This window comes from Rickettsia amblyommatis (genome assembly GCF_002078335.1).
In the GTDB taxonomy this organism is placed as follows: domain Bacteria; phylum Pseudomonadota; class Alphaproteobacteria; order Rickettsiales; family Rickettsiaceae; genus Rickettsia; species Rickettsia rickettsii.
This window is the reverse complement of sequence record NZ_CP015012.1, coordinates 179,767-641,139: the sequence shown is the minus strand read 5'-3', so window position 1 is coordinate 641,139 and position 461,373 is coordinate 179,767. Positions and strand designations below refer to the sequence as shown.

The following is a 461,373-nucleotide window of genomic DNA, read 5'->3' as shown; positions in this document are numbered from 1 at the left end:
TGGCATTACAGAGCTATACCGGTTTTTCCCGTTTCTCAGCTGAAAGCTCTATTGCAACGGTAGTAGTATTGTCGCTGACTAGAGAGCTTGGACCTGTCTTAGCCGGACTAATGGTAGCGGGAAGAGTTGGGGCATCAATCGCCGCCGAAATAGCCACAATGAGAGTAACGGAGCAGGTAGATGCTTTATATACTTTATCTACCGATCCTATTAAATATTTAGTTTTTCCAAGAGTAATAACAGCTATTATTGCAATGCCTTGTCTTGTTTTAATCGGGGATATAATTGGTGTTATGGGCGGTTATTTGGTAGGGGTATATAAACTTGATTTTAATAGTGCAGCTTATTTAACCAGTACTTTTCAGTATTTAGAACCGATTGACATAATTTCCGGTCTTGTTAAAGCGGGAGTTTTTGGGTTTATTATTTCTATAATAAGTTGCTATAGCGGCTATTATTCAGGTAAAGGGGCTAAGGGAGTTGGAAGAGCAACTACCTTGGCAGTAGTGAATTCTTCTATCCTTATCTTAATCAGTAATTATTTAATAACCGAATTATTTTTTAAAGTATAGGTATACTCGTTTAATTTGGAAAATTTGGTTTTGTTGTTTATTTGGAGTATGCATGAGTGTAGAAGAATTTAAAATTAAAATTCGGTCATTATATAAATCATTTGCTAATCATAAGGTGTTAGACGGAATAGATTTGGATGTAAAAAAGGGCAGTTCATTAGTTATTTTAGGTAGTTCCGGTAGCGGCAAATCGGTTCTAATTAAAAATATAGTAGGATTGATTAAACCTGATAAAGGTAAAATTTTTATTGATAATGTAGAAATCCAAGATATCTCAAGTAAACAAAAATTTGAGATTATGGACAGCATAGGTTTTTTATTCCAAGGCGGAGCATTATTTGACTCCTTAAATATACGTGATAATATTACTTTCGAGACTAAAAAATTATCTAAGAAAGAAAAAAACGACCTTGCCGGTGCAAAGCTTAATTCCGTTGGTTTATCTCCTAGAATACTCGAGCTTTACCCTGCTGAATTATCGGGAGGAATGCAAAAAAGAGTAGCCCTTGCTAGGGCTATTTGTAGTACACCGTCGATTTTATTTCTTGATGAACCGACCACAGGGCTTGATCCTATCATGGCAAATGTTATCAACGAATTAATTATAAAAATTCAAGAAGAGTTAGGGGCAACTACGATTACTATAACTCATGATATGATTAGTGCCGCAAAAATAGCTAAAGAAGTAGCTATGATTTATCAAGGAAAAATTAAATGGTACGGTAGTACAGATGAAATGCGTAATAGTGATAATCCTTATTTAAAACAATTTATAAATGGATTAACTACTGGGCCTATAGAGGTATAAAATGTTTAAGAACTTAGTATGTATAATAATATTTCTAGGTATAAATCTAAATGTTTATGCTATAAATTCTAGCTCTTATACGATAGATGATATAATAAAAATAGTAATTATTCTTGGAATAGTTATTTTATATCGGTACTATGTTAGGTTTGGCTTATGCCTATTTCACGTATAAATACATCTTACCTATCTTTATTTCTTCACTAAATTAAAATGGACCATAAAGATAAATATTGCTATTAGTGACGCCTCACACCTCAGCTATTTTCTCTTCTAATAGTATCAATTTAATATTCTACAATTAATCTAAAGCTCTAACCCCCCCCCCCGTGATAGCCATCTAATTCAAAAGAATTGGATTTTTACATGCATCTAAACCTATTATATTAATCATATTAGTATTATTATCAATACCATTTAAAATAGTATCTCCCAAGTAAGATGATTCAGGCGAATCATTACCTCCAATTATTCGTACTTTTATTAAATCTTGTTCTATCAATTCATTATGATTAAAGTCAGTAATTAATTGCTCTAACTGTTGTGAATTAATATTGCTAGCTAATGCTATTTTATTTAATTTTACGGAAAAGAAACTACAGGCAATCTCTGCATTTAAATCTTTAGTATAAATTACTAAATCATCATTTACATCAAAAATTTTATATTCTTGTGAGTTAATTTCAATTTGCATAGTTTATTTACTTTGTTGATTATTTTTGTGTAAAGCAATATTTTTATTGCGAAGAGTATAGCTAGGTGCAGCTATTTTTGTCTTAGTACCTATATTTTTTTAATATCTTATCACTTGTTAAGTTTAATTTTGGTTCATTTTTTGTTTTATTACTACTAAAAATATTTATGAACAAATCTTTTATTTTTTGTACACTTTTTTGTATCCAGGATTTTTTAATATTACTATCTTGTTGATAGGTAGAATGAGTGAGTGCTAATGTTTTATTAATTTCTGAACGTACACTTTCCAACGGATTTAAATTGTTAGATAATAAATAATCAGTTTTAGCTATTAAATTATTTACAATTTTTGTTTGTTCTTGATCATTTAGATTCAATTCGTGAACTCGATTACTAATATTTGTAGTTACTACATTTTTTACTAATGTTGAATTAGTTTTTTGAATTTCCTCTGCTACTTTAGTAAGTGGTCTTGATATTTGATTAGATTGCCATGTGTCCATAGAATTAGGATTTTGATTAGATCCTAATAAGTATTGCTGAATAATATGTTTTTGTTGGATTTCATTTAAAGAGCGATTAGGTATATTTTTAGTTAAATCAAAAGCTTTATAAAGTGCAGGAGTATTACTCCCTATACTTAAATGTACTTGTCTAGCAGCGGTTGTTTTATCCTCTCTACCCGGAACAGTTACCTGTTATTGGATCAAATATAATTTCTGATGGAGCTCCCTTGTCTTCTATATCTGTAGATTTTATATTTACGTTAGAATGGTTATTTAATTCTTGTGTTACTTTATGAATATTACCATCTGATACCGCAATTGATACTGCAGATCTATCACACCCTCCTACTAAATAAGCTTCTAATTTAGTATTAGGAGGAAAGTTACTTATTACATCATGTGTTAAAGAACTAGCATCAATAAATCTGTCAACATGGGCTAATGCAGTTTTTTTAGTTAATGGATCATGTAAAATTACAGCAACACATTGTTGAATGTTATCAGTGCCTATCTTTTATCAGAAAACCAACTTTATGCTGTTCCACACGAACAGCTTCATAATCAACTATACCTTGCTGTAACGAGTAAGCATATGCATACTGCGCTATATTGTGAATTTTCTTTACGGTTTTGAGTTTTATAAGCAGTTCCTAAAGCTAAGCTTGCCATTAATTCTTTAGCTTGGTCCATTGTTAGCTTGGCTTTTTATTAAAATTGCTTCTTGCTTTTTAATAAATTTATCTAATGTTCCTTGTTGTTGATGTGCAGTGACTAATTCTTTGTATGCATTTTCTACATTATAATATTGCTTTGCTTCAAAAGAATTCTCTATGCTATCTTGAAATTTTTGAATAGCATTATCAAACATTCCCAGCTGTTCGTCCTATCATAGTATTAATATAGGAAAGAAAATTACTGTCAGTTTGACCTATAGCAATTTGTTCAGCTTGTTGTAGTCGTTTAAGAGCAACAAGATGATTGCCTTTGCTATATAATTTTAATCCTTCATTATACAAAAAAGCTGCTTGATTATGATCAATTTGCTCCTTTGTACTTAATGGTTTTGGAGTAAGATTACTAATATATTCAGGAAAACTTGAAGGCAACTCTCCTAATTTTTTAATTAGTCCGGTGATATTACCTTGAACTGGCTTCCCATTAATAAGCATAGATTTATAATAGTTTAATTAATTTATATTTTTATATAAAACTCTGTTATTTAATAAAAATCAAGCATTAGCTAATACTTAGCTACAAAATAATTATCTCTTGACACTAGGGGAGTATTGCTTTATATCTTTTATCTATTGTATATACTCATATACTCGGTGAACTTCAAAATTGGCTATGTCGTTCTACAACAAGATCTGTGGTGCTCACGTATTAAGTATACGCTCCGCTCCTCGGCTTGTAAACTTTAGCTCTTTTTGAAGTTGATCTTCGTATATGACTCTTCATTTACTTGAAGTATATTTTATAAGTTTTAAGGTATTTAGCTTATGTCTCGTAAGTGCGAACTCACAGGTGTGGGTGTTTTATACGGCAACAATGTATCACATTCTCAGCGTAAAACTAGAAGACGTTTTGAACCTAATCTAAGATCGGTTAAGTTTACAAGTGATATAACAGCCGGGAAATATAGATTATCGGTCAATGCTAGATGTATTAGTTCAGTGGAAAAAGCCGGGGGTTTTGATGCATATATTCTAAAAGCCGATGATAATGTTTTATCAAGTAACGCTAGAGCTATTAAGCAAAAAATAATTCAGACTAAAACGGCAAAATCATTATGAAAAGCGGTATACATCCAGAATATAAAAAGTTTTTGATTAAAGTAGGAAGCGATGTTTTTGAAACAATGTCTACTCATCCTACAGGTGAAATTTTAATGGATGTTGATTTTAGAAAGCATCCGGCATGGAATAAAGATTTCGGAAATGTAGTAAATCAATCGAACAAAAGTGTTAGTGATTTCAATAAAAGGTTCTCAGGTCTTTCTTTCGGTAGTAAGAAAGAAGCTAGCTAGGCTTTGTTTGTGGATAACAAATTGTCATTGCGAGCAGGCATTGTTGCGTGGATCGGTTTCATCGTCATTGCAAGGGAATTGTATAGCAATTGGTGAAGCAATCCAGTAAACAATTCTGAATTGCCGTGCAGTCTAAGACTACTCGGTGTCTACGCAAGAGTGACACTAACAATATTCACGTAGTATTGGACTAAGTCAAAATATAACACAGATAAATTGTCAATTCTCAATTATTGCGGGGTGGAGCAGCTCGGTAGCTCGTCAGGCTCATAACCTGAAGGTCGTTGGTTCAAATCCAGCCCCCGCTACCATATTTTTTAATGTTATGCCTAGCTCACTTATAGCGTTATTGAAGTCTGCTGATACCATTCCTAACTCAGTGTTGTTGCATGGTTTGGTTTTCCTATCATTGCGAGAAGGTATTATTGCGTGGTATTCACGCGGGCAATGCCTAATTACATCCAATACGAAAGCAAATTATGGCTACTCAGAAAATAGTGCCTACAAAATCAACTGATGGCAGTAAGCTTTTTCGTCATCAAGCTAAATTTGTAGCCGGTGCTATGAATATAAATCAAATCCCCAATTTTTCATTACCGGAAATTGCTTTTGTTGGTAAGTCAAATGTCGGCAAATCAAGCCTAATAAACACGATATGTAATAATAAAAATCTTGCTAAAGTTTCTAATACTCCAGGGCGTACTAGGCAAATCAATTTCTTTAACCTTGCAGATAAACTTATTATAGTTGACCTTCCCGGTTATGGTTTTGCTAATGTTCCTATATCAGTCAAAGAGCAGTGGGGAGTGTTAATTAGTTATTATTTACGAAATAGTTATAATTTAAGGTTAGTTAACTTATTGATTGATTCAAGAAGGGGTATAAAAGAAAATGATAAGAAAGTAGCTGATCTATTACTTGCAAATAAAAGAGAATTTCAAATTATTTTCACAAAATCCGATAAAGTTACGGATCATAAAAACCTTAACGATGAAGCACAGAATTTTCTTGCAACTTTAAACTACTCATGTAATGTTATGTATGTAAGTAGTAGGATTAAAGAAGGTGCAAGAGAACTTAAAGCTAGTTTGGCAAAATGCATCAAACCTCAAAAATAAAGAGGTAGATAGTATTTCTTCATTAAATAACATTGCTATAATTAAGAATTATAATAAAGTGTAGTAGTGAGTTGAAGAATCAAGCAATAGTTCTAAAATTATCTGCTACTATTATTATTGATGATAAATTATTTACGACTTTTATTGAATCTGTTAGATTGCTTGAGATGTGCGGTGCTAAAATATATATAGTACATGATCATATTGATTTACGAAGTTCGTCTTTAATATCACAAATAGATGAAAATTTTAGTCAAAAAATTAGTAAAATAAGCGACTATAGTTCTCTAAATAATCCTATTATTATGGAAATTTTATCCAGTTACGTTAACAAGCTTATAGTAACAAAGTTAAGTAGTATAGGTTGTTATGCAGTTGGTATTTCAGGTAAGGATGCTAATTTACTGCAAGCAAAAAAATCAAAACTATCTCACCGAAAAATTGTAAATCATGATGTTATAAATATTGGTTTTTTAAGCGAGCCTATTATTAATCCAGAAATTTTATTAAATTTTGCAGATAATAATATTATACCCGTGGTAGCACCGTTTGCGAGCGACGATCAGGAGAAAACGCACTTATTAAATGTTAACTTAACGGTAGCAACAATTGCTTCTGCATTAAGTGCAGAACATTTAATATTGCCATATGAGATATTACAGGTATCCAAGACATTGCCGTATAATATAAAAATACAAGATATTAACTTGTTGAAATCCATGTTAGATGATAGTAATAATTTCATCGAAGAAGCATTAATTAAGATAGCAGTTAATGCCCTTGAAAATAATAACGGTTAAGTACATTTTGTGAATAGTGAAGCACCGAATTCAATATTGTCAACTATGTTTGATATTAATATAAATTAATAGAGGTTTTTTATGGCAGGAGCATTAGCATCCGATCTTTTATTTGTAGGGTTAACTAGACCACCGATGATATTTGGAGTAAGTATTAAGTTTGCTGCATTAAATATGATAATGACGATGATAGTATTCATTTGGAATAACGGCATTATGATTTTATTCATTGCAGCTGCTTTGCATTTTGTAGCTTATATTATATGTTTTAAAGAACCGAGATTCATAGAGCTATATTTAAATAAAATGTCAAGAACTAGCCAATGTCCTAATAAATTTTACTACGGAGCAAATTCGTATAATATTTGAGTTTTATGTCATGCCCGCGTAGGCGGGAATCCAGTAACATTTAATGTCATACCGCGTCTTGATCACGGTATCTTAGGACACACAGTCTGTGATACAAGATCCCGTGGTCGTAGCCACGGGATGACAACAAAAAATCTGGGTTCCCGCCTACGCGGGCATGACATAAAAAGAGATATAACTGACACAATAAATCAAAATAGTTAAATCAGGTGAGGTAATGAAGTTATTTAGAACTAGAGCAGCTAAAGAATTAAGGTCTAAACAAGAAATACCCACTTCACATTTTATTCCTTATAAATGTCATTGGGATAGTAATACTATTTTAACAAAAGATAATTCTTTATTACAAGTTATTAAAATAAATGGATTTTCTTTTGAAACTGCTGATGATGAAGATCTAGACATTAAAAAGAATATCAGAAATGCCTTACTTAAAAATATGGCTTCGGGAAATATCATTATGTATTTCCATACTATTCGAAGACGTAAAGCAGTAATATTTGACGATACGGAATTTACTTATGATCCTACCGTAAAAGTCCCTAATGATTTTATTACTTATTTAGGTGCAGAATGGCGTAAGAAACATGCTGGGGCTAGGTCGTTTTTTAACGAATTATATGTTAGTATTTTATATAAGCCTGATACTAGCGGTGTTGCTATAGTTGAGTATTTTCTAAAGAAGCTTAGACAGAAATCTAATAAAACCGTTTGGGAAAACGACATGAAAGAGATGAAAGACAATCTTCAAGAAATGTCAACTAGAGTGGTTAATACATTCAGAAGTTACGGAGCAAGATTACTTGGAGTTCGTCAAACGCAGTCAGGTAGTTATTGTGAAATTTTAGAATTCCTTTCATCTTTAATCAATTGCGGCGATTCACCGGGTCCTATAGCATTACCGCGTGGTACTATTGACGAATATTTACCGACGCATCGCTTATTTTTTGATTCTCGTACTATTGAAGCAAGAAGTCCGCTTGGCAAGAAATATGCCGGAATGATCAGTATACTTGAATACGGTCCTAATACTTCGGCAGGAATTTTTGACGGATTTCTGCAAATGCCTTTTGAATTTGTTATGACGCAAAGCTTTGTCTTTGTTAATAGAACAGTAGCGATCGGTAAAATGCAATTACAGCAAAATAGAATGATACAATCCGGTGATAAAGCTACTTCACAAATTGTTGAAATTAATACGGCCCTTGATATGGCCACTAGCGGTGATATCGCTTTCGGTGAGCATCATTTATCGCTTTTATGTTCCGCAAATAATATTAAAGCTTTGGAAGATATATTGTCAATGGCAGCAGTTGAGCTTTCTAATTCAGGAATTCAGCCGGTTAGAGAAAAAGTTAACATGGAACCTAGCTATTGGGGACAGTTGCCGGGAAATATGGATTATATAGTGCGTAAATCCACTATAAATACTCTTAATATGGCTAGCTTTGCCTCACAACATAATTATCCGCTCGGTAAAATTAGAGATAACCATTGGGGAGAATATGTCACAGTATTTGATACTACTTCAGGTACACCGTTTTATTTTAATTTCCATGTAAGGGATGTTGGACATACTCTCATTATCGGCCCAACCGGTGCCGGTAAAACAGTTCTTATGAATTTCTTATGTGCTGAAGCACAAAAATTCAAGCCTCGTATGTTCTTTTTTGATAAAGATCGAGGAGCAGAAATATTTATACGTGCTTTAAACGGAGTTTACACAGTAATTGATCCGGGTTTAAAATGCAGCTTTAACCCTTTACAGCTTGAAGATACTAGTGAGAATAGAACATTTATTTTAGAGTGGCTTCGCGTGCTTGTAACTTCTAACGGTGAAAGTTTAACTGCACAAGATAATAAAATCTTATCTCAAGCGGTAAGCGGTAATTTTAGATTAGAAAAAAAAGACAGAAGGCTTAGTAATGTTATAGCATTTCTTGGTATTGATACACCAAATAGTTTGGCAAGTAGGATTGCAATGTGGGTCGGTAAAGGTTCACACGCTAAGCTATTTGACAATGACATAGATGATATTGATTTACAAAAAGCAAGAGTATTCGGTTTTGATATGACTGAATTACTTAAAGATCCTGTAAGCCTTGCACCGGTATTACTATATATTTTCCATCGTATTAATATCTCTTTAGATGGGCAGAAAACTATGATAGTACTTGATGAAGCATGGGCTTTAATCGATAATCCGGTATTTGCACCTAAGATCAAAGATTGGTTAAAAGTGTTGAGAAAATTAAATACTTTTGTTATATTTGCTACGCAGAGTGTTGAAGATGCCGCAAAAAGTAGCATTAGTGATACGTTGATTCAACAAACAGCTACGCAGATTTTTTTACCTAATTTGAAAGCTACGGATATTTATCGTAGTGCATTTATGTTAAGTCAGCGAGAATATATTTTAATTAAAACTACCGACCCTACTACACGTTATTTTTTAATAAAACAAGGAATAGATGCCGTAGTTGCAAAAGTTAGCTTAGATGGTATGGATAACATAATCAGTGTTTTATCCGGTAGAGTTGAAACTGTAATATTGCTCGATCAAATTAGAGAGAAACACGGCAATGATCCGGATAAATGGTTACCTATATTTTATGAAGCAGTTAAAACATTATAGATTCCTGTCTGTCATCCCACAGCTTGACTGCGGGATCTTGTCTCACAGACTGTATTCTGAGATCCCGTGGACAAGCCACGGGATGACATTTGTACAATGCGAGGCAAGTAACTAGTTATGAAGTTATTTCCTCGTAGTATAATTATAACATTAGTATTAAGCTTTGCCCTAAATTTAGGATTAGTTACTAAAACTCATGCTAAAGATACTCTTGATAGCATTGTAGATATTTTGAGTGGCTTAACTTGCGAAACTCAAGGCGTAGGCAATTTGCTGCGTACTGAATTTTCTCATACATGTATTGTTGCTCCGTTCTTTACTTTTGCGGTAATGAATCTTGTCTCTCCCGTTTTATACATGAATACGTTTTTAAAGCTTAAAATAAACGACAGTGATTTATTTAACGATAGTAATTTTGGGAATTTCCCCGGAGGTCAATGTACTCGTGAAAACAGAATTGATCCTAAAAATCCAGAATTACGCTTTGCTTTATGTAATAATACTAAATTAATTGTATCTCGGGCAAAATCTGTTGCAGAATCGGCACTTGCTATTGCTAAAGCTGTCTTAACAGGGCGCGACCCTTGGGATGATATAAAGAAAGCGTGGACAAATAAAAAAAAGGAATATCATGTTCCATATAGTGGTAAGCCTGGTGATGACGGTTTTGCAGTTGATGTAGGCTTTCCTGTAATATATTGGAAAGTTATTCAAGATAAAGATAGAATATGCGTATCGACAAAAGGATTTACAGGAGACGTGCCCGTCGGCTGTAAATATATGAAAGAGCCGTTTCCAAAATCCATGTATAATAGCTTTATGGATGTAGCAGATAAGGATTTTATTGGGGATCCAAATGAAACTCCTACCGATCCTTTAGCTTTAGTTTCCTGTAGTGCAGCGGGTGATGGATGTTATCAAAAAGCTTATAATGCTTCAAAAACTGCAGTAGTCATGACTTCTCCTCTTATAGAATGTATGAGGCAAATGATTGCTAGATTACTAATTAGTAAAGATGTTTGTAGTTTTGATAATGTAAGCCAAGTGGTTAATTTGGCTTCAAGGCAAGATAGTACATTCTTTCAGTTTCAAGTAGGAATGTATAAAATAGTTACGGCTTTTCTAACTTTATATGTTATGTTTTTTGGCTTTAAACTATTACTTGCAGGTGAAGTACCGCCAAAAAGTGAGTATATAAATTTTATATTGAAAATGATATTCGTAACTTATTTTTCAATAGGAATTAATATAACCCCTGGTAATGGTTCTCCGTATGACCGGTTAGACGGCATGATTCAGTGGGCGTTTCCTTTCTTACTTGACGGTATAAACGGTTTAGCAAGTTGGGTTATGAATGCTGCTCCGTCCGGTTTATGTAAATTTAACAATCTTTCTTATGACGGTACCGTTTCTTATATTGCATTATGGGATGCATTAGATTGTAGGGTAGCTCATTATTTAGGGCTTGATATATTATCTACGTTACTCGTCGAAAATGCTTATCGCAGTCATGATTTTTTAAATTTTGATTTCTTTAGTTTTAGTGCCCCACCATATATTTATTTGCTAATTCCGGCGATAATCTCCGGTAATATGATGTTGGTGTCACTTGCTCTTTCTTATCCGTTACTTGTGATTTCGGTTGCTGCCTTTATGGTTAATGCAACGATTATGTGTATGATATCTATAGTAATACTCGGTATTTTAGCTCCTCTTTTTGTACCTATGTTTTTATTCGCATATACAAGAAATTATTTTGATAGCTGGGTTAAACTAATGATCTCGTTCTTGCTACAACCTATGGTAGTAGTTACTTTTATGATCACGATGTTTTCGGTATATGATTATGCTTTCTACGGTAAATGTCAATATAAGAGCAAGTTAATTCACAATAGTATAGAAGACAAAATTCAAGGTGGCATTACTTCTAAGAGGGATGTTTTAATATTTTACATTAATAATGATTGGGATGATACGTCACAATATCCTGATAAAGATGCCGTAGAAAGCTGTCAAAATAGTTTAGGTTATATGTTAAATAACCCTATTACCACGGCATTTAACTTTGCAAAAGATAGTGTAAGTGAAATTGTCGATAGTAAACCGGGTAATACCCCTACCGATAAATTTCTTGCTAAATTCCAGTTTTTATCGGGCGTAGTTTTGGGTCCCGGAATGTTTTTCACGTCTCCAAAAGTGCTTTTTGAGAAAATTAAAAATATTTTGCTTGCGTTAGTTACGGCATGTTTTACATTGTATTTGATGTATAATTTTAGTAGTCAGCTAGCTGAATTTGCTGCAGATATGACGGAAGGAGTAGCTCTTAATAATGTTGCTATAAAACCGCAAGCAATATTTAAGGCAGCTATGGCAGCACTTGTTACTGCGGGTGCTGCAACTAAGGGGAGCGATCAGATAGCAAGTAGAGGAGGAGTTGGTGATTTAAAAGCTAGTCAAGGTGGAGGAGCCAGTGATTTAGAGGTAGGGAAAGGTGGACTACCAAATGATAATATTGCTGCAAGCGGAGGTACGTCGGCACCCGCGGTAACAACGCCGATAGCTTCGTCTTCTGTAGCAACTTCTAACCCAAAAACTGTAAGTAGTGAAGCAAGATCAGATGTTGTTACTCCTCCTCCTGCTCCTACAGAAGCTGTTTCACCACCGCCTGCTAGTATTAGAACTTCTATTTCTACACCTGCACCACAAAGTAATATTGAAGCTGAAAGTGTTGAAAAAATCATAAGCGATAATAATCAAGAAAGTAAAAAAGAGATTGATAATACTCCGCCTTCACAGAAAAAAGTTGATAATGCAGTTCCACAAGAAAAAGTTGACAGCACAAGTAAAGGTACAGGAGTAATTGATTATAGTTTTAACTTACAGAAACATGATAATCCGACAGGAGTAAAGCAAATACGGGAAAATGCAGAGATTCGTGATAAACGTGCAGAAGTAGAGAAAGCGTGGAACGAATTAGTAGCAAGCGGGGGAGAAAGAATAAGAGACCAGCAAGGCGAAGAAACATCGGAACAACATGCGAATGCAGAAAAGAAATGGAATGAATTAGTCGATAGCGGTGTAGTAACTGAGATAAGAGAAAGGGATAATAGTGTCACTCATAAATTTGATAAATTAGCTGATGAACTTAATAAGTCAGAAAAGGCACAGGTAGAAGAAAATAAAAATATAGAAAACGACAGAAAAGAAGATAATACTACTACGTCACCGCAAGAAAAAGTTGACAGTACAAGTAAGGGGTCAGGAGTAATTGATTATAGTTTTAACTTAAAGGAACATGATAATCCGACAGGAGTAAAACAGATACGGGAAAATGCAGAGATTCGAGATAAACGTGTAAAAGTAGAAAAAGCATGGAATGAACTAGTAGCAAGCGGAGGAGGAAGAGTAAGAGAACAAGAAGGAGGAGAAATATCAGAACGACGTGCAAATGCTGAAAAGGCATGGGATGAGCTAGTAAAAAGCGGCGTAGTAACAGAAAAAAAAGATAATAGTTCTAATGAAAACTCTTAAAACCTTAAAAATATTTATTATAGTTTGTATAGCATCTGTAAGCTTAGCTAGCTTTGCCGGCTTTGGAGAATCATGTTCTAGTTTACCGACTACTTCAGATGGGTATTTAGAAACGGACACGGCATATGGCTATATAATTCGTAATATTGATATGAAAGATCCGAGAGGTAATTGTAACTCGGTTGCGTCTAGTATAACGTTTTGTTTTAAAAATGTAGAAGGTAGTAGTAGCCCTTGCACCATGTATACTTTAAATGAAGGTGACTCTAAAAAGATTAGTGATTTAAGTACCGATAATAATCCTGATCTTGGAGCAAATCCTGTATTAAAGAATATCGTTTTAACGGTTAAAAAATGGGATAATGATCTATGTTTAGTTATGCCTACGTCAAGGGGACCGATGCCGGTAGCATGTAAATCTTTGAGTGCTACACCGACTCCACCTCCTCCTGAGGATGAGAATTGTAATATAGGAAAAAGTTGCTATACGGGAGCAAATTATAGTCAATCGTTAATTAATTTTTCCGGTCTTGCGGTTCAGTGTTTGAGCGAAACGCTTAATAAAATATTTTTTGCTGGAAAGAGTTGTAGTGCTCAAGATCAAAATTCTAGAATAACTAATCTTGCTGCTTTTTCTACGTTTCAAGGTTATTTAAAGAGAATTATAAGTGCGGCATTAATCCTTTATACTATGTTTTTTGCCTTTAATATGGCTCTAAATACAGAATATGCAAGTACTGCAAAAATAGCTCTTTTTGTAATAAAATTCTTATTTGTTGCTTATTTTTCTATCGGTCTTGGACCTTTAGATTTTAGCGGCGGTCAGCCGACAAAAGAAAACGGTATGTTAAAATATGGATTACCTCTTTTGACAGGAGCAGCACCGGACTTTGCACAGATGATCTTTAATGCAGCAGGTTCTAGAGGATTATGTCAATTTGATAATTCAAAGTATAAGGACGGTTATAAATTTTACGGTTTATGGGACGCGATTGATTGCCGTATAGGTTATTATCTTGGCTTGGATTTACTTTATAATATAGATAAGAATGGAGTGTTAGGGAATGTGGTCGGCAATGGTTCCCGTGGTAATAATACACCTATACCTAATTTTGATCCTGACGGCAAAAATGACAGACCGAAGGATTTAAGTAAAGCAGGAGCACTTAGATTTTTTACCGTTATGTTTGGATTCTTTATGGCCGGAAACGTTATTATATTTGCAGCAGGTTTAGTATTTTCTGTAATATTTTTATCTATACTTTTATATTTTATTACGCATTATTTAGTTTGCATGATTACTATTTACGTTATGACATATATTTCTCCTATATTCATTCCTATGGCTCTATTTACTCGTACAAAAGCTTATTTTGATGGGTGGCTAAAAGTATGTATTTCATGTGCATTGCAGCCGGCAGTAGTAGCAGGTTTTATAGCTTTATTAATAACTATGTATGATTCCGCAATATTTAAAAATTGTGAATTCCTTAGATATGATTATGAAAAAGGGGATATTAGATTTAGTACTTTTGAGTTAAGGCTTCCTGTCGGCGGGGCAGATAAATGTCAGGAAAGTTTTGGATATAAAATGTTAAAATATTATGCAGGTGAAGGTTGGGAAGAGCATTTATTGATACTTTTTCCAATAAAATCAATTGTTAGAGATGTTGTATCTATTTTAGCGGAACTTTTATGCGTATTAGTATTTTCGGTTATTTTTTATTACTTCTCTAAATCTATAGGGCGATTTGCTTCTGATTTAACTAATGGTCCTAATATGGATACAGTAACGGCAAGCCCAACTAAAATCGTTGATTCAGTAAAGAAAGGAGCAGCTTTCCTTAAGGATGTTGCTATGGCTGCGCAAGGTAAGCCGCCGGTAGGAGATAAGCCGGATGTTGGAGGTAAGCGTAAAGAGGGAGAGCAGCAAGGCGGGGATTCAGAAAGCGGCACAGGTGAAGGATTAGCTGATTTAGCAAGCGGTTCGGGTGGAGGTAAATGATAGAATATGCAGGGTAACTTATTAAAAGTTTTAGGAGTACTTGCTATAGTAGCAATGTTAGTTTGCTTTATTTTTGCAGCACTTGGTATGATAGGAGCAGTAAAAGTCGCTGACGGCTGCTACATGAGATATGCGTCCGATGGTAAAGGAGGGGTGGATTCAATAACCGGTACTATAACCCTTAATGCTAATGCTAATTATGTAAACACTACTAAGATATTGCCCAACGGCACGACTCTGCTTATCCCTGATCCTACTCGTTACGGTGAATGGCTAAATACTCAGGTGCTAGTAGAAAACAGCCAACCGGTAAATTTACAAGTAGTCGGTCAGATTAGCTTGTGTTTAGCTTATATACCGAAAGATAATTTACAACGTACAGGGGCTGGATCTAATTTAGACGATAACGGTCAAATGATCGCGATTCCTCGTATTAACGATGCAAATAATCCACCTGTCTCTCTAATAATGGATGCAAAAAATAATGAATGGCGTAATATTGCCGAATTATACGCCAATGATAGAGTTTTAGTTTCCATATCTCCTAATTTTGCCAATACGGATGCGACAGTTAAGGATGCTTTTAAAGGTGCTGAAGTTACGAAAGATTGTTCAGAGAATAAAACTACTTATAATCCAATTTGTGGAAAATATTCTGTTTATTCAGGTAAGTATGTCAATGCTTGTGAGTTAAAAGAGAAGTATTGGAATTGTAAAGTCACATGGAGGTGCCCTAACTGGCATGAGCAAATAGGTTGCGACTGGGGAGCACTCGGCTGTAATCCTCGTTGTGATAAGAAACCAGAATGTCAAGAGCAATGTATGGCTTGGGTTAATGTAACTAGACCAGCACCAGAAAACTACCTAGATGATGGGAGTTTTACATTTTCGTGGTCTGACGACACAGGTAAATTATTTACCGACTATTCAGCCCTTCAATGTTCTAATAATGCTAATATTCCTCCAAGTGGTCAATGTCCTGATAGTGTTAGCGATCGTAATCCAAAAGATAAAGATTATATTGGAGGTGTAAATTGTACTTCGGGAATATGTAGCGATGGAGATTTTCAAAAGAATCGGAAATTTTGGTATACGGCGGACGGTAAAGGAGGCAAAGGACCAACTGGATTAATATATCAAATGAATGATGCGGGTTCTGTAAGTCAAGCTCTGCCTTCTAAGCTAGAATTTGCTAAATTTGTTGCAGATACAGATCAACCGTCTGACTATAAAGATAAAGACGGTAAATATTTATATAAAGTTATATATAATATACCTTTTAACAGTAATATTGAAAAAAGTTATTTACAATATAGGCTGTGGTCTCCTACCTCACAAGATAGTAGTAAGAATACGGGAGGATACGTTTTAAATATTAAACAGACTAAATGCTATAGAGAAAACGGTAATAGTTTTAACGATACTTTTGATGATCGAGGACGAGTGCAATACATAATAGTAAAGCCTTCGGAAAACCCGAATACTAGCGGTAAAATCTATTCACCTCAAGGAATTAGCGTTGATAGTGCAGGTAAATATAGCTTTAACGCAAATGAAGCGGGTTATATATGGATGAAAATTCTAAATGATCCTGGTAATAATTTAAGGGATTATAAAGATAGTGAAGGTAGCTATAAAGTACATTTCTTAACATCCTTAAAAGTAGGAAGTTTTACTATTAAAGTAATGAATCCGTTACTTCAGTTATTTAAAACTAAAGTGCAAGGGGCTGCTACTTCTATTTTTAAAAATATGGTATGTTATAAAGCTAATGATAGCTCGTCCTGTACTAACTTTTTTACCTATATTAAAGCAATTTTAATTCTGTATGTGATGACTTACGGAGCAATGTTTTTGCTTGGTTTTGCTAAGATAAACCAAAAAGAGCTAGTAATTAGAATAGCAAAAATCGGGGTAGTTAGCGGACTTATGAACGGTAATACCTTTGAATTTTTCAATAACTATCTTTTTGATGCAATTACCAATTTTTCAGACTCAATTATTGCTAATATGAGTGGATATAGTTTGTTTACTTCTACTAATACTATTTCTAATCCTTTCATGTTTTTAGATGCAGTAATGAGTAAAATATTTTTTAGTCAAACCTTTATCGCTCAATTACTTGCACTTCTTTCTCTTGGGTTGAGTGGTATTATATATTTTATAATTACTTTTATTGCGGTTGGCATAGTAATTATTACGGCACTTAGAGCTGTTGCCGTTTATATTATGGCATTTATGGCAACTTGTATATTAATCGGTATAGCTCCTTTATTTATTAGTTTCTTATTATTTGATTTTACTAGGTATTTATTTGATAATTGGGTGAGGTTTACGATCCGCTATATGATAGAACCGGTAGTTATGATGGCAGGTATTATAGTGCTAACACAGCTATTTACCATTTATCTAGATTTTGTTTTAGGTTATAGCGTGTGTTGGAAATGTGCTTTACCGATAAAAATTCCGTTTATCGGTACTATTTTACCTATTGCATTGCTGAATGTACCTATCTTCTGTATTAATTGGTTTGCCCCTTGGGGAATGGATTATATGTCGGGTATGATGGGAGTAAATATGCAAAATATCGTAGCTCTAGTTATTATTGCTTACGGTATGTACGGTTATGTCGAATTTTCAGGACGTATGGTAGTAAAATTAACTAGTGCTTTTGGGCCTTCGGCTACTGAAATTGGTGGTAAAATGTCTCATGATGCAGAACAAAAAGCATTAAGTTCAATAGGAATGGATGATAAAACAAGACAAGGTATTACCGGCAGAGCGAAAGCACGATTAAAACAACGCAATAAGACATTAGATCAGGCTGAGAAAAATAGGAAAAATACGCCAAAAGAAGGGGACGAGAAGACAAATGAAGAACCACCTAAACCTGAAACACCGAAATAGAGGGTGAATCGAAAATTGTCATTGCGAGGAAATTTTATGCAATAATTGACGAAGCAATCTCAGGAGTTATTTCATGAGATTGCCGCGCAGCCATACGGCTGCTCGCAATGACGGGTTTGCTATTTAATGCTATGGACAAGCCACGGTATGACGTGTTGAATAACAATTTAAAATTATGAAAATTCTTAAGAGTTTAGTTTTATTAGTTTTGTTTATGGTGATACCAGCTAAAGCCGATGATGCTTTTTCATGGATGTCAACCAGTTTTGGCGGGTTAAAAAGCTTATTCGGTTGTTTAGAAGTGCCTAAATTTACAAGTTTTCAAGAGGGTAATATAGGAATTAGTGTATCTACAGCCGGAATTTGGCAATCAACAGGTAATACTGTTGAGAAAGGTAAATTGTTAAAAATAAATTGGTCTACTTCAGGTATTACTCCTGAACCTAGAAAATATCTAGTATTATATAGAATTGATCCAAGGTTTAGTAAGCCACAAGTTTTCATTAAAACTTATAATTATTCTAAATTACAATTTGAAGCTTTAGGATTTCCTCGTTTTGTTATGGACAATAACAGTGAAACACCGGGGGCTATACCGCCTGATAAAGACCTTGAGGCACTTTCATTTACTAAAATGTCTGATTCTGTTAAATATTTTAACTATTCTAACGGTAATTCGAGAATTGAAGTTAAGGCCGGCGATGTAGTAAATATTAGTTTAGTTGGTAAAGATAATTTTTTTAGCCCTAATACTCCAAAACTTCCTAATACCGTAGATAATATTTTAACACAGGAACTTGATAGCTCGATATTCGCTGCTTCTGCACTTTATACTCAAAGTAACCTTGGAAATTTTGATAATAGAATAATTTACTCTTCTGCAGAGCAGGTGTGTAATATGATAGATAAGGAAAGAAAAAGTGTATGTAGCGGCACGGGTACTGCTACAAAGTATAAAAATACCGATAATGGAGTAATAGTCGGTAAGCCTATGATAACGGGAGCGGTACAGTATTTCATGGACTTAATTAATGCTTGTCCTGCTAATGCCGGTATAAATACTAGCCCTGCTTGCTATTACGATCAAGGTAGAGGGATGATAATTAAAGTAGGCAGGCAGGTTATTAAGGGACGAGATCAGAGTTTTGTAAATTCAGGCAGCACTCAAAGGAGCTTTATATATTATCAAGCCACTAGCGGCGGTACTATGGATTTTACTAGCGATTGGCAAGTTAGTAACATGTTTAGTAATTCAGTTTTAATGAGTGATTGGAGCCAAAATTTTTCAAATTATGCTAGTTTTGTAGATTATATAAATAAGAATGATTGGTCAGCTAATTTTTTATATTTTGGTCGTTATTCGATGATTGTTGAAATAGGTAATGGGGCAAATTCAATTAATCCTGGTGATCAACAAAATATAAAGTTAGAATATTTAATAACACCTGATGGTACGTTACCTGATCCATCTGTTCGTGGTACGCCGGTAGATTATAACTTTGCGGCTGATGCACCGCAAAATGGATATTTATGGTTAAGGGTGGTAAATCCTAATAGTAATATACAAGGGGTAGTTAGTGTAAATTATGCTAATTATACCGGTACAACTTGGTTTTCTGATATAATATATAACGGTGTTATTAAACCTATTACCGATCAGTTTAGAACTTTTAGTCAAAACTTTTATATTAAGTTAGTTAAAAATTCTGCAGTGCAGAATTTAGCTAAAGCTGCATTAACCCTTTATGTTACTATATTTGGGCTAATGTTCGTTGCAGGAGCATTAAAATTAACTGCCGTAGAAGTAATAACACGTATATGCAAAATAGCTATAGTAGCTTTTTTAATTAGAGAAGAAAGTTGGAGCTTCTTTAATACATACTTCTTTAGTGCATTTACTGACGGTATTGATTTCTTTGTAACTAACGTAGTAGGTGCTACAAGCTCTAGATCTAATATTTTTGGTTTTATTGATCCTATATTTGATAAATATACTAACGGTAGGATTTGGGGATTACTATTTATTGAATTATTACAAATACATAATGGTTTAGCATTTATCGCTATTATAACCATGTATTCACTTATTACTTATTTTAGAGCTATTTTAGAAGTTATAATAGGTTATGTTATTGCATTCATAGGGGTAACTGTTATGATTTCATTGGCACCGTTTTTTATAATATTAATGTTATTTGAAAAAACTAAAAGTTTATTTGATAATTGGATATCGACATTGCTTAGCTATGTAGTGCAGCCGACAATATTATTGATTTTCTTTTTATTGATAGATCAGGTTTTATCTGAGCAGCTTTTAAAAGTGGTAGTTAGAGCCTGTTGGGATACTCTTATACCAATAAAAATAGGGCTTGATTTAACAAATCTTGGTATTCCGATGCATTTCTCTTTTACATTACCGTTCTTACCCGGAATACCTTTCTATGTACCAGATGTTCCGGAAATTAGTAGCTCGAATATTCTAACGAACAATGCTAATACTTTCTTAGTATTATTTACTACGGCTTTATTATTTTATTCATATTGCTTGATGTCATATGGTTTAGTAACTTTTGTAAATATAGTAGTTGGAATGCTTACAAATGTTACACCGGCACGAATATCAGGAAATTATCAAGAACGTTCTGATCCTGTGGGAGCCGTTATGCAGGATATAGATTCGGTAACAAAACCGGTTAAAAAGGCTGCAATGGCTCCGGCTAGAGTTTTCAAAGACAAGATAATTGATCAAAATTATAAAGCTAGAAAACCGGAAGGAGGTGGTGAATTTACAAATAAATTTCTTGCTGAGCGTAATGATGTGAAGAAAGAGGAAGGAGAGCAGAAAGAATAATTGTAAATATTTTCACCGTCATTGCGAGGAAATCGCATAGCAATTGACGAAGCAATCTCAGAAGTTTAGTACTGCTTCATGAGATTGCCACGCTCCCTATGGTTGCTCGCAATGACGTTGAAATTGAGACATATGGAAATAACACATAATAAATGAACAAAAATATTTTTATTACATTATTAATATCACTATTGCTGCTTTCCGGTTGTACCGGCGATACTTGTATTGACCCTGATGATTTCGGTTTTATCAAATTCAATGTCTCTTCTAGATATGATCCGGAAGAAATTACTTCAAGACAGGAAGGTGATCAGGTAGCACCATGGCGTGATAGTGCTTATAAAGTAAACGGCTATCCTTTAACCGTTATGGTAAGACCGTGGAGTTATATACTTGGCGATAAAAATACTTCAGGTCAGTTATCTGCATGGTGTCCATGGTATGGTCAAAAAAATAACACAACTACTTTGGCTGCTTTTTGCGTTAAGCTACAACCGTGTACTTTTTGGGATAATGCTAGACTTGATATGTGTACTCCTAATCCCGCAAATCAAAATGATGCAATGATTAGTAATGCTCCATGTATAATGACAGACGGTGTCGGACTTTATTTACTTATTGCCGCTAAAAATACCGATCCCAATATTTCACCGGACTCACAGCGTAAACCGCAAGGTATAACTCAGCATTTAGGAGAGCTTACTTCGAGTGTAGGCTATGAATTTTATAGTATTAGTAGTACAGGACAATTCTTGAAAGCCGGCGGTATAAATTATCAATATAAAGGTGCAGATAAGTCAAAATATGCTCAATCTCCTCTTTATTTTAAGATTATAGATAAATTTTATGATGATAATAGCGGGCAATATAGATTAGTAATAAAGTCCGGAGTTACTGATACTAGAACCGATCCGCTACAATTTTTAACGGATTTAATAAAAGGAGTATTATTTGGTAAGGATGGGATTATAAAGAAAACTTATCAACAAATAATTGATACGTCGGGTTATAGGATGAGTGTCTCGGCTATTTTAACTCTATATATAATGTTTACGGGCTTTTCCTTTTTAATAGGTAATATAAACCTTACTCATGTCGAACTTATAGTTAGAATATTAAAAGTTAGTATAGTCTCAATATTATTAAGTACGGATAAAGCTTGGACATTTTTTCATGATTATTTATTCGTATTTTTTATTGATGGGGTTCAGCAAATACTGCAAATAATTAATGAAGCTTCGGCTACCGGTCCCGGTTCTCAAAGCTTGCTTGGGTTACTTATTTCTCCTCAAACTTTATCTAAATTATTTTCTTTACTATTTGTTGATTGGCTTGGTTTTATATATATCATTCTATATTTAATAGCCTTATATTTCATTTTCTTTCTTATATTTAAAGCCACTATTATCTATCTAACCGCTCTTATAACTATCGGTATGATTATAATTATGGGACCGATATTTATTTGTTTCATGTTGTTTAATATAACTCGTTCGTTATTTGAGAATTGGTTAAGACAATTAATATCATATGCATTACAGCCTATAATTTTATTTGCCGGTATCGCTTTTATTTCAATGATCATCAGAACCGAAATATATTCAACGCTTGGTTTTGCGGTATGTAAACATGATTTTCCTAATTTAGGTCCGATAAATGAAATATTCGGTAGTTTCCTTGAGGATATAGATCCAAGCCTGGGTCATTCAATATTTTATTGGTGGTTCCCAGTACCGATGAAAGGCGGTATAAATAATTTCCACAAAGCAAATATATTAGTTCCTGAAGATCATATAATAGTAGATGATTCTTGTAAGAATGACCCTGATAAATGTAAGCATTGTGCTGCGTATGAGTGTATAGATGAACGCTATATTGAATTACCGTTTTTAGATTTAGTTAAAGATGCAAAAAGAATTAATAATTTTATAAATGGGAAATTTGTCCAACTTGACGGGATATTACTAATTTTTGTGTCTATTTATTTGCTAAGTAAATTTAACGATACTGCTATATCGACGGCACAATTTATTGCCGGTACTTCAGGTAATTTAACAGACATACAAAAAGTTAATCAGCAATCTTATACATCTGCAACGAAACAAATGAATAGACCGCTAAATTATGTGGCTAAGACGGTAAGTGCACCTGTAACTAGCCGTGTAAGTGCAGGGAAAGAGCAAACTCGTATGTTCTTTGCCGAGAAATTTGAAAATATGATGATGGGAAGGCTTGAAAAGCAAGCTCTCGGTTCTTCAGCAAATAAAACCGTACAAAATGAGGTTAAGAGAAAATACGGTATAGATTCTAAAGATGTCAAAATGAATGCTATTACGGATTATGAAAACGGTATTGCAGGATTATTAAAGAATTTACCTAAGGGGAATGAATTAAAAGCAAAAGAACTATCGCAAATGAAATTTACTCAGCTTCGAGATAAAATTGCTGCAAATAAATATGGAGTGAAAGATTACGCCACTTTAAGTAAAGAACAAAAAGCTGAGCTTGATAAGTCATTAAAAGATGCAAATTTACGTGAACTCGCTAGCGATGCAAACTTTACTAGAGATTATCAAGATGCTTATAAAAATGCTCACCAAGAAATGTCAGGGCGAGGTGTTGGTCTATTCGGTAAGAATATAGGAGTGCTTAGAAGCTGGCAAGAGATAGAGCATCGTGTTGATACAAAACGTAAATTAAAAGAAGAAAAGCGTGTAGGTATAGGCGAAAAAATATATGCAGGTTATACAGGAATAAAAAGAGGAGCTTTAACTGCAATAGTCGGTAAAGATTTACGTGATGCTTATGAGGGTAATCTAACCAGTGCCGAATGGCATGATTTTGAATATAACGATCCAAGGCTTAGAACTTATAGCGAAAAATTAAAAGATGATGAAAAAGCACGAGAACATGAAGAGCTCCAAATGCATATTAATAAGGAAGCGCTAGCTGCTCAAGCAGATATATTATCACCGGAATATCTAGCAAGACTAGAAAAAGCAGGTAGACATAGTGATGTGGAATATTATCAAGAATTAGCTCAAAGAAAGCTTATTCATGAGGTGCATGGTAGGTTATTTGAGGAAGGTGAACCGGTAATGATGGGCGACAGATTTATGCGTGAGAAAGCTACTGATTCTCAGATGCGAGATATGATAGATAACGCTCATAGAAAACATGCAGAATTTATAGATGGAGATCGATATATTCGTCGCCAAGAGCATTATGATATTATGCACGAGAAAGCCCAGGAAAATTTAGAGCAAACTTATAAAGAGCTTAAAGATCATTTCAAAAGAGATGATATCAAGATCGAAGAAATGCCGGCATTAATAGCACAAAAAGTTAAAGATACCGCCGAGGGAGCTGAAATAGACCAAAAGATTACAGAAGAGCTTAATAACTTTAATGCTGATGTTAAAAATTATGAATATAGTACTGAAGTATTAAATAAAATAGAGGATAGAAAGCAAGCCATTACCGATGAAGTCAATGCTCAGATCGATCAGATTAATAAATATAGAGAAAATGCCAAAATGCAAACCTATGTAAAGCCTATAGTAAACGAGGGTAGAAAGCTAAGAAAATTAGAAGATCATTTAAGAAATATGAAGTAGAGTAACTAATAGTTGTTTTTAACAATTATAGTATATAGAATATGTAAAAACAAAAATGGTTCTGAAGAACTCAAGTATTTATCATCAGATAAAAGCTTAAAACCGCAAAAAAGTTGGGAAGAAATATTTACAGAACTAAGCTCAAATCCTACTAATGATTTTTTTCTGAAGGAAGAGAAGATTCTCCACTGCAAGAACGAAATTGGAAATTATTTAAATGATTGATATATAGCTCTTATGTCATTCCTGCTTTCGCAGGAATCCAGAAAAATAACTTCAATATTGATACAGAAGTTACATATGAAGATTTTACATATATCAATTAGAGGAAGATTGATGATCAGGTTGATGTTATAGGAGCAGGAGATAGTAACATCTATTAATTTAAATAGGTAAGATGAGTTAAAAGCCTATAAAAACTTTTAATAATAGAACGGTACAAACGAATTTATAAACAATTCGCTTGTATCAAACCATACATATAAAATATGCTATTTTTTTGTATATACTCAATCTTTATTATAATTATGATGAAAATCTATTATTTTTTGGGAAGCCCATAGGAGGTAATTTACCGGTACTACCTCTTTTGCCTAAAAATGCAACAATGTTTTTCTCAAGTTTTACTTTTCCATTGTTATTCCAACCTAAGCCATCTTCTTTATTGAATATTTTAATATCTAGAAGCTTAGCATTCTTAAATTTTTGCAGCGTTACACCTTGCCCTTTTTTCATTTCAGGTATTTCATCTATATTAAATACCAGTAATTTACGACTTTCACCGATACAAGCAATACTATCCCCGTTTACAGGTAAACAAGCTATACATACATGACCATCCGGTACATTCATAATTTGCTTTCCTGTTTTTGTTTGAGCCATTACTTCATTTGAATTAACTAAAAACCCCTTACCTACACTACTTGCAAGTAATAAAAGCTGATCAGGTTTATAGACTAAAATATTCGTAATATCGTTATTGCCTATATCCACAAGTAGCTTTATAGATTCCCCTGTTCCTTTACCTTTGGAAATATTATCGGCAAGCAAAGTAAAGAATCTGCCTTCTGCACTAACTATTAATATTTTATCAGTCGTGTAAGCTTCTAAAATAAATTTTTCTGCATCACCTTCTTTATATTTGATAGTCGATAAATCGGTGTTATGACCTTTTAACGAACGCACCCACCCCATTTTTGAGCAGATAATAGTAATCGGCTCTTTAGTAATGAAAGCCGTTATATCAACTACTTGATTCGTAAGTGTTACTTCCTCAAAGCTTGTACGCCTTGCTCCTATTACCGTATTTAATCCAAATTTCGTTTGTACTGTTTTGATTTCTTTTTTAACTATTTTCCATAGTTCTTTAGGGTTATTTAGAATTTCTTCTAATATAGCTTGTTGCTTCTGCAAATTACTATGCTCATTAATAATTTCCTGCTCTTCAAGCTTGCGAAGCGAGCGAAGACGGGTATTTAATATCGCTTCTACTTGTATTTCGGTTAGTTTAAACCACTCCATCATTATCGCTTTTGGCTCATCTTCTTCACGAATAATTTTAATTATCTCATCAAGATTTAGATAAGCTATTCTAAGCCCTTTTAGAATTTCTAAACGGTGCTTGATTTTGTTTAAAAGATAAGTTGATCTGCGAGTAACAACATTTTGTCTATGATCTAGAAACTCTTGTAAAATCTCTAAAATATTCATTACTCTCGGCACGTTATTACTGCCGATCACATTCATATTTAACTGAATGCGGCTTTCTAAATTCGTTAGCTTGAATAGAGATTCCATAACTATTTGCGGATCACATCCCCGATCTCTTGGCTCTATAACCAACCTTATAATGTCTGTTGATTCATCTCTAATATTGCTAACAAGGGGAATTTTTTTATCCTTTAGTAATATTGCTATTTGTTCTATAAGTTTTGATTTCTGAACCTGATAAGGTATCTCGGTTACGACTATCTGATATGTACCGTAACTTAGCTCCTCTTTTTCCCATCTGCTTCTTACTCTAATACTACCGCGTCCAGTAGTATATGCAGCATTAATAACTTCAGCTTTATCAATAATTATGCCGCCGGTCGGGAAATCAGGACCTTTGATAAAGTTCATTATATCGTTAATTTCAACTTTCGGATGGTCGATTAAATGTATTAGAGCATCACAAAGCTCATGTAAATTATGCGGCGGTATATTGGTTGCCATACCGACTGCTATCCCTTCAGAACCATTAGCTAGTAAATTCGGAAAACTTGCCGGCATTATTACCGGTTCTAAATCGGAATCATCGTAAGTAGGGCGAAAATCTACCGTATCTTTATCGATGTCCTCCATTAATAACGTACATATGTCCGTCATACGTGATTCGGTATAACGCATAGCTGCCGCATTATCACCGTCGATAGAGCCGAAATTACCCTGCCCATCAATTAAAGGATAACGCAACGAAAAATGCTGAGCAAGGCGTACCAAGGTATCATACACTGCCACATCACCGTGCGGGTGGTATTTACCTATTACGTCACCAACCACCCTTGCACATTTCTTATAGCCGGAATTCGGCTCAAGCCTTAACTGTAGCATTGCGTATAATAACCTACGATGTACAGGCTTGAGTCCATCACGTACGTCAGGAAGCGAACGTGACATAATTGTTGATAACGCATAAGCAAGATAACGCTCTGATAATGCATTACCAAAGTCAATATTTTCTATTTTAGCTTCTTTCATAAATTATTTAGTTTTTATTTATCGTCATTGCGAGCAGTCGTTGTTGCGTGGTTCTCTATGTCATTCCTGCGCAAGCAGGAATCCAGAAAAAAAGTATAAACACAGCAAATTCTTAAAATTAAAAGCTTGATTTATCTCGCTTTATGATGGATTCCTGCTTGCGCAGGAATGACATAAGAGTATACAAATATCACTTCAACACACAACTCTGCTTATTATAAGCTAATTTCTTACAAACCGCTTTAGCTTGACTAAGACTACCATAATCACCGGCTAAGATTAAATAGAAAAATTTGCCGTCGTCATATTTAACTTTTTTGGTTGTGATAACAACATTTTTAAGAATTTTCGGGAATTTCTTTTTTATTCTTTCCCCTTCTTTCATTGCTTCTGCTTCAGATTTGACCGAACCTAGTTGTACTTTATAACTTTCATTATTTTTACAATTTTTAGCATTACTAACCTTATCTTTACTTCCTTTTTCAAGCTTTATTATATTTAAATCCGTTTCATTTTTGGAGTTATTATTTGGCTCTATTAATGCAATAAGGTTAGATATTTCATCAAAAGATTCATCGCTTTGACTCTGGTTACGAGCAGCTATACTCATAGGTTTCTCAGGGTCAGGAAGCAATTTTACGGTTTTAATATTTGTATCTTTAGCAATAAGATTTTCATATATCGTACTATGTACTGCTGCTATTTGGTTATTTTCTATTATAGACGGTTTTATTTTTGTAGGCAGCTCATCAGGATAAATAGTAATTACCGGCTTGCTATTCTGATAATATTGATAACCAAAATAAATAGCGGATATACATACTAAAAATACTAGAAATATTTTAATAAAAATATTATTGATCATATTTAGTAATTTGATAATAGAAAAACGTCATTGCGAGGAAAAATTGTAAGTTCTGACGAAGCAATCTCAGGAGTATTATTTCATGAGATTGCCACACCAGCCTACGGCTGCTCGCAATGACGACTCGGTATCCACACGAGCAATACCTCCTTGCAATGACGATGAAAACCTAGCTACATTTTGTTCATTGGTTCTACACCTATCACTTCGAGACCGCTAGCTATAACTTTCTGTATGGCACTTGCAAGAGCAAGGCGTGCTAGAGTTAATTCTTTATTGCTCTCAATTACAAATCTATAATCGCTATTTTCTTTACCGAAATTCCACATAGAATGAAATTTTGATGCTAAATTTATTAAATAAAATGCGATACGATGCGGTTCAAAATATTTTGCAGCTGCTTCTAATGTTTTTGTCCAGCTAGCCAAAAGTTTTATAATCTCAATTTCTTCTTCAGAGGATAATAAAGATAAATCATACTTACCTGCTTCAAAGTTATTATAAGATTCAGGCATTAATTCTCTAGCTTTTGATAAAATAGATATCGTTCTCACATGTGCATATTGTACATAAAAGATAGGATTTTCTCTTGATTGTTCTTTCACTTTTACCAAATCAAAATCAAGTGGCTTATCACTTTGTCTAGTCAACATCATAAATCTTATGATATCTTTCCCCACCTCATGATTTACGTCTTGCACACTAGCAAAGCTCCCAAGACGTTTTGACATTTTAACCGGCACACCGTTTTCAACGAAATTGACCAATTGACAGATTTTAACGTCCACTTTAACCTGCTCCTTACCTAAAGCTTTAACTATTGCCTCAATTCTTTTAACATATCCACTATGATCGGCACCAAGTACATAAATTAAGTGATTCGCTCCCCGCTCTATTTTATCCTTAGCATATGCAAGATCAGAAGCAAAATAAGACCAACTGCCATCAGCTTTTTCTATAGGACGATCTTGACTATCACCGTACTTAGTAGATTTAAATAATTTTTGAACTCTATTATCCCACTCTTCGTGAATTTTACCTTTAGGGGCAGGTAACGTACCTTCATAAATTAGCCCCATACGCTCCAGTAGTTTAACTGTTTTCTCTATCTCACCTTTATCATGCAATGATTGCTCAGAGAAAAATATATCATGTTTAATCCCTAAATCTGCTAAATCTTTTCTATTTAAATCAAGCATTTTTTCTACGGCAAAACTTTTGATTATTTTGAACCTTTCAGCATCGTTCATCGTTAACAATTTATTGCCGTATTCTTCCGCTAAAATTTGCCCAAGCGGAATTAAATACTCTCCCGGATATAATCCGGCAGGGATAGTAATTTGCTCACCTAAAGCCTCTTTATAGCGTAATAATACCGTACTAACTAAATCATTTATTTGTGAGCCTGCATCATTAACATAATATTCTTTTGTAACGGAGTAACCTACCTTTTGCAAAATCCTTGCTAGCACATCACCATATACCGCACCCCTAGCATGCCCTATATGCATTGGACCGGTGGGATTTGCCGAAACATACTCGATGTTAATATTTCTGCTTTTATCTATATCAATTTCAAAAAACTTTTCTTCATGCTGTAAAATATCCTTTATTGATGCCTGCCAACTATCAGCTTTTATAGTAAAATTAATAAAGCCCGGTCCTGCTATTTCTATACTTGCAATATAAGATAATGTTATAAGGACTTCTTTAAATTTTAAAGCCACTTCCCGAGGAGAAATACTTTCTTTAGCTGCAATAATCATTGCAATATTACTTGATAAATCACCGTTAAAACTATCTTTCGGTATTTCAATAGTAGCAGTATTTGCTATTTCTTGATTATTATATAATTGCCTGCTTGCCACAATTATATCTTGTTTCAATTGATTAAATATATTCATAATTATTAAATGTTATTAAAATTCAGCGAATAGAATTCTTACAAACGCTTGCTAATAAGAAGGAATTTGTAGGAGACACAGAACGCAGCACCGCAACGTACACTTTAGTACGTGAGGATGCGAGCACCGGAGCGACGCACAAATTACCCTTAGAAGCAAGTTATGTAGGAAGTCGAGCAGAGCTGATTATATTCCTGAATGGCAAAACGGTCAGTCATCCCTGCTATATAATCAGCAACAACTCTAGCTTTACTATATGTTTCCTTAGAGTCTATTAGCATTTTCCAATTAACCGGCAATAAATTAATATCATCCATATAAACCTTAAACAGACCTTGTACGATTTTAGTACATTTAAGGCTGATGGCCGTAATTTTATTACTTTTATAAACTCGCTCATGAAGAAACTTCTTAGTTTCCTTAATATTTTCATTAGTTTTTTCCGTAAAATTCACTATCTGATAATTCAAGTTACGTATCTCATCTATGTTAGTAATTTTTTCTTTATTTAAATTTTCTTTTGTTTGCCATAATAAATCGGTAATTAACTCATGTATTAGCTTACGTACTACCTCATAAATCAGACATGAGGAACTAATATTTTTAAATTTTGACTTGAGTTCAAAAACATGTTGATCAATATATTTAAGTTCAGCAAGACTATTAAAATCGATAATTTTAGCACCGATACTATCTTCCAAATCATGCGAAATATAGCTAATATCATCGGCAAGCGCTGCTATTTGAGCCTCTGCTGATGCATAGGTACTAAGTTCTAAATCATTTTGCTTATTATACTCTGCTACATATTCATTTATCTCGCCTAGTATAGGACCGTTATGTTTTACTATTCCTTCTAAAACTTCCCATGTTAAATTTACTCCATTATAAGCCGCATATCTTTTTTCAAGTAATGTTAGTATCTTTAAAGATTGAGCATTATGAGAAAAGCCGTTATACTCTCTCATACATTCATTTAAAGCCCGCTCTCCCGCATGACCGAAAGGCGTATGCCCAAGATCATGAGCAAGTGCTATTGTCTCAGCTAAATCATTTGATAAATTTAAAGTATTAGCGACCGAACGTGCAACAGTTGAAACCTCTAGAGAATGAGTTAGCCTATTTCTGTAATGATCTCCCTCGTGATTAATAAACACTTGAGTTTTATATTGCAAACGCCTAAATGCATTAGTATGTATAATGCGATCACGATCACGTTCAAACTCGTTTCTATAAGAGGTCGGGATTTCCTTATATAATCTTCCCCTACTTTTAAGAGGATCAGAAGCGTATGAAACAAGCATCGTTATCCTTTATTTTGAAAGACGTTGTTGTGTGGATGCCGAGTCGTCATTGCGAGCAGCCGTAGACTACGTGGCAATCTCATGAAATAATAACAAACTCCTTAGATTGCTTCGTCAATTGCTATGCAATTTCCTCGCAATGACGAAAAGTTAGAACCACACAACAAAGCTAACTTGAAAAATATCAAGATATACTATATAATTTATGAGACTTTTACAAGGTAATTTTAAGTGACGATAACAATTACGGATAGAGCTTTTGAACGGGTTTGCGAGTTAGTAAAGCTAGAAAAAGATAAGAATTTAGTACTGCGAGTTTCGGTTGATAGCGGCGGTTGCTCAGGACTTATGTATAATTATGAACTAATCTCAAAAAATAATATAGAGCAAGATGATTATGTTATTACTAAACATAATGCTACAATTATTATTGATCCTATCTCTCAAAAATTTATGCTAGATTGCACTCTTGATTTTATAGAAGAGCTAGGCAGTTCATATTTCAACGTTAGTAATCCGCAAGCTAAAGCAAAATGCGGCTGCGGTAATTCTTTCTCGGTGTAAATGCAAGTATTGCGAGTGGGCATTGTTATTAGAATGCCGATGTCATTCCTGCAACAGCAGCAATGACATCGCAACGTCAAACTTTTAATGTTAATCATTAAGTTGCATAGTTGCCTCAACTTCGTCCTTATTATCATAAGGAGGACGCTCTACTTCATTACTATTGTTATTATCTTTATCTTCTTCGTTATCTGAAGCATTACTATCTATGTTAATATAAACATGTTGTTCTTGGGCTTTGTTGAATTATTAAACTTTGTTTTAATGTTTCAGCTTGAAATTTTCTTAAATTTAGTCCTTGTCCTTTACATTGCTCCGTAGAGAGAATTTTAAGGCCTTGAGATTGTCTTGTTAAATCATCACATACTAAAACTCTGCAGTCCGAAGTATTTCCTTCTTCTTGTTGTTGAGTTTTTAAATCCATTATTTCTGCATCAGAGTACACCTCGGTAATAAGTTTTACTAAGTCAGGACGATCATTTATTATAGTCTGTGTATCACTTAAAAATTTTGTTCTGTCAGCCTCTTTAGTAACTATACTCAGATCTTCCCCATCTTACCTTTGTCAAGCATTGAGCGTATAAAAGCAGTATTTTCCTCCATCTTCGTACTATAAACTTTATGAACTTTTAACAATAATTTTAGGACTAGCTATACTTGCAGCCTTTAAATATTCAAAAGCAGCTAGCGGTATTTAATTTAAATAAAAATTCTCCTAAAGATATATAAAGATCTTTTTTTAAAGATAGATAATTCTCTACTTCTTTTTTATTCTTAGGGATGTTAAAAATTTCTCTAAGAATAAAATTACACTCTTCTACCGGGTCTATACTTAAACTTACCTTGAAATATTTTATGCTTCAAGAAACAATTTAATTACTATTTCGCTTTTATTTTCGTCCTTATAGAATCTCCCTAAATTTAAAAATAATCCACCTATTTTTTTTACAAATATTGCTAAAAATGTACGTATCATGGCCATAGAGAAAGTTATAAAATCTTTATCAATTTCCAGAACATTAATATATTCTCTTATTGCCCTAAACCAATCTAATTCTGATTTACTGTTTTCATAGATCATACCTAAATAATAATGAGCATTGGCTTTTATTTCATTTATAGATATAACAATATGCTCAGCTTGCGATCCCGTAAGTTTATCAAGCCATTCTAATGCTTCTTTATAATATTTTTTTTGTTCTTTTCTGTTATAAAGGGGTAGTTACTAAAATCCAAAGCGGTTACATTGATAAACTCTGCAAGCCCGCTATTTGGTTTACTAATGTTTCATTAAATATAGAACGAGTGTTATTAGAGAGCCAAGCTATAATATCTTTATATTCATACTTTTAGATATGAAGCTTGTGTTTGGAGTTAATATATCCTTAATATTACGTAATTTTATTAATATATTACATTCTTCAAGAACAGTTAGGTTTGGAGTGTTTTTTTGTTCCAAAATATTATTAAAATACTCCGTCAAAAAATCATTTATATTTTTTAAACCTCGTTCCTGTTTAGGACTCCAAGCAGTGTACTGCCAACTGCTTTTATTTGATTCCACATAATAATTATACCTATAAATTATTTGCATTTATACAAATAAAAACATTTATGATCTATAAGTTGAATAAGTAAATTTACAACAAAGATTTAAAGGTGAAGTGGTGAAATTCTAACGATAAGAAAGTTCTATTTTTTATATTGTAAAAAATTATTACTTCTATTTTAAAATTGAATTAATAGGAGATATTTATATATATTTTGAAAGGTAAAATTTGAAGTTATTTTTCTTTTGTAATTTTATCATATTTTTTTAGTTTGATAAGAATGGACTCTAGATTATCCAACCTCATCATACATGGACCGTCGCTTGGAGCGTTATCGGGGTCTTGATGTACTTCCATATACATACCGGCGATACCTACAGAAGTTGCTGCCTTTGCAAGTAACTCTACATATTTTCTTTCTCCGCCAGTACTACCTCCTAGCCCGCCCGGTTGCTGAACGGAATGTGTGGCATCAAAAACTACAGGTACATTTAACTCTGCCATTATTGCAAGACTACGCATATCAGATACCAAGTTATTATAGCCAAAACATGCTCCTCGCTCTGTAAATAATATATCCTTTACTCCAAAAGCTTCTAGTTTTGTTTGTACATTTTTCATATCCCACGGAGCTAGAAACTGTCCTTTTTTTACTTTTACTATTTTACCTGTTTTTGCTGCAGCTTGAAGCAAGTCGGTTTGTCTACATAAAAATGCCGGAATTTGTAAAATATCTGCTACTTCGGCTGTTTCGGTACATTGACTCTCTGAATGAACATCAGTAACAATAGGGCAATCGAATTCAGATTTTACTTTTGATAAAATTTCTAAACCTTTCTCAATACCAAGTCCTCTAATCCCATGTACGGAAGTTCTATTAGCTTTATCAAAAGAAGATTTATAAATAAATGGAATCTCAAGCTTGCTAGTTAATTTAACAAGTTTTTCTGCCATAAACAACGCATGATCTCTTCCTTCAATCTGACAAGGCCCTGCAATTAGAACAAACGGTAAATCATTTCCTATTTTGATATTGTTAAGTTTTACTACTTTTTGCATAATTCTTAGATTTAATTAATTGAGCGAGGCACGGATTAGTGTTTCTCTGTTATATCAGGTACTGATTCATTTTCTATTAAGTCATCATTAATTATTAGTGTATAATATTTTTCTTTTATTGTCGTTAAATCATAACTACCATGATAATAACCTTCTAGGTTAATAATTTTTTTTAAATAAAAATTTACCTGCTCTGTTTCTAACGGTTCATCTATATTTTGTACAATAGACGACTTAATATTAATTAAATACGCTTTTATTTTTTTTAATTCTTTAATAATTATAACAATATCATGCGGTTTTGTTACCAATATTCCTACAAACAAAATTAATAATATTTGTGTTAAAGACATATTTATATTAATTTCTTATGTTTATATTTTGGATTTAAAATACTTTCCCCGTTAGTACTTAGCATATATTCATGATAATCTTGATAATTTCCTTCAAACCATGTAGCATTATTTTCTTTATCATATGATATAATATGAGTGGTTATTCTATCTAAAAACCACCTATCATGACTAATCACTAATACACAACCTGCAAAATCTAAAATAGCATCTTCAAGTGCTCTTAACGTATCAATATCTAAATCATTAGACGGCTCATCTAATAATATAACATTTGCTCCTTCTTTTAGTAATTTTGCCAAATGTACTCTGTTACGTTCTCCACCTGAAAGTTGTCCAACTTTTTTTTGTTGATCACCGCCTCTAAAATTAAAAGCTGCACAATAAGCTCTACTTTTAATTATTCTATTACCAAGTTGTAATTCATCTAGACCTTCTGAAATTTCTTCCCATATAGTCTTATTATCATCTAAATGATCCCGTGATTGATCGACATAACCTAATTTTACCGTTTGACCAATTTTAATAGAACCACTATCTGGCATTATTTTACCTGTAATAATATTAAACAAAGTAGACTTACCTGCTCCATTCGGTCCAATAATTCCTACAATAGCTCCACGTGGAACTTTAAAACTAAAATCTGATAATAATATTTTATTATTAAATTTTTTAGCTATATGTTCTGCTTCAATAACAAGATCACCTAAACGAGGTCCGTTAGGTATAATTATTTGAGTAGGATCGGTTTTTTGTTCTTGTTGTTTATTTAATAACTCTTGATATGCTGTAATACGTGCTTTATTTTTTGATTGTCTAGCTTTTGGAGTTTGACGAATCCATTCAAGTTCACGATTCAATTGTTTTTTTCTATCATCGTCTTCTTTACTTTCTAAAGCTATTTTTTTTTGCTTCTGCTCAAGCCAAGAACTATAATTTGATTCCCACGGTATACAATTTCCACGATCTATTTCTAATATCCAGTCTGTAACATTATCTAAAAAATAACGATCATGGGTAATTAATATTACAGTACCTTCATAATGCTTTAAATAATCCTCAAGCCAAGAAACTGATTCTGCATCCAAATGGTTTGTAGGTTCATCAAGTAACAACATATCAGGTTTCTCTAAAAGCAATTTACATAAAGCCACTCTTCTTTTTTCTCCACCGGAAATTTTTATAATATCTGCTTCTTTTGGTGGACAACGTAAAGCAAGCATTGCGATCTCTATTTCACGTTCTAGATTCCATCCATCACAATTGTCTATTTTTTCTTGCAATTCTGCTTGTTTATCAAAAAGCTTTTGCATTTCTTCATCAGTGATTTCAGCAGCAAATTTGTTACTTATATAATTAAATTCATCAATAAGTTTTTTCTTTTCATGAAGACCTTCTATGATATTATCAAAAACATTTTTACTAGCATCAAGATACGGTTCTTGAGATAAATATCCTACTTTTATACCAATTTTAGCTGTTGCTTTACCTTCAAACTCTTTATCAATACCTGCCATTATTTTTAATAAAGTCGACTTGCCTGCTCCATTTGGACCTATTATACCGATTTTAGCTTTTGGTAAAAATGATAAATTTGTTTCTTTTAAAATTCGTTTACCATTTATAATTTTGCTTAAACTAACCATTTCATAAACATATTGACATGACATAAATTACTTATTTCCTTATATTATTATTTTACACCGATATATATATTTACTACTGTATTGTATGAATTTATTGCTCATTGTAATTTCTATCATTGTTTTTCTAGTTTAGATATTTATCTTAAGAAATAAAATGCTGTATATATACTTTAATTTTAGCAGCTTGAGGATTGTGTATACTTTTATACTTATAATTTTTCGTTCAAGCTTATTGATAATTTTTCCATATGCATTTTAATTTAATTTTAATAATATCAAGTCTAATTCTTTCAAATCTTTATAATGAAATATTAATTTTCCGCCTAATGGATAATTTTCTATTGTTATTTTTATACCAAATTTTTCTGATAAAGCTTTTACTAATAATTCTAGATCATTATCCATAGCGTTGTCCTTTAAAAAACGCTTTCCTATTTTGTTATTATTGTTAGGGGATTTTGTATACTCATTTTTATACCATTGTCTTACTAGTTCTTCTGTTTGACGTACATTTAAATCATTATTTATAATATGATCGGCTATTACTTCTGCATGTTCATGATTTATTAAACACCGAGCTTGACCCATACTTAGTATATTTTCATTTACTTTATCTTGAATAGACTGCGGCAAATTATTAAGCCTTAATAAATTAGCTATATGACTACGACTTTTACCAAGCCTTTCAGCTAATTTTTCTGCCGTATAATTAAAATTTTCTATTAAATATTTAAAGCCACGAGCTTCTTCCATCACTGTTAAATCAGTTCTTTGTATGTTCTCAATTAATGCTATTTCCATACTCTCTCTAGCATCTAAATTTTTTATAATTACCGGTATCTCTAAAACTTTTGCTAATTTACATGCACGCCAGCGTCGCTCTCCGGCTATAATTTGGAAATTATTATCAACAATAATAGGCTGTAATAAACCATTATTCAATATGGAATCTGCTAATTCTTTTATTTTATCATATTCAAAGTTTTTTCTAGGCTGATTCTCATTTGGTCTTATTTTATCAATATTTATTATTTGTACTATTTCTGATTCTATAGAAATAACTTCTTCTCCAAGTAATGAAGATAATCCTCTTCCTAGTCCTTTATTTTTCGCCATATCTTTCTAAGATTTCTTTTGTAAGTTCTATATATGCAACTGCTCCCGAACATTTATAATCATATATAATAGCCGGTTTTCCATATGAAGGAGCTTCAGATAGTTTAATATTTCTTGGAATAACGGTTTTAAATACTAATTCTCCTAAGCATTTTCTAACATCATCTTCTACTTGTTCAGTTAAACGATTACGCTTATCATACATTGTAAATAATATACCTGCAATCTTTATCTTAGGATTTAATTTTTTCTCCACAATTTCAATTGTTTTTAACAAATGACTTAATCCTTCTAAAGAATAAAAATCACATTGCATTGGAATCAGTACTTCATCGCTTGCAACTAAAGCGTTTACCGTTAATAAATTTAATGAAGGAGGGCAATCAATAATTATATAATCATATAATATTTTTATTTCTTCCAATAGCTTAATTAAAATATATTCTCGGTCCTTTAATTTTGTTAAGTCTAATTCAGCCGCAGATAAATTAGTGTTTGAAGTAATTATTTCTAAATTTGGTATATCTGTAGAAATTATTGCATCTTTCAATTCTATTAAATTTGTTAATACTTGGTATATAGTATTTTTGCGTTGTTGCTGACTAATTCCAAAACCGGTACTACTATTCCCTTGAGGATCAAGATCTATAACTAAAATTTTTTTATTTACAGCAGCAAAAGCTGTAGCTAAATTTACAGTAGTTGTAGTTTTAGCTACCCCTCCTTTTTGATTAACAATAGCAATTACTTTCATATCATTTTTGTTAAATTACTAACTTCTAGAATTTTCCCTTCTTCACAAGTAATACTTTGATGTATTAAATAACCAAATAACCATCTCTCTTTAGCTTCTACTATTTCAGTTAAATAATTTTTTCCTTTTAATAACAAAAATTTTTCTCGTACTGAAATATTTTTTATGCAATTAAATATTGTATTTAAGTTAGAGAAAGCTCTACAAGTTAATATACTACAATCTATTTCTACTTTTTCTATTCTTTGATTGATTATTTGTATGTTATTATTTGATATCTTTGATGCTTTTTCTAAAAATATACATTTACGTAAATCAGCTTCTATTAAACTTACTTGCGCTACCCCCGCTATAGATAATATTATACCAGGCAAACCGGAACCGCTTCCTATATCAACCAAATGTATTTCTTTATTATCAATATATTGTATTAATTGTAATGAGTCTAATATATGACGTTGCCAAAAATTATGTATAGTATTATCCGATACAAGATTGATTGATTTATTCCATTTTTTAACTAACTTTTGAAAAATTTCTAACTTTTCAATTATTTCACGTGGAACTTCCATCACTATATTTAGTTTTTAAATAAATTATAATAGCCGTAATTGCTGCAGGTGTAATCCCTGGAATTCGACGTGCTACACCAATACTAGTAGGTTTATAGGAAGAAAGTTTTTCCTGTATCTCTAATGATATACTTGCTATTTTAAAATAGTCAATATTTTTAGGTATTAACTGCGCCTCTTCACTTTGAAATAAATTAATATCTGCGTGTTGTCTAGTTAAATATGAAGCATATTTTGCTTCAATGTAGAGTAATTGCAAAATGTTATTATTTTGTGTTTCTTTAAGCATAGGAAAAATTTTAATAGCTTGTTCAACATTAAAATTAGGTATTTTAAATAAGTCTAATACTGTTTTATATGTACCATCCTGTGCAACCTGTATACCCATTTTAGCAAGTTTACTAGTAGTTAAAGACAAGGTATTTAATAATGATTTTATTTTTTCTATATCTTCACATTTTTTTGTGAATATTTTTTTACGTTTTTCTGATACGACTCCAATGTTCATCCCTAATTCCGTTAAACGTAAATCAGCGTTATCTGCTCTTAAAGATAATCTATATTCTGAGCGAGAAGTAAACATACGATAAGGTTCTATAGTACCAAATGTTGTTAAATCGTCAATCATTACTCCAATATAACTGTTTGCTCTTGTTAACATAAACGGTGCTTGATCTTTTACTGCTAAAGCAGCATTTATACCGGCTATTATACCTTGCCCTGCAGCTTCCTCATATCCTGTAGTACCGTTAATTTGCCCGGCAAAATACAATCCAGCTATTTTTTTTGTCTCTAGCGTAACACTTATTTCACGTGGATCAACATAATCATATTCTATAGCATAACCTGGACGTAAAACCTTTACATTTTCTAATCCTGGTATTGTTTTGATTAATTTATGTTGCACATCTTCAGGCAAAGAAGTAGAAATACCGTTTGGATAAATCGTATAATCATCTAACCCTTCAGGTTCTAAAAATATACGATGTTCTGATTTTGTACTAAATCTGACTATTTTATCTTCAATAGAAGGACAATATCGCGGTCCTATTCCTTCTATTTGCCCTGAATACATTGCGGATTTATCAAGATTCTCACGTATAATATCATGAGTTTCTGAGGTTGTTTTTGTGATAAAACAATTTATCTGAGAAACATTAACAATATTTGTTAATTCAGAAAAAGGACTAGGAATTTTATCGCCGGGTTGTAAAATTGTTTTACTATAATCAATAGTACGTCCATCAATTCGAGGCGGTGTACCTGTTTTTAAACGAGCCAGTTTAAAACCTATTTGTTTTAATGTATTTGATAATCCATACGAAGGCTCTTCATCTACTCTACCGGCAGGAATTTTTTTTTGTCCAATATGAATAAGACCTGATAGGAAAGTACCTGTAGTTAATATAATTTTTTGACAAAGAATTTTGCTACCGTTATTTAAAATCACCGCTTCAATTTTAGAAGATTTAATTTCTATATCTTCCACTTTTCCATATAATATATCTAGATTAGGATAATTTGTTAATATTTGATACATCGCTTTTTTATAAAGCTTTCGATCCGCTTGAGCTCTAGGTCCCCAAACTGCTGGTCCTCTAGTCTTATTCAGCATTTTATAATGTATACCGGCTTGGTCTATAACATAACCCATTAACCCATCAAGTGCATCGATTTCTTTAACTAATGTGCCTTTTGCAATTCCACCGATTGCTGGATTGCAAGACATTTCGCCTAAATTTTCTGGTTTTAACGTAACTAAGAGAGTAGGAACTCCAAGACGTGCAGAAGCGGCGGCTGCTTCTACGCCTGCATGTCCACCACCTATAACTATTACATCATATTTTAGCATTAATTATTCTATAATTTCAGATTTATTAAAGAAAAATTCGATTTCTCTTTTCGCACTATTTTCACTATCTGAACCATGAATACTATTAGCCTCAATTGATTCGCCTAAATCTTTTCTAATAGTGCCTGCTTCAGCTTCAGCAGGATTAGTTGCACCCATAACGGTGCGGTTTAAAGTTATAGCATCCTCCCCCTTAAGCACTTGAAGTACTACCGCTCCTGAAGTAATATATTCAACTAAGCTATTAAAAAACGGTCTTGCTCTATGCTCATCATAAAAACATTCAGCTTCATATTTAGTTAAAAATTTCATTTTCTGAGCCACTATTTTTAAACCGGCATTTTCTAAGTAAGTATTAACTTGCCCTATTTTATTCCTTTTGATAGCATCAGGCTTAATCATTGAAAAAGTATATTGTATTGTCATTTTGTAACCTATTTATTATAATTATTAAATTTATTTTTTAGCTGAACGATTCCATATTAAAGCAAATAATCCTCCTCCTAAAAGAGCAGAAATACTGAAAAATGTAAATACCCCATTCCAACCATAATTATCGCTAATCCATCCTACGCCGACTCCCGCAATAGCCGCTCCTAAATAACCAAATAACCCTGATAATCCATTAGCCGTACCGACAGCCTGACGGGTACTAAAATCAGCAGCTGCTATACCTACAAGGAGCTGAGGTCCTGAAACAAAAAAGCCTATTAAAGAAAGAATTACTATACTTAATAATTCACTGTGAATAGGAAGTTTCCAAAACAAGACTAACAATAAGCTAAGCAATACCATACATATGGATGCAACAGGGCCTCGACGACCTTGAAATAGTTTATCAGATAAAACACCTGCTATTAATGCCCCTGGAATACCTATCATTTCATATAAACCGATTTGTAAGCCTGCATTTGCAAGACTTATATTACGTAAATCTTTTAAAAATGTTGGAGCCCAATAAATTACTCCGGAACGTATTATATAAACAAACATATTTGCTAAACAAACATACCATATTAGCTTATTACAAAAGACCATTTTAAGTAATTGCGGAGTTAATAGCTTATCATAATCTCCTATAGCTTCAAGCGGATATTCTTTATATTCCTCTACGGTAGATAAACCTACTTCTTTTGGAGAATTACGAAGCCTATTATATAAAAAAAGCGATACTACACAAGCAACTACACCTGGAACAAAAAAAGCAGCTCTCCAATCAAATTTATCGATTAAATAACCGCAGCTTATCATAGCAAGGGCACCACCTATTTGATTAGAAGTTGCACCCATAGCCCATTTAGTTCCAAGTTCTTTTGAAGCGAACCAGTGAGTAAGCATCTTTGTTGCAGGAGGCCAGCCCATAGATTGAAACCAGTTACTGGCTATCCATAAAATTCCTATAAGCCATAAAGAATCTGAAAAACCTATTAGCATAGTAATGATCCCGACAAATAAAAGACCCAAAACCATAAATATCCGAGCATTAACTTTATCGCTAATAAACCCGTTACAAGCTTTACTAACTCCATACATAATAGATGAAGCAGTTAATATCCAGCCAATTTGTGTTTTAGTAACCCCAAAATATTCTCTTATAGCAGGAGTTGCTATATTAAAATTCTGACGACAAAAATAAAAAGTTGCATAACCTATAATAATAGAATACAAAATCCTTACTCGCCAACTATTATATTTTTTTACATATGGCGATCTTGGAGTTTTAGTTTTAGATCTTGTATTTGTCATATTATAAACTCTCCGACTATAAAAAACAAGCTTCTAAGAGTCAGCAGTAAATAAATTTTCATTAATAATTAAAGAGCTTTTTTGCTACAAATTATAAGATTTTTGAAGGAATATTATTTATATTTCACAAAAATCTTATAATTTGTAGCAAAAAAGCTCTTTAATTATTAATGAAAATTTATTTACTGCTGACTCTTAGACTTGTTTTTTATAATATTAAATTTTAACAAATTCTATTTTTCGGTTTTATTTACCAAAACTTTATACTCTTTATTTAAACCTTTAACGGCATATATCCATAATATTACTATTACAAAGAATATAGAAGCAAAATAAGGAGTTGCCTCTACAAAACCAAATGCAGGAAATAAAATAAAGAATGTAGATTGAATAATAGCACCGCCTGATTTACCAAATCTTCCTCCGATAACTTCAACAGCAGCTTGCCCTTTTACTCGTAAATCCTTATCAAGCGGAATATACGCCATGTTTTTAGTGGCATCAAATAAAGAATATTTTACACCTTTACTTAAAACATTTTGAATCATACCGATCATAACAGCAAGTGCTAAAGGACCTGAAGCAAGAATACCTGTTAAATGCATAGCAATAACACTATCAAAAAAGATAAATGCAAAAAACGCTGCACCGGTAATTAACATCATTAATGGAGTTATCATAGCTGCAGTTAGCCATGATACTTTTCTTAAAATATTACTACCTATAAGCATGAAAGCAATTGCAACCCAACCCTGATAAAATTGGAACTTACCCATATATATGGTATAAGCCTCTTTCGTCGGATATAATTCTTTTACTTTGGATTTCCAAACACCTTCAACTAAATTTACTGAAACACCGTAAGCAATAAGTAACAATGCAATATAACCTACATACTTAGAAGTAAAGATCATTTTAAAACTGTCTATTAATGACATTTTAGCTTTAGCTTTCTTTTCTTTTACTAATGCCGGATCATAAAGTCTAGGATCGGTTAGCACGTTTTTATTCATCCATCTATATGTTAATATTACCAAAAAGCTACTTGTTATCATTATAACAAATAAAGGCACAAATTTTAGATGTTCTGCAACTATTTGAGTTTTTTCATGTAAACAATATCCAATAATTACGGATGTTACAGGCAATGCTAAATTAGCAAGTAAACCAAACATTGAGTAAAAACGTTTAGCTTCATCGGTTTTAGTAATTTGGTTAGCAAATTGCCAAAATAATAAACTAAGCATCATTGTTCCCCAAAGCTCTGCCATAGTATAAAAAGATGCAAAACTCCATTTCCCAACTATTCTTATAAACCATTTGAAATTAGGATAAGCTAAACTCCAAGATTCTATGGTTTCAGGATCAGGATGAACTAAATCAGGGTAGGGGTAAAGAACAAACGCAAATAATGCAAAATACCATAAGAAAAATGAAGTAATAACATAAAACACGTTTTCTTGCTTTAAAATATCACAGAGCTTAACATAAATTACCATAGCGATTACGGCAGAAGGTAGTACTATATATGTTTTTAAGAAACTTATTGCTTCTGCCCCTATATCCGTTACTACAAACCCGTCTTTAATTGAACGAAGCGTTGAGTAGTTTAATAAAATACAGAACATCATAAACGCCATAGGAAGAAACTTCTTATTTTCATATCTTTCTATAGGCCAAATTACCTTTCTTAGTTCCGAGAGATAATTGTCACTTTTGGAAGTACTCATAAATTAAATTTTTTCTATTTATTTTGAAGATAAATATTGTACTAGAATATGTTAGAAAAGTCAAACCTATTGATTTTTTCTCAAAAGAAATTAAATAAAATTATTAACTATAGGATGCGTAAAAGAAATATGACAATTTATTTACTTGATTTTATATCTATAATTTTCTATTTATAAATTATTATAATAAAATATATGTCCAAATTAAAAACAGCTCTATTATTAACTGCTATAATTTTTATAACAGGTTGTAAAAGTAATATGAAAAATGAAAACAATATTTCATTACCGCAATATGTAACTTTGAACATTCAAACCTTAAATTAGTTCAGAGGGTAAAACTATTAGAATAAAGGCAAAAACTTTAAACTTTCCGTTATCTTCAGAAGATTTACGTGATATATCTATTTTAGAAAAGAAATATGATCAAGAAGAAAATTGTGCAGGACTTGCTGCACCACAAATAGGCATATCAAAATGTATAATAATATTTGCAGTACATGAAGATGCAGAGTTAAAAAAATGGCGTCCTAACCTTAAGGATACAATGCCTAAAACTATTTGGATTAACCCCTCATATAAACCGATAGGTATTGATAAACATAAAGATTACTAGGGATGCTTTTCTGTTGAAAATGCTACAGGACCGGTAGCAAGATTCAAGAAAATTCATTATCACGCATATGATATAAATGGAAATCAAATTCAAGGTATCGCAGAAGGATTTTTAGCAAGAGTTATCCAGCATGAAATCGATCATCTAAACGGAAAAGTATTTTTAGATTATGTAGCTCCCAAAAAAATAATGACTAAAGAAGAATATTTAGAAATGCGTAAAAAAGCAATGGAGCAGGAAAATATAAAATCTTAGAGTTCTCTAAATCTCAAATATCATTCTAACTAAAATTTGAGTATGTCATTCTCGCGAAAGCGGGAATCTAGAAAAAAGCGAAATTATCCGAGCTTTTAATATGAAAAATTAAAATTTATATCTTTTAATTACTGAATTCCTGCCTTCGCAAGAAGGACATTGTTCCATGTTAAGGCAACGTAAATTTACTTTATATTATTTGGTATAATACTATTGCATCGGATACAGGACGCACGAGATGCTTGCCTAAAGCTTCATCTTCATCACCTGTTACATTATTTATAATTTTTCCGCCCATGAATAATGTAGAAGAACCGCCACCGTATTACGCACTCCTAAGGCAGTACGAGCATGAGCCAGATCATCTTGCTTTGGATTATCTACAACATTTTTACCGTTTTGAACCAATAAGGGAATACCGGTTACTATTGAATCAGTGTTACTTAAATTTATAAACTTACCGTCTTTATCGATAAATTCCAAATTTAACTTTACAGAATCATTTATATTTACTACCGGCAAACTTGTTTCTTGTGGAAAGGACAATATAAAGCCTTTCTATGGAATTTGATTATCACCATGCTTGCTTATTGCCGTAACAATAAAATTAGACCTATTCTGATCAATTAAAATTTCTTTGTTAGTATACGACGTTAATGTGGTAGACGCCCAAACATCATTATAGAAAGTAATATCTTTTAGGTTTGAAAAATAATTAACTTGATTTGGAATAACAGATTTATCGCCTATTTCTACTAAAATTTTTGCACTAGCCTTGGTAATTTGAATATTGCCCTGATCTATAATTAACAAACTTTTAGTTGTTTTCTAAGACTAAATAGCTTGCCGTCAATCATTAAAGTAAGGCTTGGTCTGCCGTCATCACTACCGGCGATTTCAAAGAATCCGGCATTAATAGCAGCAGCTGCATTAGTGCGGTGTGCCATAACGTTTATTGTTTCTCTGCCTATAACCTGATTATGAGCTTTAACTAGTTTTAACCCAAAATTCTTAGGATCAATAGTTAACACATGAATCACATGCTTATCTTTTTCATAACGATTATATGTTAAACCTTTATATTCCTTTGCGTATATTTTAAAACTGATTATTAAAGCAAGAAATAAGTAAACTAATCTAATTATATTGTTTTACTTTTTTTAACAATAAAATTTAACCATAATGCCTATTTACTTGGAGAGAATCTCTTACTCTTTTCCGTCCATATTTTAACTATTTCAAAAAGTCTGTTAAAATAAGGTTTTATTGTATCTTCATACATATTGTAAAAATCGCGATCATCACGTTGTATATGAACTGTATCCGTAAGAAGCATAAAAAATGCCTTCCGGCTTTAATGCAGCATGAATTTTTTATACACATTGATTGTTTCATTATAGGTACATGAAGGAGAGTTGCTTGAGCCCAAACACCATCAAACGACTCCTTAAAATCGATATCTTGAAAAGTGGAGTGCAGTACATCTATTCCGGTTTCTTTTGTAGCTAATTTAACCATTTCAGTTGAACCGTCAAAAGCAGTAACTTGATATCTTTGACTTAAAAAATATTTTGTATCACGACCAACTCCGCAACCTGCATCTAAAATATGAGCTTGTTCAGGTAAATAGCTAGTAAATGCTTTATAGTTATCAGACAAATCTGTATTGATTGTTCTGCTATAAAACTCTTGAGCGTTATTATTATAATATTGTATATTTTTCATCATTTTATATTTTTCCCAACTATTAGTATATTTATACTCACCAAACAATAAAATACATATAGAAAATACATATAATTTCTATTATATAATAGACTTCTTTTCGAACTCGCTTATAGGGAGGAATTTTGAGGAAACACAGAACGCAGCACCGCAGCGTATAAAAAAGTACGTGAGGATGCGAGTACCGGATTGACGTACAAATTACCCCTAGAAGTAGAGTTCCAAAAGAAGTCTATTGACTATTAGACTTAAAAATGGTCTACTTATCAAGAATAAGGCTTAAGGTTTATATGATAAAAAAAATAATATTTGGAATAGCTATTTTACTTAGTACAAGCTGCTTTGCCAATAGTACAACTTCTGACGGCTCAAAAAAAAAAGATGTAGCAAAAACTAACGATGTTACAACACAAAAAATTATAGATGATTTTTCTGCTTACGCTGGTACTATAAAACCGGAAGTACGGGAGGAAATACAAAAATATAGAGTAGCAATAGTCAAGATTAATAAGAAGAAACGTGAACTATATAACAGCCTTTCCAAAGAGGCTCAAAATTTTTTAGCAGAGCAACAAAAATATAAACAAAAACTATCTATCTCTAAACTACCGGCAGAAAACGACCAAAAGAATAATACTGCTGATTCTAATGATAATAAGAGCAAAGATACAAAATAAATTACTTTGCTTAGCCGTTATTGTGCGGGTCAAAAATCGTCATTGCGAACAGCCGTAGGCTGCTGTGCGGCAATCTCATGAAATAATAACAAACTCCTGAGATTGCTTCGTCAATTGCTACGCAATTTCCTCGCAATGACGGATAAACCTATCCATACAACAACTCCGCTTTTAGCTAGGTATTTCATAAATCTGCTCTACTACACCATCAAGACCCATTAAAAAAGTATAAACTTTTAATTGGGGGAATTTTTCTTTTATTATATCACGGGCCTTATTTAAAATTGCTGCATGTGCTGCCGTTTCTTTTTCCTTGGTATTTAGCTGTTCCTGACCTATAAGTATTTTATAAGCTCCACATTCTCTATGATCAAGCAAAACAATTTGTTTTATGTTATGTAATTCTTGCAAAATCTCAATAGTATCTTCTATTGTTTTTCCCCAATAAGTATATTTGTCGTTAACGAGGGCAAGCGATGCACCGGGCAGTGATACTTTATCAAAATTATCTTCTAATCCTAATTGCTTCATTAATTTATCTGTTTCGTCTATTAATCTAAAATCTACACAACTAATTAAAAGAGTAGAAGCTTCATTTAATCTGTTTAAATGTTCATTACTTACTTCTACCTTTACAACTTTCTTATTGGCAATTATATCATTGTTAGCAGCGTAAAGATTTAAACTAGACACCATAATAAACCCTAAAATTATATATTTTACATGTATCATAAAATTCTCCTATTTAAAAATATTTCTTACAGGCTTTAAAATAAGAATAACCTGTAATGATTGTTAAAAAAGCGGCAATCCATAAAATTATTTCCCCTACTATATCTAAATAAATAATTCCTGAACTTTTTGAGCCTAGTATCAATATCGATAAAGCAAACATTTGTAAAAACGTTTTTACCTTAGCGAGTCGCGATACAGGCACACTAACCTTTACTAGAGCTAAAAATTCCCGAAGACCGCTAACTAAAAATTCTCGTGCTAAAATTAATAAGCAAGGTATCTCATCTACATTATCTTTTTTTAGTAGCATGATAATAACGCAACCTACAAGTAGCTTATCTGCTATAGGGTCAAACATCTTGCCGAAACTTGTAACTAAATTATATTTTCTTGCAATATAACCGTCAAAAAAATCCGTAATACTAGCTAAAGCAAATAATAATGCCCCAAGTTTACGTGCAAGTGAATTATTTATATAAAATACCAGTATAATCACTGGAATTACCATTATTCGAGCAATAGTTAGATAATTAGGTAAATTTTTATCTATTCTCATTAATTAATTAAATTTATTAATATAATATTGTTGAATGATGGATAGAATATTATTCCAAGACCAATATATTAAAAGTCCTACAGGAAAACTACTAAACATAAATAAAAAAATTAGCGGCATAAATTTCATTACTTGAGCTTGCATCGGATCCGCAGGTTCAGGACTCATTTTTTGCTGTAAGAACATAGTAATAGCCATTAAAATAGGCCATGCTCCAATCATTAAAAATGACGGCGGCGAGAACGGTAATAAGCCGAATAAATTAAAAATAGTAGTAGGGTCAGGTGCAGATAAGTCTTTAATCCAGCCGTAAAACGGTGCTTGCCGCATTTCAATAGTTACATACAATACTTTATAGATGGAGAAAAATACCGGAATTTGAACAAGTATAGGTAAACAACCAGCTACCGGATTTACTTTTTCTTTTTTATATAAAGCCATAATTTCTTGATTTAAACGTGCTTTATCATCACTGTATAAATTTTTTATCCTATCGATTTCCGGCTGTAAATTTTTCATTTTTTTCATCGAACGATAAGACTGATTGGCTAAAGTAAACATTAATAGCTTAATTATAACCGTAACAATTAATATACTAACACCGAAATTACCGACATAGCCATAGAAAAAATTCATGGCGTAGAAAACCGGTTTGGTAATTATATAGAACCAGCCGAAATCAATAGCTCTATCAAATAATTTAATATCATATTGCTTTTCATATTTATCAAGCAAGTCTACTTTTTTTGCTCCGGCAAAAATTCTGCTTTTAATTGAAAAATTTTCGCCGGGCTTTATTATTTGTACCGGTGAAATAAAATCTACCTGATATCTTTCAGTCCCTTGCTTAAGAGCATAATTAAAATTCGAGCTGTAATTACTTGATTTATCCGGAATCAAGGAAGATAACCAATATTTATCGGTAATTCCTATCCAGTCAACCTTACTTGCTACAAATTTTTCACTTTTCTTATCTTTAATATCATCATAAGAATATTCTTTAAGATTCTCGTCTATACACCCGATAGGTCCTTGATGTAATATATTCACCGCTTTCTCTACGGCAATATATTTACGATTTATTAAACCGTAAGATTGCACAGGAAGTTCTTTATCACTATTATTAACGATGGTTTGCTCTATAGTAAATAAATAGTTTTCATCGACAGTAATAGTAACTAAAAATTTAACTCCGTCTTCATTAACCCAAAATAAATGAACAGGTTTTTCAGGGCTTAATATTTCACTATCACTATTCCATATAGTATCGTTGTTAGGGAGTTTTACACTAGATAAATTACTAACTAAACTAATTTCAGCAAAATATGCATTTTCTGTATTAGCCGGTGAAAATAATCTCACTTCAGGACTATTTTTAGATAAATCATGTTTATATTTCTTTAATACTAAATCATCAAATCTAAGTCCTTTTAATGAAATAGAACCGGTGAGTGATTCAGATTCTATTTTAATACGCTGTACTTGACTTTCTTCTTGAACAACAATACCAGTTGCAGGTTCGACTAAAGCTTTTAACTGTTGTTTCTTTAAATTTTCTGCTTTCTGCACTGCTATTTGCTGTTGCTGTTTTTTTTTTTCAGGTTTTACAACAAAATACTGCCAACCGAAAATTATACTTAAAGACAGTATAATAGCGGCTATTAAATTAATTATATTATTATTCATTCCTAGGTCTTAAATTTTAATATTTTTAAAGCTTTAAGTTTTAAAGCATTTAGAGACAATAATCAAGTAGTATATATACTTCTTTGCTTTCAAAAGTAGTGAATATCCAAGATGAAAGACGACTTCCATCTTGGATACAAATTTAATTTATTTTTTTATTTTTACTACTTTTCATTTTACTTCGGATATATTTATACCACTCCTACATTCTGAAATATTTTTAATTTAAATTCAGGAAGTATAGAAATGAAATGTCCAGAAATGTTGTCCTGTATATTTTCATAACCTACTAAATTTACTTCTTTAACAAAGATATATATTTCTATAGGCAACCCATTAATCGTAGGTTCAAGCTGTCTTACTAGAAAAGTAAACCCTTCGGTATAAACTGCCGGATTATTTTTTAGATATTCCTGAATATATAATTTGAATAGTTTAATGTTGGTTAAATCTTTCTCTTCTTTATCAAGAGTGATTTTATCTATTACATCCTTTGATATATAAGGAGATTTTTTTAGTGCTTTTAAAATAGTATCATCACAGAAGTTAATAGTTGCCATATTAATATTAAATACTCTCTTTACCCTTCTTGCTCCTGATTCACTAATTCCTCTATAATTAGTTATGTTAGAATTTAAAATGCTGTAAGTAGGAACTGTGGAAATAGATTTGTCAAAATTCCTAATTGTTACTACGGAAATAGTAATTTTTTCAACTGTTCCTTCAATTTCGCCTATACGTACCCAGTCTCCAATATTAATAATTTCTTGAGTAGTTAGTTGTAAGCTTGCAAGTAATCCTAAAACGGTATCTTTGAAAACAAATGTTAAAAGAGCTGCGGCTGCACCTAAGCTTGTTAAGAATGTACTAAGCGAAATATTTAATATATATGAAATAGTTACCATTGCTGCAATAACTATGACAATAATTTTTAATATTTGAAAATATAAGCTAAGCGGTGCATTTTTTGTAATGGCTTTGATTCTGTTGTGATACAGATCTGCAAAAGCATCTATAAGCGTTAATAATAACATCGTCACAGATATACCAGTATATAAGATTACTATAATATCTTTGATTCCCAGTAATACATGTGCTTTAAAAGAAGTATGATGAAAAATATTTCCCCAACATATAAAGTAAAGTGCTAATAAAGTATGTAATAAATAACGAAATATAGGATATTTTTTTATCCTTTCATAATCATCATAATGATGTCTAGTTAAATAATTTTTTACAGGAATAAAAATTAATCTTTTAATTAGAAATATCACCGGTATAAGAGATACTAACATAACAAACAATAATACTAACTCAGTACTTGAGGTATGATATAGATCCATTAAATATTGCATATATTACCTATCATTATTATTATAAATATTAAGTCTTTTTTATTATTACTAAGAATTTTATTTTTATCAATAATTTTAACTCAAAAGAATTTGGTATTGCTAAGCAAATATAGATACTGTCATTGCGAAGCCACGAAGCAGCTGCAGCAACCCATAAAAATAATAAAAAACTGAATTACCTCATCAATTACTTACGTAATTTTCCGTAACTCAGACGTTAAATGAATTATTTATCTATGACATTTCCTAATATCAATCCAATTATTTTCTCTATAGGTCCACTTGCTATCTCTTGGTATTCTCTTTCATATGTAATAGGAATTTTGCTAGGCTGGTTCTATGCAAATAAAATTATAGAAAAATTTAAGCCTCAAATTACCAAAAAAAATCTAGAAGATTTCATTACTTATGCCGTTATAGGCATAATAGTCGGAGGCAGACTAGGGTTTATTTTATTATATAACCCTTCTAGATATTTTTCAAATCCAATAGATATCTTAAAAACTTATGAAGGCGGGATGTCTTTCCATGGCGGAGCTTTAGGGGTGATTATTGCTGCTTATTTGTTTTGCCGAAAATATAAAATTAATTTTTTAAGTCTCACGGATATAATAGCCCCTGTAGTACCTATCGGATTATTTTTAGGTAGAATCGCTAATTTTATTAACGGCGAACTATACGGACGTATTACAAATTCTTCTTTTGGTATGATTTTTCCGAATAGCGATTTGATGCCAAGACATCCTAGTCAATTATATGAAGCTTTTTTTGAAGGTTTAGTATTATTTAGTATCTTAGCATATACAACATTTAAGCACAAAACTCTTAAAAAGTGCGGTTTAAACTCAGGAATATTTTTAACATTTTACGGTCTTTTCCGAATCACTATTGAAATATTTAGAGAACCCGACATACAAATCGGGTTTATTTTAGATAGCTTAACTATGGGACAAATTTTATCTGTACCTATGTTACTTTTAGGAAGTTATTTAATATGTCAATCGAATCCAAAATAAGACAATTAATTGATCAAAACGGTTATATTACTTGCGATGTCCTCATGCAGGAGGTATTAAACTTAAATCCTACTTCCTATTATAAGCAAGTAAAATCATTGGCTAGCGAAGGTGACTTTGTTACGGCTCCTGAAATTTCACAGCTATTCGGTGAAATTATCAGCTTATGGTGTATCAGAGAGTGGCAAAGAATTGGCTGCCCAAAAAGTCTTAGTTTAGTAGAGCTTGGTCCTGGTCGAGGTCTATTAATGCGTGATTTACTACGTACTGCAAAATTAGTACCGGAATTTTATAAAGCTTTATCAATTGAACTAATAGAAATTAATAAAAATTTTATTGCTCATCAAAAGGCTAATTTACAAGATATTAATTTACCGATTAGTCATCAATCATTTGTAGAAGATATACCAAAAAAACCTACTATAATAATAGCTAACGAATTCTTTGATGCTATACCGATAAAGCAATATATTAAAGTCAAGGAATTATGGTATGAAAGAATATTTGTAGTGCAACCGGTAGACGAAAGAATTAAATACGATAAAATAAGCGTTAATAAGCAATTACAAGAATATCTGCTGCGTACTCATATTGAAGCAAAAGACGGGGCAGTACTTGAAGAATCTTATCAATCGATAGAAATTATAAAATTTATAGCGCAGCATCTAAAAAGACTAAGCGGCAGTGGCTTAATAATAGATTACGGCTATGATATAGCTCCGAATGGTAGAACTAGATATCAATATAATCAAACATTACAAGCGGTTAAAAACCATAAATATTGCCCCATCCTTGAAAATCTTGGAGAAGCCGATTTATCGGCACATGTGGATTTTTATGCATTAAAGACGGTAGCTAAAAACAGCAAAATAAACGTAATAGATACAATATCGCAACGAGATTTTTTAATAGAAAACGGAATCTTATTACGCAAACAAACATTGCAAGACAAGCTTAATGATAGACATCTTTCCAAATTCGCTTATAGAGAGGAATGTAAAGGAGACACGAAACGCAGCACCGCAGCGTACACTTTAGTACGTGAGGATGCGAGTATCGAATCGACGTATAAATTACCTCTAGAAGTAGAGTTTGGAAAGATGTCTAAGCAGGCACAAATAATAGAAAGACAGGTAGAAAGACTAATATCACCGAAACAAATGGGAGAATTATTTAAAGTATTACAAATTATGAATTAATTTAGGTTTTGAGTCTTGATTATAAATGGACAACTTAAGTCCCCTTCTTCACATTTCAGCATGGCTTCAAATTCTTTTATACGCTCTTCGGTTTTTCCTGTAAGACACATAAGCAGTATCATTGGATATACGGAACCGCCATAAACCCCAAAACTTCGAAATTCATAATCAGCATCTCGGTACTTAATCCATAAATTTTGGGATTTTTTAAGTAAATTAACTTATTCTTATTTGTCTGAAATATGTTTTAATATTTCTTGGTATATTTAATTTAGTTTCTTATCAACTTTCCTATATTCTGCAGCGACACAATAAAATTCATGTCACCTTGTGTCATGGTATTATTACAATCAACAGAAAATAATTGCTTTTTTCATTATTTTATCATTTTTAAAAGTAATTAATTAAGAATCACACACCGTGACGTTCTGCAATTAAACTTTTTATTTTACCGATAGCTTTAGCAGGATTTAAGCCTTTCGGGCAGGTCTTAGTACAGTTCATAATCGTATGGCAACGGTAAAGCTTAAATGGGTCTTCTAAAGCTTCAAGACGTTCACCGGTATTATCATCCCTTGAATCGGCAATCCATCTATATGCTTGTAATAAAATCGCAGGACCCAAATATTTATCACCGTTCCACCAATAGCTAGGACAAAAAGTAGAACAACAAGCACATAATATACACTCATATAAACCGTCAAGCTTTTCTCGGTCTTTAATCGACTGTAATCTTTCAGAGTTTGAAGGGGTAGGGCTATCGGTTTTGAGCCAAGGTTCTATAGATTCGTATTGTGCATAAAAATGCGACATATCAGGTACTAAATCTTTCACTACTTTCATATGAGGAAGCGGATAGATTTTGATATCGCCTGATATATCTTCTATTGGTTTTATGCATGCTAAAGTATTTGTACAGTCAATATTCATTGCACAACTACCGCAAATTCCTTCCCGACAAGAACGCCTAAAAGTTAAAGTAGAATCGATTTCGTTTTTGATTTTAATTAAAGCATCTAAAACCATCGGTCCGGTTTTGCTTAAATCTATCTCAAAACTATCGATAGTAGGATTCTCATCAAGATCAGGGTCATACCTATAAATTTTTATCTTTCTAGGTTTAAGCATTTCCTCGTGTTCTTTATACTCTCTACCTTTTTTTACTACTGAATTTGGCGGTAACCTTAACTCTGCCATTTAAGTACTCTCTTAAAATTTGTTTTTAGAACTATACAAAATAATCAGCTAATTCACAATCTTTCATACCTGTTACGTGGATGACATTAATGTCTCTAGGTTGCCATGCTACTTACAGTTACTCACAAGGTATTGCCAGCGTGGATACCGATGTCATTCCCGCTTCTACGGGAATGACATCACAAGAGCATTTACTGGTCCATGCAACAATGCCTACTCACAATGACGATATTTATAGCTAGCAATCCATATACGAAGATCAACTTCAAAAAGAGCCAGGAGTTCACAAGACGAGGAACGCAGCGTATACTTAATACGTGAGTACCGCAATACTTGTAGAACGACGTAGCCAATTTTTGAAGTTGATCGAGTATATTCCATACTCAAGACCCTTTATTTCCAAGGCTTTTCTAAAACCACCGATACCACAAAATAAATCTATAAATTTATACATAAATTATACTACTAAACTTAGGAAGCGGAATTTTCTTTTTTAGCTTTAGTTGTTTTTGTTTTCTCAGGTGATTTTTCTTTATCTATTTTTATAGTAGATGAACCATTAAAAGGAAATTTATTCTCCTCTTCTGAATCTAAAGCTCTACCGCTAAGTAAATTTTTAATTTGCTGACCGGACAATGTCTCATATTCAATTAAAGCATTTGCTAAGGTATGAAGTTGATCTATATGTTTTGTTAAAATATCTTTTGCAAATTCATATCCTTGCGTAATAATTCTTTTAACTTCAGCATCAATTAACTCTGCAGTAGCTTCCGAGGTTTCATTATTAGGTTGTCTACCATACATATCGTCACCACTTGAACCGTGAAATATCGGTCCTATTAAATCACTTAAACCTGCTTTTGTAACCATCGCTCTTGCAATATTAGTTGCACCCTTTATATCCGACGAAGCTCCTGAGGTAACTTTATTTCTACCGAAAATAATTTCCTCCGCTACTCTTCCTGCCATATAAACTGCTATAGATGATTCCATCTGTTCACGATTCTGAGAATATTCATCAGTTTCAGGAAGTCTTTGCACCATCCCAAGAGCATTACCACGTGGTATAATCGTAGCCTTATGAATAGGTGATGCTGCAGGACAATAAAGTCCTACTAATGCATGTCCGCCTTCATGATATGCAGTCAACCTTTTTTCTTTCTCCGACATTGCAATAGAGCGACGTGCAACTCCCATCAGCACCTTATCTTTTGCCTCTTCCATGTCGTGCATATCTACTTCTTTCTTACCAAGCCTTGCAGCAATAAGAGCAGCTTCATTAACTAGGTTAGCAAGTTCAGCACCGGAAAAGCCCGGGGTGCCGCGAGCAATAATTCGTGCTAGTACCGTACTATTATATTTAATTTTCTTTAAATGTACTTTTAGAATTTGCTCACGACCGTTTATATCAGGGTTTGCAACGGCAATTTGACGATCAAACCTACCGGGACGCAGTAATGCACGATCAAGAACGTCAGGACGGTTTGTAGCTGCAATGATCACAACTCCCTCGTTTGCTTCAAATCCATCCATTTCGACTAACATTTGGTTTAAGGTTTGCTCACGTTCATCATTGCCACCACCCATACCGATACCTCTATGGCGACCTACCGCATCAATCTCATCGATAAAGATAATACAAGGAGCATTACGTTTACCCTGTTCAAACATGTCACGCACACGGCTTGCACCAACACCTACAAACATTTCAACAAAATCAGAGCCGGATATGCTAAAAAACGGAACATTAGCCTCACCTGCAATTGCTTTAGCAAGAAGTGTTTTACCGGTTCCGGGAGGACCTATAAGTAAGCAGCCTTTCGGTATTTTACCGCCAAGCTTTTGGAACTTGCTTGGATCTCTTAAAAAATCTACTATTTCAGTTAATTCTTCTTTTGCTTCATCGATACCTGCTACATCTTTAAAGGTAATTTTTGGTCCTTTATCTGATAGCAACCTCGCTTTAGATTTTCCAAACCCCATGGCTTTCCCGCCTCCATGCATTTGACGCATGAAAAAAACCCAAACACCTATCAATAAAAGCATAGGAAACCAAGAAATTAAAAAGCTTAAAAAGGTATTCATTCTTGTTTCAAGAGGTACTACTTCAATATTAACGTCATTGCTAGTAAGACGATTTACTAAATCAGGATAATCAGGAGCATAAGTGTGAAAAGTAGAGCCGTCATTTGAATTGCCTTCAATTACTCTACCCTGAATTTTTACCGAATTAACGGTCTTTTCATCAACTCGTGTTAAAAAATCCGAGAAAGTTATATTATTTCTTCTGCCAAGTAAACCGTCAGATTGGAACACATTAAAAATTAATATTACAAAAACAAAAAGTGCTGCCCAAGCTAAAATACTTCTACCTTGATTATTCATCGATATAAAACCTAATAAAAATTTTTATTGGTATAAGAGGTCTGTAAATAAATTTTAATTAGTAGTTAAAATTTATTTACAGACCTCTTAAATACCGGTGTTAACAAAAATGGGTGAAACGAGATACAAAATTTGGAGCAAAAGATACTTCAAAGTTCCACATGTCGTTATCATAATATGATATATGTGGTATTGCTATAACTTTTTCAAGTATTTTAATGATAGGTAAGGTCAATAAAACTGCATTGTGGTTTTTGCAGGATAGATTTTTCAAAGGTTCTAAATCTAATTGTTTCTTTATTATTTTATAATCTTCTAACGATAGATGAGTTACAAAACAATTTGGAGTTTCTTGATTTTTTGTGATACAAAATCTATTATCCCAAATAACGGATTTATCTAGTAATATTTTACTCTCAGGTAATTTTTTGCCGAATTCCCTGTATATAAGTAACTCGTTTTGTATACGCTTAATTATACAGCCATGAAGTGTATTCTTAAAGTTTACGTCTTGAGTAATTAATTTCAAAATAGGTTCTACCGAATAAAAACGAGCTACTCTAGATTGTCCACTAATTATTATCAGTAAAAAATTAATTATTTGTACTTTCACCTCATTTGAAAACTTATCAAATTTAACTAAATCAAGAAAAGCAAAGCCATATTCAAAAATCTTGACCGCTTCAGCTATCGCCGATATTAATTTAGGCTTAAACTCGTTTTCTATAAGTTTGTTGGTTTTAAGTTGTTGTGAGATTATTGCGGCTTTAGACATTTTTCCAAACTTCGCTTCTAGAGGTAATTTAGACGCCGTTCCGGTACTCACATCCTCACGTGACATTGTTGCGTGGATTAATTTTACCTCTGTCATCCCATGGCTTAACCACGGGATCCAGTTAAAAATACTAAAATTATTAGTACTTTTTATTGTTTTTATGGACCCCGTGGTCAAGCCACGGGGTGACACAGTGAGTTTTACCGGTCCACGCAACAATGCCTCCTCACCTACGCTTGTGTACGCTGCGGTGCTGCGTTCCGTGTCTCCTTTAAATTCCTCTCTATAAGCTGGTTTGGAAAGATGTCTAATATAATCTGCGCTTTTAGCTAATTTTTGCCTAATAACATTTCGTCTATATTTATCAGATGAATTTGACTCATCTTCAAACCATTCTATATTATGACTGACTAAATATTCTACTAATTCACTTTTTGGAATATTATATAGCGGTCTAATTATTTGTATATTATTATACCAATTGATATTACTGCTACTAAGTCCAAATATACCGCTATTACGCTCTAATCTTAAACAAAAATTTTCTACGTAATCATCTTCATGGTGAGCAGTTAAAAGTACTAATATATCGAGTTCTAGACATAGATTTGTCATCAAATCATAGCGTCCTTCTCTTGCTCTTGCTTGTAAATTGGAAAAATTATTTTGATGGTCAAAAGATAAACTATAATGCTTGCGATTTAGACTATTACTGATATTTTGGATATAATGGGTCTCTTGCTTCGACTGTTCCCGTAAGTTATGATCAACCGATATAACAAATAATTCTATATTATTTTTTTCTGCCCAAATATTAGCAAGATAAAGAAGTGCTACCGAATCGCTCCCACCAGATACTGCAATCGATATTTTAGATAAGCCAAAATTACCTATTAGATTATTGATATTATACTCAAATTTTTCATATAGCATGGTTGAAAAATGTTAGTATTTAAAGTGTTTGGATATTGTGGTCAAAACGTAGTAGTATGTCATTTCCGCATAGGAGGGACGTTGTTGCATGGCTCTTATGTCATTCCTGCGAAAGCAGGAATCTAGAAAAAAGGTATAAATACAGCAAATTTTTGAAATTAAAAGCTCGATTTATCTCGCTTTATGCTGGATGCCCGCCTACGCGGAATGACATCGCGCAAGTTTCTCAATCCATACAACAATGCTCTGCTTTTGCAATGGTAACAAAAAACCACACAACTAGATGATAAAGAAAATTTATGCTGACTCAGCTAAATCTTCTGAAGTTTCAGTCTTTTGTTCGCGTAAATAATCTTGTGCTTCTGATTCTGATCTTGCAACAATAACCGTAACTATAGCATTAAGCTCTGCATGGAGTCTTATTTCAACTGTATAAATTCCGGTAGACTTAATTTGTTTATCAAGAATAATATTTGAATGAGAAATATTATAATATACATTTTCAGATAATTTATCGGCTATTTCTTTATTAGTAACCGAACCGAAAAGTTTACCGTCATCTGATGTGTGACGGATAAAAACTAATTTTTGATCTTTAATAAGAGCATTAATTTTTTCTACTTCTTCTCTTATTTGCTTATCTTTTGCTTCAAATTCGTGTTTTTGTTTAACTATTAGCTTTTTATTAGGCTCAGTAGCTCTAATAGCTAATTTTTGCGGTAAAAGATAATTACGACCAAACCCGTCTGCTACTTTGAGTATGTCGCCAATTTTACCTAATTTTCTTACGGGTTTTATTAATATAATTTCCATGTATTATGCCTTTTATTTAGCTTGAAATACAAAAGGTAATAATGCTAAAATTCTTGCAATTTTAATAGCATTATTTAGCTTTCTTTGTTTCTTTGCACAAACATTTGTGATCCTGCTTGGTAACATTCTACCGCCTTCAGAGACAAATCTTATTAAAAGCTCAGGATTTTTATAATCAATAACAGGTGCATTAGGCACAGAAAGAGGGCATCCTTTACGTCTTCTAAAAAATACTTTTTTAGCAGTTTTATCTCCTACCTTGCGAGCAGCTGTTTCACTAGCATTATTGCTTTTTAACATTCTTTAACCTTAATTCTTACAAATTTAATTATTAATCGTTACGTCAACTACCGGAGTATTTTCTGTACTCTGATTTCTTAATATCGGTGAAGGTTCACTACTAATTGAATCTGTTTGAATTGTAAGAAATCTAATGATATTTTCGTTAAGCTTCATTTTTCTTTCTAGCTCTTCTTTTACATTACCAGTAATATCTAGACCTAAAAAATAATAATGTCCTTTTTTGTTATTACCGATTTTGTAAGCTAAAGTTCTTAACCCCCAATATTCTTTTTTTATGATAGTGCCATTATTATCTTTAATAATTTTAGCAAAATCATCAACGATTTGATCTATATCGTTTAACGATACGTCTTGGCGTATAATAAAAACTGATTCATAAAAGCTCATGATATATAAGAATCTCCAACAAACAAACTTTAAAATAAAGCTATTTATAGCAACTAAAACTATTAAATTCAAGTATTATCTTTAAAAATTTTTATAAAAAGTTTGCTATAAACCCTAATAAATTAGAAAATTATTACAAAAATTTTTAATTATTTACTAAATATTAATGAAGATTAATTCAGTGTTTGATAAGCTATTACCTGAAGTTTTAATTATAGAAGAAAAAAAGTGTTAATATTTCTTTAAGTGATGATAGAGAGAGAGCAGGATTTATAATATAATGAGGGCTTCAACTCTAGAAAAAGCATTAACTTATTTTTTAGTCAGCCGCTTGCTATCATGATTATTAGTGCAGAATTACAAGAAAATCCTTTAATAACAATAAATAACGTTAGAAAAATTAAAACGCCTATAACATTTTGATTAACAGAAATAGACGATAACGTGCTATTTTTTTATAAGCCCTTCTTATCTGAGCAAATAGTAGGTACTTTAAAAGAGCTTATTGAGACGTTCCAAGTCAGTTGTACAAGATAATATTATTAAATTTAAGAATCTAAATATTGATTTAAATACTGAAAAAGTACACAAAGACGGACTGGATATTCGTCTAGGTCCTACTGAGTTTAAAATTTTACGACTTTTTTTCAGGTTCCAAATAAAGTATTTTCGCGTCAAGCAATAATAAAATATTTATGGGAAAGTGAAGAGACCTTTAATGAATATCTCATATGTTAATATCTATTAATATTTAGATGTTCATATAAATAGGATTAGAGAGGCCTTAGGGAAAGACAATTTAATTATTACAACCGTTAGTTTTATCGGTTATTGTCTAAATAAGGATAACTAGAATTTTATTGTCAAAATTTTCTTTGTATTTATGCATTAAGTATGTATAATACTTTATTCGTTACCAATTTTTATAACTAAAAACTGTAAATTTTATGTTAAGTAAACTAAATAAGCCCGCTTTATTTGCTTTAATATTTTATCCTATTTTTATTATCTCTCTTGTAGTTAAATATTCGTTTGATTATGGAATAGGGCTAACTGAAGTTATTTTTATAATTGCTAGTTATTATATTAATAATATTACCGTTGGGATCGGTTTGCATAGGTTATGGTCTCATAATGCCTATAAAATAAATAAATATGCCGAGTTTGTCTTAATTATGCTGTCTGCAGGAACATTACAAGGACCAGCTTTATCTTGGGCATCGAATCATTATAAACATCATAGATATACGGATCAAGACCAAGATCCGCATACTCCTTTAAAATTTGATAATAAATTTTTAGGCTTTATGTGGTCTCATATAGGATGGATGCTAGTCGGAAGCGGTAGCTATAAGTCTATTGATCGCATTACTTGGGCTAAGCACGGGAACAACAATTTATTAAAATGGCAGCTCAAATATTATTGGCAAATAGCAGCTTTTATGAATATTGTCGTGCCTTTATTTATCGGTTACTTAGTCGGCGGTACTATACAATCGACATATGCAGGATTTTTATTTATGGGGCTCGGTAGATTCCTACAGCAGCAAGCAACCTTCTGCGTTAATTCTTTATGCCACTTTGCCGGTAGTAAAAAATATTACAAAGGCACTGCCGGAGATATTTGGTGGATGGCATTATTCTTACTCGGTGAAAATTGGCATAATTACCATCATGCTTTTCCTTCAGATTATCGTAACGGTGCAAAATGGTATCATTTTGACGTTCACAAATGGATAATATTTTTAATGAGTAAAATCGGTTTAGCTTCAGAACTTGAACGTACTACAAAAGTACGTATACAGGCAAAAATGCAAGAAACTTTAAGCTATCTTAGTGAAAAACAAAAGCAAAAATTGACTTTAATGCAAACTAAAATAGATCATTTATTAGAAAATCTATGCTTAAAAATTAAAGAGCTTGAAGAATCATCTATTACTATTAAAGAACAATTTAAAAAATCTTTTGTAGAAATACAAGAATCACTTAAAAATTTAGCGGAGCAAGTAAGTTCTGTAACGCAAATAACAGAAAAACCTTCGGCAAAACTATTAAAAATAGTTAATAAAAAAATTATTGATGCCGAACAATCTATTTATAAGCTGTATAATCAATTAAATACCTTAAAGGTATCTAATAATTAGGCATTATTAAATAAAGATAGATATCGTGATTGCAAGCGAGTGTTGGTGTTGTCGCATGGGTCCTGTTATGTCATTCCCGCCTACGCGGGAATGACATCGGTATCCACGTGGGCAACACCTTCTCACAATGACGCAAACTATCACTTTTTACTTAACAACGCCTCTAATTAGTTTCAATTTGAATGATAAAAATTTTAGGTATAGAATCAAGCTGTGATGATACAGCTGTTTCTATAATCACCGAAAATCGAGAAATCTTATCTAATATAATCATTTCACAAAATACAGAACATGCAGTTTTTGGAGGGGTAGTACCTGAAATTGCTGCACGTTCTCACTTATCGCATCTAGATAAAGCATTAAAAAATGTTTTAAAAGAAAGCAACACTAAATTAATGGACATTAGTACAATTGCCGCAACTTCCGGTCCAGGTTTAATCGGCGGTGTTATAGTTGGATCAATGTTTGCAAGATCGCTAAGCAGTGCTTTAAAAAAACCCTTTATTGCAATTAATCATTTAGAAGGTCATGCCTTAACCGCAAGACTAACCGATAATATTCCTTATCCTTATTTACTTTTGTTAGCTTCGGGCGGACATTGCCAATTTGTAGCAGTTTTAGGTCTCGGAAAATATAAAATACTAGGATCTACTATAGATGATGCCGTAGGCGAAGCCTTTGACAAGGTAGCCAAAATGCTAAACTTAGCTTTTCCCGGAGGACCTGAAATTGAGAAAAGAGCAAAACTTGGCTATCCTCATAAATATAAATTTCCAAAACCTATAATTAACAGCGGTAATTGCAATATGTCCTTTTCAGGGCTTAAAACTGCCGTGCGTACTTTAATAATGAATTTAAAGGAAATTAATGACACTGTAATCAATGATATAGCGGCAAGTTTTCAATTTACTATAGGAGAAATTCTAAGTAGTAAGGTACAAGATGCTATTAGAGCATATGAACAAATAACAAATAATTTTGATAAGAAGAATATAGTTATTGCCGGCGGTGTCGCTGCTAATAAATATTTACAAGAAATATTAAGTAGTTGTGCTAAAACATATGGTTATCGGCTTATTTATCCACCTATCCACTTATGCACCGATAATGCTGCAATGATTGCATATGCAGGACTTGAGCGTTACAATAATAAGTTATTTACTCCTTTGAATTTCTGTCCAAAAGCTAGGTGGAGTTTAGAGGATATTAGTAATTAAAATTTATTTACTGATATCCTCTAAGAAGAAATATAAAATATTGACACTTCTTAATTTAGTAGTATGATATGTAGTTACCATGAAGCATGGTAACTACATATATAAAAAAGAGGTAAGTTTATGAGCAATAGCAATTATGAAAACATATACAAAGCATTTAATTGTTTTTCAGAAGCAGCCAATTCTGCCTATTCAGCCGTAAATACTTTTTTAGAACTACCTAATGTATTTAATAAATATCCTACTGTTATTTCTTTAATTTTTTCTAAAACAGCAAAATTAGACTCTAATATAACCAATATAATTAAAAACGGTGTTATTATATATGAGGTATCAACAACCTTAATAGGGGCCGTAAATACTTTTTATAAAGATAAAAAACTAGTCGATAAAATATTAAAAGACGGACAGAATGCTATTGATAAGCTTATTGAAACAACAACCTATTTATCGCCAATAGTTACAGATATTACAAATTCTTATTTAGTTGATCCGTATAAAGAAGAAAAAGCACTATTATTTGACTTACAAATTCCTAACTCTACTAGTAGTGATTATTATAAATTATCAGGTACTGAAAGTATAACATTAGCTGAAATTGAATGTTATTAATACTAATTAATAGAATTTTTTTATCACTTTTTCTAGATGACCATACTCCTTTTAGTTGTGGTCTTGTTGCATTGCTCGTTTTGTGTCATTCCCGCTTCCGCGGGAATGACATCAAACGCGTTTTTTGAGCCATGCAACAAATCTTTTAATAGCCCGCAATGACAAAATCAATAATTATTAGACAGTGCCTTTAACAAAAATAGTGGATTATGCTATAATTCGTTATTCGGAAAAAATTAATCAACTCATTGTTACCTTCAATTCTTTATCCTTCGCATTTATTTTAACCGTTTTACCGCTACTTATTTCGCCTGCTAAAATCATTTTGGCTAAATTATTTTGTATTTCCCGCTGGATAAGGCGTTTTAAGGGTCTTGCTCCAAAGCTTGGATCATAACCTTTTTCGGCTAAATAATTTAAGGCAGATTCATCAAATTCAAGAATAATATTTTGTGCTAGTAAAATTTTCTTTAAGCTTTCAAGCTGTATCTTCACTATATCATGAATATTATTACGATTTAGGCGATGGAATAATATAATCTCGTCTAGTCTGTTTAAAAACTCAGGTTTAAATACTGCTTTTACATATTCCATAACCTCATCCTTTACTTTATATGTATCTTCGTCTTCTTTCTGATTAACAAGTATCTCAGCACCTAAATTAGACGTTAAAACTATTATAGTATTCTTAAAATCAACCGTTATACCTTGACTATCTGTTAATCTTCCCTCATCAAGTATTTGCAGCATAATATTAAATATGTCAGGATGGGCTTTTTCAACCTCATCAAATAATATTACCTGATAAGGACGGCGTCTTACTGCCTCAGTCAACACCCCGCCTTGATCATATCCGATATAGCCGGGAGGAGCTCCTATCAGGCGAGAAATAGCGTGCTTCTCCATATATTCCGACATATCTATACGAAGTATTGCATTACGGTCATCAAAAAGAAAACCAGCTAAGGCTTTGGTAAGCTCAGTTTTACCGACTCCGGTCGGTCCTAAGAATAAGAACGAACCAAGCGGGCGGTTAATATCTTGAATCCCTGCACGTGATCTTCTTACCGCATCACTAACACCTTTAATTGCCTCATCCTGCCCTATTACCAATTCTCGTAATTTCTGCTCCATCATAAGCAGACGCTCACGTTCACTTGATAGCATCGTATCAATTGGAATACCAGTAATACGAGAGATAATACTTGCTATATCGCTTTCCGATACAATTTCTTTTAACAGCCCTTTATTATCCATACTTTCGGCTTCCTGAATCTTTTTCACAATCTCAGGTATAATTCCGTATTTTAGCTCACTAGCTTTAGCGAGATTAGCATCACGTTCGGCACGTTCAAGCTCGTTTCGGCTACGGTCTAGTTCTTCTTTGAGCTTTTGTGTTTGCTGTAGTTTAGACTTTTCAGCTTGCCATTTAGCTCCCATATCATAGGATTTAGACTCTAATTTTTCTAATTCTGTAGTTAAATGCTCTATTTTCTTTTTAGCATGCTCGTCATTTTCTTTTTTAAGTGCTGCAAGCTCTATTTTTATCTGAATAATACGACGGTCCAGCTCATCAAGCTCTTCTGGTTTACTTGATAGCTCTATTTTCATACGGCTACAAGCTTCATCAATCAAATCAATAGCTTTATCAGGTAAATAACGATCGGTAATATAACGGTTTGATAACGTCGCTGCTGCAACTATTGCACTATCAGAAATTTGCACTGCATGATGCAGCTCATATTTTTCTTTAATTCCTCTAAGTATTGATATAGTATCCTCAACCGTCGGCTCACTCACGTAAACAGGCTGAAAACGACGAGCAAGTGCCGCATCTTTCTCGATATATTTACGATATTCATCTAGAGTAGTAGCACCGATACAATGCAGCTCACCACGAGCAAGCATCGGCTTTAGTAAATTCGAGGCATCCATAGCACCGTCGGTTTTTCCTGTACCGACTAATAGATGCAATTCATCGATAAATAAAATAATTTCACCGCTTGATTCTTTGATTTCGCTAAGCACTGCTTTAAGACGCTCTTCAAATTCGCCTCGATATTTAGCTCCCGCTATTAAAGCTCCCATATCAAGCTCAATAATACGGCAATTAATAAGCGATTCAGGTACGTCCTTACTAAATATTCGTTGTGCAAGCCCCTCTATTATAGCAGTTTTACCGACTCCAGGTTCGCCGATCAATACAGGATTATTTTTCATACGTCGTGATAGTACCTGCACCGTTCTTCTTATTTCTTCATCACGCCCGATTATCGGGTCAAGCTTACCGCTTTCGGCACGCTCTGTTACGTCTCTACCATATTTCTTTAAAGCATCGTAACTATTTTCTGCCGATTCGGTATCTGCTTTTTTGCCTTTACGAAACTGTAAAATAGCTGCTGCTATTTTTTTATTATTAATTCCATTATTCGTTAAAATTTTACCAGCTATAGTATTATCATAAGTTAATGCTTCAAATGTACGCTCTATGGTTACAAAGCTATCCCCACTGTCTTTAGCAATGCTACTAGCTTTTTCTAAAACTTTAAGAGCTTCAGCAGAAGAATAAACTTGTCCCCCTCCCTCAACCTGAACTTTTGGGATTTTATTTAGTTCTAGCTGCACTTGATCTTTTAATAAGTTTATATTACCGCCGGTATTATTAATAAGGGTTTGAATTATACCTGTTTCTTCACTTAAAAGACTAGATAATAAATGCAAAGGTAATATTTGCTGATGATCATTTTTAACAGCAAGTGATTGGCTACTAGCTATCACTGATTTAGCATGTGCAGTAAATTTATCAATATTCATATAAATAACATATTTTAATTAATAAAGTTAAATATTTTTAACTAGATTATTTTTATATAATAATTTTTAATTAAAACAACAAGAGATGCACAACTACATTATAGAATTTTATAATGCTTTCATCATTAAAAAAACAATTTGATAACGATAAGGAGTTTTTATTAAATCATACAAAAGAATTTAGGCGTTCCTTTAGAAACAAATAGAGCTGAAATTGAAGGGAAAAACGGTGAAACTCCAATATTAATACGTGACGGTCGTAACAATCCCAATGAAAAAATTGTTTTAGGCACTAAAGCTTTTGAAATGCAATATTTAAATGCTATCAGAGGAGCGATAGACATAGCAAAGGGCGAAAATAAACCTGAGCTTATGCTGAAATTAAATAAAGAAGCAGTAAAATTTATTAATAGTTTTAATGCTTTGAATATGGAAAAATCACAAGAAAATATCTCAAAAATATGCAAGCTGAAATTGACAGTGTTGCTGAATTGCTAGGAAAAAATGGTATTAAAAATGCTAATAAAAAATTAAATGTTGCTAAATATTTTCAAAATTTCAATGATGAGCATTGTAATATAGTAACTTTGTCAAAAGTCATCAATGATGAGGGAAAAGAGCATATTGTAGTCGAAGCGGAAGTAGCTTTTAAAGGCTTGACAGAAGAACAAAAGCAAGAACATCAAAATAGAGAAGGTAAAAACTGGTATAATGTAATGCCTGAATGGGAGAGGAAGCTTGTTGATCAGTATACTGATACAATTTAAAACGGTAGGCATGTTATCCCAACCCAGTTACAACAAATTGTTGGCATAAAAAACGCCTTTGAGAAAATTGGGGCAATAACCGACAAAGACGGTAAAAATTTTGAAACATTGCTTACATCTAAACATGCAGGTACATTAGCCTCGATTTCAAAATGATATAGATTCTAGACAAAAAATTACCGACTTAAATGCACGCCAAGCCCAAGAATGGCTTGAAGACGGCGTTACTCTTCATACTAATACATTAAACTCAGGTCCTATAGGAGCTGGCAATGATCCCACAATTGTTGATCAGACAAAAAAATCTATGGAAAATGTCGGTGAGAAAAAACTAATACTCCTCTTAATTTATTTAGGCTTATAGGAGTAACAAATAACTTTGCAGGAGTGAGTGATACTTTAAACAAAATAGCAGAAAATTTACCGACTGAAAAAGGAATTGATGAATTAAAAGCACATATTAAACCTAGAAGCAAATTTGACGTTTTTTTAGGATAAATAAACCTAAAGGAAATGCAGCAGAAATAATTAACAATGCAAATTTAACGGATCAGGAAAAAGGAATATAAAAAAAAGCTGTAACATTAAGAAAAAATATTGAGCAAGCAGATATTCCTTTTAGAGTATCGTTCGAGACAAGACTTCCTTTTATATCTTTTGATAAAGAAAATATTAATCTAAATATATCAGATGTCTTAAGTAATTTAACAGCAAAAATAAGACAAAATAAACAAGAAACTAAAACCACTAGTTTAATAAATTTACCTCAGAAAGAAATATTAACAATGTGTGCTAGCGGTAAAGATAGAGAAGGGCTTAATGAACATAATAAAATATCTCAATCAGTATCAAAATATACCGGTATAAAAGAACAGACATCGATAGACAATTACTTAAAAACTATCATATTGCTCAGCAAGCAGGTAGTATTTATGCAGGCGGTGCAACAATAGGTTGTTACGGCACTAAAAAAGAAAATAAAAGAGTCATTCCAAAAAGTAGAAAAGAAACACTTGCTGCTATAATGGCATTAACTGCTAAAACTAATAAAATTGAAGACAAAAAAAAGATGGATAAAAAGATAGATGCAGAATATGAAAAAATCACCCTAGAGAATCTATCGCAATACGCAGTGATAGGAAAGTTGTTAAACCGTTAACTAAATTGGTGTCACAGCTTAAACCAAGTATAACCCCACCGGTTAAATTTAATAAAAGTCAAAATATAGGTATGGAGAAATAATGTCAGAACTTGCAATTGTAGCAGGCAGTACTAGAGGAATAGGTAAAGCTACCGCTTTAGAATTAGAAAATAAGGGTCTTACGGTAGTTGCTAATTTTTTCAGCAATTACGACGCTGCTAAAGAAATGGAAGAAAAATACGATATAAAAACCAAACGCTGGAATGTTGCAGATTTTGAAGAATGTAGAAAAGCAGTAAAGGAAATTGAAGAGGAGTTTAAAAAAACGGTAAGTATTCTTGTAAATAATGCCGGTATTACCAAAGATAAAATGCTACATAGAATGAGCCATCAAGATTGGAATGATGTGATTAACGTTAATCTCAATTCTTGCTTTAATATGTCTAGTAGCGTAATGGAGCAGATGCGAAACCAAGATTACGGTCGTATAGTAAATATCAGTTCAATTAATGCTCAAGCAGGGCAGGTTGTGGGTAGACTAATTACTCTGCTACTAAAGCCGGAATTATCGGCTTTACTAAGGCCCTTGCTTGTGAAACTGCTTCTAAAAATATCACCGTTAACTGTATAGCTCCAGGGTATATTACAACCGAAGGTAGGAGCAGTACCCGAAGACGTGCTTGTTAAAATCGTTAATAGTATCCCCAAAAAAAGACTAGGACAGCCGGAAGAAATAAGCTAGAGCCGTGGCATTTTTAGTTGATGAAAATGCTGGATTTATAACAGGTGAGACTATTTTTATCAACGGCGGCCATAATATGATTTAAACAATTAACTAATAATAGATTAGAATATGAAAGAGATCATAAACCAATTAATCTCTAAGGGAAGAGAACTTCTAAGTAAAAATGAGTATAAAGAAGTACTTAATATATTTACCTTAATTAAACAATATAAAGGTTTTCTACATATCTATTATTATGAAGGCATCACTTACTTGTGTTGGGGAGAGTATTATAATAATGTTGAACAAACAGACCTTTACCTTAGGCAGTAGCTTCATTACAACAAGCAGCTCTATATATATATCTAAACCTAAAGATACTGATTTTTTATTATGAGAAACTTTTTATAAAGCAGGCAAATTAAGCGAAGCTGTTACTATACTTAACAAATATATATCTTGTCCAGAGAATGAGGAAGAATTTCAGGAAATTCTCAGTCAAATAACTCCAGAACTTAATAAAACTACTAATTCCCCGATGTTATCGAGAGATAGTAGTCAATTAACTTCGTTTAATAATAAAGATTCACATGATATAATAGAAGTGAGTCAAACATTAAATGCATATTAATAAGCATAATAGCTAAACATGACCACGATATAGCTCGACATGCGCAAACAATTGTAGACATAAAAAAATGTTACAATCTGCAAATGTTGGGTATACTGCAGATATAAACAACCAAATTAAAGAATTGAAAGTCATTAACCCTAAAAAATTAGAAGAATATTATAAATGTTTTAATATGGCTTTACAACGCTAATTTAGGATAAGGGATAAGTAGGAAGGTTGAAGATATAGGGTTTAAAGCTCATTAATGTTGAGTTATGATAGATTTTGTAATAAAAGATCAGTAACTTAACATGAAAAAATGCATCATAACTACTTATTATTTAATAGATAATTTTAAATTTATTAAGAATGGGAAAAAAGTAGATTATTACCAATAGATAGAAAAGGTATAGAGAAGGTAGCTTAACTCTTGCAGCATTAATGTCTATAGTTTGTACTTTTATTTGTCTCCTTGCAAAGATTTTAAAACATTATACCTAACTTAGGCAATAAAAGTTAGTTTACTAAATATAATTGATCACTTTGGATGATCTCAATCATCACAGGAAGAACCACCTATAGTAATTACATTCCAGCCGTCTTGATTTGTATGTTCAATTAAGTTCTGATTATAGGCTTCTTTGTTTAATACGGCAGGTCTAGCATAATATTCTTTTAGGCTTTTCCAAATGTCAGATGTAAATGTTGTAGTTTTATCTTTTATGATCAGAACAGGGGCTACTGTGATAGCCCCAATAATAGTAGCAGCAGCTGTAGCATAAGTAGACATGTCTTCAGAATCAATAGCCATATAACACCTATAATAGATTAGTTTATAAATTCCATACTTGGGAACTCTGGGTCTGTTCCTAGCGTTGGTACTGCTTTGTTGATATTATCATGAGCACGTTGTAGATCAGCAAAGTTAAACTCATTTAATGATATCTCGACGGTATCATCATCAACATCGTACTCCTTAACAACTCTCAAATCATTACCGGTAGAATGCACACAGCTTGATCCATCAAAGTCCTCTATCAATAACCCATTATCTATACCTCTTTCCCAACCTAGAGTATCAACAACAGGTTTTTCGCATAAATCAGCGAAATTCTTAAGAGAATGACCTTTAAGATTCTCGAGCTCATTTACAGTTCTTGTAATACCTAAATAATCTGCACAAGATTTAATGATATTTGAGCTTGTTTTACTAACTAAGTAGCTAACATATCCTATAATCCCTGATGATTCTTTTTCTACATATTGCATAGGTGCATCAGTTGCAACTTGTTGTTCCAAAGAAAGAACTAGCTTTGGTGCGGTAATATGCGGACTACTTATAATAGGATTACAATTAATAATATTATGCTTAGCATTATATACAACGCAATGTTCTGCTAAATTTTCTACAGTAACATCTACAGTCTTACTAAATACTCCAGCCTTAATTGCTTGGTCTATTGCATTTTTTGAACCAGGACTATCAAAGGTAATAGATGTCCCTAGCTCAAGGCCTTTGGACATGATCTCAAAAGCTGTTGCATCCGTTAAAACTGCTCCAAGAGAGTGACCTGCAACATTAAACACATAGTTGCTAGCATCAGTAGCAAGTAATGTAGTGATGTGATCAATCATAGCCTTAACTTGTGTAATTTTACTAGGGAAGCTGCCAGCTGCTATGTAGGCATCATCTTTTAAGTCATGTAGATCTGTGGGTACTGTACCAGCTGTGGCGATTAATACTTGTTTAGCCTCCGCGTTAATAAAAGCAACTGCTTTATAGCCATTTTGGTTAGTATCAGCAAATTCAGAAGAATTACATAAAGTTTTCCATCCATTCTTTTCTAGACTCTCAATAGTCTTAGACTCATGTTCTTTATATATTTTGTTACCTTGAGCAAGCTTATAAGCAAGATCCGTCGCTACATGGGCAACCTTTGCCTCAAACTTATTAGCAAATTTTTCAACCTTGGCAACAGTTTTCTTTACTTTGCTAACAAAATTAATAGGCTTAGAACTGAGCAAATTACTAAAATAACTCATATTTTACCTCACTTAAAATAATTTTAAGAAATACTTATCCTTTAGGTAATAATGGACCGTAGTAAGTGGCTTGTAGTATATATATACACATTAATTTAACAATATGCAAGTATTTAGTGTATAAGTGATTATTTAATAAAAGTGCGATAAACTTATAGTTCAGCATGTAATACAGTAGCTATTTCGGTAGCTTTACAAGATAATTTTTCCTTTAATTGATCAAGACTCGCTTACTATAAATCTTATTTTGAATTCATAGATTCCTCTTTATACTTTATTGTTGTATTTCTAACGCCAGTTTAGGATAAGGGAAGTTTTGAAATTACTATATGTAACTTAAAACTCATAAACCAACCATAGCTACTCATACCTATTTTAGCAATATTACTAAACACTCGATTATTACTTGTACGCTTTGTATGGCATATAGATAATTTAGTTGAATCGATAAAATAAACCCCTGTATCTTCACCCCTAAATAATTGTAGCATTATAACAAGCGGTAAAACTAGCCTCGGCCATAGTTGTATTATCCGACTATAACTCGGTAGTTTAAAATAACCTCTGCATTTGTATGATAAATAATATAAATAGTAATTTTTAAAGTCCTTACACGGTGATAAATAAAAATATAATACTATAGTTAGTAACTCGCAGAGTTTTAAACTCCCTTCTCTCTGACGTTGCCTATCTTTTGGTATTGATTTCTTTTGCTCCCATTCCTCATACTATGTTGCAAAAATTATCTAGTATACAGAATAAACTTATGATACATTTCTTCATGTTGAGAGTATATTTTTTGAATAAATCTTATATATCTCAACACTCAAATCCTTGCAACCACTTCTATATTATCATCTCTCTATATCCTTCTTATACTCTAAATGCGCGTTATAAAAGTATCAAGTTTTTATTTTCTCTTATCCTAAACTGGCGTTATTAACCTAAAGTTAATTAAAATTACAAAAGTAAGTTTACAGATGCAATAGAAATTTAATTGAAGATATAAAAACGGGATTTAAAGTAAGGAATGGTGGTGGCCACGGTTGGAATTGAACCAACGGCACAAGGATTTTCAGTCCTTTGCTCTACCGACTGAGCTACGTGGCCGTATATACTCGATGCACTTGAAAAATTGGCTTCGTCGTCTTTGTAAGTCCTTGGATGCTCACGTATTAGTATACACTCTGCTCCTCGGCTTACAGACTCCTTGCTCGTTTCCAAGTTGATCTTCGTCTATACTATTCTTTCATTTATTAGGATGTTATAACTTAAGCTTATAATAGATTAATCGGCTTTTGTCTATTCTTAATTAGTAATATTAGACAAAAATACTTAATTATGATATTATGAGTGTTTATTTTTATAACGGTTTTTATGATCAAAATCGGCAATATTGAGCTTTCTTCAAATATTATACTAGCTCCAATGTCGGGTGTTACGGATTTGGAATTTAGAAGATTGGTGAAAAGATTTGGTGCAGGGCTTGTAGTTTCTGAAATGGTAGCAAGTAGAGCAATGATTGTGGAATCTAGGCAGTCACTAAAAAAAAGTGCCATTATGCGTGATGATGCAACAAGTGCTTGCGTACAGCTAGCAGGCTGTGAGCCGAATGTGATAGCAGAAGCTGCTAAAATGAATGAGGGTATGGGGGCAAAAATTATCGATCTTAATTTTGGCTGTCCGGCAAAAAAAGTAGTAGGCGGTTATTCAGGCTCGGCTCTAATGAGGGATGAGCAGCTGGCAGCTAAAATTTTTGAAGCTACCGTTGAAGCGGTTAAGTTGCCGGTAACCGTTAAAATGCGTATGGGTTGGGATGATAATACGAAAAACGCTCCGACTTTAGCCAAAATTGCTGAAAGCTCAGGTGTTCAGATGGTTACCGTTCACGGTAGAACTAGATGCCAGTTTTATTCCGGTAATGCCGATTGGGATTTTATACGATCAGTTAAAGAATCGGTAAAGATTCCGGTTATTGCTAACGGTGATATTACTAATTTTGCTAAGGCAAAAGAAGCCCTACAAAAATCCGGTGCAAACGGTATTATGGTCGGTAGAGGAGCATATGGCAAACCTTGGCTTATTTCACAAATTGATCATTATCTTAAAACAGGTAAAGAAAAATCTACTCCCTCTATAGCAGAGCAGCTAGATATCGTAACCGAGCATTATGAGGCAATACTTGATTATTATGGTGAATCTGTGGGCGTACCTATTGCACGTAAGCATATTGGCTGGTATAGTAGCGGTTTACCGAATTCAGCAGAGTTTAGAGGTGCTGTTAATTTAATGAACGATCCTCTAGCTGTAAAAGAGAAAATTGCGGAATTTTATACGAGCGTTATGGAGACGAATAAATTAAAAGAATTTTAAGTTTTATTTTTGTAATATTGTTTTTTAGTTAAGCTATGCAAGTGAAAAAGCAGTAATTATAACTGATTATAAACCGGTATTTTTGCCTGTAATTGCTGAAAATAAAAAAATAAGAATTGCTATTCGTTCTTATTTAAATAATGAAAAATCATATTTAGTTTTAGTAGATCCAAATTCTTTTAAAACTGAAATAGCCCTACAAGAGCTGGTAATTTTACCTACGAATAAAATAGAAAAAGAAAATCTTCTAAAAAAATTAAGTAAAACTCCGTATATTAAAGTTTTAAATAAATATAGCTCTGCACCTTATATACAACAAAATTACGGTGCTACGAGTAGCATATATAAAGTAAAAGGACAGTTCTTGACAATTGACATGTGTCCTTCTTCCAAAAGCTGTGAAGAAGATTTTTTTTAAAAGCTCGTAGAATTATCGATCAAACTAAATAAACCTATTCCGATTGCTATATGTGTTTCAGGATTATGGATTATAAGCATACAGAAGAATTCTTATGGTTATTAAAACAACAAGAAAACGGTTATTTACAAATAACATGGGTTAATCATTCATTTAGTCATCCTTATTTTCTTTCGTTTTCCTGGATTAGTTTCCGATCAAACACTAATAGAAAAACTAAAAGATTTGGGATTTATTCCGCTTGGGAGTAATGCATGGCTTGCTAAAGGCGAAAAAGTTCAAAATGGTTCTTTTATATTGGTACACGGTAATAGTAACGAAAAAGCCGGAATAGATTTAATTATGCCGATGTTACCGGAATTAAAATTACTTCCTATTGAAAAGGCGTTTTTATTACATGACAATTGATTAGTTAGATATTAATAATTAGTATTTATCATATTGATAATAGCTTATCATAGCTAATATAATAATTATACAAACTAAATAAAGTAACAATATGAAAAGTATTAAGTAGTAAGCAAAAAATGCGAGTAAAAGCGGTTTTTTATCAGAGGAAGAGAGTAAGGATTTTTTAAATAAGATATTTAATATCTTTCTTATAGGAAAAAGAAATGATGGAGAAGTTTATAAATTATTTAAAAGAAAAATTAAATAGTTCATAATTATAACTTAACTTTTCTAGTAGGGTTTTTATCTCTTTGAATATCAAGTTTTGTATCGAATAGCGGAGAATTTTGTAAAAAATCAATAAGGGAAGATTCTTGTGAATTTTCTTTATGATTTGTTATTATACTACATAAACGTTTATTATTATCTAATACTTCTAGATTTACTTCGGTTAAAGGCGGAGTAAGTAAATGTTTAATAATTTCAGACCATTCTATTAAAATTAAATTGCCGTTTAATGCCTCTTCAAATCCAAGTTCATAAATTTCTTCAGGTGATTTAAGACGATACAGGTCATAGTGATATATAGTGAAGTTAGATGCTTGATACGTTTGCAGTAAGTTAAAAGTCGGACTTATAATGCTTGTATTTTCACCGCAAAAATATTTAATAATTTCACGACAAAAAAATGTTTTACCTGCTCCAAGGTCACCGTTAAGTAAAACTACATCATTTGGTTTTAAGCTTTGTGCTAAAAGCTTTGCAAGCTTCTTTGTCTCTTCTTTGCTATTTAGTGTATGCATTTTTTAACTTGATAAATCATTTGTAAATATTGATTCTGAAAAGTGTTGGAACCTATATTCTGCACATTCCAGTTTTCGCTATTTAATATTATTATTTTAGCGTTTAATTTGTCGTATAATTGTGAATTTTGTTCATTACTTAAAACAAGACATTTGTTATTAGACTCTTTAATTAAATCTTCTAGCTTGCTTATATATCGGAGGCTTTTTTGACTTTCGCTATATAATTTTACAGTTTTAATATTAGTATTAAGAAAAAAATACTCGCTACTGTCACTTAATAAAATTACGTCTTTTATCGTTGCAAGCTCATTATTTTTAATCTCTTGTAGCTTATTTAATTCTTTAAGTGCTGTTGAAAGGTTATTATTAATATCTTCTTGTAGCTCAGGAAAATTTTCACTAAATATTCGTGCAAATTCCTGTAGTAAAATCACAGCATTATTAAGATCAAGCCAAATATGCCAATTATCTTTTATAGTGGTTAAAGATTTAATATCACTGATTTTTATAATGTTTTTGCTATGATTATCAATTAATTTCTCGGCAAAACCGTCAAGTTGTTCATTAATATAAATTGCTATATCGGAATTTTTGACTTTTACTAAATCACTAGGTTTTAAATTATAATGATGTGGACAGTCACTACTAATAGCTAAGCTCTCGATATCCGCTTTATCCTTAACAAGCATCGAAACAATACTACCGATTGGCGTAATACTTACAACTATCTTAGGCTTAGCATAGCTAGTAAGGCTGAGGAATGTAAGGAACAGTAATGCTAGGTATGTCATCCCTGCGAAGGCTTGCTTGCGTTGATACCAAATTGTCATTGCTAGCGACTGTAAGGAGCGTGGCAATCTCAGGATTTTGGCACGAGATTGCTTCGTCAAAATTTTCAATTTTTCCTCGCAATGACGGTTTAACATACTAGCTCTCATAATTTCTCCAACAACTCTAATTTACTAGGTTTAAAATCCTGCTCTATCCAAAAATTTTTTAGATATTCTAGTTTTGCTCCTATCTCTTTTTTTTCTACATTCATATTTAACAAATCATTACCGTTTACTTGGAATTTAGGACGTAATAACGCATCATATTTAAGGATAAATTCCTTTACTGGTGAATGATTTAATTTACCGATTATGCTAGCTGCTAATAAATATTCCTTATAATTCTTTTTTTCAAACCAAATTTTTTTCATGTTAAATTTAGCGTCATTCAGAAAATTCGTTATTGATAATATTTGCATTGCTTCATGTTTTGAGAATTTCCAATCTAGAAAGACCTTTAAATTTAAATCTTTTTGACAATATAATAAGAGTGCATATCGAGTAACTAATTCTAATTTAAAATCATTTGCCTGCTCAAAAAATTTTATTTCATAATTTTGGATAGAGAATATTAGTTCTAATATTCCTATTTCAAACATAGCTTTTAAAATTTGTGCTGCTCTTTTTGAAACAATAATTTTATCCATTTCGCTTTTAATTCGCTCTCGTGATAAAGTTTTTAAGCCGTCTTTTAAAGCTTTACATGCTTTAAAGCTGCCATCATCAAGCTGATTCGCATAATAGCTAGAAAACCGAAAAAAGCGTAGAATTCGCAAATAATCTTCTTTAATTCTATCTAGAGCTTCCCCTATAAATACAACCTTTTCCTGCTGCAAATCCTTAAACCCTTCAAAATAATCATATATCTCGTTCTTAAAGGGACAATAGCTTAAAGCATTAATAGTAAAATCTCGTCTTGCGGCATCTTCGGCAAAATCGTTGGTGAATATTACTTTGGCATATCTGCCGTTACATTCAATATCTTTCCTAAGAGTTGTGATCTCAAATTTTTCATTATTTAAAGTAGCCGTAATCGTGCCGAATTTTAAACCGGTCGGAATAGTTTTGATTTTAGCCCCAGATAAAATATTTGTTACTTCACTAGGTATCAAAGTAGTAGCTATATCTATATCGTAGCTACCTTTCTCAAGTCGATCTCTTGGATAACTTACTTCTAAAGGTAATTTGTACGTCGATTCGGTACTCGAATCCTCACGTACGTTTATGTACACTGCGATTCTGCGTTCCGTGTCTCCTTCAAATTCCTCTTTATTAGCTTTGTTATGCAAGAGATCTAGTAACGCATCACGTACGCAACCGCCTATAAGTCTTGCTTGTCCTTTTTCATTTAAGAGACTCAAGATTTTTCTATATCCTTTTGAGGGGATTTTGAGTATTTTGTGTGTAACTTGCATTATTCGATTTTACCTAAAGTATCGGATAGTTTTTAAAAAGACTTTGATGTCATCCTAGCTAAAAGCTGGACCTTGTTATATGGCTCGTTTATGTCATTCCCGCTTGGCATTGTTGTGTGGATACTGAGTCGTCATTGCAAGCGACTGTAAGGAGCGTGACAATCCAGAAAAATAATAAAAAAATGTTAAAAACTAGCATTTTTTACTGGATTGCTTCGTCAAAACTTACAGTTTTGCCTCGCAATGACGGATAAACCTATCCACGCAACAATGCCAAGCGGGAATGACATAGAACAAAAACAGTCCGGTATTAAGATTTTATCGTATATTCCTTTTTATTGCAAAAGATAAGTATAATAGGGCTTTTTTTAAAAAAATCTTTATTAATCGTTATTAAGCTCCCGCGGCATTGAGATTTATAATTGAGATTAATATGAATTTCGGCTTTCTCACAATGATTATCTTTATTAATGACAATTTTTTGTCCGTAGTTGGTTAAAAAATATTATTCTCTAAAGGTAACACCATACTATCTTTTTGTCCAAACCAATTAGCCCAGTAAGTTCTATTGAAAGCAGGTATTTTATCAGCATGTATTACTAGTTTATTTTCTCTATCTTTAACGCCTACCGCCATATGATTTGCATCAAATATTAATTCCGGCTTTGGAAATATAAAAGATATTGCCATGATTGTAAGACCAAGCAAACGCCAAGCAGTTTTCCATATACAAATCCAAAAAAGCCGAATAAAAAGAGTAATATGCTGAAATTGGTAATATAACCGAAATACCATACAGCAGCCGGTAAACTATTAAAATAGGCGGCTGATTGTATTATTATATCAATAAAGAATCCCATAAGCTTTAGGATATAGTTATCAAACCCGATCATGGAAAAGGCAGAGATAACAAAGCAAGCGGCATAAGAAAAAATGACATTATCGGAACGACAATGAGGTTACTGGTACTGAGTAAGTAGCAAATATTAAAGAATTGATTAATTACTACAGGTGCCGTTATGATGCTTGCTAAGAAGCTTGAATAAATATTTGAGGCTGTATAAAATTTTACTGCTCCAAAAATGCCTTTCTTTTCTCCAAGTAACCATGAATTCTTTAAGTAAAATTCATAACCGGCAACAAGCGATAATACGGCGATAAAAGATAATTGGAAACTTAGATGAAAAATATATTCGGGATTTAACGATAATATTATAAAAGTCGCAATTGTAAGTGAACGAAGGGGAAAGCAAGAGCGTCCGATAAATAATACCGTAAATAAAAATTGCAGCAGTAATAAAAGCTCTAGTCGCTGCTATTTGCATACCGCTTAGTTCTAAATAACCAAAGCTTCCTATTAGCGAACAATAAGCAGAGATTAATTTTATATTGAAATTATATGTCAAATAATTTGAAAGATTTAATAAAAACCTTGTAGTAAGGAAAATAATCATCACGACTAAAGATAGATGCAATCCTGAAACACAAAGCACGTGTGATATACCGCTTTGCCTCATATCCTGCATTATTTGCCTGTTTAAACCTTTCGTCTATACGTCATATCTGTTATATTTTCAATAATTAGAAAATTTTCTTGTAATTATAAGTTAAGATAAATTAACTTATATATTGCTCTTTATTAACTTATTTATTATAATGTCTAATGCTTATGTATATAATTTTAATTTTAATTTAAATTGAGATATTTGTAATGAATAAGTTAACAGAAAAACATTTACTAAAAAAATCAAGATTTTTAAAATATTCTCTGCTTGCCTCTATTTCAGTAGGAGCAATAATTGCAATACCTTTTGAGGGTATGGCGATGAGTAAAGAAGCATTTAGTGTCGACCTCAGTAATAAATTGTTGAATAACTTGTCACAATTAAACGGACACAAAGATACAACAAAGACCCCTAAGCAGATAGGCACAGTAATTGTACCGGAACCGGAAATAAACACATATACTCCATCTGAAATAAGAGAAATGAAAACATCTAACAAACCTACGACATCTAATCCATTAAAAGATGTTTCTGTAGAGGATCATTATAAAGTGGTAGCACATAGTAAGGCTGATGTCGGGAAAGCAAGAAAAGTACGACCAATTAATAGACACAAAACATTTGTAGGCACTGAAAAAACAGAACAAAGTCACAATACTTATACTCCTGAACCGATAGAACAAATGCCTCAAAAACCAGAGATTATAATAACAGCGTCTTCGCCTACTGTTAGCCCAGCTTCAAATAGTTTTGTCACTGCACCTAATACACCAAATACTACCCTGACATCACCTGAACATTATACTACGGCACCTGGTACTCCATCATCAACACCGGCGACCCCGTATCAGCCTACTCCAGATTCTAAACCAAGTGATAGTTTAGGAGCTAATACACCACCAAACTCAAAGGCAGCACGAAGATTATCGTTTAGCAGTAGCGACCCGCAACAACAGATAGTGCAATCTAGCTCACAGGTTAAACTAGAAGTTCCTTCGGAGCCGACATTTGTACCGTTGCCTATAAAAAAAAGCAGTACTGAAATTGCAGCAGGAGTGGTAAGTAATATATCACGAGTTAATGAGATGATAGGAATCAAGTTAACTGAAGTAACACAGGCTATTAATAATACCACAGATAAAAAAAATAAAAAACCATTGCAGAAGTTGCATACGCAGCTAACTTCAGCACAAAAAACAACAGAAGCACTCAAGTCAAGAGCTGAAAAGATAGAAACAAAAATCAAAATAGGTAAAAATAAAGATAAAATAAAGAAACTTGAAAAAGAGTTAATAAGTAAAAACAATGAAGCAGATAGATTATTTCAGAAAATAGAAAAAATAGATATTCCAGCAAATACAGTTTCGATAAAATCGCAGGAAACAGTTCCGGTTACAACGACGTCAACCAAAGTTAGTGCGTTTCAAGCACAGCAAGCAAGAATTAATGAGGCTAAGCAAGGTGTATTAGTACAAAATCAACAACATATTGCTGCAAAAAAAACAAAAAAGCAGCGACAAGCAGAGGATAAGAAAAGAACAGAAAGAGAAAAGACAAAACAAGAAGCACAAAAGCAGTTATCAGAAATAAAGAAACAAGAAAAAGCTATAAAAACGGCAGCAGATAAAGCTAAAGAAGTAGCTGCTAGTGCGAAAGAAGAAACAAGTAGAACGGCATTACGAGCCATGCAAGGTAAAGTGAATGGTTATTCTGAACAATTAAGTCATGGGGTTCAGAGAATTTTAGGTGAACAACCAGAGGATGAAGAGGGGTACTTAGTGCCAATAAAAGTTCAGCAGCAACCTTATACAGTAATGTTGCCGAGTCAAGAAATAGAGGGCCCTAAAAGTATGGATTCAGACTTGGGGAGCTTATCAAGCGGCACTTTAGGTAAAGAAACAGATGAAGATGTCGGATTTTATTCAGGTTGGGGAAATATGCCGTATACGCAAGCTGCTAATGTGGATAGTTCATTAGAAGGTAATCTGGTGTTAGGTATGCTGCAGCAGCAAATACAAGAAAATCGTTCAAAAGTATATGGACAGCTTCCAAGTCATTCACAAGATATTTACGAGGCTAAGGCTTCACAATACATTAATTATTTGAATAGCATACAGCCAAATCAATCAAATCAAGCTCAAATAGATGGTGTAATAGATAGTTTAGCGACAGAAATGAGCAAGTTAAGTGCGGATCAATTTAATCAAAAATTAGGTGAGATTGCACATCTTGCCAATATAAAGGCATATGACGGTTTGTTCTCGAAATTATATGAAATTCAGCAAGCTAGAGTTCCGGAAACTCAAAAAGTATATGAGCCAGCGGAAATATATCAGTCTTATGAAGAGAATTTAAGGAAAAGCGGTACTCCAGTATTATCACGCTCGTCTTCAGCTAAAAGTGTAATATCATCAAATTTTGAAGCAAAATCAGCATTGTTACAAACAACAACTACAGATGAAAGCTTGAGATCTGACAAAAATTGGAAAAATCTTGCACCATATTCTTCAAGTCCAAAACTTGACAAAAGAGAATTAGAATATTTAGATTTAGCTGGTGACACGTTCGTTCAGAATCTAAAACAACCTGATACGTTAACTATAGAAACTCTTGGTTTAATAACGCCAACACAAAATACAACGGTTGCTAAAAGTGACTCATCGAGGAAAAATAATGTAAGTGGAAGTATTCCGGAGATACAACAACTGCAATCAGAAAAAATGCGTACCGAAACTTTAGGTGTGCAGAATGATCTAGGGCTAGATTTACATTCACAAGAAGAACGTCTTGATTCAGGCTTTAGGAGTGTGGAAAGTCAAAATTTGTCGTCAGCCTATGATTGCGATCAACTATCAGCGAGTTGGGATGCAGCGTATAACCAAAGAATGAATACAAATGCACCTCACGAAACTTTAACTGAAGAAAGTACCTATTCAGTTTCTAGTAAGAAAAAACAAGGTAATATAAAAAAGAGAATTGTGTCAAAAGTAAGATCAATTTTGCAAACAAATGATGCAGAGAACAGAAAAAGGAAAAGAGATGAAGAAACCTCAAAGCAAAGAACAGTAGATCAAGAGGGAGGATTTGGCCACGCTTGGGGAGATGAGGATCATAAGGAGCCTAGTTTAAGTGGATTCACAAAAAAGGCAACTCAGCTTATAAGCCTTTTAGATGCAAAGAGAGCCGAAATACTGCAAACAACCAGTCTTTCACAAAAAAATAAATTAGCTTTAAAGAAAATAGAAAATGATTACCAAGAAGTAATTAAAATCTCTCAAGAATTACAGCAGGTATTAATACGCAAACCGGATGATACAAAAGCATATAATGCAAAAGCAGAAAAAAAATTGGATGCTATTAAAAGCAGAGCAGATAAATACTTTAATAATATAGAAACAGATGCAGATGTTGGATTTAATCCAAATTGGGGAAATAGCCATTCTATGCCGACTGCTAATATGAATAGCTTACCAAAAAATTTAGCTGTAACCCCACCTATAAATGTAGGGTCACTATATCACTCTCCGCAAGCTCAACAATTTCGAGAAGATCATAAAAATATTATAATAAATGCTATAGATTCCATAAGCTCTTCAGGAGTATCTAAGGAATCAATAGATCCAACAATAACCAAATCTTTACCTTATTTAGATAATGATCAATATCAAGAAGTAGTATTAAGGGTTGATAAAGTTCATGATATAAATACACGCGGTTATTTATTAAACAAACTTAAACAACTAGAAGCATCAAAAGTAAGAGAACTTACAGATGTAGATGCTTCAACATATAATACTGCACCCCCTGAGATACTAAAAGAAGCTGAAGCTTTACTTGATAGATCACAAGGTAGACTAAATTTGGTTGATAGTACTATTAAAAAAGGTACACAGCCATTATCTAATTTATCTACTATACATGAGTCGGTTAGTTATGAGAATTTAGCATCAAAAACAATATATAAAACAGAGCAACCTAAGCCATCTATAAGTTACAAGAATACTAGTAAACAAAAATTACCTATATCATTACTCAGAAGTGCCAAGCTTGACAAGAAATTAGATTATTTGGATTTAGAAGATAAACTATTAAAAGTAGAGGACGCTAGAATAGTTAAGGAACAGCAAGCTATTGCCAAATTGAATCAATATCAAGATCCAGAAAACCTAGAATTTAAGCGGTTAGCTATAGAAGCACTAGACTTACCTTCAAAAGAATCACAATTAAAAGAAAAAAGGAAAGCCACAGAAGCAGTATTTTCTTTAAATGAAGAGTATCCAAGCACAGATGTATCAATATCACGTTCCTATTCAATTGGTGACATAAGCAGTTTACTTAGTGATGCAGAATCAAATCTATCTCGTTCACCTTCGGTTAGTGGCTTAGAGGATTTAAACAATTCTAATGTTATGAAATTAGGGGAATTAAAATCTAAACATGAAAAAATAGCCAATGATTATAAAGCTAAGGAATTGGAGTTAGATACTTTAAATCACGATGATCAAAAATTTAAGAAGTTAAGGCTCGAAGTATCTGAGATATCGAAAGAAAAGATTTGGTTAGAAGAGGAGATAAAGCATCTAGATACTGAATCTAAACCTAAGGTAACTGAGAGTAAGCCGGTATTTTCATGTGCATCTTCAGTTGGTAGTATAAACAGCTTATCTAATGGTGATGATTTGAGTAGTCGTGGTGTTGTAACTCCGGTAGATACTCTAACTATAAAAATTGATAAAGATTATGTAGATACCTATATAAGAGTATTAAGCAATAAAATACAAAAAATAGAAGAATTGCCTGGCTTAAGTTCTAGAAGTGAGGAACTTAATCATATTAAAGAAGCAATGGCTTATATAAGTAATCGTATACAGGATGTAGAGGAATTAGATGAAAAAATGCTTTTAGCAATAAATGCACAATTGCAAGAACATGATGAAAAAATTTCTTCATTACTTCTAGAGAAGTATACAGGCGAAGAAGCTACAGGTATTCTTGCTCAGTTATTGTTACAAGACATGTTAGTGTCGGATGGTAAATCAGAATCTACCTTACCTGCAGGAGATGAAGAACAAGAAGACACAGAAGTAAGTAGACAATTATCTTCATTACCTGCACTTGCATCAAGTAATGAGTGTGCATTAGCATTAAGTGACGATAGAGAAAAGGAATGTTTAGCATTAGGCGATGGTAGCGAAGAGGAAGAAAGTTATGATTCAGGGTTTGAAGAGGAAGAAGAAACAATAGGGCAATTATCCAATTCCGATGGGGATAATCTTAAAATAACGGAAGTTGATACGGCTGTTCCTCTTGAACAGGAAGCAAAAAAAGAAATGCAAACGCAAATTTCAGAAAACGCTCCTACTTTAAATCAAGCGAAAGTTGTTAATACTATTGTAAATAATATGATTCGTAACAGATTAGATGCATCTATGAATATGTCTAATAATATGGTAGCAGTAGGAGCTGGTGATGAAGAAGAGTCTCATATAAAAAGAGGTTTGTGGATGCGTGGTATGTACGGCACTAATAATCATGGACGCGTTGACAATATGACCGGTTATAGAGGTACTAACAAAGGTGCTACTATCGGGTTCGATGCTGAAATCGACAATAATATCGTAGGTATAGCTTATAGTAATGTTCATTCAGTATTTAAATTTAAAAATAGTAAAAATAATGATAAAGAACTTATTAATAGTCATGTGGTTTCTATTTACGGACAAAAAGAATTACCGAAGAATTTTGCACTACAAGCTTTAGTATCTGCTTCTAAAAACTTTATTAAAGATAAAACAACTTATTCATATGGTAATACTAAAATTAGAAGTAATGTAAAACATCGTAATCATAGTTATAATGCGGAAGCATTACTGAATTATAATTATCTTTTGCAGAGCAAGCTCGTTATTACCCCGAATATCGGCTTAAGATACGGGAAGTCACGAGACGGGGTATATAATGAAACCAGTATTAACGTACAAGAAATAGCTCTTACAATGAAAGAGAATAATATATTTGCCGGAATTGTCGGTACTAAAGTCACAGTACCTTTAAAAGATGCTCTAAAATTTAATAATTTAGGTCTAACATTCCAAGGAGTGGTAGAACATAATTTTAAAGAGAAAACCCAAAGAATAAATAGAGTTGTTAAAATATTTGATAATACATTCAAACATGATTATCTAATACCGAAGCAACCGAAAACATCCTATAATTTAGGAACGGGTGTTATAGGCAGTATCAAAAATACTACTATTTCGTTGGATTATAGTTATTATCTAAATAAACATTATAGAAGTCATCAAGGTAGTGTTAAGCTTAAGGTAAACCTATAATTTTTATACTTGCAATATTTGCAAAGGTGTTGTATAAAACTTCTAACTTACTGTCATGCCGTGGTCATAGCCACGGTATGACTAGTCTATATTGCTTACTTTAAAATTAAGGCCCCTTCGTCTAGCGGTTAGGACACCACCCTTTCACGGTGGGAACACGGGTTCGAGTCCCGTAGGGGTCACCATTCTATATTTTCCTATAATATAAAATCTTAAATAATCTAATTTTAAAATAATAACTTTTAATTTATAATGCTTCAAAAAATTCGGTTGAAAAACACAGTTCAATTAGAATTATACAATACAACTAATAAAATACAACTAATAAAATTTTATGAAGTATATTTATGAAAGCAGGTGTGTTTTCTTCAAAAAATCTAGTTAACTATTCTCAAACTATAAGTGACTATCAAACAATTATAGTGTGTCTAGAAAAGCATGTCCCTTCATTTGTTCATTTAGATTTTAGCAATCTACATTTAACGCTTCCGCAACTAGAGGAAATAGCCGCTAAAATCCAAAATAATAATTTTATCGGTAATGTAAGCTGGGGCAAGATGCCTAATGCTTCTAGTGAGCTTGTACAAAAGATTGAAAGTAAAATTATCTTAAATAATCACAACTATAAGAACCACCCTACCGACTTTGTCCATGGTTTATTTAGTTTACATGCTTATATGGATTCTACGGAAAATGATATTGTAGAGTTTGCTGTAGAAAAAGAAAATAATGAAAAGGTCAAAACCCGAAATGAACAATTAAAAGACTGGAAAGTATTTAAAATATTTAACAAGCCTGAAATAGGTAGATATTACGCAGTAGCATATGTAAATGAAAAAGTAAAACAAATGGTACTTACCTATCGAGGTACTACATTTGAAAAATTAGATTTGCTCAAAAATTCACCGTTTAAAAGCTCATTTTAAAAGTATTTTAGGTGGGCAGATAGTGGCCACAGCAAGCGGCCGCATATGAAGCTACAAAGGAGATTACCAAATATGCTGAAGAGAATAATTATAATTTATCTTTCACAGGTCATCCTTTAGGTGTATGGCTCGCAGAGCTTAGTTTATATTTTGCTCATAGAGATTTTCATTATCCAAAAGCAAAGGCAATCACATTCGATAGCCCGGGTTTAGCTACAGAAAATCTTCAGCCGCAGATGTATAGCCATGAAACTACCTTTGACGTAAAAAATTTAAATATAACAAACTTATTTATCAGCTCCGAATTTTGTAAATGTCTGCAATCCGCATATTAATAAAGCATATAGATTATTTCCTAAAATTACTCCAAAGCATACAGGTAAGATAATAAATATATTAAATAAAACACCGCTAATTAAAAACTATGCTCCCTTGTTAGAAGGCGTATTACCATTATCCGGTTATTTACTTGATCCAATGCTAGATGCTTTTGATCCAAAAACCGGTAAACCTATAAAGTATGAGGAAGTACTAGATTGGTCTCGCATAGAATATAATCCTAAAGATAATACGCTAATAAATAAGGCACTTGATATTTATACCTTTAGCAAGCAATCTAATATATAAAAATGCTACTGCAACAACATTTGGAAGCTTCTTAGAGGTAATCGATCAGCTTATAAGCGAATATTGCAACCGGATAATTTTTAGAGGTTTATAAGCATTTAGAAAATAATGCCGCGCAAGGTTGCTCATCAAAAGAGATCATAACCCCTGAGGGAAAATTTGAACTTTCTTACAAAGGTCATTATCGTATAAAAGAAGTAAATTTGTCTGTAGATATAGCAAATACAAATAATAATGGCAGTAGCGATTGGTATCTAGCACAGTTGAGCAAATTGAGTTATAGATAAAAAAGAAATACCAAATTTAATAAAAGAACTATATGAAATAAAACCTCAATATGGCAAATATTATATATTTACAAACTTACCTAAAGTTAAAGTAGATGACTTAAGAGAGCAAATTTTAAGGTTAATTGAAGTAAGTAGGGAAGCAAAGAAAGTATTAGAAGACTACAATGCTTATACTCTTAATGAATCAATTAAAGTTATAGAAAATATAATTAGCAATTTACTCCCTTTATCAACTTATAATCTGATTGTCCGTAATGAAATATTACAACAAATAGAAGAAACTTTAAACGAAAAACGATTTGTAACAGTTAGTGCTTTCGCTGAAGCCGGTAAAACCACTCTAGCTATAAAATATGGAGATAGACAAACACAAGCGAAAAAGAAAATAGTACGTTTTATTAACGCAGATTCTGCAGACAAAGTCCTTGAAGCATATAGACAACTTGCTAAAGAATTTACTATTTACGTAATAGATGAAAAGGAAGAAAACATAATAAGATTAGTCCATGAGAGGATTGCTAATTTAAATTCAGCTATATTATTTATTTTTGATAATGTTGAAGATCATAAAGATATAGAGCCTTATCTTAAAGTATAATTATTATACTTAATGATAAGGCACAAGTGATAATTACTACTAAAAATAATAATTTAAGTGATGATATAGAAAATATTATATTAGAGTTTTTTAGTAAAAAAGAAGCGATATTATATTTAAAGAATTCTCTAAAAAATAGATTAAACAAGAAAGATATTGATAAATTAGTAGAAGACTTTGGTAGTAACGATGCTGCATCACCTTATAGGCTATCTAAAGCAGTAGCATATTTAAAAGCAAATAAATTACTTAAAGTAAATGATTACGTTAATTACTTTAAAAATAGCAAAGATGATCAGATCATATAGAAACCGTTTTATTACTACAATTATTAGAAAAATCACCTTTAGCTTGGCAGATATTACAATATTCTGCAGATGTAGACCCTGATTTTATCAGTATAGAGATTTTCAAAGAATTATTTTTAATAGATAAAGAAAAGCTACAAGAACCTATAAAAAGGTTAGAAGCATTATCGATAATGAATCTAACATACCAAAATGGACAAGCCGGCTTACAATTACATAGATTAATGCAATTTATAACAAAGCAATATATAAATAAATATAAAGAACATGCGATAGATGAAAAAGAGATTTATACAAGATTAGCAGAAATCTTAGATAATTTATTTCCAATATTAACAGATGTTCCAAGTGAAGACTGGGAAAATTCTAAAATATTTTATCCCCATGTAGTAAAAATATTAAATGATGATATTGAAATTGATAAATGTAGAAAGGCAAATTTATATCAAAAAATGGGTTATTATAATGAATATATATTATGTAAATTTGAAGAATCGTAAAATTAATAATATCAGAGTGATTTATGAAAATTAGATAATACATACGAAGCTATAGAGTTCTATAAACAATCTTATTTAATGTACGTACAAACTTTAGGTTTAGGTCACTACAAGGCTAAAAACTTATCTCAAAAAATTGCACCAGAATTTATAAAAAATAATGAAACTAGGGAGTTTATATTACAAAGAGACGATTTTGAGGAAGTTACATTAGAAATTAAACAAAAAATACAAAAGAATGTTTTAAATAAAATATATATTAATGCTGCTAAAGATAAGTGGAATAAATAGTAAGTTCTCAATCTTAGGAAATTGGGGGATAAAAGGCTATTTAGGCGATAGATATTTAGCAAAACAACTAGGAGTTTTATCTGACCTTAAAAATATAGAAATAGCTAAAATGCTATGTTTTGAAGCGATTTGCTTAGGAGCAATTAACAGCTCTAGTAAAAACTTCACTTGTGTAAAAGAATTTGTTAGTAGAACCTATCCTGAATTAACAAATAAGATAACAAACGAACATCCTGAATATTTTATTGATGGCTCGTATTACAGGTATGTGTTAATGATGAAGCAATTTTAAATAAATTGCTAGCTAGTGGTTAGTGTGGCTATCTATGTAGCTTTACCCTCATCCTGAGGAAAATCAGATTTATCCATTAAATTTTTAGCAATGTTGCTTTCTGAAAGCTTAACTAATTGAAAATATTCGGATACAAGTTTTACCACTTCATCACAAAATTCATCTTGTAGCTCTTTACTTGCGGTTGATTTTTGGTTTTGCATTAACTGTATAACATCAGATTTTTTATGCTCTAAAAATTCTTCAATTTCTTTAGTTTTTTCTTGAATGATTTTCTTGGTAACTTCATTACTTTCTTCTATCATTTGAGAGCGTAAAGTTTCTAATTTCTTTATTTTTGCGTTGGTGTGTTTAAAGAGCAAAGCAGCATCTTCTTTTAACTTTTCAGCTTTTAGAACTTTTTCTTGGACTTCTAAAATCTTAGCATCTAAAGAATTTAAAATAGCTTTTTTTGCCGGTCTATAAACTAAATATACAAAAATTACAAAACTAACGGCAAGCCAGAAGCTCTCATCTAGGAAATTCATTATTTTACTTTTATATTTTGTAGTAAATTCATATCTGCTTTAGTGCCGGCTATTTTTTCAATAATATTAACGGCAAGCTTTATGATTGCTGCGCTTTTATTAGTTCTAAATTGCTTAGCAGCTAAATTTATATCTTCAATGTTTTGATTTATAGAGTTTTTTAAATCTTGCTCTAGATTCTTTTTTTTAATTAAAAATTCTAATTCTAAAGAGTCTATTTTTTCTTTTTTTAGCCTATCTATTTCAATATTTGTTTTGTCTATTTCCTCGTTATAATATTTATTTAGCTTTTCTACTTCTATAGTCAATGTATCGGCTTGCGCAATATTATCTTGAATATTTGTTTGTCTATTATTAAAAATCTCTTCAGCTTTTGGAGTTATAAATTTATAAACAAAGATATACAATAAGCTGAAAGTAACGATAAGCCAAAAAATTTGTGAATAATAGGTAGCAATATCAAATTGAGGCATCTTATTTAAAAATGAATTTTAAGAAAAAATAAGTAACATAGCAATTACAAAGGAAAAAAGTCCCATTGCTTCAGCAAGACCTGCACCGATCAGAGCCATTCTTTGTAAGTTTTCTGTAGCCGAAGGGTTTCGCGCTATTGCACTAAGTAGAGAGCTAAATATATTACTAACGCCTAAAGCTGCACCGTACATGCCGATAGCCATAAGTCCTATACCAATAAATTTTAAAGAAACCATATCCATAAAAAACCTCACTTTTAATTAATCAAAAAACTTTATCTAATTATCTGTATAATAGGCTTTTTGTACAACGAAGCTAATAAAGAGGAATTTGCAGGAAACACGAAGCACAGAACCGCAGCGTACAAAAAAGTACGTGAGGATTCGAGCATCGGATTGACGTACAAATTACCTTTATAAGCAAGTTGTGCAAAAAGCCTATTATACATTAATAGCATCATTAAGATACATACAAGATAAAATAGTAAAAATATAAGCTTGAAGTATTGCAACAAAAATTTCAAACCCAATTAGTACCACCATAAGAGGGATTGGCAGAAATTTCAAGTAAATCATTAATGAAACGGTAAAACCGGCTATTACTTTTAATAAAACATGTCCCGCCATCATATTAGCGGCAAGTCGCAATGATAAACTAACCGGTCTTGCTAAATATGTAAATAGTTCAATTACTATCATCAACGGTGCTAACCATAAAGGAGTACCGTGCGGTAAAAAAAGGGTTAAAAAACGTAAGCCGTGTTTTACAAAACCGACTATAGTTACCGTTAAAAATACTAGAATTGCCAAGGTAAAAGTAACGATAATATGACTAGTAGCATTAAAACTATAAGGTGTCATACCAAGTAAATTACAGAATAAAATGAAAATAAATAAACTAAAAACTAACGGAATAAATTTACGTCCTTTTACTCCTATATTCTGATTTAACATATCAGCTACAAGATTATAAACTATTTCAGCACTCACTTGTAATCTAGAAGGTACTAATTTCCGGTTATAAAAAGCTAAGTAAAAATAAGTTAGAGCTAAGATGCTAGCAAGTAACATATAGATACTCGAATTAGTAAAGCTGACGTCAAAACCGAACATTTTGATGTCTATTAATTTTTTGATATCAAATTGTGCTAAAGGGCTATGAGTCATTTCCTTACTTTTTATTATTTACTTTTTGCCTTATAATGTTAAAGCCGGCAATCATTCCTATTATTGTAAATATAATAAGAAATAAAGGTTTAGAATTAAAAAATTTATCCATAAATATTCCAATTACGACACCTACCATTGTACCTGAAACTAAATCTACAGCGATAGTGAACGGGCTAATTTCTTGCCGAATTTTAGGATTAGAAAACTTAGGAGTTTTTAAATCTTTAATTCTTGCTTTGATATCTTTTAGTTTTTCCGTATTCATTAGTTTATCTCCGTCATTGCGAGAAGACGCCATAGGCGTCGACGAAGTAATCCCAGGATATTTAACGAGATTGCCGCACAGTCTACGACTGCTCGCAATGACGATCTAAATTACAAGCTCATTTCATTTTTTGCTTTTTCTTTCTGCTCCTCTAAAGCTTTATCAACTGCTGTGGAAATAGTATCTATGCTATAACTTCCTGTTTGTACTCCGTTAACGAAGAAAGAAGGAGTACCTATAAATTTGGGTGCTTTTGCTACAAAATTGGTATTAGCAATTAGTATTTCAGTAATTTTATCATTATTTAAACATTGTTTATATTCTTCCGGAGAAATACCGCCAAGTTGTCCTATATCAGTTAATAATTCTCTGTATTTATTGCTATATGCCCACTTATCTTGTTGTATTAATATGATATTATGAAGTTGTGTAAAACTATTTATATCCCCCTTGCAGCGAGCTAAAATTGCAGCATCTAAATCTTGTTTAGTAGCAATAAATTCACGAACCACATATGCAATTTTGTTAGTATCAATATATTTTTTCTTAAGTTCCGGAAAAATTGTTTGATGATAATAAGCACAATGCGGACAGGTAGGAGAAAAATACTCGACTACTATAACATTTGATTTTTTGTTACCGAGAACCATATCATTATCATCAACTTTAAAAGTGACTTTAACAGGTTTTATTGCAGGATTTTTTTGTTCTTGTGAAGCCGGCGTTGATACTTCATCAGTCTGATTATTATCATTAGCAGGCACTATTGATTCAGTCGTATTTTCAGAATTTACAGCTTCCTGATTCGTTTCTTTAGAAGTTTCGTTATTTTGTAGAGTTTCGTGCTCTATTATTTGTTTTTCCTCATGGTTCTTATCTTGTGCTGTTTCTTCTGAACAGCTACTCAAAAATAATAAAAATATTAATACAATAAAAATACTTCGCATATTTATTCCTTTAACTTTAATATTATCTACAATAAGATCGTATCAATTTTATTTCAATAAAAATCTCTACTTTATAATAAAAGCAAAATGTGCTATGCTATAGAAAATAATAGTCTAACATTAAGTTCTTAGGCACTAAAACCACTACGGAGGAATTAATAATGGCAAATACAACACAATCCGAACAAAAATCCGAGTTTAAAATAGGGCAGAGAATTGTCTATCCTGCACATGGAGTTGGTGAAATAACAAATATAGAATATCATACTATTGCAGGTACTGAAATTAAAGTATATGTAATTTCCTTTTCGCAGGATAAAATGACATTAAAAGTGCCTGTTAGTAGAGCTGCGGTTGTTGGTCTTAGAGCGGTTGCAAGCAGGAAAGATTTAGATGTCATATATTCAACTCTTCAAGGTAAACCAAAACAAGGAAATAGAATGTGGAGTAGAAGAGCCCAAGAATATGAAGGTAAAATTAACTCAGGTAATATTGTAGCCATAGCCGAAGTATTACGGGACTTACATAAAAATGTTGATAATGATCGTTCTTACAGTGAAAGAACGCTCTACGAGTCAGCTTTAAATAGACTTGCAGGCGAGCTTGCTATCCTTGAAAACATCCACCCAACCGAAGCAATTAATAAGTTAGTTGAAGTGTTGCGTGAAAAATTAGTAGCATAGTTATACTCGTTCAACTTGAAAAATTTGCTGTGTCGTCTTTGTAAGTCCTCGGATGCTCACGTATTAAGTATACGCTCCGCTCCTCGGCTTACAGGCTCCTTGCTCTTTTCCAAGTTGAGCTTCGTATATAGCTACTCTTCATTTACTCGGATTATATTTTCATGGATTGGCTGTAGTCTACTACTACTCGCAATAACGGAAAAGCTGATCCATGCAACAAAGCAGACTTGACCACGAACATTTTAATTACTCTACTAACAGATAATTCATCCGGAATTTCTCAAGGGATGTATTCACTACATAGTCAACAAATTCTTTTAATAATTTTGGATCTGTTACTTCCTGTCCTTTATCGTCACGAGCAGTTAAAAGTTTTGAATTAATTTTTTCAAGAACGCCTTTCTTAATATCATCAATATTATGCGTACCGTCTAACATTTCTAAAATATATTTTTCATGTATCAGTATACCTACCATATCGTTAAGTCTATTAGTGACGCTAAACACGCTAGTTACATTATTAAAATGTGCTTGTTTTGCTTGGTATCTTGCAAATTCGCTAGTTTTAGGTTTTTCGGTGATAGTTGCTATAGCATGAGGTTTGGTCTCAAATATTTTGAGATAACCTTGAAAAATGAATATGATAAAATGCTGTTCTAATGCTGCTAAGAAATCTTGTAATTGATATTTACCAAGCTTTTTAAAAGCTTCTTTTGCTACTTGTTCTAAGCTTATCGGATTGCTAATATTTTCGGCATATACATATAAAATAGCTTTCATGATCGGCGAAGTGGTTGAAATAAAAGGCTCAGGTAAATTTTCGTAATAGAAGTTAACATTTTCCTGTTCGTTAGTTAAATCAACAGCTTTTTCTAGAATTACCGGTCTAATATTAAGGCTAGTAAAAAACTCTTTTAAATTATTAAATTCAATTTTTCTGTTTATAGGTATGTTTTGATGACATAATAATGTCGAGCGGAACTTTCTATTAGTGATAAAATCCATATATTGCTCAGTACGAACAATATCATTAACGGCTTGTAGCTTTTCTGCTGCCTGAGTAGGTAAATTACCGATAAACATTGCAGTAAGCGACGTATCACCTAAGTAATTTAGATGATTTTTTTGAGCTTTTTCTATGAATTGGTGAAAATATGTACCTGTATTAATTTCGCCTAAATATTCATGTAATACATATGAGTCCGTATATACAGATAATAATTTTGTTTCATCTCGTAAAAAATTAGAATAAGGCGTTGTGGAGCTTTCTAATGAGTCATTGATGAACTTTAAAAGTAATCTAGCTTGCTGTAATTTATCGTGGCTAGTATTAAATAGCTCTGAATGGAACATAATCATTTCACGTATTGTTCCCTGCATATTCCAGCCCGGGAGCGTATTATAGCTTACAAAAGCTATGCCGTTCGGATTTAGCAGTTTATTACAGACTTCGAGTATTTTATCTTGTACTTCTTCAGGTACCCATGAATATACGCCGTGACAAACTATGTAATCAAACTTACCATATGACTCATCAAGGTCCAATATAGATAATGCCTTTAGTTCGGCATTTTTTATTTTCAAATCACTGATAATTTTTTTACCTAATTCTATTTGTATTTTGGATAAGTCAACACCTAGAGATTGTGATTTAGGATATATTTCAGCAAAGTTAAGCAGATTAACACCGATTCCACAACCGAGTTCAAGTATTTTAGCAGTTTCAAGAGGTGGAGGGTTTAGCCCGAACAGCTTGCCGATAGTTCTTAAATAAGGTGGGGAGGTATAACTGAAAGTAAATGGAGAATAAGGTACTTCATCATAGGATATTTTATTAGCTTGTCTTGTCATAGTATTTACATAAATTAAAAATTAATTTTAAGCAGTTTCAAAAGATTAAGCAATATATTTATATACAAAAAACTTTAAATTTCACTTAATGCTCATATAATATGTAAGTGAAGTATAATTTTATTTTATGAAAAATAATAATAGTTATTTTGGTTTTTTAAGAGGTGCGATAAAAATCAAGAAGGATGTTGTAAATTTTTCTTGTGAATCTGATTGGGATAGTGCTTTATTGTATGGATCAGAAAATACTCTTGATGTCATTCCTGCGAAAGCAGGAATCCAGAAAAAAGTATTAAATACAGCAAATTTTTGAAATTAAAAGCTCGCTTTATGCTGGATTCCTGCTTTCGCAGGAATGACATAAGAGCCATGAAACAACACCGCTTTTAGCTAGGAATGACATTATTACGCAAACTATAACTTAATCAATTGTGCTTTAGTTGCAAAATTTTCTATTCCCTCTAGATTGGTAGTGGTAACCCATAGTTGCATGTTTAAGCCGGTAAAAAATTCGATTAAATATTGACGTCTTTTGTCGTCTAAATGCACAAAGACCTCATCTAAAAGTAAAATCGGTGCTATTTTAGTTAGCTTTATAGCATAATTCATTTCAGCAAGGATTATTGCAATTAATATAGCTTTTTGTTCACCGGTAGAACAGAATTTGGCTAAGATATTTTTCTTTTGATGCTTTACTAAAAAGTCACTTTTATGAACTCCAAAACTAGTGCGACCAAGTAGTTTATCTTTGCTTCTTGTTTGATAAAGTTCTGCAGTAATAAAACTAACAATATTTTCTTCGCCGTTTAATATTTTTTGTTCAACAATGCCGTCAATCGATAAATCGGCTTTTGGAAATTCATTTTCAAGGTCATCTATTGCTTGCTGCATAAATTCTAAGGTTTTTAAGCGATTATTAGCAATATGGTTAGAAATATAAGCCATCTTTTCTTCAATAATTTTAAGCCAATTATCATCTCTTATATCTTCTACTAGAATTTTATTTCTCTCATGCATGTAATATTCGTATTTACTAACTAACTCTGAATGCTTTGGATCAAAATTATAAACTATTCTATCAAGAAATTTTCTTCTATCACTGCTACCGCTTGTAAAGATTCCTTCCATGTGCGGAGTCAGCCATACCATGCTAGTGAATTTACTTAACTCATTATTGGCTATTTTACTTTCGTTATACTCAGTTATCCTTCTATTAGAACTACGTTTAAATTGGGTGGTAAATTCTGCAAGTCCTAGCTTACTTTGCAATAGAGCTTTAACTAAACAATGATCTTCTGAAGTTTTGCATATATCGGCAAGTTTTGCTGATCTCAGCCCTCTTCCTGGATAAAATAGCGATATGGCTTCTAAAATATTAGTTTTACCGCTACCGTTTTCACCTATTAAAATTATTGGTGTATTATCTGTTCTTAGTTCAAGATTTTTAAAATTACGATAATTCTTAAGACTTAAGGAATGTAGGAAGATATTTTTCATTTTATGAAAGAATAATAGTTAAATTATGGATACGTTGCATTTATACCGTCTAGAAATTGCCATAGTAGTTTTGCTCCTTGATATGCTAATTTTTGTTCTTTTGAGCTTAAATTATTAATCAAATTTGCACATTCTTGTGTATGCCATTGATCAACTTTACTATGAACAATGAAAAATTGTAAAGTTCTGTAATCTGAAATTCCATAAAATTTTTGTAACCCTTGAATTTTAGAGTCAGATACTTTAGGAGTCTGACGCTCATAAGCATAAAGTGCTCCAAGACCTATAGAAAAAGATTTCTCTGTTAATTTAAACCTTGAACAAGTTTTTGAGTTGAGTCTAATTTAGGTTCTGAAGTGAGTTGGTTTCTTAAACATCCAAGTCCTTCAGCAAAACGCATAGTTCCGGGTAATTTTCTTCACCTTGTTCTTCTTCTATAAGATTACCAAGTAATATTTGTCTAGCTTGTATATCACTACATTTGGAATGTATTACACTTATATAACGTGGGAAAGCTGTAACGTGATGATAATATTCTTTTGCGTAAATTTGTAAAGTAGAATGAGTAAGTTTTCCCATATTCCATAATTGATAAAATGGATGATTTAAAAGGTTATATTGCTCAAGATTTATATTACCTCCTTTTAGAGGTTATCAGTAAATTTATAAATCTGATAATGTTTTATCTATTATTACAGAATGCCATTCTGCTAAAATATTAAGAGGAAAAAAAGTATCTCCATCATAATTTTTATTTATTTTTGTAAGTAAAAATTCATCAATAAGATTTTGCTCTAGGAAAAGAGTCGCTATTTCTGCCCCTCCAACCATAAAAATTTTCTTATCAGTAAAAGGTTTTATTACCTGCCAAAAATCATCTAAAGATTTAATAAAAAATATATTATTATAAGATTGTAATGGTGTATTTCTTGAAAAAACAATACAAATACAATTTTTTAAAATCTTTGGAGGTATAGAGTCAAAGGTTTTTCGTCCCATGACTATAATATTATTTTTTACCGTCTGATAAAAATATTCAAACTCCTTAGTATTAAGACCAAGGCATCTGACCTTTATTACCTATCACCCCTTGTGGGTCACATGCCATTATACCGATGATTTTTCTATTTTTCATAAGATATAGTTAAATGCATTGAATTAGGTGGTCTGCTACAAAAAATCTTTGATGCTCTATAACATTATGCACTCGTAAATAATCAACTACGTTTTCCATTAAATATTTTGATATTGCTATTGTTTCTAAGTCTCTTTCCGATGCTTTGGAATTATAAAAAGCAGAAATATAAGATTTTTGTGAGTGTCTTACCAATATCCTCACATCCTAGATTTTTAAATTCTTTAATATGTTGTAATATATATAAATTTTGATAAACGGATTTTCTAAAACCAATTCCAGGATCAAGATATTTTTTCTATCAAATCCACATTTTTCTAATTTTGTTATTGCTCTGTCCATATATTTAAGCTAGTAAGCGGAGATTTATCGAAATCAAGACATTTTTGTTTTTGCGGTGGAACGGTTAATGAATGCATAGTAATAATTTTACAATTATAATCGGCAATTAATCGTAATGTATAATCATCTAGATTATTTTTAACCAAGTTGATACAGGAAATAGGGTATTTTTTAAAAACACGTTTAATTACTTCAGGAGTAAAACTATCAATACTGACTATAACTTCTTTTTCCTTTATAACTTCCTTAGGCTCTTCAAGAACATTATCAAGCCTTGCATATTCTTCATCTTCATTAATAATTAAAGCAGAAGGACGTGTTGATTGTGATCCAAGCTCAATTATTGTAGCCCCTTCATTTATCAAGCGTACAAAATTTCTAACGGCATCTTCTTTATGAAAACTCAATCCTCCATCAGAAAAAGAATCAGGAGTAATGTTTAAAATACCGACAAATTGAGGATTTAAAACAAGAGAGCGTATAACTCCTTGATTTTCAATTAAATGTGCTATTTCTGCAAAGGTTTTATTGTTGTAAAAATTATTAATCGGACATGAATAACGACATTCCAAACTTAAACCTGCAATTAGATGAATAAGAAACGGTCTGTTTAATAATTCAGGATGCGGTATCTTTAAATCAGGTAAAGCTATATGGCAATTATTCCAAAGTAGGATGTCTAAGTCAATAACTCTTGGAGACCATTTATCGTAAGAGCTTGCTCGACCTAGTTGTTTTCAATCTTTTTAAGCTCAATTAGAAGTTTACTAGGCGTTAAAGTACTTTTGCCCTGCACCACCATATTTAAATATGATTTATCCCAGGCTTTGTTTGCATTAGGTGGTAGAATAGCTTGTGTTTCAAAAATAATAGATTGCTTAAGCAATCTAAAATCACAACTTTTTAGTAATTTTAATTTAGTAACGGTTACGTTTAGAAAAATCTTTTCTAATTTAGATTCGATAAAATTTTGATAAATAATATCATATATTTGTGTGGCTAGATACTCGATAAGATTAAAGTGATTTTCTTGAGAAAGTTTTTGTACTAGCCGTACGATTTCTACATAACAAACAGTATCGTTTATATTATCTGTAGCAAGGAGAGGAGTTGAGAGAAAGAGTTTTATGTTAATTTTTACAGGTTGAGCGTGGTGTTTTTCTTGAGTACTGCAGCCAAGATGTACCCAAGTTATTAGTTCCGAAATATTAAGTTTACATGAATAATTTAAGTTGAAAGCTTGATACCTATCATAATATTAATGTTAGTTTAGTATAAGCTCTTTATAAAAAGATACAATAGTTAAATTGATATACCGCCACTTTTTTTAAAGCCGGCATGAGCTTTTTCAAGTTTTTTAATAAGTCTAGGTGAATATGATTTAATGTCTTTTTCCTTGCCGCCTTCATATTTTTTAGCGAGTTTCATGCCCCCTCTGATCATATTATAGGCGAAGTTCATTAGCTTCGTTTCGCCTGCTATTCTTTTTGGGTTCATAAACATATAAATTTGGTAAACGGCAAAGCTTTTTAATAAACGTTTTAAGTCTATTCTAGCTTGTTTGGTTAAACCTTGTAATTTGTCTTTTGGGTTTGCAAGGTTTTTATTAGCATCTCTAACTATTTTAGAATGCTGATGCATTAAATAATTACTGACTTCGGCAACATTCTTGTTAATGAGCTTCTCATCCATTTTAAGTACTTTAAGCTTTAAGTTTTTAGTTTTACCTAAATACTTACGGATTAATAAGATAATCCGACTTTGCAGTTGAGTTAAATCCATAGTTTGTTCATTTAAGATAGCAAGCATTCGTTCCATCTCATACTCAAATTCTTCATTTTGGCTTAATTCTTCAAATATTTCCTCTACCTCTTTACTTTCAAGTACAAGATCGTCACTAATACCCATTAATGCATCTTTTATTTGATCAGCAATTTTTTTGGTATCTTCGGAAAATTGATTATTTGTCATAATCTAATTCATCGTTAAATATAGCTATTTTTATACTAGCACCACATTTCTGCTTGTCTATAAAAATTGTATTAAGAGATATTAAATTTTTCTGCTAAATTTTTATATTTTTCAGTTTTTTGTATAAATTTAAGTTGACTACACGGTGAAGAAATTATTGATGTTAACTCTTTAGACAAATCATAATATTCCATAAGGTTTATTCCTTGTTCTTCTATGAGAGCTTGCTTATTAAGACAAAATACTTTTAGTGAATCTTGCAGACTTTTTTCTGATATATCTAGATTATATTGGTTATAAAATCACCTTGGCTTGAATATAATTCAATTATTTCTGATACTAACTTAGCTATATCTTGCGGATTTTTTTGCTGTATTTTCTTTTTTAGTTCTGATTCTTTGAGATGTAATAATTTATTAAAAAAATTTCTGCTAATTGATGTTTATATAAGTTTTCGTTTTTATAACAATCATTAATAGATTTATGAGTTTCTTTTAGTAATTTTTCTAATAAATTATAAATAGGTAGCGCTTGATCAGGTAACACAAGGCTGATGTAAAAGCTTATCATATATTACTTTATCGAGATTTTGAGATATTTCTGTAATAGATTTAGAGGCGGTAATATACTTCCAAAGAGATTTAGCTTCTTGCTTGCTGACTGAGCCTATTAGTTTTTCTAAATTACTAATGCTATTATTTATAGTTATACCTAATATATTATTAAGATTCTTAAAGCTCTTTGTTAAAAATAATTTAATATTATCTAAATTTTCAACATCAGTGCTAGAATTGTTAATATGCTGTAAAAAGTTTTTTAAGTTATATATATTATTGATTGCTTTTAAGTCTAAAACATCGTTATTTTTGATATCTTCATAAAATTTTTCAATAGTCTCATTTAATTTGTTATAAAATGAATCTTTATCTTTGCATACTGTATGCTTAAATGATTCTAATAACTTTTCTTTTATATTATATGCCCCGAGGTTACTAAATAAATCGTTAAACCATTTTGCAGAATTAAGTGTAACCAAATTTTCTTTTTCGGAAAATTTGATGTTAGATAAATATTTAAGGTAATTTAGAAGATTCTCTAATTTATTTTCTGATTTCGGTGTTTCTAAAAGCTGATTTAATTTTTTAACGGTTTCTAAGAAATTTCCTATAGTTTTGGCATTGTCTTCTAACTGTTTATAATAATTTACTATATCTATTAATTGTTTCAATTTGTCTGTTTTAGGCAAAACATCTTCAAACTTAAATTATTTTCTATATTTTGTTCCCATTTTTTTCTATATATGTTTTAAGCTCATTGATACTAATTGGTACTTCTTTATTAATTACATTTATAGAATTTAAAATATATGTTAAATTTTCTTTTATTATATTCATCTAGAATGATATAATTATCATCTCTAATATTTAATAGATCTGTATAGTCTTTTGCTTGCTCGCTAGCTTGAGGTAATAAATAGAATCTTTTATTTTATTAATGATACTCTTTTGTTCATCGCTAAAATTACCGAGTTTTATAGTGTCATCAATAATTTTTAGATATACGGGTATGATTATTGCTTGCTTGGGCTATCGGTCACTACTATAGATAAATTACCTTCATTTATATCAATATATCTCAATAATTTAGTAAATTGTTCAAATATACCGACAAGTTTTTCTAGATTGGCTTTGACAAGGGAATAGTTAGAGTTTTTGATTTCAATATTTTTTATTGCTAATATAAATTTAGTAGGAGTCGTACTTAGAATTTTTGTAGGAAAAATTTGTCAATAGTAGATTCAGAGGATAAATTAGCAGCACCCAAATAAGAACTCTTATATGTTAAATATTTTTCGTTTTTTATATAAAAACTATCTAAAATATTTGAATTTGCTGTTAGACTTTTTTTTTGAGAAGTCCCAATCTCCATAATCATTACTTTCTAATATTAATTCACCGTCTTTAAGAAAATTAGCTATGAGATTTAAATCTTCTTTCTCTTGCCCTAATATAATTATAGCTTTATTACTCCTATCAATAATATATTCATATTTCTCACTATCTTAATTAAGTCGATAAAATTTTTATCCTTTAACATATCGGATATAAAATTTTCCATTTCTGCTCCTTTTATTTCTTCTTTTTTCAACATCATTATATCCCTCATATTTTCTGCTTTATTGTGTTCAATATTATTTGTTATTTCAAACGAATTTTGATTTAGGAGTGTTTGTATCGGTTGAGTTGCATTGTTGTTGTCATTTAGTATTTGAAATAAATGGTCTTTAGAAACAGTATTATCTACTATTTCCGTATGTTCTTGTTTTTTAAATTTATCATTTAAACGTTTTACATAAGCGGTATAATTGTACATAATTAATCCGTTTCTTAGTTGTTTTTTTTATTTAATAATCGTTAACTCAAAAAATTTCAATTTAGTTAATAAGTTAATTAATTTTAACTAAAAATATCACAATTTAGATATTACGATATTTAATATAATGAAAGATGATTTTTATTGCATACATGATAAGAATAAGTTTTATTATAAATAAATATTAATAATTACTTAGGTTATGAGAAATAATAAAAACCAAATGTATATTATAAAAATTTTTATAGCCCTAGCTATTTACGGGCATAATATTTTTATGTTTATTTTATTCTTCATTAACTCCGTCTAAGCTTAAGATTGGTGCGAAAACTTAGTAATATGGACGATTCGCCTAAAATTAAGTTTACTCTTATAGATCAAAGAAGGAAAGAAATTTGATAGTACCCATTTGCAAGGTCATTTAAGTTTGATTTATTTTGTGGTACTACTACCTATTCCTTATATGACAATCAAGCACTAAAAAGAGTAGGAGATATTATTAAGATTTTGAAGAAAGAGAATATTTTAGTACAAGTAGTTTTTATTACTCTAGATTCTGAGCATGATACAAGTGAGGTATTAAAAAATATTTAGAAAAAATAGATGATAATTTTATAGGTTTAACGGGGAGAGTCCAAGATATTGAACAACTAGCAGATCAATTTAAGGTCTTCTATACATCCAAAATATTTGATGTAAAAACAAACAAATATAAATTACAACATTCTAATTTTGTGTATTTAATTAGCAATCAGGGAAAATTTTTAAAGCATTATTGCTTAGGCTTACCGAAAAATGGTTAACAGATAATCTCTAAGCATTTCCTATTTGTGATGAGAAATGTATTTCATCAATGCCTAAGTGTTTTAATGCATTATGCCATTTACTTTCAGGATTATCGGCAAAAATAAATTCTTTATTACAATCCATAACCAGCCATAGATTTTTCTCTAATTCTTCTTCAAGCTGCCCTGGTTTCCATGCTGTATAACCGACAATGAATAAGCTATTTTTAGGTCCTTTACCGAAAGCTATATCTTCTGAAATTTCTAAATTAGAGCTTACTGCTAAATCATTATGGAAATCCAATAACAAATTTTTATTATAATCGCTAGAATGAAGAAAAAACCCTTTTTCATGTTCTACGAGTCCGCCAAGATATATAGGAACCATAACCGGGGTTGTTATTTCGTCATTTTTTATTTTAAAAAACGATTTTAAATCTATATGATTTACTAAACGGTTAAATATTAATCCTATTGCTCCTTCTTCCGTGTGTGATAACATATAAATTAAGGATTTATGGTAAATGCCTTTTGTAATTACATGCGGTGTAGCAACTAGTGTTTTACCGGATAAGTTATGAAAAATTTTATCGCCCATACCATAAATAAAACTTTTTAATTATATAATATATAAGATTTAAATCCAATTATTCAATAGAAGTTAACAATAATGATCACATTTTTTGATATTACTATTTTTGCTATTATTACTCTTTTCTCATTTTTCGGCTTATATCAAGGCATAATCGGGTTTGCAACTAGAATACTCGGTTTTATTACTTCTATAATGTTAGGATATTTTTTATATCCATATATTTCTGACCTAATCGGGCAATATATGGATAATGAGGTTATAAGAATAATTATTGCCGGTGTTATATCTTATGTTATTGCTTTAATTTTATGTGTTTTTATAGTTTATAAATTTCTTGCTATAATTTCATTTATGAGAAACGGTTTTATTGACAGATTCTTAGGACTATTAGCAGGATTTGCTGTAGGTACTACTATCTCGTTAGTACTATTTTTTATAATAATGATCTTTACTTCTGAAAACTATTTTAAAAGTAAATCTTTAAAAGATTTTGTAGTAAGTAGCAAACAGAGCAAATATGGAGGAGTACTGAAAGTTTCCGTTACCACTGATTATTTAGATGAATTAAGTAAAAATATTATAGTTATAATTCCAAACGAGACTTTAAAATCTATTGAAATATTTGAAAATAAAGACCTAAATAATTTCAAAAACTCTCTTAAGAAATCGAATGATTCTAACGATGATGAGGATGTATTGTCTCGAGAATTACAAGATGAGCTTTCTAATATAGATGATGAATAGGATGTTATTTTGACGTCATTGCGAGCAAGCATTGCCCCTACCTTTCATTAAACCAGCCTATTTCCCTTAAATTTCATAAATCACGCCATCGTAAATAAATAGTGTATAATGACCGATAAGTTAAGTGGTAAAATCATTAAAAGCAATAAGTTATAGGGGAAATTATAAGAAAAAAACTTTTTTTAATAAACTTTTACTAGCAACCAGTAGTATCGGGCTACTTGCAAGCATGGGAGGCTTTACGGCGGATATTATTCCGGCGGGGAATCCATCTTCTAATACTAGGTACGATGAATGATTGGAGATATAATCACAACCATTATCTTCCACAAAATAATGACAATATTATTATCGCAGAAAATAACCATAGGGTTAATTTTGCCCAAAAGATTAATATCATTAATATTAATCTTTATGGTTTTAATGGAGTATTGACTGTTACTGAAGACAATCCAACTACAAGAGTTAGTATTAACAATATAACTAACGTTGCAAACTCAAAAGGCAGTTCAAAATGCTTTAGGCGCACCTCTTGCATATGGAGCCAATAATAATGCAAAAGCAAAGCTAAAGCTTACAAGTGGTAATGGAACAGGTTCTGAGCTAACCATTACCGGTAATGATATTAGTGCCGTTGAATCTATTGAGCTTGTATTTAAAGAAAAAGTTGATATGAAACATCGCAACGGCGGTGTAATAGATACAGGGAATTTAGAGTTTATAAGTTTTGGGAAGGTAAGGGTTAATAAAGATTTTACCGGTAATATTACTACTACTAAAACTATGAGAGGAGAGGTAACTTTCGTAAAGACTCCTGATATTTATGAAATCGGCTCACAAACCAAACAAGTTTCTAAAGTGACGTTTGAAGGTAATCATGAACACAAATTGCATAATGATATTCATTCTAGACAAACTAATTTTAATTCGGGGACTTATAATATTCACACGCAGGACATTACAATTAACGGTAATGCTCACATTAACGGCTCGACATTCGATCTTAGACGTAACGTAATTCTTACCGGCGATGTAGTACTTGAAGGCAATATTACTATAAATGCTTTAGGAGACAGCGGTGTAGTTTTTCAAAATCTCCCTACGGCATTCAGTACAAATATTGTGATTAATATTAATAGGGCTCACACGGCGAATGATGTAGCCGCCCTATCAATTTTGAGGACGAGTAATGGAAGATGCATTTGTTCCTAATGGATATACTTATACTGCAGCTACCGGAACCGTTGCTTTACCGCAAGGATTACAAGTACAACAAGTAGGAGTGCAAGCAGCGGCACAACCGGCACATGCTCAAGCAAGAGCAGAAGCAGCGATAGAAGAGAAACAGTAGATACGTTAGGACAGAGACAAGCACGACTACAGCAAGATATGGTAGCAGCTCCGGTGAGGGTTCAGCAACAAGTAGACAGAGAAAACTTAAGGTTAAGGCAAGTACAGAATGCACTAGCACGAATACAAGCTGAGAATCCGCAACAATTAGCAGATGCACAGCAACGATTAAATGCTGCACGTACGATATAGGGGAACAAAATCGAGCACAGCAAGCTTTATTTGATATTCGTAACGCTCCGTTTGTAGCACAGCTGGACTTAACAAATGCACAAAGAGAAGTACCGGCACAAATTGCAGTACTGCAGCGAGATGGACAAGCTAGACAAAGAGAGATACAATAACCAATTGATAATATAGCTCTAGCATTGGTTCAAGCTAGACAAGATCAAGTTGATGCAGAGACACAAGCTAACCTAGCCGGTTTAGTAGTACCGGCAGATGCACAAGCACAGCAACAAGCTCAAGCTCAGCGTTAACGAAAGAGCTAAACAACAAAGACTGCAAGCGGAGTATCAGCAACGTCAAGCTAACGAAATAAGAGTAGCAGAGGCATATGTTAAAAAACCTGAGTCGCAAAAATTAGCTGAGGCAATCAATAATACTATCGTTGTCCATACGGAAAATACTTTTGTAGCGGAAACACAAAAAGAAGTGATTAGAGAAAAATCTGCACTTGTTATGCAAAATCCTGAAAAACACGCTGTAGAGCTTGCTAAGGAATTAGTAAATAATAAAGCTGAGCTTAAAGAAGTAGCTAATGATGATACTGTTGTAGTGAGTAAAACAAAACAAGAACAATCCTTATTATTCGTAGCAAACTTAGCTCAAGTTGCACCTGAAAAAGTAGTAGAGCATTTAACCGAGCAAGGAACAAGATCGGTTAGTGTAGCAAATGTTACACAGCTGAAGCAGTAACTACTAATATTAATAATCACTTATCAGGCGTTACTATGATAGCCGTTGCAGCAGGTGATGAAGCAAACCCTATAATTACTAAAAAAGGATTATGGGTTGCCGGTACTTTCGGTTCAAGTAATCAAGATGCATATAAAGGTAATCCTAGCTATAAAGGCACGGTATCCGGCGGCACGATCGGCGGTGAGCTTTACATCGGGGAAAATAGTCTTTGTCGGTATTGCATATAGCCAGCCGTATGAACTCTGACTTTAAGTTTAAAGGTTCAAACACTAGTAATAAATTATCGGCAGAAAGCGATATTATTGCTCTATAACGGTCAACAACAATTTAGTAATGGCCTTATATTACAAGAAATATCTTCAGCAAGTAACAGTAAAATCAACAAAAAGGACTTAAGACCGGTCGGACTTAATAGCTATAAAACGGCTAGCGGTAAATATACAAGCAAAGCTTATGGTTTTGAGGGTAATGTCGGTTATCAATTCTCTGCCATGGACGGTATAAATTTAATGCCTAATATCGGTATTAGATATAATACATACTACAGGGATTGCAGGCATAAAATTAACCACTCCTAAAAGATTATCAAACGATACTCAAATAGTACCGGGACTACATGCTTCCGTAGAAAATAGCTTTAGCAATAAGCAACCTAAGGTGAAAGCTAGATTTATTTGGGCAGATTAATTACTTTGAGAACACTACAAGTAGCAGCACACCGAAAGTCGGCTATAATGTAGGTGCAAGTTTACTTACCGCTCATAAGAATATTGACGTATAACTGTAATTTACGCAGCAAATATACTAGCCACCAAGGTTCATTAAAGTTAAAGATATTGTTCTAAAAATATCATTCCTGTGCGGGGGATACCAAATAGTCATTGCAAGCAGCCGTAGGCCGCGTGGCAATCTCATGAAATAATAACAAACTCCTGAAATTGCTTCGTCAAATTACTTTGTAATTTTCCTCGCAATGACGAAAAAACAATATCCACGCAGCAATGCCTCATCGCCTTGTGAATTCCTTGCTCTTTTTGAAGTTAATCTTCGTCTACCATTCTTCATTTCACATCAGTATACTCATAATTCCCTAACCGGTTTTAGTACCAACTTTTTGTTACTAAAGATATTGATTTTAGAAAAGAAATTACTTTTTGGCTTTTTAAAATCACGTTGATAATTTTCACCGGTGACAGCATTATAGCTAGTAATTAAAGAAGGTATAACCTCGTTATAATATATTTTATAAAGGTCATGCATAGTTTCTTTGGTAGTTAAATATCCCCATTTTACGGCTTGTTGCGGTACTCTTGCTAAGGCTTCAATGCAGGCTATCGCTTCTTCAATTTCAGGGTTTTTATTTTTATACACGTCAGCTGCCGGTGATAAATTAGCTTGCATATCTTTAAACATAGCATCAATCATTAATGCCATATATTCATCGGTTTTAAATTTTCTTACAAATATTAGATTATTCCTACTGCTATAATTTAAAAGCCGAAATTTATATATAAAAATCATGAATTTTATAGCATAAACTTTTAAGCCGCTAACTTTATTTGCATTATAAAATTTAAGTTTCGTTTCATAATCTAATTGCTTTTTCATACCTGCTTTAAGGAGCTTACTCAGCAAATTATGACAATGTATTATGTCATTTTTTCTAGCAATTCGTACTTTATCAGTAGCTTTAGTACCGGAAAAATTAGCCGAATGGCGAGTTATTTGCCTACCTTTATCATCTCTTTTTATATCGGCAAAATGCCCAAGCTCTTGGGCTGCGATAATCTGAAGTCTTGCTGCCGCAGCAAAGCCGTTGCCGTAAGTCGGATGATCTTTATTGTTTTCAGCAAAAGGATTACCGCCGCATGAAACAAAAATAGCTACGTCCTTGCCGTTAGTGCTTTGCATACCGCTATTACCGCCTACTCGTTGCCAGCTAACCATATCCATCATATCGCCAATATTATGTGAGTAGGTAAGAAACACTTCCGTTTTATTAAGAAGAAGCCACCTTATTACGATCGGATGAGCTGACTGAACAAAAATACGTGCTAGCATTTCGGTTACTTCTTTCTTAACCGGCTGTAGCTTTTGTATTTGCTTTTTTAAATTATCGAAAATTGATTTTATTTTTTGATCTGAAGCGGAATTTCTGTATAAATTTTGAAAAAGCTTGGTAGTTTCAGGGATTAAATGCGGGCTTGTTAGCTCTTCTTGACTAACCATTAAGCTTATATTAAGAGCAGGTTCGGTAAACCTTGCAAAATTGCAGCAATCATCGGTATCTATCCGTAATTTACCGGACTTAATTAATTGCATAGCCAAATGCTCATACTCTATTTCCATGTCCTGCTTATAAATAGCAGGAACACGGTCAAGAATGTTATATATGCTAGTCATTTTAAAAATTTAGTGGTTATTTTATACATTACCTGTTGGTAGTACATCATCATTTTCGTCTATATTTAAAGGTATGAGCTCTAAGTTAAATACAAGCTCAGGTTCATTAGGTACGTGCTTCGGTTTATATTCTTCTTCAAATATGAGGTTTACAACATCTACCTTAGGGAATACTGTATCAAAGCAATCTTTAAAAAATTTATCTGACGATTTTAACTTTATTGCATCTAATGCTTTTTGTCTACCATCTTCATTTTTAATACATATGTTAATTGCCTCTCTCCTAAAAAAATAAATGAGGATAATCATCGAAAATTTTTGTAATTAGCTCCGGCTGTTGCTCGCTAAAGTATTCGAAACATACCTTATTACCATATCTAAATATTTTATATGCTAAGAATAAGACAAAACAACCTTGTTATTCTTCAGTAAATTTATCAGCAAAATATTTTTGATTAAGAAAATCTTCAACTCCTCTTCTGATGCCGGTTGAAGAAATCGCTATTTTTTTAAAAGTGGCTTTGAGCAATCAACCGAAAAGCAAGATATCTTTATACTTCGCAGCTGTCCGCTTTTTGCTTTCTCAGTTATTATTTCAGATTCAGATACTTGCTTTTCCATTTGCCATAAATCGTGTACTCTACATTGCCGGGAGTAGTTTTCTTTATATCATCCCATGATGTGCTTAATCCTTCTTTTGTAGTAGTTAAAATTTGATTTAACAACGATTTAGAACTCTTTAATATATCCTCTGCATGATGATACATATAACTAATCAAAGAAATAGCATCTTGAAACGCTAATTTTTCCATAGGATTACTATTCATTTCTTTGGTATTATTGGTATCATAACGAAAAAATTTATTTTGCATTGACAATTTAGAGGTACGGTTATATCAGATTGTTTATTAATCATTTTACAAAATTTAGTTAAGTACATCTACTAGCTTTTTTTCTTCCTTAGAGTTAAAAATATTATCATCGGCATCATGCAGAACTGCTATTAGAGCAGTGGCAATAGAATTTAAAAAACTGGACGCTGCCATGTCGCCAAGATAACAAACCCATTTTATAAGAGAAGAGTCACTCACACGTTCCAAATGCCCTACATCAGGAACTACTAGGCCGCTACTTACAGCACTAGCAGTAATACATACATTGTGTAAACGCCAGTTTAGGATAAGAGAAAATAAAAACTTGATGCTTTTATAACGCGCATTTAGAGTATAAGAAGGATATAGAGAGATGATAATATAGAAGTGGTTGCAAGGATTTGAGTGTTGAGATATATAAGATTTATTCAAAAAATATACTCTCAACATGAAGAAATGTATCATAAGTTTATTCTGCATACTAGATAATTTTTGCAACATAGTATGAGGAATGGGAGCAAAAGAAATCAATACCAAAAGATAGGCAACGTCAGAGAGAAGGGAGTTTAAAACTCTGCGAGTTACTAACTATAGTATTATATTTTTATTTATCACCGTGTAAGGACTTTAAAAATTACTATTTATATTATTTATCATACAAATGCAGAGGTTATTTTAAACTACCGAGTTATAGTCGGATAATACAACTATGGCCGAGGCTAGTTTTACCGCTTGTTATAATGCTACAATTATTTAGGGGTGAAGATACAGGGGTTTATTTTATCGATTCAACTAAATTATCTATATGCCATACAAAGCGTACAAGTAATAATCGAGTGTTTAGTAATATTGCTAAAATAGGTATGAGTAGCTATGGTTGGTTTATGGGTTTTAAGTTACATATAGAATTAATAATAAAGGTCAAATTATGGCAGTCAACATTACCAAAGCAAATAGTAGTGATTTATCAGTAGCAAGCAGTATAACTACCGCATTAAAAGGCAAAATCTTTGGTGATAAAGCTTATATCTCTAAGGATTTATTTAGCATATTAAACTCTAGAGGCTTGCATTTATTTACAGGAATAAGGAAAGATATGAAGAATCTATCTATTAGATTTAGAAGATAAGATACTACTTCGTAAAAGATCGTTAATTAAGTCTATTCTTAACGTGTATTAAAGAAAAACATGAATCTTGAACATTCAAGACATAGGTCACCTAACAACTTTTTAGTTCATATTCTAGCTTGTGTTAATGCTTTTAATCTTACTAAAACTAATAAATTTATACCTTTTTTAAATAATTCACAACTTCCCTTATCCTAAACTGGCGTTAATAAGGATAAATTATGTTTATATGTATAAAAATTTTTGGAATACATAAAGAATCAATACCTGAAGAATCAGATGAAATATTATATAATCAACTAATATCTTTACTAGAAAAATTAACGCGTGTTAATATACACGCAAAAGATGAAGATAAAAAAGAAGTTGAAAAATTAATTGGTAAAATAAAAAATACTAATTTATTGAATCTAATGAGGATGGTATAATACAGCCTTAATTTTAGCTGCTGATGCAGGTTTAGAAGAAGCTTGTTTAAAACTTATTCCCAAGATGTCTGACGAGGGGCTATTAATACGATCGAGAATATACGTGGTCAGCCTGCATTAACAAAGGCTATGTGGCGTGACTTAGATAATGTTTGTATAGAGCTTATTCCAAGAATGTTTGAGGAAAATATTAACGCTATTAATAAATTCAGAAGGACATTGTTAATGCTTGCAGTCAAAAAAGGCATGATAGCAGTTTCTCTAGAGTTTATTAAGCTGCTGCCACCTTGAGATGATTATTCGTGCTGATAATAATGGGAATATGGCTGCAAGCTACACAGATACGGACAAAGCATTTGCCGAGGTAAGGGAATTATTGCAAGAAAAACAACAAAACTTATTAAAAAATTTAGCTTCATTTCTAAATAAAACTTTTTTAAATAACAATGGTTTAGATAATTTTTTTAAAATTGCTATGCTACAAAATTCTATAAAAAAGTGAAAGTAAATAAGGGACTATTAGCATCTTATTTACAAGAACAAAATAATAATCCTGAATCTATTATAATAACGATGAATAATTTCATAAAATTATTCCCATTTATCATTGCAGGAGTATGTAAAAAATTCAACTGGAAATTCAATCGGATTCTAAAACCCATTTTTTACATTTATCATGCTTACCAAATGAAGCAATATGTTGTATTATCTCCCACTTAGAAAACGAAAAATGGGGGATAGATATTGAGTTGTCTGGAAAAAGTAGCGCTACATAGAATTAATAAAAGGGGACAATTTTGCCTTCATCTTTAATTTTTATGATGCTTATAAATTTTGTTATACAAAAAAGTATTACTTAATATACTGTCGCTTGGTGGAGCAAATCGTCTATACTCTTCTGCTTTCAAAAATTGCTCTTTCATTTTATCAAGGATTCGCATCCTCACCTCTCAAAATAAAATTCAATTCTTGAAAGCATTTGAGTATACTTGCCTCCACCATTTAAATTCTGCTTATTTAATTACTCCCAGTTAATCAGTTTTAAAGTAATTATTTTATATAACAAAAAGTAATTTTCATTACTTTTTAAAACTCGTATGTTCAATACAAAATCATTCTTATCATAGATAAAAATTTTAACTAAGTTTAGATATAATACAGTGCCAAGAATAATTGAACGAAATAAACCAAGCGATGTTTTTAAAAGTTGTTTATCGATTATAAGTATAATTTTCAGTATGGTAAATTGAATAAATTTCTAATTAATTTGTAGTAAGAATATGATGTGTAAGGTTTTTAAGCTAAAATAAATTCTATTCTTAATTCCCTATTTATACCATTTGGATAAATTTCACGTAATAAGTCTTTGTCTTTAATAAAAAAATCTAGATATGGCTCAATAATAGCTATTCTTTCTTCTACTGTTTTAGTATTCATAACGGCTTAGTTCTCCTTAGTTAAACTTAAATGATTCAAGTTTGATCACCAAGAAGCTAAATTAAAGCCCGATTGGTGATCAGGGAGTTAGAAACACCGTCAACAAGAACAGCTGAGTAGTTTTTAGGCTTAAAGTTAATACTCTAAGCCCTGAACATGACTACTACCTCCCCCCCGACCGTAAAATATCGAGGAATAAACCAATTTAACGGTGATTTTGCCGCCTGTTAATGGAGGTTTCTATACTCCAGAACAACCTTAGCTGTTCCAAGATGATTCTAAGCAAAACTTAAACAAGTCAATATGATTATTGATTTCAAAAATTGGTATTGTGCTCGCATGACTCGTTTTATGTCATTCCCGCTTTCGGGGGAATGACATCGAGCGGATTTTGCGAGCCATGCAACAAAGCTTACAGTCGTTTGCAATGACGATATCAATCTTTATTTTGCAATACCTTTTATGCTATCTGTAAAACAAGATTAAAGCGAATAGCAGGTTATCCACTCGCGTTGTTATAATACAAGGCTATCATTAGAATCGTTTACTCCTAGTCCTGCAAGCATTATATTCTCCATTCTCGTCACATAGTCACAAGTTGCAGAATAACCTGAATTTATTAATGCTTCTTTTTGTTCAGCTGTGATATCAAAACTTAAAGCTGATATATTATGATCATCCATAAAAACTGTTCTATCATGACTCTGAAAACAACTTACCAAGTCAGAGCTTGTGAGAACTTCAGCTAATGCATATAGTTGATCCACAACAGTAGTAGTATCCACAAAACGGTTTAGGTTCTGTACCATTCTGATAAGCTTCTAATATTTCTTTATTGATTGGTTTAAACCCAAGAGTTTTATAATTTTTATTATCTGTTTGAGAAAGGCTTCGTGCTGCAGTTTTATCATCAAACACCTCAACCGGGTAATTATTTCCACCATCCACATATGTTGAAACTACTCCTTGAACAGTTTTTTGTACGGACTGAAAATATATAGGAAAAGCCCCTGAAGCGTATACGAATTTTACGACTTTCTCATCAGGAGCATTTTCATAAGATAGAATTTCCGGAAATTGAGTACTGAGATTTAGTACACACTACGTATAAATCTATGTTTGTTTTTTGACTGTCATGTAGCTGTTTAAAAGTAATATCGTGGTCAAATCCCTTGTCTTTTAATATTGCCCTAAAAATTCTTCTAGATATTTCTCAGAATTTAACCATCCGTAGAATACAAGATTATACACTTGGTCCCATTTACTAGTATGATCTGAAAATATTATTAAAATCAATTTTCTTAAGTATATCCTCAATTTCTTCCGGTTGATATCCTAGTACTATGGAGAAAGCAGCTATTTGCAGCACCACCGTAAGCTCCAACTACTTTCTGGATATTTTTTTTAAACAATCTTTGTCTTTTAATGCCTTTAGAGCCCCTGCATACGCGATGACTTTTACTCCACCACCTGCAAAGGCTAAGTTGTTTATTTCTAACATTTTCAATACCTTGATTTAGTTAATATAATTTAGGCTTTATTAAAAGAAATTAGATTATTAATATTTTTGTAAAAATTGATAAGATTTGTACTAAAATAGCTACAATATATTAATTTAATTCTTCTTAATAAAACGTAAATTAATATTAACTAAATATTTTTCTAGATATTAAGATAAATATTAGGTTTATATTAATAAAAATTAATATTTGTGACTTTTTATCTATTTTTTTCCTAGATCTTACAATCAAGTAAAGTAGACGTTATTGCGTGGATCGGTTTTCCCGTCATTGCGAGGAAATTGCATAGCAATTGACGAAGCAATCTCAGGAGTTTGTTATTATTTCATGAGACTGCCACGCAGCCTACAGCTTCACAATGACGATATCATTCTTTACTTAGCAATACCTTTTTATGCCACCTATAAATTTTGTTGCATAATAAAACTATCACTTATATACTTACTGTCGCTAATGATTAATTTGCTTAAAGTTATATGGTAAGTAGTAATTTTTATAAAAATCTAGGGCCACGAACACTAACAGCAATTATAGATTTTTTATACGATATTATAGAACCTCCTAAGATTCATGAAGATATAGCTATTCATGATATTAAAATTCTGCAGGAAGCATCACCAAATGATATTAGCTTTTTAAGCAATCCTAAATACTCCGAATTTTTAAAAACTACCAAAGCTGCTGCTTGTATAGTGCCGAAAAATTTTACGGGAGAAGCAAATCCAAATACTGTTTTATTACACGCCCAGAACTCATATTTTGCTTACGGCAAATTAATAGATTTTTTTTATGCTCCTATTAAATCATACCCTGCTAAAATAATGAAATCCGCTATTGTTGCAGATTCGGCGACTATCGGAAAAAATTGTTATATAGGTCACAATGTAGTTATTGAAGACGATGTTATTATAGGTGATAATAGTATTATAGAAGCCGGAAGTTTTATAGGTAGAGGCGTAAATATAGGCAGAAACGCTAGAATAGAACAACATGTTTCAATAAGTTATGCAATTATAGGCGACGACGTCGTAATACTTGCAGGTGCAAAAATTGGACAGGACGGGTTTGGATTTTCTACCGAAAAAGGCGTACATCATAAAATATTTCATATAGGAATAGTTGAAATCGGCAATAATGTTGAAATCGGTGCAAACACTACTATTGATAGAGGATCATTTCAAGATACAATTATAAAAGATTTATGCCGCATAGATAATTTAGTACAAATAGGGCATGGCGTCAAAATAGGTAAAGGCTCTATTATCGTAGCACAGACAGGTATAGCAGGAAGTAGCACGATCGGTAAATATTGTGCTCTTGGAGGGCAAGTAGGAATCGCCGGACATCTAAATATAGGCGACGGGGCACAGGTAGCGGCACAAGGCGGTGTAGCACAAAATATAGAAGCAGGTAAAATTGTCGGTGGCAGCCCTGCAGTTCCTATCATGGATTGGCATAGACAATCTATTATTATGAAACAATTACTAAAGACCTCTAATAGCAAATTAAAAAAGTAGCTTGCTATTGAAAAGAGCTTTGTTATTGCATGAACACCTGAGTCGTCATTGTGAGCAGCCATGGGCTACGTGGCAATCAAAAAAAATCAGAAAAAAGTGCTGATTTTAGTACTTTTTACTAGATTGCTTCGTCAATTATTTCATAATTTCCTCGCAATGACGGAAAATTTACATTAAAGAAGAGACCTAAATAAATGATCATAGATGTTACCGAAATCATGGATTGGATACCTCATCGCTATCCATTTTTATTAGTAGATAGAGTACTTAAAATCGATCCTAACAAATCAATAACAGGTATTAAAAATGTTACTGTTAACGAACCGCAGTTTACAGGACATTTTCCAGCAAGGCCTGTTATGCCCGGTGTTCTAATGGTTGAGACTATGGCACAATTAGCTGCTGTATTAGTTGCTAAATCTTTAGGTTCTGCTAAGAATAAAGAAGTGTTTTTAATGGCTATCGAAAATGCAAAATTTCGTAGAATTGTTCAGCCGGGGGATACTATGCATATCCACGCTGTTATTGATCAGCAAAGAGCTAACGTATGGAAATTTTCAAGTACGGTTACGGTCGAAGGTGAAATAGTTGCAGAAAGTAAGTTTACCGCAATGATTAAAAATAAAGCATAGGGATATAGTGTCAAATTCTAATATCCATACTACAGCTGTAATTGCAGAAGGTGCAAAGCTCGGTAAAAACGTAAAAATCGGACCGTATTGTATTATAGGTCCTGAAGTTGTACTTCATGACAATGTCGAGCTAAAATCCCATGTAGTAATTGAAGGGATTACCGAAATCGGCGAAAATACCGTAATCTATCCTTTTGCATCAATAGGTCAACCTCCACAAATCTTAAAATATGCTAATGAGCAGTCAAGCACGATAATCGGCTCTAATAATACTATTAGAGAATATGTTACGGTACAAGCAGGAAGCCAAGGCGGCGGAATGGTGACAAGAGTAGGAAATAATAATTTATTTATGGTTGGCGTCCATATAGGTCATGATTGTAAAATCGGCAATGATGTAGTATTTGCTAATTATGTAAGCCTAGCAGGTCATATTGGGGTAGGTGATTATGCAATAATCGGCGGACTGTCTGCTGTACATCAATATGCTAGAATCGGTGAATATTCGATGATCGGCGGGCTATCGCCGGTCGGAGCAGATGTAATACCGTTTGGGCTTATAAGTAGCAAACGTGCGGTGCTTGAGGGCTTAAATCTAATCGGTATGAATAGAAAAGGGTTTGATAAAGCAAAGTCTTTAAGTGCTTTAAAAGCTATCGAAGAAATCTTCTCAGGTGAAGGTAATTTTGCTGAACGTATAAAACAAGTTGCCGAGAAATATAACAATAATTCTATAGTAATACAAATTATCGATTTTCTTAATCAAGATAGTAGTAGAGCATTTTGTCGTTTTGAGAAGTAAATTTATTTACACATTATAAGGAGGATAAAAATGACAAAAAGTATTACGACTAGTATACGCTTAGAAATAAATTTAAGTAAAAAACTTGAAAAAGCAACTCATGATTTACACCGTGGAAAAAGCTAGATAATTAGTGAAGCAATACGTATATATCTTAAACAACTAGAAAATTCAGACCTAGCCAAAGAAACTAAACGTCAATCCTTATTAGCTAGTAAAGAAAACAATCCTGATGCCAACTTATGGTTAAAACACAATGAAGAAAGTTGGTTAGATGAATGGAAATAATAGAAATTAAAAAAAGATATATTGTTGCTTGGTGTAATATCTGGAGATTATGGTAAACCTCGTCCCGCTGTTGTTGTTCAATCTAATTTATATAAAAATCATCCCAGTATAACAGTTTGCCCTCTAACAACGAATTTAATAGATGCTCCAACTTTTCGCCTGTTATTGACTCCTACAGAGCTAAAAGAATCTCATATTATGGTTGATAAAATTAGTGCTATAAGAAGTGATAAAATTCAAAAAAAATTGGTGAATTATCACCTGAACAACTAGAAGAGTTAATTGAAGCTATTAAATCATGGATGAATTAGCCACTAATTTTCTCATTTTTTCTTGCAAAGAGTTTTGGCGTAAACGAGTTTTCAAGCTCTTAAAATCAACTATTTCTGCATTTTGATTTTGCTGGCTACATGCAAAAATATATTTCTGCTCTCCTTTAACTTTTTGAATACATTGTCCGCAAATTCCTTTCATCATACATTGCATCGATGAATTAACTCTAACTATTATTTTTGTATTTTCACTGAATATTTCATTTTTTAGACTTTGCAATTCTTCTATTATTTCAGGAGAAGCATTAATTATTACTATATCCACTGAAACTAATTTACGGGTTTTTATATCAGGATAGGTAACAAATATAACTTCATTATTATTTTCTTTTAGAACTTTTAATAAGCCTATATTACCGGCTTCGAAATCAACAATAACTATTTTTTTATTTTGATATATTTCTAGCGGCGAACCTGTCGGTCCCATTAAAACTACTTTCTCATTTTCGGATAATGTTTTACATAAGCTAGTAGATTTACCGACTTCAAAAACTATAAAGCTAATTAAGCCTTTTTCTACATCAATATCGATAGGGCTTAAGGCTACAGGCTCTATTAACTTAGCAGCATCTTCAGAATAATTTTGTAAGCGAAAAAACTGTCCGAACTTAAAATTTTTAGCAGCAAGCGGCGAATGAATTATCAACTCAAAAGTTTTATCATCTAAAATATTTATTTTATTAACCCTAGAAGTCAGCAAATAATCAAGCTGCGTACAAAAATCTTTATAACTACCTTTAAAGCTAGGATTATTATTTATAAGCCTTTTGTTAATAGCATTGTACCCTTCTTTGGTACTAGCAAGAGCCTTCACTACACTACCCGAATATTTAGTATTACAATCACCGAAATAACTATATTTATCCTCATCGAATTGAGTGTTATTTTCTATACCGATTGCCATAATCACAGTTTTGGTTTTGATGTCATTGCGAGGAAATGCGTAGCATTGACGCGGCAATCTTGTTAAACCAAACTCCTGAGATTGCCAAGCAGTCTTTGACTGCTCGCAATGACGGTTTCGATTCTCAAACTCCACAGATTCCACATGACCGTATTTATCAACATTAATCCTTAAAGGTTGCATATTTTCCTTAAAATCAACACCGAGTGCTAATGCATATATTAGCTCCTCGTGATTTAATTTATATGCCGGCGAATCTTGCAATCTTCCACGATAGTAGACAGTAGCACCCCCAAGCTTATTAAAAACCTTTCTTAATTCTTCATTATTCTTAGCTTCTTTAAACAATTTTGCATGAGCAATAAATTCTTCAGCTATTTCTTTATCTTCCTCCATTAAATCTTTTTCTATATAATCTTCGGCAAATTCCTCTACTTGTTTTTTATAATAATATAAACTTTCCGTTGCTACGTCTAAGGAAGTAAGACCGCCGCCTATTACCGCAATCGGCATCCTAATTACCATATTAGTATTAGAATTTTTCAAAAATGCTCCTCCGCTTTGCAAAATCATTAAGAAATCAGAAGCCGTTTTTACGCCCTTAGCTTCAAAATTTTCTATATCTAAAACTTTCGGCTGACCTGCTCCAATGCAAAAAGCTATATAGTCAAAACCCAAATCGAAAGCTTGTTCTTTCGTTATATTAAAATCTAAAGCTACTCCGTCATAATATTTGAAATTATTATTTCTCTCTAATATTAGCCGCAATATATCGAGATTGTTTTTATCCCACCGAACGGTAATCCCATATTCCGCTACCCCTCCAAATCCTCTTGGCATTCTTTCCGATAACAAATTTTTATATTCATGCCAAAATTTTATAGGCTTATGAACGTCAAAAGGCAGTAGAGTAATTTTTAAACCGTCAATAGCCACAACATTATGACCTGACCGTAATAAATAATAGCTAAGACTAAAACCTGCAGGACCAAGACCGGTAACTAAAATATTATAATTAGTAGGTTCTTTCGGAAGCGGTGCATAAATATTAAGCGGATTCCAACGAGTAAGCAGTAAATATATCTCTAAGCCGTAAGGTAATTTAAGCGTTTCTGCTAAAATATTTGATTCTATTAATGGGATATTTACCGGATCTTGCTTTTGGTAAATACAAGCTTTTGAGCAATCATTACAAATCCTATGACCTGTTGCTGCAACCATCGGATTATCAATAACGATAATAGCAAGAGCACCTAGGTTAAAACCTTGTGCCTTAACATAGTTCATTTCAGAAATTTTTTGTTTTAACGGGCAGCCTTGTTTTAAATCCGTCATTGCGAGCGACTGCAAGGAGCATGGCAATCTCGTCAAATCTCCTGAAATTGCCACGTCGCTTCGCTCCTCGCAATGACGATTCTGAGGTTGCAGTAATCCCTTAGAACAGCTATCCTTATCCTGCTTATGGCAATAAATACAATAATGAGAATGGTTTAAAGCTTCATCTAGATTTAAAAAAGAATCTGTATAGTCAAAATCTACTCTCTCATTTTTTTGATATTTTAATATTTTTTTATCGTCTATTAGATTTTCTTTATCTAGTTTTTGTGGGAGGTTGAATAGGATGTCATCCTGTGGCTTGATACCCTCACACGAATAAACCCTATACGCAGCATACCTAGCTGCTATGTCTAATTCTTCTGTAAAACTTTCTTCTGCCTGTTGCCATATAATTATTTGTTTGGCAAATTCTCTAGAAGTAAAATTCGCACCTATTAAATCAGTTAGCTTTAAATACACATCTTCAAAATCAATATCTTTTATTTTTTCCGGTGGATATTTTTTTACGGCAACACGTTGAACAAATTTTCTTTTACATTCATAAATAATATCAAAATCTTTATGTTTTAACCTTGATATCGTTATTTCTTTTGAAATACAAAATAACTCTGCTAAAAAATCGTCTAAATGAGGGGAAATTTTTAGCAAAAATTCGGAATAATCTTTTGGAATAATGGAGAGAGGAGTCGATCTAAATAACATTAAATCTTTATGCAAAGATCTATCGGCTTTAAAGAGATAATCTAAAAATATTTGATCTAATTTTTTAAGTCCGGTTAAATCTAATTCATTAAAATCTAGATTAAAACCAAGTTTCATAAATAATAAATAACTCTTTTAGAAAATTGTCTATAAATTAAATAACTGATACAAACAGTAATAAATGCAACTATAATAGACTTAACTATCAGCATCATATCCGGTAATGTTCCGTCAATCACCAACGCTTGTACGGGTCTTATAACTAAAAAGAATGGATTAAATTCAAAATATATCTTTTTAGACTCCGGAATTAGCGAATATGGATAAACTATCGGTATACTCCAATAAATAACTCCAAGAATAACACTCAACATTTGCGGAATATCTCGAATATACGGCGTTAAAAATGCTACTGTGATAGAACCGCTAATCACACATATTATTAAGGGCAAAATTAATATCGGCATAAATATTATTTGCCAAGAAAATTTTTCTGGAAATAATAAAATAAAAGCAAAATACATTGCCGAAAATGAGCAAATTAAAGTATATAATTGCCCTAAGCTATCCGCAACAGGAAAAAAAGTCTTAGAAATTCTAACTTTTTTTATTATTTGATCACGTGTAACTAAAGAACTTGAACAAATCGTTAAGCTGCTTACTATAAAACTCCACAAAGGAATACCGCCGACTAAGTTCATTATCATAAATTCTCTCGGCTGTCTTAATAAAAAACCGAAAAAATATGAAATTACCATTATGTGAATAAAAGGCTGAATTAAACTCCATAAAGAACCTAAAAAAGAATCTTTATTTTGCCTAATTATAGAAGCTTTAACTAGTAATGCTATTGCCCTCCAGTATTTTTTAGAAAAAAAATACTCTATCATTTATGAATTTCCTTGTTGTTGGTTATAGATTTTAAACATTTCCGATGGTGTACCATCACCTATAATATTGCCGTCTTTTAATAAAATACATCTATCGCAATTATCTTTTATAATTTCTTCTTGATGGCTTACTATTATTGAAATAGGAGTATTTTTAAATTTATTCTTCATTAAACTAAGAGATTTTTCTATAAAATAGCTATCGCCTGCCGCAAAAACTTCATCAAGTAATAAAATCTGCGGATTTTGAAATATCGATACAGAAAAAGCAAGGCGTGATAACATACCGGAGCTATAAATTTTTATCGGTAAATCAATTTTACTACCAAGTTCTGAAAAATCTATAATTTCTTTTTCAATTTTTTTGCTATATTTATCCAGCATATTATTATATAGCATTAACATTTTTATATTTTCACGACCAGTTTGCTCAGGTTCAAAACCAACTCCCATATCTATAATTGCCGCAATATCTCCATGAACTTTGACTGTACCGGATTTTAACGGATATATTCCGGCGATTAGTTTTAGAAGCGAACTTTTTCCCGAACCGTTACTCCCTATAAAAGCTATTTTTTCTCCCTCATAACAAGAAAAATTAATATTGTTTAATATAGGTATATTTGGAGAAAGAGAGATTCCTTTTTTCAAGAAGAAATGCTTTAAACCTTGAGCTCTTTTATGAGTATCAATACCTTCAACATAACCATTAGTTATCTCTATAAATACTTTTGAATGGCTAAGTGACATAAAACAAATATTAAATAGATTTATTAATCCAATCTAAAAGAGAATTTTTTTGTTGTAAACCTATTTTAGTATCTTTTTGTTCACCGTTTTTAAATAACATTATCGTTGGAATACTACGAATACCGTATTCTGAAGGAGTGTTAGGATTTTCATCAATATTCATTTTAAATACTTTTACTTTGCCTTGTAATTCTTTACTGATTTCATCTATTATAGGTGTTAACATTTTACACGGTCCGCACCATTCTGCCCAAAAATCAACCAGTACAGGTAAATCCGATTCTACTACTTCCTTTTTAAAAGAGCTATCCGTTACGTTATTTGCCATAAATTCCTCTATGTTTTTGTAGCATTGTCCATATGGCTTTTATGTCATTCCTGCTTTTAACAGCCTTATTGCATGACTCGTTTATGTCATTCCCGCGTAGGCGTGAACCCAGTAAAACCTAAAAAAACAAGTTTTTTTAGGTTTATTTTATTAAATGTGTAACTTCTATATAAATATTTGAAGTTATTTTTCTGGATCCCCACCTACGCGGGGATGACATCGAGTAGGTTTTTCAATCCATACAACAAAGTCGCTTTTAGCTAGGAATAACATAGTGTTGTTTTCGGATTCATATGGACAACATCTATATTCATAAATAAAATTATAAAGTACAGGCTTCTACTTGTAAATAATGAAAATCTTTTTATTTATTATATTTATTTTTTCTATTATAATATATTCGCATTATTAAAGCTGCTGTTTCCTCTATTGATCTAGTCGACACGTCAATTACCGGCCAATTTCTTTGATCACAAATTTTTCTGACTTCTAGGCACTCTTTTTGTACTATATTAAAATCCGTATAGCTTTTATTTTCGTTAATTTGTAATAGATTTAATCTAGCTTCTCTTATCTCAATTAACCTATTTGGATTAATAACGAGTCCTACTACCAATTGATCTATATCTTTTTCTATAAAATCAGGAAAGGGGCAATTATAAACATAAGGAATATTGGCAGCTTTTAAACCGTTATACGCTAGAAATATGGAAGTCGGTGTCTTAGAAGTTCTAGAAGGACCTATTAATATTATATCAGCCTCTGATAATTCATTAAGCATTTGTCCGTCATCATGTCTTATAGCATAATCTATGGCATTAAGTGTATCAAAATAAGTTTTATCAAATTTATAATTGTAATTCTGTTCTTTTTCTATTTCAATACCTGAAAAAACAGACATTTCTTTAATAATTTTACCTATTACAGAAATACATGGAATTTTTAACTCATAGCAAAATTTCGTTAAAGCTTTTCGGAGTTCTTGATCAGCAATCGTGTATAATACTATCCCATATTTATATTCTATTTTACTTAATACTTCATTTAGCAATTCCAAATTTCTAATCATTGGCCAATGATATAATTTTGGTTTTACGGAAATAAATTGTGCAAGGGCAGAATTTGCTGCATATTTTGCAGTTTGCACGGAAGAGTCTGAAACTAAGTGAATAATTAGCTTTGTCATACTTTACACATGTAATTGTGGATAAATTTTTTAATAACTTATTATTTTTCCTATTAAAATCTATTAAAAATTTCCTCAAATCCTTATTAAATCAAGTAAATCTAGTGTATTTTCTTTTAAACAAATAGTTTGTGGATAAAATTGTGAATAAATATCATTTTTCTTTGAAAAAATAGTCTTTTCTAAACTATAAATGAATTTTACACTTAATTATCCACTCGTACAAATTCATTACAAACTTATGTGAATAATAATTAAAAATACCGATATTTTTAAGAAAACTTTAATGAAAATTTTGTTGATAACTCTGTTTAAAACATTTAACCTACATAATTCTATTTACATAAACAACAAATAATATGTATAAATATATTTATTATAATATTTTTAGTAATAGCATGAAGCAAATTATAAATCCGTTAAAAGGAAATAGTAATAAAATACCTATTTGGTTTATGCGTCAAGCAGGTAGATATTTGCCGGAATATAAAAAAGTAAGAGAAACAACAAAAAATTTTCTAGATTTTTGTTATGATGTTAACAAAGCAACGGAAGTAACCTTACAACCGATAAAACGTTATGGATTTGATGCAGCTATTATTTTTTCCGATATATTAGTTTTACCTCATGCTCTTGGATGGGAGGTGGATTTTAAAGAAAATATAGGGCCTATATTAAAGCAATTCAAATCACAAGAAGATTTTAAATATCTGCAAATCAATCCAAATGATAAATTAGAAAAGGTTTATGAAATAATAAAAAAAGTAAAAAAAGAATTACCATCCCCCACTTCTTTAATAGGATTTGCAGGTAGTCCTTGGACAGTGATGAGTTACATGCTAGAAGGAAAAGGAAAACAGGATTTTAAAACGAGCAAAAAATTCATATATGAAAATAAAATACTTGCTGAAGAATTATTAAATTTTATTACGGAAAAAACAGCTGATCATCTTATAAATCAAGCAAAATCTGGAGCAGATGTTTTAAAGCTTTTTGATTCATGGTCAGGAGTACTTGCAGAAGAGGAATTTACTGAATTTGTAATAGAGCCGACAAAAAAGATTGTACTAAAAGTAAAAGAAGTTTTTCCAAAAACTCCTATAATTGCTTTTCCTAAAGGAGCGGGATTATTGTACGAAAAATTTATAAAAGAAGTACCGATAGATATTTTAGCCGTAGATCAAATGGTCCCTCTTGAAAAAATGAAAGAGTGGAGTGATAAAGTAATAGTACAAGGTAATTTAGATCCGGTTGTATTATTAACTAATAAAGAAATTATTAAAGAAAAAACTTATAAAATTTTTCAGGCAATGAAAGGAAAGAATTTTATCTTTAACTTAGGACATGGTATTTTGCCTGAAACACCTACGGAAAATGTAGAATTTTTGACAGAATATGTTAGGTTATATGAAGAAAAGAATAGCAATAGTACTTTTTAATTTAGGCGGTCCAAAAGACCTTAAATCAGTGAAGCCTTTTCTATTTAATCTATTCTATGACAAAGCTATAATTAATCTACCAAATCCTTTGCGTTATATTATCGCTAAAATAATTTCTATTACTAGAGAGAAAAAATCTCAAAAAATTTATTCTTTAATCGGTGGTAAATCTTCTTTACTTCAGGAAACAGAGGGGCAGAAATTAGCACTAACCGAAAAGCTAAAGCAACTTATAAAAGAAGATTTTGCTATTTTTATAAATATGAGATATTCAGCACCGTTTGCTAAAGAAGTAATAAGTCAAATAAAAAAATATAATCCAAGCGAAATAATATTATTACCTCTATATTCTCAATTTTCAAGTACTACGACAGGATCATCGGTTAAAAATTTTTTACAAAACCTTGATATTGATATTCCAATTAAAACAATTTGCTGTTATCCTCTAGAAAAAGATTTTATAAAAGCCCATGTTTCATTAATTAAAGAAAAACTATACGATAAAAATTTTCGTATATTATTTTCTGCTCACGGGTTACCCGAAAAAATAATAAAAGCAGGCGATCCTTATAGTTTTCAGATAAAAGAAACAGTACAAGCAATAGTTAAAGAATTAAATATAAAAGATCTAGATTATAAGATAACTTATCAAAGTAGAGTAGGACCTATAGAGTGGTTAAAACCGAATACGGAAGACGAAATAGAGCTAGCAGGAAAGTTAAAAAAAGACATAATTATCGTACCTATATCCTTTGTATCCGAGCATGTTGAAACACTAGTAGAGCTTGATATTGAATATAAATTAATCGCAGATAAATATGAAATTCAATATACCCGAATTCCAACACTTGGAACAAATAAAATTTTTATTAATAGTTTGACAGATATATTGCTACGATTTATTAATAAGGTTGATACTAATTTAGTTATGAGTAGCTCTAGTACAAGAATATGTCCAAACGAATTTACTAAATGTTTGTGTAAATTAACAAATTAATAAGGAACAGAATGGCAAGTTACTATCTATGGTTTAAGTCAGCCCATCTGATATCTGCTATATGTTGGATGGCAGGGCTTCTTTATTTACCTAGAATATATGTTTATCATACCAAAGCTAAAATAGGTAGTGAGCTAGATAGTACTTTACAAGTAATGGAGCTAAAATTACTCAGATTCATTATGAATCCAGCAATAATTAGCACATTTATTTTTGGTTTAATAAATGCTCATATTTACGGGTTTGTTGCTCTTGATACTTGGTTTCACGTTAAAATGTTTGCAGTATTGATTTTAGTGATATTTCACGGTTTACTTGCAAGATGGCGAAAAGATTTTGCAAATGGTAAGAATGTCCATTCAGAAAAATTTTATCGTATAGTTAATGAGATTCCGGCTATTTGTATGATTGTTGCAGTGATTATGGTTATAGTGAAACCATTTGACTAGTATATATTCTTTTTATTTGAAAAGGGATTGTTAAAGATATATTGTCATTGCGAGCAGCGGTAAGCTGCGTGGCAATCTCATGAAATAATAATAAACTCCTAAGATTGCTTCGTCAATTACTTACGTAATTTCCTCGCAATGACGTTAAAACGATCCATGCGGGCAATGTTTTTCCGTGAAAAGAAAGCAGGAATGACATAAATAAAGCAATGTCTGCTCATCTATACTTTAGCAATACCAAATATTGCTTCTAATTCTGCTAAGCGTTTTCTCTATTGTGTTGATATCTCTCTTTTTCAAAGGTCTTTCTAGCAACTCTGCTATCTCAACTTTTAGGATTTCTAAATTTTCTTTTGAAGTAAACTCTGCTACGAGTTCAGCTAGGCTCTTGTTAGTTTGGTTGGACATGTAGTTACCCCCGATTAATTAAACTTAAATTGCTTAAGTTTCAACCACCAAAGAGAAATAAACCCTTGGTAGTCAGAGAGTTAGCAAAACTGCCAAAACCTATTATCTCCCCGATTATAAGGTTGAGGATTACATCAGTTATGTGAGAGATGTTCTCACTTTTGGTAGAGGTTGTGTTACATCCCGAAATGGTGTTTTACTATTTCAGTTAAAGCTTATACCTAACTTCCTTTAAAAGTCAATCTATAACTTATTTTAAACTAATAGTTTATTTATATTTCTAATATAAGTTATAAAATTTATTTAGAATATATATAATTCATAAAAAATAATATGGAACATTGTGAATAATAGCGATGAACTTAATAAGTTAGTAATCTTTAAAGATAAAACCATTAGAAAAATTTTGCATAATAACAAATGGTGGTTTTCGGTAGTCGACGTAGTAGGAGCATTGACTGATAGTAGTGACCCTGGAGCTTATTGGTAAAACAAAGGTTAAACGAAGAAAAAAGTGAGGTCGTGACAAATTGTCACGGACTGAAATTAACTACCACAGATGGAAAAAATATATAACAGACTGTGCAAATACAGAGTCACTACTTATGAGAGGATTCAAGAAATTTCTGATCTGGAAAAGTCAATTGATAGAGCAAAGGATAATTGGAAACGACACGGTCTTAGTGAGAAATGGATTCAACAACGTATGGATGGGGCAGAAAACACGAAATAAATTAACTGATTACTGGAAAAATCATGAAGTAACAAAAGAGAATGAATTTGCCTATATTAACTAATATTATTCATCAAGAATGGGCTGGTATAACTTGTTAAAGAACACAAAAATATAAAGGGCTTAACAAATCAAAATTTACGTGATCACATGAATGAAGCAAAATTAATTTTTGCTGCTCTTGCTGAAATCTACTCGTCACTAATAATGCAACAGGAATGGAAGAAAATAAGGTTGCAGATAAAATAGGAGGAAGTATAGCTAAAAACGCTAAAACGGCCTTAGAAGATAAAACTGGTAAAAAAGTAATCTCAACAGAAAATTATTTACCGCCTAAACTTACAAAGTAAAAAATTTTGTTATAGTGAAATGCATTGAATTAGATGATATTTCTAAGAAATATCATCTAATTCAATGCATTTCACTATAAACCAAGGATTGCATCGGTTTTGTGGAAAATACTCTCACTTTTGATAGAAGTTCCAACACACCGAAATAGCATTTTGCCATTCCGGTTATGATTTTAAAAAAGTCAATTAAACTTTACTTCAGGTGGCAATGACATTAATATTGCTTCAACATTTCCATCGGTCATTAAGCCGAATTTAGTACCGCGGTCATATAGCAAATTAAATTCTACATATCTACCTCGCCTTATAAGCTGGTATTCTTTCTGCTCAGTTGTCCAAGGTAAAAATAACTTACTTCTAACGATTTCAGGATATACCGACAACAAAGCCTTACCTACGTCCTGTGTAAAGGCAAAATCCTGTTCAAAATTATCGTTATTTAAGTAATCATAGAATATTCCGCCTACTCCTCTCGGCTCTTTTCGATGCTTTAGATAAAAATATTCATCACATTGCTTTTTGAATTTAGGATAATAGCTAGAATCATACTTATCGCACACTTCTTTAAAAGCTGCATGAAACTTTACAGTTTCGTTTTCTTCCGGATAAAAAGGTGTTAAATCGCCACCGCCGCCAAACCAACTTTTAGAAGTTTCTATATAACGAGTATTAAAATGCATAGAGGGAATTAGCGGCGATTTAAGATGTGCGACTAATGAAATGCCTGTTGCAAAGAATTTTCCATCTAGCTCTGCTCCTGGAATTTCGCTGCGGAATTCGGGAGAAAATTCACCGAATACGGTAGATATATTAACCCCGACTTTTTCAAATACTTCTCCTTTCATGAGAGACATGACACCACCACCGCCACCGTTACGTTGCCAGCTTGAGCGTACGAACTTAGCCGGTTTTAAACCTTTGGTTTGTGCATATTCTTCTTCGATTTTTTCAAATTCTTTGCACAATAAATCACGTAAATTAGTAAACCAACTACTTGTTATTTCTTTATTTTCTATGTTCATAATTATTAAGCAACGATTTAATTACTTTCCTCATCATATACATAATCACTAAAAATACGGCAGCAATGATCATAATATAAAAAGCCGGAGCATAAAATAAGCCTGTGTGCTCTACAAGCCAACGAGAAATAATAGGTGAAGTTCCACCGAATATCGCTATTGCAAAATTGTAGCTGAAAGCAACACCGGTAAATCTTTGTTCTGCCGTAAACAAGGATATAACGAATATATAAGCTGTACCTGCTATGCTTCCTGCGAGCATACCAAGCATTGTAAGAGCTATAATTTGTTGCCACATCTCTTCTGTCGACATAAGTAACATGGTTGGTAAAATCAATATCAAGATAGCAACACCAACAAGCATTGCCATTTTAAATTTTCCGATAATATCGGCAGTACCGCCAGCAAGCGGCATCGCTATCATCGCAATAAACGAACTATACGCTAAATATGATAAAGCAATAGTATTACTAAGATGCATTACATTATAATAGAAAACATTTATATATGTTTTTACTAAATACATAACGCTGCTAGCGATAGCACCTATACACATAGTTAAGAACATCGATCTCCAAGCAGTTCTAATTACATTGGAAAAAGGTGCTTTAAGAACTTGTTTCTTTTTCTCAAGCATTTTAAAAATCGGTGTTTCCGATACACGCAATCGCAAGTAAAATCCTGCAAGACCCATAAATCCCCCAAGCAGAAAAGCAAAACGCCAAGCAAAATCTATATGAGAGAAATAACGTTCTATTATAATACCGATAAATGTTGCAATTAAGGTACCGGCGATATTTGAACCATGTACTAAACCTGCCGTAAAACCCGGTCTTAAATTCTGACGATGTTCAAGGATAAAAATGGCCGCTCCCGTTCCTTCACCGCTAATACATAAACCTTGAATAAGCCGCATTATAACTAGAGTTATAGGGGCATAAATCCCAATACTTGCATATGAGGGTATGAGACCCATAATAAAGGTCGGAATAGTCATACCTAGCATCGAGATTATTAAAGCGATACGTCTACCGTATCTATCACCGATATAACCGAATAATATGCCTCCTATCGGTCTTGTCAGAAAGCCAACCGCAAATACTCCAAGGCTTAGAAGAATTCTAATGAATTCTGATTCGCCTGGAAAAAAAACTTGTCCAATAATCAGCGAAAAAACTGAATATACCGTAAAATCATAATATTCAAGTACATTACCTGAAATAGCAGATAAAAAAATGAACTTAGACCTATTCATCGAGCTTTAAATAACTTAATTACTAATTAGTTATTATAGACAAGTTACATCATTTATAAAGTGTAATTTATAATATTATAAATTACACTTTCATAATCATTTAATTTTTTTATATATTATGCAAATGATTTTGAAAAGGAATTAGCAGAATGTGATAAAGCTATAAAACAAAATCCGAATGATGCATATATTGGACATGGATTTAGACTAAGAATACTGGGACTTAGGTTTCCTGAAAAATATGAGTTGGCCCTTGAAGCTTATAACAAAGCAATTGGACTAAACCCTAATCATTTTCAGGCTTATCTTAATAAAGGAGCGGTATTAATTCAGTTGGGAAAATACGATTTAGCTTTAGAAGCTTATAATAAGGCAATCGAAGTAGATCCAAGTCATCCTTATGCTTATAACAATTAAAGCAGAAATATTAAGAAAGCTTAAAAAATACGAACTAGCACTTGAAGCATACAATAAAGCAATTGAAATTGATCCTAATTATTCCGATGCTTATTTTAATAAGAGTAAATTATTCGATGAACTTGGAAATTACGAAGTAGCTCTTGAGGCATATGATAGAGCACTCACATATAGGCATGATGACGATTTAGATTATTCTGACATATATTATAATATAGGAACAATTTTGAGTAGGCTTCAAAAATATGGCTGTTAAAATGTATGATTTAGTACTTAAATTAGAACCAAATAACTCATACACCTACTTTAGTAAAGGATTTGCATTATATGAACTTGGAAAAAATGAACTTGCACTTGAAGCATATAATAAAGGAATTGAATTTAATCCTAATGACGCTAAAGCATATTTCTATAAGGGTTTAGCTTTAGATGTGTTACAGGAATATGAAGAAGCTATTAGATCGTATGATACAGCATTAGAGCTAGAACCGAATGAGCCTGTAATATACTTTAATAAAGGAAATATATATTTTAATATAGAAGAATATGAGTTAGCTATTAAAATGTATAATAAAACAATACAGCTTAATCCTGATGATTTTAGAGCTTACGTGAATAAAGGAATAGTTTTAGGAATTCTTAAAAATATAATTTAGCATTAAAAGCTTTTGATGCAGCACTTAAATTAAATATCAATGATTATAAAGCACATCTTAATAAAGGTCTTACTTTGGAAAAATTAGCAAATACGATTTATCTCTTGAATCATACAACAAAGCATTAGAATTAGAGCCAAATGACTTTTGAGACACAAGCTCAAACACAAGCTATATTAGACATGCAAAAGGCTAAATAATAGTCATAATTTATTATGACTATTATAACGTACATATTAATTTGGTCATAATATTAATATACACGTTATAATGGTTAAGCACTTATAACCTAGTTATCCTCTAGTGGGAACCACCGGAATTCTTACTTTTGTAAGTTTAGCTCCTTTTGGCTTTTTAATTCCTGCAAATTTCTGTTCTTCTTGTTGTTTTCGTAGTTTTTCTCCTATTTTTGCAGCTTCTCTGCTACCTTTAAGAGCACTTTTTACGGGCTTTGTGTTAAGATTCGTAACACCTTTTGAAGTATTAAGACTTCACAATCTTTATCAAAATATTTTACGTCTGTAGCAGTACTTAAATGGTAAACTCCGCTACCTTTTGTATAAACTGATTTTGATTTTGTAAAGTTTTACCTTCTAAATCTAAAAATTTACCATTTTTTTCAATAGCAAATACTTTTCCATTTTTTTTAAAGAATAGTTTCATCAAGCTTAATATTCTCATCTAATACTACTTTTCCAAAATCACCTACTTCTCCAACTTTTGTACCATAAGATCATATGCGTAAAGTTTTTCTTCATGGAAATCTAAGTTGTTTAAAAAATTCTCTATGGAATTCTTATCATTAGTAAAATTGCCTAATTCATAGGTGCCTATAATTTTCTCTTCTTTGCTTACTATTTTTTTCGTATTTTTAATAATTCCAAGATAGGTTAGAGCTTTTTTAAACTTACCCAAATTACGTTTTACCTCAACTTCTACGGGTCTAGAAAATTTTTTTTCTTTTACTTCTTCAACTTCTCCTATAACTAATTGCTGCCCATCTATGGGGCTGCCCAGTTCATCTTTAAAATGAATTAATTTGGCATTTTTACTCTATTTAATTCAGTTTCTTCAGTTTGAAAATGTAGATATTTTTTTTCTGGCATAAATTCCTCCTTGAATAAATTGTGGTTCATTTCAAGTGTAAAGGAGTAAATTAAATTTTTGCAAGAAGTTTTTATTGTTAGTTATTTCTCAATAACTAACAAATATTAAGAATTAAAAAGTACTGTGCCGTCCAGCCGCCATCTATCAAGAGTCCACTACCTGTTTATTGATGATGCTTTTTCGTCACATAAGAATATTACTAAGTGTGCTATTTCATCAGCTTCTACAAATTTTTTCGTAGCTTGAGATTTAAGGATTACATCCCTTAACGCTGATTCTTCACTGATATGTCTAGCTTTAGTAGTATCTGCTATTTGATTCCTTACTAATGGTGTGTTGACGTAACCGGGACAGATAGCATTAACTGTAATATTAGTCTCAGCCACTTCTAAAGCAACGGTTTTGGTAAACCCAAGGATACTGTGCTTTGCTGCTACATATGCTGACTTGAAAGGTTATGCGACATATGCATGAGCAGAAGCGATATTAACAATTCGCCGAAGCCGTTTTTTTCATAATCTGTATTGCGTATTTTGTAGTATAGAAAGATGCTATTAAATCTATACGCAAAATTTGCTCCCATTTATCTTCAGGAAATTCATCGATAGGAGCAACATGCTGAATACCTGCATTATTTACTAATATGTCTATTTTACCGAATTCTTTTATTATCCTCTCAAACATAGAATGAATTTCATCAGGTTTTTCCAAATTTATTCCTTGATAAAATACAGCCCTTGCCCCAAGTTCTTTCAATTCTGCTGAAATTTTGGCTACTTCATCTTCTTTTGCAAAACCGTTAATAACTATTTTAGACTCAAGTTTTGCAAAATGTTTTGCTATCTCAAGCCCGATATAGTAGAACCGGTAATAACTGCTACTTTGTCTTTCATTTTTATCTTCTTATAAAATATGCACTGTCATACTGTGGCTTGTACCAGTCAGCTAAATCGTTATTGCGAGCAGCCATAGGCTGCATGGCAATCTCAGAACTTTGGCACTAGATTGCTTCGTCAATTACTTACATAATTTCCTCACAATGACGAGAAAATTAGAACCATGCAACAAAGCTGATCAAGTCACGGGATGACATAGTTAATCAAGTAATATTTGTCTTTTATTTAAAAGTAACTTATACTAGATTTCACTTAAAGAAATAATGTATAAATCTATGGAAATTGTTAATAACGTTGATGCATCTGTATCTTGCCAGGGCAAAGAATCTCCATATGACCATCCGAAAGTTTATTTAGAGATAGATAAAGAAAAAAAGGAAGTTATCTGCCCATATTGTAGTAAGAAATTTAAATTAGTAACAAAATGACTATAAAATTTCTGTCAGAAAGTGCTATCAACCGAATTGCTGCCGGTGAGGTTATAGAAAGGCCCGCATCGGTAGTAAAGGAATTAGTTGAAAATGCTGTTGATGCAAGTAGTACTAAAATAGATATTATTTTAGAACGTGCCGGTAAAAATCTAATCATTATTTCCGATGACGGTATCGGTATGACTGATAAGGAATTAGAAATTGCCGTTGAACGTCATACAACTTCTAAGTTTGATGAAAGCGATTTTCTAAATATTCATACTTTCGGTTTTAGGGGTGAAGCACTGCCGTCTATTGCTGCTATTAGCAAAATGCTAATTACTTCTAAAAAGCGAGATGCCGACAAAGCATTTCAGATTAAGTTAATTGGCGGCAATGAAAAACAAGTTACTATTTCTGTTCATAATGAAGGTACTAAAATAGAGATACGTGATTTATTTTTCGCAACACCTGCACGTTTAAAATTTCTTAGAGCCGATAAAACAGAGCTTGCAGCAACTGTAGATGTGGTTAAGAAAATCGCTCTAGCACATCCTAAAATTTCTTTTAGTTTAACACATGACGGCAAGAATTTATTAAAATTAAAGGGACAAAATAAAGATGCTGAAACTAACCTAAAACAGCGTATAATTGATGTAATAGGTGATGATTTTATAAAAAACGCCGCTTATATAAACTTCAAAACACCTGATTTCTCTATTTGTGGCTATACTAGTAGCCCGACATATAATAGAGCTTCAAGTGAAGATCAGTTTTTATTTATTAATAATAGACCGGTAAAAGATAAATTATTACAGGTAGCTTTAAGGGTAGCATATCAAGATTATTTAGCTCGTGATCGTTATCCGCTATGTGCTATATTCTTACAAATCGATCCGCAACTTGTTGACGTTAACGTACATCCGGCAAAAGCAGAGGTTAGGTTTCATGACCCGAATTATGTGCGAAACTTATTAATAGAAGCAATTAAAAATGCTTTAACAAATAAAAGCCATGTTACTTCTACTACTATCGCCTCTGATGCTCTTGAGTTATTTAAAAATCCTTTAGTTAACAAACAATCGCCAGTAAGTAAAGTTATAAATGTTAATAGTAAATCGGCAGATTATAGACCTACTACTCATTCTACACTTAATACAGTTCCTCAAAATCATGTTTGTCAAAAATTAATCGATACATTATCACATGCTAAAATAGAACAAGAAGTAGAAAACCGTATAGAACATGAACAGCAAACCCGTAAACAATATAAACTTGGGGCAGCTAAAGCACAACTTCATACGACTTATATTATTTCACAAACCGAAGATAGTATAGTGATTACCGACCAGCATGCAGCACACGAACGTTTAGGGTATGAAAAAATAAAAGATTACCTTAAAACGGAAGAGTTAATCAAACAGCGTTTGCTTATCCCTGAGATAGTAGAACTGCCAAATGAAAAAAAAGCAGATTGTTTATATGACCATAGAGAAAAACTATATAAACTCGGTTTAACTCTAGAAAAATTCGGCGAAAAATCTATTATAGTAACTGAAATTCCAAATATCCTTGGAGATGTAAACGTACAAAAGTTAATTCAGGATCTCGCCGATCATTTATCGGATTTTGGCAAGAATATAGCTTTGACAGAGTTAATCGAGCATGTAACGGAAACTTATGCCTGTCATTACTCTATTAGAGCAGGACAAAAATTATCGGCAGATGAAATGAATGCATTACTGCGTCAAATGGAAAATACGCCGCTTTCAGGTCAATGTAATCACGGCAGGCCTACTTATATTGAGTTGAAGCTTAAGGATATCGAACGCTTATTTGGACGGTAACTCGTTTAATTTGAAAAATTGGCGTCTCATTGCGAACGACTGCAAGGAGTGCGACAATCTCGGGAAATTAAAACTAGATTGCCACGCTCCTTTTAGTCGCTCGCAATTGACTTATCTCTCTTTATTTTGCAATGCCTAGTTTTTACTTGACTATTTTTCAATTTCGTATTATTTTGCTTTTCTTAGAATAATAAAATAATATCTTGATTTAAGGTGTCAGCTAATGGCAAAGAAAAATAAAAATGTTTTGGTAAGGCTAGTAAGTACTGCCGACACAGGTGTTTTTTGGGTAAAGAAACGTAATCCGAAGACCCAAACCAAGAAGCTTTCTTTTCGTAAGTATGATAAAGTAGTTAGGAAACATGTTCTTTTTAAAGAAGAAAAAATAAAATAATTGTAAGTAATATATGGCAGTAAAAATTCGTTTAGCTAGAGGCGGTGCTAAAAAGCGTCCTTTTTACCGTGTAGTAGTAGCTAACACAACAGCACCTCGTGACGGTGACTTTTTAGAAAAAGTCGGAACTTATGATCCAATGCTTGCTTCAGATAATAGTGAGCGTGTTGTTTTAAAAAAAGATCGTATAGAATATTGGCTTGGCACCGGTGCTAAACCAACTGAGCGAGTCGCAAAATTTATTGAGCAAGCGGGTGTTACCCTTCCTGGGAAAGTTAAAAAGGAAATGGAAGTGAAAGCAAAAAACCGCAAAGCTAGACCAAGTAAAAAGGAAGCTAAAGAAGCTTAGTTTATATAGTGTATTTTTCGTCATTGTGAGCAGGCATTGACTGTGTGGATCAATTCAGCCCCTGTCATCCCGCTATTTGATTGCAGGATTTAGTAAATTTGACTATTACAAGTTATTTTTCTAGATATTGTGGTCAAGCCACGGTATGACAACACATATCTCTTCTCTATAATCATATTAATATGCCGGATTAGCTCAGTGGTAGAGCAACCGCCTTGTAAGCGGTAGGTCATCAGTTCAAATCCGATATCCGGCACCATCAAAATTTTTCTTGTCATACCTGGGGCTATCTTTATATAGATACCAAATCGTCATTGCGAGCAAGCCGTAGGCTGCGTGGCAATCTCATGAAATAATAACAAACTCCTGAGATTGCTTCGTCGAATTACTGTGTAATTCTTCTCGCAATGACGATTTACCGATCCATGCAAGCAAGCTTTCACAAGAATTATATAGAAAAAAACATACAATAGTGACATCCTTTAAAATTTTTATATATGATAGTAATCGATAAAACATCTTATAGAGCTGTGGGATTTGATAAACGTATTAAATTCCTAGTGCTACATTATACACAGTGTGATTTTAAGCAGTCTTTAGATTTTCTAACCGGTGAAAAGTTAAGTAGCCATTATTTAATAAACAATGAAAACCCTGAACATATATTTCAATTAGTAGAAGAGCGTGATAGAGCATGGCATGCTGGAGTAAGTTACTGGCAAGGTCATGAGCGTATTAATGATACATCAATCGGTATTGAAATCGTAAATCCTGCTTTTGAAGTAAATGCAAAAAACAATGATATAGTTTGGCTACCCTATTCGGAAAGGCAAATTAATAGTGTTATAAGTTTGTGTAAACAGATTATTGCTAGATATGATATTAAACCTACTAGAGTGATTGGGCATTCTGATATTGCTCCAGGTAGAAAACAAGACCCTGGCCCGCTATTTCCTTGGAAACCATTATATAATAACAATATTGGGGCTTGGTATGATGAACAGGTATTTAACGATCTATTGCCGCAAGTCGACATAACCGATATTGCAGCAATTCAGCAAAAATTTATTACATACGGTTATAAACTTGAAGTTACCGGAATTTTAGACTCTAAAATGAAAGATATTATAATTTCGTTTCAAATGCATTTTCGTCCTAGTAATTTTTCCGGCGATTTGGATGCTGAAACCATAGCAATTTTAGATGCATTAATATTGAAATATAAATCTGAATTAATATGATAAGATTTATAACTATACCAGATTTTGCGGATTATCAAGTTACTTTGAAATTAATGGAAGATTACGTTAACAAAGTAATTAGTGATCATGAACCGGAAATTATTTATTTAGTTGAACATTCGGAAGTATATACAGCCGGTACTAGTTATAAACAAGAAGAATTATTAAATTACGGTGATATTCCGGTAATTTACACAGGACGTGGCGGTAAATTTACTTTTCATGGACCGGGTCAGCGTGTTATTTATCCAATTCTTAATTTAGCTTCACCAAATCGACACAAAGATTTAAAGCTATATATAAAAATGCTTGAAGAATGGATTATAAATAGCTTAAATTATTTTGGAATTAAAGCATATATTATTAAAGATAAAGTAGGAATTTGGGTAAAAGTAAGGAAAGATGAATTTGCTAAAATTGCTGCAATAGGTATTAGAGTAAGAAAATGGGTTACATATCACGGTGTAGCTATAAATATTTCAACAGATTTAAGTAAGTTTAGTGGGATTATTCCTTGTGGACTTGAAAACTCTTTAATAACATCTTTAAATCAGTTAGGGATTCATGTTGAAGTGTCTGAATTTGATAAAATTATTCAAACTGAATTTAATAAAATATTTAAATGATCAGAAAATTTTTACTCACAATTTTTGCTCTTTGGGTCGGTGGTTTTGGTTATTATTTATATTTAATAAATTCTTATAAGCTTAATAGTAATACCACTAATGCAATAATAGTATTTGCAGGAGGAGGACATAAAATTGAAACCGGTATTGCTTTGCTTAAGGCAGGCTATGCACCTATATTATTTATTACTGGTATAGAATCTACAGAGCAATTAAAAAATTTGTTAAAGGAACTTAATGTTATAGAACAGCAGGTAATACTCGCTCCGAATAAAATAATGTCTGAAGAAGATAATATTAAGAAAGCGGTTGATTTTATTGTAACTTACAATCTTACTTCAATAATTTTAGTAGAGCATAATTATAATATGCCTTTTATGCTAAATAAGCTTGAAAAAGCGATTCCTTCTTCTAATACTATCTACATAGTACCATATCCTGTTTTTTCCAAACAAAAATATGATGTGTTATTAAAATCCTATCATCGTTATTTAATGAGTATACTCGTTTAATTTGCTCCTTTACTCTTTTCCAGTACAATATTTTAGAATGGCTACGCCAAATAATGCAGAAATTAAAGAGCCTATTATTACTGCAGCTCTCATAGAGTTTGAAGGGCAGCTGCTCTCAAACGTAATACTACCTATAAATAAACTTAGGGTAAATCCAATCCCTCCAAGTATAGCTATAGAATAAAATTTTAACCATGAAGTATCATTTGGTAAATTACAGAGTTTAAATTTTACAAATGGATATGAAAATAGTATAATACCTAATTGCTTACCTACAAATAAACCAAATATTATCCCATAAATTAAAGTAAGTATTGAGTTGGAACAAGTGCCTTTAAATGCAAAATATTCTAAAAGGATACCGGAATTCATAAATACAAAAAGCGGTAAAATAAAGTAATTTACAAAAGGACGAGTTAAGCTTTCAAGTTTTTTAAAAGAAGTGTTAAATTCTCCTTTTATATTAACAGGTATAAAAAGTGCTATAATGGCTCCGCATAAAGTACCGCGAATACCTGACTCCACCATACTAATCCATAATAATAAACCTACAATTATATAATAAAATAATTGTTTAACTTGTCGATAATTCAATATAAACAAAATGAATATAATTACAGAGGAAATTAATAATGCCGGAGTATTGATTGTTTTAGTATAAAACAAGGCTAGTATAATTAACGCAAAAGCATCGTGAGAAACCTATAATAAAAGTTCGTAATTCTAAAGATATATGTCGGCTGAAAAAAGATAAAATACCAAGGACAAAAGTAGTATCAGTTGCGATAGGGATAGCCCATCCTTTTATTAATCCCGGTTTATCATAATTAAAAAACATGTATATTAAGACAGGAACTACCACACCTCCAAGGGCTGCCGCTGCAGGTAATATTAGTTTTTTTTTATTTTTATGTTCACCTTCTACTAGGTGAAATTTCATCTCTAAACCTATTAATAAAAAGAAGAAAGTCATGAGACCGTCATTAACTAACTCTATAAAAGTTGTTTGTAAACTTACATTTCCTATTGTTAAAGAAAATTTACTGTAAATAAAAGAAGAATAATATTTTGTTAGGAAAATGTTATTGCTGACAATTATTGCTAAGGTAAAAGCAATAATTAATAATATACCGGCAAAAGTACCTGATTTAATTAATTCTCTTAACTGGTTATTTATACTCATGATTTTAATATTAGTTATAACAAATCTATATAAAATCCATAGCAATAATTTATTTTTTTAGTGAGATAAAAAGTTGTTTTTTGTACTTTTTTATAAGCTTGTATAATAAGTGTAAGAAGATATAATTATTAATTACAAAAAAAATATCTAAGCAATTCTTATGTTAGCAGAACAGCAAACCGAATGGATTATCAGCAATAACCTTGTAAATAAGGGATAGTATATAGATACTAAAAAGAATGTTTATTTCCAAAAACCAAAATCAAAAACAGAACAGACAAAATTAAACGGAAAAAGACCCGATTATATCTTATATGAAAGTAATAATGATAAACCTATTGCAATAATAGAAGCAAAAAAACAGGAGTGGATTTAAGGCAAGCTTTAGATCAAGTAACGGAATATGCAAAATTGCTTGATGTACCTATAGTGTTCGCAATGAATGGAGCTTACTGTGAAGCTCGTTTTGTTGCTAATAATAAAGAGCTTATATTAAACGGTGATGAAGTGAGGGAATTACTACATGAAAAAGAATTATTAGCTTTTTTAGAAGCGAGCAGTAATGAAGCTTGGACTATACCGAAAGAAATTAAAGTATCACGTGAAGAATTAATATCGATATTTAAAAACTTGAATAAATCTTTTAAGAAGTGAAGGGCTCCGAGCAGAAATAGAAAAATTTAGCGAATTTGCAAATATATTATTCTTAAAATTATTAAGCGAAAACAACGAAAAATCTTGGTGGAATAATATCAAAGCACAATCAAACGATGATATTATCGGTTAAATAGCTATGTTATAGAACAAATTAAGAATAAATACGGTGGTGATGTTTTTACATCTATTTCTCTAGGCAATTCCATTACTCTCCGCAACATTATCGATGCAATTGATCCTCTTATTTTTATCTACGATAGATACAGATATAAAAGGCGGTGCATTCGAGTATTTCTTAGAAAAAACTACATTTAAAGAAACAATTTATGATCCTTTTTGCGGTACCGGTGGGTTCTTAACTGAAGCTTTTAATTATATCAAAAAAAATAATATAATTAATACCGATGAAGATTTAGAAAAATTAATATTTAATACATTATATGGGCGAGAGTTAACCAAAATCGCTAGAATTGCTAAGATGAATATGATTTTGCATGGTGACGGACATAGCGGAATTCAGCAAATAAATAGTCTTGAGAACCCTAATGATGTTTTAAACCCTTAACTGATCAGCAGTTAAAGTCTGATGTAATTGTTACTAATTGCCATTTTCTTAAACTATCACTAAAAAAACTAGCAAAAACGGCAAAACTATAACAGAAAATCATATAACTCCTCTTTATTATAACGGCATTGCAAAAAATAACGGTGATGCTGCTTGTGTCTTGCATTGCCTGCAAAATTTAAAAGAGGGTGGTAGAATGGCATTGGTATTACCTGAAGGGTTCTTATTCAGAAAAGACACCGCTGCTGTTCGTCAATTTTTACTATCAAAAGCAAAGCTGCAACTCGTTATCTCTCTACCGCAAGGTACTTTTTTACCTTATATAAAAACGTCAATACTTTATTTTATCGATGCACATAAACCGAATAATCAAAAAGAATATTGGTTTTATGAGGTTAAGAATATCGGCGTTACTCTAGACAATAAAAAAAGAAAAATTATCGGTATTAATGATTTAAACAGGCGAGGATGGAAAATTAAATTTATCTAAAATTCCTTTTATAGATCTCGATTTTTATCAAATAGCTAAAAAAGGATTGGTGAAAAACAATGATATTTTAATGTGTAAAGACGGAGCATTAACGGGTAAAGTGTGTTTTGTAGATGATAAAATTTTACCGCAAATAGAAGCAATGGTTAATGAACATGTTTATATTTTTAGAGGGAAACCGAATATTATACATCTATTTATTTTATTGTTTAAATAGCGATACAAAATCAAAAGAACTTAGCTTATAATAAAAGTGCTCAGCCTGGTTTAAATAGAGAACATATAAACTCAATTTATATTCCTCTTCCGTCTCTAGAAAAACAACAGGAAATTATTGAAGAATTGAATAGCTATCAAAAGATAATAGATAATTGGCATCCTTATTTTGAAATAAATAAACAATGGGAAATTGTTAAATTTGGCGATATCGTTATCAATAAATTAAAAAGTAATGTTTTATCTCTTGAGCATAAGGAGTATACAACATTAATAGTAGGTAAAAAAGGTAAAATGATTAACATTAATACTGTAATTAAAGTGGATATTCCAGTAATAGCAGCTTGGTCGGGTTAGTCCTTACTCACATAATCAATATAATTTTAACGGGAGCATATGCTGGATATATTTGGTATCATAATTCACTTAATGTGGGCTTCAGATTGTAACGTGAAAAACTATTGTTAACTAAATATCTATATTATATTTTAAAATCTCAGCAAAATATAATATACCAAAAGCAAGCTGGATCAGGTCAACCTCACGTTTATTTGAAAGATTTAGAGGATTTACAAATTCCTATCCCGCCTCTTGAAGAACAGCAAAAAATAGTAACAGAGCTTGATAATAATCAAAGTGAGATTTAAAAACTAATAAAACAATTTGAAAACAAACTAAAAATCACATTAAATTCTCTTTGGCAATAATTGATGTACATTAACTACTTAAAAGATTTGATTGGTTTTGAGTCTGTAACTCCTAAGAGCGATGGGGCTATTGAGTATATTGATGATTTGCTTAAACAGCACGGCTTTAAGACCGAAATAAAAATATTCGGTGATTCTAAAAGCGAGCAAGTCACTAATCTTTATGCTGTTTTCGGTAGCAATGAGCCTAATATTTGCTTTGTTGGTCATGTAGATGTAGTGCTGGCAGGCAATCATGAGCTTTGGCATAATGCGAGTCCATTTAAAGTTAGCCAGCAAGACGGTAAGATATGTGGCAGAGGTGCGGTGGATATGAAAGGGGCTATAGCGTGCTTTCTAGCTGCCAGTTTAGATTTTATAAAGAATAATACCGATTTTAAAGGTTCCATTAGTTTCTTACTGACTAGTGATGAAGAGGGCAAAGCAAAGCATGGTACTAAAGAAATGCTGCAATATATTTATGATCAAGGATATAAGATAAATTTTGCTATTGTCGGTGAACCTACTTGTGAAAAAGAAATAGGCGATGCAATTAAGATTGGCAGAAGAGGAAGTGTTAACTTTAAATTAAATATAGAAGGCTTAAGCGGGCATGTAGCTTATCCTCATAAAGCAAATAACCCATTGCCTTGCTTAATAATAATATTGAATGAGTTAACAAATATAAAACTTGATGAAGGTACTGAATTTTTTCAACGTTCAAATCTTGAAGTAACGAATATCGAGGTCAGTAATAATACTTCAAACGTAATTCCGGCAAGTACGGAAGCATCTTTCAATATACGTTTTAATAATTTACATAGTGCAGAAACTTTAGCAAAACAGGTAGAAGAAATTATTAAACAGCATTGTAAAGAATATAAAGTAGATTATAAGTTAGAATATAGTAGTTCTGCTGAAAGTTTTATTCAGAACCCTAGCGATAAAATAAAAGAATTTGCTAAAGTAGTAGAGCATACGCTTAAAATAAAGCCTGAATTCTCTACAAGCGGCGGTACATCGGATGCAAGATTCGTCAAAAATTATTGTCCGTTAGTAGAGTTTGGTTTATTATCCGAAACGGCACATAAAATAAACGAATACACAAAAATTAGCGATTTACAAAAATTATATGATGTGTATTATAACTTTTTGATGGAAATACTTTGATGTCATTCCTGCCTCTGCGGGAATGACATAGAATCCATGCAACAAGGCCACCCTTTTACAAGAATAGCATTACCATATGCGGATGTGATGGAACTGGTAGACATGCAAGATTTAGGTTCTTGTGCCGTGAGGCGTGGGGGTTCAAGTCCCTTCATCCGTACCACTTAAATTTTCTCATAAAAAATAACATAAAATTTTTATGCAGCAATTTAGTATTTATCAAACAAGCGATGAATTGCTTCTAAAATCGATATTGCTTCTGATAGAAAAATGCTATCACTCTGATCTTAAAAGCGTGATATTAACTGCAGATGCAGATCAACAAGAAATGCTCAATAAAAATCTTTGGACTTATTCACGTAAGCAATTTATACCTCACGGTAGTAAACTTGATCCGCAGCCTGAAAAACAGCCGATTTATATTACCGATGAGTTACAAAATCCTAATAATGCTAGTGTGCTTGTTATTATTTCGCCTACAGATATAGGAAAAATTTTACAAGCAAAAGAGTATATAAGAGTTTTCAAAAGAATAATTATAATAACCGATTTACCAGAAGATTTAAAAGAATTAACAGTTAAAATAAATAAATTTACCGGACAGGAAAACAAAATAGATTGTTTTACTCAAAATCCTCGTGGAGCTTGGAATAAAGTAGTCTAATAAATTTATATTCTTTTACGTACAAATAAATATAATCCGATCGTTAAAGCAATAACCAAATTGAAATAACAAGCAAAAATAAAATCTAGATTTTTTGAAGCAAAATTTTGTAATATAAAATGAATTGAAGTAACTAGTAATACTGTTAAGGCAGAAAATAATACCGGCATAAAAGTTGTTTTTTTGCTATAAGGATGTCTCAAAAAAACTGCAATTGTTACAAAAGGTAATACAAAATTGTATAAAGGCCAAAGTATTCTTTGATGTGCTTCAGCAATTAATTTAATTTTTTTAGTAATAGCTAAATCATGAGGAGGGGCAAGTAATTCGCTTATATAATATTCGTTTGCTTCTTTATTATGTTTAGTTCTTTGCGATACTAATAAGGGATTATCATTTTGCAGTTTTATCATTAAAGAATCGAAAGTTAACTGAGTTAAATTACCGTTTACGTCATATTCTTGTCTTATGCCTTTATTAAGTTCAAAAATCGGGCTATTATCATATATATTAAGAGTACCTGAACCCGCAAATACTACTGATGGGTTATCAGCGTTGCGATTATCAAATATTATTACGCCGTTCATAATATTTCCTGCTAATTTTTTATCTATAAAAACAGTGATATCTTTCGTTACTTTATTAAAAGTTTTCTCTTCAATCATACTTGAGATATAATTATTCTTTATAAAGTTTAAACGTGATTTTAAGTTTATATGAGATAATGGCAGGATGGTAGAAGATATATAATAAGCAAGTAGCATAACTATTAATGCGACATATAAAGCAGGCAGTGCTAGCTGTACATTATTAACTCCTGAAGCTTGTAATATAATTAATTGTCGCTCGACTTTTAAATTATTATAGATATAAATCACGGTAATAACCGTTATTACCGGTAACAGAATAAATAATAACGTAGGAAGTACTAAAACTACTAAACTGAAGAAGTCTATAACTTTTATACCTTTATCAAATAAATATAAAAGTTTTAATATTTGCGTTATCCATACTATACTAGTCACTGAAAAAGTAACGACTATAAGCAACGGTAAGATATTTTTTATAAAGTATTTTCGGTATAGTAGCATAATGTTTGTTTGGTTTTTTGATGTCATTCTCGTTTTTAGCTAGGAGCGACATCAAACGCTTTTCAAAAGCTGTCCAGTACTATGGATGGTTAGATGGGTTTTGTGGGAACTTGTTCCCGGTTCATTTCAAAATAATTAAAAACCAAGTGTACTGTGTGAACCTAATCGTATTAACTCCAATGTGTCAGCATCGGGTTTTCTATAAATTAATACTAAATCCGGTTTAATATGACAATCTCTACAATCTTTCCAATTAACCTATAAGGGCATGATCTCTCACATGTATAGGTTATGTTATATCAGCAACCAAGTACCTAACTGCTTTCAGTAAAATATCATCCAAATTTATTCCATGTTTTCTACGTTTTTCATGTTTAAACTGTGCAGTAAGTGCGTTTAATCGTTCTCATTTAAATCAGATAACAAATTATTGATATTACCAACATGAACTAATTTGCCGCTTCTTGCAGCTTTCATAGCTTTAATTGTTTCATCATTTGGGATAAGTGGCTCAAACGGCAATGCTTTTTCACGAGCAACACGAAATAACAGCATACGAACAGCATCAGATAAAGTAAGTCCCATAGAAGCAAGCACTAAAGCTGCTTCTTCTTTCACGTCTTCATTAATACGGGCTCGCACAATAGAATCAGCAGACATAAAAATCTTCTTTCAATAATGTAGCTACATTGTAGCACGCATATTAAAAACTTTCAAGATTAAAAAACAAGTTTTTTCTTAATTACTGCCTCATTAATAGAAAATCCCCGATCTTTCTTATTATATGATTTGCAAAGATGTGATAAATTAACTTACCTATCAGTATTGTTATAAATGCAATAATAATGCCGTAGATTATATCACTTGGGTAATGCATAGCAAGGCTTATGCGAGATAAAGACACGAGCATAATAACATAAATCATTAAGATTTTTAATGGTAATTTTATATAATTCCAAGCAAAATACGTTACTAACACGCTAAGAGCTGCGTGGCTGCTTGGAAAGCTTGAAAAGCACCTTTCGTTTGCAGTATTTATTATGGTCATGAAACTATCTACAGGAAGACTGCAATAAGGGCGAGGGAAATTAACTGAAAATTTAAGAGCGGTAAAAATTAAACCGAATACCCCGTATATTATACCAATTTCAACTAACTTATTATAATCGTGCCAGAATTTATTTTGCCGCTTCTTATCATTTTTGGTTTTCTTTAATTGAATATAAAAATATATACAGTATAAAATATATATTAAGGAGAAATTAGCGATATTAAAACAAAACGAAATTATTTTAAAAAAATAAGGTATAAAGCCGATATTAGTAAGTTTATTCAAAAATAAGAATATTTCTTGATTTAAGCCGCAAAAATTATAAAAAACTTCAAACATTATTTTAAATATTTATGTTACAAGTAACAATACTTGGGTGTGGAGCATCTATAGGCGTACCGGTGATCGGGTGCGATTGTAGTACTTGCACATCTCCTTCAAAGTACAATAAAAGGACTAGATCAGCAATATATATTAACGATGAAAATAGTCAAATAATAGTTGATTTCGGTTTTGATATTAGAAATCAACTATTACGAGAAAAGATAAATAAGCTCGATTGTGCTATATTAACACATTATCATTCCGATCACGTTAACGGCATCGATGATTTACGAGTATTTACTTTTATGCAAGGCAAGCCATTTGAAATCTATACAGATCACGATAGTACTGCAAAGCTCCATACAAAATTTGATTATCTATTTAACAATAAGTTATTTAAGCTTGGGCGACTGTTCACAACTCAATCTGTTAGTTTTTTTGATAAAATTAAGATTAATACTATCGAAATACAATTTTTTAGACAGCATCACGGTTCTATAGATAGCTTGGGCTTACGTATAGGTGATTTCGTTTATTCGTCCGATGTAATCGATTTTCCTCCTGAATCAGATAAATTTTTAAAAGATATAAAAATATGGATATTAGATTGTATGGATTATAAATCAAATCCGAATCATGCAGGGCTTGATAAAGTTCTAGAATGGCGTGAAAAATATAAACCTGAGCAGATATTATTAACCAATATGAGACACACGATAGATTATCATGAGATTACGACAATGCTTCCAAATAACGTTAAGCCGCTTTATGACGGTTATAAATTTACGGTCTAGTTTATGATTATTTTAGAAAAAGTTTGTAAGCGTTATGGCAAGAATTACGCAATTAAGAATATTGATTTAAGTTTTACTACCAAGGAAACTACTGTAATAATAGGTCCTTCGGGAAGCGGTAAAACTACTCTGCTTAGAATTTTAAATAATTTAGAAGAACCAAGTAGTGGTACTTTTTTGGTAGACGGGAGGAAGCTACTGCTTAAAGATAGAAGAAAGCTTTGTTTAAAAGTTGGTATGGTTTTTCAAAATTTTAATCTATTCCCGCATTTAACGGTAGGAGAAAACCTAATCTATACGCCGGTAAATGTTTTAAATTTACCAAAAGAACAAGCAATTTCTATGGCAAAGGAATTGCTTGCAAAATTTAAGCTAACGCAAAAATTTGACTCATATCCGGCAAGCCTATCAGGAGGGCAAAAGCAACGCAGCGCAATAGCAAGGGCTTTAATGATGAAGCCGGAAATGTTGTTATTCGACGAACCGACTTCGGCACTCGATCCTGAAAATATTAAAGATGTTATAGAGAATATAAATTTATTAAAAGATCAAATGAGCATGGTAGTGGTCACGCACCATTTGAAGTTTGCAAAATTAATAGCGGATCGTGTTATTTTTATGGATCAAGGACAGATTTTAGCAAATCAGCCTGCCAAGGATTTTTTTAATAAACCGGCATCGCATCGAGCTAGGTTGTTTTTAGAGAATATCGGCGATTTAATGTGATTTTCTTGATAAAAATTATAGTCTATAATTAGTATTTAATTTAGTATTAATTATAGGTATAATCAATGAACTTGAAAAATTGGCTACGTCGTCTAAATAAGTTCGCAGGTAGCCACGTATTAAGGATACGCTCCGCTCCTAGTCTTGCAGACTCATTGCTCTTTTTCAAGTTAATCTTCGTATAACTTTCTTCGTTTACTTGGAGTCAATAATGGAACATATTTATGCAAATCTAGCAGTTAGTATATCAGAATTTAAAAAAAGCCCTACTGCATTATTGGATAAGGCAAGTGGTGAGCCTGTTGCCTTATTAAATCATAATAAACCGACTGCTTATCTAATTCCGGCTGAATTATATGAGCAAATTATTGAAGCTTTAGATGACAAATATTTATTAGAGCTTGCTACTATTAGGTTAAAAGATAAAGAAAAGGCAATAGCGGTTAAAAGTAGCTTTTGTCATTCCCGCGAAAGCGGGAATCCAGTAAAAAATGAAAAAAAATCATATAAAAATTTAGTATATAACTTGTTTAGAAAGCTGGATTCCTGCTTTCGCAGGAATGACATAGAATCAATAAATAATATCGCCATATGAATAAAAAGCTTATCCTATTTTTTAGTACAATGTTACTATTATCACATCGTACAGTTTTGGCACAGACACGAGTAGAATTACCGCAAAAACTAAAAAGCTTGAATTGCAAAAATACGAATTACAAGGAGGAGCAATTGCAATTTTATACAAAGGTGAAGTTATTTATAAAACAACGTTTGGAAATCAGAAAGGTAATAGTGGAGTTATTACGGATAAAACTTTATTTCCTTTAGCATCGGTTTCAAAAGCTGTTTCAGCAACGGCAATTGCATTAGTGGTAGATCAAGAAAGTTTAGATTTTGACGAAATTACCATACCTAAAAAATGTTATTAGTCTTAATAATATTTTAAGCCATACAACAGGTTATCAATTCTCAGGAAATATTGAAATTGAGCAAGGAATGAATCGCTCAAAGCTTTTAACGTTGCTAAAAAAACAACAAGCTAGTTGTAAATCTGGGCAATGCTATAAGTTAGTAACATCGTTTTTAGTTTACTTGCAGAAGCTTTAAATTGTAAAAAATCAAGTTTAAATGCTGCGATAATTTGCGTACAACGCTTAAAACGCAAGATATACAAATATTACCGCTAGGGCCGAATTACAATTTACTTATCCGCATTCTAAAGCAATAATAGACGGACAGGAGGTAATAACATTGCTGCCGTTTCCGCCTTATTACCCAAAGACGGTACCTGTATCTGCCGGTATTTTTGCATCGATAGATGGAATGATTGAAATATTCACACTTAGTTTTGGTTATAAACCGAATCTTATTGCTAAAAGTACTTTAGATCGTATGTATAAAATAATAAAATCAAACAAAGATGTTTTTGGATTTAAATGGCAACCGATTGGGCCTATTGATCAAAAAATGATTGAGTCATATTATGCTCTTGGATGGCGTATTCTTAAAGTAAAAGGACGCTCAAGGATTTAATGTTTCACTCAGGCTATATTAACGGTATTAATTCTTTTATTGGCTTTACGTCAGAAGAACTTGGAATTATTGTTCTAGTGAACTAAGAAGGTAGTTTTTTACTTAAAAATGGGCTGGGACTTTGGTTTGATTATATAGATTAAAATTATATACTCAGATAGAACTTCGTATACCTATTCTTTATTTACTTGTAGTATATTATATGAATAAAAAACTCATAAAACTTATTTTTATCATTTGCAGCACCGTAATTGTAACCGGTTTATTATACAAATATATCAATCAACATTATCCAAAATTTTTTAAAGCACCACAAAATATAGGGAGTTTTTGTGCATCATTATTAATATTATTTAGTATAATTTACAGTACTATTAGCCAAAATGAAATACGCAGATTTTGTTTGCAATTAGCAATGTGGGCAGCAATTTTCTTAGTTATAATAACCGGTTATGCCTTTAGGTTTGAGCTGAACTACGCTTATCATAGAGTAATGTCTGCTTTAATTCCATCATATAAATGGTCTACTGAAGTCGGAGAAATTATTATAGCCCGTAGCAGAGACGGGCATTTTTATATCAATGCTTTTGTAAATAACGTTAAAATAAAATTTATGGTAGATACAGGGGCAAGTGATATAGCTTTAACTAAAAAAGATGCTAAAAAATTAGGCTTTGACTTAACTAAATTAAAATATACTAGAACTTATCTAACAGCTAACGGCAAAAATAAAGCCGCCCCTATAACCTTAAATAGTGTAGTAATCGGTACGGAATTTAAGAACATCAAAGGACATGTAGGTCTTGGTGACCTTGATATTTCGCTTCTTGGTATGTCGCTACTTGAGCGTTTTAAAGGTTTCAGGATTGATAAGGATTTATTGATCTTGAATTATTAGACTTCCTGCATAACTTGCTTCTAAAGGCAATTTGTACGTCGATCCTAATCCCTAATCTTCACGTATGTCTATATATGCTGCAGCGGCAAGTGTTTCCGTGTATCCTTTAAATTCCTCTCTATAAACTGCTTTGGAAAGATGTCTATTTTTTGCAAATTTCCTTTTTATCAAGAAATAGTTAAATTATTAATTATTTCTTGACCTTGATATCAAAAAGTGCTAACATGCCTTTTTTTAAAAAAAGGGGTTTTATGTATAAATCTAACTAAATATGACGAAAACGATTTCAAAATCAATTTGTTTAATGCTATTTACAATGAAGACATTAAGAAGATCAAAGAACTTGTCAATAATAATATGACTGTTTCTAATGAGTTTGCAGCAATACCCCTAAATGAACACGATGATATACCTCTGCATATAGCTTCTATTCTAAGTAAAGAAAATATAGTTAAAATACTACTTAAGACAGAGGCTAATCCTGATGACGTAAATTGTGAAGATGATTTTCATAAATTGGCAGAAGAATGTAGAAACGGAAAGTTTAGTAGAAATTTTCATTTGAAAAATTAATAGAATTTATAGCTTGGAAAACATCAATAAAACTTTTGGATACTAATTATAATATTGATGTTGTTAAACTTTATCTACAGGATGCTCGTAATTTGAAAAGTTTTTTAGAAACCGGTAAAAAAGAGCTAACAGAAGAGCAAAAAGAAAAATTAGATAAACTAAATGATATGATTATCCCTTCTCTTAGGGATAAAACGCTATTGAAATGTAAAGAAATATACAATGATGACAACAATGAAGAATATCAAATATTAAAAGAGAAACTTAAAGTTTTGCCTGAGACAAGATATTGGGGATAGACACATCTTATTGTGATGATATTTTGTGAATAAATATGGATACCAAACCGTCATGAGCTAAGCGACTAAAGACGTTGTTGCGTGGAGCAGTTTTTCCGTCATTGCACGCGAACGTTAGTGAGCGTGCAATGACGACCTGTATCCACTCTCAACACGACCTTTGCGAGAATGACATAAGAGCCGTGTTAAAATGGCATTTTAAAGCCTGGTGGTAAGCTCATACCGTTTAAAGCTCCTGATAAAGAATTTTGAGAATCTTCATCACATTTTTGTTTAGCATCATTAAAGGCAACTTTAATTAAATCCTCAAGCATTTCTTTTTCTTCTGCTTTTAATAAAGATTCATCAATTGAAATCTTTTCAACTTCGCCTTTACCAGTTGCAATAACCTCAACAAGTCCGCCGCCGGCTTTACCGGTATATCTTGCATTTGCCATTTGCTCTTGAGCTTCTTGCATTTTCTTTTGCATTGATTGGGCTTGCTTTAAAAACTGATTAAAATTTACCATAAGTCTATCCTATATATTTTTAGCTTTTAAGTAAAATATCCGAAATTGTTATATTTGGGAAATGTTTTTTAATTAAACCAAAATCGTTACTTGCTTCAAGCTTAACAATTAACTGATTCTTTAAGGTTTGCTTGTTCTGCTCTTTTATTATTACTATCTCAAACTTTTCATTAGTAAAAGCAGCTAACAAATCTTCTATTTGTTTTTTTATTTTGCTTGTAACTTCAAGACTTACGAACTCTAATCTATTATTACTGAGATTTTTAAGTTCCGTATGATTGAGCAGGAAATAATATATATCTATCTCATTATTTTTATATAAATATTCAAGAAAATCTACAATTTCAAATTTTTTTTTAATTTCCGGATTAATTGATTGATTTAAATTTTGATTATTACCGTCAAAATCTGTAAGCAAGGGTAGCGACGTCGAATATATAGATTTTATAACTAACATTTCCGTTTCTGTTAGTTGGTTATAGGAAATTTTTATTTCCCCTACTCCCTTATTATATATTTGCCATAAGATTGATAAGTGCGGCAAGCTGGTTTTATCTAATATGCTTTTAGTTCTATCATTAAATGATTCATATATAGGCAAACTATAATTAGGTAACATTTTTACTTTATTAAGATAAGCAATAAAATCTGATGCCGATTCTATAAAAATCTCAAGATTAACCGAAGAACCATAAAGTTTATTTATTAAATTTATAGCTTTTTCCGTCTCTCTGTGGATAATACATTCGACAAATTCTATTATAACCGAACTATCGACAAGCCCAAGCATTTGATTAATTACTTGAGGACTAATTATATTGTCAGATTTCGCCGACATACTAGCTGCTTGATCTAAAATAGAGACTGCATCACGTGCCGACCCTTCCGATTTGTAAGCTATAATTCTTAGTGCTTCTATATCGGTTTTTAAATTTTCTTGCTTAGTTATATATTCAAGTAGCTTAAAAATCTCTTCAAAACTCAAGCGCCTTAAATCATAACGTTGACATCTTGAGATAATAGTTGCAGGTATCTTTTGTACTTCCGTCGTTGCAAAGATAAATATTATATGAGGTGGCGGTTCTTCCAGTGTCTTAAGAAGTGCATTAAATGCCCCTTTAGAGAGCATATGCACCTCATCAATAATGAAGATTTTATGCTTACCTTGTAGGGGCTTATACTCGGCGGATTCTATAATTCTACGTATGTCATCTACGCTAGTTTTACTTGCCGCATCAATTTCGATTATATCAGGGTGATTATGATTATTAAAGCTGATGCAATTCGTACATTCCTCGCATGTTTTAATAGTCGTATTTTCGGTAATTAAAGCAGAACAGTTTACGGTTTTAGCAATAATTCGGGCGGAAGTAGTTTTACCGACTCCTCTAATACCTGTTAAAAGATAGCCTCCGGCGAGCCTATCGTTTAAAATAGTATAGCTTAAAACTTTGACTAATACCTCTTGCCCCTGAAGCTCGGCAAAGTTACTAGGACGATATTTCCTTGCAAAAGGAATATATTGATTTGATGAATTTATATCTAGCACGATAGTTATAAGACTTTTTATGTCATTTTAGCAAAAAACTGGCTTTATTGCATGGTTCTCTATGTCATTCCCGCGAAAGCGGGAATGACATAGAACAAGCCGCCTTGCTGTAGAAATGACATCAAAATTAGAATAATGCTAGTAATGACCCATCGAATCCCACTCTGGCTGCTTCCTTTCAGACCTGACCGACTAAACAGGTACAATGCCCACTACTAGCATAATTAACATAACCTGTTTATTTTCAAGAAACAATATATTTTTTTTCTATTTCCGATTTTGTTAATCTTTCAGGAGGACCGAATATTTCAGGGTTTTTTAATTTAAACAAATCATCGGAAAATTTTTGTACTTTAGCTATTTTGTCAAAAGTAATAGTGACTATATTATTATCTTCAAATATTTTTAATGCTTCAATTTGTTGAGTAGCTTTATTAAAAGTAATTTCGCTACGTTTTTCCGTTAGAGTATGATAGATAGTAATTTTAGAAATATTTCTTTCGTTAATTACCGATTCAAAAACAAAATCCTTGTCAAAATGCTCATTATCTTCTAATAAAAAATTAAATGTATTTTCGCTTCTATTAATACGGCTTACTTGCTCCATATCATAATCATACATCGATACGAAATTTTTAGTACCTATTATAACTAAAGGGAAAGGAGGATAATAATTACATCTAAAATTATAAGGTTTATGGATCAGTAATTTTCCTTTAACTATTTTACCGTACGAATCTTCTTGAGTAAAATCTATCGCAACCGATTTTATCGTACGTAGATAAGTTTTTAGCTCCGAGATAGCTGTTTTATCATCTGCTCCAAATGCTAAGCTTGAATTCACAAGAAGATAAATAATGATTAGAAAAAATATTTTTTTCATTTTCGTTGTTTTATGTTTTAAATTATGTTTAAAATACCTTATGTATTCAGTTAATGCAAAATATAATTAGTATTTATGAAAATCGTTGCTTTAAAAGAAAAAGCCAAGCATGAAACACGAGCCGTTATAACGCCTGAAGTAGCAGGATTGCTAGTCAAGAAAGGCTATGCGGTTACGGTAGAAAAAGATATAGGGCTTCATGCCGGTTTCCTTGATGAAGAATATGTTGCTCTAGGTGCTAAAGTATCTTCGGTACCACTCGAAATTATTTCTGATGCTGATATTATACTAAAGGTGCAACCTTCATCCGTTACGGATAAATATAGTGAGCTTGAATTTGCAAAAAAAGGAGCAATTATTGTAGGATTATTATCGCCTTATTTAAATCATGAATATATAAAAGCGGCAGCTAAAAAAAACCTTACGACTTTTGCTATGGAGTTTGTGCCGAGAATTACTAAAGCTCAAAATATGGACGCTTTATCTTCTCAAAGTAACTTAGTAGGCTATAGAGCGGTAATTGAAGCAAGCTATCATTACACAAGGGCTTTTCCTATGATGATGACGGCAGCAGGGACGATTTCACCGTGTAAAACTTTAGTGCTTGGTATCGGTGTTGCCGGTCTTCAAGCTATTGCAACGGCAAAAAGGCTTGGTAGCATTGTTGCAGGATATGATGTAAGAGCTGCTACCAAAGAGCAGGTAGAAAGCTTAGGAGCTAAGTTTGTTTCACCGGAATTACAGGAGGATTTACAAGATAAATCAGGCTATGCTCACGAGAGTTCGGAAGATTATAAAGCTAAACAAGAAGAGTTTTTAGCAAAAATTATTAAAGGATATGATATAGTTATTACTACTGCACAAATTCCGGGAAAAAAAGCACCTCTGCTTGTTACGGAAAAAATGCTAGAATCTATGAAGCGCGGCTCAGTGATTGTTGATATAGCGACTAGTACAGGCGGGAACGTGGAAGGTTCAGAACTGGATAAGATCGTTACTAAGCACGGAGTTACCATAATAGGTTTATCAAACCTTGCTACTAAAATTGCCACCGACAGCTCAAAATTATATGCTAAGAATTTGTATAATTTTCTAACCTATGCATTGCAAGACGGTAAGTTTAATATGGATGATGCGTTAGTACGTGAGATGTTGATTACTAAAGACGGAAAAATTGTGAGTGAGAAATTAAATATATGAATCAATTACCGACGATGGCTAAACAGGCTGCTGAAATTGCCCATAATACCCAAGCATTATCAGATAAATTAAAAGATTTGGTAATAGATACTAGTTGGCAAACAAACACAAGTACTATAGATCCGCTAGTATTTGCTATAACTATTTTTGTATTAGCTTCTTTTGTGGGCTATTATGTTGTGTGGAAAGTAACGCCTGCACTCCATACTCCGCTTATGTCTATTACTAACGCTATTTCAGGTATTATAGTTCTTAGTTCTATGATTGCTGCAAGTAGCTCTGCTTTTGGGTTTCCCGGTCTACTAGGGTATTTTGCAACGCTGCTTGCTTCTATAAATATCTTCGGCGGATTTATAGTAACAAAAAGAATGCTCGAGATGTTTAAGAAGAAGTAATTAATAATGTCATACCTGCGTTGTTGATACCCAAATCGTCATTGTGAGGAGCAGGGGTTGTTGCATGGATCGAAAAACCTACTTGATGTCGTTCCCGCCTACGCGGGAACGACATAACAAGCCGTACGGTTAACGTTTACAGTGACAAAAAAATCAAATTAAAGTTCTAGTTCTTTATATTCAACGGTAACTACTTCGTATGATTTAGATCCTTTCGGTGTTGTAACTTCTACAAAATCACCTACCGATTTTCCAATCAAAGCTTTTGCTATAGGAGAAGCAATTGAAACTCTTTTTCTAGTTATATCGGCTTCATATTCTCCTACAATAATATATGTTACTTCTTCTTCAGTATCGTCGTCGATCAAAGTAACCGTAGCCCCGAATTTTATGTTATCTCCCGATAATTTACCAATATAAATAATTTCCGCTCTTGCCATCATATCTTCAAGCTCTTTAATACGCCCTTCTATAAATGCTTGTTTCTCACGTGCCGCTTCATATTCCGCATTCTCGGATAAATCGCCGTGTTCTCGTGCTTCGGCTATATCTTCACTAATTTTTTTACGTTCTACATGTTTTAAATGTTTAAGCTCGTGTTCTAATTTTTCAAAACCTTTAGCGGTGATAGGAAATTTTGTATTCATAATTATATTGTATAGATTTAGTAATTTTAGTATACTATTTTCGATAATATAGATTTCAGCAAGTAAAGTATATTTGTAATAGTAAAATTTGTCAAATAAGCCTTTTTAATTATTTGGCATTGCCTAAATATCGTCATTGCAAGCGGTCCTTGTCTAAGCGGATTCTGTTATGTCATTCCTGCTTTCGCAGGAATGACATCGAATACTGCTCGCAATGATGTTGGCATTATTTCTCATAATAACAATAGCAACAAATTAGTAATCTTATGGAAATTAAAGATTTTGACTTTGAGAAAAAGCGTAAAATTTTCCACCTATTGGCTATAATATTTCCGCTGCTTTATTTATTTATTCCAAGAACCGCTATTACGTTATTATTATTTATAATAACGGCTGTTACATTATATTTAGATGTATCACGTCGTAATAATGCAAAAATTAGCGGATTTGTAACTAGATTTTTTTCAAAAGTTATAAGGCTTGAAGAAAATAACGGTTCTTTTGCTTTAAGCGGCGTTAGCTTTATGATGCTCGGTTTTTTCTTAACTGCTCTTCTTTTCCCTAAAAATTTAGTGATTTGTTCGTGGTTGATTTTAATTATTTCAGATTGTTTAGCGGCTCTTGTCGGCGTTAAAATAGGAAATAGCTTAGGTAACGGTAAATCTATAGCCGGTTCTATTACCTTTTTAGCTTCTGCAATTTTTATAAGTATATTAGTGTATTTCTATTTAGGATATAATACAAGTTTTATTATTATTATTATAAGCTGCATAGGGGCTACAGTAGCTGAATTTTATTCAAAAGATTTAAGAATTAACGATAATTTGTCTATACCGCTTTCTTATTGTCTTTCTACAGCTATTCTTTCCTACATATTGTAATATAATGAGAGTTGCACCGGAATTTTATGAGTTCTTAAGAAACCGTATTAACATATCGGATGTAGTGCGGCAAAAAGTAGCTTTAACTAGAAAATCTGGTAACTATGTAGGTTTATGTCCTTTCCATCAAGAAAAGACCCCATCTTTTACGGTTAGTGATAGTAAGAGATTTTTCTATTGTTTTGGTTGTAAAGCAGCCGGTGACGTTATAAAATTTACTTCTAATATTAGCGGTTTATCTTATAATGAGTCTGCTATAAAGCTTGCAACCGATTACGGTATAGAGATACCGAAATTAACTGCGAAACAGAAAGAATTTTATGAAGAATCCGATGAAATTCTAAATATTTTAGAACTCGCCAATAAGTTTTTCAGGACACAATTAACACCTGAAATATTATATTATCTACACGAAAGGGGTATTACCGAAGAAACAGTAAAAGAGTTTTCAATAGGCTTTGCCCCGAAGAATAATAAATTTGAAAAATTTTTTCACGATAAAAATATAGATATTATAAAGCTTGGTAAAGCAGGGCTAATCGGCAAGCGAGAAAACGGTGAAATATATAATTTATTTTCTAACCGTATTACTATTCCAATTAGAAATATTTACAATAAAATTGTAGGCTTTGGCGGTAGAGTACTAGGGGAGGGGCTGCCTAAATACTTAAATTCACCTGAAACTAAAGTATTTCAAAAAAGTGAAACTCTATACGGTGAGCATAAAGCGATAAGCAGTAGCTATAAAAAAAATCATTCGATTTTAGTAGAAGGTTATTTTGATGTTATAGCACTACATCAAGCAGGTTTTAGTGAAACGGTTGCGAGTCTCGGTACTAGCGTTACCGAGACTCACTTACATAAATTATGGTGTGCTGGCGATGAAATTATATTATGTCTTGACGGAGATAATGCAGGTATAAAAGCTAGCATAAGAACTATTAACTTAGCATTACCGCTTATTAATAGTGAAAAGAAAATTTCTTTTATTAGGTTACCAAGCGGACTTGATCCCGACGATGCAGTAAATAAAAACGGTGCTGATTTTTTTGCAAAGCTTATAGATAAAAGAATAAGCTTATCAGAAATGATTTGGCATATTGAGTATAGCGGCAAGAGTTTTAAAACTGCGGAAGAAAAAGCTAATTTAGAAAAAAATTTAAAAAATTATTGCAGCAAAATATCGGATAGTGATTTAAAAGCAAGTTATTACAGGTTTTTTAAAGATCAAATATGGCAAAATTTAGTCACAACGCAGAAGAAAGTTACAACTAAAAACTCAAATTTGGCTCCTATAATTTCAAGTCACGGCTATTCGGAGCTTGAAATGCTAGAACACGCTTTTTGTGCTTTGTTGGTTAAATTTCCTATAATACTTGAAGAAAAAGATATTAGAGATTTCATCTTAAATTTAAATTTTAATAATAAATCGCTTGAAGAATTCCGTAATTGGTATTTAAACGAGATTATAGATAATAACGTAGAAGCAAGTGAAATTACTGCAATTGTGGAAAAAACTAGCTTTTTTGATATTTTTTTATTATTATCAAAAACGGATAATTTGTTTTTAGATATCTCATTTAATAAAAATAATATCAGACTGGATTTATTATGGCAGTGGCTACACAAGAAATATTATCTAATAAATTTACAACAAGAATACGCTATTACCATAAACAGTACTGACAATCACGACTTTGAAAAAGTTTTACTATATAAAAAAGAAATTCTGAAGATTGCAAATGAACTTCAAGTTTTAAACGAATCTTTTATTAATCACACGATAACTTAATTATTTCAAACTTCTTTTAAAAGAAAAAAGCATATAGGTATTTAATGAGCAATAGCAATATAGACAATGATCTAGATAAAATAGATAGTTTACTTAAAAAAGCTAAATCTAAAAAGATACCGGTCACTTATGATGATATAAACAACGCTCTTCCTCTGAATAAAAATCCTTCAATAAGACAATTAGAGGAAGCTATATTAAAATTTTCCGATGCGGGAGTAGATATTTTAGAATCTAATGAAGATGATGAAATTAAGCTTGATATTGGAATGGATGAAGAATTTAAGCTATCTACCAATGTTGATAATGAACCTGAGGATGAGGTAGAAGAAGAAAGTATAAGTGCTACCGATGATCCTGTAAGATTATATCTTAAGGATATGGGGGGAGTCGATCTTTTAACTCGTGAAAATGAAGTAGAAATAGCAAAAAGGATTGAGGAAGGACATAAAACAATGACTGCTTCCTTATGCAGAAGCCCTATTGCTATGCGTTGTTTTATAGTATGGTATGAAGATTTAGTTAATGAAAAAATGTTACTACGTGATCTGATAGATTTAGAAGCTAACATGTTACATGACGAAATACCCGAAAATGATGAAGAACATAGTAGTGAGACCGAAGGAGAAGAGCATGAGGATAATCACTTATCTATGTCTAGAATAGAAACGCAGATATTACCTAATATTATAGAGCGTATGAAAAAGATTTCTTTTATCTGTGAAGAGCTACTCATTGAAGCTAAAAAATGTTATGAGAAATCTTTTGAACCGAAGGTTTTACAAAATAGCAAAAAATATAATAATTTAAAATTATTAATAAATGAAGTTTCGGAAATACATTTTAATTCTAAAAGAACGGAAGAAATTTTAGGTAAGATGTATGGAATAAATCGTGATTTAATTAATAAAGAAACAGCTTTTTTAAAGCTTGCTGAAAAATATGGAGTAACTCGCCAAAATTTCCTTGATGAATATATAGGATCGGTTATCAATGCAGCATGGAAAGAAAAAATGCTGAAAAGTAAAAAAGTCGCTTGGAAAGAGTTAATGACTAAAGAATCGGATTATATAGATCAAATGATTGCTGAATTATCGGTTATAGAATCTAAAACCGGTCTTTTAGTTAATGATTTTAAAAAACTAGTGAATACTATACAAAAAAGTGAGAGACAAACGCTACAAGCAAAAAAAGATATGATAGAAGCGAATTTACGTTTAGTTATATCTATCGCTAAAAAATACGCTAATAGAGGATTGCAGTTTTTAGATTTAATTCAAGAAGGTAATATAGGACTTATGAAAGCGGTGGATAAATTTGAATATCGCCGTGGTTATAAATTCTCTACCTATGCTACGTGGTGGATTAGACAAGCTATAACAAGAGCTATTGCTGATCAAGCAAGGACTATACGTATTCCTGTGCATATGATTGAAACAATTAATAAGATACTACGTACTTCAAGACAAATGCTTAATGAACTCGGATACGAACCAACAGCAACGGAAATCGCTAACCGTCTTTCAATGCCACTTGATAAAGTGCGTAAAGTCATGAAAATAGCTAAAGAACCTATAAGTCTTGAGAATCCCATAGGTGATGATAGTGACGGCGGTCAATTAGGCGATTTTATCGAAGATAAGAATGCAGTAGCACCGATTGATGCGGCAATTCAGTCAAATTTACGAGAAGTGACCACTAGAGTACTTGCAACCCTTACGCCTCGTGAAGAAAGAGTGCTTAGAATGCGTTTCGGTATAGGTATGAATACTGACCATACATTAGAAGAAGTAGGGCAGCAATTTAAAGTAACTAGAGAACGTATAAGACAAATCGAGTCAAAAGCTTTAAGAAAGTTACAACATCCTATTAGATCCAAAAAACTTAATAGCTTTAGAAACGGAGGCAAGCGTGGTGACGGTAATCCATCGGATTTACTAGAAGCATGATAATACTTATACTGTCATCGCGTGATTCGGGATTTCAGGACACGGGCTGTGCTGTGATACAAGATCCTGTGGTCAAGCCACAAGCCACGGGATGATAGTGGGCTATTATGTATCGATATAAAATTACCATTGAATATTTAGGCACAGATCTTGCAGGTTGGCAAAGACAAGCAGGAGTAATGTCGGTACAGCAGATATTAGAAGAAGCGATTTATAAATTTTCCGGTGAACAGGTGATATTGTTTGGGTCAGGAAGGACAGATGCCGGTGTTCATGCTATAGGTCAAGTAGCACATTTTGATCTTTCAAAATATTTAGAACCTCACAAAATTATTACGGCTGTCAACTATTTTGCAAGACCGTATGCCGTAGGAGTATGGAATTGTGAATTAGCCCCCAATAATTTTCATGCTAGGTTTTCAGCTACCTCTCGTTATTATATATATAGAATTATTAATAGACCTTATCCATCGGTAATTGATTTAAATAGAGCATGGTGGATTAGTTCACCTTTAGATGTTCCGGCTATGCAACAAGCTGCCGCTTATCTATTAGGCAAACATGATTTTACTTCATTTAGGGCTAGCTCATGTCAATCAAAATCACCGATTAAAACTTTAACTGAACTTAATATTATTAAAGAAGATGAAGAAATAAAATTATATCTTTCAGCCCCGTCATTTTTGCATCATATGGTACGTAATATTGTCGGCAGTTTAGTACTTGTTGGTAAAAATATTTGGCAGGTAGAACAAATTAAAGATGTTCTAGAAGCCAAAGATAGAAAAGCCGCCGGTCCTACTGCTCCCGCCTCCGGTCTTTATTTTGTGAAAGCAGCGTATTAACAACCATAAATTTTGTCATTACAACGCTTCCCTGCATAGGCATTGTTACGTGGATACCACCTTGTCATTGCGAGGAAATTACGAAGTAATTGACGAAGCAATCTCAGGATATTTGACGAGATTGCCACGCAAGTACTGCGGCTGCTCACAATGACAACCGGGTATCCATCTACAAAGCACACTCGTAATGATGTCCTAAATTAGTACACTACGACACTGTCAATAAACTGTATAATTTTTCATGGATGTTAGTTAGCTTACCTATATCATTTCCACTGGCTTGAGCAAGGCTTGCTTGTCCACCTCCGCCGCTGCCACCTAAGAATAAAGAAAGTTTTTTTGCAATTATATCTGCATTGTATTTGTCTGTTATAGCTTTACTCACCGCAACCGTAATAGATAATTTACCAATTCCCTCAGCAATATATACCATTATCAAATCTTCTACTTTTTGTGTTAAATTTTCGGCAGCTTGACGTAATATTTTATTGTCTATATTTCCTACTTTTTTGTATAATAGTTTTATTCCTGTTATTTGTGCAGCTTGCTTTTCAATTTGCTCTATACTTAAATCTAAACTAGCTAAATGAGTTTTTTCTAACTCTTTCTCAACTTCCTTGTTACGCTCTAAGATATTATTAACCTTAGTAATGAGTTCATTTTTATTAGTTTTTAAACTGCTTTCTATCGATTTAAGTAAACTATCCTTTTCTCTCATTAATTTAATTACGAATTCACCGCAAACTGCTTCAATTCTACGAACACCTGCTGCTATAGCACTTTCGCTTGTGATTTTAAAGCAACCGATGTCACCGGTACGTCTGACATGCGTACCGCCGCATAATTCTAAAGAAGTCTCACCCATCTTAACTACTCTTACTTCAGAGTCGTATTTCTCGCCAAACAGTGCCATAGCTCCTTGTTTAACTGCATCTTCAGTTGCCATTAATGTGGTATTTACTTCATGATTATCTCTAATAATCTCATTTACCTTATCTTCGATTAAAGTGATTTCTTCATTAGTCACAGCTTTAGAATGGCTAATATCAAAGCGTAAATAAGTCGGAGCGACTAACGAACCTTTTTGAGTAACATGTTTACCAATTACCTCATGCAGTACTGCATGTAATATATGCGTTGCCGAGTGATGAATTCTTAAATTTTGCCTATATCTTATGTCTATACTAAAATTAGCATTCTCGCCTACGTTAATCTGCCCCTTTTTCAAAATACATTTGTGGACTATAATAGAGCCTAAATATTTTAAAGTATCTATTACTTCTACTTCATAATCTTTTGCAAATATCGTTCCGATGTCACCTATTTGACCGCCTGATTCACCGTAGAAAGGAGTTTGGTTGCTGATTAGCAGGAATTGTGTATCTATCTCTTTTATATCATTAACTAAATTATTATTTTTGATTAATGTAATTATTTTACATTTTGCTTCATTAAGTGTATATCCTAAAAACTCCGTGCTGCCATGTTGCTCTTTGATATCAAACCACAACTGATCGGTTTTTGATTCACCGGAGCCAAGCCAAGATTTTCTAGCACGTTCTTTTTGCATAAGCATTTGCTCTTCAAACCCTTTGTGATCAACGGAAATATCACGGTTTTTTAGAATATCTTCGGTTAAATCAAGCGGAAATCCGTAAGTATCGTATAGTTTAAATGCTACTTCTCCTGATAATTCATTACCTTTTGTTAGCGTTTCTGTTTCTTCGGTAAGAAGTTTGAGACCACGTTCTAATGTGGCTTTAAATCTAATTTCTTCTTGTTCTAAGATACTGCTTATAAAGCTTTCTGCTCTTTTAAGTTCAGGATAAACATTCCCCATTAAATCAACAAGTTTTGGCAGTAATTTATACATTAACGGCTCTTTTGACCCAAGCATGTGAGCATGCCTCATGGATCTTCGCATAATGCGGCGAAGTACGTAACCACGCCCCTCATTTGAAGGAATAATGCCGTCAGCTATTAAAAAGCTACTTGCTCGCAAGTGGTCGGCAATAACTCGGTAAGAAAATTTAGCTTCTCCCTCTACTTTCACTTTTACTATATTTTCGGTAAAATTAATTATTTCCTGAAATAAATCTATATTATAATTATTGTTAACATGCTGTAATACTGCCGTCATACGCTCAAGACCCATGCCGGTATCGATAGATTTTTGCGATAATTCTATGCTAGTATCTTTATCGATTTGTTCATATTGCATAAATACCATATTCCAAATCTCGATAAATCTATCACCGTCTTCATCTTTAGTACCGGGAAGTCCGCCATATATTTGTTCACCGTGGTCGTAAAAAATTTCGGAACAAGGACCGCAAGGGCCAGTATCACCCATTGACCAAAAATTATCGTTTGTTTTGATCTTTATGATGCGATCATCCCCAAAATTTGCTATTTTTTTCCAATAAGAAGCTGCTTCGTCATCGGTATGATAAATTGTTGCATAAAGCTTGTCTTTTGGGAGTTCAAATTCTTTAGTCAATAAATTCCAAGCGTAATATATGGCTTGTTCTTTAAAATAGTCACCGAATGAAAAATTACCTAGCATTTCAAAAAAGGTATGATGTCTTGCCGTATAACCGACATTCTCAAGGTCGTTATGCTTGCCGCCAGCTCTAAGAGACTTTTGACTAGTTACCGCTTTGTTATAAGGTCTTTTTTCTTGTCCGGTAAAAACATTTTTAAATTGTACCATTCCGGAATTAACAAACATTAAGCTAGGGTCATTGTGTGGAATTAACGAGCTGGCCGGTACATGTGTATGATTATTTGCTTTAAAGTAAGTTATAAATTTACTTCTAACTTCTTCGGTGGTAAATTTAGTCATGGTAAGATATATTATTTAATGTTATGTCATTCCGGGGAGGATCATTTTTCGTCATTGCGAGGAAAATTACTTAGTAATTGCAACCTCGTGCTAAAGTCCTGAGATTGCCACGCTCCTTATCAGTCGTTCGCAATGACGGTTCGGATATCCACGCAGAAATGACGTCCAGTATAGTAAAATACACTGAATTATGATTAAAATAAATTTATTTATGAAAAATATTTTTGATTCGATCAAATTACATTTTGTTCAATTTGCTACAAAATTAAAAATATTTTCTTTCAAAAGAAAAAAGATTGTGGTGTTACTAGGTAATAAAGGTGTATTTCTTAGTACTTTTCTCGATAATAAATTATTAGACAAATTATTTATCCCTACTCGGGAACAGATAGACTTAAATCCTTATAAAAACTTTTTTAGTAAATTTCCAAAAAGCGATATTTATTTTTTACTTGACGGCAGCGGATGTAAAACACGGCACGATCAAATACCTATATTACAGTCAATAGTTAAACTTGATCCTATTGAACAATTTATTGAAGGTTATTTTAATAAAGAAGACATTATAGCACATTGTGTTTACGAAATTACTACTACCCCAAGTGAAATTTGGTCGACTTTAATTATGTCGTGTCCATTTGAAACACCTTTAAGTGATATAATTTCATGCATTATAGATAAAAGATCTCTTGATTTAAAAGGAATTTACTTTTTAACGTTAGAGCTAAAAGTTATTATAAATAAAATAGTGCAGAATATAGAAAATGATAAATATAACGATTATTTTCAAATTTGTGTATATGCATCACAAGCTAGCGGTATAAAATTTATTATCAAACATAAAAATAATATAATAACAATTAGAAATCTTGAGTATCCATTTGATAAAACAACCGGCTATGTTCAAGGTATTATAGAACAAGAAATTAATGATTGTTTGATATTATTTAAAAACTATATAAGTAATCTTGACCAAAGAGCCTGTATAATTCTTATAGTAGATGAAGAGTTAAAATCTTTATTAGAATCAACAAATTTTGAAGAACGCCCTGTAATCTTTATACCGGTTGATAATATACTAAATAAGCAAACTCTAGAAAAAGAAAGATTTATAGATACGAATATTAGTAGACTGTTTCTAGAATATAAGAGTTTTCCCGCTTATAATAATAATTTAAAATCAATAAAAAAACTAGTTACTATAAAGGATCTGACATTTAAATTATATAGTGCATTACTTATAATATTAATATTAGTGGTCGGTATTATCAAATATAATACAAAACAAAATTACAAAGACATAAACTCTATTAATGAAAAATATTATGCAACAAATCAAGAATATGATGGTATCAAATATAAATATCCTTATATTAAAAATACTACTAGCTTAGCTGATTTATATGTAATAGAAAAATTACTAGAAGCACCGGTACCACTGCCGTTTGATTTACTTAAAAGGCTAATAATTACTTTAAATCCGGCTTTTAAATTAGAAGAAATTAAATGGGAATTAACAAACATAGATAATATTTTGTTAGTTTCTAAGAGACAATTAATAATCAAATTAATACTTAAATATCATACTAATAATCTATCGGTAGATGAATCTCTAAAGATGCTAGATGATCATATGACAAACGTAAAAAATAAATTATCTAATTTGCAGATAGATTATGTTATATATAAGGATAAAATACTTGATATATTCGGTAAGGTAGTAATTCCTTTATCGGTTAATATAGTTGATAATAAAACGTAATATTCCATGTCATTCCCGCCTACGCGGGAATGACATAAATCATGCAACGGCACTAATAACCCAAGGTAAAAATAATGTTTGAAAAATATATTAAGTATTTAAAGAATCTTATATTTTTTCAATTTATTATATATTTCTTCTTTATTTCCTTAACTATTTGGATAATAAAAAATTGCCAGCAAGAATACAGTAAATCTATTCTTGATAAACAAGTTTTACAAGAAAATCTAACAGAGGAAGTTTTAAAGCTTTATTCTGTCATTAACTCTAAAGAAGAAATATTAGAATCGTACAAAAAATATGTAGATTTAAGCGTGCCAAGTAGTGTGAGTTGCTTAAATTATCAAGAACTAATTCCTAAAATAAAAAGCTTAAGAAATAAATATGATTTAGTAGAACCTATAGATGTATTTATAAATTCAGTATTTTTTAAAAATAATGTTCAGGCGATTGAAGGAGAAGGTGAAGCGATTCATGTAAATAATTATAGCATCAATATAAAATATGCATGCGCAGATTTTTTGACTTTTCTAAAAATATTCTCTGAAATTTATTCTTATATGCCTCCTAATACTCTTATATCTTTTGTACGAGTACGTAATGAAGAAGTGTTAACACCTAAGAATATATATAAACTTTCAGTAAATCATGCTCCTAATCTTATTTATGCTAAATTGATATTATATATTAGAGAATTAGCCTCAAAATAAATTACCAAAATGAATAATGCAATAGTACTTAATAACGTAAATACTAATTTATTTAAAAAATATATTGTTAATAATTTTGTCAATAATCTTATGAAATCTACTTGCTCTACTATTGCAAATATGCTTGCTATAGATTATACGCTAAGGCTTAATTCTAAACCAGAAGCTGAAAAATATATTAATAAATGTATTTCTAGACTCAAAAATTATTTAGGTATGCGGGTTATTAACGATGATAATTTTTCCGTAGCATTAGAGTTATTTGCAATAATGATTACTTCTGAAGACGCAAATGAGCAAAATAAGAATAATATTTTAGAGCAATCACAAGATATAATAGCAGAAAATCTTGTAGAAGTTTATTTTGGAGATGAAATAAATAGTACCGAAAAAGAAAAAATTAAAAATATATTTAAAACTCTTTTAAAAGAAAAGAATTTTGACAAAATAATAAATTATGCGGAGTCTCACAAAAAATTATTTAAGGCTTCTGTAATGTATGCAATGAAGAAATATAATAATATTGATGAAGCAACCATCTATATAAAGAAAGAATTTAATGAAATATTAGAGATGTCTTTAGTATTTACACAAAAAAGTAATATATTTAAACAAGCAACCGGAAAAATCGCCGGTGCTGTTTGTGCTTTATTAGTCGGAGCAATCAGTGTTGCGACTGCGGGAGCGGCTTTTTCTATCATAGTTGTACCGGCATCAATTTTTGCCGTCAGATATGCACCTGAACTTGGTGAAAAAATTGGAGGATTAATTTTGAATAATGATGATGCAATAAAACTAGAACAAAGCAATATAGATAAGTTTATGAAAACATTACAAAATGATAAAGAAAGTCTTCTATCTCAAGAAACAACAAAAAACATCAAACAAAATATTAAAGTTTCTCCTTCTCAAATCAATGCTAAATTAACTAAGAAAGTGGTTAATGAAAAACATAGATAGAGGTTAATTATTTTTCTAGATTGCCACATCGCTACGCTCCTCGCAATGACGACTACGGTATCAATGCAAGCAAAGCTATTCGCATGAAATAAAGCTATTTTTACTTGAGAATATAAAATATTACTCTTATTATCTTTTTTAAAATCAATAAAATAACTTAATGAGAAAAGTAGTAATATCCGGCATGATCGGCAACGCTTTAGAATGGTATGATTATGCATTATATGCGCAATTTGCTTATATTATAGGGCAGCATTTTTTTCCGGATCCAGAAATGCGAGAGACTTTAACTTTTGCGGTATTTGCTGCAGGCTTTGTAGTACGACCGCTCGGCGGTATTATTTTCGGTAATATAGGTGATAGATTCGGTAGACGTACTGCTTTGGTGATGGGTATTATAGCTATGGCAATACCGACTGCCGGGATAGGGCTCTTACCAAGTTATAAAACTATTGGAATTGCCGCTCCTATTATTTTAACTATTATCAGACTCATACAAGGTTTTTCTTTAGGAGGGGAATTTAGCGGTTGTATTTCGTATATTGTAGAACATGCTTCGTTCGAGCAGCGAGGACTTGCGGGGAGTAGCTCATTTGTTAGTATGTGCGGTGGTATGCTGTTTGGACTTGGTACAGCAGCCGGTTTTGCTTATTTTATGCCTGCCGATATGCTATTTGAATGGGGTTGGAGGATACCTTTTATTGCCGGTTTATTTATTAGCTCCGTAGGTTTATATATTAGAAAAAACCTAGCAGAAAGTCCTATTTATAAAAAAGCTAAGGGAACAGGGCGTTTAGCACGTTTTCCTTTACGAGAAACATTAACAAAATACCCAAAAGAACTAATTATCGCACTTGGTCTGTATATTACCGTAACTGCTCCTTTTTATACTTCTACGGTTTTTATTGGTAATTTTATGCAAACACTCGGTTATACTAATCAGCAAAGCACAATTGTTAGTAGTATAATATTAATCGTAATGATGATAGTATTTCCTATATCTGCGTATGTTTCGGATAAGGTGGGGCGACGTCCTGTACTAATATGGGGGATTATCTTGTTAATTTTATCAGTCTATCCTATTTTTGTAGCCTTAGGGTCGATGAATTTTACTTTAGCTATAATATCTCAAGTAATATTTGCTGGAGTTATTAGCATTTATATGGGGCCTATTCCAACGGTTTTAGTAGAGATATTTCCGACTAGCATAAGATTTACCGGTGTTGCACTTTCATACAACCTTGCAGCTGCTATATTTGGCGGTACTGCTCCAATGTTAGCAATGATATTAATGAAAGTTACCGGAGACAATTATGCTATTGCATATTATTTAATTGCACTTGCCTTGTTATCTTCTATAATTCTAAAATTCTATAAAGAAACCTATAAAAAGAATCTAGTAAATTAATATGAGCGAAGTTTTTGAAATACCAAACGGTGAAAGCAAGGTTTTACTCCATTGTTGTTGTGCTCCTTGTGTTGGCCCTTTAATGGAAAAAATGATCGATACCGGCATTAAGTTTATGCTTTTTTTCTATAATCCTAATATTCATCCTAAAAAAGAATATGAGCTTCGTAAAAACGAAAATATTAAATTTGCCGAGAAACATAATATAGAATTTATTGATGCAGATTATGATCCGCAAAATTGGTTTAGGCGTGCTAAAGGGATGGAGTTTGAGCCTGAGAGAGGTATACGCTGTACAATGTGTTTTGATATGCGTTTCGAGCGTACGGCTTTATATGCTTATGAGAACGGCTTTAAAGTTATAACTAGCTCGCTTGGTATTTCTAGATGGAAAGATATGAACCAAATTAATGAATCAGGAACTAGGGCGGCATCTCATTATGAAGGGGTAACCTATTGGACTTATAATTGGCGTAAAGACGGTGGTGCTAGCAGAATGTACGAAATTGCCAAAGAAGAGAACTTTTATAAACAAGAATTTTGCGGCTGTGTTTATTCTTTCCGTGATACTAACGATTGGCGAATAGCAAACAATCGCCCTAAAATCGAGATCGGCAAGGAGTATTATTAAGACCTCAAATTAATAAAAAAATTTTTTTGAATCTTTATATTATAATAATCTAGACAATCTAGCTATATGAGGATTTTATATGAATAAATGGCAGTTACACGAAGCAAAGAATAAGTTAAGTAATATTATTGATATTGCAATGCATGGTACCCCTCAATGTATTACAAAAAGGGGTGAAGAAGCAGTTGTAATTATTAGTATAAAAGACTATAAACAACTTACTAAACAAAAACCTGATTTCAAAGAATATTTATTGAGCATACCTAAGACAGATAATTTGGATATTCGGAGAGCAAAAGGGTATGCTAGAGATTTTGAATTATGAAATATTTATTAGATACTAATGTTGTATCTGAAATTCAAAAGAAAAAATCCACTTCTCAAGTAGCAGCATGGTTTTCAATTGTTCATTCTAGCCAGTTACACTTAAGTTGTATTACTATCGGCGAAATAAGAAAGGGAATATCAAAATTAGCAAAGAAAGATAAAATAGCAAGTTTGAAATTAGAAAAATGGTTAGAAAGAATAATAATAGATTATAATGAAAGAATTCTTAATATTGACAAAGAAATATGTGAGGAGTGGGGTGAATTAATGAATATTGATAGTACGAATACAATCGATGCTTTAATAGCTGCACAGGCAAAACAAAGCAATATGATGCTAGTTACTAGAAATATCAAACATTATAATATGTTTAATATAAAAATATTCGATCCTTTTAACTGATCAAAATTTTCTTTCCCAATAATAATACCCTATGAAAAAACTATCATTTCAGCAAATTATTCTGACATTACAAAATTATTGGCAGGATTATGGCTGTGCAATATTGCAGCCTTACGATGCCCATGTCGGAGCCGGTACGTTTCACCCTGCAACTGTGCTTCGCTGCCTTGGTACTAAACCTTGGTCTGTTGCATATGTTCAGCCATCAAGAAGACCAGGTGATAGCAGGTATGGCATGCATCCTAATAGAATGCAGCATTATTATCAGTTTCAAGTTATCTTAAAGCCGTCGCCGGATAATATTCAAGAGTTATATCTTAAAAGCTTAGAATGTTTAGGCATAGATTTAAAAATTCATGATATTAGATTTGTTGAAGATGATTGGGAGTCGCCAACCTTAGGTGCTGCCGGGCTTGGTTGGGAAGTATGGTGTAACGGTATGGAAGTATCGCAATTTACTTATATGCAGCAAATCGGCGGTATTGAATGCCGTCCCGTTGCCGGTGAAATCACTTATGGACTCGAGAGGCTTGCTTTATATATTCAAGGTGTTGATGAAGTAAGAGAGCTTGATTGGAATGGGCAAGTAGGCGAAAAAGCTTTAAAATACGGTGAAGTGGATTTCGAAGCTGAACGGCAATTTTCAAAATATAATTTAGAACTTGCCGATAGTGAAATGTTACTGCGACATTTCAAGGATAGCGAAGACCAGTGTGAGAGATTAATCAAAGCTAATTTACCTATGCCGGCTTATGATGAATGCCTTAAGGCAAGTCATGCATTTAATCAACTAAATGCACTTGGAGTAATTAGCGTCACTGAGCGTGCTTCTTATGTTTTAAGAGTGCGTCATTTAGCTAGAATTTGTTGTACAAAATGGTTGGAGATGAACAAGTGAGCGAGTTATTATTAGAGCTATTTAGCGAAGAAATTCCGGCTTTTATGCAAAAAAATGCTGAAGAGGGTTATTTAAATATATTCACGAAAATTTTTGAAGAAAACGAAATATTTGCAAAAGTACAAGTATTTGTGGGACCTCGCAGGATAACGCTGCATGCTACCCATTTGCCAAAGATAACTTTGCCAAAAGAGGAAGAAATTAAAGGACCAAGCATAGAAGCTCCGGAAGCCGCTATTAACGGTTTTTGTAAAGCTCATAATGTTAGTAAATTAGAGCTTTCTACTAAATTAATTAGTAATCAGCTATATTATTTCTTTGTCAAAAAAACAGAAGCAAGAGAAATAAAAGAGATTTTGCCGGAGATTATTATAGAGGCTATTAATAAATATAGCTGGGCAAAATCGATGTTTTGGGGTGATTACAAAATAAAATGGATTAGACCTCTGCGAAATATTTTATGCATATTTGACGGCGAAATATTACCGATGCAATTTGGGCATTTAACCGCTAATAATATTACGTATGGACATCGTCTTACTGATAATAAAAAATTAGAAGTAACAGGTTTTGAAGATTATAGAAATAAGCTTTTAGAAAATCATGTTATTTTAGAAAGAGCAAAGAGAGAGGCAATAATTAAAACCGGTTTACTGGAGCTAGCAAATTCTCATGATTTAATTATAAAAGAATATAATCGTTTGGTAGAAGAAGTAGCAGGGCTTAGCGAATTTCCTGTTGTACTGCTTGGAAAAATCCCGCAAAAATTTTTAGAGTTACCTAAAGAAGTACTTATTTCTTCGATGCGTACACATCAGAAATGTTTTTGTTTATTTGATAAAACAGGAAATTTCACACCGTATTTTCTCTTTGTCAGTAATGGCAGATTTACAAATGCTGAACTAGTTATTCAAGGTAACGAGAAAGTTCTATCGGCACGTCTTTCGGATGCTTTATATTTTTGTAAGCAGGATATAGCTAAAACTTTAGAATCAAGATTAGGCCAATTAGAAGCTGTAACATTTCATGCAAAGCTTGGTAATTTAAGAGAAAAAATTGAACGCATAACCGATATTTGTAATTATATAGCTCCAAATAATAAGGATTTGATTACAGCAGCTAGACTTTGCAAAAGTGATCTTGTTTCTGAGATGGTCAGCGAATTTCCTGATTTACAGGGGATTATGGGTTATTATTATGCAAAACATGAAGGGCTAAATGCAGGAATAGCCGCTGCAATTAGAGACCATTATAAACCGCAAGGTTTGAGCGACAATGTACCAAGCGGAAATGTGGCTTTACTTGCTTTAGCCGATAAGCTAGATAGTTTAGTAGGTTTGATGATAGCAGGGGAAGCACCAACAGGCTCAGGTGATCCATATGCCTTAAGACGTCAAGCTCTTGGTATAATAAGAATAATACTTGAAAATAAATTAGAGCTAAATTTTAATGATTTAATTAATTTTTCTATAAACTTATATAAAGATTCATCTGACGAAAATAAGAATTTAATAATATCTTTTTTTGAAGAAAGAGCAAAATTTTACTTTAAAAATGACTATGATATTGCGTTAATTAATGCAGTTCTTGACTTAAATTTAGTAGATACAAACTTTAAGCTTGATGCGTTAAAAGAATTTTTAATAGAAGACGCAGGCAAGCAATTATTAAATGCTTACAAACGAGCTAGCAATATAATTGGTGATCAGAAAATTACCGGTTTAGTTGATGCGAGTCTCTTTAGTACACAACCTGAAAAAGAATTATTTGAAGTAATCCAAAAAATTTCTCCGCAAATTATAGATAGTATAGCCGATAAAGATTATAAGAAAGCCTTAAATTTATTATCGTCTCTATTAACTCCCATTACTAGCTTTTTTGATAATGTACTCGTTAATGACTCTGATCCAAAGATCGCTCAAAATCGTTTGTCGTTATTACAGAATATTTGTGAATTATTTGATAAAGTAGCTAAGTTTAACCGCTTATGATAAACAAAGCAGTTCAATTTATAAAATCAGGTAAAGTGGTTGTTTTTCCGACTGAAACAGTCTATGGGATTGGTGCGGATGCCACAAATAATGAGGCGTGTTTAAAGATTTTTCAGTTCAAAGAGCGCTCTGCTATCAATCCGCTTATCGTGCATGTCTCCTCCATAGAGCAAGCAAAGGAAGTAGGGGAGTTTAACGATTTAGCTACAAAAATAGCAGAAAAATTTTGGTCTGGACCATTATCTATAGTTGTCCCTTTAAAAGAGAATGCAAATATTGCCCCTAGCGTAACAGCAGGACTAAATACCATAGCACTTCGGATACCGTCTTATCCTGTAGCGTTAGAGCTTATCAGACAATCAGGCATACCTATAGCTGCCCCAAGTGCTAACCCTTCAAACTATATTAGTCCGACTAACGCTGAGCATGTCACAAAACATTTTAAGGATAATCAGGAAATTTTTATTTTAGCACCTGAAATCTATCAATCTAAATATGGGCTAGAGTCAACGATAATCGATACAACAACTGTTACTCCTACTATTCTTAGAGAAGGGTTTATAACTGCTGAAATTTTAGGAGAAATACTAGGGATAGAAGTTTTAAAAGCATCAGAGACAAGTACTATAAAAGCTCCGGGAATGCTTGCAAAACACTATTCACCAAAAGTACCGGTTAGGCTAAATGCTATAAATTTAGAGGATAAAGAAATCGGATTAAATTTTGGCAATAGCAATCTTACAGGAAGATTTTCATTAAACTTAAGTGTAAAAGGTGACTTTATAGAAGCCGCTGCAAATCTTTATGCTTATTTAAGAATACTTGATGATTATGCTGTATCTCATGATGTAATAGGTATAGCAGTTAGCCCTATACCTCAAGTGAATATAGGGGCTGCAATTAATGATCGCCTAAAACGTGCCGCAAAATCATAAATTTTGGCGTTCTATTCGCCTTAATAGCTTTTTGATGATATTTGGTAATTACATAGTCATCGTGCGGTTTTAAATAATCATTTTTATTTATAATTTCAAAATTACCGTTCTGCTGTATTAACTCTATTGCTTCATAAAAATAATTTTCGATATTGGAAGCAAATACTAAATTACCATTGTCTTTTAGCTTATCTTGTAAAATCTTAAGTCGTGCTTTATTGAAAATACGTTTCTTTTGTTGCTTATTTTTTATCCATGGATCGGGAAATAAAATATAAATTCCATCAAGGCTATTACTTGGTATCTCATTTAATATTAAATCCAAATTATTAGGGAATAATAGAAAATTCGTGATATTTTGTTCGCCTGCAAGCTTTAAAACATTTGCAACTCCGTTTAAATATACCTCTACCCCAATAAAAAGTGCATTAGGATTCATTTTAGCTTGATTAATGAAATGCTCACCCATACCAAAGCCTATCTCAAGCAATACTTTACGTTTTTCATTTACAAGCTTTTCTTTAGAAAAGAAATATTTTGGTAGTTCGTTATCTAATAAATTCTGTTACACTCCTGATAAGCTTTTACCGATACGTCTTGCATATGACCGATTGAGATTAATAGGAGAAAATAATATTACCCTACTGTGACCTTGTAGATCCTTATAAACGCTTTCAATATTATAACCATGATCTAAGAAAATTTGGGTTACCGCTTCTTCCTGTTTAAACCCTATTTCTAATATAATCTTACCGTTTGGTTTTAAGAATTGTTTGGCATTTTCGGCGATGAGAAAGTAAGCTTGCAGTCCGTCTTTTTCAGCAAATAAAGCAATAGACGGTTCATACTTGATTGTTTCAATTGCCATCTCTGATTTTTCGCTGTGAGCTATATATGGCGGGTTGCTAACGATAAAATCAAATTTCTGAGTTTCAATATTCTCAAACCAATTACTGTGAATAATCTGAATGCGATCCGTTACCTTATATTTTGCCGCATTACTTTTGATAATTTCTATAGCATCAAGACTTATATCGGTCGCAATTACATTAGCATTCGGTAACTCACATAATAGACTGATAGCAATGCAGCCGCTACCTGCGCCAAGTTCTAGGATATTTAAGAATTTGTCATTGCAGTTTTTGCTTATGTCATCCCCGCGAAAGCGGAGATGACATTGAAATACAACATCCACTAAAACTTCAGTATCGCTTCTTGGAATTAATACATGTTTATTAACAATAAATTCACGTGAGTAAAATTCTTTAACACCTGTAATATATACTATCGGTTCATGCTTTAATCTTCTCTCTAACAGTTTTTCAAAAGCTTCTATCTCGGCTTCATTTAACTGCTCATCAAGATTAATAAGTAAATACTCAATAGGTTTATTTATAACATGCTGTAGTAAAATTCGTGCTTCTAATTGCGGCGAACTAATACCTATTTTATTTAATTTATCTGTAGCATCACTAAGAATTTGCTTTATAGAACATTGCATGGAAAGTTTTATTTTCTGCCAAAATTTTTCATTTCTAAAATCTCATCTACACTACCTAGCGGTGCTCGTTTTTTAAGTTCAGTAAATTCACGAAATATATTATTACCAAATTTATTCTTATAATATTCGGGTTCTAGAGTTATAATATCTATTTTAAGATAATTTTTGGTTTTAGGTATTTTAATTATTTTCATAAACGGTTTTATGTTATTATATCACCAATTATTTCTGAATAATATTCATGTTCTATATAGCTATTTTTAAAGCTAAGATCTGCTAATGTTTCTAAATCACAAGTGATTAAAGGTTCTTGTTCGTGTTGATTTTTTAATAAATAAGGACTAGTACAAAACCAAGCGAACTCTCCTTTTATCTGGTCAGCAGTTAGTTTATTTAGTACTTCACCATTTTTCCCATACAAAATAAAGTCAGAAAAAGCACCATATCCTGCTTCGGTAAATTTTATGGGAACTTTCTTCTCACCTAAATTTCTTGTTGATTTTTTAAAATATATTCTAAATAAGCTTTAAAATAATGCTTATACTCTTGTCCCTCATATCGTGTACACTTAGTATTTTGATATTTAGATTTTAATTCCTCTAAAGATTCTTGCGGTATTTTTATGTCTTAATGTCCTATATATATTTTATCTAAAATTTGTTTTTTCTCATATTCTTTAATAATAATATGAGTCATATTTTTTGTTAGAACAGTAATCATATATTCTTTTTTGTTAGGATAAATAATCTCTGCACATTTAGCAATAAAACTGTGAAGTTTAAGCGAAAGACTTGAATGTTTTTTAGTATTATTATAGTCATATATTGGAGCTTTTGTTATTCCTATATGTGAAATAAAATTTGCGTTTTTGAGAAGTTGTCATAGTTATAAGCATTTCTACCGATGGTATATCAATACTACTTTTCTGTTCCCATGCTTTATTATAGGTAAAAACTACATATACATCTGTTAAATCTTGGTCATGATATTCTATGCTAGAGTCAAAAGCATCTAGTCCCATAAAAGCTTTTTTATATTCTTTTTTCCCAGACTGGTTTATAAACTCCCACTGTTTCTTTGAGAAATTTTGCCAAGTAGTTACATTTACTCCATTAACTTTTACCATATAAAAATGTAAATCATCTTCTACTTCATAATGATAAATTTCTGATTTTACTTCTTGTGCTTTATATAGCTTTGTAAAAAGATGTTGTAAATTAGAATATTTTTCATCTATTTTACTGAAATCAAATTCAGAGAAAATTCGCAGAGCTTGCATATATTGCATGTCTATATTATCAGGCCCTTTTGCTTCTTTGCATGCAACTTTTATAAATTTATTTAATTGTTCTTCTTGCTCATTAAAATCATTTTTTTTAATAAAATTTCTTTCCTATAATTTGCATCATCAATATTACGTACTATTATTAATATCTATTCTATGCCTGTTTTTAATCTTAGAGCAAGAATTTCATTGACGAATTCAGAAATTTTAATTTCATGTTCTGTACTATATTGGGAAGGGCGAGCAATTTTTATAGATTGCGGTTTTAAATTATTACCTAATTTTAAAATAAAATCTTTTACTTCTGGCCAATCTCTATAATTTGATATATCTAAGGAAATAATTTTATCTGTGGCGGTACTTAAACCTAGCAAAGTAAAAATCTCTTCTAAGCTCGCTTTTTGTTTTCTAAGGTTTAAAATACCCTCTTCCATAGAATATAAGGCTTCTTCTAATTTAGCTTAGCTTTTTTCATTTTATAAATCTTTTAAATATTAATCCTTAATATTATATAAATTAATATTTTGTCAATTATAAACTAATTATCTCTTCCATATCCCTTGGCAACTCACAAGAAAATTCCATAATCTCATTACTAGTCGGATGAGTAAAACTTAAATACCAAGAATGCAGGGCTTGACGTTTAAAATCAATTAATTTTGCTTTTAGTTCAGGGGGAGAATGAGCAATTTTTCGGTCGTTATTGCCGTAAGTTTGGTCGCCGACTACCGAATGCTTTAAATGGCTTAGCTGTACTCTAATTTGGTGAGTTCTACCCGTGCTAAGCTTGCACTCCACCATACTAATACTACCTTTATAAAATAATTCTAGAGTCTTATAATGTGTAACGGCTTCTTTGCCGCCATATTTTAATATGGTCATTTTTTGGCGATCGCTTCGGCTGCGACCTATATTATTCTTAATGACTCCTTCTAGCGGATTTATTACTCCCCACACTAACGCTTTATATTTCCGTATTACCTGCCTTTGTTCTATCTGATTTGCAAGTAGCATATGTGCTTTATTATTTTTAGCAACTACCATCAAGCCCGTAGTGTCTTTATCTAAACGATGTACTATCCCGGGTCTTGCTGATGAGCCGATATCCGATAAGTTTTTTGTATGATGTAATAAAGCATTAACAAGCGTATCGTCATGATGCCCTGCTCCCGGGTATACCGTCATACCTGCAGCTTTGTTAATGACTATCAAATCATCGTCTTCATATATTATATCAAGTGCTACATTTGCTGCTGCAATTTTTAGCTCTTCAGGTTCTTTAAAAGAAAATAATATAATATCATTCTCCTTGACCAAAACATCAGGATCAGAAATAATTACATCATTAACTAGTACTTGCGAATCTTTAATAGCTTTTTGGATTTGATTCCTTGAAACATTTTCAAGAAGCGATGATAGAGCTTTATCAAGCCTTATGCCATTTAGTTCGTGTGGTACGGAATATTTTAACATATTTTATTTTAAGATAATGAATAATACGCTTAAATGGTTAAGTGCAATCGGTGTTGAATATTATTGCCATGAACATCCACCGCAATTAAAGGTACGTAATAATACTGAACTAACTGAAAAGCCACAAGTAAAACTTATGTCTACAAAAGCAACTGCATTCAATATGAATGATAAAGTTCATGATAATATAACCCTAGCAAGATCTCTTGCCGATAAAGCTAATAATATCGAAGAACTAAAAGAATCTCTACTAAATTTTAATGGTTGTGAACTTAAGAAATTTGCTACTAATACGGTTTTCGGTGACGGTAATTTGGAAGCTAAAATTATGTTAATAGGCGAAGCCCCGGGAAGTACCGAAGATTTGAAAGGAATACCTTTTTACGGCGAAAGTGGCAATTTACTTGATAATATGCTACACGCTATCGGAATTTCACGAAAAAATAACGCTTATATTACTAATACGGTATTTTGGCGTCCTCCTGCTAATAGACAGCCGACGTTCGAAGAAGTCGATATTTGTAGACCTTTTGTCGAGAAGCATATTGCTCTTATTAACCCGAAGCTAATTATTCTAGTCGGTAGCACGGCTGCAACTAGCTTACTTGGAAAAAATTCGGGTATTACTAAAATTAGACAAGAATATTATTTTTATACCAATAAATATCTATCCGCTCCTATTCAAACTACGGCAATCTTCCACCCTGCCTATTTACTTCGCCAACCTATGCAAAAACGCACCTCTTGGTATGATTTACTCAAGATTAAGGAGTATGTAGTCAATAATAGACTTCTTGCATAACTTGTACATTAATCTAGTACTCACAGCTTCACGTACTTTTCAAAATAATTTTCTACTGGACAATTAGTCGTATATATGTGACAGTGTAATCATCTCTAGTTAAGTTTAATATGCAAAACACTAAACAAATACAATTTTTATAACAGATATTCTGCTATTAAATGCAGGTAATAAAGATACTCAAGGCAAAGATATTAAAAAAGTCTTAGAAATAATAGAAGAAGTTTATAAACGAAATTGAGGGTGTTATATGGAAAGTTTACAGATTATTTAAAAGAAAAATTACAAAATGAGGAAATATTAGTAGGGATATTAATGAAGCGTTAGAGCAATATTTCGTGGATCATAATAATGAGCTATAATGGCTACTTTAAAAGAAGCCATTATAGCAAGAGGAGGTATAACAAAAATCTCTAAAGAAGCTCATATAAATAGACAACATATATATAGAATGTTATCTAGCAAAGGTAATCCAAGTGTCGACAATATAGGATCTTTATTAAATACTTGAGGCTTGCAGTTGAAAGTAGAAGCATGTGCGTTTTAAATTTTCATTAACCTTGCAAGTTGAGCAAGATATCAAAAAAAATTTTTAAATCATAATTCATTTCTAATTTCATTAAATTAGGGTTATACTTACTGATGTATAAAATAAGGTATATCCATATGACCAATGAAAATAATAATGATTCAGAATTTGCTGAATTAAAAATCAGAGGAAAAATATTTAAATTACCTATACTTAAAGCAAGTATCGGTGAGGATGTAATCGATATAAGTAGGGTATCTGCGGAAGCTGATTGCTTTACTTACGACCCGGGTTTTATGTCTACTGCGTCTTGTCAGTCTACTATCACCTATATAGACGGTGATCAGGGAATCTTGCGGCATCGAGGGTATGATATTAAAGACTTAGCTGAGAAAAGTGATTTTTTAGACGTGGCATATTTACTGATTTATGGGGAACTACCAAGTGGAGAGCAGTATAATAATTTCACTAAACAGGTTGCTCATCATTCATTAGTGAATGAAAGATTACACTATTTATTTCAAACCTTTTGTAGCTCTTCTCATCCTATGGCTATTATGCTTGCGGCTGTCGGTTCTCTTTCGGCATTTTATCCTGATTTATTGAATTTTAAGGAAGCAGATTACGAACTTACCGCTATTAGAATGATTGCTAAGATACCTACCATCGCCGCAATGTCTTATAAATATTCTATAGGACAACCGTTTATTTATCCTGATAATTCGTTAGATTTTACCGAAAATTTTCTGCATATGATGTTTGCAACGCCTTGTACGAAATATAAAGTAAATCCAATAATAAAAAATGCTCTTAATAAGATATTTATCCTACATGCCGACCATGAGCAGAATGCTTCTACTTCAACAGTCCGAATTGCCGGCTCATCCGGAGCTAACCCTTTTGCTTGTATTAGCACGGGTATTGCCTCACTTTGGGGACCTGCTCACGGCGGGGCTAATGAAGCGGTAATAAATATGCTTAAAGAAATCGGTAGTTCTGAGTATATTCCTAAATATATAGCTAAAGCTAAGGATAAAAATGATCCATTTAGGTTAATGGGTTTTGGTCATCGTGTATATAAAAACTATGACCCGCGTGCCGCAGTACTTAAAGAAACGTGCAAAGAAGTATTAAAGGAACTCGGGCAGCTAGACAACAATCCGCTCTTACAAATAGCAATAGAACTTGAAGCTATTGCTCTTAAAGATGAATATTTTATTGAGAGAAAATTATATCCAAATGTTGATTTTTATTCGGGTATTATCTATAAAGCTATGGGTATACCGTCGCAAATGTTCACGGTACTTTTTGCAATAGCAAGAACCGTAGGCTGGATGGCACAATGGAAAGAAATGTACGAAGACCCTGAACAAAAAATCAGCAGACCTAGACAGCTTTACACCGGTTATGTACATAGAGAGTATAAGGGTATTCGGGAGAGGTAAACATTGTCGTCATTGCGAGCGACTGCAAGGAACGTGGCAATCTCAAGAGATTTGATGAGATTGCCACGTCGCTTCGCTCCTCGCAATGAAAATATAAATCATATGCATTTTATTGATGAAGTTAAAATATATATAAAAGGTGGGAACGGCGGTAATGGTTGTGTTAGTTTCCATCGTGAGAAATTTATTGACAGAGGCGGACCGGACGGTGGTGATGGTGGACGTGGCGGTAGTGTTATTTTCAGGAGTAATCACCATCTTAATACGCTAGTAAATTATCGATATAAACAGCATTTTACCGCAGAAAACGGCGAAAACGGTAAAGATTCAAATAGAAGCGGTAAATCAGGAAAATCATTAGTTCTTGATGTTCCGATCGGTACTCAAATCTTTTCCGAGGACGGCAATATATTATTGCATGATTTCACTGTGGATGATCAAAGCTTTGAAATAATTAAAGGAGGAAGTGGTGGTCTTGGTAACAGCCATTTCAAATCGTCGGTTAATCAAGCTCCCAGAAAGCGTACGGAAGGAGAAATGGCCGAAGAAATGTGGATTCATTTAAGTTTAAAACTTCTCTCTGATGTTGGGCTTGTGGGGCTTCCAAATGCCGGTAAATCTACTTTTTTATCCGTTGTAACGGCAGCCAAGCCTAAAATTGCCGATTATCCCTTTACTACTTTAGTGCCGAATCTTGGAGTGGTATATGTTGATGACGAAGAGTTTGTCATAGCCGATATTCCTGGCTTAATTGAGGGGGCTCATCAAGGTCACGGACTTGGTGATAAATTCTTAAAGCATATAGAAAGATGTAATGTATTAATACATTTAATAGACGGCTCTAGTAATGATGTAGTTGCAGATTATAATACGGTACGTCTTGAGCTTGAATCATATTCCGATTATCTAAAAAATAAAATCGAAATCATATGTCTTAATAAATGCGATGTTCTCACAGATGAGGAAATACAGGAAAAAATAAATAAGTTGCAGAAAGTTACTAATAAAGAAGTTTTTCCTATCTCTACCTACACTCATGCTGGAGTAAATAAAATAGTTAAACTTGCTTTAGGGACTATAAAAAATCAGGAGTAATACTACTAGGTATTGCCTGCGTGGATACTGAGGATTGTCATTGCGAGGATTCCTGAGATTGCCACGCTCACTAACGTTCGCTCGCAATGACGACTTGATATCCACGCACTAATATCCCCTCGCAATGACAGTTAATAAACTTTAAATTAAAGTAATACGTTGCTCTTCTGCTTCTAGATATTTCTCTAGCTCTTCCTTAGTATATTTCTTTTCGTTAAGCTTTATTTCGTGATTAAATATATATTGTATAGCTTTGTCTTCTAAGGCAGGACCTGTAAGTCCTTCAATTGCTCTAGGATTATTTTTATAAAAATCAAATACCATATTTTCCTGCCCAGGAAAATTACGTGCTTGTTGCATAATAACTTTTCTTAAATCATCAGGCTCTAATTGCAAATTTTTAGATTTTGCATATTCAGCAAGTAATAAGCCTATTCGCACACGGCGTAGGGCTAATTTATTATAATATACTGTTATTTCTTTAGAGGATTTATCTTTCAATAATGATTCATCTTGTTCATTTTTATCGGTTTCGGACTTTAGAATATTTTTTTCTTGCTCTAATAAAGATTCCGGTACATCAAAATCTAACAATTTTTCTAACTTATCAAATAAGTTCATTTTCATTATAGTATTAATAGCTTCTTCCGACTCATTTTCTATTTGTTTAGTAAAATGTGTACGCAATTCTTCAAGGCTATTACTTTGGAATTTTTTAGCAAATTCGTCATCGATAACGGTAGGTTCTGCAGTATGTACTGCTTTAATTTGTACTACAAAACGAGCATCCTTACCTGCTAAATCTTTAGCATGGTAATTTTCAGGAAAAGTAACATTAACATCTACTTCACTACCTGTTTTAGAACCTATTAATTGTTTCTCAAAACCGGGAATAAGTGCATTACTACCTATTATTACCTTAAAATCATTTAATTTACCGTCCTCAAAAGCTTTCTCCTTGATGTACCCGATTGCATCAATAGTAACCTGATCTCCGTCTTTTATTTTTGCTTTACTTTCTTTAGTATAGTTTTTTGTTAATGCGGCAAGTTTTTCTAGTTGTTCTTCAACATCTTTAGAGTTTACTTCTAACGTTGGCCGATCTAGTGAGATTTGTTTTAAATCCGGAATAGTAATTTTGGGTAATAGCTCTATTTTTACGGTAAATTCTAAAGCTTTATCGGATTCGTTTTGTAATTCTTCAATTTTGGGTCTACCGATTATATTTAGATTATGCTCTTTAATAATGTGGTTTACTGAATGGTTAATTCTTCTTTCTATTATATCATTCCTGACAGAAGTACCGTATTTTTTCTTAACAATTGAAACCGGTACTTTACCGGCTCTAAAACCTGCTATTTTAACTTTTTTGGTTAAATCAAGTAATTCTTTTTGAATATCGTCATCTATCTCACTTAAAGGAGTAGAAATTCTTGCATGAAAATCCAATCCTTCATTTTTTAATATGGTAATTCCCATTTTAATAATCCATTAATTCTGTATATAGTTTGCTAATCAAAATAAACTAAAGAGCTGAAATATGCAATAGTTTTTGTAAAATCCCATTAGGATTAGGCATTGCTAACTGTGAGTTTCGCAGAACTCACCTTTGCTAGCATATAGTCGTCTATTTTTGCAATCACTAACTATTTCGCGTTAGCACTTAACAGCAATTGAGCCATTTCCATAGCAGTAAGCTTCTGCTTCTTATAATTTTCAAGGGCTTTAATAATTTTGGATATATCAAATATCTTATCGGTATTATTAATATAACAATATTTAGCCCGATTTCCCCTTTTTTATTGTATTAATATCCAGTTCGATGTTTGATATAGTACGTAATAACCTGTTTAATTCGTGTCTATAAATCATTATGATGATTTTTTTCTGCTATCTGCTACTTTATTCTTAGTGCTAAGTAATCGTTTGTCGTTGCTTGTTTGTACTTTTCGTTTTGTTTCGTCAGGATAAGTATTAACAATCCATGTGGCTATTTGAGCATTACTAAATTCTTTCCCTGGATGAGCTTAAGGAACTCAATAACTGCATTTTTACGGTCAAATTTTTTATTATAATATACCTCATTATAATTCACCGCTCTATTAGTATTATTAACATAACAATATTTTTAGTCAAAAGCCCTTTTTTTATTATCTTAATGTTCGGTTATGGTTGTAGGTAATAGCGTCTTCATTTCATTTTTATACAAAAGTATCGCTATTTCTTTTGTGTTGCTCATCTTGTTAACGCTCATTAATAGCTTATCGTTAATTGTTTGCACTTTTCGAGCAGCCTCTTGAGAGTACGTTTCAACTATTCATACGGCTATTTGGAAAGCAGTAAATTCTTTTCCGGTATTAATCTTAAGAAACTTAATAATTGCGGATTTAAGATCAAATATCTCATAGCATTTATTATCATGATTAATTATGTTATTAATATTGTTAACATAACAATATCTAAACCAGCGTCCTCTCTTGGTTATTTTAATTTTCACTTCTATTTTTTGTATAGCGTTCAATAGCTTATTCAATTCATTTCTATAAATTATGATAATAATTTTTCTCTTTCTTACTTTGCTTTTAGCATTAAGTAATCGTTTATCATTGCTTGCTTCCTCTTTGTTCTTTGCTTCTTCAGGATAAGTATCAACTAGCCAGGTTGCTATTTTAGAAGCAGTAAACTCTTTGCCGGCATGAGTTTTAAGGAGTTTAATAATTGCAGTTTTGCGGTCAAAAAAAGACATATTCGGTAATTATATTAAGTTAAAATTCATATTACTTTATTTTTTAGACATTGCTAAATTAAAGATGGATATTGTCATGCGCTAAGCGACTAGCCGTAGTCGATTTTGTAGAAGTACTTTTTTCTTTTTTGTTATTGCTCGTTTGTTCTTTATCTGAGTTAAAAGCTCAATAATTACAGCTTTGTATTGAAATTTTGCAGAAAAAATAAATTATAAATGCTTCAAAGTAAACAAATTAATTATATAGAAATAAAAAATTAATATTATATTGGTATAAAAATACAACTATTTTTTAAATTACATAAAGATAAGGTATTTATGGGGTAACCCTTTATTTTTTAAAGAGAATTTACAGGGTTATATCTTACTTTTTTTAGAGTATATTTCAATAAACTAGATGATTTAGGAGCAAAAGCAAATAAATTGGGTATAAGATTTGTGGCATTGTTAACCAAAGATAGATATCATCATGAGCTAAACAACTGAAAGCATTGTTGCGTGGAGGCCAAATCGTCATTGCGAGGCGCGAAGCGACGTAGCAATCCAAAAAAATAATTAAAAAAATTCTGTAAATCAGAATTTTTTACTGGATTGCTTCGTCGAATTACTACGTAATTCTTCTCGCAATGACGGAAAACCGATCCGCGCAACAATGCCACGCAGTAATAAGAACATTTTTTATTAGACTGCTTCGTCAATTACTGTGTAATTTTCCTCACAATGGCGTTAAGCAATAAGATTTAAGCGTACTTCTTCGTTAAGTTCTTTAGCAGAAGATAATTCTATATCAAGTTCGGCAAATATCTGCACTAAAGCTACAGATAAATCATTGATCATTTTGTCGGTATGGGCAGGGGTTGGGATGATTCGGAGGCGTTCCGTACCTCTCGGTACGGTTGGAAAATTGATATGTTGAACGTAAATACCGTATTCATTAAGGAGCATATTTGAGGCTTTCGCCGCTTTAATCGGATCACCAATAATTATCGGCACTATATGACTTGCATTTTTCAAATAAGGTATATTAAAACGTTCAAAAGAATTTTTAAGTTTTGTAACTACTTCTTGATGTTTTATTCGTTCTTCATTCGATTCTTTAAGATGTCTAATACTATGCGTTGCAGCGGTAGAAATTACCGGCGGCAATGAAGTAGTGAAAATAAACCCTGGAGCGGTTAGTCTTATAGCGTCGACTAAATTATGGTTACTAGTGATATAACCGCCTATAGTACCATATGCTTTGGCAAGCGTCCCTTGAATAATATCGATTTGATCACTACAATTAAGAAGCTCGGCAATACCGCTACCCTGTTTACCGTATAAACCGACCGTATGAACTTCATCGATAAAGGTTAAAGCATTATATTTTTTGGCTAAGTTGATTATATCTTTGATAGGTGAGAAAAAACCGTCCATAGAGTAAGCCGATTCAAAAACAATAATTTTCGGTCTATTAATATCGACTGATTGTAAAAGCTCTTCTAGATGCTTAACGTCTAAATGTCTATATATATATTTCTCGGCTCTTGAACTTGTAATCCCTGCAATGATTGATGCATGATTTAGCTCATCGGAGAAAAATACTATATCCGGCATGATTTTAGCAAGACTTGCAAGCGTTGTATCATTTGCAACAAAACCGGATGTAAAAACTAAAGCTGCTTGCTTTTTGTGTAAATTTGCAAGTTCTTTTTCAAGCTCAAGAATGGCGATATTATTACCGCCGATATTGCGAGTTCCGCCTGATCCAACACCGTATTTTAGCAAGGCATCTATAGAAGCTTGCATTACTTTTGCATGTTTACTCATACCCAAATAGTCATTAATGCACCACATAACTATTTGTTTATTAGCGTGTTCTGCAAAAGGAAAATTATCGGCTTGTCTTTTTAAGGCCTTAAATTCTCGATATCTTCCTTCGCTTTTGATCTTATATATATGTTTGCTAAATATAGTATCGTAATAAGACATTTTCTCGATGTCATTCCCGCGTAGGCGGGAATCCATTTTATTAATTATAAAATTCTATAATCAGATATTTTGAACGTTCTTCCTGGATTCCCGCCTACGCGGGAATGACATCGAACAGAACAATACTTCTAAACTCACGTTTGCAACCATTCTACATTAAAATTAAAAAAGTTTAAAGTGATAATATGGCTTTTTGTACAATATCGTTTAATCTCTTTGAAAATGCACCTGTATCAGCAACCGGTTCACCCTCTAAAATACAGGCTTGATCAAATATTAGATTAACCAATTCTTCATTATTTTTATTATTTGCTTTTAAGTCGTTAAAGATTTTCTCTATGATTTTATTTTTAGGGTTTAACTCTAGATTTTTAGCTGAGGCATTAGCTATTTGTTTCTGCTCAATCAAAAATCTCTCCATACGAATATCCATAGCAGCGTCGCTAACGGCAAGACAAGCAGGACTTGAAGTAAGTTTTTTAGAGATCTTAACTTCTTTTACCAACTCCCCTAGTGTCTCTTTAAAATAATCTGTTAGCAATTTATATTCATCATCGGATTTTTTACTATCTGTATTTTTCTCCTCAGATTGTGAAGTAGTTTGCTCTACATCGATATCGCTTCTTGTCGCTGATTTAATAGCATGTTCTTTATATTTGCTATTAACATTTACCCAAAAATCATCCACTGTATCGGTAAAAAGTAATACATCGATTTTTTTACTTAACAACCCTTCGATTTGTGGGCTTGAAAGTAATTTATCGGGGTTATCACCACTTAAATAATATATAGTACTCTGCCCTTCTTTAAAATTCGTTATATATTCGTCAAGGCTGATCATTTTATTATGCAAGGCACTTCTGAATATGCATACCTCTAATAATTTTTCATGATCGGTAGTAGCCTCACATAAACCCTCTTTTAAAGCACCGCCGAAATTAGCCCAAAACTTATTATATTCTTCAGGTGATTCCTCTTTCTTTTTTCTAAGCTCGCCAAGCACTCTTTTTGTAATAGCATTTTTGATTTTCTCAAGCACGCTATTATGCTGCAGTGATTCACGGCTAATATTTAGTGGTAAATCTTCTGAATCAACCACGCCTCGTAAAAATCTTAAATATGACGGGATTAAATCTATATTCTCATCAGATATAAATACTCTTTTTATATATAATTTTACTCGCCTTTTGCGATCAGGGTGGAATAAATCAAATGTTTTGCTTGATGGAATGAAAAGTAGGTTAGTAAATTCTATAGTTCCCTCGTTTTTATTATGCATAGTTATCCAAGGGTCATCAACGGCATAAGATAGGCTTTTGTAGAATTCTTTATATTGTTCTTCCGTAATTTCCGATTTCGGTCTTGTCCATAATGCAGAAGCTGAATTAAGCTGGATTTCATTATTACCAGCTTCATCAAAGAAATATATCGGTACTGCTATGTGATCGGAATAGCTTTTAACGATGTGTTTTAATCTAAAATGATCAAGGAATGTATCTTCTTCCTTTTTGATATGTAAAACGATTTCCGTGCCTCTTGTGAACTCTTTATCTGAGTCTGAGACAGTATATTCACCAAGCCCGTCTGATTCCCAAATATGGACTTTATCTTCCCCAGCTTTTCTTGAGGTTACAGTCACTTTATCGGCTACCATAAAGCTTGAATAAAATCCAACACCAAATTGACCGATTAGCATATTGTCTTTTTTAGAATCACCGGATAGGCTTCTAAGAAAATTTGCCGTACCCGATCTTGCAATAGTACCGAGATTTTCAATTAAATCGTCTTTATTCATGCCGATGCCGTTATCACGGATAATGATTTGTCCGTTATCCTTATCGACTTTAACCGTAATTTTAAAATTGCTATTGCCAGCTACTAATTCACTATTACTTTGAGATAAATAACGTAATTTATCACAAGCATCCGAAGCATTGGAAATTAACTCCCTCATAAAAATCTCTTTATTACTATAAAGAGAGTGAATCATTAAATTTAAAATCTTGCCAACCTCGGCATCAAATTTCTTTTTTTCTTGTGTCATAATTATTCCAGTTAATAAATTATTTTTTCGTCATATGACTGCTTATGTCATTCCTGCGGAAGCAGGAATCTAGAAAATAATAAATATAAACTGGATTCCCGCCTGTGCGGGAATGACATTGGAAGTCTAGCAACAACTGTACCTTATTTAATATAGGAATTAATAATCAAATTTAAATAGTCTTCATGAATATTTTTTATCAATATCGTTTTTAAGCTATGAGTATGACCTTTAATAATTTCGATATTACTACGTGATAATTTCCATTCTTTTGCTAAATAATTTATGATTTCTTCATTCGCTTTACCTTGTGCCGGTATTGCTTTTATAGATAATTTTAGATATGGGATATTATTAATAATTACAAAATTGCTAATGAGATTTTGTTTAGAATTAGGCTTTACTTTAAAACTAAGTAAAGCCTGATGTGAAGAAGAATTGTAATTGTAGAATTTATCCATGAATATTTTTTATCATATTTGCTTATTATTTTTAATAAAAAAAGAATCCTTGAAAAACTTTGCTTAAACTGATATAACGTTTACCATAAATGTTTAGCACCCTTAGCTCAGCTGGATAGAGCAACAGATTTCTAATCTGTGGGTCAGAGGTTCGAATCCTTTAGGGTGCGCCATTCTTCTTTTTCGGTATTTCTACAAAACGTATCAAACTGCAGATGCAGCATAAAATCAAGCTTTTGACTGTTTAACTGAATATTAATTGTCTTTCACCAAGTCTCTAAACTAAGCAGCTCTGCTCTTTCTTCTAAATAGTAAATTTATCACCTTATAAAACGAAATATTAATAATTTAATTAAAAATATTTCTCAAGTTTATTAATTAAAGCTTTAATTTCTTTTGTGTTAACTAATATTTAATAATCATGATATCACAAGTATAGCTCTATATGTAGACATAAATATGAAAATTAATGGAGCTAATAATGGATTAAAAGAAGAAATGGAACTATCATCAGACCATTCTGGTGTAATGCTTAATTTAAAACCGAGTAATAATGAAAAAGAGTTTAAAGAAAAATTAGAAAAGATTATTAATACTTATGAAAAGGGAAGGAAAATCCTGAAAACACAAAAGCAATTTCTCAAGAAATCAAAAAAGAATTAGAGAATCTAGATATATGGTGCAAAGAAACAGCTAAAAAAGATAATTCGCATGTTTTTAAAATATTGGACAAGTTATAAAACATAGTTTTAAAACTTTGGCTAACATAGGAAATAAAGAAGCTTTCAAAAAAGAACAGAAAGAAGTAGGTATTTATATGGATACTATAACACATGCTAATAAAAATACTAAACAAACACTAGAACGCATAAGGGCTACTATTAACAAACATAAATCTCTATTACTACTCCCAAGAATATATAGCAAAAAAGCAAGCGAGGATCTGTAGAAAGATAAATAATAATTACTCGAAGCTGGTAAATGTGTTGATAATCGTCCACTAGGGTATGCCATTAACCGAAAACCAACAAGCCGCCTTAATCTCGTTTATTTTCAACTGTGGGGCTGGGGCATTTCAAGCATCAACATTGCGGCAAAAGCTAAATCGAGGTGAATATGCAAACGCTGCTAACGAGTTACTGCGATGGATGCGTGCTAAAGGCGGTCTTAAGCTGCAAGGTTTAGTGAAACATCGGCAATATTATAGATTATAATTATTAAAACTTCTGATTATGTTCTTTAATTCTCTAATAATACGCATTTTATAATTTTTGCTGAGTGTCTTAAACTCAGAGATATTATAGGAAACCTGCTATAAATATTTATCAATTAAGCAGACATCACCGGAGAAGGAGCAAAAGATTTTGTCAGATAATTTCCACTGTCTTTCTCCAATTTTTCAAAATGAAATATACCAAATCCAATACTTGTTGGAATCATAATAATTAATACTCCCCAGTTTCCAAAGGTTTTTATTAAATAAAACCAAAAGAGCTAATAACATACATACAAGCAGCTGATACAGCATATGTAAATGTTACAGAAGTAAAGCGTTTAAAGATTGGAAAATGTCTAAAACAATTTGGTACAGCCTGCATAACATTAAGGGCAAAAGCCATGATAAGTGCTTGAATATAGATTAATAATATTTCCTAATGCCTAATTACAAATCAGAGGAATCTAATATATTAGACCAAACTTTATCCCAACCTTTTGCATGAGAAATATTAGGAAAAGTTTGCTTTTTTACACACGGTGAGTTACTTGTTTTTACGTAAAGTGCTGCTATGAAAGGCGGGACTCTTTTGTCATCCATGCCGGAGAGATGTAATTGAGGGATATTATTAACCTGTTTTGCATAATTTATCGGGTTTAAAGATTTAACTAAGTAACCACGATAATTATGATATTTATCAAACTTTTTAGTATCTAAATTACCGGCAATCGTTATAATATCTTTAACATTACTATTTTGAGCGGCAATTAATATTGTAAGTCCGCCGCCACCGGAGAAGCCGACTAAGCTAAATTTTTGTCCGTTATTGATAATATTTATGACATTGTTAATTGAATCTACGACTTCCTGCCCCATTCTTTTATCTAACCAATAATCGCTAATGCATTTTGAGTTCATTTCTAAAGGAGTATATTGGCAAGGTCTTGCTATATAAACAATATTCGGTCTTTTATCCATTGTAGCAAGCTTTAAGAGCATCGGATTAACAGGAGTAGGGTTGTCGGAATTAACAGATCCATCCGCAAGATGTCCATCTCCCTCAATATAGAATACAAAAGGTAGGTTACGGTCGGTAATACGCTGATAAGTCGTAAGAGTAAAATCACCACCGTTTACTAGCCTCATCTGAAAGTTATTTTGAGTTGCTATATCTTGTAAATGCTTTACCCTGCTAGCTACATCATGAATAGTAGAACACCCTGAAAGAAATATTGGTATTAAAAATATTATTGCCCAAATAAAATTTTTCATAACAATTTTGATTAAAACGGTATTTCGTCGTCTAAGTCGCTATGGTCAAAGGAATGATTTTTAGTTTCAGGATGTTTATATTCGCTATGCCCTGAATCTTGAGTATGATTATTAGAGTTTTTACTATCTAATAATATTAATTGTGAATTAAAGTTTTGTAACACAACTTCCGTGGTATATTTTTCTTGACCTGAATTATCATTCCACTTACGGGTTTGCAATGAACCTTCAATATATAATTTGCTACCTTTGGTGATATAGCGTTCTGCAACAGATACTAACCCTTCACTAAATATCACTACTCTATGCCATTCAGTTCGTTCTTTTCGTTCGCTGGTAATGCGATCTTTCCAAGTTTCGGTTGTTGCTAAGGAAAGATTAATGATTTTTTTCCCTTCGCCCGTAGTTCTCATTTCCGGATCACGTCCTACATTACCTATTAATATTACTTTATTTAAACTACCTGCCATAGATTACTACCTACTTTAAAATATTATTATTGCAATAATAAAATAAAAGAGCCTATAATACTACAGGTTTTTTAAAAAATATCTCAAAAATTTTGTAGTGAAGTGATTATGAACCAAGAATATATTAAGGTACGCGGTGCTAAAGAGCATAATCTAAAAAATATAAATGTTAATATTCCAAGGAATAAATTTGTTGTTATCACCGGTCTTAGCGGTTCAGGCAAGTCTTCTTTAGCGTTTGATACTATTTATGCAGAAGGTCAAAGGCGATATGTTGAAAGTTTATCTTCATATGCAAGGCAATTCTTACATTTACAAAATAAACCTAATGTAGAATCTATTTCCGGATTATCGCCTGCTATTGCAATTGACCAAAAAACTACTTCCAAAAATCCACGTTCTACGGTTGGAACTATAACGGAAATTTACGATTACCTTAGGTTATTATATGCAAGGGTGGGTATTCCTTACTCTCCGGCAACCGGTCTTCCGATACATAGCCAAACAGTTTCCGAGATGGTAGATATAATTAACGAACTACCTAAGGGTACGAAAATATATTTACTCGCTCCTATTGTTAGAGGACATAAGGGTGAGTTCAAGCGTGAAATTATGAATCTGAAAAAGCAAGGCTTTCAGAAATTAATAGTTAACGGGGAAGTTTGCGAAATTGATGATTTACCGAAACTTGATAAAAATAAGAAGCATAATATAGAAGTGATCGTTGATAGAATAGTTCTAGACGAAAGTTTAGGTAATAGACTTGCAGATAGCTTAGAGAGTTCATTAAATCTTGCCGAAGGTATTACTTATTTGGAAATTGTAGAATTACCGCCGGCAGTTAAGAGCGAGTTTGAACAAAATCAGCGTATTACTTTTTCCGAGCAATATTCTTGTTCGGTATCGGGTTTTCAGCTTACTGAAATAGAGCCTCGAATCTTTTCTTTTAATAGCCCTTTTGGAGCATGTCCTAAATGTGAAGGGATAGGTAAGGAGTTTTTCTTTGATAGAGATTTAATAGTTCCGGATCAAGGAATTTCTATTAAAGACGGTGCAATAGTGCCTTGGGGTAGTACATCTTCTAAATTTATCCTAGAGACATTCAAGGCTCTTGCCGATCATTATAAATTTTCTATTGCAGTACCTTTTGTAAGTTTATCACAAAATGTTAAGGATATTTTATTTGAAGGTTCAGGAGAAGAGGTAATAAAGTTTGAATTTCACGATGGTTCTAAAACGCAAATAATAAAACAACCTTTTGCCGGTATAATACCAAGTTTGCAAGAAAAGGACCGTATTATAGAATCGGTTTTAATTAAAGAAGAACTAACTAAATTTAAGTCAGAGCATAAATGTACTGCTTGTTCAGGGTTTAGATTAAAAGATGAAGCATTATGCGTTAAAATAGCAAATTTTCATATAGGCGAAGTAGCAGGTATGAGTATTGCAGACTTGCAAAAATGGTTTAGTCACTTAGAAGAAAAATTAAATAAAAAGCAATTATTTATTGCTGAGCGTATACTCAAAGAAATTACCGAGAGATTAAAATTTCTTATGAATGTCGGGCTTGATTATCTAACGTTATCACGAGAAGCAGGTACTTTATCGGGGGGGGAAAGTCAGCGTATTCGTCTTGCATCTCAAATAGGTTCAGGACTAAGCGGTGTTTTATATGTACTTGATGAGCCGTCTATCGGTCTTCATCAACGAGATAATACAAGATTAATTGAGACACTAAAAAGGCTTAGAGATCTGGGTAATACCGTTTTGGTAGTCGAGCATGACGAAGAAACAATATATGAAGCAGACCATATTATTGATATAGGACCGGGAGCCGGTATTCACGGCGGTCGTGTTATTGCGGAAGGAAGTGCTGAAGAAATAAAGAATTGTGAAGAAAGTATCACAGGTAGGTATCTAAGCGGTCGTCAAACAATCAAAGTGCCGTCTGAAACAAGAGTAGGGCATGATAATAGGGCAATTGAATTACTTGGGGCGGTTTCCAACAATTTAGATAATGTTGATATCAAAATTCCGCTTGGTACTTTTACCGCTATAACGGGAGTATCGGGAAGCGGTAAATCAAGCTTGATGATTCATACCCTATATAAAGCGGCTCTAAAGCATTTAGAGCCAACTAGCAAAGTATTTCCCGGCAAATATAGAGAGTTAAAAGGACTTGAATATATTGATAAAATTATTGATATTAATCAATCTCCGATAGGTAGAACTCCTCGTTCAAACCCTGCGACTTATACAGGTGCCTTTACCCATATTAGGGATTGGTTTGTGGAATTACCTGAATCAAAAGCTAGAGGGTATAAAGTAGGCAGATTTTCGTTTAACGTTAAAGGCGGTAGATGTGAAGCATGCCAAGGTGACGGGCTAATAAAAATAGAGATGCATTTCCTACCTGACGTATATGTAAAGTGTGATATTTGTAACGGTCACAGATATAATAGAGAAACGCTTGAAATAAAATATAAAGGTAAATCTATTGCCGATATTTTGATGATGACTGTAGAAGATGCGATGCAGTTTTTTGAAAAAATACCGTTAATCTATGAAAAATTAATTACCTTAAATGAAGTGGGTCTAGGCTATATTAAAATCGGTCAGTCTGCTACTACTCTTTCAGGTGGTGAAGCACAACGCATTAAGCTTGCTAAAGAATTATCAAGACGTTCAACCGGTAAAACGCTTTATATACTTGATGAACCGACTACGGGATTACATATCGACGATATTAATAAATTGTTAAAAGTGTTACATAAACTTGTTGATATGGGCAATACCGTTTTAGTTATCGAGCATAATTTAGATGTTATAAAAACTGCAGATTATATTATTGACGTCGGTCCTGAAGGTGGCGACAAAGGTGGTAAGATAGTTGTATGTGGCACCCCTGCCGACATCGTTGCCTGTGAGGAAAGCCATACCGGTAGATATTTAAAGCAATATTTGGTGTGATCTAATATAAATAGCAAGTTACTCTATATAATTTGCTATTTTATGTATTTCTAAATTATACTTAACACTCATCCCTTGATTTCGTTAAGAAAAATTAATCTAATCCTTTTCTATTTTCTAAAAATTATTATATTTTGTGGTTATTACCATGTTTTATGGTTTTCTGTAGAATAATCATAAAAAAAGAAGATTATATGTCTGATATTAATTTTGATATAGAGGTAAAAGGCAAAAAGTATAATTTTTCTAAATTACCTGCCGATGATATGAGAGGTTTTATGCTTGGTAAATTTAGTAATTCTTGCCAATCTATAGGGCATGATTCCGAAAGATGTGTTTTAGACGGTATGAGTAAAGCAAATGCCGGTTTTTATATAATTACAGATGATAAAGGAAATATAAGAGCTTAGTCATATGTTTGGCTTGCTGGAGAGGTAAAAAAGAATGAAAAAGCCACTTCTATGGTACTAGATTCATTTGAGCATTTAGGGAAAGAAGATAAATTATTATTTGTACCTATAATAAATAAATTGAGAGAAGCATTACAAAAACAAGCATTAAATTTATATGTAGGATGTAGCGGACAAACTCCTAAACTTGATATAAACACTATACTTCATCCAAAACCAATGGAGCAAGATTTATATATGGCGATGCAACAAATGTTTATCCTATTACACGAGAAGTACCAACAATAGAATTAAACTTAGGAAAAAATGCTAATAAACTAGGTTAATCAATATTCTACTATTGAAGAGCTAAAAACTGATAGTAAATTACTACAACAAATTATAATAAGTAAGCAAATTAACCGAGATTTAACAGAAGAGGAAATATCGTTGCTTAACATAGGTTTTACTTTTGCACAAATTTCGAATATAGAAAACGATAAACAAGAATTCTTTGTTGAAAATGACTATAATATAAAAAGTTTGACTGACGCCGGTGTTAGTGTGAAAGAATTACTTGCAATGGAACCAAGTCAGCAAGACTTAGTTATTAAAAATAGTTTGCGGATAAAAATCTTAATTGACTACGGTCTTAGTATAAAAAAATTACTTGCTATGGAAGTAGGTCAGCAGAAACTCTTTATTGAAAATAGTTATAAGGTAAAAAGCTTATCTAAAGCCAGGCTCACTACGAAAGAATTGTTTAATGTGATAACAGGCCAACAAGAATCAGGTAATACAAATGAAAATGATTTAACTCAGTTCGATAATACGGATCACAATGCATTAAAAGTAGAGGTGATAGGGATGCTACAGAACAAGCTTAGGTGAGCGTGGAATACAATTCAAGTATAATAGAATTCTTGCATAACATAGCTAATAAGGAGAGATCCTTTTGGAGACAAGTAAGTTATGCAAGAATTCTAATGCTTATGGTCATGGTGGTGGGTATAGAAGCCTAGAGCAGAAAGTGCATTTGAGAATTCAGAGTTAGGAGTTATTTCATTTGGTATTCCGCTGCAACATATGTGACCGTTTAAGCATATCACTTGATCGGAGTTTTTTATTACGGTAAATAAATCATGAGAAATCATAAAAACCGTAATATTTAGCTTTTTACGAATCAAATTAATAAGCTGATAAAATTCTTGTTGGCTTGTTACGTCTAAAGACTGTAACGGTTCATCTAAAATAATTAAGTCGGGATTATTAACTATTGAACATGCAAGCACTACCTTTTGAAACTGCCCTCCTGAGAGCTTAGAAATTTCTTGATCTTTTATATGTTCCAAATCAATAAATGAGTTAATCTCTTTAATATTGTCATTAAAATTACTTGGTGCTAACAAATCTAAAAATTTTTTTACTGTAATAGGTAAATCAGGGGTTAATCCGAACTTCTGCGGTACATATCCAATTTTTAGTTTGGGATCAATTATAATCTCGCCGCTTGTAGGTTTTTCAAGCCCAAGCATTAATCGTACTATGGTAGTTTTACCTGCACCGTTAGGTCCAATTAAAGTAGTGATATTATTTTTTTTGACAGTGAAACTAACGTTATTTATCGGCAATTTATTACCGAATTTTTTAGATACGTTACGAAACTCGATTATAGGTTTTTGCATGTGTCAGTTCACTTCTGTCATCCCGTGGCTTGACCATGGGATCCAGTAATAAATACTAAAGTTATTAATGTTTTAAGTTATTTATAATCATTTAGAGCATATAGTTTAAAAAAATAACGATGAGGTTTGCCGGCAGGTGGACAAGGACCGCCGTATTTTTTTTCTTGCCAGCTATTATTTTAAATTTTAATACTACTATCTATTTGTCCTGCTGAAAGCTTAGTAATAGAAGCAGAAACATTATATATTACCCAATGATCCCATATACCGTGTGGCGGTGCTATTTCTACCGGTGCATCCGGATCATCCATTATACGTGCAAAAGATTTAGTATCTGAAGGAGCATTCTCCATTCTAGATGCGGTGAAACATTGTGTCCTTTAAAGTAAATTTACCAGGAATGCGATCATTATTATTTAAATGCCGTACTTGTTATGATGAAAGTCATAGGTTGCTGCTTTTGTTATAACGTCATTGAGAGCAGCCATAAGCTGCATGGCAATCTCATGAAATAATAAAACCCCTGAGATTGCTTCGTCAATTACTTCATAATTTCCCTCGCAATGACGTTTTGTCTATCAATTCACAACTTGCCATTGTCCGTCAGGTTGGCGGCATGCATTACCGTATGCTTTTTGTTGTTTTCCGCCTATTACAACTGTTTGAGTGTACTCACGGCAATATTGACCAGTGCTATTTCTATAAGTTTTATTAGGTGTTACGTAACCATAATTGCCGTTATCCGGATTACGCCATTCTACGTTACTACCGTTAGGAGCTGTTTCTAAAGCTTTCTGTGAGGTAAGCTCTGCAATTCTTCTATCCTGCTCATCCATACCTGCACCGACTTGTCCACCAAGAACTGCTCCAAGTAATGCACCTACACCTACTCCAACAAGCTGTCCTTTGCCCTTACCGAATTGAGAACCAAGTAATGCGCCGCCAGCACCGCCAAGAAGTGTTCCTGTACCTTGTTTATTCATACCGCCCGGACCGTTACAGGCTTGTAACGTAGAAGCTGCAAGAGCTATAATCATAATTTTAGATAATAGTTTCATATAATTCTCTCTAAATTAGTATATAATTTAATAAGTATATGGTTTTTAGAATTTTGTAAAGCTAAAACTAGATTCTATAAACAAAATTTAAATTATTTGTATTTTAAAATATTATTTTTAATTTTGTTCACGGAACCTCATTATAATTGAATTTTATATTTTCTTTGTTAAACTACAAAAAATAAATTGGAAAGATTTGTCATGGATACTAATAGCCGTAATCGGTTAATAAAATCGGCAGCTTATTTATCGGTTACTACGGCATTAATTATTTTAAGTATAAAATTATATGCTTGGGTCGTTACTGACTCGCAATCAATCCTTGCTTCTTTAATTGATTCAATGCTTGATATAACTTCCTCCTTTATTAATCTAATAGCTTTAAGATTTGCCCTGCAACCGCCGGATCATCATCATCGATTCGGGCATGAAAAAATGCAGGATTTAACAATTTTTTCTCAATCAATATTTTGCTTTGCGTCAGCTTTTTTTGTAGGCTTTTCTTCGGTTAAATCTTTATTTGAAAAAACAAAACCGGAGAATATTAGCGACGGTACTACTGTAATGTATGTATGTATATTCTTAACAATTATTTTAGTGCTTTACCAAACTTATGTAATTAAAAAAACAGGATCGGAAATAGTAAAAGCCGATAAGCTTCATTATTTCACGGACTTACTAACTAATGTTATAGTAATTATCTCTATAAATTTAAGTGATTATTTTTGGTTTGTTGACCCATTATTTGGTGTAGTTATTTCGTTATATATATTTCACTCTTCTTATTCTTTATTTAGAAAGGCATTTAAAAATTTAGTAGATCATGAATTACCCGAACAAGATAGACAAAAAATTATCTCGATAGTTAATAACCATTTAGGGGCAAAAGGTATGCACGAAATGAAAACTAGATATGCCGGTCAAAAAGCTTTTATCCAGTGCCATCTGGAAATGGACGGCGATATGTCGCTTTATAATGCTCATAAAATTAGCGATGAGATTGCTTTTGAAATATTGCAGGAATTTCCGGAGGCTGAAATAATTATCCACCAAGATCCTTTTGGAATCGAAGAACACGTAAATTACCGTGAATATATTGTTGATAAAGAAGCTAATTTTAATAATTTTTTCATGGAGCAAGCTTTAAAACAAGCCAAGATTGCTTTTGATAAAAATGAAGTCCCGGTCGGAGCGGTAATTGTAGATAGGTTAAATCAGAAAATTGTTGCTAGTACCCATAACAATACGGAGGAAAAAAATAACGCTCTTTATCATGCTGAAATTATTGCTATTAATGAAGCATGTAATCTTATATCTTCTAAAAATTTAAATGATTATGATATTTACGTTACTTTAGAACCTTGTGCTATGTGTGCGGCAGCTATAGCTCATAGCAGGTTAAAACGTTTATTTTACGGGGCTTCTGATTCCAAGCACGGAGCAGTAGAAAGTAATTTGCGATATTTTAACAGTAGTGCTTGTTTTCATAGACCGGAAATATATAGCGGAATTCTTGCCGAAGATTCGGGGCTATTAATGAAAGAGTTTTTTAAGAGGATAAGAACTGTTATTTCTAGCCACAGTGATAACCTAGATGATGTCATTCCCGCGAAGGCGGGAATCCACACAAAATTTTTAAAAACAAAAAGTTAATGGAAATTATATTTAGTTTTTATTTACTGGATTCCCGCTTTCGTGGGAATGACATAGAGGATTGCAAGAATGACATAAAGAAGTAAGAAAACATGCTAAAACTATTAACCCCCTATTATTTTAATAGATTATCAAAGGTTATTATAATACCTATATTAGCTATATCTACTTGCGTAATGATGATTATAGGTCTTTATTTAGCCCTCATAGTTTCGCCGGTAGATTATCAGCAAGGTGAGTTTGTACGCATTATGTATGTTCATGTCCCTGCCTCTTGGATGGCTCTTGGTGTTTATGTTTTCATGGCAGCATGCAGCTTTAGCTATTTAGTATGGAAAACTACTATTAGCTATTTGCTAGCCGTAGCTTCTAGTTACGTTGGGGCTACTTTTACTTTGATTAGTTTAGTAACAGGTTCTTTATGGGGAAAACCTATATGGGGGACATGGTGGGTTTGGGATGCAAGACTTACCTCCATGCTCATATTATTTTTATTATATTTAAGCTATATTATTATAGTGAATAGTGCGGATAATATAAGAAAGGCACAAAATCCTTCTTCTATTATTGCTCTTATCGGACTAATTAACATACCGATAGTAAAATTCTCGGTAAATATTTGGTATAGCCTGCATCAGCCTGCTAGTGTTTTAAGGCTAGGGAGTCCAACTATTCACTCTTCAATGCTAAAGCCTTTAATTATAATGTTTATTAGTTTTATATTATATTTTCTATTAGTATTACTTTTAAGAACTTCTATATTAATCGATAAAATCAAAAACAGATAATAAAATGACTTATGTTGTAACCGATGAATGCGTAAAATGTAAATATACCGATTGTGTTGAAGTATGTCCTGTAGATTGTTTTTATGAAGGTGAAAGGGAAGATGATTTTATGTTAGTCATTAACCCCGATGAATGTATAGATTGCGGCGTTTGTGTTCCTGATTGTCCTATAGGTGCTATTAAACCCGAATCACCGGGGTTAATAGAATGGGTAGAACGTGCAAAAGATTTTATAGAAAATAAAGGATGGAAAAATATTACCAAAAAAAAAACTGCTTTGCCTGATGCCGATAAATTTAAAGATGAGAAAGATAAGTTTAATAAATACATAGGTTCTGTAAAGATTTCTAATTGATTTGTTATTTTGAGATATTTTTAAGCGAAAATTATAAGCTTTTTGAAGGAATAGTTAATCCTATTCCTTCAAAAAGCTTATAATTTTCGCTTAAAAATATCTCAAAATAACAAATCAATTAGAAATCTTTACAGAACCTAAAATAACATGAATTAACTATATGTGTTTATTTTGTCACAAAACTTAATAAAAGTTTTATTATATGAATCTAATTGCCGATTAATATAGAACTAAAAAATATAATATGTTATATATGCCATTAAGATAATGTTTAATTATTTAATTTGAGGTGCTAATCATGCAAAAGTTACTTTTAATAGCTGCTACAAGTGCGACAATTTTATCTTCTAGCGTATCATTTGCCGAGGGCATGGATAATGAGTGGTATTTAAGAATAGATGCCGGTGCAGCAATGTTGAATGAAGAAAAAGATAAGACAACCGGTGTTAAATTAAAATCTAATACAACTATTCCAGTTGATTTAGGTATCGGTTATTATATTTCCGAAAACTTTAGGGCCGATTTAACTTTAGGTACTATAATAGGTGGAAAGTTAAAGAAATCCGGAGCTGCGACTAATGCACCTTTTACTGGTACTAATGTTTCAGCAAGCCATAAACCTACTATTACACGTTTACTTATTAACGGTTATGTAGATTTAACTAATTTTGATATGTTCGATGTTTTTGCTGGTGCCGGTGTTGGTCCTGCATTAGTTAAAGAAAAAATTACATATAATGGGATAACCGGTCTTTCATCTAACACTAAAAACAGAACTAATATTTCTTACAAGCTAACTTTAGGTACTTCTGCACAAATTGTCGACGGTGTTAAAGTAGAACTAGCTTATAGCTGGATAGATGATGGTAGAACAAAAAGTAAGAATGTAATTTACCAAGGAACAAGTGTACCAACCGGTGGTATGCGTTATCAAAGCCACAACTTAACAGTCGGTATAAGATTTGATGTATAATTAACAAGAATATATTAATAGTTTTAGGTAATAATCTAATGTCACTCCGTGGCTTAACCACGAAATCCAGTCTTTTTTTTGTATTTCTAGATACCGTGGTTAAGCCACGGTATTGATATTAGACGACAACTCAAAAATGTCACTTAAAACTATTTTTTTCGAATTTAGGTAAAAATTATAAAATTATTATCTAATATCGTTTTTACTAACAACTAATAAAATTTAAAGGAAAAATTTAACAATATGAAAAAATTACTTTTAATAGCAGCTGCAAGCACAGCACTTTTAACTTCCGGTCTTTCATTTGCTGATTGCGATATGAATTCTTCTGTAGATTCATCTACTAATTCATCGATGTCATCATCTGTGGAAAATCAATGGTATTTAAAATTTAATGCCGGCGGTGTGATTTTTAACAAAACAAAACCTCAAGGAGCAGATTTTAAGTTAAAGTCTAATACAGGATTTACAGGTGAGATCGGTGCGGGTTACTATATCATGGATAATCTAAGAACCGATTTAACAATTGGAACGGTAGCAAGCAGTCATTTAAAGAAATCAAAAACTTATCCAGACGGTGATTCTTTCTCAGTAAAAAATAAACCTACTATTGTAAGTTTATTACTTAACGGTTATGTTGATTTCGTCGATTTAAGCATGTTTAAAGTATTTGCAGGTGCAGGTGTTGGTGCTGCTTTTGTAAAGGAAAAAATTAACTCTAAAGATATTAAAGATGGTGTAACTGACACTTTCAACGGTACTACTAAAAACAAAACTAACTTTGCTTATCAATTATCTTTAGGAACTTCATTTGAAGTTGCACCAAGTGTAAAAGCTGAACTAGTTTATAGCTGGAGAGATTACGGTAAAACAAAAAATACCACCAAAACTATTGACAGGGCTAAAGTTAAATTTGGCGGAACCCGTTATAAAGGTCATAACTTAATGGCAGGATTAAGATTTGATATGTAATTAGTCTTAAATCTTTTTACAAGCTATTAACACGAAAAAGGAGTCTTTAATAAAGACTCCTTTTTTTGTTTGTGTGCCTTGGTATTGCCTACGTGGATACTGAGACGTCATGAGCTAAGCGACTACAAGATATTATTGCATGATTCAGCTTTTTCGTCATTGCGAGAAGAATTACGTAGTAATTGACGAAGCAATCCAATAAAAAATTCTGATTTACAGCATTTTTATTATTTTTCCTAGATCCTACGGCTGCGGAGTTGTTGTATGGTTCGAAAGCCCGTACGATGTCATTCCCGCGGAAGCGGGAATGACATAAACTGAGCCAGGCAACAACACCTACAAGCTTGCGGAGTTATAGTAGAGATGGCATTGATATTCATGCCAACAAACTCTTAATCTAAAGACTCTTTTTTCCTTTATAAAACGTTACGTTCATTTTATGTATTGCTTCAAAGCCTAAATAAATTTTAATACGTTCTAGGATAATATCTTGATAATAAGGTAATTTTGCTGCAGTAGCATTATCTTCAGCTTGTATAAACAGCGTATTAATCTTTTGTTTTTTATAAGTATAGGTGGTGATTTTTAAAGGTAATGCTTTAGTGCTGAAGTTAAAACCGACTATTTTATTCCAGTTAATCATGATTTCAGGCAGCAATGGATGTTGTTTGGCAAATATACGTCTAACTATTTTATCGATATCCTCTTTAATTAGCTTCATTTTAATAAACTCTGCACTGTTAAAGTTATGACGGCTAAAGCAAGCATTATAGATATTACGGGAAAATGTAAAGATATAACCGATATGATCATTAAAAATATATTACAAACTGCTATAATTGATACTACTTGTTTATGAGATTTACCTTTTTGTACTGCTTTTTGAAAAAAATGCTTTAAATGAGGCTGCCAAATTTTTTCTTTATTGAGTAGCCGAATTAATATGGTTAGCACTGCATCAGTGATGTAATATAAGCTAGAAATAGCACAAGCTATAAATAAATTAGTGCTTGTAAGAGCCAGCAGGAGCAAACACAGACCCGTTAAGAATCCAAGACTAATACTTCCCACGTCTCCTAAAAATATTTTTGCCGGATGCCAATTAAATATTAAAAAACCACAAGAACAACCAAGAATAATAACATTTACACTAGCTATAAAATATGGATTATTAATAGCCGGAAATTGTAAAAAACATAATATAAGCATAGTGCTAGATAGCTGGATAGATTCCACACAACTCATACCGTCTATACCGTCCATAAAATTATATATATTAATAAAACCGCTTAAAGCTATAACTAAAATAGAATATATTAGTATATGTACAGAGTTTAGCTGCGAAAAAAGAAAAATAGCAAAAGCTGCACAAATTAAGTGGACTATTAAACGAATTAGAATAGGTACGGCTTTTAAGTCATCTAGAAAGGAAATCGAAGCAATTGCCAATAATAACGGTAATATTTTTATTGAATTAACAAAGTTATTGCTCGTTATATATTCAAACCCGCTCAAAGCAATCATTACAACAACTACAATAGCAAGACCGCCGCCGCGCGGTGTTATCTTATCATGAGCACGACGGTTACTTGGTATATCAACTAAACCGATAGTAGGAAGATATTTAGTTAATATATATGTTAATATAGTGGTGGATATAAAAGAAAAAATAAATAATGTGCTGTAGCTATTTATATTCATAGGAACATATTAGATTTAAAACTATAATATTTGTTATTACTTATAATGACGTGATCATGTACTATAATATTTATGGTTTGGCATGTCTCTACTATCTTATTTGTCATATGAATATCGGCTTTTGAAGGTTCAGGGCTACCGCTTGGATGATGATGCACAAATATAAGGCTGCTTGCTTCGTTAAATAAAGCTCGTTTAATTATCTTACGTGGATATATACCGCAGCTTGGTCTATAGTTCCTTGACTTAAAACCTCATCAACAATTAAAATATTTTTCTTATTCAAAAATAATATACGAAATTGCTCTAGTCGTATATTGTCCATATTAACTTTTAAATAATCAATCCAAGAACTCCAAGGAGCACTAATATTTTTATTTATTATTTTTTGTTTTAATACTCTAATTTATCAGCTCACGTATTAGAGCAAAATTGATATATAAATTTTCATTGGTGCCTTTAATACTAAGTAGCCTTTCCTTATCAAGGTTAATTAAATCCGTAATATCAAAATGATCAAGTAATTTTTTAGCAAGAGGTTTTATGTCTTTACGAGGGATAGCCGACAATAACATTACTTCAAGTAATTCGTAATCGGAAAAATGTTCTGTTCCAGCGGCAACGAAGCGTTCTTTTACTCTTTTACGGTGACCTATATAATGAGGCGTATCTATTTCATCATTACTAAATTCTAACAAATTATTTTCTAACATTCTTTATGTTTATTCAAATTATAAATAAGTAAAATGTTGCTGATGTCATTCCTAGCTAAAAGTGGGAATCCAGTAATCTTTAATGTCATCCTAGCTAACTTGATCGCGAGATCTAGTCTTTTTAAATGCTTTTTGGATCCCGTGGTCAAGCCACGGGATGTGACCACCGAGTGCGTTTTTCGATCCACGCAACAATGTTCCGCGGGAATGACATAGATAGCCATACAACAAAATCAATTTTTACCCTACAGTTTAGTATGGAGGATAATCAAGTTTTTTAGGTGAGAACGTAAATATTTCAAAACCGTCTTTAGTCACGCCTATAGTATGCTCAAATTGAGCCGATAATGATTTATCACGTGTAGTAACTGTCCATCCATCTAGTTTACTTAATATAGTGTCATAATTACCGGCATTTATCATAGGTTCAACGGTGAAAAACATCCCTTCTTCTAACGTTAGACCCGTGCCGCTGCGACCGTAGTTTAATATTGACGGTTCGTCATGAAAAACTCTTCCGATACCGTGACCCGTATAATCTCTAACCACAGAATAATTATGTTTCTCGGCATAGCTTTGAATAGCATGTCCGATATCACCGAGTTTAGCACCGGGTCTAACTACTTCAATCCCTTTCATCATTGCATCATAAGTTACTTGAATAAGACGCTTTGGCTTAATTGCTACGTCACCGACATAATACATACGGCTAGTATCACCGTACCAACCGTCTAAAATTACCGTAACATCAATATTGACTATATCACCGTTTTTTAACGGTTTATCGTTTGGAATGCCGTGACAAACCACATGATTTATAGAAGTACAAATCGATTTCGGAAAGCCTTTGTAATTTAACGGTGCAGGAACGGCATTATGAGAAGTAATAAAATTATGACAAAGGTCATTTAAACTATTAGTAGTGACATTTGGTTTTACGTGATCAGTAATAAAATCGAGCGTCTCTGCAGCTAATTTTCCTGCTGCCCGCATCTTTATGAAATCTTTTTCCGTGTGGATTTCTATGGTCATGAATTTTGGTTACCTTTCCCTCAAGTAAAAAAATATATTTTTCATAATACAAAATGGCTCTTTTAATGTAAATAACTTATCCTATTATTGAGAAGTGCTGCTATGTTACTTGATTTAGGTTTTGGATATTATAAATTGCTAATATAATTATTATTTAACATAATGGGTGTAGTTAGGTTATTATTTGCTCTTTCTGTTGTGGTTGCACATTCAACTTCTCATCCATTTCTTAAATTTATAGGTGCAACAATTGCAGTACAATCTTTTTTCATGACTTCCGGCTTTTATATGGCTATGATTCAGAGCAATTATACAAGCACAATAAAATTTAAAGTAGATATTTAAGGCTTTATCCTACTTATATCTTTTGTATTTTAGTTACTTTCTTCTTGCAGCAAAAATTTTCTTTTTTAAGGCAATTGTGTAATCTTCCATTTCCGGCTGGTTTTTTTAATTTTTACAAACCTAACAATGTTGTTGCAAGATATAACAATGTTTATTGGAATTAATAATAATACAGTATATTTTACAAAATACTTTATTGACTCCACGCCTCCTCTTGATCAATTTTTGTTGATACCTCCTGGTTGGTCAATTGGGTTAGAAATTGCTTTTTATTTAATGGCACCTTGGATTCTAAAAAAGAAAAATATCTATATTTTATCCATAATTTGTATATCTTTAATTACTAGAATTATTCTTCAGTTTAATGGATTTATAGGAGATTCTTGGTCTTATAGATTCTTTCCTTCTGAACTTGCAGTTTTCTTAATTGGTAGTCAAGCATTTTATATTTATACTAAATTCAAGAAATAAACGAAAAAAAGTCTTGGCTTAGTCAATCACTCTATTTATATATTATAATAATTATTACTTTTCCGTTTACCCCAATAGAGCCTCAACTAAAAAAATTACTTTTTTATTGTTTATTTGCTCTATCTTTAGGAAAAATATTTGACTTAGCCAAAGATAATAAGTTAGACAAATTAATTGCTTTACTCTCTTACCCAATATATTGTTGTCGTTTAATTGTCTTGTATAATATAATTACCTGCTATTTCATATTGGGCTGATAATGGGACATTGCTTAATACGTTGGTTACTTTTATAACAGTAATAATTATTTCTTTATTGAAAAACCTATAGAGTATTATAGAAAAAGATATAAAACTCATAATTTAGCTTAATATTTAAAACTATGCTATATTACATAAATAAAATTCTTTCAAACAATAAGGTACAAGCGATTATCTTAGGGATAATCGGGCTTGGGATTGTTACTGTTCTCACGTCATATAATATAGACGATCCGTCTTTTAACTCGGTCACAACAGAGTACCATAGTAATTTAGTCGGAATTTTTGGCTCTTATTTATCAGATTGTTTATATCAATTTTTTGGGTTGGCTGCTTTTATTATACCGCTTGCTTGCTTTGTTTGGGGGAGAAATTGCTGGTATGGAAGATATCGCGGCTCATTTATCCGTATGTTTGTAATGTTGCTTGCTCTCGTTAGCAGTAGCATATTATTATCTAAGATTAAGCTAGAATTCATACCGGCAAATGCAGGTGGAGCTATCGGAATAATAGCTTCTAATTTTTTTGAGCGATTTACAAATCAACTATACTTATTATTAATATTTTTTACCTTTATTATATTAGTTGTTTTATTTGAAATTAAATTTACTTCTTTAAGTAATTTTATTATTAAGCTAGGTAAATTTTTAATCTATCGGATACAATCTTTTTTATATAATGTATTTTCACGATTGTCGTCGATAAGATTATTCTCTACTAAAAACAATGATAAGATAAATATAACTTCTTCTTACCAAAAGCCTGTAAGTGAAAAAGTAAAATTCCTTGAAGAAGCGAGACCCGTACCTGCAAATCCTATAAAATTCTTTAGCAAACCTGTTAGCCCTAAAATATCTCAAAGCGAAATAGCAGAATTGCCGCCTATGTCGTTATTACGTGATCCTGAAAACCGTCATGTAAAAGGAGCTTCTTCCTCAGAGCTTAAACAAAAGGCTGAAGAGTTATTAACCGTGCTGAATGATTTTGGAGTTAAAGGGCAGATAATTAATATCAATCAAGGACCGGTGGTAACTCAATATGAATTTGAGCCGGCAGCAGGCACGAAAACATCAAGGGTAGTAGGATTATCTGATGATATAGCACGCTCACTATCTGCTTTATCAACAAGGATAGCAGTCATACCCGGCAAAAACGTACTTGGTATTGAGCTTCCTAATAAGCAGCGTGAATTCTTTTGCTTAAAAGCACTTATAGAGACCCCAGAATACCAAGACAAATCAACTTTATTGCCGTTAGTCTTGGGTAAAGATTTAGCAGGTAAGCCGCTGATTGCCGATCTTGCTAAAATGCCTCATTTATTAGTAGCAGGAACCACCGGCTCAGGTAAATCCGTCGGTATTAATGCGATGATTGTGTCGCTCTTATACCGCTATACTCCGGAAGAATGTCGCTTTATCATGATTGATCCGAAAATGCTTGAATTATCGGCTTATGATGGAATACCGCATTTGCTAACTCCCGTGGTAACCGAGCCTTCTAAAGCGGTAGTTGCTCTTAAATGGGCAGTTAAGGAAATGGAAAACCGTTATAGAATGATGAGCAATATCGCTGTTAAGAATATCGCAGGTTATAATGCAAAAATCTTAGAAGCGGTTAAAGAGAATAGGGTCATTGAGCGTTCGATTCAAACTGGTTTTGACCCTGAAACAGGTAAGCCTATTTACGAAACCGTTACAATGAACATGGAAAAACTACCTTACATAGTGGTTATTGTTGATGAGATGGCTGATTTAATGCTAGTTGCTGGTAAGGATATTGAAATGCTGATTCAAAGACTTGCTCAGATGGCAAGAGCGGCAGGCATCCATATTATTATGGCAACGCAAAGACCTTCTGTAGACGTTATTACTGGTGTCATTAAAGCCAATTTTCCAAGTCGTATTAGTTTTAAAGTTACCTCTAAAATCGATAGCCGAACGATTTTAGGAGAACAAGGCTCCGAGCAGTTACTCGGTATGGGTGATATGCTATTTATGGGGAGCACTTCCAAGATAAGTAGGGTACACGGACCGTTTGTTAATGAAGCCGAAATTGAGCAAATTACGGAATATTTGAAAGAGAGCGGTACGCCTGAATATATCTCTGCCGTTACCGAGCAACCTGAAGAAGACGATAGTAGCATTGATATCGGTGACGGCACCTCTGATGAAGTGCTTTACAAAAAAGCTGTGCATATAGTGCGTGACGAACGCAAATCTTCCATTAGCTATATCCAAAGGTCGCTTAGAATTGGCTATAACAAAGCTGCCAACTTAGTTGAGAAGATGGAGAAAGAGGGAATAGTCTCACCACCAAATCATACAGGTAAAAGAGAGATATTATTGCCTGAGAGGTAGGGTATTTTTTCGTCATGCGCTACGCTGCTACGGAATGACATATAATCTATATTATTAATTATAATAGACATATTAAAAAAGTTGCGTTAGAATTATAACACTTTTTAAGTGGTTTAATTTTTATTAAGGTTACATATGGCGAATATTTCTCCAAAATTATTTCAAAAAGCAATACAACAAGGTCTTAAGGCCGCTTTATTCACCACCTCAACCGCAGCGATAATGCTGAGTAGTAGCGGGGCACTCGGTGTTGCTGCAGGTGTTATTTCTACTAATAATGCAGCATTTAATGATCTTGCTGCTGTCAATAATTGGAATGAGATAACGGCTGAAGGGGTAGCTAATGGTACTCCTGCTAACGGTCCTCAAGACAATAGGGCATTTACTTACGGTGGTGATCATACTATCACTGCAAATGAAGCCGGTCGTATTATTACGGCTATAAATGTTGCGGGTACTACTCCCGTAGGTCTAAATATTACTCAAAATACCGTCGTTGGTTCGATTGTGACGGGAGGTAACTTGTTGCCTGTTACTATTACTGCCGGCAAAAGCTTAACTTTAAACGGTACTAATGCTGTTGCTGCAAATCATGGTTTTGATGCTCCTGCCGATAATTATGCAGGTTTAGGAAATATAACTTTAGGGGGAGCGAATGCTGCACTAATTATACAATCTGTAACCCCGGCAAAGATAACACTTGCAGGAAATATCGATGGAGGAGGTATAATAACTGTCAAGACAGATGCTGCCATTAACGGAACAATAGGTAATGTTAACCCAGCAGCTCAAATAAGTGTTGGGGCAAGCATCCTTTCTCTTGGGGGAGCGGTTATTAAAGCTACTACGACTAAATTAACAAATGCTGCGTCGGTATTAACCCTTACAAATGCAAATGCAGTATTAACAGGTGCGATTGATAACACCACAGGCGGTGATAATGTAGGTGTCTTAAATTTAAATGGTGAATTGAGTCAAGTAACTGGGAATATAGGTAATGCAAATTCATTAGCCACGATAAATGTAGGAGCAGGTACAGCCAAGTTAGAGGGAGCGGTTATTAAAGCTACTACGACTAAATTAACAAATGATGCGTCGGTATTAACCCTTACAAATGCAAATGCAGTATTAACAGGTGCGATTGATAACACCACAGGCGGTGATAATGTAGGTGTCTTAAATTTAAATGGTGAATTGAGTCAAGTAACCGGGAATATAGGTAATGCAAATTCATTAGCCACGATAAGTGTAGGAGCAGGTACAGCCAAGTTAGAGGGAGCGGTCATTAAAGCTACTACGACTAAATTAACAAATGCTGCGTCGGTATTAACCCTTACAAATGCAAATGCAGTATTAAGAGGTGCGATTGATAACACCACAGGCGGTGATAATGTAGGTGTCTTAAATTTAAATGGTGAGTTGAGTCAAGTAACCGGGAATATAGGTAATACAAATTCATTAGCCACGATAAATGTAGGAGCAGGTACAGCCAAGTTAGAGGGAGCGGTCATTAAAGCTACTACGACTAAATTAACAAATGCTGCGTCGGTATTAACCCTTACAAATGCAAATGCAGTATTAAGAGGTGCGATTGATAACACCACAGGCGGTGATAATGTAGGTGTCTTAAATTTAAATGGTGAATTGAGTCAAGTAACCGGGAATATAGGTAATACAAATTCATTAGCCACGATAAATGTAGGAGCAGGTACAGCCAAGTTAGAGGGAGCGGTTATTAAAGCTACTACGACTAAATTAACAAATGCTGCGTCGGTATTAACCCTTACAAATGCAAATGCAGTATTAAGAGGTGCGATTGATAACACCACAGGCGGTGATAATGTAGGTGTCTTAAATCTAAATGGTGAATTGAGTCAAGTAACCGGGAATATAGGTAATACAAATTCATTAGCCACGATAAATGTAGGAGCAGGTACAGCCAAGTTAGAGGGAGCGGTTATTAAAGCTACTACGACTAAATTAACAAATGCTGCGTCGGTATTAACCCTTACAAATGCAAATGCAGTATTAAGAGGTGCGATTGATAACACCACAGGCGGTGATAATGTAGGTGTCTTAAATCTAAATGGTGAATTGAGTCAAGTAACCGGGAATATAGGTAATACAAATTCATTAGCCACGATAAATGTAGGAGCAGGTACAGCCAAGTTAGAGGGAGCGGTTATTAAAGCTACTACGACTAAATTAACAAATGCTGCGTCGGTATTAACCCTTACAAATGCAAATGCAGTATTAAGAGGTGCGATTGATAACACCACAGGCGGTGATAATGTAGGTGTCTTAAATTTAAATGGTGAATTGAGTCAAGTAACCGGGAATATAGGTAATGCAAATTCATTAGCCACGATAAATGTAGGAGCAGGTACAGCCAAGTTAGAGGGAGCGGTTATTAAAGCTACTACGACTAAATTAACAAATGCTGCGTCGGTATTAACCCTTACAAATGCAAATGCAGTATTAAGAGGTGCGATTGATAACACCACAGGCGGTGATGATGTAGGTGTCTTAAATTTAAATGGTGAATTGAGTCAAGTAACCGGGAATATAGGTAATACAAATTCATTAGCCACGATAAATGTAGGAGCAGGTACAGCCAAGTTAGAGGGAGCGGTCATTAAAGCTACTACGACTAAATTAACAAATGCTGCGTCGGTATTAACCCTTACAAATGCAAATGCAGTATTAAGAGGTGCGATTGATAACACCACAGGCGGTGATGATGTAGGTGTCTTAAATTTAAATGGTGAATTGAGTCAAGTAACCGGGAATATAGGTAATACAAATTCATTAGCCACGATAAATGTAGGAGCAGGTACAGCCAAGTTAGAGGGAGCGGTTATTAAAGCTACTACGACTAAATTAACAAATGCTGCGTCGGTATTAACCCTTACAAATGCAAATGCAGTATTAAGAGGTGCGATTGATAACACCACAGGCGGTGATAATGTAGGTGTCTTAAATTTAAATGGTGAATTGAGTCAAGTAACTGGGAATATAGGTAATGCAAATTCATTAGCCACGATAAATGTAGGAGTAGGTACAGCCAAGTTAGAGGGAGCGGTTATTAAAGCTACTACGACTAAATTAACAAATGCTGCGTCGGTATTAACCCTTACAAATGCAAATGCAGTATTAAGAGGTGCGATTGATAACACCACAGGCGGTGATAATGTAGGTGTCTTAAATTTAAATGGTGAATTGAGTCAAGTAACCGGGAATATAGGTAATGCAAATTCATTAGCCACGATAAATGTAGGAGCAGGTACAGCCAAGTTAGAGGGAGCGGTTATTAAAGCTACTACGACTAAATTAACAAATGCTGCGTCGGTATTAACCCTTACAAATGCAAATGCAGTATTAAGAGGTGCGATTGATAACACCACAGGCGGTGATAATGTAGGTGTCTTAAATTTAAATGGTGAATTGAGTCAAGTAACCGGGAATATAGGTAATACAAATTCATTAGCCACGATAAATGTAGGAGCAGGTACAGCCAAGTTAGAGGGAGCGGTCATTAAAGCTACTACGACTAAATTAACAAATGATGCGTCAGCAGTGACATTTACGAATCCTGTAGTGGTGACCGGGGCGATAGATAATACTGGTAATGCAAATAATGGTATAGCAACGTTTACCGGTAATAGTACAGTAACTGGCAATATAGGTAATACGGCAGCATTAGCAACAGTGAATGTAGGAGTAGGTTTGCTACAAGTACAAGGCGGAGTGGTAAAAGCGAATGCAATAAACTTAACGGATAATGCGTCAGCAGTGACATTTACGAATCCTGTAGTGATGACCGGAGCGATAGATAATACTGGTAATGCAAATAATGGTATAGCAACGTTTACCGGTAATAGTACAGTAACTGGCAATATAGGTAATACGGCAGCATTAGCAACAGTGAATGTAGGAGCAGGAATAACATTACAAGCTGGAGGAAGCCTAGCTGCGAATAATATAGATTTTGGAGTCGGGAGTACTTTAGAGTTTAACGGACCTCTTGATGGTGGTGGTAACACAATTCCTTATTATTTTAAAGGCGCTATAGCAAACGGCAATAACGCTATATTAAATGTTAATACAAAGTCACTTACGGCATATCATTCAACTATAGGAACAGTTGCAGAAATCAATATTGGAGCCGGTAATCGTTTTGCAATTGATGCAAGTGCTGGTGATGTTACTATATTAAATGCTCAAGATATTAATTTTGGAGCTCCAGATTCTACTTTAGCACTTTCTAACTTAACTGGAGTCGGGGTAAAAAATATATTATTAGCAGCTGATTTAGTAGCTCCCGGTGCTAATGAAGGTGATGTAGTCTTTGATGGTGGGGTTAATGGCCTGAATATCGGGAGTAATGTAGCAGGTACCGCTAGAAATATCGGTGATGGAGGCGGTAATAAATTTAACACTTTACTTATTTATAATGCCGTTACAATAACCGACGATATAAATTTAGAAGGTATACAGAACGTGCTTATTAACAATAATGCAGATTTTACTAGTAGTACAGCATTTAATGCTGGTGCTATACAAATACACGATGCTACTTATACGATTGATGCAAATAATGGTAATTTAAATATACCGGCAGGAAATATTCAATTTGCACATGCGGATGCTCAATTAATATTACAAAATAGTTCAGGAAACGACCGTACGATCACACTAGGTGCGAATATAGACCCTGATAATGACAATGAGGGTATAGTAACATTAAATTCTGTAACTGCAGGAAAAAGATTAACGATAGCCGGAGGCAAGACGCTTGGTGGAGCTCATAAGTTACAAGCTATAGTTTTCAAAGGAGCGGGCGATTGCGGCGCGGCAGGTACCACTTTTAATACAACAAATATAGTGCTTGATACTACAGGTCAATTAGAACTTGGAGCTACTACGGCAAACGTAGTTTTACTTAATGATGTTGTTCAATTAACTCAAACCGGTAATATTGGCGGTTTCTTAGATTTTAATGCAAAAAACGGTACGGTAACATTAAATAACAATGTAAATGTTGCGGGAGCAGTCCAAAATACCGGCGGTACTAATAACGGTACGTTAATAGTTTTAGGTGCAAGTAATCTTAATAGCGTAAACAGGATTGCTATGTTAAAAGTAGGTGCAGGAAAGGTAACTATTGCCAAAGGCGGTGACGTTAAAATCGGCGAAATCCAAGGTACAGGCACAAATACTTTAACATTACTTGCAAACTTTAACTTAACAGGCAGCATAAATAAAACCGGTGGTCAGGCCCTGAAGCTAAACTTCACGAATGGCGGTAGTGTTAGCGGTGTTGTAGGGACTGCGGCTAATTCGGTTGGTGATATCACAACGGCAGGTGCTACAAGTTTTGCACGCAGTGTTAACGCAAAAGGTACGGCGACACTTGGCGGTACTACAAGTTTTGCCGATACATTCACTAATACAGGTGCGGTTACTTTAGCCAAAGGTTCTGTCACTAATTTTGCTAAAAATGTAACGGCTACCAGCTTTGTAGCTAACAGTGCTACTATTAATTTCGGCAATAGCCTAGCCTTTAATAGTAATATAACAGGTAGTGGTACTACACTTACTTTAGGTGCAAATCAAGTAACATATACTGGCACCGGTAGTTTTACCGATACGCTAACCTTAAATACTACTTTTGACGGAGCAGCTAAGTCAGGTGGTAATATCTTAATTAAATCAGGTAGTACTCTTGATTTATCAGGGGTTTCAGCTTTAGCAGTTGTTGTTACTGCTACTAATTTCGACATTAATAATATAAGCCCAGATACAAAATATACGGTAATATCTGCAGAAACAGCAGGTGGTTTAAAGCCTACTTCTGAAGAGAATGTTAAAATAACTATTAATAATGACAACCGTTTTGTTGACTTTACTTTTGATACATCGACTTTAACGTTATTTGCAGAGGATATAGCTGCAGATGTTATAGGTGAAGATTTTAAACCGGGTGGACCGCTTGCAAATATCTCAAATGCTGCAAATATAAAGAAATCGCTTGAGTTAATGGAGGATGCTCCCAATGGTTCAGATGCACATCAAGCTTTCAATAACTTTGGTCTAATGACACCGCTACAGGAAGCAGATGCTACAACGCACCTCATGCAAGATGTTGTAAAACCTAGCGATACTATAGCTGCCGTTAATAATCAAGTTATAGCGAGTAATATATCAAGTAATATAACGGCTCTAAATGCTAGAATGGGTAAAGTACAAGCAGCGAATAAAGGTCCTGTTTCTTCCGGTGATGAAGATATGGATGCTAAGTTTGGTGCGTGGATAAGCCCGTTTATCGGTAATGCAACGCAGAAGATGTGTAACAATATAAGTGGTTATAAGTCTGATACAACTGGTGGCACTATAGGTTTTGACGGCTTAGTTAGCGATGATCTAGCACTCGGACTTGCATATACAAGAGCCGATACTGACATTAAGCTAAAAAATAATAAAACGGGAGATAAGAATAAGGTAGAGAGCAACATCTATTCTTTATACGGTTTATATAATGTACCTTATGAAAATCTCTTCGTTGAAGCTATAGCATCTTACTCAGATAATAAGATAAGAAGCAAATCAAGACGTGTTATTGCAACGGCACTAGAGACTGTCGGTTATCAAACTGCAAACGGTAAGTATAAATCCGAAAGCTATACAGGTCAGTTAATGGCTGGTTATACCTATATGATGCCTGAGAACATTAACTTAACACCGCTAGCTGGGCTTAGATATTCGACTATCAAAGATAAGGGCTATAAGGAAACCGGTACTACTTACCAAAATCTTATCGTTAAAGGCAAGAACTATAATGCTTTCGACGGTTTACTCGGTGCTAAAGTATCAAGTAATATCAATGTCAATGAAATAGTGCTAACACCTGAGCTTTACGCAATGGTCGATTATGCATTCAAGAATAAAGTTCCGGCGATTGATGCAAGATTACAAGGTATGACTGCTCCTCTCCCAACCAACAGCTTGAAGCAAAGCAACACAAGTTTTGATGTCGGTGTCGGTGTTACTGCTAAGCATAAAATGATGGAATACGGGATTAACTACGATACCAATATCGGAAGTAAGTATTTCGCTCAGCAAGGTAGTGTAAAAGTTCGTGTTAATTTTTAATTAACCGTTCTATAATCATAAACAAAGCCTATATAGTTTGACTATATAGGCTTTTTTACTTTATAATGTAGTTTTGAGAAGCGTCATTGCGAGGAGCGAAGCGACGTGGCAATCTCGTCAAATATCCTGAGATTGCTTCGTCGATTACTTCGTAATTTCCTCGCAATGACGATAAAAACTTAAATAAAAAATTATGTTAGATAATATTAGAAAAACTGCCGATAGTTTTATAATGCGGGTTTTATTCGCAATGATAGCTTTTGCTTTTGTCGGCTTTGGTATTAAAGATGTATTAAACGGAAGAAGAAGCGGCGATATTGTTACTTTTTCTCATGTGAAAAATATCTCCCAGGAAGATTTTTTGAGAGCAAAATCTTTAGAAATTAATGCTATAAGTAAGCAAATGGGAACAAGTTTAACGGATGAAGAAATAGCACAGTTAAATATTGATAACCGAATCCTAAAAAGGCTTGTTTACGATAATGTCTTAGATTATTTAGTGAGTTATTATGACTTAGATCTAAGTGATGATACAGTTAAAATTTTAGTTAAAGAATCACCGGTTTTTAAAAATGAGCAAGGTGTTTTCAATATAAAAATTTTTAAAACTTATTTTAGAAATTCTTATATGGATGAAGAAAAATATTTATTAAACCTCAAAAAAAAAGCTCTAAAAAATATTTTTGTCGGTACTTTTGTAGAAAGTTTCTATGTTCCTAAAACTATGATTGACAATATAGTAGATTATATGGCTGAAAAAAGAGAAGTAGAATTAATACAAATAGATTTACAAAATAAACCAAAAGATTTACAAATCCCTACTCCTACCGGTCAGCAATTAAAGGATTTTTACCAAGATAATAAAACCGCGTTTGAGGTACCTGAGAAACGTAGCTTTTCTTATATTAAAGCTAATATTAAGGATTTAAAAGTCTCAGTTACTCAAGATGAGTTGCTAGAATTTTATAATGAAAATAAAGATGAATTCGGTGATCAAAGTTTTGAAGCGGTACAAAAACAATTACATGATTTATTAAAGGCTCAAAAAATCGACATACTTAATATGGAGTTTGCTAAAAAGCTGGAAGATGAGACGGCAGCCGGTTCTAGCTTAGTTGAAATTGCCGAAAAATATAAGCTACCGATACAAAACGTTAACTATATCAGTTATGCAGAGCTTATTGAAGATAAAATAATTGCTGAAAATGCCGATAGTATTTTTGAGCTTTCAGAAGGTGAATTATCTTATCCTATAGAAACAGAGGATAAAAGCTATCTTATATTGGTAGAATTAAACTCTATTCAGCCAGCAAAAATACCTGAATTTGATGCTATTAAAGAGCAGGTAAATAAAGCTTGGATAAAGCGGAATATTGCAGATGTAAACTTAAAAATTATCAAGGATTTAGCAAAGGAATATAATTCAGATCAAGAGAACATAAAAGAGCTTAAAGCTACCGGAATAAAAATAAGCAAAAAACGCTATATTAGATCCGAAATGGCGAATGATCTAACACTAACTCCTGAAATATTATTATCAATTTTTAATACTAAAATAGGAAGTAATACGCCTGTATTTCAAGTAGGTGATGAAGTATATTTTGCACATATTAAATCTAGAAGTATCGATGAATTAACAGCTAAAAATATTCATGTCAATTCAGAAAAAAATATAATATATAATATTAAAAATTCTGTAATTGACGAGCTAATTAACTACACAATTATTCAGAATGATATGCAGGTAAAAGCTAATTTTAGTAAGTAGCGAAATCCATCAGATCATACCGTATAGTCATTGCGAGGAAATTACGAAGTAATTGACGAAGCAATCTCAGGATATTTAATGAGATTGCCACGCAGCCTATGGCTGCTCGCAATGACGTAAAATAAGCCGCACATTATAAACAAAAAAATAAAACTATGAGCTTTAAAAATTTACCGGAGTTTTTAAAATTTTTAGAAAAAAACGGTGAGTTAAAGCGTATTGCTCTTGAGGTTAAAACTGACTTAGAAATTACTGAAATTAGTAGAAGAGTATTAGCACAAGGCGGACCTGCATTACTTTTTGAAAATGTTATAAAAGCCGACGGCATTAAGTCCGACATACCTGTTCTAACTAATCTTTATGCTAGTATAAATCGTATTTGTATGGGGCTTAAACTTAAGTCACCCAAAGAATTAAGAGAACTTGGTGTTTTACTAGCATTCCTTAAACAGCCGCAATCTCCCGCATCTTTTAAAGAAACATTGTCAATGTTACCGCTTGCTAAGCGTATATTTGCTATGTCTCCTAAAACCGTATCAAAAGCAGCTTGTCATGAAATCGTCATTGACAAACCGAATATCAATATATTGCCGATCCAAAGGTGTTGGCCTGATGATATTTTGCCTTTAATTACTTGGGGTATAGTAGTTACTAAAGGTCCAACAAAAGATAAAATCGATAATTACAACCTTGGCATATATAGAATGCAGGTTATTTCAGAAAATAAGCTATTGATGCGTTGGTTAAAGTTACGGGGCGGAGCAGAGCATCATAAACGTTGGAAAGAAGCAAAAAAAGAACCTTTTCCTGCTGCTATCGTTATCGGGGCAAATCCAGCGGTAACTTTGGCAGCAGTTACGCCGATACCTGAGAATATCTCGGAGTATAATTTTGCTGGTTTACTCGGTAATGAAAAAGTAGAATTGGTACAATGCAAAACTATTGACCTCAAAGTACCTGCACATAGTGAAATAGTGCTGGAAGGTTATGTAAGTTTAGAGGAGTATTTGCCTGAAGGTCCTTTTGGGGATCACACCGGATATTATAATGATGTTGAGGAATTTCCTGTATTTACGGTTACCGCAATAACGATGAAGAAAAGTCCAGTATATTTAAGCACCTATACAGGAAAACCGCCTGATGAGCCATCAATCTTAGGTGAAGCATTAAATGAAATTTTTATTCCTATATTGCAGCAACAATTTCCGGAAATAGTCGATTTTTGGCTTCCACCTGAAGGTTGTTCATATAGAGTTGCGGTAGTATCGATTAAAAAATCCTATCCCGGTCATGCTAAAAGAATAATGCTTGGGATTTGGTCTTACTTACGGCACTTTATGTATAGTAAGTTTATTATAGTTGTAGATGACGATATTGATGTTCGTAATTGGCAAGAAGTAATTTGGGCAATAGCAACAAGAAGCGATCCAAGGCGTGATACGAGCTTTATAGATAATTCCCCGATAGATTATTTGGATTTTGCATCTCCTGAGTCAGGTCTTGGTAGTAAAATGGGAATAGATGCAACCGATAAAATATACCCTGAGACAAATAGAAAATGGGGTAAAAAAATAGCAATGAGTCAGGAAGTTATCGACAAGGTTAATAGTATGTGGAATAGCTTAAAGATATAAGGTATACTCGTTTAATTTGAAAAATTGGCATCGTTATTTCATATTTTTTCATCCTCACGTACTAGTATGTACGCTGCGGTCCAAAAATATGAAACGCCTTGCTCTTTTCCAAATTAAACTTCGTCTACTGTTTATATTAATTGTTAATTTTTTGAAATATCTTGGAACTAAACATGTATAACATCCCGCACGAGACGATAATTAATAATTTCAAAGAAATTGCCGATAAATGTCAAGAGCTTATTTCGCATTTCATGCAAAGTAGGGGGAGTGATCCCTAGGAGCCTAATTGATAGTGATAAAAACAGAATTATAGCCTCTTTAATGGTAGAACAATTTTGGGCAAATTTTGTCAGCTTAATATTGAATATATTGATAAGTTCAGAGAGCTTACAGCGAATAGCTTTGTAAAGTTTGTCGGTAGTCTGGCAAAAGCTGTATTTTCTCCGGATAATCGAGATAAAAGATTTAAAGATTCTTCATGGGAGGATAATGCTTATTTTGACTTTGTTAAATAATATTATTTACTATCTAGCGAGTGGCTTAAGAAGAATATAGTATGAGCTGTCAAATGATCTCAAGCAACATTTAGAGTTTGCAACTAAACATTTTATCGATGCGTTTTCACCTTCAAATTTTGCTTTTTGTAATCCAAAAGTTTTGCGTGAGACATTAGAAAGCGGCGGGCAAAATTTAGTACAAGGGCTAAAAAATTTCTTAAGAGATATAAAAAGTTCAGGTGATATATTAAATATTAAAACTACCGATAAATCTGCTTTTAAACTCGGTAAAAATATTGCGGTGACAAAAGGAAAAGTTATATTCCAAAATGATTTAATGCAATTAATATGTTATGAGACGAAAGAGAAAGTTCATAAGATTCCGATATTTATTATTCCGCCATGTATAAATAAATATTATAATATACTCGAGTTATCTCGGCGAGCTTAGAATATTTTTTAATGAAGCTACGATTAACTACATTAAGGAAGATATAAAACTAAAAGGCTATTTTGATGGGTAATATTTATCAAATAGCTTTAGTTTACTAAGGGCTAATGCTTTAATTTGGACGTTTTTTGTCAATAATTACTTACTCGGTAAAAAACCGATGCCTTTTGATTTGCTATATTGGAATGCGGATTCTACTAACTTGCCGGCAAAAATGTATTAGGAATATTTACAAAATACATATTGCAATAACTTGCTAAAAGAGTCTAATAATTTAGAGGTACTCGGAACAAAAATAGATCTTGGAAAAGTTGATTGTAACTTTTTTTTCGTAGCCGCAAAAGAAGATCATATAGCTCCATGGCGCTTAATATATGATGGAGTAAAATTATTAAACGGACATAAGATTTTTTGTCTCACGGATTCAGGGCATGTAGCAGGTGTAGTTAACCCTCCCGCTAGTGCTAAATATAATTATCGGCTTAATGACGACTTAAGTTTAAGTAGTCATGAGTGGTTTATGAAAGCTACAAAATATAAAGGTTCATGGTGGAATTATTGGCTTATAAAAAATAATGATAATAAGCTAGTAGATTCTTTAGATTATCAGAATCTAGAGGTTATTGAAGAAGCTCCAGGAAGTTACGTAAGGAAGCAGGTGTTGTTTGTGGGGATACTAAATCGTCATTGCGAGCAGCCATAGGCTGCGTGGCAATCTCATGAGATTGCTTCGTCAATTACTTTGTAATTTTCCTCGCAATGACGGAAAAGCCGATCTATTATGCAACGCCTAAAATATAAATAAGTCATGAAGAGAAAAAATAATAAATTTATAGAAATATCTATTGCCTTTATCTTGGGAATTGCTTTAGGTATTTATGGAATCCGGATTATTTTACTAATCTAATAAGTCAAAAATCATTAGATTTATCTGCTCTGCAAATAAAGCATTACAATATTTCAGAGCTTTCAAGAAGTAAAGTTAGTACATGTTTTACTCCGCCTGCAGGTTGTACTAAGTTTATAGCCAATCAGATAGATAAAGCTGAAGAATCTATTTATATGCAGGCATACGGTATGAGCGATGCGTTAATTACTAAGTAGCTAAAAGATATAAATATATTTAATTTTTTATATTAAAAGCTCAAATAATTTCGCTTTTTTCTGGATTCTCGCTTGCGCTGGCATGACATCAAACGCATTTTTCGTCCATGCAACAACGCCTTCAGTCGCTTAGCTCATGAGGTTGAAAATTAAGCAGATTTCTTGTTGAAGTTTTTTTGTACTTGTTCTGCCATATTTTGCATATTATTAAAAGCATGATGAACATTTTCGGCAATGTGCTTATTTGCGGCTTCTAATATTTTGGTTGAGACTCATAAGCAATACTTGCTAATTCCTTAGCATTATCCATAGATGTTTCATAAATAGATTTTAAACATTTTTGATAACATTCACTAGCTTGTTTGAAATCTTTAGAAGTTGCTGCTTCTTTAGTAGTATTCAAAATAGTATTAACATTATTTTGTATAATTTCGGAATTTTTCTTAAGCAAAGATTGCATGCTTTTTGTAGCAACTTGGTTAGTTATTAAAAGAATATTCATAGCTCTTTGCATTGTATTTGTGATAGATGCTAGATCTACACTAGGGATATTTTTCATAGAACTCATATAAAATTCTGGATTCATATAGGATTTCATTAAATCTAAAAATTGTGTATTATTTCACATTATTTATTCTCATAAAATAAATTAAATTTTTTACTTAAAAAATTTTTTGTGTTTTATAAGTTACGTATATGTAAACATAAACCCTCAATTCATGCTAACATAAAATTATGAGTCAATCATTGTTAGCATTAAGAATAATATTAAAAATAGTTAAGTTTTTATAAATGTTAGATACATCAATTCAAGCATTAATAAATAAGTGGCAAAAATACCTTGTTTTGCAAAGAAATTACTCTAATAATACAGTAATTTCTTATAATAATGACCTTAAGCATTTCCTTGAGTTTATGAATTATTATAATTCAGAGCTTGTAACGATAAATCATATTAAAACCGCAGATATAAGAGTAATCCGAAGTTGGCTTGCAAAACGTAACTGTGATAATTTTACCACTTCTTCAATTTCACGTGGTTTATCTGCAGTAAAAAATTTTTATAGGTTTTTAGAGAAAACAACACAATTAAATAGTCATATAATTTTTTCTATAAAATCTCCTAAAAAGACTAAATTGTTACCAAAAGCTTTATCGGAAGATGATGTAGTAATATCACTTGAACATATTGAAGAATACGGGAATGTTAAGTGGGTAGAACTTAGAAATAAAGCCCTACTTGTTCTTATATATGCTTCAGGTCTACGTATATCGGAAGCATTATCAATTACGAAACTTCATCTACAAAATCTAGAATTTATAAGAATAATAGGTAAAGGTAGTAAAGAAAGAATAATTCCGTGGTTACCGATTGCTAAAAATTTAATTACCCAATATTTAGCAATATTGCCGTATAAGTTAGGTGATAATGAACCCATATTTAGAGGAAAGCATGGTAAGAAATTGCAGCCACCGGTATTTAATCGTGAATTAATTAAATTAAAGCATTTTTATGGTTTACCGCAGCATTTAACTGCTCATTCATTTAGACATAGTTTTGCTTCACATTTGCTTGAGCATGGTGCAGATTTACGCTCTATTCAAGAGCTATTAGGTCATAAAAGTCTATCTACTACACAAAACTATACTAAAACAAGTATAAAGCATTTAGAAGCTGTATATACTACCGCATATCCAATTAAAAAATAAAATATATTAATATTCATAATCTTCTTGCGTTAATTTTAAGTCATATATTATATTATTTAAAAACCTTATAAACATATAATATATTAAAGCTAATATTGAGATATTAATATGCTAGAAACACCTAAATTACCTATGGGATATAAACCTTCTCAAGATGAAGAATATATGTGTCCTAATCATCTAGAATATTTTAGACAAAAACTTTTAAGATGGAAAGAGGATTTATTAAAGGAATCTCAAGAGACTTTAAATCATTTAAAGGAAGAAAATTTAAAAGAATCCGATCTTAACGATTGTGCTACTCATGAAACAGAAAGAGCTTTTGAGCTTCGTAGTAGAAATAGATATTGTAAATTAATGAGTAAAATAGAAGAAGCATTATCACGTATTAAAAATGGGGAATACGGTTACTGTGAAGAAACAGGCGACCCAATAGGTATAAAAAGATTAGAAGCACGACCTATTGCTGCATTATGTATTGAAGCTCAAGAGCGTCATGAAAATTATGAGAGAAGTCATTTGGATGAGCCTGAGAATTAAGTAGCTAGGTAATTTATGTGTGTGGATCGCAGGAATCCAAAAACATTTAATGTCACCCCATGGCTTGACCACGGGGTCTAGAAAAACAAATTATTATATTAATAATTTTAGTATTTTTAACTAGATTCCGCGATTAAGTCGCGGAATGACAATAATTCATTTGTGCAGGAATGACACTTGAACATCTAAAACCTAAAGAAGTTAGAGCATTTACTGTTTCAAATAAAGGTAATCCCATAACATTTGAATATGAGCCGGAAATAAATGAGATAAAAGCTTCTGCATAACCGGAAATTTTACATCCGCCGGCTTTATCTATTCCCTCATCTAAAGAACAATAAAAATTAATCTCTTCATCACTTAATTTTTTGAACTTAACAATAGTCTGAACTATTTTTTGTCTAACTGTAAGCTGATCATTCTCTTTTTTGATAATACATAAACCGGTATAGACACGATGACGACGCCCGGATAACATCTTAATACAATTCTTGACTTCTTCATAAGTAGTGGCTTTCGGCAATATTCTTCTACCTACTGCTGCTACGGTATCGGCAGCTATAATTATAGCTGATTCCTCTATTTGAGATGCAATTTTTATAGCTTTTTCGTAAGCAAGTCTTATGGCTAAGGGAGCCGGTAATTCACGCAAATTAGGTGTTTCGTCTATATCTGCTGGAATAATTTGTGAAGGGATAATTTTGATTCTGTTTAGTAACTCAATTCTTGCAGGAGAGCTTGATGCTAATATAATCGGTAGGTTTTTTCTGTTCTGCTTCATACTTATAAAGACTAGTGACGATGAATCACACGCCCCTTAGTTAAATCATAAGGGGTCATTTCTACCATAACTTTATCTCCTAGTAATACTCTGATACGATTTTTACGCATCCTACCGGAAGTATGAGCAATAATTACATGATCATTCTCAAGCTTTACTCTGAAAGTAGCATTAGGTAAAAGTTCAAGTACTGTACCTGTAAACTGAATGAGGTCGTCTTTTGACATTATAATGTATGTTTTTATGGTCGGGGCGGAGAGATTCGAACTCCCGACCCTCTGGTCCCAAACCAGATGCGCTACCAGACTGCGCTACGCCCCGATAATTAATTATGTCTATACTATATACTCTATTATTCGTAGCAAATCAATTTGTTTATGTAAAAATTTATAGATTTTATCTAGAAAAAGTGGTTTTGTTAGGTTCTAAGCATCATTGTGTCAGTCCTGCGGCTTTGTTGTATGGCTCTTATGTTCATACCCGCGGAAGCAGGAATCCAGTCTTTTTTGCTGTTATACCGTGATTTGACCCCGATCTTGTATAACAGACTGTGTCCTGAGATCCCGCAATCAAGTTGCGGGATGACATTAAAGATTACTGGATTCCTGCTTTCGCAGGAATGACATAAGAGGTACAAAAATTAATAAAGTTTTGCAGTTTTCACTAAGAAGCTAAAATAGATAGGTTTTACCCTTGTATTTCTTAAGTTTTATATACGATGTATCGAATTTCTATAAAAAGTACATAAAGTTTAATTTATTTTAAACAAGAAAAAGTAATCATAAATTACTTTTTCTATATAGAAAATACCTTATTTATAAGTATTTATATATATTTTAGTATTTAATTAATGTTTTCAACTAAAAGTAATATGTTATTTATATAACAAAATCATAAATTAAAAAAATTAAGCCCAAATTTAGGAGATATTATGTCAAGTCAACGATAAAAAATTTAATAAAAAAAGGCATGTTTGCATCAACTGCGGCATTGATGCTTGCTAGCACTAGTGCCCTTGGTACTGCTAACCGAATCGTAACAGTAGGGGGTGGAGTAGCTGATGGTAGTGCTTTTGGCGGAGGAGCATATGTACCAGGTTCATTTGTAACCCTTGGCGCAGTAAATAATTTTACTGCAGATGTGCCAGCAATTCCTGCTATATATTTAGATACCTTTAATAATGCAACAATGACTGTGCCAAATAACATAACTCTTGGACCGGTTATACCTGTTGATCTTACTAAAGAAAATGTCGGGCTCGTTGTAGATGCCCCTAACGCTATAAACATCGCTTTAACAGGTACGCCAGTTACAAATGCACAAGCACTTGCAGCGGTTCCTCCTTTTGCTCCAGGACCAGGAGAAGCACCAGGGAATACTTACTATTCTAACAGCTTTAATTTTAACGATTTAGCTAGTACTTTGATTTTTCAGGCTACATCACTTTTTCCTCCTACTGGTGATAATAGAATCGCCTTTATCTCAGGTCCAGGTAGTATAGTAACTTCTGTTCAAGGTCAGGCAGATCTTACATTACAGATTGACACTAACTTTCAATTTAAACATCCAAGTTGGATTAAGGCAAAAGCTACAAATCCGGTTAATATATTAAAAATGTTCAAGGCAATAATGCTGGTACAATATAAACCTTGCTGCGGGCGGTAATTTAGTGGTAGTAACAAGTAGCGGAGGTGTTAACGGCATTGTTAATGTTTTAGGAGCAGGTACGCTTGGACCTGTAACAGGTATTGCGGCTTTGAATCTTAACGGAGCAGGGAATGTTGTGATAGTCGGAGCATCTAGTGCAACTACTCTTACCATAAATAATGCAGGTGTGGTAGCTACAGCTGTGGGTGGTTTTACCAGTAATGCTGCGGTCGGAGCAGGCCAACTTACAACAAATACTACGGGTAATGTTACTGTCGGAACAGGAACATATACAGGAAATATTACCGGTAATGCAACTTTTGGCGTGGCCGGAACTATTAACACAACAGTTATTACAGGACAGACTGATTTTAAAGGGTCTGCAAGTACGTTTAACGTGAATGATACCGGTACTTTAGCAGCAGTGACAAGTAGTGCAGCAACTAACGGTAATTTAGTATTTTTAGGAGGCGGTAACGTTACCGGAGTCATAAATAATATTGGAGCAATTACTGTTAATGCAGCAGGTAATAAAACGGTTATCTTTCAAAAAAGTGTATCCGCTACTTCTTTAACACTTGGTAACAATGCTGTGGCGAATTTACAAGACTCGCTTACAATAAGCGGTAACGTGAATTTTACCAATGGCGGTGTTTTGGAGTTTTCGGGAGCAAATCCTGCAGGTTATTTACTTAACAGCCAAATCAAAAACGGGAACACAGGAACATTAAACGTTTATACTACCGGCACTATAACGGCTACTGCTTCAAGTATAGGTACGGTAAACACAATTAATATCTGGCAGGGAAATGCAGCCGCAGCATTTACGATAGATTTATCTAACAAGGCTTTAACTCTAGGAAGTGCTATTAATTTGAATAATACTAAATCCGTATTTGGTTTAACTACTAGCAAAAATCAACAAGTTACCTTTATGAATAGTGTCGATGGTTTTGCCGGTGGAGGCGGTAGCGTCAATTTAATTAGTACTTCTAGTACTATACCTAATAACAATGTGTTAACTTTGCAGGGTAATTTGGGTAATGACACTCTTGGCACAAAGGCAAATCCCCTTGCTGTTATAAATGTTAGTGGTAATGTCGGCGTTGTTGGTACTAATGCTACGTTAGGTACAAATGGACTTGATGTGAGTAATACTGCAGTGCTCTTAATATTGCTGCTGGTGGGGTTTTTGCTGATGCATCACTTACCTCGGCTAAGATTGCCAAAATTAATATCGGTGAGGTTAATGCTGGACCAGCCGTTTATGCCCTTGATGCATTAAACGGTGATTTTCCATTAGATGCACCAGGTGTTACATTCGTGAATCCCGCATCTGTTTTAAAGTTAATGACTACCGTAGCTAGCGGCAAGAACAGTACTATAGAGTTAACAGGTAATAATAGAGCCAGTTGTTCCAAATACCGGTGTAGTTGAGATAAATGCAAGAAATGCTAATACCAAGTTAACAATAGATGGTACAGCTAATAAGTATGCTATCGGAACAAAAGCAAATCCGGTGAGTAAAGTACAACTTACAGGGCACGGAACACTGGTAATAACTGATCTTAATACCCCAAATATCGACGTATCCGTTGCAAAAGTTGCTGTAGGATCAGGTTGGATCAAATGTTTTTTTCTCCACTCCTTCCAGTCCTATGAATAGCGAGCTTGGGGCTGTAAAGATTGACGGTAATATGAATTTCCGAAATAATGCCGGTACCGCAATATTTGCTAGTGATGTAGCAAATAATATAACATCAGCTATTACCGGTAATATAACAAGTACCGGGGGTACTAACGGTACTGTAGAGTTTATGGATAACGGTACTATAGGTACAGTTGACGGTAACGGAAACTCAACGAATACAATTACAAACCTTGCAATGTTAAAAGCGGGTGCTGACAACAGCACCGTTACGATTAACGCCGGCAGTAATATGTCAATTGCTGAAATCCAAGGGACCGGCACGGGTAATATAGTGTTTACTCAAGCAACTAATTTAACCGGTGGTATTAACATCACAGGCGGTAAAGCTGTGGATTTAATGTTTACCGGTCCAAGCAGCGTTAGTGGAGCTATAGGTAGCGGTGCTTCAAAAGTTGGTGATATAACTATCAGCGGTGATGTATTAAATTGTACCGGAGGTATTAATGCAGGATATGTAATGTTAATAAATGGTGGCAACATAAAATTTAACGGAACAACTAATAGTTTAGATATTTCTGAAGGATCAGGCTTTTCTCCTTTTGCTTTAGCTATAAATCCTGAGGATAGTGTGGTAATTTTTGATGAATCTACCGCTATGACTTATTCCGGTAGTATAGGTACTAAAGAAATGGTCGATATAGTGCAAATAGACGGGGGTGATGTTACAAATTCAAGGTACCGTGAAAACAGGCTCGATTTCATTTACTACTGCTCAGTCTGCAACTTTAAGCCTTAATAATACAAGTATAATAAATGAATCAATTACGACCACAGGTAATAAAATCCATACTCTTGCAATATCAAATGATTTAACAACTGGAGCTAGCTGTAGTGGTTCGGTAGGTTCAGACTCAAGTCACCTTAAAACCGTTCAGTTCAACGGTGTAGACAGTAAAATCACAATCGATAGCGAAGATTTTTACTCGAGTATAACAACCAAGACTAATAATCAAGGTACGGCAATATTTAACGCCAATAATGGTTTTACCGATGATTTAGGCGGTGAGAATTTAAACCTTAAACTAGTTCAGTAGTAATAAAGGCACGGTAAAAGGGGATATCTATGCTAAAGATATTACTTATTGATGCCGGTAAATCAGCGGTATTTACCAGTTATAACAGTAGAAGTTTAGACATTCCGTCAGCCACGGTCGGCGGTGTTAAAGTGCCAAGAGCAACAACAAAATTTAATTACAAAACAAAAATCGTTTCAGAGCACTTCAAAGGGAGCAGCAGCAACTCTTCAGCGGAATACACTAATGCTGCACTTGTACAAGCACCGATTAACGGCGGTAGTTATAAATTCGATGATGATGTATGGTTACAAAAAGCGGTAACAGGCACTAATGCTATTACTTTTGCACCGAAGAAAACCGCTTTTATTGCATCGGATTTAGGAGCAAATACTATATTGCCGATCAAGCAACAATGATGTTTACCTGTGATAATACTAGCGTAAATGTCGGGGGCAATATCTCAGGAAGTAATATAACTTTCGATCTTGGTAATAATAAAGTTATTTATACAGTCTGCTACTCCTACCGGTGAGCTTATTTATTATAAATGTCTTCTATGATACTATAAATGCAGGGCAAACAGGAAACGCTAATAGCGGTAATATAGTACTCGCAAGCGGTAGTACCTTTGATTTATCAAATGTTTCTTCAATTAAAGTATTTTGAACTGCACAAAATAATCCGTCTGCTATTGGGCAGGGTAGTGCTTATCCTATCATCACCACGGCAGGAGGTAATATCATAGTCGGTAATGCTGCAAGCTTACCGTTTAATGTAACCGCTAATGAAGGTGGTTTTGTCAGATGGCAAATTACAGGTAATTCCTTTGTACTTTTACCGATAGCACCAACATGAGATGTAACAATAGATAATATCATCAAAATTTTAATAAATACTCCTGTCGGTAATGTTATAGTAAATACCCCTGTAGGGCAAAGACGAGAAGTAGTTGAACATCTATTATCTATAATTCAGAGACCTTCAAATGAAATACATAGAATAACTACTCCGCTTATTACCCCAATGGGGGGTCCTTCCGTTGGTCCGAGTGTTAGAGGTTTTAGCCCTCTATAGCCGCCACCAACTAGCGGTAGTGTAGTTAACAATACATATGTTCCGCCTACCACTCCGGGCGGCTACGACGTAACACCTAGCAATCCGGCAGGATATAATACTCCGACTACTCCGGTTACAGGCACAGGAGGATTTGGTCCTAACAGACCTGGTACAGGAGGTAATATTGGTACAGGCGGCGGTAGCCCATCAGTTGGTACCGGTGGTTTTGGTCCTAATGGTCCGGGTAATGTTGGTACTACAAGTAGTAATATTCCTGGTGGCAGATCACAGGTGGAGTATTTAATCCGGATGGTCCGGCTGTTGTAGCTCCAAGTGGTCCTGCTAATGTTGGAGGCAATACTTATGGTCCGAATGCTTAGGTCGTAACGACTCCAACCTTAAACGTAGGCGCTAACCAGTTATCAACCGAAGGAGGCGGTAGTTTTGGCGGTACTACGGGCTATAACAGTCCGTCAACAGGTGGCTCAAGCTACAATAGTCCAGCTTCCGGTTCGGATGTATACAGTCCATCAATGGCTTCTAGTGGTCGGAGTGGTGCGCCGGTGGCTCAAGTTATAATAGTCCTGCTGTAACCGGTATTGCTCCTGCTAATAGTGGTAACTCTTCAGCACAAGGGAGCAGTTCTAGTTTAGGAGGTACAACTAAAGGCGGTGTAACCAACAGCGGAAGTAGTCCATATGGTAATAGCGGTAATCCTAAAGCAACAGGTGTTTCTCCCGCTAATAATAGTAACGGCATGGGAAGTAGTTCCGGTAGCGATATGTTGGCTATAGGTAGTAGCCGAGATAATTCTGCAGGTACAAGTAGCGGTGGAAGCTCAGGTAGCGGAATAAGTCGTGCTAAAGCGAACGACGGCTTTAATGCTGCACAAGATAATACTAGTATCGGTGATCAAAAAGTAAGGGAGAGAATTAAGGCTCTTGAAGATGAAAATAACAACGCTACGAATCCTGCAGCAGAAGATGCCACATCACGTAAGAGAGGTGCAGTTGTCGGAGGCGGTGATTGTGAACTTGATGAAAGTAAAGCTAATAATTCCATTTACGGGGTATGGGCTAGCCTATATTACGGTAAGGCAGTACAAAAAGCCTTTAACGGACTTAGCGGTTATAAAGCTAAATCTACCGGTGGCTCAATTGGGTTTGATACCGTTATAAAAGATAATATAGTTCTTGGTGCTGCTTATACTAGAGTCGATACGAAGTTACGTTACCAAAATGCTAAAGCCGGCAATACTACTAAGGTCGGAACTAATATGGGTTCTATATAAGGTTTATATAACTTTATAAATAACCTATTTATAGAAGGCGTAACCACCTATGCACGAAGTGATATTAAAACTAATGAACTACGTATAATATGATAGGCGGTTATGAAACAGCACACGGTAAGTATCATTCAACTTCTTATAGCGGTCAAGTAGTTGGGGGGGTATAATTATCTATGGAAAGAAACTTCATTTGCACCGATGGCAGAAATCAGGCTTACTAAGATTAAAGATGCCGGTTATCAGGAATACGGCGGTACTTCTTTCCAAAACCTAACTATTCAGAAACGTCAATATAACAAGGTTGAAGGTATACTCGGCGGTGAAATTAAGACAACCTACTATAAGGATGAATTCATAATTAGACCGCAAATTCATGCCTTTATTAATTACGACTTCAAAGGTAAAACACTGGCAATCGTTGCAGATCTTAACGGTCTTAATGAGCCTCTACCGGTACCGGCACCTAAACCTACTAAAATGCTATATGATTTAGGGGCAGGTGCAGTAATTAAGAAGGGTAGAATGGAGTACGGAGTGTATTACAGTCTGAACTTAGCTAAAAAATACCATGCCCAGTCTGGTACGCTAAGACTTAAAGTAAACTTCTAAAAACCCGCGTCAATTAAGAATAAGGATTTTAAAATCCTTATTCTTAATTACACACCGAATAGCGGATTACTATATAATCAGCTGTTTGCATAAAATGAAATAATAAGTTGAATTTGTATAAGGATTATTATATTAATATCTGTAATTATTTTTCGGGAACTGCGATAGTTTTTATGGTAATTGCATGTAGTTTTTGATTTAATATTTCAGACAGGGCGTTTTTTACTAATTTATGTTGATTAATTAAAGAAAGTCCATTAAATTGAACATCTGATATTTCTAAGGCATAATGGTCTTGATCTCCTACTAAATCAGTAATTTTCATTGTACTGTTCGGAAATGATTCTTTAAGTATTTTTCCTAACTCTTCTACAGATATTGCCATTATTTTATCAATATTAATTTAAGTATTAATTAAAGTTTTTTTGCTTAAAGTAAAGCTTTATATGAATTTTTATTATAGAATTTTAAACATTCATTGATAAAATCGACTCTTATGCATATAATAATTAATTATTATATCATTTATTAATTATTATGAAAAAAGAAACTGAAGAATTAAAATTATTTATCTTAGAATGTTTAAGTGAGAAAAAAGCAGAAGATATTGAGGTAATTAATTTAACAGGAAAACATAAATTAGCCGATTATATTATATTTGCTAGCGGTCGTTCGACTAAAAATGTTGGAGCAATTGCTGAATATGTAGCTTTAGAATTAAAAAATAGTGCTGGTATAAATAGTAATATTGAGGGGCTTGGTAAATCAGAATGGGTACTGATAGATGCAGGTACTATTTTAATTAATATTTTTTGTCCTGAAGTACGGGAGCATTTTAAGTTAGAAGAAATTTGGAAAAGATGAACGATCATATTCTTATTAATGTTATAATTTTACTCGGTACTGCGGTTTTTATCGTGGCTATACTTAAGCGTCTTAGATTAAGTCCGGTGCTTGGTTACTTAATTGCCGGAGCTGCAATAGGTGATCACGGTTTAAAAATCGTAACATATGACCAAACTAAGTTACTAGGTGAACTTGGTGTAGTATTTCTATTATTTGCGATAGGACTTGAGTTATCCTTCGAGCGATTAAAAGCTATGAGACGATATGTATTTGGTCTCGGTAGTTTGCAAGTTTTAACAACCGCTATAGTAATTGCCGGTGCAATGGTGCTTATAGACGGCAATAGTAGTGCGGCTATTATTACCGGCGGTGGTCTGGCCCTTTCATCTACGGCACTTGTTATGCAGGTTATTGAGGAAAATCGTAGTCAATCAACGCAAATAGGAAGAGTTTCTTTAGCTATTCTGTTACTACAAGATCTGGCTGTAGTGCCATTGCTTGTGATAGTTCCGTTACTTGCCGGTAACAATAAAGCCTCGCTTGCAGCGGCTCTTGGTATTGCACTCTTAAAAGCCATAACGGCCTTACTTACAATATTTATTGTCGGTCGTGTTTTTCTTCGTCCTGTATTTTCGTTCATTTCATCAGAAAGTAATAATGCAAGCGAGTTACCTATTTTGATAACTTTGTTAATAGTACTTTCTGCTGCTTGGGCTACCGAAACATTTGGTTTATCTTTAGCTCTAGGAGCATTTGTTGCCGGAGTATTAGTTGCGGAAACTGAATTTAGATTGCAGGCAGAGGAAAGTATTTATCCTTTCAAAAGTTTATTTTTAGGATTGTTTTTCATGACCGTGGGTATGAATATCGATGCCCTAGAAATGTATGAAAAAATATCTCATATTCTTACTTTATCTATTGCTTTAATAGGTATAAAAACCTTAATCATAACGGCTTTTTGTATTTTATTCGGTTTTAATAAAGGAGTTGCTTTTTATTCAGGCTTATTATTATCGCAAGGCGGAGAGTTTGGTTTTATATTATTCAGTTTAGGTAAAGATAGCGGAGTATTAGAAGAAAGTACTGCCGATATATTATTACTCGTAGTTACTTTTACTATGGCACTTACTCCATTACTCGCAGCTTTAGGGCAAAAGATTGCCGAGAAAGTTGATAAAGGACTTGGTAAAACTCCGACTCAAATGATTGAGCTTGGGGCAAGAGATTTAACAAACCATATTATTATTGCCGGACTCGGTAATACCGGTAAAATGGTAGCAAGAGTTTTGGAAGCGGAAGGTATAAGTTACGTAATACTTGATTTAGATGATGATAGAGTAAAAGAAGAGCTATCAAACGGTTTGCCGGTTTTTAAAGGTGATGTATCGCAAGCCGATACTCTAAAGGCATTAGGTGCGGAAAGAGCATTCGCTATAATACTTACTATGAATAATCAAGTAACTATCAAGAAATCGCTTAAAACAATTAGCGGTAATTATCAGGATATACCGGTTGTCGTTAAGTTAAAAAATTTAAAAAATGCTAGAGAGTTTTATGATTTAGGTGCTACAACTATTATTCCGGAAAGTTATGAGACTGGATTACACATAGGTGGAACAGTCCTAAAAAATATAGGTATTAGCGAGCAGGAAATTAATAGAATAAAAGTACAATTTAGGCTTGGTAATTATATAATAGCAAAAAAAGAGGATGCTTTATCTGAAGCGGAAGATAATGATTAAAATTTTTATTATTTTAATTATTGTAATATTATCAACAACAATTAATGCTGATAATAAAAAATTGCCTATTCCGAGATTTGTTTCAATAAAATCTAATGAAGTAAATGCAAGGAGCGGACCAACTACTAAATCTGCCGTAGAATGGGTTTTTGTTAAAAAAGGCGAACCGGTAGAAATAACTGCAGAGTACAAGCAATGGCGACAAGTACGTGACATTAACGGCGAAGGCGGTTGGATACATTCAAGCGTTTTATCAGGTAAAAGATCAGTAGTTATTACTTCTGATAAGGAAATAGAACTTACCAAATCCGCAGACCCTAAAAGCCGGGTTGTAGCAAAATTAATGCCAAAAGTTCGTTGTAGTTTAAAAAAATGTAAAGAACAATTCTGCCAAATTACATGTAAGGATTACACAGGTTGGATTTCCAAGAAAGTAATTTGGGGAGTGTATGATGATAATGATAGGTATTAATAGGCTTCTTGCATAACCTCCTTCTAAAGGTAATTTGTACGTCAATCTGGTACTCGCATCCTCACGTACTTTTATGTACGCTGCAGTGCTGTGTTCCGTGTTTCCTTCAAGTTCCTCTTTATAAGATAGGTTATGCAAGAAGCCTAGTACCGATAATAAATTGTAAAAATAATTTACTGCCTGAAGTTAATTTGCTATATATAAAAACTTACCAAAGATATAATTATTTATGCAAAGATATTTAGACAGTACAAATAATGTTGCATTTAAAAAATTATTTAGCGATAAAGTAAAATTAATAAATTTATTGAACTCTCTTCTTAGGTTATCGAAAGGAGATAGAATCATAGATTTAAGCTATATAACTACTGAACAGTTACCTGTATTTCTTGAAGGGCAAAGAAGTTTGTTCGATCTAAAAGTTAAAGATGAAACCGGTAGATGGTATATAATCGAGATGCAGCGTAAAATGGAGAAAGATTATCTTAATAGAACGCAGCTTTACGGTTGTTATACCTACGTTAGTCAAATTAAGAAGGGTATGAAACATAAGGATTTATTGCCGGTAGTAATAATTTCTATCATAGGAGCAAAAGCTTTGCCTGATGAATTGCCGTATATTAGCTATCATCATATAAAAGAAAGCAATACCCATAAACAATATTTGTTTTCATTAACTTATGTATTTATTGAACTAGGGAAGTTTAAAAAAATGATCTTAAAGATGATACCGATGAATGGTTGCATTTATTAAAATATGCTTCGCAAGAACAAGAACCGCCAAAAGAGATTAAAAATAAAATTGTGTTATCGGCATATGCAAGTTTAGAGCAATATAAATGGACAAGAACAGGAGCATGATGATTATTTGAGAGCTGAAATGGCTATACAACAAGAAATAGACAAGTTTGAAGAAAAGTTTAATGCCGGGATGGAGAAGGGCATAGAGAAAGAGAAAATTGAAACTGCAAAAGAAATGCTAATAGAGAACAAACCTATAGAGAAAATAGCACGATATACTAAGCTTACAATAGAAGAAATAAAAAAGCTAAAAGCAGAAAAATATAAAGTATAGATATTTAAATGAAAACCACCTTACCCGAACGTTCTCTTAAAATTGGAGCAAGGCTTAATTTTATAGTGCAGCAGATTTTAGATATTGCACAGGAAAAATCGCTATGATTATCTTGTACGGCTCTTTTGCTAGAGGCGATTGGGTACGTGATCTACCTCACGGCTATCATAGCGATACTGATATTTTGATAATTCTGAAAAAAGGTAAATATAAAGGATACACTGCTTTAAGATTAAAAGATTATATATATAAGATTAGAAAAAACAGGAATAATAAACCCTAAGCAAATTATTTCGTATGATTCAAGAATATCGATAATTCTAGAGTTAATAGAGGAAATAATAGGCAGTTAGAAAAAGGATGTTATACCGATATAAAAAAAGAAGGTATTCTTTTATGATAGCAGTGAATTTATACTTAGCGAGGCTAAAGATTTACCTTGGAGCGAGATGCAAGACATTGCTAAAGATTATTATGAATATTGGTTTGGTAGAGGTAAAGGTTTTTTAAAAGGGGCAACTACTTATTTAAACGATTTGGAGTATGCTTTATCAGCCTTTGCCCTTCATCAAGCTACGGAAAGTCTTTACAGTACTATATTTACTAGTGTTCTCAGGCTACAAACCTAAATTACATAATTTACAAGAACTAGGTAGCATGGCAGGCAATTATGACAATGACTCATGGAGTGTATTTCTTCAATTAACCGAAGAACAAAAAAAAGTGTTTTGAGCTTCTTGAAAACGCTTATGTTGATGCAAGATATGATAAAAACTATAAAATTACTAAAGAACAGCTGCTTTGTCTTATTGAAAGAATAGAAAAATTAAAAGAAATCACCGAAAGAATCTGCACAGCAAGAATTAATCAGTAAGGATTGAGTATCATTCCTAACTCAGCATTGCCTGCGTGGATACCGAGTCGTCATTGCGAGCGACTGCAAGGAGCATGGCAATCTAGCAAAAATAATAAAAATCTAAATTTAGCATTTTTAACTGGATTGCTTCGTCAAAACTTGCAGTTTTTCCTCGCAATGACGGGGGCTTTTAAAGATATCTATAGTTATTGAGCAATGCCCATCAAGATTTTAGTTTAAAGATTGATAAAGTTAATTAAATATAGTATAATGTAAAACTTTTTATAGTATATTCGATGAACTGCAAAAATTGGCTGAGTCGTTGTTCTACAAGGGCTTCGGTTCTCGCGTATTGCGTTATACGCAGCTCATCTTGCCTTGTGCACTTCTAGCTCTTTTTGAAGTTGATCTTCGTATACTAGGCTTTTAGTTTTAAAGATATATATATTATGAGTAAGAAGCTTTATATTAAGACCTACGGATGTCAGATGAATGTTTATGACTCCGTTAAGATGCAGGATTTGCTTTATCCCTTTGGCTATGAACCTACTGAAAATATTGAAGAAGCAGATGTTATTATTCTAAATACTTGTCATATCAGAGAGAAAGCAGCCGAGAAAACTTATTCTGAACTCGGTCGTATTAAGAAACTACAAGATACCAGAACAAAACAAGGTTTAAGTTCTGCAATAATAGTTGTAGCCGGTTGTGTTGCACAGGCGGAAGGGGAGGAGATTTTTACAAGAACTCCTTATGTTGATATTGTTGTCGGTCCGCAATCTTATTATAACCTACCGGAATTAATCTCAAAAGTCGTTAGACACGAAAAGCACTTAATCGATCTTGATTTTGTTGAAGAAGCAAAATTTGATCAGCTACCTGAGCAATTATATCCGCAAGGAACAAGTGCCTTTATATCGGTACAGGAAGGGTGTGATAAATTTTGTACTTTCTGCGTAGTACCTTATACTAGAGGTGCTGAATTTTCAAGAAATGTAGAGCAGGTTTACAGAGAAGCACTAAAAGTAGTTAGTAGCGGTGCTAAAGAAATTATGTTACTTGGACAAAATGTCAATGCATATCACGGTAAAGGTCCTGCAGATAAAATATTTAGTCTAGCCGATTTACTCAAACATCTAGCACAAATTCCCAATTTAGAGAGATTACGTTATACCACCTCACACCCGATAGATATGAATGATGATCTAATAAAACTGCACGGCACCGAACCTAAATTAATGCCGTTTCTACATCTACCGGTGCAGTCAGGTTCAAATAAAATATTAAAAGCCATGAACCGCAAACATGATCGGGAATATTATTTTGATATAATTAATCGCTTAAGAGAAGCAAGGCCCGATATAGTTTTATCCTCTGATTTTATTGTCGGGTTTCCTGGTGAAACAGATGAAGAGTTTGAGGATACGTTAGATTTGGTCCGCAGAGTAAAATACGGTCAGTGCTATTCGTTTAAATATAGCCCACGTCCCGGCACACCTGGTGCAACTAGAACCGACCAAATACCTGAACATATAAAATCAGAGAGATTAACTATATTACAACAAGAACTCATGGCTCAGCAACTAGTTTTTAATGTAAGTTGTGTTGGTAGTACTATGAAAGTTCTATTTGATCGCAATGGTAAATGCGACGACCAGATAATAGGTAAAACTCCATACATGCAATCCGTATATATCCAAAATCCTAATAAATCTTTACTTGGTAAAATCATTGATGTAAAAATTACTAAGGCTTCACTGAATAGTTTAACCGGTGAAATATTATAAGTCATGTATCAATCTCTTCTTTTTTGTTTAAAAATTTTTGCTTTCCTTATTTTAGTAGGTTGCGGGATTACTGCTTATATAATATACCACTATTCACGTAATTTGCCTGATTACTCACAGCTTGCACGTTATTATCCACCGTCGGTAACGCGTATTTATTCCCGTGACGGCAAATTAATGGAGGAGTACGCTTTTGAACGTCGTGTATTTGTACCGATTAATAGCGTACCGAGTTCGCTAATAGAAAGTTTTATTGCAGCTGAGGATAAGAATTTCTATAACCATCCCGGCGTTGATTTGCTTGGAATAGTTAGAGCGGCATTTTTAAACATATCTAATTATTTACATCATAGGCGTATGGAAGGAGCGTCTACCATTACTCAGCAAGTGGTTAAAAATTTTCTGCTAACTAACGAAGTTTCTCTTGAACGTAAGATTAAAGAAGCGATTCTTTCTTATATGATTTCAAGAGTATTTACTAAGGATCAAATTTTAGAATTATATCTTAATCAAACATTTTTTGGTCGTGGTGCATACGGTGTTGCGGCAGCTGCACAAAATTATTTTAATAAATCCGTAGAGGAACTTACTATTGCAGAATCAGCTTTTATTGCGGCACTGCCTAAAGCCCCTTCCGAACTTAATCCTGAGAGAAACTATGCTAGAGTAAAAGCTCGTCGTGATTACGTAATAGCACGTATGTTTGAAGATGGTTATATAACAAGAGACGCTGCGAAAGAAGCTATGGATAGCCCGATAGTTTTACATAAACGAGCTAAAGAAGAAACTGTTACGGCAGATTATTATGCTGCACAGGTCAGAGAAGAAGTAATTAGGATGTTAAATAGTAAGGAAGAATTTTATACCGGAGGTCTTACTATCATTACTTCTTTAGATGCAAAGATGCAGCAATTAGCTGAAAACTCTCTAAGAAAAGGTCTAAGGGAGTTTGATAGAAGGCGTGGTTTTAGAAAGCCTATAGCTAATATTTCTCTTGATAATTGGCAAGGAGAGCTAAAAAAACTACCGGCTCCTCCATCGCTTTTAGAGTATAAATTAGCTGTAGTTCTAGATGTAGTCGATAATCATGTAGAGATTGGACTTATAGACGGCAGCAAATCTAAGATGCCTATTGCTGAAATGAAATGGGCAAGAAGTAATCTTAAATCAGTTAAGACCTTGCTTAAAAAAGGTGATGTGATAGTGGTTGAGGCTATAAAAGAGGGGTATGCTCTTCGTCAGATTCCTGAAGTAAACGGTGCTATTATGGTTATGAACCCAAATACCGGACAGGTACTTGCAAGCGTCGGCGGTTATGATTTTTCCACAAGTAAATTTGATAGAGTAACTCAAGCACTTCGTCAACCCGGTTCTTTGAGTAAAACCTTTGTTTATTTAGCAGCTCTTGAAAACGGTGTTAAGCCGAATCAGATTTTTAACGATGGACCTATTGAGATTTCGCAAGGTCCAGGGATGCCTAGTTGGCGTCCTAAAAATTATGAGGGTAAGTTTTTAGGTGAAATCACTATGCGTACTGGTCTTGAAAAATCTCGTAATCTTATAACCGTAAGAGTTGCAACTGCCGTAGGACTTACAAAAATCGTTGATATAATTAAGCGTTTCGGTATTAATAATGAACCAAAAAAAGTTTACTCTATGGTACTTGGTTCAATTGAAACCACACTTAGCAGAATGACTAATGCTTATGCAATTATTGCTAACGGCGGTAAAAAAGTTGAGCCTCATTTTGTAGAATTAATTAAAGATCGTAACGGTAAAATTATTTATAGGCGAGATGATAGAGAATGTCTTGCTTGTAATGTGTCGGATAGTAATTTAGATACCGCAATATTAGAAATACCGAAAGAATATATCTATAGAGTTACGGATGAAGCTAGTGATTATCAAATTACTTCGTTTTTAACCGGAGCAATAGATAGAGGTACCGGTTATGCTGCGAAGAAGTTAGGGAAAGTTATCGGCGGAAAAACTGGTACTAGTAACGATAGTAAAGATACATGGTTTGTAGGTTTTACACCCAAAATAGTAGTCGGCAGTTATGTGGGCTATGATACCCCGAAAGAGCTTGGAAAAAGAGCAACAGGTTCAAACGTAGTATTACCGATTTTTATTGATTTTATGAGTAATGCTTATAAGGATGAGCCATCGCTGCCTTTCAAAGTTCCAGATTCAATTAAGCTAATCGCAGTAGATAGAGCAACTGGTAAAATTACACCAAGCGGTACTGTTATAGAAGCATTTAAAGTAAATAATGTTCAGATGCTTGAGAATGAAGATATGATTGATAATCAAGATAATAATGATATTTTTGATTATGTACCGAGTAAGGAAGATCAATCGCAGGAAATTTACTAAACTGTATAATTAGTTTAAGCCGATGTCATTTCCTGTTCTCTATGTCATGCAACAAAACCACCTATTTTTATTTTAACCTATGAAAAAAATTATTTTATATCTCACTGCCCTAATATCACTCACTATACCTTTTATAACTCAAGCGGATTGTTTTTTAGTTAATGAAAATGATAAAATTATAAAACAAGAAGGTAATTGCGAGTCTCGTTATGCTCCATGCATTTAAAATTGCTATAAGTCTAATGGGTTATGATGATGGGTTTTTAATTGATGAAACTCATCCAAAATTACCTTTTAAAGAAGGATATGCTGACTATCTTGAAGTTTGGAAACAATCCCAAACACCTAAAGATTGGATGAAGAATAGCGTGTTTGGTATTCTCAGATTATTACTCAAGAATTAGGTATTGAAAAATTTCGTGATTATGTAACAAAATTTGATTATGGTAATCGTGATATTTCAGGGGATCAAGGAAAGAATAACGGTTTAACTAATGCATGGCTTTCTAGTTCTTTAGAAATTTCACTGTAAGAACAATTAGCTTTTCTTCAGAAACTAGCAGAGAATAAATTGCCTGTAAGTGTTAAAGCCCAAGAAATGACTAAAAATATTTTGTTTATTGAAGATTTTGTAGATTGTTGGAAGTGTTACGGTAAAACAGGCAGCGGTAATAAACTTAGCCAAGATAGAACTGTAAAGTTAAAGGATCGTAAAATCGGATGGTTTATAGGTTGGCTACAAAAAAATGACAGAACAGTTTTCTTTGTACATTTCATTAAAGATAATAAAAATTATGATTCTTATGCAGGGCGATGTTCTAAAGAAGCAGCGAAAGAAAAGCTAAAAGAATTGATAAATAAAGAATTGAAATAAATCTCAATGTTTATTTTCGAGGAACAACCAACAGTGAATTTGCTATTGGTTGTTGATTAGAAAGCAATACTCTAGGTTATCTATACTAAAGTACCTTCTTCTTCATAGGAGACTCCGGTTAATCTACCACAGCATGATCATTATCAAGTAGAGTGTTATTTTCAGTAGTAACATCTTCATTAATTTCAGCAGCAAGTTTTTCAGCTTCAATTTCATCAATATATTGTTTTAATTTAGCTTTTTTTGTGTTTTTATTTCTAACATACCAAGTTACACCTATTATAACAGCTATGGAGGCAATTACAGCTGTGCCAATGCTTATATATTGAGCAACCAAGGAATTATCGTTATCACTCTCATCAAACATATTTTCTTGAGAGTTGTAAGTTGTATTGAAAGCAGTATTAGTAAGGTTTGCTACGGTGTTATTAATTAAATTTATTCCCGGTTCAGTCCAACTTTCAGTGTTATCGGAAAAGATTGATTCAGAAATTTCGGCAGTAGAGCTTGTTATTGTGTTATTAATCGGATTAGCTGCTATTTCAGATAAGTCTTGTGTTATGAGTTCTAATAAGTTTTCTATTGTGCTAGTACCTTGAGTAGTGCTAGATATCGGGTTAGATATTAAATCCTTTATTTCTGAAGAAATTCCATTCAAATTATTTCCTTTAAGTACCTCAAATATTTCGCATCCTTTACTATAAACCTATAGTAATAGGGTTATTAGTTGCTGCAGTATTAAGTATATACTCAATAGTAGGGTTTTAAATTTTAGTATAATTTTGTGGATCAGAATAATAACGAAAATTTTCTTGACATATTTTCATCAATGCTTCCTCATACATAAAAGTATTATCACCTTGTTTTTTAAATATATAATCTCGTATATCGTCTCCATTATCATTAACTGCAGTAATAATAGCCACGCTTTCTTTATTTTGAAAAACCCTCTAAATATTAGGTTCATGATATCGCTATTTAATAATTCAATTCCTTTGCTACACTCCATCGCTGCCGTATTGTTTTTAGGACAATTCGATACAATTAAATTTTTTGTAGTAGGATCTATATAATAATTTTCTCCGTTATATCCTATTTGAAGCATATTATATTCTTGATCTCCAATTGTTGCTCTTGCTGTAGTAATTCTTGCCACAGTGGTTAAAAATGAAGTTAATTGATGTATCATTTTGCTATTCCTTTGGATTTTTAAAATTGAAGGGCATAATCAGCAGTACTTATGTGATAGTCAAGAAATTATTAACAAAAATTAGTAATTAATATATAATCATTGCAATTAGGTGAAATTATATAAATTTCAATATTGCTTGAAGTATCTAAAGAAATGTTATAAAGTCAAAAAGTTCATAGAAATTTAAGGGTATTATGTAAGTAGTAAAAGCTTTAGAACAAATTTTAGCAAGATAGCTATGCTCTTTATATTTTAAAACACAAAATTATCATTGGAATGTAGAAGGAGCAGAGTTTAGAAGTCTACATTTATTATTTGAGGGGAAGTATGAAGATTTAGCTGAAAGCTTAGATGAGCTTGCTGAAAGAATAAGAAGTTTAAATGCTAAAGTTTCTGCATTATCAGATTTAATAAAACTTGCATCTATAGATGAGGCAAATCCAAACGCAACAGCAAATGAAATGCTTAAAAGTCTAACAAAAGATCAAGATATTATTAGAGATACATTATATAAGGGACTCAAAGTAGCACAAACAGAGGGCGATGAGGGTACAGCCGATATGATTATTGTACAAATTAAGGTGCATGAAAAGAATAGATGGATGCTGAAGAGTAGTATACTCTAGTGTCATTTCCATTTTCGTCATTGTAAGCGACTGAAAGGAGCGTGGCAATTTCAGGAGATAGTGTATGATCCCTGAGATTGCTGCGTCGATGCTGTGCATTTCCTCGCAATGACGTTAATGCTCATAACAAACAAACTAACAAAATAAAAATAAAATGGAACAATATGATGTAGCCGTTATAGGCGGTGGTCCAGGTGGATATGTTGCAGCAATTAGAGCAGCACAATTAAAGAAAAAAGTTGTATTAATAGAAAAAGAGCATTTGGGTGGGGTATGTCTTAATTGGGGGTGTATACCGACTAAATCCCTGCTTAAATCTGCTGAGGTTTTTGAATATATAAAACATGCTAAAGATTATGGAATTGATGCTAAAGGTGCTGAAATCAACATTAAGAAAATAGTCGAACGCTCAAGAGAGATTTCAAATAAGCTTGCAGGCGGTGTTAAGTTACTACTGAAAAAAAACAAAGTTACCGTGATAGACGGAGTAGCAAGTCTTGCAGGAAATAAGGTAATAAATATAAATGATAAACCTACAGTAAAAGCAGAAAATATTATTATAGCTACCGGAGCAAGATCTAGGGTTTTAAAAGGCTTTAAGCCTGACGGTAAACAAATTTGGACTTCTAAAGAAGCTATGATGCCGCAGCATGTGCCGAAATTTATGATTATTGTCGGCTCAGGTGCAATCGGTATAGAATTCGCTTCGTTTTATAATAGTATTGGTGTGGATGTTACCGTAATTGAGGCACATAATAGAATATTGCCTGCTGAAGATACGGAAATTACCGGAATCGCTCATAAGAACTTTGAGAAGAAAGGTATAAAAATTATTACAAATGCTAAGTTAATTAAGCAAACGAAATCAAAAGATAAGATAGAAGTTGAGTTAGAGTTAGCAGATAAAACACAAAAATTACAAGCTGAAATTTTACTTATGGCAGTAGGTATTACAGCTAATACGGAAAATTTAGGTCTTGAGAAAACAAAAATTAAAGTAGAAAACGGCTATATAACTACTAACGGGTTAATGCAAACTGCGGAATCAGGAATTTATGCTATAGGCGATGTAGCAGGAGTGCCTTGTTTAGCTCATAAAGCAAGCCATGAAGGTATTATTGCAGCGGAAAGCATAGCGGGCTTAAAACCGCATGCTATTAATAAACATAATATTCCTGGTTGCACTTATTCTTCGCCACAAATAGCAAGCGTCGGTTTGACTGAAGAAGCAGCAAAAACCTTAGGTTATGAGCTGAAAATAGGCAGATTTCCTTTTATAGCTAACGGTAAGGCTTTAGTAAGTGGTGAGAGCGATGGCTTAATTAAAACTATATTTGATGCTAAGACGGGTGAGTTGCTTGGAGCTCATATGATAGGCTCGGAAGTTACAGAATTAATACAAGGATATGTGGTTTCAAAAAATTTAGAAGGAACGGAGTTGGATTTAATTAACACTATCTTCCCGCATCCGACTTTATCGGAAATGATGCATGAATCAGTATTCTCTGCTTATGATAGGGCAATACATATATAATACTCGATGAACTTCAAAAATTGGCTACGTCGTCTTATAAGAGCTGTGGTGCTCACGTATTAAGTATACACTCCTTGCCTTATAGACTCCTTGCTCTTGTTGAAGTTGATCTTCGTATATACGTTTCATTTTATTTCGGAGATATAAATTAAGAAAATGAACAAAGGTAATTTAATCAAGAATTATGCAGTAGCGTTATTTAATAACGCTATGGTGGATAATATACAAGATAAGATCTTTGAAGAAATTACTTTTATAAACCGTATAATTACCGATAATTTTGATATTAGAGAGTTCCTATTTTCTCCTATAGTAAATAAGAACGACAAAATTAACGCAGTCAATTCGTTAGCAAAAAATATCAAAATTAGCACAATAGTACAAAATTTTTTATTGTTATTGGTAAAAAATTCTCGTACTGCTATTTTATCTAATATAGTAGATGCTTATAATACTTTACTATATGAAAGTAAAAATATAAAGATAGTGCAGGTTATTTCTGCAAATAAGTTACAACCTAAAGAGCAGGAGTGGATTAAATCTCATATAGAAAAAGAATTAAATCAAAAAACAGAAATATTATTTGATATAGATAGTACTATTATTGGCGGTATTGTAATTAAATATGATAGTATGTTGCAAGATTACTCAATAAAAGGTAGTTTAGAGAAAATAATGAAAGTTTTAAAGACAGTTAATATTGCTGTATAGATATTTATATAGTCATTGCTAGGAAATTACGAAGTAATTGACGAAGCAATCTCAGGATATTTTATGAGATTGCCACGAAGCCTAAGGCTGCTCGCAATGACAAGAAAATTAGGAGACATAAACCACATGAAACTAAAGCCTATTGAAGTAGCTGAAATATTACAAAAGGAAATAGCTAATATTCATTGCTTAAGTGAGCTTGAGGAAGTAGGGCAGGTAATAACCGTCAGTGACGGTATAGCCCAAATTTACGGTCTTGCTAATGTAAAATCCGGTGAAGTAGTGGAATTTAAATCCGGTGTTAAGGGCCTTGTTTTAAACTTGGAAAATGATAGTGTCGGTGCTGTAATTATGGGGGATGATAACCAAGTACAGCAAGGTGATAATGTCAAAAGAACTAAAGAAGTTTTAGAAGTACCGGTAGGAAAATCTTTGCTTGGTCGTGTTGTTGATGCTCTAGGTAATCCTATTGACGGTAAAGGTGATATTGTAAGTAAAGAGTACAGACATGTCGAGATGAAGGCTCCGGGGATAATCGAAAGAACGAGCGTGAGCGAACCCGTACAAACCGGAATAAAGGCTATAGATTCGTTAATCCCAATAGGTAGAGGACAAAGAGAGTTAATAATCGGTGATAGGCAAACCGGAAAAACGGCTATAGCCGTTGATACTATTATTAATCAAAAACAAGCTCATTCACTTACTAATGAAAGTGATAAAATTTATTGTATTTATGTAGCTATTGGGCAGAAAAGATCAAGTGTTGCACAAATAGTAAAAAAACTAGAAGATGCCGGAGCCATGGACTATACACTCATTGTTTCGGCTACTGCTTCGGAAGCTGCAGCTCTTCAATTCATTGCCCCTTATTCTGCCTGTAGTATGGGCGAATATTTTCGTGATAACGGTATGCACGCACTTATTATTTATGATGATTTAAGTAAGCATGCCGTTGCATATAGACAAATCTCATTATTACTTAGAAGACCTCCCGGGCGAGAAGCCTATCCCGGCGACGTGTTCTACCTGCATTCAAGGTTGCTTGAGCGTGCTGCTAAAATGTCAGAGGAAAAAGGCAGCGGTTCACTTACTGCTCTTCCTATAATCGAAACGCAGGCAGGTGACGTATCCGCATATATCCCAACAAATGTTATTTCGATTACCGACGGTCAAATTTTCTTAGAAAGTGAGCTATTTTATAAAGGCGTAAGACCTGCCGTTAATGTCGGTATTTCGGTAAGCCGTGTTGGTTCTGCAGCACAAATAAAGGCTATGAAGCAGGTAGCAGGTTCGGTAAAGCTAGAGCTTGCTCAATTTAGAGAACTTGAGTCTTTCTCGCAATTTGGATCAGATTTAGACCCTGCCACTAAAGCACAAATCGATCACGGTAAAAGATTAGTTGAGATATTAAAACAAGCTCAATATCATCCTTTTCCGGTAGAAGAACAAATAGTAAGTATTTATGTCGGAACTAAGAAATATTTAAATGATGTCCCGCTTCAGAAAGTAAAAGAATTTGAAGATAAAATGCTTACGGAGATAAGGTTAAATAAAAAAGATATTTTGGAATCAATAAAAAACGAGCAACGTATAACCGAAGAAACCGAGCAGAAACTGAAAGCATTTTTAGAAAACTTCGTTAAGGAATTTGTTAAATAAGATGATGTTGTTTTTGTGTGGATACTAAATCGTCATTGCGAGTGACTGAAAGGAGCGTGGCAATCTCAGGATATTTGACGAGATTGCAACAAAGCTTCGCTCCTCGCAATGACATAAAAATACTAAATAAATATGTCAAATTTAAAGCAGTTAAGAACTAGAATTAAAAGTATTAAATCTACACAAAAGATTACTAAAGCAATGCAACTAGTATCAGCTTCTAAAATGGCAAAAATAAAGAGTCAAATAGCCAATTCAAATTTTTATATTGAGGCTATTAGTAAAATGATGTCTGCTATATTATCAATTGATATGTATGAGTTATCTATAGAAGAGCAGAAATTTTTTAATACCGTGCCGAATAAGGCAAATTTATTGATAGTTATGACATCACAGCGTGGTTTATGCGGAACGTTTAATTACAGTATAATTAAGCAAGTTAAGAATGACATTAAAGAGTTAGAAAATAAAGGCGAACAAATAAAACTTATTATTATTGGAAAAAAAGGTTACGAAGCACTAAAAAGGCAATATGTAAATTATATTTATAGTTATTTTGAGTTACCTAAAATTCATGATGCCAATCTGATGCTACAAGTAAAACAAAAAATTATGTCGGCAGTAAAAAATCTAGAAGTTAGTAATTGTGTTATATATTTTAATAAATTTAAGAACGCAATGACTCAAATTATGACTAGACAACAGATTTTACCGGTAGCAAAATATCAGGATGATTCTATGATAGATAATCCTATAGTTAATTTAGTCGGATTCGGATACAAGGAACGAGGAGCGAAGCCTATAAATAATAGGAGAGCGACGAGTGACATAGTAGGCGAGTCCAAATCAATTGACTATAATTATGAATATGAGGGAGAGAATCTCATTTCTAATCTAATTAATTTATATGTGAATTCCCAAATAAATTATGCTTTACTACAAAGTAGAGCAAGTGAGGAGGGAGCTAGAATGACCGCTATGGAAAATGCAACAAATAATGCTAATGATTTAATAAGTAAGTTAGTTTTAAAGCTAAATAGATCAAGACAGGCTATCATTACTACGGAATTAATAGAGATTATAGCCGGTTCAGAAGCGGTTTAGATATACTCGTTTAATTTGAAAAATTGGCGTCGTTGTTTCATATTTTTTGACCACAGCGTACATACTAGTACGTGAGGATCAAAAAATATGAAACGCCTTGCTCTTTTCCACATTAAACTGCGTCTATCTGCTCTTCATTTGATTTGTAGTATATTTTTTAACAAAAGAAAAAATCATGACAAAAAATATTGGAAAAATTACTCAGATTATTTCAGCGGTGGTGGATGTAAAATTTATGAATAACGGTGAGTTACCGGAAATTTTAAATGCTCTAGAGTGCTATAACGATAAACAAAGGATAGTACTGGAAGTAGCACAACATATAGGTGATGATACGGTGCGTTGCATTGCTATGGATTCTACGGAAGGGTTAGTGCGGGGCGTAGAAGTAATAGATACAGGCAGTCCTATTCGTATTCCTGTAGGTACTGAGACGCTTGGGCGTATTATGAATGTTGTAGGTGAGCCGATTGACGGTAAAGGAGACATTAAAAGCTTAAATATTTCTTCTATATATAAGCCTGCTCCTGATTTTACCAATCAGTCAACCGAGCGTAATATATTAGTAACCGGTATTAAAGTTATTGATTTACTTGCTCCTTATACTAAAGGCGGTAAAATAGGACTATTCGGTGGTGCAGGAGTCGGTAAAACCGTGCTTATAATGGAGCTTATTAATAACGTAGCTAAAGCACACGGTGGTTATACGGTATTTGCAGGAGTCGGTGAGCGAACTAGAGAAGGTAATGATCTTTACCATGAAATGATTGACTCGGGTGTTATTAACATTGCAGAGCCTGAAAAGTCAAAAGTAGCTTTAGTTTATGGACAAATGAACGAGCCGCCGGGAGCAAGGGCAAGAGTTGCGTTAAGCGGTCTGACCATTGCGGAGAGTTTTAGAGATATGAATGAAGGGCAAGATGTTTTGTTTTTTGTAGATAATATTTTCCGTTTTACTCAAGCAGGTTCTGAAGTATCGGCGTTACTCGGTAGGATTCCGTCAGCGGTAGGGTATCAGCCTACTCTTGCAACCGATATGGGCGAACTACAAGAGCGTATCACCTCTACTAAACACGGCTCAATAACTTCCGTGCAGGCTGTATATGTACCGGCGGATGATTTAACTGATCCTGCTCCTGCTACTTCGTTTGCACATTTAGATGCTACAACGGTACTTAGCCGTCAGATAGCCGAGCTTGGGATTTATCCGGCAGTTGACCCGTTAGATAGTAATTCGCAGGTACTTGATCCGATGATTGTCGGTGAAGAACATTATAGTGTAGCAAGACAAGTGCAGCAGGTTTTACAAACGTATAAATCGTTGCAGGATATTATCGCTATTTTAGGTATGGATGAGCTATCCGAAGAAGATAAACTAACCGTGGCACGTGCTAGAAAAATACAGCGTTTCTTATCGCAGCCTTTCCATGTCGCTGAAGTATTTACCGGAGCTGAAGGCAAATTTGTTAATCTAGCCGATACTATCGCAGGCTTTAAAGGACTTGTAGAGGGTAAATACGATGATTTACCGGAAGCTGCTTTTTATATGGTCGGAACTATAGACGAGGCTATAGAGAAGGCGCAGACGTTGAAGTGACGTTGATGTCATTCCCGCGTAGGCGGGAATCCAGAAAAAAGCGAAATTATTTGAGCTTTTAGTGTGTTTATACTTTTTAGTGACTGGATTCCCGCCTACGCGGGAATGACGTAGTAATTTTACTATATTATTCTATGAACGCAACAATTCTAGTCAAAATAATTACTCCTTTAGGTATTGCATTTGAAAAGCAAGCTAAAATGGTAACAATGCCGGGTGAGGAGGGTATGTTTGGAGTGCTGCCGAGTCACGTTCCAATTATTGTTAGTTTAAAAGCTGGTTTAGTACAGGTTTATATAGATGATATGCATAAATCCGAAAACACTTATCTTATTTCCGGCGGTGTAACCGAAGTAACGGCAAATTATATTAATATAGCTACGGAAACGGCTATTAACGTTACGAATTTAAGTGAAGTGGAAATAGCAACTAAGCTTCTCAATCTTCAAAAACCTTTATCAGATCAACATTAATTTGTTTGAAAAATCTACGTTTTGGGATAAGGTTATTTTAATGTCATTGCGAGCAGCCGTAGACTGCGTGGCAATCTTGTCAAACTTCCTGAGATTGCCACGCAGTCTACGGCTGCTCGCAATGACGATGTTCATTTCACATAATCAAGTGAGAAACAAATGTCAAAAGTACATAATTCAGAATATATACAAGAGTTATCAGTCGATAATACTTCATACAAAATTTACGATATAAATAAAGCGGCAAGCGATATCGATCTTCCCTTAAAAAAGCTTCCATATAGTTTAAGAGTATTATTTGAGAATGTATTACGTTCTAATGGTTCAAAGCAAAGCTTACTTGTATTTAAAGAATGGCTAAAAACTAAAAAATCTGATGCGGAAATAGATTTTATGCCGGCAAGAGTTTTGATGCAGGACTTTACCGGTGTGCCTGCTATTGTAGATTTGGCGGCTATGCGTGATGCGATGAAGAAAATAGGAGGCGATCCGTTAACAATTAACCCGCTTATTCCTGTTGATTTGGTAATAGACCATTCCGTAAGCGTTGATTCTTATGCAGCTAAGAATTCATTCGATAAAAATGTTCAAATGGAAATGAAACGTAATATAGAGCGTTATGCATTTCTTAAATGGGGGCAGCAAGCATTTAATAATTTTAAAGTAGTGCCGCCGGGTACGGGTATTTGTCATCAGGTAAATTTAGAATATTTAGCAAAAGTCGTGTGGCATAAAGACGGCACCCTTTATCCTGATAGTTTAGTTGGAACGGATAGCCATACAACTATGGTAAACGGTTTATCGGTGCTTGGTTGGGGAGTCGGCGGAATAGAGGCAGAAGCTGCCATGTTAGGTCAACCTCTTACTATGATCTTGCCGGAGGTAATTGGAGTAAAACTAACAGGAAAATTAACAGGCATAGCTACTGCAACCGATTTAGTTTTAACCGTTACCGAGATGTTGCGGAAAAAGAAAGTAGTAGGTAAATTTGTCGAGTTTTTCGGTGAGGGGCTTGAAAACCTAACGATTGCCGATCGTGCTACTATTTCTAATATGTCGCCTGAATACGGTGCTACTTGCGGCTTTGTCCCGATTGATCAAGAAACTATAAAATATCTAGAGCTAACAGGTAGAGAAAAAACGCAAATCAGATTAGTAGAGAAATACGCAACCGAGCAGAATCTTTGGTATGATTTTGAACATGCGGCAGAATATACCGAGGTTTTAGAGCTAGATTTATCTACGGTACATAGTTCACTTGCCGGTCCAAAACGTCCGCAAGATCGAGTAAACTTAAACGATGTAGCAAGTAATTTTAAATATGAATTACCGAATTTTGCTTTAGAAAATAAAGACATTGATAAAAAATATGCCGTAGCAAATCAGAATTACGAAATCGGTAACGGCGATGTGGTAATTGCAGCAATTACTAGCTGTACTAATACTTCTAATCCTTCGGTTATGATTGGTGCAGCACTTCTTGCTAAAAAAGCACTAGAACACGGGTTAAAGGTAAAACCTTGGGTTAAAACTTCTCTTGCTCCTGGTTCAAAAGTCGTAACGGAATATTTGAAGCTTAGCGGTCTTGATAAATATTTAGATGAATTAGGGTTTAATCTAGTAGGTTACGGCTGTACTACTTGCATCGGTAATTCCGGACCTCTAAATCCGGAAATAGAGGAAACTATTAACAAAAACGGGCTAGTTGTTGCTTCTGTTTTATCTGGTAATAGGAATTTTGAAGGGCGAATTAATCCGCTTACTAAAGCAAGCTATCTCGGCTCGCCTATTTTAGTCGTAGCATATGCACTTAGCGGCACTCTTAATATAGATCTAACAAATATGCCCATAGGAGAAAATATTTATTTAAAAGATATTTGGCCAAGCAAAGAAGAGATAGATGAAGTTATTGCAAATTCCATTAATTCCTCTATGTTTATAGAAAAATATTCTGATATATTTAGCGGAACGAAAGAGTGGAAAGATTTACAGGTTACTAATAGTTCTACTTATAACTGGAATAAGAATAGTACCTATATTAATAATCCGCCTTATTTTGGGGATATAGGCAGCAAGAATAATATACAAGATATAAAATCTGCAAAAATTCTAGCAATTCTTGGTGATTCTATTACTACCGATCATATTTCGCCTGCAGGTAGTATTAGTAAAACCAGCCCTGCTGCTAAATATTTAACGGACCATCATATAGAGCCTCTAGATTTCAACTCTTACGGATCACGTAGAGGAAATCATGAAGTAATGATGCGTGGCACATTTGCTAATATTCATATAAAAAATGAAATGTGTAAAGGTGTAGAAGGCGGGTTTACCATAAACCAGTTAAGCGGCACGCAGCAAACTATCTACGATGCAGCTATGGACTACAAAGCTCATGATATACCGGTAGTGATTTTTGCAGGTAAAGAATATGGCAGCGGCTCATCTAGAGACTGGGCAGCAAAAGGACCTGGGTTGCTTGGTGTAAAGGCAGTGATTGCCGAGAGCTTTGAGCGAATACATCGCTCAAATTTAGTAGGTATGGGTATTTTACCGCTAACTTTTACCGGCAATAATACAAGATTAGATTTAAAGTTAGACGGTTCAGAAACTATTGACATTACAGGCTTAAGCGAGAATATAAGCTCTTATAATCCTGTTAAATGCGTGATAAAAAAACAAACCGGTGAAATAAGAACAATCGATTTAATATTGCAAATATTTACGGATAATGAGATAAATTATATAAAGCACGGCAGTATTATGCATTTTGTGGTAGAGAGTTTGAAGGGGTAGTTTGCTGGCATCATCATTGCGAGAAAATTGCGTAGCAATTGTATGTACGCAATCTTGGGAGTTTGTTATTATTTCATGAGATTGCCACGCAGCCTACGGCTGCTCGCAATGACAGCTCAGATAGCCATGCAACAACGCCACACGGGAACGACATAAAGAGGTAAAAATATGGACAAGCATCTTAAAGAATATACCGAGAGCGGTAAGAAAAATTTAATTGTAGTATATATATTATATTTATGTGGGATAGTAGCTCCGATATTGCCGTTAATCGGGGTATTTTTTGCATATCTTAACAAAGATAAAGGCGATAACTTTGCGATTAGTCATTACGTGTTTTTATTTCGTACTTTTTGCCTTGGGGTTCTTGGGTGGATTGTATGTTTTATATTTACGTTTATCATGATTGGAGTAGTACTATACTTTATACTCGCTGTTTGGTATATACTTCGTGTTGCCATCGGTTTTAAATATATGATAGAAGACAAAGCATACCCAAACCCTATGACTTATTGGATAAAATAAAAATGATAAAGCTGAACGTAGATGGCTCTGAAATAGAAGTATCAGAAGGTAGCACCGTGTATCAAGCCTGTACACAAGCAGGAAAAGAAATCCCTCATTTTTGTTATCATGAGCGTCTAAAAATCTCTGGTAATTGCCGTATGTGCTTGGTTGAAATGGAAAAATCACCAAAGCCTATAGCTTCTTGTGCTATGCCGGTAAGTAACGGTATGGTTATTCATACCGATACGCCTATGGTAAAAAAAGCACGTGAAGGGGTGATGGAGTTTTTACTGATTAACCATCCTTTAGATTGTCCTATTTGTGATCAGGGCGGAGAGTGTGATTTACAGGATCAGGCTTTCAGATACGGCAAAGGTACTAATAGATTCCACGAAAATAAGAGATCTATTAAAGATAAATATATGGGACCGCTGATTAAAACAGCGATGACTAGATGCATACAATGCACAAGATGTATTAGATTTGCAAGCGATATAGCGGGAATAGAGGAAATGGGAGCTATTCACCGTGGAGAACACATGGAAGTAACTTCATATTTAGAGCAAACTTTAGATTCCGAAATTTCTGGTAATATGATCGATATTTGTCCCGTCGGTGCTTTAAACTCTAAGCCTTATGCTTTTAAAGCTCGTAAATGGGAGCTAAAACATACCGCTAGCATTGGAGTGCATGATGCCGAAGGCTCTAATATTCGTATTGATAGTAGAGGCGATGAGGTAATGAGGATATTACCTCGTGTTAATGAAGAAATAAATGAAGAGTGGCTTTCGGATAAGAATCGTTTTAGTTATGACGGTTTAAAATATCAGCGCTTGGATCGTCCTTATATCAGAAAAAACGGTAAGTTAGTAGAAGCTAGCTGGAGTGAAGCTTTAAAGACAGTAGCGGATAAAATAAAATCCGTAAAACCAGAAAAGATTGCTGCTATTGCTGGTTCTCTCTCTTCTGTCGAAGCAATGTTTATGTTAAAAACATTATTGCAAAAGCTTGGCTCTAATAATTACAGCGTTAATCAGTTTGACTATAAACTAGATACCACGCAGCGAGGCAATTATTTATTTAATACTACTATTGCAGAGATAGAAAAGGCTGATTTATGTTTGCTAATCGGAGCAAATCCAAGGCAAATAGCTCCAGTATTAAATAGTAGAATAGGTATACGAGTACGTGCCGACTCACTAAAAGTAGCAAGAATAGGTGGAGGGCATAACCAAACCTATAAAATTCAGGATTTAGGAAGTGATATTAAGATTATTGAGGAGCTAGCCACTGGTACTCATGAGTTTACGAAAGTCTTAAAAGCAGCAAAATATCTGATGATTATAGTAGGTGACGGTGTATATGCAAGAGATGACGGATATGCTATATTGTCGCTGATTCATAAGATAGTGACTGAATATAATATTATGTGTGATGATTGGAAAGGCTTTAATATATTGCATAATCACGCTTCTATAGTTGGCGGTCTTGATATTGGTTTTAATACTCCTATTAAGCTCGAAGAGTTGGCACTCGCTTATTTACTTGGAGCGGACGTCGTCCCATTTGATAAGCTGAAATCGACTTTTATAATATATCAAGGACATCACGGGGACGCAGGTGCTAGCAGTGCTGACGTAATTTTACCTGCGGCTGCTTATACCGAGCAGAGCGGAATTTACGTAAATTTAGAAGGTAGACCGCAAATAGCAGAAAAAGCAGTATCGCCTGTAGGGGTAGCTAAAGAAGATATAGAAATTATTAAAGAGCTTGCCGGTTATCTAAAAATAGATATCGGAATGGATAATTTGCAAGAAGTAAGAGTAAGGCTTGCTAAAGAATATAAGGTATTTGCTAGTATTGATAGAATTATAGAAAATAAATTTAGTAAGTTTAGCTCTAAAGATAAGTTATCAAAAGAGCCGCTAACTGCAGAACCTATTAATTATTATATGACTGACGTGATTAGTAAACATTCGGTCACTATGGCTAAGTGCATTGAGGCTAAGGAAGCAAGAGACGAGGAGGCGGCATGATGAAAAATATGCTATTCTCACCCCGTATATCATTCCCGCAAAAGCGGGAATCCAGCTCTTTTTTTGTAAATTATTTTCTGGATTCCCGCTTTTGCGGGAATGATATAATAAGGGTACAATCATGCTAGAACTCTTTTTTGAATATATTTTTCCGTTAATTATCATCGCTCTAAAGGTAGTTGCAATTACTATCCCTTTAATATTGTGCGTTGCGTATTTAACATATGCAGAGCGTCGTGTTATTGGATTAATGCAGCTTCGACGAGGACCTAACGTTGTCGGTCCGTTTGGATTACTTCAGCCTATTGCCGATGCGGTTAAGCTCTTATTCAAAGAGCCGATCATTCCAACCAATTCCGATAAAATATTATTTATTTTAGCACCGATGATAACTTTTATATTAAGTTTAATCGGCTGGGCAGTTATACCCTTTGCAAAGAGCGTCGTTCTGGCAGATATTAATGTAGGTGTTTTATATATTCTTGCTATTTCCTCTTTAAGTGTTTACGGCATTATTATTGCCGGCTGGGCTAGTAACTCAAAATATGCTTTTTTCGGAGCTATACGTTCCTCTGCCCAAATGATTTCTTATGAAGTGTCGATGGGGCTGGTTATTATTACCGTGCTACTTACTACCGGTACTCTCAATTTAAGTGAGATCATTGAAGCACAAAGAACAATGCCGTGGTGGATTGATTTAATGCTACTACCTATGGGTGTCGTGTTTTTTATCTCGGTGCTTGCCGAAACAAATAGATTACCTTTTGATTTACCTGAAGCAGAATCGGAGTTAGTCGCTGGCTATAATGTTGAATATTCCTCTATGGGATTTGCTTTATTTTTTCTAGGTGAATATGCTAATATGATATTAGTTAGTGCAATGACTACAACTTTCTTTTTAGGAGGTTACTTGTCGCCCTTTAATATATCGTGGTTAGATTGTATTCCGGGGTTCTTTTGGTTTGTATTTAAGGTCGGATTCTTATTGTTTTGTTTTTTATGGATTAGAGCGACCTTACCAAGATATCGCTATGATCAATTAATGCGACTTGGCTGGAAAGTATTTTTACCTCTAACTTTATTTTGGGTGGTATTAGTATCAAGCGTGCTTGTTTATACAGATAATTTACCGAGTATTTAGGTGTTATTGTCATTGTTGCTTGATCGGTTTACACGTCATTGCGAGGAAATTACGAAGTAATTGACGAAGCAATCTCAGGATATTTAACGAGATTGCCACGCAGCCTACGGCTGCTTGCAATGACGACTCGGTATCCATGCGGGCAATGCCCCGCAGAAATACATCGATCTTTAATATATAATTTTTATGATAAACTATTTAAAATCGTTTTTTCTATATGAGATAGTAAGGGGGATGGCTTTGACTTTAAAGTATTTCTTTAAGCCCAAAGTTACCATAAATTATCCTTATGAAAAAAGCCCTGTTAGTCCAAGATTTAAGGGTGAACATGCCCTGCGTCGCTATGAAAACGGTGAAGAACGCTGCATTGCGTGCAAACTCTGTGAGGCGATTTGTCCAGCACAAGCGATAGTAATTGAAGCGGACGAACGAGAAGATGGCAGCAGGCGTACTACTCGTTATGATATAGATATGACAAAATGCATTTATTGCGGATTATGTCAGGAAGCTTGCCCTGTAGATGCAATAGTTGAAGGTCCTAATTTTGAGTTTGCAAGTCTAACTCGTACCGCACTTATTTACGATAAGGAAAGATTACTGCAAAATGGCGATAGATGGGAACAGGCACTCGCTAGTAAACTATACAAAGATTACAAGTATAGGTAATATACTCGTTTAATTACTCTGCATTTATTCGGAATATATACGTATATTATGCTATTGTGATTCTGTTAATAGGTTCATTTCAAAAAAGTTAAATTAAAAAAATATATCATGAAAATTCGAACCTTGCATTCGAGATTTCATAAACCTTTGTAATTTAATTATTGCTTTTCTTTTTTTTTTTGACTTTTATTCTCTTAATTGTAAATAATTATAAAAACTAAAAAATTATGTTTATAAAACAGATTTATAGTATGGTAGTTTGTTTTGTTACTACTATAGTTTTATTGATAACGCTCTCTATTACATTTAATGCATTCATTACATTATTCCTACCGGAAATAGGAGGAACTCATAAAATATAGTACTAATGAGCAATATTTAAAGCTAAAATCATATGATAAGGATTTATATGAACAAAAAAGGGTTGCTCCAAAAGAGCTGGAAGACAAGAAAATTAGTTATAAGAATGAATATATAGAAGTTACTAAAACACGTGCTGTAAGTACAATAATTAACTGTTCAATTTGGATTACAATTAGCCTTATATTTTTTATTATACATTGGGAGATTTATAAAAATACGCAAAACAATAATAATTAATCAAGCTGTAATATCTGTGCAGATTTTATAGAGCTTTCTAGATGAGAGGATAGAAGAACAATACCGCCGCTATTTGCTTTCATGACAATTAGATTATTTAGTAAATCCCTATTTTCTTTGCTTAAGTTAGTTTCAACTTCATCAAGTAGCCATAAGTCAGATTGGCAAGCAATAAGCCTTGCTATGGCTACGATTTTCTGCATTCCGCTAGACAAACTATAGCATTTTTCATCTAATAAGTCGTGTAATTTGAAGTAATGAGTAGCAGCATATAGGGTTTCAGCGGAATTATAAATTTCCGACCAAAATTTTAGATTTTCAAAAACAGTCATTTCTGATTTTAGACCTAAATTATGACCGATATAAGTGCAGTAAAGTTTAGCGATATTGTTAATATTACAGTTTCTATAGTAGATATTACCGCTACTCGGTTGCATAATTCCTGCTATCATTCGTAGTAACGAGCTTTTCCCACAACCGTTAGCTCCTTTTATATATGTGATAGAAGAAGGAAGAAAAGTAATATTTAGATCAAATAAGTTTTTAAATTGTAATTGATGAAGTGATAGCATGTCCTTGTCATACCGTGGCTTGACCACGATATCTAGTAAAATTATTAGTATTTTGAATTGCTTTTATGGATACCGTGGTCAAGCCACGGTATGACATCTGTTGCTTTTTAATATTAATTTTCACGATGCTCTTCTGGTGTAGTCCCAGTTAATTCTGTATTATCTTGTTGATTATTATGACCAATTCTAAGTTTCTCACGAGCATCTCTTAAAGCTTCTTTATGATCTGATGCATCAGGATTTACCACATGACTTATATCTATGCCTGTGACCTTATTAGCTTCTTGACCTAATTTTTTAGTTGCGTTGTCTGATTCATGGTTTATTTTTTAGCTTCTTTTGCTATTTTCTCATATAAATCTCACTTTTTAAGTTCTATAATTAGAGTAGCATTTATATTTTTTGTAAGCAATTAAAATTTTACCAGCAAATTTTCCACCGATAAGCTAAATACATTTAAAATAGAACTCGGCATTAGACCAAAGTAAATAATTAATAATATTAAAGGAGCTATTGAGATTATTTCGTATTTATATAAATCTCTGAAATGCATAATTTCGTTATTGGTAATTTCACCGAGCATTACTTCTTTGTATAATTTCAGCATGTAAACCGCCCCGAAGATTATGCCGAGAGCTGCTATAAAGGTTGCTACTACATTCACCTTATAAATCCCAAGCAAGCTTAAAAATTCTCCAATAAATCCACTAGTTCCGGGTAACCCGACAGAGCCGAGCATTGCAGTCATAAAAAATGCGGCAAGCACCGGCATTTTACTTGCTACACCACCATATTTAGCTATTTCTTTTGTATGCAATCTTTCGTACAAAGTACCGACTATTAAGAATAGACATGAAGAAATCACGCCGTGGCTAAGCATCTGAAATATTGCTCCGCTAACTCCGGCCTCAGTAAAGCTAAAAATACCTATCGTAACATATCCCATATGTGCAATAGATGAATATGCTATCATCTTCTTCATATCTTTTTGAGCAAGAGCAACGAGTGATGCATATATTATAGCAATAACGCTAAGGTAAATTACGTAAATTGCAAATTCTTGTGATACACTCGGACATAGAGGTAGTAATACTCTTAAAAAACCGTAACCGCCGAGTTTTAGCAAAATACCGGCAAGAATAACCGAGCCGCTGGCTGGAGCTTGTACGTGTGCATCGGGTAGCCAAGTATGAAAAGGAATCATAGGGATTTTAACGGCAAAAGCAATAAAGATAGCCCACCATAAAATTTGCTGAGCAAATAATGGAATATTATCAGTAAGCTGAAAGATATAGGTTAAATCAAAGCTATGTATTTTGCTATAAATATAAATTAATGAAAGTAGGAAAAATACAGAACCAAAGAACGTATATAAGAAGAATTTAAGAGCCGCATATATTCTATTCTCGCCACCCCATACGCCGATAATAATATACATCGGCACTAATATTGCTTCAAAAAACAGATAAAACAATAGTAAATTTACCGAGGTAAATGCCCCTATACAAAAAGATTCCATTAATAAAAAACATATCAAATATTCTTTAATATATTTTTTAACGGTAAATAAGCTTCCAATTATACAAATAAGAGTAAGAAAAGAAGTTAGAACCACAAAAAATATTGATATACCGTCAACGCCTACATGGAATTCAAGCCCGATCTTATCAAGCCAAGCGTAGCGTTCAACAAATTGATAAGCGGGGTTTGAGGAGTCAAACTCTATTAAAATATAGATAGTTGAGATGAATGTTAAAACAGCACTAAGCACTGCAACATACATTACATATATCGGTTTATCTGCTTTTTTACTTTGACTAATAAACAGCAAAATATATAGCACGCTTATTAGCGGCAGAAAAATACTGATAGATATAATAGGTAATTCTAACATTCTTTAAGATTTTATGAGTTTTTTTCCGTCATGGCGAGGCAAATTACGAAGTAATTGACGAAGCAATCTCAGGAATTTGTTATTATTTCATGAGATTGCCACGCTCGCTACGTTCGCTCGCAATGACGGTTTTAGTTTTTAACGCAAATAACATCAGTACATTATGTTTTTCCAAACAAAATAACTAATTGTTACAACAATAAATGATACTATATACAAAGCATAATTAAAAACATATCCTGTTTGTATTTTGCTGGTAAGAACGCTAAAACAATTAACGACTCGTGAAAAACCGTTTGGTCCAAAACGATCGATTATTTGCTGATCGCCAAGATAAAATAAAGAAGCTAAACAGTTAATAGGTTTCACAATTAAGCAATTATATATTTCATCGAAGTAATATTTATTGCGTAATATGTTGGAAATTAATACAAGGGGTATCATCCCGCGGCTTGACCGCAGGATCCAGGCGTTTTTAATATTTTTACTGGATTTCCGTTTTTGCGGGAATGACATAACAGTACTTGACTTATATAAGTAAATCGCAGTAACAATCCCCACTATACTGACTGCCATAGGTAGTAGCTTAATATATAAAGGCGGGTGGCTAATTAGTAATTTATAAATATGTAAATTAAATAGGTTTGCATGGAAATAACCGTTTGGTTTGTCCATAGCAAGTAAATAATAGCCGATCATACCGCTAAAAAAGCTCCCGGCGACAAGTAATATAAGTGGATTATTCATTACTTTAGCCGGTTCATGAGCATGCTCAAAAACATCTTTTTCTAGCTTAGTTTTGCCATGAAATACCAACATAATAATCTTCATTGAATAAATAGCGGTAAGTATTGCTGCTGCTATTCCAAAAATAAACATAAACGAGCCGCTACTATAAGCCGCTTCTAAAATCGAGTCTTTAGAGTAAAATCCTGCCAAAGGATAAATCCCTATTAGTGCAAGTGAGCCGATTAAGAAGTTGCCATAAGTTACCGGCATTTTATTTCTTAAATCACCCATTTTAAAAATATCCTGCTCGTGAACGGCATGTATTACGCTGCCGGCTGATAAGAATAATAAGGCCTTAAAAAAGGCATGAGTTACTAAGTGAAATATTCCGCTATTATAGGCAGATACTCCGCACGCCATGAACATATAACCAAGCTGACTGCAAGTTGAGTAAGCAATAATCTTCTTGATATCGCTGTGCATAATAGCAATGCTTGCAGCAAAAAGACAAGTAACACCGCCGATAATCGTAATAAATTTTAGAATTAAAGGGCTATATTCAAATAAATACGAGCAGCGTGCTACTAAGAATACTCCTGCTGTTACCATGGTTGCTGCATGAATAAGTGCAGATACCGGAGTCGGTCCTTCCATCGCATCAGGAAGCCATACATGTAAACCGATCTGTGCAGATTTACCCATACAACCGATGAATAATAATAAACAAATAATGTCTAGAATGGAAAAATGTAAAAATATTTTTGTATTAGATAATAATTCTGCAGATGACAATACATCTTTGTAATTTGCCGAGCCACAATAAACAATAATCGTTATTACGCCTAAGATAAAAGCAAAATCGCTGGCTCTATTTATTATAAAAGCTTTAATCGCTGCTTTATTGGCTGATTCTTTTGAATACCAAAAACCTATTAGTAAATATGAGCAAACGCCAACGCCCTCCCAACCGAAAAATAACTGTAAGAAATTATCGCTAGATACTAGCATTAACATAAAAAAAGTGAATAAAGAAAGAAAAGACAAGAAGCGTATAATCCCCTTATCTTCGGCCATATAGCCAAGCGAGTAGATATGCACGACGCTTGACACCCATGTTACGGCTATAAACATTATGCTAGTTAGCTGATCGATATAAATCGACCAATTTACTTTAAAATTTCCAACCTCAATCCATGGTAATAATTGAACATGGATTATATTCCCGTCTAATCCCGTATCGCAAAATATTATTAATGAGAATAAGGCAGATAAGGATAAAAAGCCGGTTGCAATTACTTGCGCTAATTTTTTGTCTATTACCCTTACAAATAACCCGTTTATTATGCTAGATGCAAGTGGTAACATGATGATCATTATGGAAATATTTTGATACATAATTATCCCCACATCTGATTAATGTCGGTAATTTCAATTGAGCCTTTATTACGGAAATATATTAGTAATATTGCAAGCCCGATTGAGGTTTCGGCAGCTGCTACGGTTAAGATTATAATACTAAAAATTTGTCCCGATAATTCTTGCATATATAAGGAAAATGCAACAAAATTTATGTTCACTGCAAGCAGCATTAACTCAATAGACATTAATATATTGATAATATTTTTGCGATGCATAAATAACCCAAACATTCCGATAGTAAAAACTAAGCTGCTTAAGATTAAATAATGATTAAGCGAAATATATTCATTCATATTTAATATTCTCAACACCTTTATTTAGAATAGGCTTTGTCATTAATACGGTATTTTCTTTATTATGACATAGTTGTTTTGATATATCTTGACGTTTTACTCCCTCACGCTTCTTTAGTGTTAACGTAATACATGCAATCATAGCGACAAATAATATAAGGCCCGCCATTTGAAACGGTAGCATAAAGTCTGTGTAGAGTATGCTTCCTATTGCTTTAGTATTTGAGATATTATTTGTTATGGCAAACGATACATTGGAGTTGAAATTAATATTTTTAGTACCAAGTAAAATAATTATTACTAAATCGGCAAACATAATCAAAGCTATAAAAATACTTAAAGCTAGATTTTCTTTTAGCTGCGTTATTGTCTTATTAAAATGCATATCTAGCATCATTATCACAAATAAGAATAATACTGCTACAGCTCCAACATAAATCACTATCAGCATCATAGCTAAAAATTCTGCTCCAAGCAAAATCATAAGCCCTGCACCGTTGATAAATGCAAAAATTAACCATAATACCGAATATACAGAATTTTTGCTTAAGACAACGCATAAGCTACTGATAGTTATTAATGTTGCAAATAAATAAAAAAATATAGGCATGGTGTTTATATAGGTTGTGTCTTATCTCTATTTTATCCTCGTAAAACTCGTTTTACAACATTAGGTTCTTTCTCAATAATCTTAAGAAGTAATTTTGCAGCTCCGGTAGGTAATCTTCTGCCTTGTTCCCAGTTCCTTAAAGTTGCAACACTCACTCCAAATGTTGTAGTAAATTGTTATTGTGTTAATTTTAACTTATTTCTTGCTTCATGCACGTCTATATTAGATAATTTTATATCATGTTTATTTGCTTTTAATTTTCCTTGAGTGTAAAAACAGCCTCTTGCATTCCAATTAATATACTTTTGTTGGTTTGATTAGTATTTTTATTATTCATTTTTGCCTCTTCCGACATATAATTTTACCAATTCTCCAGTTAGTGTGTTTAATTCATTACAACTATTATGATTAATATTTTCCATCTTACTTTTTATAAAACCGGTTATTAAAAACACTGGCATATTTTCATTGTAGTAAAAATAAATTATTCTTATACTGCTACTTTTACCTTTATTATTACTACTTAAAGCAAATCATAACTTTCTTATACCTCCAGTGCCTTTTATTATATCACCTTGGTCAGGATTAGCAGCAATGTAATGTATTATTTCAAAGCATTCTTTTTCATTTAAATTATTCTTAGCGAATTTTTGAAACTCTGGAAGCTCAACAACAATTTTTGTTTAGTATCATGGATACCGTGGCAAGACCACGGTATGACAGAGTGCAAATTGGTTACACCAACAAAGCATTAGAAGAAAATTTCTTGATCATCGGAATAAATAAGCTTTCTAGTTCTTTGCGTATTTCTTCCTTGTTTTCTACTTTTTGACCTTCTTTACTTAAAGTTAGCTCGCCTTTTTCTACATGACCAAGTACAGCCTCAATGATTGCTTTTTTATCATGTTTACCATCCATATATCTAAGTGCAAACTTCTCAAAGAAATTAACGCCGATCGGTTCATGTTTTAAATTTGTAACCCACATAGAAGGTGTATGGGTTGCTTGATGTATCACCATTGTTGTTGTTTTAGGCTTATCAAGCTCAGGGTTATTTCGATGCTTCTGATTTGTAATACTAATATAACCTTGTAGTACTAGCTTCATTGCATTATTTAAAAGCTCAGCTTTGATTTCGTTTAATTTAGTATTATGTAGCTTTTTATTAGCTTCAGTGGTTATTTTCTCAAAGCTTAACGGATTATTTAGATTTTCGCTGAAAGTGTATAAAATAGCTTTCATATAAGGCGAACTAGTTGTTAAGTTAGAGTCTTTATTGCCGTTTAAGAAGAATTTTAAATTTTCGGAAGCATTATTAAGATCTACTTCTTTGAGTGGTTTTTCAGGTACTATATTAAAGATTATATTAAATTTCGTTATATCATCATTGTTAATATTTCTATTAATTTTCACATCACTATGACATAGTAAAGTGGTTCTAAAACGACGATTTGTAATGAAATCCATATATTGTTCGGTTCTAACTATATCGTTTACCGCTTTTAACTGCTCTACTACTTTCGGCGGCATATTACCGAGATACATAGTCGAAAGATTACAATCGGCTAAATATTGTAAATTGTGCTTTCTTGCTTCATTCATAAATTCATGGAAGTAGAATTGAGCATTTTCTTCTTCTAGATGATCATGACGTAAATAATGATCGGTTTGTTGAGCAAGTAGCCCTGCTTCGGTTTTTAATGCTTCTGCATAAGGAGTTTTAGAGTTTTCTAAGCTATCCTTAACAAATTCTAGTAACAATCTAGATTGAGCTATTCTATCCCGTACATTTGCAAATGAGCTAGAATGATACATCATCATATCTCTAATAGTACGGACCATATTCCAGCCAGGGAGGGTATTATAGCTAATATATGCTATTCCGTTTGGACTAAGATTTTTATTACAAACTTCAAAAATTTTATCTCTAACGGTTTGTGGTACCCAAGAAATTACACCATGGCAAATTATATAATCAAACTTACCGAAAGAATCGTCAATATCGGTTATCGAACAATGATGGAACTTTATATTTTTTAATCCTAGTGCTTTAACATTTTTATTTGCTTCGTCAATTTGTACCTTAGACAAATCAACCCCAACAAAATGAGCTTTTGGATAAAGAACTGCATGTGGTATTAAATTACCGCCTGCTGCACAACCAAGCTCTAATATTTTTGCATTCTCGACTTCAGGAGCATTTACACCGAAAAGAGTTGCAAGTGTACTTAAGTGATAAGGATTTGTAAGAGCATATGGGTAGCTTTCATACGGTACTTCATCATAAGTGTTATGATCTGAAACCGCACCGTTAACAACGGATTGTACGGAATGTGTTTTTTTTGCCATCTTGTTATGACCGTTAGGGGTAGAAGAAGAGTTAGTAGCTTTTGGAGACATATTTTTTCCTTATGTAGTTGAATTATTCGTGTCATCCCGCGGGATGACATTGTAGCTTTCATATAAATATTTCACAGAATTATTAAAATGGCAATCTATAAGTAAATCCTACGCCAAATTCTCCAACAGCTATAGTTTTTTTGATAGGATTTACTGGCACGAATTGTCCTGTTTTCATATCAAGCGTATCATAATTAATTCTTACTCTATATGCCGTTTGTAATTTTGCAGTTGCATCAATACTTAAATTTGAAGTTACATCGTGTGAAATTCCAAGACCTGCTTGCCAAGCAACACAATTTTTATGAGTTTTTCTTACTTTAAAATAATCGCTATTTATAACACTCCACCTAGAAGAGGTAGGTTTAACTTTTACTTGTGCTATTCCACCTCCAAGTATTACAAAAGGTGTGAAAGTTTTTATTTTTTCTAAATCATAAATAAGATTTAGCATATATATATTTGATAATACGGTAGTATTACCTGGGGTTCTAGGAATAGTGAGACCATTACTTAAATTTTGCTGAGGTAATACGTAATGTAGACGATATTTAGGTTGATAAGTTGCTGAGAATTCAATAGCTATCTGTGGATGTATTATATAGCCTATTCTCCCACTATACATACTTGATCTTTTTAAAAGTATTTCGGTATTTGAGTGTTTATGTCGGAATTTACTAACGACCGGTTCAACTATTCCGCCTTCTGCTCCTATTCCTATATAGAACCCTGTTTCTTTTGCGAAAGCAATGTTACTAAAAATGATGATAGTAATAAAAAATAATTTTAGTAATTTAGTCATTATAATTGCTTAAAAAATAAAAAAACATTATATACCCCCTTTATTAATGGTCAATCATATTTTTCCTAATTATGAAAACAATTATACCAAATAGTAATAAAGTAATAGTTACAGTGAGCGTAACATATGTCGGAATCGCTATATAATGATGAATAAATATTTTAAAGCCGATAAATATTAAAATTAAAGCCAAAGAATATTTGATATAACTGAAACGTTCTACAATTTCTGCTAAACAAAAGAATAACGCTCTAAGCCCTAAAATAGCAAAAATATTTGAAGTATAAATTATATAAACATCATTAGTAATTGTGAATATTGCCGGTATACTATCTATAGCAAAGACTAAATCTATTGCTTCTATCAGCACTAGAGATATAAAAAGGGGGGTACAATATAGTTTGCTATTACGTTTAACAACAAATTTATCCCCTTCAAGATTAGGGGTAATATTTAGATTTTTTATTATTGACTTGTAAATATAAGAATTCTGTATATCAAAAGTTTTATGTGATACATAGAAAGTTTTTATACCTGTAGCAATAAGTATTACGGCAAAAATATATAATAACCAGGCAAATTTATTTATAAGAATAATACCGCCGTAAATCATTACGGCTCTGAATATTATTACGCCTATTATACCGAAAAATAAAACACGATGTTGATATTGCCCGGGAATTTTAAAAAATTGAAACATAATAGAGATAACAAAAATATTATCAAGTGACATAGCTTTCTCAATGAGAAAGCAAGTATAATATTCACGAGCATGATCTGCCCCCGTATTATAGTAAACATAGATACCGAATAAACAAGCTATTACAAGATAGAAAAGACTAAAAAGTACGCTTTCTTTAAAGCTCATTATAGTATTTTTTTTGTGTATTATTCCCAAATCGAGAATCAGTAAAGCAGCGATTAGCGTATAAAAAATAATCCAACTCATTTATTTATCTCTTCATTTTATATTGCATGTGGAAATATAGTCCTCCACCAAACATAACTCTTAGTTGGAATCTTATAGTATTTTCTCCTTGTTTTAAATAACGCTTTATATCAATCGGTAAATTTTTAGCTTGTAATGCTTGACCTTGATCATGTCCATTGTTACAGTAGCTTTTCTCATCTAGAGAATCAACGTTAGTAGGGAGGCTAAGTAACTTTGTACCGTTGACATATATTAATGTGCAATCATCATACCATAAATCTTTTACTTTAAAATACTCAATATCGTCCATTGTTGCATCTAAAGTTACTTTGAATTCTACAGTATGCAATATTGTATTGTCCGGTTTATTTGCTGCCTCTATAAATGCTCCATCCTTTGGAAATGCCATAATGCTCCCCTGTGGTACCGGTTTTTTGTTTAAGATATAGTCACCTATTTTAGTTACCGGATTATAAGAAGTCTCAGGTAATTGGTCTGGTGGAAAGTCGTTATAACCAACTTTTATAGGTAATCCTTTAGATTCTCTACAGCCGACATTTTGGCCTAAAGGTTCAAACTCGACAACCTTTCTATCAAAATATGATAAACAATGGCGTTCTAAAGGTTTATTAGGATCAATAGGTATCCAATTCGTCGGGCATTTTCCTTTTGCAAGTTCTCCTATATCGCTTTCAGGCCATTCTGCATTACCGTGATTGTTACCGGAAGGAGCTTTCTCTGTGCTAGGAATTTTAGCACAAGTAGGTACTAATATAGGAGCACAAAGATTTAGCTCTTGCCAAGTTTTATCTCTTACATCCTCAGTCTCAGCTTTATATGTCGGCTCAGGAGGAGTATTTTGATCGCCTTTTGTATATGTCACTGTATAATATTTTGAAGGATCTACCGGTACTAATATTGGTCCTATGTTAGGTTTCGGCTCGATTCTATCTGTATAATCCCTACTTAAAACACATATTGGAGTATTAGCCTTATCGTTATTGGTATAGCATTTACTCGGAATCTTATTTATATTGCAAGTATAAATTGTAATACCTCTTCCTGGACCTGACACTGTTTCTTCTAGAGTACAGCGCGTTAGATCTGTATATTTTTTACATAAGCCAAGATTTGGATATTTAACGTTATATTTATTTTTAAAATCTTTACAATTTATAGTATCGTTGTTGTTGAGTTTAGCAAGTACACAATTTGTCGAGTCATTATTGTAACCGGGCATAGGTGATCCATCAGGTAAAGTAGGACGCAGCATAGGGTTACAATGTTGGAAATTTTTCGGCATCAAGCAGGCATGCGTTCCACCTTGGATATATTTACCGTTTATATATTCTAAATATTTTAAATATACCGCACTTGAGTCAGGATTTCCATTACTATCATAAGGTGCTTTATCGTCTTTATATTTACCGTGAATAGTCAACTGATTTAGAGCATTCTCTCCTGAAAACGGCATAGCAATATACTTATCTTCCTTTAAATCTTTAGGTATAAACGCAACGGAAGAACTATACTTATAACCAGCAAGCATTACTATGCTTTCTGTGTCAGTGGGGTTGGGAGGTGGAGGTCCAGCGTATGCTAACGGCGTTACAAGCGTGCTTGTTTCATCTATGATATTGTTGCCTTCTCTTACTTGTAGTGACGCAATGAATTGCGGTTTATAATAAGCATCGTTGGGATTGCTATTATTAGTACAGGTAATTCCGGCATATTGCTTTGCACATTCATAAGCAGCTAAGCTGTAAGAATGATTTACTCTCGGTACGCAATCTATTAAATTACCGGACTCAAATAAGCAAATATTATTAGGATTTTGCTTATCGTCTTCGGTATTACTAATAGAGACATAAAGCTTTCTATCTTTACCGTTATTGTCTTTTAAGGTGACATCTGTCTTTATAGGCATTAAGCTAGTTGTATCTTGCTTTTGTACCTTAGGAAATTTTACGCTTACATCCTTAAATTCGCCGATATTAATTCCCCACACTTTTTGACAGGTAGTTGAATTAGAACTTGGACAGTCCGGTATATCGCTTATGTAGTAATCGCTGGGTGTTTCTACATTTCCAATTTTCTGCGAATATACTATTCTAAATCCCTCATTACAACCGTTAGCCGTAACACTACATGGCGTAGAAATTTCTGTATTAATACATGGAGTGTCGCCTGAAGTATTCTTACACGATTTAATTAAATCTTTAAAAGCCGTATTAGTATGAGTAATTTTTGCTGAAGAAAAATCTATATTACGTGGTTCTACACAAGTTTTGAGGTCAGCGGGAGAACTCGTGCAAAGTGGAACAAGATTGCTAAAGCTAACACGTATGGTATTATTAACAATATTGTTTTTAACATTAATATTAGATGGCACTACACAAGCCGGACTAGTAGAAGATTGGTCAAACTTGCCGCTTGCATCTTTTATACTACATACATTATTAGCACTCGCATTAATGCGAATATAATCTAAATTTGGACAATATGGCGGTGGAAAAGGCCCTAAAGGTAATTGTACACAACCAAAAGAATAGCTATCTACAGAACCGTTTAATGACCCAAGTGCTTCAATAACTTTTATTATTAAAGCAGGAAAAAAATTAAAAATCTCTCCTATTGCATTAAGTATTGATTGAAGTACTTTTATAAATTTTGAATCTTGATCTATCATACCAAGAAGCTGCCCTAATAAACTTGGTAAACTTGCTCCTTTTATTGTTTCAACTAAAAATTTTAATACTTTTGCAATAGGGCTAAGTTCGTTAGTGTGATGAAGAGGTTGACGATTAGGATTCCAGTCCATCGGATCAAGATGTACACCGGAATCTGAAACAAGGTTAACAAGTCCAGGATCGCTATAAGCACAAAGTTTAGGAGATTTTAAAGTAACTATTTGTCCGTCTACACTGATTATCTTATTATCAGTTTCTGTATAACCGACTTTATTGAGATGTACTCCATCGGTATAACCTGGATCTGCAGGGGAAGGTGGGGCATTTATCCCGGGAGGTGGAGGTATATCCGGTACGGCAACTCTAGCACAGACTCTAGTTAGAGGTAGCCCGTAACCTGTAGGCCATAATACACATTCTCCATCCCAATTTAAAGTAGAGTTTTGGTGCCAACAAGCTAAGGCATTACAGCTTTGAATTCTAATACGAATTTTTGGAGTAAAGTAACTACTATCAGGGGCTTCTTCCGCACATCTATTGAGTAAAAAACCGATAAATGTACCTGGGTAATCAAATTTTAATAAACAAGTATCATTATTGCGACCGTCGCTTTTATTCCAAGGAGGACATAATGTGCCTGGTTTAAAAGGCCCTCTTGGCTTTGCATTGATGCCTCCATCCTTATTCCAAATTTCCGTTCTCTCACTTTGACCGCAATTACATGGATCGCTAAGACAATCGGCTATATCACCCCAAATAGATGCATATACATTAAATGAGAAAAATGAAAATAAGAAAAATAGTAAATATTTTTTTAACACTTTGAGTATTCTTTATGCTCGTTGTTTTTATAGTTCATAATAAATTATTGTCATCCCACGAGCTTGTAGCGGGATCCAGTCCTTTTTAATTTTTTTTGATCCCATAATAAATCACGGGATGACAGAGTGAAATATTAGTGCGTATTTAACTCATTATATAGGTAATTAACCCAATTATCCGGAGGACCTTGGTGTTGTTCAAGTATTTTTTTATAAATATCCATTTCCTCCTGTCTGCTTGATAAAATACGGACAACTCCTATTAAAGCGGCAATACTTAATTCAGAAGCTATCGATTCATTATCCTTACTAATTAAGAACATTCTTGCAGAAAGTATTAGCTGTGATAATTTTCGTATTGCCGGCTCACTTAAACCTAAAATTTTATCTAAATCTTCTATTTTAACGTCAGACGGTAGAACAATTTTAGTATTAATTAAATCAAGCCAAGGTTTTATAGTATATTTTGGATATGACTTAAGATAAATAAAATTGAAATTACTGACGAAAATACCGTTATTTTGAGACAAATTATTATAGATTAAATTTATATTATCATAATAAACCTCAGGTCTGTAAAGTTTATCAAAATTATCGGCAGCAAATATTTTAGGTTTTGTGCCAACGAGACTTAAATGATAAGTAAAAGCATAAATTACTGCTGCACTAATACCTTGGTGTTTCTTTAAATTATTATTAAATTGTTCTAAAAATTTTCTCTCCGTCGGGTAAAATTGTTTAGAAAACGGCTCATCAGAAAGTTTATATAAATTAAACCCTATAACTTTCCCTTCTTCAATGTTAAGAGAAGACCCGTCAAATAATCCGGAATATAATTGTTCTTCGGTAAAAACTTTAAGTTTATCAAGTATTTGTATTCCTCCTTCCTCCTTAAAATCTTCTAATTTTAAAATATCGGAAAAAATACGTTTTTCTTTTTCAATTGATAAAATTTTATTTCTTAATTTCTCTAGGAAGGATATCTCTATTTCGCTAAGAGGTGAAATATAATGACCACTGATTAATTTTAAAAATTCTAAAATGAATGCTTGTGATTTTTCTGTATCATCTACTAAAAATGGATTGATAATTTGTTTGTCCGGTTCTAACCATTTGCCTTCTATTGCCTCGATAAAAATTTTAGAATCATTATTATTAGAGATATAAATTATTGTTGGATCGTATTTAGTCGATTCTGATATTAAAAAGTTCAATAATACGGTTTTGCCGGTTTTTTCCGTACCAAAGATGCAAGTATTACCTTTATTCGTTTTATCATGAAAATTCATGAAATATGGAGTACCTTTCTCGGTTCGCAGTAAAGTTATAGCCTTACCCCAAGGATTATATTGATTACCGAGTGTAGTATTATGAAGAGCGGTAAGAGAAGCAATATGCTCTACGGATAATGGCGACATTCTACGTATAAAGGCAAAGTTAGCAGGTAATTGCGACCAAAATATTTGCTCAATATTAAGATCTTCTTTTACATGAATAATACCAAGTTTAAAAAGTTCAGTTGATGCTTTAGCTACGGCTGCATCTAGTTTATTTTCATCTTCTTCTATAACGGCAATTGAAATTTGCTGATTACAAAATTGAAAATCTAAATTAACTGCATCAAGCTTATTAATCCCTTTGTGATTAAGTAAAGTTGAGTCGTTAGTAATTTTTAGAATATAATCTTGACCACGCAGTTTGGATATTACTTGTTTTTTGCTAATAAAGTAAAATATTTCAGTTATTATTAATTCAATCGGTAACTGTAAAAACTTATCCAGTGTATTAGAAGGAGTTTCGTGATATTCTTTTATAGATAGTAAAGACACGAATTTATTATTTTTCTTATGATCCGTAACTACCATTTTATCGCTGCTAATTGTATAAATACTTCTACCTAGTGCATCGGATAAATCTATTATAGGTACCAAACAATCATTATTATTAAGGTTAGCTATTCGATTATATAAAAATAAAGGATTAGAAAAAACATTATCATTTTCAAATATTATACCGAGTTTTTCAGCACCAAATTCGTTTAAATCGTTTAAAATATTATTAGTGATATTGTCTAATTTTTGAAAAGCTGAATCTAAGTAGTTATTTTCAAAATCAGTAATTAATTTATTAGATAAAGAATTTATTAAAGAGTTAAAATTTTTGATGTTAACTTTATTAGAATCATGTACTATAGAGATATATAAAGTATTCACGAATTTATCATTCCAATGGTTTTTTCTTTGCCATAGGGTATGAATATTTGCCGGTAATAATTTTTTGTAAGGAGTTGAATCGTCTAAGTTTTGTTTTTCTCGTATTGTATGTAGCCAAAAAGCAAAATCATAATCGGTTATATTCTTTTTTATAGAAACTCTAACCATTTCACGTAAATTTTGTATGTTATCGCTTATTTTCTCTGAGGTAATGCCGTGTATTTTGATAATTTGTAGTAATTTACCGTCTTTGGTAAGTAAAGTATTTTCATTATAATGACATGCTATAGGTATAAAATTAGGAGCATTATAATTATATATATCTTTGTCAAATTTTCGTAAATCACTAAACACAAATAACCTGAATTTAAATTATAGTTTTGTATACTCGTTCAACTTGAAAAATTGGCTACGTCGTCTTTGTAAGTCCTCGGATGCTCACGTATTAAGTATACGCTCCGCCCCTCGGCTTACAGACTCCTTGCTCTTGTCCAAGTTGAACTTCGTATAACAACTCTTCATTTCACAGGAGTATATACTAATGAACTTTGCCTGCGTGGATGCTAGAGTAGTCATTGCGAGCAGCCGTAGGCCTCTACTCGATGTTATTCCCGCTTTCGCGGGAATAACATAAGAGCCATGCAACAAAGCCAATTTAGCAACAACTAGAAACTTTACTTTATTATTTTTTATATTTAATAAACAATTATTCACTATAGGCAGTGATTTTTTGTAATCCTCCCATGTAATTTATCAAGACATCCGGTATAGTTATTGATCCATCTTCATTCTGATAATTTTCAAGTATTGCAACCATAGTCCTTCCGATAGGTAATCCTGAAGCATTTAAAGTATGAACTAAGGTAGTTTCGTTACTGCCGAATTCTTTATATCTTGCTTTCATTCTACGTGCTTGAAAATCTCCACAATTAGAACAGCTAGCAATTTCGCGATATTGCTTTTGTCCCGGAAGCCATACTTCTATATCGTAGGTTTTTTTTGCCGCAAATCCCATATCTCCGGTGCAAAGTAACATAACACGATAAGGAAGATTCAGTTTTTGTAAAATAGTCTCTGATGCATTAGTTATATATTCATGCTCATTTTTTGATTCTTCAGGGGTAGTAATAGATACTAGCTCAACTTTACCGAACTGATGTAATCTAATCATACCTCTTGTATCTCTACCGCTACTACCTGCTTCTGATCTAAAGCACGGGGTGTAAGCAACATAACGCATCGGTAATTTTTCTCTTGGTATAATAGTATCGGCGACTATATTTACTAAAAATACTTCTGCGGTTGGAATTAGTCTGTAACCATTTGTTGTTGCAAAAGACTCTTCGGCAAATTTAGGTAGTTGTCCTGCATTATACATAGCATTATCTCGAACTAATACCGGAGGTGATATCTCAAAGAAATCCAACTCTTTAGTATGAACATCAATCATAAAATTAATTAAAGCACGTTCTAGCTTTGCTAAATCACCTTTTAACGTTACAAATCTAGTGCCAGAAATTTTAGCAGTTTGTTCAAAATCCATTAAATTTAATTTTATACCTAGTTCAAAATGCTGTTTATTCAAAGCATTTGGATTTGTCTCTCCGTAAGTACGAACTAATTTATTCATACTTTTATCCATTCCGTAAGGTACTTCTTCGTCTGGAATATTAGGCAACATATTTAATAGTTCATTTAATTCGTTATTATTATTAAGATCCTGTGCAAGTGCTTCCAACTTCTCATTTATATGTTTGACATCTCTTTGTAACCCTTCAAACTCTTCGCCGCTCTTAGAGGCCATATTACCTAAAATCTTTGATTTTACCTTACGTGCATGCTGAAATTCTTGAATTAAACTCATAATTTTTCTTTTCTCTCCGTCGAGCATAGCAATTTTACTAGACATAGGTTCAATAAATCTTTGGCTAAGCTTTTCATCGAACAATTCTTGATTTTCTCTAATCCATTTGATATTTAACATTTAGTGTCCTCGGTTTTTCTATAAAATTACATATCATTATTGAAGTTTCATATAATAAAAGTAGCGGTATTGCAAGAGCAAACTGGCTTAAAATGTCAGGAGGCGTTAATATTCCTGCAATAATAAAGTTAATTACCACGGCAATGCGTCTTTTTTGCTTAAGTGTTTGTACCTTAACTATTTTTAGTATATTTAGTATCATTATCACAACTGGTAGCTGAAAAGCAACTCCAAAAGCAATAATTAAATGAATAACTAAATTTAGATACTCGCTAATTCTTGCTTCCAAAACTATCGGTACTATCATATCACGTTTTTCAAAACTAAGAAAAAAATTCCAAGCTTTTGGCATTACAAAGTAAAAAACAAAAATACTACCGCACCAAAATAAAATAGGCGACATAAAAAGAATAAAAGCGATAATTTTTTTTTCATGGAGGTGTAACCCAGGACTGATAAATAAATAACACTCCAAAGCAATTATAGGTATAATAATAGTAAAAGCAGTAAAAGCTGCAAGTTTAATATAGGTAAAAAATGCTTCTGTAAGCCCTGTATAAATTATATTTCGTACCGTATCACCGCTTAGCTTAGCAAGCGGTTTTAATAAAACACTATAAATATTGTCGCTAAAATAATAGCAAATAGCAAATATAATTATAAAAGCAGTAAATATTCTAAGAAGCCTTATTTTTAATTCTAATAAATGTTCTTGAAAACTATATAGTTTCATAAAAATTCTGACTCTTCATTTCGCAGAAATATATATCAATATTATAAACCTTTTTTAATAATTGTCATATCTTTTGAGAAATATTCACAAAGCCTAGTTTCTTTCTATATATTTTATAAAATATCGGGATAAATAACATGCTAAACAGAGTATTACCTAAAAAGAATACAGGCCAAGTAAGATATTTTGCACAAATACCGCCAAGGCTAGCTAGAATAATACGGCTAAGAGAGCTAAAAGATGCAATAATAGAATATTGTGTGGCAACAAATTCACTATTGCAAAGGCTAGCAAAATAGATAGAGATAATAGTTCCTGCAAAGCCTGCACAAAAATTTTGTACTGTAACAGTTATTATAAATGTCTTTATATCATAGCCGATAGTAGAAAGAATCATAAACATAAGAGGTGACAATAATTGAATAACTCCACCAATTAAGATACTATGAAATATACCCATTTTTGCAGCTAAAATGCCGCCTAAAGCTCCTCCGACGATCATGATTAGTAACCCGTAAGCTTTGTAAATAACGGCAATTTCATGAGTAGTAAAACTTAAATCTAGAAATAAAGGCGAACTCATAGCCATAGGTATAGAATCCGCAGCTTTATATAAAAAGATAAACAATATAATTAGCAGTAAATATTGCTGTTCATTTTTTAAGGAGATAATACTTTTTTTAATAACTTCAAAATATTGTTGTAATCCTATTAAATTACTAGTTGTATGGTGTATTTCTTTTGATTGTGGTTCTTTGATACATAAAATGACTATAGGTCCAATTAGAGTAATGAATAGAGCAAATTTATATACTGTATTCCAGCCGAAAATAATTGATGAATATAAAGTACCGACGCTGCCAAGTAACATACCTAAACGAAACCCTATGCTACTAAAGGTAAAAGCCATTGAAAGCTCTTCTTTAGATGTAGGTCTCTCAATTCTATATGCATCAAGTACAATATCTTGTGTAGAACTGCAGAATGAAATAATAAATAAGATAATTGCAGTAATATATAAGTTATTACAAGGGCTTATGTTTAAGAATCCCGTCATCGCTAGGATTAAAAATATTTGTGATACCAATGCCCAGCTACGCCTGTGACCGAATTTAGAGCATAAAAAAGGTATAGAGTATTTATCTATAAAAGGTGACCATATGACCTTTAAGCAATATGGAAAGGCAGCTAGTAATATCGAACCTATTATATCAGTGGTGTATTTTGCTTCGGATAATTGATATGGAATTGTAAAAAAAATTAAATTGAACGTAAGACCGGAAATTAAGCCTAAAAGTAAAATACCGATTAAATATGTATGGTTATTTATGTCATTCTTGCGTGAATTGATCTTCAACTTCATTGTGAGGAAAAGCTGTAAGTTTCGACTAAGCAATCCAGTAAAAAATTCTGATTTATAGAATACTCTATTATTATTTCTGGATTGCCACGCTTCTTGCAGTTGTGGCTTTATTGCATGTCTTACTTCCACCTCTGTCATCCCGCAAGTTTGTAGCAGGACCCAGTTAAAAATACTAATAACATTAGTATTTTTAGTTGTTTTTTGGATACCGTGGTCAAGCCACGGTATGACACCGAACACGTTTTTTGAGCCATGCAACAACGCTTTCAGTCGCTCGCAATGACGATTAGGTACACACGCAATAATGCCTCGTAGGAATGACATAAAGGAATGATTAAAAATTTTGTACACGAAATCTAATAGCTTTAAATAGTTACTTAATATTTCATTTTTAGGGAGTAAGGAGCGACTTTGGAAAATATTTTACCGACTACCGGTATTTTAGTTACAATAGTGCTGATTAAGAAAAAGGAAGGAATAACATTTCCTTTAACCATAATTAATTGCTGCTTGGTATCAATATTACCTGTCATAGTAAAATCAAAGAACGGTCCATGTGCTTCCGTATCAAAAATTGTAATTATATTTCCTCTATAATTAAATTTACCGCTCATATCTTCAAATAAAATCTTTTTATTATTAGTTATTGAACTAAGAAAACCCGGCAACGAAACAAAGGAAACAAGCCGTGTTAAAAAAGGAGTATCGACTACCGTAAAATGTTTTATAGCAAATTTGCCGTCTAATATTGGCACTATTTCACCTTTTTTTACTTCATATCTTTTTGTATTTAAGTTGATGTTAATCTGACCGTTTTGCATAGTGGTATACATTCCGAGTCCCTTAAGCAATGCTCCGGCATTATCGGATTCAATTAACCATTGTTCAAAAGTTTCCTTAGCGGTAAGCGACATCTTAACTTTTTTATTATCAATATTAGCATTTAGAAAGCCGGAGAAACAGCGCACTTTATCACATTTAATTGCTAAATCAAGATTACCTAGAATTATATTATTCTTTAAAAGTATTTTTGATATATTAGTTTTTAAATTAATATTACGTGTAGAATCTCCCGCTTTTTCTAAAAACTGCATCATATTAGCATTTGATAAATCTAATCCGCTTCCATAAAGTGCTGTATTAAGATTATGGTTATCTATGATTATTTTTCCTTTTAAATCCGTATGATTATGTTTAACAGAGGCTAGATTAATATTATAAATATTTTCCTTAATTAAGGCATTACCGTTAATTTTTAGATTATCCTGCCCTGAAAGATTAAATTCAATATTTCTATCGAAATTTTTATCATTTAATTTAGTATATAAATATAAATTGGCTTTTTTATATAATTTTTTATGAATAGATACTTTATCTATATAAAATTCTAAATTATTAAGATTAGAATTAACGGTAATAAAACTCTCATTATTATGCTGTTTTTTATACTCAAAATTTAAAACAGTGCTGCCTGAAATTAATTTAAACACTCCAAATCTTTGATTATTTGCCGCAATCTTGCTTTTTATTTTAAGTAAACACTCATTATTTTTATCCGATATATCATGGTCATAAGTAAAGCTGCTTGCATAATTATTAATGTTACCTTTACCGCTAATATTTAGTTTATTATCTTTAAAACTACCTTTGGCTTCACCGTTTTGTAATAGGATATTATTGTCTAAGGTGTTAAAAGAGATATTTGTTAATGTCAACAAAACATTATAGCTATTAGGGATATTGGGGCTAATAGGAATTATTAGCTCTATTATTGAATTTGCAGTTCCTTTGATTTTTTTAAGATCAATATTTTGAGCTTTAATATTTTGATATGCATCATTTGGAACAAAGGCAATTAAGTCATTAATTTCACCTTTAGCAGTAGCATTAAAAACAAATCGTGATTTATCCGGTCCTTCCCATTTGAAAGTCATAATACCGTCTGAAACGACACTTTTACCACTATATGCTTCATTAATTAGAAATTTTATTTCCGGTCCTGAAATGATTATATTAGTATCAACTTTAGTCAAAGGCGGTAAATCTGTATGATATTTATATTCAAAATTCGAGATATGTAAATTTGCTTTTAAATTATCTTCTACTAAAATATTTTTTTTTAAAAATTTTTTATCTAATTTAATATTTAATTCTCCGTTTTGGATGTAACCTTGTTTTACATGTTCTCGTAAATATGAGATTATAGGATTATCCGGAATAATTTTTTCGACTGTTTGATAAATTATTAAAGGCATATTTGCGGCAGTTGCACTTACATCAATATTTTTATCGGTTATTATACCGCTTAGTGATAAAAAAGCTTTGTCTCCAAAGGTGAGTTTGCAATTAACAGTCTTTGGATTATCTTTAGAATAGGCGGTTTTATATGAGCATAAAGCATTTCCTAGAGGTAAGTCTGCTCCTTGCTCATCAGTTAAGATATCACTTTTTATTGAAGTTAGTCGTATGTCGGTTAGGGAATCTTGTTTAATTATATTTAACGAATAATCACCAGTCGTTGAAGTATTTATAATCTCTTCATCGTTATTTGAAATTACGGAAATTTTATCGATATTAAAATTAGCCTCTATTAACGAATTAGAGAAGAAATTTTTGAAATTAAAGAAAAGATTAAAATCGTTAATTTCTCCTCTAGCATTATCTATAAGACTTAAGGAAATTTTATCTATGGATAATCGGTTTTCTTTAAATTCTAAATTATGTAGTACAGCCTTTATATCATTTTGACTTAAATAAAATTCAATTATTTTTTTCAAAGGTTCATTTAAGTGTCCTTTATTTGCACTATAAACAGTTAGAGTTATAGCCAAAGATAATGAAATCAGAATTATAAAAATACTAATAAAGGTTTTTTTAATAAAATTCATTTGAGCTTGTAAATCTATTGAAATATGATAAAAGCTTTATATACTTGGATAGAACTTCAAAAATTGGCTACGTCATCCTACAAGTACTCCGGTACTCACGTATTAAGTATACGCTCCGTTCCTCGTCTTGTGGACTCCTTGCACTTTTTGAAATTGAGCTTCGTCTATACTACTCTTCATTTATTTGAGGTATACACTTGGAATATAACGTATAATTTAAAAATTTAATATAAAAATCACAAAAAATTATGAATATTACATTTATCGGTAGCGGATATGTGGGGTTAGTCTCAGGTATTATTATGGGCTATTTGGGTCATAATGTTACTTGTCTTGATAATGATGAGGTTAAAATATCCAAATTAAATAAGCAAATATTACCGATTTATGAAGCTAAACTTGATGAGTATCTTAAGCAAGCTTTAGAATCTGATAGGTTAAAATTTACAAATATTTATAATAATGAACTTCAAAATGCCGATGCAATATTTATTACGGTCGGTACACCTTCAAAATGCTTGGGAGAAGCGGATTTAAAATATGTTTATGATGCTATTGATAAAGTTTCTGAGCATATAAATCAAGATTGTTTAATAGTCATAAAATCTACCGTTCCGCCGGGTAGTTGCAATAATATTATAGCTTATTTAAAATCAAGAGGCTTTGCATTTAATGTTGCTTCTAATCCTGAGTTTTTAAGAGAGGGTAGTGCGGTAGAAGATTTTTTATATCCTGATCGTATAGTTATCGGTGTAAATAATAAAGAATCAGAGGAAATATTGCGAAAAATTTATGCACCTTTAATAGAACAAGGTGCAAAGTTTATGGTTACCGATTTAGTAACGAGTGAACTTATTAAATATGCTTCAAATAGTTTCTTAGCTACCAAAGTTGCTTTTATTAATGAGATGGCTGATTTATGTGAAAAAATCGGCGGTAATATTAAAGATTTATCTAAAGGTGTAGGACTTGATCAAAGAATCGGTCAAAATTTTTTAAATGCAGGGCCTGGTTTTGGCGGTTCGTGCTTTCCAAAAGATATTCTAGCATTAAATAATCTTGTAGAAAATCATCATATAGATTGTAGGATTCTTAAGGCAGTAATTAAAAGTAATAAGCAGCGTTCAAGTAATATGGTAGATAAAATAGCTACTTTGTTAGATGGAGATTTAAAAGGTAAAAATATAGCAATTTTAGGCTTAACATATAAAGCAGGAACAGATGATGTGAGAGCAAGCCCTGCCATCGAAATTGTAAAGATCTTATTAAATAAAGATGTATATGTTAAAGCATTTGATCCTATCGGTCTTGAAAATGCTAAAAAGAATTTGGAACATAAAAATTTGCTATATTTAGATTCAGCAGTTGAAGCCTGTAAATCAGTAGATATTATAGTTATTGCAACTGAATGGTCAGAATTTAAAGAACTTAATTGGCAAGAAATTTATGATTTAGTAAAATCGCCGATAATCATTGATCTGAGAAGTATACTAGATAATGAAGCAATGAAAAAAATCGGTTTTAGATATTATGCAGTCGGAAGTAAAATTTAGTCTTGTCGTTAAGGCTTCCGATTTTATTCCCGCGAAGGCGGGAATCCAGGGTAAAGCGAGCTTTTAAAAAGCTTTAAAGTACGGGATTCCCGCCTTCGCGGGAATAACATAAAAAGTCTACGGGAATGACATAAAGAGTCATACAGTAAGATAATAAACTTTAACATTAATTTAAAATGCGACCTGAATTTATTCATTTAAGAACTCAAAGCTCTTATTCTTTTCTAGAAAGTGCATTAACGATTGAGAAGGTAGTAGAACTTGCTTCATCGAATAAAATGCCTGCTATTTGTTTGGCAGATAAGGGAAATTTATTCGGCTCATTAGAGTTTGCATTATATGCATTAAAAAAAGGACTGCAGCCGATACACGGAGTTATTCTAAATATAAAATACGATATAGATATTTTTGCTCAAATTTTGCTTATAGCTAAAGATGAAACTGGCTATAAAAATTTACTCAAACTATCAAGCCTTACTTTTACTAAAAATGATCGTAAGATATGCGATCACATTGATTTTGAAGATTTAATCAAATATCAAGAAGGATTAATAGGATTATGCTGTTATACCGACGGTATTGTCGGAAAATGCTTGCTAGCTCGCAACGAGGAGCAAGCGATGCTGTTTGCACGTAAATTACAGGAAATTTTAGGAGATCGTTTTTACTTTGAGATTATGAGACATGAGCTACCGGAAGAACAGTTTATTGAGGATAGTTATATTAGAATTGCTGCCGAGCTTGCTATTCCGCTTGTTGCTACTAATAAAGTTTTGTTTAGTGAGAAAAGCATGCATGATGCACATGATGTATTGTTATGTATATCAGCCGGTGTTACTAAAGAATATCCGGATCGAAAAACAGTTAGCGAAAATTGTTATTTTAGATCACCGCATGAGATGATAGAGCTTTTTTCCGATTTACCTAGTGCCATCCAAAATACCGTGAATTTAAGAGAGCGTTGTTATTTTGCCGCACATGCAAACCCGCCGATGCTGCCTAATTTTGCCACCAAAGATATTAGTGAAACGGATTTAATTAGAAAAGATGCAAAAGAAGGGTTGCTTGCAAGGCTTGCTACAAAGTTTAAATCTGAAAATATTTCGTTAGAGAATCAAGAAGAATTGAAAACCGAATATTTTGCTCGTCTTAATTATGAGCTGGATATTATCTGTAATATGAATTTTGCCGGTTATTTTTTAATTGTATCCGATTTTATTAAATGGAGTAAAAAAGAGGGGATTTTAGTCGGACCGGGTAGAGGATCGGGAGCAGGCTCGGTTGTTGCTTGGAGCTTGCTTATTACTGATCTCGATCCGATTAAATTTGGCTTATTATTTGAAAGATTTTTAAATCCTGAACGTATTTCAATGCCTGATTTTGATATTGATTTTTGTCAGGAAAGGCGTGAGGAAGTAATTAATTACGTACGTTCCAAATACGGTAATAATAGAGTAGGACAGATTATAACTTTTGGTAAGATGCAGGCAAAGGCTGTAATTAAGGATGTCGCTCGTGTGCTTAGCTTGCCTTATAAATTCGCTGATTATCTAACGGAGCTTGTCCCTTTTAGTGCAGTTAATCCAGTTAGCTTAGAACAGGCAATGCGTGAAGTTCCGGAGCTTGCAAATGCCGCTAAAGGTAATGGGCTGTATAATTTAGACGGTGAAGCGGAGTTAATTAAGCTAGTGCTTGATACTTCGTTAATTCTTGAGGGGCTGCATAGGCATGCCTCAACTCATGCTGCAGGAATCGTAATAGCAGGTACTGATTTAGTCGATATAGTACCGGTATATAAAGATGCTAACTCCGATATGCTGGTAGTCGGTTATTCTATGAAATATTCCGAGATTGCCGGTTTAATTAAATTTGATTTTTTAGGGCTACAAACCCTAACGGTTATTACCGATTGTAAGAAACTGCTTAAAGAGCAAGGGATAGAAGTAGAGTTTAACAATATGACGTTTGATGATAATAAGACTTATCAAATGTTGTGTAAAGGTAAAGGAGTCGGCGTTTTCCAATTTGAAAGTATCGGGATGAAAGATGCACTTAGACGCCTTAAACCTGATTCTATACATGATTTGATAGCTCTTGGTGCGTTATACCGTCCTGGTCCTATGGAAAATATTCCTACCTATATAGCTTGTAAGCATAAATTACAACAGCCTGATTATTTACATGAGCTATTGAAACCAATTTTAGAAGAAACTTACGGAGTGGTGATATATCAGGAGCAGGTACAAAGAATTGCTCAGGTTCTTGCAGGTTATACGCTAGGAGCTGCCGATTTACTTCGTAGAGCAATGGGTAAGAAGATAAAAAAAGAAATGGAGGAGCAGGAAGAAATGTTTGTTAAAGGAGCAATTGCTAATAATATTTCGGAATCTCAAGCTAAATCCATTTTTGCGACCGTGGCTAAATTTGCTGGATACGGTTTTAATAAGGCACATGCTGCGTCTTACGGTGTTATTTCATACCAAACTGCATATCTTAAAGCTAATTATCCTGCTGAATTTTTAGTAGCATGCTTAAATCTTGAATTGAATAATCACGATAAAATTAATTTATTTTTACAAGAAGCAAAAGATAACGGCATAAAAATTACTGCACCTAATATTAATATTTCTGAAGGGTATTTTAGTGTAAAGTTTTCGGACACTGTCATCCCGCATAGCGTAAGGCCTGTCATACCGCGACTTGATCGCGGTATCCAGGAAATTTCAAAAGATACCGTGGTCAAGCCACGGTATGACATCGCGGGTGCAATAATCTTCGCCTTAGGTGCTATTAAGGGAGTTACGCCGAATTTCGGTAAGTTAGTAACGGATGAGCGAAAAGCAAGAGGGGCGTTTAAATCAATTACTGATTTTATTGAAAGATTACCCCCCAAATCTATTAACAGTAAATTATTGGAAAATTTAATCAAGTCAGGCTGTTTTGATGAGCTGCATGATAATCGATTGCAATTATTGTTGAGCATTCCAAAATTGCTTTCTTATTCAATTTCATATCACGAAGAGCAGGAATCTAATCAATTTAGCTTAATTAAAGTTTCTAGTTTAAGTCCAACTATTTTAGTATCAAGCGATTATGCCGATAAAAATACTTTAGCCTTTTATGAATTTGAGGCTATGGGTTTATTTATCTCTAATCATCCTCTTACGGAATACCAAGAAATATTTAGTCGTTTAAATATTTTAAATACTGCGGATTTGTATAATAACTTACCTGATGGTACTAACCGAGTAAATCTTGCCGGTGTAATACAAAAAAAGGATTCTCGTATGTCGGCAAGAGGTAGGTTTGTGACGCTCGTGCTTTCCGATCCTGAGAATATCTTTGAACTTAGTATTTTTAGTGAGGAAGTTTTAAAAGATTATGTACATTTACTTGATGTTAAAAGTTTGGTAGTTGTTAATTGTGACATAGTTAAAGATGAGGGAGGAATAAAACTAACGGCAAAAAGCTTTTCATCAATTGAGGATGCAATTAATAATAAACAATTTGAACTACAGTTTTATCCACAAAATCATGAAGAATTACGGCAGATAGTAACCTTGCTTGCAGCTCGTATAAATAACGAAGATCAGAGTAATGCTAAAGCTACAATCTATTTACAAAGTGCAGATGTAAAGAATTTTGTAGCAAAAATTACATTACCTGAAAAATTCTTGCTCCAAGGGCAAGATTTTGAGATTTTAAAAGGATATAGTAAATAGCGTAGTTGTTGCGTGGTTCGGTTTTCCGTTGTCATTCCCGCAAGGCATTGTTGTGTAGATACCGAGTCGTCATTGTGAGCAGCCATAGGCTGCGTGGCAATCTCATGAAATAATAACAAACTCCTGAGATTGCGGACGTACAATTACTTCGTAATTTTCCTTGCAATGACGAAAAAACCGAGCCATGCAACAAAGCCAATGTCTTGCAGGAATGACATCGAAACCTTGAGTCAACTTTTTATAGGCAATACCTGAATTGACGGTAAAATGAATCTATAATTGAGTAATATTCTTTGATGTTTTTTACCGCTAAATACTGCATTATTATTTTTATTATCGCTAAGTTCTATATATTTTGTTAGTCGATGTTTGTCTGCTACTAACTTTGCTTCTTTTTCTAAATTGATATTTTGCTCAAGATTTGGATCTTTAATTAATTCTTTAAAATAATTACTTATGGATTTTAATCCCAATTGTCTCGTTAATTTACTTAAATACTTATAAAATTTATTTTTGATAGTTTGTTTTTTAGGTTCTGAATTTTTATTGAATGTATTATCGGTTTTAACTTCTTGTTTTTGATCTTCTAATGCTCCTGTATTATTAACGCCAGTTTAGGATAAGAGAAAATAAAAACTTGATGCTTTTATAACGCGCATTTAGAGTATAAGAAGGATATAGAGAGATGATAATATAGAAGTGGTTGCAAGGATTTGAGTGTTGAGATATATAAGATTTATTCAAAAAATATACTCTCAACATGAAGAAATGTATCATAAGTTTATTCTGTATACTAGATAATTTTTGCAACATAGTATGAGGAATGGGAGCAAAAGAAATCAATACCAAAAGATAGGCAACGTCAGAGAGAAGGGAGTTTAAAACTCTGCGAGTTACTAACTATAGTATTATATTTTTATTTATCACCGTGTAAGGACTTTAAAAATTACTATTTATATTATTTATCATACAAATGCAGAGGTTATTTTAAACTACCGAGTTATAGTCGGATAATACAACTATGGCCGAGGCTAGTTTTACCGCTTGTTATAATGCTACAATTATTTAGGGGTGAAGATACAGGGGTTTATTTTATCGATTCAACTAAATTATCTATATGCCATACAAAGCGTACAAGTAATAATCGAGTGTTTAGTAATATTGCTAAAATAGGTATGAGTAGCTATGGTTGGTTTATGGGTTTTAAGTTACATATAGAATTAATAATAAAGGTCAAATTATGGCAGTCAACATTACCAAAGCAAATAGTAGTGATTTATCAGTAGCAAGCAGTATAACTACCGCATTAAAAGGCAAAATCTTTGGTGATAAAGCTTATATCTCTAAGGATTTATTTAGCATATTAAACTCTAGAGGCTTGCATTTATTTACAGGAATAAGGAAAGATATGAAGAATCTATCTATTAGATTTAGAAGATAAGATACTACTTCGTAAAAGATCGTTAATTAAGTCTATTCTTAACGTGTATTAAAGAAAAACATGAATCTTGAACATTCAAGACATAGGTCACCTAACAACTTTTTAGTTCATATTCTAGCTTGTGTTAATGCTTTTAATCTTACTAAAACTAATAAATTTATACCTTTTTTAAACAATTCACAACTTCCCTTATCCTAAACTGGCGTTATTAGGTAGATTTTTATTAACTGCAGTGATTAGTGCATTTACTAAATTTTGTTTTTCTTCTTTAAGTACAGCGTCATTCCAAAAGCTTGATACAGGCGAATTTTTTGAGTGTATTGTAGCCAAGTTAAGGTTAGTAGTTTCTTGTTTTTCTAAGTTCGGGAGCGGTATATATTAATATGCTCGTTTTTTGTTTCAATTATAGGTGAGTCTATTAATTTATTCTCTCCAAAAATATCTAGAGTTTGCTGTGTAAATTCATCTACTAATTTTTGAGCTTTTATAGGTGTTATTTCTTCATTAAATTTATTTTCACTATAATCTTTGACCATTTGAGTGATTTCTTCGGATGCTTTTGCTTCCGGTATAGTCATTTTGTATTTTTGTGCCATATCTTTTATGATACAATTTCTTATGTTCTTCCAATAGCTCTAGCGGTTTAGGGTGAGTATTACTTTGTTTCATTTGTTGGAAAATATCTATAGCCGGGCGGTTTGCTATTTTCGCTTGTATTTGTGCTTTGATAAGTATATTTACATCTTTATCATTTAAGCATTTTGCTGATAGCTCTTTAATGATTTGTTCTTTGTTAGATTTATATAATTTATAATTTTCTAAAGCTTTTTTTGAGGGAGCGATTTCGTGATCTTCAAAACAAGTTTGGATATGGTTTATAACAGGCTTTAAAAGATCCTCGGTAACAGGTAAATCAGTGTCCTTATAAGGGAAACACAGTAGATCAAAAATCTACTAGATCAATCTTGATATACTTTAAATTAGATTCTTCAGCAACTTTATTAAATAACTTTTCTTTTGTGCTTGGTGTATGCCCTTCATTATAAAAAAAAGTATCAAAATAATTAGTAGCTGAATTGGCAATATCTTTTTGAAATTGATTTTGATAAGTTGTATTTGAGATACTTTGTTCTTTTATTAAAGGTATATTTAAGATATTTGCTAAATTTTTTTGTTCACTTTCTAAGTTTGATATTATTTGTGATACTTGATTTTGTGTAATAAAATCATATATTTCACGAAATTCTGAATCCGGTACATTGGCTCTTAAAGCTTCTCTTATTGACCTGCTACTACAATTCCCTAAAGTTTGTCCTGTTCTTCTTGAATCAGCGGTTGGATTAATAAATTGCTCCGATTTGAATCTGTTGATTTCGTTATTATGAGCTTTTATCGCTTCTATTTCATTTATAGATAATATAGAAAATATACTATCTTTTATTTCTTTATCTGTTTGATTTTTGAGTTCATAATTTAATTGAGCTGAATTTTGCTTTACTTCTTGCTTCTATTGTTTCATTTATTTTAGATAATTGATCTTTTGGTGTTTTTTGATTTAGCTTTGAATTATCTGCTCTTACCCCAGCACCGGCATTATATATATACGATAATTTTTTCTGTGTTCTTTAGAATATTTTATAACATTTGTATGTAATCCTGTATTAGTAGGAGCATTAGAATATGATAAATATGCTTCTCCGGTTTTTTGCAGTTTATCATATATTTCATCTGTAGTTTTTTCTAAAAATTTTTTTAACTGTTCTGCTGGTGGTAATTCAGTGGAGCTAGTTAAATTACGTACTAAAAAGGATTGCTTATAAATCTCATCTAAGCCATCCATAAAATGGTCTAATTTTTTACCTGTATTTTTGTCAGGATTTAAAGCTTTAGAAGCTCCAAGTAAAGCTTTATACGCTAGCCGTTATAAAATGTGCTGAGCCTAAATTATAATCTTTTGTGGATTTATCATAGGTACAGGCATCGTCAAGCATTTCGCGGTACTGAGTTGCTTTTGCTTCATACTCATATTTCCGTATGTTATTTAAGGCTTGAGTGATATTTTCATAATGCTCTTTCAGCTTATTTTGGTTATTCTCTTTTAGAGCAGTATTTGTAAGTTCATTATCATAATTTTCTAAGTTACCGAACGTTCTATCATTATTGATATTCTCAGCCATATTTTCAACTAGCTAGTTAAACAAGGATATAATCATGTATTATGAATAAATAAATGTCAATAATTACTCACCTCAATATATCTACTTTATCTAATTGCTCCCATGTAAAATTTCGTCTTCTCGGCCAAAATGACTGTAAGAAGCCGTTTTTTGATAACATGGAGTGCGAAGCTTAAGATGTTTAATAATTCTTCCTGGACGCATATCAAAATGCTGTGTTATGAGCTTAGTAATTTGTTCGTTGCTTAATTTGTTAGTACCGCAAGTTTCAGCATAAACAGATACGGGAACAGCTACGCCTATTGCGTAGGATATTTGTATTTCACAGCGATCGGCAAGTCCTGCTCCTACTATATTCTTAGCAATATAGCGTGCCATGTAAGCAGCCGACCTATCTATTTTTGTTGGATCTTTTTCAGAAAAGCAACCGCCGCCGTGTCTTGCCATGCCTCCATAGCTGTCCACGATAATTTTCCTACCGGTTAAACCGCAATCTGCAACGGGACCACCTATAACAAACCGACCTGTCGGATTAATTAGGTATTTAGTGTTTTTATGAAGTAAATTGCTTGGTAATGCCTGTTTAATAATTTTCTTCCATTACTGCTTCAATAAGGTCTTTTTGTTGTATTTCCGGATGATGCTGAGTTGATAAAACTACTGCATCAATGGCAATTGGTTTGTTATTTTCATATCGTAACGTGACTTGAGATTTTGCATCGGGTCTAAGCCAAGACAAGACATTTTGTTTATGTAAATATGCTTGCCTTTTCATTAATAAATGAGCGTAGTAAATCGGTGCGAGCATGAAACTATCCGTTTCATTACAGGCATAACCGAAAACCATACCTTGGTCTCCTGCACCTATTTCATCGTCATTTGCATTGTCAACACCCATAGCTATATCGGGTGATTGTTTAATAATAGCTGAAATTACGGCACAACAGCTACCGTCAAATCCATAATTTGGATTATTATAGCCGATTTCTTGTATCTTGCTACGTACTATTGCTCAATGTCCACATAGGTACTAGTAGTAATTTCGCCGCTCACTAGAACTAGACCGGTTGTTACAAATGTTTCACAGGCAACACGACCGTTAGGGGCGTGTTTTAGAATCTCATCAAGTACTGTATCTAAAATTTGATCGGCAATTTTGTCCGGATGTCCTTCAGAAACTGACTCAGACGTGAATATAAAATTTTTCATACATTATACTCCTTTTAAAATTCTTCAAATGTTATATTAATATATGATTTTTGATGTCATTCCCGCTTTTGCGGGAATGACATCAAGTCATGCAATAACGCCGCCTTTAGCTAGGAATGATACACCTTCAATGAATTTCCATCCAGTTATTACCTGTTCTAATTTCGGTTATAATCGGTACATCCATATTAGTAGAATTTTCCATGATTTTTTTAATAATAGGTATTATAATTTCTACTTCATCAATCGGTGCTTCAAATAGTAATTCATCATGAATTTGCAGTACTAATCTTGTTTTAAGTTTACGTTTTTCTATTTCTTGATCTAGATTGATCATAGCAATTTTAATTATATCGGCATTAGTTCCTTGAATCGGAGCATTAATAGCCGCACGTTCTGCAAATTGTTTAAGCTTTTTATCATGAATTAGAGGTACAAAACATTTTCTGCCAAAGAAATTTGTGACATAGCCGTTGCTACTTGCAAAAGCTTTTGTTTGCTCCATATATTCTTGCACTCCTTTATATTCAGCAAAATATTTCTTGATATATTCGGATGCTTCGCCGTTAGTAACGTTTAATTGCTTAGCAAGCCCAAAAGCACTGATACCGTAAATGATACCAAAATTTATAGCTTTTGCTTTACGCCTATGTTCGCTAGTTAGTTCGTGTTTTTGTAAGTTAAAGATCTGACAAGCAGTTTGAGTATGGATATCGTCTTTATTGATAAATGCTTTTTTTAGTGCATCTATATTTGCGATATGGCTTAATATTCTAAGCTCAATTTGAGAATAATCGGCAGATATTAATTTATAACCTTCTTCAGCAATAAAAGCTTGTCTGATTTGATTCCCCTCACTAGAGCGAATAGGTACATTTTGTAGATTAGGTTCTTGTGAGCTAAGTCTTCCTGTAGTGGTAGAAGTTTGTAAAAATGTCGTATGTACTCTATGTGTTATATTATCTATCTGTTTCGGCAAACTATCGGTGTAGGTATTCTTTAATTTTGTCAGTTGCCGCCATCTTAATAACAAATCTGCAATATTATATCCATGCTCACTAAGTTTTTCTAGTATTTCCGCTCCCGTTGAGTAAGAGCTTGCTTTAGCTGAAGCTTTACCGAAAGGTAATTGCATTTTTTCGAACAAGATTTCGCCTAATTGTTTTGGCGAACCAATATTAAATTTAGTGCCGCTAAGAGCAAAAATTTCTTCTTCAAGTTTTAGAATTTCTGTTCCAAATTCAGCGGATAATTGTTTTAGGTAATTAGCATCTACTGTAATACCCACTTTCTCCATTTTATCTAAAATAAAACAAATAGGTAAATCAATGTCACTATAAAGTCTAAAGGTTTTGTTGTCTTTAAGCTCCAATATAGTTTGCTTATAAAGTGAGATAAAGTTTATTACTATTTTTGCTGATTCGATAATTATATTTTCTATCAAAGTTTCTTTCAAAACTTCTTTAAATAAATTTTTCTGTGATAAACCGGCAGATAACGCATACTGCATTAATTCTAGATCTTCTATAGCCGTAATGTCATGAGATTGGTTTGCATAAAATTTAAGTAGAGGTTTAAGAGAGTAAGTAATTTTTTTTATGGATTTATCGGTTAGTAAATTGAAGATTATATCCGAAAACCAGTTGTTATTAGTTTTAGTATTATAAGAAAATAGATCATGAGAAGTGTTTGAAATTTTAATAATATAGCTTTGGTTTTGCAGTGATAAAATAAAAGCAAGATTAGCTCCTTTATGCTGTAATAAATATATCCCGAATATTCCTATTTGCTCGGCTTCTTTAGCAAAGTCTGCTAACTCATTAGCATTATTAATTTCTTTTATTTCCGTTACTTTATGATCTGCTATATCTTTGTGGTCATTAATTTTAATATCCAATAAATTTTCTACTCTTTTATATAAAGATCTAAAACCGTATTCCTGTAAAAATCCTGTTAATTTATCGCTATTTGGAGGTGACCATTCTAAATTATTTAGCTGAAAATCTAAATCAACATTAGAATCAAGCCCTATTAACTGCCATGAAATTAACGCCGCTTCTCTTGAATTTTGTAAAGTTTCACGTTGTTTTACGCTTGAGACTTGCTCTAAAAAGTTAAATATATTTTCTACAGAACCAAATTGCATTATAAGACTACTTGCAGTTTTTGGTCCAATAGATGGTACACCCGGAATATTATCCGATCTATCGCCGATTAAAGCCATTACTTCACGTAATTTATCAGGAGTAGTGCCGAATTTTTTAACAACATCATCCTCAGTAATATATTTCCCTTTTAACGGATCATATATCTTGATGTTTTCAGTCATTAACTGTAATAAATCTTTATCGGAAGAGATAATGACTACATGTTCGCCAAGTGCAGCAGTTTTAGTAGCAAAGGTTGCGATAATATCATCGGCTTCATAACCGTTCTTCTCTAGAATAGGAAAATTTAAGTTACTTGCAACATCACGAACTAAAGGTAATTGTACAATTAAATCTTCAGGGGGTGGAGGGCGGTTAGCTTTATAGTCGGGATAAATCTGATGGCGAAAATTTTTCCCGCCGCTGTCAAATACTACAGCGACATGTTTAGGCTTAAAGTCGTTCAGTAATTTTAGCAGCATTGAAGTAAAACCGTAAAGAGCACCGACAGGCTCGCCTTTTGGTGAAGTTAAAGGCTGTTGTGCATAATAGGCTCTAAAAACAAATCCGTATCCGTCTATGAGCAATAAGGTATTTTTTTGAGTCATTTTATGATTTTATTTTTCATTAAATCGTCATTGCGAGGAAATTGCATAGCAATTGACGAAGCAATCTCAGGAGTTTATTATTACTTCATGAGATTGCCATGCAGCCTACGGCTGCTCGCAATGACGACTCAATATGCGTGCGGGCAATGACGTAGCAAAACCTCACAACCCCACTAGACTTCTAGCAAAATCATATCGGTTGAATATTTTTAAGTCCTCTATCTTTTCGCCTATACCGATAAAGTATAAGGGTAAATTAAATTTTTGTACTACTCCGACAATTACGCCCGCTTTAGCACTGCCGTCTAGTTTAGTTACGATAAGCCCCGTCAAATTAGTAGCATCATTAAAATGTTCTACTTGGTTATAAGTATTTTGTCCAGTAATAGCATCCATGACTAAAACGCTATGAGTGGGTGCATTCTTGTCTAGTTTTTTTATAACTTTTACAATCTTAGACAGTTCATCCATCAAATTTTTCTTATTATGAAGCCTACCTGCCGTATCGATAAAAAGTATATCGATATTTTGTTTTATCGATTCTTCCATTCCGCGATAAGCAACACTCGCAGGGTCAGCTGATTTTTCACCGGTAATAAGTAGTGCATTTGCTCTATCTGCCCAAGTACTTAGCTGATTTACGGCAGCTGCTCTAAAAGTATCGCAGGCTGTAACTGCTACTTTTTTCCCTTGTGCCGAGTACAGTGCAGCAAGCTTACCTATAGTCGTGGTTTTACCTGCTCCGTTAACACCGCAAACTAAAATTACGTTTAATTTATTTTCGCTTAAAGTAAAAGGAATTTCTGATTTTGATAGCTGCTGCGCTATTAATTTAGCGAGGGCTTCTTTTACTGTATCACTATCTATTTCTTTGTCAAATTTTACCTTTTTAAACTCTTCAATAATATTAGTTACTACCGAAACACTCATATCACTTGAGATAAGTAGCTCTTCTAGCTCTTCTAGAGTTTCTGCATCTAATTTTTTCTTGTAAAATATTTTGTCGATACCTTCCGATATTTTATTAGAAGTTTTAGATAAACTTTGTTTTAATTTACTAAATATCGAAATCATATTATTTGTTTTATGGGGGTTGGTGTTACGCCTGCGTGAGTATCAAATCGTCATTGCAAGGAAATTATGTAAGTAATTGACGAAGCAATCTCAGGAGTTTGTTGTTATTTCATGAGATTGCCACGCAGCCTATGGCGCGCAATGACGATTAGGTATCTACACAGATAAGCCATCTTGCAATGATGATTAAGGTACTTATCTCTTTTTCTTATTTTTGCTTTTGTTTTTATTTCCGTCAGTGGTTTTATTGAATCTACCTAAATTTTTAACAAATTTTTGTAGTCCGTTAAGTTCCGTTCCATATGTCCTAGTATATTCATGGACTATTTCTATATCTTGTCTATGAGAATCATCTATTACTACTACTTCCTGCATAAAATTATTAGCATCAAACGTAATTTTTACTATCTTCTGCTTTTCAATTTTTGGATTGAGCCAAGCTCTTTGAGACATAACTCTTTCAACATAATACCAGGTATTTTGGGAATATTCCGGTACCATAGTAGGCGTACCTATTAACTCTACGACTTCTGTTTTATTTAGTTTTTTAGACTCTAATTTTACAAGTGCCGAATCATCTATGGATTGCCCTCTATTTTCGATAGTTTTGCAGCCGCTTAAGGAAAAAAAGGCTAATATACTAAAAATGTATGTTATAAAAATTTTCATAAGTTTAATTTTATCTAGATTTTATTACAAGATTATAATATACTGCTTCACTAATTTGACAAATACTTTTTAATTTATATTTAGAGAGGCTAATAATGGCAGTTCCAAAGAAAAAAACATCAAAATCAAGACGTAATATGAGACGTTCGCACTTAGCACTTGGCAAAGTTAACGTAATAGTTGATTCGCAAACCGGTGAGTATAAGCTTCCGCATCACGTTTCTTTAGTCGACGGTACTTATAATAATCGTCCAGTAGTAACAAAGAAAATTAAAACTGAAGAAGAAGTAGCCTAAAAGATTTATGACCTGTAAAATTATTGGTTGCGGTGGGTATCTTCCTTCAAAAATAGTTAGTAATGACGAGCTTGCAAAATTCGTCGATACTAACGATGCATGGATTAGAACAAGAACAGGTATTACGCAGCGTCATATAGCAGGTGATACAGAATATACTTCCCATCTTGCTTTAAAATCAGCTGAAAAAGCTATAGCAGATGCAGGGATATCGGTAAATGATATTGATTTAATTATTACATGTACTACTACTCCCGATAATAGCTTCCCTTCGGTTGCCTCTAAGCTTCAAGGTTATCTTGGTTTAACTAATATACCGTCTTTTGATTTACAAGCAGTATGTGCCGGCTTTGTTTATGGTTTACAAGTAGCAAATTCTCTTATCTCATCAGGTAAATATAAAACTATTTTGCTTATAGGAGCCGAGAAAATGACGTCGTTATTAGATTGGAATGATAGGACTACTTGCGTTTTATTCGGTGATGGGGCCGGTAGCGTAATATTACAGCTTAGTAGTGATGATTCTGGTTTAATAGATAGTAATATCTTCTCAAGTGGGGATGATTATGAAATATTATACACAAACGGTGGTGTAAGTATGAACGGTATTAGTGGTAAAATAGTTATGCAGGGGCAAAAATTATTTCGTCATGCAATAGAAAAAATGCAACAATCTATAAAAGATTTACTGCATGCTAATCAATTCAGTGTAAGCGATATTGATTATTTTATACCTCATCAAGCAAATATCCGTATTATAAATAAACTCGCTGAACTATTAAATATAGAAGAGCATAAAGTAGTGAAAACCGTAGAAAAACATGCTAACTGCTCTGCTGCTTCTATTCCGCTTGCTTTGAGTACTCTCAAAGCATCAGGCAAAATAAAAAAAGGTGATATTCTACTATTTTCAGCTATCGGTGCTGGTCTTACTTGGGGCAGTGTATTCATTAGATGGTGAATATACTCGTTTTATTAGACATCTTCGGAAACTCTACTGCTAGAGATAATTTGTACGTTGATCCTGTACTCGAATCCTCACGTACCTCTATGTACGCTGCGGTTATAAGCTTCAAAATCGATTCCTCTTTTCCCCATTAAACTTCATCTATCTATTTATCCCAAGTATATACTTGTATTAAAAAATGATATTTTTACCACATTTATACATGAGTAATTGCATTTTATAATATTTTAGCCTTTAAACTAATAAAATAATGATATATACTAACCCACATAGCTTTTGGTTAGTTTAGTTTTACGACTAGCTAAAATGAATTCAATATTAATAAATTATAATCTCAAGGAGTTTAATTATGAAAACAAAAATTACATTAGTTTTTCTTGCATTATTTGTGCTTGCAGGGTGTAATACAACAAAAAGAGCACCGCAATTTGACGGTAATATGAACCAAGGTGAAGAAACTTCATTAATGAAAGATTTCGAGAAGCATGCAGGAAATGCAGTATGGTTTGCTTTTGATAGCTCTGCTTTATCACCAAAGGCTAAAGAAGAACTAGAGAGACAAGCTTGCTGGTTATCAAAGCATCCTGAAGTAAAAGTTACTATTGAAGGACATTGCGATGAAAGAGGTGCCAGAGAATATAACTTAGGTTTAGGTGAAAGAAGAGCAGCAGCAGCGAAAAAATTCTTAGCTCATAAAGGAATCGATCATAACAGATTAAATACAATCTCTTATGGTAAAGATAGACCTGCTATGATGGGTAATACTGAAGAAGCTTTTGCTTATAATCGTAGAGCTGTAACAGTTGTACACCACTAAAATTATTTACTAATTATAGTATCCTAAAAGGTCGAGTTTACTACTCGGCCTTTTTTTATTTAGCGTTGATGCGTGGACACCAAATCGTCATTGCAAGCCATAGGCTGCGTGGCAATCTCATGAAATAACAACAAACTCCTGAGATTGCTTCGTCAATTACTTTGTCATTTCCTCGCAATGACGAAAACACTGAACCATATTGCCCTGTTTTTTAGGCGATACCTCAAAAATATAAAAATTTTACTAGACTTAACTGCATAATAATTATATAAATTTCAAATGAAAAGGGGCTGTAGCTCAGTTGGTTAGAGCACGCCGCTCATAACGGTGTGGTCGTAGGTTCAAGTCCTACCAGCCCCACCACACAAATTCTTATTTAAATTCGCATTAGCACTGAATTTGTAATGATTAATCTAAAAACACTTTCTTGGTATCTTACTAAATTATATTCTAAGTGTTTCTTTATTATATTATTTCTTTTAATCGGGCTATTAATTATCTCAAATATTTTTGATCTTTTACAAAAATTCAAAAATATTTATGTTCCTTTTAGTTTTTTTTGGAGACTTATCTTATATAAGATTCCTTATTTACTAGGTCAAGTATCTTCGTTAATTAGTTTTACCGCTATGTTATTTTTTCTTAGAAATCTAACAAAAAATAATGAATTAACGGCTATGTTATCTAGCGGTATTCATATTTGGCAAGTGCTTGTTATTCCATGTATTGTAACTTTAATGTTAGGTATAGTTTTTACGGCTATATTGAATCCTATCGGTACTATAGGCTTACAAAAATATGAGTTATTAGAAGTAAAACTAACTAAAAAAGCCTTGAGTGAGGGTATAATATCTAAATCAGGCTTATTATTTTTTGAAGCTTTAAATGATGAAAATCAAATTATCCAAACACAATTTATTAATGTTGCTGAGAAAAAATTAAGTAATATTACAATTTTATTTGTTGATCATAATAATTCTTTTTTAAAGAGAATTGATGCATTATACGGTATTATTGAAAATAAAATGTTACATTTAAATAGAGTTAAGGTTTTCACAAAAGAGGAAACTAAGACTTACAATAATTTAACTATACAGACAAATTTATCAATTAATAGTTTAGTAAATAAATTTATTCGTCCTGAAATGGTTTCTATTTGGGCTTTACCTAAATTAATTAATGAATTATTAAATTCAGGTTTACCGGCTATTAATTATCAAATTTATTATTACAAGCAATTATTTAAGCCTATAATGATGATGGCAACCGTAATTTTAGCAAGTTGTTTTATTAGTCTTAAACAGCGTGATAATTCCCAAGAAACAATACTGCTATTAGGTTTATTTTCAGGTTTTATAGCATATTCGTTATCAGAAATATTATTAAAAATACTTACTTATAATAATTTGTCTTTAATTGCTGCTATTTTATTACCTAGTATGCTAATATTTTTTATTAGTAACTTTATTATGTTACATTATAAGGAAATTTAATATAGACGAAGTTTAATTTGGAAAAGAGCAAGAAGTCTCGGAATTTTTGATCGCAACGTAGAATACTACGTGAGGATCAAAAATGAGAAGCGATGATGCCAATTTTTCAAATTAAACTTCGTCTATATTAAATTTTTATTTACTATGGGGCTGTTTATTTTGTTAACAGTTCTATAGAAGTGTTTTGAGAATTTAGAGAGAAAAAATAAAATGATAATGAAATTTTTGGAAGGGTTTTCTTCTGGTATGGCCATAGATCTTGGTACGGCAAATACTATTGTCTATAAAAAAAATTGTGGAATTGTTCTAAGGGAACCTTCTGTTATTGCGTTAATAAAAAAAGACGGTGCTTTTGTGCCTTATGCTTATGGTCATGAAGCAAAAATGATGCTTGGGCGTACTCCTACGGATATTGAAGCAAAAAGACCTTTAAAAGACGGTGTTATTGCCGATTTTAAGGGTGCAGAGGAAATGATAAAGTATTTTATTAGAATGGTGCATAATCGTCGCTCTTTTTTTGGGCCGACAATTGTTATTTGTGTGCCTTCCGGTTCTACGCCGGTTGAGCGTCGTGCTATCCAAGAAGCAGCAGAAAGTGCAGGGGGTAGGGATGTCTATTTAATTGAAGAACCTATGGCGGCAGCGATCGGAGCAGGGCTACCCGTAACGGAAGCAACCGGTTCGATGATTGTTGATATTGGAGGAGGCACTACCGAAGTTGCAGTTTTGTCACTAGGGGGCATAGTATATGCAAGGTCGGTAAGAGTCGGCGGTGATAAGATGGATGAAGCTATTATCTCATATATCAGAAGGCACTATAACCTATTGATAGGTGAAGCTACTGCCGAAAAGATAAAGCAAGAAATAGGTACGGCTTATGTAGATGAAAATGCTGAGCCGAGAAAAATGGAAATTAAAGGACGTGATTTAATTTACGGTATTCCTAAAGAAATGATATTGAACGAAAGACAAATTGCTGATAGTCTAATTGAACCGGTAAGTCAAATTGTTGAAGCGGTAAAAGTAGCACTAGAAGCAACACCTCCTGAATTATCTTCAGATATAGTTGATAAGGGAATTGTTTTAACAGGTGGCGGCTCATTATTACGAAATCTTGATTTTGTTCTTAGTGAAGCCACTAAATTGCCAGCAATAGTTGCAGATGATGCCCTCTCTTGTGTGGCACTTGGAACAGGAAAAGTACTTGAAGATTTTACAAAGCTAAAACATGTACTATTTAAACAGGATTAAAAATGGCAATACTTGCAAATAGAGTAAAAAATTCTTCAAATTCATTAGAATTAATAAGAATAATATCAAATACTCTTAAGCGTTTTTTTGTTATATTTGGGCTTGGATTGTCTGTATATTTATTTTTTACTACACCTAAAAAAATATCTAGTATATCACTTGAAGTAACCGGTAGTATAGTATCAACCAGTTTAGCAGTTTATGAAGATATATTTGAATATATAAATTCAATAACACAAAAATTTGTTTATTTTCAAGATTTAGAACGAAAAAATATAGAACTTAAACTTGAGATAGCAAGATTACAACATTTACAAAGTGAAGTAGAATTGGTAAGAGCCGAAAACATTGCATTAAAAGATTTGTTAACGATTGCTGAGGAAGAAGAAGTTGAATATATTACTGCTAAATTACTGAGTGTTTCCTTTAATCCCTTTTCTAGAACTGCTTTGATTTCTGCAGGTAAAAAGCAAGGCATTGAACCTGATCAAATCGTTGTTAATTCAGGAAAATTAGTAGGAAAAGTAATAGAAGTGAGTAATAATTATGCTCAAGTAATGTTAATTAGCGATGTGAATTCTAGAATACCTATTAAAGCTAATTCTTCAAGAGAACAAGGTATTTTAGCAGGTAATAATAATAATAGTAAAATTTTATACTTGCCTAACAATCATTTAGTACAGAAAGATGAGGAGATAGTAACCTCTGGACACGGTAATATTTATCCTGCAGGTATTTTAGTAGGCTATGTGTCTAAAGTTACGGAACATGATGTTATGGTAAACGTAGCAGCTGATCTATCTAAAACGGAATTTGTACAAGTATTATTGCCTAAGGAGTAATTTCTGTTTTTTTTGTACTCTATGTCATTACCGCAGAATCGGGGGCATGGGTCGGTACAATCCCCTGCGTGTCACCCCGTGGCTTGACCACGGGGTCCAAAAAACAATAAAAAATACTAATAATTTTAGTATTTTTAACTGGATCCCGCGATCAGGTCGCAGGATGACAGGGGTGAAATTGATCCACGCAACAAAGCTTTCCCGTGTAGGCGGGAATGACATTGAATAGGCTTTTCGATCCATGTAACAAGGCTTGGTAATACTCGACACACTTTGTATATATCGATCCTTTTTATTTATTCAGAGGTTATTAATATGGCACTTGCTACTAAAGTAAAAGAATTTTTAGAAGAAAAATTAAAGCAAGAAAAGATAGATCGTAAATATCTTGCCGAAGTCACTAATATCCCTTATACGACTGTTAGCAGAATTATGAGAGCGGAAGCTAATCGTGAATTCAACCCTGAAATAGATACTATTTTAAAAATAGCAAAATATTTTAATTGTACTATGGATGAGGTAATAAAAAGAAAAGTACAGAATAATTCATAAAGCTTGATACAAGCGAATTTTGCATGACTCGTCTGTACTCACGTAGTTTACCTACTGCTTTCGCATGCTTGCATTTAACTTCATCTTGTCTAAATCTTTCTGAAAGTACCTACGAAATAAAACATAAAATATGACAACAAAAAATAAAAGAGTTCTTCAGAAATTCGCTTATAGAGAGGAATTTAAAGGAGACATGGAACGTAGCACCGCAGCGACGTCTAAATTACCTCTAGAAGTAGAACTTTCAAGGAACTCTAAAAGACTGATTATAATTTTATCTTCCCCTTCAGGTACAGGTAAGTCGAGTTTAGCTAAAGCATTATTGAAAATAGATAATAATTTGCGTTTATCTATTTCGGCAACTACAAGAAAACCACGTTTAGGAGAAGTAGAGGGCATAAACTATTACTTTAAGACCGGTTTAGAGTTTGAAGAATTAGTTAAGCAGAATAAATTCCTTGAATATGCTAAAATATACGATAATTATTACGGTACGCCTAAAGAATATGTTGCAATGTTATTAAATCAAGGCTTGGATGTTTTGTTTGATATTGATTGGCAAGGAGCAAGGAGTATTAAGAAAAATGCTACTAATGTTGTTGCTATATTTGTATTGCCTCCTAATATTGAAGTATTGGAACAACGCTTAAGAAATAGAGCGACCGATAATGAAGAAGCAATAAAATTACGTATGCAATCGGCACAAAACGAAATATCACATGCTAATGAGTATGATTATGTAGTTACTAACGATGACTTTGACCGGACGCTTAAAAAAATACATGCGATTATAGTTGCAGAACGAGAAAAAGTGTTTTGACTTTGTCGTTTTTTCTTTCTATACTGAGAATTAGACGGTATGTTGCTAATTTTCATGGTACTAATTTAAATGCTTAGAAAACAATTCCTTTCATCAATAATAAAACATTTTAAAACTCATAAAGTTTGTGCCTTGTTAGGACCAAGGCAGTGCGGAAAAACTACACTTTCTAAACAATTCGTAGAAGCGTATAATATTCCTAAAATCAATATTTTTGATCTTGAAAATCCTTTAGATTTAGCAAGATTAAATGAACCGATGCTTGCTTTGTCTGATCTAAAAGGATTTGTTATTATTGATGAAATTCAGTATAAACCGAATCTATTCCCTATTTTAAGAGTTCTTGTTGATACAACTGATATTAAATTTTTAGTACTAGGCAGTGCATCAAGAGACTTAATTAAACAAGGTTCTGAAACACTAGCAGGTAGAATAGGTTATATTGAAATGACACCGTTTACCTTATCTGAAGTGTCAGGTACTCAGCAATTATGGATACGTGGCGGATTTCCTTTATCATATCTTGCAGATGATGAAGAGTTAAGTGCTTTATGGCGTCAGAATTACATTAAAACATTTTTAGAAAGAGATATACCAAATTTAGGTTTTACAATTCCGTCTATGCAGTTACGTAGGTTTTGGTTAATGCTTTGCCATTATCATGCGAATATATTTAATGCTTCAGAACTTGGAAATTCTTTATCTATCTCATATCATACCGCAAAGCATTATTTAGAGATTTTAGAGGGAACTTTTATGATCCGTATTTTGCAGCCTTGGTATGAAAACCTTAAAAAAAGACAAGTTAAGACTCCAAAAATCTTTTTTAGAGATAGTGGAATATATCACGCTTTATTAGGCTTAAATAATTATGAATCTTTAAGCACTCATCCTAAAATAGGTGCATCATGGGAAGGATTTGCCTTAGAACAAATTATTAGATATTATAAAGCCGAGCCCGAAGAATGTTATTTTTGGTCATCTCATAATGGAGCGGAAATAGATCTTTTAATTTTTAAAGATGGAAAACGTTTGGGGTTTGAAATTAAATATACAAATACACCAAGCATTACAAAATCAATACAAATATCTTTAGAAGATTTAAAACTTGATCAAATTAATGTAATATTTCCAGGTGAGATTAGCTTTAAATTGTCAGAAAAAATACAGGCAATAGGTCTTTCGAGCTTAATTCAAAATGATACAAAAGCTGCAACTACGTAGTTGCAGCTTTTAGAATGTTATATTATTTCACATCCGCTTTTAGAAGCTTTACCGGCAAGTTTGATATCTTTGGAAGCATGATCCACATCATTACCTAAATCTTGATTATATTGGTGGATTTGACTACTCGCGTGCATAGCTTCTTTAAATATTGCGTTATGTTGTTGCTGTTGTTCTTCAAATTGTACTTTTGCAGCTTCTAAAGCTGCTTTTCTTTGTTCAGGAGTTAAATTTTTAAATTTAGACATAATATTATTCCTATTTAGTTAAATTCCTCTCGTTTTATTATTTGTAACTTTAATATTAGGAGTACGAGCAGGAGATAAACTCCCAGTATTAGTATCTTTCACTTGTGTTTGTTCTCTGATTTTATTGGCTAAAGATTTAGTTTTATCCACGTTAATTTTATTTATTACTTTATTATGATGCTCTATATTCTTCACAACGCCGTCTGTCTTAATTGCTTTATGCTGATTTTTTAGAGCTACATATTTTTCATATGCATCTAAATATTTTTTTGGTTCTTTTTTATAACGCTCTTTAATATCACTTCCTAATTTCTTTATTTTATCTTTATTTATGTTGTGTTCTTTTTCACGTTTAATAATTTCTTGATCTAATATTTTTTTACTATTTTCAATCTTCTCTACATGTGCCTTATGTATTTTTAGCATTTCTTGGTGAAATTCTAATTCTCCTTTTAATTCTGTAACTTTTTTTGGTGTTAAGCCTTTTTCTTGTAATTGTTGTGATAAATTCGTTATTGTTGTATTTAATGCATTTAATTCTGTATGTGCTTGTTTGTGTTCTTCAGTTATTTTTTTATGGTTTTCATGTAATACTTTATGCGTTTGATTTAGTTTAAATATTTCTTCATGAGTTAATATTTCACGATTTAACTCTTCATGATCAATAATGTTTTCCTTTTCCAGTTTATTTATTATCTTATCTAAACGTTTATTACTTTCTTTAATTCTTTTAGTATCTTTAGTAATATTTTTTATAAATTCATTATGCAAATTATTAAGTGCAGCAATTCTTTGTGCTATTTCTTTTTCTTCTGCGGCAAGTTTTATTGCTCTTTGTGATTTTAGAAATTCTTCTTCTTGAACCCTAGCTTTCTCAATGGATTGTTCTACTTCATAGTTCTTGAGCTTAGTTTCAGCCTTCTCTTTTAGATTGGATATATCAAAATTCAAGCCATATGACGCTGCTTCGCTTTGTAAACTACTCAATTCTCCTAGAATTGTTTCTATTTGAGAGCGAGAATAAGAATTTTTAAGATGCTCTTGTAAATTATCGAATTTATATTTTAATGTAGCTGTTATATCAGACATACATGCTAATCATCTTTAACATTAACGCTAAGAAACGTTAACAAAAGTTAATAATTAAGTCAAGAAAATTTTAACAAAAATTAATCTTGTATTTCTAGCCATTGATTTAATAACTCGTCTAATTTCTTTTTATCATTAATTAATTGGCTAGTAATGCGGTTATATTTTTGAGGATTATCTAAATATAGATTAACGTCTTCAAGTTCTTGTTCTAAGTGTTTGATGGATATTTCTAGCTTTTCAATATCGTTTGGCAATGTTTCAAGCAAACGCTGATATTTATAAGATAGCTTTTTATTTAGAGGTTCTTTTTGAGAAGTTAGTGGTAGTGGTTTTGAAGCTTTTTTGGCTATAGGAGAGGTAGTAAAATACTGCTTATAATCTTCATAACCTCCTGTTAAATCATGAATTTTATCTTGAGCGAAAACTAAAGTTCTAGTAACTAACCTATCTAAAAAGTCACGATCATGGCTCACGACTATTAAAGTACCTGAATAATCTACAAGTATATCTAGTAAAATTTCCAGACTATCCATATCGAGGTCATTAGTCGGTTCATCTAAAATTAACAGATTTCCAGGGTTAATTAGAATTTTTGCAAGTAATAATCTATTAGCTTCACCGCCTGATAAAATAGCGGTTTTTGCATTAAGTAGTTTAGGATTAAACATGAATTGTTTTAAATAACCGGCAACATGCATGGTTTTACCGTTTGGCAAAAATACTTGATCACCGCCTGTAGGACATAAAGTTTGTTGTAATGTATGATTAGGCTCTAGTTTTTCTCTATGTTGATCAAAATATGAAATATCTAAATTACCGCCATATATAATTTTGCCGCTTTCAGGGGTAAGCTGTTTTGTTAGTAGTTTGATAAAGGTAGATTTGCCTGAGCCATTTGCACCGATTATACCAATTTTCTCGCCTTTTTTTACACGAAAGCTAAAATTATCAATAATTTTAGTATTTTTATAACTAAAAGTAATATTATCTGCTTCAATAATGAATTTACTTTTAGCTATATTTGCGGCAAGCTCTGCCCTAACTCTTTGTGTTGAACTAGCGAGTTTTGCAGTCTGTTCTTGTGTTATTGCTCTTAAAGCTTTCAAATCCGCAAGTCTCTTTTGATTCCGCTTACGTCTAGCAGTAACACCGGCATTTAACCATTCATTTTCTTGAGATAATTTTTTATTTAATTTCCGAAGAGCGGCTTCTTCTTGGTCTATGATAATTGTTTGCCATTCATCAAAAAATTTAAATCCTTTATCGGATTTACGTAAAATTCCTCTATCAAGCCACCAAATTTTATTAGTAACATTTGAGAGGAATGTTCTATCATGACTAATGCAAATAATAGCACCGTTATAAGATTTAACAAATTCTTCTAACCATTCAATTGTTGCAATATCTAGATGGTTAGTCGGTTCATCAAGTAGTAATATTTCCGGCTCTAATATTAAAGCTTTAGCAAGGCTTGCTCTTCTCAGTTGACCGCCTGAATAGGTGGATAAATTATCTGTTCCGTTGATTTGTAATTTTTCTAGAATTATATCGATTTGGTATTTATCTATTTCTTTTGTACTATCTGTTTGTTGTAAGACAAAATCATGAACAGTTAGATGAGTTTTTATAGAAATATCTTGTCTTAAATAACTGGTTGTAACTAAAGGATCTTGAAATAATTCACCGTTATCTAGCTCATAATCACCTGATATTACTTTCATTAAGCTTGATTTCCCGCAGCCATTACGTCCTATAAGACAAATCTTATCGCCTTTGTACAAATAAAGCTCTAAATCAGATAAAATTACTTTATCCGCAAAACTTAAGTTACCGTCTTTAATGTAATAAATTGGGGTCATAGTTGATTATTGGCTAGTTTTTATGTCATTCCTGCGCAAGCAGGAATCGAGAAAATAACCTTAATATTGGTACAAAATTACATATTTGATAGAATAAACATATAAAAACAAGTTTTTATATGTTTTCCTGGATTCCTGCTTTCGCAGGAATGACATTAGTTAAAGGTTGGTAGACGAAGTTTAATTTGGAAAAGCGCAAGGAGTCCATAAGACGAGGAGCGGAACGTATACTTTATACGTGAGTACCAGGGTGCTTATAGGACTTTGTGCCAATTTTTCAAATTAAACGAATATACTCTTAATCACTAAACTAGCATTAGTACCACCGAACCCAAACGAGTTGGAAAGCACGTAATCTATCTTAGTTTTCTTAGCTTTAAGTGCAACTAAATCTATATTCACCTCATCCATAGGGTTATCTAAGTTTAAGGTTGGTGGTGCAATCTGGTCTCTAATTGCAAGAGCTGAAAAGATAAACTCAACACTTCCTGCCGCACCAAGCAAATGTCCTATTGATGATTTAGTAGAAGACATTAAAACTTTGGGATTCGCTTCTAAAAATAATTTTTGTACGGCTGCTAATTCTATTCCATCACCAAGTGTAGTAGAAGTACCGTGTGCATTAATATAATCAATCATATCGGGCGTGATAGTTGCATCTAGCATTGCGTCTCTCATCGCTCTATAAGCTCCTCTACCTTCAGGATGTGGAGCTGTCATATGATAGGCGTCACCTGTAGAGCCGTATCCTATAACTTCACCGTAAATTTTAGCCCCTCGATTTAAGGCATGCTCATATTCTTCTAAGACTACAACGCCTGCTCCTTCACCCATAACAAAGCCGCTGCGGTCTTTATCCCAAGGTCTTGAGGCTTTTTCAGGATTATCGTTATATTTAGTACATAATGCTCTAGCAGCAACGAAACCTGCAACTCCAACAGGTGTAACTGGAGCTTCCGCACCGCCTGCGATCATAACATCGGCATAGCCGTGCTTTATCATACGCATAGCATCGCCTATAGCATGTGCCCCTGTAGAGCAAGCTGTTACTGCCGCTTGGTTTGGACCGCTAAAACCGTATTTTATAGAAACAAGACCGGATAAAAGATTAATTAATGAAGCGGGGATAAAGAAAGGGCTAACTTTGCCGTTATTTTCTTGATAAAGTTTGATAGAGGTATCTTCGATCATTTTAAGCCCGCCGATTCCTGAGCCTAATATCAAGCCGGTTCTATCACGAGATTTTTCGTCGGGTAACCAGCCGCTATCTTCAACTGCTTCGGTTGCGGCTGCTACTCCGTAATGGATAAATTTATCCATTTTACTTAGTCTATTAACGTCATCTGCTTGTGTGAAATTTTCAAGTTTAAATCCATCTTTCTCAGAGTTATCTATAAGTCCGGCAATTTTACACGCAAGTTTAGAAGTGTCAAATTCTGTAATAGTTTTTATACCGCTTACTCCATCTACAATATTTTTCCAAGATGAGCTAACATTAAGCCCAACAGGAGTAACAAGTCCAAGTCCGGTAATAACTACTCTTTTATTTGACATTTTTAATTATCTATTAGGGATTTAATTTATGCAGATTAAGATTGGCGTTCTTTGATATATTTTATAACATCGGATACGGTTTTAATTTTAGTGGCTTCATCATCAGGGATATCAATACCGTATTCAACTTCTATTGCCATCATTAACTCTACGGTATCAAGGCTATCGGCTTTCAAATCTTCTATAAATCTTGAATCCGTAGTTATTATCGATTTATCTTTATTTAGCTTTTCAGCAACCATTTCAATAACTTTCTGTTCGATCTTATCCGTTGTACTCATAATTTTGAACTCCATAAATCATTTAATTTTATATGCCGTATAATAGCAGTTATTCAGCTATTAGACTTTATTTTAACTGTATGAATATTTATTTAAAATATTCATCGCATTTTATCTTTAAAAGAACTTCTAGCACAAAAAATTATTTTATGCTAGCACAAAATAATCTTATTAATTTTTATACCATTAACATACCGCCGTTTACATGTATAGTTTGACCGGTAATATATGATGCCTGATCGCTTGCTAAAAATGCGACTGCGTTTGCCACGTCTTCCGGCATACCGTAAGTGCCTAGCGGAATTTTTTGTACTATAGCTTCTCTTTGTTGTTCATTTAGTTTATCGGTCATATCTGATTTAATAAATCCTGGAGCTACTGCGTTAACCGTAATTCCTCTGGTTGCAACTTCATACGAGAGCGATTTGGTCATACCTATTAAACCTGCTTTAGAAGCACAATAATTAGCCTGCCCGGGGTTACCTGAAATTCCTACTATTGAAGATATGTTAATAATACGTCCATACCTATGTTGTATCATTTTTTTTATTGCTTCACGATTTAAAATAAAATTTGCTTTTAAATTAATATCAATAACTTTGTCAAAATCTTCATCTTTCATTCTAATTGCTAGCGTATCGCTAGTAATACCGGCATTACATACTAAAATATCTAACTTTGATGCTTTAGATATTAAATTGCTACATTCTGCCTTATCGGCAAGATTACATACTTCTATCGTATAATTATCTTTTACAACCTTTCCAAGGGATTTTAATTTTTCCTCATTACTACTGCTAATAATTACATGGCTTCCAAGTTTGTGCAGTAACCTCGCTATAGCTCCGCCTATGCCTCCTGAAGCTCCCGTAATTAAGGAAGTTTTACCTGTTAAATCAATCATTTTCTTCCTCCGTTTGATCAAGATTTATATTAGTAATTTTTGACGATTTTTCACGTATTATTTTCTCAATTTCGTTGGAAATTTGTGGATGTTCTTTTAAATATTGTTTGACGTTTTCACGCCCTTGACCTATGCGTACGTTCTTGTAGGAAAACCAAGAGCCGGATTTCTCAACAATATCAAGCTTAACTCCAAGGTCGATTATCTCGCCTTCTTTTGAAATACCTGAACCGTACATTATATCAAAATCTGCAGTTTTAAATGGAGGAGATACTTTGTTTTTGACTACTTTTACTTTGGTTTGGCTACCTATTACTTCTTCTTTATCTTTAATGGAGCCGATTCTTCTTATATCGATCCTAACAGAAGCATAGAATTTTAAGGCATTACCGCCTGTCGTAGTTTCAGGACTACCGAACATCACACCTATTTTCATTCTGATTTGATTGATGAAAACAGTAATACAATTGGTGCGATTAATTGATGCGGTAAGTTTACGCAAAGCCTGGCTCATTAACCTTGCTTGAGAAGCCATTTGCGCATCACCCATTTCGCCTTCAATCTCTGATTTCGGTACTAAAGCCGCAACACTATCTATTATTATCATATCAATACCGCCAGAGCGAATTAACGTATCGGCAATTTCTAGGGCTTGTTCACCTGTATCGGGCTGTGAAATAATAAGCTCATCAATATTTACGCCTAATTTTTTAGCATAAGCAGGGTCTAATGCATGCTCGGCATCAATAAAAGCACATGTACCACCCTTTTTTTGAGTTTCTGCAATTAAATGCAATGTTAGAGTGGTTTTACCTGAGCTTTCAGGACCGAAAATCTCGATGATTCTACCTTTGGGAACACCGCCGATTCCAAGAGCTATATCTAGCCCAAGTGAGCCGGTCGATACGGCCTCTATATCAACATGCGGACGCTGCCCTAGTTTCATTACCGAACCTTTACCGTAGCTTTTTTCAATTTGTGCGAGTGCTGCGGCAATGGCTCTTTCCTTATCTGTATTTGACATAAATTTCCATATTATAAACTTACCAATTAAAATATAAGCTTGAGAAAGAAAAATCAAATTTTATTTATGTTATTGTGCTTGTAAGATTAAATCTTGACTTCCATACTAGGTGATGCTTAGATGTTAAATTTACTTGTGTTATGGTTAATTGATTTGGATTTGCTTATTATGTTACCAACTGAATTAACCTAGGACTATTAACAAAATAAATTTTAAAGCTAATTAAATTACTTGTTAACAGTCCTATAGTTCTCAAAAAAGATAGATTTAGTAAAACCCTTATTAAATAACTTATCAAATATGGTATCACAATTTCCGCAAACTGAATATATCGCTAAAGATAATTTATCATCTATATCTTATAAATTTAGATGGCATATTTTAATTATCTTAAGCATTTGCTTACTTTTTGTATCGATGGATGCTACAATCTTGTATGCTGTTATGCCTACTATGATCCTTGATTTAAAACCATCTAATTTACAACAATTATGGAAATCAATGCACATGCATTAGTATTATCAGGTCTTCTAATTACCATAGGTGCATTAGGAGATAGATTTGGTCGTAAAAGATTATTACTTTGGGGGCTTTTAGTTTTTTCCATCGCTTCAATGTTAGTTTATGTATTTGATAGCTCATGGGGATTAGTATTATGTCGTGCTTTACTTGGGTTAGGAGGATCAGTGATGGTGCCTTCCACTTTATGGATATTGCGTAACATTTTACTAATACACATGAACGTATGATTGCAATATCCGTGTGGGGCATAGTGGCAACCTTAGGGGCTGTACTAGGAGGAGTATTGGTTGAACTTTTAAGTTGGCAATTTGCATTTTTTATAAATGCACCTATTGCATTAGTAATTATTGCTTTTGGCATAGTTTGGATTCCTGAATCATCTAATCCTAGTAATGAACCATGGGATTGGATAGGAGTATTTCAATCGTTTTTTGGGATGGCAGCTTTAGTTCAAGGCATTAAGATGTTGGCTAAATACGGTATTATGAATCTAGCATCCGGCGGAATGCTATTAATTGGCATTATGTTACTAATAATATTTACCTTACGCCAACTTAAAAGTGATGATCCGTTAGTGGATATGCGTTTATTCTTAATTAGCAATTTTAGTATAGGAGTAATAGTTTATTTGCTGATTACGTGTGTTTTAGGATCCATAATGTATCTTATGTCCTTATGGTTACAGTTTATCAAAGGGGTTAAGTCCTTTGTATGCAGGTCTTTATATGTTGTCTGCAGCAGTTTTTGCTTTAATTGCATCTTTAGTTATGCCATATTTACTCACACGATTTATCGCACGTGTAATAATGTTTAGTAGGCTTATCTTTACTACTATATCATTGATTTTACCTAGTATATTAGACTATAGAGATTTATTATCGAATACTACATATCTTGGATTGCTTGGTATAGGAAGTAGTCTATGCCTCTCTACCACCGTAACAGTTATGATGAATGCAGTACCGGCAGAGAGATCCGGAGGTGCAGCAGCATTACAAGAAACAGCATATGAATTAGGTAATGTATTAGGTATAGCTGTTATTGTGAGTATTAAGTCTTTTATATATAGTAACAATCTAGTAATCCCTCACGGTGTTTCTGTATCAATGGCAGAAATAGCTCGTGACTCAAATCGGTGAAGGAATAATTATTGCTCAACAACTACCACGTTCATTTGCTCACGAATTAATTAAGGAGGTTAATATTACTTTTATAAAATGCATTTAATATAGTAGGTATTATTCTAGGAATAATCATGCTAATATTGGCTGGTGTGATTATGTATGTTCTTCCTCCTTTTAAAGCATCTACCTCTCTACATTAATGTGATGAAACTGGTATAGAAACCTTACCGTCTTTTGCTATTTTTGCACTATTTACCATAATTTTTATTTTCATTTAAAGTAAATTCTATGACGAGTCTTGAGATGGTTTTAGTATTTTGGTCAGACATATTTGTCCCCGATTGATTAAACTTAAACTGCTCAAGTTTCAACCACCGAAGAGAAATAAACTCTTGGTGGTCGGGGGAGTAAGAAAACCATCAACGATAGCCATAATAGCCTTTAGGTTCTAAGCTTTAAACCTTGGACATAACTATTATAACCCCGACCGGAATAAAGCCAAGGATTGCATCATTTTTATGGTCAATACAAATACCACGTTGATTAAGAGGTTCTTACGCCCTGAAATAGCATTTTGCTATTTCAGTTAAAGTTTATACCTAACTTTCTTTAAAAGTCAATCGATAACTTATTTTTTAAACTAACAATTTATTTATCTAGAGAATTTTTTATCTTTAATATACTAAATTTGTATATCGTTTTTTTACTAGATTCTTGCGGAAGCGGGCATGATATACGAGCCTTGCTGAATTATCTACTCGTCAAGTAGCAGAAACTAATAATACAAAAGGAATGGAAGAAAATAAGGTTGCAAGTAAAAGAGGAGGAAGTATAGCTAAAAACGCTAAAATGGTCTTGGAAAATAAAACCGGTAAAAAAGTAATCTCAACAGAGAATTATTTACCGTCTAAACTTACAAAATAACTAGACTATGTGAAGGAAAATTAATTTTTAAGCGATAATAAGATTTTTGCAGTAATAGTTGTCTCTATTTCAAAAAAATCTTATAATTTGCAGCCAAAAAAAGAAAAATAGATTAAATTGATTTTCCTTTACATAGCCTAGGCTTCATTTGAAATACTTTAAGTTTTTTAACCACCAATGCGCATAATTTTTGGTGGTCGGGGAGGTCGAAAACTGCCAAAAGTCAGCCACACTAGGTTTTAAGCTTACAGTCACCCTTAAGCTCTGGACATACCTAATATCTCCCCAGACCGTGAAGTCGAGGATTGCATCAATTTTGTGAGAAATGTTCTCACTTTTGGCAGAGGCTTTGATGCCCCGAAATAGCACTTTGCTGCTCTAAGTATCATTGTATATATAACTTTCAAAAAGTCAATGATGGTTTGTTATGGTACTAACAACGTTCTATGCTTCTATACCTGAGGAGTCATATAGTGATGATACATCGGCTAATAACGGCATTTCGCAATTTTGATAGTCAATATCTGTGTAACGAGGGTTAAATATCTCAAATATTTCTGTAATGCTTTCTTTATATTCTTCAGACTTGGGATTTGCTGTTCGTATAATTGTTATTAAGCGTGCAAAGTTGCTTATAGTCTTAAAACTATCATCACCGCCAAGACTCTTACATATTTCATGCAATATTCCGCTTAAAGAATCGAAGTTTATTGCTATAGCGGATGGGGAATTTAATTTTACAATTTCATTATTTAAATTAGTTAGTGGTAGTATTGAGAATTCATATTCCTTAATAGATTTTGCTAGTTTTATAATATCATGTAAATTATTAATTTTTATAACTTCATCTAATATAACTGCATTATTCTTAAAATTTTTATGTAGTAGTTCTACAAATGCTAATTCTTTATTCTGCATTTCTAAATCTAAATTTTCATTTTTTATATTTCTTCCCTTATACCAATCCCATCCATATTTAATGCAATACCCTAAGATAGTACCTACAGCTAATGTGCCTAATGCTACTCCAGCTATATAAGCACCGCTATATCCACCGTCATTTGTATCATCGTGAGGTCTTTCTGTAGTATGGTCAGTGTAAGCTTTACCGAGTTGATCTAAAATATCTTTACCTATTTCTGTAGGAGAGACATTATCTAAAGAGAGACCTAAGTGATTTAGAGTATTTGCAAGAGTATTTATAAACGATTCACGAGGGATTAAAGTTTCTTTATAAGCGTTATAGTTTTGTAAAGCATTCATAGCTGCTTCTTTAGTGCATTCATTTAAACCTAAGAAATCAGCTCCGCTAGTTTCGGTAATATTGCCTTGAGAGAACATATAATCATTCGTTACTTTATAAAGTTGACCAAGAATACTAGCCGTACCGTTTTGATGAGGTGTTACGGTTTGTTGTAAAAGTATATGAGGATTATTTTCAGCATCGATAAAAATATTATTTATTGGAGTATCTAAACCATTGTTGCACTCTTGGTGTAGTATTGCAAAATCATTTGGGAACTCATTGAAAGATTGTTCAATGTTTTTCCAATTACACTGTGCATTATCCACTATATAACCTTTTTTAAAAGTTCCTTCAACAGTACTATATACTGATGAAAATATAGTACCGCTTAATTTATGAATGATGTAGCTTATATTACCCGGTAAACTGCTTACTATTTCATTTCCAAATATAGGCATAACACATTTAAAATTTATATTTAATATAGATGTCATAATGTTACTCCTTATAATTAATAAAACGTGGTTTCTAAAGTATGTTAATGTTTTTGTCAAGATAAAGTTAAAATAAATTAATATATGGAAAGATTTGAGAAAGATGATTGTTATGCTGTAATGTTTCGTTTTTTCGTCATTGTGAGGAGAGGCAACGCCTCGACGTGGCAATCTCAGGCATTTTGTACTAGACTTCTTGCATAACCTATCTTATAAAGAGGAATTTGCAGGAAACGGATTCGAGTATCGGATTGACGTACAAATTACCTTTAGAAGGAGGTTATGCAAGAAATCTACTGTTTCATGAGGTTGCCACGCTCCTTACAGTCGCTCACAATGACGATTTGGTGTCCATGCAATAATACCTTGCGGGAATGACATAGAACGAGCTATACAATATTACTTACCTATGCAGAAATTTTTAAAGATCTCGCCTAGTATTTCTTCTACGTTGATAACACCCGTAATTGCACCGATGCAGCGTGCTGTCATTCTAATATCTTCAGTTGCTAGAACTAAATCATTATCTAAGCTAAAAGCCGTTAAATGTGAGAGAGCTTGTTGTAAATAGTTACGATGACGCTGATTTGTTATATAAGGAGTTTCGGTAAATCCTGCCATGTTTTCGGCAATATTTTCAATATTTTTTAATATACTTGAAAGAGCAATATTATTTTTTACTGACACTCTTAAGCATTTATATTTATTTTCAATAGAAAAGATTTTACTAGCTTCGATTAAATCGATTTTATTAATTATTATGATAGTATTTTCATCAATTAAATTAATAATATCTTCATTTATAGAGGAGTCTAATTTTTCGGCATCAAACATTATAATTTTAATATCTGCTGTTTTAGCTGAATTTATAGCTCGTTTTATACCTTCCTGCTCGATAATGTCACTACTTTCTTCTCTTATACCTGCTGTATCCTGTAAAATAATAGGATAGCCGCCAATGTCTAAATGTCCCTCAATTATATCTCTAGTAGTTCCTGCAATATTTGAGACAATCGCTATATCTCTCTGCATTAAGAAGTTTAGTAAGCTAGACTTACCAACGTTTGGCGGACCGATAATTGCAAGCTTAAGACCACTGCGGAGTAATTCTCCTTTTCTGTTATCATTAAGATATTCCGATATTGTATTTACAAGAATTGTATGAGTATTAGTAACTTCATTAAGGACGGTATCAGGTATATCTTCATCAGGGAAATCTATATAAGCTTCAAGCAGAGAGATAATTTTTAAAAGCTGACTACGCCAATTATTATATAATTCTTCAAGTTTGCCGCTTACTTGTCTAATTGCTTGCTTATGCTGCATTATAGTTTCGGCATTAATTAAATCGGCTATCCCCTCTGCTGCCGTTAAATCAAATTTGTTATTTAAAAAAGCTCTTTTGGTAAACTCTCCTGCTTCTGCCAAACGAATACCAGCTATATTTAATAATGCATTTGTCAGCATTATAGATATAGCTTTACTGCCATGCGTGTGAATTTCGACTACGTCTTCCCCGGTAAAGCTACCAGGTGACTTAAAATAAACAACCATAACATTATCGATTAGCTCTTTAGTTTCAGGGACTGTAATTTGTTGATAATACATTAATCTCGATTTAAAGTCCTTTCTACCGGTAAGTAGCTGTAAAACTTCTAAGCTTTTAGGACCAGAAATCCTAAAAACCGCTACGCCTGCTTTACCGAATGCAGAGCTTTGTGCAAATATCGTTTCCACTTATTTTCTATGCCTCTTGCTTAAGTTATTTTATATAATATAATAACAACAGAAATAATCATATTATTATTACTTAAGAAAATCATGACCACAAAAACAACCTCTTTAAACTTTAGTCGTTTAAATTGTCAAATCCCAAATTATAAAACTAAAATTCTAGAACTTAGCAAGGAACGTGAGTTAAGTTCCATATATATAGATTTTGTTCAAAAGTTTTTAAATTATATTCCGATAGATTATGATTTTGAGAATAGAGAAAAATTATTCCAAAATTTTGCAGATGAAGCCTTTAAGTTTTTTAAGCAAAGGATAGCAAGAGCAAGAAAAATAGCAATAACAAAGGCAGTTATCGAAAATGATCCGGCAATAAATGTCTTGATATTACTTGATAATAAGCCGCATATTGTTGATTTTATCATATGTCTGCTTAAAAACATGAATTTGCAAACTAAGTTTTTACTCCATCCGGTAATAAACTGTGTCCGAAATAGTAAAGGAGAATTAGAAAAAATATTAGAAAATTCTGTGTCGGATGAAAAATCAGAATCAATACTACATTTAACCATTTTAGGAAATTTTGACGATAAAACTACTACATTTTTAACCGAGGCTATAAATGAAAGATTAGAAAAGTTAGAGCAAAGCTATAGCCATTTACCGCAATTACTCACAAAATTACAAGATTTATCTAAAAATATAAGTGATAATTATAAATTAAATTTTAAAGAGGCTAAAGAATTCTTAAATTGGTTACAAAACGATAATTTAGTTTTATTAGGGATTCTTGATTTTGAAGTAAAATCTTTAAAATTAAGCAATGAAATAGGAGCAGTAAAAATATGGCAAGAAGTAAAAGACGAGATTGATGATATTATAAAATGTTCTGCTAATCCTTTATATCAAAATCAATTAATAATACTCGGTAAAATAAATAGTGCGTCGCTTATCCATTCAGATAATTTAATCGACTATATCTTAGTGAAAAAATTTGACTCTTCAGGTGAATATATTTCGGGAAGTATAATTTTTGGTATATATAATTCAAATATGTATTACCATTCAATAAGTAATATTCCAATCCTACGACAAAAATTTAATTTTGTAATTGAGAAAGCCGGTTTTGCATTATCTGGTTATAATGCCGATAAGTTAAGAATTTTAATGGAGTCGTTACCGAGAGAAGCTTTAATACAAATTGATCAAGGCGATTTATATTGTATGTGTTTACATATGCTCTCAAGTATGATGAGTAAGAAGCTTAAATTATTTATTCAATATGATTGGTCTAGTTCTTTTCTTAATATCATAATTTTTCTGCCACGAGAACGTTTAACGGCTGAAATGCATAATATGATAGATTTGTATTTAGCAGAAAAATTCGGTAGTAAAATTTTATCCAACTATATCACCGAAGTAGCTGGTAATTTTTCTTATCTTTTTGTAACGCTTGAAGCACAAGGGGAACATAAAATAAATTTTGAAGCAGAAATAATACAGCAAGATTTAGATCGTATCTCTACACGTTGGAGTGAAGATTTTTATTTAAAGCTTTCTAAAAAATTCGGCGAATATCAAGCAGGTATTAATTTAAAGCTTTTTGATAATGTTTTTCCGGCAGATTATAGGCAAAAATTTTCTCCGGAAATAGCTTTAGTAGATATTGAATATCTAACGGAAGCAAGTAAGTCACAAAAATATATGTTTAATCTAGTTTCTGTAAATGAAACGGAATTTTACTTAAAAATATATAGTCCAAAAGTAAAACTTGCACTTTCTAACATATTGCCGTCAATAGAAAATTTAGGTTTTAAAGCAATTGATGAACAAACTTTTGCAATTAAGGAAGCTCTCGAAATCAAAGAAAGCTGGATATATAATTTTATCTTAACTTCTATTGTACCTGTAAAAGATAATATTACCGAATTAAAAATAAATGTTGAAGAAGCTTTAGACAAAATGGCACTTGGGATACTTGCTAATGATTCTTTAAGTAAATTAATAGTGCTTGCCGGTTTTAATTGGAAGCAAGTTAAACTAGTCAAAGCTTTAACAAGATATTTACATCAAACGGGATTTAGTTACGGTAAAGGTTATGTACAGTTAACGTTACTTAAACATCCCGAATATACAAAAATGTTGGTAAATCTATTTGATATAAAATTTAATCCTAAACATTCGGATAATAATTGTGACGTAATTAAAGACAAACTAAATAATTACTTAGTAACCGTTGAGATGGGTAGTGAAGATAAAGTACTACGTAATATGCTTGGTATAGTTAATGCTATTACTAGAACAAATTACTATCAACCACATAAACATATTTTTTCATTTAAGTTTGATTCTTCAAAAGTACCGGATTTACCTAAACCTGTTCCGTTTGCCGAAGCATTTGTTTATTCTAGAAATTTTGAAGCTGTTCATTTAAGAGGCGGTCCCGTATCACGCGGAGGGCTTAGATGGTCGGATAGAGCAGAAGATTATAGGCTTGAGGTCCTTGGGCTGATGAAAGCACAAATGACTAAGAATTCCGTTATTGTCCCTGTCGGTTCTAAAGGCGGCTTTTATGTTCATTTTACTGAGGAAGGGCTTACTCGTGATGAATATATGGAAAAAGTGGTAGAATGCTATAAGAATTTCCTGAGAGGTTTATTAGACATAACTGATAATATCATTGACGGTAAAGTAGTACATCCAAAAGACGTTATTATTTATGATAAAGAAGATCCTTATTTAGTGGTTGCTGCCGATAAAGGTACAGCCTCATTTTCAGATTATGCTAATAGTGTGGCAAGAGAATATAATTACTGGCTTGATGATGCTTTTGCTTCCGGTGGTTCTGCAGGTTACGATCATAAAAAAATGGCTATTACTTCCAAAGGAGTTTGGATTTCCGTAACTAATCACTTTAAAACTTTAGGGTTAGATGTCCAAAAAGACCCTATTACCGTCGTAGGTATAGGAGATATGTCGGGAGATGTGTTCGGTAACGGTATGCTCAGATCAGAGGCTATTAAGCTAGTTGCTGCCTTTAATCATAAACATATATTTATTGATCCTACTCCTGATCCTTTATCAAGTTTTAATGAGCGTTTGCGTTTATTTAATTTAAAGGGTTCTAATTGGTCTGATTATGATTCTAAGCTTATTTCTAAAGGAGGCAAAGTATTTGAACGCAGTAGTAAATTAATAAAATTATCACCGGAAATTAAAAAATTACTTGATATAAATGATAATGAATTATCACCGGAAGAATTAATTAAAGCTATTTTAAAAGCAGATGTTGATTTATTGTGGAATGGCGGAATAGGCACTTATATCAAAGCTAAAACGGAAAATAATTTAGAAATCGGTGATAAAGCAAATGATAACCTTAGATGTAATGGTGAAGAAATTAGAGCAAAAGTTATAGCAGAAGGCGGTAATGTTGGGGTATCACAGAGAGGTAGAGTTGAATATGCTAAAAAAGGCGGACGCATAAATGCTGACTTTATTGATAATTCAGCAGGTGTTGATTGCTCCGATCATGAGGTAAATATCAAGATTGCTTTAAGTAGTGCGATAACCTCAGGAAAAATTACTTTAGAAGAACGTAATAAACTTCTAAACGATATGACAAAGCAAGTTGAAGAGTTAGTATTACTTGATAATTATAAGCAAACCGAAGCAATAACAATTATGCAACTATCTCCTACTTTAACTGTTAATATACTTAGTCAATTTATAGATATTTTAGAAGAAGCAAAAGTATTAGAGCGGGAAAATGAATTCTTGCCTAGTGCAGAAGAATTGAATAGAAGAGCTATTAGCGGTGAAGTATTAACTCGTCCTGAGCTTTGCATATTGCTATCATATAGTAAGAGATCTGCTTATCATGAGTTAATTAATTCTACTTTTTCCCATGATAAATATTTTGATGCATATCTTATAGATTATTTTCCTGAAATGATGCAAAAAAAGTTTCGTAATGAAATTTTATCTCATCCACTTAAACATGAGATTATTAAAACCGTTACTATAAATAAAATAATTAATCAGCTTGGAGGACCGCTTATTAGTATTGTAAAGCGTGAGATTGGGGCTCCTCTTTGTGATATAATAAGGTCATATACCATTATTTGTGAAATTTTTGATCTTGATGGTATATGGGAAACGATAAGTAAGCTACCTACTAATATTGATTACAATGTAAAAATCGACATGTTTACCGAAATAACGAAATTAATGCGTCGAGGTATTGCGTGGTTTATTAAAAATTTAAAACATCCTATTAATATTAGTGAAACTATAGAAGAGTTTAGAGTTCCTGCACAAAACTTAAGAAAAACGGTAGATACTTTATTAGTCGGAGAAGCTAAAATAAGATTTGAAGAAAAATTAAATTATTATACCACTAGCGGGGTAGAGGAATCATTTGCTGCTACTATCGCTACATTTGACAATTTAATTTCAGTATTTGACATTATATATGTAACAAAACAGACTTCAGGGAATAATAAAGAGATAGCAAAAGCTTATTTTGTTATAAGTGATATGTTTAGTCTTGATTGGTTACGTAAAGCTTGTGATAGGCAATTGAACGATTCATTTTGGCGTCGCTTAGGTATTCAATCGCTAAAAGATGATTTATATGACAAACAACGTAGATTATTAATAAAAATAATTAATAAATCTAGAACAACTATTGATTTAGATTTATGGATTGATAATAATAATAACTTAGTTAGAAATTTTCTTGATTTTATTAAAGAAATTAAAGCTCAAGAAGCTATAGACTTAAATATAATTATTTTAGCAAACAAGACATTTGAAATATTCTTACAAAAACTTGAGTAAATTATGTCGTCAATGCTTAAGCAAATTAGGTTAGATTCAGGTAAAACTTTAAATCAGGTATCTAGTGATTTAAAAATTAGAAAAAAATATTTAGTAGCTTTAGAAGAGGGTGATTTTGATGTTTTACCAGGAGAAGTATACGTAAGAGGTTACTTAAAATTATACTTGGATTATCTTAATGTAAAAGATAGAAATGCAGAGCAGATAGAAGCTACTAAACAGAACGAAACCGAAAAATTATTAAATAATAAAAGAGCTACGGTATTGATAAATTATAAACATAAAAAACAATTAGTACTTATATCTATTATAATGTTATCGATTATTATTGTAAGTCATCCATTCATAATTAACGCTTAAACGAAAATGGATAATGAAATATTAGACTGCTTACAGAACGAAGCTAATAAAGAGGCATTTGAAGGAGACACGGAACGTGGCACCGCAGCGTACATAGACGTACGTGAGAATGCGAGTACAGGATCGGCGTACAAATTACCTTTAGAAGCAAGTTATGTAAGCAGTCTAAAGAAATTAATGGAAGAAGTAGAACATAAACTCGATGATTTGTTGAGTATGCTTGTAAATAATCAAAATGAAGTTCAAAAATTACAAAACGAAAATAAAGCATTAAAAGATAATTATATAACAATGCTAGATCAAATTAACATTTATATTAATGAACTTGAAGCAATAAAAAAACAGCAAAAATAATTATGTCAATTGTTACAGTAACATTAAATAACAAGAGTTTTCAATTATATTGTAATAATGGAGATGAGGAAGAATTACTATCTTTAGCGAATAACTTGAATGATAAAATAGCGGAAATTAAACTTGGTAGTCCCACAGCCTCTTTTGAGCTATTATTAGTTATGGCATCACTTAATGCGCAAGCTGAAATAGCTAGTCTAACAGAAAAACTTAATAAAAACGGTCTTCAAAAAAATCATCCCGACGAAGAAAAATTCGCAGAAACCTTAACTACTATAGCAGGTTACCTAGAAAACCTTGCACGTAAAATGGGAAAGTGATATATTAGCTCTTGGCTGCTTGGTTCGTGAGCTTAATATTAACCTAGGACTACCACTAACTTTTAGGACATCGTCCCTGTCTAATAACTAATTCAGTTTAGATATATGAAGTCCACCTTTACATAAAGGTCTTTGAAGGATTTTAAGTAACGGCCAAAGCGGTCATGTATACTCATTTAATTTGAAAAATTGGCTACGTTTTCTTTTGCTGATAATCCTCACGTACTAGTATGTACGCTGCGGTTATCAGCTTCAAGACGCCTTGCTCTTTTCCAAATTAAACTTTGTCTACCTACTTTTCATTTACTCACAGTATACCTTTAAAATGAAACAAGCAAAATCACGCAATAAAGTTCTCGGTGCTTTTTTAGGCACTATTATTGAATATTACGACTATAGTTTATATGGTTTTTCAGCGGCAATTATCGCTGATAAATTCTTTTCAGCCAGTACTGATCTATTAACAAAGCTTGTAAATGTTTTTGCCGTTTATGCAGCAGCATATTTATCAAAGCCTATGGGTGCTTATATTTTTGGACGTATAGGGGATATATACGGTCGAAAAAAAGCCTTAAGTTTTACGATTATCGGTATTGTAATCCCTACCTTAATAATAGGTTTATTGCCCGATTATTCCTCGATAGGAGTTTGGAGTACAATAATTTTAGTTTTATGTCGCTTCATGCAAGGTATTTTTATTGGAGGGGAATATGACGGTGCAGCGATTTATGTTATTGAACATTTAGGAGCAAAATACCGATTTACTGCCTCGGCAATAACTAGATGTACAGGAGTAATGGGTTTATTATGCGGAATCGGTGCAACTAATTTCTTTAATTCTCATATTTTTCCGGAGTGGGGTTGGCGTATTCCGTTTTTACTAAGTTTACCACTTGCATTAATAACTCTTTATTATCGCCGGAAATTTGATGAAACACCGGAGTTTAAAAAAGCACACTATAGCCAAGATTCTATTGAAAAACTTAGCTCTATAATTAAAAAGCAATGGAAAAATATTGCACGGTTAATATTTTTAGCTGGAGGTTTTGGAGCAACATATCAAATTGCGATCATCTTTATGAAGCAATATTTACCGATCGTATTACCTTCAGTCGGTATTATTATGAGTTCTTTTTCGGTCTTAATAGTAATATGTTTTGCTGTTTGCATGCCGATTGCCGGTTTTATTGCCGATCGCTTAGGAGTTAATTCGGTATTAAAAATCGCATTTATATGTACTATTACAGCAAGTGTATTTTTTGTGATAGCAGTAAAATATCAAATGACTAATTTAGGGCTTGCAGCTAGTTTAATGTTAGCTGCATCAGTTGCACCTTTTAACGCTCTTGCTCATAGTATAGTTATTAAGTCTTTTGTAGTTAAAGAACGCTATCGTGTTATAAGTTTAGGACATAATATCGGCTCAATGTTAATGTCCGGTACTGCTAATTATATTTGTGCAAAGGTAATAAAATCATTTGATTTTAACCTATTCCCGATTTTATATCTTTGCATGTTTGCCGTACTTGCTTATTCTATGACCATATTATTTAACCGTAATAGGTAAAAAATAAATCTTGACGAAAATAATCAGTATCTTTATTTGTAATTTTTTAAATTTAAATGTCATGCATAAAATTTTTCATAAATCTATAATTTTTATTATCTTACTATACAAGGAAATATTAGTTTTACCGATGCAAACGGAAGTATATACCTAGATATTGATAATTGTAAAGAACGTAAATATGACTATGAAGATCATTTGGAAGAATTGTTGAAGCAAGAAATTTCTTTAGCAATGCAGAAGAATGGTTTAAGAGTTAAGTTATTGCACAACAAAGATATTAGAATACAAAAGCTTGATGATGAAGTATCTCGTTGCCGTAGCTCCTATAATAATGCTTATACTGCTTTATATACGCCTTTATTATGACCTGAAGAAAAGGCTTTCTCAAGGACTAATATAGGTGAACCTGTTATAATTTTGGGAGAAAAAACAGGAGCTGATATATTTGTATTACTTAATTATGTGCAAATTATAAAGACTAATGGAGCTCGTACACGTGACTTTTTAATGAGTGCTTTGGGTTGTTCAGTCAGTAATGCAGATAATATATTTATGTCTATAGGAATAGTAGAAGCCAAAAGTGGTAGAATATTATGGACTAATGCAACGCCCCAAGCACAACCATTTAGTAGCTTTATTTTTTCTTCTCGTGATAAATCAGAAATTGGCAATTTTCATTCAGTAATAAATATGCTTTTATCTCCAGTATAAACTGAATTTTGTGTCGTTCAGGGGTAGTTGGTGTGGCTTATTATTCCTCTCTGTGTCATCCCGTGATTTATTCACGGGATCCAGTAAAACATATAGTATGGGTAGACAAAACACATCTAATTTAAGTTCATAAACTATAAATCGTTTTTATCAAATAGGAAAAATTCACCTATTTCAGGGATAATAAACTTATTTTCATCAATATTATGTTTTTTCATAGTTTGTCGGAGTTCCAAAGGAGCGGCATTAAATGCTTCATCAGCTAATTGAAAGACGTCAAAATGACTAGCTATAGAATATTTAGCGCCTAAGTCCAAATGAGTAAATAACGGCTTCTTCAGGATGCATATGCACCGGTTTCATAAACTATCTTGGTTCATAAGCCCCTATCGGAATAAGGCTTATTAAAATATTATGTTTTTTTCCGATCTCTTTAAAAAGAGTATCGTTATAACCCGAATCACCTATAAAACAAGTATCTCCTATCTTAGTTTTCATGATAAAAGTTTCCCATAATGCTTTATTTTTATCAAATATTACTTTAGCCGACCAATGCTGTGTCGGTTCTAAATAAAATTCTACATCGCCTTTAATTTCATCTTCTTGGAAACTTTTTGAATTTAGCTGTATTTCTTGTGCTTTATATGACTCTCCCCACCCTAAGGTAACAATTTCTGCATCGGTAATATGTTTTTGATTATTACGTCATTCATTAGTGGTGTAATAATCTTAGGCTTATCTCGTACCCATAAATCTTTAATTGTTCTGATGTCTAAATGGTCATAGTGATTATGGCTTATTAATATAATGTCTATTTTAGGTAAATCGGTAAAATTAATACCGGGTTTTACCACTCTCTTTGGTTCTGCAAAAGTAAAAGCACTAACCCGCGCCGACTATACCGGATCGGTTAAGATATTTAAACCGTCTATTTGAATTCAAAAGGTTACATGCCCCTACATAGTCTACTCGTACAGCGTCATCTCGATCGCTTGATACTAATGAATTGCGTGGAACTCGTCTACTAATGTACACTGTGCAGACTCGTCCTTAAATTCATCTTGTCTGAAGCCATCGAGATTTAGCTGTGTATTTTTATTACTAGTTATTTTTTGTGTTGGAATATCAGTGGAAGTAAGCGGCAGTGCTGTCGGCCATTTTGGTAGTTGTGAAGTTATTTTCCATTTTAGAATGTCAAGTAAGGTTTTAGGTTTTATATTAGGATCAATATTGAAAAACATATTTTTATTTAGAGAGACCTTCCTTTCGGTTTATTAGAGCTTTTAACTTGTTCAGCAAAAGATTTTGTCTCTTTATTTGTTGGTTTATGAATAAATCCTCTAGTTTTTTCTCCTATCAACATGGCTTCTTGAAGTATATCTTTTGGTAGTTCAGTTATAGATGCCGATATTTCCGGAGTTTGTTTTATTGCTACCGTTATCTTTTTTGCTTTATTTATATCTCTGCCTATTACTTCATCTAGTGGCACATTTTTATAATCTGCAAGAGCAACAATTGCTCCCATATCAGGCATTTTTGTACGACCATCTAGAAAATTTTTCCACGCTGTTTCATGAGTACCTGTTTTTTCACTTAACTTATACGGGGTTATATTGTCTGTTTCTAATATATTCAGTACAAATTTTTTAAAATTATTTCTAATTTCTTCTGGACCATCTTTATTTGTTTCTGATATATCGTTAATCCGATTAAATCTTTCTTTTGACCTTATATCTTCGCTCATTATTTTTTCCTGTAAAATTTACTCCTAAAAATTGAGAGTTAAAATAACTTCATAGATAGAGCCTCTAGACTTATTTATTAATATATAACTAATAAATAGTAAATAGAAGATAATTATAAGAAAATAATAAATTTATTAAGCTATTGAATTAAGTATTTAGGTCTTATATATGAAATTTAAATTAATTTATTTTAACTTTTTTTGTCACAACATTATAAAATTTTTCTGTAGTAGGAGCCATGTCTTTTCCACTTCTTTTACTATAAATTAAATTTCAGGTGCAGCATCTAAGATATTTTAAAAAGATTATATAAATTAAAAATTGTTTTTTCTGCATCTTGATCATTTATGAATAAGGTAATTTTAACTTCTGATAATTGTATCATGTTAACATTTATATTATCTTTCGTTAACTTTGATAATATCGTTTCAAGTAATTTACAATCATTTTTAATCCCATAACCAATAAGAGAGATTGTAGCAATTGCGGTATCAAAAGTAAAATCTTGTATCTGCTTATCATCTTTTAAATTAGTCAGTAAAGCTTGTAAATTATGTTTATCGGTTAAATTTGTAATAAAACTATATTCTTCATTATTTTTTATCTCTTGCATAAACTCAATATGATTATTATTTTGTGTAATCATATTTGCAACTTGCAAAAAACTTAAAGCAATGCTCTTTACAGATATTTTTAATAAATTTTTATTAGAAGTAATGCTGTTAATAATCCCATTCTCCATATTTTTATCCTTTGAAGTGATTAACGTACCTTCTGCATCCGGTGAAAATGTTGACAGAACGCGCATATCTATTTTATACCGCATTACTAACTCTCCGGCTCTAGGGTGTAGTACTTTTGCTCCACTTGATGCTAGTTCTAACATTTCTAAAAAATCTATTTCTTTTATCTTCTTGGCATTTGGAATAATTCTTGGATCAGCAGTAAATATTCCCTCTACATCGGTATAAATATCACATCTATCGGCTTTCATAGCTGCAGCGATTAAGGCGGCAGTAGTATCAGATCCTCCTCTGCCCAAAGTAGTTAACCTATTGGATTTGTTAATGCCTTGAAAACCGGCTATTATAGGGACGGTATTTAACTGTAAATATTTTTCTAGTAAATCTGTAGTAATTGATTCTACTAAAGCTTTACTATGATTATTATCGGTGAGCATCGGTAATTGCCAAGCTAGAAATGATCGAGCCTTTATGTCTTCTTCTTGAAGAGCGAGCGCTAGTAATGAAGCAGTGACTATTTCACCGCTAGAAAGTGCTACATCATATTCTGCAAATTGAGAAATGTTGTTAAGGCTTGATACTTCACTACACAATGTGACAAGTTGATTAGTAACACCTGCCATAGCTGAAACTACTACAATTACTTGGTTATTTTTAGCTATTTCGGTTTTTATAATAGGAACGATTTTTTTTATTCTATCAATATTTGCAACGGAAGTGCCACCGAACTTTTGAATTATTAAGGCCATAAGTAATGAAAGCCTAATAGAATATTATGTTATATAATTAATTTCCGCCTGTCGTCATCTAGCTCACTTACAGGCATTATCGTGTGGAACGGTTTTCAATTGTCACCTCGCGACTTGATCGCGGGATCCAACTTAAAATACTAATAATATTAGTACTTTAAATTGTTTTTATGGACCCTGTAGTCAAGCCACGACGGGGTGACAAAGTGGATTTTACCAATCAACGCAACAATGCCATAAAAAGCATTTTTCGTTCCACGTAACACTAGTAGAGCAAACCGCAATACTTAAGCACTGGCAATTTCTTTAACATTCACGATTTTATGATTTCGCTTAGTTAAAAATTCTACTCTACCTTCTATCAAAGCAAATATTGTATGATCTTTGCCAAGCCCTACATTCGTTCCAGGATGAATTTTTGTGCCACGTTGTCTAACTATAATATTACCGGGCATTACATATTGTCCATCGGCTTTTTTAACTCCCAGTCTTCGACCGGCCGAGTCTCTTCCGTTCCTAGAACTACCACCGGCTTTTTTGGTTGCCATTTTATAATTCCTTTTAAGTTATTATTATTGTTTGGTAATATCTAATATTTTTAATTCCGTCAATTCTTGACGATGACCGGCTTTACGACGATAATTTTTTCTACGCTTTTTCTTAAAGACTATAATTTTATTATCTTTAAGTTGGTTAGTAATTTCAGCCGTAACGACAGCCCCTTTAACTATTGGAGTCCCAATAAAAGAAGGCTTTGAGTATTCGCCAATCATTAAAATTTGATCAAACTGAATTTTAGAGCCAAGTTCTCCATCAATTTTTTCGACTTTAATAATACTATTTCTGTCTACTTTATATTGTTTTCCACCTGCTTTTATAACTGCGAACATGAAAACTATCTCTTTTAAAATTTATAAATATTTACCGCATCATATTATTATATTAGAAATTAGTCAATGATCTTTTTTATAGCAAATCTATTGTCGCATATCTATTAACACAAATATAATTGCGTATTGAGTTACCGCAGCAAATATTGCGGCTAGCAAATCATCAAGCATAATGCCGATACTGCCCTTAATATTTTTGTTCAACCAATTAATAGGCCAGGGCTTTACTATATCAAAAAATCGGAATAGACAAAAAGGTAATACGAAAAGTAATATAATATTTATTGTTAGCAGACTAAAGTATTTAATTAAATACGATTCATTAGCAAATAAAGCGGAAAAAAATACTAAAACGATAGTTAGCATTTGCCCTACTACTTCATCAATGACCACTTCTTTAGGGTCTTCTGAATTTGTATAATTTAAATATATTTTAGTAAAATAAGTGCCGAGTATTAAGAGTATCAAACATAGGCTAAAGCTTATAATAAATATACTGACAAGTTGAGCTTCACCGAGAGTAAGACTTAAGAAAGGAATGATTATTTTGTTATTAACAATAAAATATATTAAGAAATAAGTTAGAGGGAAAGCGGCAATCGATCCAAAAGTGCCTGGGCAGTATTTTATTTTCCCGATATAAAAAAAAGTAGCAAAAAATTCTGAAAATTGTTTTTTAGGAAACATTTCTTTAATTATTTTATCCTAGATTAGAGCTATAATATCTTATATAATTAAATTTTAACTTATACAGAAAAATATGGGAATGAGCTTTAGCCATTTATTAATAGTTTTATTAATTATTTTTGTATTATTCGGTGCCGGCAAATTACCGCAAGTCATGTCCGATCTTGCTAAAGGTCTTAAAGCTTTTAAAGACGGCATGAAAGACGACGGTAGTGATAATGATAAAAATAAATAATTAATCTTTAGTGTCCCTTTGTCATCCCGTGGCTTGACCAGTCTTGTTGTATGGCTTGAAAAACCTACTCAATGTGACTCCCGCGGAAGCGGGAATCCAGTACTTTAAAGCTTTTTTGAAAAGCTCGATTTATCTCGCTTTACTTTGGATTCTCGCTTTCGCAGGAATGACATCCTGAACGTTCGTACAACACATGGTCAGGCCACTGAGTGACCAAGATACAACAACTCCCTAATTTCCTGAAACAGTAGAATATATCCCATTCTCTTTCCTAATAATATCATATCGTCTCTGAGCTACTCCATCGATGAAATGAATATTACCGGATAAACCTATATAAGGTTGTCTACTGTTCATTCTATTTAAAAACCTTTCAGATGCAAATTCATTGCCTATATAGTTTGCAGTCATACGTCCTAAATCATAAGAAAGAAGATGCATGAAGCCTATATGGTTAATACCTAAGTCTTTTGCCCTATCCGGAACGTTGCTATTGAGTAAATTTAAAGAGCCGGTAAAGCTAATATCGATATTTTCAGGGTAATCGATATCAATACGATTATCACCGATTAAAATAGCCTTTTTATCTAAATTATATTTACGAATGCTATCAGCGAGTAGGTTTAAATTTTTTGGATCGTCTGATAGATAAATAACCGGTTTTGTCGTGTCGCTACGTTCATTTATAATATCGGTATTGTCTGAAATATTTCTTGCGGCTTTTGCTATAGATTCAGGATTATCCTCATAAAATTCAGTGCGTGATAATGATGCATTGTTCTGAATCAATATATTTTGCATTACTTGACTAATAGTTTGCGAATGCTTCCCTCTAGGTAATAATGCCATAAAATCTTTATGGTCGTTACTTGCGTAATAATTAATGATACGTATCAGTTGTTTTAAAGGTGCATGACCAAATACAAATAATTTATCTTCTGCAAGAGCCGGATTATTTGACATAGTTATTATAATAATATCATTTGCCTTTGCTTTTTCGGCTATTAGAGAGGTAAAGTTAGAATATAGAGGACCTAAAATAATCTTAGTTTTACGTGCTACTATTTTATCCATAGCGGCTAAAACGTTTTTTTCGTCTGAACCGTCGTAAGAAGTAACATGTATGTAAGATTTGATTCCGTCGTTAAGTCCCATTTTAATTAAATCTTTATATTGTTTTCCGACAATACTATCAGGACCCTGATTTGGCATTAAAATTGCAATCTCAATTTCTTTTTGTTCTTTTTTAGGAAAACTTATAGGTTCTTCTTTAGGAGTTTGACAGGACGTTAAATATATCAAGCAAAAAAATGATAGAACGATTCGTAGTTTATGTTTTATACTAGCCATAATGTTACTTAAAATTAAAAAACTATGATTAGATATCTTTCCAAACCGGGATTATATATTGTTTCAACACCGATCGGTAATTTTGAAGATATAACGCTTCGTGCTATATCGACTTTAAAAAATTCGGATATTATCTTATGCGAGGATACTAGAATATCACAAAAATTGCTAGCAAAACATGACATTCATACAAAATTACAAATTTATAATGATCATAGTGACGAGAAAGATAGAGAAAATATCATAAGTTTAATAAAATCGGACAATATAATAAGCTTAATTTCTGATGCAGGAACTCCTTTAATTTCCGATCCCGGCTATAAGTTAGTTAGAGATATACGCAATCTTAATTGTCATATAGACGTAGTACCGGGAGTATCTGCACCGGTTACTGCTCTAACTTTATCGGCTCTTCCTACTGATCGATTTTTATTTCACGGGTTTTTACCTAAAACTATAGAAAGTAAGAAAAAGATTTTTTCTGAACTAGTAAATCTTAAGGCTACTTTGATTTTTTTTGAAACGGCCCCTCGTTTGATAAATACTTTATCGGTAGCTAAGGAAATACTAGGAAACCGAGAAATATGTGTAGCTCGTGAGTTAACTAAGCTGTATCAAGAAATAAAAACAGGGGATATGGATGAAATAATAGAGTTCTATCAAAATAATATTTTAAAAGGTGAGATAGTATTGTTGATTTCAGGAAATATACAGGACCAAAACCAACAAAAAAATTTAGAAAAATTTATAGAACTTTGCTTAAGTAAAAACTTAAGTAGCAAAACTACTACCGAACTTGTTTATGACAAATTCAAAGATGTTTATAGTAAAAAAGAGATATATAGATTGGTGAATAAGCAAAAGATTTAATATAAATTTATAGTAGAATATTTACCTCAGAATATGCTAAAATAAAGAGAAAATAACATTCAGTAACATAATAATATGTCAAAAGTTAATCTGAGAGTAGATTTAGCGTTTAAAAAAATCTTCGGAGTAGAAGAAATAAAGATTTATTGATATCGCTTATTAATTCGATAGTAAGTGAGAAAGATCAGGTTGTAGAAGTAACATTACTTAATCCGTATAATCCAAAGAATTTTAAAGCCGATAAACTATCTATACTTGATATAAAAGCCAAAAGTGAAAGCAGTAAAAGATATAATATCGAAATCCAAGTAACCGATGAAGCGGATTACGATAACAGAGCTTTGTATTACTGGGCAAAAATGTATACGGAGCAACTGCAAGAGGGATCAGATTATGCGGCATTAAATAAAACAATAGGAATACACATACTTAACTTTACCAGTATTACAGATACGGATGAATATCATAATTTTTTTCAGTTAAAGGAAATAAAAAGTGGTTTAGTATATTTTAAAGATATAGAGTTACATACGATATAAATTTGCTAAAAGAATCCTAAGGAGGAGTTATCTGACGTCGTCAAGAAAGTTAAAAATACTTTAGATATATGGCTAGCATTTTTAACACGTAATGATTTATTAAATAAAGATAATTTACCGAAAGAATTGGATAATGATGTATTGAAAAAAGCATTAACCGTGCTTGAGGTAATAAATTAAATGATGCAGAAAGAAAATCGTTTAGAGTGGCTTAGAATTGAAACTAGTGCTTTTAAAAAGATGAAGGAGGAAGGAAGAGCTGAAGGCGAAGCTAGAAGAAATATTGAAATAGCAAAAGAAATGCTAATTGATAAAGAGCCTCTAGAAACAATAATTAAATATACTAAACTTTCAAAGGAAGAAATAGAAAAGCTAAAAGCAGAAATCGATAAGGTGGAAAAATAAAAAGTCGTCTGCGATATATACTCCGAGTAAATGAAGAATCGGCAGACGACCCATTATAAAAAACAGTATATTTAGTTAGCTGAGCTGTGAGGACAGCCGCAACCTTTTTTAGGCTTATTGCTTTTTGCCGAATCTTCAAGTTTTTTACCGGCTGCCTGCATATCTTGACCTGTACCTTGCATTGTATTACAAGCACTTGTTAAGTAAAGCTACAGCTACTAATATAGAAGTTATAAGTGCTGAACGCATAAATTTTACCTTTATCAAATTGAGCTTAAATATTATGAAGTAAGCAAAAAATTGTCAACTTGAAAATATATTAAAATGTACAGTATTTGTACACATCACTTAGCCGTATCTTTATAATCACATAAGCTATTTTGTTAACAAAATATTAATTTTTTTAGTATTTCTTTAAGAATTAATATTTAAAAGATTTATAAAATGAAAGAACTCAATGATCAATTGAAAGCAGCACTGTCTTCTATGAAAGACGGTGTCTTAGATTAAATTTAGAGGGAATAAGCTTACAAGAGATTTTTAATTTTCTTCAAAATCCTGATATAGTAAAGGATAAAATTATCTCTCTTGATACATCAACTTATGAAAATTGGAAAGAAGTAAATGATTTTATTTTGCAATTAAATTATAATTCATCTTTTAAGCCCTAAACTATAGAAATTCACAGAAAAGAGGCTTTATTAAAAAAATTCTTAGAGAGATTTAAAAAAAATAATTTTATTAAAGATGAAGAACAGTTAAGTCAATTTATAAAAGCTGCATGTAAAGAAGCTAAAACCCCGGATGGAATCGAAATGCAGTATGGGCGAGCTTTACGGCTTGGTTCTAAGTATAATGTCAGTAAAATAGATAAACAATATTCTGATTTACAGGGTATTTTTAAAAAGTTACAAGAGACACAAATACAAAAAGTAAATTCAGAAATTCATCATTATAAACAGGCAGATGATTTACATTTTCATATGGTAAAAGTCAACGGAGCGAATATGTCTGCTTGGCAAGATTTTTTGGGTAAGCAGAGTAGCTTTCAAAGTTCTTATCAAGGCAATGATCTGGTGATAAAAAATTTTGATAAGGGGAAGTATGCCTTTTCCGCTAGCTTAGATTATCATGATCAAGGCTTAACCGATGTATTATATTATGTAGCCTTTGTTTCCAATAAAATATGACAAAAAGGTGACTCGCTTGATACTTCATATATAGAGATGTTTATAACCATGCTGACTGCTCAAAATGCAAGCTTTATTTCGCATTCTGGTATAGCAAGACTTTCAATATATCAAGAAAAACCTTTTATTATAAAACATAAAAATCTTGCAGTTAAACTTCATAGTTTTATTACCGCATGTGCCAAAGATATTTATTCTAATAAAAAAGAATATATGATTACTGTATCGGTAAAGGAAATGACATAAATAATTCTTAAAGAATATGAGAAAAAAGGAGTTTTAGATAAAATATATATAGGACATCAGCAAGAAAATTGAGATAATGAACAAACCCCTATAAAACTTATTGAGGATAATGACAAAACTTTATTTAGTCTTTATGATAAAAACGGTAATATATTACATAAATTAACTAGTGCACAAATAGAAGGAGAATTCGCTTGGTTTTGCAAACATCCGTATCTATTCAAGGGGCAAGGTAAAGGTGCACCGTTCGTTACTTGTCATTTAGAAACATTAGCAACGCTTGATCCTAAACCTAATGCTATAGAACATAATATTATTCAGAAATAATTAGTAATTTATAAGATTTACTATAACTCTTATTTAAGGTTAAAATAATAATCGCAATACTCTTTAATAGGGCAGATGTCGCAATCGGGTTTTCTAGCTTTGCATATATATCTGCCGTGCAGAATTAGCCAGTGATGGGCATGCGTTAGCCATTTTTTATCGATAATCTGCAGTAGCTCTTTTTCTACTATTTCAGGAGTACCGCCTTTAGCAAGCCCGATCCTTTTGGCTACTCTAAAGACATGCGTATCAACTGCCATTGTAGGCATGCCGAATAAGCAATTTAGTACAACATTAGCAGTTTTTCTGCCAACGCCCGGTAGTTTAATTAATTCCTTAAAATCATTCGGTACTGAAGCTTGATAATTGCTTATCAATATTTTACATAATGCGATAATATTTTTTGCTTTGCTGTTAAATAGTCCGATAGATTTTATATATTTTTTAAGTTCTTCTTCGCCGAGTTCTAAAATTTTTTCTGGTGTATCATAAGTTTCAAATAAAGATTTAGTTGCTAAATTTACTGATATATCGGTGGCTTGAGCAGATAATATTACCGCTACTAATAAGGCAAAATCATTCTTATATATTAATTCGGTTTGCGGATTTGGATTATTCTTGCTAAAAATCTCAAAAATTTTATTAACTATTTGTGCTTGCATATATTGCTATAAAAAGTGTATTTTAAAAGATAAATTATTGAGTCTTAAAATGCTAGAAAATAAAAGTTTTAAATTTATAGAAAATGAAATAAAAAATAATAAAGTAGCATTGTTCATGAAAGGTACTAAAGAGTCGCCTGCATGCGGATTTTCAGGAACCGTAGTAGCTATTTTGAATAAATTAGGTGTAGAATTTCGTGATATTAATGTACTTTTTGATGCTGAATTACGTGAAGATTTAAAAAAATTTAGCGACTGGCCGACATTCCCACAATTATACATTAACGGAGAATTAGTCGGCGGGTGTGATATTGTTAGAGAGTTATATCAAAGTGGGGAACTTGAGAAGATGTTGAAAGCGTATACTCGGTGAATTGCAAAAATTGGCATCGTCGTCTAGCAAGTTCTGCGGTGTTCACGTATTAAGTATACGCTCTGCTCCTTGCCTTGCAGACTCCTTGCTCTTTTTGAAATTGACCTTCGTATACTACTACTCAACCTTAATATTTTAAGTACATAAAAATATAAAAACATGAGCAAATATTTAGAATACCCAGAAGTAGAAAGTAAAGAGCAGCCGCCGAAGAAGCTAGTAGTATTACTGCACGGTGTCGGCTCGGACGGACATGATTTAATAGGACTTGTGCCTTATATCAAAAATTATTTACCCAATTGTCATTTTATTTCCCCACATGGTATCGAGGCTTATGATATGATGCCTTATGGTAGACAATGGTTTAGTTTGCAAGACCGCAGCCCGCATATCATGGCAAAGCTAATTGCAAATAATATTTCTAAGGTTGAAGATATAATAAAGCAAAAGCAGGACGCGTTAAATCTAACCAACAAAGATACTATCATTATTGGCTTTTCTCAAGGTACGATGATAGGGTTATATTTAACACTAGTTCAAAAAGAGCCGTTTTTCTGTACTATAGGTTTTTCGGGTGCATTAATTCCACCTATGGAAGTTAATAATAAGCTTACTCCTATATGCTTGATTCATGGGGCATTAGATGAGGTGGTCGGTGTTAGCGAGATGTATAATGCTTCAAACTATTTATCTAAGCTGCATATAGAGCATAGCGGACATAAATTAACGTCTCTTGCTCATTCAATAGATGGACGGGGGCTTGAGATTGCGATTAATTTTATAAATAACCGTCATTGCGAGCAGCTGTAGGCTGCGTGGCAATCTCAGGATTTTGGTACGAGATTGCTTCGTCAGAATTTTCAATTTTTCCTGGTAATGACGATTAGATATCCACACCACAAAACCAAAAAAAAATATGAGGATGAATGAATATTTTTAATAATAATTTACACGAAACGGATAAAGAGATTAATGAAATAATAAAGCATGAAAAGCTACGTCAAAGTAGCGTAATCGAGCTTATTGCATCAGAAAATTTCGTAAGTCCTGCTGTGCTTGAAGCGCAAGGGGCGCTTCTGACTAACAAATATGCCGAAGGATACCCAAGTAAGCGATTCTATAACGGTTGCGAGGAAGTAGATAAAGCTGAAAATTTAGCTATAGAACGAGTAAAAAAACTCTTTAACTGCAAATATGCAAATGTCCAACCTCATTCAGGATCACAAGCAAATCAGGCTGTATATCTTGCTTTATTACAGCCGGGTGATACGGTTCTTGGTATGTCCTTAGATAGCGGCGGGCATCTAACGCACGGTGCAGTTCCTAATATGTCTGGTAAATGGTTTAACGCCGTTTCTTATAGCGTAAATAAAGAGACTTATTTAATCGATTATGATGAGATTGAACGCTTAGCGGATTTGCATAAACCAAAATTACTTATAGCCGGTTTTTCTGCTTATCCTCGTAATATTGATTTTGCAAAATTTAGAGAAATCGTGGATAAAGTAGGAGCTTACTTTATGGCAGATATTGCTCATATTGCAGGACTTGTTGCCACAGGTGAGCATCAAAGCCCTATTCCTTACGCTCACGCTGTTACCTCTACTACTCATAAAACACTTAGAGGTCCAAGAGGCGGTTTAATTTTATCTAACGATGAAGAGATAGGTCAAAAAATAAATTCTGCATTATTTCCAGGACTACAAGGTGGTCCGTTAATGCATATAATTGCCGCAAAAGCCGTAGCTTTTTTAGAAAATTTGCAGCCTGAATATAAAAGTTATATTCAGCAGGTAATAAGTAACGCTAAAGCTTTAGCAAGTAGCTTGCAAGAAAGAGGATATGATATATTAACAGGTGGTACCGATAATCATATTGTTTTAGTGGATTTGCGTAAAGACGGAATCACGGGTAAGCTTGCCGCAAATTCTTTGGATAGAGCAGGGATTACGTGTAATAAGAATGCTATCCCGTTTGATGAAACTTCGCCTTTCATCACTTCAGGTATTCGCCTTGGTACTCCCGCATGTACTACTAGAGGCTTTAAAGAGAAGGATTTTGTATTAGTTGGTCATATGGTAGCAGATATTTTAGACAGCTTAAAAAATAATGAAGATAATAGCGATCTTGAGCAGAAAGTATTAAATGAAGTGACAAAGTTAATTAAATTATTTCCGTTTTATGGCTAATTTAAATAAACAACCTGATTGGATAAAAGTAAAAGCTCCTAATTCTACAGAGTACTATAATACAAAAGATTTAATAAAGAATCTGAGATTAAATACTGTGTGCGAGGAAGCTGCTTGTCCTAATATTGGTGAGTGCTGGTCAAAAAAACATACAACTGTGATGATTTTAGGTTCGGTTTGTACTAGAGCCTGTAGGTTTTGTAACGTTAAAACGGGTAGACCGGATTTACTTGATCCGCATGAACCGCAAAGGTTAGCGGAGGCGGTACAAAAGCTAAATCTTAAGCATGTAGTAATTACTTCAGTCGATCGTGATGATCTTAAGGACGGCGGAGCTTCACATTTTGCGGAGTGTGTTAGCGAAATCCGAAAATCATCGCCAAATACTACTATTGAGATTCTAACACCTGATTTTTTAAGAAAAGAAGGAGCAGCTGAAATAATAGCAAACGCAAAACCTGACGTTTTTAACCATAATGTCGAAACAGTACCGTCTTTATACAAAACGATTAGGCCGGGGGCTAGATATTATAATTCTTTAAGCTTACTTCATAATATCAAAAAATTATCTCCTGAAATTTTTACAAAATCCGGTATGATGGTAGGGCTTGGGGAAGAAATAAATGAAGTAATACAGGTTATGGATGATTTAAGAGAAGCAAAGGTTGATTTCCTAACTATCGGGCAGTATCTGCAGCCTACCAAAAATCATGCTGAGGTCGCAAAATATGTTACGCCGGAAGAGTTTAAATATCTAGAGCGAGTAGCAAAAACAAAAGGATTTTTGATGGTGTCGGCAAGCCCGCTAACCCGTTCTTCATACCATGCCGATGAGGATTTTCAAAAATTAAAAGAGCATTACCAACAAAAACTGGTGTCTTAAAATATCATGCTTATTGCCTATGTGGTCAGTTTTCATAGCTATTATCTTTGTTTACTAAAGTAAATAATCCTCATATTTATTGGGCAACTTGTAAAACCTTATGTAATTAATGAGGAGCTTGGAGCCGCTTACAAAGCCATGGCTCAAGATACAAAAGCTGAGGAGAAGGCCAATGAGTGGGTAGAAGGGTTAATAGAACGCGATTTTTATGAAAAGAGGTGAGGTATGGTGGTCGACTTTAATCCTTTGTTAAGTGGGGAAGTCACTGAGGTAAGACCGGCAATAATTACTCAAATGCTTCATTAAATCGTGTGCAAGTAATACCTTTAAACTAGTAACATCGATAAATGCTATCCTTGTGAAGCCTACGTAATGATAGGTCGCCAAAAAGGTAAAGCCATGACTGATCAAATAATGACAGTAAGCAAATTAAGATTAAAATCTAAAATTAACGTTATCTCTAATGAAGATATACAGCTTTTAAAATATGCTCTTAAGTTGCAGCTAAGTCTATAACGACTATTCATTCAATATTTGGTACAATGATAAACATAGAAATTGTAAGAAACTACAACAAATGGCATGAGCATAAGCAGATAAATAAGAGTTTAATCAAAAAAATAACTCAAAATATTTTATTGCGATTTGATAATTTTAGTAAAATAAAACAATTTGAATTATCAATTTTACTAACAAATGTTGCAGAAATATTGACCTTAAACAAACAATTTCGTAATGTAGAAAAAGCTACTAACGTTCTTTCTTTTCCAAGCAACGAATTAAATTGGCAGGATTTATATTCTAAACTTGAATTTTTAGGTGACTCTGATTATATGCATTTAGGTGATATAGCATTTTGTTATGAGGTAATATATAATGAATCGTACGAGCAGCAAAAAACTTTTGAGAATCATTTTATTCATCTTTTAATACATAGTATTTTACACTTAATTGGGTTTGATCATCAAAATGACACAGAAGCAAATATTATGGAAAATCTAGAAATTGAAATATTATCATATTTCGGTATTTTTTCCCCTTATTAACTAAATAAAAAAATTTATGTTAAAATCTTCAAACAAAGAAGATTCTAGTAAAAAAAATCAAAATAATAAGTTAATTTTTACTGTACGAAAATTATTCTCTCCGATAAAAAATTTTTTTAGAAAAACAAAAACACCCGATAATTTTTTTGGTGTCATAAAACGCCTTAAAATTAATAGCCAAAAAATGACTTTAGATGAGCGTAATATTTTAGCTAATTTATTGGAGCTAGAAGATAAAACTATTGAAGATATAATGGTACCGCGTTCCGATATTGCAGCAATAAAATTAACTACGAATCTAGAAGAATTAAGTGAGTCTATTAAGTTAGAAGTCCCACATACACGAACTCTTATATATGACGGTACTTTGGATAATGTAGTAGGGTTCATTCATATCAAGGATTTATTTAAAGCATTGGCTACAAAGCAAAATGGTCGTTTAAAAAAGCTTATACGTAAGCATATAATTGCAGCTCCTTCTATGAAATTATTAGATTTGCTAGCAAAAATGCGTCGTGAGAGAACACATATTGCAATAGTTGTTGATGAGTATGGCGGTACTGACGGTTTAGTTACTATTGAAGATCTTATAGAAGAAATAGTAGGACGAATAGATGATGAGCATGATCAGCAATTAGATAGCGATAATTTTAAGGTTATTAATAACTCAACAATTATTTCAAATGCACGTGTTGAAGTAGAAGTGCTTGAAGAAATAATAGGAGAAAAGCTACAAAATGATGATGACGAGTTTGATACGATAGGTGGATTAGTATTGACTAGAGTCAGTAGTGTTCCGGCTATCGGTACTAGAATAGATATTTCAGAAAATATTGAAATTGAAGTTACGGACGCAACTCCTCGTTCTTTAAAACAAGTCAAAATTAGACTAAAAAACGGTTTGCATGGTAAATGAATACGCATTTAGAGTCGGTGTGTCCTCTAAATTCATTAAAAATATTTTATTATTATATTTCAGCTTGTGTTTCATTTCCTATCAATTCCATCGGACTTTCTTGCTAAGTGGCTTTTGTATAATGCTCATATGCTAGAATTGCTCCCATTGTTGCTACTACATCGGCACCACATGTGAGAATAAAAGTCGGAGATTTAAGTAAATCACCTGCTATCACATAAATTCCAACAGCACATGCTCCTACTACCAAGGGGTTGTATCATCACTTCTAAATAACTCGACTATTTTGTTAAGCATAAAAATAAACCTAATTGTCAATGATAATTACCATGAAACATGGAAAATATCATTTTATGACATTATTTTCATTTGACTTAGCAGAGAAATTTGAGTTAAATATCGAAGCTCTATACATAAAAAATTATCATTATGAATGAATTACATATTAAACTACAAAATTACAGTATCCTGAAGAAATTGTTACAAAAACAAAAATGCTTGAATTTTTAAATGAATATGAAAACCCTTTTAGCTGAGATTTACAAATAGGACATTTCACTGCTTCGGCTTTTTTACTTAATAATGATAAAACTAAATTTTTATTGATGCACCATAAAAAGCTTGATAAGTGGCTTCAACCAGGCAGTCATTGTGATGGAGATAGTAATATATTAAATGTAGCGGTTAAAGAAGCTATAGAAGAATCCGGAATTAATGAAATCAAAACGATAAATAAGGAGATTTTTGATATAGATACCCATTATATTCCGCAAACTCATAAGGAGCCTGCTCATTATCACTATGATGTACGATTTTTACTAAAAACAGTAAATAATGATAATTTTTTAAAAAATAACGAATCGAATGAACTTAAATGATTTAACTTTTCTGACTCTTCAAAATTAGATATTGAGCTAGAACGTTCCGTTACTAGAATAATAGAAAAGTTTATGACAATAACCATCCTGCTTGTTAAATATATTGCCCTATAATGGCGTTTTTTAAATAAAATGTAAATCAAATGCCATCATCTAGAATTTTTCATTCCGTAGTAAGAACAAGGAAGATAATACTCCACAAAACCTAGAAATTACGCATCCAGATTCAATTAATGAGAACAGACATACGAACTCTCTAGCAGGCGAAGTTGTTACTATTAAACTTAAGGGTCAGTCTCATAATTTTATAAAGAGTGAAAAAGTTACCCTAACTTCATTTAAACCGCCTTCTTCTCAAAGTAAAGACGAATTTGATCCTATCTTAAAAGATGTTGAAAATATCTTAAAGGATTTTGAGATTTTCTTAGATAATATAGAGACTAAAGCTTTAGGAAAGATTGATTCATAGTAACATCGATAATTTTATGCTGTGTAAGGTTCCTAGCTAAAAAGTGCATTGCCCGCGTGGATCAAAAAACGCGTTCGGTGTCATACCGTGGTTTGACCACGGTATCTTGTGTCACAGACTGTATCTTAGATCCTGTGATCAAGTCGCGGGATGACAATAATTTATTTTATGCTATTTTTTGATATTCAAAATATATTTTTCTTACTGCATAAATCCACGCTAAGCATACAAAAGTAAATACCACCATTAGAATTGGTGAGATTGAGGTAAAAGTAGCGGTTGGCACTAAAGTAAAAATAATAGATTGCACAAGACCGCTAGAGGATTTGCCGACTTTTGCACTTATCACGTCAACCGCAGCTTTGCCTTTGGTTTTAAGCTCCTTATCAAGAGGGATATATAACATTTCTTTTGAAGTGTCCCATATAGAATATTTAGTACCTTTAGCTAAAATATTTTGAATACCACCGATCGAAACGGCAAGAGCAAGAGGTGACATTAAAATTGCTCCATCAAATAATGATAAAATTTGTTGGTCAAATACGATAAGTACAAAGAAAAAAATGCCGGTCACCATTATTATAACCGGTGAAATAACTGCTGCTACAAACCAGTTGTGCATACGCATAACGTTATTACCGATGATGGTCATAACCATTATTGCCACACCTGTCCAAAGTATATACAGACTGTTAAATTCAGCATAGGTATTTACAGTCGGATATAATTCCTTAATTTTTGCTTTCCATACGGCTTCGACTAAGTTAATAGCAAATCCGAAAGCTGCCGAACAAATTAAAAGTAGCCATAAATATTTTGATTTCGCAATATATTTAAAGCTTTTAATTAGCCCCATACGTTCTGAAGTTGATCTACCGATTTTTGCTTTAGCATAAAATAACGGATTAGTAAAAACGTTCTTGCTAATAAATCTAACTAACAAACAACAAATAATAGCAACAATTGCCACAATTGTCGTGGATACTTGAACTAAAGTGATTTTACTATCCGAAATACTCATAAACTTCTTAATAATAGTATCTTCCGATGATAGATTCATCATTAAAAAGCCGACTAATATTAAAGCAGAGTTGCCGAATAGCGAAAAGAGAGTATAAAATCTTTTTGCTTCTTCGGTAGTAGTAAGTTCATTAGCACACTGCCAAAATAATAATACGTAAAAAATATTAGGCCAAAGCTCGGCAAGACTATAATATACTATATAACCCCAATTACCTACTAATGAGATATACCACTTAAAATGAGGATAACGTTCCATCCAGTCAGCTAGATTATCGGGATGTACATGAAAAATATGAATATTAGGATAGATTACAAAAGTGAATAAAACAAAAAAGCTGATAAAAAATGCACTTAAATAATAAAAGATCTTTTCAAAAGTAAGATCATTAATCATTTTAGCATAAATAATCACGAATAAAGCAGCGGCAGGCGTAACACAATAAACTTTAGCAAAACCTGCTATTTCTGCACTAATCTCGGAGATTAAAATACTATCTTTTAAGATTCGTAAAACATTTTGATTAAATAAAATGCAAAACATTAAGGTACTCATCGGAATAAACTTTCCGAGTTCGTAATTATGTACAGGCCAAAATGCCGCTCTGAATTTGTTTTTAAACGATTGTGATGAGGTACTTAGCATTATAAATCCCTAAGGACAAAAAAAAAAACTTAAGCACTTCAAGATTTTATGAAAAGATATTTCCCCTAAAACTTTAGAGCCTATATATTGTTATTACATTCTGAAGGTGCTGAGTTTATATAATATATTTAGCCTTTTGTCAAGAATTACTAATATAAGATTAAATACTCTCAATGCTAGATAGTAATAAACTACAGGAATATTTTGACCTTTATAATAATTATACAAAGACACATAATTTAGGTAATAAATGTTTAAAATCAGGTAAAATAGTAATGCAAACAGGGCATGATAGGGTGTTGTATTACTCGGCGTCATCCCGTGGTTTGTCCACTGGTTCCAGTAAAAATAAATTAAAAATGGATTCTCGCTTTCGTGAGAATGACAAAGGGGAAGTCGGGAATGACATGGAAAGAAATCAGGATGACATCAAAACTTTCCTAATTATCCCCTCTCTCTTCAACTCACCGGAAATATTTTTTTTAGCTCGTGATAAAAGTTTTATTGAAAATTTGAGAAGCTACGGTGAAGTTGATTTAATAGATTGGCTAGAGATTGAGGAACCTAAATATTTACTAGACGACTATGTGCATAAAATAATCGAAGTAATAGATAATTTGAAAATTAAAGACATGAATTTAATAGGTCATTGTATCGGCGGTAACCTTGCGATAGCTACAAACGTACTTATGCCTAAATTTATCAAAACTCTGACTTTACTGATCTGCCCGTGGGATTTTTCTCATTTTTTCTATATAAGAATGTTGCATCGATATTTAAAACTAGATAGTGGCATAGAAAATTTACCGATAATTCCTAAAATTCATATTCAAATTTTATTTTTTCTTTTATTCCCTGATTATGTCAATGCTAAATTAAAAAAATTTTCTCTATAACTTCCGATAAGGAGCAAGAATTAGCATTTAGAATAGAGAATTGGCTTATGTCAGGTAATAGTATATCTAAGGAGGTTTATAATTAAATTATACAAAATATATTAGATGAAAATATGTTATAAATCTTAAATGGAAAATCGATAATTTTATTATTGATCCGAGTTTAATTCATGGTCCTGTATATATAGTAGCAGCAGAAGATGATCAAATAGTACCTAAATCTTCCATTTTACCTTTGCAAAAATTATTAAAAAACTCTAAGCTTATAGATGTAGCAGGCGGACATATTAGTTATTTAATAAATGATAAACTAGATAAATTATTTAAGGAGTACACATTATGACAAAACCGGTTTATATAACTTATGCGAAAAGGACTGCTTTCGGCTCGTTTATGGGTAGCCTTAGTACAACAGCTGCACCTATGCTTGCTGCTCATTTAATAAAGGATATACTGCAAAACAGCAAAATCGATCCAGCTTTAGTAGGTGAGGTAATCCTTGGACAGGTAATAACCGGCGGTAGCGGGCAGAATCCGGCGAGGCAAACTCTGATTTATGCGGGAATACCGAAAGAAGTGCCGGGCTATACGATTAATAAAGTATGCGGCTCAGGTCTTAAAAGCGTAGCACTTGCAGCAAATTCAATTATGACGGGTGATAGTGAAATAGTTATAGCAGGTGGGCAGGAGAATATGTCGCTCGGTATGCACGGTAGCTATATCAGAGCAGGAGCTAAATTTGGTGATATTAAAATGGTTGATCTAATGCAGTATGACGGATTAACCGATGTATTTTCAGGAGTATTTATGGGTATTACTGCCGAAAATATCTCGAAACAGTTTAATATTAGCAGACAACAGCAGGACGAGTTTGCCTTAAGCTCTCACAAGAAAGCAGCTAAAGCACAGTTAGCAGGAGTTTTTAAAGATGAAATCTTACCTATCGAAGTAACGATTAAAAAAACTACTAGTTTGTTTGATCATGATGAAACAGTAAGACCTGATACCAGCCTTAAAATTTTGAGTAAATTACGTCCTGCTTTTGATAAAAACGGTGTAGTTACGGTGGGTAATGCTTCCTCTATTAATGACGGTGCGGCATGTCTTATGGTAGTTTCCGAAGAAGCTTTGAAAAAGCATAATTTAACGCCGCTAGCTCGTATTGTTTCTTATGCTTCAGCCGGTGTTGATCCAAATATTATGGGTACTGCCCCTGTGCCTGCATCCAAAAAAGCTTTAAGTAAAGCAGGTTGGAGCGTTAATGATTTGGAAGTTATCGAGGTTAATGAGGCATTTGCCGCTCAAAGTATTTATGTAAACCGTGAAATGAAATGGGATATGGAGAAGGTTAATATTAACGGTGGAGCAATAGCAATCGGTCATCCGATCGGGGCAAGCGGCGGACGTGTACTTATTACTCTGATACACGGCTTATTAAGAGCTAAAGCTAAAAAAGGCTTAGTTACTCTATGTATCGGTGGTGGTATGGGTATGGCTATGTGCGTTGAAGCGGTTTAAATGTGCATTTGACTATATAGGCATTAATTGCTTTATTTGCTAAAGGAGAAAGTTGTATTCATCTGAATTAACTATAGTTCATTGTAATATATATCTGATCTAATATCTCTACAACCTAATAATGCATCATTACAATGTGTTATTGTATTTATAAACTCATGAAAGGTAGAAAAATTAGAGCATGCCTCCGGTTCATAACTCGCCCAATAATTTTCTGCTTCTTCTATATTATTACAAACACGCTTTAGCTTTTGACCAAAAAATTTAGGAATATTCCCTAAATTTTTTGCCCAACTACATACCATAAAATAGTTAGGATTAAAATCAGTAGAGTCTATAAGAGGAGTTAGTTTAAAATGCTTCATAAATTAGAAAAGTTATTTATGAGTTTATGAGAGGCTAACGCTTCATTAGGTACATAATTCTCATCATCAAATTGATGAAATATTTTTAATCTTTTTAGGCATCATATAGGTATCTCTTTTGCAAGTTCCATATAACGAGAAGATGGAAATTGGGTATTATAAAAGGTATAAGTTTGATTGCTTTTACGCCATTCCTGGTCATTATTTATTATTTGTGCATCTTCAATTGGATATGCATCATTCCCATCAATTAAACAAGACAATATATAACTTAAGGTAGCTAATTGCATGCTTGGTGACCAGTTTATAGGATTCCAAGAAGACCAAATGCTAGACACTATATATTTAATAATTTCCTTATTATTTTGCATTTATTATATCCTATTTGGGTTAAGGAAATATACTAAATGAATTTATAAAAAATACTAAAATTTTATTAAAACCATTAATAATTTGGCGATAATTGTGTTAATTATACACATCTTTATATGCTATAAATAGTAACATTAAAAAGTTGTTTACTTCTTCTAGTTTCATACTTAGGATATTTCTATTTTAAGTGTAAACTTCTTTTTATGTACAATCAATCTGATGAACAAATCAAATCTATCCTCGATGTATGGAAGATTATTGCAGTACTAACTCCTAATAAAAACGAAAATTTAAATAGATATTTTGAAATTATTAGAGAACATACCGATAAAAAAGGCAGTTTTAGTTGCAAGCTGGATAAGAAAGAAACGCTTTTTTTCTTAAAAGATGCTCCGTTTGCAAAACTGGATAAAACAAAACTCGGTATTGATCTTGAGAAAAACGAAGTAGCAGTTCATTGGCATATTGATCTCGGTTATTTAAAATGGTCGGAAGCTGAACTTGATATTTTAAAGAAAATCCAAAATATAACTAAATTAGATCAAGAGTTCTTAAATGATTATAATAACCATCAAGATAAGCAAGAGCAACCGACAAACACCTATTGCTGGTTTAACTATAGATGAAAACGGTAAATATATTGAAGGATCGATGGTTATCTCTACTGCTGCTTATGCTCTTGGTAGAATCATGAGAGGTGAGTTCCAAGAAAAAGAGTTAAAAGATTTACCAAATTTTGTAGATAATAATAACAGCCTAATAGAGGCAGTATTTTCAGAAAGCGAGAGAATATATTTTGAAGATAAAAAGCAAGATTCTTGAGTTAAAACTCTAGAGTGAAAAATGATTAATCTTATGATTGATCTTGTAGTGTAGAAGTTAGAAATTGACAAAAAATATTTATTTAGCCGCTCTGAAATATATGTAAAAAGAGTTACCTCGCATAAAAAGAAAAAAGATAAACCGGTAATTTATAATTTTGCCGCTCCTTCTTTAGAAATGTTTAAGAGTTTTTTTCTAAGACCATTAGATTTTGTACGAAGTAATATAGAAAAATTTGACTCGGAATCAGCAATTGCTAAATATCTCGGTAAAGAAGATAAGCCGGATTCCATAGATGTTTTAAAGCATCAAGAAAGTCTACAAGAACTGTTATCTCCATTTATGATGCAACCGGCGCGTTGGTGTTCATCGCCGAGTCACTCTCTTGTGGCACTGCAAGCTGCTGCGATTAATTTGGTATTACCCTCTTTTTCAGGAAAGCTTTTTGCTGTTAATGGTCCGCCTGGTACAGGTACTATACTTTTTGCTCTTATAGCAAATATCTATGTAGATCGTGCTTCATATTTAGCAACCTTAGAAGATCCTAAGGACGGGTTTCAAAATAAAAAATCTTCCTTACATACACCAAATTTTGATTATCATGTTAATTCTTTAAAACCGGAATTACAAACTTACGGTATGGTTGTTGCATCATCTAATAACAATGCCGTTGAAAATATATCTAAAGAAATATCGTTATATAGTAAAATAGATAAGCTATATCATAAAGATTTAAGTTATTTTAAACAACTTTTATTGGAAGAGGAAAAAGAGAAAGATTGGGGTATATTTGCTGCGGTGCTCGGTAATCATGGAAATAAAAAGAGATTTTCAAATAAGTTTTGGAAATATAAAGATGAAGAAGAAAACGATGATAAGAATGATGAAAAACATACAATGCTGCAATATCTTAATCTGCTAGTTAATAATAAATGTAAAGATAAAGTCCCTGCACATTTTAAACCTGAATATTGTAATTCTATAGATGAAATTAATAATGAATGGAAAGAAGCGTGTGCTGATTTTAACAATTTATACAGTGAAATTCATGAAGTTTATGAAAATATTGCATCAGTTATTGAACTTAATAAAAAGAAAAGAGAGTTAATTAAGGAAGAGGATTTAGGAGCGATATATGCAGAAAAAAAAGAAGAGCCAAATGAGTTAGAATTAGAGCTTGATTATAAAAGCTCTAAAATACTTGAAATTGATTGTAAAATAAAATTATTAAATTTGGTTTTTTTTGAAAAAATTCATGCATTTTTTAAAACCGCAAAATACAATTCTTGCTAAAACGGGATTTAATTAAGCTAAAAAATAAATCTTCAGAAGAAATTGACCGGATAAAAACTGATATTAAGAATATTAAAGCTGAAATTAAGAAAATTGAAGCTTCTGTAGACGAAATAAAACAGCTTAACGACGATATAAGCTTGGCTATCGTAAGTTTAAAAGATAAATATTTCAATATTATAAGGATTTTGAAGAAGATTTATTTTGGAAAAATTGGCAAGAAAATTTTGAAGATTTAAATAAAGTCACTCCTTACTTTGATAAAGAGTTTGAAAAATTAAGATCAAAATTATTCATAAATGCTGTAAGATTACATGAGATATTTATAAATGCTAATGCTGATAATTTTTGGCATAACCTGCAATATTTCTTTGATATGGCAGTACATTCATCGGGTGACTCTAAGATAAACAAAATTTCTTTATGGTCATACCTGTTGTGTCTACAACTTTTCACTCATTCGATAAAATGTTGGCAACATCCGAACATAATGAAATTCCTTGGTTATTTATTGATGAAGCAGGGCATATACCGCCACAATACGCAGCTAGTGCTATTTACAAATCCAAAAAAGTCGTAGTAGTCGGTGATCCGCTGCAAACAGATCCTATTTCTATATTAAAGCAAGATTTAATGAACAAATTATGTGAACATTTTAAGGTTTCATATCCTGAGTGGTCACCTTCGGAAGTTTCATTGCAAAACCTAGCTGACCGTAATTCTTTATATCAAATAAAAATAGATGATGTTACGGTTGGTTTCCCTTTATTAGTGCATAGAAGATGCCAAAATCCTATGTTTAAAATATGTAACAAAATGATTTTTGCTACCTCTGACTGTAACTCTGATATTAGAACGATTTTAGGTACTTCAAAATGGATAGATATAAAAGATAATAAGGTTCAACGTTATAAATATGACTCGGAAGCCAAATTTCAAAAATTACTAGAGTTACTAAAACAAGTATTAAAAGAGAAAAATGGGGATGATTTGCTCAAACAAATTTACATTATTACCATGTATAAAGATGACAGCGAATCTATTCGTAGAAAATTGAATGAAATATATGACGATTCAAGATATGAGAAAACAATGCAAGCATTTAGATATAAAAATATCGGCACTATTCATGCATTTCAAGGCAAAGAAAACGATATGGTAATAATACTACTAGGAGTTCAGCATCCTCTTGATAAAGGTGCAAGAAATATAATGACGAAAAAGCCAAACGTCTTAAACGTCGGTATTAGCAGAGCTAAAAATAACCTTTATATTATCGGTAGCCTTGTTGAGATTTGGCTGAAACATAAATATATGCCGGAAATCTATAATATGCTTGGTGATAAAGATTATACTTAGATAGCACTACAAGAATTGGCTAACTGTCTAGACTGGCGGGGGTACGTTATGCGAACCCTTAACCAGTTTAGATTAGCTTTGATTCAGGCTACGCTTAGGCCTTTTTATGCATTAGTACCAGCGCCAAATATTTAGTTTAAATATATTTTGCTACATCATACCCCATGCTCATTAGCCCGGCTAAAATAAGCTCCTTATCATTATTATTAATTGCTTCGTAGATTAAATTAGGGCTTAGTAATGTAGTGGCAACTTGTAGCAATTCTGGATTATTGAAAAGCGGTTTGTAATAAATTATTTCCTTTGCTATAAATGTAATTACACTAGTGGATTCATTTATTTCTTGAAGTATTATTGTCTCAATTTTCTTTCTTAAATCTATAACTGTGCCTTTAGTAATTTTGCCGTCTAAAAGTTTTCCCATCCAGTTTGTTATTTGCTCTATACTAACATTGTTTTCTAAAGTTTGTACTTTACTTGATATTTCGTTTATTTGTGTTTGTATCACTGCACTATCTTTAATGTTAGCAGTTTCTAATTTCGTAATTATTTTTTTACTGTTTCGTTGAATATATTTAACTTTTTTTGAGTTTGTTTTTCTGCCATTTCATTAACTTCATCTGCTAAATCTACAACTATCCCTTCTGTAATTTCGTGTCCTATAAGTTCTGTTATACTTTGAGTTATATTTATTATGTCATTTTTATCTATTAGCTTCTGAACCTTATTAAGTATTCTATATAAGCTATTCTCTATTATGAGCTTGTTTGCTTCATCAATATTAGTACTATTTTGTAAGTTAAAAATTATCTTGCCTATTATTTGGTAAATATTTGCTTCCTCTGCAATAATAAGTTTTTCGTCCTCGTTCTTACATATATTTGTTTTATTGAATTGATTATTTAGCTCATTTACTCTTAAAGTTAATAAGTCATATATATTTTTAAAATTATTTTTTATAACTAAATTTAATACTGTTTCACCTTTATTATTAACATGATGAATAGCTTGAATAGTCGTTCTAGGTATTATACTCACACACCCTTTCTAAACCGTTTCATACAGCTAAAGTTAAGGCAGTATCACCTCCATTAGTTATATGATTAATAGCTTGATCCGGCATTCTTGAAATTAGCCACATACATACCTCGCCTCAGCCTTTCCATGCAGCACAAGTTAAGGCTATAGTACCATAAGGTTTGGTAATAGTATTAATAGCCGGAGCGCTCATTAGAGGGATTAGTTACATGCATACTTTACTTAAGCCTTTACTAGCAGTATAAGTTAAAGCCGTTTTACCATTGCGATTAATAGTACTAATAGCCTGATTAGACATTTTAGAGATTAGTAATTCGCAAACTTTATCTAATCCTTTATAAGCAGCTAAAGTTAAAACCGTATCGCCGTTATCGTCTATCTTGTTAAGCGTGTCACCGTTTAGCTCTTTAACTAAATTTTCTGCTTCTTCTTTACTTTCTTTTATTACTAAAATTAGTTGATTATATTTTAGCTCATCAAGCTTTAGGTTTTGCTGTTGTTTTTCTTGTTCTTCCAACAGTTTTCTTTTTTCTTCCTCTACTTGTCGTGTTGCTAGTTCTTGCTTTTGCTGTGCTTCATATTTCTTTTCTGCTTTTTTCGGTTATAATTTTATTTCTGTACAGATATTCATTAAGTATTTTAAATGTTGCCTCGCCTATGTTGTGCCAAGGAAGATAAAGCGACGTTAAAGATCTATTAGCTTTAAGTGCTGCAGCTAAATCTTTTGCTTGTTCATCAGTTATATTTTTATTATTAAGGTCACTTGTTGTACTTTCGGATAATCTTTTGTACCAGTTTGTTTTAAAAATGTTTAGTATGAACATAATTATATCCTTATTAAATTCTATAAATTTTAATATTTTATTAAAAATGAGCTATAGGCAGAATTATAGACAGAATCATAATAAGAAACTTTAAAAATACAATAGAAATTTAACTAAAAGTATGGATTAAATAAATTAGAATTGATTTAGGGAATTTTTGAATATATAGCAGATTAAAAGAAATGATAAGAAATTTTAATAAATGATAATAATTACAATTAGTAATTTAATATGTTAGTTAATTATTTTAAACAATCAGTTACTACATTTGCAGCAACCGCAATCTCATTAGCAATTGAGGCTGTACCTGTTTCACTTAAGAACAATGACCGCTCTATTTGCCGGCGTTGTCACTCAGTATAGTACCGGACAATTTTTAAAAAGCCCTAGATGTCATCCCTGCGAAAGCAGGGATCCAGGCTAAAAAATCTTAATTTTAAAGATTTTTTATTATATCATTTTTTTCAAGGTAAAACTTTTAAAAAAGCTTTAAAGTACTGGATTTCTGCTTTCGTGGGAAGGCATTGTTGCGTGGATCAATTTCACTTCTGTCATCCCGTGGCTTGACCGCGGGATCCAGTTAAAAATACTAAAATTATTAGTATTGTTTATTGTTTTTATGAACCCCGTGGTCAAGCCACGGGGTGACGCAGTGGATTTTACCGGTCCACGCAACAAAGCCTCGTGGGAATGACAGTAGCACCTCAAATTGTTTGATTAAATCAGTCATAATTTAATCCTTTAAATAATATCTCAACTACTAAGCTATAATAATTATTGTAAGTTGAGTATTGAAGTGTTATAATATCTTATGTGGGTTCGTCCTTTCCCACCAATGAGCTGAAGAGGTCGTTTACTGCGTAGCAGGATATGGACCTTTTGTATGTTGTGATTGCGTAGTTAACGCCTTAGATTTATTCCTTAATTTCTGCTATTTTGCATCTCGATTATATACCAGCTACCGGCTTCATCTTTAACCTTTAAATCAAATATGCTTTTTGTCCTTTATTGAGCATAGGTACTTGCTCTATGGGCATAAACTCTATTTCTTTAATTCTAAAACCCTCCTGAAGTTCAAGAACTGCATTGATACATTCCTTTAATCTCTCTAAATCACGAAAGATTTTTTTAAATAAACTATCATTCATTGGGTCTAAATATCTTTGCATATTAATTACTACTTTTAGTATTGCTTATATTATTTTCTATATTTAGTAATTATGGCTTTTGATATCTTACTTATGTACTTTCCAAATAAACCGTAATTTTTTGGTGTATAATTGCTACTCATATATAAATTCTATTAAATATAAGGTTACAGGAGATATGTTTATATAGTTTATTATAGCTTTTCCTACTTATGATTTAGCAGATTTTTATAATTTATGTTGTAATCAAAAGCTGAAATAGCTAGGCTATTTTGAATAAATAGAATTTAACTATTGTAAGAGGTAAAAAATGAAAGAACAAAAATAAATGATATGAATTATATAAATCAACACTATACAATAAAAATTTTTGGTTTTGTTCCTAACAGTAGTTTTCAAAAGAAAACAGAGCCATTAAAGAAAACAGAGCCGTTCTGTATATTTAATAATGAATCTTTTGGATTATCATACGTACCTATCACCGAAACTTCACAATTCCTATTAAAACAAGAAATTTCTTCGTAAAACTAGATTTAGAACCCATAAATATTAATATATTAAATGCCCTTTCATGCGATGCTCAAAATCAATGGTATGCAGCAAAAAGATGGCGAAGAGGTTAGTGTTCATTATGCTACCATACAAGAAATAAAAGAATTAAGAGAGTTAGTAGAAAGTGATAAAGTTAAATTATCATCTCATGATAAAATAGAAACAATTGAGTTTATAGATCAATATGCAAAAACTTATCCAGACTTAATTAAATTAATGGGTGAAGAAGATGACATTATATAATCTAAAATAGTTAAAGTTTTTAATAACATTTCAAAAGGTAAGGTATGACAAGACAAGACATTTTACATGTAAATCTAATGGGACTGGAGTAATTATAGCTTATACTCTCAAAAGGGGGTATGGTCTTTAATAAGGAGGATATAGATGCATATAATATATTTAATAATGGAGTAGCTTTTGCAAATGTAAGCTATATGACAACTCCTGGAAATACAGAAGGAGTACAAGGTTGGTGTTGGGGTTTGTGTCACAAATACGATAGTGGTTTACCTTATGTTTCTTGACGTACTAATGAAGATATAAATGATATAAGAAGGACAGTTTCGCAAGACGTAAATAATATATTTAATGAAGTAATAGATGGTTTTCGCAACATAAGTGATATACAATTGAAGTAACACAATTAAAAGATTTAGTAGCAAATGATAAAGTGAAATTAAGATGTACCATGTGTAATAATGGCAGCACAGACGACTGTAGTAATAAAAAAGAAACGTTGGAATTTTTAAATCTTTATATTTCCGACCCAACCCTTGAGCTTTATTTAAGGCCTCACTCAATTCCGGTAATAGGTGAAATTGTTATAAAAACTGAAAAATTCTGGTATAAACCATTCATTCTTTAAAAAAAAATTTTTACAAAAAGCCCTCCAATCCCTTATTTTACGAGGAATAGCCCCTCGTTTGTATAGAGCGTATATATTTTTAGAAAAAAAATGGCTAAAATTGGTGAAATTTGTAGAAAATAACGTATAAGTAACAGAAAATATTAGAGAAAAGTCTAGCATAAACTAACATACGAATAGCATAGAACATATTAGTAGGTTTGTATTAAGAGCTAAAAGCCTTGTTAAATAAAGGAAATAAGGCGATAATTTGTATTTGCGAACCTAAATTTGAAAGGCGAAAACCTTGGTTACTCCTTGGCTTTTCCGTTTGATAAACTACAAGGATTGGCTAACTGTCCAGACTGGCGGAGAGAGAGGGATTCGAACCCTCGATACGGTATGACCCGTATAACGGTTTAGCAAACCGCCGCCTTCGGCCACTCGGCCATCTCTCCAGTTATGACTTGACTTTATATCATCTAATAAGCAAAATTTCTAGAATTATTTTATAATTTTTCTAACTAAATATAATCATTTTCCGGCTTTACGGAATTGCCCATAATCAAAGCTTCCTTATCACATCCGGGTAGTCCTTTAAAGTCCATATACCAATAACTAGGCAAATCATCCCAACTACGGAAATATTCAATATATTTGTAAAACTGTTTAGCCTTGGCTTCGATAGTTTTAATATCCGTGTTATCATCACAAATATCAAAAAGTTGTTGGGTTATATAATAAATAGATTTAGTATCATTTTTATATTTATCTATTAAGTACTCTATAATTTCGATGCGCTTGTTTAAGCTAAGATGATAAGAGTAAAAATTCTCACTATCACTACAGATGCTAAATAATATTTCTGAATGTTCTCAAATAATTTCTGATATTTAACTAAAAATCTATTCCAAGTTATTGCTTCAAGATTGACAAAACTCTTATAACGCCAGTTTAGGATAAGAGAAAATAAAAACTTGATGCTTTTATAACGCGCATTTAGAGTATAAGAAGGATATAGAGAGATGATAATATAGAAGTGGTTGCAAGGATTTGAGTGTTGAGATATATAAGATTTATTCAAAAAATATACTCTCAACATGAAGAAATGTATCATAAGTTTATTCTGTATACTAGATAATTTTTGCAACATAGTATGAGGAATGGGAGCAAAAGAAATCAATACCAAAAGATAGGCAACGTCAGAGAGAAGGGAGTTTAAAACTCTGCGAGTTACTAACTATAGTATTATATTTTTATTTATCACCGTGTAAGGACTTTAAAAATTACTATTTATATTATTTATCATACAAATGCAGAGGTTATTTTAAACTACCGAGTTATAGTCGGATAATACAACTATGGCCGAGGCTAGTTTTACCGCTTGTTATAATGCTACAATTATTTAGGGGTGAAGATACAGGGGTTTATTTTATCGATTCAACTAAATTATCTATATGCCATACAAAGCGTACAAGTAATAATCGAGTGTTTAGTAATATTGCTAAAATAGGTATGAGTAGCTATGGTTGGTTTATGGGTTTTAAGTTACATATAGAATTAATAATAAAGGTCAAATTATGGCAGTCAACATTACCAAAGCAAATAGTAGTGATTTATCAGTAGCAAGCAGTATAACTACCGCATTAAAAGGCAAAATCTTTGGTGATAAAGCTTATATCTCTAAGGATTTATTTAGCATATTAAACTCTAGAGGCTTGCATTTATTTACAGGAATAAGGAAAGATATGAAGAATCTATCTATTAGATTTAGAAGATAAGATACTACTTCGTAAAAGATCGTTAATTAAGTCTATTCTTAACGTGTATTAAAGAAAAACATGAATCTTGAACATTCAAGACATAGGTCACCTAACAACTTTTTAGTTCATATTCTAGCTTGTGTTAATGCTTTTAATCTTACTAAAACTAATAAATTTATACCTTTTTTAAACAATTCACAACTTCCCTTATCCTAAACTGGCGTTTATAGTCTTTTGGTTGGCATTCGGGAATATATTTTTGTAACGGTACTAAACAATTGAGGTTATCTAAATTTTGATGAAAATTTTGTAATTCTTCAAAATGTGCAGCCATAAAAATGATTGTACACTGAGTAATAAGAAAATTTACAAAATAAATTTGATAATATTTGAATATCTGCTACTAACTCGCTGTCTAGTTTTCTAATATCATTTACTATATCACCTATATATTTTAACCCTTCATTCGTGTGATCTACATATTTAATATTTAAATCTTCAAAGGTAATAACTTTACCTTTGGCTATTTTATCTATTATTGTATAGTTTTTAATTATAGGTTCTTCATAATTAGCAATAATATAAATTTCCGGATTATATATATCTTTGAAGTTATTTCGCAGCATATTTTTACTGCTTTTACCGTATTTTGATTTAGATAATAATCAAGCTCTAATATATGAATATTGGTAAGTAATAAACTTGCATGATCTATTTTATTAAAAGGCGCAACATACCATGGATATTCACCTTCTTTAATGTCTTTTTGGATAAGAGCAATTTTTTTATAACATGCTTCTTTTAAAAATGTATCATTAGTATCTGTTAAGGCTTTAAAATCCTCTATTACCTTGTCTAAATAGCTCTCTGCCAATCACTAGTTAATAATTCTAGCAATTGCTTAAAAAAAACTAAAACTAATTTGCATATAATAATATTGAGTTAATTTAAAAACTTTATGAATCAGAAGTTATTAGAGACAGTTATTTACTAACGTTATCTAAACAATTCTGTAGTTCTTCTAAATTACTTATATTACTTAACTTATATGGATAATTAATTTTCCGGAGCATATTTGTTAGTACGCTTCCTGCCCCTATTTCTACTATATGAGCGATTTCTAATTTGTTAAATAGTTCTAAAGTTTCACGCCATCTAACTCGCCCGCATATCTGAAGAATTAAATTTTGTTTGATTTCTGTAGGATCTAGAGTAGGTTTTGCGGTATAATTTTGGATTATCGGTATCAGAGGCTTATTAATTACAGCTTTATCAAGAGCTACTCGCATTTTTTCTTCTGCCGGCTTCATTAAGCTACAATGAAATGGAGCACTGACTTTCAGCTTTATTGCTTTATAACCTAAATCTTTAATTATACTAATAGCATGATCTATAGCTGTGGTCTTGCCGCTAATAACTATTTGTCCTTCGATGTTATCGTTGGCAATTTGGCATAAATTTATTTTGTTGATCTCTGCTAATATTGCTTCAAGTTTGTGAAGCGGAATATTGATACAAGCCGCCATGCTTCCCTCACCTTCAGGACATGCTTCCTGCATAGATGTACTACGTATATGAAGTAGTTTTGCTGCTGTCTCAAGGTTAATACTTTCGGTACTACATAAAGCACTATATTCACCTAGCGAATGACCGGCAGCATAATCGCAAAGACTATCCAAACTTTTACCGGTTTCAGCTTTGATAATCTTTATTATTGCCATAGATACTGCCATTAATGCCGGTTGTGCGTTAGTGGTTAAGGTAAGTTCTTCAGAAGGTCCATTAAAAATTATATCAGTGAGTTTTCGGTTTAGTACTTCATCAACGATTTGAAAAGTTTCTTTGGCGGGTTTAAAATTATCATAAAAATCTTTTCCCATGCCGATCAATTGCAACCCTTGACCGGGGAAGATAAAAGCTGTTTTCATATTTTGTATTATCGATTGAGTTTATTAATAGATTTTATTAAAATTTTCTAAAATAGTCAAACTATTTTAAGAATTTTAAAACTGTTTTTCAATTGTTACGCTATATATCATTTTTACAAAAGTATTAATTTTTCTTAGCTCTATAACTTGATTACTTCCAACTAGTACTATAAATTAAACTAAGAAAATATAAACAAGGAAATTAGTTATGAAGTTAAAAGAATATTTTAAAAAGTTAGAAAGTACAGCTTTTGGTCCGTGGCTTGCTGCATTTAAAAAATTATTTAGTAAAGAGGCATTAGAAGAAGAAATACTGAATATAAAACTAAAGGAATCTGAAAAGCAAGAGGTTAATAAAAAAGATTTAGTTATTTTATCTAATAATGTTATTGAAATTGAACCAAAAGATACAATAGAGCATGAAATTTCAAGAGTTAACCAATATAAAGAAAATATAGGTTTGGTATTTACTCTAATTACCAATATTCAATTAGAAAAATTTGCAGAATTTATCTCTAATTTACCGAAAAAACATAGTGAATTTAAGGATTACTTTCGTAGTGCAGAACAAAAAGATGGGTTTTTTAAAGAAGATGCTTATAAAAAAGTTGTTAATAAAGGTAAATTAGTTGAAAAATTCCAAAACTCATATAAATATAATTATGAAAAAATAGAACAAAATGTTCATGAATTACAAGCTGATTTAGATTCATATGAATATAATTTTGGTATTCTTAAATCTGATTTATTAGGGCATGATTATTATCATAATGCATAAATTATTATGCTATCTATTTTAGAAGTAGCGGTTTCAATAAAAATCTTATTAATTTTCTTATGACAATCTAAATATAAATGATTTAAATTTAAGATATAAGAGTTAAATTGAAATAAAAAATATTTAAGTTGAAATTTAAATAAATGTTACTACTATTATGTAGTATCTAACTAAATTCTGTGAAATTAATGATGTTTGATCAGTTAAATATCTTATATCCTCTGTTAATAAGTATTTTGATTTTGCTTGTTTTAGTTGTTATTTCTAAAATAACAAAGTATAAACAAGCCTTAAAAGAAAAAAAATTTAAGTATTATTCTTTATTACCTTTTTCATCAGCATAATGCAGGGATGGTAATTGTTTAAATCTTTCTATTTTTAATTCTTGCTTTATTTTCAAAGAAACTTTCTAAAGTTTTTAACGTAAGACGCTATTTAAATATATGTGCGTCTTAATAGTATATTATATTTAATATAGCAGCTACTAATTGAGAAATTTATCGTAAGTTTGTTTGGCTATTTTATACCAGCAATTTTCAGGAGTGGTAGATTTATTACTAAAACCGCATATAATCAGCCTGTCTTTAGCTCTTGTCATTGCAACGTAGAGTAGTCTTATATATTCTTGCAAATCTTTTAATTTTTCAGCTTCTTTCAGCTCTTGCAAAAACTCAGGAGTATCGGCAGCATTAGCAGAGAAAAACATTTCTCCTTTATCATCCCAAATAAATTTATTGCTGCTTATCGGTAAAGTAGTAGAATCGCATAATATAACAATAGGAGTTTCAAGTCCTTTAGAGCCGTGGACGGTCATTACTCTTATTTTGTCTGAATGCTCCATATCACGTTTAATATAGATATCGTTATTTTCAAACCAAGCAACGAATCCTTGCAGTGAATTATCTATATCATTTGCATAGTTTTTGCTTAATGTTAATAGCTCATTTATCATATCATCACTATCATCATCATAAATCTCTCGTAAATTTAGATTATGCACCACTAAATCAAAGAAGTTCTCAACAATCGATATTTTATAAATTTCAATTAGAGAATCTAACTTATTATATATCTCCTCATGTGAAGAGAGTATATCCCATAAGCTATTCTCACTTTTATTTACAAGAAGTTCGTATAATTGCTGCTCGCTTATTCCAATAATCGGTGATTTTAGTAAACTGGCAAGATTTAAATCATCATCAGGTAATAACACAAATTTAGCTAATGAAATTAAATCCATTATAGTTAGATTTTCCTTAAGGTTCATTCTATCGCTTACCTCAACTTTAAGCTTAGCTTTGCTAAGTTCTTTGATCAGATTATTACTAAATTCATCTCTCTTTCTTACTAATATCATGAAATCTTTTTCAGATATTCTGTTTGCAGTGGACGGTAAAATTTCTTCGCTTTCTATTTGTTCTTTTATAAAATTTACGATTTTTTCTATGAGTAAATCGGCAGCAGATTTAGAATTTTCATAATCTTCAGGTAGTGCCCAAAAAAGCTCTGCTTGTTTTTCACTCGTCACTAATGGCCAAACCGTTACAGAGCCTTGATGTGTACAAAATGAGGATATTAAAGGATTATTCGCAAGGAATAAACTCGGGTAATTGGATTTTATATTTTTTAAAACATTATAAGTAAATTGTAAAATCTCTGCACATGATCTATAAGAATATTCAAGGGTGATATTTTTGAATTTCTTATTAGCATTTGTAAGATTTGCTTTTAGTCGCTCATTTACTAAGTTGAAACTATGAAGATCAGCTCCTTGAAAACTGAAGATCGATTGTTTATCATCGCCGACTATGAAAACACTATTATTTGGCCTCTCTACAGCATTAAACTCTGTTATTAAAGTAGTAATAATATTCCACTGCGGGGGGCTTGTGTCTTGTGCTTCATCGACAAGAATATGATTTATCTCGCTTTCAAGCTTATGCAGCAACCACTCATGAGTAGTTTTATTATTTAGTAATTTCTCGGTGTAGTAAATTAAATCGTCGTAATCGAGTAAATTATTGTCTTCCTTATATGAATCGTATTTTTTTAAAATAATATGCGCAAGTTTAGTAAGTAAGTTCGTATGATATTCTAGCTCTTCTATGCGACGCAGCTTATCTAATCGGTAAATTTCAGAGGTAATTTTTTCTAGCTCTAGTAATAATTTAGGATATTTCCTTATTAATTCTTTCGATAAAAGGTTTTGTCGTTTTTTCCCGTCTTTGGTAAAAAAAATTTCTTTCGGTACTATCTCCAAATCATATTCGGCAAATAAGTTTTTTACCTTATCGTAGATATTATTTAATTCCCCTAACGCTAATCTTTTATTAGATATTTCTTTGGGAATTTGCTTATTTATAAATAACTTTCTGAATTTAATTTTCTGCTCGATTATCTCGGTAAAAATATCTTGCAGAGTTATTTCATGAAATCGGTTAAGTAAAATTTTAATTAAGTCATTATGTTCAGCGCTTAAGTAAATTGCGTTTCTGATATTTAGGAAGATATCTTGTAATTTAGTTTCTTCAAGGATTTTAAATTCTGGTGTTATGCCGGCTTCTAAGGGAAAAGTTTTAAGGATTTTTTGACAAAAAGCATGAATTGTATAGATATTTAAAAGTTTATTGCTATTTAGTATTTTATCATATAAAGTTTTTGCGTTTGCTGTTTCTTGCGGCGATGGCTTATTGCCGCTCATTAAGAAAAGTGCTTCTTCTAGTTTCTCGGCGTTGCAAAGAGAAAGATATTTAAGTCTGCTATTAATCCTTACTTGCATCTCTATAGCTGCAGCATTAGTAAAAGTAAGGCATAAAATATTGGAAGGCTCTACGCCCGTTATTAACAGACGTAAAAATCGATCGGTTAGGATTTTGGTTTTACCGGTACCGGCAGATGCCGATACCCAAACGGAGTAATTAGGATCGGATGCTTCTCTTTGTAAATCACTCATTTATGTATCAATTTTCTACTGTCACCCCGTGGCTTGACCACGGGGTCCAGTCTTTTTAATTATTTTTCTGGATCCCGCTACAAGCTCGTGGGATGACATCCACAGCCATATAACGACGCCGATAAATTACATATATTACGATTAAAGAAATAGCAAGTCCAAACCAAGTTAGGGCGTATTCTAAATGGTCATTTCTGATTGCTGCTAAATGATTTATTGCAAGAGGTAATAAAATATCTAGATTGCTAATATCTTTTCCTTCCGCAATAATATAAAAATTCTCAAGATCTAAGCCTAACACTTTGGATGTTTCTTTTAAATTTAGCGTTAGCCACACATTATTTTTTATATCGTTAGCAGGTAAGTAGATACGAGTTTTTTCTGATGGCATGGTAACACCGATAATCTCGTGCTGCCGGTCGTTTGTAGCTTGCGTGATAATATTTTTATTGCGATTACTGAACCAACCTCGTGCTACTAAAATAACTTTATCTTCTATGGTTTTAAAAGGAGTAACTAAATAATATCCGTCTTTTTCACTCGACATTGACCTTCTACTGTATAAATATATGTCTTTATTAGGCAAAAATTGACCGGTAATTTTTACTTTGTGATAAGGTAAACCGTCTTGAATTTCTGCTAAATTAATTGCAGGTGAGGTTAGGTTAGCTTGCATTGAAGCTAAAAATAATTTCTTTTCTTTTAAACGACTAAGCTGCCAAAAGCCTAAAGAGATAAGTATTGTAAAGGTTATAAATACAAGAAAATTTGTTTTCATAGATAAGTTTTAAGGGGATTGTTGATAATCGTCATTGCGAGCGACTAAAAGGAGCGTGGCAATCTCATGAAAATAATATAAAATACCTGAGATTGCCAAGTCGAGGCTTTGCCTTTCCTCGCAATGACGTTTTACTAAGCAGTTTTTAAAATCCTACTGAGAAATTCTTTATGTTTTTGCAGCTCTTCTTTTGTAGGTTTAATCACAATAGTAGCTTGCTCTGTTTTGTTATTTACTTGATTAGTTGCTAAATTATTTATTTCGGCAGATTTATCAACCATTTTAAAAGCGGATTGTCTACCACCCATTAGCTCTACATATACTTCTGCAAGTAATGCTGCATCTTTCAAAGCTCCGTGAAGCTGCCTACCTGAATTATCAACTTTAAATCTTTTACATAATGCATCAAGATTATATTTTGAGCCTGGAAACATGCTTCTAGCCATTACTAAAGTATCAATAGTATTTGCTAGTGCCAAGAGTTTAATGTCGGTTCTTTTTAATAATGATAATTCGTGATTTAGAAATTTAATATCGAAAGGAGCATTATGAATAATCAGCTTGCTATCTGAAATAAACTCTAAAAAATCATCGGCTATTGTATGAAATAGAGGCTTGTCTTTTAAAAATTCGCCGGATATGCCATGAATTCTATAAGCCTCAAACGGCATATCTCGCTCAGGATTAATATAAAAATGAAAATTCCTGCCTGTTAATACCTTATTTACCATCTCAATAGCACCGATCTCAACGATTCGATGACCTTGTCGTGGGTCAAGTCCCGTAGTTTCGGTATCTAAAATTATTTCTCTTAAACTCGACATTCCAAATCCTTTATTAGCTTCGCTATTTGTTTTTCCAAGTCTAACATATCAACGCCGCTATTTATAGCAAAATCTGCTTTTGCTATTTTGCTCTCTTGTGATAGTTGAATTTCTTTGATTTTATTATAAATTTCTATATCAAACGAAGATCTCGTTATTGCTCTTTGCATTCTTATTTCTTCAGAGCAGTATATTGTTACGACAAAATCAAAATATTTATCAAATTTAGCTTCATAAAGCAGCGGTATTTCGGCAAAGCCAAATTTGGCATTAGCATTTTCTTTTTTAAATAAAATGAGTTTATCTATTAGTAAGGGGTAAATAAAATTTTGTAGTTTTTCTCTAGCTAGGTCGTTATTGTAAATTAAATTACTGATTTTTCTAATATTGAAAGACTCAAGTTCAGGTAGTAATTTTAAAATCTGCGTTTGCAAAACTACATCTTGATATAATTCTTTTATGCATCTATCGGCACAAAAAGTTTTAGATCCTTTTTCTGCTAAATAATCCAACATAAAAGTTTTGCCCGATGCATAGCTACCGGTAATACCTATTGCTAACATTTTGTTATAAAAATTTTATGTTCATTAGCGCGTTTTATAGTTAATTCTTCTTCGACTATAATGACGTTATTTTTTTGAATCGCTACCCCTTTGTAATTATATTTAGCAAGATTCTTTATAGTATTAGGACCGATCGTCGGCATATCTAGTCTATTATCTTGACCTAATTTCGCTATTTTTACTAATACTCCTCCATGAGGATTTTTACGTAAATCTGCACATCTCGTTATTAAATTATCCGTTCCTTCTGCAGCTTCTATACCAAGTATGTAGCCACTTTCAACTATAACCGATTGTGCGATGTCGAATGAACTTAGATGATTCAATAATTTTATTCCAAGCTCAATATCATTTTTATCTGAACTTATAGGGTTAGTATCGGTTATAATATTGGAGTTACCTTGTTGATTTTTATATATTTCATTACTTGAAATTACCTTGAAACCGTAACTTTCAAAAAAATCCGCTACTGTTTTTAGCAAACTATCATCTCCTCGCATTCTTTGCCCAACTATTTTGAAAAGCAATAAACCGCCTATTTTATCTACGGCTAAATTTTTAAAATTCGGTCTATTAACTCCACCGATAAAAATAATATTTTTTACCTCATGCTCCTTAAAATATTTTATAGCTTCCCCGACCATACCGATTTTGAAAATCTTATATTCAAAATCTTTAATTTGATCTATATCAGCTTCGTCTTTAATTGCTGCTATATAGCAATTACCGCCTTGCTTTGTATAATTACCTGCTATTAAGTAAGGTAATGAACCTCTGCCGGCGATAATTCCAAGATTTGGTAGCATAATTAAGTTTTTAATTTAGAATTCTAAACATTCATTATAAGTCCATTTTTAATATAAATCTAGAATTCTTATTTGACCTTTACATTTTAATCAAATTAAGGTATAATATTTGGTGCTAATATAGCTATAGTAATAAACGTAATTTAGAATAGAGGTTGCGGACTCGGGGGCAGTACCCGACGCCTCCACCAAAACTTTCTAAATAACTTGCTCCTAAAGGTAATTTGTACGTCGATCTGGTACTCGCATCCTCACGTTACTTGCGTGTGCGCTGCGGTTCTGCGTTCCGTGTCGCCTTCAAATTCCTCTTTATTAGCTACGTCATTTAGAAAAGTTTAAATATGTAATAACTCTTAAAGAGTAGACAATACGAAGTTCATCGAGTATTTTTGGGGGGCGAAATAGGATCGACGTGCCTAATAAAAAGATTGCTTTTACTCGGGATGATTCCGCCGATGGCTTGTGCCATATGGGTCAAAACAAAGAAACGCAAACGATAATAATCGTTCTGTAGGTCGTTTAGCTTTAGCAGCTTAACCCTACGCGGCTGGAGGGTGTGCCGGGCAACAGAAAAACCCTCACTTAATATTTGTTTAATTTGAAAAATTGGCATTGCCTAAAAACGCTTGATCTTATCATTGCGAGCGAACGTAGAGAATGTGGCAATCTCATAAGTAGGACTCCTGAGATTGTTTCGTCAAAACTTACAGTTTGTCCTTGCAATGACGTAAACTGTTCAAATTAAACTTCGTCGACCTATTTTTATTTATTTTTCTCGTATGAATATTGAATATAAAAAATTTGTGCATGAATATATGCTAGAATTTGTGAAAAAAATTCTAACAACAATTCAGCATGAAAATTTATATTGGGATCAGTTAATATACATATCGTACAGAACCGATAATCCTGCGGTAATTTTACCTTCAAAAGTTAAACAGGAATATCCGAAACAGATCACAATAGTACTGCAATATCAGTTTGAAAATTTAATAGTAAATGATACGGGCTTTTCTTTAACGGTAAGTTTTGACGGTGTTAAAGAAGTAATTTACGTACCTTTTGATGCACTTATTAGCTTTGTTGATTCCAATAATAATTACAGTCTAACTTTTAATCAGTCGTTAAATATACACGAAAATCCTCAACATGAAGCGGAAATAAGTAATAATAAAAGTTATCAGACTTCATCATCTTCAAGTCCAAATGTTATAATGTTAGATAAGTTTCGTAATTCTTCTAAACCTAGTTAATGCATATTATGGATTCAAAAGTAGTGATATATACTGATGGTGCATGTGCAGGTAATCCAGGTCCCGGAGGGTGGGGAGCATTGCTTCAATTTAATGATACTAGCAAAGAAATATTTGGGTATGAGTTAGATACGACTAATAATCGTATGGAAATTACGGCAGCACTTGAAGCCTTGAGGATTTTAAAAACATCTTGTAATATTGAGATTTATACCGATAGTAAATATTTGAAACAAGGAATTACCGCTTGGATTCATAATTGGATAAAAAATAATTGGTGTAAAAGCAACAATGAACCCGTTAAAAATGCCGATTTATGGCAAAAATTATACGCAGAATTGAGTAAACATACTATTATTTGGAAATGGGTAAAAGGTCATGCAAATAATAGCGGTAATATTGCTGCCGATAAACTTGCAGTGCAAGGAAGAGAAACTGCTATAGAAATTTTAAAATGTCGTGGATAGATAAGTTTTTTATTACTTTTTTTCACAAAAAAGTAGGAGAAGATGAGTTTTTGAATCAATATTATGAAAGCCGTAATATTGATTATTTAGGGCGTCCAAGGAGGTTTATTATTTATAAAAATATAAATGAACCTACAAAAATTCCGCCAAGTTGGCACGCTTGGTTACATCATTTAGTAAATGAGATACCACAAAATATTCAGTTTTTTCCATGGCAAAAGAATAATAAAATAGTTAAAAAGCTGCCTAAAACATCAAATCTTAAATATAATAGATGGCAACCGTAATTAATTAATAAAATATAAAAAACAATGCAACAGAACATTATTGAAACAATTATAGGCTTTGTAGTATTAATTATTGCTTTGCTATTTTTGATTTTTGCCTACAAAACAGGTAGTTCTATAACTAGCTCAAAAGGCTATCAGGTAACTGCTCATTTCCAAAGTGTGGAAGGGATAGCAGTCGGAAGCGACGTAATGATTTCAGGTATAAAAATCGGTAGTGTAAAGAAAATGACTTTAGATCCAAATAGCTTTTATGCAAGTGTATATCTAAATATTAATGATGATGTTAAAATACCTAAAGATTCTAAAGCCCAAGTAGTCACCAGCGGGTTACTTGGAGGTAAATATATTTCAATTATACCGGGTAATGACGATGAAAATTTAGTGGCTAATGAAGAGATAAAATATACTCAATCAGCAATTAATATTGAATCATTAATTAATAAAATTGTTTCTTCATTCGGTAGTAAGTAGAAGTAATACGAAATAAAAAATCATTAAATTTAGCCGAATCTAGTTAGATTCGGTTTTTTTATTGTTAAGCTATTGTAAAGTTCTTATAAGAGGAGTATCGTATAGTTTTGTAGGCAAAATAATTTGCTTAACAAAATGTAAACTAATAAAGGAGTAAATTATGAAAGAATCAAATTCAAACTCTGCTAAAGCAGATGTCGAAGGTATCAAAAAAGATATTGAAAGCTTAGTGTCAAGATTACGTAATTTAAAAGGTAAATCCGGAGATATTCTAGATGAGCAGTTAGGTAATTTTATCATCCGTTATGGAACATTATAAAGATAAAGGAATGGATAAAGGTAAAGCTAATGTAGCGGATTTATGTGAGTCGACACGTGACCACCCTTTGCGAAATCTCGCCTACGCTTTTGGTGTAGGCGTATTGCTCGCTATTCTTATGAAATAGGTAATTCAGTGTTAAAATCTCTAATATATGAATTATTAAAAAGTAGCATTAAGCAAGAAGAGAAATCTTATGGCAAACCATTTGTCTATTTTTTTAATATTCTAGGTTTAGTTTTAATAATTATTGCTAATTATTGTTATTGTTCGGATAGTCTGGAATTTTATTTTCTTATGCAAAGCGGAATAATTTCTATTATATCTTCTATGGTTATTGAAGCTGTTAGATGTTATTTAAAATACAAAAATAGATATCGTACTTTAGATTGTTTAAGATCAAAAAGTAGAGAGTTAGTAGCAGAGCATCAGTACATCGTTTACTGACTTAGTCTCAACTAAGACCTTAATAAGATATTTACCTACGATAATTCGCTATGTTCCAAGTACCGTACTGACATTTTTAGTATGTACTTATATTAAAAGAAAATTCTTAAAAAATGTTACATATCCACTTTTAGGTAAGTAGTAATTTATTTCTCGGTTTAGATAACTCTAAAACGAGCTTTAAATAACTCTGTCTTACTTAAAAATATAGTTTCAATATTAAGCTCTTGATGTCGAATGTTGTAAGATTCGCTTATACGACTTCGTTAAGCTCACTCTTAAATTTGTTATTTGAGTGTCTGATTTTGTTTTTGGGAAATCTACATTATCTTAGCCAAGTGTATGAAAGTGTTTAAGCTTTCTTCGTCGTCTTTGGTCATTATATAAGGCACTTTGACATATATAAGCATTTGATGTGTTTTGTCCAATATTTTATTTTTCTCTAGAAACGTATATAATTTATGAGTATTGTTATGTTCATCTTGTATACTAAACACTTTATTTACTGCAACTGATTTATCGGATTTTGATATAAAATCATCAATAAAATAGCTTAAAGAATCTCTAAATAATTCGCTTAATTGTTTATCATTTTCAAGTTCTTCATATGATAACGATCTTGCGGTTTTCAACTTAAAATATGATTTAATCATTTCAAGAGCAGAATATCTATCGCAGTTATTATTAAGAATTTTATATAACATTTTTTTATCAAAATATGCAGGTATTATTTTAAATCCTTATTAATAATTTGCTGTTTGTAATAAGATAATTGATGCATAAACACGATAACAGTAGCTGTAAGGCCTGTGCAACTAAGATAGAGTATAAATTTAGTGATTGAAAAAGCATATTTTGAATATATTTAATTATAACTACCAATGATAGTATAATATTTTTTGCTTTTCAATCTAAAAATGAACCATTACTGTATATTACTTATTTTTGTCTTTCAATTAGTTTATTTATCACATATCTATCATGCTAATAAAATAAAGTAAATTTTAAAGTACTAATTATTAGTTTGTTTCTTGCTTTTAACGTTACTATTTGATGGGGAGGAATACAGTTAAATCTATATAATTACAACTATAAAAAACATCGCAATATATTATAACTTTTTTCTATCAATTCACAAAATATATTAAGTTGTACTTCCTTTTTCTTATTTATCGTGTAAAGCGAAATTTCCTATTGACTTTTATATAAAGCAGTATAAATTTCTTTACAATTTAATTTTTTGCAAAGAATTTATGCTAGGCTATGAAAAAGAACAGAAAAGTTTAACAAGCGACCAAAAAGAAGCCACGGGCATTTTATCTACAGCTACTTTTCTTGAGTATTTTGATTTAATGTTGTACGTCCATTTAGCAGTATTGTTAAATGAATTGTTCTTTCCTAAATATGATTCGAGTGCAGCTTCTCTTCTCTCTGCCTTTACCTTTTGTTCTACCTTTATATTTAGACCACTAGGAGCATATGTTTTTGGTCGAATAGGTGATAAAAATTAGGGCGAAAATCTACTGTTATTATGACAACTACCTTAATGGCTTTATCCTGTATAATTATAGCAAATGCTCCTACTTATGAACAAGTAGGTTATTTTGCTGCATTAATCACAATTTGCTGTGCAATTCAAGGTATGGCTTCTGTAGGTGAAATAGTGGTAGCAGAACTTTATTTAACTGAAATTACAAAACCACCTATACAATATCCCGTAGTTTCTTTTATCGCCGTAGCATCAGTAATTGTGATAACTGCAGCTTTAGTTATAGTATCTTTAGTTACTACTCAAGGATTTAATTGGCGTCTTGCCGTTTGGATAGGTGCAATTATTGCAGTTGTGAGCGGCTACGCTAGAGCTCATCTTAGAGAAACGCCTGATTTTGTAGATGCCAGTGCTAGACTTTTACGAAAATATGAAAAAGCAAATATCGACAAAAAAGAATTAAAAAACGATGAGATTTTTAACCAAAAACCTAATAAGAAGACAACTATATATTTTTTCATAATGAGTTGTTGCTTGGCCCATATGTTTCTACTATACTTATATTACTTGTGGTGAAGTTTTAAAGAATGCATTTGGATACAGCTCAGGTTATTCATCATAATTTTATTATTTCAATGTTCCACCTAGCTAGTATGTCTTTAATATGTTTTCTAAGTTATAAAATATATCCTTTAAAAATGCTTAGAGTAAAATTAGCTTTACTCTTTATATTTATTCTATTTTCACCATACCTTTTAAAAAGTACAACTACACCTTTCCAGCTTCTTTTAATTCAAATAGGTTTGATAATATGTTCATTTGATACTGTTCCTGCTGTTTCAATCTTTTTTAGGCATTTTTCGGTTTTTAAACGTTTTACAGTAGTATGATATATGCTGTTTCTAGAGCCTTAATGTATATAATCACTTCGTTTGGAATTACATATTTAACAAAATATTTGGGTCAATATGGTTTGTTTATTGTGATGGTTCCATTACTTATAATTTGTATGTTTGGTCTAAATCATTTTCAAAAGTTGGAAAAAGAAGCAGGTTATTCATAGTGAATAATAATATTTGTTTTTGTTGAGAAAATTTATCTTTGTATAAAAACCTATAGCAAATTTCATTAAACTTTTCTTCAATTTCATAACACTCTAAATGTATAGCAACAACTAGAAACTTCTTAAATGTTTCCACAATGATCTGCTTCGCTTTTTCAGGTGATTTAGCTGCTAATGTTTGTACATTATGAACACGATCAAATAATTTTATAAGTGCAGTATCATATCTTTTTTGCTTAATTAATAGGTTTAAGCTTTCCTCGACACTGATTTTTCCGTGAGGTTTAATTCTAGTTAAACCTTCTACATGTTTTGCTATTTCTTTACCAAAAATTTCGATGATCATCTTTTCAGTAAGTTCTGTATCCTCAATAGTATAGTGAAGTAGAGCAGCATTTATCATATTAGCAGTAAAAAGCTTAGGCGCTTCGTTTGCTACAAACTCTGCAAGCATAATCGCTACTTCGATCGGGTGCGAATAATATAGATCGCCTGACTGACGCATTTGTGAACCATGATATTTACGAGCGTAGTAGATACCTTTTTTAACTTCCTCTATATCAACAGGATTTTTTTACTTTAGTGTTTAAATATTTGAGTTTATCAAGTAGCTTTTTAGCGTAAACACAAATTTCAAACTTTTCTTTCCAAGAGCTTATATCTTCCATAAAAGTGATTTTATTTATATTAATAATAGTTGATTACAATTAAAGCACAAGTTAAAAAAGTTACAATAATAATAGCTTTTGGTTACATTGTATTTAAACAACTTCATTTTGTGTTATTATTTATTTTTGCTTCTTGTTCTTGCTGTAATTTATACTCTGCTGCTTTTTCTTCTATATAGTTAAAAAACTAGTGAGACAATAATAGCAAATGTTATTAATATTAACTTAAGCTCTTTCCTTGCATTTTGAGCTTTTAAACGCTTTTCCTCCTCTTCGTCACTCAGAGGTTAAAGTTTCTTCTTCTTTATTTTCCATATTTTAACTCTTAAAAATTAGATTATATTATGAATGAAATAAAATAAGTCAATGACTATAAATTATTGATAGTACTAATTAAAATCTAATTTACCTATAAATATAATTATTTAGAGTTGAAAAGATGATCATTACGCGGGCATGACATCGGAAGGCTAAATTACAGCATAAAACAACTGCTTCTAGGTGATGCCTGCTTTTAATCTTAATTTTTATATTCCAGGATAAACTATAGTATGCTAAGATATTGCTTTTAAAAATAAGTGATTATCAGTGTCAAAATTTTCTTTTAATATTCATCATCAGCATAAAAAAGCTAGAAGCGGTATTATCGTAACCGCACACGGTGAGATGCGTACTCCCGCTTTTATGCCGGTTGGAACTAGAGGAACGGTTAAGGCAATGCTACCTGAATCGGTAGCAGAAACGGGGGCGGATATATTGCTCGGCAATACTTACCACTTAATGCTTCAACCGACTGCCGAACGTATAGTACGGCTTGGTGGCTTACATAAATTCATGAATTGGGATAAGCCGATATTAACCGATTCTGGCGGTTTTCAGGTAATGTCGCTATCGAAGTTACGCAAGATAACCGAAGAGGGAGTAAGTTTCAGCTCTCATATTAACGGCGATAAATATATGTTAACTCCTGAGCGTTCTACCGAAATACAATATCTGCTCGGTAGCACAATCACTATGGCTTTTGATGAATGTACGTCTTACCCTGCAACCTTTGAAGAAGCTAAAACTTCTATGCAGCTTACGACTAGATGGGCGAATAGATCACGTAATGCTTTTGTTAAGCGGGAAGGCTATGCACAATTCGGTATTATTCAAGGTAGCGTTTACGAAGAATTACGTGAGCAATCGGCTAAGGATCTAGTAGAACTTGATTTTGAGGGTTATGCTATAGGTGGACTTGCAGTAGGTGAGGGGCAGGAGCTTATGTTTAAAGTACTTAATTATACTCCTGATTTTCTGCCGCAAAATAAGCCGCGTTATTTAATGGGAGTCGGTAAGCCTGCTGATATTATAGGTGCGGTTAGCAGGGGTATAGATATGTTTGACTGCGTAATCCCGACACGCTCAGGTCGCAACGGTCAGGCTTTTACAAAATACGGTACGGTAAATATCCGCAATAGCAAATATGCCGATGATAACAAGCCGCTAGAACATGATTGCCTATGTCCTGCTTGTAGAAACTATAATAAAGCTTATCTACATCATTTAGTTAGAATCGGTGAAATACTTGGCTCTATGCTAATGACATGGCATAATTTAACATATTTCCAAAATCTCATGAGCCGTATTAGAGCATATATTAAACTAGGTAAAGATTTTGATTTTGATTCTTAAAGTGACTAGTTATAAAACATGCCTTGTTACATGTAAACGTACTTAAGTAGGTTATGTTAGAAAAAAGTTTATGCAGATCACACTTCAGTGATTGTAACTAGACAAAAACAAAAACCGGTGGTTATTATGTCGCTTGAAGATCATAATGCTATGGAGGAAACTATACTTGTTAAAAAGTCCTAAAAATGCTGAAAGACTAAAACGAGCAATTAGCGATTTTGAAGAAAATAAAAATTTTAGGAATTGGATTTAAATTAAAATAAAAGTATGAACTACTAATGCAAAATATTGATTTAATATCTGAAGAGAAAGCACAAAAATTACTAGAAGAACTCGCTGATAAAATAGCAGCGTATAACCATGCTTATTATATAGAAGATAATCCTTTAGTTTCTGATAGCGAGTATGATCAGCTATTTAATACCAATCTCAAGTTAGAACAAAAATTTCCTCATTTAATTTTAGAAAATAGTCCTAGCAAAAAAGTAGGGGCTAAAATAGCAAATAAATTTGCTAAAGTTACGCATCAGGTGCCTATGTTATCTCTCAGTAATGCTTTTGATGAGCAAGATGTGAGAGATTTTGTATATCGTATAAAAAATTTCTTACGCCTTAATGAGTTTGCTCCTATCTTTTGTGAACCTAAAATAGACGGTTTGTCTTTTTCTGCTGTTTATAAAAACGGGGTGCTTACAACGGGAGCTACAAGAGGTGACGGATATATCGGTGAAGATATAACAGCAAATATTAAAACAATCAAAAATTTTCCTCATAAAATAGATAATGTTCCAGAGTTTTTAGAAGTACGAGGGGAAATTTATATTGAAAAACAAGATTTTTTAAATCTAAATAAAGAACAAGAAGAGCAGGGCAAGGATAAATTTGCCAATCCTCGTAATGCTGCTGCCGGATCACTTCGTCAGCTTGATGCTTCTATTACGGCTAAAAGACCGCTCAAATATTTTGTATATTCAGGAGGGGTAACTGAACAGAATCTTGCTTCTTCACAAGATCAATTACTTACAAAATTAAAAGAAGGCGGCTTTAACATTAATGAAATATCTAAACTTGCGAGTTCTGAAGAAGAAATTTTCGCCTTTTACGAATATCTCAAAACAAATAGAGAAGATTTACCTTATGAAATTGATGGAGTAGTATATAAGCTAAATGATTTTGCACTGCAAAATAGAATGGGCTTTATTGCACGAAGTCCACGCTTTGCTACCGCTCATAAATTTCCTGCAATAATAGGACAAACAAAGTTACTTTCTATTACTGTACAGGTCGGTAGAACTGGTACGTTAACGCCAGTAGCCGAACTTGAACCCATAGAAATAGGCGGGGTAACTGTTAGCAGAGCAACATTACATAATTTCCAAGAAATTGCACGAAAAGATGTGCGGATTAAGGATTATGTATTCCTGCAACGTGCTGGTGATGTTATTCCTAAAATCATGGGAGTTGATTTTGATAAACGTCCTAATGATGCAGCAACGTTTGATACTCCTTTATTTTGTCTGTCATGCAATTCTAAGTTGCATTATATGCCTGAAGATATTATTATACGCTGTGATAATGGCCTTCACTGCCCTGCTCAGAATTATGAGCGTATCCGTCATTTTGTATCGAAAAATGCTATGGATATTGAGGGGCTTGGGCGTAAGCAAGTTGAGTTTTTAATAGATAAGGGATTGATTAGTAATCCTTTAGATATTTTCTTTTTAAAAGAAAAAAATGACTCTAGCTTAGCAAAACTTGAAAATATGGATGGATGGGGTAAAAAATCAGTAGAAAATCTTTTTAAAAATATAGAAAAATCAAAAAACGTTAGTTTGCCAAGATTTATATATGCATTAGGCATAAGGCATATCGGTGAACAAAATGCTAAATTACTTGCTAGAGAATTTGGCAGCTATAGTAATTTTATAGCTCAAATGGAATTGCTTAGAACAAATGAGCCTGATATTTATCAAAAACTAAACAATTTAGAAGGAATCGGTGATAAGATTTTAGTAGATATTATTGATTTTTTTGATGTTAAAGAAAATATTGAGCTTATCAAAAAACTTGGTGAAATATTAAATATTGAAGATTATAAAGAGACTAGAGAACAGAGTAGTTTAACGAACAAGATAGTAGTATTTACCGGTAGTTTACCGACGATATCTAGAGCGGAAGCTAAAGCAACAGCTGAGAAGCTTGGGGCTAAAGTTGCAGCTGGCTTATCATCGAACACGGATTTAGTTGTAGCCGGCGTTGATGCAGGCAGTAAACTTAAAAAAGCTAAAGAGCTTAATATTAAAATTATTGATGAAGAAGAATGGCTTACGCTTATAAAAAATGTTTAAAGCAAGGCATTGCTAACTAAATGATAGTAAATAAAAAACTCTATGTTATTCCCGCTTTCGCGGGAATAACATAGAGCCATGCGCGCGAGTTGGTCATAGAAGTGAAATTTATGATTAATTTAAAATAAACTATCGTCATATTTATCATGCAGGCAATTTTACTAATATAGTCAAACATTTAGTCCTAATTAGTATTTTAGAACAGCTCAAGAAAAAAGAAAAACCTTTTGCAGTTTTAGATGCTTTTGCTAGGCCTAGGTCTTTACGCTTTAAGCTCGGAGGCAGCTTCTAAAACTCTAGAAAGCGATACGGGAATTAATAAATTACTGCAAGCTACCGATCCTATTCCTCAGTTCTTACAAACTTTTTTAAATATAATAAATATAGCAGGCAAAAGTCACTACCCAGGTTCACCTTTTATAATTAAACAATTATTAAGACCAAATGATCGCTTAATTGCCTGCGAACTTCATCCAAGCGATTATTTAAGTTTAAAAAAATTATTACCAAATGATACGCATAATATGGATGCTTATAATGCTATCAAAGTTTTGCTACCATTTAAAGAGAATAGAGGATTAATTTTTCTTGATCCGCCTTTTGAAGTAAAAAATGAGTTTCAAAAATTACTTGAAGCACTTAAAAAAATTAAGCTACGGGTTCTTAATAATACTGTCTTAATTTGGTATCCTATAAAAGATTTATCTTTAGTCCGTGATTTTTACCACAATTACAAAAATATCGGATTTAAAGAAACTATGATTATTGAATATGAGCTTTTAAATAGTGATAAAAATATGGTAAAGTGTGGGTTAATGTTAATTAACCCTCCAAATATTAGAGGAGAATTAGAGAAATTAACAGAATATTTAAGTGGCACTCTTAATTTGAAATTTACATACATTTATCTTTAATGTCTTTTAAAAAATATATCTTTTTACTGTTTATAGTTTTTCTTGTTCAAGGTTGTAGCAGTATTAAAGAATCTAGTGATACTACGTTACTTTCTACTACTTCATCTCAATTAAAGCAAAAATATAAAATCAGCCATGCGGATTTAGTAATACAGTATGATTTAACAAACAAAAATAGCAAATGTATATATGCAAAAAACTTAGGTCTAATAATTAATAACCCTAAACAAAATAAGATTTTTTTACACAAATTCCATAATAAAAACCCGGCAGAATTTAATAAAGCAGCCGAAATAAAAATAGCTGATATAAAGGCAGTTGTAACAAAACTAAATTCAAAATATAAGTTTCTCTCTAAACCGGAAGCTAGCTATTTTACAAAAAAACAAACTCATAGGAATAATATCTTGGCATTAACCAAGCTTGATAAAATAATTAGTACAATACCGCTTATGATGCCGGAATATGAGCCGAAAATTACTAGCCATTACGGAACTAGGACAAGTCCTCATAAAAAGAAAAGAAAAAAGAAATGTTTCCATAGCGGTATTGATTTACAAGCTAAAAAAGCAGCACCGATATATGCAGCAGCAAGCGGAATTGTTATAAAAGCCGCTAGAGCACCTGATTACGGGAATTTTGTTGAGATTAAACATGGACGCAAATTTGTTACGAAATATGCTCATTTAAAAGAAATGTCAGTCAAGGAAGGAAATAAAATTAAGCGTGGTCAATTTATCGGTATACAAGGAAGCACTGGTAATGCAACGGGTGAACATTTGCATTTTGAAATTCTGTTAGATAATAAAGCAATCAATCCATTTGACTTTATTTTTCACTACCGTAAATGTTAAACTATGATCAAACTTTTATATCCTGAATTTTGGCAGAAGCGAAATATTATAGCTTATTTGCTTTTGCCTATAAGCTTGATATATCAATTTTTAGGCTATTTACGAGCTAGTTTAGCATGTCCTATTATGATGTTGCCTGCTAAAGTTATTTGTGTCGGTAATTGTAGCGTAGGAGGTACGGGTAAGACGCAGATAGTAATGTATCTAGCCAAATTACTAAAAGCTAGAAATGTAAGTTTTGTAATAGTAACTAAGGCTTATGGTAGCAACCTTAAAAGTGCAACTACCATACATGAAGGACATACAGCATTAGAGGCAGGAGATGAGGGGGTAATACTTGCAAAGTATGGAGCAGTTATTGCTACTAAAAATATTAAAGAGATTGTGCCGTTAATTAACGAGCTTAAACCTGATATAATAATAGTTGATGATTTCCTACAAAATCCTTATTTTCATAAAGACTTTACTATAGTCTCAGTAGATAGCCAAAGGCTTTTCGGCAACGGTTTTCTAATTCCTGCCGGTCCTTTAAGACAATATCCAAATAAAGCCCTTGATGCAGCTGATTTAATTTTTTTAGTCAGTATCCACCAAGATAAAATACCGGATATTTTAACTCCTTATGTCAATAAGTTAATAAATGCTCAAATAGTTCCTTCAAATAATATAGATAAAACTAAAAATTATTTTGCTTTTAGCGGTATCGGTAATCCTGAGCGTTTCTTTACGACTTTAAAAAATTACGGATTAAATATAACCGGTTACAAAATTTTTCCTGATCATTATAATTATTTACAAGCAGATTTAGAAAATTTATATTCATTAGCTAAAGAGCATAACGCTACCTTAGTGACTACAAGAAAAGATCATGTTAAGTTTAATGATTTAAATAATAATATTGTCTGTCTAGATGTAGAATTATCTATAAACAATCCTGATTTATTAAATGAAAAAATTTTTAAAAAAGCTTAGATATTTAATTGAGTATTTGATCGTTGTTATATTCCTGAAAGTAATAGGAATATTCGGTGTAGATAAAGCGGCGGATATTTGTAGTTTTATAGCAAGAAAAGTCGGTATATTATTTGCTGTTAATAAAATTGCTAGACGAAATATTAAAGTAGTATTCGGTGATATGTGTGATATTGAAAAAATCATAGATCAAACTTGGGATAATTTCGGTAGGTTTATCGGTGAATTTACATATGTTGGCAAGATGGATGAAGCCGAGTTAGAGCGTAGAATCGAAATAATCGGCATAGAAAATATTAAAAAACTTGAAGGACAAACTTTTTTATTATTTAGCGGTCACTTTGCCAATTGGGATATTGGTCTTAAGCTTCTTCATAAATTTTATCCGAAAGTTGCCGTAATTTATCGTAAAGCAAATAACCCATATGTTAACAAGTTGGTTAATGAAAGTCGTGCCGGTGATAAATTAAGACTTATACCGAAAGGTCCTGAAGGTAGCAGAGCTTTAGTCAGGGCTATCAAGGAGAGTGAATCTATTGTTATGCTTGTTGATCAAAAAATGAACGATGGAATTGAAGTGCCTTTTTTAGGGCATCCTGCTATGACTGCAAGCGCCATCGCTAAAATTGCTTTGCAGTATAAATATCCAATTATACCTTGCCAAATCATTAGAACTAAAGGCAGTTATTTTAAAGTAATAGTTCACCCGCAATTAAAGTTTGAGCAAACCGGCGATAATAAAGCCGATTGCTATAATATTATGCTTAATATTAATCAAATGCTAGGAGAATGGGTTAAGCAAAATCCTGCTCAATGGTTTTGGTTTCACAATAGATGGAAGAAATGAAACGTCATTGCGAGCAGCCGTAGGCTGCGTGGCAATCTCGTCAAATATCCTGAGATTGCTTCGTCAATTGCTATGCAATTTCCTCGCAATGACAAAAAAATGAGCCACGGTATGACATTTTAAGAAAGCATAGTCCGTAATTTCTCCAGTACTTCTTGAGCGTGGTTTTTAGCATTTACCGACCGCCAAATATGCTTAACTATGCCTTCCTTATCAAGTAAAAACGTAGCTCTATCAATACCTATATATTTTTTACCGAACATTGATTTTTCTATCCATACCCCTAATTGTTCGCATAAATTTGAATTTGCATCAGAGGCTAAATCAAATCCTAAATTATATTTTTCTTTAAATTTATCATGAGAGTCAAGCTTATCTTTGGATACTCCGATAATTACCGTATTAAGTTTATCGAATTCCGGTTTTAGCTTGTTAAAATCTTGTGCTTCAATAGTACATCCAGGTGTATCGTCTTTCGGATAAAAATATAATATTACGAATTTTCCTTTTAAATCCGATAGTTTAATTACGTTATCTTTACCTATGTGTAAAGATAAATCAGGAACTTTTTTTCCTAGTTCTAATGTCATAACACCCTCAAATTTATTTGATACAATAACTATATATTCAATATGTACTTTTTAAAATTGCTTTTTATAATTATATTATTTATGATACCGGTACATAATAATTAAGTTTAATTTTTATTGACTATTTCAATAAAGAGGTTTTATGAGAACTGTAAGTGAAGCACTGGAAGAATTACATCAAAATCTTAAGGACTCTGCTAAAATTATTACTGTAGATTTTAATAAAACAGGTCATGAAGTAGCGGATAAATTATCCGTCAAAATTAATGACTTAGAGGAATATGCTAAGGATAGTAAAGACCATTCTTTAGAAACTATAAAAGAGCAATATAAAAATTTAACGAAAGAGTTACAGGATTATCAGAAAATTAAAGATGATAAAGTGGAAGAATATAGACAAACTCTTGTGAAAAAACTTGATGATTTAAGTAAGAAAGTTGAACAATATAATAATAAACATAAATAATTGGAGAATATAATGAAAAAAATTTTAATAACATTAGGTGCTACCGCTACTTTATTATTAACACCTAGCATTTTTGCAGATTTGCCTACCAAGGATGACACAAAAGCAAATGAAGTGCAAACTGAAGAAGTAGCTACAAGCAGTACAAAAACAATTACCGAAAACTTACAGGAATTAAAAGACAATTTAATAAACCTAGCACAAACGGGAGCCGATAAATTTAATCAGACCTTAAGCAATACTTATGATCAGATAGCCCAAAGCGTTGCAGAGATAAAAAAGAATGTAAAAGATCAGAAAGATAAAAAAGGTGAAGAACTGCAAAAATCTATAGATGCTGTAAAAGCAAAAATGGAAGATTATAAAAAAGCAGGCAGCAAGAAGCAAGAAAAAATACGTCAGCACCTAGTGGATAAATTAGAAGAGCTAAATAAAAATATTAACGAATATAATAACGATAAAGAAAAAGCAAATTCGTAATTTTTTAACGTCATTGCGAAGAGATGCCTAGCATCGACGCGGCAATCGCATAAAGTAGGATAAACTCCTGAGATTGCTTCGTCGAAACTTATAGTTTCTCCTCGCAATGACTGCGGACAATATACCCTTAAAAACTGGTATTATTTATGACTATTACCAAAGAAAAAATTGCAGCTATGTTAAGCTCTAAAGTGGGTTTTTCAAATAATTTATGCGAGGCAATAGTTCATACGGTTTTTTCTAATATTTTAGAAATAGCCAAAGAGCAAAAATTAACTTTAAAGAATTTTGGTAGCTTTGAGGTTAAACAAAAGAATCCACGTTCCGGAATAAATTTTCATACCAAAGCACCGGTAATTATAGAATCAAAAAAGAATTTGCGTTTTGTCCCTTCTTCTAAATTAAAAGCTTTAATTAATGAATCTACTCGATGAACTTCGTTATAATTTGTTGGCTTGTTGCATGTCTCGGAAAATACTTTTTATGTCATTCCCGCGAAAGCGGGAATCTAGTAAAACCTATAAAAAACTTGTTTTTTTAGGTTTATTTTGTTAATAATGTGTATCAATATTAAGGTTATTTTTGGGACTCCTGCCTACGCGGGAATGACATAAAAAGCATTTTCCAAGACATACAACAAAATCTGTATTCGGAGTATATGACAAACAATAAGCTAACAAACAAATATTATTCTGCTAGTGAAGTGATTAAGCATTTAAATATTGCTTTACATCAATTAAGATATCTAGAGACAAAAAACCCTGATTTATCTAATTATAAAATAAATAATAGAAAATATTATACTGCTAATGATATTGATCTACTCCAAAAATCTTTAAATAAAGATATTACATCTCTTTCTACCGCTAGAATCGATATATTACTTACCAACTTCCATAATTTGTCTCTTCAAATAAAAAACATTCTTGCCGCTTTCTCGATGACTCGCGTATAGTACTTGTCATATCACGTTTTAAAGAAAAGAAAGGAACATATTATGACAATAAGACAAATGGTAAAGCCAGTAATTATAGGTATATCTGGTCCTGAATTAACCGATGCCGAAAGAGAATTATTTGAAGAGCATAATCCTTTAGGTGTAATTTTATTCCGTCGTAATATTAGAAAGAATGATAACGGTGCGCAGGATAAAGAAGCCCTGATTAAGCTTATTGCAGATATAAAAGAAGTATTAGGGGAAAATACTATCATCTCTATAGATCAAGAAGGCGGTAGGGTAAAAAGGCTTATAGCACCAACTTTTTATGATGCTCCGGCTGCTCAAACTTTTACTGATCCCCAAGCATGTAAACAAAATTATAGTGATATTGCGAAAGAGCTGAGAGAAGTAGGCATTAATCTAGATTTTGCACCGGTAGCGGATTTGATCCACGAAGGAGCAGACAAGATAGTCGGCGATAGAAGTTTCGGCGGGGAGCCGGAAGTAGTCGTGCCTTTATGTTTAGCTGCTATAGACGGATTACAAGAAGAGAAAGTCGGGGCTTGTATAAAACATATTCCGGGCCATGGTAGAGCGACGGTGGATAGCCATAAAAAATTACCGATTGTCGATGCTGATATAGAAGAGTTAGAAAAAACAGACTTTAAAGTATTTAAGGAGCTAGTGAAGCACGATAATATTAGACTTGCTATGACGGCACATATAATTTACAAAGTTCTTGATCCTGAGAATCCTGCCACTCTATCAAAAAAAGTTATAGACTATATTAAAAATAATATCGGCTTTAAAGGGCTTATTATTTCCGATGCAATAGATATGAAAGCTTTAAGCGGTAGTATGGCAGATATGACCAAAGAAGTTTTAGATGCAGGTGTAGATATAGTGCTTGAATGTACCGGAGAATTTAACAAAATGTCTGAAGTTCTAGTTAGTGTTTCGGAAAGTTCTATAGATAAATTTTCTGACTTGTTTATTGCTTAATGCTATTATTCATTTAATGTCATACCGCGGCTCGACCGCGTTATCTTAGGACACAGTCTGTGATGCAAGATCCCGTGGTCCATTTAGCCACGGGATGACAACGGAACTGCACAACGGCAGGTATTTAGCCGTAAAATGGCTATTAAGGAACTTATCCAATTAACCTAAGTTAAAATTAATTAAATAATTATATTGAAAAAATTTATTTTTACTATTAATCTGTTTTTTAATTTTTAGTTAAAGAATTAATTTTATAAATTTTAAATAGTGTTATTAATAAGTGTTATTAATAGTCTTGTGGATTTAAGTTCTAAAAGCTATAGGTAATATTTACTAAGAATAGAGATATAGAGAATTTGAGGTAGCAGGAGGGGCTTTGATTTGTGATATTATTAATCTGCTTAAAGAAGATTTAAATAAAGCCGATATAAAAAATGAGATATATATGCGTCTTAAAGAACCGTATTCTGTTTTAAAAAAGATGAAAAGGAAAGAAGTGCTGATTGATGCATTGAAAGACTTAATTGCATGTAGGATTATAGTTAAATCTAAAGCTCTATGCTATAATGCTTTGGACGTAGTTAAGAGTTCTCCGCATTTAGATTGGTTATACACCAAAGATTATATCAATAGACCAAAAAGCAACGGCTATCAGTCTCTTCATAATATAATGCAGCTTTTACACTCTAAACGTAATTTTGAAATACAGATAAGAAGTGAAGATATGCATAAAGATGCCGAGCTTGGTAGAGCAGCTCATTTAAATTATAAAGAAGAACAAGACCGTCATTTGCAAAAAGTTTTTGACGTTACTAATGACACGATACTTTCTAAAGCACGTCAAATGGTGCAACAATTTGAAGGATTAGAAGTGCAAATTGTAGAATATGAAAAAGAAATTATGCGTATTTGGCATACTAAATACGACAAAATACTAAAATGGGCAAATACTGCTGAAGTGCTAATATTTCAAGAAGAGTAGGGGGATAATTAGTTCGTCATCCCGTGAGACGAAAATATGTCATCCCGTGACCTTGACCACAGGATCCAGTTCTTGGTGTCATACTGCGAGCTTGTAGCGGTATCCATCTAAAAAAATCAAAAATGTATACTTATTAAGTTATTTTTTTGTGGATCCCACGGTCAAGCCACGGGATGACACTGATAAGGCATAACGCCAATGTGGTAAAAATATAACATTTATTAAAACTTTATAAAAAAACTATAGCGATGCCTATAGCGATGCTTGTAATTATATACAATATATAGTATGCTCAGTCCGTAGTTTAGAAACTATTGAAACAAAATATTAGGTTATTTCCTTATCAAATGTAGGATATCTTGACTCACGTTTGATAAGTTTGTTTTAATACTAGGTACTAAATTTTAACTTAAATATAGGACAAAAATTATGGCTCAAAAACCAAATTTTCTAAAAAAATTAATTTCCGCAGGGTTGGTAACTGCTTCTACAGCTACCATAGTAGCCAGTTTTGCAGGTTCAGCTATGGGTGCTGCTATACAGCAGAATAGAACAACAAACGGAGTTGCGACAACTGTTGATGGTGTGGGATTTGACCAAACTGCCGCTGCTGCAAATGTTGCGGTTGCTCTAAATGCAGTTATTACTGCTAATGCTAATAATGATATTAATTTCAATACTCCAGCCGGTAGTTTTAACGGTTTGTCTTTAGATACTGCAAACAATTTAGCAGTGACAGTGAGTGCAGATACCACCTTAGGGTTCATCACTAATGCTGTTAATAAAGGTAACTCCTTTAACTTTACTCTTGATGCCGGTAAAACTCTTACTATAACAGGTCAAGGTATTACTAATGCACAAGCTGCTGTTACAAACAATGCTCAAAATGTTGTTGCACCATTTAATGGTGGTGCTGCTATTGACAATAATGATCTTAGCGGTGTAGGAACAATAGACTTTGGTGCTGCGGCTTCTACATTAGTATTTAATTTAGCAAATCCTACAACTCAAAAGGCTCCTCTTACACTTGGACAGAATGCTTTAATAGTTAATGGTGTTAACGGTACATTAAATGTTACTAATGGATTTATTCAAGTTTCAGATAAAAGTTTTGCTACTGTTAAGGCAATTAATATCGGTGACGGTCAAGGTTTCATTTTCAATACTAATGCTACTGTCGGTAATGCTTTAAATTTACAAGCAGGTGGTGCTACTATTAATTTTAATGGAACAGAAGGTACGGGTAGATTAGTATTATTAAGTAAGAATGGTGCTGCTACCGACTTTAACGTTACAGGAAGTTTAGGCGATAATCTAAAAGGTATTATCGAATTTAACACTGTTGCAGTAGCCGGTCAACTTATAGCTAATGCAGGCCCTGCTAATGCAGTAATAGGTACTAATAATGGTGCAGGTAGAGCTGCAGGATTTGTTGTTAGCGTAGATAATGGTAATGCAGCAACAATCGCTGGACAAGTTTATGCTAAAGACATGGTTATACAAAGTGCTAATGCAGGCGGGCAAGTAAATTTTGGACACATAGTTGACGTTGGTACAGACGGTACTACTGCCTTTAAAACAGCAGCTTCTAAAGTTGCAATAACCCAAAACTCAAACTTTGGTACTACTGATTTTGGTAATCTTGCAGCACAGATTACAGTTCCTGATACTATGACCCTTACCGGTAATTTTACAGGTGATGCTAGCAATCCCGGTAACACTGCAGGTGTGATAACTTTTGCTGCTAACGGTACTTTAGCAAGTGCTAGTGCAGATGCAAATGTTGCGGTGACAAATAATATTACAGCAATTGAAGCATTAGGTGTCGGAGTTGTCCAATTATCAGGAACACATACTGCCGAGTTACGTTTAGGAAATGCCGGTTCTGTCTTTAAACTTGCTGACGGCACAGTTATAAACGGTAAAGTTAACCAAACTGCTGTTGTCGGTGGTGCTTTTGCAGCCGGTGCTATTACCTTAGACGGTAGTGCTACAATTACCGGCGATATAGGTAACGGTGGCGGTGCTGCTGCGTTACGAGGCATTACTTTAGCTAACGATGCTAAAAAAACATTAACACTTGATGGAGCAAATATTATCGGTGCTAATGTCGGTGGAACGATTGATTTCCAAGCTAACGGTGGTACTCTTAAATTAACAAGCACTCAAAATAATATTTTAGTTGATTTTGATTTAGCTATAACTACTGATCAGACAGGCGTTGTTGATGCGAATAGCCTGACAAATGCTCAAACTTTAACTATTAGCGGTAAAATCGGTACTATTGGAGCTAATAATAAAACTCTTGGACAATTTAATATTGGCTCAAGTAAAACAGCTTTAAATGGCGGTAATGTTGCTATTAACGAGTTAGTTATTGGCAATAACGGTTCAGTACAATTCGCTCATGATACTTATTTAATAACAAGAACTACAAATGCTGCCGGTCAAGGTAAAATAATATTTAATCCTGTTGTAAATAATAATACAACTCTTGCAGCTGGTACAAATTTAGGTAGTGCTGCAAATCCACTTGCAGAAATTAATTTTGGATCTAAAGGGGCTCATGCTGATACTATATTAAATGTTGGTGAAGGTGTAAATTTATATGCTACTAATATTACTACTACCGATGCTAACGTAGGTTCTTTCGTCTTTAATGCCGGTGGAACAAATATAGTAAGCGGTACAGTCGGTGGACAGCAAGGTAATAAGTTTAATACTGTAGCATTAGATAACGGTACTACTGTTAAGTTCTTAGGTAATGCAACATTTAACGGTGAAACTACAATTGCAGCTAATTCTACCTTACAAATCGGTGGTAACTATACTGCAGACTGTGTTGCATCTGCCGATGGTACTGGTATAGTAGAATTCGTTAACACCGGTCCTATTACCGTAACATTAAACAAACAAGCTGTACCTGTTAATAATTTAAAACACATAACGGTTTCTGGTCCCGGTAACGTAGTGGTTAATGAGATAGGTAATGCAGTTAATTATCATGGTGTTGCGACTGATACGATTGCTTTTGAAAATTCAAGTTTAGGTGCAGCTTTATTCTTACCTAGCGGCGTTCCATTCAATGATGCAGGCAACGCAATTCCTTTAACAATTAAAAGTACCGTAGGTAATGAAACAGCTACAGGTTTTGATGTTCCTAAAGTGATTGTTTTAGGTGTTGATAGTGTCATCGCTGACGGTCAAGTAATCGGTGATCAAAATAATATCGTAGGTCTAGGTCTTGGAAGCGATAACGGCATAATCGTTAATGCTACTACATTATATGCAGGTATCGGTACTATAAACAATAATCAAGGTACTGTCACACTTAGCGGTGGTATTCCTAATACCCCTGGTACAGTTTATGGCTTAGGCACAGGTATTGGCGCTTCACAGTTAAAGCAAGTAACGTTTACTACAGACTATAACAACTTAGGTAATATTATTGCAACTAACGCAACAATTAATGACGGTGTAACTGTTACTACAGGCGGTATAGCCGGAACGGATTTTGACGGTAAAATTACTCTTGGAAGTGTTAACGGTAACGCTAATGTAAGATTTGCTGATGGTATATTGTCTAATTCTACAAGTATGATTGTTACTACTAAAGCTAATAACGGTACTGTAACTTATTTAGGTAATGCATGCGTTGGTAATATAGGTGATTCAGATACTCCTGTAGCTTCTGTTAGATTTACAGGTAGTGATGATGGTGCAGGATTACAAGGAAATATTTATTCACAAGTCATAGACTTTGGTACTTATGACTTAAGTATTTTAAATTCTAATGTAATTTTAGGCGGCGGTACTACTGCTATTAACGGTGCAATCGATCTTCTTACAAATACTTTAACATTTGCAAGTGGTACTTCAACATGGGGAAACAATACTTCTATTGAAACTACTTTAACATTAGCAAACGGTAATATAGGTCACATCGTTATCACGGAAGGTGCTCAAGTTAATGCAACAACCACAGGAACTACAACCATTAAAGTACAAGATAATGCCAATGCAAATTTCAGTGGTACACAAACTTATACTTTAATCCAAGGTGGTGCTAGATTTAACGGTACTTTAGGAGGTCCTAACTTTGCTGTAACCGGAAGTAATCGTTTTGTAAATTACGGTTTAATACGTGCTGCTAACCAAGATTATGTAATAACACGTACTAACAATGTAGAAAATGTAGTTACTAATGATATCGCAAATAGTCCGTTTGGAGGTGCACCAGGTGTAGGTCAGAACGTTACAACATTTGTAAATGCAACTAATACTGTAGCATATAATAATCTTCTTTTAGCTAAAAATAGTGCTGATTCTGCTAACTTTGTCGGAGCTATCGTTACCGATACAAGTGCGGCTGTAACTAATGCACAATTCGATGTAGCTAAAGATATCCAAGCTCAACTTGGTAACAGATTAGGTGCTCTTAGATATTTAGGTACTCCTGAAACTGCTGAAATGGCTGGACCTGAAGCTGGAACAATACCGGCTGCGGTTGCTGCAGGTGATGAAGCTGTTGATAATGTAGCTTACGGTATATGGGCAAAACCTTTCTATACTGATGCACATCAAGGTAAGAAAGGTAGTTTAGCTGGTTATAAAGCTAAAACCACCGGTGTCGTAATCGGTTTAGATACGCTAGCTAACGATAACTTAATGATCGGTGCTGCTATCGGTATCACTAAAACTGATATAAAACACCAAGATTATAAGAAAGGTGATAAAACCGACGTTAACGGTTTCTCATTCTCTCTATATGGTGCCCAGCAGCTTGTTGAGAACTTCTTTGCTCAAGGTAGTGCAATATTTAACTTAAACCAAGTGAAGAACAAAAGTCAGCGTTACTTCTTCGATGCTAACGGTAATATGAGCAAGCAAATTGCTGCCGGTAATTACAATAACATGACATTCGGTGGTAACTTAACAGTCGGTTATGATTACAATGCAATGCAAGGTGTATTAATAACTCCAATGGCAGGACTTAGCTACTTAAAGTCTTCTGACGAAAACTATAAAGAAACCGGTACAACAGTTGCAAACAAGCAAGTTAACAGCAAGTTTAGCGATAGAACCGATTTAATAGTAGGTGCTAAAGTAGCTGGCGGTACTATGAACATAACTGATCTTGCGGTATATCCGGAAGCTCACGCTTTTGTGGTTCACAAAGTAAACGGTAGATTATCTAAAACTCAGTCTGTATTAGACGGACAAGTTACTCCGTGTATCAGCCAGCCTGACAGAACCGCTAAAACATCTTATAATTTAGGTTTAAGTGCAAGCATAAGACCTGATGCTAAGATGGAGTACGGAATCGGTTACAATGCTCGGATTGCAAGTAAATATACTACACATCAAGGTACTCTAAAAGTCCGTGTAAACTTCTAATCGCTCCCGATTAGCAAGTTTATAAGTTCCTCAAGAAAAAAGCCCTCTGTGAAAAAAGGGGGCTTTTTTTGTTCGTTCTTCCCGCCTACATACCTTGTTGTATGGCTCAAAAAACCTACTATATGTCATCCCCGCGTAGGCGGGGATCCAGAAAAAAGCAAGATAAGCGTACAAGTAATAATCGAGTGTTTAGTAATATTGCTAAAATAGGTATGAGTAGCTATGGTTGGTTTATGGGTTTTAAGTTACATATAGAATTAATAATAAAGGTCAAATTATGGCAGTCAACATTACCAAAGCAAATAGTAGTGATTTATCAGTAGCAAGCAGTATAACTACCGCATTAAAAGGCAAAATCTTTGGTGATAAAGCTTATATCTCTAAGGATTTATTTAGCATATTAAACTCTAGAGGCTTGCATTTATTTACAGGAATAAGGAAAGATATGAAGAATCTATCTATTAGATTTAGAAGATAAGATACTACTTCGTAAAAGATCGTTAATTAAGTCTATTCTTAACGTGTATTAAAGAAAAACATGAATCTTGAACATTCAAGACATAGGTCACCTAACAACTTTTTAGTTCATATTCTAGCTTGTGTTAATGCTTTTAATCTTACTAAAACTAATAAATTTATACCTTTTTTAAACAATTCACAACTTCCCTTATCCTAAACTGGCGTTAATATGTATTTTGAAGCCGCTAAAGCTAGTTGTACTTTACCTAAGAAATTTTGGTATGAAAAATTCCGTAATAATCAGATAGAACAAATTCAGAGCTGATCATCCGAATAGTATAAAAATTTTAAGCCTTAAATGTGATGGTTCAAATTAGCTAGAATTTTTTCTGATTAGTGCAATAAAAAAACCGGACGCGGTAAGAATAATTCCAAGCCAAATAAAGCTCATCGTTGGCTTGTAATATATTTTAGCATGGATTATATCGCCGTCTATATTACTTAAAACTGCGTAAAGATCATATGATAAGTAAGAGTATATATCACTTTCTTGCGATAAACTCTTTTCAACTATATAAAGCCTATTTTCCGGCTTTAATATAGTTATATTACGGCTATTATCCTCAAGCCAAAATTCAGCGATTTGTCTATAATAATTTTTACCTTGAGCAAACTTAATATTTTGCAATGTTACTTTAAATTCGTTAAATGTTTTACTTGTTCCTACTCTGCCGGTAAAATCCATTTCACTTTGTAATAATGTATTCATAGTAATACTAAAACTAATTAGTGCAAAACCAAAATGCCCAAGGATCATACTAGCATTACTTGCTTTAAGTCTATTTCTACAATAATTAGTTTTAACCAAAAAATAATGAATATTATGAAGCATAAGAAATATAGATGCGATTATAGTTAAAATCGATATAACACTAAATGTTACTTTTAATGATATTAAATAAGTAATTATGAGAGATAATATTAGAATGATAATATGTTTTTTGATAGAGCTTCTGGTAGTAAATAATCCTATGGTACCAAGAATAGGGATAACAAATATAATAAAATTATTAACAAAAAATGTTTCACTAATAATAATAGGTTTATCGTCGAATAAAGAGTAAATTGGCGGATAAAGTGTGACAGCTATTAGCACAATAAGGCTAAGAAGGAGGAATATATTACCGAGGAGTATGGAGTTTCCACAATTCGTCATTGCGAAGCCACGAAAGTGGCTGTGGCAATCTCGGTTAGTTTCCTGAGATTGCTTCGTCAATGCTAATGCATTTCCTCGCAATGACGTGGTAGTATACAACCCAATACTACCAATCCCCATAATCAAAAATATCCCAAGCAAGTATATTCCTCTCTCAGGTGAGAATGCAAAAGAGTGAATTGAGGTAATAAAACCGGAACGTACTAAAAAAGTACTAAATATTACTAATAAAAAAGTAATGATGGATAAAATTATCGTCCAGTTTTGCATACGTCCGGTTTTTGTTGTTACAATTATAGAATGATGGAGCATAATTCCGGATAACCAAGGAAATAGTGAAATATTTTCTACCGGATCAAAAAACCAAAATCCGCCCCAGCCGAGTTCTCTATATGCCCACCAAGAACCAAGGCTAATTCCTATGGTAGTAAATAAGATACCGATATTGGAAAATGTTTTGAGAAGTCTTATGTCATTAATGGATTCCCGCTTTCGCGGGAATGACATAAGTGGGTATGAGAATGACATAGAGGCACAAACAATAGTAAACGGTACTACATAGCTAACATAGCCTAAATAAAGCAGAGGAGGATGGATGCTCAAAGCAATATCTTGTAGCATCGGGTTTAAGCCTAACCCTTCTTTAGGAACGAAAGAAAACACGTTAAAAGGATTGGAGGTAAAGTAAATAAAGCTGCTAAAAAATAATTGTATGGCTGATAGAATAATAATAGATAAAAATTTAAGACGGTTATCTTCAAGTAAAAATATATAACAGCAACTAACGATTTGTAATAAACAAAACCATAATAACATTGAGCCTTCGTGGCTCGACCAACTACCGGCTATTTTATATATTAAAGGTTTTAAAGTACTGGAATTTAAGAAAACATTTTGTAGTGAAAAGTCAGAGATAATAAAAGCATAGACTAGGGTAAAAAAGGCAAGTATAGCACATGAGGCAGCTATGTAGAAGGGGAAAGTAATGAGGTAGTTGTCATTCCCGCGAAAGCGGGAATCCAGTCTATAAAATAGAGATTTTTTATGGATTTCCGCTTTCGCAGGAATGATATAAAAGACAAAAGACAAACCGATAACCGACAAGCACATCGTTGTTAGCAGTAAAAAATTACCGATTTCACTCACTGCTTATTGTTTCCTCGGTAGTAGGTAACACGGTAATTTTTACGCTATCAATCTTATTGGCAATTTTCTTTAAAATAATTACCTTTAAATTAAATATTTCAATTACTTCCCCTTGATTTGGAATTCTAGCAATTTTATGGATTATTAATCCTGCTATAGTGTTTGCATCTTCATCCGATAAATTCCAATCAAGTTCTCGGTTAATATCTCTAATAGTCGTAGTCCCTTTTATAATGAACTCGGTATTAGACTTCTTGATAATTTCATTATTAAGTCTATCATGTTCATCAGTAATGGGTCCTACGATTTCTTCTATAACATCTTCAAGAGTAATAATACCTAGTAAAGTACCATACTCATCTACAACACAAGCAAAATGATTATTACGTTCTCTAAATGCATGTAGCTGGTCTACTACAAGTGCATTCTCAGGAATAAACCAAGGTGGTGTTAGAAGTTTATTAATATCAACTTTTTTTGCATCATTATTATTTTCGTATAATGCTTTAAGCAAATCTTTTAGATTGAAAATCCCTATTATATTATCTCTATTATCTTGCCACAAAGGTATACGTGTATGAGCACCCGATAATAAAGTTTTAATTATCACTTCATGAGGTAGGTCGATATTAAGGGCTATAATACTACTTCTGTGAGTCATAATTTCTGATACCGTCATATTACGTATATCTAATATCCCGCCGAGCATATTACGATCAGATTTATAAACTCCGCCTTCTTGATGGTAATGCTCAATCACGCCTCTTACTTCTTCCGTTCCTGATATTTGAGGATTTAAATTAATACGAAATATGAAGCAAAATATTTTTGTAATGTAATCAAGAGCAATATTAATAGGTTTGAAAAGCTTTAAAAATATTACGATAGTTGAAGCCATTTTTAATGCTAATTGTTCAGGTTTAGCAACAGCTATTGCTTTCGGTACTACTTCGGCAAAAACAATAATTATAAAAGCCATAACGCCGGAAGCAACAATGGGTCCATTATCTCCAAGAAAGCTAATAAAGAGAGTAGTAGCAATAGTGGTACAAACAGTATTGATTAAACTATTACCTATTAATAAAGTTCCTATGACCTTTTCTTTTTTCTTAAGAACCTCTAAAACTGTTTTAGCACACTTATTACCGGTGATTTTAAGCTTATGAATCTTCCCTGGGGAAGAAGCGGTAATAGCAGTTTCGGTAGCGGCAAATAAAGCAGATAAGGCGATCATGATTATAATAACGATCACAAGTACGGTAGTCATTCTTTGTTAAAATATAAATTAACTATAAGTAATTATATTAGTAATTATAGATTTTGCCTAATGTTTTTTTGTTATCAACGACTTCTTTCAGTATCTTTTGTTTTTCGGCTGTTAATAAGATTTTGAAATTTGTTATTTGTAGATGATGTCTTGCGTGATTCATGTCCAATCGCTATTGCTTGTTGCTGTATTAATAATGTATTAGCTTGAGCTTTCCTTAAATTTATACCTTGTTCTTTAGATTCTTCAGTAGTTAGAATTTTTTGCCCTTTAGAGAGTTTTATCGCACTATCGCATACGAAAACTCCGCAATCATATACATTTTCTTGTTGTTTGGTATTTAGGTCTGTTATTTTTGCATCGGGATAAATTGCGGTAATATATTCTGTTACTTTTGGTCGAGATTCTAATGGCTCACCATAGGGATCATTATACATAAAGTTTATATTACCTTTATCATCTTTACTAGCCATTAAGAGTAACCAATGTTTATGTCCTGTATTTAGTGGTATAATTGCAGGCTTATTATCTAGTATTAAACCCTCTACTGTAACACGAAGAGTATCTTTTAGTATTTCCGGCTCTTCTAAAGAGGCATGATGAAATATAGCGAACATATTCTTATCTATATTTGCTTCCAATATATTTTTTATATCATCTTCAGTGTATAAATAAGTAGGTTGTTTTATATTTCCTGTATTATAAACACCAACTTGATCTTCAGTATTTATAACCGGTGATGATTTTTTTTCAGGTATCTGCTGTTTTGGCTCTATTACTGTTTTGGCTAATTGTTGTTCTGCTTTTAGAGATTCCTTATACATTTCCTGTGGAATTCCTAATTTTTCCCATGGTTTTTGATTATTAGCGGGAGCTTGCTGTTGTGGTGGATTTATAGAAGATGCAACAGTGGTTAGTGGTTCTTCTGTTATTGTCGGCTTTGCTTCCGTAGTTGGAGTTGTTGATTCGTGAGTTTTAGGTTCTTCTTTTTTGCCGAATATTGCTTCTTTAAAACTAGTTATTATACCTTTAAAATAGTTAAAAATTCTTTTAAAAAAACCTTGCGGTTGTGATTGTTTTGCTTTTGGAGGTTCATATGCTGTTGGTTGTTCTACTTGTATATCCTTAGGTCTATCATTCATAACTTTCTTTGTATTAAAATTAAAGTCAATAGGATTTACCTCAGTTTTACCTAAATCTTTTTGAAATTGCTTAGATATTTGTGATACATATTTTTTAAAGTTTTCAGCAGCATTATTTGAATCTTTTAGGATTTCATTGATTTCGAGTTTCAATCCGTAAATTTGATCTTCAGAGGTAATACCGAATTTAGTAGTGATAAGATTTGTTGCTTCGTCTGCAGAAAGAGGCCAAGTTTCTATAATCACTCTACCGCCTTGATTTTTAGCGTTTTTTATTATTTTATCTAGCTTTTCTTTATCAGGTATTGTACCGGAAAGTAATTGATCAATTTTACGATCATATACAAGATTGTTAAAAACAGATGTTACTGAACTTATATCTGTAATTGTAGTGGTTTTATCTTTTGGTACTATACCATCGGCTATAGATAAATTTTGATCTGCTTTATTTGTAAAAAAGACATGATCAACTTTTTTCATAATTTGCTTCCAATAAGCTTCTAGTTCAGAATTTTGGGGTAATGAATTATATTGATCAAAAGTAATAGTAGTTTTTATATTTACATTTTGTAAATTAATTAAATCTTGTACCTCAAAAATAGGTTGTATATTATTGTTATTAAGTTGAATATTCAAAATCGGTGTTTTGCCCTTTTTGTGGGATTCTTGTAAGATCTCCGAAAAAATACGTTCTTTATCAGGTATATGTGATGCTTTGTTAACTTCTAGCCTGATAATAGGCAGTTTATTTTGAGCTTCCTGCTTGTTGATTTTCTCTAATATCCGATCTTCATCTCCAAGTAAAAGAGTAAATATAATAGGCTCAGCCATTACTAACCTTTATTAAAAGAATATGAGGTGTGAAAATTTCTAATTGATTTACTATTTTAAGATATTTTTTAGTGAAAATTAATAAGGTTTTTGAAGGAATAGTTATTCATATTTCAAAAAAATCTTATAATTTGCAGCAAAAAAGAGCCAAAATTAAATCTTTTTAGAAATCTTCACAGAATCTACATATAATTATTAGAATTTTTGAGCTTTAAATCAAGCTATATTTAATAATCCGTGCTTTAGCTTATATAATTTATCCATTTTATGTGCTAACTCATGGTTATGTGTTACCATAATAACTGCGGTATTTTGTTCTCTTGCTACTTTTAAAAATAAATTAAATACTTCATCTGTAGTTTTGGGATCTAAATTACCTGTCGGTTCATCTGCTAAAATAATTTTCGGCTTATTAATTAAGCTCCGAGCTATAGCAACCCGTTGTTGTTCTCCTCCCGATAATTCTCCGGGCATATTATAGAGTTTTTTCCCAAGCCCTAAATCATCTAATATCTTTGTTGCATCTTCTATTGCTTCTTTTTGATCAAGACCACTAATAAGCCTTGGCATAATAACATTTTCAAGAGTGGTAAAATCTTTAAGTAAGTGATGTTGTTGATAGATAAAACCTAAATAATGAAGACGAATGAGATGATATTTTTGATACTTGCTATTTGGTATGATGACTTGACCGTTTGTAGGTTTATCAAGCAAGCCGGCAATATGTAGTAAAGTTGATTTACCGCTACCTGAAGAACCTATTATAGCGATTAATTCACCTTCATTAACCGTTAGATTAAGCTCACCTAGTACTCTAACAATAGTTTTGCCTTGGCTGTAATGTTTTGAGATATTTTTTAAAATGAGGACTGTATTATTCATATCTGAGGGCATCCACAGGATTTAATTTTGAGGCTCTATAAGAAGGATAAATTGTCGCAAGAAAACACAATATTATAGATAAAGAGGTAATTAAAATAATATCCTCAGCTCTTACTTTTGAAGGTAAACTATAAAGAAAATAAATAGCTGCCTCGAAAATTTTAGTACCGGTTATACGCTCCAAATAATTCTTGATAGTTTGAATATTATAAGAAAAGGTAACACCAAGGATTACACCTAGTGTTGTGCCAAGTAATCCTATGAACATTCCGTTATAGATAAAAATAAGCATTATTTGCTTAGTGCTTGCTCCCATAGTTCTAAGAATTGCAATATCTGAAGTTTTATCTTTAACAAGCATAAATAAGCTTGAAATAATATTAAATGCGGCAACCGTAATAATTAAAGATAGAATAGTAAACATAGCCGTACGCTCAACAGCAAGAGCACTTAAAAATTGTGAATTTAAGGTTTGCCAATTAAATACATATAGGGTTGGACCTAATAGTGATTGTATTTTATATGAATATGCGAGAGCTTTATCGGGATCTAGACTATTAATTTCGATTAAATTAATATCGTCGCCGAGAGATAAGAAATTTTGTGCTGCGGTAAGTGGCATTAATATCGTTGTCAAATCATAATCATACATACCGCTATTGAAAATTGCTATAACTTTAAATTCTTTTGATCTTGGCATACTGCCAAAGGCGGTAGAAACTGAATTCGGTGAAATTAATCTAATCTTATCCCCAACGGTTATGCCTAAATTGCTTGCTAATTGTTCTCCGAGTGCTATTACGTTTTTGCCGTGAAAATTATCAAAACTACCAAAATGTACATTTTTAAAAATTTCATTTCTTACACTTAGATCCTTTAATTTCATACCTTTAACAAGCACACCGCTATTATTACTTTTGCCAAGAGCCAAAGCTTGACCATGAGCAATGAATGTTACATGCTTTACATAATCTTGTTTTAGGAGTTTGGCTTTAATCTCTTCATAGTTATCAATACTACCACCTTGCCGATTTATCACTATATCCCCATTTAAGCCGATAATATTTTTAGTAAGCTCTATATGAAAACCGTTCATAACGGACATGACTACTATCAATGCTGCAGTGCCGATCATTACGCCCACTAAAGAAAAGGCAGAAATAATAGAAACAAACTTTTCGTTTTTCTTAGCTCTAAAATATCTGAAAGCTATCTTGAAAATAAAATTGTTATTGATCATTTGTTTATTTTTTCTTACATCCGTTTCTAGGTTATTCCTACGTGAATCAGCTTTTTTGTCATTGCGAGCAGCCGTAGGCTGCGTGGTAATCTTATGAAATAATAACAAATTCCTGAGATTGCTTCGTCAAAACTTACAGTTTTTCCTCGCAATGACGACACAATTGATGACATAAAGACATCTACACGTTACTAGAAATCTCAAAGACTTTATCGTACTTAAATAATTTAGGTAATGTTACTAACCCAAATAGCGTAACACTGGATATAGTAATGCCAAGAGGAGTAAAAGTACCGTTATATAAAAATCCTACTAATTGCAGCCCAAATGCTGTTAAAATCAATCTAGCCGCAGTGAAAATAGCCGTCATACGAGCTTTACAGTCCGGAATAGCTTCTAAAAGCAATGGCCATAATATGTTAATCGGATATATCACGCCAAGAGATAATAATAAAGTAACTATTGTTATGGTTAAAGGGTTATTAATATTATATACAACTAATATGCTATTTCCTAGTAGGAATAGTATTATAAATATAACTCCAAAATAGAAGCAATTTTTAATACCGAATTTTTTAAAGCAATAACCGCTTGAAAAGCTCATAATTGAGAATAGAGCCGCCATTGCTCCTTGATAAAGTCCGAAATATTCTAAAGTTACACCTAAATCTTGCATATATAAAATAGGAGCAATCCCAATAAATATCCAATATCCTTGTGCAAGAAATATCATTGTAAGTATATAATATATAGCTTTTGGCGATTTGAAGATAGGTATATATTCTTTTAAAGAAATACGTATTTTTTTATTAACTTTTCTTTTTGGAATAAATAATATACTAAGCATTAGGCTGATCAAACCTACTATAAGCAACAAAACAAAATTGCCACGCCAGCTCCAAAATAAATTGATGTAGCTACCTATAACTGGTGCTATTGCCATAGAAAGGGCAATAGTGCCGTTTAAAGTGCCCATTAATCTTTGCTGTTCTTGTACCGAATAAATATCGGCAAGAACAACATATACTAGCACTGCCACCGATGATATCCCGCATCCTTGCAAAAATCTTCCAAATAATATAACTGCATAATTATTTGCAAATACACAAAATAAACTACCAAGATTAAAAATCAGTAAACCGAGTATAATAATCGGTCTGCGTCCGTACCTATCTCCTAAATTACCGACTATAAGCGAAGTAATACAATAAGCAGTTAGATTAACACCAAGTAGTAACTCTGTCATAAAAGTTGAAAGGTTGAATGTATCTTGTATTTCAGGAAAACTTGGAACGAATAAATCTATTTCTGCTCCAGCGAGTATTTCCATGATGATTACGGTAATAATTAATTTCATAAAGTAATTGTTAGTTTGAGGTTATTTTAGCAAAGTATTATTGAATCCGAAAGCCTGCGCGATGTCATCCCTGCGAGGCATTGTGGCATAGATACTAAGTCGTCATTGCGAGCGAACGTTAGTGAGAATGGCAATCTCAGGAATTCTTCCCAAGATTGCTTCGTCAATTTACTATTATAAATTTTCTCACAATGACGGAAAAACCGATCCATGCAACAACATTTTTGTAGGAATGACATAAATAAGGACGCAGGAATGGCAGCAAAGCCACACAACAAATTAGCTTTCTATATTCTTATAGCTTACAATAATTAGTGTATTGTTTTACTAAAGAAAGAATAAATGAATATTTATGCTCGTCTAGCAATTTTTATTTATCAGGAGTATATACATGACACGATAACAGGAAGACTGAAAGGAAGTGCAAGCAGAAACTTTTAGTGATATATGTTAAGAATAATGATCCCTAACATGTGGAACTATTAACAATAAATTCTAAAGCTAATTAAATTTATTTTTACTGCAAATTATAAGGCTTTTTTGAAATAGGATTAACTATTCCTTCAAAAATCTTATTAATTTTCGCTAAAAATTCTTTTTAATTATCAATTAAAATTATTTTATTAACAGTCCCCTATCAATTTTAAAAATTAATTAAAATATTACTGATTAATTCCTAAAGCTTGTTTTTGAGTATCGGTAGTATTCTCCATTACCCATTTTTGGACATCAGGACTTAACATATTATACTGACCTGCTGTTAAACTAGCAACCCAAGCTTGTTGATCGTCAGTACTCATAGCTTGTATTTGGGTTGTTGTAACTGAAGTTGGGTCAGGCATTTGCATTGATGAAGCAAATACTGGGCTTGCGCAAGCTAGAATTAATAAAATCTTTAATAAATTTTTCATTTTGTAAACCTTTTTTGTTTTGTAATTACAATTATAACAAAGCCAAGGCAGCTTTCAAGCTAAATTATATTAAACATTTAAATTTTTTTTATATTAAGGCACTTTTATTGTAACAAATATATCAATTATATACTTTATTATCATTCCCGCGAAAGCGGGAATCCAGTAAAAAGCCTCAATATCATACCGTGGCTTGACCACGGGATCTTGTATCACAGATTATGCCCTAAGATACCACGATCAAGGCGTGGTATGACATTAAGGTTGACTGGATTCCTGCTTTCGCAGGAATTACCCCTTTATATTGTTAACTGCTCTCTGCAAATATTTCGATAAATTTCTGAGTTTTTAGATAAATCATTATGTGATCCTTCAGCGACTACTCCTCCTTTATCTATTACTAAAATATAATCAGCTGATTCTATACTACTAATGCGATGGGTAATTGATATAATAATATTCCCTTTCATTATTTTTTTTATAGACTCTAGTAATTTCTGTTCGCTCATCGTATCCAAAGCACTCATTGCCTCATCAAGAAGCAAAATTTGCGGCATGCGTAGTAATGCTCTAGCAATAGCTATTCTTTGTTTCTGTCCTCCTGATAATCTAACCCCTCTTTCACCGATTTTAGCATTTATACCGTCATGAAGTTTAGCAGCAAATTCTTCTATTCCTGTAATTTTTATTATCTCATTTATTTCGTCGTCGCTTGCTTCATTATTACCGAATATAATATTTGATTTTATAGTGCCGGAGAAAATGCTAGCCTCTTGAGGAACATAGGCAATTAATTTACGAATTTCAGCAGGATTTAAAAGAGTTATATCTTGATTGTTAATAAGGATAGTGCCGTTTTCTTGCTGGTAAAAACGCAGCAGTAACTGTATCACAGTACTTTTTCCTGCACCTGATCTACCTACAATACCAAGAAACTTATTGGCATTTATCTTCAAAGACATGTTATTAATAATCCTTAAATTAGGCCTTGAATGATAGGTAAAATCGACATTTTTGAATTCTATCGAGATTGGATCGGAATTATTTAATTCTAAATAATTATTATGTGCTATAGGTGTCTTATCTATAATTGTAATTATTCTCTCAAGGGCTGTAATAGGTAAATGCATTTCGCTTAGTAGCTCAAAAATACCGCCACAGCTAACTCCGGCGATAATCGCATAATAAATAAACGAGATAATTTGTCCCGCAGATAAATGACCTTTCACTATATCTGAAGCTCCGATCCAAACGACTAAAGTAATCGCAAGAAATATAACGGCTATTGAAATCGCAAAGAATAAAGCACGAATTTTTAAACGGGTTTTGCAGTATGTTAAATAGTTTTGTAATTTAGTGTCAAAATCGGCAATTTTGTTTATTTGATGGTTAAAAGCATAAATAGCTCTAATATTATTAAAAGTTTCATCAATATCCGATGCTAAAAATGACTTAGATTCTAGAGCTTTTTTAGATAAAACCTTAACATGCTTGCCGAATTTAATTAAAGGAATTAATAAGATAGGAATGGTAATAATTACTATAGAAGCGAGTTTAAAGCTTTCAAAAAACATTAATGTAATGCTGCCAATTAGCATCACCGAATTGCGAATAAAAAAAGATAAGAAATTAACGATGAGAGTAGATATTTGATCTATATCATTTGTTAGGCGTGAAATTATATCGCCGACTTTTAGTTCTTCAAACTCTTCAATTTCATAATTAATTAAATTACTATAAGCTTCTTTTCTTATTTGATTAACTGCCTTTTCAGCAACATTATTGATAAAATATGAACGAAAAAAACTAGCAATACTTAAGATGATAATTAATAAACAAATATATAATATAGATTTATCAACCGATAAAATATGGTCTTTGCTCAAGCCTTTATCAACTAAATTTCTAAAAACACTACCGATTAGTAATAATGAAGCTGATACGCTAAGTAAAGAGATCATAACGATGATCAAATCTTTTTTATAGAACCTTAGATATTTAGCTAGTCTATATAAAAGTTTGATATCCATAAGCAAAAAATGTCATTGCGAGTGACTGTAGGCGTTGTTGTATGGATGTCAAATCGTCATTGCAAGGAGCGAAGCGACGTGGCAATCCAGAAAAATAATAAAAAAGTACTAATTTTAGCATTTTTTTTACTAGATCGCTTCGTCAATTACTTTGTAATTTTCTTCGCAATGATGATTTGGTAACCACACAACAATTCCCAAATATGGGGCGAGTGACGGGATTCGAACCCGCGACCCTCAGAACCACAACCTGATGCTCTAACCAACTGAGCTACACCCGCCATAAATTAACAACGTAAATTTAGATTATCAGAAGGAGTTAGTCAAGAATATTTATTGTATTAACATATATTATTTGACTTATATATTGTAACTATATATAGTTACAATATGAATTAGTATATAAAACTTATAAATAAAAAAGCTAAACATAAAGGATTGAGTTTCTCTGATTCATACTTTAATGACTAAGTGCAGTTGGGTTAAAGAGAGGCAAAAAGGTAGCCATCAGATTTGGTACTCGCCCAAAGGAAGTAGGTTATCTATTCACACTTTTGGAAATATGGCAAAAGAATATCAAGTTCGACAATTTTTAAACTTTGCAAAAGGAAATGAAGATGAAAACAAATGATACATTTGACGGGTTTACTATAGAACTTTTGAAAGATACGGATGGAGATTGGCTAGCAAGATTTGAAGAGCTACCGAATGTATCAGCTTTTGGCAATTCGCCTGAAAAAGCACTGCAAGAATTACAACAAGCTTGGACTTTAATAAAAGAACGTTATATAAGTCATAATCAATCTATTCCCTTAGCTCCGTCTAGGAAAGAGTATAGCGGACAGTTTAATGTTAGAGTAGATAAACGTGTGCATCGAGCTTTAGTACTTGAAGCACTTAGAGCAAAAGTTAGTTTAAATGCTTTAGTATCTCAAAAATTAACTTTATCGGTAAAACAATGAAAAAAAAAACAGTTATTTTATTAAGCGGTGGACCTGATTCTACTACGGTTCTTGAGATAGTGAGCAAAATGGATTATGAAATTTATGCTCTAAGTTTTAATTATCATAGACGCAATAGTCCGGAAGTCCAAAAAATCCAAGGATTAATTAAAGATTATAATGTAAAACAACATAGGGTTATTAATATTGATTTGCAGTCATTTATCGGTTCTGCATTGACTGATGATAATATAGATGTACCAAAATTTAAAAACACAGATCAATTACCAAGTGACATACCGGTTACTTATGTACCGGCACGTAATACAATATTTTTAAGCTATGCACTAGGAGTTGCTGAGGTGATAGGAGCTAGAGATATTTTTATTGGGGTACACACTAATGATTATACTAACTATCCTGATTGTCGTCCTGAATATATAAAATCTTTTGAAGCAATGGCAAATTTAGCAACTAGGGTAGGAGTAAATGGAGAAAAAATTACTATCCATGCTCCTTTAATAAATATGACCAAAGAGCAAATAATTAAAAAAGGGCTTGAGCTTGGAGTAGATTATAGTAAAACAATATCATGTTATGATCCAACAGAAGACGGTTTATCTTGTGGCCAATGTCTATCATGCATTGCACGACTTGATGCTTTTAAAAAGAATAATGTACAAGACCCGATTAAGTATGTATAATTATAGATATATACTCATAAGTAAAATTAATAATAAAATAATATGAAGTAAATTTGTATACAAGGTGGAAACCGTTTTTCACCTTGTATACTCATTATTTAAAAATCTTCTGTATGAATATGCAATATTTATATTATACAGAAAAATAGTTAGTATATATGATAAATAGAGGACATTTGTATGCCCCTTTTCCTATGCTTGATTTAAACGATATAGTTTTACGAGAGTTAGCCGCGGAGGATGCACACGATTATTTTAATTATATGAGTAAGCCGGAAATGGCTATTTATATAACTGATAGCAATAGGCCTAAAGACGTAGAAGAAGCCGGAGAGGAAATACGTTATTGGTCTAGTTTATATAAAAATCATAGAAGTTTTTATTGGGGAATTGCCATTAAAGACGATAATAAATTAATAGGTACTGCCGGTTTTAATATAATAAATCTAGAGCATCATAGAGCAGAAATAAGTTATGATCTAGATCCTAATTTTTGGGGTCAAGGTATGATGCTAAAATCTATAAAGAATATTTTAAAATTTGCTGATGATATTGGTATTATAAGAGTACAAGCAACAGTAATTACTGATAATTTTCGTTCGATTAATCTTCTTGAGAGATGCGGTTTTGCTAGGGAAGGAATTCTTAAAAAATATGAAATAGTTGCAAATGAGCATAAAGATTATTATATGTACGCAAGAGTATTATAGTAAGAATTGTTAAAATAAACATAAGAAAGAAAGTTAATGGTAGTAGAAGCTGAGAAAAAAGAATTGATTTGTTCGTTTTGTAGTAAAAAACAACATGAAGTAAAAAAACTGATAGCAGGTCCTGCAGTATTTATTTGTGATGAATGTATAGATTTATGTACAGATATTATGAAAGAAGAAAGTAAAGTTGCTTTAAAGCAAATTACTTCTTCAATTCCAACGCCGCAAAAAATATGTGGAATTCTAAATGATTATGTAGTTGGGCAAGATCAAGCGAAAAAGATTTTAGCAGTAGCGGTTTATAACCATTATAAGAGGCTTGAATATGTACAATCCGGCAATAATGACGTTGAGCTTAATAAGTCGAATATCTTACTGATCGGTCCTACCGGTTCAGGAAAAACTTTACTTGCTCAAACGTTTGCTAAAATTTTAGACGTACCTTTTACTATGGCGGATGCTACTTCTTTAACGGAAGCCGGGTATGTCGGTGAAGATGTTGAGAATATATTACTACGTTTATTGATAGCAGCTGAGTTTAATATAGCAAAAGCACAAAAAGGTATAATTTATATTGACGAGGTTGATAAAATTGCCCGTAAATCGGAGAATCCTTCTATTACACGAGATGTATCGGGTGAAGGCGTACAGCAGGCATTACTTAAAATTATGGAAGGAACAGTTGCTTCCGTGCCTCCTCAAGGTGGTAGGAAACACCCACAACAAGATTTCGTACAGTTAGATACTTCAAATATCTTATTTATTTGCGGTGGTGCTTTTATGGGGATTGATAGCATTATAACCTCAAGAACTAATCATAGTTCTATAGGCTTTGCAGCTAATGTAAATATAGATAAAGAGAAAAATAATAGTGAGATTCTTAAATCCCTAGAGATTGAGGATTTAACTAAATTCGGTTTAATTCCTGAATTTATCGGTAGATTACCCATCGTTACTACTTTAGATGAGTTAGACAAAGAAGCTTTAATTACAATTTTAACTAAGCCTAAGAACGCTATAGTAAAGCAATATCAGAAACAATTTGAGCTTGATGATGCTGAGCTTGTAATTGACGATTCAGCCTTAGAAGCTATTGCCGAAAAAGCTCTAGCTAAAAAGACGGGAGCAAGAGGACTTCGTTCAATACTTGAGCATCTTTTGCTTGATAGTATGTATAAAGTTGCCGAGCTAAAAAAACAGCGTGTTACTATTACAAAAGAGGTAGTTAACGGCTTAGTTGAACCGATAATGACCTCTCTCATTGCTACAAAATCAAACAAAAAACAACCGATTATTGGAGATATACCGGCGTAAATATTATTTCTTCTCTATGTCATTCCCGCCTACGCGGGAATGACATAAACGAGCCTACAACAAAAGACCTACGACTGCTCGCAATGATGGGTTGGTATCCACACAACAACGCCGGCTTAACCACGGGACAATACTAATTTAGGATAAATTTTATCCTAAATTAGTATTATAGCGGTTTAAATACCATTAAGAAAAAAATAATACTCAAACTGATAAATGTCGGCCAGCCTAGGTAGAACCATAATTTAAATAATTTATAATATTTTCCGGTAGGGGAATTCGCTGTTTTAATGCTTCAAGTGCCATATTTCGTAGTTGAATTTGAATCCATACCACCGGAAGCCAACAACTACCGGCGATTATGTATCTGATATAAGTTAAGGTAAGCCATAAATCAGAATAATTATAGCCAAGCATATTTACTAATATTATGCCGCTAACCGGTTGAATTATCACAGTTGGAGTAGTAAAAAGAAGATCAGCTATAACTGTAGTGCGAGCTGCATATGCCGTTGCATTCAAATCACCGGTTTTATTTGCCCACCACATAAAAAAAGCAGTACCAATTCCAGTACCAAATAAAATGGTAGAGCTAATAATATGAATAGTTTTTATAAAAAGATAATCCATTATTTATCTCGTTCTATCGCCATGAATACTAAAGTAAGTAATATTATTGGAATATTTTTAAATATCGGACCAAGCGGATCTAGCCATAATATTGGCTTAAGATATGTTAATAGTAGAGTATAAGCTAGTATTAATAAAATTTGTAAACTACATATCCTATTTATTTTATTTTTGATAATTAGTAGAATTCCAAGAATAATATCTGTAAAGCAGCTTCCATATAATATGTAAGGTGCTATTTGTTTATCAAATCCTAGTGATATTATAATTTGCATACTAGCATCATAAAAATGCTTGAAATAATTCCTGTCATTATCCAAAATAGTCCTAAGACAATTTTTATTATAGGTTTTAAAAAATAAAGCCTAGCGTGCCATATGGATTGTACGGTTAAAGGTTCGGTTGCAAAACCTTGTTGCAAGTTTCTAGGGATTATAGAAGTAAAATCGATAAAATCTTTTTTATCAGCAATATTAGGTTGAAGTGACATATTATACGCAGTAGAATTAATGGGTACTATTTTTAGAAAATCCCCTAATTTAGCTGCTATTTTAATGAATATTAAAGGAATTTTTATTAGTCTTCCAAGATTGACTCCAAGCCATCTTCTAAATCCAAGCAAGATATCCTTTATGGTCACTATGTCTGGTCCAACTATTTTTAATAATGTGTGGATTTTTCCTTTCTATACAGTGAATAATTACTTTCGTTAAATCATCAATATGCATAGGTTGAAATTGTTGTAAACCATCACCTATTAAAGGAATAAAATACGGTAATGTTGCAAGCGCCCTAAATAGCGAGGTACCACCATAACAACCGCTTGCGTAAACAAGAGACGGTTGTAAAATTATCCAGTCTATATTTTCTAATTTTTGTAAATATTCTTCAGCTGCTTTTTTAGTAAAAGCATAAGCAGTGTTTTTTTCATCATCTATTCTAAGAGCTAAAATATAATAATTCTTTGTACGTTAACACACCTGATACATTAATAACTATATCTATGTTATTTAATCTATTTATCCAGCTTTGTGGTGTTAGGTCTATATTAAAATCACAGTATATCACTTCTGCAGTAGGGAATTTTTTCCTGGTCGATTCAACATCTCTAACACAGCATATTACTTTATAATTATTCTTTAATAATTCAGCTGTAATATATGATCCAATAAAGCCATTAGCTCCTGTTACTAGTATTCTCATTATAATATAAACGATTCAGGTACTGACATTTTTTATATCATTAATCAGATCTTGTTGCAAATAGAAGATAAAAAAGGATATGTTATGTCCACAACTATTGTTTTTTTGGTTAAAAACTTTTATAACCCAATACTCTTCTCTCTTATTATAAACTGGGGTTGCTCGTGTGTGATTTTAATGTTATCTCATAATAAAATAATTAAAGATTATAAATGATTATATATAAAAGATTTGAATAAATATTAAGAGATGTTTATATTTTAAATATTTATTTAATTGAAATTATGAGTAATAAACTAGAAGTAATAATAAAATATTATAATGATATATCAAATTTAGGTGTAAGATTATGGAAAACTACTACAGCACTTGCTAGTTTTAATTTAGGTGAGGTATGGAAAATATGGTTCTGTGATAAAAATTTTAAAGATCTACCGACACTAGATCAAAGTGTGATTTATCCTCAATATTTAGAAACAATGTTAAGTAAAGTAGCTGCTACCGGAAAGTATCAAGATAATAATATTGATCATTCTCAATGGAGCAATTGTTTTGAAGAGCTAAATAATCGCGATCATTTTTTATGTATAAAGCTACAGAAGTTAATAGGAGTAGAAAACAAGAATATCATTGATGCTATGCTAGATGATATAGGGGATATAAATTCATTATTCATTAGAGCAAAGTCTTACTAGAATAGAAAAAGCTACTGATAAGTATAATGAAGATCACAAAGTTGCTTCTTGGTTAACCGAAAAATCAGCTTTAGTTAGTAATCATTCAGGTAAAATAGCCATTACTTATGTTTCTCTTATAGTGGGTGTAATTGCTTTACGTTCATATGTAATTGACGCAAAGGATCCTTGGTATGAATTATGTGCTTTACCGAGCACTAGCCTTGCGATGCTACAAATTTTATTATCTTTTCCCGGTACGGTCTTATCAAATAGACAAACTAAAGAGATTAATAATAATATGTTTCAAGCATTAGAAAATAACAATGACAATGCTGAAGATATTAAATTTTTATTTGATCACACTCCAAGCTTTGCTAATGATACTGTAAATACAACTGCGATTTGTTTTAGATATAATTTAGGGTTGCAGCCTATTGATTTTAAATAATGATACTATTAATCATATAATTGTATATATACGGGCTTTACGATGGTATTATACAGTTGCAGGAGTAGTAGAAGAACAAAGTAAAGTTACAAATTTTATGCAAAATAAATAAATTAAATTTTTGCATGATAAAATTGTACCGGCTTTAATTGAGAATAAGAAATTTACCGCTGAAGAAATTAAACCATATTTTCAGTTACTATATAAACATTCCAAAAAAGATAAGAATACGCAAATAAAACTTCAGGCAATATATAATAAACGTACCACTCAAGATATAGATTTTAACAATATTGAATCAGACATTAGTACCTATCATGGATAGAAGAGTACTGCTATATGTGCGGCAATAGCCACACTGATTTTGGATTATATCTGTTTTTATTTTCGTAATCCAGCATTAGAATTTTATGAAGATCCAATGTTTTATGCATCAATTTCTGTTAAATTCATGCGTCTTGCTTATTTATTAGTATCAACATATTGCGGCAATAAAGTTATAGAAAATATCACCAGCGAAAAATTAACTAATGATGTGTTTTGTCAAAAGTTTTACTATAATGATGCGGCCAAGATTGACCGTAGCGATAGTGCTTTTAATATATATCGGATTTAAATGTCTGCAAGGCAATTATTAGTGCAGGCAAGAATATTGCCGAGAAAGCCGCTACTGCCCTTACTTGGCTTAATAAGGTTGCCTCAGGCACAAACGATGATACAGTTATTGATATTGATCCTACAGAAGAAGTACCATAGCTTAGGTTTTGTGGACACTGCTAATTGATTGGCTATTTTGCAGCAAAATAGCCAATCAATTAGCAGTGTCCACAAAACCTAGATTAAGGTTGTAAATTTACGTTATTTAATGTGCGCTTCCCATTTCAAATATAATTGAATCTTCAGAATTAGGTGTTGCATGTATTAAAAAAGGCGAGGTGACATAGGACTGCACTTCGCTATGCATAAAAGCTTGGTACATTACATTATCAATCTCTAAAGTAAAGTTTTTGCTATATTCAAGAAATTTTTGAGCAGCTTTTAAGTGTATCAAATAACCTGTAGTTGTATTAAAGTAACCACCATGACCTATCTTCTTTAAATACGGATTATTGTAAATATTATAAAATATTTTGTTTTTAGAGTGTGACAAGGACAAATAAATTAAATCCCGGTCGGTAGGTAAATGCTTAAGCATTGTTAAAAGTTTATTACGGAAATCGTCATTTAGTATAGCATCATCTTCTATTATTAGGGCATAAGGTATATTGTCTTTAACCATTTTAAGCCAAATTTCTCTATGGCTACAATAACAACCGAGTTCACCTGCCGTTAAAGTATGATTTAATATTTTGCTATCGGAATAATAATTTATATTTTCCGAAGGACAAAGTACAGTATAACCGTTATCAAGGGATAAAAGAGCAGGGTTATTTTTTACATCTAAACCGGTAAATCTTTTTCCCCCTGCATCTGTTATAGATAAATTATAACCGTCTACTGTACTAAACCTTTCATAGAATAAATTATTATTGTCGCATTGTTTACTAATATTGTTATATCTATCAGTGCTGCGATCTAGGTTTACTATAAAAATTTTAATATCTTTTTCTTCAAGTGGAGTAGAACCTATTTGATAAGTTTTTAAAAATATAAAAAGCAATGATAAACAAATAATTATAATTGATATTATAAAAATAGTTTTTAATTTGTCGCATTATAGGTTATTTAATAAAGGTAATGTTTCTTTTACTGCGATGTAATTATTTTCTGAAGTCGGTACAATTTTATTATTATATATCTTATAATATTTTGCATCATCTTTATCAACAGAAATAATATAATTATATAAATCTTCTTCTGAATAATCTTTAGCAAATATTGCTATTAGGGTTTACATCTTTTATATAACTTTTATCTGCATATATAATAGGTACTGCTCCTGCTAAATAAGCTTGAAAAGGTTTTTCAGTAACATACCCCTCATATGTTTTATTGTCAAAAGCAATAACAAATTTACATTTAGATAACCATTCACGAGTTTTTTCTTTTGGTATAATTGTAGATTCAGTATTTAAATATTTACCGCCGCTTACTACTTTTTTATACAGCGATAATTTATGAAAAAATCGATTTCTTGCTATGCAGCCGTCGTTTGATCTTCTATACCGTGAGAGACTAAGAAACAAGCAAAATACGTTTTGTTCGGATTGTATTTTGAGCGTTTATATTCAGTACTGACGTCATTAGTACAATACATATAATATAAAGGTATTCTTATATAATTTGGATGATCTATATAATCAAAACCTATAGATATATCATAATTTTCTAGCTTTGGTCTAACGGATTCACCGGTAAAAAATATCTTTATACTATCTTTATTACTAATAGTTCTTTGACCAAAAACACTATCAATAATAAGGTTATAATTGTTATGATCTATAACAATTGTTCGTCCGTTTTCTTCAATGATTTCTTTTATCATCGGTAGCTCGTCTATTGTAAAGCCCGGCCACATATTAATAAAGCTCACTCTTATAGCATGTTTGTTTTCTTTTTTAGGAGCTTTAATCTTATATGCTTACACACATAGTAACAATATGGCTATACAAATTATGGAAAGTTTTTTTAACATTTAAATTACCTGATTACGAGAAAAATTTATTTATAATTTTTCTGCTATTTGTGGTGGATTGTCTGTTTCCACTTCAATAATCTCAGATTTAGAGGAAACGATTTGATAACGCTCTAAGGTAGCCGGCATGGCTTTATTCCCTGAATCAATACCGAGTTTTTGAATATTCTTGACTCTTGACATAAAATTACGATTAAACGAGGCAGCAAATTTATCGTAATTAGTAACCATATTATGCAGGTTATTACCGATCTTTTGAGAATAATCTGCCATAGTACCGATGGAGCTTAATAGCTTTCTCACTTCTTCAATGATTACCTTATAATTTTCCGAGCGGCGATGATCGGTAATTTGAAATTTTGCAAATGATAGCATATTCATAAGTCCGCTAGGTCCTACCGGAAAGATATTACAGCCCCAAGCTTTTTGTAAAAATTCAGGGTCGGCTGCAATAACTTTCTCAACCGCTTGTTCAGTCGGCAAAAACATTAAAGTAATAACATTGTTAAAGCTCTGATCCTTTTTGTTTAGATTAGTTAAAATATTTGCGGCATAGTCTTTATTCGCCAAAGATTTTAAATGGTAATTCATAGTTTTATTAAGACTCATGTTATTATCTTGCTCGTCTACAAGAAACTTTGAAGCTTTAGAATCAATAACCATTAAATTACCGGAAGGAAGAAAAATGAGCGCATCAGGTCTTAGCTTTCCGCTATCTGATGTAGTTAGACCGTATTGCATAATGAAATCTAAATTAGGACGTAAGCCCGAAGATTTTAGGATATTCTCAAGGGTAATCTCAGCAAGTAGCCCCGCCCCGATCGGAGAAAGCAGAGACTGTTTTATCAAATCAACCGTACCTTTTGATTGCTCTATATCTTTATTTAATGCTCCCACCATCGTAATTAACCGCTCAAACTCACTATTAAATTTTCCTGAAGCAGTAGCGATATTTTTCTCGGCTAGCTCTCTTGCCGCCGTGTTTTCCATTTTATGTATCGCTATTAATTGCTTAGACAAATCTTGACCTAAATCAAATAACGCAGCTTTAGCCGATGAAAATGACTCTTCTCTTATTTTTTCTGAATCCTTAATAATCTGTTCTTGATATTCTATTTTACACTTCAATTGCTCAATTTTCTGTAAAGATCCTATCTTTTCTTGATTTAATAATTGGTTGTTATTGCTAATTTCTAGATTCTGCTCTGATAAAAATTGTAGCTGTGTCCTTAAGGTTTTAGTTTTTACATAAAACCAAATTATTAGCGCTAATAAAATAAGTAGCGTAGTTATAATAGTTGGTAATAAATAAGGCATAGAATGAAGCAAAGTTTAATGTTCAATAATACTAAAGTACCACATAATTTGCACTCATTATTTTGGCATTGCCTAGAAAAGGTTGATATAGTCATTGCGCGTTACTGCAGGTGTTGTTGCATAGCTCGTTTTATGTCATGCCTGCGCAGGTCTTGTTGTGTGGACCGAAAAACCCGTTCGGTATTATGCCCTGGCTTGACCACGATATCAAAAAAAAACAACTTAAAATACTAAAATTTTCATGTTTTAAACTGGATTCCCGCGCTCAAGTCGCGGGATGACAATTAGGAAACTGGTCCACGCAACAACGCATTCCCGCTTTCTTGGGCATTAAACTATAAAACAACTTTTTCTAGGCAATGCTCAATTTCAATACTACAAGTAAGACTATTTCGATATTAGCCTATAATATTTTTATAAACTTATAGAAATATTATAATGGATAGGTTATATAAAAAGCAAGTTGAAGAATATCTAACAAATTACGGTAAGCTTGTATTTATAAGCGGAGCAAGGCAAGTAGGCAAAACTACAATATCAAAACAAGTAATTAAGCCTAATCTTAATTCAATTTACCTAAATTGGGATTATCTAGAAGATAGAAATAAAATCTTAAATAAACACACCGAACTTTTTAAAAATCTACTTTCTACTATATCCGATAAGAAACCGTGCTTAATATTAGATGAAATTCATAAATATAAAGATTGGAAAAATCTTGTAAAAGGATTTTATGATAAATTCGGAGAAAATATTGAATTTATTATAACAGGTAGTGCCAAATTAAATATATATAAAAAAGGCGGCGATAGCCTAATGGGACGTTATATAAGTTTAACCGTGCATCCGTTATCGGTATCTGAAATAGCTAAAAATTTTGATAATGACATTGATTATATAAAAAGCCCAAAAAATATCACTATAGATGAATTTGAAGCTTTAATAAATTTTGGAGGATTTGCGGAAAGTTATTTAAAAGCAACTGCTAAATTTCATAGAATATGGAGTAATCAAAGATTCGAGCAATTATTTAGAGAAGATGTAAGGAATACTGAAGATATCAACAATATTTATGCGTTAGAATTACTTGCTAGCATTATAAATGAGCAAGCAGGCTCATTTATAAGCTATACAAACCTTGCTAACAAAGTTAGAGTTTCAGACCAAACAATAAGAAGATGGCTCTCTTTGCTAGAAAAGCATTATTATTGTTTTGCTATCAAACCTTGGTCTAAAAATGTTGTAAAAAGTTTGATAAAAGAGCCCAAAATTTACCTTTGGGATTGGTCGCAAATAAAAGATATAGGAGCGAGATTTGAAAATCTTGTAGCTTCTCACCTTTTAAAAGCTGTATATTTTTGGAACGAAACAGGGCTTGGTGATTTTGGTTTATACTATCTTCGTGATAAACAAAAACGTGAGGTCGATTTAGTAATAACAAAAGATAACCAACCGTGGATTTTAGTGGAAGCAAAAGTAAGTGACGCAACCGTTTCTTCAAGCTTAAAATATTTTCATGAATTACTTAAACCTGAGTTTAGTTTTCAAGTAATTCAAAATAAACAAGCTATTTCAGGCTCTTGCTTTGATAAACCGGGTTTATGGATAGTACCGGCTATTACTTTCTTATCTCAACTTGTTTGATATGAATTTTTGCAAAAAAGGTAATCTAGGCAAATGTAAATCATATGACTATTTCGTTGTTTATATCGAAATAGTCATTACCAATTCGACATTTAATTATAAGCTGTATCCTCACATACCACTAAATGTAGCGGAATTGACTATATTCACTTTATCTTCTAGCGGTCCGAGTGGCTGAGCCGGTTTTAACAATTCCGGCGTTAATATAAATTTAGTTTTTTTCTCGATATTCGATAAAAAAGGTAAATGTAAGCTATGAGGGCTGTATATTATTGCATATTTATCCCATTCTAGATATTGTCTATTCAAATTCTCTTTATATTCAGATGGACCATATACTTCTATACTACCAAATTTATATTTTTTTAAAGGATATAGCTCATAATCATACAAAAAATCATTTGGATATTTATTACGCACACTTTGATTAAAATGAACAAATGTATCATTTTCTTTATGAAATACGAAAATATCTAAGCATCTTTCCCCGCAAATTACATAAATTTTATTATGTTTAACACGATATCCTAATTGTTCAAATTGCGGTAATATTTGTTGCAAACGTATTTCGTCTTCATGCATAATGCCGATATCTAAATCATCGTCAAAAGGAATTATGCCTTGATGTCTAACGGCTCCAAGCAGAGTGCCGCCGTCTATCCAATAATTAATATTATTCTTACCAAGTAGCTCATGAGTGTCTTTCATTAACTGATAAAGGGCAATAGCTTTTTTCTCGCTAATCCTGTATTTTTTTACTTGTTCATCACTTAAGGTTACATATCGCCAGTCATGTTCTAATATATAAGCATAACACAATATCCCAGCAAATATAATTAATGTTAAACCTATAATATTTTTAAAGGATAATATCGACTTTAATTTTATCATCTTGAACCTTAAATTACATTTTCCTTGCTGATATAATATTTTTTAATCTATATAAAACAACCGGTTATGACTTTTTTATCTCAATTTGTTTCAAAGCTTATTCTATCCTCTAAAGGACTAAAAGGCTGAGCCGGTTTTAACAATTCCGGCGTTAATATAAATTTAGTTTTTTTCTCGATATTCGATAAAAAAGGTAAATGTAAGCTATGAGGGCTGTATATTATTGCATATTTATCCCATTCTGGGTATTGCCTATTTAGATTTCCTATAGGATCAGCGGGACCGTAAACCTCTATACTACCGAATTTATATTTTTTTAAAGGATATAATTCATTATCATAAAATGAACTCTTTGGATACTTATTTCGAGTCGATAAATTAGTATATATAAATTTGTTTTGTTCTTTATGAAAAATGAAAATATCTAAACAAGCTTTTTTGCATATATTATAAGCTCTCTCATAGGAAACAGTATAACCGAGTTGCTCAAATTGCGGTAATATTTGTTGCAGCAATATTTCGTCTTCATGCATAATGCCGATATCTAAATCATCGTCAAAAGGAATTATGCCTTGATGTCTAACGGCTCCAAGCAGAGTGCCGCTGTCTATCCAATAATTAATATTATTCTTACCAAGTAGCTCATGAGTGTCTTTCATTAACTGATAAAGGGCAATAGCTTTTTTCTCGCTAATCCTGTATTTTTTTACTTGTTCATCACTTAAGGTTACATATCGCCAGTCATGTTCTAATATATAAGCATAATACAATATCCCGGCAAATATAATTAATATTAAACCTATAATATTTTTAAAGAATAATATTGACTTTAATTTTATCATCTTTCATCTCAAATTGTATTTCTTCTGCCGATGTGACGTTTTTTAAATCTTCTGCTAATTCTGCAGATAATACTATGCCGCTAACTTCAAGCAATTTTATTGGAGCTTTTATAGATAGATTCTTCTCAGCTTTGAATTTTCTGACGATATCTAGTATTTCAAGCAGCCCTTCTGCTCCTTTTGCATCGATTTCATAATTTAAGTCACTGTAATTAACCCAGCTACCTTTAATATGAATAGAATTTTCACTATATAATATTTGGTATAATTCTTCGGTAATATGCGGCATGAAAGGTGCAAATAGTTTCAGTAACGTTTGCATAACATGATATAAAGTTAATATGCTACTATATTGTCCTTGTGGATTTTTGTTTTCCTCATCATAGCTTCTTGTTTTGCTTATTTCTAAATAATTATTACAAAATACCACCCAAAAGAATTTTTCCGTCAGATGCATAGCATTTGCATATTCGTAGTTTTGTAACTCATTTGTAGCTAGCTTAACTAATTCCACTAGCTTATTAACCATCCATTTATCAAACTCGTTAGTGATTTTTTCTTTAATATCGAGCAAACTCGCTTTTTTATCTTCACCTTTCAGTTTATCAAAATGTATAGAAACAAATTTAGCGGCATTCCATAGCTTGTTAACAAGCCTTTTGCCGTTTTTCATAACGTCTTCAGAATAGGCGGTATCAGCACCTAGCTTTGAATTTGCCGACCAATAACGTATCACGTCGGAACCATATTGTTCTAGCAGTTTTTCAGGAACTAAAACATTGCCCTTAGATTTTGACATTTTACTTCGATCTTCGGCTAAACACCAACCGCTTACCATAATGTTTTTCCACGGCAAAGTATTTTGGTGTAAATGAGCTTTTAAAATAGTATAGAACGCCCAAGTTCTGATAATTTCATGTGCTTGAGGTCTTAAATCCATCGGAAATAATTTATCGTGCCTATCTTGATTAACAGCGAAATCGTCAGAAATCCCATGAGTAGAAAGTTGAGGCGCAACGGAACTTGTTGCCCAAGTATCCATTACGTCATAATCAGGTTCTACTTCCTCTTTACTATAACCCATAGGTAAATCTTTTAACGGATCGATAGGCAGCTGCGTAACATCGGCATATAAGATTTTTCCTTCCTCACCTACTCTTTTAGAGTACCAAACAGGGAAAGGCACACCAAAATAACGCTGCCTACTTATACACCAATCCCAACTAAGGGCATTAATCCAATTCTCTAAACGAATCTTCATATTTTTAGGATGCCAATTTAACTCATTTGCTCTTTTAAGCAATTCTTCTTTATGTGATATAGTTTTAACGAACCATTGCGGTATAGTTAGTATCTCAAGAGGAGCACCTGACCTCTCGGCACATTTAACGGTATGAGTGATGTCTTCTTGTTTAATAAGCAACTCTTGTTCTTGTAAAATATCTATTATTTTTGTTCGAGCTTCTTTAATTTTCAATCCATCTATAGAAGTTTCATGTTGTATTGTACCTTTTTTAGTGATAATAGTTTTTAAAGGTAGATTATGCGTCTTCCACCAAGTAATATCCGTTTGATCACCAAACGTACAGCACATTACCAGCCCTGTACCTTTATCTTGTTGTACTAGAGGGTCAGCAAGCAGTGGAACTTTCTCATTAAAAAGTGGGGTTATAGCTGATTTACCTGCTAGATGCTTATAACGTCCATCGTCAGGGTGATAAAATACGGCTACGCAAGCCGGTAATAACTCAGGTCTGGTAGTGGCTATAGTAAGCGGGTCTCCTTGCTCGGTTTTAAACGTAATATAATTCATGAAAGAGGTTTTTTCCTTATCCTCAATATCGGCTTGGGCAAGAGCTGTACCATCTACCGGATCCCATAAAATCGGTTGATTAGCACGATAAATTTCCTCTTTTTGTACTAAATCAAGAAAAGACATTTGTGATATTTTTCGTGATAACGGACTAATAGTTTGGTACTCTAAACTCCAATCAACCGATAAAGCTATTTGGTTAAATAGACTTCTAAACTTTTCTTCTTTACTTTCTACTACCTCTTCGCAAATTTTTATAAATTCAGATCGATCCATATTATAAGCTTTGATCTGTTTCTGCTGTTCAACAAGTCTCTCGGTCGGTAGCCCGTTATCGTCAAAACCCATAGGATAAAAGATATTTTTACCCATCATACGCTGAAAACGTACAATAAAGTCGGTTTGCGTATAGCTATAAACATGACCGATATGTAACTGCCCTGAAACTGTCGGAGGCGGAGTATCGATTACATAGGTTTCTTCTTTTGCAACGTTTGGATTATAAGCATAAATTTGTTTCTCTTGCCAAATTTGCTGCCACTTTTTTTCATTTTCGGTAAAATTATAATTTTTTGGAAATGCTTTCATAGATTTTGTAGTTGATTCAAGAATATTATTATAAAGGTTATATGTAATTATGACAATAGATGCTTTGCTTTGGGAGGATATGGATATTTAGGGTTTGTGCAAGTGGTGCTTGCATGCTTAATTACTTATTTACAATTGAGCGAACAAAAGTTTCTTGAAGACCTGTAATTTTGGCAATAACAGGAATTTTAAAGCCCTGACTAAACATTTCCTTCGCTATAATTACTGCCTTATTATGTTCGCCCTCAGCTTTGCCTATCTCAATACCCTGCACCTTTCCTTTATCTCTATAGGTATCAGCGATAGTTTTCATAATAGTATCCTTATCTTGCGGTAATAGATGTGTATCCAATACTTCTACTAATTCCGGTTGTTTGTGTTTTGATAATTTTGTGTCAGTATACCATAAGAACGATCTTAGGTAAATATAACCTTTTTCTTTATCTAATATTATAATATGCTTAAACTCTGTTAAAAACTTCTCCCATAGTTTGATCATATCCTGCATATGGATATGCTGCATCATATATTCTAGCATACCTAAATGTTTTTTCTTGACAATTTCATCATCTGTCATAGCTTGCAAATCTACTAATTGATAATCTTCCGCCATTAATTTCTTTGCCATCACACTATCAGTAAATAAACTCCACAGATTTCTTGGAGCATTATAAATTTCTTTACCGTTGTAAATAACTAAATTATAAACTAGCGGCAATTTATCCTTTCCTTGCTTATGTCTTTCACATAATAATAGTGTATATTTCCATAACCGCAAAGCCGTCCAATAATCAATTGTTGATTGGGCCTCTACTAATACATAAACAAATGCTTCTTCTTTATTATTGGTGCTAATTTTATATGTTATATTACTATATTTCTTATTTAAAGATTCCTCAATGTAGCTTTCTTGTTCTACCGTTATTTTTGATACATATACTAAACTCTTAAAATCATCGGGTAAATAATATTCCAAAAATTCTTGTACTACTCTACCGAGTCGTTCATTATTATTTTTACTAATGAATCATGTTTTAATTTTTTAGCCATAAAAATCTAGTAGCTTTATTTCGTGGCGTATTTTATCTTAAATTATCTATAATATCCATATTTATTTAAATTTAAAGTTTAATATGCTAACTCTAGACAAACTTTTACTTACTTTAAAATTAATGCGTGCAGATAAGCTGGTAGCTTATTTGCTGGTTTTTTTTCCTGCTTTATTTGGGTTACTGCTTGCAAACCCTTCAAGAACGGAGTTAATACATTTATTACCGTTATTTATTTTAGGTAGTATAACAGCTAGAAGTAGCGGGTGTATTATTAACGATATATTTGATAGAAAATTTGATAAGTATGTCGCAAGGACTAAAGAGCGACCTTTAGCTAGCCAGGCTTTATCTGTTTCTTATGCTCTTGTGATACTCTTTATTCTTAGCGTTATCTCACTTTGTATTTTGCTACTTTTAAACAAAACGGCCATATATACAGGTTTTTTTGCGGTAATAATGATTAGCCTATACCCGTTAATGAAACGTATTACTTATTTCCCGCAAATCTTTTTGGGATTTACCTTTAAGTTAGGGGCCTTAATAGCTTATGCGGCAGTTCAGGATACACTTGATATAGCAGCGATTATTATGTATGTAGCATGCTGTTTTTGGGCCATCGGTTATGATACGATTTACGGATATATGGATATAAAAGATGATAAGAAAATAGGAGTGAAATCGTTAAGTATATATTTAGAGAACAAGCATTCTAAGCTTTGGCTTTATATATGTTATATAGGTTTTATATTGTTATTTATTCTAGCAACAAAAATGGCTAACCATAATATCGACTATTTACCTATTTTAGCTGCTTTAATTTTACTGATATTGCAAGTAGCCACTCTTGATATTGAAAATCCTGCCAATTGTATGACAAGATTCAGAGCGAATAATTATATCGGATTAGTTTTGAGTATGGTGTTTTATTAAATTCTTTTCCTAATAACAGTCTTGTTAGGGATTAGATAATGTTCTTGATGTCATTCCTGCGAAAGCAGGAATCCATAACAATAACATTAATGTTGCTGTAAGTATTACATTTCTAGTAAAAAACATATAAGAATTTAATTTTTATATGTTTTACTGGATTCCTGCGAAAGCAGGAATGACATTGACCCGTGCAACAACTCCTCTAACAGCCCATAAAGTTACCATCGATATTGCGGTTATATAAACCGCAATTGATAAAGAGTTGCCGGTTACATACCATAGCATTAGGCAGATTGACGGAGTAAGACGTCCAATTAATGAAGCACCTATACTGCTGCCGATACCGACTAACATATATTTATCGGCAGTTTTAAATAAATCATTTAGCCAGCAGTTCAAAGGTGCCAAGAACCCGACACCGAGTATTATAATCCAAATACGTACAAAATTAACATACCATATAGATGAATTATTCAAGCAGAGCCATAAAGGAATTATGCTTAAACTCATTAAAATAAGAGTACCGTTTAGTATTTTAAGGTAATGTAGCTTTTTGGTTAGATGCCCTATTATCGGAATCATAATCATATCAAAAATCAGAAACTCAATATTAAATTTCATCATTATTTCAAGTGATATATCAGTGATAAGGGGAATAAAACTATTCATAAAGACGAAAGGCACTATATAAGTCATATATGAGAAACCTATGGCAAAACTAATGCGTAAGATACTTAGTTTATAGTGCCAAATTGTAGTTAAGTCTTGTAATAGTGATGATACTACGTCATTGCGAGGAGAGGACCCAGGTGTCATACCGTGGCTTGACCACAGTATCCAAAAATTACGTAAAGTAATTTTATCTTTTTTATTGGATCCTGCGGTCAAGCTGCGGGATGACAATGAAGGCTTTACTACAATATCCTCGCTCTTTCTTAAAAAATAACCTATCAGTGCTGTAAGCCCGCCAAATATGAAACATAAACGCCAATATGTATTATACTCTACATTTAAAACTATAGTACTGATAAATGAAGCAAGAATAATACCGACCATAGTAGATGTTTGATAAAGGTAAGAAGCTTTAAACGCTTTTTTTTCTTCTTTATTCTCTAAAATAAATAATTTAGCAATGGCACATTCACCCTCGGAATATACTCCTTGCAACGTTCTAAGCAACACTAATAATAGCGGTGCAAGCCAGCCTATTTGAGCATGTGAAGGTATTAAACCGATTAGGCTAGTTGTTAAAGCAACGCCGATTAAAGAGTAAGATAAAGCAAAAACACCGCCGTATTTTTTAGCAATTACGCCAAAAAAATAAGAGCCTATGGGACGTGTCAATAAAGACGTAGCAAGAACACTATAGGTCAGTATTAAAGCAACGACTTTATCATGATTCGGAAAAAAAATACCAGCAAGTAGCGGAGCAAGAAACCCATAAAGTGCAGTATCGAAATGATCCATCGCATTACCGATTAGGATCGAAAAATCCCTTTTACTTAATGAATTATTCATATATTAATAATTTAAAATTTATAATGGATTATACTCGATGAACTTGGAGCATTGGTGACAATGTCTTTGTAAGTCCTCGGATGCTGAACGTTTAATATACGCTCCGCTCCTCGGCTTACAGACCGATTACTCTTTCCCAAGTTGATCTTCGTATAACAGCTCTTCATTTTGTAGGAGTATATAAGCATGTAATCTTCCTTGTAAATATTTTTTTAAGAGATATGATTATAAAGTTATAGCTTAAAGTAATTGTAATGAATGAATAATTTGAAACAAGGAAAGTTTATTACATTTGAGGGAGGGGAAGGGATAGGCAAATCTACTCAATCTCAAATGCTCTATGAATATTTACAATCTCAAAATACTCCGGTTATTTTAACTCGTGAAGTCGGTGGTACTATTGTAGCCGAAAAAATGCGTGAGATTCTAGTACATGAAGAATTACTACCCATGTCCGAGCTATTACAAGCTATGGCAGCACGTTATGATCATATGGCACGGAAAATTATACCAGCTCTACAAGATGGACATATTGTAATATGTGATAGGTTTATTGACTCAACTTTATGTTATCAAGGATTAGAGCTAGAAAACGGCATAGATTTAGTTTATAATCTGCACAAAACTTTAATGCCTTCTCTTATGCCGGATATTACGTTTTTTATTGACGTAGAGCCGGATACTGCTATTAAGAGAGTCAATTCACGAAATATGAGCAATAAATTTGACATAAGAGGTATAGATTTTTATAACAAAATCTATGATTGCTTTAAAGAATTAAGTAATAGATTTCCTGAGAGAATAAAAACAATTAAAGCTTCAGATTTAAGTCCACTTGAAGTACATGAGTTAATAAAAAAGCATTTATGAACAATACTTACTACATTACTACCCCTATATATTACGTTAACGATGTTCCCCATATCGGTCATGCTTATACTAGCGTTGCAAGTGACGTCATCGCTCGTTTCATGCGACTGCGAGGTTTCGATGTAATGTTTTTAACAGGTACTGACGAACATGGGCAGAAAGTAGAAAAAGCAGCTATTAATAAAAATATTGACCCACAAAAATTTACCGATCAAACATCCGAGAATTTTCGTCATCTGATGACTGCTATGCATATTTCCAATGATGATTTTATCAGAACAACGGAACACAGGCATAAAGAAGCTGTAGCTGTTTTTTGGCAGAAATTACTAGATAACGGCACTATTTATGAAGGTTTGTATGAAGGGTGGTATGCAGTGCGAGATGAGGCTTTTTTTGATGAGTCGGAACTTACTAGTGACGGTTTAGCACCGACGGGTGCTCCAGTTGAATGGGTTAAAGAGCCTAGCTATTTCTTTAATCTTTCAAAATGGCAGGATAAATTGCTTGAGTTTTATGAAGCAAACCCTGATTTTATCAGACCTATATCAAGGCGTAACGAAGTAATTAGCTTTGTTAAATTGGGTTTAAAAGATTTATCGGTATCGCGTACTACTTTTAACTGGGGAATAAAAGTGTCAAATAATGAAAAACATATAATTTATGTTTGGCTTGATGCACTGGCTAATTATATTTCAGCACTTGGTTATCCTGACAAACAAAGTAATTACGGTAAGTTTTGGCCGGCTGATTTACATGTAGTCGGTAAAGATATCTTGCGTTTTCATGCCGTCTATTGGCCTGCTTTCTTAATGGCTGCAGAAGTTCCGCTTCCGAAAACAATTATGGCTCATGGCTGGTGGACGAATGAGGGGCAGAAAATCTCTAAATCTCTTGGTAATACAATTGATCCGATTAAGTTAATTGATGAATTCGGTGTTGATCAAGTTAGGTATTTTCTGATGCGTGAAGTAACTTTTGGTGCGGACGGCAATTTTGCTCGTAGTAATTTAATTACCCGTATTAATAGCGAGTTGTCAAACAAAATAGGTAATTTATTACAGCGTACTACATCTTTTGTTTATAAGAATAATGACGCCAAAGTGCCTTTGCTTACGCAAGGTGTTATAGATAAAATATATGAGCTACCGATTTTAAAAACCGCAAGTAAATTTGTCGAGCAGAATATTTTATTGATGGACAAAACAGAGATTAATAAAATTCTTGAAAATATTATTAATTTAGCCGAAGAGGCAAATATCTATATTGATAGCGAAGCACCCTGGAATTTGAAAAAAATCGATCCAGATAAAACGTTAGAAGTGTTATACGCTTTACTAGAAGTTTTACGCTATATTGCGATAATGCTTCTGCCTTTTATACCGAATGCAGCAAATAAAATGCTTGATCAGTTAGGGGTAAATAAAGAAGAACGTCTATTTAAGCATTTAATACGTGATTATACTTTAACAGCGGGTAGCAATATTTTAGAACCTACCATAATATTTCCAAAATTTGAATAGTGTGTCATACCGTGGCGAGACCGCAGTATGACACACCTACTAAGAGTATAATATGTTAATAGATTCACATTGTCATCTTAATTTATGTAGTAACTTGTCATCCCGCGACGCGATCGCGGGATCTAGTGAGGGTATTAAAACAACTAATATTAGTTGTTTTCTAGATACCGTAGTCAAGCCATGGTATGACGCAGTGCTTTTAGATTCTGTCATTCAAAGAGCATTAGAAAATAATGTGCAGTATATGCAAACTATCTGCACTAAAATTGAAGATTTACCTATTATTTTAGAGATAGCTGAAAAATATGAAAATGTTTTTGCGAGTGTTGGGGTGCATCCGTGTGAAGTGAATTCTTTTATTAGTCATTGCGAAGCACTGCAAGTGCTGTGGCAATCTCAGGCAGCTTGGACAAGATTGCTACGTCAAGACTACGTCTTTCCGAACTCAGATGTTGAGGCAATTATTATGCTAACCCAGCATCCGAAAATTATCGGAATCGGTGAAACGGGGCTTGATTATTATCATCAGCCTTACGATCAAAAATTACAAAAAGATTCGTTTGTAGCACATATACATGCGGCGTCTAGTACACGCCTGCCTGTTATTGTTCATACAAGAGAAGCAGACGAAGATACTATTGACATTTTAACCTCAGAAATGCGTAACAGCAAATTTCCAGGTTTAATACATTGCTTTACCTCTTCAAAAAATCTAGCGGCAAAAATGCTAGATATCGGTTTATATATTTCAATGTCAGGGATTATAACTTTCAAGAATGCTACTGATTTACAAGAAATAGTCAAATATATACCGCTTGATAGGTTATTAATAGAAACCGACACTCCTTACTTAGCTCCTACGCCTATGCGAGGCAAACAAAACGAACCGGCATTTGTTAGGTATGTTGCTGAAAAAGTTGCCGAACTCAAAAATATAACATCAAAAGAAGTAGCAAATGTTACTACTCATAACTTCAAAACATTATTTTCTAAATTTGAAAAATATATAAATAATACTTTATAAAAACATCAAGTTTGATAATTTAAAGTTGAAATTTTTAAAATAATATGTATATTTTATAGTATTTCAATTGTTAGTATATTTGATATGGAATTTAATCGCAAAAATGCCATCATTGGTTTTTTAAAAGCACATGAAGATCAGAAATTTACCTCTTATGGCATAGCTGAATGGTGTGTAGAAAATCACATTGACGAAGCAAGACTCAAAGCAAATGCAAGTACAAATAAGAGATTGTTAGAAGCAAAGATTCAAGAAGAAAAAGATAAGGAGATTATAGGAATTGATTCAGGTGACATTAGCAGTAGTAAGCTTTCTGCTGAACGAAGACAAGAACCTAATATTAGAATAGAGCTAAAACCTAAGCTAAAGTTTTATTATTCGCAAAACCCTGGTTACTATGTCAATAATGAACAAGCCACAGAACCTAAAATAAATGCAAATAAAGAAGATAAAATAACCGCAGTGCAAGTATGTGATGCACTTGCATTATATCTTCAAAACAAATTGAAGATTCATAATATGCCTATTAAGCATCATTTGTCTTCAAATAAACAAGGAACTAAAGGTAATAATAAATGGTTACACCCAGATTGGGTAGGTATGGAAGTTCTTAATGAAAAGTGGAGTTCACTAATTAAAGATTGTGCTAAATATTATGCAGGAAAACAAGCAAGGTTTTAGTCTTTTGAAGCAAAAAAAATATCAATCGTAGTAATTTACTAGAATCTTTTTTCAGACTTTATCAAATTCCTCATGGGCACATTATGGTTATTTAGTTGCTGCTGATTTAATTGAAAGTAGATAAAATGATACTAGGCATGAACTTGAAATGCTATGTACTAGGCATGGTATAGGATTTAGATATAGAAAATCCTGAAGATAGTAAAATATCAATTCCTGCTAGAGAAAGACCGGAAATAGATTGGAATATGGCTAATAGGTTAGCAGAAGAGAATAAAGATTTTGAAAATTATATAAATAATATTGATACATTCTATAAAAAAACAGAAAGTAAATGATAGTACTTGGTTTAATATTAATAATGACCACGTAAATAAAATTCCTAAGCAAAATAAGAAGAAACATATTGATATATAAGACCATTATTATTACGCATTTATAAAAATTTAAGCCGTGAATCCTAAAATTAATGTACTGAGAAATTTTGAGTGCTAAACTAAATTTATATTAATTATTTTTAAATTTGTGGATAAATTATGATTAACTGTGATTTAAGTACTAATTATACATATTATATGTTAGAGGGGCTTAGAGCACAAATTGCTCCAATGCATTTAGGTATACAAATTCTAAAAGAAGCATATGAACATGAGTCATTAGAAGATAACGGTTTTGCAAGAATTATGCATGCTTATTTAACGCTTTGTGAACGCATGACTAGAAAATATGCAAAACCCGAATTTAATATCCTTGAAACAATTATTGATGATAAAACCTATAACATTAATGAAAAAGTTATACTAAAAAAGTCTTTTTGTGAACTAAGGCATTTTCAGAAAATAGGTTTTAAAAAAGAATTACCTCAATTATTAATAGTAGCACCCATGGCGGGACATCACGCTACTTTACTTAGAACAACAGTACAAGCATTATTACCGTATACCGATATTTATATTACAGATTGGACGGAAGCCAGTTATGTGCCGCTTGAGGCAGGGCATTTTGATATGGATGATTATATTGATTACGTAATGGAGTTTATCAATTTTATAGGACTGAATGTTCACACTATGGCAGTTTGCCAACCTACTGTTCCACTGCTTGCCGCCATTAACTTAATGTCGGAGAGTAATAGTCCAAATGTGCCGAGTTCGATGATTTTGATGGGCGGCACTGTAGATGCTAGAAAAAATCCCACGGCAGTTAATGAATTCGCTCAAAGTAAAAGTTTAGAATGGTTCTGCCAAATGGTTACAATGCAGGTGCCGCCAAACTATCCCGGACATGGTAGAAAAGTATATCCCGGCTTCCTCCAACTTGCCGGCTTTATCAGGTATGGATATGCCGGCAGAGTTTTACTTACAAACTATAGATGAAGTATTCCAACAATTTTCGTTAGCAAGAGATAAATTAGTTTCTGAGAAGCGTCCGATCGATTTAAAACATATTACTAAATGTGCTTTACTTGGTATTGAAGGGGAATTAGATGATATTGCAACGGTAGGGCAAACAAAAGCTGCTTTAAAACTTTGTTCAAATATACCTGAATCAATGAAAAGATACTATTTACAAAAAGGGGCAGGGCATTACGAGGTATTTAGCGGAAGTAAATTTAAACAGTTTATAGTGCCTCTTATCAAAGATTTTATCTATGATTTTGATCAAACTAATTTCAAGCAATCTAAACTTAAGGCAGTATAAAAATAATCATTACGAGTGGGCATTGCCTGCGTGGATTGTTTTTTCCGTCATTGCGAGGAAATTACGTAAGTAATTGACGTAGCAATTCAGTAAAAAATGCTGATTTATAGCATTTTTTTATTATTTTTTCTGGATTGTCACGCTCCTTTCAGTCGCTCGCAATGACGGGGTGGTATCCACGCAACAATGCCTTGCTGGAATGATATCGCAGCCATACAACAAGATCATAATTAAAGGAGAAGTGTGGTAATCTAATATTCAACTCTTATTAGTTTTTTGCATTTCTTGTTGTTGCTGTTGTTTGTATTCTTCCGCTTTTTCTTCTATGTAATTAAAAAAGAAATAAGTAAAAGTTAAAAAACCGGTCAAAATAATACCAAATGTTAGTATTGCTTTAAGTTGCTTTCGTGAGTCTTCTGCTTTTAACCTTTTCTCTTCTTCATCATTTTTGACTTCAGAATTTTTGACTTCAGATATTATTATTTGTTCTTCTGTAGTATTTTCCATGTTGTAACCCAACTAAAATGAACCGCTTTATTACTAAGTTGTTCCTATAACTTACAGATTTTTGAAGTGTATAAGATTAGCTATATTTGAATGATGAGGTTTAAACTCATAAAAATAGGATATATAAGCAATAACGCTATGTCAATAGTCTTGAATATTAGCGGTGTTCAACCAAGGTTATACATATTATTATAATTTGAGTCTCCTAACATTGAAGTATCTAAAGTATCGGAGTAAGCAGCTGATAATATAGTATCATCAAAAGTGATATTAAGCTGTCCTATATAGTCTTGAATAAAATTGTTAACAGCAGATTCAAAGCTTGTATATTTTTAGGATATGAATAAACAAGCTGTGTACATTCTGTATTTCCTAATTTACTTCCAATCAATGTTAATAACATAGAGCTATATTCATCTTGAGAGTTACTATTAATTAATTTAGTAAGTTTTAGCAAGAATATAACAAGCTTCGTTATTTCCCTTCATAGTTTCTAATTTTATTTCTTCAGAAGATAAAATATTATTTAGAAAAGCTTTTTCATATATTTCATAATTCAGTGATGAATCAGATTTTCCGTTAAAAAGAGCAGTAAATAGGATTTTCGCTTTCTCTAGATCATTCATTTTAATTTTGCTCTATTTTCATTACTAATTCTTTGATTTCATTCATTTTTGATTTATCGGCAACCAAAAGACCGTTCATAGTATCGATAATTATTACATTGTCAAGACCTACTACGGTAGTTAATTTATTATTAGAACTAATGCAAGAGTTTGTAGTATTGCTTGTTACTACGTGTCCCTCGCAATAATTATCGTTTATATTCCGGTCTTTTACCTGTAATAAGGAATGCCAAATACCAAGGTCGTTCCAAGCAAAATCGGCTTTTATCATGACCATTCCCGAAATATATTCCATTATGGCATTGTCTATAGCAATTGCTGCGATTTCATTATAAGCCTCATTGTCTATTGCCAAACTATTCTCATTTTTTGCGGCAGTATTAAATGCTTTTTCTGCAATACAGAATAAATCAGGTTGAAGGTGCATTGCTAAGTTTAAGGAGAAGTTAACATCGTATACACAAATTCCTGAATTCCAAAAATATTCATTACTTTGAAAATGTTTGTTTGCTTGCTCTAATATAGGTTTTTCAATGAAATGATCAACTAGATAAACATTTTCTGCAATTGATAATCCTGTGTTTTTATATAGCCATACTCGGCACTTATAACATTTATAGGAATACCTATAGTGCAAATGCCATTAACATAATGTAAAGCTTTATTTATAGTATTAAGATACTTTATATCATCAGCTATATGATGGTCTGAAGGTAGTAACACTACAATATCAAATCCTGGTGCTTTAGCCGATAATGCCGTAATAGTGGCACAAACGGCAGTATTTTTTTGTAAAGGCTCGGTAATTGATGCTATTTCTACATCTATTTCTGCTGCTTGTTCCTTAGTGATTGATTCATATTTTTTGGAAGTAATAATAGTAGGTTGTCCTAAAAATTTATTTCGGTTTAATGTTTGCTGAAGTAAAGTTAGATCACTCAATATTTTTTTAAACTGTCGGTTTATCCCGAGATGACAAAGGCCATAGTCTTTTACCGTTACTTCTTGCCATAATCACCGGCTTTATTAGACTTCTTGCATAACCTCCTTCTAAAGGTAATTTGTATACCTTTGATACTTCAAGATTTGGTACATTAAACTTCGGGATTTGCCTGTGCTCACGTATTTTTATACGCTGTGCAGGCTCACCACTTATTTGACTTCCAACTTTTGAAGTATCTGCGACATACGTCGATCCAATACTCGCATTCTCACGTACCTTTTTGTACGCTGCGGTGCTGCGTTTCGTGCCTCCTTCAAACTCCTCTTTATAAGATAGGTTATGTAAGGAGTCTACCTTCATATATTTTACAATAATTGAATAAATAATAAAGAGCTTTATAAATGGTTTTAAAAAATATGTCAAGTGAATTAACTATATTGGCAAGTTTTACAATAAAAAGTACTTCTGCCTGAATGTTTTGTCTTGATAATAGTGCTAGAGCAGCTTAAACAACTTTGTCCCTCTCTACCGTAAACCTTAAGTTGCTGAGTAAAATAACCAGGTTTGTTATCGCCGTTTACAAAATCTTTAAGAGTAGTACCGCCGGCAGTTATAGCTTTAGTTAACACATCTCTAATCGATTTAATTAAATTTTCTATTTCATCATCCCTTAAATCGCTACCTGATTTGTCCGGATGAATTCTAGCTAAATGAAGACTTTCGGAAGCATAGATATTACCGACTCCGACTATAACTCTATTATCCATAATCAAGTTTTTTATCGGTATTTTTTTAGTTTGTAGCTTATCTTTTAGATATTCTAACGTCAATAAATCAGAACAAGGCTCTATGCCTAAATCATTAAACAATTCTTTTTCTAAGAGATCAGTCTTAAAACTATAAATCATACCAAATCGTCTAGTATCGTTGAAAATTAACTTTTCGCCGTTACTTAAATCAAAAATCACATGATCGTGTTTTTGAGTTTTATAATTAGCAGATTGCAGAGTAAATCTACCGCTCATGCCTAGATGAACTATTAAAGAATAATCATTATTAAAATCTATAATTAAATATTTTGCACGACGCCTAACATCCAGTATATTAGTATTTAAGATTTCTGTAGCTAAAAGCGGGGATAGCTTATAACGTAAATTATCTCTTTTTAACTCTACATTTTCTATAATAAGTCCGATTAGCTTATCTTTTAGAGAGTTTTTAAGAGTTTCTACTTCAGGAAGTTCCGGCATGTGATACTAATATTTATAATAAAAAACTATGAACCAAACAAATTTTGGCCTTAAAAAAGTAGACTACACTAAAAAACAAGGTTTAGTAAATAACGTTTTTTCTAATGTCGCTGATAAGTATGATTTAATGAATGACTTAATGAGTTTGGGATTACATCGCTTATGGAAAGATGAATTTATTAGGCAAATTCCAAATCTTAACTCTCATATATTAGATGTTGCTAGCGGTAGCGGTGATATTGCTTTAAAACTTGCTAAAAAAGCAAGAGATAGAGTTAATAATATCTCTTTAACTTTAAGTGATATTAATGAAGAAATGTTAAAGCAAGCTAAGAAAAAAGCAATAGATCTGAATTTATTTCAAAATCTTAAATTTACTGTAGCAAGTGCTGAAGAACTACCGTTTCCGGATGATAGTTTTGATTATTATACTATAGCATTCGGTATTAGAAACGTACCTGATATAAATAAGGCTTTAAAGGAAGCATGCAGGGTTTTAAAGCCAATGGGCAAGTTTATATGTCTTGAGTTTTCAAAAGTAAAGGAAGGGTACATAAAAGATTTCTATAAATTCTACTCATTTAATGTTATACCGAGTATTGGTCAAATGATAGCGGGTAATAAAGAGGCATATGAATATTTGGTCGAAAGTATAGATTTATTCCCCTCACAAGACGAGTTTAGAATAATGATTAAAGACGCCGGTTTTGAGGAAGTCGGTTATAAAAATCTAAGTGGCGGAATAGTTGCTATCCACAGTGCGTATACTCGCTGAACTTCAAAAATTGGCTACGTCGTTCTACAAGATCTGCGGTACTCCCGTATTAAATATCACTCCTCGACTTGTGAACTCCTTGCTCTTTTTGAAGTTGATCTTCGTATACTACTCTTTATTTTACTTCGGAGTATATAATAGATGATAAGTAATTTTTTTAATTTAATACGTATTGTTCGTATCATCAGTAAAAAGCAAATCTTAATTGATTCAAGAAGCCCTAAATATTTCAGGTTTATCGGTTATATATTAGCCTTATTTTTTGCTCCGGTCTCGTTAATAAAAAAATCACGGGAAGATTACGGCAAACGCTTAATAGATTGTTTAAGTGATCTTGGACCTATTTATATAAAATTCGGACAAACTCTTTCGACAAGAGCCGATTTAGTAGGAGCAGAGATAGCAGGTTATTTAAGGTTACTGCAAGATAAGCTACCTCCGTTTGATGGTGGGGTGGCTAGAAGGTTGATAACGTCATTGCGAGGAGACATTTATGTCGACGAAGCAATCTCAGCAAGTAAACAAAAGATTGCCACGCAGTCTACGACTGTGAGCCATGACGCCCTCCCTTTCTTACACCTCGACGATATCCCCATCGCTGCCGCATCAATTTCGCAGGTACATAAAGCACAACTTATAACCGGTGAATATGTTGCGGTAAAAATTTTGCGTCCGGGTATTCATAAAAAATATAACAGAGATATTAAGCTGCTATATTTTCTTGCAAAAATTATCTCAAAATTTTCTAAAGCAAAAAGGCTAAAGCCAATTAAAGTAGTCGATAAATTTCATGAAACTATGAAATTTGAGCTTGATTTACGTTTAGAGGCGGCAGCAGCTTCTGAGCTTACGGATAATATGCGAAATGATATTAACGTGATAATCCCTAAAATATATTGGGATTTAACATCAGAAAATATACTAACCACCGAGTGGTTAGACGGCACTTCTATATATGATACTTTGCTACTAAAGGAAATGGGGTTAGAGCCTACAAAAATATCTCAGGATTTTGCCGTAATGTTTTTCAATCAAGCCTATAGAGACGGATTTTTTCATGCTGATTTACATGCAGGGAATATTTTAGTGAATAAGCAAGGTAAGATAATTTTACTTGATTTCGGTATTATGGGCAGACTTAAAGAAAAAGATCGTTTAGCCGTTGCCGAAAGTCTATTTGGCTTTTTAAGGCGTGATTATAAATTAGTTGCTAAAGTACATTTAAGAGCCGGCTACATCCCATCAAATACCGATTTAGATTTATTCGCTCAAAGTTGTAGAGCCGTTACCGAGCCTATAGTAGGGACGCCCATAAAAAATATTTCCATAGGTAAGCTGCTTGCACATTTATTTAAAATCACGGAAGATTTCGGCATGGAAGTACAACCGGAGTTGTTGCTATTGCAAAAGACTTTAATAATGGTGGAAGGGATAGGCAGACAGTTGGATGGTAATGTTAATATGTGGCAGCTCGCCGAACCTTGGATTAAAAAATGGGCCGTGAAAAATCTAAGCCCTGAAGCGAAGTTGTTACGATTGGTAAAGCATGACCTAGATAGTCTAGAGGATATTATTTGACATATAAAAATTATTAATATTATAGCCTTATATATTAAAAAATTTTTTATTATGAAACTAAAAGATTTATTTATTAAATATCCTATTACTACTCCTTTTTTGGTTGTGATAAATTAGTATTTCCTTCAGATAAAGAACAAAAATATAAAAGAGACCTAAAAGAAAAAATAGGAGAGGAAGAGTTTGAAAAATTAACGGCTTTAGATAAAATTGTTCAATGCCCCGAAAACTTAGAAAATATAGCTTTAGTAAGTATAGAAAAACATCTCGATAAACCACTTATAGTAGTGAAATTGTTTAATGATGTACAAGTGAATATTATAAATCCATATAGATCCCAATAATATATTAAATCGATTTTGCATTTCTCAGAAATATATTTTATCGGTGATGTAGGGTGAATGCCGGCTGAAGTTTTAAAACGCGAGTATAATGTCGGTACTATACAGCAAAAATCTTTACCGAAAATCATGGAATTATGGCCTGACCCTTACTATTACAACTGCAGAAAAATAAAGAGTATAACAACCCGGATATAGATCCTCAGGTAATGGAGAATATCGTTTTATTGTGTGGAGAGGTTAGTATGGATTTACCGGTAAATGAAAAATTATAGTAAAAAACCATTGCAAGATAACCATGACTTTTAAAATTAACAAAAATTAAAAAGTAAAATTTTATAAACCTTTAAATTATATAAAGGTATTTAAATTTCTGAAAGCCAAGAGCAAGAGCAGGAATCCATTGATAATATAAGGCAACACCTTGATGAAGAATATAAAACCTTTCGTGGGTTTAAGTTGGATCTTTAGCTCTTGGAGCTGAAACAGGTAACAAAAAATATGATGAGTTAAATAAACGATATCTAGATCTTAATAAAGATAATTTAGGTATAATACAAAGTGTTATCCAAGCAGTCGGGAATGTTCCTAGTGCATTGCAGTTTACCTGGGAGGCTTCTCAAGTTTTACCTGATCTTGTACTGGAGCTTAATAACCTCAGAAAAGCGAGAAGTGCTACCACTAGTGTAGGTTCTATTGAAGCTGGTTGCAAGATGATAGTAGATGCAGAATCGCTTATAAAAAAATGTGCTTCTGTTTTACATTCCAAAACTATATCAATAGTTCAAAAGAAACTCTTTTACAGTCTAAAGTTATTCCATATCTTCTCAAGCCTATTTTAAATAAGAGGCTTCGCAAAATAACAAAAAACTTTCAAACTGCCGAAACAGAAAAAATAAATGTATTAGACAAAATAAGTCCTAAATTTATCAGAGAATTATCTACACTAGGAGTAGATTTAATATCTAAAGCACTAGAAAGCGATTTAAACCCAAAAGTACAAGAAATATATAAGAATATTAAACAAAAAAACGCATCATCTCAAGGTGCTATAAAATATACATGACATTATTACTTCAGACAAAGTAAAACCCCTTCTTAATCACGATTTAGTATAATTTTAAAAAATCCTGATAATCAAAAGGGGTTAGTTCAAATTACGGAAAATATAATAAATAATAAAGCACAAAAAATCGCTAAACCTGAATTAATTGCAAATACAGTTGTAAATTCTAGCGAAAAATTAATTGAAAGTACTCCTTCATATAAAAGCTTATAGTCAGCTTAAAGAAAATCAGCGTTGGACTAAAATGAACCTAAATATGGAAGGGTTAGATACTGAAACTAAAAAAGAGTTATTAAAAGGCAAAAAACCTCAAATAGTATAGAGTTAGTTGAAAATGCCAAAAAAATTATTGATAATTTATCTCCTGTTTTAGAAAAAGAATTACCGCGATATTTAGATAGTAATAAACAGGATATATTAGATGTTTTAAAACATCCTAAAGTAACGGAAAGAATAGAATCACAAGGGAAAGATCCGGAGTTGATAAATAAGGCATTAGATGTATCTACGCCTTTTTTAAAAGATGCGCTGCCGTCAATTACTAAACTTGCAAGCCTCGCTCTTTCCGATAGCGATAAAGTTGCTAATATAATACAAAAATTTCAGTTAATTAAGCCACTTCCAAAGGAAGAGAAATCAAAAGAAGAAAAGGTAAAAGAGGTAAAGGAATTGATTAGTCCTTTGATACAAATTAAAAACCATAATCCGGAAATAAGCAAAATAATTGAAAAAGACCTTCCTGAACTATTAACAAAACATGCAAGTAGTTTAGGACCGGTTGTAGATGAGTTTTGAAATAAAACACCTAAGGGTCAAAAATTAAAATTAGACGGTGTAAAATTAGTAAAGATAGCCGGTAAACATGCACCTGAATTAATTTGCCGATAAATTTAGCAAACATGAATACGGTAAAATTATATTGCTGGTGTTAAAATTATTATCAGATCCAAAAGTGCTAGGAGTAGTAGCAGACACTATAGTTAATTTAGGAAAAAGTAAATTTAGTAAAGATAAAGAAGCGGTAGGACCGCATACAAGTAAGGTATTAGAAGAAAGACAAAGAGAGATAGGAAAAGCCGGTAGAGGCGCCTAAGTCCTGTGCACTTTTAATAGAATAATCATAATTATGGCTCTTTTTAGCTGGAAATTATCAAATTTTTTTGAAATATGTATAACTATTCCTTCAAAAATCTTATTAATTTTCGCTTAAAAATATCTCATAATTATAATCATTAATCAAAAGTGCACAGGACCTAGAAACATCTTGCTATTATTTGATTAAAATTATATTGTAAATTCAAAGTGTCATTATGAAATTATAAGGATGATATTATTTAACACAGATCACAGGTGCCCTTGAGATATTCCCTATTTGTGCCATTCTCGGTCCCAAGGCCATGTGGTAAAACTACTTTAGCTCATGCTTATATTAAACAGCTTAAAGAAGATGAAAAGAGCTACTTTTTTGATCTTGAGGATCCGGCGCTCACTTAGATCAATTTAAGAATCTTAAAACAACTCTTGAGCCTTTAAACGGTTTAATAGTAATTGATGAAATTCAAAGACAGAAATTTTTCCTTATTTAAGAGTTCTTGCTGACTATTCAAACAAAAAATTTTTAATATTAGGTAGTGCTTCTGGAGCATTATTGCGACAATCTTCAGAATCATTAGCCAGCCGTATTGAATATACGGAGTTTACTCCGTTCAATTTAATAGTAGAGATAAATGATTTTAGGGAGTTATGGTTAAGAGGTAGTTTTCCTAAATCATATTTAGCAAAAAATTATGTCCAAAGTCTTAGATGGCGTAATAGCTACATCACTAGTTTTATCGAGCGTGATTTGCCTAGTTTAGGAATATCTCTTAATGCACATGTAATGAGGCAGTTATGGATGATGCTTGCTCATAATCATAGGCAATTATTAAATTATAGCGCGTTTGGAAGGTCGCTCGGTTTAACGGACATAAATATTAGAGCAAACTTTTATTATGCGGTTATTAAAACCTTGGTATGAAAATATCTCAAAACGTCAAGTGAAAGCACCGAAAGTCTATATTACGAGATAGCGGAATACTACATGCATTATTAGGGATTCACGAACATGATTGGTATGTTCATCCAAAACGTGGTCTTTCATTTGAAGGGTTAATAGAGGAGTTAATACGTAAATTTAAAACGGATGTAGAGTATTTTTTTTGGCGAACGCAAACAGGAGCAGAATTAGATTTATTAATTATTAAGAATGGTAAGAAATACGGCTTTGAAGTAAAAAATGCTGATGCTCCTAGTATTACTAAATCAATGCATATCGTTCTTGCCGCTTTGCAGTTAGAACATTTATATATTGTTACCGTCGGGAATAATACATATAAAAAAACAGAAAAAATAAGTGTAGTTGGAATAGCGAACTTATCTAATTTACAGCTTGGTTAAAGTATATAAGTTACCATATTGCATTACCTTTAGTCTTATCATTACTTAATAATTCATGATGACAATTAGAATCAGTAATATTATCTAGTAATATATCTAATTCAGATTTTTCGGTGCTAATAACTAAACTGTTATTAATTAATTTTAAACTACACATACGGGTTTTTAGTTTTTACGTAAGTGAATCTAATAGGAACGCCCGGCATGTCAAAAGCCTCACGCATATTGTTTACTAAATACCTATTATAGCTATCGGTAATTTTTTCCGGATTATTGGAGAATAGCTTGAAAGTAGGGGGGCGGGTTTTTGTTTGAGTCATATATTTTATACGCACTCTTCTGCTGCCTTTTTGTAAAGGCAGCAGATGTGCTTTCGTAGTAAAATTAAGCCATTCATTTAATTTGCTAGTAGTTATTTTCTTATTCCAAATTTTATAAATTTTAAGACAAGCATCTAGCACTTGTTCAATATTTTGTTTATTTATTGCTGAAATGAATAGAACGGGGATACCTTTAACCTGAGGCAGATGAGTATTTATCTGATAATAAAATTCTTCCTGAAATGCTTCTTTTGCGGATTCTTTAACTAAATCCCATTTATTTACTACTATAACTATACTTCTTCCTTCATTTACCACATAGCTTGCAATATTTAAATCTTGCTGTTTTAAAGGAGCTAAAGCATCAATCATTAAGATTACAGTATTAGCAAATTTAATACTGTTAATAGTATCCGATGCCGATAATTTTTCTAAAGACTCTGTAATAGTAGGTTTCTTGCGAAGTCCTGCCGTATCAATCAATTTAATATGATTATTTTTATATTGCCAATCAATTTCAATTGATTCACGAGTAATGCCGGCTTCAGGACCGGTTAATAATCTTTCATCATTAATAAGAGCGTTTATAAAAGTAGATTTTCCGGTGTTAGGTCTGCCACTAACTACTATCTGCAAACAATCTCCTTTAATTGGATTGGTTATATTTGTCTCGATTGATTCTTCTTCAGGTAACTTGGCAATAATTTCGTCATATAAATCAATTAAGCCTGTGCCATGCTCGGCAGAGATAGCTATCATACTATCAAACCCTAATTTGTAGTACTCTTTATCAAAATCAAAAGCTTTCTCGCATTTATTAACTAGCAATATAGTAGGCTTATTATATTTTCTAACAAAACTACTAAGTAGCTTATCATCAGGTAATATTCCGCTTCTACCGTCAACCATAAAGCAAATTAAATCTGCCTCTAAAATTGCTTTAATAGTCTGCTCCATTAACCTCTCTCCCATACTATTAGGATTCTCGTCAAGTCCTGGGGTATCAATTAACAAAAATTCAAAAGAGCCGATTTTGCAGTCTGTATATTTTCTATCTCTAGTGACGCCTGGCAAATCGTGAACGATAGCTTTTTTACGTATGCTTAATCTATTGAAAAGCGTTGATTTGCCTACATTCGGACGGCCAACTAAAGTAATAATTTTCTTAGTCATTATTAATATATTATTATGGTTAAGAGAACTAATAATGCCCCAATAAAACCTACTATATTTGCTATTATAATAGGTGTATTTTTTATTAATATGCCGTATATAAGCCAACTACAAAGAGCAATAGCACTTATAGTAAAGGCGGGCATAGAAACAGAAGCCGAAGATTGGCAGGTGCAAATCCTATGAGCCTGTATATAAAACATAAAATTGCCGATTGTACCGACAATCGTCATATATTTTTCGTAAAATGTCATGAATTTTGGAGACATATATTTATTTTTAAAAAGTGGTCTATGTCATTCCCGCGTAGGCGGGAATCCATTAAAATCATATAAAAACTTGTTTTTATATGGTTATTTTATCAAGTTATGTAACTTCTATATCAATATTAAAGCTATTTTTTTTGGACTCCCGCCTACGCGGGAATGACATACGGCATCCTAAGATAGCAACATTCCACATTGACTATCCCTTAAAACTCGCAATTACCGGTATATGATCTGAAGGTTTTTCTTGAGTCCTTAAATTATAATCCATATAGCAATTTTCTAAATAGTCAATAGTATTATTACAACCAAGAATCATATCAATCCTCATACCTTTATTTTGTTCAAAACATCCGGCTCTATAATCCCACCATGAAAATTCTTGTTTACTCGGATGCATTAATCTATACAAATCCTCAAATCCGGAATTTAGAATAGTGCGTAATTTTTTTTGTTCAACCTCAGTAAAACAAGTAGTTTCAGCCAGTAGCTTAGGTGAATATACGTCTATATCGAACGGTGCAATATTGAAATCACCGCCTATGATAGTTTTTTCGTCAAAAGATTTTTTAGTTGATAGATAACTGATAAAATTATCATAAAATGCTAGTTTTGCTACAAATTTATCGCTACCGACAAATGAACCGTTAGGAGCATAGAGCGAGATTATATTACAAAACCCTATAGGTAATGATAATTTTATTTCTAAGAATCTTGCTTGATCACTGCAGTAATTATTCGGAAAATCCTTAATTATTTCATCGGCAGGAAATTTTGAAATTATAGCAACGCCGTTATATGATTTTTGTCCGTGAACATAAGAATTATAAGGTAGATCGGATAATGCATCAAAAGGAAATTTTGCGGTTTCGCATTTTATTTCTTGCAATAATAAAATATCCGGATTTTCTTTAGATAAAAAATTACGCAATAAATTAAGTCTTGTTTTTATGGAATTAATATTCCAAGTAGCTATCTTCATGTTTTTGTTTTTCTATATCTTCTAATTTTTCATTACGGAATCGCCACTCAAGAAAACCAAAATGATAAACTAAGAGACTAGTAATAAATGCTCCGGAAATTACTATACTCATTGAATATTTTATTGTATGATAATTTGGATTACTACTGTACATATCTAATAATACGCTAAAAGCTATACCCCATAATACAGTGATTTCAATACTCACTCCTCTTGGTATCCTCTTAATTGAATTTTCGTTCATAATAAAATCTTGTAATATTGCACCGCAATTAGCCGTAATGAAAGCAAAAAACGGTCCCCAAAAACTTAGAGGCTCAATTTTGTTAATAATAACCATTGCAACTCCTATAATACTATATTATTTAAGGATTGTTCTCAATAATTATCTTCAGCAATCTGTTTATTATAATAGCTGAATAATTTAATAATTGTAAAACCGAGTAAAAACTACTACAAATATGTAATAGAAATAAGAAGGAGTAAAATAGAAGTTTAAATGTCCGTATCATGGTTTGCTATTAAATCTAGCATTATACAGCTACTAACAGACGGTAATACCACAAATAAAAGTGTACCCAATAAAGTACTATTTTTTCTGCTACTCCAAATAATTCCTGAAAAAGCAAAAGCAAGGCAACCACGTAAACCTATAACATAGCACCAACGAGAATCTATAGATTTAGGCAATAGAATATGATATATGTATGTCTTAATAATTTTTTTATACTCGTTATTTACAAGAAAATCATCTATAGCAAAATTAAATTGTTCAACTATATTTAAGATACGGTTTTTTTGCTAAACATTAAATGTATAGGAGTTTTAATATTTAAGGGAACTTCTAATATATTCCTGTCTATTGTTCTTCCTAAAATATTAACGGCACCGACAATTCGATCACTAATGAAACCGTCAATTTCTTTCTTGATTATTCCGTTTATCAATTCCATATTATTGTGATATATTCTAATTATATCTTGATTTTTCTCATTATATAAAAACTCCGTAAATTTAGGATCTCCGTATACAGTACCGTTCACTATTCCTAACTGAAGATTAAATAGACGTATTTGTACTGTTAGTTCATTAACATTGTGGCAAGTGGTTCAATAATAAATAATGATAATTCTTCAAGACGATAAGGCTTTGAAAAATAAGCGTAGTTACTGCTCTCAGTAGTATAAGTAGCTCCTGCTGTCATGTCGGCATGGCCGCTTTGAATATCTAATTGATCTTGATACCAGCTATCTTGATTGTACTCAATATTGATACCTATTTTTGCAGCAATAGCGTTAATTAATTCTATACCCATACCGGAAACGGTAGTATGATTGTTTGAAGCAACAATTAAGTATTGATAAGGCTCATTTATATACCATGCATTTATCAAAGTTGTTTTATCAGCTTTCCCTTCGCATTCTAAAATTGCTTGTTGTTCGTTCGTGCCTATGCTTAAAGCATACAAATTTTTAGAAGTGAGAAGTATAAAAATAAAAAGCTTTAAAATTTTCATGGGCTGTATTTTTTTAGAATTAAAATGTTATCCTGTAGCAATATTTTATCGTCATTGCGAACAATCGTTGTTGCGTGGATGCTAGAGTCGTCATTGCAAGAAGCATTACGCAGTAATGCGACGCAGCAATCTCAGGAGCTTATCATTATTTCATGAGATTGCCAACGCAGCCTACGGCTGCTCGCAATGACGTTAAAAACCAAAGCCTCTAAGCACGAACTACTTTAATTTCACCGTCAGAAAATTTAATATTAAAAATTTTTTCATTCGCAGCAGTAATTTTAGAAGATAAAAAATTACCCGTTTCTCCTTTAACTATAGCAAAACCTCGTTTTAATACGTTGTGATAATCAAGGCTTGCAAGTAACGTACTATTTAATTCTAATTTATACTCAAAGTTTTTCAAAGTATTATTTGCCGCTTTTGATAGGTAAGCTGTTTGATGTGTTAATTCTAATGTTTTGTAATTGATTATTTTAGCAGGGTTAACTCTTTCTTTAGAAAAAGATTTAATCTTTGTTTCTTGTAGTTCAATAAAGCACGGTAAAGCATCTAGTAAATTAAAACCGGTTTCGTCCAGTAACTGCTGCCTATTATTTATATAGTGAGAGAGATATCTGTGTATTTTATTGTAATTTACTATATTTTGTTCGTGATATTTAATTAACCGGCTAGTATTATTCAATAATATTTTTTCATAAGATTGTAGCGTATTATTTAAAATAGATCGTACCGGTACGGCAAATTCTGCGGCAGCAGTCGGTGTTGGAGCTCTTTTATCAGCTGCTAAATCTATTAAAGTATAATCCACTTCATGACCTACTGCGGAAATAATAGGAATTTTTGAGTTATAAGCAGCACGTACTAATATCTCATCGTTAAATGACCAAAGATCTTCTATAGAACCGCCACCTCTAGCAACGATTATAACACGTGGTTTATTTACCTCTTCTAAATTGTTAAATCCTTCAATTGCTTCAGCAATTTCATTGCCAGAATTTGCTCCTTGTACGCTAACCGGCCATATTATTATCCGAGTCGGAAAACGTTCGCGAATACGATGAATAATATCTTTAATAACAGCACCGGTTATTGAAGTGATAACGCCTATTTGATCAGGTAAAAAGGGTATAGGAATACGTATTTTATTAAATAAGCCTTCTTTCTCGAGCCTTGCTTTACGCTCATTTAGAATTTGCAGCATAGCTCCAAGTCCTGCGGGTTGCAAATTATCTACCGATAGTTGATAACGTGAATTACCTGCATAGCTTGAGAGTTTACCGCTAATTACTACTTCCATGCCGTCATTTAAAGGAAATTTGATTTTAGCAAGAATAGGACGCCAGCAAGTACAGGCTAAAATGGCGGTATTTTCTTTTAAGTTAAAATAAGCATGACCTGAGCTTGCTATTTTTAAGCCTGAAATTTCGCCTTTTACCTTAATATAGCCAAAATTATTTTCTAATAGCTCTTTGATTTTATTGGAAATCTCACTAACTGAAAACTCTTTGGTTGCTTGATGAGCAATAAAATTGTCTAGCATTTTATTAGTACTTGGTTTTTTGCGCTGAGGGTAGCACATTATTCGTCATTACGAGGAGAAACTATAAGTTTTGACGAAGCAATCTCAGGAGTTTATCCTACTTCATGAGATTGCCACGTCGATGCTATGCATCTCCTCGCAATGACGGTTATCATCTCCATAGAATAACCTTGCACTACAAAAGAGCAAGCAAAATTTTTTATTATTTGATATATTGCTAATAGCTTGCTATTATTTTATACTATTAAAATATATTTATTAGTATAAATGCTACTGCGAATAATATGTTTGCTTATTATCATAATATTTTCTTTGGTAAGTTTTGCCGCTCTTGCTAAGAATGGTCAAAATATTAAAATAAGCAATATTATAGCTGACTTCGTAGAGTATAATGAAAATCAGGATTTGATATATGCTAAAGGTAATATAAGAATTATTACGGATGAGTATTTATTAACAGCAGATAATTTACTTTATGATATAGAAAACGATATTTTATGGGCAGAAGGTAATATCCGAATTAAGGATAAACAAAATCGGATAATAGAGGGAGACAAAGCGGTTTTAAAAGATGAATTTAAGAAAGGTATCATATCGGAATTCATTTTGCTTTCCGGTGATAATAATCTTTTAATTGCTAAACTTGCCGAAAGAATAGATGAAGATAATCTTAAGCTGCACCATGCTGAGTTTACCCCTTGTGATGTTACTTGTAATAGAAATCCTATTTGGCAAATTGCTGCTAAGGATACTTATATTCATTCCGCAGAGCATAGCGTAGTTTATAAAAACGTGTTTTTTGAAGTATACGGTGTACCGATTTTTTACTTACCGTATTTTTTCCATCCGGCTCCTACGGCCCCTGCAACTTCCGGATTATTGGTACCTGACGTCAAAAATAAAGGGTTTGGCATCCCCCTATATCTACGTGCAAAACCTAATATGGATTTTACTCTCACTCCAAGAATTTTTAGTAAATATCAAACTTGTGAGCTAGAAGCACGTTATCGCCTGAATGATACCAATAATATGAATTTTCAAGTTAGTTACGGTAAATTACCGTATTTTCTAGAAAAAGACGGAAGTGTAGTGAAAAATAAAAAAGTTTCTTCTTATCATTATATAGCAAGCGGTAATTTTATTAGTACCGATAAAGTTTATGATTACGGTTTCAGGGTGGAGCGCACATCGGATAAAGCTTATTTAAAAAATTATTATAATAACTACGCTTCATATTTAACTTCTAAAATATTCTTAAATAAAATTCATGAGGCTGATTATTTTTTGGCGGAAGGATTAAGTTTTCAAGGCGTAGGTAGTAATGATTGTAAATATACCGATCCTCTAGTATTACCAAAAATCAATACAAAAAACGTGATAAATTTGAATGATAATGACAACAGCCATATCGTTGTTGAAAATAATACGTTAATGTACAAAGAAAGAATAGGCAAACAAGTTGCTAGAACCTCTTTGCAACTATCCTTTATGCATAATGTGCTGACTGCTTCAGGACAAATTTTTGATTTTGCTGCTAAAGATAGAGGCGATTTTTATCTTGCTAGACGGGCTTATGTAGATAAGCCGAGAGAAAGTAAATCATTTCAAAGGAATATACCGGAATTGCAAACTTTATGGCGTTATCCGTTAGTAGGCAATATAACAAAAACGATAAATTTACTTATTGAGCCGGTAGTTTCTTTTACTATGGGACGTAAACTATCTAAGAAAGATAACAAATTTGTTATAATTGATCCTGCTAAATATGAATTATCCGAAAAAAATATCTTTTTATCCAATCGTTATAGCGGTATTGATTGCCATGATTTCGGTAATAGATTAAGTTACGGCTTAAATACTAATATTGCTAAAGAAGAAAATTATTTAAAATTATTTTTAGGACAATCCCGTAATACAAGATATAGTATAGATTTGCCGGCTGATGATACGGAAAATGTAGGGCAGATACTAGGTAATCTTTATAATAATTTAGAAGTGTTTTATAGCTTTCGGAAAGATAGATATTTCAGACCTATTAGAGATGAAGTGGGAGGAAATTTTAACTATGATAAGATTAACTTTCTAGGTAGTTTTATTCAGCTTACCAATCTTAACAAATATTATTCCGTAGAAAGTATAATGGTTTCAAATAATAGAGTACGACAATTTTATGGAGACATAAATTATCAGCTAGCGGAAAATTGGACTATAGGTTTTAGTGCACGCATTGATCTCTCTAGACGATCTCCAAATTTACTTACTCGAACTATTAGGATGACATATGCTAAAGATTGTGTTAGAATTACTGCAAAGATTTATTCCGATTATCTAGCCGATGGAAGTAGAGGAATCAAAAAGACTACCTCTTCGCCGACTATTTCTATCGGTTTAAAAGTTTTAAACATGTGAGTATACTCGTTTTATTTGAAAAATTGGCTACGTCGTCTTATAAGTTTTGCGGTGCTCACGTACTAAATGTACGCTCCGCTCCTTGACTTATAGACTCCTTGCTCTTTTCCAAATAAAACTTTGTCTACTTACTGGTCACTTATTCAGAGTATCACATGAGAAAATTATTATTAATCATTACCGTTTTTTTTACTTTTAATGTAGCACAAGCATCATTACCGAATATAGTAGCATCCGTAAATGATGAACCTATTACTCTTAATGAGTTCCGTGCTAGAAAAAAAATGATTATGGCACTAAATAATGTTGAAAGTCTAACGTCTGCTCAAGATAAGCAGCTAAGTGACTTAGCGCTCAAGAGCTTAATTGACGCATCTTTGCTTGTTCAATATGCAGGAGATAGAGAAATTCCGCAAGAAGAGATAGATAACGCTATTAAGTCCATTGAAGATCGTAATAAAATGCCTCACGGTTCTCTTTTTCAGTATCTAAAAAGCAAATCAGTTAATCCTGATAGTTTTATTTCCCAAATTAAATCCGAGTTGATTAAAATGAATATTTTATCAAGTCTATCAAGATCGGTACAAGTAAGTAATAAAGAAATAGATGTCGCAATTTTATCTAGCGATCAAAAAGACGTAGAAATTTCAATGCAAGTATTTACATCTAAAGATGGTGGCAATAAAGCGTTTACGCAGATGAATAATTTGAAAAATCGACTAAAAAAATGTGCGGATGTTAAAAAATCGCTTTATGATAATTTTGCTACTATGCAAATTATTACCGATAAGCTTAGCAAGATAGAAGGCGTAAAACAAACTATTGTAAAGGACTTAACTCCTGATAAAGCAAGTAATGTTTTTGAAGTAAATAACAAATTTGAAATAACATTAGTGTGCAGCAAAAAAATCTTAAATGTTAATGAAGATGAAAATAATTATGTAGTAAATTTCCTAACCAATAAAAAGATTTCGCAAAAAGCACAAAAAATGTTTGAAAATATGCGTAAGAAAGCAGCTATAAAAATAATGCTGCCGTCTTAGTGTGTGTTATTCTATGTCATTCCCGCGTAGGCGGGAATCCAGAAAAATAACCTTGATTATTAATACAGAATTATATTTGATAAAAACAAACATATAAAAACTTGTTTTTATATGTTTTACTGGATTCCCGCCTACGCGGGAATGACATCCCCTATGCTCCCTTCAATTGCAAAACACGCAGCTTTACATCAAGTTAATCCTCTTAAAAAGCACGGACAAAATTTTATTTTTGACAGTAGTCTATGTGAGAAAATCGTACGTGCAAGTAACCTGGCAGAAAATAGCCGAGTATTAGAAATAGGGCCCGGCACAGGAGGGTTAACTAGGTCAATATTGCAGAAAAATCCTGAATCCTTAACTGTTATAGAAACAGATGAGAGATGCCTTCCGCTCCTTAATGAGATTAAAGCATATTATCCTAATCTAAATATTATTAAACAAGATGCTCTTAAAATAAATTTAACCGATTTAAGCAACGATATAGGCGAGTCCAAATCAATTGACTATAAAGTAACTATAATCTCTAATTTACCGTATCATATAGGTACTGAGTTAGTGATTAGATGGCTGAAAGAAGCACGGCTAATTACTAGTATGACGCTAATGTTACAAAAGGAAGTAGTAGAACGTGTTTGTGCTATGCCCTCAACTAAAGCATATGGCAGATTATCGGTAATATGTCAGCTAATCGCTAAAGTGGAAAAGTGCTTTGACGTAGCGCCAACTGCTTTCTATCCACCTCCTAAAGTATATTCTGCGATAGTTAAACTAATACCTTTAGAAAATCCGCCGTCTATTGCTCTGATAAATAAAGTGGAGCAAATAACAAAGCTTGCTTTTGCAGGACGACGGAAAATGATCAAATCATCACTGAAAAATCTTGTACCTAATATACATGAAGTATTAACTCAGTTGAAAATCAATGATAATTATCGTGCTGAAAATCTTGCCCCTCAAGATTATTTGAGAATTGCTGAAATATTATAGCTTGCATCATTCAGCTTTATCTAACTTTTTTGCTTCTGCTGCTTGCTGTAGTTTATATTCTGCTGCTTTTGCTTCTATATAGTTAAAAAAGAAATAACAGAAAGTTAAAAAACTAGTCAAAAAACTATTCCAAGAGTTATTAATATTAACTTAAGCTCTTTCCTTGCATTTTGAGCTTTTAATTTCTTTCTTCCTCTTCATCAATATAAGACTCAGAGGTTAAAATTTCTTCTTCTTTATATTGTAACTCTTTAAAATTAGCTTATATATTAATGATAGAGTTTAATTATCATGTGAGAGAAGTAATTTATAGGGGGGGGGAAGTAAGTCAATAATTATATATTTAATAAATCTATCTTACTCAAAAATACGGCTTTTTCTATTTACTAGGTAAATACAATTTAGTTCTTGAGTCTTATAATAAAGCAATTGCACTTGATCCTACAAATTCTGAAGCACAATATAATAAACAACATTTATTAAAGCGTATGTATTATTAAGTAAAAAACGCTGAAAAGCTTTTACTTATTGCCTTTTCAATCTATTCTGTTTGCTAGATTTCTTTAGCCTAAAATAAGCGAGGCAGTGATGCTATTCGTCTATTGTAATTTGCTTGATTTCGACAATTGTCTTATGCAAATGTTCAGCTAAAGCAAACATATTAAATAGCATTGGCTTGGTGGTTAGTTTTTTGCGGCAATCTCTAAATCAGTTTCGCTCATAATATCTAGTTGCGATGCAAATTAATACATTAGGGTCCCAGCTACGCATTAATTTCGGTTATCGCTACAGGTTTCCTTGATATCAACAGCCTCAAGTGCCTATAAGATATTTAAAAGTTCCAGCGTGAGCGAAAAAAGACGTTTAGTAAATTTAATATTTGGGAACTTAATATTGAAACCTGAAAAGCTTGATTTTATGCTGCGTTTGCCGTTTGATACATTGGTGAATTTGCCTAAAAATGGCGAATGGTACCCGCGGCCGGACTTGAACCGGCAAGAGCTTACGCTCCACGGATTTTAAGTCCGTTATGTCTACCATTCCATCACGCGGGCAGCTGTGGATATTAAGGTTGCATTTGCTAAGTGGACAGACTAATAAAAAAAATACAAAAAAGCAAGTACTTTTATCGTTAATATATTAGTCTGATATGAAAAAGTTATTAACACCTTTAAAATAGTTAGTTTACTCATTAATTGATTAGATAATTAACTTAAATAGTGACAAAATAGTAATAATATGATAGATTAGCTTCAGGAAGTAATACTTTCTCTTGCATGTTATTGACATGTTTATTGACAAATGCCGCAAGGTAAGGTAGTTTTGCATAATGAATGTTTATCGGCTCTTATATTTAAGTAAGGCTTAAAGTAAAATTTAAGTTTTAGTTTTATAAGCGTGTGTTAAGTTCAAATAAGTAATTTCTATCTAATAAAGGTTTTTATGGCTACAAATATAGTAGGTAAAGTTAAGTGGTATAATTCTACGAAGAATTTTGGATTTATTGAACAGGAAAATGGCGGCAAAGATGTGTTTGTACACAAATCAGCCGTAGACGCAGCAGGTTTACATAGCCTTGAAGAAGGACAAGATGTAATTTTTGATCTTGAAGCAAAGCAAGGAAAAGCCTATGCTGTTAACCTCAGAATTAAATAAATATATTTATAATACCAAAAACAGCTATCCAAAATTGTTTATAATTTAGGGTAGCCTAGTTATCTTTATCAAAATAGTAAATATTTTGTCTTATAATAACCTATATAATTTTAAGTATAATAAATTATTTTTACTACAGGGCATGAAAATGCCCTAAATCTCATGATATTATTCTGGCTTGAATAAGATTCTAAAATAGTTTCATTATTCATTATCGTTTTATATATTTAGTTGGTGTTTTGTAATCTAGCTTAAGCATATTTTTTGATTCAGGATAATTATATAAGTCGTTATTTTAATTTACTATAACTTATTTTTTTACAATAGACCTCTTGCATAACTTATCTTATAAAGGGAATAAGAACTGCTACTCTACGCAGCGTACATAGTTAAGTATGTAAGGATGAGAGGGCAGCGTCGATGTCTCATATATCTTTAAGCAATGAGTGATGTTAAGAGGTCTAATCAATAATGTGCATATTTTGATTTAAAACTATATTGGATTATATAATGAAAAATTTTAATTTATCTGAAGAATTAATTATTGCTCTCGAGACAATGAATATAACTGAGCCGACTGAAATACAAAAGCACTCGATTCCGGTTGCAATGGCGGGATCGGACATACTCGCTTCTAGCCAAACAGGTTCAGGCAAAACTCTTGCTTATTTATTGCCGTTAGTTGATTCATTTATTAAAAATAAAACTACTGCTTTAATTCTTGTTCCGACTAGAGAATTAGCAACGCAAATATACAGTACTTTAAATAAAGTAACTACATCCTATAAAATTAATAGTGCAGTTTTGATAGGCGGTGAACCGATGCCTAAACAATTTATGCAATTAAAAAAGAATCCAAAAGTGATTATCGGTACGCCGGGGCGTATTATCGATCACTTAAATAGGGGAAGTCTAAAAATTGATCGTATAGGCATAACCGTACTTGACGAAATGGATAGAATGCTTGATATGGGGATGAAAGAACAATTAGAAGAAATCAATAAATTTTTACCGGAAAAAAGACAAGTTTTAATGTTTTCCGCTACTATGCCAAAACATATTATTGCTGTTTCTCAAAAATATCTAAACAATCCAGTACGTATTACGGTAGGTGCGACTAATAAAGCAGCTGCAGAAATAAAACAGGAATCAATGCATGTTTCTGATCAAGAAAAATTTAGTGAATTAACTAAACAACTTGGTAATAGGGAAGGATCGGTCATTATTTTTGTGAAGACTAAACGTTCTGCCGACCAATTAGCTAAAATGTTGAAATATGAAAATCATACAGCAGAAGCTATACACGGTGATTTAAGTCAGCGTCAACGTGAAAGAGTAATTTTATCATTTCGTAAGTCAAACCATAGAATAATGGTAGCAACTGATGTAGCGGCTCGTGGTCTTGATATTCCTCATACACAGCATGTTATTAATTATGATTTACCTATGTGTCCTGAAGATTATTTACATAGGATAGGTAGAACGGGTAGAGCAGGGGCTACCGGACATGCGTTGTCTTTTATTTCTCCTGATGATGTTATTAGATGGCGTGCAATCAATCGTCTAGTAAATCAAGGAGAATCTACGCTACGTAGTGAGTTTAGAAGTGATAAAAATAATCGTAAAAGATCATGCGGTAAAAGAGCCGGCGGTGACGGTAAAAAGTTTAATTCTTTTGATAGTAGCCGTAAAAGAACCTTTGACGGTAACAGCTACGGTAATAAAAGAAAGAAAGTATCGTAGTTTAGATTTACGTCATTTATATCATTGCGAGGAAATTACGTAAGTAATTGACTAAGCAATCTCAAGAGTTTATTATTATCTCATGAGATTGCCACGCAACCTTATGGCTGCTCGAATGACGATTAGATATCCATGCGGGCAATGCCTGCGCAGGAATGACCATCCATATATTTTAAAGGAGGATAAACTCATAAGTTTGAATTTTTCACGATTTCAATATATATCTAATATTTTCTTTATATTAATAATTTCTTTTCCCGGAGGTTTAATTTATTTACTTACTGGTTCAACTCTTTCTTTTTGGCTTCGAGAGTCTGGTTTTGATAAAATCACTATCGGGCTTTTTAGTTTAGTGAATTTTATTCATATATTTAAATTTTTATGGGGTCCTTTGCTTGAAAAAGTAAGTTTTGCTCCTTTAAGTAAGCTGGGATATAAATATTGTTTAATTATTGCTTTGGTTAGTTGTATTTTTTGTGTATATGTTCTAACAACTTTTAACCCTAACACTCATTTTATACCATTTGCTTTATGCTTAATAGCTGTGGCATTTTGTTTTTCCATTTATGATATGTTACTTCAATCATCACAGATGTTACTGATTACAAATAAAAATTGGGGCATAAGTGAGGCAGCTTGTACTACAGGCTTTAGAATAGGTATACTTATAGCAGGTTCAGGAGCGTTATATTTATCTACTATCATACTCTGGCAAGATGTTTATCGTGTTATGGCAATTTTATGTATACCGTCATTACTATTAATTATAATCTATCCGCTTAAATTTAAAGATAAGATAATTATTAATGATTTTGATAGATTTTGGCATGCTTTTTATGATTTTGTCAAGAAACCTAAATGGCTAATAATTGTTAGTTTTATGCTTCTATATCGTCTTCAAGATAATTTTCTGTCAATTATGCCGAATATGTTTTATCTCGATATTGGGTATACGAAGAAAGATTTAGCTCTTGGATATAAAGCTTTCGGTATGTGTGCTGCAATCCTTGGAGGTTTTATAGGTGGGTTTTTGTGCCGAAAATATGAATATTCTTATTTGCTTAAAAGAGCATTAATATATCATGCTTTATCTAGCCTACCTTTTTTATATCTCTATTTTTATAATCGAGATATTACAAGTTTGTATATAGCGGTCTTTTTTCAAGAATTTACCAAGGGTTTAACTATGTCGCCGTTTTTTTCTTACCAATTAAGATGCTGTAGTTCTAAATATTGTATAACCCAAATTGCTTTAATGACTTCTATTGCTTATATTAGTACCATATTGTTTGGTAGTATTTCAGGCTATGCAGCTACTTATTTAGGCTGGACTTATTTCTTTATTGTAGCAGGATTTTGTTTTATACCGGCTTATATATTAATTAGATATTTACCGCCTTATGTTATTCCTAGCTAAAAGCGGGAATCTAGCAAAATATTTATAGTTGTTGTGTGGATCAATTGCACCTCTGTCATCCCGTGGTCTCAAGCCACGGGATGACACCGAGTGCTTTACCGGTCCCTGCAACAATGCCTTGCGAGGAGCGTAGCGACGTGGCAATCTCTCTTAAATTTCATGAGATTGCTCTTCATCGACATAAATGCCTTCTCGCAATGACGTGGATAGGTAGTACTGGATTCCTGCTGCCGCAGGAATGACATATACAGCTTTTGAGAGCCATGCAAAAATGCCTAAATACAAATATATTGTAAAAGTAGTGCTATCAATTTATAATAATTAACAAACTTATTAGTGTGTTTTAATTATGTTTATTCAAACTGAAGATACTCCAAATCCGGATGCAATAACATTTTGCCCGGGGCAGGAGATAAGTAGTGATCAGCCGGTATTTTTTAGTGAACTTGCTGAAGTAAAAGGAAGAAGCAAACTTGCAGAATCATTATTTCATATTAATAATGTAAAATCAGTGTTTTTCGGTAGTGATTTTATAACAGTAACTAAACAAGCTGAAGGTAATTGGCAAGTTATAAAGCCTGAAATTTTAATGGTTATTATGGATCATTTTGTTTCAGGGTTTCCTGTATTTGAAAAAAACACCAAAGCAGATAATGTAGATCATAACCTTGATGGGCTTTCGGAAATAGAGAAGCAAATTGTAGAGATTATTGAAACTAGGGTGCGTCCATCTGTTGCACAAGACGGCGGCGACATAATATATAAAGGCTTTGAAAACGGTGTAGTTAAATTAGCACTTCGTGGTGCATGCCTTGGATGTCCTAGTTCCACCATCACCTTAAAAAATGGCATTGAGTCCATGCTTAAACATTTTGTACCGGAAGTGCAAGAAGTTGAAGCTGTAGAGGAAGATTTTGAGTAATTTAGTATGCTAACTGCGCGCGACTACGGATCTTGTTGTATAGGTTAGTCTTCGTCATTGCAAGAAGAAACTGCAAGTTTCGACGAAAATTCTGATTTACAGAATTTTTGATTATTTTTTCTGGATTGCCACGCAGTCTACGACTGCTCGCGATGATAAGTGTCATATAGTATATTAAATGTTTTTGAAGAATAGTATAGTCCTATGCTTCCTTTGCAGAATTGATTGTATCATTTTGATGCCAAATAACGTAATGTAGTTCAACATCTTTTGGAGCATATACTACGGGTAGTTTGCTATTATATTTTAAAAATGTTTCATCGCCTAAAAATACACTAACCGGTTGTATGGTTGCTTTTTCGTTTGGGCATGCCATCATTGTACTAGCAGGGTGATCACTTGATCGATTATATAATAATTATATCCCCATCCTTCTAAAGTTTTTGTTTCCAACTTACCACCAAACCAAACACGATTACAATCTTGCATTGCATTTTTGTTGCTTACAATTCTACTTTTAGCTTTTCTTCATTGGACTCTGTAGGTAAATGAAGTACATAACGCTTTTGATTTTCAAGTGGCGTAGGATAGGGGGCAATATCTTTTAACCGCTTATCGGTATCGGCTAATAAATCAGTATTTAAAAAACATGATATAAGAAATAGTATAATTTTATTTGGCATATGATTATTTTTTTAATTAGAATCCATTATCTCGCCTAGAGGAGTTATATAAAAAGAATTTATTTTACCATCGGCTATATCAGCACTAAAGCCTTCACTATAGTCAACATCACCATTTTCGTTTATTTTTGTACTTAAAAATAATATAGAATTTTCAAATTTATTTTCTTTTAATATAGGCTGATTATTTAAACTAAAAACTTTCATGGCAAGCCTTTCATTATTAGGTAATCTAAAATATATTTCTGATCCGTTATTGGATTCAAAAAAATTACATTTATTATAAGCACCTAATAATAAATTATTTAATATATCTATGGTAACTTGTTCTTCAAGGTTTATAATCTTAGGAAATAATATGTAATGATTGTGATTATTTTGTATATTTGAAATAAGAATACTTTGAGAGTTATATTGCTGTTTTTCCAAATATATTTTTGCAAAATTATTTTGTTTTAATTCTGTAAAGATTAGTTCAGCCTTATATTTTTGTTTGTCACTCGAAAAGTTAGGTAGCGTTTCTATTAAATGAAAATCAAGGGAGGTTTCGCTAAATCTTGTATTCAGCATATTATGTTGATTTAATTCGGTAAAATCTAATGCGGCATGGTTGGCTCCGTCAATGTCTAAACTATATATACAGACTTATCTTCCAATACCTCTTCAAATAAATCTTCCCATAGCTCCTGTAACTCTTGTAAAAAATTTTGAGCATGTTCTTTAGTTTTACAAACATCAATTTGATTTGCAAAGCTTTTTTCTATAAAAAACTTTAAATCTTTTTGATCCGATAAAGATAAATCATGAATGTGACATTTAAATGTTTTATCTACATAATTTATTAGTGATGCAGTATCTGCAGGAAAATTTTTAGTTATTTCTAATAATTCTTTTTTATGCTGTTCTGAAATTATATTCATTTTCTAATCTAATCCTGTTTCTGTCTTAAAAAAGCCGGTATGTCATGAATATCAGACTCTTTATTATCTTGATCTAGAGTACTAGCAACAACGTTTTTGCGTTCTAAAGTTTGATTATTTGAAGCACGCAGAGAACCCCATATTTTTCCTAAAAATGATGGTTTGGGTGAGTCATCTTCAGATTTGTTGCAAGTATTTGCATGTAACCCTAGCTCTTTTTCATTTCCGATAAAATTTTGATTTATTGGAGAGTCGGTAATTGCAATATTTTCGGTACTGTAGCTGTTAAAATCAGGAATTTCTTCTATTTGTGTAGGTTGTGCTATAGCTTTATTATAAGTTTCCTCAGGAACTATATTGGTAGTTTCAGCTATTGCGGGTTTATATGTCGGTACTTTATCGGCATCAATACCGGTAGCAACAACTGATACTCTGATAATTCCTTTTAATTCCGGATTAAATGTTGAACCGAAAATAATATTAGCATCAAGGTTATCTACTTCTTCTCTAATTCTATTAGCAGCATTGTCAACTTCAAATAAGGTCATGTCGGAACCGCCGGTAATATTGATTAATACACCTCTTGCACCGCACATTGAGCTATGATCTAGTAGCGGATTTGAAATTGCAGATTCTGCCGCTTTAATAGCTCTCTCTTCGCCACTAGCTTCACCTGTACCCATCATTGCTTTACCCATTTCGCTCATTACTGCTTTAATATCGGCAAAATCAAGATTAATAAGTCCCGGCATAATCATTAAATCCGTTACTCCTCTAACGCCTGCATGTAATACGTCATCTGCCATTTTGAAAGCATCGGCAAACGTCGTTTGTTCATTAGCAATACGGAATAGATTTTGGTTCGGTATTACAATTAAAGTATCAACGAATTGCTGTAATTCAATAAGCCCTTTATCGGCAGTTTTCATACGATGACCGCCTTCAAAATGGAAAGGTTTAGTTACTACCCCAACCGTAAGGATGCCTAGTTCTTTAGCAATGCGTGCAATAACCGGTGCAGAACCGGTACCTGTACCACCGCCCATACCTGCCGTAATGAATACCATATTGCTATTTTCTAGGTAACTACGAATTTCGCTTTCTGATTCTTGAGCAGCAAGTGCTCCAACCTCAGGAGAAGCTCCTGCCCCAAGACCTCTAGTCGTAGAAACACCGAGTTGTATTTTGTTAGTGCATAAGGAATGTTCAAGCGATTGTGCATCAGTATTAGCGACTACAAAATTAGCACCTTGCAGATTAGCACTAATCATATTATTTACTGCATTACTACCTGCACCCCCAACGCCGAAAACTGTAATGGTCGGCTTTAATACTATATTTTCAGGAGCTTTGATATTTAAAACCATGATACTCTTTTATTTTATATAATTAATGTTTAAGTATAATAAAAGATTTAGAAATTTCCATAAACTTTTTATGAAAAATGTGGATTATTTTCTTTTATAGTGAATTAGCTTGAATTAATGCTTTATCGTTAGTGGCCATAATAGGAAGTCCTTCATGCATTGCAGTTAATAAATAAGTTGTATCATATGCAGTAAGATTGTTGGTTCTTGCAGTTTGTATCATTTCATGTATGGAAAAATTAAAATTTGATATATTATTAAGGGGGAGAGAGTTTAAAAAATCTATAATTTTAATAACCTCTACTGATTTTATTCTAGCACGTTTTTCTGCTATTAATATTACATTAGTTACTTCAAGGCTCCAAAGAGGTGGTACTATCACTCTAAACTTATAACAATAATCTAATGTAAAATCTGAATATTTATCACGTTCATCATAAAAGAACCATGAGACAGTTATGGAGCAATTGGCTATAAACGGTTTAGAATTCACCATTTTCTACCTTCATCTCTAAGCTCTTTAATAGTATAAGAAGCTAATTTTGTGCCTTTCTGAATTCTCTTATTTGTTCTACTATATTACCCATTTTAGGTTTTTGAGTTATAATTTTTGCAACCGACGTATTATGCTTACAAATGGTAATTTGCTCTCCGTCTTGTACACGCTGTATTAGATCGGAAAAATGAGTTTTTGTTTCACATAGGTAATATAATAAATAGACTAATTTAATACTATCCTATTTATAAGATTTTGTACAGTAATATTAATAGTTTAAATTAATATCTTTATATAGAATCTAAGATTGACAAACCATTTTTTCAGATACTACTATTTTATCAAATTCTGTTTCCGATAGAAGATTGAGTTTTTTAGCTGCTTCTTTTAAAGTGA

At 32.5% G+C, this 461,373-nt stretch carries 444 protein-coding genes, 11 tRNA genes, 3 other RNA genes and 66 pseudogenes (2 of these 524 cut by a window edge); 282 read left to right on the top strand and 242 right to left on the bottom strand.

Annotated features, from left to right (window positions below; genetic code table 11):
* From A3305_RS03635 to A3305_RS03625, 3 genes and pseudogenes are all read left to right on the top strand, one after another.
* A protein-coding gene (locus A3305_RS03635) for an MlaE family ABC transporter permease (protein WP_014391797.1) crosses the window boundary here: on the top strand, window positions 1-572 show its 3' portion. The gene continues 208 nt to the left of window position 1, outside the view; 572 of the gene's 780 nt are visible here — the last part of the coding sequence; its start codon lies beyond the left edge, outside the window; the stop codon is at window positions 570-572.
* 52 nt (window positions 573-624) lie between these two features.
* On the top strand, window positions 625-1,380 hold the full coding sequence (locus A3305_RS03630; RefSeq protein WP_014391796.1) for an ABC transporter ATP-binding protein: 756 nt from the start codon (window positions 625-627) through the stop codon (window positions 1,378-1,380).
* Between the two features lies 1 nt (window position 1,381).
* Window positions 1,382-1,592: pseudogene (locus tag A3305_RS03625) on the top strand (DUF5510 family protein).
* Between the two features lie 102 nt (window positions 1,593-1,694).
* Here the strand turns inward: A3305_RS03625 and A3305_RS11805 are convergent.
* The 5 genes and pseudogenes from A3305_RS11805 to A3305_RS09490 form a co-directional block, all read right to left on the bottom strand.
* Window positions 1,695-1,882 (bottom strand): annotated as a pseudogene (locus A3305_RS11805) (hypothetical protein).
* 274 nt (window positions 1,883-2,156) lie between these two features.
* Entirely contained in the window at window positions 2,157-2,579 is a 423-nt protein-coding gene (locus A3305_RS03615) for a hypothetical protein (RefSeq protein WP_014391794.1), read from the bottom strand.
* Between the two features lie 175 nt (window positions 2,580-2,754).
* A pseudogene (locus A3305_RS03610) lies at window positions 2,755-3,251 on the bottom strand (hypothetical protein).
* Window positions 3,252-3,258: 7 nt separating this feature from the next.
* Entirely contained in the window at window positions 3,259-3,450 is a 192-nt protein-coding gene (locus tag A3305_RS03605; RefSeq protein ID WP_041860480.1) for a hypothetical protein, read from the bottom strand.
* Window positions 3,443-3,751 carry a hypothetical protein gene (locus A3305_RS09490; RefSeq protein ID WP_167884954.1) on the bottom strand — a complete coding sequence of 103 codons (309 nt, stop codon included), beginning with the start codon at window positions 3,749-3,751 and terminating at the stop codon, window positions 3,443-3,445. The genes A3305_RS03605 and A3305_RS09490 overlap by 8 nt, the downstream gene beginning before the upstream one ends.
* Window positions 3,752-4,081: 330 nt before the next feature.
* On the opposite strand from A3305_RS09490, the gene rpmB reads away from it, so the two are divergent.
* The 12 genes and pseudogenes from rpmB to A3305_RS03545 all read left to right on the top strand — a co-directional run bounded on the left by rpmB (window position 4,082) and on the right by A3305_RS03545 (window position 24,441).
* Window positions 4,082-4,375, top strand: coding sequence for a 50S ribosomal protein L28 (gene rpmB / locus A3305_RS03600; RefSeq protein ID WP_014391793.1), 294 nt, complete (start codon window positions 4,082-4,084; stop codon window positions 4,373-4,375).
* Entirely contained in the window at window positions 4,372-4,608 is a 237-nt protein-coding gene (gene rpmE / locus A3305_RS03595) for a 50S ribosomal protein L31 (protein WP_014364392.1), read from the top strand. Before rpmB ends, rpmE begins: the two co-directional genes overlap by 4 nt.
* 234 nt (window positions 4,609-4,842) lie before the next feature.
* Window positions 4,843-4,919: transfer RNA gene (locus A3305_RS03590), tRNA-Met, on the top strand.
* Window positions 4,920-5,087: 168 nt separating this feature from the next.
* On the top strand, window positions 5,088-5,726 hold the full coding sequence (gene yihA, locus A3305_RS03585) for a ribosome biogenesis GTP-binding protein YihA/YsxC (protein WP_014391792.1): 639 nt from the start codon (window positions 5,088-5,090) through the stop codon (window positions 5,724-5,726).
* Window positions 5,674-6,595, top strand: a pseudogene (locus A3305_RS03580) (acetylglutamate kinase). The gene yihA and the pseudogene A3305_RS03580 overlap by 53 nt, the downstream one beginning before the upstream one ends.
* Window positions 6,596-6,607: 12 nt before the next feature.
* Complete coding sequence (locus A3305_RS03575) at window positions 6,608-6,895, top strand: type IV secretion system protein VirB3 (protein WP_014391790.1); 288 nt, start codon at window positions 6,608-6,610, stop codon at window positions 6,893-6,895.
* 217 nt (window positions 6,896-7,112) lie between these two features.
* Entirely contained in the window at window positions 7,113-9,530 is a 2,418-nt protein-coding gene (locus A3305_RS03570) for a VirB4 family type IV secretion/conjugal transfer ATPase (protein WP_014391789.1), read from the top strand.
* 117 nt (window positions 9,531-9,647) lie between these two features.
* Entirely contained in the window at window positions 9,648-13,061 is a 3,414-nt protein-coding gene (locus tag A3305_RS03565; RefSeq protein ID WP_014391788.1) for a type IV secretion system protein, read from the top strand.
* Window positions 13,048-15,066: a type IV secretion system protein gene (locus A3305_RS03560; RefSeq protein ID WP_014391787.1), complete on the top strand. Its 2,019-nt coding sequence runs from the start codon at window positions 13,048-13,050 to the stop codon at window positions 15,064-15,066. The genes A3305_RS03565 and A3305_RS03560 overlap by 14 nt, the downstream gene beginning before the upstream one ends.
* A gap of 6 nt (window positions 15,067-15,072) precedes the next feature.
* Window positions 15,073-17,973, top strand: coding sequence for a type IV secretion system protein (locus tag A3305_RS03555; protein ID WP_045799380.1), 2,901 nt, complete (start codon window positions 15,073-15,075; stop codon window positions 17,971-17,973).
* A 175-nt stretch (window positions 17,974-18,148) separates the two neighbouring features.
* A complete protein-coding gene (locus tag A3305_RS03550) occupies window positions 18,149-20,824 on the top strand; it encodes a type IV secretion system protein (RefSeq protein WP_014391785.1) in 2,676 nt (891 codons plus the stop codon).
* A gap of 152 nt (window positions 20,825-20,976) precedes the next feature.
* A complete protein-coding gene (locus A3305_RS03545) occupies window positions 20,977-24,441 on the top strand; it encodes a type IV secretion system protein (protein ID WP_014391784.1) in 3,465 nt (1,154 codons plus the stop codon).
* Window positions 24,442-24,966: 525 nt separating this feature from the next.
* On the opposite strand, the gene parC is transcribed toward A3305_RS03545, so the two are convergent.
* From parC to argS, 3 genes are all read right to left on the bottom strand, one after another.
* Window positions 24,967-27,180, bottom strand: coding sequence for a DNA topoisomerase IV subunit A (gene parC / locus A3305_RS03535; protein WP_014391782.1), 2,214 nt, complete (start codon window positions 27,178-27,180; stop codon window positions 24,967-24,969).
* A gap of 190 nt (window positions 27,181-27,370) precedes the next feature.
* Entirely contained in the window at window positions 27,371-28,045 is a 675-nt protein-coding gene (locus A3305_RS03530; RefSeq protein ID WP_014391781.1) for an SPOR domain-containing protein, read from the bottom strand.
* Window positions 28,046-28,218: 173 nt separating this feature from the next.
* Window positions 28,219-29,949 (bottom strand): arginine--tRNA ligase, encoded by a 1,731-nt coding sequence (gene argS, locus A3305_RS03525; RefSeq protein WP_014391780.1) that lies wholly within the window; start codon window positions 29,947-29,949, stop codon window positions 28,219-28,221.
* Between the two features lie 29 nt (window positions 29,950-29,978).
* Here argS and A3305_RS11800 point away from each other — a divergent pair.
* Window positions 29,979-30,185, top strand: a pseudogene (locus tag A3305_RS11800) (palindromic element RPE1 domain-containing protein); the annotation flags it as partial.
* Here the strand turns inward: A3305_RS11800 and A3305_RS03515 are convergent.
* Entirely contained in the window at window positions 30,099-31,253 is a 1,155-nt protein-coding gene (locus A3305_RS03515) for a deoxyguanosinetriphosphate triphosphohydrolase (RefSeq protein ID WP_014391779.1), read from the bottom strand. The pseudogene A3305_RS11800 and the gene A3305_RS03515 sit on opposite strands and share 87 nt — an antisense overlap.
* A 231-nt stretch (window positions 31,254-31,484) precedes the next feature.
* On the opposite strand from A3305_RS03515, the gene A3305_RS03510 reads away from it, so the two are divergent.
* Window positions 31,485-31,817, top strand: a complete 333-nt coding sequence (locus A3305_RS03510; RefSeq protein ID WP_014391778.1) for an iron-sulfur cluster assembly accessory protein — start codon at window positions 31,485-31,487, stop codon at window positions 31,815-31,817.
* A gap of 211 nt (window positions 31,818-32,028) precedes the next feature.
* Here A3305_RS03510 and A3305_RS11795 read toward each other — a convergent pair.
* The 13 genes and pseudogenes from A3305_RS11795 to tlc1 form a co-directional block, all read right to left on the bottom strand.
* Window positions 32,029-32,674, bottom strand: a pseudogene (locus tag A3305_RS11795) (hypothetical protein).
* A complete protein-coding gene (locus tag A3305_RS08850) occupies window positions 32,671-32,898 on the bottom strand; it encodes a hypothetical protein (protein WP_014391776.1) in 228 nt (75 codons plus the stop codon). Before A3305_RS08850 ends, A3305_RS11795 begins: the two are co-directional and overlap by 4 nt.
* 243 nt (window positions 32,899-33,141) lie before the next feature.
* Entirely contained in the window at window positions 33,142-33,381 is a 240-nt protein-coding gene (locus A3305_RS03500; RefSeq protein WP_014391775.1) for a hypothetical protein, read from the bottom strand.
* Between the two features lie 220 nt (window positions 33,382-33,601).
* Window positions 33,602-34,426: a 3-deoxy-8-phosphooctulonate synthase gene (kdsA, locus tag A3305_RS03495; protein ID WP_014391774.1), complete on the bottom strand. Its 825-nt coding sequence runs from the start codon at window positions 34,424-34,426 to the stop codon at window positions 33,602-33,604.
* A 35-nt stretch (window positions 34,427-34,461) separates the two neighbouring features.
* Window positions 34,462-34,779, bottom strand: a complete 318-nt coding sequence (locus tag A3305_RS03490) for a DUF2672 domain-containing protein (protein WP_014391773.1) — start codon at window positions 34,777-34,779, stop codon at window positions 34,462-34,464.
* Between the two features lie 2 nt (window positions 34,780-34,781).
* Window positions 34,782-36,449: an energy-dependent translational throttle protein EttA gene (ettA, locus tag A3305_RS03485; protein ID WP_045799377.1), complete on the bottom strand. Its 1,668-nt coding sequence runs from the start codon at window positions 36,447-36,449 to the stop codon at window positions 34,782-34,784.
* Between the two features lie 231 nt (window positions 36,450-36,680).
* A complete protein-coding gene (locus tag A3305_RS03480; RefSeq protein WP_014391771.1) occupies window positions 36,681-37,541 on the bottom strand; it encodes a ParB/RepB/Spo0J family partition protein in 861 nt (286 codons plus the stop codon).
* Window positions 37,528-38,295: a ParA family protein gene (locus tag A3305_RS03475; RefSeq protein ID WP_014391770.1), complete on the bottom strand. Its 768-nt coding sequence runs from the start codon at window positions 38,293-38,295 to the stop codon at window positions 37,528-37,530. Before A3305_RS03475 ends, A3305_RS03480 begins: the two co-directional genes overlap by 14 nt.
* The gene (gene rsmG / locus A3305_RS03470; RefSeq protein WP_014391769.1) at window positions 38,292-38,870 is read right to left on the bottom strand and encodes a 16S rRNA (guanine(527)-N(7))-methyltransferase RsmG; all 579 of its coding nucleotides are present in this window, start codon (window positions 38,868-38,870) and stop codon (window positions 38,292-38,294) included. The genes A3305_RS03475 and rsmG overlap by 4 nt, the downstream gene beginning before the upstream one ends.
* A complete protein-coding gene (gene mnmG, locus A3305_RS03465; protein ID WP_014391768.1) occupies window positions 38,851-40,719 on the bottom strand; it encodes a tRNA uridine-5-carboxymethylaminomethyl(34) synthesis enzyme MnmG in 1,869 nt (622 codons plus the stop codon). Before mnmG ends, rsmG begins: the two co-directional genes overlap by 20 nt.
* 3 nt (window positions 40,720-40,722) lie before the next feature.
* On the bottom strand, window positions 40,723-41,145 hold the full coding sequence (ndk, locus tag A3305_RS03460) for a nucleoside-diphosphate kinase (RefSeq protein WP_010420526.1): 423 nt from the start codon (window positions 41,143-41,145) through the stop codon (window positions 40,723-40,725).
* A gap of 30 nt (window positions 41,146-41,175) precedes the next feature.
* Window positions 41,176-42,465, bottom strand: a complete 1,290-nt coding sequence (locus A3305_RS03455; protein WP_014391767.1) for an MFS transporter — start codon at window positions 42,463-42,465, stop codon at window positions 41,176-41,178.
* Between the two features lie 233 nt (window positions 42,466-42,698).
* A complete protein-coding gene (gene tlc1, locus A3305_RS03450) occupies window positions 42,699-44,195 on the bottom strand; it encodes an ATP/ADP exchange transporter Tlc1 (RefSeq protein ID WP_045799376.1) in 1,497 nt (498 codons plus the stop codon).
* Window positions 44,196-44,390: 195 nt separating this feature from the next.
* On the opposite strand from tlc1, the pseudogene A3305_RS03445 reads away from it, so the two are divergent.
* Window positions 44,391-45,066 (top strand): annotated as a pseudogene (locus tag A3305_RS03445) (peptide deformylase).
* Window positions 45,067-45,345: 279 nt separating this feature from the next.
* On the opposite strand, the gene A3305_RS03440 reads toward A3305_RS03445, so the two are convergent.
* The 4 genes from A3305_RS03440 to A3305_RS03430 all read right to left on the bottom strand — a co-directional run bounded on the left by A3305_RS03440 (window position 45,346) and on the right by A3305_RS03430 (window position 46,794).
* A complete protein-coding gene (locus tag A3305_RS03440; RefSeq protein ID WP_226983994.1) occupies window positions 45,346-45,612 on the bottom strand; it encodes a phosphodiester glycosidase family protein in 267 nt (88 codons plus the stop codon).
* Between the two features lie 12 nt (window positions 45,613-45,624).
* Entirely contained in the window at window positions 45,625-45,879 is a 255-nt protein-coding gene (locus tag A3305_RS10355) for a hypothetical protein (protein WP_226983993.1), read from the bottom strand.
* Window positions 45,873-46,097 carry a hypothetical protein gene (locus A3305_RS10350; protein WP_226983992.1) on the bottom strand — a complete coding sequence of 75 codons (225 nt, stop codon included), beginning with the start codon at window positions 46,095-46,097 and terminating at the stop codon, window positions 45,873-45,875. Before A3305_RS10350 ends, A3305_RS10355 begins: the two co-directional genes overlap by 7 nt.
* A gap of 232 nt (window positions 46,098-46,329) precedes the next feature.
* Window positions 46,330-46,794, bottom strand: a complete 465-nt coding sequence (locus A3305_RS03430; protein ID WP_226983991.1) for a class I SAM-dependent methyltransferase — start codon at window positions 46,792-46,794, stop codon at window positions 46,330-46,332.
* A gap of 87 nt (window positions 46,795-46,881) precedes the next feature.
* Between A3305_RS03430 and A3305_RS03425 the strand changes: the two are divergent.
* Window positions 46,882-47,031, top strand: a pseudogene (locus tag A3305_RS03425) (palindromic element RPE1 domain-containing protein); the annotation flags it as partial.
* Window positions 47,032-47,081: 50 nt separating this feature from the next.
* Window positions 47,082-47,468, top strand: a complete 387-nt coding sequence (locus tag A3305_RS03420; protein ID WP_014391763.1) for a hypothetical protein — start codon at window positions 47,082-47,084, stop codon at window positions 47,466-47,468.
* 171 nt (window positions 47,469-47,639) lie between these two features.
* Here A3305_RS03420 and A3305_RS03415 read toward each other — a convergent pair whose 3' ends face one another.
* The 4 genes from A3305_RS03415 to A3305_RS03400 all read right to left on the bottom strand — a co-directional run bounded on the left by A3305_RS03415 (window position 47,640) and on the right by A3305_RS03400 (window position 51,800).
* Window positions 47,640-48,200 (bottom strand): carbonic anhydrase, encoded by a 561-nt coding sequence (locus tag A3305_RS03415; protein WP_041860478.1) that lies wholly within the window; start codon window positions 48,198-48,200, stop codon window positions 47,640-47,642.
* 13 nt (window positions 48,201-48,213) lie between these two features.
* Entirely contained in the window at window positions 48,214-48,759 is a 546-nt protein-coding gene (gene pgsA / locus A3305_RS03410; protein ID WP_014391762.1) for a CDP-diacylglycerol--glycerol-3-phosphate 3-phosphatidyltransferase, read from the bottom strand.
* Window positions 48,760-48,762: 3 nt separating this feature from the next.
* The gene (gene yidC, locus A3305_RS03405; protein WP_014391761.1) at window positions 48,763-50,445 is read right to left on the bottom strand and encodes a membrane protein insertase YidC; all 1,683 of its coding nucleotides are present in this window, start codon (window positions 50,443-50,445) and stop codon (window positions 48,763-48,765) included.
* 191 nt (window positions 50,446-50,636) lie between these two features.
* Complete coding sequence (locus A3305_RS03400) at window positions 50,637-51,800, bottom strand: mechanosensitive ion channel family protein (protein WP_014391760.1); 1,164 nt, start codon at window positions 51,798-51,800, stop codon at window positions 50,637-50,639.
* Window positions 51,801-52,036: 236 nt separating this feature from the next.
* On the opposite strand from A3305_RS03400, the gene lgt reads away from it, so the two are divergent.
* Window positions 52,037-52,816: a prolipoprotein diacylglyceryl transferase gene (gene lgt / locus A3305_RS03390; protein WP_014391759.1), complete on the top strand. Its 780-nt coding sequence runs from the start codon at window positions 52,037-52,039 to the stop codon at window positions 52,814-52,816.
* The gene (locus tag A3305_RS03385) at window positions 52,795-54,015 is read left to right on the top strand and encodes a class I SAM-dependent methyltransferase (protein ID WP_014391758.1); all 1,221 of its coding nucleotides are present in this window, start codon (window positions 52,795-52,797) and stop codon (window positions 54,013-54,015) included. The genes lgt and A3305_RS03385 overlap by 22 nt, the downstream gene beginning before the upstream one ends.
* Here the strand turns inward: A3305_RS03385 and A3305_RS11485 are convergent.
* The 7 genes and pseudogenes from A3305_RS11485 to rpsF all read right to left on the bottom strand — a co-directional run bounded on the left by A3305_RS11485 (window position 54,012) and on the right by rpsF (window position 60,808).
* Window positions 54,012-54,352 (bottom strand): annotated as a pseudogene (locus A3305_RS11485) (lysozyme inhibitor LprI family protein). The gene A3305_RS03385 and the pseudogene A3305_RS11485 overlap by 4 nt on opposite strands.
* Window positions 54,353-54,426: 74 nt before the next feature.
* The gene (locus A3305_RS03375) at window positions 54,427-55,212 is read right to left on the bottom strand and encodes a succinate dehydrogenase iron-sulfur subunit (RefSeq protein ID WP_014391756.1); all 786 of its coding nucleotides are present in this window, start codon (window positions 55,210-55,212) and stop codon (window positions 54,427-54,429) included.
* 471 nt (window positions 55,213-55,683) lie between these two features.
* Entirely contained in the window at window positions 55,684-57,597 is a 1,914-nt protein-coding gene (ftsH, locus tag A3305_RS03365; protein WP_014391755.1) for an ATP-dependent zinc metalloprotease FtsH, read from the bottom strand.
* 100 nt (window positions 57,598-57,697) lie between these two features.
* Complete coding sequence (tilS, locus tag A3305_RS03360) at window positions 57,698-59,305, bottom strand: tRNA lysidine(34) synthetase TilS (RefSeq protein WP_014391754.1); 1,608 nt, start codon at window positions 59,303-59,305, stop codon at window positions 57,698-57,700.
* Window positions 59,306-59,602: 297 nt separating this feature from the next.
* A complete protein-coding gene (gene rplI, locus A3305_RS03355; RefSeq protein WP_014391753.1) occupies window positions 59,603-60,118 on the bottom strand; it encodes a 50S ribosomal protein L9 in 516 nt (171 codons plus the stop codon).
* Window positions 60,119-60,130: 12 nt separating this feature from the next.
* Window positions 60,131-60,418, bottom strand: a complete 288-nt coding sequence (gene rpsR, locus A3305_RS03350; protein WP_014391752.1) for a 30S ribosomal protein S18 — start codon at window positions 60,416-60,418, stop codon at window positions 60,131-60,133.
* 24 nt (window positions 60,419-60,442) lie between these two features.
* Window positions 60,443-60,808, bottom strand: coding sequence for a 30S ribosomal protein S6 (rpsF, locus tag A3305_RS03345; RefSeq protein ID WP_014391751.1), 366 nt, complete (start codon window positions 60,806-60,808; stop codon window positions 60,443-60,445).
* A gap of 947 nt (window positions 60,809-61,755) precedes the next feature.
* On the opposite strand from rpsF, the gene A3305_RS03330 reads away from it, so the two are divergent.
* From A3305_RS03330 to A3305_RS03320, 3 genes are all read left to right on the top strand, one after another.
* A complete protein-coding gene (locus A3305_RS03330; protein ID WP_014391749.1) occupies window positions 61,756-62,952 on the top strand; it encodes an acyl-CoA desaturase in 1,197 nt (398 codons plus the stop codon).
* Window positions 62,953-63,134: 182 nt separating this feature from the next.
* Entirely contained in the window at window positions 63,135-64,169 is a 1,035-nt protein-coding gene (gene tsaD / locus A3305_RS03325) for a tRNA (adenosine(37)-N6)-threonylcarbamoyltransferase complex transferase subunit TsaD (RefSeq protein ID WP_014391748.1), read from the top strand.
* A 120-nt stretch (window positions 64,170-64,289) separates the two neighbouring features.
* Complete coding sequence (locus A3305_RS03320; protein ID WP_014391747.1) at window positions 64,290-64,781, top strand: DUF5424 family protein; 492 nt, start codon at window positions 64,290-64,292, stop codon at window positions 64,779-64,781.
* A 240-nt stretch (window positions 64,782-65,021) separates the two neighbouring features.
* On the opposite strand, the gene clpB is transcribed toward A3305_RS03320, so the two are convergent.
* Window positions 65,022-67,595 (bottom strand): ATP-dependent chaperone ClpB, encoded by a 2,574-nt coding sequence (clpB, locus tag A3305_RS03315; protein WP_014391746.1) that lies wholly within the window; start codon window positions 67,593-67,595, stop codon window positions 65,022-65,024.
* Window positions 67,596-67,901: 306 nt separating this feature from the next.
* On the opposite strand from clpB, the gene A3305_RS10340 reads away from it, so the two are divergent.
* From A3305_RS10340 to A3305_RS11230, 7 genes and pseudogenes are all read left to right on the top strand, one after another.
* Complete coding sequence (locus A3305_RS10340) at window positions 67,902-68,093, top strand: hypothetical protein (protein ID WP_226983990.1); 192 nt, start codon at window positions 67,902-67,904, stop codon at window positions 68,091-68,093.
* Window positions 68,057-68,362: a hypothetical protein gene (locus tag A3305_RS03305; protein WP_226983989.1), complete on the top strand. Its 306-nt coding sequence runs from the start codon at window positions 68,057-68,059 to the stop codon at window positions 68,360-68,362. The genes A3305_RS10340 and A3305_RS03305 overlap by 37 nt, the downstream gene beginning before the upstream one ends.
* 785 nt (window positions 68,363-69,147) lie before the next feature.
* Window positions 69,148-69,315 (top strand): hypothetical protein, encoded by a 168-nt coding sequence (locus A3305_RS10335; protein ID WP_014391744.1) that lies wholly within the window; start codon window positions 69,148-69,150, stop codon window positions 69,313-69,315.
* 71 nt (window positions 69,316-69,386) lie between these two features.
* On the top strand, window positions 69,387-69,521 hold the full coding sequence (locus A3305_RS11235; protein WP_264357842.1) for a hypothetical protein: 135 nt from the start codon (window positions 69,387-69,389) through the stop codon (window positions 69,519-69,521).
* 82 nt (window positions 69,522-69,603) lie between these two features.
* Window positions 69,604-70,330 (top strand): annotated as a pseudogene (locus tag A3305_RS03290) (SDR family oxidoreductase).
* A gap of 435 nt (window positions 70,331-70,765) precedes the next feature.
* Window positions 70,766-70,965 (top strand): annotated as a pseudogene (locus tag A3305_RS10330) (hypothetical protein).
* Entirely contained in the window at window positions 70,926-71,051 is a 126-nt protein-coding gene (locus A3305_RS11230) for a hypothetical protein (protein WP_014391742.1), read from the top strand. The pseudogene A3305_RS10330 and the gene A3305_RS11230 overlap by 40 nt, the downstream one beginning before the upstream one ends.
* A 342-nt stretch (window positions 71,052-71,393) precedes the next feature.
* Here the strand turns inward: A3305_RS11230 and A3305_RS03275 are convergent, their stop codons facing one another.
* The 4 genes from A3305_RS03275 to A3305_RS03255 form a co-directional block, all read right to left on the bottom strand.
* Window positions 71,394-71,651: a hypothetical protein gene (locus A3305_RS03275; RefSeq protein ID WP_014391741.1), complete on the bottom strand. Its 258-nt coding sequence runs from the start codon at window positions 71,649-71,651 to the stop codon at window positions 71,394-71,396.
* 17 nt (window positions 71,652-71,668) lie between these two features.
* A complete protein-coding gene (locus A3305_RS09475; protein WP_014391740.1) occupies window positions 71,669-72,883 on the bottom strand; it encodes a hypothetical protein in 1,215 nt (404 codons plus the stop codon).
* 299 nt (window positions 72,884-73,182) lie between these two features.
* On the bottom strand, window positions 73,183-73,374 hold the full coding sequence (locus tag A3305_RS09470; RefSeq protein WP_014391739.1) for a transposase: 192 nt from the start codon (window positions 73,372-73,374) through the stop codon (window positions 73,183-73,185).
* A 543-nt stretch (window positions 73,375-73,917) separates the two neighbouring features.
* A tRNA-Phe gene (locus A3305_RS03255) sits at window positions 73,918-73,993 on the bottom strand.
* A gap of 267 nt (window positions 73,994-74,260) precedes the next feature.
* Here A3305_RS03255 and dusB point away from each other — a divergent pair.
* Both dusB and A3305_RS03240 read left to right on the top strand, forming a co-directional pair.
* A complete protein-coding gene (gene dusB, locus A3305_RS03245) occupies window positions 74,261-75,256 on the top strand; it encodes a tRNA dihydrouridine synthase DusB (protein ID WP_014391738.1) in 996 nt (331 codons plus the stop codon).
* A pseudogene (locus tag A3305_RS03240) lies at window positions 75,241-76,082 on the top strand (hypothetical protein). The gene dusB and the pseudogene A3305_RS03240 overlap by 16 nt, the downstream one beginning before the upstream one ends.
* A gap of 257 nt (window positions 76,083-76,339) precedes the next feature.
* Here A3305_RS03240 and tsaE read toward each other — a convergent pair.
* The 6 genes and pseudogenes from tsaE to A3305_RS11785 form a co-directional block, all read right to left on the bottom strand.
* On the bottom strand, window positions 76,340-76,867 hold the full coding sequence (gene tsaE, locus A3305_RS03235) for a tRNA (adenosine(37)-N6)-threonylcarbamoyltransferase complex ATPase subunit type 1 TsaE (protein WP_014391737.1): 528 nt from the start codon (window positions 76,865-76,867) through the stop codon (window positions 76,340-76,342).
* Complete coding sequence (locus tag A3305_RS03230) at window positions 76,855-77,808, bottom strand: metal ABC transporter solute-binding protein, Zn/Mn family (protein ID WP_014391736.1); 954 nt, start codon at window positions 77,806-77,808, stop codon at window positions 76,855-76,857. The genes tsaE and A3305_RS03230 overlap by 13 nt, the downstream gene beginning before the upstream one ends.
* On the bottom strand, window positions 77,805-79,115 hold the full coding sequence (locus tag A3305_RS03225; RefSeq protein WP_014391735.1) for a palindromic element RPE1 domain-containing protein: 1,311 nt from the start codon (window positions 79,113-79,115) through the stop codon (window positions 77,805-77,807). Before A3305_RS03225 ends, A3305_RS03230 begins: the two co-directional genes overlap by 4 nt.
* A 495-nt stretch (window positions 79,116-79,610) precedes the next feature.
* Window positions 79,611-79,805, bottom strand: coding sequence for a hypothetical protein (locus A3305_RS03220; protein ID WP_014391734.1), 195 nt, complete (start codon window positions 79,803-79,805; stop codon window positions 79,611-79,613).
* A gap of 199 nt (window positions 79,806-80,004) precedes the next feature.
* Window positions 80,005-80,379, bottom strand: a complete 375-nt coding sequence (locus tag A3305_RS11790; protein WP_264357850.1) for a ComEC/Rec2 family competence protein — start codon at window positions 80,377-80,379, stop codon at window positions 80,005-80,007.
* 88 nt (window positions 80,380-80,467) lie between these two features.
* Window positions 80,468-80,632: pseudogene (locus A3305_RS11785) on the bottom strand (ComEC/Rec2 family competence protein); the annotation flags it as partial.
* A 194-nt stretch (window positions 80,633-80,826) separates the two neighbouring features.
* Here A3305_RS11785 and A3305_RS03210 point away from each other — a divergent pair.
* From A3305_RS03210 to A3305_RS10295, 8 genes and pseudogenes are all read left to right on the top strand, one after another.
* Window positions 80,827-86,955: an autotransporter domain-containing protein gene (locus tag A3305_RS03210; protein ID WP_045799375.1), complete on the top strand. Its 6,129-nt coding sequence runs from the start codon at window positions 80,827-80,829 to the stop codon at window positions 86,953-86,955.
* Between the two features lie 110 nt (window positions 86,956-87,065).
* Window positions 87,066-87,140: transfer RNA gene (locus A3305_RS03205), tRNA-Glu, on the top strand.
* A 162-nt stretch (window positions 87,141-87,302) separates the two neighbouring features.
* Window positions 87,303-87,881 carry a hypothetical protein gene (locus A3305_RS10325; RefSeq protein ID WP_014391731.1) on the top strand — a complete coding sequence of 193 codons (579 nt, stop codon included), beginning with the start codon at window positions 87,303-87,305 and terminating at the stop codon, window positions 87,879-87,881.
* A gap of 432 nt (window positions 87,882-88,313) precedes the next feature.
* Entirely contained in the window at window positions 88,314-88,508 is a 195-nt protein-coding gene (locus A3305_RS10315) for a hypothetical protein (RefSeq protein ID WP_014391730.1), read from the top strand.
* Window positions 88,509-89,422: 914 nt separating this feature from the next.
* Window positions 89,423-89,704 carry a hypothetical protein gene (locus A3305_RS10310; protein ID WP_014391729.1) on the top strand — a complete coding sequence of 94 codons (282 nt, stop codon included), beginning with the start codon at window positions 89,423-89,425 and terminating at the stop codon, window positions 89,702-89,704.
* A gap of 416 nt (window positions 89,705-90,120) precedes the next feature.
* Window positions 90,121-90,201, top strand: a pseudogene (locus tag A3305_RS10305) (tetratricopeptide repeat protein); the annotation flags it as partial.
* A gap of 81 nt (window positions 90,202-90,282) precedes the next feature.
* On the top strand, window positions 90,283-90,495 hold the full coding sequence (locus A3305_RS10300) for a hypothetical protein (protein WP_041860475.1): 213 nt from the start codon (window positions 90,283-90,285) through the stop codon (window positions 90,493-90,495).
* Window positions 90,467-90,787 carry a hypothetical protein gene (locus tag A3305_RS10295; protein WP_226983986.1) on the top strand — a complete coding sequence of 107 codons (321 nt, stop codon included), beginning with the start codon at window positions 90,467-90,469 and terminating at the stop codon, window positions 90,785-90,787. The genes A3305_RS10300 and A3305_RS10295 overlap by 29 nt, the downstream gene beginning before the upstream one ends.
* Before the next feature lie 32 nt (window positions 90,788-90,819).
* On the opposite strand, the gene A3305_RS03160 is transcribed toward A3305_RS10295, so the two are convergent.
* From A3305_RS03160 to A3305_RS03150, 3 genes are read right to left on the bottom strand one after another with little or no spacing between them, the layout of a single operon-like run.
* The gene (locus A3305_RS03160) at window positions 90,820-91,314 is read right to left on the bottom strand and encodes a F0F1 ATP synthase subunit B (RefSeq protein ID WP_014391728.1); all 495 of its coding nucleotides are present in this window, start codon (window positions 91,312-91,314) and stop codon (window positions 90,820-90,822) included.
* Window positions 91,314-91,787: a F0F1 ATP synthase subunit B' gene (locus A3305_RS03155; protein ID WP_014391727.1), complete on the bottom strand. Its 474-nt coding sequence runs from the start codon at window positions 91,785-91,787 to the stop codon at window positions 91,314-91,316. Before A3305_RS03155 ends, A3305_RS03160 begins: the two co-directional genes overlap by 1 nt.
* A gap of 18 nt (window positions 91,788-91,805) precedes the next feature.
* Window positions 91,806-92,030 (bottom strand): F0F1 ATP synthase subunit C, encoded by a 225-nt coding sequence (locus A3305_RS03150; RefSeq protein WP_014391726.1) that lies wholly within the window; start codon window positions 92,028-92,030, stop codon window positions 91,806-91,808.
* Between the two features lie 21 nt (window positions 92,031-92,051).
* Between A3305_RS03150 and A3305_RS03145 the strand changes: the two are divergent.
* A pseudogene (locus tag A3305_RS03145) lies at window positions 92,052-92,204 on the top strand (palindromic element RPE1 domain-containing protein); the annotation flags it as partial.
* Between the two features lie 24 nt (window positions 92,205-92,228).
* Here the strand turns inward: A3305_RS03145 and A3305_RS03140 are convergent.
* From A3305_RS03140 to A3305_RS03130, 3 genes are all read right to left on the bottom strand, one after another.
* Complete coding sequence (locus A3305_RS03140) at window positions 92,229-92,954, bottom strand: F0F1 ATP synthase subunit A (protein ID WP_014391725.1); 726 nt, start codon at window positions 92,952-92,954, stop codon at window positions 92,229-92,231.
* 4 nt (window positions 92,955-92,958) lie between these two features.
* Window positions 92,959-93,222, bottom strand: coding sequence for an AtpZ/AtpI family protein (locus tag A3305_RS03135; protein ID WP_014391724.1), 264 nt, complete (start codon window positions 93,220-93,222; stop codon window positions 92,959-92,961).
* A gap of 110 nt (window positions 93,223-93,332) precedes the next feature.
* Complete coding sequence (locus tag A3305_RS03130; protein WP_014391723.1) at window positions 93,333-94,169, bottom strand: DsbA family protein; 837 nt, start codon at window positions 94,167-94,169, stop codon at window positions 93,333-93,335.
* 161 nt (window positions 94,170-94,330) lie between these two features.
* On the opposite strand from A3305_RS03130, the gene A3305_RS03125 reads away from it, so the two are divergent.
* Window positions 94,331-94,852, top strand: a complete 522-nt coding sequence (locus A3305_RS03125; RefSeq protein ID WP_010976718.1) for a CarD family transcriptional regulator — start codon at window positions 94,331-94,333, stop codon at window positions 94,850-94,852.
* A gap of 10 nt (window positions 94,853-94,862) precedes the next feature.
* Here the strand turns inward: A3305_RS03125 and A3305_RS08830 are convergent.
* Window positions 94,863-94,965 (bottom strand): annotated as a pseudogene (locus A3305_RS08830) (palindromic element RPE5 domain-containing protein).
* A 133-nt stretch (window positions 94,966-95,098) separates the two neighbouring features.
* A complete protein-coding gene (locus A3305_RS03115) occupies window positions 95,099-96,703 on the bottom strand; it encodes a methyltransferase regulatory domain-containing protein (RefSeq protein ID WP_014391722.1) in 1,605 nt (534 codons plus the stop codon).
* Between the two features lie 127 nt (window positions 96,704-96,830).
* Between A3305_RS03115 and A3305_RS09465 the strand changes: the two genes are divergently transcribed.
* Window positions 96,831-97,016: a hypothetical protein gene (locus A3305_RS09465; RefSeq protein WP_014391721.1), complete on the top strand. Its 186-nt coding sequence runs from the start codon at window positions 96,831-96,833 to the stop codon at window positions 97,014-97,016.
* 101 nt (window positions 97,017-97,117) lie between these two features.
* Here A3305_RS09465 and recF read toward each other — a convergent pair whose 3' ends face one another.
* The 10 genes and pseudogenes from recF to A3305_RS09455 all read right to left on the bottom strand — a co-directional run bounded on the left by recF (window position 97,118) and on the right by A3305_RS09455 (window position 104,021).
* Window positions 97,118-98,200 (bottom strand): DNA replication/repair protein RecF, encoded by a 1,083-nt coding sequence (recF, locus tag A3305_RS03110; protein WP_014391720.1) that lies wholly within the window; start codon window positions 98,198-98,200, stop codon window positions 97,118-97,120.
* Window positions 98,201-98,223: 23 nt separating this feature from the next.
* Window positions 98,224-98,544 carry an iron-containing redox enzyme family protein gene (locus A3305_RS11215; protein WP_041860474.1) on the bottom strand — a complete coding sequence of 107 codons (321 nt, stop codon included), beginning with the start codon at window positions 98,542-98,544 and terminating at the stop codon, window positions 98,224-98,226.
* 25 nt (window positions 98,545-98,569) lie between these two features.
* Entirely contained in the window at window positions 98,570-98,779 is a 210-nt protein-coding gene (locus A3305_RS11210; RefSeq protein ID WP_014391718.1) for an iron-containing redox enzyme family protein, read from the bottom strand.
* 65 nt (window positions 98,780-98,844) lie between these two features.
* Window positions 98,845-99,335, bottom strand: a pseudogene (locus A3305_RS03095) (dihydrofolate reductase).
* 326 nt (window positions 99,336-99,661) lie between these two features.
* Window positions 99,662-100,249 carry a dihydropteroate synthase gene (locus A3305_RS03085; RefSeq protein ID WP_081120830.1) on the bottom strand — a complete coding sequence of 196 codons (588 nt, stop codon included), beginning with the start codon at window positions 100,247-100,249 and terminating at the stop codon, window positions 99,662-99,664.
* A 155-nt stretch (window positions 100,250-100,404) separates the two neighbouring features.
* A complete protein-coding gene (locus A3305_RS10280) occupies window positions 100,405-100,872 on the bottom strand; it encodes a dihydroneopterin aldolase (protein WP_231289112.1) in 468 nt (155 codons plus the stop codon).
* A 107-nt stretch (window positions 100,873-100,979) separates the two neighbouring features.
* Window positions 100,980-101,648, bottom strand: a complete 669-nt coding sequence (locus tag A3305_RS03075) for a DUF5394 family protein (RefSeq protein WP_014391716.1) — start codon at window positions 101,646-101,648, stop codon at window positions 100,980-100,982.
* A 71-nt stretch (window positions 101,649-101,719) separates the two neighbouring features.
* A complete protein-coding gene (locus A3305_RS11205) occupies window positions 101,720-101,842 on the bottom strand; it encodes a hypothetical protein (protein WP_014391715.1) in 123 nt (40 codons plus the stop codon).
* A gap of 794 nt (window positions 101,843-102,636) precedes the next feature.
* Window positions 102,637-102,894: pseudogene (locus A3305_RS11780) on the bottom strand (hypothetical protein); the annotation flags it as partial.
* Window positions 102,895-103,661: 767 nt separating this feature from the next.
* Entirely contained in the window at window positions 103,662-104,021 is a 360-nt protein-coding gene (locus tag A3305_RS09455; RefSeq protein WP_014391710.1) for a hypothetical protein, read from the bottom strand.
* 202 nt (window positions 104,022-104,223) lie between these two features.
* Here A3305_RS09455 and A3305_RS03050 point away from each other — a divergent pair.
* A pseudogene (locus A3305_RS03050) lies at window positions 104,224-104,824 on the top strand (SCO family protein).
* 10 nt (window positions 104,825-104,834) lie between these two features.
* Here A3305_RS03050 and A3305_RS03045 read toward each other — a convergent pair.
* A complete protein-coding gene (locus A3305_RS03045; protein WP_014391708.1) occupies window positions 104,835-105,404 on the bottom strand; it encodes a YqgE/AlgH family protein in 570 nt (189 codons plus the stop codon).
* A gap of 72 nt (window positions 105,405-105,476) precedes the next feature.
* Here A3305_RS03045 and A3305_RS03040 point away from each other — a divergent pair, with 72 nt between their 5' ends.
* From A3305_RS03040 to A3305_RS10255, 8 genes and pseudogenes are all read left to right on the top strand, one after another.
* The gene (locus A3305_RS03040; RefSeq protein WP_014391707.1) at window positions 105,477-106,145 is read left to right on the top strand and encodes a CvpA family protein; all 669 of its coding nucleotides are present in this window, start codon (window positions 105,477-105,479) and stop codon (window positions 106,143-106,145) included.
* Window positions 106,146-106,269: 124 nt separating this feature from the next.
* Entirely contained in the window at window positions 106,270-106,443 is a 174-nt protein-coding gene (locus tag A3305_RS08825) for a hypothetical protein (RefSeq protein WP_155845513.1), read from the top strand.
* Window positions 106,436-107,379 (top strand): annotated as a pseudogene (locus A3305_RS03035) (hypothetical protein); the annotation flags it as partial. The gene A3305_RS08825 and the pseudogene A3305_RS03035, both read left to right, overlap by 8 nt.
* A gap of 155 nt (window positions 107,380-107,534) precedes the next feature.
* Entirely contained in the window at window positions 107,535-107,687 is a 153-nt protein-coding gene (locus A3305_RS09450) for a hypothetical protein (protein ID WP_014391704.1), read from the top strand.
* 249 nt (window positions 107,688-107,936) lie between these two features.
* Complete coding sequence (locus tag A3305_RS10270; RefSeq protein WP_041860472.1) at window positions 107,937-108,413, top strand: hypothetical protein; 477 nt, start codon at window positions 107,937-107,939, stop codon at window positions 108,411-108,413.
* A 35-nt stretch (window positions 108,414-108,448) separates the two neighbouring features.
* On the top strand, window positions 108,449-108,643 hold the full coding sequence (locus tag A3305_RS10265) for a hypothetical protein (protein ID WP_041860471.1): 195 nt from the start codon (window positions 108,449-108,451) through the stop codon (window positions 108,641-108,643).
* A 75-nt stretch (window positions 108,644-108,718) separates the two neighbouring features.
* Complete coding sequence (locus A3305_RS10260) at window positions 108,719-108,994, top strand: autotransporter domain-containing protein (protein WP_041860470.1); 276 nt, start codon at window positions 108,719-108,721, stop codon at window positions 108,992-108,994.
* Window positions 108,933-109,261: pseudogene (locus A3305_RS10255) on the top strand (autotransporter outer membrane beta-barrel domain-containing protein). Before A3305_RS10260 ends, A3305_RS10255 begins: the two are co-directional and overlap by 62 nt.
* 235 nt (window positions 109,262-109,496) lie before the next feature.
* Here A3305_RS10255 and A3305_RS03020 read toward each other — a convergent pair.
* The 4 genes and pseudogenes from A3305_RS03020 to A3305_RS09440 form a co-directional block, all read right to left on the bottom strand.
* Complete coding sequence (locus tag A3305_RS03020) at window positions 109,497-110,819, bottom strand: DUF2748 family protein (protein ID WP_014391703.1); 1,323 nt, start codon at window positions 110,817-110,819, stop codon at window positions 109,497-109,499.
* Between the two features lie 21 nt (window positions 110,820-110,840).
* A pseudogene (locus tag A3305_RS03015) lies at window positions 110,841-111,352 on the bottom strand (hypothetical protein).
* A 57-nt stretch (window positions 111,353-111,409) separates the two neighbouring features.
* Complete coding sequence (locus A3305_RS10250) at window positions 111,410-111,646, bottom strand: hypothetical protein (RefSeq protein ID WP_045799370.1); 237 nt, start codon at window positions 111,644-111,646, stop codon at window positions 111,410-111,412.
* Between the two features lie 99 nt (window positions 111,647-111,745).
* Entirely contained in the window at window positions 111,746-111,910 is a 165-nt protein-coding gene (locus tag A3305_RS09440) for a hypothetical protein (protein WP_193353164.1), read from the bottom strand.
* A gap of 521 nt (window positions 111,911-112,431) precedes the next feature.
* On the opposite strand from A3305_RS09440, the gene A3305_RS11200 reads away from it, so the two are divergent.
* The 5 genes from A3305_RS11200 to A3305_RS10230 all read left to right on the top strand — a co-directional run bounded on the left by A3305_RS11200 (window position 112,432) and on the right by A3305_RS10230 (window position 113,750).
* Entirely contained in the window at window positions 112,432-112,665 is a 234-nt protein-coding gene (locus A3305_RS11200) for a transposase (RefSeq protein ID WP_014391702.1), read from the top strand.
* Entirely contained in the window at window positions 112,620-112,820 is a 201-nt protein-coding gene (locus tag A3305_RS11195; RefSeq protein ID WP_014391701.1) for a transposase, read from the top strand. Before A3305_RS11200 ends, A3305_RS11195 begins: the two co-directional genes overlap by 46 nt.
* 221 nt (window positions 112,821-113,041) lie before the next feature.
* The gene (locus tag A3305_RS10240; protein WP_226983984.1) at window positions 113,042-113,248 is read left to right on the top strand and encodes a hypothetical protein; all 207 of its coding nucleotides are present in this window, start codon (window positions 113,042-113,044) and stop codon (window positions 113,246-113,248) included.
* A 129-nt stretch (window positions 113,249-113,377) separates the two neighbouring features.
* Entirely contained in the window at window positions 113,378-113,539 is a 162-nt protein-coding gene (locus A3305_RS10235) for a hypothetical protein (protein ID WP_155845510.1), read from the top strand.
* A 1-nt stretch (window position 113,540) separates the two neighbouring features.
* Window positions 113,541-113,750 (top strand): hypothetical protein, encoded by a 210-nt coding sequence (locus tag A3305_RS10230; RefSeq protein WP_041860469.1) that lies wholly within the window; start codon window positions 113,541-113,543, stop codon window positions 113,748-113,750.
* Window positions 113,751-114,544: 794 nt separating this feature from the next.
* Here A3305_RS10230 and A3305_RS09430 read toward each other — a convergent pair.
* The 3 genes from A3305_RS09430 to A3305_RS10220 all read right to left on the bottom strand — a co-directional run bounded on the left by A3305_RS09430 (window position 114,545) and on the right by A3305_RS10220 (window position 115,753).
* Window positions 114,545-114,685 carry a hypothetical protein gene (locus tag A3305_RS09430; RefSeq protein WP_014391699.1) on the bottom strand — a complete coding sequence of 47 codons (141 nt, stop codon included), beginning with the start codon at window positions 114,683-114,685 and terminating at the stop codon, window positions 114,545-114,547.
* A gap of 515 nt (window positions 114,686-115,200) precedes the next feature.
* Complete coding sequence (locus tag A3305_RS10225; protein ID WP_226983982.1) at window positions 115,201-115,494, bottom strand: alpha/beta hydrolase; 294 nt, start codon at window positions 115,492-115,494, stop codon at window positions 115,201-115,203.
* Window positions 115,427-115,753 carry a patatin-like phospholipase family protein gene (locus A3305_RS10220; protein WP_226984044.1) on the bottom strand — a complete coding sequence of 109 codons (327 nt, stop codon included), beginning with the start codon at window positions 115,751-115,753 and terminating at the stop codon, window positions 115,427-115,429. Before A3305_RS10220 ends, A3305_RS10225 begins: the two co-directional genes overlap by 68 nt.
* 928 nt (window positions 115,754-116,681) lie before the next feature.
* Between A3305_RS10220 and lpxD the strand changes: the two genes are divergently transcribed.
* The 5 genes and pseudogenes from lpxD to A3305_RS02945 all read left to right on the top strand — a co-directional run bounded on the left by lpxD (window position 116,682) and on the right by A3305_RS02945 (window position 119,717).
* Entirely contained in the window at window positions 116,682-117,722 is a 1,041-nt protein-coding gene (gene lpxD, locus A3305_RS02965) for a UDP-3-O-(3-hydroxymyristoyl)glucosamine N-acyltransferase (RefSeq protein WP_014391696.1), read from the top strand.
* Between the two features lie 194 nt (window positions 117,723-117,916).
* Window positions 117,917-118,354 (top strand): 3-hydroxyacyl-ACP dehydratase FabZ, encoded by a 438-nt coding sequence (gene fabZ / locus A3305_RS02960; protein WP_014391695.1) that lies wholly within the window; start codon window positions 117,917-117,919, stop codon window positions 118,352-118,354.
* Between the two features lie 7 nt (window positions 118,355-118,361).
* Window positions 118,362-119,156: an acyl-ACP--UDP-N-acetylglucosamine O-acyltransferase gene (gene lpxA / locus A3305_RS02955; RefSeq protein ID WP_014391694.1), complete on the top strand. Its 795-nt coding sequence runs from the start codon at window positions 118,362-118,364 to the stop codon at window positions 119,154-119,156.
* Between the two features lie 30 nt (window positions 119,157-119,186).
* A pseudogene (locus tag A3305_RS11470) lies at window positions 119,187-119,444 on the top strand (hypothetical protein).
* A 21-nt stretch (window positions 119,445-119,465) separates the two neighbouring features.
* Window positions 119,466-119,717, top strand: coding sequence for a type II toxin-antitoxin system PemK/MazF family toxin (locus tag A3305_RS02945; RefSeq protein WP_226983981.1), 252 nt, complete (start codon window positions 119,466-119,468; stop codon window positions 119,715-119,717).
* Between the two features lie 18 nt (window positions 119,718-119,735).
* Here A3305_RS02945 and A3305_RS02940 read toward each other — a convergent pair whose 3' ends face one another.
* From A3305_RS02940 to A3305_RS02920, 5 genes are all read right to left on the bottom strand, one after another.
* On the bottom strand, window positions 119,736-122,837 hold the full coding sequence (locus tag A3305_RS02940; protein ID WP_014391691.1) for an FAD-dependent oxidoreductase: 3,102 nt from the start codon (window positions 122,835-122,837) through the stop codon (window positions 119,736-119,738).
* Window positions 122,834-123,610 (bottom strand): ABC transporter permease, encoded by a 777-nt coding sequence (locus A3305_RS02935; RefSeq protein ID WP_014391690.1) that lies wholly within the window; start codon window positions 123,608-123,610, stop codon window positions 122,834-122,836. Before A3305_RS02935 ends, A3305_RS02940 begins: the two co-directional genes overlap by 4 nt.
* Complete coding sequence (locus tag A3305_RS02930; protein WP_014391689.1) at window positions 123,611-124,360, bottom strand: ABC transporter ATP-binding protein; 750 nt, start codon at window positions 124,358-124,360, stop codon at window positions 123,611-123,613.
* A gap of 10 nt (window positions 124,361-124,370) precedes the next feature.
* A complete protein-coding gene (gene trxA / locus A3305_RS02925) occupies window positions 124,371-124,688 on the bottom strand; it encodes a thioredoxin (RefSeq protein WP_014391688.1) in 318 nt (105 codons plus the stop codon).
* A gap of 364 nt (window positions 124,689-125,052) precedes the next feature.
* A complete protein-coding gene (locus tag A3305_RS02920) occupies window positions 125,053-125,874 on the bottom strand; it encodes a pyruvate, water dikinase regulatory protein (RefSeq protein WP_014391687.1) in 822 nt (273 codons plus the stop codon).
* A gap of 398 nt (window positions 125,875-126,272) precedes the next feature.
* On the opposite strand from A3305_RS02920, the gene hemE reads away from it, so the two are divergent.
* The 5 genes from hemE to A3305_RS02890 all read left to right on the top strand — a co-directional run bounded on the left by hemE (window position 126,273) and on the right by A3305_RS02890 (window position 130,250).
* A complete protein-coding gene (gene hemE, locus A3305_RS02915) occupies window positions 126,273-127,313 on the top strand; it encodes a uroporphyrinogen decarboxylase (RefSeq protein WP_014391686.1) in 1,041 nt (346 codons plus the stop codon).
* Window positions 127,270-128,310 (top strand): ferrochelatase, encoded by a 1,041-nt coding sequence (gene hemH, locus A3305_RS02910; RefSeq protein ID WP_014391685.1) that lies wholly within the window; start codon window positions 127,270-127,272, stop codon window positions 128,308-128,310. Before hemE ends, hemH begins: the two co-directional genes overlap by 44 nt.
* An 11-nt stretch (window positions 128,311-128,321) precedes the next feature.
* Window positions 128,322-128,759 (top strand): protoporphyrinogen oxidase HemJ, encoded by a 438-nt coding sequence (hemJ, locus tag A3305_RS02905; RefSeq protein ID WP_014391684.1) that lies wholly within the window; start codon window positions 128,322-128,324, stop codon window positions 128,757-128,759.
* Window positions 128,760-129,510: 751 nt separating this feature from the next.
* Window positions 129,511-129,657, top strand: coding sequence for a hypothetical protein (locus tag A3305_RS09425; protein WP_014391682.1), 147 nt, complete (start codon window positions 129,511-129,513; stop codon window positions 129,655-129,657).
* Window positions 129,658-130,118: 461 nt separating this feature from the next.
* The gene (locus A3305_RS02890; RefSeq protein WP_081120825.1) at window positions 130,119-130,250 is read left to right on the top strand and encodes a phage antirepressor protein; all 132 of its coding nucleotides are present in this window, start codon (window positions 130,119-130,121) and stop codon (window positions 130,248-130,250) included.
* Window positions 130,251-130,432: 182 nt separating this feature from the next.
* Here A3305_RS02890 and hemF read toward each other — a convergent pair whose 3' ends face one another.
* Together hemF and A3305_RS02880 are read right to left on the bottom strand one after the other, a co-directional pair.
* Window positions 130,433-131,272, bottom strand: coding sequence for an oxygen-dependent coproporphyrinogen oxidase (gene hemF / locus A3305_RS02885; RefSeq protein WP_014391680.1), 840 nt, complete (start codon window positions 131,270-131,272; stop codon window positions 130,433-130,435).
* Window positions 131,256-132,527 carry an MFS transporter gene (locus A3305_RS02880; RefSeq protein WP_014391679.1) on the bottom strand — a complete coding sequence of 424 codons (1,272 nt, stop codon included), beginning with the start codon at window positions 132,525-132,527 and terminating at the stop codon, window positions 131,256-131,258. The genes hemF and A3305_RS02880 overlap by 17 nt, the downstream gene beginning before the upstream one ends.
* Before the next feature lie 111 nt (window positions 132,528-132,638).
* Here A3305_RS02880 and A3305_RS11775 point away from each other — a divergent pair.
* Window positions 132,639-133,200: pseudogene (locus tag A3305_RS11775) on the top strand (tetratricopeptide repeat protein).
* Window positions 133,190-133,600: a tetratricopeptide repeat protein gene (locus A3305_RS02870; protein WP_014391678.1), complete on the top strand. Its 411-nt coding sequence runs from the start codon at window positions 133,190-133,192 to the stop codon at window positions 133,598-133,600. The pseudogene A3305_RS11775 and the gene A3305_RS02870 overlap by 11 nt, the downstream one beginning before the upstream one ends.
* 531 nt (window positions 133,601-134,131) lie before the next feature.
* On the opposite strand, the gene A3305_RS10195 is transcribed toward A3305_RS02870, so the two are convergent.
* The 3 genes from A3305_RS10195 to A3305_RS11185 form a co-directional block, all read right to left on the bottom strand.
* Window positions 134,132-134,281 (bottom strand): hypothetical protein, encoded by a 150-nt coding sequence (locus tag A3305_RS10195; protein WP_014391676.1) that lies wholly within the window; start codon window positions 134,279-134,281, stop codon window positions 134,132-134,134.
* 581 nt (window positions 134,282-134,862) lie between these two features.
* Window positions 134,863-135,126 (bottom strand): SDR family oxidoreductase, encoded by a 264-nt coding sequence (locus A3305_RS11190; protein ID WP_373604497.1) that lies wholly within the window; start codon window positions 135,124-135,126, stop codon window positions 134,863-134,865.
* A 67-nt stretch (window positions 135,127-135,193) separates the two neighbouring features.
* A complete protein-coding gene (locus A3305_RS11185; protein ID WP_264357849.1) occupies window positions 135,194-135,511 on the bottom strand; it encodes an SDR family NAD(P)-dependent oxidoreductase in 318 nt (105 codons plus the stop codon).
* Between the two features lie 355 nt (window positions 135,512-135,866).
* Here A3305_RS11185 and A3305_RS02850 point away from each other — a divergent pair, with 355 nt between their 5' ends.
* The 8 genes from A3305_RS02850 to A3305_RS02815 all read left to right on the top strand — a co-directional run bounded on the left by A3305_RS02850 (window position 135,867) and on the right by A3305_RS02815 (window position 140,982).
* Window positions 135,867-136,031, top strand: a complete 165-nt coding sequence (locus A3305_RS02850) for a zinc-finger domain-containing protein (RefSeq protein WP_081120821.1) — start codon at window positions 135,867-135,869, stop codon at window positions 136,029-136,031.
* Window positions 136,028-137,860, top strand: coding sequence for a DNA mismatch repair endonuclease MutL (gene mutL, locus A3305_RS02845; protein ID WP_014391673.1), 1,833 nt, complete (start codon window positions 136,028-136,030; stop codon window positions 137,858-137,860). Before A3305_RS02850 ends, mutL begins: the two co-directional genes overlap by 4 nt.
* Window positions 137,861-138,083: 223 nt before the next feature.
* On the top strand, window positions 138,084-138,254 hold the full coding sequence (gene rpmG / locus A3305_RS02840) for a 50S ribosomal protein L33 (protein WP_014391672.1): 171 nt from the start codon (window positions 138,084-138,086) through the stop codon (window positions 138,252-138,254).
* Between the two features lie 13 nt (window positions 138,255-138,267).
* A complete protein-coding gene (rpsP, locus tag A3305_RS02835; RefSeq protein WP_014391671.1) occupies window positions 138,268-138,603 on the top strand; it encodes a 30S ribosomal protein S16 in 336 nt (111 codons plus the stop codon).
* 184 nt (window positions 138,604-138,787) lie between these two features.
* Window positions 138,788-138,862 (top strand) — tRNA-Thr (locus A3305_RS02830).
* A gap of 238 nt (window positions 138,863-139,100) precedes the next feature.
* Window positions 139,101-139,844, top strand: coding sequence for an N-acetylmuramoyl-L-alanine amidase (locus A3305_RS02825; RefSeq protein ID WP_014391670.1), 744 nt, complete (start codon window positions 139,101-139,103; stop codon window positions 139,842-139,844).
* Window positions 139,841-140,470, top strand: coding sequence for a lipoyl(octanoyl) transferase LipB (gene lipB / locus A3305_RS02820; protein WP_014391669.1), 630 nt, complete (start codon window positions 139,841-139,843; stop codon window positions 140,468-140,470). Before A3305_RS02825 ends, lipB begins: the two co-directional genes overlap by 4 nt.
* Complete coding sequence (locus A3305_RS02815) at window positions 140,467-140,982, top strand: YdcF family protein (RefSeq protein WP_014391668.1); 516 nt, start codon at window positions 140,467-140,469, stop codon at window positions 140,980-140,982. The genes lipB and A3305_RS02815 overlap by 4 nt, the downstream gene beginning before the upstream one ends.
* Before the next feature lie 9 nt (window positions 140,983-140,991).
* Here the strand turns inward: A3305_RS02815 and nhaA are convergent.
* A pseudogene (nhaA, locus tag A3305_RS02810) lies at window positions 140,992-142,165 on the bottom strand (Na+/H+ antiporter NhaA).
* A 366-nt stretch (window positions 142,166-142,531) separates the two neighbouring features.
* Here nhaA and A3305_RS10185 point away from each other — a divergent pair.
* The 10 genes and pseudogenes from A3305_RS10185 to A3305_RS02765 all read left to right on the top strand — a co-directional run bounded on the left by A3305_RS10185 (window position 142,532) and on the right by A3305_RS02765 (window position 146,613).
* Window positions 142,532-142,819, top strand: a complete 288-nt coding sequence (locus tag A3305_RS10185) for a hypothetical protein (RefSeq protein ID WP_226983980.1) — start codon at window positions 142,532-142,534, stop codon at window positions 142,817-142,819.
* 229 nt (window positions 142,820-143,048) lie between these two features.
* A complete protein-coding gene (locus tag A3305_RS11180; RefSeq protein ID WP_041860466.1) occupies window positions 143,049-143,387 on the top strand; it encodes an N-6 DNA methylase in 339 nt (112 codons plus the stop codon).
* 160 nt (window positions 143,388-143,547) lie between these two features.
* The gene (locus A3305_RS11175; RefSeq protein ID WP_264357839.1) at window positions 143,548-143,877 is read left to right on the top strand and encodes an N-6 DNA methylase; all 330 of its coding nucleotides are present in this window, start codon (window positions 143,548-143,550) and stop codon (window positions 143,875-143,877) included.
* 49 nt (window positions 143,878-143,926) lie between these two features.
* Window positions 143,927-144,125: pseudogene (locus tag A3305_RS02785) on the top strand (hypothetical protein).
* A pseudogene (locus A3305_RS11465) lies at window positions 144,091-144,183 on the top strand (hypothetical protein); the annotation flags it as partial. The pseudogenes A3305_RS02785 and A3305_RS11465, both read left to right, overlap by 35 nt.
* Before the next feature lie 36 nt (window positions 144,184-144,219).
* Window positions 144,220-144,450 (top strand): hypothetical protein, encoded by a 231-nt coding sequence (locus A3305_RS10175; protein ID WP_041860465.1) that lies wholly within the window; start codon window positions 144,220-144,222, stop codon window positions 144,448-144,450.
* A gap of 104 nt (window positions 144,451-144,554) precedes the next feature.
* Complete coding sequence (locus tag A3305_RS10170; protein ID WP_045799366.1) at window positions 144,555-144,740, top strand: restriction endonuclease subunit S; 186 nt, start codon at window positions 144,555-144,557, stop codon at window positions 144,738-144,740.
* Between the two features lie 63 nt (window positions 144,741-144,803).
* Window positions 144,804-145,949, top strand: coding sequence for a succinyl-diaminopimelate desuccinylase (gene dapE, locus A3305_RS02775; protein ID WP_014391666.1), 1,146 nt, complete (start codon window positions 144,804-144,806; stop codon window positions 145,947-145,949).
* Between the two features lie 78 nt (window positions 145,950-146,027).
* Window positions 146,028-146,112 (top strand) — tRNA-Leu (locus A3305_RS02770).
* A 36-nt stretch (window positions 146,113-146,148) separates the two neighbouring features.
* Window positions 146,149-146,613: a DNA polymerase III subunit chi gene (locus tag A3305_RS02765; protein ID WP_004997101.1), complete on the top strand. Its 465-nt coding sequence runs from the start codon at window positions 146,149-146,151 to the stop codon at window positions 146,611-146,613.
* 5 nt (window positions 146,614-146,618) lie between these two features.
* Here the strand turns inward: A3305_RS02765 and A3305_RS02760 are convergent, their stop codons facing one another.
* From A3305_RS02760 to A3305_RS02740, 4 genes and pseudogenes are all read right to left on the bottom strand, one after another.
* The gene (locus A3305_RS02760; protein ID WP_014391665.1) at window positions 146,619-147,704 is read right to left on the bottom strand and encodes an LptF/LptG family permease; all 1,086 of its coding nucleotides are present in this window, start codon (window positions 147,702-147,704) and stop codon (window positions 146,619-146,621) included.
* Between the two features lie 135 nt (window positions 147,705-147,839).
* Window positions 147,840-148,038: pseudogene (locus tag A3305_RS02755) on the bottom strand (type II toxin-antitoxin system YafQ family toxin).
* Between the two features lie 62 nt (window positions 148,039-148,100).
* Window positions 148,101-148,364, bottom strand: coding sequence for a type II toxin-antitoxin system RelB/DinJ family antitoxin (locus A3305_RS02745; RefSeq protein ID WP_014391664.1), 264 nt, complete (start codon window positions 148,362-148,364; stop codon window positions 148,101-148,103).
* Window positions 148,365-148,446: 82 nt separating this feature from the next.
* Window positions 148,447-149,094 carry a phosphatase PAP2 family protein gene (locus tag A3305_RS02740; protein ID WP_014391663.1) on the bottom strand — a complete coding sequence of 216 codons (648 nt, stop codon included), beginning with the start codon at window positions 149,092-149,094 and terminating at the stop codon, window positions 148,447-148,449.
* A gap of 14 nt (window positions 149,095-149,108) precedes the next feature.
* On the opposite strand from A3305_RS02740, the gene A3305_RS02735 reads away from it, so the two are divergent.
* The 8 genes and pseudogenes from A3305_RS02735 to A3305_RS02685 all read left to right on the top strand — a co-directional run bounded on the left by A3305_RS02735 (window position 149,109) and on the right by A3305_RS02685 (window position 153,902).
* A complete protein-coding gene (locus tag A3305_RS02735; RefSeq protein WP_014391662.1) occupies window positions 149,109-149,873 on the top strand; it encodes an MBL fold metallo-hydrolase in 765 nt (254 codons plus the stop codon).
* Window positions 149,874-149,876: 3 nt separating this feature from the next.
* Window positions 149,877-150,599: an amino acid ABC transporter ATP-binding protein gene (locus A3305_RS02730; RefSeq protein ID WP_014391661.1), complete on the top strand. Its 723-nt coding sequence runs from the start codon at window positions 149,877-149,879 to the stop codon at window positions 150,597-150,599.
* A gap of 211 nt (window positions 150,600-150,810) precedes the next feature.
* Window positions 150,811-151,044, top strand: a pseudogene (locus tag A3305_RS02725) (type II toxin-antitoxin system Phd/YefM family antitoxin); the annotation flags it as partial.
* 253 nt (window positions 151,045-151,297) lie between these two features.
* A complete protein-coding gene (locus A3305_RS02720) occupies window positions 151,298-151,528 on the top strand; it encodes a serine hydrolase (RefSeq protein WP_014391659.1) in 231 nt (76 codons plus the stop codon).
* Between the two features lie 322 nt (window positions 151,529-151,850).
* Window positions 151,851-152,132: a hypothetical protein gene (locus A3305_RS02710; RefSeq protein WP_014391658.1), complete on the top strand. Its 282-nt coding sequence runs from the start codon at window positions 151,851-151,853 to the stop codon at window positions 152,130-152,132.
* Between the two features lie 202 nt (window positions 152,133-152,334).
* Window positions 152,335-153,030, top strand: a complete 696-nt coding sequence (locus A3305_RS02700; protein ID WP_014391657.1) for a TIGR02281 family clan AA aspartic protease — start codon at window positions 152,335-152,337, stop codon at window positions 153,028-153,030.
* A 216-nt stretch (window positions 153,031-153,246) separates the two neighbouring features.
* Window positions 153,247-153,603, top strand: coding sequence for a hypothetical protein (locus tag A3305_RS10165; protein ID WP_014391655.1), 357 nt, complete (start codon window positions 153,247-153,249; stop codon window positions 153,601-153,603).
* A gap of 35 nt (window positions 153,604-153,638) precedes the next feature.
* Window positions 153,639-153,902, top strand: coding sequence for a hypothetical protein (locus A3305_RS02685; protein ID WP_014391654.1), 264 nt, complete (start codon window positions 153,639-153,641; stop codon window positions 153,900-153,902).
* Between the two features lie 185 nt (window positions 153,903-154,087).
* On the opposite strand, the gene A3305_RS02680 is transcribed toward A3305_RS02685, so the two are convergent.
* The 4 genes from A3305_RS02680 to A3305_RS02665 form a co-directional block, all read right to left on the bottom strand.
* A complete protein-coding gene (locus tag A3305_RS02680) occupies window positions 154,088-154,411 on the bottom strand; it encodes a YbaB/EbfC family nucleoid-associated protein (RefSeq protein ID WP_014391653.1) in 324 nt (107 codons plus the stop codon).
* Window positions 154,412-154,430: 19 nt separating this feature from the next.
* Window positions 154,431-155,960, bottom strand: coding sequence for a DNA polymerase III subunit gamma/tau (gene dnaX / locus A3305_RS02675; RefSeq protein WP_014391652.1), 1,530 nt, complete (start codon window positions 155,958-155,960; stop codon window positions 154,431-154,433).
* Between the two features lie 130 nt (window positions 155,961-156,090).
* An RNA gene (ffs, locus tag A3305_RS02670) (signal recognition particle sRNA small type) lies at window positions 156,091-156,184 on the bottom strand.
* 20 nt (window positions 156,185-156,204) lie between these two features.
* A complete protein-coding gene (locus A3305_RS02665; protein ID WP_014391651.1) occupies window positions 156,205-156,843 on the bottom strand; it encodes an outer-membrane lipoprotein carrier protein LolA in 639 nt (212 codons plus the stop codon).
* A 75-nt stretch (window positions 156,844-156,918) separates the two neighbouring features.
* Here A3305_RS02665 and A3305_RS02660 point away from each other — a divergent pair, with 75 nt between their 5' ends.
* Window positions 156,919-158,043 carry an NAD(P) transhydrogenase subunit alpha gene (locus A3305_RS02660; RefSeq protein ID WP_014391650.1) on the top strand — a complete coding sequence of 375 codons (1,125 nt, stop codon included), beginning with the start codon at window positions 156,919-156,921 and terminating at the stop codon, window positions 158,041-158,043.
* Window positions 158,040-158,438, top strand: a complete 399-nt coding sequence (locus A3305_RS02655; RefSeq protein WP_014391649.1) for an NAD(P) transhydrogenase subunit alpha — start codon at window positions 158,040-158,042, stop codon at window positions 158,436-158,438. The genes A3305_RS02660 and A3305_RS02655 overlap by 4 nt, the downstream gene beginning before the upstream one ends.
* Before the next feature lie 158 nt (window positions 158,439-158,596).
* On the opposite strand, the gene greA is transcribed toward A3305_RS02655, so the two are convergent.
* Window positions 158,597-159,085 (bottom strand): transcription elongation factor GreA, encoded by a 489-nt coding sequence (gene greA, locus A3305_RS02650; protein ID WP_014391648.1) that lies wholly within the window; start codon window positions 159,083-159,085, stop codon window positions 158,597-158,599.
* Between the two features lie 266 nt (window positions 159,086-159,351).
* Between greA and A3305_RS02645 the strand changes: the two genes are divergently transcribed.
* The 4 genes from A3305_RS02645 to truA all read left to right on the top strand — a co-directional run bounded on the left by A3305_RS02645 (window position 159,352) and on the right by truA (window position 164,552).
* Window positions 159,352-159,966, top strand: coding sequence for a diacylglycerol/polyprenol kinase family protein (locus A3305_RS02645; RefSeq protein ID WP_014391647.1), 615 nt, complete (start codon window positions 159,352-159,354; stop codon window positions 159,964-159,966).
* 4 nt (window positions 159,967-159,970) lie between these two features.
* Window positions 159,971-161,758: a DNA primase gene (dnaG, locus tag A3305_RS02640; protein WP_014391646.1), complete on the top strand. Its 1,788-nt coding sequence runs from the start codon at window positions 159,971-159,973 to the stop codon at window positions 161,756-161,758.
* Between the two features lie 44 nt (window positions 161,759-161,802).
* Entirely contained in the window at window positions 161,803-163,707 is a 1,905-nt protein-coding gene (gene rpoD / locus A3305_RS02635; RefSeq protein ID WP_045800110.1) for an RNA polymerase sigma factor RpoD, read from the top strand.
* A gap of 107 nt (window positions 163,708-163,814) precedes the next feature.
* Window positions 163,815-164,552 carry a tRNA pseudouridine(38-40) synthase TruA gene (gene truA / locus A3305_RS02630; protein ID WP_014391643.1) on the top strand — a complete coding sequence of 246 codons (738 nt, stop codon included), beginning with the start codon at window positions 163,815-163,817 and terminating at the stop codon, window positions 164,550-164,552.
* A 208-nt stretch (window positions 164,553-164,760) separates the two neighbouring features.
* On the opposite strand, the gene alaS is transcribed toward truA, so the two are convergent.
* Window positions 164,761-167,397, bottom strand: a complete 2,637-nt coding sequence (gene alaS / locus A3305_RS02625) for an alanine--tRNA ligase (RefSeq protein WP_014391642.1) — start codon at window positions 167,395-167,397, stop codon at window positions 164,761-164,763.
* Between the two features lie 190 nt (window positions 167,398-167,587).
* Here alaS and A3305_RS02620 point away from each other — a divergent pair, with 190 nt between their 5' ends.
* From A3305_RS02620 to A3305_RS02575, 10 genes are all read left to right on the top strand, one after another.
* Entirely contained in the window at window positions 167,588-169,159 is a 1,572-nt protein-coding gene (locus A3305_RS02620; protein WP_014391641.1) for a hypothetical protein, read from the top strand.
* 74 nt (window positions 169,160-169,233) lie between these two features.
* Entirely contained in the window at window positions 169,234-169,869 is a 636-nt protein-coding gene (locus A3305_RS02615) for a hypothetical protein (RefSeq protein ID WP_014391640.1), read from the top strand.
* A 9-nt stretch (window positions 169,870-169,878) separates the two neighbouring features.
* A complete protein-coding gene (locus tag A3305_RS02610) occupies window positions 169,879-170,829 on the top strand; it encodes an RP853 family protein (protein ID WP_014391639.1) in 951 nt (316 codons plus the stop codon).
* A 160-nt stretch (window positions 170,830-170,989) separates the two neighbouring features.
* Window positions 170,990-172,237: a metabolite/H+ symporter gene (locus A3305_RS02605; RefSeq protein ID WP_014391638.1), complete on the top strand. Its 1,248-nt coding sequence runs from the start codon at window positions 170,990-170,992 to the stop codon at window positions 172,235-172,237.
* 1 nt (window position 172,238) lies between these two features.
* Complete coding sequence (locus tag A3305_RS02600; protein WP_014391637.1) at window positions 172,239-172,868, top strand: epoxyqueuosine reductase QueH; 630 nt, start codon at window positions 172,239-172,241, stop codon at window positions 172,866-172,868.
* A 79-nt stretch (window positions 172,869-172,947) separates the two neighbouring features.
* Window positions 172,948-173,193, top strand: coding sequence for a type II toxin-antitoxin system Phd/YefM family antitoxin (locus A3305_RS02595; protein WP_014391636.1), 246 nt, complete (start codon window positions 172,948-172,950; stop codon window positions 173,191-173,193).
* Entirely contained in the window at window positions 173,190-173,597 is a 408-nt protein-coding gene (locus A3305_RS02590; protein WP_014391635.1) for a type II toxin-antitoxin system VapC family toxin, read from the top strand. The genes A3305_RS02595 and A3305_RS02590 overlap by 4 nt, the downstream gene beginning before the upstream one ends.
* A gap of 31 nt (window positions 173,598-173,628) precedes the next feature.
* Entirely contained in the window at window positions 173,629-174,495 is an 867-nt protein-coding gene (locus A3305_RS02585) for a glycine--tRNA ligase subunit alpha (RefSeq protein ID WP_014391634.1), read from the top strand.
* Complete coding sequence (gene glyS, locus A3305_RS02580; protein WP_014391633.1) at window positions 174,492-176,486, top strand: glycine--tRNA ligase subunit beta; 1,995 nt, start codon at window positions 174,492-174,494, stop codon at window positions 176,484-176,486. Before A3305_RS02585 ends, glyS begins: the two co-directional genes overlap by 4 nt.
* The gene (locus tag A3305_RS02575; protein ID WP_014391632.1) at window positions 176,483-177,421 is read left to right on the top strand and encodes an L-threonylcarbamoyladenylate synthase; all 939 of its coding nucleotides are present in this window, start codon (window positions 176,483-176,485) and stop codon (window positions 177,419-177,421) included. The genes glyS and A3305_RS02575 overlap by 4 nt, the downstream gene beginning before the upstream one ends.
* Here the strand turns inward: A3305_RS02575 and trmB are convergent.
* From trmB to A3305_RS02535, 6 genes and pseudogenes are all read right to left on the bottom strand, one after another.
* A pseudogene (gene trmB, locus A3305_RS10160) lies at window positions 177,387-178,922 on the bottom strand (bifunctional peptide chain release factor N(5)-glutamine methyltransferase PrmC/tRNA (guanosine(46)-N7)-methyltransferase TrmB). The gene A3305_RS02575 and the pseudogene trmB sit on opposite strands and share 35 nt — an antisense overlap.
* A gap of 8 nt (window positions 178,923-178,930) precedes the next feature.
* On the bottom strand, window positions 178,931-179,116 hold the full coding sequence (locus tag A3305_RS02565) for a hypothetical protein (protein ID WP_004997160.1): 186 nt from the start codon (window positions 179,114-179,116) through the stop codon (window positions 178,931-178,933).
* 8 nt (window positions 179,117-179,124) lie between these two features.
* Window positions 179,125-179,343 (bottom strand): hypothetical protein, encoded by a 219-nt coding sequence (locus A3305_RS02560; RefSeq protein WP_014391631.1) that lies wholly within the window; start codon window positions 179,341-179,343, stop codon window positions 179,125-179,127.
* A gap of 396 nt (window positions 179,344-179,739) precedes the next feature.
* Complete coding sequence (locus A3305_RS10155; protein ID WP_226983977.1) at window positions 179,740-180,201, bottom strand: hypothetical protein; 462 nt, start codon at window positions 180,199-180,201, stop codon at window positions 179,740-179,742.
* 155 nt (window positions 180,202-180,356) lie between these two features.
* On the bottom strand, window positions 180,357-180,641 hold the full coding sequence (locus tag A3305_RS02540; RefSeq protein ID WP_014391628.1) for a hypothetical protein: 285 nt from the start codon (window positions 180,639-180,641) through the stop codon (window positions 180,357-180,359).
* A 97-nt stretch (window positions 180,642-180,738) separates the two neighbouring features.
* A complete protein-coding gene (locus A3305_RS02535) occupies window positions 180,739-181,680 on the bottom strand; it encodes an RluA family pseudouridine synthase (RefSeq protein ID WP_014391627.1) in 942 nt (313 codons plus the stop codon).
* A 16-nt stretch (window positions 181,681-181,696) separates the two neighbouring features.
* On the opposite strand from A3305_RS02535, the gene A3305_RS02530 reads away from it, so the two are divergent.
* The 4 genes from A3305_RS02530 (at window position 181,697) to obgE (ending at window position 185,551) form a co-directional block, all read left to right on the top strand.
* Window positions 181,697-182,482, top strand: a complete 786-nt coding sequence (locus A3305_RS02530; RefSeq protein ID WP_014391626.1) for a uracil-DNA glycosylase — start codon at window positions 181,697-181,699, stop codon at window positions 182,480-182,482.
* A gap of 361 nt (window positions 182,483-182,843) precedes the next feature.
* Complete coding sequence (locus tag A3305_RS09390) at window positions 182,844-182,993, top strand: DNA-binding protein (protein ID WP_014391625.1); 150 nt, start codon at window positions 182,844-182,846, stop codon at window positions 182,991-182,993.
* 155 nt (window positions 182,994-183,148) lie between these two features.
* Window positions 183,149-184,456, top strand: a complete 1,308-nt coding sequence (locus A3305_RS02525; RefSeq protein WP_014391624.1) for a citrate synthase — start codon at window positions 183,149-183,151, stop codon at window positions 184,454-184,456.
* Window positions 184,457-184,558: 102 nt separating this feature from the next.
* Window positions 184,559-185,551 (top strand): GTPase ObgE, encoded by a 993-nt coding sequence (gene obgE, locus A3305_RS02520; RefSeq protein ID WP_045799363.1) that lies wholly within the window; start codon window positions 184,559-184,561, stop codon window positions 185,549-185,551.
* A 141-nt stretch (window positions 185,552-185,692) separates the two neighbouring features.
* Here obgE and tig read toward each other — a convergent pair whose 3' ends face one another.
* The 3 genes and pseudogenes from tig to A3305_RS02500 all read right to left on the bottom strand — a co-directional run bounded on the left by tig (window position 185,693) and on the right by A3305_RS02500 (window position 188,297).
* Complete coding sequence (tig, locus tag A3305_RS02515) at window positions 185,693-187,030, bottom strand: trigger factor (protein ID WP_014391622.1); 1,338 nt, start codon at window positions 187,028-187,030, stop codon at window positions 185,693-185,695.
* A gap of 418 nt (window positions 187,031-187,448) precedes the next feature.
* Window positions 187,449-187,745 (bottom strand): annotated as a pseudogene (locus tag A3305_RS11460) (hypothetical protein).
* Between the two features lie 123 nt (window positions 187,746-187,868).
* Entirely contained in the window at window positions 187,869-188,297 is a 429-nt protein-coding gene (locus A3305_RS02500) for a hypothetical protein (RefSeq protein WP_014391620.1), read from the bottom strand.
* 555 nt (window positions 188,298-188,852) lie between these two features.
* On the opposite strand from A3305_RS02500, the pseudogene A3305_RS11770 reads away from it, so the two are divergent.
* Window positions 188,853-188,940 (top strand): annotated as a pseudogene (locus tag A3305_RS11770) (lytic transglycosylase domain-containing protein); the annotation flags it as partial.
* Between the two features lie 83 nt (window positions 188,941-189,023).
* On the opposite strand, the gene hemA reads toward A3305_RS11770, so the two are convergent.
* The 3 genes from hemA to A3305_RS02480 form a co-directional block, all read right to left on the bottom strand.
* Window positions 189,024-190,268 (bottom strand): 5-aminolevulinate synthase, encoded by a 1,245-nt coding sequence (gene hemA / locus A3305_RS02490; RefSeq protein ID WP_014391619.1) that lies wholly within the window; start codon window positions 190,266-190,268, stop codon window positions 189,024-189,026.
* 172 nt (window positions 190,269-190,440) lie between these two features.
* A complete protein-coding gene (gene htpG, locus A3305_RS02485; RefSeq protein ID WP_014391618.1) occupies window positions 190,441-192,312 on the bottom strand; it encodes a molecular chaperone HtpG in 1,872 nt (623 codons plus the stop codon).
* A 143-nt stretch (window positions 192,313-192,455) separates the two neighbouring features.
* On the bottom strand, window positions 192,456-192,773 hold the full coding sequence (locus A3305_RS02480; protein ID WP_014391617.1) for a DUF167 domain-containing protein: 318 nt from the start codon (window positions 192,771-192,773) through the stop codon (window positions 192,456-192,458).
* Between the two features lie 96 nt (window positions 192,774-192,869).
* Between A3305_RS02480 and A3305_RS02475 the strand changes: the two genes are divergently transcribed.
* From A3305_RS02475 to A3305_RS02465, 4 genes are all read left to right on the top strand, one after another.
* Window positions 192,870-192,946 (top strand) — tRNA-Arg (locus A3305_RS02475).
* A gap of 286 nt (window positions 192,947-193,232) precedes the next feature.
* On the top strand, window positions 193,233-193,436 hold the full coding sequence (locus A3305_RS10150) for a hypothetical protein (protein WP_226983975.1): 204 nt from the start codon (window positions 193,233-193,235) through the stop codon (window positions 193,434-193,436).
* A gap of 94 nt (window positions 193,437-193,530) precedes the next feature.
* Window positions 193,531-193,722 (top strand): hypothetical protein, encoded by a 192-nt coding sequence (locus A3305_RS10145; RefSeq protein WP_226983973.1) that lies wholly within the window; start codon window positions 193,531-193,533, stop codon window positions 193,720-193,722.
* A gap of 58 nt (window positions 193,723-193,780) precedes the next feature.
* Window positions 193,781-193,987, top strand: coding sequence for a lysozyme (locus tag A3305_RS02465; RefSeq protein WP_014391616.1), 207 nt, complete (start codon window positions 193,781-193,783; stop codon window positions 193,985-193,987).
* 115 nt (window positions 193,988-194,102) lie between these two features.
* Here the strand turns inward: A3305_RS02465 and A3305_RS10140 are convergent.
* The 3 genes and pseudogenes from A3305_RS10140 to A3305_RS02450 all read right to left on the bottom strand — a co-directional run bounded on the left by A3305_RS10140 (window position 194,103) and on the right by A3305_RS02450 (window position 195,731).
* Window positions 194,103-194,392: pseudogene (locus tag A3305_RS10140) on the bottom strand (hypothetical protein).
* A 40-nt stretch (window positions 194,393-194,432) separates the two neighbouring features.
* Window positions 194,433-195,261 (bottom strand): annotated as a pseudogene (locus A3305_RS02455) (alpha/beta hydrolase family protein).
* Between the two features lie 11 nt (window positions 195,262-195,272).
* Entirely contained in the window at window positions 195,273-195,731 is a 459-nt protein-coding gene (locus A3305_RS02450) for a single-stranded DNA-binding protein (protein ID WP_014391613.1), read from the bottom strand.
* A gap of 108 nt (window positions 195,732-195,839) precedes the next feature.
* Between A3305_RS02450 and uvrA the strand changes: the two genes are divergently transcribed.
* The 4 genes from uvrA to A3305_RS02430 all read left to right on the top strand — a co-directional run bounded on the left by uvrA (window position 195,840) and on the right by A3305_RS02430 (window position 199,981).
* Window positions 195,840-198,701 carry an excinuclease ABC subunit UvrA gene (gene uvrA, locus A3305_RS02445; protein WP_014391612.1) on the top strand — a complete coding sequence of 954 codons (2,862 nt, stop codon included), beginning with the start codon at window positions 195,840-195,842 and terminating at the stop codon, window positions 198,699-198,701.
* A gap of 194 nt (window positions 198,702-198,895) precedes the next feature.
* Complete coding sequence (locus A3305_RS02440) at window positions 198,896-199,111, top strand: hypothetical protein (RefSeq protein ID WP_014391611.1); 216 nt, start codon at window positions 198,896-198,898, stop codon at window positions 199,109-199,111.
* Window positions 199,112-199,162: 51 nt separating this feature from the next.
* Window positions 199,163-199,399 (top strand): hypothetical protein, encoded by a 237-nt coding sequence (locus A3305_RS02435; protein WP_041860545.1) that lies wholly within the window; start codon window positions 199,163-199,165, stop codon window positions 199,397-199,399.
* A gap of 141 nt (window positions 199,400-199,540) precedes the next feature.
* Complete coding sequence (locus A3305_RS02430) at window positions 199,541-199,981, top strand: hypothetical protein (RefSeq protein WP_041860463.1); 441 nt, start codon at window positions 199,541-199,543, stop codon at window positions 199,979-199,981.
* A 92-nt stretch (window positions 199,982-200,073) separates the two neighbouring features.
* On the opposite strand, the gene A3305_RS02425 is transcribed toward A3305_RS02430, so the two are convergent.
* The 3 genes and pseudogenes from A3305_RS02425 to A3305_RS02410 form a co-directional block, all read right to left on the bottom strand.
* Window positions 200,074-200,775: a metal ABC transporter ATP-binding protein gene (locus A3305_RS02425; protein ID WP_014391610.1), complete on the bottom strand. Its 702-nt coding sequence runs from the start codon at window positions 200,773-200,775 to the stop codon at window positions 200,074-200,076.
* Window positions 200,776-200,858: 83 nt separating this feature from the next.
* A pseudogene (locus A3305_RS11455) lies at window positions 200,859-201,223 on the bottom strand (YbhB/YbcL family Raf kinase inhibitor-like protein); the annotation flags it as partial.
* Window positions 201,224-201,353: 130 nt separating this feature from the next.
* The gene (locus A3305_RS02410) at window positions 201,354-201,833 is read right to left on the bottom strand and encodes an RT0821/Lpp0805 family surface protein (protein ID WP_014391608.1); all 480 of its coding nucleotides are present in this window, start codon (window positions 201,831-201,833) and stop codon (window positions 201,354-201,356) included.
* 201 nt (window positions 201,834-202,034) lie between these two features.
* Between A3305_RS02410 and A3305_RS09380 the strand changes: the two are divergent.
* From A3305_RS09380 to A3305_RS02380, 6 genes and pseudogenes are all read left to right on the top strand, one after another.
* Window positions 202,035-202,934 (top strand): annotated as a pseudogene (locus tag A3305_RS09380) (cation diffusion facilitator family transporter); the annotation flags it as partial.
* A 30-nt stretch (window positions 202,935-202,964) separates the two neighbouring features.
* Window positions 202,965-203,486: a nucleoside deaminase gene (locus A3305_RS09375; protein WP_050982634.1), complete on the top strand. Its 522-nt coding sequence runs from the start codon at window positions 202,965-202,967 to the stop codon at window positions 203,484-203,486.
* A 92-nt stretch (window positions 203,487-203,578) separates the two neighbouring features.
* The gene (locus A3305_RS02400; protein WP_014391606.1) at window positions 203,579-204,274 is read left to right on the top strand and encodes a heme ABC transporter permease; all 696 of its coding nucleotides are present in this window, start codon (window positions 203,579-203,581) and stop codon (window positions 204,272-204,274) included.
* Window positions 204,275-204,278: 4 nt separating this feature from the next.
* Window positions 204,279-204,629: a ferredoxin family protein gene (locus A3305_RS02395; RefSeq protein WP_012151392.1), complete on the top strand. Its 351-nt coding sequence runs from the start codon at window positions 204,279-204,281 to the stop codon at window positions 204,627-204,629.
* 298 nt (window positions 204,630-204,927) lie between these two features.
* Window positions 204,928-205,602, top strand: coding sequence for an outer membrane beta-barrel protein (locus A3305_RS02390; RefSeq protein ID WP_014392850.1), 675 nt, complete (start codon window positions 204,928-204,930; stop codon window positions 205,600-205,602).
* A 243-nt stretch (window positions 205,603-205,845) separates the two neighbouring features.
* The gene (locus tag A3305_RS02380; protein ID WP_014392849.1) at window positions 205,846-206,574 is read left to right on the top strand and encodes an outer membrane protein; all 729 of its coding nucleotides are present in this window, start codon (window positions 205,846-205,848) and stop codon (window positions 206,572-206,574) included.
* 397 nt (window positions 206,575-206,971) lie between these two features.
* Here the strand turns inward: A3305_RS02380 and A3305_RS02375 are convergent, their stop codons facing one another.
* From A3305_RS02375 to map, 5 genes and pseudogenes are all read right to left on the bottom strand, one after another.
* Window positions 206,972-207,295, bottom strand: a complete 324-nt coding sequence (locus tag A3305_RS02375) for a DUF721 domain-containing protein (RefSeq protein ID WP_014392848.1) — start codon at window positions 207,293-207,295, stop codon at window positions 206,972-206,974.
* The gene (locus tag A3305_RS02370) at window positions 207,292-208,275 is read right to left on the bottom strand and encodes an MraY family glycosyltransferase (protein ID WP_014392847.1); all 984 of its coding nucleotides are present in this window, start codon (window positions 208,273-208,275) and stop codon (window positions 207,292-207,294) included. Before A3305_RS02370 ends, A3305_RS02375 begins: the two co-directional genes overlap by 4 nt.
* Window positions 208,262-208,681, bottom strand: a pseudogene (locus tag A3305_RS02365) (JAB domain-containing protein). The gene A3305_RS02370 and the pseudogene A3305_RS02365 overlap by 14 nt, the downstream one beginning before the upstream one ends.
* Window positions 208,677-208,988 carry a UPF0758 domain-containing protein gene (locus A3305_RS02360; RefSeq protein ID WP_014392846.1) on the bottom strand — a complete coding sequence of 104 codons (312 nt, stop codon included), beginning with the start codon at window positions 208,986-208,988 and terminating at the stop codon, window positions 208,677-208,679. Before A3305_RS02360 ends, A3305_RS02365 begins: the two are co-directional and overlap by 5 nt.
* Before the next feature lie 252 nt (window positions 208,989-209,240).
* Window positions 209,241-210,020, bottom strand: a complete 780-nt coding sequence (gene map / locus A3305_RS02350; protein WP_014392845.1) for a type I methionyl aminopeptidase — start codon at window positions 210,018-210,020, stop codon at window positions 209,241-209,243.
* Window positions 210,021-210,512: 492 nt separating this feature from the next.
* Here map and A3305_RS10130 point away from each other — a divergent pair, with 492 nt between their 5' ends.
* The 7 genes and pseudogenes from A3305_RS10130 to pld form a co-directional block, all read left to right on the top strand.
* Window positions 210,513-210,836 carry a hypothetical protein gene (locus A3305_RS10130; RefSeq protein ID WP_231289101.1) on the top strand — a complete coding sequence of 108 codons (324 nt, stop codon included), beginning with the start codon at window positions 210,513-210,515 and terminating at the stop codon, window positions 210,834-210,836.
* Window positions 210,837-211,218: 382 nt separating this feature from the next.
* Entirely contained in the window at window positions 211,219-213,453 is a 2,235-nt protein-coding gene (locus A3305_RS02340) for a DNA translocase FtsK (RefSeq protein WP_014392844.1), read from the top strand.
* Between the two features lie 135 nt (window positions 213,454-213,588).
* A complete protein-coding gene (locus A3305_RS02335) occupies window positions 213,589-220,605 on the top strand; it encodes an autotransporter outer membrane beta-barrel domain-containing protein (RefSeq protein WP_081120808.1) in 7,017 nt (2,338 codons plus the stop codon).
* A 193-nt stretch (window positions 220,606-220,798) separates the two neighbouring features.
* Window positions 220,799-222,373: a SurA N-terminal domain-containing protein gene (locus A3305_RS02330; protein WP_014392842.1), complete on the top strand. Its 1,575-nt coding sequence runs from the start codon at window positions 220,799-220,801 to the stop codon at window positions 222,371-222,373.
* Between the two features lie 155 nt (window positions 222,374-222,528).
* Window positions 222,529-224,007 (top strand): UbiD family decarboxylase, encoded by a 1,479-nt coding sequence (locus A3305_RS02325; RefSeq protein WP_014392841.1) that lies wholly within the window; start codon window positions 222,529-222,531, stop codon window positions 224,005-224,007.
* Window positions 224,008-224,180: 173 nt separating this feature from the next.
* Window positions 224,181-225,661 (top strand): annotated as a pseudogene (locus tag A3305_RS11450) (class I poly(R)-hydroxyalkanoic acid synthase).
* 105 nt (window positions 225,662-225,766) lie between these two features.
* Window positions 225,767-226,056, top strand: a pseudogene (gene pld / locus A3305_RS02310) (phospholipase D); the annotation flags it as partial.
* Window positions 226,057-226,211: 155 nt separating this feature from the next.
* Here pld and A3305_RS02305 read toward each other — a convergent pair.
* Window positions 226,212-226,648, bottom strand: a pseudogene (locus A3305_RS02305) (phasin family protein).
* A gap of 206 nt (window positions 226,649-226,854) precedes the next feature.
* Between A3305_RS02305 and A3305_RS02300 the strand changes: the two are divergent.
* Both A3305_RS02300 and dksA read left to right on the top strand, forming a co-directional pair.
* Window positions 226,855-227,772: a tyrosine recombinase XerC gene (locus tag A3305_RS02300; RefSeq protein ID WP_014392839.1), complete on the top strand. Its 918-nt coding sequence runs from the start codon at window positions 226,855-226,857 to the stop codon at window positions 227,770-227,772.
* Between the two features lie 108 nt (window positions 227,773-227,880).
* Window positions 227,881-228,312 carry an RNA polymerase-binding protein DksA gene (gene dksA, locus A3305_RS02295; RefSeq protein ID WP_014392838.1) on the top strand — a complete coding sequence of 144 codons (432 nt, stop codon included), beginning with the start codon at window positions 227,881-227,883 and terminating at the stop codon, window positions 228,310-228,312.
* Between the two features lie 133 nt (window positions 228,313-228,445).
* Here dksA and A3305_RS02290 read toward each other — a convergent pair whose 3' ends face one another.
* From A3305_RS02290 to A3305_RS02280, 3 genes are all read right to left on the bottom strand, one after another.
* Window positions 228,446-229,093, bottom strand: a complete 648-nt coding sequence (locus tag A3305_RS02290) for a Maf family protein (protein ID WP_014392837.1) — start codon at window positions 229,091-229,093, stop codon at window positions 228,446-228,448.
* Window positions 229,094-229,104: 11 nt separating this feature from the next.
* The gene (gene infA / locus A3305_RS02285) at window positions 229,105-229,320 is read right to left on the bottom strand and encodes a translation initiation factor IF-1 (protein WP_014392836.1); all 216 of its coding nucleotides are present in this window, start codon (window positions 229,318-229,320) and stop codon (window positions 229,105-229,107) included.
* Between the two features lie 17 nt (window positions 229,321-229,337).
* Window positions 229,338-229,414: transfer RNA gene (locus A3305_RS02280), tRNA-Pro, on the bottom strand.
* Between the two features lie 648 nt (window positions 229,415-230,062).
* On the opposite strand from A3305_RS02280, the gene A3305_RS11765 reads away from it, so the two are divergent.
* From A3305_RS11765 to A3305_RS10090, 6 genes are all read left to right on the top strand, one after another.
* Complete coding sequence (locus A3305_RS11765; protein ID WP_014392835.1) at window positions 230,063-230,758, top strand: hypothetical protein; 696 nt, start codon at window positions 230,063-230,065, stop codon at window positions 230,756-230,758.
* A 4-nt stretch (window positions 230,759-230,762) separates the two neighbouring features.
* Window positions 230,763-232,025 (top strand): beta strand repeat-containing protein, encoded by a 1,263-nt coding sequence (locus A3305_RS10105; RefSeq protein WP_226983968.1) that lies wholly within the window; start codon window positions 230,763-230,765, stop codon window positions 232,023-232,025.
* Between the two features lie 373 nt (window positions 232,026-232,398).
* The gene (locus A3305_RS10100) at window positions 232,399-233,187 is read left to right on the top strand and encodes a hypothetical protein (protein ID WP_226983967.1); all 789 of its coding nucleotides are present in this window, start codon (window positions 232,399-232,401) and stop codon (window positions 233,185-233,187) included.
* The gene (locus A3305_RS10095) at window positions 233,132-233,485 is read left to right on the top strand and encodes a hypothetical protein (RefSeq protein ID WP_014392833.1); all 354 of its coding nucleotides are present in this window, start codon (window positions 233,132-233,134) and stop codon (window positions 233,483-233,485) included. Before A3305_RS10100 ends, A3305_RS10095 begins: the two co-directional genes overlap by 56 nt.
* Before the next feature lie 29 nt (window positions 233,486-233,514).
* Window positions 233,515-233,883 carry a hypothetical protein gene (locus A3305_RS02245; protein WP_231289099.1) on the top strand — a complete coding sequence of 123 codons (369 nt, stop codon included), beginning with the start codon at window positions 233,515-233,517 and terminating at the stop codon, window positions 233,881-233,883.
* A 112-nt stretch (window positions 233,884-233,995) separates the two neighbouring features.
* Window positions 233,996-234,133 (top strand): hypothetical protein, encoded by a 138-nt coding sequence (locus A3305_RS10090; RefSeq protein WP_167884960.1) that lies wholly within the window; start codon window positions 233,996-233,998, stop codon window positions 234,131-234,133.
* 41 nt (window positions 234,134-234,174) lie between these two features.
* Here the strand turns inward: A3305_RS10090 and A3305_RS10085 are convergent, their stop codons facing one another.
* From A3305_RS10085 to A3305_RS10080, 3 genes are all read right to left on the bottom strand, one after another.
* Complete coding sequence (locus A3305_RS10085; protein WP_167884959.1) at window positions 234,175-234,345, bottom strand: hypothetical protein; 171 nt, start codon at window positions 234,343-234,345, stop codon at window positions 234,175-234,177.
* Window positions 234,346-234,603: 258 nt separating this feature from the next.
* Window positions 234,604-234,795, bottom strand: coding sequence for a hypothetical protein (locus A3305_RS11435; RefSeq protein ID WP_045799484.1), 192 nt, complete (start codon window positions 234,793-234,795; stop codon window positions 234,604-234,606).
* Between the two features lie 301 nt (window positions 234,796-235,096).
* Window positions 235,097-235,282 (bottom strand): hypothetical protein, encoded by a 186-nt coding sequence (locus tag A3305_RS10080; RefSeq protein WP_014392832.1) that lies wholly within the window; start codon window positions 235,280-235,282, stop codon window positions 235,097-235,099.
* On the opposite strand from A3305_RS10080, the gene A3305_RS08795 reads away from it, so the two are divergent.
* Window positions 235,281-235,814, top strand: a complete 534-nt coding sequence (locus tag A3305_RS08795) for an autotransporter outer membrane beta-barrel domain-containing protein (protein WP_226983965.1) — start codon at window positions 235,281-235,283, stop codon at window positions 235,812-235,814. The genes A3305_RS10080 and A3305_RS08795 overlap by 2 nt on opposite strands.
* A gap of 153 nt (window positions 235,815-235,967) precedes the next feature.
* Window positions 235,968-236,423 (top strand): autotransporter domain-containing protein, encoded by a 456-nt coding sequence (locus tag A3305_RS02225; protein WP_226983964.1) that lies wholly within the window; start codon window positions 235,968-235,970, stop codon window positions 236,421-236,423.
* Between the two features lie 145 nt (window positions 236,424-236,568).
* On the opposite strand, the gene A3305_RS02220 is transcribed toward A3305_RS02225, so the two are convergent.
* Complete coding sequence (locus tag A3305_RS02220; protein WP_014392831.1) at window positions 236,569-236,808, bottom strand: BolA/IbaG family iron-sulfur metabolism protein; 240 nt, start codon at window positions 236,806-236,808, stop codon at window positions 236,569-236,571.
* 152 nt (window positions 236,809-236,960) lie between these two features.
* Between A3305_RS02220 and rsfS the strand changes: the two genes are divergently transcribed.
* From rsfS to A3305_RS11430, 12 genes and pseudogenes are all read left to right on the top strand, one after another.
* Window positions 236,961-237,287 (top strand): ribosome silencing factor, encoded by a 327-nt coding sequence (gene rsfS, locus A3305_RS02215; protein ID WP_014392830.1) that lies wholly within the window; start codon window positions 236,961-236,963, stop codon window positions 237,285-237,287.
* Window positions 237,284-239,011, top strand: a complete 1,728-nt coding sequence (locus tag A3305_RS02210) for a cation:proton antiporter (protein ID WP_014392829.1) — start codon at window positions 237,284-237,286, stop codon at window positions 239,009-239,011. The genes rsfS and A3305_RS02210 overlap by 4 nt, the downstream gene beginning before the upstream one ends.
* On the top strand, window positions 239,004-239,483 hold the full coding sequence (locus tag A3305_RS02205; RefSeq protein ID WP_014392828.1) for an SH3 domain-containing protein: 480 nt from the start codon (window positions 239,004-239,006) through the stop codon (window positions 239,481-239,483). The genes A3305_RS02210 and A3305_RS02205 overlap by 8 nt, the downstream gene beginning before the upstream one ends.
* 229 nt (window positions 239,484-239,712) lie before the next feature.
* Window positions 239,713-240,237 (top strand): Rpn family recombination-promoting nuclease/putative transposase, encoded by a 525-nt coding sequence (locus A3305_RS10075; protein ID WP_226983962.1) that lies wholly within the window; start codon window positions 239,713-239,715, stop codon window positions 240,235-240,237.
* A 126-nt stretch (window positions 240,238-240,363) separates the two neighbouring features.
* The gene (locus tag A3305_RS10070) at window positions 240,364-240,558 is read left to right on the top strand and encodes a hypothetical protein (RefSeq protein WP_226984107.1); all 195 of its coding nucleotides are present in this window, start codon (window positions 240,364-240,366) and stop codon (window positions 240,556-240,558) included.
* Between the two features lie 103 nt (window positions 240,559-240,661).
* On the top strand, window positions 240,662-240,841 hold the full coding sequence (locus tag A3305_RS02190) for a nucleotidyltransferase domain-containing protein (protein WP_045799483.1): 180 nt from the start codon (window positions 240,662-240,664) through the stop codon (window positions 240,839-240,841).
* Between the two features lie 166 nt (window positions 240,842-241,007).
* Window positions 241,008-241,187, top strand: a complete 180-nt coding sequence (locus tag A3305_RS09350) for a hypothetical protein (protein ID WP_167884958.1) — start codon at window positions 241,008-241,010, stop codon at window positions 241,185-241,187.
* A gap of 140 nt (window positions 241,188-241,327) precedes the next feature.
* Window positions 241,328-241,432 (top strand): annotated as a pseudogene (locus A3305_RS10065) (nucleotidyltransferase); the annotation flags it as partial.
* 3 nt (window positions 241,433-241,435) lie between these two features.
* Window positions 241,436-241,627, top strand: coding sequence for a hypothetical protein (locus A3305_RS08790; RefSeq protein WP_144010757.1), 192 nt, complete (start codon window positions 241,436-241,438; stop codon window positions 241,625-241,627).
* A gap of 236 nt (window positions 241,628-241,863) precedes the next feature.
* Window positions 241,864-243,201, top strand: coding sequence for a tRNA (N6-isopentenyl adenosine(37)-C2)-methylthiotransferase MiaB (miaB, locus tag A3305_RS02175; RefSeq protein ID WP_014392826.1), 1,338 nt, complete (start codon window positions 241,864-241,866; stop codon window positions 243,199-243,201).
* A gap of 3 nt (window positions 243,202-243,204) precedes the next feature.
* Window positions 243,205-245,577 (top strand): penicillin-binding protein 1A, encoded by a 2,373-nt coding sequence (locus tag A3305_RS02170; RefSeq protein WP_014392825.1) that lies wholly within the window; start codon window positions 243,205-243,207, stop codon window positions 245,575-245,577.
* Window positions 245,578-245,786: 209 nt separating this feature from the next.
* Window positions 245,787-246,451, top strand: a pseudogene (locus tag A3305_RS11430) (penicillin-binding transpeptidase domain-containing protein).
* Window positions 246,452-246,569: 118 nt separating this feature from the next.
* On the opposite strand, the gene A3305_RS10050 reads toward A3305_RS11430, so the two are convergent.
* Together A3305_RS10050 and A3305_RS02155 are read right to left on the bottom strand one after the other, a co-directional pair.
* Window positions 246,570-247,109, bottom strand: coding sequence for a hypothetical protein (locus A3305_RS10050; RefSeq protein ID WP_226983960.1), 540 nt, complete (start codon window positions 247,107-247,109; stop codon window positions 246,570-246,572).
* Window positions 247,110-247,277: 168 nt separating this feature from the next.
* Window positions 247,278-247,640, bottom strand: a complete 363-nt coding sequence (locus A3305_RS02155) for a hypothetical protein (RefSeq protein WP_226983959.1) — start codon at window positions 247,638-247,640, stop codon at window positions 247,278-247,280.
* A 224-nt stretch (window positions 247,641-247,864) separates the two neighbouring features.
* On the opposite strand from A3305_RS02155, the pseudogene A3305_RS02150 reads away from it, so the two are divergent.
* The 13 genes and pseudogenes from A3305_RS02150 (at window position 247,865) to A3305_RS11170 (ending at window position 262,855) form a co-directional block, all read left to right on the top strand.
* Window positions 247,865-248,269 (top strand): annotated as a pseudogene (locus A3305_RS02150) (Dps family protein).
* Between the two features lie 154 nt (window positions 248,270-248,423).
* Window positions 248,424-249,803: a dihydrolipoyl dehydrogenase gene (gene lpdA, locus A3305_RS02145; protein WP_014392821.1), complete on the top strand. Its 1,380-nt coding sequence runs from the start codon at window positions 248,424-248,426 to the stop codon at window positions 249,801-249,803.
* Window positions 249,804-249,959: 156 nt separating this feature from the next.
* Window positions 249,960-250,514: an ATP synthase F1 subunit delta gene (atpH, locus tag A3305_RS02140; RefSeq protein ID WP_014392820.1), complete on the top strand. Its 555-nt coding sequence runs from the start codon at window positions 249,960-249,962 to the stop codon at window positions 250,512-250,514.
* Window positions 250,515-250,640: 126 nt separating this feature from the next.
* Window positions 250,641-252,173 carry a F0F1 ATP synthase subunit alpha gene (gene atpA, locus A3305_RS02135; protein WP_014392819.1) on the top strand — a complete coding sequence of 511 codons (1,533 nt, stop codon included), beginning with the start codon at window positions 250,641-250,643 and terminating at the stop codon, window positions 252,171-252,173.
* A 132-nt stretch (window positions 252,174-252,305) separates the two neighbouring features.
* Entirely contained in the window at window positions 252,306-253,277 is a 972-nt protein-coding gene (atpG, locus tag A3305_RS02130; protein ID WP_014392818.1) for an ATP synthase F1 subunit gamma, read from the top strand.
* A 175-nt stretch (window positions 253,278-253,452) separates the two neighbouring features.
* Window positions 253,453-254,874 (top strand): F0F1 ATP synthase subunit beta, encoded by a 1,422-nt coding sequence (atpD, locus tag A3305_RS02125; protein WP_014392817.1) that lies wholly within the window; start codon window positions 253,453-253,455, stop codon window positions 254,872-254,874.
* Between the two features lie 134 nt (window positions 254,875-255,008).
* Window positions 255,009-255,347 carry a F0F1 ATP synthase subunit epsilon gene (locus tag A3305_RS02120; protein WP_014392816.1) on the top strand — a complete coding sequence of 113 codons (339 nt, stop codon included), beginning with the start codon at window positions 255,009-255,011 and terminating at the stop codon, window positions 255,345-255,347.
* A gap of 159 nt (window positions 255,348-255,506) precedes the next feature.
* Window positions 255,507-258,143, top strand: a complete 2,637-nt coding sequence (gene acnA, locus A3305_RS02115) for an aconitate hydratase AcnA (RefSeq protein ID WP_014392815.1) — start codon at window positions 255,507-255,509, stop codon at window positions 258,141-258,143.
* A gap of 168 nt (window positions 258,144-258,311) precedes the next feature.
* Window positions 258,312-258,668: a DUF4870 family protein gene (locus A3305_RS02110; RefSeq protein ID WP_012153185.1), complete on the top strand. Its 357-nt coding sequence runs from the start codon at window positions 258,312-258,314 to the stop codon at window positions 258,666-258,668.
* 2 nt (window positions 258,669-258,670) lie between these two features.
* Window positions 258,671-260,686: an NADH-quinone oxidoreductase subunit NuoG gene (gene nuoG, locus A3305_RS02105; RefSeq protein ID WP_014392814.1), complete on the top strand. Its 2,016-nt coding sequence runs from the start codon at window positions 258,671-258,673 to the stop codon at window positions 260,684-260,686.
* A 121-nt stretch (window positions 260,687-260,807) separates the two neighbouring features.
* On the top strand, window positions 260,808-261,827 hold the full coding sequence (nuoH, locus tag A3305_RS02100; RefSeq protein ID WP_014392813.1) for an NADH-quinone oxidoreductase subunit NuoH: 1,020 nt from the start codon (window positions 260,808-260,810) through the stop codon (window positions 261,825-261,827).
* A 186-nt stretch (window positions 261,828-262,013) separates the two neighbouring features.
* A complete protein-coding gene (gene nuoI, locus A3305_RS02095; RefSeq protein WP_014392812.1) occupies window positions 262,014-262,493 on the top strand; it encodes an NADH-quinone oxidoreductase subunit NuoI in 480 nt (159 codons plus the stop codon).
* A 227-nt stretch (window positions 262,494-262,720) separates the two neighbouring features.
* Window positions 262,721-262,855, top strand: a complete 135-nt coding sequence (locus A3305_RS11170) for a hypothetical protein (protein ID WP_264357834.1) — start codon at window positions 262,721-262,723, stop codon at window positions 262,853-262,855.
* A gap of 234 nt (window positions 262,856-263,089) precedes the next feature.
* Here the strand turns inward: A3305_RS11170 and ccmA are convergent, their stop codons facing one another.
* From ccmA to A3305_RS02010, 17 genes are all read right to left on the bottom strand, one after another.
* Window positions 263,090-263,665: a heme ABC exporter ATP-binding protein CcmA gene (ccmA, locus tag A3305_RS02090; RefSeq protein ID WP_014392811.1), complete on the bottom strand. Its 576-nt coding sequence runs from the start codon at window positions 263,663-263,665 to the stop codon at window positions 263,090-263,092.
* 113 nt (window positions 263,666-263,778) lie between these two features.
* Complete coding sequence (locus tag A3305_RS11165) at window positions 263,779-263,913, bottom strand: hypothetical protein (RefSeq protein WP_014392810.1); 135 nt, start codon at window positions 263,911-263,913, stop codon at window positions 263,779-263,781.
* A 164-nt stretch (window positions 263,914-264,077) separates the two neighbouring features.
* A complete protein-coding gene (locus A3305_RS02085) occupies window positions 264,078-265,559 on the bottom strand; it encodes an NADH-quinone oxidoreductase subunit M (protein WP_014392809.1) in 1,482 nt (493 codons plus the stop codon).
* A gap of 153 nt (window positions 265,560-265,712) precedes the next feature.
* Complete coding sequence (nuoL, locus tag A3305_RS02080; RefSeq protein WP_045799481.1) at window positions 265,713-267,653, bottom strand: NADH-quinone oxidoreductase subunit L; 1,941 nt, start codon at window positions 267,651-267,653, stop codon at window positions 265,713-265,715.
* A 32-nt stretch (window positions 267,654-267,685) separates the two neighbouring features.
* Window positions 267,686-268,000 carry an NADH-quinone oxidoreductase subunit NuoK gene (gene nuoK / locus A3305_RS02075; protein WP_014273810.1) on the bottom strand — a complete coding sequence of 105 codons (315 nt, stop codon included), beginning with the start codon at window positions 267,998-268,000 and terminating at the stop codon, window positions 267,686-267,688.
* Entirely contained in the window at window positions 267,993-268,610 is a 618-nt protein-coding gene (locus A3305_RS02070; protein ID WP_014392807.1) for an NADH-quinone oxidoreductase subunit J, read from the bottom strand. Before A3305_RS02070 ends, nuoK begins: the two co-directional genes overlap by 8 nt.
* A 32-nt stretch (window positions 268,611-268,642) precedes the next feature.
* Window positions 268,643-268,765, bottom strand: coding sequence for a helix-turn-helix domain-containing protein (locus tag A3305_RS11160; RefSeq protein WP_264357832.1), 123 nt, complete (start codon window positions 268,763-268,765; stop codon window positions 268,643-268,645).
* 174 nt (window positions 268,766-268,939) lie between these two features.
* On the bottom strand, window positions 268,940-269,071 hold the full coding sequence (locus tag A3305_RS11155; RefSeq protein ID WP_264357831.1) for a hypothetical protein: 132 nt from the start codon (window positions 269,069-269,071) through the stop codon (window positions 268,940-268,942).
* A 274-nt stretch (window positions 269,072-269,345) separates the two neighbouring features.
* Complete coding sequence (locus A3305_RS02060; RefSeq protein ID WP_014392806.1) at window positions 269,346-271,010, bottom strand: methyltransferase regulatory domain-containing protein; 1,665 nt, start codon at window positions 271,008-271,010, stop codon at window positions 269,346-269,348.
* 82 nt (window positions 271,011-271,092) lie between these two features.
* A complete protein-coding gene (locus A3305_RS02055) occupies window positions 271,093-271,812 on the bottom strand; it encodes an outer membrane protein (RefSeq protein WP_014392805.1) in 720 nt (239 codons plus the stop codon).
* Between the two features lie 43 nt (window positions 271,813-271,855).
* Window positions 271,856-272,761 (bottom strand): TerC/Alx family metal homeostasis membrane protein, encoded by a 906-nt coding sequence (locus A3305_RS02050; RefSeq protein ID WP_014392804.1) that lies wholly within the window; start codon window positions 272,759-272,761, stop codon window positions 271,856-271,858.
* Between the two features lie 4 nt (window positions 272,762-272,765).
* Window positions 272,766-276,254, bottom strand: a complete 3,489-nt coding sequence (locus tag A3305_RS02045) for a hypothetical protein (RefSeq protein WP_014392803.1) — start codon at window positions 276,252-276,254, stop codon at window positions 272,766-272,768.
* 134 nt (window positions 276,255-276,388) lie between these two features.
* Complete coding sequence (locus tag A3305_RS02040) at window positions 276,389-278,821, bottom strand: VirB4 family type IV secretion/conjugal transfer ATPase (protein WP_014392802.1); 2,433 nt, start codon at window positions 278,819-278,821, stop codon at window positions 276,389-276,391.
* 352 nt (window positions 278,822-279,173) lie between these two features.
* Window positions 279,174-280,451 carry a serine--tRNA ligase gene (gene serS / locus A3305_RS02025; RefSeq protein WP_014392800.1) on the bottom strand — a complete coding sequence of 426 codons (1,278 nt, stop codon included), beginning with the start codon at window positions 280,449-280,451 and terminating at the stop codon, window positions 279,174-279,176.
* Window positions 280,429-281,184, bottom strand: coding sequence for a twin-arginine translocase subunit TatC (gene tatC, locus A3305_RS02020; RefSeq protein ID WP_014392799.1), 756 nt, complete (start codon window positions 281,182-281,184; stop codon window positions 280,429-280,431). Before tatC ends, serS begins: the two co-directional genes overlap by 23 nt.
* Before the next feature lie 64 nt (window positions 281,185-281,248).
* Entirely contained in the window at window positions 281,249-282,898 is a 1,650-nt protein-coding gene (locus A3305_RS02015; RefSeq protein ID WP_081120800.1) for an MFS transporter, read from the bottom strand.
* Between the two features lie 26 nt (window positions 282,899-282,924).
* Complete coding sequence (locus tag A3305_RS02010; RefSeq protein WP_014392797.1) at window positions 282,925-285,435, bottom strand: AsmA-like C-terminal region-containing protein; 2,511 nt, start codon at window positions 285,433-285,435, stop codon at window positions 282,925-282,927.
* Window positions 285,436-285,683: 248 nt separating this feature from the next.
* On the opposite strand from A3305_RS02010, the gene A3305_RS02000 reads away from it, so the two are divergent.
* Both A3305_RS02000 and dnaE read left to right on the top strand, forming a co-directional pair.
* The gene (locus A3305_RS02000; protein ID WP_014392796.1) at window positions 285,684-286,988 is read left to right on the top strand and encodes a UDP-glucose dehydrogenase family protein; all 1,305 of its coding nucleotides are present in this window, start codon (window positions 285,684-285,686) and stop codon (window positions 286,986-286,988) included.
* Window positions 286,989-287,164: 176 nt separating this feature from the next.
* Complete coding sequence (dnaE, locus tag A3305_RS01995; protein WP_014392795.1) at window positions 287,165-290,710, top strand: DNA polymerase III subunit alpha; 3,546 nt, start codon at window positions 287,165-287,167, stop codon at window positions 290,708-290,710.
* 273 nt (window positions 290,711-290,983) lie between these two features.
* Here dnaE and A3305_RS01985 read toward each other — a convergent pair.
* A pseudogene (locus A3305_RS01985) lies at window positions 290,984-291,183 on the bottom strand (hypothetical protein).
* A 579-nt stretch (window positions 291,184-291,762) separates the two neighbouring features.
* On the opposite strand from A3305_RS01985, the gene A3305_RS11145 reads away from it, so the two are divergent.
* Both A3305_RS11145 and A3305_RS11140 read left to right on the top strand, forming a co-directional pair.
* Window positions 291,763-291,996: a transposase gene (locus A3305_RS11145; RefSeq protein WP_014391702.1), complete on the top strand. Its 234-nt coding sequence runs from the start codon at window positions 291,763-291,765 to the stop codon at window positions 291,994-291,996.
* Entirely contained in the window at window positions 291,951-292,151 is a 201-nt protein-coding gene (locus A3305_RS11140) for a transposase (protein ID WP_014391701.1), read from the top strand. Before A3305_RS11145 ends, A3305_RS11140 begins: the two co-directional genes overlap by 46 nt.
* A 189-nt stretch (window positions 292,152-292,340) precedes the next feature.
* Here the strand turns inward: A3305_RS11140 and A3305_RS09330 are convergent, their stop codons facing one another.
* The 8 genes and pseudogenes from A3305_RS09330 to A3305_RS01935 form a co-directional block, all read right to left on the bottom strand.
* Complete coding sequence (locus A3305_RS09330) at window positions 292,341-292,481, bottom strand: hypothetical protein (protein WP_014392793.1); 141 nt, start codon at window positions 292,479-292,481, stop codon at window positions 292,341-292,343.
* A gap of 26 nt (window positions 292,482-292,507) precedes the next feature.
* A complete protein-coding gene (locus A3305_RS09325; RefSeq protein WP_041860542.1) occupies window positions 292,508-292,747 on the bottom strand; it encodes a hypothetical protein in 240 nt (79 codons plus the stop codon).
* 980 nt (window positions 292,748-293,727) lie between these two features.
* On the bottom strand, window positions 293,728-293,991 hold the full coding sequence (locus tag A3305_RS01970; RefSeq protein WP_014392791.1) for a hypothetical protein: 264 nt from the start codon (window positions 293,989-293,991) through the stop codon (window positions 293,728-293,730).
* A gap of 67 nt (window positions 293,992-294,058) precedes the next feature.
* Window positions 294,059-294,328 (bottom strand): hypothetical protein, encoded by a 270-nt coding sequence (locus A3305_RS01965; RefSeq protein ID WP_014392790.1) that lies wholly within the window; start codon window positions 294,326-294,328, stop codon window positions 294,059-294,061.
* Between the two features lie 67 nt (window positions 294,329-294,395).
* Window positions 294,396-295,537: pseudogene (metK, locus tag A3305_RS01960) on the bottom strand (methionine adenosyltransferase).
* A 127-nt stretch (window positions 295,538-295,664) separates the two neighbouring features.
* Window positions 295,665-298,292 (bottom strand): DNA polymerase I, encoded by a 2,628-nt coding sequence (gene polA, locus A3305_RS01945; RefSeq protein WP_014392788.1) that lies wholly within the window; start codon window positions 298,290-298,292, stop codon window positions 295,665-295,667.
* Between the two features lie 162 nt (window positions 298,293-298,454).
* Window positions 298,455-299,366: a signal recognition particle-docking protein FtsY gene (ftsY, locus tag A3305_RS01940; protein WP_014392787.1), complete on the bottom strand. Its 912-nt coding sequence runs from the start codon at window positions 299,364-299,366 to the stop codon at window positions 298,455-298,457.
* A gap of 195 nt (window positions 299,367-299,561) precedes the next feature.
* A complete protein-coding gene (locus tag A3305_RS01935; protein WP_014392786.1) occupies window positions 299,562-300,035 on the bottom strand; it encodes an outer membrane protein assembly factor BamE in 474 nt (157 codons plus the stop codon).
* A 95-nt stretch (window positions 300,036-300,130) separates the two neighbouring features.
* On the opposite strand from A3305_RS01935, the gene rpmF reads away from it, so the two are divergent.
* Both rpmF and A3305_RS01925 read left to right on the top strand, forming a co-directional pair.
* Window positions 300,131-300,331: a 50S ribosomal protein L32 gene (gene rpmF, locus A3305_RS01930; protein ID WP_014014787.1), complete on the top strand. Its 201-nt coding sequence runs from the start codon at window positions 300,131-300,133 to the stop codon at window positions 300,329-300,331.
* Between the two features lie 7 nt (window positions 300,332-300,338).
* A complete protein-coding gene (locus A3305_RS01925; RefSeq protein ID WP_014392785.1) occupies window positions 300,339-301,292 on the top strand; it encodes a beta-ketoacyl-ACP synthase III in 954 nt (317 codons plus the stop codon).
* On the opposite strand, the pseudogene A3305_RS01920 reads toward A3305_RS01925, so the two are convergent.
* Window positions 301,282-301,395: pseudogene (locus A3305_RS01920) on the bottom strand (palindromic element RPE1 domain-containing protein); the annotation flags it as partial. The gene A3305_RS01925 and the pseudogene A3305_RS01920 sit on opposite strands and share 11 nt — an antisense overlap.
* A 252-nt stretch (window positions 301,396-301,647) precedes the next feature.
* Here A3305_RS01920 and pal point away from each other — a divergent pair.
* From pal to A3305_RS01870, 8 genes are all read left to right on the top strand, one after another.
* Window positions 301,648-302,115 carry a peptidoglycan-associated lipoprotein Pal gene (gene pal, locus A3305_RS01915; protein WP_014392784.1) on the top strand — a complete coding sequence of 156 codons (468 nt, stop codon included), beginning with the start codon at window positions 301,648-301,650 and terminating at the stop codon, window positions 302,113-302,115.
* Between the two features lie 286 nt (window positions 302,116-302,401).
* Window positions 302,402-302,478: transfer RNA gene (locus A3305_RS01910), tRNA-Ile, on the top strand.
* Between the two features lie 41 nt (window positions 302,479-302,519).
* Window positions 302,520-303,608 (top strand): LptF/LptG family permease, encoded by a 1,089-nt coding sequence (locus A3305_RS01905; RefSeq protein WP_014392783.1) that lies wholly within the window; start codon window positions 302,520-302,522, stop codon window positions 303,606-303,608.
* Window positions 303,609-303,818: 210 nt separating this feature from the next.
* Window positions 303,819-304,859, top strand: a complete 1,041-nt coding sequence (locus tag A3305_RS01900; RefSeq protein WP_014392782.1) for a rod shape-determining protein — start codon at window positions 303,819-303,821, stop codon at window positions 304,857-304,859.
* A 2-nt stretch (window positions 304,860-304,861) separates the two neighbouring features.
* Complete coding sequence (gene mreC / locus A3305_RS01895) at window positions 304,862-305,701, top strand: rod shape-determining protein MreC (protein WP_014392781.1); 840 nt, start codon at window positions 304,862-304,864, stop codon at window positions 305,699-305,701.
* A gap of 315 nt (window positions 305,702-306,016) precedes the next feature.
* Window positions 306,017-306,253, top strand: a complete 237-nt coding sequence (locus A3305_RS01885) for a helix-turn-helix domain-containing protein (RefSeq protein WP_004997409.1) — start codon at window positions 306,017-306,019, stop codon at window positions 306,251-306,253.
* Window positions 306,254-306,383: 130 nt separating this feature from the next.
* Entirely contained in the window at window positions 306,384-307,073 is a 690-nt protein-coding gene (gene gmk, locus A3305_RS01875) for a guanylate kinase (protein WP_014392780.1), read from the top strand.
* Between the two features lie 69 nt (window positions 307,074-307,142).
* Window positions 307,143-308,297: an ATP-binding protein gene (locus A3305_RS01870; RefSeq protein WP_014392779.1), complete on the top strand. Its 1,155-nt coding sequence runs from the start codon at window positions 307,143-307,145 to the stop codon at window positions 308,295-308,297.
* 17 nt (window positions 308,298-308,314) lie between these two features.
* Here A3305_RS01870 and A3305_RS01865 read toward each other — a convergent pair whose 3' ends face one another.
* The 7 genes from A3305_RS01865 to recA all read right to left on the bottom strand — a co-directional run bounded on the left by A3305_RS01865 (window position 308,315) and on the right by recA (window position 315,259).
* Window positions 308,315-308,545 (bottom strand): hypothetical protein, encoded by a 231-nt coding sequence (locus A3305_RS01865; RefSeq protein ID WP_014392778.1) that lies wholly within the window; start codon window positions 308,543-308,545, stop codon window positions 308,315-308,317.
* 18 nt (window positions 308,546-308,563) lie between these two features.
* Window positions 308,564-309,634: a hypothetical protein gene (locus A3305_RS01860; RefSeq protein ID WP_014392777.1), complete on the bottom strand. Its 1,071-nt coding sequence runs from the start codon at window positions 309,632-309,634 to the stop codon at window positions 308,564-308,566.
* 80 nt (window positions 309,635-309,714) lie between these two features.
* The gene (locus A3305_RS01855; RefSeq protein ID WP_014392776.1) at window positions 309,715-311,496 is read right to left on the bottom strand and encodes an ABC-F family ATP-binding cassette domain-containing protein; all 1,782 of its coding nucleotides are present in this window, start codon (window positions 311,494-311,496) and stop codon (window positions 309,715-309,717) included.
* Between the two features lie 282 nt (window positions 311,497-311,778).
* Window positions 311,779-313,050 (bottom strand): beta-ketoacyl-ACP synthase II, encoded by a 1,272-nt coding sequence (gene fabF / locus A3305_RS01850; protein ID WP_014392775.1) that lies wholly within the window; start codon window positions 313,048-313,050, stop codon window positions 311,779-311,781.
* Window positions 313,051-313,085: 35 nt separating this feature from the next.
* Window positions 313,086-313,346 (bottom strand): acyl carrier protein, encoded by a 261-nt coding sequence (gene acpP / locus A3305_RS01845; RefSeq protein WP_008579292.1) that lies wholly within the window; start codon window positions 313,344-313,346, stop codon window positions 313,086-313,088.
* Window positions 313,347-313,509: 163 nt separating this feature from the next.
* Window positions 313,510-314,235, bottom strand: coding sequence for a 3-oxoacyl-ACP reductase FabG (fabG, locus tag A3305_RS01835; protein ID WP_014392774.1), 726 nt, complete (start codon window positions 314,233-314,235; stop codon window positions 313,510-313,512).
* Complete coding sequence (gene recA / locus A3305_RS01830) at window positions 314,228-315,259, bottom strand: recombinase RecA (protein WP_014392773.1); 1,032 nt, start codon at window positions 315,257-315,259, stop codon at window positions 314,228-314,230. The genes fabG and recA overlap by 8 nt, the downstream gene beginning before the upstream one ends.
* A gap of 300 nt (window positions 315,260-315,559) precedes the next feature.
* On the opposite strand from recA, the gene A3305_RS10030 reads away from it, so the two are divergent.
* The 5 genes from A3305_RS10030 to A3305_RS01805 all read left to right on the top strand — a co-directional run bounded on the left by A3305_RS10030 (window position 315,560) and on the right by A3305_RS01805 (window position 317,829).
* Window positions 315,560-315,775: a hypothetical protein gene (locus tag A3305_RS10030; RefSeq protein WP_226983958.1), complete on the top strand. Its 216-nt coding sequence runs from the start codon at window positions 315,560-315,562 to the stop codon at window positions 315,773-315,775.
* Entirely contained in the window at window positions 315,751-316,008 is a 258-nt protein-coding gene (locus A3305_RS10025) for an MFS transporter (RefSeq protein WP_014392772.1), read from the top strand. Before A3305_RS10030 ends, A3305_RS10025 begins: the two co-directional genes overlap by 25 nt.
* A complete protein-coding gene (locus A3305_RS10020; RefSeq protein WP_014392771.1) occupies window positions 316,005-316,595 on the top strand; it encodes a hypothetical protein in 591 nt (196 codons plus the stop codon). Before A3305_RS10025 ends, A3305_RS10020 begins: the two co-directional genes overlap by 4 nt.
* A complete protein-coding gene (locus tag A3305_RS10015) occupies window positions 316,588-316,920 on the top strand; it encodes a hypothetical protein (RefSeq protein ID WP_014392770.1) in 333 nt (110 codons plus the stop codon). The genes A3305_RS10020 and A3305_RS10015 overlap by 8 nt, the downstream gene beginning before the upstream one ends.
* A gap of 777 nt (window positions 316,921-317,697) precedes the next feature.
* A complete protein-coding gene (locus A3305_RS01805; RefSeq protein WP_014392769.1) occupies window positions 317,698-317,829 on the top strand; it encodes a hypothetical protein in 132 nt (43 codons plus the stop codon).
* 444 nt (window positions 317,830-318,273) lie between these two features.
* On the opposite strand, the gene A3305_RS01795 is transcribed toward A3305_RS01805, so the two are convergent.
* Together A3305_RS01795 and mnmE are read right to left on the bottom strand one after the other, a co-directional pair.
* On the bottom strand, window positions 318,274-319,569 hold the full coding sequence (locus A3305_RS01795; RefSeq protein ID WP_014392768.1) for a DUF5460 family protein: 1,296 nt from the start codon (window positions 319,567-319,569) through the stop codon (window positions 318,274-318,276).
* A 399-nt stretch (window positions 319,570-319,968) separates the two neighbouring features.
* Entirely contained in the window at window positions 319,969-321,306 is a 1,338-nt protein-coding gene (mnmE, locus tag A3305_RS01790; protein ID WP_014392767.1) for a tRNA uridine-5-carboxymethylaminomethyl(34) synthesis GTPase MnmE, read from the bottom strand.
* Between the two features lie 84 nt (window positions 321,307-321,390).
* Between mnmE and A3305_RS01785 the strand changes: the two genes are divergently transcribed.
* The 8 genes from A3305_RS01785 (at window position 321,391) to A3305_RS01750 (ending at window position 329,457) form a co-directional block, all read left to right on the top strand.
* Window positions 321,391-326,142 (top strand): NAD-glutamate dehydrogenase, encoded by a 4,752-nt coding sequence (locus tag A3305_RS01785; RefSeq protein WP_014392766.1) that lies wholly within the window; start codon window positions 321,391-321,393, stop codon window positions 326,140-326,142.
* Window positions 326,143-326,145: 3 nt separating this feature from the next.
* Window positions 326,146-326,502, top strand: a complete 357-nt coding sequence (locus tag A3305_RS01780; RefSeq protein ID WP_014392765.1) for a helix-turn-helix domain-containing protein — start codon at window positions 326,146-326,148, stop codon at window positions 326,500-326,502.
* A gap of 6 nt (window positions 326,503-326,508) precedes the next feature.
* On the top strand, window positions 326,509-326,856 hold the full coding sequence (locus A3305_RS01775) for a palindromic element RPE1 domain-containing protein (protein WP_045799474.1): 348 nt from the start codon (window positions 326,509-326,511) through the stop codon (window positions 326,854-326,856).
* Between the two features lie 2 nt (window positions 326,857-326,858).
* Window positions 326,859-327,176, top strand: a complete 318-nt coding sequence (locus A3305_RS01770) for a cell division protein ZapA (RefSeq protein WP_014392763.1) — start codon at window positions 326,859-326,861, stop codon at window positions 327,174-327,176.
* 9 nt (window positions 327,177-327,185) lie between these two features.
* A non-coding RNA gene (gene ssrS / locus A3305_RS01765) (6S RNA) lies at window positions 327,186-327,345 on the top strand.
* 156 nt (window positions 327,346-327,501) lie between these two features.
* Window positions 327,502-328,743 carry an MFS transporter gene (locus A3305_RS01760; protein ID WP_014392762.1) on the top strand — a complete coding sequence of 414 codons (1,242 nt, stop codon included), beginning with the start codon at window positions 327,502-327,504 and terminating at the stop codon, window positions 328,741-328,743.
* A gap of 210 nt (window positions 328,744-328,953) precedes the next feature.
* Window positions 328,954-329,112, top strand: coding sequence for a hypothetical protein (locus A3305_RS01755; protein WP_226983957.1), 159 nt, complete (start codon window positions 328,954-328,956; stop codon window positions 329,110-329,112).
* A 51-nt stretch (window positions 329,113-329,163) separates the two neighbouring features.
* The gene (locus A3305_RS01750) at window positions 329,164-329,457 is read left to right on the top strand and encodes a hypothetical protein (RefSeq protein ID WP_226983956.1); all 294 of its coding nucleotides are present in this window, start codon (window positions 329,164-329,166) and stop codon (window positions 329,455-329,457) included.
* A gap of 134 nt (window positions 329,458-329,591) precedes the next feature.
* Here A3305_RS01750 and A3305_RS10010 read toward each other — a convergent pair whose 3' ends face one another.
* From A3305_RS10010 to A3305_RS01715, 8 genes and pseudogenes are all read right to left on the bottom strand, one after another.
* Complete coding sequence (locus A3305_RS10010; protein ID WP_226983954.1) at window positions 329,592-329,774, bottom strand: Zn-dependent hydrolase; 183 nt, start codon at window positions 329,772-329,774, stop codon at window positions 329,592-329,594.
* A 49-nt stretch (window positions 329,775-329,823) separates the two neighbouring features.
* Window positions 329,824-329,955 (bottom strand): hypothetical protein, encoded by a 132-nt coding sequence (locus tag A3305_RS11135; RefSeq protein ID WP_264357830.1) that lies wholly within the window; start codon window positions 329,953-329,955, stop codon window positions 329,824-329,826.
* Window positions 329,956-330,063: 108 nt separating this feature from the next.
* A pseudogene (locus A3305_RS10005) lies at window positions 330,064-330,311 on the bottom strand (MBL fold metallo-hydrolase); the annotation flags it as partial.
* 395 nt (window positions 330,312-330,706) lie between these two features.
* A complete protein-coding gene (locus A3305_RS01735) occupies window positions 330,707-331,201 on the bottom strand; it encodes a helix-turn-helix domain-containing protein (RefSeq protein ID WP_014392759.1) in 495 nt (164 codons plus the stop codon).
* A gap of 287 nt (window positions 331,202-331,488) precedes the next feature.
* Window positions 331,489-332,694, bottom strand: coding sequence for an aspartate kinase (locus A3305_RS01730; RefSeq protein ID WP_014392758.1), 1,206 nt, complete (start codon window positions 332,692-332,694; stop codon window positions 331,489-331,491).
* Between the two features lie 287 nt (window positions 332,695-332,981).
* Complete coding sequence (gene rpmA / locus A3305_RS01725) at window positions 332,982-333,242, bottom strand: 50S ribosomal protein L27 (RefSeq protein ID WP_014392757.1); 261 nt, start codon at window positions 333,240-333,242, stop codon at window positions 332,982-332,984.
* Window positions 333,243-333,266: 24 nt separating this feature from the next.
* The gene (rplU, locus tag A3305_RS01720) at window positions 333,267-333,584 is read right to left on the bottom strand and encodes a 50S ribosomal protein L21 (RefSeq protein ID WP_004997480.1); all 318 of its coding nucleotides are present in this window, start codon (window positions 333,582-333,584) and stop codon (window positions 333,267-333,269) included.
* 87 nt (window positions 333,585-333,671) lie between these two features.
* Window positions 333,672-334,271 (bottom strand): phosphatidylglycerophosphatase A, encoded by a 600-nt coding sequence (locus A3305_RS01715; protein ID WP_014392756.1) that lies wholly within the window; start codon window positions 334,269-334,271, stop codon window positions 333,672-333,674.
* 73 nt (window positions 334,272-334,344) lie between these two features.
* Here A3305_RS01715 and A3305_RS01710 point away from each other — a divergent pair, with 73 nt between their 5' ends.
* A complete protein-coding gene (locus A3305_RS01710) occupies window positions 334,345-334,506 on the top strand; it encodes a Sec-independent protein translocase subunit TatA (protein WP_004997483.1) in 162 nt (53 codons plus the stop codon).
* Between the two features lie 231 nt (window positions 334,507-334,737).
* Here A3305_RS01710 and A3305_RS01705 read toward each other — a convergent pair whose 3' ends face one another.
* Entirely contained in the window at window positions 334,738-335,856 is a 1,119-nt protein-coding gene (locus A3305_RS01705) for a penicillin-binding protein activator (RefSeq protein ID WP_014392755.1), read from the bottom strand.
* 24 nt (window positions 335,857-335,880) lie between these two features.
* Between A3305_RS01705 and rsmI the strand changes: the two genes are divergently transcribed.
* From rsmI to A3305_RS09995, 3 genes are all read left to right on the top strand, one after another.
* Window positions 335,881-336,726 (top strand): 16S rRNA (cytidine(1402)-2'-O)-methyltransferase, encoded by an 846-nt coding sequence (rsmI, locus tag A3305_RS01700; RefSeq protein ID WP_014392754.1) that lies wholly within the window; start codon window positions 335,881-335,883, stop codon window positions 336,724-336,726.
* A gap of 146 nt (window positions 336,727-336,872) precedes the next feature.
* Window positions 336,873-337,265 (top strand): Rpn family recombination-promoting nuclease/putative transposase, encoded by a 393-nt coding sequence (locus A3305_RS10000; protein WP_014392753.1) that lies wholly within the window; start codon window positions 336,873-336,875, stop codon window positions 337,263-337,265.
* A 180-nt stretch (window positions 337,266-337,445) separates the two neighbouring features.
* A complete protein-coding gene (locus tag A3305_RS09995; protein ID WP_014392752.1) occupies window positions 337,446-337,670 on the top strand; it encodes a hypothetical protein in 225 nt (74 codons plus the stop codon).
* A 71-nt stretch (window positions 337,671-337,741) separates the two neighbouring features.
* Here the strand turns inward: A3305_RS09995 and A3305_RS01690 are convergent.
* Window positions 337,742-337,919: pseudogene (locus A3305_RS01690) on the bottom strand (entericidin A/B family lipoprotein).
* 566 nt (window positions 337,920-338,485) lie between these two features.
* On the opposite strand from A3305_RS01690, the gene A3305_RS09990 reads away from it, so the two are divergent.
* Complete coding sequence (locus A3305_RS09990; protein WP_014392750.1) at window positions 338,486-338,860, top strand: hypothetical protein; 375 nt, start codon at window positions 338,486-338,488, stop codon at window positions 338,858-338,860.
* 48 nt (window positions 338,861-338,908) lie between these two features.
* A complete protein-coding gene (locus A3305_RS01675) occupies window positions 338,909-339,106 on the top strand; it encodes a hypothetical protein (RefSeq protein ID WP_014392749.1) in 198 nt (65 codons plus the stop codon).
* Between the two features lie 356 nt (window positions 339,107-339,462).
* Here A3305_RS01675 and nth read toward each other — a convergent pair whose 3' ends face one another.
* Window positions 339,463-340,095, bottom strand: a complete 633-nt coding sequence (nth, locus tag A3305_RS01670) for an endonuclease III (protein WP_014392748.1) — start codon at window positions 340,093-340,095, stop codon at window positions 339,463-339,465.
* A gap of 49 nt (window positions 340,096-340,144) precedes the next feature.
* On the opposite strand from nth, the gene grxD reads away from it, so the two are divergent.
* The 7 genes from grxD (at window position 340,145) to tlyC (ending at window position 345,502) form a co-directional block, all read left to right on the top strand.
* Window positions 340,145-340,468, top strand: coding sequence for a Grx4 family monothiol glutaredoxin (grxD, locus tag A3305_RS01665; protein WP_041860646.1), 324 nt, complete (start codon window positions 340,145-340,147; stop codon window positions 340,466-340,468).
* Window positions 340,469-340,627: 159 nt separating this feature from the next.
* Entirely contained in the window at window positions 340,628-341,278 is a 651-nt protein-coding gene (locus tag A3305_RS01660; RefSeq protein ID WP_014392746.1) for a hydrolase, read from the top strand.
* 116 nt (window positions 341,279-341,394) lie between these two features.
* Window positions 341,395-342,657, top strand: a complete 1,263-nt coding sequence (glyA, locus tag A3305_RS01655) for a serine hydroxymethyltransferase (RefSeq protein WP_014392745.1) — start codon at window positions 341,395-341,397, stop codon at window positions 342,655-342,657.
* A complete protein-coding gene (gene lipA, locus A3305_RS01650) occupies window positions 342,650-343,540 on the top strand; it encodes a lipoyl synthase (protein ID WP_014392744.1) in 891 nt (296 codons plus the stop codon). The genes glyA and lipA overlap by 8 nt, the downstream gene beginning before the upstream one ends.
* Before the next feature lie 372 nt (window positions 343,541-343,912).
* A complete protein-coding gene (locus tag A3305_RS01645) occupies window positions 343,913-344,056 on the top strand; it encodes a type II toxin-antitoxin system PemK/MazF family toxin (RefSeq protein ID WP_014392742.1) in 144 nt (47 codons plus the stop codon).
* Window positions 344,057-344,082: 26 nt separating this feature from the next.
* Window positions 344,083-344,586 carry an rRNA maturation RNase YbeY gene (gene ybeY / locus A3305_RS01640; protein ID WP_014392741.1) on the top strand — a complete coding sequence of 168 codons (504 nt, stop codon included), beginning with the start codon at window positions 344,083-344,085 and terminating at the stop codon, window positions 344,584-344,586.
* Between the two features lie 16 nt (window positions 344,587-344,602).
* Complete coding sequence (tlyC, locus tag A3305_RS01635) at window positions 344,603-345,502, top strand: hemolysin C (RefSeq protein ID WP_014392740.1); 900 nt, start codon at window positions 344,603-344,605, stop codon at window positions 345,500-345,502.
* A gap of 103 nt (window positions 345,503-345,605) precedes the next feature.
* Here the strand turns inward: tlyC and A3305_RS09315 are convergent, their stop codons facing one another.
* A complete protein-coding gene (locus A3305_RS09315; RefSeq protein ID WP_167884966.1) occupies window positions 345,606-345,752 on the bottom strand; it encodes a hypothetical protein in 147 nt (48 codons plus the stop codon).
* Window positions 345,753-346,107: 355 nt separating this feature from the next.
* Between A3305_RS09315 and A3305_RS01630 the strand changes: the two are divergent.
* Window positions 346,108-346,478, top strand: a pseudogene (locus A3305_RS01630) (NUDIX hydrolase).
* 537 nt (window positions 346,479-347,015) lie between these two features.
* Here A3305_RS01630 and tlc5 read toward each other — a convergent pair.
* Window positions 347,016-348,515: a GTP/GDP exchange transporter Tlc5 gene (tlc5, locus tag A3305_RS01615; RefSeq protein ID WP_014392737.1), complete on the bottom strand. Its 1,500-nt coding sequence runs from the start codon at window positions 348,513-348,515 to the stop codon at window positions 347,016-347,018.
* 173 nt (window positions 348,516-348,688) lie between these two features.
* Between tlc5 and A3305_RS08760 the strand changes: the two are divergent.
* Together A3305_RS08760 and A3305_RS01600 are read left to right on the top strand one after the other, a co-directional pair.
* Window positions 348,689-349,754: pseudogene (locus tag A3305_RS08760) on the top strand (alpha/beta hydrolase family protein).
* The gene (locus tag A3305_RS01600; RefSeq protein ID WP_014392736.1) at window positions 349,751-350,929 is read left to right on the top strand and encodes an acetyl-CoA C-acetyltransferase; all 1,179 of its coding nucleotides are present in this window, start codon (window positions 349,751-349,753) and stop codon (window positions 350,927-350,929) included. The pseudogene A3305_RS08760 and the gene A3305_RS01600 overlap by 4 nt, the downstream one beginning before the upstream one ends.
* Window positions 350,930-351,000: 71 nt before the next feature.
* On the opposite strand, the gene A3305_RS01595 is transcribed toward A3305_RS01600, so the two are convergent.
* Complete coding sequence (locus tag A3305_RS01595; protein ID WP_226983951.1) at window positions 351,001-351,294, bottom strand: hypothetical protein; 294 nt, start codon at window positions 351,292-351,294, stop codon at window positions 351,001-351,003.
* 101 nt (window positions 351,295-351,395) lie between these two features.
* Window positions 351,396-351,665, bottom strand: a complete 270-nt coding sequence (locus A3305_RS09985; RefSeq protein ID WP_226983949.1) for a hypothetical protein — start codon at window positions 351,663-351,665, stop codon at window positions 351,396-351,398.
* 405 nt (window positions 351,666-352,070) lie between these two features.
* On the opposite strand from A3305_RS09985, the gene A3305_RS11425 reads away from it, so the two are divergent.
* The 4 genes and pseudogenes from A3305_RS11425 to A3305_RS08745 all read left to right on the top strand — a co-directional run bounded on the left by A3305_RS11425 (window position 352,071) and on the right by A3305_RS08745 (window position 355,140).
* Window positions 352,071-352,292, top strand: coding sequence for a hypothetical protein (locus A3305_RS11425; RefSeq protein ID WP_144010776.1), 222 nt, complete (start codon window positions 352,071-352,073; stop codon window positions 352,290-352,292).
* 25 nt (window positions 352,293-352,317) lie between these two features.
* A complete protein-coding gene (locus A3305_RS09310) occupies window positions 352,318-352,488 on the top strand; it encodes a hypothetical protein (RefSeq protein ID WP_014392734.1) in 171 nt (56 codons plus the stop codon).
* Window positions 352,489-353,721: 1,233 nt separating this feature from the next.
* Window positions 353,722-354,010: pseudogene (locus A3305_RS01575) on the top strand (hypothetical protein); the annotation flags it as partial.
* 239 nt (window positions 354,011-354,249) lie between these two features.
* Window positions 354,250-355,140: a DEAD/DEAH box helicase gene (locus A3305_RS08745; RefSeq protein WP_014392731.1), complete on the top strand. Its 891-nt coding sequence runs from the start codon at window positions 354,250-354,252 to the stop codon at window positions 355,138-355,140.
* 136 nt (window positions 355,141-355,276) lie between these two features.
* On the opposite strand, the gene A3305_RS09970 is transcribed toward A3305_RS08745, so the two are convergent.
* From A3305_RS09970 to A3305_RS01525, 5 genes are all read right to left on the bottom strand, one after another.
* Window positions 355,277-355,648 carry a hypothetical protein gene (locus A3305_RS09970; RefSeq protein WP_014392730.1) on the bottom strand — a complete coding sequence of 124 codons (372 nt, stop codon included), beginning with the start codon at window positions 355,646-355,648 and terminating at the stop codon, window positions 355,277-355,279.
* Between the two features lie 38 nt (window positions 355,649-355,686).
* A complete protein-coding gene (locus A3305_RS09305) occupies window positions 355,687-356,178 on the bottom strand; it encodes a hypothetical protein (RefSeq protein WP_014392729.1) in 492 nt (163 codons plus the stop codon).
* Between the two features lie 205 nt (window positions 356,179-356,383).
* Window positions 356,384-356,695 carry an ankyrin repeat domain-containing protein gene (locus A3305_RS08740; protein ID WP_014392728.1) on the bottom strand — a complete coding sequence of 104 codons (312 nt, stop codon included), beginning with the start codon at window positions 356,693-356,695 and terminating at the stop codon, window positions 356,384-356,386.
* 58 nt (window positions 356,696-356,753) lie between these two features.
* Window positions 356,754-357,002 (bottom strand): hypothetical protein, encoded by a 249-nt coding sequence (locus A3305_RS01540; protein ID WP_014392727.1) that lies wholly within the window; start codon window positions 357,000-357,002, stop codon window positions 356,754-356,756.
* A 980-nt stretch (window positions 357,003-357,982) separates the two neighbouring features.
* Window positions 357,983-358,171, bottom strand: coding sequence for a hypothetical protein (locus A3305_RS01525; protein WP_014392726.1), 189 nt, complete (start codon window positions 358,169-358,171; stop codon window positions 357,983-357,985).
* Between the two features lie 573 nt (window positions 358,172-358,744).
* On the opposite strand from A3305_RS01525, the gene A3305_RS09965 reads away from it, so the two are divergent.
* Together A3305_RS09965 and A3305_RS09300 are read left to right on the top strand one after the other, a co-directional pair.
* A complete protein-coding gene (locus A3305_RS09965) occupies window positions 358,745-358,945 on the top strand; it encodes a hypothetical protein (RefSeq protein WP_014392725.1) in 201 nt (66 codons plus the stop codon).
* A 119-nt stretch (window positions 358,946-359,064) separates the two neighbouring features.
* A complete protein-coding gene (locus tag A3305_RS09300) occupies window positions 359,065-359,229 on the top strand; it encodes a hypothetical protein (RefSeq protein WP_167884957.1) in 165 nt (54 codons plus the stop codon).
* 686 nt (window positions 359,230-359,915) lie between these two features.
* Here the strand turns inward: A3305_RS09300 and A3305_RS01515 are convergent.
* Together A3305_RS01515 and A3305_RS01510 are read right to left on the bottom strand one after the other, a co-directional pair.
* Window positions 359,916-360,007 (bottom strand) — tRNA-Ser (locus A3305_RS01515).
* 66 nt (window positions 360,008-360,073) lie between these two features.
* Window positions 360,074-360,400, bottom strand: coding sequence for a hypothetical protein (locus tag A3305_RS01510; protein ID WP_041860540.1), 327 nt, complete (start codon window positions 360,398-360,400; stop codon window positions 360,074-360,076).
* A gap of 541 nt (window positions 360,401-360,941) precedes the next feature.
* Here A3305_RS01510 and A3305_RS11130 point away from each other — a divergent pair.
* Window positions 360,942-361,175, top strand: a complete 234-nt coding sequence (locus A3305_RS11130) for a transposase (RefSeq protein WP_014391702.1) — start codon at window positions 360,942-360,944, stop codon at window positions 361,173-361,175.
* Complete coding sequence (locus A3305_RS11125; protein WP_014391701.1) at window positions 361,130-361,330, top strand: transposase; 201 nt, start codon at window positions 361,130-361,132, stop codon at window positions 361,328-361,330. The genes A3305_RS11130 and A3305_RS11125 overlap by 46 nt, the downstream gene beginning before the upstream one ends.
* Window positions 361,331-361,629: 299 nt before the next feature.
* Here the strand turns inward: A3305_RS11125 and A3305_RS01495 are convergent, their stop codons facing one another.
* Window positions 361,630-361,938 (bottom strand): hypothetical protein, encoded by a 309-nt coding sequence (locus A3305_RS01495; RefSeq protein ID WP_014392723.1) that lies wholly within the window; start codon window positions 361,936-361,938, stop codon window positions 361,630-361,632.
* Between the two features lie 357 nt (window positions 361,939-362,295).
* Complete coding sequence (gene fabD, locus A3305_RS01485; RefSeq protein WP_014392721.1) at window positions 362,296-363,240, bottom strand: ACP S-malonyltransferase; 945 nt, start codon at window positions 363,238-363,240, stop codon at window positions 362,296-362,298.
* A gap of 208 nt (window positions 363,241-363,448) precedes the next feature.
* Between fabD and A3305_RS01480 the strand changes: the two genes are divergently transcribed.
* Window positions 363,449-364,018 carry a hypothetical protein gene (locus A3305_RS01480; protein ID WP_014392720.1) on the top strand — a complete coding sequence of 190 codons (570 nt, stop codon included), beginning with the start codon at window positions 363,449-363,451 and terminating at the stop codon, window positions 364,016-364,018.
* Between the two features lie 484 nt (window positions 364,019-364,502).
* Here the strand turns inward: A3305_RS01480 and A3305_RS01475 are convergent, their stop codons facing one another.
* The 5 genes from A3305_RS01475 to A3305_RS01455 all read right to left on the bottom strand — a co-directional run bounded on the left by A3305_RS01475 (window position 364,503) and on the right by A3305_RS01455 (window position 369,942).
* Window positions 364,503-366,971 carry a UvrD-helicase domain-containing protein gene (locus tag A3305_RS01475; protein ID WP_014392719.1) on the bottom strand — a complete coding sequence of 823 codons (2,469 nt, stop codon included), beginning with the start codon at window positions 366,969-366,971 and terminating at the stop codon, window positions 364,503-364,505.
* 55 nt (window positions 366,972-367,026) lie between these two features.
* A complete protein-coding gene (locus A3305_RS01470; protein ID WP_014392718.1) occupies window positions 367,027-367,749 on the bottom strand; it encodes an SURF1 family protein in 723 nt (240 codons plus the stop codon).
* Between the two features lie 134 nt (window positions 367,750-367,883).
* On the bottom strand, window positions 367,884-368,573 hold the full coding sequence (dnaQ, locus tag A3305_RS01465) for a DNA polymerase III subunit epsilon (RefSeq protein WP_014392717.1): 690 nt from the start codon (window positions 368,571-368,573) through the stop codon (window positions 367,884-367,886).
* The gene (gene coaE, locus A3305_RS01460) at window positions 368,561-369,136 is read right to left on the bottom strand and encodes a dephospho-CoA kinase (RefSeq protein WP_014392716.1); all 576 of its coding nucleotides are present in this window, start codon (window positions 369,134-369,136) and stop codon (window positions 368,561-368,563) included. Before coaE ends, dnaQ begins: the two co-directional genes overlap by 13 nt.
* Entirely contained in the window at window positions 369,130-369,942 is an 813-nt protein-coding gene (locus tag A3305_RS01455; RefSeq protein WP_014392715.1) for an LpxI family protein, read from the bottom strand. The genes coaE and A3305_RS01455 overlap by 7 nt, the downstream gene beginning before the upstream one ends.
* A 74-nt stretch (window positions 369,943-370,016) precedes the next feature.
* On the opposite strand from A3305_RS01455, the gene ssrA reads away from it, so the two are divergent.
* The 7 genes and pseudogenes from ssrA to A3305_RS01420 all read left to right on the top strand — a co-directional run bounded on the left by ssrA (window position 370,017) and on the right by A3305_RS01420 (window position 373,331).
* Window positions 370,017-370,525: a transfer-messenger RNA gene (gene ssrA, locus A3305_RS01450) on the top strand.
* Between the two features lie 196 nt (window positions 370,526-370,721).
* Entirely contained in the window at window positions 370,722-371,195 is a 474-nt protein-coding gene (locus A3305_RS01445) for an SspB family protein (RefSeq protein WP_014392714.1), read from the top strand.
* A complete protein-coding gene (gene rnhA / locus A3305_RS01440) occupies window positions 371,195-371,662 on the top strand; it encodes a ribonuclease HI (protein WP_014392713.1) in 468 nt (155 codons plus the stop codon). The genes A3305_RS01445 and rnhA overlap by 1 nt, the downstream gene beginning before the upstream one ends.
* Window positions 371,650-371,949, top strand: a complete 300-nt coding sequence (locus A3305_RS01435; protein WP_014392712.1) for an NADH-ubiquinone oxidoreductase subunit NDUFA12 family protein — start codon at window positions 371,650-371,652, stop codon at window positions 371,947-371,949. Before rnhA ends, A3305_RS01435 begins: the two co-directional genes overlap by 13 nt.
* 24 nt (window positions 371,950-371,973) lie before the next feature.
* Window positions 371,974-372,423, top strand: a complete 450-nt coding sequence (mlaD, locus tag A3305_RS01430; protein ID WP_014392711.1) for an outer membrane lipid asymmetry maintenance protein MlaD — start codon at window positions 371,974-371,976, stop codon at window positions 372,421-372,423.
* 160 nt (window positions 372,424-372,583) lie between these two features.
* Window positions 372,584-372,869, top strand: a pseudogene (locus A3305_RS11420) (hypothetical protein).
* Between the two features lie 8 nt (window positions 372,870-372,877).
* Window positions 372,878-373,331 (top strand): annotated as a pseudogene (locus A3305_RS01420) (hypothetical protein).
* 178 nt (window positions 373,332-373,509) lie between these two features.
* On the opposite strand, the pseudogene A3305_RS01415 reads toward A3305_RS01420, so the two are convergent.
* Window positions 373,510-374,071: pseudogene (locus tag A3305_RS01415) on the bottom strand (hypothetical protein).
* 371 nt (window positions 374,072-374,442) lie between these two features.
* Between A3305_RS01415 and A3305_RS01410 the strand changes: the two are divergent.
* A pseudogene (locus A3305_RS01410) lies at window positions 374,443-375,741 on the top strand (MFS transporter).
* Here the strand turns inward: A3305_RS01410 and A3305_RS01405 are convergent.
* Window positions 375,677-376,409 (bottom strand): annotated as a pseudogene (locus A3305_RS01405) (HD domain-containing protein). The pseudogenes A3305_RS01410 and A3305_RS01405 overlap by 65 nt on opposite strands.
* Before the next feature lie 588 nt (window positions 376,410-376,997).
* Between A3305_RS01405 and tgt the strand changes: the two are divergent.
* The 7 genes and pseudogenes from tgt (at window position 376,998) to A3305_RS01365 (ending at window position 384,018) form a co-directional block, all read left to right on the top strand.
* Entirely contained in the window at window positions 376,998-378,083 is a 1,086-nt protein-coding gene (tgt, locus tag A3305_RS01395; protein ID WP_014392707.1) for a tRNA guanosine(34) transglycosylase Tgt, read from the top strand.
* A gap of 87 nt (window positions 378,084-378,170) precedes the next feature.
* Window positions 378,171-378,266, top strand: a complete 96-nt coding sequence (locus tag A3305_RS11760; RefSeq protein WP_017442569.1) for a hypothetical protein — start codon at window positions 378,171-378,173, stop codon at window positions 378,264-378,266.
* Between the two features lie 95 nt (window positions 378,267-378,361).
* The gene (gene ligA, locus A3305_RS01385) at window positions 378,362-380,431 is read left to right on the top strand and encodes an NAD-dependent DNA ligase LigA (protein ID WP_014392706.1); all 2,070 of its coding nucleotides are present in this window, start codon (window positions 378,362-378,364) and stop codon (window positions 380,429-380,431) included.
* Between the two features lie 124 nt (window positions 380,432-380,555).
* Window positions 380,556-381,345, top strand: a pseudogene (rlmJ, locus tag A3305_RS01380) (23S rRNA (adenine(2030)-N(6))-methyltransferase RlmJ).
* On the top strand, window positions 381,345-382,199 hold the full coding sequence (locus A3305_RS01375) for a M23 family metallopeptidase (protein WP_014392704.1): 855 nt from the start codon (window positions 381,345-381,347) through the stop codon (window positions 382,197-382,199). The pseudogene rlmJ and the gene A3305_RS01375 overlap by 1 nt, the downstream one beginning before the upstream one ends.
* Window positions 382,200-382,202: 3 nt before the next feature.
* Window positions 382,203-383,171 (top strand): tetraacyldisaccharide 4'-kinase, encoded by a 969-nt coding sequence (gene lpxK / locus A3305_RS01370; protein WP_014392703.1) that lies wholly within the window; start codon window positions 382,203-382,205, stop codon window positions 383,169-383,171.
* Entirely contained in the window at window positions 383,146-384,018 is an 873-nt protein-coding gene (locus A3305_RS01365; RefSeq protein ID WP_014392702.1) for a lipid A biosynthesis lauroyl acyltransferase, read from the top strand. Before lpxK ends, A3305_RS01365 begins: the two co-directional genes overlap by 26 nt.
* Window positions 384,019-384,137: 119 nt before the next feature.
* On the opposite strand, the gene bcp is transcribed toward A3305_RS01365, so the two are convergent.
* On the bottom strand, window positions 384,138-384,608 hold the full coding sequence (gene bcp, locus A3305_RS01360; protein WP_014392701.1) for a thioredoxin-dependent thiol peroxidase: 471 nt from the start codon (window positions 384,606-384,608) through the stop codon (window positions 384,138-384,140).
* A gap of 142 nt (window positions 384,609-384,750) precedes the next feature.
* Here bcp and A3305_RS01355 point away from each other — a divergent pair, with 142 nt between their 5' ends.
* From A3305_RS01355 to A3305_RS11410, 9 genes are all read left to right on the top strand, one after another.
* Complete coding sequence (locus A3305_RS01355) at window positions 384,751-385,074, top strand: hypothetical protein (RefSeq protein WP_014392700.1); 324 nt, start codon at window positions 384,751-384,753, stop codon at window positions 385,072-385,074.
* A gap of 12 nt (window positions 385,075-385,086) precedes the next feature.
* Entirely contained in the window at window positions 385,087-385,554 is a 468-nt protein-coding gene (locus A3305_RS01350; RefSeq protein WP_014392699.1) for a hypothetical protein, read from the top strand.
* A gap of 146 nt (window positions 385,555-385,700) precedes the next feature.
* Window positions 385,701-385,988, top strand: a complete 288-nt coding sequence (locus A3305_RS01345) for an HU family DNA-binding protein (protein ID WP_014392698.1) — start codon at window positions 385,701-385,703, stop codon at window positions 385,986-385,988.
* A 224-nt stretch (window positions 385,989-386,212) separates the two neighbouring features.
* Window positions 386,213-386,509, top strand: a complete 297-nt coding sequence (locus tag A3305_RS01340) for a MerR family transcriptional regulator (RefSeq protein WP_014392697.1) — start codon at window positions 386,213-386,215, stop codon at window positions 386,507-386,509.
* A 42-nt stretch (window positions 386,510-386,551) separates the two neighbouring features.
* A complete protein-coding gene (gene nagZ, locus A3305_RS01335) occupies window positions 386,552-387,496 on the top strand; it encodes a beta-N-acetylhexosaminidase (protein ID WP_014392696.1) in 945 nt (314 codons plus the stop codon).
* 376 nt (window positions 387,497-387,872) lie between these two features.
* Window positions 387,873-388,478, top strand: a complete 606-nt coding sequence (locus A3305_RS01330; RefSeq protein ID WP_014392695.1) for a guanosine polyphosphate pyrophosphohydrolase — start codon at window positions 387,873-387,875, stop codon at window positions 388,476-388,478.
* 429 nt (window positions 388,479-388,907) lie between these two features.
* Entirely contained in the window at window positions 388,908-393,875 is a 4,968-nt protein-coding gene (gene ompB / locus A3305_RS01325) for an outer membrane protein OmpB (RefSeq protein ID WP_014392694.1), read from the top strand.
* Between the two features lie 185 nt (window positions 393,876-394,060).
* Window positions 394,061-394,198 carry a transposase gene (locus A3305_RS11415; RefSeq protein WP_014392693.1) on the top strand — a complete coding sequence of 46 codons (138 nt, stop codon included), beginning with the start codon at window positions 394,061-394,063 and terminating at the stop codon, window positions 394,196-394,198.
* Window positions 394,153-394,353 carry a transposase gene (locus A3305_RS11410; RefSeq protein WP_014391701.1) on the top strand — a complete coding sequence of 67 codons (201 nt, stop codon included), beginning with the start codon at window positions 394,153-394,155 and terminating at the stop codon, window positions 394,351-394,353. The genes A3305_RS11415 and A3305_RS11410 overlap by 46 nt, the downstream gene beginning before the upstream one ends.
* 354 nt (window positions 394,354-394,707) lie before the next feature.
* Here A3305_RS11410 and A3305_RS01310 read toward each other — a convergent pair whose 3' ends face one another.
* The 9 genes from A3305_RS01310 to A3305_RS01265 all read right to left on the bottom strand — a co-directional run bounded on the left by A3305_RS01310 (window position 394,708) and on the right by A3305_RS01265 (window position 406,637).
* Window positions 394,708-396,696 carry a heme lyase CcmF/NrfE family subunit gene (locus tag A3305_RS01310; protein ID WP_081120776.1) on the bottom strand — a complete coding sequence of 663 codons (1,989 nt, stop codon included), beginning with the start codon at window positions 396,694-396,696 and terminating at the stop codon, window positions 394,708-394,710.
* The gene (locus tag A3305_RS01305; RefSeq protein ID WP_014392690.1) at window positions 396,689-397,963 is read right to left on the bottom strand and encodes an HlyC/CorC family transporter; all 1,275 of its coding nucleotides are present in this window, start codon (window positions 397,961-397,963) and stop codon (window positions 396,689-396,691) included. The genes A3305_RS01310 and A3305_RS01305 overlap by 8 nt, the downstream gene beginning before the upstream one ends.
* A gap of 74 nt (window positions 397,964-398,037) precedes the next feature.
* On the bottom strand, window positions 398,038-399,936 hold the full coding sequence (locus A3305_RS01300; protein WP_014392689.1) for a Ulp1 family isopeptidase: 1,899 nt from the start codon (window positions 399,934-399,936) through the stop codon (window positions 398,038-398,040).
* Between the two features lie 216 nt (window positions 399,937-400,152).
* Window positions 400,153-400,818: an ABC transporter ATP-binding protein gene (locus tag A3305_RS01295; RefSeq protein WP_014392688.1), complete on the bottom strand. Its 666-nt coding sequence runs from the start codon at window positions 400,816-400,818 to the stop codon at window positions 400,153-400,155.
* Window positions 400,811-402,058 carry a lipoprotein-releasing ABC transporter permease subunit gene (locus A3305_RS01290; RefSeq protein WP_014392687.1) on the bottom strand — a complete coding sequence of 416 codons (1,248 nt, stop codon included), beginning with the start codon at window positions 402,056-402,058 and terminating at the stop codon, window positions 400,811-400,813. Before A3305_RS01290 ends, A3305_RS01295 begins: the two co-directional genes overlap by 8 nt.
* Before the next feature lie 181 nt (window positions 402,059-402,239).
* The gene (locus A3305_RS01280; protein WP_014392686.1) at window positions 402,240-403,415 is read right to left on the bottom strand and encodes a multidrug effflux MFS transporter; all 1,176 of its coding nucleotides are present in this window, start codon (window positions 403,413-403,415) and stop codon (window positions 402,240-402,242) included.
* A 662-nt stretch (window positions 403,416-404,077) separates the two neighbouring features.
* Window positions 404,078-404,326, bottom strand: coding sequence for a DUF2673 domain-containing protein (locus A3305_RS01275; protein ID WP_014392685.1), 249 nt, complete (start codon window positions 404,324-404,326; stop codon window positions 404,078-404,080).
* 299 nt (window positions 404,327-404,625) lie between these two features.
* A complete protein-coding gene (locus tag A3305_RS01270) occupies window positions 404,626-406,356 on the bottom strand; it encodes an ABC transporter ATP-binding protein (protein WP_014392684.1) in 1,731 nt (576 codons plus the stop codon).
* A 204-nt stretch (window positions 406,357-406,560) separates the two neighbouring features.
* Window positions 406,561-406,637, bottom strand: a tRNA-His gene (locus A3305_RS01265).
* A 182-nt stretch (window positions 406,638-406,819) separates the two neighbouring features.
* On the opposite strand from A3305_RS01265, the gene A3305_RS09945 reads away from it, so the two are divergent.
* The 5 genes from A3305_RS09945 to clpX all read left to right on the top strand — a co-directional run bounded on the left by A3305_RS09945 (window position 406,820) and on the right by clpX (window position 410,025).
* A complete protein-coding gene (locus A3305_RS09945; RefSeq protein WP_014392683.1) occupies window positions 406,820-406,987 on the top strand; it encodes a type II toxin-antitoxin system HicA family toxin in 168 nt (55 codons plus the stop codon).
* Window positions 406,974-407,318: a toxin-antitoxin system HicB family antitoxin gene (locus A3305_RS01255; RefSeq protein ID WP_014392682.1), complete on the top strand. Its 345-nt coding sequence runs from the start codon at window positions 406,974-406,976 to the stop codon at window positions 407,316-407,318. The genes A3305_RS09945 and A3305_RS01255 overlap by 14 nt, the downstream gene beginning before the upstream one ends.
* Window positions 407,315-408,001 (top strand): 7-cyano-7-deazaguanine synthase QueC, encoded by a 687-nt coding sequence (gene queC / locus A3305_RS01250; RefSeq protein WP_045799469.1) that lies wholly within the window; start codon window positions 407,315-407,317, stop codon window positions 407,999-408,001. The genes A3305_RS01255 and queC overlap by 4 nt, the downstream gene beginning before the upstream one ends.
* Before the next feature lie 158 nt (window positions 408,002-408,159).
* A complete protein-coding gene (locus tag A3305_RS01245; RefSeq protein ID WP_014392680.1) occupies window positions 408,160-408,711 on the top strand; it encodes a GNAT family N-acetyltransferase in 552 nt (183 codons plus the stop codon).
* 36 nt (window positions 408,712-408,747) lie between these two features.
* On the top strand, window positions 408,748-410,025 hold the full coding sequence (gene clpX, locus A3305_RS01240; protein WP_014392679.1) for an ATP-dependent Clp protease ATP-binding subunit ClpX: 1,278 nt from the start codon (window positions 408,748-408,750) through the stop codon (window positions 410,023-410,025).
* 166 nt (window positions 410,026-410,191) lie between these two features.
* Here clpX and A3305_RS01235 read toward each other — a convergent pair.
* The 5 genes and pseudogenes from A3305_RS01235 to A3305_RS09280 form a co-directional block, all read right to left on the bottom strand.
* A pseudogene (locus tag A3305_RS01235) lies at window positions 410,192-410,655 on the bottom strand (DUF2269 family protein).
* Window positions 410,655-410,930, bottom strand: coding sequence for a DoxX-like family protein (locus tag A3305_RS09940; protein ID WP_167884956.1), 276 nt, complete (start codon window positions 410,928-410,930; stop codon window positions 410,655-410,657). The pseudogene A3305_RS01235 and the gene A3305_RS09940 overlap by 1 nt, the downstream one beginning before the upstream one ends.
* Window positions 410,918-411,295, bottom strand: a complete 378-nt coding sequence (locus A3305_RS09935) for a hypothetical protein (protein ID WP_226983948.1) — start codon at window positions 411,293-411,295, stop codon at window positions 410,918-410,920. Before A3305_RS09935 ends, A3305_RS09940 begins: the two co-directional genes overlap by 13 nt.
* Window positions 411,264-411,593: an NAD-dependent epimerase/dehydratase family protein gene (locus A3305_RS11405; protein ID WP_331270783.1), complete on the bottom strand. Its 330-nt coding sequence runs from the start codon at window positions 411,591-411,593 to the stop codon at window positions 411,264-411,266. Before A3305_RS11405 ends, A3305_RS09935 begins: the two co-directional genes overlap by 32 nt.
* A gap of 1 nt (window position 411,594) precedes the next feature.
* On the bottom strand, window positions 411,595-411,858 hold the full coding sequence (locus A3305_RS09280) for an NAD-dependent epimerase/dehydratase family protein (protein WP_014392677.1): 264 nt from the start codon (window positions 411,856-411,858) through the stop codon (window positions 411,595-411,597).
* Between the two features lie 284 nt (window positions 411,859-412,142).
* On the opposite strand from A3305_RS09280, the gene A3305_RS09930 reads away from it, so the two are divergent.
* The 4 genes and pseudogenes from A3305_RS09930 to A3305_RS11400 all read left to right on the top strand — a co-directional run bounded on the left by A3305_RS09930 (window position 412,143) and on the right by A3305_RS11400 (window position 413,739).
* Window positions 412,143-412,553, top strand: coding sequence for a hypothetical protein (locus A3305_RS09930; RefSeq protein ID WP_041860538.1), 411 nt, complete (start codon window positions 412,143-412,145; stop codon window positions 412,551-412,553).
* A 121-nt stretch (window positions 412,554-412,674) separates the two neighbouring features.
* Window positions 412,675-412,983, top strand: coding sequence for a hypothetical protein (locus A3305_RS09925; RefSeq protein ID WP_226983947.1), 309 nt, complete (start codon window positions 412,675-412,677; stop codon window positions 412,981-412,983).
* Window positions 412,984-413,104: 121 nt separating this feature from the next.
* Window positions 413,105-413,308 (top strand): hypothetical protein, encoded by a 204-nt coding sequence (locus tag A3305_RS09920; protein ID WP_226983946.1) that lies wholly within the window; start codon window positions 413,105-413,107, stop codon window positions 413,306-413,308.
* Window positions 413,309-413,518: 210 nt separating this feature from the next.
* Window positions 413,519-413,739, top strand: a pseudogene (locus A3305_RS11400) (hypothetical protein).
* 106 nt (window positions 413,740-413,845) lie between these two features.
* On the opposite strand, the gene A3305_RS01220 reads toward A3305_RS11400, so the two are convergent.
* The 4 genes from A3305_RS01220 to A3305_RS01210 form a co-directional block, all read right to left on the bottom strand.
* Complete coding sequence (locus A3305_RS01220; protein ID WP_014392676.1) at window positions 413,846-414,643, bottom strand: glycosyltransferase family 25 protein; 798 nt, start codon at window positions 414,641-414,643, stop codon at window positions 413,846-413,848.
* 208 nt (window positions 414,644-414,851) lie between these two features.
* Window positions 414,852-415,169 (bottom strand): glycosyltransferase family 10 domain-containing protein, encoded by a 318-nt coding sequence (locus tag A3305_RS08715; RefSeq protein WP_041860536.1) that lies wholly within the window; start codon window positions 415,167-415,169, stop codon window positions 414,852-414,854.
* Window positions 415,121-415,501: a hypothetical protein gene (locus A3305_RS08710; protein ID WP_014392675.1), complete on the bottom strand. Its 381-nt coding sequence runs from the start codon at window positions 415,499-415,501 to the stop codon at window positions 415,121-415,123. Before A3305_RS08710 ends, A3305_RS08715 begins: the two co-directional genes overlap by 49 nt.
* 147 nt (window positions 415,502-415,648) lie before the next feature.
* Window positions 415,649-416,935 (bottom strand): DNA recombination protein RmuC, encoded by a 1,287-nt coding sequence (locus tag A3305_RS01210; protein ID WP_014392674.1) that lies wholly within the window; start codon window positions 416,933-416,935, stop codon window positions 415,649-415,651.
* Window positions 416,936-417,373: 438 nt separating this feature from the next.
* Between A3305_RS01210 and A3305_RS01205 the strand changes: the two genes are divergently transcribed.
* Window positions 417,374-418,579, top strand: a complete 1,206-nt coding sequence (locus A3305_RS01205; RefSeq protein WP_014392673.1) for an ATP-binding protein — start codon at window positions 417,374-417,376, stop codon at window positions 418,577-418,579.
* Between the two features lie 111 nt (window positions 418,580-418,690).
* Here A3305_RS01205 and A3305_RS01200 read toward each other — a convergent pair whose 3' ends face one another.
* The 4 genes from A3305_RS01200 to A3305_RS01185 all read right to left on the bottom strand — a co-directional run bounded on the left by A3305_RS01200 (window position 418,691) and on the right by A3305_RS01185 (window position 423,689).
* A complete protein-coding gene (locus tag A3305_RS01200) occupies window positions 418,691-419,470 on the bottom strand; it encodes a LicD family protein (protein WP_014392672.1) in 780 nt (259 codons plus the stop codon).
* Window positions 419,471-419,550: 80 nt separating this feature from the next.
* Window positions 419,551-420,312: a LicD family protein gene (locus A3305_RS01195; RefSeq protein ID WP_014392671.1), complete on the bottom strand. Its 762-nt coding sequence runs from the start codon at window positions 420,310-420,312 to the stop codon at window positions 419,551-419,553.
* Window positions 420,281-422,713 (bottom strand): valine--tRNA ligase, encoded by a 2,433-nt coding sequence (locus tag A3305_RS01190; protein ID WP_014392670.1) that lies wholly within the window; start codon window positions 422,711-422,713, stop codon window positions 420,281-420,283. Before A3305_RS01190 ends, A3305_RS01195 begins: the two co-directional genes overlap by 32 nt.
* A gap of 121 nt (window positions 422,714-422,834) precedes the next feature.
* The gene (locus tag A3305_RS01185) at window positions 422,835-423,689 is read right to left on the bottom strand and encodes an Rpn family recombination-promoting nuclease/putative transposase (RefSeq protein ID WP_014392669.1); all 855 of its coding nucleotides are present in this window, start codon (window positions 423,687-423,689) and stop codon (window positions 422,835-422,837) included.
* 157 nt (window positions 423,690-423,846) lie between these two features.
* Between A3305_RS01185 and ubiA the strand changes: the two genes are divergently transcribed.
* The gene (ubiA, locus tag A3305_RS01180) at window positions 423,847-424,695 is read left to right on the top strand and encodes a 4-hydroxybenzoate octaprenyltransferase (protein ID WP_014392668.1); all 849 of its coding nucleotides are present in this window, start codon (window positions 423,847-423,849) and stop codon (window positions 424,693-424,695) included.
* A 150-nt stretch (window positions 424,696-424,845) separates the two neighbouring features.
* On the opposite strand, the gene A3305_RS01175 is transcribed toward ubiA, so the two are convergent.
* Window positions 424,846-426,213 (bottom strand): MFS transporter, encoded by a 1,368-nt coding sequence (locus A3305_RS01175; protein ID WP_014392667.1) that lies wholly within the window; start codon window positions 426,211-426,213, stop codon window positions 424,846-424,848.
* A 258-nt stretch (window positions 426,214-426,471) separates the two neighbouring features.
* On the opposite strand from A3305_RS01175, the gene tmk reads away from it, so the two are divergent.
* The 5 genes and pseudogenes from tmk to phaZ all read left to right on the top strand — a co-directional run bounded on the left by tmk (window position 426,472) and on the right by phaZ (window position 432,012).
* Window positions 426,472-427,083: a dTMP kinase gene (gene tmk, locus A3305_RS01165; protein ID WP_045799468.1), complete on the top strand. Its 612-nt coding sequence runs from the start codon at window positions 426,472-426,474 to the stop codon at window positions 427,081-427,083.
* Window positions 427,080-428,606, top strand: a complete 1,527-nt coding sequence (gene metG, locus A3305_RS01160; protein ID WP_014392665.1) for a methionine--tRNA ligase — start codon at window positions 427,080-427,082, stop codon at window positions 428,604-428,606. Before tmk ends, metG begins: the two co-directional genes overlap by 4 nt.
* A gap of 52 nt (window positions 428,607-428,658) precedes the next feature.
* Window positions 428,659-429,630, top strand: a complete 972-nt coding sequence (locus A3305_RS01155) for a TatD family hydrolase (RefSeq protein ID WP_014392664.1) — start codon at window positions 428,659-428,661, stop codon at window positions 429,628-429,630.
* A gap of 84 nt (window positions 429,631-429,714) precedes the next feature.
* The gene (locus A3305_RS01150) at window positions 429,715-430,311 is read left to right on the top strand and encodes a hypothetical protein (protein ID WP_014392663.1); all 597 of its coding nucleotides are present in this window, start codon (window positions 429,715-429,717) and stop codon (window positions 430,309-430,311) included.
* A 536-nt stretch (window positions 430,312-430,847) separates the two neighbouring features.
* Window positions 430,848-432,012 (top strand): annotated as a pseudogene (gene phaZ / locus A3305_RS01145) (polyhydroxyalkanoate depolymerase).
* Between the two features lie 258 nt (window positions 432,013-432,270).
* On the opposite strand, the gene A3305_RS01140 reads toward phaZ, so the two are convergent.
* The 5 genes and pseudogenes from A3305_RS01140 to mutM form a co-directional block, all read right to left on the bottom strand.
* The gene (locus tag A3305_RS01140; protein WP_081120768.1) at window positions 432,271-432,519 is read right to left on the bottom strand and encodes a hypothetical protein; all 249 of its coding nucleotides are present in this window, start codon (window positions 432,517-432,519) and stop codon (window positions 432,271-432,273) included.
* 440 nt (window positions 432,520-432,959) lie between these two features.
* Window positions 432,960-433,145 carry a hypothetical protein gene (locus A3305_RS01135; RefSeq protein ID WP_041860535.1) on the bottom strand — a complete coding sequence of 62 codons (186 nt, stop codon included), beginning with the start codon at window positions 433,143-433,145 and terminating at the stop codon, window positions 432,960-432,962.
* Window position 433,146: 1 nt separating this feature from the next.
* On the bottom strand, window positions 433,147-433,782 hold the full coding sequence (locus A3305_RS08705) for a sugar phosphate nucleotidyltransferase (RefSeq protein WP_264357828.1): 636 nt from the start codon (window positions 433,780-433,782) through the stop codon (window positions 433,147-433,149).
* A pseudogene (locus A3305_RS11395) lies at window positions 433,767-434,448 on the bottom strand (palindromic element RPE1 domain-containing protein); the annotation flags it as partial. The gene A3305_RS08705 and the pseudogene A3305_RS11395, both read right to left, overlap by 16 nt.
* A gap of 68 nt (window positions 434,449-434,516) precedes the next feature.
* Window positions 434,517-435,338 carry a bifunctional DNA-formamidopyrimidine glycosylase/DNA-(apurinic or apyrimidinic site) lyase gene (gene mutM, locus A3305_RS01120; RefSeq protein ID WP_014392660.1) on the bottom strand — a complete coding sequence of 274 codons (822 nt, stop codon included), beginning with the start codon at window positions 435,336-435,338 and terminating at the stop codon, window positions 434,517-434,519.
* 28 nt (window positions 435,339-435,366) lie between these two features.
* Here mutM and ubiE point away from each other — a divergent pair, with 28 nt between their 5' ends.
* The 8 genes and pseudogenes from ubiE (at window position 435,367) to A3305_RS11390 (ending at window position 441,534) form a co-directional block, all read left to right on the top strand.
* On the top strand, window positions 435,367-436,113 hold the full coding sequence (gene ubiE, locus A3305_RS01115; protein WP_014392659.1) for a bifunctional demethylmenaquinone methyltransferase/2-methoxy-6-polyprenyl-1,4-benzoquinol methylase UbiE: 747 nt from the start codon (window positions 435,367-435,369) through the stop codon (window positions 436,111-436,113).
* 141 nt (window positions 436,114-436,254) lie between these two features.
* Window positions 436,255-437,691, top strand: coding sequence for a 2-polyprenylphenol 6-hydroxylase (ubiB, locus tag A3305_RS01105; RefSeq protein WP_014392658.1), 1,437 nt, complete (start codon window positions 436,255-436,257; stop codon window positions 437,689-437,691).
* A gap of 401 nt (window positions 437,692-438,092) precedes the next feature.
* A pseudogene (locus A3305_RS01095) lies at window positions 438,093-438,307 on the top strand (hypothetical protein).
* Window positions 438,308-438,777: 470 nt separating this feature from the next.
* Window positions 438,778-439,098 carry a hypothetical protein gene (locus A3305_RS09905; protein ID WP_041860532.1) on the top strand — a complete coding sequence of 107 codons (321 nt, stop codon included), beginning with the start codon at window positions 438,778-438,780 and terminating at the stop codon, window positions 439,096-439,098.
* A 181-nt stretch (window positions 439,099-439,279) separates the two neighbouring features.
* Complete coding sequence (locus A3305_RS09900; protein WP_226983944.1) at window positions 439,280-439,420, top strand: hypothetical protein; 141 nt, start codon at window positions 439,280-439,282, stop codon at window positions 439,418-439,420.
* Between the two features lie 158 nt (window positions 439,421-439,578).
* Entirely contained in the window at window positions 439,579-439,893 is a 315-nt protein-coding gene (locus tag A3305_RS01080) for a hypothetical protein (RefSeq protein WP_041860531.1), read from the top strand.
* Between the two features lie 130 nt (window positions 439,894-440,023).
* Window positions 440,024-440,191, top strand: a complete 168-nt coding sequence (locus tag A3305_RS09260; RefSeq protein ID WP_167884955.1) for a hypothetical protein — start codon at window positions 440,024-440,026, stop codon at window positions 440,189-440,191.
* A gap of 250 nt (window positions 440,192-440,441) precedes the next feature.
* A pseudogene (locus A3305_RS11390) lies at window positions 440,442-441,534 on the top strand (ATP-binding protein).
* A 10-nt stretch (window positions 441,535-441,544) separates the two neighbouring features.
* On the opposite strand, the gene A3305_RS09255 reads toward A3305_RS11390, so the two are convergent.
* The 10 genes and pseudogenes from A3305_RS09255 to A3305_RS11385 form a co-directional block, all read right to left on the bottom strand.
* On the bottom strand, window positions 441,545-441,691 hold the full coding sequence (locus tag A3305_RS09255; protein ID WP_014392657.1) for a hypothetical protein: 147 nt from the start codon (window positions 441,689-441,691) through the stop codon (window positions 441,545-441,547).
* Entirely contained in the window at window positions 441,684-443,027 is a 1,344-nt protein-coding gene (gene der / locus A3305_RS01070; protein ID WP_014392656.1) for a ribosome biogenesis GTPase Der, read from the bottom strand. Before der ends, A3305_RS09255 begins: the two co-directional genes overlap by 8 nt.
* Before the next feature lie 2 nt (window positions 443,028-443,029).
* A complete protein-coding gene (locus A3305_RS01065; protein WP_014392655.1) occupies window positions 443,030-443,296 on the bottom strand; it encodes a SemiSWEET family sugar transporter in 267 nt (88 codons plus the stop codon).
* A gap of 196 nt (window positions 443,297-443,492) precedes the next feature.
* Window positions 443,493-444,275, bottom strand: a complete 783-nt coding sequence (gene xth / locus A3305_RS01060; protein WP_014392654.1) for an exodeoxyribonuclease III — start codon at window positions 444,273-444,275, stop codon at window positions 443,493-443,495.
* Window positions 444,250-444,615 (bottom strand): hypothetical protein, encoded by a 366-nt coding sequence (locus A3305_RS09885; protein ID WP_226983942.1) that lies wholly within the window; start codon window positions 444,613-444,615, stop codon window positions 444,250-444,252. Before A3305_RS09885 ends, xth begins: the two co-directional genes overlap by 26 nt.
* Before the next feature lie 155 nt (window positions 444,616-444,770).
* Window positions 444,771-444,965 carry a hypothetical protein gene (locus A3305_RS08700; RefSeq protein ID WP_144010752.1) on the bottom strand — a complete coding sequence of 65 codons (195 nt, stop codon included), beginning with the start codon at window positions 444,963-444,965 and terminating at the stop codon, window positions 444,771-444,773.
* A 92-nt stretch (window positions 444,966-445,057) separates the two neighbouring features.
* On the bottom strand, window positions 445,058-445,318 hold the full coding sequence (locus A3305_RS09880) for a hypothetical protein (RefSeq protein WP_081120763.1): 261 nt from the start codon (window positions 445,316-445,318) through the stop codon (window positions 445,058-445,060).
* A gap of 38 nt (window positions 445,319-445,356) precedes the next feature.
* Window positions 445,357-445,791, bottom strand: coding sequence for a transporter substrate-binding domain-containing protein (locus A3305_RS09875; RefSeq protein ID WP_081120760.1), 435 nt, complete (start codon window positions 445,789-445,791; stop codon window positions 445,357-445,359).
* 208 nt (window positions 445,792-445,999) lie between these two features.
* Entirely contained in the window at window positions 446,000-447,334 is a 1,335-nt protein-coding gene (xseA, locus tag A3305_RS01040; RefSeq protein ID WP_014392653.1) for an exodeoxyribonuclease VII large subunit, read from the bottom strand.
* 92 nt (window positions 447,335-447,426) lie between these two features.
* Window positions 447,427-447,636: pseudogene (locus A3305_RS11385) on the bottom strand (hypothetical protein).
* On the opposite strand from A3305_RS11385, the gene A3305_RS01030 reads away from it, so the two are divergent.
* The 4 genes from A3305_RS01030 (at window position 447,602) to A3305_RS01015 (ending at window position 452,273) form a co-directional block, all read left to right on the top strand.
* A complete protein-coding gene (locus tag A3305_RS01030; protein WP_041860529.1) occupies window positions 447,602-449,743 on the top strand; it encodes an LPS-assembly protein LptD in 2,142 nt (713 codons plus the stop codon). The pseudogene A3305_RS11385 and the gene A3305_RS01030 overlap by 35 nt on opposite strands.
* A 155-nt stretch (window positions 449,744-449,898) precedes the next feature.
* A complete protein-coding gene (locus A3305_RS01025) occupies window positions 449,899-450,786 on the top strand; it encodes a SurA N-terminal domain-containing protein (RefSeq protein ID WP_014392651.1) in 888 nt (295 codons plus the stop codon).
* A gap of 153 nt (window positions 450,787-450,939) precedes the next feature.
* On the top strand, window positions 450,940-451,773 hold the full coding sequence (gene rsmA, locus A3305_RS01020; protein ID WP_014392650.1) for a 16S rRNA (adenine(1518)-N(6)/adenine(1519)-N(6))-dimethyltransferase RsmA: 834 nt from the start codon (window positions 450,940-450,942) through the stop codon (window positions 451,771-451,773).
* Window positions 451,774-452,123: 350 nt separating this feature from the next.
* Window positions 452,124-452,273, top strand: coding sequence for a tetratricopeptide repeat protein (locus A3305_RS01015; RefSeq protein ID WP_081120959.1), 150 nt, complete (start codon window positions 452,124-452,126; stop codon window positions 452,271-452,273).
* A 469-nt stretch (window positions 452,274-452,742) separates the two neighbouring features.
* Here the strand turns inward: A3305_RS01015 and A3305_RS01005 are convergent.
* Window positions 452,743-452,828, bottom strand: a tRNA-Leu gene (locus A3305_RS01005).
* A 388-nt stretch (window positions 452,829-453,216) separates the two neighbouring features.
* Here A3305_RS01005 and A3305_RS00995 point away from each other — a divergent pair.
* The 4 genes from A3305_RS00995 (at window position 453,217) to A3305_RS00975 (ending at window position 457,511) form a co-directional block, all read left to right on the top strand.
* Window positions 453,217-453,429: a cold-shock protein gene (locus A3305_RS00995; RefSeq protein WP_014392648.1), complete on the top strand. Its 213-nt coding sequence runs from the start codon at window positions 453,217-453,219 to the stop codon at window positions 453,427-453,429.
* Between the two features lie 510 nt (window positions 453,430-453,939).
* Entirely contained in the window at window positions 453,940-455,172 is a 1,233-nt protein-coding gene (locus A3305_RS00990; protein ID WP_014392647.1) for a DEAD/DEAH box helicase, read from the top strand.
* A 115-nt stretch (window positions 455,173-455,287) separates the two neighbouring features.
* Window positions 455,288-456,589 (top strand): MFS transporter, encoded by a 1,302-nt coding sequence (locus A3305_RS00985; RefSeq protein WP_045799466.1) that lies wholly within the window; start codon window positions 455,288-455,290, stop codon window positions 456,587-456,589.
* A gap of 349 nt (window positions 456,590-456,938) precedes the next feature.
* Window positions 456,939-457,511, top strand: a complete 573-nt coding sequence (locus A3305_RS00975; RefSeq protein WP_014392645.1) for a NifU family protein — start codon at window positions 456,939-456,941, stop codon at window positions 457,509-457,511.
* 202 nt (window positions 457,512-457,713) lie between these two features.
* On the opposite strand, the pseudogene eco reads toward A3305_RS00975, so the two are convergent.
* The 7 genes and pseudogenes from eco to fumC all read right to left on the bottom strand — a co-directional run.
* Window positions 457,714-458,194 (bottom strand): annotated as a pseudogene (gene eco, locus A3305_RS08695) (serine protease inhibitor ecotin).
* A 12-nt stretch (window positions 458,195-458,206) separates the two neighbouring features.
* The gene (locus A3305_RS00960; RefSeq protein ID WP_014392644.1) at window positions 458,207-458,764 is read right to left on the bottom strand and encodes a hypothetical protein; all 558 of its coding nucleotides are present in this window, start codon (window positions 458,762-458,764) and stop codon (window positions 458,207-458,209) included.
* Between the two features lie 56 nt (window positions 458,765-458,820).
* Window positions 458,821-459,114, bottom strand: coding sequence for a hypothetical protein (locus tag A3305_RS00955; protein WP_014392643.1), 294 nt, complete (start codon window positions 459,112-459,114; stop codon window positions 458,821-458,823).
* Window positions 459,115-459,122: 8 nt separating this feature from the next.
* Complete coding sequence (gene ftsZ / locus A3305_RS00950) at window positions 459,123-460,481, bottom strand: cell division protein FtsZ (RefSeq protein WP_014392642.1); 1,359 nt, start codon at window positions 460,479-460,481, stop codon at window positions 459,123-459,125.
* Between the two features lie 94 nt (window positions 460,482-460,575).
* Window positions 460,576-460,977 carry a type II toxin-antitoxin system VapC family toxin gene (locus A3305_RS00945; protein ID WP_014392641.1) on the bottom strand — a complete coding sequence of 134 codons (402 nt, stop codon included), beginning with the start codon at window positions 460,975-460,977 and terminating at the stop codon, window positions 460,576-460,578.
* A pseudogene (locus A3305_RS00940) lies at window positions 460,971-461,212 on the bottom strand (type II toxin-antitoxin system Phd/YefM family antitoxin). The gene A3305_RS00945 and the pseudogene A3305_RS00940 overlap by 7 nt, the downstream one beginning before the upstream one ends.
* Window positions 461,213-461,278: 66 nt before the next feature.
* Window positions 461,279-461,373, bottom strand: partial view of a class II fumarate hydratase gene (gene fumC / locus A3305_RS00935; protein WP_014392640.1) — the final stretch only. The gene runs 1,297 nt beyond the window's last position; only the last 95 of its 1,392 coding nucleotides appear in the window; its start codon lies off the right edge, out of view — the gene reads right to left on this strand; its stop codon occupies window positions 461,279-461,281.

Coding starts and splice junctions, on each gene's coding strand:
- A3305_RS03630 (WP_014391796.1), top strand. CDS start 625: ATGAGTGTAGAAGAATTTAAAATTAAAATTCGGTCATTATATAAATCA.
- A3305_RS03615 (WP_014391794.1), bottom strand. CDS start 2,579: ATGGACACATGGCAATCTAATCAAATATCAAGACCACTTACTAAAGTA.
- A3305_RS03605 (WP_041860480.1), bottom strand. CDS start 3,450: ATGTTTGATAATGCTATTCAAAAATTTCAAGATAGCATAGAGAATTCT.
- A3305_RS09490 (WP_167884954.1), bottom strand. CDS start 3,751: ATGCTTATTAATGGGAAGCCAGTTCAAGGTAATATCACCGGACTAATT.
- rpmB (WP_014391793.1), top strand. CDS start 4,082: ATGTCTCGTAAGTGCGAACTCACAGGTGTGGGTGTTTTATACGGCAAC.
- rpmE (WP_014364392.1), top strand. CDS start 4,372: ATGAAAAGCGGTATACATCCAGAATATAAAAAGTTTTTGATTAAAGTA.
- yihA (WP_014391792.1), top strand. CDS start 5,088: ATGGCTACTCAGAAAATAGTGCCTACAAAATCAACTGATGGCAGTAAG.
- A3305_RS03575 (WP_014391790.1), top strand. CDS start 6,608: ATGGCAGGAGCATTAGCATCCGATCTTTTATTTGTAGGGTTAACTAGA.
- A3305_RS03570 (WP_014391789.1), top strand. CDS start 7,113: ATGAAGTTATTTAGAACTAGAGCAGCTAAAGAATTAAGGTCTAAACAA.
- A3305_RS03565 (WP_014391788.1), top strand. CDS start 9,648: ATGAAGTTATTTCCTCGTAGTATAATTATAACATTAGTATTAAGCTTT.
- A3305_RS03560 (WP_014391787.1), top strand. CDS start 13,048: ATGAAAACTCTTAAAACCTTAAAAATATTTATTATAGTTTGTATAGCA.
- A3305_RS03555 (WP_045799380.1), top strand. CDS start 15,073: ATGCAGGGTAACTTATTAAAAGTTTTAGGAGTACTTGCTATAGTAGCA.
- A3305_RS03550 (WP_014391785.1), top strand. CDS start 18,149: ATGAAAATTCTTAAGAGTTTAGTTTTATTAGTTTTGTTTATGGTGATA.
- A3305_RS03545 (WP_014391784.1), top strand. CDS start 20,977: ATGAACAAAAATATTTTTATTACATTATTAATATCACTATTGCTGCTT.
- parC (WP_014391782.1), bottom strand. CDS start 27,180: ATGAAAGAAGCTAAAATAGAAAATATTGACTTTGGTAATGCATTATCA.
- A3305_RS03530 (WP_014391781.1), bottom strand. CDS start 28,045: ATGATCAATAATATTTTTATTAAAATATTTCTAGTATTTTTAGTATGT.
- argS (WP_014391780.1), bottom strand. CDS start 29,949: ATGAATATATTTAATCAATTGAAACAAGATATAATTGTGGCAAGCAGG.
- A3305_RS03515 (WP_014391779.1), bottom strand. CDS start 31,253: ATGCTTGTTTCATACGCTTCTGATCCTCTTAAAAGTAGGGGAAGATTA.
- A3305_RS08850 (WP_014391776.1), bottom strand. CDS start 32,898: ATGATCTATGAAAACAGTAAATCAGAATTAGATTGGTTTAGGGCAATA.
- kdsA (WP_014391774.1), bottom strand. CDS start 34,426: ATGCAAAAAGTAGTAAAACTTAACAATATCAAAATAGGAAATGATTTA.
- A3305_RS03490 (WP_014391773.1), bottom strand. CDS start 34,779: ATGTCTTTAACACAAATATTATTAATTTTGTTTGTAGGAATATTGGTA.
- ettA (WP_045799377.1), bottom strand. CDS start 36,449: ATGTCATGTCAATATGTTTATGAAATGGTTAGTTTAAGCAAAATTATA.
- A3305_RS03480 (WP_014391771.1), bottom strand. CDS start 37,541: ATGGCGAAAAATAAAGGACTAGGAAGAGGATTATCTTCATTACTTGGA.
- A3305_RS03475 (WP_014391770.1), bottom strand. CDS start 38,295: ATGAAAGTAATTGCTATTGTTAATCAAAAAGGAGGGGTAGCTAAAACT.
- mnmG (WP_014391768.1), bottom strand. CDS start 40,719: ATGCTAAAATATGATGTAATAGTTATAGGTGGTGGACATGCAGGCGTA.
- ndk (WP_010420526.1), bottom strand. CDS start 41,145: ATGACAATACAATATACTTTTTCAATGATTAAGCCTGATGCTATCAAA.
- A3305_RS03455 (WP_014391767.1), bottom strand. CDS start 42,465: ATGACAAATACAAGATCTAAAACTAAAACTCCAAGATCGCCATATGTA.
- tlc1 (WP_045799376.1), bottom strand. CDS start 44,195: ATGAGTACTTCCAAAAGTGACAATTATCTCTCGGAACTAAGAAAGGTA.
- A3305_RS03430 (WP_226983991.1), bottom strand. CDS start 46,794: ATGATGAAAAATATACAATATTATAATAATAACGCTCAAGAGTTTTAT.
- A3305_RS03420 (WP_014391763.1), top strand. CDS start 47,082: ATGATAAAAAAAATAATATTTGGAATAGCTATTTTACTTAGTACAAGC.
- A3305_RS03415 (WP_041860478.1), bottom strand. CDS start 48,200: ATGATACATGTAAAATATATAATTTTAGGGTTTATTATGGTGTCTAGT.
- pgsA (WP_014391762.1), bottom strand. CDS start 48,759: ATGAGAATAGATAAAAATTTACCTAATTATCTAACTATTGCTCGAATA.
- yidC (WP_014391761.1), bottom strand. CDS start 50,445: ATGAATAATAATATAATTAATTTAATAGCCGCTATTATACTGTCTTTA.
- A3305_RS03400 (WP_014391760.1), bottom strand. CDS start 51,800: ATGCAATATTTAATGGATCTATATCATACCTCAAGTACTGAGTTAGTA.
- lgt (WP_014391759.1), top strand. CDS start 52,037: ATGACATTTCCTAATATCAATCCAATTATTTTCTCTATAGGTCCACTT.
- A3305_RS03385 (WP_014391758.1), top strand. CDS start 52,795: ATGTCAATCGAATCCAAAATAAGACAATTAATTGATCAAAACGGTTAT.
- A3305_RS03375 (WP_014391756.1), bottom strand. CDS start 55,212: ATGGCAGAGTTAAGGTTACCGCCAAATTCAGTAGTAAAAAAAGGTAGA.
- ftsH (WP_014391755.1), bottom strand. CDS start 57,597: ATGAATAATCAAGGTAGAAGTATTTTAGCTTGGGCAGCACTTTTTGTT.
- tilS (WP_014391754.1), bottom strand. CDS start 59,305: ATGCTATATGAAAAATTTGAGTATAATATCAATAATCTAATAGGTAAT.
- rplI (WP_014391753.1), bottom strand. CDS start 60,118: ATGGAAATTATATTAATAAAACCCGTAAGAAAATTAGGTAAAATTGGC.
- rpsR (WP_014391752.1), bottom strand. CDS start 60,418: ATGTTAAAAAGCAATAATGCTAGTGAAACAGCTGCTCGCAAGGTAGGA.
- rpsF (WP_014391751.1), bottom strand. CDS start 60,808: ATGAGCTTTTATGAATCAGTTTTTATTATACGCCAAGACGTATCGTTA.
- A3305_RS03330 (WP_014391749.1), top strand. CDS start 61,756: ATGTTAAGTAAACTAAATAAGCCCGCTTTATTTGCTTTAATATTTTAT.
- tsaD (WP_014391748.1), top strand. CDS start 63,135: ATGATAAAAATTTTAGGTATAGAATCAAGCTGTGATGATACAGCTGTT.
- A3305_RS03320 (WP_014391747.1), top strand. CDS start 64,290: ATGAGCAATAGCAATTATGAAAACATATACAAAGCATTTAATTGTTTT.
- clpB (WP_014391746.1), bottom strand. CDS start 67,595: ATGAATATTGATAAATTTACTGCACATGCTAAATCAGTGATAGCTAGT.
- A3305_RS10340 (WP_226983990.1), top strand. CDS start 67,902: ATGCAATATTTAAATGCTATCAGAGGAGCGATAGACATAGCAAAGGGC.
- A3305_RS03305 (WP_226983989.1), top strand. CDS start 68,057: ATGCAAGCTGAAATTGACAGTGTTGCTGAATTGCTAGGAAAAAATGGT.
- A3305_RS10335 (WP_014391744.1), top strand. CDS start 69,148: ATGTGTGCTAGCGGTAAAGATAGAGAAGGGCTTAATGAACATAATAAA.
- A3305_RS11235 (WP_264357842.1), top strand. CDS start 69,387: ATGGCATTAACTGCTAAAACTAATAAAATTGAAGACAAAAAAAAGATG.
- A3305_RS11230 (WP_014391742.1), top strand. CDS start 70,926: ATGTTACAATCTGCAAATGTTGGGTATACTGCAGATATAAACAACCAA.
- A3305_RS03275 (WP_014391741.1), bottom strand. CDS start 71,651: ATGGCTATTGATTCTGAAGACATGTCTACTTATGCTACAGCTGCTGCT.
- A3305_RS09475 (WP_014391740.1), bottom strand. CDS start 72,883: ATGAGTTATTTTAGTAATTTGCTCAGTTCTAAGCCTATTAATTTTGTT.
- A3305_RS09470 (WP_014391739.1), bottom strand. CDS start 73,374: ATGCTACAATTATTTAGGGGTGAAGATACAGGGGTTTATTTTATCGAT.
- dusB (WP_014391738.1), top strand. CDS start 74,261: ATGATCAAAATCGGCAATATTGAGCTTTCTTCAAATATTATACTAGCT.
- tsaE (WP_014391737.1), bottom strand. CDS start 76,867: ATGCATACACTAAATAGCAAAGAAGAGACAAAGAAGCTTGCAAAGCTT.
- A3305_RS03230 (WP_014391736.1), bottom strand. CDS start 77,808: ATGAGAGCTAGTATGTTAAACCGTCATTGCGAGGAAAAATTGAAAATT.
- A3305_RS03225 (WP_014391735.1), bottom strand. CDS start 79,115: ATGCAAGTTACACACAAAATACTCAAAATCCCCTCAAAAGGATATAGA.
- A3305_RS03220 (WP_014391734.1), bottom strand. CDS start 79,805: ATGGCAATATCTTTTATATTTCCAAAGCCGGAATTAATATTTGATGCA.
- A3305_RS03210 (WP_045799375.1), top strand. CDS start 80,827: ATGAATAAGTTAACAGAAAAACATTTACTAAAAAAATCAAGATTTTTA.
- A3305_RS10325 (WP_014391731.1), top strand. CDS start 87,303: ATGAAAGCAGGTGTGTTTTCTTCAAAAAATCTAGTTAACTATTCTCAA.
- A3305_RS10300 (WP_041860475.1), top strand. CDS start 90,283: ATGTACGTACAAACTTTAGGTTTAGGTCACTACAAGGCTAAAAACTTA.
- A3305_RS10295 (WP_226983986.1), top strand. CDS start 90,467: ATGCTGCTAAAGATAAGTGGAATAAATAGTAAGTTCTCAATCTTAGGA.
- A3305_RS03160 (WP_014391728.1), bottom strand. CDS start 91,314: ATGAATTTCCTAGATGAGAGCTTCTGGCTTGCCGTTAGTTTTGTAATT.
- A3305_RS03155 (WP_014391727.1), bottom strand. CDS start 91,787: ATGCCTCAATTTGATATTGCTACCTATTATTCACAAATTTTTTGGCTT.
- A3305_RS03150 (WP_014391726.1), bottom strand. CDS start 92,030: ATGGATATGGTTTCTTTAAAATTTATTGGTATAGGACTTATGGCTATC.
- A3305_RS03140 (WP_014391725.1), bottom strand. CDS start 92,954: ATGACTCATAGCCCTTTAGCACAATTTGATATCAAAAAATTAATAGAC.
- A3305_RS03135 (WP_014391724.1), bottom strand. CDS start 93,222: ATGAATACGGAAAAACTAAAAGATATCAAAGCAAGAATTAAAGATTTA.
- A3305_RS03130 (WP_014391723.1), bottom strand. CDS start 94,169: ATGCGAAGTATTTTTATTGTATTAATATTTTTATTATTTTTGAGTAGC.
- A3305_RS03125 (WP_010976718.1), top strand. CDS start 94,331: ATGGCAAATACAACACAATCCGAACAAAAATCCGAGTTTAAAATAGGG.
- A3305_RS03115 (WP_014391722.1), bottom strand. CDS start 96,703: ATGACAAGACAAGCTAATAAAATATCCTATGATGAAGTACCTTATTCT.
- A3305_RS09465 (WP_014391721.1), top strand. CDS start 96,831: ATGAAAAATAATAATAGTTATTTTGGTTTTTTAAGAGGTGCGATAAAA.
- recF (WP_014391720.1), bottom strand. CDS start 98,200: ATGAAAAATATCTTCCTACATTCCTTAAGTCTTAAGAATTATCGTAAT.
- A3305_RS11210 (WP_014391718.1), bottom strand. CDS start 98,779: ATGGGAAAACTTACTCATTCTACTTTACAAATTTACGCAAAAGAATAT.
- A3305_RS03075 (WP_014391716.1), bottom strand. CDS start 101,648: ATGACAAATAATCAATTTTCCGAAGATACCAAAAAAATTGCTGATCAA.
- A3305_RS11205 (WP_014391715.1), bottom strand. CDS start 101,842: ATGGAATATTATGATTTGTCTAAAGAGTTAACATCAATAATTTCTTCA.
- A3305_RS09455 (WP_014391710.1), bottom strand. CDS start 104,021: ATGTACAATTATACCGCTTATGTAAAACGTTTAAATGATAAATTTAAA.
- A3305_RS03045 (WP_014391708.1), bottom strand. CDS start 105,404: ATGGGCGATAAAATTTTTCATAACTTATCCGGTAAAACACTAGTTGCT.
- A3305_RS03040 (WP_014391707.1), top strand. CDS start 105,477: ATGATCACATTTTTTGATATTACTATTTTTGCTATTATTACTCTTTTC.
- A3305_RS09450 (WP_014391704.1), top strand. CDS start 107,535: ATGGTAGCAGCTCCGGTGAGGGTTCAGCAACAAGTAGACAGAGAAAAC.
- A3305_RS10270 (WP_041860472.1), top strand. CDS start 107,937: ATGCACAAGCACAGCAACAAGCTCAAGCTCAGCGTTAACGAAAGAGCT.
- A3305_RS10265 (WP_041860471.1), top strand. CDS start 108,449: ATGATAGCCGTTGCAGCAGGTGATGAAGCAAACCCTATAATTACTAAA.
- A3305_RS03020 (WP_014391703.1), bottom strand. CDS start 110,819: ATGACTAGCATATATAACATTCTTGACCGTGTTCCTGCTATTTATAAG.
- A3305_RS10250 (WP_045799370.1), bottom strand. CDS start 111,646: ATGAATAGTAATCCTATGGAAAAATTAGCGTTTCAAGATGCTATTTCT.
- A3305_RS11200 (WP_014391702.1), top strand. CDS start 112,432: ATGCTACAATTATTTAGGGGTGAAGATACAGGGGTTTATTTTATCGAT.
- A3305_RS11195 (WP_014391701.1), top strand. CDS start 112,620: ATGGCAGTCAACATTACCAAAGCAAATAGTAGTGATTTATCAGTAGCA.
- A3305_RS10240 (WP_226983984.1), top strand. CDS start 113,042: ATGTTTATATGTATAAAAATTTTTGGAATACATAAAGAATCAATACCT.
- A3305_RS10235 (WP_155845510.1), top strand. CDS start 113,378: ATGTGGCGTGACTTAGATAATGTTTGTATAGAGCTTATTCCAAGAATG.
- A3305_RS10230 (WP_041860469.1), top strand. CDS start 113,541: ATGATTATTCGTGCTGATAATAATGGGAATATGGCTGCAAGCTACACA.
- A3305_RS09430 (WP_014391699.1), bottom strand. CDS start 114,685: ATGAATACTAAAACAGTAGAAGAAAGAATAGCTATTATTGAGCCATAT.
- A3305_RS10225 (WP_226983982.1), bottom strand. CDS start 115,494: ATGGTACAGAACCTAAACCGTTTTGTGGATACTACTACTGTTGTGGAT.
- lpxD (WP_014391696.1), top strand. CDS start 116,682: ATGGTAAGTAGTAATTTTTATAAAAATCTAGGGCCACGAACACTAACA.
- fabZ (WP_014391695.1), top strand. CDS start 117,917: ATGATCATAGATGTTACCGAAATCATGGATTGGATACCTCATCGCTAT.
- A3305_RS02940 (WP_014391691.1), bottom strand. CDS start 122,837: ATGAAACTTGGTTTTAATCTAGATTTTAATGAATTAGATTTAACCGGA.
- A3305_RS02935 (WP_014391690.1), bottom strand. CDS start 123,610: ATGATAGAGTATTTTTTTTCTAAAAAATACTGGAGGGCAATAGCATTA.
- A3305_RS02930 (WP_014391689.1), bottom strand. CDS start 124,360: ATGTCACTTAGCCATTCAAAAGTATTTATAGAGATAACTAATGGTTAT.
- trxA (WP_014391688.1), bottom strand. CDS start 124,688: ATGGCAAATAACGTAACGGATAGCTCTTTTAAAAAGGAAGTAGTAGAA.
- A3305_RS02920 (WP_014391687.1), bottom strand. CDS start 125,874: ATGACAAAGCTAATTATTCACTTAGTTTCAGACTCTTCCGTGCAAACT.
- hemE (WP_014391686.1), top strand. CDS start 126,273: ATGAAGCAAATTATAAATCCGTTAAAAGGAAATAGTAATAAAATACCT.
- hemH (WP_014391685.1), top strand. CDS start 127,270: ATGTTAGGTTATATGAAGAAAAGAATAGCAATAGTACTTTTTAATTTA.
- hemJ (WP_014391684.1), top strand. CDS start 128,322: ATGGCAAGTTACTATCTATGGTTTAAGTCAGCCCATCTGATATCTGCT.
- A3305_RS02890 (WP_081120825.1), top strand. CDS start 130,119: ATGGAAGAAAATAAGGTTGCAGATAAAATAGGAGGAAGTATAGCTAAA.
- hemF (WP_014391680.1), bottom strand. CDS start 131,272: ATGAACATAGAAAATAAAGAAATAACAAGTAGTTGGTTTACTAATTTA.
- A3305_RS02880 (WP_014391679.1), bottom strand. CDS start 132,527: ATGAATAGGTCTAAGTTCATTTTTTTATCTGCTATTTCAGGTAATGTA.
- A3305_RS02870 (WP_014391678.1), top strand. CDS start 133,190: ATGGCTGTTAAAATGTATGATTTAGTACTTAAATTAGAACCAAATAAC.
- A3305_RS10195 (WP_014391676.1), bottom strand. CDS start 134,281: ATGAGAATATTAAGCTTGATGAAACTATTCTTTAAAAAAAATGGAAAA.
- A3305_RS02850 (WP_081120821.1), top strand. CDS start 135,867: ATGTATAAATCTATGGAAATTGTTAATAACGTTGATGCATCTGTATCT.
- mutL (WP_014391673.1), top strand. CDS start 136,028: ATGACTATAAAATTTCTGTCAGAAAGTGCTATCAACCGAATTGCTGCC.
- rpmG (WP_014391672.1), top strand. CDS start 138,084: ATGGCAAAGAAAAATAAAAATGTTTTGGTAAGGCTAGTAAGTACTGCC.
- rpsP (WP_014391671.1), top strand. CDS start 138,268: ATGGCAGTAAAAATTCGTTTAGCTAGAGGCGGTGCTAAAAAGCGTCCT.
- A3305_RS02825 (WP_014391670.1), top strand. CDS start 139,101: ATGATAGTAATCGATAAAACATCTTATAGAGCTGTGGGATTTGATAAA.
- lipB (WP_014391669.1), top strand. CDS start 139,841: ATGATAAGATTTATAACTATACCAGATTTTGCGGATTATCAAGTTACT.
- A3305_RS02815 (WP_014391668.1), top strand. CDS start 140,467: ATGATCAGAAAATTTTTACTCACAATTTTTGCTCTTTGGGTCGGTGGT.
- A3305_RS11180 (WP_041860466.1), top strand. CDS start 143,049: ATGCAATTGATCCTCTTATTTTTATCTACGATAGATACAGATATAAAA.
- dapE (WP_014391666.1), top strand. CDS start 144,804: ATGTACATTAACTACTTAAAAGATTTGATTGGTTTTGAGTCTGTAACT.
- A3305_RS02765 (WP_004997101.1), top strand. CDS start 146,149: ATGCAGCAATTTAGTATTTATCAAACAAGCGATGAATTGCTTCTAAAA.
- A3305_RS02760 (WP_014391665.1), bottom strand. CDS start 147,704: ATGCTACTATACCGAAAATACTTTATAAAAAATATCTTACCGTTGCTT.
- A3305_RS02745 (WP_014391664.1), bottom strand. CDS start 148,364: ATGTCTGCTGATTCTATTGTGCGAGCCCGTATTAATGAAGACGTGAAA.
- A3305_RS02740 (WP_014391663.1), bottom strand. CDS start 149,094: ATGTTTGAAGTTTTTTATAATTTTTGCGGCTTAAATCAAGAAATATTC.
- A3305_RS02735 (WP_014391662.1), top strand. CDS start 149,109: ATGTTACAAGTAACAATACTTGGGTGTGGAGCATCTATAGGCGTACCG.
- A3305_RS02730 (WP_014391661.1), top strand. CDS start 149,877: ATGATTATTTTAGAAAAAGTTTGTAAGCGTTATGGCAAGAATTACGCA.
- A3305_RS02700 (WP_014391657.1), top strand. CDS start 152,335: ATGAATAAAAAACTCATAAAACTTATTTTTATCATTTGCAGCACCGTA.
- A3305_RS02680 (WP_014391653.1), bottom strand. CDS start 154,411: ATGGTAAATTTTAATCAGTTTTTAAAGCAAGCCCAATCAATGCAAAAG.
- A3305_RS02665 (WP_014391651.1), bottom strand. CDS start 156,843: ATGAAAAAAATATTTTTTCTAATCATTATTTATCTTCTTGTGAATTCA.
- A3305_RS02660 (WP_014391650.1), top strand. CDS start 156,919: ATGAAAATCGTTGCTTTAAAAGAAAAAGCCAAGCATGAAACACGAGCC.
- A3305_RS02655 (WP_014391649.1), top strand. CDS start 158,040: ATGAATCAATTACCGACGATGGCTAAACAGGCTGCTGAAATTGCCCAT.
- greA (WP_014391648.1), bottom strand. CDS start 159,085: ATGAATACAAAATTTCCTATCACCGCTAAAGGTTTTGAAAAATTAGAA.
- A3305_RS02645 (WP_014391647.1), top strand. CDS start 159,352: ATGGAAATTAAAGATTTTGACTTTGAGAAAAAGCGTAAAATTTTCCAC.
- dnaG (WP_014391646.1), top strand. CDS start 159,971: ATGAGAGTTGCACCGGAATTTTATGAGTTCTTAAGAAACCGTATTAAC.
- rpoD (WP_045800110.1), top strand. CDS start 161,803: ATGAGCAATAGCAATATAGACAATGATCTAGATAAAATAGATAGTTTA.
- truA (WP_014391643.1), top strand. CDS start 163,815: ATGTATCGATATAAAATTACCATTGAATATTTAGGCACAGATCTTGCA.
- alaS (WP_014391642.1), bottom strand. CDS start 167,397: ATGACTAAATTTACCACCGAAGAAGTTAGAAGTAAATTTATAACTTAC.
- A3305_RS02620 (WP_014391641.1), top strand. CDS start 167,588: ATGATTAAAATAAATTTATTTATGAAAAATATTTTTGATTCGATCAAA.
- A3305_RS02615 (WP_014391640.1), top strand. CDS start 169,234: ATGTTTGAAAAATATATTAAGTATTTAAAGAATCTTATATTTTTTCAA.
- A3305_RS02610 (WP_014391639.1), top strand. CDS start 169,879: ATGAATAATGCAATAGTACTTAATAACGTAAATACTAATTTATTTAAA.
- A3305_RS02605 (WP_014391638.1), top strand. CDS start 170,990: ATGAGAAAAGTAGTAATATCCGGCATGATCGGCAACGCTTTAGAATGG.
- A3305_RS02600 (WP_014391637.1), top strand. CDS start 172,239: ATGAGCGAAGTTTTTGAAATACCAAACGGTGAAAGCAAGGTTTTACTC.
- A3305_RS02595 (WP_014391636.1), top strand. CDS start 172,948: ATGAATAAATGGCAGTTACACGAAGCAAAGAATAAGTTAAGTAATATT.
- A3305_RS02590 (WP_014391635.1), top strand. CDS start 173,190: ATGAAATATTTATTAGATACTAATGTTGTATCTGAAATTCAAAAGAAA.
- A3305_RS02585 (WP_014391634.1), top strand. CDS start 173,629: ATGAAAAAACTATCATTTCAGCAAATTATTCTGACATTACAAAATTAT.
- A3305_RS02575 (WP_014391632.1), top strand. CDS start 176,483: ATGATAAACAAAGCAGTTCAATTTATAAAATCAGGTAAAGTGGTTGTT.
- A3305_RS02565 (WP_004997160.1), bottom strand. CDS start 179,116: ATGAAAATAATTAAAATACCTAAAACCAAAAATTATCTTAAAATAGAT.
- A3305_RS10155 (WP_226983977.1), bottom strand. CDS start 180,201: ATGCAAGCTCTGCGAATTTTCTCTGAATTTGATTTCAGTAAAATAGAT.
- A3305_RS02540 (WP_014391628.1), bottom strand. CDS start 180,641: ATGGAAGAGGGTATTTTAAACCTTAGAAAACAAAAAGCGAGCTTAGAA.
- A3305_RS02535 (WP_014391627.1), bottom strand. CDS start 181,680: ATGTTAAAATATTCCGTACCACACGAACTAAATGGCATAAGGCTTGAT.
- A3305_RS02530 (WP_014391626.1), top strand. CDS start 181,697: ATGAATAATACGCTTAAATGGTTAAGTGCAATCGGTGTTGAATATTAT.
- A3305_RS09390 (WP_014391625.1), top strand. CDS start 182,844: ATGGCTACTTTAAAAGAAGCCATTATAGCAAGAGGAGGTATAACAAAA.
- A3305_RS02525 (WP_014391624.1), top strand. CDS start 183,149: ATGACCAATGAAAATAATAATGATTCAGAATTTGCTGAATTAAAAATC.
- obgE (WP_045799363.1), top strand. CDS start 184,559: ATGCATTTTATTGATGAAGTTAAAATATATATAAAAGGTGGGAACGGC.
- tig (WP_014391622.1), bottom strand. CDS start 187,030: ATGGGAATTACCATATTAAAAAATGAAGGATTGGATTTTCATGCAAGA.
- A3305_RS02500 (WP_014391620.1), bottom strand. CDS start 188,297: ATGTCTTTTTTTGACCGCAAAACTGCAATTATTAAACTCCTTAAAACT.
- hemA (WP_014391619.1), bottom strand. CDS start 190,268: ATGTCTTATTACGATACTATATTTAGCAAACATATATATAAGATCAAA.
- htpG (WP_014391618.1), bottom strand. CDS start 192,312: ATGACACAAGAAAAAAAGAAATTTGATGCCGAGGTTGGCAAGATTTTA.
- A3305_RS02480 (WP_014391617.1), bottom strand. CDS start 192,773: ATGGATAAATTCTACAATTACAATTCTTCTTCACATCAGGCTTTACTT.
- A3305_RS10150 (WP_226983975.1), top strand. CDS start 193,233: ATGAAAATTAATGGAGCTAATAATGGATTAAAAGAAGAAATGGAACTA.
- A3305_RS02465 (WP_014391616.1), top strand. CDS start 193,781: ATGCCATTAACCGAAAACCAACAAGCCGCCTTAATCTCGTTTATTTTC.
- A3305_RS02450 (WP_014391613.1), bottom strand. CDS start 195,731: ATGGCAGGTAGTTTAAATAAAGTAATATTAATAGGTAATGTAGGACGT.
- uvrA (WP_014391612.1), top strand. CDS start 195,840: ATGAACCAAGAATATATTAAGGTACGCGGTGCTAAAGAGCATAATCTA.
- A3305_RS02440 (WP_014391611.1), top strand. CDS start 198,896: ATGTCTGATATTAATTTTGATATAGAGGTAAAAGGCAAAAAGTATAAT.
- A3305_RS02435 (WP_041860545.1), top strand. CDS start 199,163: ATGGTACTAGATTCATTTGAGCATTTAGGGAAAGAAGATAAATTATTA.
- A3305_RS02425 (WP_014391610.1), bottom strand. CDS start 200,775: ATGCAAAAACCTATAATCGAGTTTCGTAACGTATCTAAAAAATTCGGT.
- A3305_RS02410 (WP_014391608.1), bottom strand. CDS start 201,833: ATGAAACTATTATCTAAAATTATGATTATAGCTCTTGCAGCTTCTACG.
- A3305_RS09375 (WP_050982634.1), top strand. CDS start 202,965: ATGGAGCAAGCTTTAAAACAAGCCAAGATTGCTTTTGATAAAAATGAA.
- A3305_RS02400 (WP_014391606.1), top strand. CDS start 203,579: ATGCTAAAACTATTAACCCCCTATTATTTTAATAGATTATCAAAGGTT.
- A3305_RS02395 (WP_012151392.1), top strand. CDS start 204,279: ATGACTTATGTTGTAACCGATGAATGCGTAAAATGTAAATATACCGAT.
- A3305_RS02390 (WP_014392850.1), top strand. CDS start 204,928: ATGCAAAAGTTACTTTTAATAGCTGCTACAAGTGCGACAATTTTATCT.
- A3305_RS02380 (WP_014392849.1), top strand. CDS start 205,846: ATGAAAAAATTACTTTTAATAGCAGCTGCAAGCACAGCACTTTTAACT.
- A3305_RS02375 (WP_014392848.1), bottom strand. CDS start 207,295: ATGAAGCTAATTAAAGAGGATATCGATAAAATAGTTAGACGTATATTT.
- A3305_RS02370 (WP_014392847.1), bottom strand. CDS start 208,275: ATGAATATAAATAGCTACAGCACATTATTTATTTTTTCTTTTATATCC.
- A3305_RS02360 (WP_014392846.1), bottom strand. CDS start 208,988: ATGTTAGAAAATAATTTGTTAGAATTTAGTAATGATGAAATAGATACG.
- map (WP_014392845.1), bottom strand. CDS start 210,020: ATGACCATAGAAATCCACACGGAAAAAGATTTCATAAAGATGCGGGCA.
- A3305_RS10130 (WP_231289101.1), top strand. CDS start 210,513: ATGTTTATTGGAATTAATAATAATACAGTATATTTTACAAAATACTTT.
- A3305_RS02340 (WP_014392844.1), top strand. CDS start 211,219: ATGCTATATTACATAAATAAAATTCTTTCAAACAATAAGGTACAAGCG.
- A3305_RS02335 (WP_081120808.1), top strand. CDS start 213,589: ATGGCGAATATTTCTCCAAAATTATTTCAAAAAGCAATACAACAAGGT.
- A3305_RS02330 (WP_014392842.1), top strand. CDS start 220,799: ATGTTAGATAATATTAGAAAAACTGCCGATAGTTTTATAATGCGGGTT.
- A3305_RS02325 (WP_014392841.1), top strand. CDS start 222,529: ATGAGCTTTAAAAATTTACCGGAGTTTTTAAAATTTTTAGAAAAAAAC.
- A3305_RS02300 (WP_014392839.1), top strand. CDS start 226,855: ATGTTAGATACATCAATTCAAGCATTAATAAATAAGTGGCAAAAATAC.
- dksA (WP_014392838.1), top strand. CDS start 227,881: ATGCTAGAAACACCTAAATTACCTATGGGATATAAACCTTCTCAAGAT.
- A3305_RS02290 (WP_014392837.1), bottom strand. CDS start 229,093: ATGAAGCAGAACAGAAAAAACCTACCGATTATATTAGCATCAAGCTCT.
- infA (WP_014392836.1), bottom strand. CDS start 229,320: ATGTCAAAAGACGACCTCATTCAGTTTACAGGTACAGTACTTGAACTT.
- A3305_RS11765 (WP_014392835.1), top strand. CDS start 230,063: ATGTTTGCATCAACTGCGGCATTGATGCTTGCTAGCACTAGTGCCCTT.
- A3305_RS10100 (WP_226983967.1), top strand. CDS start 232,399: ATGAATAGCGAGCTTGGGGCTGTAAAGATTGACGGTAATATGAATTTC.
- A3305_RS02245 (WP_231289099.1), top strand. CDS start 233,515: ATGCTAAAGATATTACTTATTGATGCCGGTAAATCAGCGGTATTTACC.
- A3305_RS10085 (WP_167884959.1), bottom strand. CDS start 234,345: ATGATATTATCTATTGTTACATCTCATGTTGGTGCTATCGGTAAAAGT.
- A3305_RS08795 (WP_226983965.1), top strand. CDS start 235,281: ATGGGAAGTAGTTCCGGTAGCGATATGTTGGCTATAGGTAGTAGCCGA.
- A3305_RS10080 (WP_014392832.1), bottom strand. CDS start 235,282: ATGCCGTTACTATTATTAGCGGGAGAAACACCTGTTGCTTTAGGATTA.
- A3305_RS02220 (WP_014392831.1), bottom strand. CDS start 236,808: ATGGCAATATCTGTAGAAGAGTTAGGAAAAATACTTAAAGAATCATTT.
- rsfS (WP_014392830.1), top strand. CDS start 236,961: ATGAAAAAAGAAACTGAAGAATTAAAATTATTTATCTTAGAATGTTTA.
- A3305_RS02210 (WP_014392829.1), top strand. CDS start 237,284: ATGAACGATCATATTCTTATTAATGTTATAATTTTACTCGGTACTGCG.
- A3305_RS02205 (WP_014392828.1), top strand. CDS start 239,004: ATGATTAAAATTTTTATTATTTTAATTATTGTAATATTATCAACAACA.
- A3305_RS10075 (WP_226983962.1), top strand. CDS start 239,713: ATGCAAAGATATTTAGACAGTACAAATAATGTTGCATTTAAAAAATTA.
- A3305_RS10070 (WP_226984107.1), top strand. CDS start 240,364: ATGGCTATACAACAAGAAATAGACAAGTTTGAAGAAAAGTTTAATGCC.
- A3305_RS02190 (WP_045799483.1), top strand. CDS start 240,662: ATGATTATCTTGTACGGCTCTTTTGCTAGAGGCGATTGGGTACGTGAT.
- A3305_RS09350 (WP_167884958.1), top strand. CDS start 241,008: ATGCAAGACATTGCTAAAGATTATTATGAATATTGGTTTGGTAGAGGT.
- miaB (WP_014392826.1), top strand. CDS start 241,864: ATGAGTAAGAAGCTTTATATTAAGACCTACGGATGTCAGATGAATGTT.
- A3305_RS02170 (WP_014392825.1), top strand. CDS start 243,205: ATGTATCAATCTCTTCTTTTTTGTTTAAAAATTTTTGCTTTCCTTATT.
- A3305_RS02155 (WP_226983959.1), bottom strand. CDS start 247,640: ATGATACATCAATTAACTTCATTTTTAACCACTGTGGCAAGAATTACT.
- lpdA (WP_014392821.1), top strand. CDS start 248,424: ATGGAACAATATGATGTAGCCGTTATAGGCGGTGGTCCAGGTGGATAT.
- atpH (WP_014392820.1), top strand. CDS start 249,960: ATGAACAAAGGTAATTTAATCAAGAATTATGCAGTAGCGTTATTTAAT.
- atpA (WP_014392819.1), top strand. CDS start 250,641: ATGAAACTAAAGCCTATTGAAGTAGCTGAAATATTACAAAAGGAAATA.
- atpG (WP_014392818.1), top strand. CDS start 252,306: ATGTCAAATTTAAAGCAGTTAAGAACTAGAATTAAAAGTATTAAATCT.
- atpD (WP_014392817.1), top strand. CDS start 253,453: ATGACAAAAAATATTGGAAAAATTACTCAGATTATTTCAGCGGTGGTG.
- A3305_RS02120 (WP_014392816.1), top strand. CDS start 255,009: ATGAACGCAACAATTCTAGTCAAAATAATTACTCCTTTAGGTATTGCA.
- acnA (WP_014392815.1), top strand. CDS start 255,507: ATGTCAAAAGTACATAATTCAGAATATATACAAGAGTTATCAGTCGAT.
- A3305_RS02110 (WP_012153185.1), top strand. CDS start 258,312: ATGGACAAGCATCTTAAAGAATATACCGAGAGCGGTAAGAAAAATTTA.
- nuoG (WP_014392814.1), top strand. CDS start 258,671: ATGATAAAGCTGAACGTAGATGGCTCTGAAATAGAAGTATCAGAAGGT.
- nuoH (WP_014392813.1), top strand. CDS start 260,808: ATGCTAGAACTCTTTTTTGAATATATTTTTCCGTTAATTATCATCGCT.
- nuoI (WP_014392812.1), top strand. CDS start 262,014: ATGATAAACTATTTAAAATCGTTTTTTCTATATGAGATAGTAAGGGGG.
- A3305_RS11170 (WP_264357834.1), top strand. CDS start 262,721: ATGTTTATAAAACAGATTTATAGTATGGTAGTTTGTTTTGTTACTACT.
- ccmA (WP_014392811.1), bottom strand. CDS start 263,665: ATGCTATCACTTCATCAATTACAATTTAAAAACTTATTTGATCTAAAT.
- A3305_RS02085 (WP_014392809.1), bottom strand. CDS start 265,559: ATGTTAGAATTACCTATTATATCTATCAGTATTTTTCTGCCGCTAATA.
- nuoL (WP_045799481.1), bottom strand. CDS start 267,653: ATGTTACCACTTGCATCTAGCATAATAAACGGGTTATTTGTAAGGGTA.
- nuoK (WP_014273810.1), bottom strand. CDS start 268,000: ATGAATGAATATATTTCGCTTAATCATTATTTAATCTTAAGCAGCTTA.
- A3305_RS02070 (WP_014392807.1), bottom strand. CDS start 268,610: ATGCCTATATTTTTTTATTTATTTGCAACATTAATAACTATCAGTAGC.
- A3305_RS11155 (WP_264357831.1), bottom strand. CDS start 269,071: ATGCCAGTGTTTTTAATAACCGGTTTTATAAAAAGTAAGATGGAAAAT.
- A3305_RS02060 (WP_014392806.1), bottom strand. CDS start 271,010: ATGTCTCCAAAAGCTACTAACTCTTCTTCTACCCCTAACGGTCATAAC.
- A3305_RS02055 (WP_014392805.1), bottom strand. CDS start 271,812: ATGACTAAATTACTAAAATTATTTTTTATTACTATCATCATTTTTAGT.
- A3305_RS02050 (WP_014392804.1), bottom strand. CDS start 272,761: ATGAGTTGGATTATTTTTTATACGCTAATCGCTGCTTTACTGATTCTC.
- serS (WP_014392800.1), bottom strand. CDS start 280,451: ATGTTAAATATCAAATGGATTAGAGAAAATCAAGAATTGTTCGATGAA.
- tatC (WP_014392799.1), bottom strand. CDS start 281,184: ATGAAACTATATAGTTTTCAAGAACATTTATTAGAATTAAAAATAAGG.
- A3305_RS02010 (WP_014392797.1), bottom strand. CDS start 285,435: ATGAATTTTATTAAAAAAACCTTTATTAGTATTTTTATAATTCTGATT.
- A3305_RS02000 (WP_014392796.1), top strand. CDS start 285,684: ATGAATATTACATTTATCGGTAGCGGATATGTGGGGTTAGTCTCAGGT.
- dnaE (WP_014392795.1), top strand. CDS start 287,165: ATGCGACCTGAATTTATTCATTTAAGAACTCAAAGCTCTTATTCTTTT.
- A3305_RS11145 (WP_014391702.1), top strand. CDS start 291,763: ATGCTACAATTATTTAGGGGTGAAGATACAGGGGTTTATTTTATCGAT.
- A3305_RS11140 (WP_014391701.1), top strand. CDS start 291,951: ATGGCAGTCAACATTACCAAAGCAAATAGTAGTGATTTATCAGTAGCA.
- A3305_RS09325 (WP_041860542.1), bottom strand. CDS start 292,747: ATGGCACAAAAATACAAAATGACTATACCGGAAGCAAAAGCATCCGAA.
- A3305_RS01970 (WP_014392791.1), bottom strand. CDS start 293,991: ATGGATGGCTTAGATGAGATTTATAAGCAATCCTTTTTAGTACGTAAT.
- A3305_RS01965 (WP_014392790.1), bottom strand. CDS start 294,328: ATGGCTGAGAATATCAATAATGATAGAACGTTCGGTAACTTAGAAAAT.
- polA (WP_014392788.1), bottom strand. CDS start 298,292: ATGACTCAAAAAAATACCTTATTGCTCATAGACGGATACGGATTTGTT.
- ftsY (WP_014392787.1), bottom strand. CDS start 299,366: ATGATTTCGATATTTAGTAAATTAAAACAAAGTTTATCTAAAACTTCT.
- A3305_RS01935 (WP_014392786.1), bottom strand. CDS start 300,035: ATGAAAATTTTTATAACATACATTTTTAGTATATTAGCCTTTTTTTCC.
- rpmF (WP_014014787.1), top strand. CDS start 300,131: ATGGCAGTTCCAAAGAAAAAAACATCAAAATCAAGACGTAATATGAGA.
- A3305_RS01925 (WP_014392785.1), top strand. CDS start 300,339: ATGACCTGTAAAATTATTGGTTGCGGTGGGTATCTTCCTTCAAAAATA.
- pal (WP_014392784.1), top strand. CDS start 301,648: ATGAAAACAAAAATTACATTAGTTTTTCTTGCATTATTTGTGCTTGCA.
- A3305_RS01905 (WP_014392783.1), top strand. CDS start 302,520: ATGATTAATCTAAAAACACTTTCTTGGTATCTTACTAAATTATATTCT.
- A3305_RS01900 (WP_014392782.1), top strand. CDS start 303,819: ATGATAATGAAATTTTTGGAAGGGTTTTCTTCTGGTATGGCCATAGAT.
- mreC (WP_014392781.1), top strand. CDS start 304,862: ATGGCAATACTTGCAAATAGAGTAAAAAATTCTTCAAATTCATTAGAA.
- A3305_RS01885 (WP_004997409.1), top strand. CDS start 306,017: ATGGCACTTGCTACTAAAGTAAAAGAATTTTTAGAAGAAAAATTAAAG.
- gmk (WP_014392780.1), top strand. CDS start 306,384: ATGACAACAAAAAATAAAAGAGTTCTTCAGAAATTCGCTTATAGAGAG.
- A3305_RS01870 (WP_014392779.1), top strand. CDS start 307,143: ATGCTTAGAAAACAATTCCTTTCATCAATAATAAAACATTTTAAAACT.
- A3305_RS01865 (WP_014392778.1), bottom strand. CDS start 308,545: ATGTCTAAATTTAAAAATTTAACTCCTGAACAAAGAAAAGCAGCTTTA.
- A3305_RS01860 (WP_014392777.1), bottom strand. CDS start 309,634: ATGTCTGATATAACAGCTACATTAAAATATAAATTCGATAATTTACAA.
- A3305_RS01855 (WP_014392776.1), bottom strand. CDS start 311,496: ATGACCCCAATTTATTACATTAAAGACGGTAACTTAAGTTTTGCGGAT.
- fabF (WP_014392775.1), bottom strand. CDS start 313,050: ATGTCAAATAAAAGAGTAGTTATTACCGGACTTGGACTTGTTACTCCT.
- acpP (WP_008579292.1), bottom strand. CDS start 313,346: ATGGAGTTCAAAATTATGAGTACAACGGATAAGATCGAACAGAAAGTT.
- fabG (WP_014392774.1), bottom strand. CDS start 314,235: ATGATTGATTTAACAGGTAAAACTTCCTTAATTACGGGAGCTTCAGGA.
- recA (WP_014392773.1), bottom strand. CDS start 315,259: ATGTCAAATACAGATAAGGAAAGAGCCATTGCCGCAGCACTCGCACAA.
- A3305_RS10030 (WP_226983958.1), top strand. CDS start 315,560: ATGGTATCACAATTTCCGCAAACTGAATATATCGCTAAAGATAATTTA.
- A3305_RS10025 (WP_014392772.1), top strand. CDS start 315,751: ATGGAAATCAATGCACATGCATTAGTATTATCAGGTCTTCTAATTACC.
- A3305_RS10020 (WP_014392771.1), top strand. CDS start 316,005: ATGATTGCAATATCCGTGTGGGGCATAGTGGCAACCTTAGGGGCTGTA.
- A3305_RS10015 (WP_014392770.1), top strand. CDS start 316,588: ATGTTTAGTAGGCTTATCTTTACTACTATATCATTGATTTTACCTAGT.
- A3305_RS01805 (WP_014392769.1), top strand. CDS start 317,698: ATGGAAGAAAATAAGGTTGCAAGTAAAAGAGGAGGAAGTATAGCTAAA.
- A3305_RS01795 (WP_014392768.1), bottom strand. CDS start 319,569: ATGACATCTATATTAAATATAAATTTTAAATGTGTTATGCCTATATTT.
- A3305_RS01785 (WP_014392766.1), top strand. CDS start 321,391: ATGACCACAAAAACAACCTCTTTAAACTTTAGTCGTTTAAATTGTCAA.
- A3305_RS01780 (WP_014392765.1), top strand. CDS start 326,146: ATGTCGTCAATGCTTAAGCAAATTAGGTTAGATTCAGGTAAAACTTTA.
- A3305_RS01775 (WP_045799474.1), top strand. CDS start 326,509: ATGGATAATGAAATATTAGACTGCTTACAGAACGAAGCTAATAAAGAG.
- A3305_RS01770 (WP_014392763.1), top strand. CDS start 326,859: ATGTCAATTGTTACAGTAACATTAAATAACAAGAGTTTTCAATTATAT.
- A3305_RS01760 (WP_014392762.1), top strand. CDS start 327,502: ATGAAACAAGCAAAATCACGCAATAAAGTTCTCGGTGCTTTTTTAGGC.
- A3305_RS11135 (WP_264357830.1), bottom strand. CDS start 329,955: ATGAAAACTAAGATAGGAGATACTTGTTTTATAGGTGATTCGGGTTAT.
- A3305_RS01735 (WP_014392759.1), bottom strand. CDS start 331,201: ATGAGCGAAGATATAAGGTCAAAAGAAAGATTTAATCGGATTAACGAT.
- A3305_RS01730 (WP_014392758.1), bottom strand. CDS start 332,694: ATGGCCTTAATAATTCAAAAGTTCGGTGGCACTTCCGTTGCAAATATT.
- rpmA (WP_014392757.1), bottom strand. CDS start 333,242: ATGGCAACCAAAAAAGCCGGTGGTAGTTCTAGGAACGGAAGAGACTCG.
- rplU (WP_004997480.1), bottom strand. CDS start 333,584: ATGTTCGCAGTTATAAAAGCAGGTGGAAAACAATATAAAGTAGACAGA.
- A3305_RS01715 (WP_014392756.1), bottom strand. CDS start 334,271: ATGTTTCCTAAAAAACAATTTTCAGAATTTTTTGCTACTTTTTTTTAT.
- A3305_RS01710 (WP_004997483.1), top strand. CDS start 334,345: ATGGGAATGAGCTTTAGCCATTTATTAATAGTTTTATTAATTATTTTT.
- A3305_RS01705 (WP_014392755.1), bottom strand. CDS start 335,856: ATGGCTAGTATAAAACATAAACTACGAATCGTTCTATCATTTTTTTGC.
- rsmI (WP_014392754.1), top strand. CDS start 335,881: ATGATTAGATATCTTTCCAAACCGGGATTATATATTGTTTCAACACCG.
- A3305_RS09995 (WP_014392752.1), top strand. CDS start 337,446: ATGATGCAGAAAGAAAATCGTTTAGAGTGGCTTAGAATTGAAACTAGT.
- A3305_RS09990 (WP_014392750.1), top strand. CDS start 338,486: ATGCAGTATGGGCGAGCTTTACGGCTTGGTTCTAAGTATAATGTCAGT.
- A3305_RS01675 (WP_014392749.1), top strand. CDS start 338,909: ATGCTGACTGCTCAAAATGCAAGCTTTATTTCGCATTCTGGTATAGCA.
- nth (WP_014392748.1), bottom strand. CDS start 340,095: ATGCAAGCACAAATAGTTAATAAAATTTTTGAGATTTTTAGCAAGAAT.
- grxD (WP_041860646.1), top strand. CDS start 340,145: ATGCTAGAAAATAAAAGTTTTAAATTTATAGAAAATGAAATAAAAAAT.
- A3305_RS01660 (WP_014392746.1), top strand. CDS start 340,628: ATGAGCAAATATTTAGAATACCCAGAAGTAGAAAGTAAAGAGCAGCCG.
- glyA (WP_014392745.1), top strand. CDS start 341,395: ATGAATATTTTTAATAATAATTTACACGAAACGGATAAAGAGATTAAT.
- lipA (WP_014392744.1), top strand. CDS start 342,650: ATGGCTAATTTAAATAAACAACCTGATTGGATAAAAGTAAAAGCTCCT.
- A3305_RS01645 (WP_014392742.1), top strand. CDS start 343,913: ATGATAGGTCGCCAAAAAGGTAAAGCCATGACTGATCAAATAATGACA.
- ybeY (WP_014392741.1), top strand. CDS start 344,083: ATGATAAACATAGAAATTGTAAGAAACTACAACAAATGGCATGAGCAT.
- tlyC (WP_014392740.1), top strand. CDS start 344,603: ATGTTAAAATCTTCAAACAAAGAAGATTCTAGTAAAAAAAATCAAAAT.
- tlc5 (WP_014392737.1), bottom strand. CDS start 348,515: ATGCTAAGTACCTCATCACAATCGTTTAAAAACAAATTCAGAGCGGCA.
- A3305_RS01600 (WP_014392736.1), top strand. CDS start 349,751: ATGACAAAACCGGTTTATATAACTTATGCGAAAAGGACTGCTTTCGGC.
- A3305_RS01595 (WP_226983951.1), bottom strand. CDS start 351,294: ATGAAGCATTTTAAACTAACTCCTCTTATAGACTCTACTGATTTTAAT.
- A3305_RS09985 (WP_226983949.1), bottom strand. CDS start 351,665: ATGCAAAATAATAAGGAAATTATTAAATATATAGTGTCTAGCATTTGG.
- A3305_RS09310 (WP_014392734.1), top strand. CDS start 352,318: ATGGTTATCTCTACTGCTGCTTATGCTCTTGGTAGAATCATGAGAGGT.
- A3305_RS08745 (WP_014392731.1), top strand. CDS start 354,250: ATGTTGGCAACATCCGAACATAATGAAATTCCTTGGTTATTTATTGAT.
- A3305_RS01540 (WP_014392727.1), bottom strand. CDS start 357,002: ATGTTCATACTAAACATTTTTAAAACAAACTGGTACAAAAGATTATCC.
- A3305_RS01525 (WP_014392726.1), bottom strand. CDS start 358,171: ATGCAAAGATATTTAGACCCAATGAATGATAGTTTATTTAAAAAAATC.
- A3305_RS09965 (WP_014392725.1), top strand. CDS start 358,745: ATGCAGCAAAAAGATGGCGAAGAGGTTAGTGTTCATTATGCTACCATA.
- A3305_RS09300 (WP_167884957.1), top strand. CDS start 359,065: ATGGTCTTTAATAAGGAGGATATAGATGCATATAATATATTTAATAAT.
- A3305_RS11130 (WP_014391702.1), top strand. CDS start 360,942: ATGCTACAATTATTTAGGGGTGAAGATACAGGGGTTTATTTTATCGAT.
- A3305_RS11125 (WP_014391701.1), top strand. CDS start 361,130: ATGGCAGTCAACATTACCAAAGCAAATAGTAGTGATTTATCAGTAGCA.
- A3305_RS01495 (WP_014392723.1), bottom strand. CDS start 361,938: ATGCTGCGAAATAACTTCAAAGATATATATAATCCGGAAATTTATATT.
- fabD (WP_014392721.1), bottom strand. CDS start 363,240: ATGAAAACAGCTTTTATCTTCCCCGGTCAAGGGTTGCAATTGATCGGC.
- A3305_RS01480 (WP_014392720.1), top strand. CDS start 363,449: ATGAAGTTAAAAGAATATTTTAAAAAGTTAGAAAGTACAGCTTTTGGT.
- A3305_RS01475 (WP_014392719.1), bottom strand. CDS start 366,971: ATGAGTGATTTACAAAGAGAAGCATCCGATCCTAATTACTCCGTTTGG.
- A3305_RS01470 (WP_014392718.1), bottom strand. CDS start 367,749: ATGAAAACAAATTTTCTTGTATTTATAACCTTTACAATACTTATCTCT.
- dnaQ (WP_014392717.1), bottom strand. CDS start 368,573: ATGTCGAGTTTAAGAGAAATAATTTTAGATACCGAAACTACGGGACTT.
- coaE (WP_014392716.1), bottom strand. CDS start 369,136: ATGTTAGCAATAGGTATTACCGGTAGCTATGCATCGGGCAAAACTTTT.
- A3305_RS01455 (WP_014392715.1), bottom strand. CDS start 369,942: ATGCTACCAAATCTTGGAATTATCGCCGGCAGAGGTTCATTACCTTAC.
- A3305_RS01445 (WP_014392714.1), top strand. CDS start 370,722: ATGAATATTGAATATAAAAAATTTGTGCATGAATATATGCTAGAATTT.
- rnhA (WP_014392713.1), top strand. CDS start 371,195: ATGCATATTATGGATTCAAAAGTAGTGATATATACTGATGGTGCATGT.
- A3305_RS01435 (WP_014392712.1), top strand. CDS start 371,650: ATGTCGTGGATAGATAAGTTTTTTATTACTTTTTTTCACAAAAAAGTA.
- mlaD (WP_014392711.1), top strand. CDS start 371,974: ATGCAACAGAACATTATTGAAACAATTATAGGCTTTGTAGTATTAATT.
- ligA (WP_014392706.1), top strand. CDS start 378,362: ATGCAAAATATTGATTTAATATCTGAAGAGAAAGCACAAAAATTACTA.
- A3305_RS01375 (WP_014392704.1), top strand. CDS start 381,345: ATGTCTTTTAAAAAATATATCTTTTTACTGTTTATAGTTTTTCTTGTT.
- lpxK (WP_014392703.1), top strand. CDS start 382,203: ATGATCAAACTTTTATATCCTGAATTTTGGCAGAAGCGAAATATTATA.
- A3305_RS01365 (WP_014392702.1), top strand. CDS start 383,146: ATGAAAAAATTTTTAAAAAAGCTTAGATATTTAATTGAGTATTTGATC.
- bcp (WP_014392701.1), bottom strand. CDS start 384,608: ATGACATTAGAACTAGGAAAAAAAGTTCCTGATTTATCTTTACACATA.
- A3305_RS01355 (WP_014392700.1), top strand. CDS start 384,751: ATGAGAACTGTAAGTGAAGCACTGGAAGAATTACATCAAAATCTTAAG.
- A3305_RS01350 (WP_014392699.1), top strand. CDS start 385,087: ATGAAAAAAATTTTAATAACATTAGGTGCTACCGCTACTTTATTATTA.
- A3305_RS01345 (WP_014392698.1), top strand. CDS start 385,701: ATGACTATTACCAAAGAAAAAATTGCAGCTATGTTAAGCTCTAAAGTG.
- A3305_RS01340 (WP_014392697.1), top strand. CDS start 386,213: ATGACAAACAATAAGCTAACAAACAAATATTATTCTGCTAGTGAAGTG.
- nagZ (WP_014392696.1), top strand. CDS start 386,552: ATGACAATAAGACAAATGGTAAAGCCAGTAATTATAGGTATATCTGGT.
- ompB (WP_014392694.1), top strand. CDS start 388,908: ATGGCTCAAAAACCAAATTTTCTAAAAAAATTAATTTCCGCAGGGTTG.
- A3305_RS11410 (WP_014391701.1), top strand. CDS start 394,153: ATGGCAGTCAACATTACCAAAGCAAATAGTAGTGATTTATCAGTAGCA.
- A3305_RS01305 (WP_014392690.1), bottom strand. CDS start 397,963: ATGACTACCGTACTTGTGATCGTTATTATAATCATGATCGCCTTATCT.
- A3305_RS01300 (WP_014392689.1), bottom strand. CDS start 399,936: ATGGCTGAGCCTATTATATTTACTCTTTTACTTGGAGATGAAGATCGG.
- A3305_RS01295 (WP_014392688.1), bottom strand. CDS start 400,818: ATGAATAATACAGTCCTCATTTTAAAAAATATCTCAAAACATTACAGC.
- A3305_RS01290 (WP_014392687.1), bottom strand. CDS start 402,058: ATGATCAATAACAATTTTATTTTCAAGATAGCTTTCAGATATTTTAGA.
- A3305_RS01280 (WP_014392686.1), bottom strand. CDS start 403,415: ATGAAATTAATTATTACCGTAATCATCATGGAAATACTCGCTGGAGCA.
- A3305_RS01275 (WP_014392685.1), bottom strand. CDS start 404,326: ATGAAAAATTTATTAAAGATTTTATTAATTCTAGCTTGCGCAAGCCCA.
- A3305_RS01270 (WP_014392684.1), bottom strand. CDS start 406,356: ATGGATATCAAACTTTTATATAGACTAGCTAAATATCTAAGGTTCTAT.
- A3305_RS09945 (WP_014392683.1), top strand. CDS start 406,820: ATGACTAAGTGCAGTTGGGTTAAAGAGAGGCAAAAAGGTAGCCATCAG.
- A3305_RS01255 (WP_014392682.1), top strand. CDS start 406,974: ATGAAAACAAATGATACATTTGACGGGTTTACTATAGAACTTTTGAAA.
- queC (WP_045799469.1), top strand. CDS start 407,315: ATGAAAAAAAAAACAGTTATTTTATTAAGCGGTGGACCTGATTCTACT.
- A3305_RS01245 (WP_014392680.1), top strand. CDS start 408,160: ATGATAAATAGAGGACATTTGTATGCCCCTTTTCCTATGCTTGATTTA.
- clpX (WP_014392679.1), top strand. CDS start 408,748: ATGGTAGTAGAAGCTGAGAAAAAAGAATTGATTTGTTCGTTTTGTAGT.
- A3305_RS09940 (WP_167884956.1), bottom strand. CDS start 410,930: ATGCAAATTATAATATCACTAGGATTTGATAAACAAATAGCACCTTAC.
- A3305_RS09280 (WP_014392677.1), bottom strand. CDS start 411,858: ATGAGAATACTAGTAACAGGAGCTAATGGCTTTATTGGATCATATATT.
- A3305_RS09930 (WP_041860538.1), top strand. CDS start 412,143: ATGAGTAATAAACTAGAAGTAATAATAAAATATTATAATGATATATCA.
- A3305_RS08710 (WP_014392675.1), bottom strand. CDS start 415,501: ATGTGGCCGGGCTTTACAATAGACGAGCTACCGATGATAAAAGAAATC.
- A3305_RS01210 (WP_014392674.1), bottom strand. CDS start 416,935: ATGCCTTATTTATTACCAACTATTATAACTACGCTACTTATTTTATTA.
- A3305_RS01205 (WP_014392673.1), top strand. CDS start 417,374: ATGGATAGGTTATATAAAAAGCAAGTTGAAGAATATCTAACAAATTAC.
- A3305_RS01200 (WP_014392672.1), bottom strand. CDS start 419,470: ATGATAAAATTAAAGTCGATATTATCCTTTAAAAATATTATAGGTTTA.
- A3305_RS01195 (WP_014392671.1), bottom strand. CDS start 420,312: ATGATAAAATTAAAGTCAATATTATTCTTTAAAAATATTATAGGTTTA.
- A3305_RS01190 (WP_014392670.1), bottom strand. CDS start 422,713: ATGAAAGCATTTCCAAAAAATTATAATTTTACCGAAAATGAAAAAAAG.
- ubiA (WP_014392668.1), top strand. CDS start 423,847: ATGCTAACTCTAGACAAACTTTTACTTACTTTAAAATTAATGCGTGCA.
- A3305_RS01175 (WP_014392667.1), bottom strand. CDS start 426,213: ATGAATAATTCATTAAGTAAAAGGGATTTTTCGATCCTAATCGGTAAT.
- tmk (WP_045799468.1), top strand. CDS start 426,472: ATGAATAATTTGAAACAAGGAAAGTTTATTACATTTGAGGGAGGGGAA.
- metG (WP_014392665.1), top strand. CDS start 427,080: ATGAACAATACTTACTACATTACTACCCCTATATATTACGTTAACGAT.
- A3305_RS01155 (WP_014392664.1), top strand. CDS start 428,659: ATGTTAATAGATTCACATTGTCATCTTAATTTATGTAGTAACTTGTCA.
- A3305_RS01150 (WP_014392663.1), top strand. CDS start 429,715: ATGGAATTTAATCGCAAAAATGCCATCATTGGTTTTTTAAAAGCACAT.
- A3305_RS01140 (WP_081120768.1), bottom strand. CDS start 432,519: ATGGAAAATACTACAGAAGAACAAATAATAATATCTGAAGTCAAAAAT.
- A3305_RS01135 (WP_041860535.1), bottom strand. CDS start 433,145: ATGAATGATCTAGAGAAAGCGAAAATCCTATTTACTGCTCTTTTTAAC.
- mutM (WP_014392660.1), bottom strand. CDS start 435,338: ATGCCGGAACTTCCTGAAGTAGAAACTCTTAAAAACTCTCTAAAAGAT.
- ubiE (WP_014392659.1), top strand. CDS start 435,367: ATGAACCAAACAAATTTTGGCCTTAAAAAAGTAGACTACACTAAAAAA.
- ubiB (WP_014392658.1), top strand. CDS start 436,255: ATGATAAGTAATTTTTTTAATTTAATACGTATTGTTCGTATCATCAGT.
- A3305_RS09905 (WP_041860532.1), top strand. CDS start 438,778: ATGTGCTTCTGTTTTACATTCCAAAACTATATCAATAGTTCAAAAGAA.
- A3305_RS09255 (WP_014392657.1), bottom strand. CDS start 441,691: ATGTGTAGTTTAAAATTAATTAATAACAGTTTAGTTATTAGCACCGAA.
- der (WP_014392656.1), bottom strand. CDS start 443,027: ATGACTAAGAAAATTATTACTTTAGTTGGCCGTCCGAATGTAGGCAAA.
- A3305_RS01065 (WP_014392655.1), bottom strand. CDS start 443,296: ATGTCTCCAAAATTCATGACATTTTACGAAAAATATATGACGATTGTC.
- xth (WP_014392654.1), bottom strand. CDS start 444,275: ATGAAGATAGCTACTTGGAATATTAATTCCATAAAAACAAGACTTAAT.
- A3305_RS09885 (WP_226983942.1), bottom strand. CDS start 444,615: ATGGTTATTATTAACAAAATTGAGCCTCTAAGTTTTTGGGGACCGTTT.
- A3305_RS09875 (WP_081120760.1), bottom strand. CDS start 445,791: ATGAAAATTTTAAAGCTTTTTATTTTTATACTTCTCACTTCTAAAAAT.
- xseA (WP_014392653.1), bottom strand. CDS start 447,334: ATGCTAGACAATTTTATTGCTCATCAAGCAACCAAAGAGTTTTCAGTT.
- A3305_RS01030 (WP_041860529.1), top strand. CDS start 447,602: ATGCTACTGCGAATAATATGTTTGCTTATTATCATAATATTTTCTTTG.
- A3305_RS01025 (WP_014392651.1), top strand. CDS start 449,899: ATGAGAAAATTATTATTAATCATTACCGTTTTTTTTACTTTTAATGTA.
- rsmA (WP_014392650.1), top strand. CDS start 450,940: ATGCTCCCTTCAATTGCAAAACACGCAGCTTTACATCAAGTTAATCCT.
- A3305_RS00995 (WP_014392648.1), top strand. CDS start 453,217: ATGGCTACAAATATAGTAGGTAAAGTTAAGTGGTATAATTCTACGAAG.
- A3305_RS00990 (WP_014392647.1), top strand. CDS start 453,940: ATGAAAAATTTTAATTTATCTGAAGAATTAATTATTGCTCTCGAGACA.
- A3305_RS00985 (WP_045799466.1), top strand. CDS start 455,288: ATGACGATTAGATATCCATGCGGGCAATGCCTGCGCAGGAATGACCAT.
- A3305_RS00975 (WP_014392645.1), top strand. CDS start 456,939: ATGTTTATTCAAACTGAAGATACTCCAAATCCGGATGCAATAACATTT.
- A3305_RS00960 (WP_014392644.1), bottom strand. CDS start 458,764: ATGCTGAATACAAGATTTAGCGAAACCTCCCTTGATTTTCATTTAATA.
- A3305_RS00955 (WP_014392643.1), bottom strand. CDS start 459,114: ATGAATATAATTTCAGAACAGCATAAAAAAGAATTATTAGAAATAACT.
- ftsZ (WP_014392642.1), bottom strand. CDS start 460,481: ATGGTTTTAAATATCAAAGCTCCTGAAAATATAGTATTAAAGCCGACC.
- A3305_RS00945 (WP_014392641.1), bottom strand. CDS start 460,977: ATGGTGAATTCTAAACCGTTTATAGCCAATTGCTCCATAACTGTCTCA.